Annotated in this window: 414 protein-coding genes, 3 tRNA genes, 3 pseudogenes and 1 riboswitch (2 of these 421 only partly in view); of the genes and pseudogenes, 202 read left to right on the top strand and 218 right to left on the bottom strand. The window is 55.1% G+C overall.

Annotated elements, in window-relative coordinates; translation table 11 throughout:
* A protein-coding gene (locus DY252_RS19170; protein ID WP_064788829.1) for a sensor histidine kinase crosses the window boundary here: on the bottom strand, positions 1–455 show its 5' end (the start). The gene continues 1,300 nt to the left of window position 1, outside the view; 455 of the gene's 1,755 nt are visible here — the first part of the coding sequence; the start codon lies at positions 453–455; the stop codon falls past the left edge of the window.
* 604 nt (positions 456–1,059) lie between these two features.
* On the opposite strand from DY252_RS19170, the gene DY252_RS19165 reads away from it, so the two are divergent.
* The 8 genes from DY252_RS19165 (at position 1,060) to DY252_RS19130 (ending at position 10,895) form a co-directional block, all read left to right on the top strand.
* A complete protein-coding gene (locus tag DY252_RS19165) occupies positions 1,060–2,097 on the top strand; it encodes a substrate-binding domain-containing protein (RefSeq protein ID WP_064788830.1) in 1,038 nt (345 codons plus the stop codon).
* A gap of 119 nt (positions 2,098–2,216) precedes the next feature.
* Positions 2,217–3,749, top strand: a complete 1,533-nt coding sequence (locus DY252_RS19160) for a sugar ABC transporter ATP-binding protein (RefSeq protein WP_064788831.1) — start codon at positions 2,217–2,219, stop codon at positions 3,747–3,749.
* Entirely contained in the window at positions 3,746–4,801 is a 1,056-nt protein-coding gene (locus DY252_RS19155; protein ID WP_082923469.1) for an ABC transporter permease, read from the top strand. Before DY252_RS19160 ends, DY252_RS19155 begins: the two co-directional genes overlap by 4 nt.
* Positions 4,802–4,821: 20 nt before the next feature.
* The gene (locus DY252_RS19150) at positions 4,822–5,784 is read left to right on the top strand and encodes a sugar-binding transcriptional regulator (protein ID WP_064788832.1); all 963 of its coding nucleotides are present in this window, start codon (positions 4,822–4,824) and stop codon (positions 5,782–5,784) included.
* Positions 5,784–6,779 (top strand): aldo/keto reductase, encoded by a 996-nt coding sequence (locus DY252_RS19145; RefSeq protein ID WP_064788833.1) that lies wholly within the window; start codon positions 5,784–5,786, stop codon positions 6,777–6,779. The genes DY252_RS19150 and DY252_RS19145 overlap by 1 nt, the downstream gene beginning before the upstream one ends.
* Positions 6,780–6,790: 11 nt before the next feature.
* The gene (locus tag DY252_RS19140) at positions 6,791–8,485 is read left to right on the top strand and encodes a glycerol-3-phosphate dehydrogenase/oxidase (RefSeq protein ID WP_064788834.1); all 1,695 of its coding nucleotides are present in this window, start codon (positions 6,791–6,793) and stop codon (positions 8,483–8,485) included.
* A 72-nt stretch (positions 8,486–8,557) separates the two neighbouring features.
* The gene (locus DY252_RS19135) at positions 8,558–9,370 is read left to right on the top strand and encodes a class I fructose-bisphosphate aldolase (protein WP_245960860.1); all 813 of its coding nucleotides are present in this window, start codon (positions 8,558–8,560) and stop codon (positions 9,368–9,370) included.
* Positions 9,371–9,374: 4 nt separating this feature from the next.
* A complete protein-coding gene (locus DY252_RS19130) occupies positions 9,375–10,895 on the top strand; it encodes an FGGY-family carbohydrate kinase (protein WP_064788836.1) in 1,521 nt (506 codons plus the stop codon).
* A 57-nt stretch (positions 10,896–10,952) separates the two neighbouring features.
* Here DY252_RS19130 and DY252_RS19125 read toward each other — a convergent pair whose 3' ends face one another.
* The 4 genes from DY252_RS19125 to DY252_RS19110 are packed head-to-tail and all read right to left on the bottom strand — an operon-like array spanning position 10,953 to position 13,980.
* Positions 10,953–12,566, bottom strand: a complete 1,614-nt coding sequence (locus DY252_RS19125) for an acyl-CoA dehydrogenase family protein (RefSeq protein ID WP_064788837.1) — start codon at positions 12,564–12,566, stop codon at positions 10,953–10,955.
* An 11-nt stretch (positions 12,567–12,577) separates the two neighbouring features.
* Positions 12,578–13,039, bottom strand: coding sequence for an acyl-CoA thioesterase (locus tag DY252_RS19120; RefSeq protein WP_064788838.1), 462 nt, complete (start codon positions 13,037–13,039; stop codon positions 12,578–12,580).
* Between the two features lie 22 nt (positions 13,040–13,061).
* On the bottom strand, positions 13,062–13,541 hold the full coding sequence (locus DY252_RS19115; RefSeq protein ID WP_165374925.1) for a MarR family winged helix-turn-helix transcriptional regulator: 480 nt from the start codon (positions 13,539–13,541) through the stop codon (positions 13,062–13,064).
* Between the two features lie 25 nt (positions 13,542–13,566).
* A complete protein-coding gene (locus tag DY252_RS19110; protein ID WP_064788839.1) occupies positions 13,567–13,980 on the bottom strand; it encodes a TRAP transporter large permease subunit in 414 nt (137 codons plus the stop codon).
* Positions 13,981–14,334: 354 nt separating this feature from the next.
* On the opposite strand from DY252_RS19110, the gene DY252_RS19105 reads away from it, so the two are divergent.
* Both DY252_RS19105 and DY252_RS19100 read left to right on the top strand, forming a co-directional pair.
* On the top strand, positions 14,335–15,540 hold the full coding sequence (locus DY252_RS19105; protein ID WP_231959710.1) for an IS110 family RNA-guided transposase: 1,206 nt from the start codon (positions 14,335–14,337) through the stop codon (positions 15,538–15,540).
* Between the two features lie 322 nt (positions 15,541–15,862).
* A pseudogene (locus tag DY252_RS19100) lies at positions 15,863–16,948 on the top strand (IS256-like element ISMaq7 family transposase); the annotation flags it as partial.
* Positions 16,949–18,681: 1,733 nt separating this feature from the next.
* Here the strand turns inward: DY252_RS19100 and DY252_RS19090 are convergent.
* Positions 18,682–20,229 carry a TnsD family Tn7-like transposition protein gene (locus DY252_RS19090; protein ID WP_165374924.1) on the bottom strand — a complete coding sequence of 516 codons (1,548 nt, stop codon included), beginning with the start codon at positions 20,227–20,229 and terminating at the stop codon, positions 18,682–18,684.
* Between the two features lie 139 nt (positions 20,230–20,368).
* Between DY252_RS19090 and DY252_RS22720 the strand changes: the two genes are divergently transcribed.
* A complete protein-coding gene (locus tag DY252_RS22720) occupies positions 20,369–21,388 on the top strand; it encodes a sigma-54 factor interaction domain-containing protein (protein ID WP_064788841.1) in 1,020 nt (339 codons plus the stop codon).
* 120 nt (positions 21,389–21,508) lie between these two features.
* On the opposite strand, the gene DY252_RS19080 is transcribed toward DY252_RS22720, so the two are convergent.
* From DY252_RS19080 to DY252_RS19010, 15 genes are all read right to left on the bottom strand, one after another.
* Positions 21,509–22,480, bottom strand: a complete 972-nt coding sequence (locus tag DY252_RS19080; protein WP_064788842.1) for an IS5 family transposase — start codon at positions 22,478–22,480, stop codon at positions 21,509–21,511.
* Between the two features lie 91 nt (positions 22,481–22,571).
* Positions 22,572–23,432 (bottom strand): LysR family transcriptional regulator, encoded by an 861-nt coding sequence (locus tag DY252_RS19075; protein WP_011783503.1) that lies wholly within the window; start codon positions 23,430–23,432, stop codon positions 22,572–22,574.
* Entirely contained in the window at positions 23,426–24,436 is a 1,011-nt protein-coding gene (locus tag DY252_RS19070; protein ID WP_064788843.1) for a phosphonate dehydrogenase, read from the bottom strand. Before DY252_RS19070 ends, DY252_RS19075 begins: the two co-directional genes overlap by 7 nt.
* A gap of 9 nt (positions 24,437–24,445) precedes the next feature.
* Positions 24,446–25,276, bottom strand: coding sequence for a phosphonate ABC transporter, permease protein PhnE (gene phnE, locus DY252_RS19065; protein WP_064788844.1), 831 nt, complete (start codon positions 25,274–25,276; stop codon positions 24,446–24,448).
* 10 nt (positions 25,277–25,286) lie between these two features.
* Complete coding sequence (gene phnD / locus DY252_RS19060) at positions 25,287–26,150, bottom strand: phosphate/phosphite/phosphonate ABC transporter substrate-binding protein (RefSeq protein ID WP_062363459.1); 864 nt, start codon at positions 26,148–26,150, stop codon at positions 25,287–25,289.
* Positions 26,147–26,965, bottom strand: a complete 819-nt coding sequence (phnC, locus tag DY252_RS19055) for a phosphonate ABC transporter ATP-binding protein (RefSeq protein ID WP_064788845.1) — start codon at positions 26,963–26,965, stop codon at positions 26,147–26,149. The genes phnD (DY252_RS19060) and phnC (DY252_RS19055) overlap by 4 nt, the downstream gene beginning before the upstream one ends.
* Before the next feature lie 469 nt (positions 26,966–27,434).
* The gene (locus DY252_RS19050) at positions 27,435–28,463 is read right to left on the bottom strand and encodes an IS630 family transposase (RefSeq protein ID WP_054645368.1); all 1,029 of its coding nucleotides are present in this window, start codon (positions 28,461–28,463) and stop codon (positions 27,435–27,437) included.
* A 110-nt stretch (positions 28,464–28,573) separates the two neighbouring features.
* Entirely contained in the window at positions 28,574–30,154 is a 1,581-nt protein-coding gene (locus tag DY252_RS19045; RefSeq protein ID WP_027853439.1) for an ATP-binding protein, read from the bottom strand.
* A complete protein-coding gene (locus tag DY252_RS19040; RefSeq protein WP_064790685.1) occupies positions 30,147–32,213 on the bottom strand; it encodes a Mu transposase C-terminal domain-containing protein in 2,067 nt (688 codons plus the stop codon). Before DY252_RS19040 ends, DY252_RS19045 begins: the two co-directional genes overlap by 8 nt.
* Positions 32,203–33,030: a heteromeric transposase endonuclease subunit TnsA gene (locus DY252_RS19035; protein WP_027853441.1), complete on the bottom strand. Its 828-nt coding sequence runs from the start codon at positions 33,028–33,030 to the stop codon at positions 32,203–32,205. The genes DY252_RS19040 and DY252_RS19035 overlap by 11 nt, the downstream gene beginning before the upstream one ends.
* A gap of 79 nt (positions 33,031–33,109) precedes the next feature.
* On the bottom strand, positions 33,110–34,036 hold the full coding sequence (locus tag DY252_RS19030; protein WP_231959827.1) for a TRAP transporter large permease: 927 nt from the start codon (positions 34,034–34,036) through the stop codon (positions 33,110–33,112).
* Positions 34,033–34,593, bottom strand: coding sequence for a TRAP transporter small permease (locus tag DY252_RS19025; RefSeq protein WP_064790686.1), 561 nt, complete (start codon positions 34,591–34,593; stop codon positions 34,033–34,035). Before DY252_RS19025 ends, DY252_RS19030 begins: the two co-directional genes overlap by 4 nt.
* 1 nt (position 34,594) lies before the next feature.
* Entirely contained in the window at positions 34,595–35,647 is a 1,053-nt protein-coding gene (locus DY252_RS19020; protein ID WP_063089098.1) for a TRAP transporter substrate-binding protein, read from the bottom strand.
* A gap of 158 nt (positions 35,648–35,805) precedes the next feature.
* On the bottom strand, positions 35,806–36,585 hold the full coding sequence (locus tag DY252_RS19015) for a crotonase/enoyl-CoA hydratase family protein (RefSeq protein ID WP_008889941.1): 780 nt from the start codon (positions 36,583–36,585) through the stop codon (positions 35,806–35,808).
* A gap of 32 nt (positions 36,586–36,617) precedes the next feature.
* Positions 36,618–37,382, bottom strand: coding sequence for an SDR family NAD(P)-dependent oxidoreductase (locus DY252_RS19010; protein ID WP_064790742.1), 765 nt, complete (start codon positions 37,380–37,382; stop codon positions 36,618–36,620).
* 244 nt (positions 37,383–37,626) lie between these two features.
* Here DY252_RS19010 and DY252_RS19005 point away from each other — a divergent pair, with 244 nt between their 5' ends.
* The 7 genes from DY252_RS19005 to DY252_RS18975 all read left to right on the top strand — a co-directional run bounded on the left by DY252_RS19005 (position 37,627) and on the right by DY252_RS18975 (position 45,807).
* Positions 37,627–39,489: a feruloyl-CoA synthase gene (locus DY252_RS19005; protein WP_231959828.1), complete on the top strand. Its 1,863-nt coding sequence runs from the start codon at positions 37,627–37,629 to the stop codon at positions 39,487–39,489.
* Positions 39,490–39,494: 5 nt separating this feature from the next.
* Positions 39,495–40,745 carry a thiolase family protein gene (locus DY252_RS19000; RefSeq protein ID WP_064790688.1) on the top strand — a complete coding sequence of 417 codons (1,251 nt, stop codon included), beginning with the start codon at positions 39,495–39,497 and terminating at the stop codon, positions 40,743–40,745.
* Positions 40,746–40,829: 84 nt separating this feature from the next.
* Positions 40,830–42,059, top strand: coding sequence for a serine hydrolase domain-containing protein (locus tag DY252_RS18995; protein ID WP_064790689.1), 1,230 nt, complete (start codon positions 40,830–40,832; stop codon positions 42,057–42,059).
* Positions 42,060–42,371: 312 nt separating this feature from the next.
* On the top strand, positions 42,372–43,400 hold the full coding sequence (locus DY252_RS18990) for a TRAP transporter substrate-binding protein (RefSeq protein WP_064790692.1): 1,029 nt from the start codon (positions 42,372–42,374) through the stop codon (positions 43,398–43,400).
* Positions 43,401–43,465: 65 nt separating this feature from the next.
* Positions 43,466–44,053, top strand: coding sequence for a TRAP transporter small permease (locus DY252_RS18985; RefSeq protein ID WP_064790694.1), 588 nt, complete (start codon positions 43,466–43,468; stop codon positions 44,051–44,053).
* The gene (locus DY252_RS18980; RefSeq protein WP_063089092.1) at positions 44,046–45,341 is read left to right on the top strand and encodes a TRAP transporter large permease; all 1,296 of its coding nucleotides are present in this window, start codon (positions 44,046–44,048) and stop codon (positions 45,339–45,341) included. The genes DY252_RS18985 and DY252_RS18980 overlap by 8 nt, the downstream gene beginning before the upstream one ends.
* A gap of 10 nt (positions 45,342–45,351) precedes the next feature.
* Positions 45,352–45,807, top strand: a complete 456-nt coding sequence (locus tag DY252_RS18975; RefSeq protein WP_063089091.1) for a DUF3237 domain-containing protein — start codon at positions 45,352–45,354, stop codon at positions 45,805–45,807.
* 73 nt (positions 45,808–45,880) lie between these two features.
* Here DY252_RS18975 and DY252_RS18970 read toward each other — a convergent pair whose 3' ends face one another.
* From DY252_RS18970 to hutI, 7 genes are all read right to left on the bottom strand, one after another.
* Complete coding sequence (locus tag DY252_RS18970) at positions 45,881–47,428, bottom strand: TRAP transporter large permease (protein ID WP_064790697.1); 1,548 nt, start codon at positions 47,426–47,428, stop codon at positions 45,881–45,883.
* Entirely contained in the window at positions 47,428–47,949 is a 522-nt protein-coding gene (locus tag DY252_RS18965) for a TRAP transporter small permease subunit (protein WP_064790699.1), read from the bottom strand. Before DY252_RS18965 ends, DY252_RS18970 begins: the two co-directional genes overlap by 1 nt.
* Before the next feature lie 73 nt (positions 47,950–48,022).
* Positions 48,023–49,117 carry a TRAP transporter substrate-binding protein gene (locus DY252_RS18960; RefSeq protein WP_064790702.1) on the bottom strand — a complete coding sequence of 365 codons (1,095 nt, stop codon included), beginning with the start codon at positions 49,115–49,117 and terminating at the stop codon, positions 48,023–48,025.
* 77 nt (positions 49,118–49,194) lie between these two features.
* Positions 49,195–50,871 (bottom strand): urocanate hydratase, encoded by a 1,677-nt coding sequence (gene hutU, locus DY252_RS18955; RefSeq protein WP_008889952.1) that lies wholly within the window; start codon positions 50,869–50,871, stop codon positions 49,195–49,197.
* A complete protein-coding gene (gene hutG, locus DY252_RS18950; protein WP_008889953.1) occupies positions 50,868–51,671 on the bottom strand; it encodes an N-formylglutamate deformylase in 804 nt (267 codons plus the stop codon). The genes hutU and hutG overlap by 4 nt, the downstream gene beginning before the upstream one ends.
* 2 nt (positions 51,672–51,673) lie before the next feature.
* Positions 51,674–53,215 (bottom strand): histidine ammonia-lyase, encoded by a 1,542-nt coding sequence (hutH, locus tag DY252_RS18945; protein ID WP_064790703.1) that lies wholly within the window; start codon positions 53,213–53,215, stop codon positions 51,674–51,676.
* A 50-nt stretch (positions 53,216–53,265) separates the two neighbouring features.
* A complete protein-coding gene (gene hutI, locus DY252_RS18940; protein WP_064790706.1) occupies positions 53,266–54,468 on the bottom strand; it encodes an imidazolonepropionase in 1,203 nt (400 codons plus the stop codon).
* A gap of 82 nt (positions 54,469–54,550) precedes the next feature.
* Here hutI and DY252_RS18935 point away from each other — a divergent pair, with 82 nt between their 5' ends.
* Both DY252_RS18935 and DY252_RS18930 read left to right on the top strand, forming a co-directional pair.
* Positions 54,551–55,924 carry a formimidoylglutamate deiminase gene (locus tag DY252_RS18935; protein ID WP_064790709.1) on the top strand — a complete coding sequence of 458 codons (1,374 nt, stop codon included), beginning with the start codon at positions 54,551–54,553 and terminating at the stop codon, positions 55,922–55,924.
* Positions 55,921–56,622 carry a histidine utilization transcriptional repressor HutC gene (locus tag DY252_RS18930; RefSeq protein ID WP_064790711.1) on the top strand — a complete coding sequence of 234 codons (702 nt, stop codon included), beginning with the start codon at positions 55,921–55,923 and terminating at the stop codon, positions 56,620–56,622. Before DY252_RS18935 ends, DY252_RS18930 begins: the two co-directional genes overlap by 4 nt.
* 29 nt (positions 56,623–56,651) lie before the next feature.
* Here the strand turns inward: DY252_RS18930 and DY252_RS18925 are convergent, their stop codons facing one another.
* The gene (locus DY252_RS18925) at positions 56,652–57,605 is read right to left on the bottom strand and encodes a D-2-hydroxyacid dehydrogenase family protein (protein ID WP_064790713.1); all 954 of its coding nucleotides are present in this window, start codon (positions 57,603–57,605) and stop codon (positions 56,652–56,654) included.
* Positions 57,606–57,648: 43 nt separating this feature from the next.
* A complete protein-coding gene (locus tag DY252_RS18920) occupies positions 57,649–58,311 on the bottom strand; it encodes a dienelactone hydrolase family protein (protein WP_064790716.1) in 663 nt (220 codons plus the stop codon).
* 229 nt (positions 58,312–58,540) lie between these two features.
* Here DY252_RS18920 and DY252_RS18915 point away from each other — a divergent pair, with 229 nt between their 5' ends.
* A complete protein-coding gene (locus DY252_RS18915; protein WP_064790719.1) occupies positions 58,541–59,383 on the top strand; it encodes a fumarylacetoacetate hydrolase family protein in 843 nt (280 codons plus the stop codon).
* 337 nt (positions 59,384–59,720) lie between these two features.
* Positions 59,721–60,128, top strand: coding sequence for a DUF2218 domain-containing protein (locus tag DY252_RS18910; protein ID WP_215905396.1), 408 nt, complete (start codon positions 59,721–59,723; stop codon positions 60,126–60,128).
* Positions 60,129–60,268: 140 nt separating this feature from the next.
* Here the strand turns inward: DY252_RS18910 and DY252_RS18905 are convergent, their stop codons facing one another.
* Positions 60,269–61,156, bottom strand: a complete 888-nt coding sequence (locus tag DY252_RS18905) for a LysR family transcriptional regulator (RefSeq protein WP_064790725.1) — start codon at positions 61,154–61,156, stop codon at positions 60,269–60,271.
* Positions 61,157–61,326: 170 nt separating this feature from the next.
* Here DY252_RS18905 and DY252_RS18900 point away from each other — a divergent pair, with 170 nt between their 5' ends.
* Entirely contained in the window at positions 61,327–62,826 is a 1,500-nt protein-coding gene (locus DY252_RS18900; protein ID WP_064790729.1) for a CoA-acylating methylmalonate-semialdehyde dehydrogenase, read from the top strand.
* Between the two features lie 71 nt (positions 62,827–62,897).
* Here the strand turns inward: DY252_RS18900 and DY252_RS18895 are convergent, their stop codons facing one another.
* The 4 genes from DY252_RS18895 to DY252_RS18880 form a co-directional block, all read right to left on the bottom strand.
* Complete coding sequence (locus tag DY252_RS18895; protein ID WP_064790731.1) at positions 62,898–65,663, bottom strand: sensor histidine kinase; 2,766 nt, start codon at positions 65,661–65,663, stop codon at positions 62,898–62,900.
* Between the two features lie 3 nt (positions 65,664–65,666).
* Entirely contained in the window at positions 65,667–65,846 is a 180-nt protein-coding gene (locus tag DY252_RS18890) for a hypothetical protein (protein WP_064790733.1), read from the bottom strand.
* An 82-nt stretch (positions 65,847–65,928) separates the two neighbouring features.
* The gene (locus tag DY252_RS18885) at positions 65,929–66,312 is read right to left on the bottom strand and encodes a response regulator transcription factor (protein WP_064790736.1); all 384 of its coding nucleotides are present in this window, start codon (positions 66,310–66,312) and stop codon (positions 65,929–65,931) included.
* Between the two features lie 118 nt (positions 66,313–66,430).
* A complete protein-coding gene (locus DY252_RS18880; RefSeq protein WP_064790738.1) occupies positions 66,431–68,008 on the bottom strand; it encodes a helix-turn-helix domain-containing protein in 1,578 nt (525 codons plus the stop codon).
* A 202-nt stretch (positions 68,009–68,210) separates the two neighbouring features.
* On the opposite strand from DY252_RS18880, the gene DY252_RS18875 reads away from it, so the two are divergent.
* From DY252_RS18875 to DY252_RS18855, 5 genes are all read left to right on the top strand, one after another.
* The gene (locus tag DY252_RS18875) at positions 68,211–69,572 is read left to right on the top strand and encodes an ABC transporter substrate-binding protein (protein ID WP_082923636.1); all 1,362 of its coding nucleotides are present in this window, start codon (positions 68,211–68,213) and stop codon (positions 69,570–69,572) included.
* Positions 69,573–69,690: 118 nt separating this feature from the next.
* A complete protein-coding gene (locus DY252_RS18870) occupies positions 69,691–70,707 on the top strand; it encodes a branched-chain amino acid ABC transporter permease (protein WP_008889976.1) in 1,017 nt (338 codons plus the stop codon).
* 2 nt (positions 70,708–70,709) lie between these two features.
* Positions 70,710–71,888 carry a branched-chain amino acid ABC transporter permease gene (locus DY252_RS18865; RefSeq protein ID WP_064790740.1) on the top strand — a complete coding sequence of 393 codons (1,179 nt, stop codon included), beginning with the start codon at positions 70,710–70,712 and terminating at the stop codon, positions 71,886–71,888.
* Between the two features lie 3 nt (positions 71,889–71,891).
* Positions 71,892–72,653 (top strand): ABC transporter ATP-binding protein, encoded by a 762-nt coding sequence (locus DY252_RS18860; protein ID WP_063089072.1) that lies wholly within the window; start codon positions 71,892–71,894, stop codon positions 72,651–72,653.
* Positions 72,650–73,402: an ABC transporter ATP-binding protein gene (locus DY252_RS18855; RefSeq protein ID WP_008889979.1), complete on the top strand. Its 753-nt coding sequence runs from the start codon at positions 72,650–72,652 to the stop codon at positions 73,400–73,402. The genes DY252_RS18860 and DY252_RS18855 overlap by 4 nt, the downstream gene beginning before the upstream one ends.
* Positions 73,403–73,768: 366 nt before the next feature.
* Here DY252_RS18855 and DY252_RS18850 read toward each other — a convergent pair whose 3' ends face one another.
* Positions 73,769–74,239, bottom strand: coding sequence for an Lrp/AsnC family transcriptional regulator (locus tag DY252_RS18850; protein WP_008889980.1), 471 nt, complete (start codon positions 74,237–74,239; stop codon positions 73,769–73,771).
* A gap of 163 nt (positions 74,240–74,402) precedes the next feature.
* Between DY252_RS18850 and hppD the strand changes: the two genes are divergently transcribed.
* The gene (hppD, locus tag DY252_RS18845) at positions 74,403–75,515 is read left to right on the top strand and encodes a 4-hydroxyphenylpyruvate dioxygenase (RefSeq protein WP_064789057.1); all 1,113 of its coding nucleotides are present in this window, start codon (positions 74,403–74,405) and stop codon (positions 75,513–75,515) included.
* A gap of 64 nt (positions 75,516–75,579) precedes the next feature.
* On the opposite strand, the gene DY252_RS18840 is transcribed toward hppD, so the two are convergent.
* The 4 genes from DY252_RS18840 to DY252_RS18825 form a co-directional block, all read right to left on the bottom strand.
* Positions 75,580–76,032, bottom strand: a complete 453-nt coding sequence (locus tag DY252_RS18840) for a GNAT family N-acetyltransferase (protein WP_174713887.1) — start codon at positions 76,030–76,032, stop codon at positions 75,580–75,582.
* Between the two features lie 104 nt (positions 76,033–76,136).
* Complete coding sequence (locus DY252_RS18835; RefSeq protein WP_064789056.1) at positions 76,137–77,450, bottom strand: TRAP transporter large permease; 1,314 nt, start codon at positions 77,448–77,450, stop codon at positions 76,137–76,139.
* On the bottom strand, positions 77,450–77,986 hold the full coding sequence (locus DY252_RS18830; RefSeq protein ID WP_064789055.1) for a TRAP transporter small permease: 537 nt from the start codon (positions 77,984–77,986) through the stop codon (positions 77,450–77,452). The genes DY252_RS18835 and DY252_RS18830 overlap by 1 nt, the downstream gene beginning before the upstream one ends.
* Complete coding sequence (locus DY252_RS18825; protein WP_064789054.1) at positions 77,983–79,041, bottom strand: TRAP transporter substrate-binding protein; 1,059 nt, start codon at positions 79,039–79,041, stop codon at positions 77,983–77,985. Before DY252_RS18825 ends, DY252_RS18830 begins: the two co-directional genes overlap by 4 nt.
* A gap of 199 nt (positions 79,042–79,240) precedes the next feature.
* Here DY252_RS18825 and DY252_RS22600 point away from each other — a divergent pair, with 199 nt between their 5' ends.
* Together DY252_RS22600 and DY252_RS22595 are read left to right on the top strand one after the other, a co-directional pair.
* Positions 79,241–79,666, top strand: a complete 426-nt coding sequence (locus DY252_RS22600) for a helix-turn-helix domain-containing protein (RefSeq protein WP_245960859.1) — start codon at positions 79,241–79,243, stop codon at positions 79,664–79,666.
* Positions 79,576–80,133 carry an IclR family transcriptional regulator domain-containing protein gene (locus tag DY252_RS22595; RefSeq protein WP_245960858.1) on the top strand — a complete coding sequence of 186 codons (558 nt, stop codon included), beginning with the start codon at positions 79,576–79,578 and terminating at the stop codon, positions 80,131–80,133. Before DY252_RS22600 ends, DY252_RS22595 begins: the two co-directional genes overlap by 91 nt.
* Here DY252_RS22595 and DY252_RS18815 read toward each other — a convergent pair.
* On the bottom strand, positions 80,090–80,518 hold the full coding sequence (locus DY252_RS18815; protein WP_064789052.1) for a MarR family winged helix-turn-helix transcriptional regulator: 429 nt from the start codon (positions 80,516–80,518) through the stop codon (positions 80,090–80,092). The two genes, DY252_RS22595 and DY252_RS18815, sit on opposite strands and share 44 nt — an antisense overlap.
* Positions 80,519–80,598: 80 nt before the next feature.
* Here DY252_RS18815 and hmgA point away from each other — a divergent pair, with 80 nt between their 5' ends.
* The 3 genes from hmgA (at position 80,599) to maiA (ending at position 83,732) form a co-directional block, all read left to right on the top strand.
* Positions 80,599–81,969 (top strand): homogentisate 1,2-dioxygenase, encoded by a 1,371-nt coding sequence (gene hmgA, locus DY252_RS18810; RefSeq protein WP_064789051.1) that lies wholly within the window; start codon positions 80,599–80,601, stop codon positions 81,967–81,969.
* A gap of 62 nt (positions 81,970–82,031) precedes the next feature.
* A complete protein-coding gene (locus DY252_RS18805) occupies positions 82,032–83,051 on the top strand; it encodes a fumarylacetoacetate hydrolase family protein (RefSeq protein WP_064789050.1) in 1,020 nt (339 codons plus the stop codon).
* 21 nt (positions 83,052–83,072) lie between these two features.
* Entirely contained in the window at positions 83,073–83,732 is a 660-nt protein-coding gene (gene maiA / locus DY252_RS18800) for a maleylacetoacetate isomerase (protein ID WP_231959722.1), read from the top strand.
* A gap of 6 nt (positions 83,733–83,738) precedes the next feature.
* Here the strand turns inward: maiA and DY252_RS18795 are convergent, their stop codons facing one another.
* Complete coding sequence (locus DY252_RS18795; protein ID WP_082923495.1) at positions 83,739–85,331, bottom strand: gamma-glutamyltransferase family protein; 1,593 nt, start codon at positions 85,329–85,331, stop codon at positions 83,739–83,741.
* A 140-nt stretch (positions 85,332–85,471) separates the two neighbouring features.
* On the opposite strand from DY252_RS18795, the gene DY252_RS18790 reads away from it, so the two are divergent.
* Complete coding sequence (locus DY252_RS18790) at positions 85,472–86,185, top strand: GntR family transcriptional regulator (protein WP_008889992.1); 714 nt, start codon at positions 85,472–85,474, stop codon at positions 86,183–86,185.
* Positions 86,186–86,292: 107 nt separating this feature from the next.
* Here the strand turns inward: DY252_RS18790 and DY252_RS18785 are convergent, their stop codons facing one another.
* Positions 86,293–86,718, bottom strand: a complete 426-nt coding sequence (locus DY252_RS18785) for a nuclear transport factor 2 family protein (protein WP_064789085.1) — start codon at positions 86,716–86,718, stop codon at positions 86,293–86,295.
* A 270-nt stretch (positions 86,719–86,988) separates the two neighbouring features.
* On the opposite strand from DY252_RS18785, the gene DY252_RS18780 reads away from it, so the two are divergent.
* The 4 genes from DY252_RS18780 (at position 86,989) to DY252_RS18765 (ending at position 92,949) form a co-directional block, all read left to right on the top strand.
* Positions 86,989–88,176, top strand: a complete 1,188-nt coding sequence (locus DY252_RS18780; RefSeq protein WP_174713886.1) for an ABC transporter substrate-binding protein — start codon at positions 86,989–86,991, stop codon at positions 88,174–88,176.
* A gap of 105 nt (positions 88,177–88,281) precedes the next feature.
* Complete coding sequence (locus tag DY252_RS18775) at positions 88,282–89,157, top strand: branched-chain amino acid ABC transporter permease (RefSeq protein ID WP_064789048.1); 876 nt, start codon at positions 88,282–88,284, stop codon at positions 89,155–89,157.
* The gene (locus DY252_RS18770; protein WP_082923494.1) at positions 89,157–91,721 is read left to right on the top strand and encodes a branched-chain amino acid ABC transporter ATP-binding protein/permease; all 2,565 of its coding nucleotides are present in this window, start codon (positions 89,157–89,159) and stop codon (positions 91,719–91,721) included. The genes DY252_RS18775 and DY252_RS18770 overlap by 1 nt, the downstream gene beginning before the upstream one ends.
* A complete protein-coding gene (locus DY252_RS18765) occupies positions 91,714–92,949 on the top strand; it encodes an amidohydrolase family protein (protein WP_064789047.1) in 1,236 nt (411 codons plus the stop codon). The genes DY252_RS18770 and DY252_RS18765 overlap by 8 nt, the downstream gene beginning before the upstream one ends.
* Before the next feature lie 53 nt (positions 92,950–93,002).
* Here DY252_RS18765 and DY252_RS18760 read toward each other — a convergent pair whose 3' ends face one another.
* The 6 genes from DY252_RS18760 to DY252_RS18735 form a co-directional block, all read right to left on the bottom strand.
* Complete coding sequence (locus DY252_RS18760; protein ID WP_064789046.1) at positions 93,003–94,340, bottom strand: sensor histidine kinase; 1,338 nt, start codon at positions 94,338–94,340, stop codon at positions 93,003–93,005.
* 5 nt (positions 94,341–94,345) lie between these two features.
* Positions 94,346–95,026 (bottom strand): response regulator transcription factor, encoded by a 681-nt coding sequence (locus DY252_RS18755; protein ID WP_008889999.1) that lies wholly within the window; start codon positions 95,024–95,026, stop codon positions 94,346–94,348.
* Between the two features lie 92 nt (positions 95,027–95,118).
* The gene (locus DY252_RS18750) at positions 95,119–95,721 is read right to left on the bottom strand and encodes a nucleotidyltransferase family protein (protein WP_064789082.1); all 603 of its coding nucleotides are present in this window, start codon (positions 95,719–95,721) and stop codon (positions 95,119–95,121) included.
* 10 nt (positions 95,722–95,731) lie between these two features.
* Positions 95,732–96,727 (bottom strand): XdhC family protein, encoded by a 996-nt coding sequence (locus tag DY252_RS18745; protein WP_064789045.1) that lies wholly within the window; start codon positions 96,725–96,727, stop codon positions 95,732–95,734.
* Positions 96,728–96,815: 88 nt separating this feature from the next.
* The gene (locus DY252_RS18740; RefSeq protein WP_064789044.1) at positions 96,816–98,990 is read right to left on the bottom strand and encodes a xanthine dehydrogenase family protein molybdopterin-binding subunit; all 2,175 of its coding nucleotides are present in this window, start codon (positions 98,988–98,990) and stop codon (positions 96,816–96,818) included.
* 3 nt (positions 98,991–98,993) lie between these two features.
* Positions 98,994–99,455, bottom strand: coding sequence for a (2Fe-2S)-binding protein (locus DY252_RS18735; RefSeq protein ID WP_064789043.1), 462 nt, complete (start codon positions 99,453–99,455; stop codon positions 98,994–98,996).
* Here DY252_RS18735 and DY252_RS18730 point away from each other — a divergent pair.
* Complete coding sequence (locus DY252_RS18730; protein WP_064789042.1) at positions 99,454–99,705, top strand: hypothetical protein; 252 nt, start codon at positions 99,454–99,456, stop codon at positions 99,703–99,705. The two genes, DY252_RS18735 and DY252_RS18730, sit on opposite strands and share 2 nt — an antisense overlap.
* A 49-nt stretch (positions 99,706–99,754) precedes the next feature.
* Here the strand turns inward: DY252_RS18730 and DY252_RS18725 are convergent, their stop codons facing one another.
* Positions 99,755–99,988, bottom strand: a complete 234-nt coding sequence (locus DY252_RS18725; protein WP_064789041.1) for a hypothetical protein — start codon at positions 99,986–99,988, stop codon at positions 99,755–99,757.
* A gap of 212 nt (positions 99,989–100,200) precedes the next feature.
* On the opposite strand from DY252_RS18725, the gene DY252_RS18720 reads away from it, so the two are divergent.
* Positions 100,201–100,638, top strand: coding sequence for an Lrp/AsnC family transcriptional regulator (locus DY252_RS18720; RefSeq protein ID WP_062955801.1), 438 nt, complete (start codon positions 100,201–100,203; stop codon positions 100,636–100,638).
* 176 nt (positions 100,639–100,814) lie between these two features.
* Here DY252_RS18720 and DY252_RS18715 read toward each other — a convergent pair whose 3' ends face one another.
* From DY252_RS18715 to DY252_RS18690, 6 genes are all read right to left on the bottom strand, one after another.
* Positions 100,815–101,879, bottom strand: coding sequence for an ABC transporter ATP-binding protein (locus DY252_RS18715; RefSeq protein ID WP_064789039.1), 1,065 nt, complete (start codon positions 101,877–101,879; stop codon positions 100,815–100,817).
* Between the two features lies 1 nt (position 101,880).
* A complete protein-coding gene (locus DY252_RS18710; RefSeq protein ID WP_064789038.1) occupies positions 101,881–103,242 on the bottom strand; it encodes an MGH1-like glycoside hydrolase domain-containing protein in 1,362 nt (453 codons plus the stop codon).
* Positions 103,239–104,468, bottom strand: a complete 1,230-nt coding sequence (locus DY252_RS18705; protein ID WP_064789037.1) for a carbohydrate ABC transporter permease — start codon at positions 104,466–104,468, stop codon at positions 103,239–103,241. Before DY252_RS18705 ends, DY252_RS18710 begins: the two co-directional genes overlap by 4 nt.
* Positions 104,468–105,778, bottom strand: coding sequence for a sugar ABC transporter permease (locus DY252_RS18700; RefSeq protein WP_064789081.1), 1,311 nt, complete (start codon positions 105,776–105,778; stop codon positions 104,468–104,470). Before DY252_RS18700 ends, DY252_RS18705 begins: the two co-directional genes overlap by 1 nt.
* A gap of 93 nt (positions 105,779–105,871) precedes the next feature.
* Positions 105,872–107,218 (bottom strand): ABC transporter substrate-binding protein, encoded by a 1,347-nt coding sequence (locus DY252_RS18695; RefSeq protein ID WP_064789036.1) that lies wholly within the window; start codon positions 107,216–107,218, stop codon positions 105,872–105,874.
* Entirely contained in the window at positions 107,215–108,300 is a 1,086-nt protein-coding gene (locus DY252_RS18690) for a LacI family DNA-binding transcriptional regulator (protein ID WP_129542773.1), read from the bottom strand. The genes DY252_RS18695 and DY252_RS18690 overlap by 4 nt, the downstream gene beginning before the upstream one ends.
* A gap of 466 nt (positions 108,301–108,766) precedes the next feature.
* Between DY252_RS18690 and DY252_RS18685 the strand changes: the two genes are divergently transcribed.
* A complete protein-coding gene (locus tag DY252_RS18685) occupies positions 108,767–109,930 on the top strand; it encodes an MFS transporter (RefSeq protein WP_064789034.1) in 1,164 nt (387 codons plus the stop codon).
* Between the two features lie 187 nt (positions 109,931–110,117).
* On the opposite strand, the gene DY252_RS18680 is transcribed toward DY252_RS18685, so the two are convergent.
* Both DY252_RS18680 and nspC read right to left on the bottom strand, forming a co-directional pair.
* Positions 110,118–111,359 carry a saccharopine dehydrogenase family protein gene (locus DY252_RS18680; RefSeq protein WP_064789033.1) on the bottom strand — a complete coding sequence of 414 codons (1,242 nt, stop codon included), beginning with the start codon at positions 111,357–111,359 and terminating at the stop codon, positions 110,118–110,120.
* Between the two features lie 80 nt (positions 111,360–111,439).
* Positions 111,440–112,537: a carboxynorspermidine decarboxylase gene (nspC, locus tag DY252_RS18675; RefSeq protein WP_064789032.1), complete on the bottom strand. Its 1,098-nt coding sequence runs from the start codon at positions 112,535–112,537 to the stop codon at positions 111,440–111,442.
* Between the two features lie 443 nt (positions 112,538–112,980).
* On the opposite strand from nspC, the gene DY252_RS18670 reads away from it, so the two are divergent.
* The gene (locus DY252_RS18670; RefSeq protein WP_064789031.1) at positions 112,981–113,469 is read left to right on the top strand and encodes a VOC family protein; all 489 of its coding nucleotides are present in this window, start codon (positions 112,981–112,983) and stop codon (positions 113,467–113,469) included.
* Positions 113,470–113,510: 41 nt separating this feature from the next.
* Here DY252_RS18670 and DY252_RS18665 read toward each other — a convergent pair whose 3' ends face one another.
* Positions 113,511–114,542: a LacI family DNA-binding transcriptional regulator gene (locus tag DY252_RS18665; RefSeq protein WP_082923493.1), complete on the bottom strand. Its 1,032-nt coding sequence runs from the start codon at positions 114,540–114,542 to the stop codon at positions 113,511–113,513.
* Between the two features lie 175 nt (positions 114,543–114,717).
* Between DY252_RS18665 and DY252_RS18660 the strand changes: the two genes are divergently transcribed.
* The 11 genes from DY252_RS18660 (at position 114,718) to DY252_RS18610 (ending at position 127,374) form a co-directional block, all read left to right on the top strand.
* Positions 114,718–116,271, top strand: coding sequence for a sugar ABC transporter ATP-binding protein (locus DY252_RS18660; protein WP_064789030.1), 1,554 nt, complete (start codon positions 114,718–114,720; stop codon positions 116,269–116,271).
* Positions 116,264–117,277: an ABC transporter permease gene (locus tag DY252_RS18655; protein ID WP_008890019.1), complete on the top strand. Its 1,014-nt coding sequence runs from the start codon at positions 116,264–116,266 to the stop codon at positions 117,275–117,277. The genes DY252_RS18660 and DY252_RS18655 overlap by 8 nt, the downstream gene beginning before the upstream one ends.
* Positions 117,278–117,341: 64 nt before the next feature.
* Positions 117,342–118,298, top strand: a complete 957-nt coding sequence (locus tag DY252_RS18650; protein WP_064789079.1) for an ABC transporter substrate-binding protein — start codon at positions 117,342–117,344, stop codon at positions 118,296–118,298.
* A gap of 102 nt (positions 118,299–118,400) precedes the next feature.
* Positions 118,401–119,456, top strand: a complete 1,056-nt coding sequence (locus tag DY252_RS18645) for a sugar phosphate isomerase/epimerase family protein (RefSeq protein WP_064789029.1) — start codon at positions 118,401–118,403, stop codon at positions 119,454–119,456.
* A gap of 44 nt (positions 119,457–119,500) precedes the next feature.
* The gene (locus tag DY252_RS18640) at positions 119,501–120,664 is read left to right on the top strand and encodes a Gfo/Idh/MocA family protein (RefSeq protein WP_064789028.1); all 1,164 of its coding nucleotides are present in this window, start codon (positions 119,501–119,503) and stop codon (positions 120,662–120,664) included.
* Positions 120,665–121,081: 417 nt separating this feature from the next.
* Positions 121,082–122,047, top strand: a complete 966-nt coding sequence (locus tag DY252_RS18635; RefSeq protein WP_064789027.1) for a 2-hydroxyacid dehydrogenase — start codon at positions 121,082–121,084, stop codon at positions 122,045–122,047.
* A gap of 471 nt (positions 122,048–122,518) precedes the next feature.
* Positions 122,519–123,676, top strand: a complete 1,158-nt coding sequence (locus tag DY252_RS18630) for a TRAP transporter substrate-binding protein (protein WP_129542772.1) — start codon at positions 122,519–122,521, stop codon at positions 123,674–123,676.
* Between the two features lie 98 nt (positions 123,677–123,774).
* A complete protein-coding gene (locus tag DY252_RS18625) occupies positions 123,775–124,347 on the top strand; it encodes a TRAP transporter small permease subunit (protein ID WP_064789026.1) in 573 nt (190 codons plus the stop codon).
* Between the two features lie 55 nt (positions 124,348–124,402).
* Complete coding sequence (locus DY252_RS18620; RefSeq protein WP_064789025.1) at positions 124,403–125,824, top strand: TRAP transporter large permease; 1,422 nt, start codon at positions 124,403–124,405, stop codon at positions 125,822–125,824.
* 12 nt (positions 125,825–125,836) lie between these two features.
* A complete protein-coding gene (locus DY252_RS18615; protein ID WP_064789024.1) occupies positions 125,837–127,189 on the top strand; it encodes an amidase in 1,353 nt (450 codons plus the stop codon).
* The gene (locus DY252_RS18610) at positions 127,189–127,374 is read left to right on the top strand and encodes a hypothetical protein (RefSeq protein WP_064782480.1); all 186 of its coding nucleotides are present in this window, start codon (positions 127,189–127,191) and stop codon (positions 127,372–127,374) included. The genes DY252_RS18615 and DY252_RS18610 overlap by 1 nt, the downstream gene beginning before the upstream one ends.
* 111 nt (positions 127,375–127,485) lie before the next feature.
* On the opposite strand, the gene DY252_RS18605 is transcribed toward DY252_RS18610, so the two are convergent.
* The 13 genes from DY252_RS18605 to ehuR form a co-directional block, all read right to left on the bottom strand.
* Positions 127,486–128,625 carry a sulfotransferase family protein gene (locus DY252_RS18605; protein ID WP_064789023.1) on the bottom strand — a complete coding sequence of 380 codons (1,140 nt, stop codon included), beginning with the start codon at positions 128,623–128,625 and terminating at the stop codon, positions 127,486–127,488.
* Complete coding sequence (locus DY252_RS18600) at positions 128,622–129,362, bottom strand: hypothetical protein (protein WP_064789022.1); 741 nt, start codon at positions 129,360–129,362, stop codon at positions 128,622–128,624. Before DY252_RS18600 ends, DY252_RS18605 begins: the two co-directional genes overlap by 4 nt.
* 52 nt (positions 129,363–129,414) lie before the next feature.
* Positions 129,415–129,720, bottom strand: a complete 306-nt coding sequence (locus DY252_RS18595; RefSeq protein ID WP_064789021.1) for a hypothetical protein — start codon at positions 129,718–129,720, stop codon at positions 129,415–129,417.
* On the bottom strand, positions 129,717–131,123 hold the full coding sequence (locus tag DY252_RS18590) for an arylsulfotransferase family protein (protein ID WP_064789020.1): 1,407 nt from the start codon (positions 131,121–131,123) through the stop codon (positions 129,717–129,719). Before DY252_RS18590 ends, DY252_RS18595 begins: the two co-directional genes overlap by 4 nt.
* Positions 131,124–131,329: 206 nt before the next feature.
* The gene (locus DY252_RS18585; RefSeq protein WP_064789019.1) at positions 131,330–131,821 is read right to left on the bottom strand and encodes an Lrp/AsnC family transcriptional regulator; all 492 of its coding nucleotides are present in this window, start codon (positions 131,819–131,821) and stop codon (positions 131,330–131,332) included.
* Positions 131,822–131,823: 2 nt separating this feature from the next.
* Positions 131,824–132,822: a N(2)-acetyl-L-2,4-diaminobutanoate deacetylase DoeB gene (gene doeB / locus DY252_RS18580; RefSeq protein ID WP_008890034.1), complete on the bottom strand. Its 999-nt coding sequence runs from the start codon at positions 132,820–132,822 to the stop codon at positions 131,824–131,826.
* A 121-nt stretch (positions 132,823–132,943) separates the two neighbouring features.
* Positions 132,944–134,125: an ectoine hydrolase DoeA gene (doeA, locus tag DY252_RS18575; protein ID WP_008890035.1), complete on the bottom strand. Its 1,182-nt coding sequence runs from the start codon at positions 134,123–134,125 to the stop codon at positions 132,944–132,946.
* A gap of 48 nt (positions 134,126–134,173) precedes the next feature.
* Positions 134,174–135,166, bottom strand: a complete 993-nt coding sequence (eutC, locus tag DY252_RS18570; RefSeq protein ID WP_064789018.1) for an ectoine utilization protein EutC — start codon at positions 135,164–135,166, stop codon at positions 134,174–134,176.
* Between the two features lie 6 nt (positions 135,167–135,172).
* Positions 135,173–136,162 carry a hydroxyectoine utilization dehydratase EutB gene (gene eutB, locus DY252_RS18565; protein WP_064789017.1) on the bottom strand — a complete coding sequence of 330 codons (990 nt, stop codon included), beginning with the start codon at positions 136,160–136,162 and terminating at the stop codon, positions 135,173–135,175.
* The gene (locus tag DY252_RS18560) at positions 136,159–136,962 is read right to left on the bottom strand and encodes a maleate cis-trans isomerase family protein (RefSeq protein WP_064789016.1); all 804 of its coding nucleotides are present in this window, start codon (positions 136,960–136,962) and stop codon (positions 136,159–136,161) included. Before DY252_RS18560 ends, eutB begins: the two co-directional genes overlap by 4 nt.
* 104 nt (positions 136,963–137,066) lie before the next feature.
* Complete coding sequence (locus tag DY252_RS18555; protein ID WP_064789015.1) at positions 137,067–138,350, bottom strand: TRAP transporter large permease; 1,284 nt, start codon at positions 138,348–138,350, stop codon at positions 137,067–137,069.
* A 14-nt stretch (positions 138,351–138,364) separates the two neighbouring features.
* On the bottom strand, positions 138,365–138,949 hold the full coding sequence (locus DY252_RS18550) for a TRAP transporter small permease (RefSeq protein ID WP_064789014.1): 585 nt from the start codon (positions 138,947–138,949) through the stop codon (positions 138,365–138,367).
* A 154-nt stretch (positions 138,950–139,103) separates the two neighbouring features.
* Positions 139,104–140,501, bottom strand: coding sequence for a MocR-like ectoine utilization transcription factor EhuR (gene ehuR / locus DY252_RS18545; protein ID WP_064789013.1), 1,398 nt, complete (start codon positions 140,499–140,501; stop codon positions 139,104–139,106).
* A 227-nt stretch (positions 140,502–140,728) separates the two neighbouring features.
* On the opposite strand from ehuR, the gene DY252_RS18540 reads away from it, so the two are divergent.
* Entirely contained in the window at positions 140,729–141,748 is a 1,020-nt protein-coding gene (locus DY252_RS18540) for a TRAP transporter substrate-binding protein (protein WP_008890042.1), read from the top strand.
* A 187-nt stretch (positions 141,749–141,935) separates the two neighbouring features.
* Positions 141,936–142,361, top strand: coding sequence for a hypothetical protein (locus DY252_RS18535; protein WP_129542771.1), 426 nt, complete (start codon positions 141,936–141,938; stop codon positions 142,359–142,361).
* A gap of 162 nt (positions 142,362–142,523) precedes the next feature.
* On the opposite strand, the gene DY252_RS18530 is transcribed toward DY252_RS18535, so the two are convergent.
* From DY252_RS18530 to DY252_RS18500, 7 genes are all read right to left on the bottom strand, one after another.
* On the bottom strand, positions 142,524–143,924 hold the full coding sequence (locus tag DY252_RS18530; RefSeq protein ID WP_064789012.1) for an aspartate aminotransferase family protein: 1,401 nt from the start codon (positions 143,922–143,924) through the stop codon (positions 142,524–142,526).
* A gap of 56 nt (positions 143,925–143,980) precedes the next feature.
* A complete protein-coding gene (locus DY252_RS18525) occupies positions 143,981–145,468 on the bottom strand; it encodes an NAD-dependent succinate-semialdehyde dehydrogenase (protein WP_064789011.1) in 1,488 nt (495 codons plus the stop codon).
* A 180-nt stretch (positions 145,469–145,648) separates the two neighbouring features.
* Complete coding sequence (locus DY252_RS18520) at positions 145,649–145,894, bottom strand: hypothetical protein (protein WP_064789010.1); 246 nt, start codon at positions 145,892–145,894, stop codon at positions 145,649–145,651.
* A 77-nt stretch (positions 145,895–145,971) separates the two neighbouring features.
* Entirely contained in the window at positions 145,972–149,163 is a 3,192-nt protein-coding gene (locus DY252_RS18515) for an ABC transporter transmembrane domain-containing protein (RefSeq protein WP_064789009.1), read from the bottom strand.
* 107 nt (positions 149,164–149,270) lie between these two features.
* Positions 149,271–150,050: an MBL fold metallo-hydrolase gene (locus DY252_RS18510; protein WP_064789008.1), complete on the bottom strand. Its 780-nt coding sequence runs from the start codon at positions 150,048–150,050 to the stop codon at positions 149,271–149,273.
* A gap of 113 nt (positions 150,051–150,163) precedes the next feature.
* Positions 150,164–151,000, bottom strand: coding sequence for an ion transporter (locus tag DY252_RS18505; RefSeq protein ID WP_008890049.1), 837 nt, complete (start codon positions 150,998–151,000; stop codon positions 150,164–150,166).
* A gap of 126 nt (positions 151,001–151,126) precedes the next feature.
* On the bottom strand, positions 151,127–152,083 hold the full coding sequence (locus tag DY252_RS18500) for an acetyl-CoA carboxylase carboxyltransferase subunit alpha (RefSeq protein WP_008890050.1): 957 nt from the start codon (positions 152,081–152,083) through the stop codon (positions 151,127–151,129).
* A gap of 162 nt (positions 152,084–152,245) precedes the next feature.
* On the opposite strand from DY252_RS18500, the gene DY252_RS18495 reads away from it, so the two are divergent.
* Positions 152,246–152,740 carry a GNAT family N-acetyltransferase gene (locus tag DY252_RS18495; protein WP_064789007.1) on the top strand — a complete coding sequence of 165 codons (495 nt, stop codon included), beginning with the start codon at positions 152,246–152,248 and terminating at the stop codon, positions 152,738–152,740.
* Here the strand turns inward: DY252_RS18495 and DY252_RS18490 are convergent, their stop codons facing one another.
* Positions 152,741–153,109: a winged helix-turn-helix transcriptional regulator gene (locus DY252_RS18490; RefSeq protein ID WP_063087007.1), complete on the bottom strand. Its 369-nt coding sequence runs from the start codon at positions 153,107–153,109 to the stop codon at positions 152,741–152,743. It abuts the gene before it with no gap.
* A 179-nt stretch (positions 153,110–153,288) separates the two neighbouring features.
* Between DY252_RS18490 and DY252_RS18485 the strand changes: the two genes are divergently transcribed.
* Entirely contained in the window at positions 153,289–154,311 is a 1,023-nt protein-coding gene (locus DY252_RS18485) for a zinc-binding alcohol dehydrogenase family protein (RefSeq protein WP_064789006.1), read from the top strand.
* Positions 154,312–154,400: 89 nt separating this feature from the next.
* Here the strand turns inward: DY252_RS18485 and DY252_RS18480 are convergent, their stop codons facing one another.
* Positions 154,401–155,315 (bottom strand): LysR family transcriptional regulator, encoded by a 915-nt coding sequence (locus DY252_RS18480; protein WP_064789005.1) that lies wholly within the window; start codon positions 155,313–155,315, stop codon positions 154,401–154,403.
* Between the two features lie 98 nt (positions 155,316–155,413).
* Here DY252_RS18480 and DY252_RS18475 point away from each other — a divergent pair, with 98 nt between their 5' ends.
* On the top strand, positions 155,414–156,253 hold the full coding sequence (locus tag DY252_RS18475) for an NAD(P)H-dependent oxidoreductase (protein ID WP_064789004.1): 840 nt from the start codon (positions 155,414–155,416) through the stop codon (positions 156,251–156,253).
* 55 nt (positions 156,254–156,308) lie between these two features.
* Here DY252_RS18475 and DY252_RS18470 read toward each other — a convergent pair whose 3' ends face one another.
* On the bottom strand, positions 156,309–157,295 hold the full coding sequence (locus DY252_RS18470) for an HpcH/HpaI aldolase/citrate lyase family protein (RefSeq protein ID WP_064789003.1): 987 nt from the start codon (positions 157,293–157,295) through the stop codon (positions 156,309–156,311).
* A gap of 389 nt (positions 157,296–157,684) precedes the next feature.
* On the opposite strand from DY252_RS18470, the gene DY252_RS18465 reads away from it, so the two are divergent.
* The gene (locus DY252_RS18465; protein ID WP_064789002.1) at positions 157,685–158,845 is read left to right on the top strand and encodes a GGDEF domain-containing protein; all 1,161 of its coding nucleotides are present in this window, start codon (positions 157,685–157,687) and stop codon (positions 158,843–158,845) included.
* 182 nt (positions 158,846–159,027) lie between these two features.
* The gene (locus tag DY252_RS18460) at positions 159,028–160,794 is read left to right on the top strand and encodes a calcium-binding protein (RefSeq protein ID WP_064789001.1); all 1,767 of its coding nucleotides are present in this window, start codon (positions 159,028–159,030) and stop codon (positions 160,792–160,794) included.
* Between the two features lie 92 nt (positions 160,795–160,886).
* Here the strand turns inward: DY252_RS18460 and DY252_RS18455 are convergent, their stop codons facing one another.
* Positions 160,887–161,408, bottom strand: coding sequence for a glycine cleavage system transcriptional repressor (locus DY252_RS18455; RefSeq protein WP_064789000.1), 522 nt, complete (start codon positions 161,406–161,408; stop codon positions 160,887–160,889).
* A 263-nt stretch (positions 161,409–161,671) separates the two neighbouring features.
* On the opposite strand from DY252_RS18455, the gene DY252_RS18450 reads away from it, so the two are divergent.
* A complete protein-coding gene (locus DY252_RS18450; protein WP_008890059.1) occupies positions 161,672–162,160 on the top strand; it encodes a fasciclin domain-containing protein in 489 nt (162 codons plus the stop codon).
* Positions 162,161–162,332: 172 nt separating this feature from the next.
* Here DY252_RS18450 and DY252_RS18445 read toward each other — a convergent pair.
* Positions 162,333–162,409: transfer RNA gene (locus tag DY252_RS18445), tRNA-Arg, on the bottom strand.
* Between the two features lie 55 nt (positions 162,410–162,464).
* A tRNA-Arg gene (locus DY252_RS18440) sits at positions 162,465–162,541 on the bottom strand.
* Between the two features lie 338 nt (positions 162,542–162,879).
* Between DY252_RS18440 and DY252_RS18435 the strand changes: the two genes are divergently transcribed.
* Both DY252_RS18435 and DY252_RS18430 read left to right on the top strand, forming a co-directional pair.
* Entirely contained in the window at positions 162,880–164,001 is a 1,122-nt protein-coding gene (locus tag DY252_RS18435; RefSeq protein WP_064788999.1) for a hypothetical protein, read from the top strand.
* A 134-nt stretch (positions 164,002–164,135) separates the two neighbouring features.
* Positions 164,136–164,399, top strand: a complete 264-nt coding sequence (locus DY252_RS18430) for a DUF4169 family protein (protein ID WP_064789077.1) — start codon at positions 164,136–164,138, stop codon at positions 164,397–164,399.
* A 290-nt stretch (positions 164,400–164,689) separates the two neighbouring features.
* On the opposite strand, the gene DY252_RS18425 is transcribed toward DY252_RS18430, so the two are convergent.
* The 3 genes from DY252_RS18425 to lipB all read right to left on the bottom strand — a co-directional run bounded on the left by DY252_RS18425 (position 164,690) and on the right by lipB (position 167,242).
* The gene (locus DY252_RS18425) at positions 164,690–165,229 is read right to left on the bottom strand and encodes a hypothetical protein (protein ID WP_231959721.1); all 540 of its coding nucleotides are present in this window, start codon (positions 165,227–165,229) and stop codon (positions 164,690–164,692) included.
* A 325-nt stretch (positions 165,230–165,554) separates the two neighbouring features.
* On the bottom strand, positions 165,555–166,571 hold the full coding sequence (locus DY252_RS18420) for a diguanylate cyclase (protein WP_231959720.1): 1,017 nt from the start codon (positions 166,569–166,571) through the stop codon (positions 165,555–165,557).
* Between the two features lie 20 nt (positions 166,572–166,591).
* The gene (gene lipB, locus DY252_RS18415) at positions 166,592–167,242 is read right to left on the bottom strand and encodes a lipoyl(octanoyl) transferase LipB (RefSeq protein ID WP_064788997.1); all 651 of its coding nucleotides are present in this window, start codon (positions 167,240–167,242) and stop codon (positions 166,592–166,594) included.
* A gap of 117 nt (positions 167,243–167,359) precedes the next feature.
* Here lipB and DY252_RS18410 point away from each other — a divergent pair.
* The 3 genes from DY252_RS18410 (at position 167,360) to mgtE (ending at position 171,662) form a co-directional block, all read left to right on the top strand.
* Positions 167,360–167,446, top strand: a tRNA-Leu gene (locus DY252_RS18410).
* Positions 167,447–167,787: 341 nt separating this feature from the next.
* Positions 167,788–170,079: an NADP-dependent malic enzyme gene (locus tag DY252_RS18405; protein WP_064788996.1), complete on the top strand. Its 2,292-nt coding sequence runs from the start codon at positions 167,788–167,790 to the stop codon at positions 170,077–170,079.
* Between the two features lie 179 nt (positions 170,080–170,258).
* Positions 170,259–171,662 (top strand): magnesium transporter, encoded by a 1,404-nt coding sequence (gene mgtE, locus DY252_RS18400; RefSeq protein ID WP_064788995.1) that lies wholly within the window; start codon positions 170,259–170,261, stop codon positions 171,660–171,662.
* Positions 171,663–171,746: 84 nt separating this feature from the next.
* Here mgtE and DY252_RS18395 read toward each other — a convergent pair whose 3' ends face one another.
* Positions 171,747–174,371 (bottom strand): bifunctional diguanylate cyclase/phosphodiesterase, encoded by a 2,625-nt coding sequence (locus DY252_RS18395; protein WP_064788994.1) that lies wholly within the window; start codon positions 174,369–174,371, stop codon positions 171,747–171,749.
* Between the two features lie 363 nt (positions 174,372–174,734).
* On the opposite strand from DY252_RS18395, the gene DY252_RS18390 reads away from it, so the two are divergent.
* Both DY252_RS18390 and DY252_RS18385 read left to right on the top strand, forming a co-directional pair.
* Positions 174,735–176,126: a class I SAM-dependent RNA methyltransferase gene (locus DY252_RS18390; RefSeq protein ID WP_064788993.1), complete on the top strand. Its 1,392-nt coding sequence runs from the start codon at positions 174,735–174,737 to the stop codon at positions 176,124–176,126.
* 178 nt (positions 176,127–176,304) lie between these two features.
* Positions 176,305–177,354, top strand: coding sequence for a flagellin N-terminal helical domain-containing protein (locus tag DY252_RS18385; protein WP_064788992.1), 1,050 nt, complete (start codon positions 176,305–176,307; stop codon positions 177,352–177,354).
* A 40-nt stretch (positions 177,355–177,394) separates the two neighbouring features.
* Here the strand turns inward: DY252_RS18385 and DY252_RS18380 are convergent, their stop codons facing one another.
* Positions 177,395–177,910: an SH3 domain-containing protein gene (locus DY252_RS18380; protein WP_008890070.1), complete on the bottom strand. Its 516-nt coding sequence runs from the start codon at positions 177,908–177,910 to the stop codon at positions 177,395–177,397.
* A gap of 200 nt (positions 177,911–178,110) precedes the next feature.
* Between DY252_RS18380 and DY252_RS18375 the strand changes: the two genes are divergently transcribed.
* From DY252_RS18375 to DY252_RS18345, 7 genes are all read left to right on the top strand, one after another.
* The gene (locus DY252_RS18375) at positions 178,111–179,097 is read left to right on the top strand and encodes a 2-hydroxyacid dehydrogenase (RefSeq protein ID WP_008890071.1); all 987 of its coding nucleotides are present in this window, start codon (positions 178,111–178,113) and stop codon (positions 179,095–179,097) included.
* Positions 179,098–179,246: 149 nt separating this feature from the next.
* Complete coding sequence (locus DY252_RS18370) at positions 179,247–179,636, top strand: hypothetical protein (protein WP_064788991.1); 390 nt, start codon at positions 179,247–179,249, stop codon at positions 179,634–179,636.
* Positions 179,637–179,782: 146 nt separating this feature from the next.
* Complete coding sequence (locus tag DY252_RS18365; RefSeq protein WP_064788990.1) at positions 179,783–180,469, top strand: fumarylacetoacetate hydrolase family protein; 687 nt, start codon at positions 179,783–179,785, stop codon at positions 180,467–180,469.
* A 60-nt stretch (positions 180,470–180,529) separates the two neighbouring features.
* Positions 180,530–181,327, top strand: coding sequence for an exodeoxyribonuclease III (gene xth, locus DY252_RS18360; protein ID WP_063087021.1), 798 nt, complete (start codon positions 180,530–180,532; stop codon positions 181,325–181,327).
* Between the two features lie 194 nt (positions 181,328–181,521).
* The gene (locus DY252_RS18355; protein WP_064788989.1) at positions 181,522–182,355 is read left to right on the top strand and encodes an AsmA family protein; all 834 of its coding nucleotides are present in this window, start codon (positions 181,522–181,524) and stop codon (positions 182,353–182,355) included.
* A gap of 431 nt (positions 182,356–182,786) precedes the next feature.
* Positions 182,787–183,635, top strand: a complete 849-nt coding sequence (locus DY252_RS18350; RefSeq protein WP_064782449.1) for an OmpA family protein — start codon at positions 182,787–182,789, stop codon at positions 183,633–183,635.
* Positions 183,636–183,665: 30 nt separating this feature from the next.
* Positions 183,666–183,863 carry a YqaE/Pmp3 family membrane protein gene (locus DY252_RS18345; RefSeq protein WP_008890077.1) on the top strand — a complete coding sequence of 66 codons (198 nt, stop codon included), beginning with the start codon at positions 183,666–183,668 and terminating at the stop codon, positions 183,861–183,863.
* Between the two features lie 104 nt (positions 183,864–183,967).
* Here the strand turns inward: DY252_RS18345 and DY252_RS18340 are convergent, their stop codons facing one another.
* Both DY252_RS18340 and DY252_RS18335 read right to left on the bottom strand, forming a co-directional pair.
* Positions 183,968–184,198 carry a hypothetical protein gene (locus DY252_RS18340; protein WP_064788988.1) on the bottom strand — a complete coding sequence of 77 codons (231 nt, stop codon included), beginning with the start codon at positions 184,196–184,198 and terminating at the stop codon, positions 183,968–183,970.
* A 3-nt stretch (positions 184,199–184,201) separates the two neighbouring features.
* Positions 184,202–185,527 (bottom strand): deoxyguanosinetriphosphate triphosphohydrolase, encoded by a 1,326-nt coding sequence (locus tag DY252_RS18335; RefSeq protein WP_082923490.1) that lies wholly within the window; start codon positions 185,525–185,527, stop codon positions 184,202–184,204.
* Between the two features lie 310 nt (positions 185,528–185,837).
* Between DY252_RS18335 and DY252_RS18330 the strand changes: the two genes are divergently transcribed.
* On the top strand, positions 185,838–187,538 hold the full coding sequence (locus DY252_RS18330; protein ID WP_082923489.1) for a methyl-accepting chemotaxis protein: 1,701 nt from the start codon (positions 185,838–185,840) through the stop codon (positions 187,536–187,538).
* Between the two features lie 86 nt (positions 187,539–187,624).
* Here the strand turns inward: DY252_RS18330 and htpG are convergent, their stop codons facing one another.
* Positions 187,625–189,499, bottom strand: coding sequence for a molecular chaperone HtpG (gene htpG / locus DY252_RS18325; RefSeq protein WP_064788987.1), 1,875 nt, complete (start codon positions 189,497–189,499; stop codon positions 187,625–187,627).
* Between the two features lie 286 nt (positions 189,500–189,785).
* On the opposite strand from htpG, the gene DY252_RS18320 reads away from it, so the two are divergent.
* Positions 189,786–190,112 (top strand): HPF/RaiA family ribosome-associated protein, encoded by a 327-nt coding sequence (locus DY252_RS18320; protein WP_008890082.1) that lies wholly within the window; start codon positions 189,786–189,788, stop codon positions 190,110–190,112.
* Positions 190,113–190,302: 190 nt separating this feature from the next.
* On the opposite strand, the gene DY252_RS18315 is transcribed toward DY252_RS18320, so the two are convergent.
* Complete coding sequence (locus DY252_RS18315) at positions 190,303–190,890, bottom strand: NADPH-dependent FMN reductase (protein WP_064788986.1); 588 nt, start codon at positions 190,888–190,890, stop codon at positions 190,303–190,305.
* A gap of 114 nt (positions 190,891–191,004) precedes the next feature.
* Here DY252_RS18315 and soxR point away from each other — a divergent pair, with 114 nt between their 5' ends.
* The 16 genes from soxR (at position 191,005) to ftsY (ending at position 220,237) form a co-directional block, all read left to right on the top strand.
* Positions 191,005–191,466 carry a redox-sensitive transcriptional activator SoxR gene (gene soxR / locus DY252_RS18310; protein WP_064788985.1) on the top strand — a complete coding sequence of 154 codons (462 nt, stop codon included), beginning with the start codon at positions 191,005–191,007 and terminating at the stop codon, positions 191,464–191,466.
* A 139-nt stretch (positions 191,467–191,605) separates the two neighbouring features.
* Positions 191,606–194,527: a helicase-related protein gene (locus DY252_RS18305; protein WP_064788984.1), complete on the top strand. Its 2,922-nt coding sequence runs from the start codon at positions 191,606–191,608 to the stop codon at positions 194,525–194,527.
* A gap of 97 nt (positions 194,528–194,624) precedes the next feature.
* Complete coding sequence (locus DY252_RS18300; protein ID WP_064788983.1) at positions 194,625–195,032, top strand: RNA-binding S4 domain-containing protein; 408 nt, start codon at positions 194,625–194,627, stop codon at positions 195,030–195,032.
* Between the two features lie 199 nt (positions 195,033–195,231).
* On the top strand, positions 195,232–196,953 hold the full coding sequence (locus DY252_RS18295) for a peptidase domain-containing ABC transporter (RefSeq protein ID WP_064788982.1): 1,722 nt from the start codon (positions 195,232–195,234) through the stop codon (positions 196,951–196,953).
* The gene (locus tag DY252_RS18290; RefSeq protein WP_082923487.1) at positions 196,950–199,094 is read left to right on the top strand and encodes a peptidase domain-containing ABC transporter; all 2,145 of its coding nucleotides are present in this window, start codon (positions 196,950–196,952) and stop codon (positions 199,092–199,094) included. Before DY252_RS18295 ends, DY252_RS18290 begins: the two co-directional genes overlap by 4 nt.
* Positions 199,091–200,446 (top strand): HlyD family type I secretion periplasmic adaptor subunit, encoded by a 1,356-nt coding sequence (locus DY252_RS18285; protein ID WP_008890089.1) that lies wholly within the window; start codon positions 199,091–199,093, stop codon positions 200,444–200,446. The genes DY252_RS18290 and DY252_RS18285 overlap by 4 nt, the downstream gene beginning before the upstream one ends.
* A gap of 144 nt (positions 200,447–200,590) precedes the next feature.
* Positions 200,591–212,137, top strand: a complete 11,547-nt coding sequence (locus DY252_RS18280; protein ID WP_064788981.1) for an Ig-like domain-containing protein — start codon at positions 200,591–200,593, stop codon at positions 212,135–212,137.
* Between the two features lie 159 nt (positions 212,138–212,296).
* Positions 212,297–212,431: a 50S ribosomal protein L34 gene (rpmH, locus tag DY252_RS18275; protein ID WP_007091264.1), complete on the top strand. Its 135-nt coding sequence runs from the start codon at positions 212,297–212,299 to the stop codon at positions 212,429–212,431.
* A 4-nt stretch (positions 212,432–212,435) separates the two neighbouring features.
* The gene (gene rnpA, locus DY252_RS18270) at positions 212,436–212,897 is read left to right on the top strand and encodes a ribonuclease P protein component (protein ID WP_063087288.1); all 462 of its coding nucleotides are present in this window, start codon (positions 212,436–212,438) and stop codon (positions 212,895–212,897) included.
* Positions 212,894–213,202, top strand: a complete 309-nt coding sequence (gene yidD, locus DY252_RS18265) for a membrane protein insertion efficiency factor YidD (RefSeq protein WP_008891489.1) — start codon at positions 212,894–212,896, stop codon at positions 213,200–213,202. The genes rnpA and yidD overlap by 4 nt, the downstream gene beginning before the upstream one ends.
* Positions 213,203–213,247: 45 nt before the next feature.
* On the top strand, positions 213,248–214,954 hold the full coding sequence (gene yidC / locus DY252_RS18260; RefSeq protein ID WP_063087289.1) for a membrane protein insertase YidC: 1,707 nt from the start codon (positions 213,248–213,250) through the stop codon (positions 214,952–214,954).
* A gap of 71 nt (positions 214,955–215,025) precedes the next feature.
* On the top strand, positions 215,026–215,688 hold the full coding sequence (gene yihA / locus DY252_RS18255) for a ribosome biogenesis GTP-binding protein YihA/YsxC (protein ID WP_064788980.1): 663 nt from the start codon (positions 215,026–215,028) through the stop codon (positions 215,686–215,688).
* A gap of 39 nt (positions 215,689–215,727) precedes the next feature.
* On the top strand, positions 215,728–216,657 hold the full coding sequence (gene argB / locus DY252_RS18250) for an acetylglutamate kinase (RefSeq protein ID WP_008891492.1): 930 nt from the start codon (positions 215,728–215,730) through the stop codon (positions 216,655–216,657).
* Positions 216,658–216,807: 150 nt separating this feature from the next.
* Positions 216,808–217,830, top strand: a complete 1,023-nt coding sequence (locus DY252_RS18245) for a GGDEF domain-containing protein (RefSeq protein WP_064788979.1) — start codon at positions 216,808–216,810, stop codon at positions 217,828–217,830.
* A 227-nt stretch (positions 217,831–218,057) separates the two neighbouring features.
* Positions 218,058–219,305: a tRNA (N(6)-L-threonylcarbamoyladenosine(37)-C(2))-methylthiotransferase MtaB gene (gene mtaB / locus DY252_RS18240; protein WP_064788978.1), complete on the top strand. Its 1,248-nt coding sequence runs from the start codon at positions 218,058–218,060 to the stop codon at positions 219,303–219,305.
* Positions 219,302–220,237: a signal recognition particle-docking protein FtsY gene (ftsY, locus tag DY252_RS18235; RefSeq protein ID WP_008891495.1), complete on the top strand. Its 936-nt coding sequence runs from the start codon at positions 219,302–219,304 to the stop codon at positions 220,235–220,237. The genes mtaB and ftsY overlap by 4 nt, the downstream gene beginning before the upstream one ends.
* Before the next feature lie 59 nt (positions 220,238–220,296).
* Here ftsY and DY252_RS18230 read toward each other — a convergent pair whose 3' ends face one another.
* Both DY252_RS18230 and DY252_RS18225 read right to left on the bottom strand, forming a co-directional pair.
* On the bottom strand, positions 220,297–221,679 hold the full coding sequence (locus DY252_RS18230) for a diacylglycerol/lipid kinase family protein (RefSeq protein WP_231959719.1): 1,383 nt from the start codon (positions 221,677–221,679) through the stop codon (positions 220,297–220,299).
* Between the two features lie 76 nt (positions 221,680–221,755).
* A complete protein-coding gene (locus DY252_RS18225; protein ID WP_064788977.1) occupies positions 221,756–222,259 on the bottom strand; it encodes a Dps family protein in 504 nt (167 codons plus the stop codon).
* 228 nt (positions 222,260–222,487) lie between these two features.
* Between DY252_RS18225 and DY252_RS18220 the strand changes: the two genes are divergently transcribed.
* Positions 222,488–222,943 carry a hypothetical protein gene (locus DY252_RS18220; protein ID WP_064788976.1) on the top strand — a complete coding sequence of 152 codons (456 nt, stop codon included), beginning with the start codon at positions 222,488–222,490 and terminating at the stop codon, positions 222,941–222,943.
* Positions 222,944–223,049: 106 nt separating this feature from the next.
* On the top strand, positions 223,050–223,631 hold the full coding sequence (locus DY252_RS18215) for a YqaA family protein (RefSeq protein ID WP_064788975.1): 582 nt from the start codon (positions 223,050–223,052) through the stop codon (positions 223,629–223,631).
* Positions 223,632–223,707: 76 nt separating this feature from the next.
* On the opposite strand, the gene DY252_RS18210 is transcribed toward DY252_RS18215, so the two are convergent.
* Entirely contained in the window at positions 223,708–223,917 is a 210-nt protein-coding gene (locus DY252_RS18210) for a hypothetical protein (RefSeq protein ID WP_064788974.1), read from the bottom strand.
* A 344-nt stretch (positions 223,918–224,261) separates the two neighbouring features.
* Between DY252_RS18210 and DY252_RS18205 the strand changes: the two genes are divergently transcribed.
* From DY252_RS18205 to chrA, 4 genes are all read left to right on the top strand, one after another.
* Positions 224,262–224,789: an RNA polymerase sigma factor gene (locus tag DY252_RS18205; protein ID WP_064782178.1), complete on the top strand. Its 528-nt coding sequence runs from the start codon at positions 224,262–224,264 to the stop codon at positions 224,787–224,789.
* 1 nt (position 224,790) lies between these two features.
* Positions 224,791–225,033 carry a hypothetical protein gene (locus tag DY252_RS18200; RefSeq protein WP_064782177.1) on the top strand — a complete coding sequence of 81 codons (243 nt, stop codon included), beginning with the start codon at positions 224,791–224,793 and terminating at the stop codon, positions 225,031–225,033.
* Between the two features lie 514 nt (positions 225,034–225,547).
* On the top strand, positions 225,548–227,023 hold the full coding sequence (locus DY252_RS18195) for an AMP nucleosidase (protein ID WP_064788973.1): 1,476 nt from the start codon (positions 225,548–225,550) through the stop codon (positions 227,021–227,023).
* A gap of 160 nt (positions 227,024–227,183) precedes the next feature.
* Positions 227,184–228,458 (top strand): chromate efflux transporter, encoded by a 1,275-nt coding sequence (gene chrA, locus DY252_RS18190; RefSeq protein ID WP_425451870.1) that lies wholly within the window; start codon positions 227,184–227,186, stop codon positions 228,456–228,458.
* A gap of 18 nt (positions 228,459–228,476) precedes the next feature.
* Here chrA and DY252_RS18185 read toward each other — a convergent pair whose 3' ends face one another.
* The 6 genes from DY252_RS18185 to DY252_RS18160 form a co-directional block, all read right to left on the bottom strand.
* Positions 228,477–229,934, bottom strand: coding sequence for a serine hydrolase domain-containing protein (locus DY252_RS18185; RefSeq protein WP_064788972.1), 1,458 nt, complete (start codon positions 229,932–229,934; stop codon positions 228,477–228,479).
* A gap of 86 nt (positions 229,935–230,020) precedes the next feature.
* Positions 230,021–231,199: an MFS transporter gene (locus tag DY252_RS18180; protein WP_064788971.1), complete on the bottom strand. Its 1,179-nt coding sequence runs from the start codon at positions 231,197–231,199 to the stop codon at positions 230,021–230,023.
* 94 nt (positions 231,200–231,293) lie between these two features.
* Entirely contained in the window at positions 231,294–231,875 is a 582-nt protein-coding gene (locus DY252_RS18175) for a helix-turn-helix domain-containing protein (protein WP_064788970.1), read from the bottom strand.
* A 68-nt stretch (positions 231,876–231,943) separates the two neighbouring features.
* Entirely contained in the window at positions 231,944–232,513 is a 570-nt protein-coding gene (rsmD, locus tag DY252_RS18170) for a 16S rRNA (guanine(966)-N(2))-methyltransferase RsmD (RefSeq protein ID WP_064788969.1), read from the bottom strand.
* A 5-nt stretch (positions 232,514–232,518) separates the two neighbouring features.
* Positions 232,519–233,817 (bottom strand): pseudouridine synthase, encoded by a 1,299-nt coding sequence (locus DY252_RS22370; RefSeq protein ID WP_064788968.1) that lies wholly within the window; start codon positions 233,815–233,817, stop codon positions 232,519–232,521.
* Positions 233,814–234,536 carry a gamma-glutamyl-gamma-aminobutyrate hydrolase family protein gene (locus tag DY252_RS18160; protein WP_064788967.1) on the bottom strand — a complete coding sequence of 241 codons (723 nt, stop codon included), beginning with the start codon at positions 234,534–234,536 and terminating at the stop codon, positions 233,814–233,816. The genes DY252_RS22370 and DY252_RS18160 overlap by 4 nt, the downstream gene beginning before the upstream one ends.
* 279 nt (positions 234,537–234,815) lie before the next feature.
* On the opposite strand from DY252_RS18160, the gene DY252_RS18155 reads away from it, so the two are divergent.
* Positions 234,816–235,268: a nucleoside deaminase gene (locus DY252_RS18155; protein ID WP_064788966.1), complete on the top strand. Its 453-nt coding sequence runs from the start codon at positions 234,816–234,818 to the stop codon at positions 235,266–235,268.
* 98 nt (positions 235,269–235,366) lie between these two features.
* A complete protein-coding gene (locus tag DY252_RS18150) occupies positions 235,367–236,047 on the top strand; it encodes an AbiV family abortive infection protein (RefSeq protein WP_064788965.1) in 681 nt (226 codons plus the stop codon).
* A 66-nt stretch (positions 236,048–236,113) separates the two neighbouring features.
* Here DY252_RS18150 and DY252_RS18145 read toward each other — a convergent pair whose 3' ends face one another.
* Both DY252_RS18145 and DY252_RS18140 read right to left on the bottom strand, forming a co-directional pair.
* Complete coding sequence (locus DY252_RS18145) at positions 236,114–236,380, bottom strand: Atu4866 domain-containing protein (RefSeq protein ID WP_231959717.1); 267 nt, start codon at positions 236,378–236,380, stop codon at positions 236,114–236,116.
* An 83-nt stretch (positions 236,381–236,463) separates the two neighbouring features.
* Positions 236,464–237,210, bottom strand: coding sequence for an SDR family oxidoreductase (locus DY252_RS18140; protein ID WP_008891513.1), 747 nt, complete (start codon positions 237,208–237,210; stop codon positions 236,464–236,466).
* Between the two features lie 183 nt (positions 237,211–237,393).
* Here DY252_RS18140 and DY252_RS18135 point away from each other — a divergent pair, with 183 nt between their 5' ends.
* A complete protein-coding gene (locus DY252_RS18135; protein ID WP_064788963.1) occupies positions 237,394–238,311 on the top strand; it encodes an AraC family transcriptional regulator in 918 nt (305 codons plus the stop codon).
* Positions 238,312–238,313: 2 nt separating this feature from the next.
* Here DY252_RS18135 and DY252_RS18130 read toward each other — a convergent pair whose 3' ends face one another.
* Positions 238,314–239,915: an OpgD/OpgG family glucan biosynthesis protein gene (locus tag DY252_RS18130; protein ID WP_064789070.1), complete on the bottom strand. Its 1,602-nt coding sequence runs from the start codon at positions 239,913–239,915 to the stop codon at positions 238,314–238,316.
* 172 nt (positions 239,916–240,087) lie between these two features.
* Positions 240,088–240,290, top strand: a riboswitch (cobalamin riboswitch).
* 226 nt (positions 240,291–240,516) lie between these two features.
* On the opposite strand from DY252_RS18130, the gene DY252_RS18125 reads away from it, so the two are divergent.
* From DY252_RS18125 to DY252_RS18115, 3 genes are read left to right on the top strand one after another with little or no spacing between them, the layout of a single operon-like run.
* Positions 240,517–241,542, top strand: coding sequence for an ABC transporter substrate-binding protein (locus DY252_RS18125; protein ID WP_082923485.1), 1,026 nt, complete (start codon positions 240,517–240,519; stop codon positions 241,540–241,542).
* 40 nt (positions 241,543–241,582) lie between these two features.
* A complete protein-coding gene (locus DY252_RS18120; protein WP_082923484.1) occupies positions 241,583–242,659 on the top strand; it encodes a FecCD family ABC transporter permease in 1,077 nt (358 codons plus the stop codon).
* A complete protein-coding gene (locus DY252_RS18115) occupies positions 242,656–243,456 on the top strand; it encodes an ABC transporter ATP-binding protein (RefSeq protein ID WP_064788962.1) in 801 nt (266 codons plus the stop codon). Before DY252_RS18120 ends, DY252_RS18115 begins: the two co-directional genes overlap by 4 nt.
* 38 nt (positions 243,457–243,494) lie before the next feature.
* On the opposite strand, the gene purD is transcribed toward DY252_RS18115, so the two are convergent.
* Positions 243,495–244,778: a phosphoribosylamine--glycine ligase gene (gene purD, locus DY252_RS18110; RefSeq protein WP_064788961.1), complete on the bottom strand. Its 1,284-nt coding sequence runs from the start codon at positions 244,776–244,778 to the stop codon at positions 243,495–243,497.
* Positions 244,779–244,893: 115 nt separating this feature from the next.
* Here purD and xseA point away from each other — a divergent pair, with 115 nt between their 5' ends.
* Genes xseA through DY252_RS18095 form a run of 3 tightly spaced genes read left to right on the top strand, consistent with a single transcriptional unit; the run spans position 244,894 to position 248,978 of the window.
* Positions 244,894–246,570: an exodeoxyribonuclease VII large subunit gene (gene xseA / locus DY252_RS18105; RefSeq protein WP_064788960.1), complete on the top strand. Its 1,677-nt coding sequence runs from the start codon at positions 244,894–244,896 to the stop codon at positions 246,568–246,570.
* A complete protein-coding gene (locus tag DY252_RS18100) occupies positions 246,570–247,424 on the top strand; it encodes a M23 family metallopeptidase (protein ID WP_064788959.1) in 855 nt (284 codons plus the stop codon). Before xseA ends, DY252_RS18100 begins: the two co-directional genes overlap by 1 nt.
* Before the next feature lie 15 nt (positions 247,425–247,439).
* On the top strand, positions 247,440–248,978 hold the full coding sequence (locus tag DY252_RS18095) for a gamma-glutamyltransferase family protein (RefSeq protein WP_064788958.1): 1,539 nt from the start codon (positions 247,440–247,442) through the stop codon (positions 248,976–248,978).
* Position 248,979: 1 nt separating this feature from the next.
* Here DY252_RS18095 and DY252_RS18090 read toward each other — a convergent pair whose 3' ends face one another.
* The 6 genes from DY252_RS18090 to DY252_RS18065 all read right to left on the bottom strand — a co-directional run bounded on the left by DY252_RS18090 (position 248,980) and on the right by DY252_RS18065 (position 255,421).
* Positions 248,980–249,573, bottom strand: a complete 594-nt coding sequence (locus tag DY252_RS18090) for a hypothetical protein (protein WP_063087311.1) — start codon at positions 249,571–249,573, stop codon at positions 248,980–248,982.
* Between the two features lie 100 nt (positions 249,574–249,673).
* Positions 249,674–250,573 carry an LpxL/LpxP family acyltransferase gene (locus DY252_RS18085; protein WP_064788957.1) on the bottom strand — a complete coding sequence of 300 codons (900 nt, stop codon included), beginning with the start codon at positions 250,571–250,573 and terminating at the stop codon, positions 249,674–249,676.
* On the bottom strand, positions 250,566–251,537 hold the full coding sequence (lpxK, locus tag DY252_RS18080; RefSeq protein ID WP_064788956.1) for a tetraacyldisaccharide 4'-kinase: 972 nt from the start codon (positions 251,535–251,537) through the stop codon (positions 250,566–250,568). Before lpxK ends, DY252_RS18085 begins: the two co-directional genes overlap by 8 nt.
* Positions 251,530–252,822: a 3-deoxy-D-manno-octulosonic acid transferase gene (locus DY252_RS18075; RefSeq protein ID WP_064788955.1), complete on the bottom strand. Its 1,293-nt coding sequence runs from the start codon at positions 252,820–252,822 to the stop codon at positions 251,530–251,532. The genes lpxK and DY252_RS18075 overlap by 8 nt, the downstream gene beginning before the upstream one ends.
* Positions 252,819–253,550, bottom strand: a complete 732-nt coding sequence (locus DY252_RS18070; protein WP_064782158.1) for a lysophospholipid acyltransferase family protein — start codon at positions 253,548–253,550, stop codon at positions 252,819–252,821. Before DY252_RS18070 ends, DY252_RS18075 begins: the two co-directional genes overlap by 4 nt.
* 62 nt (positions 253,551–253,612) lie before the next feature.
* On the bottom strand, positions 253,613–255,421 hold the full coding sequence (locus DY252_RS18065; RefSeq protein WP_064782157.1) for an ABC transporter ATP-binding protein: 1,809 nt from the start codon (positions 255,419–255,421) through the stop codon (positions 253,613–253,615).
* Positions 255,422–255,596: 175 nt separating this feature from the next.
* Between DY252_RS18065 and DY252_RS18060 the strand changes: the two genes are divergently transcribed.
* Entirely contained in the window at positions 255,597–256,394 is a 798-nt protein-coding gene (locus DY252_RS18060; RefSeq protein WP_064788954.1) for a BUD32 family EKC/KEOPS complex subunit, read from the top strand.
* Positions 256,395–256,407: 13 nt separating this feature from the next.
* Here the strand turns inward: DY252_RS18060 and DY252_RS18055 are convergent, their stop codons facing one another.
* Together DY252_RS18055 and DY252_RS18050 are read right to left on the bottom strand one after the other, a co-directional pair.
* Positions 256,408–257,550, bottom strand: a complete 1,143-nt coding sequence (locus DY252_RS18055; RefSeq protein WP_064788953.1) for a glycosyltransferase family 4 protein — start codon at positions 257,548–257,550, stop codon at positions 256,408–256,410.
* Positions 257,547–258,464, bottom strand: coding sequence for a UDP-2,3-diacylglucosamine diphosphatase (locus tag DY252_RS18050; RefSeq protein WP_008891533.1), 918 nt, complete (start codon positions 258,462–258,464; stop codon positions 257,547–257,549). Before DY252_RS18050 ends, DY252_RS18055 begins: the two co-directional genes overlap by 4 nt.
* A 218-nt stretch (positions 258,465–258,682) precedes the next feature.
* Between DY252_RS18050 and DY252_RS18045 the strand changes: the two genes are divergently transcribed.
* Both DY252_RS18045 and DY252_RS18040 read left to right on the top strand, forming a co-directional pair.
* Entirely contained in the window at positions 258,683–259,630 is a 948-nt protein-coding gene (locus DY252_RS18045; RefSeq protein ID WP_064788952.1) for a diacylglycerol/lipid kinase family protein, read from the top strand.
* Between the two features lie 313 nt (positions 259,631–259,943).
* The gene (locus DY252_RS18040) at positions 259,944–261,941 is read left to right on the top strand and encodes a methyl-accepting chemotaxis protein (protein ID WP_165374922.1); all 1,998 of its coding nucleotides are present in this window, start codon (positions 259,944–259,946) and stop codon (positions 261,939–261,941) included.
* A gap of 90 nt (positions 261,942–262,031) precedes the next feature.
* Here DY252_RS18040 and DY252_RS18035 read toward each other — a convergent pair whose 3' ends face one another.
* Positions 262,032–263,381 (bottom strand): TldD/PmbA family protein, encoded by a 1,350-nt coding sequence (locus DY252_RS18035; protein WP_064788950.1) that lies wholly within the window; start codon positions 263,379–263,381, stop codon positions 262,032–262,034.
* Between the two features lie 224 nt (positions 263,382–263,605).
* On the opposite strand from DY252_RS18035, the gene DY252_RS18030 reads away from it, so the two are divergent.
* From DY252_RS18030 to DY252_RS18020, 3 genes are read left to right on the top strand one after another with little or no spacing between them, the layout of a single operon-like run.
* Positions 263,606–264,199: a hypothetical protein gene (locus tag DY252_RS18030; RefSeq protein ID WP_064788949.1), complete on the top strand. Its 594-nt coding sequence runs from the start codon at positions 263,606–263,608 to the stop codon at positions 264,197–264,199.
* Positions 264,200–264,257: 58 nt separating this feature from the next.
* Entirely contained in the window at positions 264,258–264,500 is a 243-nt protein-coding gene (locus DY252_RS18025) for a type II toxin-antitoxin system CcdA family antitoxin (protein WP_064788948.1), read from the top strand.
* Positions 264,500–264,790, top strand: a complete 291-nt coding sequence (locus DY252_RS18020) for a CcdB family protein (RefSeq protein ID WP_064788947.1) — start codon at positions 264,500–264,502, stop codon at positions 264,788–264,790. Before DY252_RS18025 ends, DY252_RS18020 begins: the two co-directional genes overlap by 1 nt.
* Before the next feature lie 3 nt (positions 264,791–264,793).
* Here DY252_RS18020 and DY252_RS18015 read toward each other — a convergent pair whose 3' ends face one another.
* Positions 264,794–266,320, bottom strand: a complete 1,527-nt coding sequence (locus DY252_RS18015) for a UbiD family decarboxylase (protein ID WP_064789067.1) — start codon at positions 266,318–266,320, stop codon at positions 264,794–264,796.
* A gap of 264 nt (positions 266,321–266,584) precedes the next feature.
* On the opposite strand from DY252_RS18015, the gene DY252_RS18010 reads away from it, so the two are divergent.
* Positions 266,585–266,941, top strand: coding sequence for a DUF4170 domain-containing protein (locus DY252_RS18010; protein WP_064782192.1), 357 nt, complete (start codon positions 266,585–266,587; stop codon positions 266,939–266,941).
* Between the two features lie 14 nt (positions 266,942–266,955).
* Complete coding sequence (locus DY252_RS18005; protein ID WP_064788946.1) at positions 266,956–267,696, top strand: hypothetical protein; 741 nt, start codon at positions 266,956–266,958, stop codon at positions 267,694–267,696.
* Here DY252_RS18005 and DY252_RS18000 read toward each other — a convergent pair.
* The gene (locus DY252_RS18000) at positions 267,693–268,400 is read right to left on the bottom strand and encodes a class I SAM-dependent methyltransferase (protein WP_064788945.1); all 708 of its coding nucleotides are present in this window, start codon (positions 268,398–268,400) and stop codon (positions 267,693–267,695) included. The two genes, DY252_RS18005 and DY252_RS18000, sit on opposite strands and share 4 nt — an antisense overlap.
* Before the next feature lie 46 nt (positions 268,401–268,446).
* Positions 268,447–269,400, bottom strand: a complete 954-nt coding sequence (gene ubiA / locus DY252_RS17995; RefSeq protein ID WP_064788944.1) for a 4-hydroxybenzoate octaprenyltransferase — start codon at positions 269,398–269,400, stop codon at positions 268,447–268,449.
* 60 nt (positions 269,401–269,460) lie between these two features.
* On the opposite strand from ubiA, the gene DY252_RS17990 reads away from it, so the two are divergent.
* Both DY252_RS17990 and DY252_RS17985 read left to right on the top strand, forming a co-directional pair.
* A complete protein-coding gene (locus DY252_RS17990) occupies positions 269,461–270,261 on the top strand; it encodes a 16S rRNA (uracil(1498)-N(3))-methyltransferase (RefSeq protein ID WP_064788943.1) in 801 nt (266 codons plus the stop codon).
* 11 nt (positions 270,262–270,272) lie between these two features.
* Positions 270,273–271,643 carry a glutamate--cysteine ligase gene (locus tag DY252_RS17985; protein WP_064788942.1) on the top strand — a complete coding sequence of 457 codons (1,371 nt, stop codon included), beginning with the start codon at positions 270,273–270,275 and terminating at the stop codon, positions 271,641–271,643.
* Between the two features lie 81 nt (positions 271,644–271,724).
* Here the strand turns inward: DY252_RS17985 and glpD are convergent, their stop codons facing one another.
* From glpD to phnD (DY252_RS17960), 5 genes are all read right to left on the bottom strand, one after another.
* Positions 271,725–273,245: a glycerol-3-phosphate dehydrogenase gene (glpD, locus tag DY252_RS17980; protein ID WP_064788941.1), complete on the bottom strand. Its 1,521-nt coding sequence runs from the start codon at positions 273,243–273,245 to the stop codon at positions 271,725–271,727.
* 1 nt (position 273,246) lies between these two features.
* Complete coding sequence (gene phnE, locus DY252_RS17975) at positions 273,247–274,071, bottom strand: phosphonate ABC transporter, permease protein PhnE (protein ID WP_008891549.1); 825 nt, start codon at positions 274,069–274,071, stop codon at positions 273,247–273,249.
* Complete coding sequence (phnE, locus tag DY252_RS17970; protein ID WP_008891550.1) at positions 274,065–274,871, bottom strand: phosphonate ABC transporter, permease protein PhnE; 807 nt, start codon at positions 274,869–274,871, stop codon at positions 274,065–274,067. Before phnE (DY252_RS17970) ends, phnE (DY252_RS17975) begins: the two co-directional genes overlap by 7 nt.
* The gene (phnC, locus tag DY252_RS17965; RefSeq protein ID WP_008891551.1) at positions 274,868–275,665 is read right to left on the bottom strand and encodes a phosphonate ABC transporter ATP-binding protein; all 798 of its coding nucleotides are present in this window, start codon (positions 275,663–275,665) and stop codon (positions 274,868–274,870) included. The genes phnE (DY252_RS17970) and phnC (DY252_RS17965) overlap by 4 nt, the downstream gene beginning before the upstream one ends.
* Before the next feature lie 82 nt (positions 275,666–275,747).
* Positions 275,748–276,746: a phosphate/phosphite/phosphonate ABC transporter substrate-binding protein gene (gene phnD / locus DY252_RS17960; protein ID WP_082923482.1), complete on the bottom strand. Its 999-nt coding sequence runs from the start codon at positions 276,744–276,746 to the stop codon at positions 275,748–275,750.
* A 157-nt stretch (positions 276,747–276,903) separates the two neighbouring features.
* Between phnD (DY252_RS17960) and DY252_RS17955 the strand changes: the two genes are divergently transcribed.
* The 6 genes from DY252_RS17955 (at position 276,904) to DY252_RS17930 (ending at position 281,840) form a co-directional block, all read left to right on the top strand.
* Positions 276,904–277,749, top strand: coding sequence for a DeoR/GlpR family DNA-binding transcription regulator (locus tag DY252_RS17955; RefSeq protein WP_064782141.1), 846 nt, complete (start codon positions 276,904–276,906; stop codon positions 277,747–277,749).
* A gap of 161 nt (positions 277,750–277,910) precedes the next feature.
* Positions 277,911–279,308, top strand: a complete 1,398-nt coding sequence (fumC, locus tag DY252_RS17950; RefSeq protein ID WP_064788940.1) for a class II fumarate hydratase — start codon at positions 277,911–277,913, stop codon at positions 279,306–279,308.
* Positions 279,309–279,462: 154 nt separating this feature from the next.
* Entirely contained in the window at positions 279,463–279,936 is a 474-nt protein-coding gene (locus tag DY252_RS17945) for a DUF2946 family protein (protein ID WP_064788939.1), read from the top strand.
* Between the two features lie 75 nt (positions 279,937–280,011).
* A complete protein-coding gene (locus DY252_RS17940) occupies positions 280,012–280,509 on the top strand; it encodes a copper chaperone PCu(A)C (RefSeq protein ID WP_064788938.1) in 498 nt (165 codons plus the stop codon).
* 101 nt (positions 280,510–280,610) lie between these two features.
* A complete protein-coding gene (locus DY252_RS17935) occupies positions 280,611–281,114 on the top strand; it encodes a cupin domain-containing protein (RefSeq protein WP_064782137.1) in 504 nt (167 codons plus the stop codon).
* Positions 281,115–281,192: 78 nt separating this feature from the next.
* Entirely contained in the window at positions 281,193–281,840 is a 648-nt protein-coding gene (locus DY252_RS17930; protein WP_008891558.1) for a LysE family translocator, read from the top strand.
* A 113-nt stretch (positions 281,841–281,953) separates the two neighbouring features.
* Here DY252_RS17930 and DY252_RS17925 read toward each other — a convergent pair whose 3' ends face one another.
* The 11 genes from DY252_RS17925 to tldD all read right to left on the bottom strand — a co-directional run bounded on the left by DY252_RS17925 (position 281,954) and on the right by tldD (position 297,189).
* Complete coding sequence (locus DY252_RS17925) at positions 281,954–282,949, bottom strand: peptide ABC transporter ATP-binding protein (protein WP_008891559.1); 996 nt, start codon at positions 282,947–282,949, stop codon at positions 281,954–281,956.
* Complete coding sequence (gene dppD / locus DY252_RS17920; protein WP_063087345.1) at positions 282,949–283,962, bottom strand: dipeptide ABC transporter ATP-binding protein; 1,014 nt, start codon at positions 283,960–283,962, stop codon at positions 282,949–282,951. Before dppD ends, DY252_RS17925 begins: the two co-directional genes overlap by 1 nt.
* A 3-nt stretch (positions 283,963–283,965) precedes the next feature.
* Positions 283,966–284,901 (bottom strand): ABC transporter permease subunit, encoded by a 936-nt coding sequence (locus tag DY252_RS17915; protein ID WP_064782134.1) that lies wholly within the window; start codon positions 284,899–284,901, stop codon positions 283,966–283,968.
* 13 nt (positions 284,902–284,914) lie between these two features.
* On the bottom strand, positions 284,915–285,925 hold the full coding sequence (locus DY252_RS17910; RefSeq protein ID WP_064788937.1) for an ABC transporter permease subunit: 1,011 nt from the start codon (positions 285,923–285,925) through the stop codon (positions 284,915–284,917).
* A gap of 117 nt (positions 285,926–286,042) precedes the next feature.
* Entirely contained in the window at positions 286,043–287,650 is a 1,608-nt protein-coding gene (locus DY252_RS17905) for an ABC transporter substrate-binding protein (RefSeq protein ID WP_064788936.1), read from the bottom strand.
* 406 nt (positions 287,651–288,056) lie between these two features.
* Positions 288,057–289,076 (bottom strand): threonine aldolase family protein, encoded by a 1,020-nt coding sequence (locus DY252_RS17900; protein WP_064788935.1) that lies wholly within the window; start codon positions 289,074–289,076, stop codon positions 288,057–288,059.
* Between the two features lie 74 nt (positions 289,077–289,150).
* Positions 289,151–290,173, bottom strand: a complete 1,023-nt coding sequence (locus tag DY252_RS17895) for a threonine aldolase family protein (protein WP_064788934.1) — start codon at positions 290,171–290,173, stop codon at positions 289,151–289,153.
* Between the two features lie 103 nt (positions 290,174–290,276).
* Positions 290,277–292,565, bottom strand: a complete 2,289-nt coding sequence (locus DY252_RS22715) for a CHASE2 domain-containing protein (RefSeq protein WP_064788933.1) — start codon at positions 292,563–292,565, stop codon at positions 290,277–290,279.
* Between the two features lie 25 nt (positions 292,566–292,590).
* Positions 292,591–294,027: a FecR family protein gene (locus tag DY252_RS17885; protein WP_064788932.1), complete on the bottom strand. Its 1,437-nt coding sequence runs from the start codon at positions 294,025–294,027 to the stop codon at positions 292,591–292,593.
* 2 nt (positions 294,028–294,029) lie between these two features.
* Positions 294,030–295,502 (bottom strand): tetratricopeptide repeat protein, encoded by a 1,473-nt coding sequence (locus tag DY252_RS17880; protein WP_064788931.1) that lies wholly within the window; start codon positions 295,500–295,502, stop codon positions 294,030–294,032.
* A 253-nt stretch (positions 295,503–295,755) separates the two neighbouring features.
* Positions 295,756–297,189: a metalloprotease TldD gene (gene tldD / locus DY252_RS17875; protein ID WP_064788930.1), complete on the bottom strand. Its 1,434-nt coding sequence runs from the start codon at positions 297,187–297,189 to the stop codon at positions 295,756–295,758.
* 209 nt (positions 297,190–297,398) lie between these two features.
* Between tldD and DY252_RS17870 the strand changes: the two genes are divergently transcribed.
* Positions 297,399–298,667 carry a DUF3422 family protein gene (locus DY252_RS17870; RefSeq protein WP_064788929.1) on the top strand — a complete coding sequence of 423 codons (1,269 nt, stop codon included), beginning with the start codon at positions 297,399–297,401 and terminating at the stop codon, positions 298,665–298,667.
* A gap of 15 nt (positions 298,668–298,682) precedes the next feature.
* Here the strand turns inward: DY252_RS17870 and DY252_RS17865 are convergent, their stop codons facing one another.
* Positions 298,683–299,738, bottom strand: coding sequence for a COX15/CtaA family protein (locus DY252_RS17865; protein ID WP_064788928.1), 1,056 nt, complete (start codon positions 299,736–299,738; stop codon positions 298,683–298,685).
* A gap of 252 nt (positions 299,739–299,990) precedes the next feature.
* On the opposite strand from DY252_RS17865, the gene DY252_RS17860 reads away from it, so the two are divergent.
* Positions 299,991–300,551: a precorrin-2 dehydrogenase/sirohydrochlorin ferrochelatase family protein gene (locus tag DY252_RS17860; RefSeq protein WP_008891572.1), complete on the top strand. Its 561-nt coding sequence runs from the start codon at positions 299,991–299,993 to the stop codon at positions 300,549–300,551.
* The gene (locus tag DY252_RS17855) at positions 300,548–301,291 is read left to right on the top strand and encodes a phosphoadenylyl-sulfate reductase (RefSeq protein WP_082923481.1); all 744 of its coding nucleotides are present in this window, start codon (positions 300,548–300,550) and stop codon (positions 301,289–301,291) included. The genes DY252_RS17860 and DY252_RS17855 overlap by 4 nt, the downstream gene beginning before the upstream one ends.
* Positions 301,292–301,339: 48 nt before the next feature.
* Here the strand turns inward: DY252_RS17855 and DY252_RS17850 are convergent, their stop codons facing one another.
* Together DY252_RS17850 and DY252_RS17845 are read right to left on the bottom strand one after the other, a co-directional pair.
* Entirely contained in the window at positions 301,340–302,788 is a 1,449-nt protein-coding gene (locus DY252_RS17850) for a deoxyguanosinetriphosphate triphosphohydrolase (protein WP_231959716.1), read from the bottom strand.
* A 112-nt stretch (positions 302,789–302,900) separates the two neighbouring features.
* Positions 302,901–303,320 carry a DUF4870 family protein gene (locus DY252_RS17845; RefSeq protein ID WP_064788927.1) on the bottom strand — a complete coding sequence of 140 codons (420 nt, stop codon included), beginning with the start codon at positions 303,318–303,320 and terminating at the stop codon, positions 302,901–302,903.
* A gap of 227 nt (positions 303,321–303,547) precedes the next feature.
* Between DY252_RS17845 and gor the strand changes: the two genes are divergently transcribed.
* Positions 303,548–304,909: a glutathione-disulfide reductase gene (gor, locus tag DY252_RS17840; RefSeq protein ID WP_064788926.1), complete on the top strand. Its 1,362-nt coding sequence runs from the start codon at positions 303,548–303,550 to the stop codon at positions 304,907–304,909.
* Between the two features lie 360 nt (positions 304,910–305,269).
* Here gor and DY252_RS17835 read toward each other — a convergent pair whose 3' ends face one another.
* The 5 genes from DY252_RS17835 to DY252_RS17815 form a co-directional block, all read right to left on the bottom strand.
* On the bottom strand, positions 305,270–306,016 hold the full coding sequence (locus DY252_RS17835; RefSeq protein ID WP_064788925.1) for a hypothetical protein: 747 nt from the start codon (positions 306,014–306,016) through the stop codon (positions 305,270–305,272).
* A 338-nt stretch (positions 306,017–306,354) separates the two neighbouring features.
* Positions 306,355–307,662 carry a TRAP transporter large permease gene (locus DY252_RS17830; protein ID WP_008891577.1) on the bottom strand — a complete coding sequence of 436 codons (1,308 nt, stop codon included), beginning with the start codon at positions 307,660–307,662 and terminating at the stop codon, positions 306,355–306,357.
* Between the two features lie 73 nt (positions 307,663–307,735).
* On the bottom strand, positions 307,736–308,338 hold the full coding sequence (locus DY252_RS17825) for a TRAP transporter small permease subunit (protein ID WP_064788924.1): 603 nt from the start codon (positions 308,336–308,338) through the stop codon (positions 307,736–307,738).
* 155 nt (positions 308,339–308,493) lie between these two features.
* Entirely contained in the window at positions 308,494–309,522 is a 1,029-nt protein-coding gene (locus DY252_RS17820; RefSeq protein ID WP_064788923.1) for a TRAP transporter substrate-binding protein, read from the bottom strand.
* A 21-nt stretch (positions 309,523–309,543) separates the two neighbouring features.
* Positions 309,544–310,131, bottom strand: coding sequence for a gluconokinase (locus DY252_RS17815; protein WP_064788922.1), 588 nt, complete (start codon positions 310,129–310,131; stop codon positions 309,544–309,546).
* A 182-nt stretch (positions 310,132–310,313) separates the two neighbouring features.
* Here DY252_RS17815 and gntR point away from each other — a divergent pair, with 182 nt between their 5' ends.
* Complete coding sequence (gntR, locus tag DY252_RS17810) at positions 310,314–311,351, top strand: HTH-type transcriptional regulator GntR (RefSeq protein ID WP_064788921.1); 1,038 nt, start codon at positions 310,314–310,316, stop codon at positions 311,349–311,351.
* A 5-nt stretch (positions 311,352–311,356) separates the two neighbouring features.
* Here the strand turns inward: gntR and DY252_RS17805 are convergent, their stop codons facing one another.
* A complete protein-coding gene (locus tag DY252_RS17805; RefSeq protein ID WP_064788920.1) occupies positions 311,357–311,923 on the bottom strand; it encodes an IMPACT family protein in 567 nt (188 codons plus the stop codon).
* Positions 311,924–311,989: 66 nt separating this feature from the next.
* Positions 311,990–312,736, bottom strand: a complete 747-nt coding sequence (locus DY252_RS17800; protein ID WP_064788919.1) for a sulfite exporter TauE/SafE family protein — start codon at positions 312,734–312,736, stop codon at positions 311,990–311,992.
* A gap of 120 nt (positions 312,737–312,856) precedes the next feature.
* Here DY252_RS17800 and DY252_RS17795 point away from each other — a divergent pair.
* The 3 genes and pseudogenes from DY252_RS17795 (at position 312,857) to DY252_RS17785 (ending at position 315,670) form a co-directional block, all read left to right on the top strand.
* A pseudogene (locus DY252_RS17795) lies at positions 312,857–313,244 on the top strand (GFA family protein).
* A gap of 307 nt (positions 313,245–313,551) precedes the next feature.
* Positions 313,552–314,937, top strand: a complete 1,386-nt coding sequence (locus DY252_RS17790; protein ID WP_064788917.1) for a class II 3-deoxy-7-phosphoheptulonate synthase — start codon at positions 313,552–313,554, stop codon at positions 314,935–314,937.
* Positions 314,938–315,184: 247 nt separating this feature from the next.
* Complete coding sequence (locus tag DY252_RS17785) at positions 315,185–315,670, top strand: hypothetical protein (protein ID WP_064788916.1); 486 nt, start codon at positions 315,185–315,187, stop codon at positions 315,668–315,670.
* Between the two features lie 94 nt (positions 315,671–315,764).
* On the opposite strand, the gene DY252_RS17780 is transcribed toward DY252_RS17785, so the two are convergent.
* Genes DY252_RS17780 through DY252_RS17770 form a run of 3 tightly spaced genes read right to left on the bottom strand, consistent with a single transcriptional unit; the run spans position 315,765 to position 318,068 of the window.
* Positions 315,765–316,340, bottom strand: a complete 576-nt coding sequence (locus DY252_RS17780) for a hypothetical protein (protein WP_064788915.1) — start codon at positions 316,338–316,340, stop codon at positions 315,765–315,767.
* 3 nt (positions 316,341–316,343) lie between these two features.
* Positions 316,344–317,705 carry a M48 family metallopeptidase gene (locus tag DY252_RS17775; RefSeq protein WP_064788914.1) on the bottom strand — a complete coding sequence of 454 codons (1,362 nt, stop codon included), beginning with the start codon at positions 317,703–317,705 and terminating at the stop codon, positions 316,344–316,346.
* 18 nt (positions 317,706–317,723) lie between these two features.
* Positions 317,724–318,068, bottom strand: coding sequence for a YbjQ family protein (locus DY252_RS17770; RefSeq protein WP_082923480.1), 345 nt, complete (start codon positions 318,066–318,068; stop codon positions 317,724–317,726).
* A gap of 259 nt (positions 318,069–318,327) precedes the next feature.
* On the opposite strand from DY252_RS17770, the gene DY252_RS17765 reads away from it, so the two are divergent.
* The 3 genes from DY252_RS17765 (at position 318,328) to cysS (ending at position 322,815) form a co-directional block, all read left to right on the top strand.
* Entirely contained in the window at positions 318,328–320,004 is a 1,677-nt protein-coding gene (locus DY252_RS17765; RefSeq protein ID WP_064789063.1) for an NAD+ synthase, read from the top strand.
* 14 nt (positions 320,005–320,018) lie between these two features.
* The gene (gltX, locus tag DY252_RS17760; protein WP_064789062.1) at positions 320,019–321,371 is read left to right on the top strand and encodes a glutamate--tRNA ligase; all 1,353 of its coding nucleotides are present in this window, start codon (positions 320,019–320,021) and stop codon (positions 321,369–321,371) included.
* Between the two features lie 67 nt (positions 321,372–321,438).
* The gene (gene cysS, locus DY252_RS17755) at positions 321,439–322,815 is read left to right on the top strand and encodes a cysteine--tRNA ligase (RefSeq protein ID WP_064788913.1); all 1,377 of its coding nucleotides are present in this window, start codon (positions 321,439–321,441) and stop codon (positions 322,813–322,815) included.
* A 71-nt stretch (positions 322,816–322,886) separates the two neighbouring features.
* Here cysS and DY252_RS17750 read toward each other — a convergent pair whose 3' ends face one another.
* Positions 322,887–323,279 (bottom strand): carboxymuconolactone decarboxylase family protein, encoded by a 393-nt coding sequence (locus DY252_RS17750; protein ID WP_064788912.1) that lies wholly within the window; start codon positions 323,277–323,279, stop codon positions 322,887–322,889.
* Positions 323,276–323,650 carry a MerR family transcriptional regulator gene (locus DY252_RS17745; protein WP_064788911.1) on the bottom strand — a complete coding sequence of 125 codons (375 nt, stop codon included), beginning with the start codon at positions 323,648–323,650 and terminating at the stop codon, positions 323,276–323,278. The genes DY252_RS17750 and DY252_RS17745 overlap by 4 nt, the downstream gene beginning before the upstream one ends.
* 208 nt (positions 323,651–323,858) lie before the next feature.
* On the opposite strand from DY252_RS17745, the gene DY252_RS17740 reads away from it, so the two are divergent.
* The 3 genes from DY252_RS17740 (at position 323,859) to DY252_RS17730 (ending at position 327,040) form a co-directional block, all read left to right on the top strand.
* Positions 323,859–324,800: an aldo/keto reductase gene (locus tag DY252_RS17740; protein WP_064788910.1), complete on the top strand. Its 942-nt coding sequence runs from the start codon at positions 323,859–323,861 to the stop codon at positions 324,798–324,800.
* Between the two features lie 24 nt (positions 324,801–324,824).
* Positions 324,825–325,541, top strand: coding sequence for a hypothetical protein (locus tag DY252_RS17735; protein ID WP_064788909.1), 717 nt, complete (start codon positions 324,825–324,827; stop codon positions 325,539–325,541).
* Between the two features lie 167 nt (positions 325,542–325,708).
* A complete protein-coding gene (locus tag DY252_RS17730) occupies positions 325,709–327,040 on the top strand; it encodes an MFS transporter (protein ID WP_064788908.1) in 1,332 nt (443 codons plus the stop codon).
* A gap of 15 nt (positions 327,041–327,055) precedes the next feature.
* Here DY252_RS17730 and DY252_RS17725 read toward each other — a convergent pair whose 3' ends face one another.
* The 3 genes from DY252_RS17725 to DY252_RS17715 form a co-directional block, all read right to left on the bottom strand.
* A complete protein-coding gene (locus DY252_RS17725) occupies positions 327,056–327,712 on the bottom strand; it encodes a LysE family translocator (protein ID WP_064788907.1) in 657 nt (218 codons plus the stop codon).
* 121 nt (positions 327,713–327,833) lie between these two features.
* Positions 327,834–328,529 (bottom strand): DsbA family oxidoreductase, encoded by a 696-nt coding sequence (locus tag DY252_RS17720; protein ID WP_064788906.1) that lies wholly within the window; start codon positions 328,527–328,529, stop codon positions 327,834–327,836.
* A 154-nt stretch (positions 328,530–328,683) separates the two neighbouring features.
* The gene (locus DY252_RS17715) at positions 328,684–328,932 is read right to left on the bottom strand and encodes a hypothetical protein (protein ID WP_008891599.1); all 249 of its coding nucleotides are present in this window, start codon (positions 328,930–328,932) and stop codon (positions 328,684–328,686) included.
* A 337-nt stretch (positions 328,933–329,269) separates the two neighbouring features.
* Here DY252_RS17715 and cimA point away from each other — a divergent pair, with 337 nt between their 5' ends.
* The gene (gene cimA, locus DY252_RS17710) at positions 329,270–330,883 is read left to right on the top strand and encodes a citramalate synthase (protein WP_064788905.1); all 1,614 of its coding nucleotides are present in this window, start codon (positions 329,270–329,272) and stop codon (positions 330,881–330,883) included.
* A 97-nt stretch (positions 330,884–330,980) separates the two neighbouring features.
* Here the strand turns inward: cimA and DY252_RS17705 are convergent, their stop codons facing one another.
* Complete coding sequence (locus DY252_RS17705; protein ID WP_064788904.1) at positions 330,981–331,724, bottom strand: SDR family oxidoreductase; 744 nt, start codon at positions 331,722–331,724, stop codon at positions 330,981–330,983.
* A gap of 25 nt (positions 331,725–331,749) precedes the next feature.
* Between DY252_RS17705 and DY252_RS17700 the strand changes: the two genes are divergently transcribed.
* Entirely contained in the window at positions 331,750–332,751 is a 1,002-nt protein-coding gene (locus DY252_RS17700; protein WP_231959715.1) for an AraC family transcriptional regulator, read from the top strand.
* 18 nt (positions 332,752–332,769) lie between these two features.
* Here DY252_RS17700 and DY252_RS22710 read toward each other — a convergent pair whose 3' ends face one another.
* Complete coding sequence (locus DY252_RS22710) at positions 332,770–332,898, bottom strand: hypothetical protein (RefSeq protein WP_269451521.1); 129 nt, start codon at positions 332,896–332,898, stop codon at positions 332,770–332,772.
* Here DY252_RS22710 and DY252_RS17695 point away from each other — a divergent pair.
* From DY252_RS17695 to DY252_RS17685, 3 genes are all read left to right on the top strand, one after another.
* Positions 332,885–333,667: an RNA methyltransferase gene (locus tag DY252_RS17695; protein WP_064788903.1), complete on the top strand. Its 783-nt coding sequence runs from the start codon at positions 332,885–332,887 to the stop codon at positions 333,665–333,667. The two genes, DY252_RS22710 and DY252_RS17695, sit on opposite strands and share 14 nt — an antisense overlap.
* Before the next feature lie 265 nt (positions 333,668–333,932).
* Positions 333,933–334,550 carry a 30S ribosomal protein S4 gene (gene rpsD, locus DY252_RS17690; RefSeq protein ID WP_063087428.1) on the top strand — a complete coding sequence of 206 codons (618 nt, stop codon included), beginning with the start codon at positions 333,933–333,935 and terminating at the stop codon, positions 334,548–334,550.
* A gap of 217 nt (positions 334,551–334,767) precedes the next feature.
* Complete coding sequence (locus tag DY252_RS17685) at positions 334,768–335,178, top strand: hypothetical protein (protein ID WP_197482577.1); 411 nt, start codon at positions 334,768–334,770, stop codon at positions 335,176–335,178.
* An 84-nt stretch (positions 335,179–335,262) separates the two neighbouring features.
* On the opposite strand, the gene DY252_RS17680 is transcribed toward DY252_RS17685, so the two are convergent.
* The 4 genes from DY252_RS17680 to DY252_RS17665 form a co-directional block, all read right to left on the bottom strand.
* Positions 335,263–337,473: a mechanosensitive ion channel family protein gene (locus DY252_RS17680; RefSeq protein WP_064788902.1), complete on the bottom strand. Its 2,211-nt coding sequence runs from the start codon at positions 337,471–337,473 to the stop codon at positions 335,263–335,265.
* Between the two features lie 193 nt (positions 337,474–337,666).
* Positions 337,667–338,002 carry a Grx4 family monothiol glutaredoxin gene (grxD, locus tag DY252_RS17675; protein ID WP_044827586.1) on the bottom strand — a complete coding sequence of 112 codons (336 nt, stop codon included), beginning with the start codon at positions 338,000–338,002 and terminating at the stop codon, positions 337,667–337,669.
* 92 nt (positions 338,003–338,094) lie between these two features.
* Positions 338,095–339,003, bottom strand: a complete 909-nt coding sequence (rarD, locus tag DY252_RS17670) for an EamA family transporter RarD (RefSeq protein WP_064788901.1) — start codon at positions 339,001–339,003, stop codon at positions 338,095–338,097.
* Between the two features lie 179 nt (positions 339,004–339,182).
* Positions 339,183–339,416 carry a BolA family protein gene (locus DY252_RS17665; RefSeq protein ID WP_044827588.1) on the bottom strand — a complete coding sequence of 78 codons (234 nt, stop codon included), beginning with the start codon at positions 339,414–339,416 and terminating at the stop codon, positions 339,183–339,185.
* Positions 339,417–339,729: 313 nt separating this feature from the next.
* On the opposite strand from DY252_RS17665, the gene DY252_RS17660 reads away from it, so the two are divergent.
* The 3 genes from DY252_RS17660 to DY252_RS17650 are packed head-to-tail and all read left to right on the top strand — an operon-like array spanning position 339,730 to position 341,777.
* Positions 339,730–340,224, top strand: a complete 495-nt coding sequence (locus DY252_RS17660; protein ID WP_064788900.1) for a glyoxalase superfamily protein — start codon at positions 339,730–339,732, stop codon at positions 340,222–340,224.
* A complete protein-coding gene (locus DY252_RS17655) occupies positions 340,221–340,676 on the top strand; it encodes a GIY-YIG nuclease family protein (protein WP_231959714.1) in 456 nt (151 codons plus the stop codon). The genes DY252_RS17660 and DY252_RS17655 overlap by 4 nt, the downstream gene beginning before the upstream one ends.
* 51 nt (positions 340,677–340,727) lie before the next feature.
* Entirely contained in the window at positions 340,728–341,777 is a 1,050-nt protein-coding gene (locus DY252_RS17650) for a hypothetical protein (RefSeq protein ID WP_129542769.1), read from the top strand.
* A gap of 12 nt (positions 341,778–341,789) precedes the next feature.
* Here the strand turns inward: DY252_RS17650 and moaA are convergent, their stop codons facing one another.
* From moaA to DY252_RS17635, 3 genes are all read right to left on the bottom strand, one after another.
* A complete protein-coding gene (moaA, locus tag DY252_RS17645; RefSeq protein ID WP_063087436.1) occupies positions 341,790–342,788 on the bottom strand; it encodes a GTP 3',8-cyclase MoaA in 999 nt (332 codons plus the stop codon).
* 222 nt (positions 342,789–343,010) lie between these two features.
* Complete coding sequence (locus DY252_RS17640) at positions 343,011–343,823, bottom strand: hypothetical protein (protein WP_064788898.1); 813 nt, start codon at positions 343,821–343,823, stop codon at positions 343,011–343,013.
* A gap of 155 nt (positions 343,824–343,978) precedes the next feature.
* On the bottom strand, positions 343,979–344,164 hold the full coding sequence (locus DY252_RS17635) for a DUF3553 domain-containing protein (protein ID WP_008891614.1): 186 nt from the start codon (positions 344,162–344,164) through the stop codon (positions 343,979–343,981).
* A 294-nt stretch (positions 344,165–344,458) separates the two neighbouring features.
* On the opposite strand from DY252_RS17635, the gene DY252_RS17630 reads away from it, so the two are divergent.
* From DY252_RS17630 to DY252_RS17600, 7 genes and pseudogenes are all read left to right on the top strand, one after another.
* Positions 344,459–345,064, top strand: coding sequence for a histidine phosphotransferase family protein (locus DY252_RS17630; protein WP_008891615.1), 606 nt, complete (start codon positions 344,459–344,461; stop codon positions 345,062–345,064).
* 142 nt (positions 345,065–345,206) lie between these two features.
* Positions 345,207–347,912 (top strand): hybrid sensor histidine kinase/response regulator, encoded by a 2,706-nt coding sequence (locus tag DY252_RS17625; protein WP_064788897.1) that lies wholly within the window; start codon positions 345,207–345,209, stop codon positions 347,910–347,912.
* A 16-nt stretch (positions 347,913–347,928) separates the two neighbouring features.
* Positions 347,929–348,435: a chemotaxis protein CheW gene (locus DY252_RS17620; RefSeq protein ID WP_008891617.1), complete on the top strand. Its 507-nt coding sequence runs from the start codon at positions 347,929–347,931 to the stop codon at positions 348,433–348,435.
* Between the two features lie 82 nt (positions 348,436–348,517).
* Entirely contained in the window at positions 348,518–348,883 is a 366-nt protein-coding gene (locus DY252_RS17615) for a response regulator (RefSeq protein ID WP_008891618.1), read from the top strand.
* Positions 348,884–348,951: 68 nt separating this feature from the next.
* On the top strand, positions 348,952–350,613 hold the full coding sequence (locus DY252_RS22740; RefSeq protein ID WP_064788896.1) for a chemotaxis protein CheB: 1,662 nt from the start codon (positions 348,952–348,954) through the stop codon (positions 350,611–350,613).
* 9 nt (positions 350,614–350,622) lie between these two features.
* Positions 350,623–351,435 (top strand): annotated as a pseudogene (locus DY252_RS22570) (CheR family methyltransferase); the annotation flags it as partial.
* Between the two features lie 609 nt (positions 351,436–352,044).
* Entirely contained in the window at positions 352,045–352,692 is a 648-nt protein-coding gene (locus DY252_RS17600) for a methyltransferase family protein (protein ID WP_064788894.1), read from the top strand.
* Positions 352,693–352,792: 100 nt separating this feature from the next.
* Here DY252_RS17600 and ctrA read toward each other — a convergent pair whose 3' ends face one another.
* A complete protein-coding gene (gene ctrA / locus DY252_RS17595) occupies positions 352,793–353,488 on the bottom strand; it encodes a response regulator transcription factor CtrA (RefSeq protein ID WP_008891622.1) in 696 nt (231 codons plus the stop codon).
* 405 nt (positions 353,489–353,893) lie between these two features.
* On the opposite strand from ctrA, the gene fliI reads away from it, so the two are divergent.
* Both fliI and DY252_RS17585 read left to right on the top strand, forming a co-directional pair.
* Complete coding sequence (gene fliI, locus DY252_RS17590) at positions 353,894–355,480, top strand: flagellar protein export ATPase FliI (RefSeq protein ID WP_064788893.1); 1,587 nt, start codon at positions 353,894–353,896, stop codon at positions 355,478–355,480.
* Between the two features lie 26 nt (positions 355,481–355,506).
* Positions 355,507–355,935, top strand: coding sequence for a flagellar export protein FliJ (locus DY252_RS17585; RefSeq protein ID WP_064788892.1), 429 nt, complete (start codon positions 355,507–355,509; stop codon positions 355,933–355,935).
* Here the strand turns inward: DY252_RS17585 and DY252_RS17580 are convergent.
* The 3 genes from DY252_RS17580 to DY252_RS17570 form a co-directional block, all read right to left on the bottom strand.
* Positions 355,928–356,500 carry a hypothetical protein gene (locus tag DY252_RS17580; RefSeq protein WP_064788891.1) on the bottom strand — a complete coding sequence of 191 codons (573 nt, stop codon included), beginning with the start codon at positions 356,498–356,500 and terminating at the stop codon, positions 355,928–355,930. The two genes, DY252_RS17585 and DY252_RS17580, sit on opposite strands and share 8 nt — an antisense overlap.
* 118 nt (positions 356,501–356,618) lie before the next feature.
* Positions 356,619–357,098, bottom strand: a complete 480-nt coding sequence (locus DY252_RS17575) for a YbaK/EbsC family protein (protein WP_064788890.1) — start codon at positions 357,096–357,098, stop codon at positions 356,619–356,621.
* Positions 357,098–357,832 (bottom strand): TerC family protein, encoded by a 735-nt coding sequence (locus tag DY252_RS17570; RefSeq protein WP_064788889.1) that lies wholly within the window; start codon positions 357,830–357,832, stop codon positions 357,098–357,100. The genes DY252_RS17575 and DY252_RS17570 overlap by 1 nt, the downstream gene beginning before the upstream one ends.
* Before the next feature lie 207 nt (positions 357,833–358,039).
* Here DY252_RS17570 and DY252_RS17565 point away from each other — a divergent pair, with 207 nt between their 5' ends.
* The 4 genes from DY252_RS17565 to DY252_RS17550 all read left to right on the top strand — a co-directional run bounded on the left by DY252_RS17565 (position 358,040) and on the right by DY252_RS17550 (position 362,321).
* On the top strand, positions 358,040–359,269 hold the full coding sequence (locus DY252_RS17565) for an ABC transporter substrate-binding protein (protein WP_165374921.1): 1,230 nt from the start codon (positions 358,040–358,042) through the stop codon (positions 359,267–359,269).
* A gap of 6 nt (positions 359,270–359,275) precedes the next feature.
* Positions 359,276–360,961: an ABC transporter permease gene (locus DY252_RS17560; protein ID WP_064788887.1), complete on the top strand. Its 1,686-nt coding sequence runs from the start codon at positions 359,276–359,278 to the stop codon at positions 360,959–360,961.
* Between the two features lie 12 nt (positions 360,962–360,973).
* A complete protein-coding gene (locus DY252_RS17555; protein ID WP_064788886.1) occupies positions 360,974–361,624 on the top strand; it encodes an ATP-binding cassette domain-containing protein in 651 nt (216 codons plus the stop codon).
* Between the two features lie 142 nt (positions 361,625–361,766).
* On the top strand, positions 361,767–362,321 hold the full coding sequence (locus DY252_RS17550) for a prolyl hydroxylase family protein (protein WP_064788885.1): 555 nt from the start codon (positions 361,767–361,769) through the stop codon (positions 362,319–362,321).
* A gap of 4 nt (positions 362,322–362,325) precedes the next feature.
* Here DY252_RS17550 and DY252_RS17545 read toward each other — a convergent pair whose 3' ends face one another.
* The 28 genes from DY252_RS17545 to DY252_RS17410 form a co-directional block, all read right to left on the bottom strand.
* Entirely contained in the window at positions 362,326–362,727 is a 402-nt protein-coding gene (locus DY252_RS17545) for a hypothetical protein (RefSeq protein WP_064788884.1), read from the bottom strand.
* Between the two features lie 86 nt (positions 362,728–362,813).
* Positions 362,814–364,451, bottom strand: a complete 1,638-nt coding sequence (locus DY252_RS17540; protein ID WP_064788883.1) for a hypothetical protein — start codon at positions 364,449–364,451, stop codon at positions 362,814–362,816.
* A 6-nt stretch (positions 364,452–364,457) separates the two neighbouring features.
* The gene (locus DY252_RS17535; RefSeq protein WP_064788882.1) at positions 364,458–365,246 is read right to left on the bottom strand and encodes a MinD/ParA family protein; all 789 of its coding nucleotides are present in this window, start codon (positions 365,244–365,246) and stop codon (positions 364,458–364,460) included.
* Complete coding sequence (locus DY252_RS17530) at positions 365,243–366,226, bottom strand: flagellar biosynthesis protein FlhF (protein ID WP_064788881.1); 984 nt, start codon at positions 366,224–366,226, stop codon at positions 365,243–365,245. The genes DY252_RS17535 and DY252_RS17530 overlap by 4 nt, the downstream gene beginning before the upstream one ends.
* A gap of 57 nt (positions 366,227–366,283) precedes the next feature.
* Positions 366,284–368,446, bottom strand: a complete 2,163-nt coding sequence (flhA, locus tag DY252_RS17525) for a flagellar biosynthesis protein FlhA (RefSeq protein ID WP_008891635.1) — start codon at positions 368,444–368,446, stop codon at positions 366,284–366,286.
* Between the two features lie 89 nt (positions 368,447–368,535).
* Complete coding sequence (locus DY252_RS17520; RefSeq protein ID WP_064788880.1) at positions 368,536–370,101, bottom strand: sigma-54-dependent transcriptional regulator; 1,566 nt, start codon at positions 370,099–370,101, stop codon at positions 368,536–368,538.
* A gap of 86 nt (positions 370,102–370,187) precedes the next feature.
* Positions 370,188–370,982 carry a motility protein A gene (locus DY252_RS17515; protein WP_008891637.1) on the bottom strand — a complete coding sequence of 265 codons (795 nt, stop codon included), beginning with the start codon at positions 370,980–370,982 and terminating at the stop codon, positions 370,188–370,190.
* Positions 370,983–371,003: 21 nt separating this feature from the next.
* Positions 371,004–371,366, bottom strand: a complete 363-nt coding sequence (gene fliN / locus DY252_RS17510) for a flagellar motor switch protein FliN (RefSeq protein WP_008891638.1) — start codon at positions 371,364–371,366, stop codon at positions 371,004–371,006.
* Complete coding sequence (locus tag DY252_RS17505; RefSeq protein WP_064788879.1) at positions 371,359–372,615, bottom strand: FliH/SctL family protein; 1,257 nt, start codon at positions 372,613–372,615, stop codon at positions 371,359–371,361. The genes fliN and DY252_RS17505 overlap by 8 nt, the downstream gene beginning before the upstream one ends.
* Before the next feature lie 79 nt (positions 372,616–372,694).
* Positions 372,695–374,296 carry a flagellar basal-body MS-ring/collar protein FliF gene (gene fliF / locus DY252_RS17500; RefSeq protein WP_008891640.1) on the bottom strand — a complete coding sequence of 534 codons (1,602 nt, stop codon included), beginning with the start codon at positions 374,294–374,296 and terminating at the stop codon, positions 372,695–372,697.
* 353 nt (positions 374,297–374,649) lie between these two features.
* A complete protein-coding gene (locus DY252_RS17495; RefSeq protein WP_231959713.1) occupies positions 374,650–376,344 on the bottom strand; it encodes a flagellar hook protein FlgE in 1,695 nt (564 codons plus the stop codon).
* 67 nt (positions 376,345–376,411) lie between these two features.
* On the bottom strand, positions 376,412–377,194 hold the full coding sequence (locus tag DY252_RS17490; RefSeq protein ID WP_064788877.1) for a flagellar hook assembly protein FlgD: 783 nt from the start codon (positions 377,192–377,194) through the stop codon (positions 376,412–376,414).
* 21 nt (positions 377,195–377,215) lie between these two features.
* Positions 377,216–378,859, bottom strand: coding sequence for a flagellar hook-length control protein FliK (locus DY252_RS17485; protein ID WP_082923479.1), 1,644 nt, complete (start codon positions 378,857–378,859; stop codon positions 377,216–377,218).
* Between the two features lie 261 nt (positions 378,860–379,120).
* Complete coding sequence (gene fliS, locus DY252_RS17480; protein ID WP_008891644.1) at positions 379,121–379,621, bottom strand: flagellar export chaperone FliS; 501 nt, start codon at positions 379,619–379,621, stop codon at positions 379,121–379,123.
* Between the two features lie 57 nt (positions 379,622–379,678).
* Complete coding sequence (fliD, locus tag DY252_RS17475; protein WP_064788875.1) at positions 379,679–381,451, bottom strand: flagellar filament capping protein FliD; 1,773 nt, start codon at positions 381,449–381,451, stop codon at positions 379,679–379,681.
* Positions 381,452–381,553: 102 nt separating this feature from the next.
* Positions 381,554–381,922 carry a flagellar protein FlaG gene (locus tag DY252_RS17470; protein WP_064782355.1) on the bottom strand — a complete coding sequence of 123 codons (369 nt, stop codon included), beginning with the start codon at positions 381,920–381,922 and terminating at the stop codon, positions 381,554–381,556.
* 93 nt (positions 381,923–382,015) lie between these two features.
* Positions 382,016–383,365 (bottom strand): flagellin N-terminal helical domain-containing protein, encoded by a 1,350-nt coding sequence (locus tag DY252_RS17465; RefSeq protein WP_064788874.1) that lies wholly within the window; start codon positions 383,363–383,365, stop codon positions 382,016–382,018.
* A 431-nt stretch (positions 383,366–383,796) separates the two neighbouring features.
* Positions 383,797–385,137 (bottom strand): flagellin N-terminal helical domain-containing protein, encoded by a 1,341-nt coding sequence (locus tag DY252_RS17460; protein WP_129542768.1) that lies wholly within the window; start codon positions 385,135–385,137, stop codon positions 383,797–383,799.
* A 358-nt stretch (positions 385,138–385,495) separates the two neighbouring features.
* Positions 385,496–386,836, bottom strand: coding sequence for a flagellin N-terminal helical domain-containing protein (locus DY252_RS17455; protein ID WP_129542767.1), 1,341 nt, complete (start codon positions 386,834–386,836; stop codon positions 385,496–385,498).
* Positions 386,837–387,193: 357 nt separating this feature from the next.
* Positions 387,194–388,534 carry a flagellin N-terminal helical domain-containing protein gene (locus DY252_RS17450; RefSeq protein WP_129542767.1) on the bottom strand — a complete coding sequence of 447 codons (1,341 nt, stop codon included), beginning with the start codon at positions 388,532–388,534 and terminating at the stop codon, positions 387,194–387,196.
* Between the two features lie 569 nt (positions 388,535–389,103).
* On the bottom strand, positions 389,104–390,450 hold the full coding sequence (locus DY252_RS17445; protein ID WP_082923441.1) for a flagellin N-terminal helical domain-containing protein: 1,347 nt from the start codon (positions 390,448–390,450) through the stop codon (positions 389,104–389,106).
* 110 nt (positions 390,451–390,560) lie between these two features.
* Complete coding sequence (gene fliW / locus DY252_RS17440; protein WP_064788601.1) at positions 390,561–391,031, bottom strand: flagellar assembly protein FliW; 471 nt, start codon at positions 391,029–391,031, stop codon at positions 390,561–390,563.
* A gap of 99 nt (positions 391,032–391,130) precedes the next feature.
* Positions 391,131–392,369, bottom strand: a complete 1,239-nt coding sequence (locus DY252_RS17435; RefSeq protein WP_064788600.1) for a flagellin N-terminal helical domain-containing protein — start codon at positions 392,367–392,369, stop codon at positions 391,131–391,133.
* Positions 392,370–392,396: 27 nt separating this feature from the next.
* Entirely contained in the window at positions 392,397–394,808 is a 2,412-nt protein-coding gene (gene flgK, locus DY252_RS17430; protein WP_064788599.1) for a flagellar hook-associated protein FlgK, read from the bottom strand.
* Between the two features lie 17 nt (positions 394,809–394,825).
* Complete coding sequence (locus tag DY252_RS17425) at positions 394,826–395,287, bottom strand: hypothetical protein (protein WP_064788598.1); 462 nt, start codon at positions 395,285–395,287, stop codon at positions 394,826–394,828.
* 2 nt (positions 395,288–395,289) lie between these two features.
* Positions 395,290–395,637 carry a rod-binding protein gene (locus tag DY252_RS17420; protein WP_008890407.1) on the bottom strand — a complete coding sequence of 116 codons (348 nt, stop codon included), beginning with the start codon at positions 395,635–395,637 and terminating at the stop codon, positions 395,290–395,292.
* Positions 395,637–396,779 carry a flagellar basal body P-ring protein FlgI gene (locus DY252_RS17415; RefSeq protein WP_008890406.1) on the bottom strand — a complete coding sequence of 381 codons (1,143 nt, stop codon included), beginning with the start codon at positions 396,777–396,779 and terminating at the stop codon, positions 395,637–395,639. The genes DY252_RS17420 and DY252_RS17415 overlap by 1 nt, the downstream gene beginning before the upstream one ends.
* Before the next feature lie 160 nt (positions 396,780–396,939).
* Positions 396,940–397,149: a hypothetical protein gene (locus DY252_RS17410; protein WP_064788597.1), complete on the bottom strand. Its 210-nt coding sequence runs from the start codon at positions 397,147–397,149 to the stop codon at positions 396,940–396,942.
* Here DY252_RS17410 and DY252_RS17405 point away from each other — a divergent pair.
* On the top strand, positions 397,148–397,591 hold the full coding sequence (locus DY252_RS17405; RefSeq protein WP_064788596.1) for a flagellar assembly protein FliX: 444 nt from the start codon (positions 397,148–397,150) through the stop codon (positions 397,589–397,591). The genes DY252_RS17410 and DY252_RS17405 overlap by 2 nt on opposite strands.
* Positions 397,592–397,741: 150 nt before the next feature.
* Entirely contained in the window at positions 397,742–398,158 is a 417-nt protein-coding gene (gene dksA / locus DY252_RS17400) for an RNA polymerase-binding protein DksA (protein ID WP_008890403.1), read from the top strand.
* A gap of 246 nt (positions 398,159–398,404) precedes the next feature.
* Here dksA and flgH read toward each other — a convergent pair whose 3' ends face one another.
* The 4 genes from flgH to DY252_RS17380 form a co-directional block, all read right to left on the bottom strand.
* Entirely contained in the window at positions 398,405–399,178 is a 774-nt protein-coding gene (flgH, locus tag DY252_RS17395; RefSeq protein ID WP_008890402.1) for a flagellar basal body L-ring protein FlgH, read from the bottom strand.
* A 105-nt stretch (positions 399,179–399,283) separates the two neighbouring features.
* Entirely contained in the window at positions 399,284–400,213 is a 930-nt protein-coding gene (gene flgA / locus DY252_RS17390) for a flagellar basal body P-ring formation chaperone FlgA (protein ID WP_064788595.1), read from the bottom strand.
* A 186-nt stretch (positions 400,214–400,399) separates the two neighbouring features.
* On the bottom strand, positions 400,400–401,185 hold the full coding sequence (gene flgG / locus DY252_RS17385) for a flagellar basal-body rod protein FlgG (RefSeq protein WP_008890400.1): 786 nt from the start codon (positions 401,183–401,185) through the stop codon (positions 400,400–400,402).
* 70 nt (positions 401,186–401,255) lie between these two features.
* Entirely contained in the window at positions 401,256–402,014 is a 759-nt protein-coding gene (locus DY252_RS17380; protein ID WP_008890399.1) for a flagellar hook-basal body complex protein, read from the bottom strand.
* 483 nt (positions 402,015–402,497) lie between these two features.
* On the opposite strand from DY252_RS17380, the gene DY252_RS17375 reads away from it, so the two are divergent.
* The 11 genes from DY252_RS17375 (at position 402,498) to DY252_RS17325 (ending at position 415,105) form a co-directional block, all read left to right on the top strand.
* Positions 402,498–403,034: a flagellar basal body-associated FliL family protein gene (locus tag DY252_RS17375; protein WP_008890398.1), complete on the top strand. Its 537-nt coding sequence runs from the start codon at positions 402,498–402,500 to the stop codon at positions 403,032–403,034.
* A 42-nt stretch (positions 403,035–403,076) separates the two neighbouring features.
* Positions 403,077–404,228 carry a flagellar motor switch protein FliM gene (gene fliM / locus DY252_RS17370; RefSeq protein WP_063087511.1) on the top strand — a complete coding sequence of 384 codons (1,152 nt, stop codon included), beginning with the start codon at positions 403,077–403,079 and terminating at the stop codon, positions 404,226–404,228.
* A 3-nt stretch (positions 404,229–404,231) separates the two neighbouring features.
* Positions 404,232–404,924: a DUF6468 domain-containing protein gene (locus DY252_RS17365; RefSeq protein ID WP_064788594.1), complete on the top strand. Its 693-nt coding sequence runs from the start codon at positions 404,232–404,234 to the stop codon at positions 404,922–404,924.
* Positions 404,925–405,075: 151 nt separating this feature from the next.
* The gene (locus DY252_RS17360; protein WP_064788593.1) at positions 405,076–405,804 is read left to right on the top strand and encodes a MotE family protein; all 729 of its coding nucleotides are present in this window, start codon (positions 405,076–405,078) and stop codon (positions 405,802–405,804) included.
* 219 nt (positions 405,805–406,023) lie between these two features.
* Positions 406,024–406,410, top strand: coding sequence for a response regulator (locus tag DY252_RS17355; protein ID WP_008890394.1), 387 nt, complete (start codon positions 406,024–406,026; stop codon positions 406,408–406,410).
* 35 nt (positions 406,411–406,445) lie between these two features.
* Positions 406,446–407,087, top strand: a complete 642-nt coding sequence (locus tag DY252_RS17350) for a protein phosphatase CheZ (protein WP_064788592.1) — start codon at positions 406,446–406,448, stop codon at positions 407,085–407,087.
* A gap of 11 nt (positions 407,088–407,098) precedes the next feature.
* Positions 407,099–407,983, top strand: coding sequence for a flagellar motor protein MotB (locus DY252_RS17345; RefSeq protein WP_231959694.1), 885 nt, complete (start codon positions 407,099–407,101; stop codon positions 407,981–407,983).
* Positions 407,980–408,705: an OmpA/MotB family protein gene (locus tag DY252_RS17340; RefSeq protein WP_008890391.1), complete on the top strand. Its 726-nt coding sequence runs from the start codon at positions 407,980–407,982 to the stop codon at positions 408,703–408,705. Before DY252_RS17345 ends, DY252_RS17340 begins: the two co-directional genes overlap by 4 nt.
* A gap of 2 nt (positions 408,706–408,707) precedes the next feature.
* Positions 408,708–412,178 (top strand): tetratricopeptide repeat protein, encoded by a 3,471-nt coding sequence (locus tag DY252_RS17335; protein ID WP_064788591.1) that lies wholly within the window; start codon positions 408,708–408,710, stop codon positions 412,176–412,178.
* 99 nt (positions 412,179–412,277) lie between these two features.
* The gene (locus DY252_RS17330; RefSeq protein WP_008890389.1) at positions 412,278–413,597 is read left to right on the top strand and encodes a tetratricopeptide repeat protein; all 1,320 of its coding nucleotides are present in this window, start codon (positions 412,278–412,280) and stop codon (positions 413,595–413,597) included.
* A gap of 224 nt (positions 413,598–413,821) precedes the next feature.
* Entirely contained in the window at positions 413,822–415,105 is a 1,284-nt protein-coding gene (locus DY252_RS17325; protein ID WP_064788590.1) for an NAD(P)/FAD-dependent oxidoreductase, read from the top strand.
* Positions 415,106–415,422: 317 nt separating this feature from the next.
* On the opposite strand, the gene fliP is transcribed toward DY252_RS17325, so the two are convergent.
* The 5 genes from fliP to csrA all read right to left on the bottom strand — a co-directional run bounded on the left by fliP (position 415,423) and on the right by csrA (position 418,062).
* On the bottom strand, positions 415,423–416,247 hold the full coding sequence (gene fliP / locus DY252_RS17320; RefSeq protein ID WP_174713885.1) for a flagellar type III secretion system pore protein FliP: 825 nt from the start codon (positions 416,245–416,247) through the stop codon (positions 415,423–415,425).
* Positions 416,244–416,630 (bottom strand): FliO/MopB family protein, encoded by a 387-nt coding sequence (locus tag DY252_RS17315; protein WP_063087527.1) that lies wholly within the window; start codon positions 416,628–416,630, stop codon positions 416,244–416,246. Before DY252_RS17315 ends, fliP begins: the two co-directional genes overlap by 4 nt.
* 184 nt (positions 416,631–416,814) lie before the next feature.
* Positions 416,815–417,150, bottom strand: a complete 336-nt coding sequence (locus DY252_RS17310) for a flagellar protein FliT (RefSeq protein WP_008890385.1) — start codon at positions 417,148–417,150, stop codon at positions 416,815–416,817.
* Positions 417,147–417,563: an EscU/YscU/HrcU family type III secretion system export apparatus switch protein gene (locus DY252_RS17305; protein ID WP_008890384.1), complete on the bottom strand. Its 417-nt coding sequence runs from the start codon at positions 417,561–417,563 to the stop codon at positions 417,147–417,149. Before DY252_RS17305 ends, DY252_RS17310 begins: the two co-directional genes overlap by 4 nt.
* A gap of 232 nt (positions 417,564–417,795) precedes the next feature.
* Entirely contained in the window at positions 417,796–418,062 is a 267-nt protein-coding gene (gene csrA, locus DY252_RS17300) for a carbon storage regulator CsrA (protein WP_008890383.1), read from the bottom strand.
* A gap of 285 nt (positions 418,063–418,347) precedes the next feature.
* Between csrA and flgB the strand changes: the two genes are divergently transcribed.
* The 8 genes from flgB (at position 418,348) to DY252_RS17260 (ending at position 426,991) form a co-directional block, all read left to right on the top strand.
* Complete coding sequence (gene flgB, locus DY252_RS17295) at positions 418,348–418,749, top strand: flagellar basal body rod protein FlgB (protein WP_008890382.1); 402 nt, start codon at positions 418,348–418,350, stop codon at positions 418,747–418,749.
* Positions 418,750–418,772: 23 nt separating this feature from the next.
* A complete protein-coding gene (gene flgC / locus DY252_RS17290; protein ID WP_063087529.1) occupies positions 418,773–419,180 on the top strand; it encodes a flagellar basal body rod protein FlgC in 408 nt (135 codons plus the stop codon).
* A 45-nt stretch (positions 419,181–419,225) separates the two neighbouring features.
* On the top strand, positions 419,226–419,552 hold the full coding sequence (fliE, locus tag DY252_RS17285; RefSeq protein WP_008890380.1) for a flagellar hook-basal body complex protein FliE: 327 nt from the start codon (positions 419,226–419,228) through the stop codon (positions 419,550–419,552).
* A 185-nt stretch (positions 419,553–419,737) separates the two neighbouring features.
* Positions 419,738–420,007, top strand: coding sequence for a flagellar biosynthesis protein FliQ (fliQ, locus tag DY252_RS17280; RefSeq protein ID WP_063087530.1), 270 nt, complete (start codon positions 419,738–419,740; stop codon positions 420,005–420,007).
* A gap of 27 nt (positions 420,008–420,034) precedes the next feature.
* On the top strand, positions 420,035–420,823 hold the full coding sequence (gene fliR / locus DY252_RS17275) for a flagellar biosynthetic protein FliR (protein ID WP_232308332.1): 789 nt from the start codon (positions 420,035–420,037) through the stop codon (positions 420,821–420,823).
* Positions 420,824–420,873: 50 nt separating this feature from the next.
* Positions 420,874–421,944 carry a flagellar biosynthesis protein FlhB gene (gene flhB / locus DY252_RS17270; protein WP_063087532.1) on the top strand — a complete coding sequence of 357 codons (1,071 nt, stop codon included), beginning with the start codon at positions 420,874–420,876 and terminating at the stop codon, positions 421,942–421,944.
* Positions 421,945–422,155: 211 nt separating this feature from the next.
* A complete protein-coding gene (locus DY252_RS17265; RefSeq protein WP_063087534.1) occupies positions 422,156–424,159 on the top strand; it encodes a methyl-accepting chemotaxis protein in 2,004 nt (667 codons plus the stop codon).
* A gap of 225 nt (positions 424,160–424,384) precedes the next feature.
* A complete protein-coding gene (locus DY252_RS17260; protein ID WP_063087536.1) occupies positions 424,385–426,991 on the top strand; it encodes a hybrid sensor histidine kinase/response regulator in 2,607 nt (868 codons plus the stop codon).
* Positions 426,992–427,027: 36 nt separating this feature from the next.
* Here the strand turns inward: DY252_RS17260 and DY252_RS17255 are convergent, their stop codons facing one another.
* Both DY252_RS17255 and DY252_RS17250 read right to left on the bottom strand, forming a co-directional pair.
* Positions 427,028–428,065 carry a sodium:calcium antiporter gene (locus tag DY252_RS17255; protein ID WP_008890373.1) on the bottom strand — a complete coding sequence of 346 codons (1,038 nt, stop codon included), beginning with the start codon at positions 428,063–428,065 and terminating at the stop codon, positions 427,028–427,030.
* Positions 428,066–428,150: 85 nt separating this feature from the next.
* The gene (locus tag DY252_RS17250) at positions 428,151–429,050 is read right to left on the bottom strand and encodes a DMT family transporter (RefSeq protein WP_063087538.1); all 900 of its coding nucleotides are present in this window, start codon (positions 429,048–429,050) and stop codon (positions 428,151–428,153) included.
* Between the two features lie 76 nt (positions 429,051–429,126).
* Here DY252_RS17250 and DY252_RS17245 point away from each other — a divergent pair, with 76 nt between their 5' ends.
* The 5 genes from DY252_RS17245 (at position 429,127) to DY252_RS17225 (ending at position 433,302) form a co-directional block, all read left to right on the top strand.
* Positions 429,127–429,522 carry a hypothetical protein gene (locus DY252_RS17245; RefSeq protein ID WP_064788589.1) on the top strand — a complete coding sequence of 132 codons (396 nt, stop codon included), beginning with the start codon at positions 429,127–429,129 and terminating at the stop codon, positions 429,520–429,522.
* Between the two features lie 62 nt (positions 429,523–429,584).
* Entirely contained in the window at positions 429,585–430,262 is a 678-nt protein-coding gene (locus tag DY252_RS17240) for a substrate-binding periplasmic protein (protein WP_129542766.1), read from the top strand.
* Positions 430,263–430,468: 206 nt separating this feature from the next.
* On the top strand, positions 430,469–431,149 hold the full coding sequence (locus tag DY252_RS17235) for a substrate-binding periplasmic protein (RefSeq protein WP_064788587.1): 681 nt from the start codon (positions 430,469–430,471) through the stop codon (positions 431,147–431,149).
* Positions 431,150–431,514: 365 nt separating this feature from the next.
* Positions 431,515–432,201, top strand: a complete 687-nt coding sequence (locus tag DY252_RS17230; RefSeq protein ID WP_129542765.1) for an ABC transporter substrate-binding protein — start codon at positions 431,515–431,517, stop codon at positions 432,199–432,201.
* A gap of 201 nt (positions 432,202–432,402) precedes the next feature.
* Positions 432,403–433,302, top strand: coding sequence for a DMT family transporter (locus DY252_RS17225; RefSeq protein WP_064788585.1), 900 nt, complete (start codon positions 432,403–432,405; stop codon positions 433,300–433,302).
* On the opposite strand, the gene DY252_RS17220 is transcribed toward DY252_RS17225, so the two are convergent.
* On the bottom strand, positions 433,303–433,827 hold the full coding sequence (locus DY252_RS17220; RefSeq protein WP_129542764.1) for a hypothetical protein: 525 nt from the start codon (positions 433,825–433,827) through the stop codon (positions 433,303–433,305).
* 26 nt (positions 433,828–433,853) lie between these two features.
* Positions 433,854–434,642, bottom strand: coding sequence for a DUF4198 domain-containing protein (locus DY252_RS17215; RefSeq protein WP_064788583.1), 789 nt, complete (start codon positions 434,640–434,642; stop codon positions 433,854–433,856).
* Positions 434,643–434,747: 105 nt separating this feature from the next.
* Between DY252_RS17215 and nikR the strand changes: the two genes are divergently transcribed.
* The gene (gene nikR, locus DY252_RS17210) at positions 434,748–435,227 is read left to right on the top strand and encodes a nickel-responsive transcriptional regulator NikR (RefSeq protein ID WP_064788582.1); all 480 of its coding nucleotides are present in this window, start codon (positions 434,748–434,750) and stop codon (positions 435,225–435,227) included.
* Positions 435,228–435,512: 285 nt separating this feature from the next.
* The gene (recA, locus tag DY252_RS17205) at positions 435,513–436,586 is read left to right on the top strand and encodes a recombinase RecA (RefSeq protein WP_040823385.1); all 1,074 of its coding nucleotides are present in this window, start codon (positions 435,513–435,515) and stop codon (positions 436,584–436,586) included.
* A gap of 102 nt (positions 436,587–436,688) precedes the next feature.
* Here recA and DY252_RS17200 read toward each other — a convergent pair whose 3' ends face one another.
* Positions 436,689–437,690: a helix-turn-helix domain-containing protein gene (locus DY252_RS17200; RefSeq protein WP_064788581.1), complete on the bottom strand. Its 1,002-nt coding sequence runs from the start codon at positions 437,688–437,690 to the stop codon at positions 436,689–436,691.
* A gap of 133 nt (positions 437,691–437,823) precedes the next feature.
* Between DY252_RS17200 and DY252_RS17195 the strand changes: the two genes are divergently transcribed.
* The 6 genes from DY252_RS17195 (at position 437,824) to alaS (ending at position 443,220) form a co-directional block, all read left to right on the top strand.
* On the top strand, positions 437,824–438,876 hold the full coding sequence (locus tag DY252_RS17195) for an alpha/beta hydrolase family protein (RefSeq protein ID WP_064788580.1): 1,053 nt from the start codon (positions 437,824–437,826) through the stop codon (positions 438,874–438,876).
* 216 nt (positions 438,877–439,092) lie between these two features.
* Positions 439,093–439,233, top strand: coding sequence for an entericidin A/B family lipoprotein (locus tag DY252_RS17190; RefSeq protein ID WP_082923438.1), 141 nt, complete (start codon positions 439,093–439,095; stop codon positions 439,231–439,233).
* Positions 439,234–439,334: 101 nt separating this feature from the next.
* Positions 439,335–439,511 carry a DUF1328 domain-containing protein gene (locus DY252_RS17185; RefSeq protein WP_064788578.1) on the top strand — a complete coding sequence of 59 codons (177 nt, stop codon included), beginning with the start codon at positions 439,335–439,337 and terminating at the stop codon, positions 439,509–439,511.
* Positions 439,512–439,715: 204 nt separating this feature from the next.
* Positions 439,716–439,859, top strand: a complete 144-nt coding sequence (locus DY252_RS17180) for an entericidin A/B family lipoprotein (protein WP_064788576.1) — start codon at positions 439,716–439,718, stop codon at positions 439,857–439,859.
* Positions 439,846–440,385: a GNAT family N-acetyltransferase gene (locus tag DY252_RS17175; RefSeq protein ID WP_064788575.1), complete on the top strand. Its 540-nt coding sequence runs from the start codon at positions 439,846–439,848 to the stop codon at positions 440,383–440,385. Before DY252_RS17180 ends, DY252_RS17175 begins: the two co-directional genes overlap by 14 nt.
* A gap of 180 nt (positions 440,386–440,565) precedes the next feature.
* Positions 440,566–443,220 (top strand): alanine--tRNA ligase, encoded by a 2,655-nt coding sequence (alaS, locus tag DY252_RS17170; protein ID WP_064788574.1) that lies wholly within the window; start codon positions 440,566–440,568, stop codon positions 443,218–443,220.
* A gap of 89 nt (positions 443,221–443,309) precedes the next feature.
* Here alaS and DY252_RS17165 read toward each other — a convergent pair whose 3' ends face one another.
* A complete protein-coding gene (locus DY252_RS17165; RefSeq protein WP_064788573.1) occupies positions 443,310–444,215 on the bottom strand; it encodes a LysR family transcriptional regulator in 906 nt (301 codons plus the stop codon).
* A gap of 55 nt (positions 444,216–444,270) precedes the next feature.
* Between DY252_RS17165 and DY252_RS17160 the strand changes: the two genes are divergently transcribed.
* On the top strand, positions 444,271–444,540 hold the full coding sequence (locus DY252_RS17160; protein ID WP_082923437.1) for a DUF2798 domain-containing protein: 270 nt from the start codon (positions 444,271–444,273) through the stop codon (positions 444,538–444,540).
* 78 nt (positions 444,541–444,618) lie between these two features.
* On the opposite strand, the gene DY252_RS17155 is transcribed toward DY252_RS17160, so the two are convergent.
* The 8 genes from DY252_RS17155 to DY252_RS17120 form a co-directional block, all read right to left on the bottom strand.
* Positions 444,619–445,971, bottom strand: a complete 1,353-nt coding sequence (locus DY252_RS17155) for a DUF2254 domain-containing protein (protein ID WP_064788571.1) — start codon at positions 445,969–445,971, stop codon at positions 444,619–444,621.
* 188 nt (positions 445,972–446,159) lie between these two features.
* Positions 446,160–447,002 (bottom strand): tetratricopeptide repeat protein, encoded by an 843-nt coding sequence (locus DY252_RS17150; RefSeq protein WP_064788570.1) that lies wholly within the window; start codon positions 447,000–447,002, stop codon positions 446,160–446,162.
* A 203-nt stretch (positions 447,003–447,205) separates the two neighbouring features.
* Positions 447,206–448,630, bottom strand: coding sequence for an aldehyde dehydrogenase family protein (locus DY252_RS17145; RefSeq protein ID WP_064788569.1), 1,425 nt, complete (start codon positions 448,628–448,630; stop codon positions 447,206–447,208).
* 65 nt (positions 448,631–448,695) lie between these two features.
* A complete protein-coding gene (locus DY252_RS17140; protein WP_064788568.1) occupies positions 448,696–449,427 on the bottom strand; it encodes an MBL fold metallo-hydrolase in 732 nt (243 codons plus the stop codon).
* On the bottom strand, positions 449,424–450,536 hold the full coding sequence (locus DY252_RS22780) for an ABC transporter ATP-binding protein (protein ID WP_064788567.1): 1,113 nt from the start codon (positions 450,534–450,536) through the stop codon (positions 449,424–449,426). Before DY252_RS22780 ends, DY252_RS17140 begins: the two co-directional genes overlap by 4 nt.
* Entirely contained in the window at positions 450,533–451,324 is a 792-nt protein-coding gene (locus tag DY252_RS17130) for an ABC transporter permease (protein ID WP_064788566.1), read from the bottom strand. The genes DY252_RS22780 and DY252_RS17130 overlap by 4 nt, the downstream gene beginning before the upstream one ends.
* Before the next feature lies 1 nt (position 451,325).
* On the bottom strand, positions 451,326–452,189 hold the full coding sequence (locus tag DY252_RS17125) for an ABC transporter permease (protein ID WP_064788565.1): 864 nt from the start codon (positions 452,187–452,189) through the stop codon (positions 451,326–451,328).
* A gap of 161 nt (positions 452,190–452,350) precedes the next feature.
* Entirely contained in the window at positions 452,351–453,439 is a 1,089-nt protein-coding gene (locus DY252_RS17120; RefSeq protein ID WP_064788564.1) for an ABC transporter substrate-binding protein, read from the bottom strand.
* Between the two features lie 143 nt (positions 453,440–453,582).
* Here DY252_RS17120 and DY252_RS17115 point away from each other — a divergent pair, with 143 nt between their 5' ends.
* The 7 genes from DY252_RS17115 (at position 453,583) to DY252_RS17085 (ending at position 460,419) form a co-directional block, all read left to right on the top strand.
* On the top strand, positions 453,583–454,206 hold the full coding sequence (locus DY252_RS17115) for a TetR/AcrR family transcriptional regulator (RefSeq protein ID WP_064788631.1): 624 nt from the start codon (positions 453,583–453,585) through the stop codon (positions 454,204–454,206).
* A 142-nt stretch (positions 454,207–454,348) separates the two neighbouring features.
* Positions 454,349–455,335: a helix-turn-helix transcriptional regulator gene (locus tag DY252_RS17110; RefSeq protein WP_064788563.1), complete on the top strand. Its 987-nt coding sequence runs from the start codon at positions 454,349–454,351 to the stop codon at positions 455,333–455,335.
* An 83-nt stretch (positions 455,336–455,418) separates the two neighbouring features.
* On the top strand, positions 455,419–456,267 hold the full coding sequence (locus DY252_RS17105) for an AAA family ATPase (protein WP_064788562.1): 849 nt from the start codon (positions 455,419–455,421) through the stop codon (positions 456,265–456,267).
* A 5-nt stretch (positions 456,268–456,272) separates the two neighbouring features.
* Positions 456,273–457,460 carry a vWA domain-containing protein gene (locus tag DY252_RS17100; RefSeq protein ID WP_064788561.1) on the top strand — a complete coding sequence of 396 codons (1,188 nt, stop codon included), beginning with the start codon at positions 456,273–456,275 and terminating at the stop codon, positions 457,458–457,460.
* Between the two features lie 125 nt (positions 457,461–457,585).
* A complete protein-coding gene (gene glpQ / locus DY252_RS17095; RefSeq protein WP_064788560.1) occupies positions 457,586–458,656 on the top strand; it encodes a glycerophosphodiester phosphodiesterase in 1,071 nt (356 codons plus the stop codon).
* Positions 458,657–458,775: 119 nt separating this feature from the next.
* Positions 458,776–459,378, top strand: coding sequence for an NAD(P)H:quinone oxidoreductase (wrbA, locus tag DY252_RS17090; protein ID WP_064788559.1), 603 nt, complete (start codon positions 458,776–458,778; stop codon positions 459,376–459,378).
* Between the two features lie 177 nt (positions 459,379–459,555).
* On the top strand, positions 459,556–460,419 hold the full coding sequence (locus DY252_RS17085; RefSeq protein ID WP_064788558.1) for a pirin family protein: 864 nt from the start codon (positions 459,556–459,558) through the stop codon (positions 460,417–460,419).
* 113 nt (positions 460,420–460,532) lie between these two features.
* On the opposite strand, the gene DY252_RS17080 is transcribed toward DY252_RS17085, so the two are convergent.
* Positions 460,533–461,373, bottom strand: partial view of a tectonin domain-containing protein gene (locus tag DY252_RS17080; protein ID WP_129542763.1) — the final stretch only. Its footprint extends 1,775 nt past the window's final position; only the last 841 of its 2,616 coding nucleotides appear in the window; the start codon falls outside the window, past its right edge; it ends in the stop codon at positions 460,533–460,535.

Raw genomic sequence — 461,373 nt, 5'->3', positions numbered from 1 at the left:
ACACGCGGCAGGCCGGAAATATCCCAGCCGTTTTTCGACCAATAAGGGGGACCGGATGCGGCTTGGCCTGCGACCAGTCGATCAAGATTATCGTACCAGTCAAAAAACAGCACACCATAAAGGTCCGGCGAATCTGCCTCCACCCGAAGCAGCGTCAGGGCCTCTTCCGCCTGTGGGGAGTTTGGCGATTCAATGAAGGCCGGCAGGGCCGGGTGGTTTGACAGGGTGACCAACTGATAGATGCGCGCATCTAGAAAGGCAGAAAGTTTGTTTGACGTCGCCGCGACCTGCGCGCTGAGCCGCTCACCTGTCAGACGGTCAATCAGTTCATTGGAAAAGCGCTGATAAAAGAAACTGAGTGCCAGAAGCGCGCACACGACAACACCGACCGATAACAAGGTATATCGGCCAACAAGGCTTAGTCGTTGATTTCGGGACCAATGAAATCCGGCCACCGGGTGCCTCCCCTAGACGGGAACTTTCAAGACAATTCTAACCGCGGCTTGGCTCTTGTGAAAGCGCCGCTGCTTGTTAAGTTCCTACTTCTTGTTGTGTAGAATTGCCGTAAAAATAGCAAGCTATCAAATAGGCGTCGCCATGACGCGCAACATTGAAATACGCTTTTCTCACCCCAGCCAATTCGCGGGTGGGGGTGGTTGTATCAGGCTGATTATCTTTCCGGACCTAAATCAAGTCGCGGCAAAGCGCCTGTTGTCCCTATCGATAATGTTGAGAGTTTTCGCTCTGAGCTTTGCAAAGCGCTGTGACTTTAGGCGCTGTCACGCGATCATCAGGCAGGGATTCCGCCCGAAGTCATCACCGAAAAGCAGGTTGAACACGATCGGCGAAAATTTCTTTTCTTGCCGAAATCGTTGGCTTGGAATGCTTTTCGGGCGAACTAAAAGGTTGAAATATATTTCATGTTGACTCCCGAATTGGGATCAATCCAAATGAATGGTAGATATTTCGATCAATGAAATATCTACCATAAATAACATCGTGCGAACCACACCGTGTCCTGGAAAGCCCGGAAATTGGTTCCGCATTAGGGAGGATAACATGAAAATCAAATCAATGCTGCTGGGAACAGCAGCAGCTGCCTTTATGACTCTCACTGCGTCTTCGGCTATGGCGCAGGACACAAGGAAAAGTGCGTTCCAGTGTGAGCCGGGTGAACTTTACGCCATGAACGTCATGGTCAGTGGCGTTGAATACTGGTTCCCGGTTTATGAAATGTTCAAGCAGGCCGCACAGCAGATGGGGTGTGAAACGGTTTATACCGGCACCCCGGAATATGATGTGAACAAGCAGATTGCGACCTTTGAACAGGTCCTGGCGCGTCAACCGGCTGGCATCATGGTCCATCCGATGAACTCCGATCCTTTCATCGCACCGATCAACCGCGCAGTTGAACAGGGCATTGCTGTTGTGACCTTCGCAGCAGACTCTCCGAATTCAAAACGTTCGGCCTATATCACGTCGAACAATGATCGCGAAGGCGCCGCCGCGGCGGATGCCATCGCCGAAGCCATGGGCGAATCTGGCGAATATGCCGTCCTGGAAAACCCTGGGCAGGACAACCACGATCGCCGCGTTTCGGCTTTCATCGCCCGCATGGAAGAAAAACACCCGGATATGAAGCTGGTTGCCCGTGCGGCGTCAAACCAGGATCCGACCAAGGCTTATAATGCCGTCCTGACCATGCATCAGGCCCACCCGAACCTTGGCGCGGTCTTCATGCCAGAAGCAAACAGCGCGTTGGGCGCTGCGCAGGCGGCAATTGAAACCAAGGCCGACATCAAGGTCATGACCGCAGACGTCAATGCCAAGATCCTGGATATGATCAAGGCGGGCGAGGTGTTTGGTTCGATCAACCCGAACCAGGGCATTCAGGGATATATGGGCTTTATCTCCCTGTTTCTTGCGGCCCATCCGGATCTGATCGATCCGATGAACGACTACAAGCGCAGCGGCACCAACCCGATGATGGTTCCCTATATTGATAACGGCTATGCGGTGGTGACTGCCGAGAATGCCGATGACTTCTATTGGGAAGCCTATCTCAAGCGTCGTGGTACCAAAGGTATTGAAGAGTAAGGCCATCAAGATCTGGTCGCCATTCCCATGGCGACCAGACGCCCTTCCTTTCGATCCTCCCACGTTCAATTGGTCGGAAGGAAGGGATACCCTTCTTTTATCGCAAGGCAGCCGGTTTCATGCAGCCCATTCTAGAAGTCGACGACATTCATAAATCATTCGGTCCGGTGCAGGCATTGCGCGGTGTCAAACTATCGCTGATGCCCGGTGAAGTCCATGCCCTGATGGGCGAGAATGGCGCCGGGAAATCAACGCTGATGAATATTCTCAGTGGTGTGTTTGCCCCTGACCGCGGACGTATCCATTTCAAGGGGCGCGATATCGTTCTGCCTGATCCGGCAAAGGCACAGGCCCACGGTATCGGGCTGGTGCATCAGGAAATTGCCCTGTGCCCTGATATCTCGGTTGCTGAAAACATTCTGATGGCCGCAACGAATTCGCGGACCGCATTCCTGATGAATGATCGCGAACTGCGCGAGCGCGCCAAAAAGGTTCTCGCCGATCTGGTACCAATCCCGGTCGATGAAAAGGTCGGGAACCTGCCGATCGCAAGTCAGCAGATCGTCGAAATCGCCAAGGCCCTGACTCTTGACTGTGATGTCCTGATTTTTGACGAACCGACAGCCGCCCTTACCGATACCGAGGCCGAGGCGCTGTTTCGGATCATTGCCGACCTGAAGGCGCGCAATATCGGCATCATCTATATCAGTCATCGCATGGCCGAAATCTTCGCGATTTCGGACCGCATTACGGTATTTCGGGATGGTACTTTCATCGACACGTTGATGACAGCCGATACCAGCCCCGATGAAATCGCGACCAAAATGGTCGGGCGCGAAATCCTTAATCAGTTTCCGGCAAAGAATATCGAACTTCATCATGCGACACCTTCGCTGATGTCAGTGCGTGATCTTTGTGATGACAGCTTCTTGCAAGATGTCAGCTTTGATCTGCGTAAGGGCGAGGTTCTTGGTCTTGCCGGATTGATCGGGGCGGGTCGCAGTGAACTTGCCCATGCGATCTGCGGCCTGAGCCGAAAGAAAAGCGGCACTGTCAGCATACACGACAAGCTGTTTGACATCAAAAGCTACGCCGAGAGCATTCAAAACGGTCTGGTGTATCTGTCAGAAGATCGCAAAGGATCGGGCGTGTTTCTTGATTTGTCGATTGCGGCAAATATTACAGCTCTTGATCTCAGCCATGTCAGCAGCAGGGGATTTGTACGCCAGCGCGCCGAAGAAAAACGCGCCGAGGAACTGGGGCGTCTGCTGTCGCTGCGCTGTGCAAATGTGAACCAGCCGGTCTCTGCCCTGAGCGGGGGCAATCAGCAAAAAGTGGCGATTGCCAAGATGCTTTCGGTGCATCCGGGCATCATCATTTTTGACGAACCAACACGCGGTGTTGATGTCGGCGCAAAAAGCGAGATTTACACCATCCTGCGCAATCTTGCCGATGACGGGGTCGGGGTTCTGGTCATTTCTTCGGAGATGCCCGAACTGATCGGTCTTTGCGACCGCATCCTTGTTCTGCACGAAGGCAGGATGGCAGGCGAAGTTGCAGGCGACACCATGACCGAAGAAGAAATCATGAAACTGGCATCGGGTATTTCGCGTCAGAAAGCGGTCATGACGAAAGGGGAGGCAGCGTCATGACATTGGTCAAGGCACTGAAATCACGAACCAAATCAAAAGACGAAAACCTGAAAGCGGAGACAACCCAATTGGAAAACGCGGGGCAAAGCCGAATGCTGGGAATCTTCAAGGCCCGTGAAGCTGGGCTTGTTGCCATCATCCTTATCATCTGCATCGCCATGAGCTTTGCCTCACCCTATTTCCTGACCTGGCAGAATTTCCGCGCCATGTTGCTGTCCTTCTCGATAGAGGGGATTGTCGTGGTCGGCATGACCATTCTTCTGATCGTTGGCGGGATTGATCTTTCTGTCGGTTCGGTCGTGTGTCTGGCGATGGTGATTGGTGGCAAGTTGTTCCTGATGGGGTTGGATCCCTGGACGGCCAGTATGATTGCCGTTCTGGTATGCGGTTTCATCGGGTTCCTGATGGGACAATGCGTGACCCGCATCGGGCTTCACTTCTTTATCGTTTCGCTTGCCTTCATGGTGATTGCGCGCGGTCTTTCGCTGCTGATCACCAAAGGGACCCCGCAGTCGCTGTTCAGCCTGCCGCCAAGCTTCAAATTCATCGGACAGGGCGACATTGCCGGCATGCCGTTTGTCATCATTCTGTTCTTTGCATTGGTGGTGTTTTTCGATCTCTTGCTGCGGCATTCCACCATCTTTCGCAAAGTCTATTACACCGGCAGTAATGAAAAAGCCGCGCTGTTCTCAGGGATCAAGACCAAACGGATAAAGATCTTCTGTTCGACCCTTTGCGGGCTTTTGTCCGGTGTGGCCGGGGTTGTCTATATGGCGCGATTTGGTGCGGCGACCCCACAATTTGGCATCGGCATGGAACTTAGCGTTATTGCCGCCGCTGTTATCGGCGGGGCCAGCCTGAACGGGGGTTCTGGCACAATTTTCGGAGCGGTGTTGGGGGCGGCACTTTTGTCGCTGGTGACAAGTTCGCTGATCCTTCTCGACGTCCCGGTTTACTGGCAGGACATCATTCGCGGTCTGATCCTTCTGGTCGCGGTATCGGCTGATCATCTGCTTAACCGCCGCAAACGCGGCGCGTCGGCCAAATCGTAATTGCGGCAGGAATAAAAAGAATGACAAACAGCACAGAATTCGAGCGACTACGCCGTTTGCACAAGGTTCTGGTGATGTTCTATCAACAGAATATCTCCCAGGCCAAGATCGCAGAAATGACCGGACTGTCCCACACCACAGTCAATCGACTGGTGAAGGAAGGGCAGGAACGCGGTCTGGTTGAAATCACGGTAAAATCACCGTTTGGCAGTATGCTGGATCTTGGCACCCTGATTGCCGAAATGGGGCGGATCGACAATGCGATCGTGGTGCCGGAAGTTTCAACAGATCCCAGGATCACAATCAAATCGACTGCCGATGCCGCAGCGGCTGCATTGTTTGAGAAACTCCAAGACGGCATGACGATTGCGATTTCGGGCGGTGTCGGTGTCAGCGCAATTGTCGAGGCCATGAAGCCAAAACGTAGCTATGACGTAACCGTTGTTCCCGGGACCGGCGGGGTTCAGGGGAAATATTACACCGACGTCAATCAGGTCTCGATGGCGATGGCAGAAAAGCTTGGCGGGCGGGCACTTCAACTGCATGCGCCGATTATTGCCGGATCGCGTGAAGCCCGCGATACCCTGCTTGATGAACGATCCATCCGTGATGTTTTTGACATCGCCCGCAAGGCCGACATTGCGGTGATGGGTATCGGTTCCGTGCGGGCAAGTACATCGACCTACCTTTCACTTGATGACGATATCGATCCGGCAGAAGTCCTTGCCGCCGGGGCGAGCGGCGAATTGCTTGCACATCTGATCAGCAAGGATGGAACTCCCTGTGACTATTCGGGCAATGACCGTGTGGTTGCCCTTACCCTCGAAGAACTGCGTCAGATCCCGCACCGTTTTGCCATTGCCAGTGGGCAACACAAGGCAGAACCGATTGCGGCCATCCTGCGCGGTGATTTCCTGACGACTTTGGCGATAGACGAGCAAACCGCCTATGCGGTCAGCGACATACTAAAAGGAGATGCCTGATGGCACAGCTTATTCGTGAAATTGGAAAATCCGGTGTATCGGCATCCGCAATTGGGCTTGGAACCTGGGCCATGGGGGGCTGGATGTGGGGTGGTCACGATGACGCCAACTCCATCAAGGCAATTCAGGCATCCGTTGATGCCGGTATCACGCTGATTGATACCGCACCGGCCTATGGGCTTGGCCGTGCGGAAGAACTGGTTGGCAAGGCGATAGAAGGCCGTCGTGATCAGGTGGTGATCGCCACCAAATGCGGCATGGTCTGGGATACGGACAAGGGCAACTATTTTGTCGATGAACATGACAAGAAGATCCATCGCTATCTGGGCGCCGAGTCTGTTCGCAGCGAACTTGAAACAAGTCTGAAGCGTCTGCGCACCGATTATGTCGACCTTTACATCACCCACTGGCAGGACCCGACGACGCCAATTTCCGAAACCATGGGCACCCTTCTTGATCTGAAAAAAGAAGGCAAGATCCGCTCGATCGGGATCAGCAACGTGAACGCCGACGAGATGAAGCAGTATCTCGCGGCCGGTCAGCTCGACAGCATTCAGGAATGCTACAACATGCTCGAACGCCAGCTTGAAGACGAGCTGGTCCCGCTATGTGTCGAAAATAACGTCGCGATACTAAGCTACTCATCGATGGCGCTTGGTCTGCTTTCGGGCAAGATCGGCCCGGACCGGGTGTTCGAAGGCGACGATCTTCGTCGTGAAAACCCGAAATTCTCGGTTGAAAACCGCAAACGCGTTGCCGAATTCATGAAGGTCCTGCAACCGATTGCCGATGCACACAATGTGCAGCCGGGCCAGATTGTGATTGCCTGGACCATTGCGCAAAAGGGCATAACCTTCTCGCTTTGCGGGGCGCGCAATGCCGAGCAAGCAGCAGAAAATGCAAAGGCCGGTGAAATCGTCCTGGGTGCCGACGAACTGGCCATCATTGATAAGGCCATATCAGCCCACCTTGGCCCTGTTGCGCGTGCCGCCTGATTGATCATGAGATGACACATAATTCTCAGGATAAAGTTATCCCGAAACGGGCCGCTGTCGTGGTGGTCGGGGGCGGGATCAACGGAATAAGTGTGTTCCGTGATCTTGCCCTGCAGGGGGTAGATGTTGTTTTGCTTGAACAGAGGGATTTCTGTTCCGGTGCAAGTGCGGCACTTTCACGCATGGTCCATGGCGGGTTGCGCTATCTGGAAAATGGCGAGTTTCGCTTGGTCAGGCAGTCCTTGCAGGAACGTGACTTCCTGCTGCGCAATGCACCGCATTATGTCTTTCCGCTGCCAACGCTTGTGCCGATTTTTGATACGGTTCATGGCTCGCTTGCATCTTTAAAGCGTTTCATCGGTTTGCGAAGCGGACCGTCGCGGCGATCCGCAATCATGATCAAGATCGGCCTGATGCTTTATGACTGGTTGTCGCGCAAAAGCCGCACCATGCCAGCGCATCGGTTTGTCTCGCGCAAGCAACTTCAAACCATGGCACCCGATCTTTCACAGGATGCGAAGTTTGGCGCGATCTATTACGATGCCTGGGTGAAGTATCCCGAACGGTTGGGTGTCGAAATGATCCTCGATACCGAGCAGGCCTGCCCGAATGCCAGCGCGCATTCCTATATCGGTGTCGAAAAGGTCGACGGTGCTGAACTCCATTGGCGCGACCGTTTGACTGGCGAAACCGGGACGATTACGCCCGATCTTGTGGTGAATGCCACCGGTGCTTGGGTCGATTTTACCAATCTTGCCCTGTCCGGTGGTCAGGAAAACGATACCCCGCGCTTTGTGCGCGGGACCAAGGGATCGCATCTGATGATCCGCAATGCGCAGCTCGCCAGCGCCCTTGGCGATCAGATGGTCTATTACGAGAATGCGGATGGCCGAATTTGCATTGCCTTTAACTATCTTGGTGTGTCGCTTGTCGGGTCGACCGACATCCTGATCGATGATCCGGAACTTGCCCGCTGCGAGGAAAGCGAAAAGGACTACATGCTTGGCGCATTGCGCTTTGTGTTTCCGGAAATCGAGATCGCGCGTGACGATATTGTTCATGTCTTTACCGGTGTCAGACCGCTTCCTGTCAGTGACGCGGATGCAACCGGCCGGATCAGCCGCGATCATTCGCACCGCGAACAGGAAGCCAATGAAAAGCGTGATTTCCCGGTCATCAGTCTGATTGGGGGCAAATGGACCACCTTCCGTGTGTTTGGCGAAGAAATCGCCGATGTTGTTTTGCGGCGGCTGGGGCGGAACCGTGTTTGCGATACCCGTCGTCTGAAGATCGGCGGTGGGCGTGATTTTCCCAACTCCGAAAGCGATCTTGATGACTGGATCGGCGCAGAGCTGATCGATCTTGCTGTTGATCGCCCAACACTTGAACGCCTTGCCGAAAGGTATGGCAGCAGAGCTCTTGATATTGCGCGGTTCTGTCAGGCCGAACCGGATGGCCCGCTTGTGGCAGCGGAAACCTATTCGCGCCGCGAGATCGAATTCCTGATCCGTAATGAAAAGGTTCGAAGCCTTTCCGACATCCTGTTGCGCCGCACGGGTATCGGTCTGGAAGGCGGGATCACTCCCAATTTGATCGAGGAAATCGGAACGTTGATGTCTGGCATTCTGGGCTGGTCAGCAGCCGAACTGGATCATCACACACAATTGCTGCGCGAAGAGCTCGGCAAAAAACACAGTATTGTCTGAAAAAAATAACCGGAAATTCCGGTCAGAGGAGGAAACATGTATCTATCAAAAAAAGTGCGCCTGAATCGTTTGATGAAAAACGGTCGCTGTCTCGATGTTGCGATTGACCACGGCGTCTGCAACGAGCCGAGCTTTATGGTGGGTCTCGAAGATATCCAGTCAGTCATCAACACTTTGGTTGATGCCCGTCCCGATGCCATCCAGATGAATTACGGGCAGTCCGATCTTTTGCAAACCCTTCCGGGTGAAAACCGGCCGGCACTGGTGATGCGTGTTGATATGGGCAACCCCTATAACAAGGAACGCCATCGTTCGATGTGGGCGGTGATGCAGAATGAAACCGATCCGATCTTGCCGGCTTTGCGGATGGATGCGGCTTGTGTCGTGGTCAATCTTTTCATGTTGCCAGATGAACCTGATCTTTTCCGTCAATGCGTTAAGAACATTTCGAAGCTTGGCAATGACTGCGAAAAATATGGCATGCCGCTGATGATCGAGCCACTTGTCATGCAGCCAAACAGTGAACGTGGCGGTTATCTCGTCGACGGGGATACCGAAAAGGTCACAACGCTGGTAAGGCTGGCCCGTGAAATGGGTGCCGATATCATCAAGGCCGATCCAACCGATGATCCCGACGATTTCCATCATGTTGTGCAAGCAGCTCGTTGCCCGGTTCTTGTGCGCGGTGGTGGCAAGGCCGATCTCAGAACCGTGTTTGATAATTCAGCGGCCCTGATGGCACAGGGGGCGCATGGCATGGTCTATGGGCGCAACATTTATCAGCATGACAATCCAAAGGCGGTTGTCGCGGCCCTGATGGCGATGATCCATGATCAGGCAGACGGCGCCAAAGCATGGGATATCTATCTTGGGCTCAAAGGATAGAACCATGGGACGTTATTTTCTTGGAATTGATGCGGGCAATACGGTCGTCAAAACCGTATTGTTCGATGCCAACGGGCGCGAAATTGCCCATGCCTCGCGGGAGGCTGTTTCGCGCTGCCCGGCACCGGGATTTGTTGAACGCGATATTGATCAGATGCGCCATGACCTCTTTGAGGTGGTGGCAAAGGTCATCGACAAATCAGGCGTTGATACCTCCGATATCGCTGCCATCGGCAGTGCCGGACATGGCAACGGGCTGTATTTGCTTGGTGCCGGTGGCAAGGCCCTTCTGGGAATTCAATCGCTTGATACACGTGCCAATGCGCTGGTGGATAAGCTTGCGTCCGATGGGGTGGGGGACATCACTTATCCGATTTCCGGACAACGTCCATGGGTGTCACAAACGCCAACCTTGCTGGCATGGATCAAGCGTGAACGCCCGGAAATGTACGAGGCAACGCAGTCGGTCTTGTTGTGCAAGGACATCGTGACGCATGCGCTGACCAATGAACTGGTGACGGACATTTCCGACATGGGCGGATGTGGCATGCTGCGCATGCCAGAGAACGTTTATGATGACGAACTGCTTGATGCATTCGGCATTCTGGATGCGCGCCAAAAGCTTCCGCGTCTTGCCCATCCAAGCGAGGTTGTTGGTCACGTGACGGCCGATGTTGCGGCCAAAACCGGTCTTCGTGCAGGCACGCCGGTTGTTGCCGGCTTCTTTGACGTGATCGCAAGTGCCCTTGGTTCGGGCGTTGCACGGCCGGGACAGGCATCGATGATTGTCGGCACCTGGAGCATCAATCAGATCATTGTCGAAAATGTCGATTTCCAGAACGAGAACGAGATTTTCATGTCCTCGGGCTATGCGGATCGCCGGTTCATGTCGATCGAAAGTTCGGCGACGTCGGCCGTCAATCTGGAATGGCTGGTGCGTGAATATCTTGAACATGATGCCGAAGTGGCAGCAGGAAAATCGCCATTTGATCTTGCCAACGAACTGGTTGCCAAAAGCACCTTTGGTCTCGATGGGCCCTATTACCATCCATACCTTTATGGTGCGCCGTGTAACGGTACAGCACGCGCGGGATTTTTTGGCGTTGGTGGATGGCACGGGCGGGCCGATATGTTGCGCGCCATTTACGAAGGTGTGACCTTTGCCCATCGGCAGCATTTGAACAAACTGCGTGCAACCGGGGCACGGTTTGACAAGATCATTCTGTCCGGCGGCGGGGCGCGGAGCCCAATCTGGCCACAGATCATCGCCGATATTCTTGAGCTACCGCTCAGTGTGGCAAAATGTCAGGAAACCGGTGCATTGGGGGCGGCGATGGCAGCGGCCGTCGGGGTTGGAATGTATCACGGTTATGAACAGGCCGCCGACAACATGGTTTCGATGGACCGCCATTACAGCCCGAACCCGGATGCCAGCGAGATTTATCGCAAACGCTTTGCGATGTGGCATGACCTTGAAAAGGCGATGTTGCCGTTCTGGGCGCGGTTCGCGGCAGTGAATTCTTGATGCTCATTCCTGCGCCCTGTCCTGCGATGGCGTGACAGGGCGCAGGTGACTGATTAACTATCCGCGTGCCTTGCAACAGGCCAGTGTGACACGGCCCCATTCCTTTACCTGCGCCAGACATTTTTCGTAGCGGCTGGTTTGATCGGGTGAAAGTCGATCCGCCAGTTCCGTCCAAAGTGCCACGCCATAGGTTGCCGCGCTGATCTGCATATAGTCCTGGGCGAATTTTTCAGGCGTGTCGCTGGCGATGATTTCTGATGTCATTTGTTGCCAGTATGCCAAAAGCTGCTTTGCAAGCTCCGTATCTCCGCGGGTGCCCGCAATCAGGTCGCTGATCAGGGCCTCGAACGCCTTGGCACTTGCGCCGTCCTTGTGGCGGGTCAAACGACCGGCAAGGGTCAGGGCATGAATGCCGTTTGTGCCCTCGTAAATCTGGCAGATGCGCGCATCGCGCAGTGTTTGTTCCACCCGGTATTCGCGCAAATAGCCATAGCCGCCAAGGACCTGAATGCCGATCTGGGCGGCTTCAACCCCGGCATCGGTACAGAACGATTTGCAAATCGGGGTCAGGAATTCGATCAGATCCGAATTTGTACCCATCTCCATCAACGCAAAGGTCTTATAGGCCATCAACCGGCCGGTCATGGCCAGCATGTCTTGGCGGGCCATCATGCGCGCAACGTCGTGATGCTGATCAATGGAAATCGATTGACCGGTATTTCGGTCGCGGCCTTGCGTGCGCTCTGCGGCATAGCTCTGGGCGATATGATGGGCGCGGGTGGCATGTGCCACCCCCTGCAAGGCGACATCAAGGCGGGCATGGTTCATCATGGTGAACATGCACATCAACCCCTTGCCAACCGGGCCAATCGGCGTGGCGGTTGCGCCATCAAACGCCAGTTGGCAGGTGGGTGACGCATGCAAACCCATCTTTTCTTCGATCCGGGTGACCGTGATGGCGTTGCGTTCCGTGTCGCCAATATCGGACGGGCACAGAAACAGCGTCAGCCCCCGAACCCCATCTTCGCGGGTGCCAGTCCGCGCCAGCACCAGATGCAGGATTTCATCACTCAGATCCTGATCCCCGCCAGAGATAAAGATCTTCTCCCCTGTCAAAACCCAAGTGCCGTCTTCTTGCTGGCTTGCGACAGTGCGGATATCTGAAAGGTCTGAGCCTGCTTGCGGTTCGGTCAGGCACATGGTGGCAAGGTGGCTGCCCGATGCCAGTTTGGGAAGCCATGTCTGGCGTTGGTCATCGGTGCCAAATTGCGCAATCAGCCTGGCGGCACCGGGGACTAGTCCAGTGACCATCTGAAAGGAATGACAGGCCCCAGCCAGTATTTCGCTGATCGGGCCACAGACGGTGGCCGGTGCACCCTGACCACCAAACTCCTCGGCCAGTGAAATCGATTGCCATCCCTGTTCGACATAGGCCTGATAGGCTGCGCGAAACCCGGGCGGCATCCGGACCCGGCCAACTTCGATTTTGCAGCCTTCCTGATCGCCCGGCTCGTCAATCGGGGCGATGACGTCTTCGGCAAAGCGGGCAAAATGATCCAGAATTTCGCGGGTGATTTCCGCATCAAAGCCGTGTTCTGCGGCATGGTTTTCATCGCCGGTCACTGACAGGGCAAACAGAATATCGTCAATCGGGGCTTTGAAGGGGATCACGGCAGCGTCTCTTAAGCTTGCGTTTCCTGATGGAGTGTCAGGCGGATAACCTTGTCTTCTGACAAGGCGGCCTTGACCGCATCGGGCACAGGAACAGCAACCAGACTTGCCGGGTTGTCCGGGTTGGCGCGGCCCCAGACGCGGGTTTGCGATCCTTCAAGCAAGGTGGTTCCACCCAGCGTAAAGCGATGGGAAAGGTCGAACGATTTGCCGCCCCAGCGTGATACTTCGACGTGATGCACGATCAAATCCCCGACCCGGGCCGGTGCCATAAAACTGGCATCACCACGCACCAGCGGCGTTCCGCGAAAATCGGCATCCTTTGCGATCATGGTGGCAAGGTCGAACCCGGCAACTGACAACAAGGCCAGAAGGCCGCCTTCCATCCAGTCATAAAAGTTCGGGTTATAAACAATCCGGGCCGGATCGCAGTGACCCCATTCAACACGGATTTCACGGGACAGTCGCAACATGGAACCTTACCTGATCTAAGCGTTATTTGACCTGCTGAATACGGATCAGCATCTCTACAAGATGCGTGCGTTCTTCGGGATCGAACCCTTCCAGAAGCTTGTCTTCGTGCTTTTGAACCGCGCGGCTGGCCTCAAGGAAAAGCTCGATCCCCTTGGCAGTGGTGCGCAGCGCATAAACACGACGATCGGTTGGCACCTTGTTGCGCACAATTAATCCGCGCGCCTGAAGTTCATCGACCATGACGACAATGTTCGACCGTTCCATGGCAAGAGCCCGCGCCAGATCGGTCTGACTGATATCTGGGTTTTCATTGATGATGGCAAGCGCACTATAGGTCGTCGGCTTCAGATCAAGATGCGTCAGGCTGGCGACAAAATCGCTATGGATCGACATATAGGCACGCTTGAGGTTATAGCCGACAAAGCCGCGCAGCGGACTGTCGGGCGACAATCCCGCAATACCGGTATCCGTATCGTTTTTCTTCTTTTTGTTTGCTTGCAACGGTGTCTCCATCTTTTTGGGGCGGCTATCCTGTGACGATATCCACCAGCCAGAATGTCAGTACCGGGAACGCGACAATGATCGCGATGCGCAGGCACTCGACCAGCAGGAACGGCACCGCCCCGCGGAAAATCTTGCGGGTCGGAATATCGGGTGCCATCGCCGATATCATAAACAGATTAAGCCCGACCGGGGGCGTGATCATCCCCAGTTCGACAACAATCAGGGTGATGATACCAAACCACAGCGCCTGATGGGTCGGATCCATCCCGAAATCCATCGCCATGAAGGCCGGGAAAAACACCGGCACGGTCAAAAGGATCATCGACAGGCTGTCCATGATGCACCCCATGACGATGTAAAACAGGATCACCACCATCAGAACCGTCATCGGCGCGATCCCGGCCGTGCCGACCCACTCGGCGGCCATGGTCGGCACCCGCGTCAGGTATCGGAGAGAAATAAAGTTTGACCAAAAAGGCAAGCTTTTTAGATTAATTCGTGAACAGCAAAAAATAAAGTTTGATCCGATTAGTGGCGGACGACTCACTACCGGCCATTTCAGTTTAAAATAAAGTTTGATTAAAAACACCACCCGAAAGAGCCCTAACGTTAGAAGCCTCAGAACAAAGCCAGCAGCTGATGCCGAAACATGCCATCAAAAGTCACATGCAACATGTCTGCTGATTTTGCTAGACATGATGTTTTGACCTGCCCTACCTCAACGCTCGTGGATTACCATGGCCGTTGAGCAAACAAACCGAGTGGCAGAGCCACATTGAGGAGGGCAGGCATGAAGGAGTTTAACGCAACCGACGTCAGAATCGAGACCGCATCGGCTTTGAATGTCGTACGGGATGGATTGCAATCGGATTTCTACAGCTTCTATGTCGGACTGGATGTGCATAAGGAGACCATCGCGATTGCGGTGGCTCGACCGGGGCGCGGTGAGCCCGAGTACCGCGGCGAGATCGCCAATACGCCGAAGGCTGTGGAGAAGCTGATCCAGCGACTGAGTGAGGAGGCGGACGGGGGCATTGTGCAGTTCTGCTACGAGGCGGGGCCCTGTGGCTACGGGCTTTACCGCCAGATCCTCGCAACAGGCCATGACTGTCAGGTGGTGGCGCCGTCGCTGATCCCGCGCAAGCCGGGCGAGCGGGTCAAGACCGATCGGCGGGATGCGCTGAAGTTGGCCAGGCTGCTGCGCTCGGGCGGCCTGACTTCCGTTTGGGTTCCCGATCAGGAACAGGAAGCCATGCGTGACTTGACCCGTGCCCGGGATGACATGAAGGCCCAGGAGCGCAAGGCACGGCAGCAGTTGAACGCTTTTGTGCTACGGCACGGCCACAGCTGGCCCAAAGGCAAGACCCGCTGGACGCAGACCCATTACAACTGGCTGGAGTCGCTCAAGTTCGAGCACGCGTGGCAGCAAGTGGTGTTGCAGGAGTACGTCGATGCGGTAAAGGCGGCAACCCGGCGCGTCGACGACCTCACCGCCCAAATGATGCAGGTGCTGCCGCAGTGGTCGCTGGCGCCGGTGGTCAGTTCGCTGGTCGCTCTGCGCGGCATCGATAAGCTCGCGGCCATGGTGCTGCTGGCGGAACTGGGGGATATCAGCCGCTTCGACTCCCCGCGGCAGCTGATGGCCTATCTGGGGCTGGTGCCCAGTGAGCACAGCAGCGGCTCGCGGCGACGCCAGGGAGCGATCACCCTGACCGGCAATGGCCATGCCCGGCGAATGCTGGTCGAATCGGCCTGGAGCTACCGCTTCCCGGCGCGGCAGACCGCGCATCTGAAGCGTAAGGCGACGGAGGCCAGCGATGAGGCCAAGGCCATCGCGTGGCGCGCCCAGAAGCGGCTCTGCGGACGCTATCGCACCCTGACGCAGGCGGGCAAAAGCACCAAGCTGGTCTGCGTGGCGGTTGCGCGGGAGCTGGCAGGCTTCATCTGGGACATCGTCCGGCACGAGATGCCGCGGCTCCAGCATCGGGCCGCTTGACGGTTACCGGCAGCAACGACGAACACGAAAAGCGGTTAAACAGGAGGACGAACAGGCGCGTTGACTCAGGGCATACCGGGCCGGTGTGGAGAATCCTTGTCCGGGTTAAACCGGCATCAGCCAACTGGATAATCCCTCAGGGGCGTTCCGGGCTGATGATCCCTGCTGCTAGAGAAAGGCCAGCTCTACGACGTAGTGAAGTCTGGTGGTAACCAATCCACGTATATCAGCATGATCCACCGTCGTAATCTGCCGGGTGTGCCTTGAGCCAACGCGCTTGAGCAAGAAAAATGCGAGTAATCGTTGACAGGTCAAAACATATCAGGCCGTCGTGCGCAATGGCTATTTACCTGAGCGTACTGTCCAGACCGGCATCGGCAATGTCGACATCAAGGTGCCGAAAGTACGGGATCGGAGTGGTTCCGGGGTTCGCTTCAACAGCACCTTGCTGCCGCCGTACCTGAAGCGAGCCCGGAGTGTGGAGGAAGTGCTTCCCTGGCTGTACCTGAAGGGTGTGAGCACCGGCGATTACCAAGAGGCACTGGCCGCGTTGCTGGGTGATCAGGCCAGGGGCTTGTCGGCCAATACGATCAGTCGCTTGAAGCAGCACTGGATCGATGAGCACCGGGAGTGGTGTCAGCGAGATCTGAGCCAAAGCCGCTACGTGTACTGGTGGGCCGACGGCGTATACAGCAACGTGCGCATGGATGACCGCCTCTGCCTGCTGGTGATCATCGGGGTGACGGAGCATGGGCGCAAGGAGCTGGTTGCGGTTGAGGACGGCTACCGCGAGTCGGAGGCCAGCTGGTCAGAACTGCTGTCGGGACTGCGGGCCCGAGGCCTGACGACCAGCCCGAAGCTGGCCATCGGCGACGGCGCTTTGGGCTTCTGGAAAGCACTGGCCAAGTGCTATCCGGACACCCGCCATCAGCGCTGCTGGGTGCACAAGAGCGCGAACATCCTGTCCGCGCTGCCAAAGTCGGTGCAACCGAAGGTCAAGGCGGCGCTGCATGAGATCTGGATGGCCGAGACGCAGGACGAGGCGCACAAGGCATTTGACCGGGCGCTTGTACGCTTTGAGTCGAAGTATCCCGGCGCCATGGAACGGCTGCGCAAGGATCGTGAAGAGCTGCTGGCCTTCTACGACTTCCCGGCGGAGCACTGGGTCCATATCCGGACGACCAATCCGATCGAATCGACGTTTTCGACGGTGCGCCTGAGAAGCAAGAGAGCGCGGAACTGCGGCTCCCGAGAGACCACGCTGGCGATGGTCTACAAGCTACTGGAAACCGCGCAGAAGCGCTGGAAACGGATCAAGGGATTTGATCTGCTGGCCCTCGTGGTCAACAACGTGAAATTCAAGGATGGGGAACAAGTACAGGATCAGTCAGACAGGAACGCCGCCTGAGCCCGTACACCAGATTTGACAATAACTCCATCAATGTCTCCGGGGGGTAAACATCACTGTAGAGAAGCTATATCAGATCGCAGCCAAGCTTGACTGCAGACCGGCACTTCTACTCCCTGATATCTGAATCTTTCTGTGCATCATTGTATTTCTGAGTGATTTTCTGAATGCCTCTCTGCAGGATGTCCACCCAAGATCGAAGAAATACATCGTTTTCTCGCGGAACACGTTGCCTGGTGATCTTGCCAGCCACCTCTGTATCCACTGACCGGTATCGTTTAGGATGATCGCAACGATGAAAAACTAGGCAATGTGTACGTAAGTCAGACTCTTTCCAAGTCACTCCACTGTCAGAAAATGACTGCACTATACGAGACACTGACTGCGTGGGCTCCCCTCGCACAATAGCCAGAAGTGTACTAACGGACTCTGGGTTAGCTTCTTCATGTACTAGCAAGCTCTCAACGTCAGCCTCCAAGATGCATATGGAAAGATCGTTACATCGAAGGCCTGCCAAGTAGTACTGTATGGGTCTGCCATCCTCTGTCCTTAGAATCTTTTTGCTACGTGTCTTTGGTAAAGGAAACTCGTAGCAGCAGATTGACCCAGTTAGCTCGTAGTCGTATTCATGAACCAAGATGTTGATGGCTTTTTCAAAGTTTGAAAAACGCCCTGTGGGTTCGCTCGCAATCAGTTCATCAGGCTGTTGTTCTTCTTCCGGATCAGCCTCCTGATTCAAGCGGAGGCTCAACTCTTGGGCATCGCCATCCAGCTCAGAAGGTCCTGCCCCCGTTGACTGTGAAATGCCTGCCTCTGCTTCGCGGGTCCCTGACCCTTCGGGTCTTGGTAGGCCACCATCAACTTCCGTCATGGGACCAGAAGGTATATTGAATTTCAAATTACCATCATCAACCTGGTGCATGCCCTCCGCCATACCTGGCACTGATGGTAAATCAAGCTCCGGATGTTCGTCTGTGGGTTTGCGTTTGCGTGACTTGCGGCTTTCATCAAGAGTCACTGGATAACGCAGTTTCGGGTGACGAAAAATGACTTTCTGCTGTAGGCAGAAATCTTCTACGTTGACTGTACGTATCTCGGATACTTTTTCAAGAAACGGGTCAACGCTATGGGCACACCTCATGACTGAGATTTGCCAGCCATGCATCGGCGGAGGTGAAAACCTGAACATCCATCTCTCTTCATCTGACATCACCCATTCTTGGTAGATACTACCGAAGGACTGCTTGGCTGACTGGGACAGAAAAAGCCATGATAAATGAGACTGAATTCGCTTATTGTGTAGCTGTGAGGCAGGAAAGTCAGCCATCTCTGTGAAACTCACTTCAATGACTTCATCACCACGGCCAATCCGAACCAATGAATCCATTCCATTTGGCCGAAGAGCACAGCGAATCAGATGAGGCGAATGGAAAAACAAAACCCGAGCCAGCTCTATACTGCGAATGAGGCAACTGCTGCCATCCATTGAATGAACTCTGTGCCAATACTCATGATCAAGGAGTACGGCTTCTTCGACCCTATCAATGCTGATTGATCGAGACTGGGAGTCCTTGGGAGGGATTCTCTTTTTATCTTTAAATTTGCTGCCCGGCACCAACATACCGATTACTTCAATAGGCACTGCCGTTAACGGATGATGCTCAAACTTAACATCCACTACCGCCTGTTGCCTAAGCCCAAGTAACTTGCGGGAATAGATCCCCCGAACAGCTTCAAGCTTGGAGTCTGCTGGAAACTTGCGCAATGCCCGACCAGCAGGCGATATGATCTCGGATAATTTGCCTTGCAGCTTTTCGACACCGCTCTTTACTGAGCCCAGCAAGGCGTTCAACTTCATACAGTTGGAATTCCTTTTTCTCTTCCATTAACCGAAGCACACAGCTCGCAAGACGACGCGTTTGGTACTCATCAACGGACTCAGCATAACGATTAAGAAGCAATCTACAAAGCGGCAAAAGATGAGATTTCATCCTAAAGGAGCTCTTCAGACCCATTTGGCGAAGATACCAAGCCTGTGATCGTCTCGGGCCGTCAATTTGATGCCGCAACGATCTCTCCAGGCGGCATATACGGCGTGCATAGTCACGATCACGAGCAGTCCAGTCGATATGATTACGTGGCTTCCTAGCCATCGCTGCAGGTTTGTTTTTCATCAACCACTCACGGTCATATCGATACAGCCACGAGTAGACTCTTGCCCCTTCGGCAGAAGATCTAATGCTTTTCAAAGATGATGCATCAGCGAGGAGCTGCCTCCATATTTCCCTGTACTCCTGGCGACTGTAATCAGCCCGGCTATTCTCATAATGCCTGCGCGCTAATGGCTCAGCAGGAAATGATGCTACTTGCTGAAACAGCCTTTCGAGATTCGTAGGCTGCTCAAACGCCTGTAATACAACCAAGTGCTGGAGATAATTGAAGGGTCGTCGGTGCGTTCTAAACATGGACAACAACCAGTTTGAGTCACCTGAAAGTTCGAGGCCCCATCTTTCAAGTTGCTGTTCCCCCCAGTAGCACAATACCTCGGAACGTATAGCATCATGATCAACGCGGCCGCCCAATACCAGACCCTTGTCCTTAACAATCTGACGGTAGAAACCCGTCCAATGGCCAGGAGTAACAAACGGATAATTCAAATCCAGGAGCTGCTTAATGCAGTCAGCAACCTGTACTAACCTTTGTTCAGCTGCAACCGCCAGCGAGCACTCTAGTCGGTATTGATGAGCTCCAACCAGCTCATGCCTCCGCTCTGACGGCATTGATATTTTGCTATCAACCAAAAGGCATTTATGATCTGGGCAGCATTCCACACCTGGGCACTGCAAGACACGAGACCAAACTGCAAAACCGTATTCTGCCCGCTGCTCATGCCAACACACGGGACAAACTCTGAAGGTATTTGTCCATTTTAGACGCGAAGCGTTGATACCCGAACGCAACATGCCAAAATTCATTCGTCCAGAGCAAAGGTCAGCAAGCAATTTGCTGTACTTTTCATGAGTAGAGAAAGGCCTGAATAGCGGAAGTAGTGAATGACGCTGAATGACTTCTGATGATGATATTGGCCAAATATGCCCTACATGCTCCAGAAGCATATCGATGTGCCCCTGCATCAACCCAGACGGAACTACATTTCGGGAGCCAAAGAGCAGCTTAAGTGCCACCTTGTCATCTTTAACGCCCAGTTGATGAACGCTTCGAGCTAGAACACTACCGAGTAGTTCGTCAGGTAAAGCCTTGGGGAAGTTTTGGAGAGACATTCTGAACACCGATACCAGACCAGTATTCAGAAGCATAGTTCGCCAGGGGGAAATCCGTAAAATTTCCCATCGGCATTCGTCAGTAGTAGTCTAGTGATCCTGAAGCCATACCTGTACGCACATTGCTTCCTGAGCAGAAATGCCTGATGATGAATTTTTTATATCTACAGAAGATACTTTATCTAACATGGCTGACGTTCTTGTATCTTGGATTGGCACTGCAGACATCAGAGGTGGTTCGGACGAGGTTATTGATGGGCCGTTAGCCAGTGTGCTTCGCCACCAGGACTTCAGCTATGCCTATTTGCTTCATAACCAACCGCTGGATGAGGTGAGAAATTATCTACATCGGCTAAAAGAAAGTTTCAGGACGGAATTCGTTTCCGTTCAGGCTGAGCTTCAGAGCCCCATTCACTTTGCTGACATCTACAAAGTCTTGGATGCCACGCTCTCTGACATCGTAGAGAAGCACCCAAGGTCACCGATTTATATTCAATTGACGTCGGGCACGCCCGCAATGACGTCAGTTTCGATCCTTACGGGTAAGACGAAGTATCGAGTTCGTTTTTTGCAATCGTCCCTGCAGCAGGGAGTTCAAGTCGTTGAGCTTCCTTTCGACATAGCTGCTGACTTTTTACCGTCCGTTGCTGACGCTCTGGATGATCGCCTGACGAGCCTTATTGCTTGTGAGGCTCCTTCTACGGCTGCGTTTGACCACATAATCACCCAAGATCCTCAGATGGAACGTTTGAAGGAGCGTGCAGCGATTCTTGCGATGAGAGAAGTGCCGGTATTGATTCATGGTGAAACAGGCACTGGCAAGGAGCTATTTGCTCGGGCTATTCATAACACCAGCCCACGCTCAAAGCAGCCTTTCCTATCTTTGAATTGCGGCGCAATTCCTTCGGAGCTTATTGATAGCACCTTGTTTGGCCATAGCAAAGGTGCATTCACAGGTGCAACAACCAGCAAGCCAGGGGTGTTTGATCAAGCAGATGGTGGCACCCTGTTTTTGGACGAATTCGGAGAGCTTCCACTAGAAGCCCAAGTTCGATTACTACGGGTACTTCAAGATGGCAGCTTTACTCCTGTAGGCTCTACAGAGGAGCGCATAGTTGATGTGCGTATTATTGTGGCAACCAATAGGAACCTTGGGTAGCTACGAATAAGCCCGATCCAAGGCTCTGAAATGTCGTTGTCACCGCCTCAGAGGCGAAAATTCAACACTTTTAGCCCTTTTTAACCAGCTGCAACCACCTTTTCAGGCAGTGCAGACGGATTAACCCCGTGCTCTCAACATCTGATCCACCCGCACAACGTTGGCCAGTGCGAACAGCATGGCCAACTTGCAGTCGTTTTTCTTCAGGCCACGGTAGCGGGCTTTTACAAAACCAAACTGGCACTTGATGATCCGAAACGGATGCTCAACTTTCGCACGGATACTGGTTTTCAGATACTCGGTGCGGATTCTGACCTTATTGATCCGAGGGTGTTTTTTCAGTGTCTTCAGCTTCCCTGGCTGTTCTGCGATGTACCAGTCCGCACTGACATCTTTCAGCTCGTCTCGCTTTTCGGCGCCCCTGTAACCCGCATCAGCAAAGATGAATGCTTCTTCACCGTGTAGCAGTTGATCAGCCTGATTAAGGTCGTGCTCATTGGCCGCAGTTGTCGTGAAACTGTGCGTGATGCCGGTGCGGGCATCAACCCCGATGTGAGCCTTCATCCCGAAGTGCCATTGATTCCCTTTTTTGGTCTGGTGCATCTCGGGATCACGTTCGCCCGTTTTGTTCTTGGTGGAGCAGGGAGCTTCGATGATGGTGGCATCGACCAGTGAGCCCTCTTTCAGCAGGACACCGGCTTCAGACAGCCATTGGTTTACCTCTTCAAAAATCTGTCGAGCCAGACCGTGGCGCTCCAAAAGATGACGGAAGTTCAGGATAGTGGTGTGATCGGGGATGGCCTTGTCCAATGACAATCGAGCGAACAGCCGCATGGACGCGATCTCATACAGCGCGTCTTCCATGGCGGGGTCACTGAGGGTATACCACTGCTGCATGCAGTGAATGCGAAGCATTGTAGACAAGGGATACGGTCGACGACCATTGCCAGCCTTGGGATAATGAGGCTCGATGACGGCTTCGAGACGCGCCCACGGGATCAGCTTGTCCATTCGGCCCAGAAACTTTTCCTTGCGGGTTTGACGGCGCTTGTTGCTGAACTCGCTGTCCGCGAATGTAAGTTGCTGATCCATCGGTGCGTCCTCAATCGTGTACAGCGGGCATTATCCCATGCAGTGGACTTATTCGCAGCTTCCCTAGATATGCGTGAGGTGGACCCAATAGCTATTCACAGAGATGCCCAACAAACGAGTATACTGGCCTGTGTTTGTCCAGGCTGCTCGGATAAATCACCATCAGCTCCTTGCTAAGGCCAGGCTCACTCACGGGAATAGCCACCAGACTTCCATTTTGGACCTCCTCCCGTACAGAACTTTCAAGCACCAACGATGCGCCAAGTCCGACCTTAACCGCTTGCTTGACGGCTTCGGTGCTACCCAGCTGCATAGATACCGTCGGAAATGGCCCATGCTCACCGAAGTAGGTCGCCAAAAGCCGGCCAGTGCCGGTGCCGGGTTCGCCGCCGATCAGAGCCATGTTAGACAGCGTATCGCGGTCGATATCGGTTCGACGGGCTAACGGGTGACCAGGCGGAACGATTAGAACAACGGGCTCGTTACGCCACGCCTGAGCATGGAATCCGGGTAGATCATGCCACCACTCCATAATCGCCACGTCCAGCTCACCGTCCGATAAATGCCGTGCAATAGTCGGATTGGAATCTATTACCACATCCACCTCGGGCCCTACGCCCAGCTCCTTGTAACGACGGATGTAGGGCTGGAGCATATAAATCCCAATATTGGAGCTCGCCCCAACGCGAAGTCGAGCCTCCATAATGGAAGATCTCGCCTGCTCCTCCAGCCGGAGCAGACTTCGGGCAAAAGGCAACAAGGTTAAGGCAGCCCGGGTTGGCTCACAGCCAGAGCGCCCCCTGTGGACCAATAAAACGCCAAGTTGGTTTTCGAGTTTTTGAAGGTGCTGGGACAGTGTGGGTTGTGCGATGTCCAACTGGCGGGCTGCGGCCTGAAACCCGTTGTGGTCCAGCACCGCCACGAAACTCTTCAGCCAGACAAGATTCAGCATGGGCCGCTCTCGCGGCCACTGGGATCATTGATCGCATCATCCGGCCGCTCACCCCGAAGCACTTGCAGAATGTTCCGAGCAGCGCGTTGCTCGATAGCCAGACGCACCTGGCTGACTGCCGATCCGATGTGAGCAGTAAACAGCGTGTTGGGGTGGGCCCTGAGCCCCTGGGCGATCTCCCTCGGACGATCTTCTCTCGCCCAATCTTCCATCTCAAACACATCAGCGGCGTACCCCCCCAACTGACCGGATTGAAGCGCTTGCAGAACACTACCCTCATCCACCACAGATCCACGGCAGGGATTGATAAGGAATGCGCCCGGTTTCATTCCTGTTAGCGTTTCGCGATTAATGGTGTGGAGGGTTTGCTCATTGAGCGGCAGTGCCAGGATCACAATATCTGACTGGGCCAGCAGCATCTTGAGGGGAGTATGGGACAAACCCAGTGCCTGCTCATGCTGCACGGGTAAACGTTCCGGCTGGGAATAGATTAAATCCGCTCCCCATCCGTTCAGGCGCTGCGCCACCGCTTGGCCGATGGCCCCCATACCCACAATACCAATCCGTGAGCCTTCGATCCCCTGCCCATAGAAGCGTGGTGTCCAGCCAGTAAATTCACCGGATCGAACGAAGTGGTCCGCCGCCTTGACTTGTCGGGTGAGACTGATCGTCAGCCCGACCGTTAGCTCTGCAGCAGGCACGGTTAGCAAATCCGGTACAAATGTCAGCCAAACCCCATGACGCGTGCAGGCATCCACATCAAAGTTGTCATAGCCTTTCAGGGCTGCACCAATCACCTTCAAGCGCGGACACCCCTGTAGGAACTCCTCTCCAACTCGGTCTGGCATGAACGCCATCATCGCATCAGCGTCTGCAACGCGCGCAGCCACTTCCTCCTGGGGCAACGTGGCGCCGGATTGGTTGGTGACCAGCTCGCAATCTTGGGCAAGTTCATCCAGAACACTGTCATGGATCTTATGGGTTATCACAACCTTGGGTTTCATCGACGTTCCTTATTTGAATTTCTTACGAAGGCGGCCACTGAGACTGTCCACGACGGTGACCATCAACAAGATGACAATGAGAATGGCGCTGACTTCCTGATACTGCATGATTCTCAGCGAGCCCATCAATTCGAAGCCAATACCACCGGCACCCACCATGCCCATTACGGTCGAGGCACGGAAATTGTATTCCCAGCGATAAATGGACACGTCCGCGAATTGAGGAAGTGCTTGTGGCAGCACGGCGTGATAGAGCACCTGCAAGCGAGTAGCGCCGGCAGCATCGGTCGCTTCCACTGGCGCCTCATCTACATGCTCAATCGCTTCGGCAAAAAACTTTCCAACCATGCCAATGGAGTGAAGACCGAGCGCCAGTACGCCAGGCAACGCCCCAAAACCAACAGCAGCCACGAAGATGATGCCCATGATCAGTTCCGGGACTGAACGCAAACCGTTTAAAAGGGTTCGAGTTACTTGGAACACCACCGGATGTGGAGAGGTGTTGCGCGCAGCCAGGAATGCCAGTGGCACAGACAAGGTTACTGCAATGGCAGTACCGGCAATGCTCATCGCAAGCGTGTCGATTAACGGCGACACCCAGCTGGCCACATTGGTGAAGTCAGGTGGAAGAGATTCGCCAATGAGTGTGCCTATGGCTGGCACGCCATTGGCAAGTGTATTGAAATTGAGCAGCCCTACGTACCAACTTGCGACAAAAATGATGAGCAGCACTAACAGCGACTGTCCGAGTTTTTTCCGCCAGCCTTTCGCGTGCTCATCCAGCACGGAGGCCGACGGGGCCGGCGACAGAGTCGCCGGTTCCGTCGTTGTATAGTTCATGGGGCACTCCTCACATTTTTGCGAAATCAAGATTGAGCAGGCCACCCATAGCGCGGATGACATCGTAATCTTCGTCGGTAATTGCCGCGAATCCCTCAGCCTTCAGGTTGTCGAGAATCTCCGGGTCATCGATCTGCAGAAAGGCTTTCTGAATGTTGCTCTTCAGCTCAGGGGCCAGGTTCGAACGCATGGCCCAGGGGTATTGAGGAAAGTCACCGCTGTAGCCCAGCACTTTGACCTTGCTCCGATCAATCAAACCGCGGTCCATCACATGCTCGAAGATAACTTCGGACAACCCTCCGGCGTCGGCATTGCCATTGGCGACGTTAACCGCAACAGCGTCATGGCTACCGACGAAATGAGCCTCATAGTCCTTTCCGGCTTCGAGCCCTGCCTTCTCAAGGAGTACGGCCTTGGGGATCAGGTGGCTGGAAGTGGATGCGCGGTCACCGTAGGCCATTTTCTTGCCTTTGATATCCGCGAAGGAGCCAACGCCAGAGTCCGCATTGGCAATAATGATGGAGCGATAAGTCGGCTTCCCGTCTACCACCATGGCGGCAAAGGGTTCAATGTCACTCTTACTCTTGGCCATCACATAGGACAACGGACCAAAGTAAGCCAGGTCAATTCGGCCAAAACGCATGGCTTCGATCATGGAGGAGTAATCGGTGGTAACAATCAGTTCTACTTCCTTACCAAGAGTGGTTTCCAGGTAATCCTTCAAAGGTTGGTTTCGCTTGATCAGTTCTGACGCGTTCTCATCCGGCAGCAAGGCAACTTTCAAAAGATCAGGGTCTGTATCTGCGGCATGGGCTGACCAATGGATGCCGAGCATCATTATCAGAGCCAGCAAAGAGTGAATCATTGTCTTCATTGTGCTATCTCCAGTACGTCTGTCGTTATCGGGGTGGTCTTAGGTTTATGGATGGCTGGTTTGCCTTCCGCAGCTACCACGCTGGGTGAACGGTGGTAAATCTCGTCCAGGTGTTTCGATTTCAGGTTTTCAGGAGCATCGTCAAAAACGATATGAGCGTTCGAAAGGCCGATGATCCGGTCTGCAAAACGCTGGGCGTATTCCAATTGGTGCAAGGAAATAACCGCGGTGATTCCATCTTCCTGACAAATATCGCGCAGTAGGCCGAGTACCTTTTCAGAAGTGGCCGGATCCAGGCTGGCAACGGGCTCATCGGCAAGAATCATGGATGGTTGCTGCACCAATGCTCTGGCGATTCCAACCCGCTGCTGCTGGCCGCCGGACAACTGATCTACTCGGGAAAGCGCTTTGTCAGCCAGACCTACGCGGTCGAGGCATTGCAGAGCCAACTCCAGGTCCTGCCGGGGCAGGGGAAGCAGGCTTCGCCAAGTACCGTGATACGCAAGTCTGCCTGTCAGCACATTCTGTAACGCGGTGTATCGTTCGATCAGCTGGTGATGCTGGAACACCATGGCGGTGCGGCTGCGGTGCTGTCGCAGGATTCTACGGTTGGTCAGTTCACCAAACTCGCCAGACACAACCTTCCCGGTTGTGGGCTTAACCAGGTGATTCAGTGAACGAAGCAGAGTGGATTTACCCGCGCCTGAAAGTCCCAGTAGCACGGTGAATTCGCCCTTGTGAAAGTGAACGGTGGTGGGTTTGAGCGCGAGGACGTTTCCCGGGTAGGTTACGCCCATACTCTCGACTCGAAGCATCACATTGGTTGATTGAGTTGGGGCCACAGGATCACCTTTTGCAATAAATAAGCTCGCCGTATTGCGAGTTACAATTGAACGATAAAGCTGAGAGATGACACCGTCGTGTCACTGACGTGACAGTTTGATGAAGTGCTTTTGGTTCGCAAGGATTTTCCGAAGGGCTCTGTGAAATACATGGAGCTCAGCCAAAGTGGAACGAGCCACCCAGGAGCTTAAGCAACAAAAATTGCGTTCCACCGTCAGTCGGCGAATCTCACGGTACAGTTCGTCCGTGCTGAGTTCATCGAATTGCTTACCGACTATACTCTTGCCTTCGAGGAGGTCGGACGCGCTCTCCAATAGGTCGCGCTTCCAGGTGCTGACTATGGTGGGGTGGATCTGGAAACGGGCAGCAATTCAAGGTGTGGCCTTAAGGGTGGGCAAGGACAGCCTTGCACTTACTAATTCGAAATAAAGTAAGCGAATATTACCCGGAGATATAAGCCAAATCCGGATGGCCAAAAAACGATTTCAATAGTCGTGGCAATTTTTGCAAACGTCGAAGCTGCCGGTAAACAGTGCTCCGAAGTTGTTCTTTGCTGTTAATGATCTTTTTACCGACGTGATGGTATTTGATATAGCCCCAAACAGACTCGTCAGGATTCAGCTCCGGCGAGTACGGCGGCAGGAAGAACAACCTGAGCTTGCCGTCGAGACTCTCAACATAGTCTCGAACCCGACGAGCATGATGAACCGGGTGGTTATCGAGGATCAGGAAAACCGGCTTGTCAACGTCTTGCACCAGAGCCTTGAGGAAACCAAGAAACGCATCGGTGTTCATGTTGCCCTGAATGGTCTTAAAGCGAAGCTCGCCGCGAGGCGAGATGGCCGAGATCAGATTGATGCTGAAGCGACTGCCCGTATTACGGATGATCGGAGTTTCACCCCTGGGTGCCCAGGTGGTGCCACTGTGATAATCAGACCGAATGCTGGCTTCATCGCCGAAATAGATGGTGGCGCCGACTTTTTTTGCTTCCTTGCGAATTTCCGGGTAGGTCTCTTCTTTCCATTGTTTCACGGCCTCTGGCTTTTGCTGGTAGGCCCGATGCAGGGGTTTCTGAGGCGTCAGCCCCAGGTTTCGAAGCAGACGACCGACCGAGACATCGCTTAACCGGACGTTGAACTTTTGCCGGATGAGCTCACGCACTCGGCCCCGAGTCCACAGGGCAAAATCAAACTTCAACTGGTCCGGCGTAAAGGTCGTTATCCAGATATACAGCTCCCGGATCTGAGCACCGCTCAGTTTCTTGGGACGACCGGAAATCTGCTTGGCCTTGAGCGCGTCAAAGCCACCCTCGCGGTAGGCAGCCAGCCATTCATAGATTCGTGCTCGGCTCATCCCCAGCGCTTTGATGACGACTTCTGGACTCTCGCCATCCATGACCCGTTGAACGGCGCGAACGCGAATGGCTTCTAATGTTTTGTGATCAAGTTTACGACCGTCATCGTGGCGCATGTGTGTAAATATCCGATAAGCTTGGCGAACGGAGCCTACATTATAAATGATGTTCGCTTACTTTCGAACCCATTAGTATATTAAGTCTGATACCATGTGGTCGGATCTAATCACAGGAAGCTGTCCAGCCGGATAACAACGCCCATTTCCTGAAACTTGCTATAGGTCTCAGTACCACTGCTCTGTCGAACCAGCCGCAAATCATTTTTCAGATACACCGGCTTGGCCGGTTTGGCCACTGCTTTCTTAGAAACCTGCTTAGGGGTAGGCTTTTCCTGTAAGGCTCGAATATGTGCAACCAGACCCAAAAGATCCTCATCCGGTTTCTCTTCAATAGCTTGTTCGGCCACCACGGGGGCTATGTCCGATCCAATACCCATTTGCATCAACATATCGATCAACTGTTGGGCTTTGCTGGCTTGTTGAGGCTCAGTAGAAGTATGTGGAAGCTCTGGATCAGCAACATGGATGCCAGATGCGCGAATAGTATCAGTTGGTATGTCCAAGTCAGCATAGGCCAGAATTTGTTCTTTTCTGCCACTTCGCAATGCCTTAATCATAGGGTGGATTAGCGAAAGCTCTTCATTGAAGACCTTTTCTACAAGAAGCTGATCGATCACCTCTCGTCTGGCCATGACAGCACGGGTCTGACAGAGATAGAACAGCGATACCGCTACATGAGGGATACCCTGGGTGAACTCCCAGAACAAGTCTTTCATCGGCTCAGTGAGTGGAGTCGGAGCTTCAAACCACTGCAGCTTCCAGAGCCTTTTGATGAAACGCTCCCACTCCGCGTCTTGTTCCGGCTTGTCTGAACGTTCGAAGCGGTTCCAGTTCAGACTGCCAAATTGGGCAGCCCTGCGAGCTGAACGCATGGTCGGTGTAAACAGATCCAGTGCTTTCGGGGTACCAATAAACAGCACCGGCACCTTGATCACATTGGTCAGGGTGACAAAGAAATTCAGCATTTTCTGGGAGCCTCCCGACTTGGATTTTTCCAAGTGCTGAATTTCATCGATAGCCAGCAAGCCTACCGAATGAAGCGCAACTACTCTCGCTACGTCACCTAGCATCGACTCTGCAGAAGAGCGCGATTTTACAAATAACTGTTGATAATCTGTGCCAAGGGCATCATCAACCGCTCTGAAAAAGTTGATGCAGAGATGCCTGACGGAACCATCATGGGGACACTCAACCTTCAGCCAAACCAGCTGGGTATGCTGATAGTCAGGGTGATATATCACTTGCGGATAGCAGCTCAGAATCGCCTCTACAGCTGTCGATTTACCTGTTCCCGAGCAGCCAATCACCGAACTAACCAGAGATTCATTGCCTGCATTACGGCTGGCAGATTTGAAGTCTGTATAACCAACAGTATCAAGATTACGTTGGTGGCTGGCATCGGCTATGTTCCGACTCAGGTAGCCCCGACGAATCATGCTCGAGAGCATTTGTTCCAGTTGCAAATGCGACTTGGTCGGATAGAGGAACTGATCCAATATCCTCATCATCGCATGGCGACGAATGTGCCCAGGCAGCTTCTTCTCACTGTCGCCAACCGTTGGATAACGATTTAGCTTCTTAGCCGTTTCCTGAGGGGAATTAATCGGCGGAAGTGCATTAATCAAAGGATGCCCAGCATAGTCGGGGATTTCGGCCTCGATGTAATGCGCCAGGGGATGCTTAATCATCTCCATCCTCCAAGAACGAATCCAGATCAGGATAATCCAGGCAGGGTTCACTTCGCGTTTTGATATCGATAACCAAAGCCTTATGGCCAGTGGAACTGGCAGAATCTGGCTTACTTAATGATGTACGCTGACGTTCTGCTGCCAACTCATCGCGCCGATTATCACGAATGCCCATCAACCTACGGCTCGCTGGCAGAGATGGCTTTGAGGGTTTCTTCGCTGGCTCACGTTGGACTATATGGTCGATAGCATCCAAGGTGTCGATACTTGAATAGTCTGCCCGCTGCTTGGCAGATGCCTGTGCTCTCTTTCTCTCATATTGCTTTTGAGCCGCTTCCACAAATGTCATTCCTCGATAGCTGCGGCTACGATCTGAAAGATCGCAGACCCAATACTCATCATCGCCAGCAACTGGTCTGATAAATATCTCATTGGTGTTTCGAGGATCAAAAGCTGCTTCAATTTTGGTTGGACGGTTCTGTTTGATCCGGTCGAACCATCCAGCTTTCAACGCTTCCTGGCATGTATAGTTGATTCCACGCAGTTTGATACCTACCTCAGAAATCGTTGCAGTTTCGTTTGGCAACAGGTTAATTCTGGCTAGCCTCTCGTCACAGGTACGCAGCTTTCCTGTCCGGTTGCTAACTCCCCAGTTCCAAAGCGCAATAGGAACAGCTGCCAGATCATTCGGCATATCCGGAGCGAAATCGTAGTCTTTTACGACATGACTGGTGTTATGGCGGAGTACAAGATGAATCATCATCTCCGTAAAAGCAGATAGGCCCAACTCTGCATCAAGCTCGTAGCGTTTCCCTGTCCGTTTTTTGCCATTAACAGGCTCTACCACTCCGCCAACATAGGGTTTGAACTCAGCTTGAATAGTGTTGAAGTGCCGCTCGCAGATACCCTTGTCATCGCCTCTATAGGCTCTGGTGTTGCTTAGTTGAATTCCAAATCGATTCACCAGTGTGTCAGCCTGACGGGAAAGCAGCTCACCTCTATCTGCCAGAATGCTGGCCGGAATACCGACTGCAGGCCAGTCACTATCAGTAATCTCAATACCGTAACGCGCGCAGTACTCAACCTTGCTGCAGAACGCATTCGCTAGAGCCATACCTGCAGTAACCCACGAGGGTGTTTCAAAGCCGATATACATACCTGCAATCATACGGCTGAATACATCCTTCACGAGATACAACACTGGACGCCCTACAATTTTTTCAGGGTCTTCATCTGAAACCAGATACAGATCCACTATGGTTGCGTCAATTTCGTAACGAGCTCCTGGGCCGAAATTATTGGTCGCTGCCGTACTGATTAGGGGTTTGATGTCTTTATCGTATGCCCGAGCTGGCATTCGACGTTTTTCAGCTTCATGCTTTCGATAGTTCTTAGAGTAGAAGTATTGAAGCTGGCCCCGTGTCGCCAATCGACCTGGTGTTATATCAGGGTAACGGGACCGCAGGAGGCCGTTGGCTTTATTGAGTACAACTGACATCGGCACTGGCTTTCCTACGAGATAGCTTGTCTCAATTGCCGTGCGAAATATATCCGCCACATCCTCAGTTACGACAAGTCCTTCCCCCGGTGAGACCGAACGCTTCCGGCCCAGCTTTTTGTCCAAATTTCGTCGTGGCTTGCCACTCCCTCCACATTGTTGATAGTCAGGTGCGAGAGCATTCGGAGACATCCCTCTTTGCCAGAAACGGCGAAGAGCACGAACAATGAACAGGCGAGGTCGTCCCGATTGTTCGACCGCCAATCTTATGAGTTCATTCCGCGTTTTCTTCTCGAATAAAGCTTCATGCTTCTCGAGTAGGGGCTTCAGTGCAGATACTGCTTCATCACGCTTTTGCGCAGCTAATGTGCCTTCCTGGACTGAAGGGATCGGGAAAGGGTCTGTGGTTTCCTGGAAGTCTTCCAGCTCTTCTGACGTTAATGTAAACGGCCAAGCATTCTGATCATCAACATCAATCACCTGATAATTTTCAAGGTTGGTGAACAGAACTCGGATTCTCTGCTCTGAAACAGGAGCTTGTAGAACTGTATTAATTTGCATGACTTAACCTCCATTGTGTAGAGGCCACGCCATCAAAAACGAGTTCTGAGCATTTCCAGTCGTGATATGCTTTTTGAAGTGGTGCTTTTATTTGTCGTGTTGCTACCCCATACCGCAGCATTTGCACATGTGAACCAGGCTCAAGCCCATATTCATCATCCAAGCGAGCACAACACCTCGTAGCTTTTTGCTCAGAATAGGTAGCAAGCCTAGTAATCAATTCTGTAGAGCTGGAATCCTCTACCTCACTACTGAACTGCTCCCAGCGAATGTCGGCAAGAGCAGGCCTGATCCACTGAAGGTTCTCTTTGAGAGAAGGAGATACTTCTCGGTCAGTGAATAGCTTCCATCCAACGCCAGCTTGCTCCCAATAGGCCTTTTCAATTTGTAACTTTTCTATCGTCCGGGCTTTGCCCAATTCTGAGACAGGCTTTACTGCGATGGCCAAGGGAGGGCCCTCACGGAAATCCACCAGCAAATCCGTAGTTACAATCTTGAGCTTTCCTCTGATTTGCGGATGCTTGATGCCCATTTCGGCGCACAAGCGAATTGTCTCCTCCAGCGGAAGTGGAAATTGCTCTCTGATATCCGCTGTATCGTGATACCAGTCGAAGATGCTAAAGGCAGCAAACTCAATACCGGAAAGAAGATGGTGAATACGCCCGGTCACGCGACCAGGGGCCCGGACACTTTCACCGGAACTGCTAAGGTCCTGGATCTGGATGAAAGGCTTATAAGATGCACCGAAGCCATGACCTCGGGCTTTCAGCTTTTTCTGATCCGATGGATCTAACGGTTTGTTGGCATCGTCCGACACAACTCCCTCCTAGCAGGGAAAGCAGGAGAGAGTTTTGTATCAGACTTTACGGGAAATGATCAAACTTTATTTACTTTGATCAAACTTTATTTTTCACCGATATCAGGGCAAGCGCGACATTGAAAAGATCTGCGCCAAAAATGATGGCAAAGATCATCGCCGTGGTCCCGGCAGTCTCGATCACGCATTCAAAAAGGCCCTTGATCGACAGGCTGCGCATCAGAAAACCGGTCAGCGCAATCAGGACCACACCAACAGATGCCCCTTCGGCCGGGGTAAAGATACCGCCATAAATCCCGCCAAGAACAGCAATGAAAACAAGCGCAACATGCCAGATGCCGCCAAGCGACCTGATGCGTTCGCGCATCGGAAGCCCTGCATGCGCCGGGCCTTCTTCTGGGAACAGGCGAACGTAAACGCCAATCGCCAGAATAAAGCCAAGCACTGCCAGAAGCCCCGGAATGGTCGCGGCCAGGAACAGTTTGACGATGTTCTGTTCGGTCAGAAGAGCATAAATGATCAAAACCACCGACGGCGGGATCAGAATGCCAAGCGTGCCGCCCGCGGCAAGCGTTCCGGCCCCAAGTGCGCCGGAATATCCGTGGCGCCGCATTTCGGGCAAAGCAACGCGTCCCATGGTAGTTGCGGTCGCAATCGAGGATCCGCAAATCGATCCGAACGCCGCACAGCCGGCAACCGATGCCATGGCAAGTCCGCCCCGCCAATGACCAAGCCAGGCATTGGATGCGGTAAAGATCGCCCGGCTGATACCGGTTCTGGTGGCAATCTGCCCCATCAGGATAAACAGCGGAATGACCGCAAGGTCATAAGAAATGTATTTATCGACAATTGCGGTCTTGAGATAGGCCGACAGCGGCATCCATCCCGACAGGACGACATATCCGCCCGCCCCGACAACGGCCATTGCCAATGCAATCGGCATGCGCAGGAAAATAAGCGCCAACAGGATGACGACCATAATGATGCTGATTTCAACCGGGCTCATTGTGGGGCATCCGTTTGCGGTGGGGTGGTTGGGCGAACAAACTGTTCGATGACTTTCGACAACGCGGTCAGGGCTGAAAGCCCAAGTCCGAACAGTGCGAAGCCGTAGATAATCCAGGTGGGCATTCTCAAAAGCATGCTGCGGTCGTTATAATCAAACATATCAATCAGGCCGTATGCGACCCGCCAGAAAATAATCACCCAGCCACAACAGAACAGGATCTCCCAGAGTTGATCCAGAATGGTGCGGGTGCGTTGGGGGAAGGCCATGCTGAAAATGTCGACCATGACGTGGTTGCCCTTGCGCTGGCACAACGGCAAAAACAGAAACGCGGCAATCCCGCATCCCATTTCGACAATTTCAAAGTCACCACGAATGCCGCCAATGCCGATATATCGCATGGTCACGGACAGCGTTACCGTGACGGCGACAGCAAGCATGACGGCACCCGCAACGGCAGCGGATGCAATGCAGGCACGATCAACAAACTGACCAAGAAAATGAATGGGCGCAGCGCGATTGCCGCGCCCATTGTGATCACGGGTGGCTCCTGACATGTCAGGCGGTCTCGGCGTCGATCAGCTGATTAAGGCGATCAATCATCGCCTTGCCATCATGTCCGGCATCATTGAGGGTCTCGATCCACTCATCGACGACCGGCTGGGTCGCAGACTGCCAGCGTTCGATTTCGTCTTTGGGAATCTCGACGAACTTGTTGCCGCGATCAGCACACATTTTGTAGCCAACCGATTCAAAGCTATCGAACTGTTTGCCAATCTGGCGTGACAGATCGATACCGGAATTGGCATCAATCACTGCTTTCAGATCATCGGGCATACTGTCATAGGCATTGCCCGCCATCAAAAGCGCAAACGAGTTGGCATAAAGACCACGTCCGCCTTCTGCCGGGGCGCAATGCACCGATGTCAATTCATGAAGTTTAAAGGCCGGAACCACTTCATAGGGCAGGCAAGTGCCATCAATCACGCCGTTGGCGAGGCCGACAGCCATTTCAGTAACCGGGAAGAAGACCGGCTCAGCCCCCAGAATGGACAGGGCCTTACCAACATTCTGGTTCGGGGCACGGATTTGCAGGCCGTCAAGATCCGCCTGATTTTCAATCGCCTTGTCGCGCATATGGAACTTGCCACCGGCATGAACATGATAGGCCAATGGCTTCATGCCACGGTATTCGTCCTGACCAAACTCATCCATGAACTTGTGCATGGCTACCGATGTCGCCTCGGCGGTTGTCACCATGAAGGGCAGGCTCAGCGTTTCGGAAATCGGATAGCGACCCGGCGTATACACGGTCAAGGTCCAGGCGATATCAACAACGTTGTTTGCCACCTGTTCGGCAAGCTGCGGCGGTTTGCCGCCAAGCTGCATGGCCGGGAAAATCTGAATATCGATACGGCCATCGGACTGTTCGCGGATGGTCTTGGACCACGGTTCGAAGAACGCCTTGTGCATCGGGGCCACCGGCGGCAACATATGATGCAGACGAAGGGTCACTTCGGCTGCGCGTGCCTTGCCAATGATTGCAGGGGCTGCAAGTGCGCCGCCCATGATGCCGAGCATCTGGCGGCGATTAACGGAAAATCCTGACATCGAACGTCTCCTCACATTATGGGCACACCGGGTTTTTTTTGGTGGCCCTGTTCCTTCCTGAGTATTCTGGCGTCCGCTTTGTGCGGTTTCTTGCCGATCCTTGATCTTATTGTACGCGATCTGAAGGCCGCAATTATGTGCGGCTCTGTTATAGGCGGTTACTTGAAATTCGGCGCACGCTTTTCAAGAAACGCCTTCAATCCTTCCTGTGCATCTTCGCTGGTTTGGGTCAGAGCGGCACACAGGCTTTCGGTAAACAGGCCATCGGTTTTTGCCATGTCTTCGATCCGTGACAGGGCCTGGATCATGACATAGTTCGAAAGCTGTGCGTTTTCGGCAACAGTATTGGCAAGCTCGATGGCCTTTGCTTCGGCGGCTTCCTCGCTGTCACAAACATAATGCGTCAGGCCAAGGCGAAGGCCGTCTTCGGCGTTGTATTTGCGCCCGGTCAGCATCATTTCGATCATGCGATCCGCGCCCAGAATACGGCCGACCCGGACCGATGCGCCGCCGCCAACGAAAATGCCACGGCGCCCTTCGGGAAGCTGGAAAAAGGCGGTTTCATCGGCAATACGAATATGGGTCGCACTGGCCAGTTCAAGGCCACCGCCGATGACCGCCCCCTTGAGCAACGAAATCACCGGCAATCCACCATACTGGATCATATCCATGATGCGGTGCCAGTTGCGTGAATGGCGCATGGTATCGGCGGCATTTCGTGCAACATGCTCGGCCAAATCAAGCCCGGCTGAAAAATGCCCGCCTTCACCGGCCAGGATAACAACCCGCACCCCTTCGGGCGGATTGGCAAAAAACGCCTCAAGTGCTGCCATCAAAGTATCGCTGACCGCGTTACGCTTTTCAGGTCGCGTGATGGTCAAACGGGCAATCGATCCGTTGATTGCGACGTTCAATACGTCATTCGCGCCGTTGGTCATGTTCTTGTTCCTTACGTAAAGCAATCTGGTCTTTATTTTGCCTGCAGGCGAACCGCGCCGTCGATCCGGACGACGGTGCCATTCAGCATGGTATTCTCGACGATATGGCGGGCAAGGTCGGCATATTCCTGTGCCTTGCCCAGCCGCTTGGGAAACGGAATGTTGGCTTCGATCGCCTGACGGGCTTCCTCGGGCAGGGTGTCGGTCATAGCGGTGGAAAACAGCCCCGGCGCAATCGCCATCACCCGCACACCGATCCGCGCCAACTCGCGCGCGGCTGGCAGCGTCATTGACGCAATCCCGCCCTTGGATGCCGCATAGGCGCACTGGCCGATCTGCCCGTCTTCATACCCGACGGATGATGTGTTGATGATCACGCCACGCTCGCCATCGTCATTTACCGGGGTTGCTTCCGAAAGCAACTGCGCGGCATAGCTCATGGTAATGTAGCTGCCGGTCAGATTGACGTTCAGTGTTTTGATAAAATCATCAATCGGAAGGCTGCCATCGCGTGGCAAAATGCGGTTGGCGGTGCCAATGCCAGCGCAATTCACAAGGATGCGCGGCAGGCCAAGATTTTGTTTCACGGTCTTGAAGGCAGCTTCGACCGAGCTTCGGTCAGACACGTCGACTTCCAGGCCAAGTCCACCGGTTTCACTGGCGACTCGTTTGGCGGCATCGCCGTTGCGATCAAACACCGCGACCTTCGCGCCCGCAACCGCAAATGTGCGTGCGGTGGCGGCACCAAGGCCGCTGCCGCCGCCGGTAATGATGGCGGGAACCTGATTGAGCTGCATTTCCTTACCCAAAGTTTGTTATGTTTTATAACAATTATGTTTGCACAGTAAAAGAGCGGCGTCAATCGTCATTAGTCAACTGAAATCGCATCGAAATTCGCATCTCTCGCGCGCGAGCATCATCATACTCAAGGTCAAATTGTTGGGTCCTAGCACACGCATAAAGATATTGCGCTTGATGTGATGAATTATGATTGTTATGAATTATAACAAATAAGAAAATGAAAACTGGAGGTTTCGTCTCATGCCTATGATTGCTGAACCCGGACTCCGTCCGGTTCGCATGGGAGATACGCGTGTCTCGATGTCCAAAAAGGACAACGGCACGATCTATATCCGATCAACGGAAACGCCGGATGACTATCCGCGCGCCATCACCGACAAGCTTGACCATTGGGCGCAACAAACACCCGATCATCTGTTTCTGGCCGACCGTGACAAAACCGGCGGCTGGCAAAAACGAAGCTTCCTTGAAACCCGAAACGAGGTCCGCAGTCTTGCGCAATACCTCATCGAACAGGACCTGTCCGAAGATCGCCCGGTCCTGATCCTGTCGGGCAACAGTCTTGAACACGGGCTTCTTGCGTTGGCATCGATGTATGCCGGGATTCCCTATGCGCCGGTCTCGCCAGCCTATTCGCTGGTGTCGTCCGATTTCGCCAAGTTGCGCCATATCTGTGATCTGTTGAAACCCGGTTTGATCTTTGTGGATGATGGTGCCAAATATGCCAAGGCACTGGCCGCCGTCATGCCAAAGGATGCCCGTCTGCTGGTTCTGGAAAACCCGCTGTCGCAATATGATTGCGATGTTTTCAATGATGTCCGTCAGACCACGCCGACCGATGCGGTCGATGCTGCCAATGGCAAAATCACCGAAGACACGATTGCCAAATTCCTGTTCACGTCCGGCTCCACCGGGATGCCAAAGGCTGTGATCAATACCCAGCGCATGCTGTGCTTTAACCAGATGATGCTGCGTCACGCGCTGGCATTCTTGCAGGATGAACCACCGGTGATGGTTGACTGGCTGCCATGGAACCATACCGCTGGCGGCAACCATAATTTCGGCATTGCGCTTTATAATGGCGGCAGTTTCTATATCGATCAGGGCAAACCGACCCCGGACGGTATTCATGAAACCGTGCGTAATCTTTGCGAAGTATCGCCCAACATCTATTTCAACGTCCCCAAGGGGTACGAAGCACTTGTCCATCATCTGCGCGAAAACAAAACACTGCGCGAGATGTTCTTTGCCAAGCTCAAACTGATGCAATATGCCGGTGCCGGTTTGTCGCAATATGTCTGGGACAATCTGGAAAAGATCGCCGAGGACACGGTTGGCGAAAAGATCGTCATCGTCACCGGCTATGGCTCCACCGAAACGGCCCCCTTTGCCTTTACCACCACCTGGGCGGTTGATCAGGCGGGCAGTGTCGGTCTTCCGGCCGTCGGGCTTGATATCAAACTGGTGCCCAATGCCGAAAAGCTTGAAGTCCGCCTTAAGGGACCCAGCATCACACCCGGCTATTGGAAGCAACCCGATAAAACCAGCGAGTCTTTTGACGATGAAGGCTATTACCTGATTGGTGATGCCCTGAAATTTGTGGATCCCGATAATATCGAACGGGGCTTCCTGTTTGATGGCCGGGTCTGCGAAGATTTCAAACTCTCGACCGGCACCTGGGTGCATGTCGCGGCCATTCGCACCGCCATTGCCCAGACCTTTGCGCCCTATGTGCGTGATGCCGTGCTGACCGGTTTGAACGAAGGCTATGTCGGCGCGCTGATCTTTGCTGATTTCACCGCCTGCAAAAAACTGTGCCCGGACCTGCCCGCCAACGCGTCGGAGCGTGATATCGCAACCCATCCGGCCGTGCAGGCGCATTTCCGGAAATGCCTGAATGAGCTGGCGACCAAATCGACCGGCAGTTCGAACTTTGTCGCGCGCGCGATCCTGCTGGAAAGTTCGCCGGAACTTGATGCGCACGAAGTCACCGATAAGGGCTCGATCAATCAGCGCGCGGTTCTGACCAAACGCGCTGACAAGGTCGCCGAACTTTATACCGACCCGTCACCCGCCGGGGTCATGATTGCCAAAAAGGGATAAGCAGAATGACTGCGAACGCCAAAGGTCTTCGGACCGAATTTGAAGATGTCTGGCTGCTGGGCGGGAAACGCACACCGTTTGTCGATTATACCGGGGCCTTCGGGCTGATTTCGCCGATTGATCTTGGCATCAAGGCCGCCCGCGCGGCCATCGAGGACGCCGGGGTGGATGCGCATGATATCGATTTCACCGTTGCCGGATCGATGGCCCAGGCATCCTATGATGCCTATATGACGCCGCGCCATATCGGGATTTACGCCGGGGTGCCGGTGGATCGCCCCGCCCATCTTGTGCAGCGGATCTGTGGGACGGGCATCGAAGTCATTTTGCAGGCGGCCGATCATATTTCACTCGGTCGTGGGGATCTGGCCCTTTGTGTCGGCACTGAATCCATGAGCCGCAATCCGATTGCCGCCTACACCCATCGCAGTGGTTTTCGCATGGGGCAGGTCGAATTCAAGGACTTCCTGTGGGAAGCGCTCCTGGATCCGGCGGTGAGTTGCACCATGGGCGACACGGCGGAAAATCTTGCCAAGAAATACAACATCACCCGCGAAGAAGTGGATCGTTTTGCCGAACGCAGTTTTGCCCGCGCTGTGAGCGCACAGGAAAACGGCTTCCTTGCTGGTGAAATCGCGACGGTGACCAACGAAACCTTTGAATTTGCCGATGGCAATCCGCGCTCCATCCGTCTGCCCCGCAAGATCGATCAGGTCGATCGCGACAGCCACATCCGACCATCGCCTTATGACATTCTGGCAAAGTTGCGCCCGGCCTTTGGCGGGGTGCAGACGGGTGGCAATTCATCGGCCGTGGTGGATGGCGCCGCCGGCGTTGTTCTGGGCAGTTCCGATTATGCCCGCAAAAACGGCCTGACACCGCGTGCCCGCATCATTGCCGGCGCAGCTGTCGGTGTGCCGCCGGAAATCATGGGCATTGGCCCGGTCCCGGCCATCCAGGCCGTTCTTGATCAAACCGGCATGACCCTTGATCAGATCGACCGGATCGAAATCAACGAGGCCTTTGGGGCACAGATCCTGGCCTGCATCCGCGAACTTGGTCTTGATGAAGACAAGGTCAATGTCAATGGCGGCGCGATTGCGATTGGTCATCCGCTGGGTGCGACCGGGGTTCGGATTACCAACACGCTCGCGCGCGAACTGATCAAATCAGGTCAGCGTTATGGCATCGCGTCGGCCTGCATTGGCGGCGGGCAGGGCATTGCTGTGCTGATCGAACGCGCCGAACTGGGCTGAGTGCCTGCGTTTGAAAATGGTGCGACGGCGGCTAACGCCAGAACGAATTGAAACAAGGCTAAAATAAAAACGGGAGGTTCTCTAATGCTGTCGCGAAATCGCTTTTTGGCTGTTGCGTTGGTGGCTACGGGCATCGCCGCTACTACGGTGCCTGCTCTTGCTAATGACGAGACGTCACGTTGGTTGACACCAACCATGATCAATGCTCGTGCTCATATGTTTTCACCTGCGCTGAATGTTCTAACTTTTCAGCATATGGACCAGATCTTTGCGACGCGGACAGTTGAGGCTGGCAACAATGTCTGGGTGCTTCCCGAGAAACCGGTTTCGCTTGATGATGGCTATACGTTGGATGGCGAGACGGTCTCCCTCGAAGCGTATCTTGAAGCCACATCCACCAATGCATTGGTGGTGGTTAAGGACGGGGCAATTGTCCATGAAAGCTACCGAAACGGTAGTGATGCCAATACGCGCTTCATGACCTTTTCCGTGGCGAAGTCTTATGTTTCCACGTTGATCGGCTTGGCTCTCGACGATGGTTTTATCAAAAGTCTGGATGACAAGGTTACTGATTATCTGCCCGAAATGGCGGGGTCTGGCTATGACGGTCCGACGATCCGCAATCTTCTGCATATGCGTTCTGGCGTGGAATGGCAGGAAATCTATCAGTTTGGCAGCGATACCCAGTTGACCCAGGTTCATGACAATTCGTTGGTCGCTTACAAATACCGCTGGTGTGACTACGCAGCCAATCAGTCCGTGCCAAGTCAAAACAAGCCCGGTGCAGTGTTCAATTACGCCACGCTTGATACCAGTGTTTTGGGATGTGTTCTTGAACGTGCTGTTGGCAAGACCGGTGCCGAATATATGTCGGAAAAGTTGTGGAAACCGGCTGGCATGGAAAATGACGCTTATTGGGTCATGGATGGTCCGGAAGATGTCGGAAGCGAGTTCTTTGGGGCCGGGCTTAACGCTACGGCGCGTGATCATGCACGGTTTGGCCTAATGTTCCTGAATGGTGGAAAAGCTAACGGCAAGCAGGTTGTTCCGGCCGACTGGGTGGATGAGGCGACGATCCCCGACGAAGGGTTTGAGCCAACTGCTGAGGGGGAGCCCTTTGGTTACCAGTACCAGTGGTGGACGATCCCTGAATCAGATGCATATTCCGCGATCGGTTTGTTCCACCAGTTCATCTATGTCGATCCGGAAAACAATCTGGTGATCGTAAAGGCAAGCCATACGGCTGAACCTGTTGGTCACGATGAGGAAAATCTCGAACTGTTTCGGCAAATTGCCGAAAAGCTATCAAACTAAGATGCTTTGCTTGTGCTCAGTCAGGGCATCCCCAGAACATGCAGCCTGCATCGTCGGTGGTGGTCAGGAGGTTGCAGTTTTGATCGGAAATTCAGAATTGGCATAGGCACGATCCAAGGCGCCATCAGCTGCGCCGGGTCGCGACAAACGGAGACGTTATTTTTAGCCGGGACATTGGTTTTGGGCCCGGTTTGGCGATCAGCCCAACCCTTGGGGCAAAGGCTTCCAAGGGTGGTCTGATCAAATCGAGTTACCGACAGACAAGGCAACAAAAACAAAATTGCCGGTGTCGGTTTTCTCAGGGAGGAAACAATGAAACGACTTAAACTTGGTTCAGTGATTGCCTTGGCGTCAGTTGCCGCCATGTCTGCCATTTCTGGTGCGTCTGCCCAGGAAGTGAATTTCCGTCTGGCGCACTGGCTGCCGCCAACCCATCCGGTGCAAACCATGGGGCTTGAAGAATGGACAAACTCCATCCGCGAGGCATCCGGTGGCAAAATCGATTTCACGATTTTCCCGGCCCAGCAATTGGGCTCCGCACCTGATCACTATGACATGACCCGCGATGGCATTGCCGATATCGGCTATATCAATCCGGGTTATCAGGCCGGGCGTTTCCCGATCTATGGCCTTACCGAGGTGCCGTTCAATGTGAAGGATGCGGTCAACGGGTCGGTTGCCCTTCACAAGTGGTATGCGAACTACGCCGAACAGGAAATGCCGGAAGTCAAACTCTGTCTGGTCAACCCGCATGATCCCGGCACCATCCATTCGAAAATGCCGGTCCGCGTGCCAGAAGACATCAACGGCCATGCTGTACGTCCCGCCCATGCGGCCATGGCACGGTTTGTAAACCTGCTGGGTGGGGCAAGTGTTCAGGTCCCCGCACCCGAGGCCCGCGAAGCCATCGCCAAGGGTACGGCAGATGCGATCACCTTCCCGTGGAACTCGATCTATATCTTCGGGATTGATCAGGAAACCAAATATCACCTCGATATGCCCTTCTATGTCTCATCGCAGATCCTTGTGATCAATCGCGGTGTCTATGATGGCTTGTCGGCCGAAAACCGCAAGGTCATGGATGATCACTGCACGCCGGAATGGTCCGGTCGTTTTTCCAAGGGCTGGGCCGAGAACGAGGCATCGGGCCGTGACAAGATGATGGCATCCGGCGAGCACGAACTGTATCAGCCGACCGCTGATGAGCTTCAGCAATGGCGTGATGCTGCCGAACCGCTTGTTGCCCAATGGCGCGAAAGCGTTACGGCCAAGGGCGGTGATGCCGATGCCATTTACAAGGCCTTCATCGACGCGCTCGAAGCCGAGAACGCCAAATATTGATGACACTCCCTGTATCGGCGGCATCAAAGGTCGGTGCTGCCGATACCTCTGAAAGTGCATAAATCATGCGGGTTCTTCATCGCTCCCTGACATATCTCGAAGCCTTCTCGCGCAAGGTCGAAATGGTCTCGGCCATTTTGCTTGCGGTGATCACGTTGCTGGTTCTGGCATCCGCAATTGGTCGCTACCTGTTTGCATGGCCGATCCCCGATGCGTTTGATTTTTCACGCCTGTTTCTGGGCGTGGTGATCATGTGGGGTTTCGCCTGCGTGGGATACCGTGGATCGCACATCAAGGTTGATCTGTTTGCCCTGATGTTGCCCGCGCGTGTTCGTCGATGGACGGATTTCTTTGCCTGGCTGGTCTTGCTGGGCTTCACCGGCTTACTGTGCTGGAAGATGCTGGCCCGTGTCACCAGCGCCTATAACAGCGGCGAGACGACATTTGATCTGCAGGTTCCCGTCTGGCCGGTGATGGGGCTGATCTGGCTTGGTGTTGCGGTCAGCATGCTGACCATTCTGGCGCGTGCCTTGATGATCGCGCTGACCAATGCCGGTCTGGATGATTTTGAACCCGCCGAGTCAGAGCCGCATATTGCCTCCGACCCTCAAAAACAAAAGCAAACTGGTGGTTCAGGGGGAACTGATGACTGAAGCCGATTTTGTCGCACTTGGCGGATTTGTTGCGCTGTTTGCCCTGATGCTGCTTAGGGTGCCGATCGGCATTGCGATGGGGATTGTCGGTGTCGGCGGTTTTGCCGCAATCGTCGGTCCGACGCCGGCACTCAACCTGCTGGCGCAATCGCCGATCCGCACCATCACCGACTTTAACCTCAGCCTCATTCCGTTCTTTATCCTGATGGGCGTTCTTGCCACCAATTCCGGCATGTCGCGCGAACTGTTTCGCGCAGGGCAGGCGTGGCTGGGATCATTTCGGGGCGGCATGGCGCTTTCGACCATTGCATCCTGTGCGGGGTTTGCCGCCATATCGGGATCATCGGTGGCAACGGCGGCAACCATGACCAAGGTCGCTTTGCCGGAAATGCAGCGCAGTGGCTATCGCGATCATGTGGCGACCGGGGTGATTGCCGCGGGTGGAACGCTTGGCATTCTGATCCCGCCATCGGTTGTTCTGGCGGTGTATGGCTTTATCACCGAACAGGATGTCGGCAAGCTCTTCATTGCCGGGATCATTCCGGGCCTTCTGGCGATTGTGATGTATATGCTGGCCTTTCGGGTGACCTATGCCCGCGGGTTGCCAGCGGGCGAACCGTTTGATTTGCGCAACGCCATCCGATCCTTGCGCGATGTCTGGGCGGTCCTGGCCCTGTTCATCGCCATTATCGGCAGCATCTATTTGGGTGTTGTCACCGCGACAGAGGCCGCGGCGGTTGGGTCTGTCCTGACCGCTCTGATCGGGGTGATCCGGGGGCGGCTAGGCTGGCGCAGCATTCTTGATAGCCTGGTCGAGGCCCTGCGCACCTCGGTTGCAATCTATACCATTCTGATCGGTGCGATCCTGTTTGGCTATTTTCTGGCCATCACCCAGACCCCGCAAAAGATCACCGCGTGGCTGGTCGGGCTTGATATCGGGGCCTATCCGACACTTGCTCTGATCCTTGTGTTTTTCCTATTGCTGGGCTGCATCCTTGATGCCATGGCGATGATTATTCTTCTGGTGCCCATCGTGTTTCCCGTGGTCACCCAGTTGGGGTTTGATCCGATCTGGTTTGGCATCATCGTTGTCATGACGGTTGAACTTGGCCTGATCACCCCGCCTGTCGGGATGAATGTGTTTGTCATCAATTCGATTGCCCGCGAAGTGCCCCTGCAAAAGGTGTTTCAGGGCGTCATCCCGTTTGTCGCGGTCGACATCATTCGCTTGATCCTGCTGGTTTTGGTGCCATCCATCGTTCTTTTCCTGCCGACGACCATGAATTAAAGAGGTCAATATGAAGCTTGAACTTGAACATTTTTGCGATCTGACGGTCGAGCTGGAAGCCCCCATGGAGCTTGGCAACTCAATGCGCGGCACGCGCCGGATCATTCCGATCATTGGCGGTCACGTCGAAGGCAAATCGTTGAATGGTCGTGTTCTGGCATTGGGTGCTGACTGGCAAACCGTTTTTGAAAACGGTGTGGCTGAACTCGACACGCGATATTGCATCGAAACCCATGACGGGGCGCTGATTGACATCCGCAATTTCGGGTTCCGGCATGGCCCCAAGGATGTTCTGGACGCGCTTGCACGCGGCGAACATGTCGATCCGTCGAAATATTACATGCGCACCCAGCCCCGGTTCGAAACCGGCGATGAACGCTATAGCTGGCTTAATCACCGGATCTTTGTCGGATCCGGGCAGCGCGAAAAAAGCACAGTCTATGTGTCGGTCTATGAAGTCCTTTGACAGCCGCCTTGGCCATGACCAAACAAAAACGCCCCCAGAAATCGGGGGCGTTTTTTCATTTTCAGTTCTTTGCCTAGAACACGACGCTTGGCAGCCAGTTGGCCAGTGACGGCCACAGCCAGATCACGAAAATGCCAAACAGCTGCAGGGCGATGAACGGAATGACGCCCTGATAAATCTGGCCGGTGGTGATTTCCGGCGGGGCGGCACTACGCAGGTAAAACAGCGAGAAGCCGAATGGCGGTGTCAGGAACGATGTCTGAAGGTTGATCGCAATCAGGATCGCCAGCCACACCGGATCATGGCCCATCATGATCAGCCCCGGCGCAATCAGCGGCAGCAGGATCACCGTGATTTCCACGAAATCAAGGAAGAAGCCCAGCACAAAGATCAACGCCATGCAGAAGATCAGCGCCCCAGTCGGACCACCGGGCATGGCTTCAAGGATTTCCGCCACATGGTCTTCGCCGCCCAACCCGATAAACACTAGCGAGAACATGCTGGCCGTCAGGATGGTGGCAAAGATCATTGAACTGACCGTCATGGTCGATGTCAGCGCCGATTTCAGAATGTCAGCTTTCCATGCCTGACGCAGGCAGGCGAGGATCGCGACAATCCCGACAACGGCCAGCGCCACATAACCAGCGCCCAGGGCATAATCAACACCGGTAAGGTCACTGCGCTGGAAACGCACCGGCGCGACACCGGCCATGATCGCCAGGATCAAAAGTGCCACGGTCCCGGTCAGAACCAGATTGCGGTTTGCCCCCTGACGGACACCCGCCATCAGGATCGCACCGATTGCGCCCACCGATGCCGCCTCGGTCGGGGTGGCGACCCCGCCCAGAATGGCACCCAGCACAGCAATGATCAAAAGCACAGGCGGCAGAACTGCCCCCACCACTTCGCCCGCGCTGGGGCGGCCATCATCGCTTTGCACAGGTGGCATGTCGGCCGGGCGTATCAGCCCGCGCAGCAGGATATAGATGATATAAATCGCCACCAGCGTCAGGCCGGGGATCAGCGCACCGGCAAAAATCTGCCCGACCGAAATGGTTTCAATCGTGAACTTGCCCTGTTCATATTGCGCCTGTTGATAGGCCGACGACATCACGTCCGACAGAATGATCAAAAGCGTCGAGGGCGGGATAATCTGGCCCAATGTGCCTGCAGTACAAACAAGGCCCGATGCCATTTTCGGGTTATATCCGGTGCGCAACATGGTCGGCAGCGCGATCATGCCCATGGCAATCACGGTGGCCCCGACAATCCCGGTCGAGGCCGCAAGCAACGCCCCCACCAGCACGACCGAAATCCCCAAACCGCCGCGCAACTGACCAAACAGTCGGCCCATGGTATGGAGCAAATCTTCGGCAATGCGGGATCGTTCAAGAACGACACCCATAACGACAAACAGCGGAATGGCGATCAGGACATCATTGGTCAGCGTACCAAACACACGCTGCCCGAACGCTCCCATCAGGCCGATATTCATCGTGTCGGTGACCCAGCCGAGATAGCCGAAAATCACCGCCGTTCCGGCGATTGAGAACGACACCGGAAAGCCCAAAAGGATGCAGCCCATCAGGGCGGCAAACATCAAAAGATCAAGATATTCCATCACTTCGCACCACCTTGATCTTCAACGTCACCGCGCAGCAAAACCACCTGCCGAAGAAGGCAGGCGACGGACTGGATAATCAACAGAATGCAAAAGGCCGGGATCAGGGATTTCAAAAACCAGACGGCCGGAATGCCCCCCACCGAAATCGCCCCTTCCATCATCGAGATCGAATTGATCACTGATGGCCAGGTCCAATACAGCAGGGCTGCCATCGACGGGATTGCCAGAACCACATAGCCAAACGCATCGATCCGCGCCTTGGTCTTGTCGGTGGCTGCGGCATAGAAAATGTCCACTCGGACATGGCCATCAACCAACAGCGTATAGCCCGCCCCCAACATGAACAAAGCGGCATGCAGATACAGAACGCTTTCATTAAGCGCGATTGAACTGAACCCGAAAACATAGCGCAGTAAGACCACGGTAAACTGCAACAGAACCATCAGAAGTGCGAACCAGCGCACAGTCATCCCGGTCCAGTGGTTTATCTGGTCAAGTGCATCAGCAAGGCGTTGCATGACATCTCCCCGTGAAAGGCACGCCTGAAAGAAAAACCGACGCTGGACGTGCCAGCGTCGGTTTCAGTGTTTATCAGAAGCCAAGCGCTTTGGCGCGTGCATTCATCTGACCGTTATCGGCATAGGTCATGTAACCACCGATCAGGTCGCGATAGGCAACAAAGCTTTCGGTGACCTTTTTGGTCAGTGCATCGTCGCTTTCGCGAAGCTCCGCAATCACCTCGGCACCGGCGACAGCCATCGCTTCAACAACTTCATCCGGAAGCTTGCGAACCTTGACATCCTGTTCTGCAACAAGCTGTTTCAGGGCCATGGCATGCTTGGTCTCGTACTCGGTCCAGACTTCGTTATAAAGGCTGTCTGCCGCGAACTTGACGACGGCTTTCAGGTCATCAGGAAGGTCGGCATAGGCCTTGGCATTCACCGCGCATTCCTCGGCCGAGGACGGCTCGCCAACACCCGGCCAGTAGTAGTTCTTGGCAACCTGATAGAAACCAAGCGCACTGTCGCTCCACGGGCCGATGAATTCACCGGCATCAAGCGCACCAGACTGAAGTGCCTGGAACATGTCACGACCGCCCATGGCCTGAACCGCCATACCAAGTTTAGAGCACATCTCCGATGCCAGACCGGTAGTACGGAACTTCAACCCCTTGAGGTCATCGACCGAGTTGATTTCGTTGCGGAACCAACCTGCCCACTGCGGGCCGGAGTTACCGCACAGGAACGGCTTCAGACCGAACTGGCCATAGATTTCGTCATACAGTTCCTGACCGCCACCATAGTTCAGCCAGCCAACCTGTTCATCGGCACGCAAGCCAAACGGCTGCGACCCGAACAGAAGGATGCCTTTGGATTTCGAACCCCAATATGCCGGAACCGCGTGATAAATCTCAGCCGTTCCTTCGGCAACGGCATCAAACACACCATTGCCCGGAACCAGTTCGCCAGCGGCATGAAGTTTGACTTCAAGACGACCACCCGAAAGTGTGGTGATACGGTCTGCCAGTTTCTGCGCAGCCACACCCGGCCCAGGCAGGTTTTTCGGCCATGCTGTCACCATGTTCCACTGGCGCTTGTCCTGTGCGATGGCAGGGGTTGCGAATGTTGCAGCGGCCGCTGCACCTGCGCCGGCAACACCGGCGGTCAGAAATTCACGTCTTTTCATGTTAAGAAGCCTCCTTGATTGTACCCTGATAGGGCGATGCAGGGGCAGTCGTCACTGCCCCCACGCGTGAGTTTTAATTACTTGCCGAGAATCCCGGGCAGGTTCAGCCCGTGTTCCCGGGCGCAATCCAGTGCGATGTCATATCCTGCATCCGCATGACGCATCACACCGGTTGCCGGATCGTTCCAAAGGACGCGTTCGACCCTGCGTGCGGCATCTTCTGTGCCGTCACAACAAATCACCATGCCGGAATGCTGCGAGAAGCCCATTCCAACACCGCCACCATGATGCAGCGAGACCCAGGTCGCCCCGGACGCCGTATTGAGCAGCGCATTAAGCAACGGCCAGTCACTGACCGCATCCGAGCCATCTTTCATGGCTTCGGTTTCGCGGTTCGGGCTTGCAACCGAACCACTGTCAAGATGGTCACGCCCGATGACGACCGGGGCTTTCAGTTCACCATTCTTGACCATTTCGTTGAACGCCATACCCAGGCGATGGCGCTGTCCCAGACCGACCCAGCAAATACGTGCCGGCAGGCCCTGGAACGAGATGCGCTCGCGCGCCATGTCCAGCCAGTTATGCAGGTGCGGATCATCGGGGATCAGTTCCTTGACCTTCTGGTCGGTCTTGTAGATGTCCTCGGGATCACCCGAAAGGGCCGCCCAGCGGAACGGACCAATACCCTTGCAGAACAGCGGGCGGATATAGGCCGGAACGAAGCCCGGGAAAGCAAATGCGTTCTCGAACCCTTCCTCAAGCGCCATCTGACGGATGTTGTTGCCGTAATCGACCGTCGGGACGCCCGCCTCGTGGAAGGCAACCATGGCCTCGACCTGAACGCGCATCGAAGCACGCGCCGCCTTGGAAACAGCCTTGGGATCGGATTCCTGTTTCTCGCGCCATTCGGCAACGGTCCAACCCTGCGGCAGGTATCCGTGCACCGGATCATGTGCGGATGTCTGGTCGGTCACGATGTCCGGGCGAACACCGCGCTTGACCAGTTCCGGGAAGACATCGGCCGCATTGCCGATCAGGGCAACGGACTTGGCTTCGCCTGCCTTGGTCCAACGCTCGATCATTTCAAGCGCTTCATCCAGTGAATGGGTTTTCTCGTCGACATAACGGGTGCGCAGGCGGAAGTCTGCACGGGTTTCATCGCACTCAACAGCCAAACAGCACGCACCGGCCATCACAGCGGCCAACGGCTGTGCGCCACCCATGCCGCCAAGGCCACCGGTCAGAATCCATTTGCCCGTAAGGTCACCGTCATAATGCTGGCGGCCGGCCTCGACAAAGGTTTCATAGGTGCCCTGAACAATGCCCTGTGACCCGATATAGATCCACGATCCCGCCGTCATCTGGCCATACATCGCCAGACCTTTCTTATCGAGTTCGTTGAAGTGGTCCCAGTTGGCCCAATGCGGCACAAGGTTGGAGTTCGCGATCAGAACACGCGGCGCATCCTTGTGGGTGCGGAACACACCAACCGGCTTTCCCGACTGCACCAGAAGGGTCTGGTCATCCTCAAGTTCCTTGAGGCTGGCAACGATCTGATCAAAATCCTTCCAGGTGCGCGCTGCCCGGCCAATGCCGCCATAAACAACCAGCTCATGCGGGTTTTCGGCCACATCGGGATGCAGGTTGTTCATCAACATGCGCATCGGTGCTTCGGTCAGCCAGCTTTTCGCCGAAATTTCGCTTCCGGTATCGGGATAGATATCACGCTGGTTGTGACGCGGATTGTTGGTCATGACTTGCCTCTTAGTGCTGGGGCCAAATCGGCCAGTGTCTTCAGGATTTCAGTAAGATGCGTGCGCAATTTTGCTGCACGGCTTTCGTCATAGGACCAAGGGGCTTCCTCGGCCGTTAGATAGGTGGATTGCGCCAGTTCCATCTGGATGGCGTGTTGATTGATCTCCGGGCGGCCATAATGGCGGGTGGTCCAGCCACCCTTGAAACGACCGTTCAGAACCGCACTGTATCCTTGGGCCTGCGAACAGATTTCCGACGTCAACGTTTCGATCATCGGATCGCATGTCGCGCCCAGATTGGTGCCGATATTGAAATCCGGCAGGGTCCCTTCAAACAGGAACGGAATGTTTGAGCGGATCGAATGGCAATCATACAGGATTGCCACACCGTGTTTGGCGCGCACCCGCTCAAGCTCGGCTGCCAGTGCCTGATGATAGGGCGCGTGGAAGGTTGCCGCCCGATAGGCGATGTCATCCTCGGTCGGTGCCACGTCCCAGATGTTTTCGCCGTCAAAATCGGTCAGCGGCACAAGGGTGGTGGTGTTCTGACCGGGATAAAGGCTGACCCCTTCGGGATCGCGGTTGGCATCAATCACATAACGATGAAACGTCGCACGCACCGTCGTCACACCATCGAGCAACCCGTCATAAAGCGTATGAATATGCCAGTCGGTATCAGCCAGCTCACGGCCACGATCATTCAGCTTTGCGGCAATGTCATCGGGAACATAAGTACCCGTGTGGGGCAGACCCAGAACAATGGGGCCATCACCGCGTTTGATTTCAACCGGATCGGTCATGGTTATGCTGCCTCCCCGACGACAAAGCCCGAAAGCTTGGCGGCATCTACAAGCGTGCCGCCAGTGACAAGTTCGGCCGCCTTCGCCAGATCCGGTGCCATGTAACGGTCTTCCTTAACAGTCGGGATGTCAGCACGAACCGATTTCAGAACATTGAGCAGACCCGGGCTGGTCTTAAGCGGGGCACGGAATTCAACACCCTGTGCGGCACAGATCAGCTCGACCCCAAGGATGTAGGAAAGGTTGGCATTCATGCGGGCCAGGCGGCGTGCGCCGTGGGCCGCCATCGAAACGTGGTCTTCCTGATTGGCACTGGTCGGCGTGCTGTCGGTCGAACACGGGTTGGCCAGATGTTTGTTTTCACTCATCAGCGCTGCTGTCGTGACCTCGGCAATCATCAGACCGGAATTCAGGCCGGGCTCCGGCGTCAGGAACGGCGGCAAATCATGCGACAGGGTGGGATCGACCATCAGCGCAACACGGCGCTGGGCAATCGCGCCGATCTCGGCAACCGCAAGCGCGATCTGATCGGCGGCAAAGGCCACCGGCTCGGCATGGAAGTTACCCCCCGAAACAATGCGGCCGTCTTCTTTCAGAACTAGCGGGTTGTCAGTCACCGCATTGGCTTCGATCTCAAGCGTCTGACCGGCAAAGCGCAGCAAATCCATCGCTGCCCCGGTGACTTGCGGTTGGCAGCGGATGCAATAGGGGTCCTGAACGCGGGTATCGCCTTCGCGGTGGCTTTCGCGAATTTCCGATCCGGTCATCAGATCGCGCATCGCACGCGCCACATTGATCTGGCCCGGATGACCGCGAAGGGTATGGATTTCATCGACCAGCGGCGCGGTCGATCCCATGATGGCATCGGTTGACAGCGACGATGTCACAATCGAACTTGCCGCATTGCGCCAGGCTGAAAACAGCCCGACCAGTGCGCAGGCAGTTGAAAACTGCGTACCGTTAATCAGCGCCAAGCCTTCTTTCGGGCCCAGCACCACTGGTGTCAGGCCCGCCTTGGCAAGTGCCTCGCCACCCAGCAGGGTCGCGCCTTCATATATGGCTTCGCCCGCACCGATCATGACGGCTGCCATGTGCGCCAGCGGGGCCAGATCGCCCGATGCGCCAACCGATCCTTGCGACGGGACGACGGGGGTAACACCCTTGGCCAGCATGCCTTCGATCAGTTCGATCAGATCCCAACGTACACCCGATGCCCCGCGACCAAGCGACAGCAATTTCAACGCCATCATCAAACGGGTGGTCGCGATATCAAGTGGCTCACCCACGCCGCAGCAATGGCTGAGGATCAGGTTGCGTTGCAGGGTTTCGGTATCTTCCGGGGCAATCTTGACCGAGGCCAGTTTGCCAAAGCCGGTATTCACGCCATATACGGCATCGCTGCCATCGGCCGCCTTGCGCACCATTGCGTGCGCCGCTTCAACACCGTCGCGGGCCGATGGGTCGAGTTTGACTGCGACCTGATCACGCCAGATGCGTTCAAGCTCTGCCAGTTTGACCGAAGCGGGGATAAGGGTGACAGTCATAATCTATCCTCAGGGCATATGTTGATGCGGTGGCGCAGTTATCTTTGGGCTCAGGCGGCGGTGCTTTCACCGCCAACAATGCGTTCAAACAGCGGGTTGAACCCGATGCGGTATGCAAGCTCGGCCGGGTGTTTGGCATTCCAGATGGCAAGATCAGCCCGAAGGCCTACCTTGATCCGCCCGGTATCCGACAAGCCAAGGGCGCGCGCCGCATGGGCGGTCGCGCCAACAAGTGCCTCTTCGGGTGTCAGGCGGAACAGGGTGCAGGACATATTCATGGTCAAAAGGATTGATGCCAGTGGCGATGAGCCGGGATTGCAGTCGGTCGCAATCGCCATCGGCACGCCGTGCTTGCGGAATGCGTCAATCGGCGGCAGCTGGGTTTCATGCAGGGTGTAAAACGCACCGGGCAGAAGTACCGCGACGGAGCCAGACTTGGCCATGGCGATCGCGTCTTCTTCGGTGGCGTATTCAATATGATCGACGGAAATTGCCCCATATTCGGCGGCCAGTTTGGTGCCGCCGATGTTCGATAGCTGTTCGGCATGGAGTTTGACCGGAATGCCAAGCGCGCGGGCAACATCGAAAACGCGTCTGATCTGATCGGTATTAAAGGCAATGCCTTCGCAGAACCCGTCAACGGCGTCCACCAGACCTTCGGTGTGGGCGGCCTTCAGGGTCGGAATACAGACATCATCAATATAGTCATCCGGGTTGTCTTTATATTCAACCGGCACCGCATGGGCGCCAAGGAAGGTGGTTTTGATCCGCACATTGCGATGATCGGCAATTTTCCGGGCTGCGCGCAGCATATTAAGCTCGGTCTCGCGATCAAGGCCGTAACCCGACTTGACCTCGATCACCGACACGCCCTCTGCCAGCAGCGCGTCCACGCGCGGCAGGGCGGATGTCATAAGATCCTCAATTGATGCCTCGCGGGTCGCCTTCACGGTCGAAACAATGCCGCCGCCAGCACGCGCAACTTCTTCATAGCTTGCACCCTTCAGGCGCATTTCAAACTCAACCGCGCGGTCGCCGCCGTGGACAACATGGGTGTGGCAATCAATCAGGGCCGGGGTGATCAGGCGACCTTCAAGGTCACGCGCTGGACCGTCAAGGTAGGCTGCCGGGATGGCTTCATCGGCACCGACCCAATCGATCAGGCCGTCCTTGATGGCAATCGCGCCGCACTCGATCAGGCCATAGCTGTCCTGATCTTCAATCGTGACGATTTTTGCGTTTCGAAGCAGCATCGCGAAGCATCACCCCTTGATAAGTTTGTTATTAAAGATAATATGTACGTACATAATATTTCTGTCAAGACGGGTAGAGGCAATGAAGGTTCTTTGGGCAAATCAGGCACTTACGACATCAGGCTGGCAGCGCAATGTCCGAATCGAGATCGATGAGACTGGCAGAATTGCTGCGATTCAGGCCGATTCTGCTGCGTCATCCGATGCCACCAGCAAAACCGATATCCTTCTTCCGGCGATTTCAAACCTGCATAGCCACGCGTTCCAGCGCTCCATGGCGGGCCTGACCGAAAGGCGCGGCCCTGATCCGCGCGACACCTTCTGGACCTGGCGGCAATTGATGTTCCGCTTCCTCGATCAGCTGACCCCGGACCATGTCGAAGCCATCGCAGCCTTCGTTCAGATGGAAATGCTGGAAGCCGGCTATGCCAACAATACAGAGTTCCATTACCTGCATCATCGCCCCGGCGGGCATTTGTATGACAATATCGCCGAGATGGCCGAACGCATTGCCGCCGCGACCGAAATCACCGGCATCGGCCTGACGCTTCTGCCCGTGCATTATCAATATGGCGGCTGTGACAAGCGCCCGCTTGGTCCTGGTCAGATCCGTTTTGGCAATGATCCGGACCAGTTCACCAAATTGTATGAGGAATCCGTTCGCGCGATCAAAAACCTTCCCGCGGATACGGTGATGGGTGTTGCGCCGCATTCCCTGCGTGCCGTTGGCCGTGAGGACCTGCTTGCGACCAGTCTTCTTTCCAAGGACGGACCGATCCACATGCATCTGGCCGAACAACTGGCCGAGGTGGATGAAGTGCGCGAAAGCTGGGGCAAGCGCCCGACGGAATGGCTGCTTGAAAATGCCGATGTGAATGCGAACTGGTGTTTGATCCACTGCACCCAGATGGAAGAACACGAAACCCTTGCCCTCGCCAAAACCGGTGCTGTGGCCGGTCTGTGCCCGATCACCGAAAGCAGTCTGGGCGATGGTATCTTTGATGGCGTTCGTTATCTCAATGCCGGTGGCGTGATTGGTGTGGGGTCGGATTCCAATATCCGTATTTCGCTCTCGGAAGAACTTCGGACCCTGGAATACAGTCAGCGCCTGCGCGACAATTCCCGCGCGGCTTTGGCAACCGAAGAAAAATCGACCGCACGGCGCATTTATGACGCAGCGGCCAAGGGCGGCGCACAGGCCGCCGGGCGCGATTCAGGCCGGATCGAGGTCGGTGCACTGGCCGATTTGATGGCCCTTGATGGTTCGGCGGTTGACCTGATCGGCCGGACAGGCGATACGATCCTCGATACATATATCTTTGCCGGAGATGATCGCATGGTGCGTGATGTCTGGTCGGCCGGTCGCCATGTTGTGACCGAGGGCCGCCACATCGCCCATGACGCGATCACCAACCGGTATCGCAAAGTGATGGAACAACTCAAGGAAGCAGTGTGAACAGCCTGGAACAGCAAAGCTGGCAATCCGTCCATGACGAGGTTCTGCGCCGCATTCACACCCGTGTTTGGAAGCCCGGCGATCTGATTCCCAAGGAAGTCGAACTTGCCGAGCAACTTGGCTGTGCACGCGCCACGGTGAACCGTGCGCTGCGTGAACTGGCATCCGAAGGGTTCCTGGATCGTCGGCGCAAGGCCGGCACACGGGTGGCAGCCCACCCGGTGCGGCGCGCCAAACTTGATATTCCGGTGATACGCCTTGAGATCGAAGGACGCGGGCAGAAATATGCCTATGGCCTGCTGTTTAGCGAACGGCGCACGCCGCCACCTGAAATCTGCGCCAATCTCGGCGTCACGGCCGACAGTGATATGCTGCATATCACCTCATTACATCTGGCCGATGGCAAGCCGTTCATGTTCGAGGATCGCTGGGTATCGATTGCGGCAACACCGACAATCCTTGATGCCGACCTTGAAAAGATCAGTGCCAATGAATGGCTGGTTTTGCATGCGCCCTATACCCGCGGCGATATTTATTTTTCCGCCATCAGCGCGACCGAGGAAGAGGCCAAGGTGCTGCGCACAGATCCCGGCACATCGCTTTTCTTGATGGAACGTACCACCTGGGAAAACCAGACCGGCATCACATCCGCAAGGCTTCTGTTTGCACCGGGATATCGCAAACATTCTGCGATCTGAGTTTCCCTATACAATCAAAGTTTCGCTTCTCAAAGCTCTATGACCCGGATCGGTTTGCCGTTTTGCCAGGCCAAAATGGCCTCGACCGTCTGGCCGTAAAACACGTTCCAGGTGTTGCGGGTGACATAGCCAAGATGCGGGCTTAGCAACAGGCCATCACAATGGCGCAGCGGATGCGATACGGGCAGTGGTTCCTTGTCGTAAACATCGAGTGCCGCACCAGCAATCTCGCCGCTGTTGAGCGCATCAATCAGGGCAGTATCATCAATGATCGGGCCGCGTGATGTGTTGATCAGATAGGCGGTTGGCTTCATCTGTTTGAACTCATTCGTGCCAATCAGGCCATGGGTACGATCAGACAGGCGTTGATGGATGGTGACGAAATCCGACGCGCGCAGCAAATCTTCCTTGGTTGCCATATGGGTCACGCCAAGTTCGTCGCAGCGCTCCTGCGTCAGGTTGGCACTCCAGGCACAGACATTCATGTCAAAGGCCTGTGCCATTTTTGCGACCTTTGCGCCCAACCGTCCAAGTCCGATAATCCCCAAGGTCGAACCTGCAAGATCCTGACCGATCCCGACTTGCCACCCGCCGACGCGCATCGATGCGTTTTCCGCCATGAGATTGCGGGCCAATGCCAGCATCAGGGCAAAGGTCAGTTCGGGCGTTGCCGTGGATGGGGACTCTGTGCCGCAAACCGTGATGCCCAGTTCACTTGCGGTCGCGACATCAATGGCGTCATTGCGCTTGCCGGTGGTCACGATCAGCCGCAGGTTCGGAAGGGCGCGCAAAATGTCGCCGGTAAGAGCTGTGCGTTCGCGCATGACACACAGGACGTCAAACGGCTCAAGGCGGCTGATCAGATCGCCTGTATTGCAAACATGATCGTTAAATACGGTGATCTCGCCGTGATTTTGGACGTCAGTCCAGTCGGCCGACTGCAGGGCGATGTTCTGATAGTCATCAAGAATGGCAATACGCATCTGGGCTGTGTTTCCAATGGGTCAGGGCTGGGTTCTGGTCGCGTCAGGCCGCGATATGAACGGCAAGAAATTCGGCTGTGCGGGCATGCGCAACTTCGGCGGCCGCTTCGACATAGGCGGATGGACGTGCTTCGTTGGCAAAGGCATGCCCGGCTTCATACATATGCACTTCCATGCCGGGCAGGGCTGCCTTGGCATCTTCGATCATCTCCACCGGGACGTGACCATCTGACAGGCCAAAATGTGCCAGAAAAGGTGTGTGCAGCGGCTTATCGAGATATTGGTCGATGCGCGTGCCATAAAATGAAACACCTGCCGCGATATCAAGACATTGGGCGCTGCGTAGTGCCAACCCGCCGCCCCAGCAAAAACCGATCACGCCAACCTTGCCGCCCTTGGCAGACAGGGCGCGGGCGGCAGCATCGATGTCGCTCAGGGTGTTTGACAACTCGGACGCCATCATCAGCGCACGGGCCCGATCAAAATCGTTAAAGTCCACAACCGCACCACGCTCTACCCGGTCAAACAGGGCAGGGATGGCGACCTCGTAACCAAGCGCGGCATATTTGCGCGCAACTCCCTTGAGCTGCTCGGTGACGCCAAAGATTTCCTGCAGGATTACAATCGCGCCGCGTCTTGTGCCGACCGGTGGCTCAAACCAACAATCAAGCTTGTGCCCGTCGGCTGCGGTAAGGGTCTCCATCATGTCCTTTCGTTTCCTTTCTCGGCGCAGTGGTCTTTTCGGTGATGATATCGAATTACCGGGCGAGAACAATCATCATGGTCACTGCGGATAATGTATCCTCAATTGGCTTGCCCTTTGGGATCATGATGTGACATCACTAAGATATGAGGAATAAATCGTTCTTTTTGCAGGACTTGGCTTGTACAGGACCCAGAAAGAACCCGCGTGATGATATCAGGAGAGAGAATTCATGAAGCTTTTGCGCTATGGCCCGGTCGGGGCGGAGAAACCGGGGCTTTGTGATGCGGATGGCGTCATCCGCGATCTTTCCAGCGTGATTGATGATCTTGATCCAACCACGATTTCCGATGAAACCTTTGCACGTATCGCAGCACTTGATCCGGAAAGCCTGCCGGTCGTGTCGGGTGATCCGCGCATTGGCGCCTGTGTCGGGCGGCCAGGCAAATTTATCTGCATCGGTTTGAATTATTCCGATCATGCGCAAGAAGCCGGCATGGAACTCCCGCCAGAACCGATCATTTTCCTTAAGGCAACTTCGGCCGTTTGTGGTCCGAATGACACGATTGAAATTCCGCGCGGTTCGACCAAAACCGATTGGGAAGTCGAACTGGGCGTGGTGATCGGCAAGCACACCAAATATGTCGACAAGGCCGATGCGCTTGATCATGTCGCAGGTTACTGCCTGATCAACGATGTTTCCGAGCGCGCCTTTCAGCTCGAACATTCCGGCCAGTGGGTAAAGGGCAAAAGTGCCGATACCTTCGGCCCGATTGGTCCGTGGCTTGTCACCCGCGATCAGGTTGCCGATCCGCAAAACCTTTCCATGTGGCTTGATGTGAACGGCAAGCGTTATCAGGACGGCAGCACGAAAACCATGGCCTATGGCGTCGCATTCGTCGTCAGCTATCTTTCACGTTTCATGAGCCTGCAACCCGGTGACATCATCTCGACCGGCACGCCGCCGGGTGTGGGAATGGGGCAAAACCCGCCGGTATACCTCAATCCCGGTGACGTGATGGAACTGGGAATCGATGGCTTGGGCGCGCAGCGTCAGGAAGTGGTGCAGGGCTAGACAACGCTGCCATGCAAATATCGGGATGCAGCAATCCAGATCACGTCACAGCAATGTGATCTCTGCTGCATGCCGTTGTTAAATAACGATTTTTCGCGATGATCTGCGTGATCTGGCGGATCGTCACGCAGATATTTCAGAAATTTTTGCCGACAGACTTGCGCTTTGCCCGATTCAGGACATTTTTGTCAGGACAAAGTGCATTGACGTTCTTCTGTGATGTGCGATAAATGACTAGTAGTCATTATTGTTCAGTGCTTAAGCAATGTGAAATGCGTGTCCAAGGGGTATGGGGATACCGTGCGCATAAAGCGCCCTTACAGGATTGGTGATGCACATGTCTAATCTGGCGATCAAAGTGAACGAGTCTTGGCCGGTTTCGGTCAATCCGATGGATGTTTCAGTTGATGAGGCTGGCCCTGTGTCTCGGACTTCAAAGGCACCGGACGGTGTCGGTAGCTTTGCGTTTGCAGATATCTATTTGCGCGGCGCGCCTTGCTTTCTCAAGGGGATGATGCTGCAAGCCCGTGGCGAAGACGTCAAGGGTACCCTGCGCAAACCCGATGCTGGCGTTCTGGCATTTGAAAATGGTGCGTGCGAGTTGACGGCGACGCCGCTGTTTCTGACGGTTGCGATGTCAGCGGCCGATGAACACAGCCTTGCAGATATGCAGGCTTATTTCGAAGACAAGCTGCGGACCATGTCGCCCCAGACCAAAATCGAAATTGACTGGCGAAATAAATGACCGTTCGTCACTTCTTGGTGATCAAAAAGCCCGTTCAGTATTGAGCGGGCTTTTGTTTTGTTTGCCTGGTCGCAACGGGTATGTGATGGCGATCCGCTTGGCGCAATCGGCTTTTTGCCTTTGACCGTAATTGTGTTTTCTCAGCTCATGATAAACCGATCACGAGCCCCACGTACGACGCGTGTTATATGATCGACAATGGCTGCGACACTTCGCGTATCCTTGGTGTCCGGGTGCTGGAGCATCCAGTAGTTGCGGGTGAATCGGATTTCAGGCAGCAGACGGACGAGGCCGGGGATGCCTTCGGTGGCGTAGTCGTGCAGGATGCCGATGCCGTATCCGTTTCGCACAGCTTCCATCTGGGCCACCACACTGCCGCATTCAAATCGGCGTTTCATCAGTTTGCCAAGGCGAGCGGCGTAATCCAGTGCGCGGCTGTAAATCAGGTCTTCGATATGGGTGACAAACAGGCGGTCTGTCAGATCGGCCTCGGTTTTGACCGCACCAAAACGTTCGATGTAGGATTTGCTGGCATAGACACTCAGTGTGTAGTCGGTGAGTTTACTGATCACCAGGCGCCCTTGCTTGGGTCGATCAAGTGTGATGGCAATGTCGGCTTCGCGTTGCGATAGCGAGAATGTGCGTGGCAGCGGCACCAGTTGGATCACAAGATCCGGGTGATTGGACGCAAAGTGAGCCAACTCACTTGCCAGAAAATAGTTGCCCAATCCATCGGGGACGCCAACGCGGACCGTGCCGCTGATCAGCTCTGACTGGTTGGAAACGGCGGTGCCAGCGCGTAAAAAAGCCGATTCAGCGGCCTCTGCTGCCTGCATCAATTCCCGTCCCGCCGGGGTCAGGTCCGATCCGGTGGTGCGCCGTTCGATCAGTTTGGTGCCAAGTTCCTGCTCAAGGGCCGTTAGCTGGCGCCCAACTGTTGCGTGGTTTAGGCCAAGCTGCCGGGCGGCGGCAAGGATCTGACCTTGGCGGGCAACAGCCAGAAAGATACGGAAGCGATCCCAATCCATGGTGGGTGTGATCCTGTCATGACTTTAATTTTTGCACATCGAATTTGCGGAAATGATAATTGATGTGCATCCCTGTGCATAGTCATAATGGGTGCAGGTTATTAAGGGGGAAGACCCCCACTTATATTAAGATCGTCCCACTGATCATCAGGTTTATCGGGAGAAACCCAATGGCAACCCAACTTACCCATTACATCAACGGCAAACGCGTTGCCGGCAACTCCGGCCGCTCAGTACCGGTTTTCAATCCGGCAACTGGCGCACAGAGTGCAACGGTTGATCTGGCATCGAAGGCCGAGGTCCGCGCCGCTGTTGAGTCCGCGTCCGCCGTTGCCGCTGAATGGGCCGCAACCACGCCGCTGCGCCGTGCACGTATCCTCAACAAGTTCCTCGGCATCCTTGAAGAGCGTTCCGAAGAACTGGCTGCCGCCATCACGGCCGAGCATGGCAAGGTTTTGTCGGATGCGTTGGGCGAAGTCACCCGCGGGATCGAGGTTGTTGAATTTGCCACCGGCGCGCCGCAGCTGCTGAAAGGTGAGTTCACCGAAAATGTCGGCACCAAGGTTGATAGCCATTCTATCCGTCAGCCACTTGGTATCGTTGCCGGTATCACGCCGTTCAACTTCCCGGCCATGGTGCCGATGTGGATGTTCCCGGTCGCCCTTGCGTGCGGTAACTGCTTTATCCTGAAACCGTCAGAGCGTGATCCGTCCGCGTCCCTTCTGCTGGCCGAATGGCTGACCGAAGCCGGTCTTCCGGATGGCGTGTTCAACGTTGTTCAGGGCGACAAGGAAGCAGTGGATGCGCTTTTGTTTGATCCGGATGTTTCGGCCATCAGCTTTGTCGGATCGACCCCGATTGCCAAATACATCTATGAAACCGCGACCGCGCAGGGCAAGCGTTGCCAGGCGCTTGGTGGCGCGAAAAACCACATGATCATCATGCCCGATGCCGATATGGATCAGGCGGTTGATGCCCTGATGGGCGCGGCGTACGGTTCGGCTGGCGAGCGTTGCATGGCAATTTCGGTTGCGGTGCCGGTCGGCAAGGAAACGGCAGATACCCTGATCGAGAAGCTGGTTCCGCGCATCAATGAACTGCGCGTGGCGCCGGGTATTGATCCGGCGGCCGAAATGGGCCCGCTTGTGACCGCTGCCCACCGTGACAAGGTTGTCGGCTATATCAACAAGGGTGTCGAAGAAGGTGCCAAGCTGGTGGTCGATGGCCGTGACATCAAGCTTCAGGGCTATGAGGACGGTTACTTCGTTGGTGGTACGCTCTTTGATGACGTCACCCCGGATATGAGCATCTACAAGGAAGAGATCTTTGGCCCGGTTCTGTCGGTTGTGCGTACCGATGATTTCGAAACCGCTGCCAACCTTGTTGATGACCACGAATATGGCAATGGTACCGCGATCTTCACCCGCGATGGCGACACCGCCCGTGAATTTGCCGCACGTACCCAGACTGGCATGGTTGGCATTAACGTACCGATCCCGGTCCCGATGGCCTTCCATTCGTTCGGTGGCTGGAAAGCATCGCTGTTTGGCGACCATCACATGCATGGCCCGGAAGGTGTGCGGTTCTATACCAAGCTGAAAACCATCACCACGCGCTGGCCGACCGGCATTCGCAAGGGCGCTGAATTCGTCATGCCCACCATGAAATAAGCATTGCGATCATCGCAATACCAAAGGGCGCGCAAAGCCAAATTTGCGCGCCCTTATTTGTTCGGGGGGTGCTAGCTGCCAAAGGATGCCGGTTTGGCGGGCTTGATGGCTTCCATGATGGTGCCGGGAATGAAAACGCGGAAGGTTGCCCCGCGTCCCGCAGGGCTTTCAGCCCATATCTTGCCCTGACAATGTTCGACAACATGCTTGGCAATTGCGAGGCCCAAGCCCGAACCGGATGGCTTGGGTTTGTCATCGGCGTATTTGCCGCCGCGCGAAAACTTGTCAAAGATGATTTCAAGCTCGTTCGGTGCAACGCCCTTGCCGTTATCAGTGATCGAAACCAGATAGCCGCCATCCATGGCTTCCCCGCGCACTGATACTTCGGGGTGATCGGGGGCGGAGAACTTGGCGGCGTTCGAGAGCAGATTGATGAAGACCTGCGTCAGGCGATCGCGGTCAACATGCAACAGGGCTGAATTGCGCGAATATTCCTTGGTCAGAACAACACCCTTGGCATCAAACAGCCCTTTGACAGCATCGATGCTTTCATCAAGCACCGTACGCGGATCGACTTCGACCGCGCGCCAGTCGGAATGACCGGCTTCGAGACGGGCAAGGTCAAGATGGTCGTCAATCAGGCGGGTCAGGCGTTCGCTTTCGCGGACAATGATTTCAAGGAAGTGATCGGCTTGTTTCGGGTCCAGGTTCGGGGAGTCGACAAGAATTTCCGAAAACGACCGGATCGATGTCAGCGGCGTTCTGAATTCATGGCTGACCATGGTCAGGAATTCATCCTTGAGCCGGTCCAGTTCCTTAAGCCGTTCGTTGGCGGCACGCAGCTCGGCCGCGGCTTTTTCAAGTTCGCGCGACTTGGTTTCAAGGCGCTGGGAATATTCGATGACGTGCGAGGTCTCTTCGAGGATCTCAAGCACTTCATCAAGGCTGACCATTTCGCCCTTGGCGACGGATGACACCATCACACGGGCCGATGCCGCCCCGATGGAACCCGCCAGAAGCCGTTCGGTAAAGGCAATCATGTCGGCATCGGCTTCGCCCTTGCCCCGCCAGGATGGATCAATGCTTTGATCAAACTGGCGGAACGACTGATAGGCACGATCCCGGCCCAAAAACCGTTCGACCAGTTCATAAAGATCATTGGCCGAGGCCGATGACCGCCAGATCACGGTATCCTGCCCCTTGCGGGAAAAGGCATCGACAAACAGGGTCGCCTGAATGCGTTCAAGCGCGCTTGGCTCGGTAAACAGACTGATCAACACATAGGCCGCGGTATTAAGCGAGATCGACCAGATCAGGGCGTGGGTCAGCGGTGCAAAATCCGTCAACCCAAACAGGCTTTCGGGGCGTAACCACGGATGGCCAAACGCGCCATTGAGAATAAGCGATGGATCCATCCAGCCACTATCGGCAAGCGATGGCAGCAAAAGGGTATAGCCCCAGACCGCAAAGCCGATGGTAAGGGCCACCTGCGCGCCGGTCCGTGTGCCGCCCTTCCAGTATAGCCCGCCAATCATGATCGGGATGAACTGGGCAATGGCGGCAAAGGAAATCAGCCCGATTTCCGCCAGCGCATCACTGGCCCCGGCAGACCGGTAATAGGCAAAGCCCATAAACACCACGACGACGATGGACGCCCGCCGGATAAAGATCAAAAGCCCGGTCAGATCATCGCGTTCGGTCAGACGCAGCGGGCGAATACGCAAAAGTGCGGGCACAATCAGGTCGTTGCACACCATGGTCGAAAGCGCAATGGTGGCAACAATCACCATGCTGGTACTGGCCGACAGGCCGCCAACATAGGCGAGCAACGCCAGCATTGATTGGTCTTCAAACAGCGGCACGGAAATCACAAAGAAGTCCGGGTCCGACCAGACCGGAAGAGCCCCCAGCCCGGCCAGTGCAATCGGCAGAACAAACAGGTTCATCGCCAGCAAATAAAGCGGAAAGGCCCAGCTTGCGGTGGCAAGGTGACGTTCATCGACATTTTCAACAATGATCACCTGAAACTGGCGCGGCAGGCACAGGATGGCCGCCATCGACAGCATCATAAGCGTCAGCCAGCGCGAACTGCCCCCCTCGGGCAGCATCAGGAGCTTTGCCGTATCGGCGTTTTCGGCAGATTGGGCAAACAGGTCGCCAAGCCCGTCATACATCACAAACGAGACAAAGAAGCCAACGGCCAAAAGGGCAAACAGCTTGACCAGACTTTCAAAGGCGATGGCGGCAACCATGCCTTCGTGATGTTCATCAGCATCAATGAAGCGCGTACCAAACAGAATGCCAAACAGCGTCAGGCCAACCGCGGCCCAAAAGCCACTGTCGGAAAAGATGCTGACCGTTTCGCGAACCGGTTCGACCATGCCAAACTCCCAGCCGGTCAGAACAGTGTAACTGGTGGCAATCGCCTTGAGCTGAAGCGCGATATAGGGCGTGGTGCCGATCACCGCGATCAGGGTCACAAGGACCGAAAGCTGCGTGCTTTTGCCATAGCGTGACGAGATAAAGTCGGCGATCGAGGTAATGCGATGGGCCTTGGAAATGCGCAACATCTTGCGCAGCAAAAACCACCAGCCGAGAAAGATCACGGTCGGGCCAAGATAAATCGTCAGATACTCAAGCCCGTTGCGCGCAGCTGTTCCGACCGCGCCATAAAACGTCCATGACGTGCAATATACCGCGATGGATAAGGTATAGACCGTCGGGTTGCGGACCCAGGAATGGCCATCGCGCGCGCGTTTGTCGCCCCACCATGCAATCGCATAAAGCAGGCCGACATAAATCAGCGAAACAAGGATGACCAGTTCCGAGGACAGCATCGGCTATTTCCTCTCGATCTGGGCGGCACTGCGCAGTGCGCGGGTCAGAACGGCACACAGCACAATCAAAATCGCCCATCCGACAAAGAAATAGACAAACAGGATCGGCAGGCCAAGGATCGTGCCATCAAGCGAAAACATCCCCACAATCGGCGGCAGCCAGATGAACAGGGCCACCAGCATCAGAACAAGCGCACGTTCGGTAAGTTTGCGTGGCGGTGTGATGGGGGCCTCCTGCCAGTTGATGCGGAACGCGGGCCGCGTTTCAGTTTGCGGCGCGTTCCAGCAGGGCCTTGACCCGGGACACAACATCACGCGTGGAAAACGGCTTGGTGACGAAATCATCAACGCCAAGTTCAAGCCCCTTGCGGCGATCCACCTCGCGGGTTTTGGCAGTCAGCATCATGATGGGCATTTGTCGGGTGTTGGGATCGTTACGCGCTGCGCGCACGACTTCAAACCCGTCGCAAACGGGCATCATGACATCAAGTAAAACCATGTCCGGAATATCGCGCGCAATCATCGAAATCGCCGTACGGCCATCTGTTGCAACACTGACGTCATAGCCTTCCTTTTCCATCAGAAAGCTGAGTGATTCGACAATGGTTTCCTCGTCTTCGGCAATCAAGACCTTTGGTCTCTCATTCAAGGACGTTCTCCCCGATTTTTTGGATTTTTATATTCCCAATCCTAACGGCTTACGGGCTGAATGATAATGCTACTTTGGGGTGGTATAGATAAGACGTTGCTTGAAAGCTCTCATCGGATCATTTTTTGGCGGCTTTCGGCGTGCCATCGGCCATTTCATAGGCCCGTTGTGCGCAATCATCGCGCGGGCACTGGCGGCATGAAATCCCGACCGGCACCGCCGACTCAGGACGATCAAGCGATAATCGGTCGCCATAAACCACATCATTTGAAAAGGCTGTGTCGCACCCGATCATCACCGAATGAACCGAGCGCGGAACGCCATATCCGCCGGCCCCGGACCGCAAGGCACGGGCAACAAACAGAAATTCACTGCCATCGGGCAGGCGAACAAATTGCGGGATGACGCGTTCGGGCGCGGTATAGGCTTCGTGCACCACCCAGCGCGGGCAGGCCCCGCCATAACGCGGCAATTGCAGGCCCGATGCCGAGAACCGTTTGGAAATGTTTCCGGCGATGTCGGTGCGCACCAGATGGAACGGAATGCCCTCGGCCCCCGGGCGGCGCAGTGTTGTCAGGCGGTGGCAAATCTGTTCCCAACTTGCCGCGTAGCGTTGCTGCAAAAGTTCGATGTCGTGGCGCATGCTGCGCACATCATCCAAAAACAGGTCATAGGGAAACAGCAGTGCGGCGGCGGTATAGGATATCAATGCCTCGGATGCGCGAACCCGTCCGGCTTTGCTGCCAATCTGGGCGCGATCCAATATCTCGTTGATCGGGTCGGCGGCTTCAAGCCGGCAGATGGTGCGGGCCGCCTGAAAGCGCGCCGAGGTGATCGGAAGGGCGCGGGAAATGCGCAGGGTATTGTTCTTGGCATCCCACTGATAGCCGCTTGTCAGGAAGTCCTCGGACGGGCGGCGTTCGATCCGGGTGTTATGGGTGTCTTCCAGATAATTGATCAGATCGGTCAGATAGAGCCCGCCATCAGGATCAATCACCGGGCGCATCTTGTTTGCGTGGTCTTCAAGGGCGGGGAAGTGGTTGGCATTGTCATATAGCAGATCATCAACTTCCTCGGCCGGGCTGGCGGCCGGGCGGCCGGCCTCGCCGCGTTCAAGGAAGTTGAAAATTTCGGTCGCGGATTCCGCAAGGCGCTGGGATTCGCGCACCAGTGTCGCGTTAAAGCGTGCCCGCTGATCGCGTGACAGATCATCATAATCATCGAAAATCTCGGCCACTGTGCGGATCGAGGTAATCCGGGTCAGGATCGAATGGCTGGCCTCGGTCAGGAACGGGTCATGGCTGAGCCGTTCGGACAGCGCGTCAATATCATCAAGGCCACTGCGATAGGCGCGATATAGCGACAAAAACGCTGTGATCATGCCCGGTGAGGCCGCAATCATGGCGGGGAATTCGCGGCTTTCGACCGGGGTGGTGCGAAAGACCGGGTCGGATGCAACTTCGGCCAGATCCGAAAGCAACCGGCTTTCCTCAGACCCTGACAGGCTATGAGGATGAATTTCCAGTGCCTCGGCTATCCGCATCAACAATCCGCCACCGATCGAGCGGCGGTTATGTTCAATCAGATTAAGGTAGGACGCCGAGATACCCGCCGCCTTCGCCAGGGCATTCTGGGTCATCCCGATGTCTTTTCGCCGTCCGCGAATGCGGTGTCCGATGGGGGCCTGACGCGCCATACTAAAGTCTTACCTGTTGACAGAATTTACTAATTTTCACAAATCTCATCTATATATTTACAAAAAAGTTCTTTTATATCAACTAGGTGTTGATTCATTTTCAGATGATCCTCATTGTTTTGTCAGGTCGATAAAAAAACGAACCAAAAAACAGGCCTCAGATTTCTCTGAAACAGATCCCAAGACATTGGGGAGGAAAACCATGTCGGAGACTAAGCTTATCGGAAATGTATCTCGTCGTACGATCCTGAAGGGATCCGCGGCAACCACGGGTGCAGCCCTCATCGGCGGCACTTTCCCGATGCATTTCATCAAGAACGCGCACGCCCAGACCTTCCGGGGTGATCCGGGCAGTGCTGCCAGTGTCAAACTCGGTTTCAACGTACCGCAGACCGGTCCGTATGCCGATGAGGGTGCTGACGAATTGCGTGCCTATCAGCTTGCGGTCAAGCACATCAACGGCGAAGGCGATGGCGGTATGCTCAATACCATCAAGCCGCTTGAGCTCAAGGGTAACGGCATCCTCGGCAAAAAAGTCGAGTTCGTGACCGGTGATACCCAGACCAAGTCCGATGCTGCGCGTGCTTCTGCCAAGCGTATGATTGAAAAAGACAATGTGGCGATGGTCACCGGTGGTTCGTCCTCTGGTGTGGCAATTGCCGTGCAGGGTCTTTGCCAGGAAATGGGCGTCATCTTCATGGCGGGTCTGACCCACTCGAACGACACCACCGGTAAAGACAAAAAGCGTTATGGCTTCCGCCACTTCTTTAACGCTTACATGTCCGGTCAGGCGATCGCGCCGGTTCTGCTCGACGAGTATGGCGCAGAACGCCGCGCCTATCACCTGACGGCCGATTACACCTGGGGCTGGACCCAGGAAGAATCGATCAAGGCCGCAACCGAAAACATCGGTTGGGAAACTGTGAACACCGTCCGTACCCCGGTGGGTGCAGGTGACTTCTCCCAGTACATCACCCCGGTTCTGAACTCTGGCGCAGATGTCCTGATCCTGAACCACTATGGTAAGGACATGGTCAACTCCCTGACCCAGGCCGTTCAGTTCGGTCTGCGTGACAAGCAGGTGAATGGCAAGAACTTCGAAATCGTTGTTCCGCTGTATTCCCGCCTGATGGCACAGGGTGCTGGCGAAGCTGCAAAAGGTATCCTTGGGACCACCAACTGGCACTGGTCGCTTCAGGATGCCGGTTCGCAGGCCTTCGTGAAATCGTTCGGTCAGGAATACGGCTTCCCGCCGTCCCAGGCTGCACATACCTGCTACGTCCAGACGCTGCTTTATGCAAACGCCTGCGAAATGGCCGGTACCTTCGCACCTTGGGAAGTCATCAAACAGCTCGAAGGTTTCGAGTTCGATGGCGCGGGCAATGGCCCGACCCTGTACCGTGCAGAAGACCATCAGTGCTTCAAGGATGTTCTGGTCGTGCGTGGTAAAGAAAACCCGCAGTCCAACTTCGACCTTCTTGAAGTCGTCAAGGAAGTGCCGCGGTCACAGGTCGAGTATCCGGCCGACATGTTCGGCGGTGAGCTGGGTCCGTATCAAGTCTGATGCACCCAAATTGATGCAAGCAGGGCCGGCCATCTCCCAATGGTCGGCCCGTTTGCCCTCTGGCCTCGGCCTGTACGACTTTTGACTAAGTCCCTTACGAATACGCGGCGGATATCTGATGGACGCTATATTTCTTCAAATCCTGAATGGTCTGGACAAGGGCGGTGCCTATGCACTGATTGCGCTTGGCCTGACCCTGGTGTTCGGCACGCTTGGCGTGGTGAACTTCGCGCATGGTGCCATCTTTATGATGGGTGCATTTTGCGCGGTAACTCTCGAAAAACTTTTGACCCTTTCGGTCAAGGTCAAGGATGAGTCGGTTACCTTCTTTGACGCCTACAAGGAAACGCCCTACCTCGAACTGTGGTTTGGCGATACCGGGACGGCGATCATTGACTGGTCGGTGCCGTTATCGATCATTCTGGCAATACCGGTGATGTTGCTCATCGGCATTGTCATGGAACGCTCCCTCATCCGGCATTTCTACAAGCGTCCTCACGCCGAACAGATTCTTGTGACCTTTGGTCTGGCCATCGTGCTTCAGGAACTGGTCAAGGCCGCCTTTGGCGCAAACCCGATCCCGCAGGGCGCTCCGGATATCGTTTCCGGGTCTGCTGCCGTTGGTGCGATCTTTGGTTTGGGCGAAGCGGTGGTTTATCCGTGGTGGCGTCTGATTTATCTGGCGTTCTCGCTGATCACCATCGGTCTTGTGTTCTCCTTCCTGCATTTCACCACCTACGGGATGGTGGTGCGCGCCGGGATGGCCGACCGCGAAACGGTCGAACTTCTGGGCATCAATATTGAACGTCGCTTTACGATTGTGTTTGGCATCGCGGCCGTGGTCGCGGGTCTGGCAGGCGTGATGTACACGCCGGTTCTGCCCCCGGATTACCATCTGGGCATGGACTTCCTGGTGCTGTCATTTGTCGTGGTTGTTGTGGGTGGCATGGGCTCCTTGCCCGGTGCGGTGGCCGCTGGCTTCCTGCTGGGGATCTTGCAGTCTTTCTCGTCCATGACCGAGGTAAAAGACATCTTCCCGGGCATTGACCAGATCATCATCTACCTTGTTGCCGTCGTCATTCTGCTGACCCGTCCGCGTGGTCTGCTGGGACGCCGGGGCGTGATGGAGAGCTAATAATGTCAAATACAAAAATCGTCTCGCCCAAGAAAGATATGATCTTTATGGCCATCCTGTCGGTCGTGGTTCTGACCATGCCGATCTGGTTGCAGCCCTTCGGGGCGGCCTATCCCGACCTGATGCAGAAGTTCATGATCTTTGGCATCTTTGCCATCGGCTACAACATCCTGTTTGGTCTGACCGGCTATCTGTCCTTTGGTCACGCAGCCTTCCTGGGTGTGGGGTCCTACACGGCGGTCTGGTCGTTCAAGCTGCTGTCGATGAACGTTATTCCGGCCATGATCTTTGGCACGGTTCTCTCAGGGCTGTTTGCGCTCGCGATCGGCTTTGTGTCCTTGCGTCGTTCGGGGATTTACTTTTCGATCCTGACACTGGCCTTTGCGCAGATGTCCTATAACCTCGCCTATTCGGTTCTGACCCCGATCACCAATGGTGAAACCGGTCTGCAGCTTGAACAGGCCGATCCGCGCGTTCTGGATCGGATGTCGGGCATCGTCGATGACGGATCGCTTCCGACCCCGAACCTGTTCGGGATCGAGGGGATCGGCTATTCCGGCTTCTATATCTGTGCCGCCCTGATGCTGATTTCGTTCTTCATTTACTTGCGCATCTTCCGGTCCCCATTCGGGCTTAAGCTGCGTGCAATCAAGTCTAACCAGAACCGCATGGGTTATACCGGGTTCAGCACCCGTCCATATCTGATGACCGCCTTTGTCATTTCGGGGATGTATGCCGGTCTTGCCGGTTCGCTTCTGGCGGTGACCGATCCGCTGGCCGGGGCTGAACGCATGCAATGGACCGCCTCGGGCGAGGTCGTTCTGATCACGATCCTTGGCGGTGTTGGTACGCTGATTGGTCCGCTTCTGGGTGCAGGTATCATCAAGTATTTCGAGAACATCTTCTCGGCCTTTAACGATACCGTGTTGCTCAATGCGTTTTCCTTCCTGCCCGATTGGCTGGCCCATCCGGTGGCATCCGTGGTTGGCCTGTTTGTCGGCGAAGGTTGGCACCTGACCCTTGGTCTTGTCTTCATGCTGATCGTGATCTTCCTGCCCGGTGGCATCATGGAAGGTATCACGCGCCTGACGCGCCTGGTTACCAAACGGGAGAAAGCCGAGCCGAAGTCCGAAGCCCACGAAACCAAAGAAAAAGAACAAACATCGGCGGGGGAGGTCTGATCCATGTCCGAATACATTCTTGACGTCACCGACGTCGACAAGAACTTTGGCGGTCTGCAGGCGCTTTCCGATATCAACCTTCGGGTCAAGGAAGGCACCGTGCACGCGATCATCGGGCCAAACGGTGCGGGCAAATCGACATTGCTGAACGTGATTGTCGGGCGCTTGGCACCCAGCCGCGGTCGTGTGTTGCTTGGCGATCAGGTTCTGACCGGCAAGGAACCGCACGAGATCAACCAGCTTGGTGTCGCGCGTGTTTTCCAGACGCCGGAAATCTTCCCGGAACTGTCGCTTTTGCAAAACGTGATGGTTCCGGCCTTTGCCAAGCGCGAAGGCATTTTCAAGATGAACTTCCTCAGCAGCCTGTTTGCGGAAAAAGAAGTCCGCGAACATGCCGAGCACCTTCTTGAAGATGTCGGTTTGCTTCAGCACAAGGATCATCTTGCCGGTTCGATGTCGCGTGGTGACAAACGTCGTCTTGAACTTGCCATGTGCCTTGGCCAGCAGCCGAAACTGTTCCTGCTCGATGAACCAACCGCTGGCATGTCGCGCCATGACACCAACCGCACGATTGATCTGCTCAAACGGATCAAGGAGCGCGGCATGACCAAGGTGATCATTGAACACGACATGCATGTTGTCTTCAGTCTTGCCGATCGCATCAGCGTCTTGGCCCAGGGTGCCATCATTTGTGAAGGCACGCCGGAAGAAGTACGTAACGACCCACGGGTCAAGGAAGCCTATCTCGGAGGGGAAACGGTATGAACGCTTTGCCAAAACAGGAACCCGTCCGTAAACAGGGTGGAGATCCGGCGTTTTTCTCGGTCTATGACATCCATGCCTATTACGGCGAAAGCTATATCGTTCAGGGGCTGTCCTTTGACGTCCGCGAGGGCGAAATTCTCGCCCTTCTCGGGCGTAACGGGGCGGGCAAGACATCGACACTCCGCACGCTCGCCCGCATGGGTGACCCGGAACTCAAACACGGTGAAATCTGGCTTGATCACCAGCCATTGCACGAAATGAAGGCATGGCAGGCCGCCCGTCTGGGTCTGCAACTTGTGCCCGAAGATCGTCGCATCATTCCGGGCATGACGGTTCAGCAGAACCTTGAACTGGCCCAGATTGCCGAGCCGCATGGCTGGTCGATCCAGCGCATCTATGAACTGTTCCCGCGTCTTGGCGAAAGGGCGGAACAGGAAGCCATCACCCTTTCCGGTGGCGAACAGCAGATGCTGGCGATCGGGCGTGCACTGGCCCGTGATATCAAGCTTTTGCTGCTGGATGAACCCTACGAAGGTCTGGCACCGGTCATTGTTCAGGAAATTGAAAAGACCCTGCAAAACGTCAAGAAACTCGGCATCACCACGATTATTGTCGAGCAGAACGCAATTGCAGCCCTGAAACTGGCCGACCGCGCGATTATCATGGATAGCGGCGAGATCGTCTTCGACGGCACCGCGCAGGCTGTTCTGGATAACGAGGAACTGCGCGATCAGTACCTTGCCATCTAGTGATTAGGGTCAGGACCCATCAATTTGGTTTTAATGGTTGACCGGATTTGTGCGGATACGCGGAGCAAAGCCGCCGAAAGATATTTATCTTTCAAGGTTTTACGACAAAGTAGCCCGTGCAAATCCGGTTAATCCGAAGGACAGACGTTATATTTGCAAACTCCGGCGTCAAATCCCTTGTGCGGGATACCGACCCGCCCTGCGGGCTTTTCCTTGGATTTCACAAATATAACGTCTGCCATTTAAATCAAATTGATGGGTCCTGACCCTCAATACAGGGGGGCGTCACCGAAACTTTTTTGTAAGGGGAGTTTCGGGACAGGTAAGGCCGTGCCTTCGGGGCGCGGCCTTTTCCCTTTTTATGGCTCAAAGATCCGGATCGACAGCAAGCCCCTCGAAATCCTTCAGCACATTCAGAACAATCGATGTCTTCACATGCTGGACCGAGTCATGGGGCAACAGCACCTCATTGACGAAATGCGAAAGTGCGGCCAGATCCTTGGTCGCGACCTTAAGGTGGTAATCCATCTCCCCGGTCAGCGAGAATGCCTCAAGCACTTCGGGCAAATCGGCCAACAGTCTGGCAAACCGTTTGGCATTGTCGCGGTTATGGGTGGCAAGTGTCACCGAAATCACCACCAGCAACCCCATGCCCATCTTTTGCCGGTCAATATCGGCCCTGTATCCGCGAATGACCTTGTCGTCTTCAAGGCGCGCACGGCGGCGCGAACATTGTGATGCCGAAAGGCCGATGCGTTCTGACAAATCATTGTTTGTCAGACGGCCATCCTTTTGCAGTTCCGCCAGCAGTTTAAGGTCCAGTCGGTCCAGTTGCATGTTTCACGCGCCAAATGATTGTCTAATGCATGATTTATGCAAAGAATTCCGAAAAGCAAGCCTAAATGCACGCACGTTGCACGCGGTTTGGCGCACGATTGGGACATAACAAGAATTCGAATAATTCCAATCATTCGAATGTGCCAATCAAAGGAGACTTCCAATGGGTCCGTTCCCGCATGATGCCCCGCGCGCAACCATAAGCGATGAAAACCCGGCCGGAACCGACGGGTTCGAGTTTGTCGAATTCGCCCATGAAGAGGCCGACAAGCTCGAAACCCTGTTTGACCGCATGGGCTATCGCCCGGTTGCCAAACACAAAACCAAAAACATCACTGTCTGGCGTCAGGGCGATATCAACTACATCCTCAATGCCGAGCCGTCCTCGCACGGCATGAAGTTCGTCGAAAAACACGGGCCGTGCGCACCGTCGATGGCATGGCGCGTGGTTGATGCCAAACATGCCTTTGATCATGCGGTCGCCAAGGGCGCAGAACCCTATTTGGGCGATGACAAAACGCTTGATGTCCCGGCCATCGTCGGCATTGGCGGGTCATTGCTGTATTTCATCGACACATACGGCGAAACCGGTTCGGCTTATGACGCGGAATTTGACTGGCTGGGCGAACGCGATCCAAAGCCAGAAGGGGTTGGTTTCTATTACCTCGATCACCTGACCCATAACGTTTATCGCGGCAATATGGATAAATGGTGGGACTTCTATCGCGACCTGTTTGGTTTCAAGCAAATCCACTTCTTTGACATTGCCGGCAAAATCACCGGTCTGGTCAGCCGCGCGATCACGTCCCCCTGTGGCAAGATCCGAATTCCGCTCAATGAATCGACCGATGACAAAAGCCAGATCGAAGAATACCTGCGCAAATACAAGGGCGAAGGCATTCAGCATATCGCGGTCGGAACCGACGGCATCTATGACGCCACTGACAAGCTTGCCGCCAATGATCTGAAATTCATGCCAGGTCCCCCGGAAACCTATTACGAAAAATCGCACGAACGCGTGCATGGTCATGAAGAGCCGATTGACCGCATGAAAACCCACGGCATCCTGATTGATGGCGAAGGGGTGGTTGATGGCGGCACGACCAAGATCCTGCTGCAAATCTTCTCGAAAACCGTGATCGGCCCGATCTTCTTTGAGTTTATTCAGCGCAAAGGCGACGAAGGCTTTGGCGAGGGCAATTTCCGCGCCCTGTTTGAAAGCATCGAAGAAGACCAGATCCGCCGTGGCGTGCTGAAGGTGGATGCCGCCGAATAATCATCGGCAATTGATTTTACAAAAGCCCGGATGACATCAATCCGGGCTTTTGCTTTTGGCGCCGCTAAGCGGGCAGCTGCTTTTCAAAATAAACGCGCTTGAAGCCGTCTTCCGTGCGTCGGTCTGTTTCGACATAACCAAGATGCGGGTAAATCGATAAATTCGCCGACATCTTTTCATTGGTATAAAGACGGACACGCGAAAACCCTTGCTGCCGTGCGGTTTCCTCGCAGACGGCCATCAGGCGTTTGCCAATACCGCACCCATTTTGCGCGGGCGTAACCGCAATGTTTTCAAGCATCATGGTCGTATCGTCATCCGGGTAAAAAACAACAAAGCCAACGGGCCGGTCGTCGTCATCGGTTGCGACATGAATGTGGCCGGCGCTGATTTGTGCCGCAAAGTCGGCGGACATCGGGGCCGGCTTTCGCCCGATCACGGCAACATATTGCTGATAAGCCGAGATGGCGCACTCGCGGATGGCGGTTTCATCGCTGGGTTTTGCGGGGCGGATCATGTGCTTTCCAATCAGTTGCGCCACCATAATTTCTTATGGTGGCGTTTGGGAAACAATGTGTTTTGATTGTTTCAGCTTGCTGTGCCGAAAACAAGGTGACGTAGTTAGTAGGCACCAAATCCCAGCATATGTGGCAACCACAGAACCAGACCCGGGATTGCAATCATCAGGATTACCCGCACAAAGTCAGCCGCCAGAAATGGCAGGATGCCGCGCGCAAGGGTGGTGATCTTCATGTCCGGTGAAACGCCCTGAATGATAAACAGGTTCATGCCAATTGGCGGGGTGATCAGGCCGATTTCAACAACCGATACCAGGACAACACCAAACCAGATCGGGTCATAGCCAACCCCGGTAATCACCCCATAGGCCGGAACCACGGTCAGAAGGATCATGGAAAGACTGTCCATGAAACATCCCAGCACGACATAAAACACCAGAAGCGCGATCAAAACGACAAGTGGCGAATAGCCCTGTGTGGTGATCCAGTCGACCAAGGTCTGGGTCAGTCCGCTGGTTTCAATGAAGAAATTGAAAAGTGCCGCCCCCACCAGAATAAGGAAAATCATCCCGGTCATACCGGCTGTTTCGCGAATACCTGTGCGCAAAACCGACCAGGTCAGGCGTTTGCGCATAAAGGCAAACAACAATGCCGCCCCCGCGCCAACGGCTGCGGCCTCGGTCGGGGAAAACAGACCGGCATAAATCCCGCCAATCACCAGAATGATCAGAATGATCGCATCCCACATCTGCAAAAGCGCGCCCCAGCGCTGTGACCAGGGCACATAGGTGCTGACCGGTGCAAGCGACGGATCACGCATCACCTGAATACGGATCGATACGATATAAAGCACGGTCGCCAAAAGCCCCGGGATCATCGCACCGGCAAATAATGCGCCAATCGACTGTTCGGTCATCAGGGCATAAATCACAAGCAGGATCGACGGCGGAATAAGAACGCCAAGCGTGCCGCCCGCGGCAATTGATGCCCCGGCAAGACTTTTGGCATAGCCGCGTTCGCGCATTTCGGGCAGTGCCACCCGCCCCATGGTGGCACAGGTCGCAAGTGATGATCCGCAAATCGCGCCAAAGACGGCACTGGCCCCGATGCTTGATGCGGCCAAGCCGCCCGGTCGATGGCCGGAAAACGCGGTGATACCGCGAAACAGATTGCCCGAGAGCCCCGAATGTGACGCAAACACGCCCATGAAAATGAACAGCGGCACAACCGAAAGCCCATAGGGGAAAATGGCCTCAAACGGCAGGCTTGCCATCACATAAACTGCCGACATCCAGTCCGTCAGAAGAAGCGTACCAATGATGCCAACAACCGCCATCGCCACGGCAACCGGTACACGCAGAAGGGCCATCGCAAGTGCTGCAACAAACCCGATCAATCCCGCCCATTCGGCCGCCATCAATTATTCTCGTTGGTTAAAAGCAATTTCAGGAAATGCACCAGACACACCAGTGTCGATATCGCCATGCCGCTTAAAAGGAATCCCCAGAACAGGATCATCGGGATCGCAAGGTTCTGCGAAACATCGCCATAGCTCCACTGTTCCATGGCCCGTCCCCATGACAGGTAAAACAGGAACGCCATCAACCCGGCGCACAAAAGCGGGATCAGGATGTCGATAATGCGAAACAGGAAACGAAGATGGTTCTTGCCGACCAGATCAACTGTGACATGGGCGCGCGCGCTAAAGGCATAGGGGATCGCCCATGATGCGGCCGCCATGACGCAAAACTGTGTCAGATCAACCGCGCCCACCATTGATTGGCCGCCAATACGTCGCCAGACGATATCGACAACCACAATGGCAATCGCACCGATCAAGGCCGACATTCCAACAAATGCCAGAATGTCGGTCAGTCCATTCATAAAACGGTCAGTGCGGTGAACCGCGGCATAAAGCCGCGATCCACCGAATTTCTCAGCCGGTTGGGTCATTTGTCGCCAGCGTGATATTTGGCATCAAATTCCGCGATAAGCTCCTGCGCGCGCTGATAGATGGCCTCGGGGTCAGAAACGCCCTTGTCCTTCAGGCTGGCAAGGTATTCCTTGATCATCGGCTGGGATGCTTCCTGCCATTCGGCGCGGGTGGCATCATCAATCGTGATGATTTCATTGCCGTGTTTTTCCGCATCGGCCTTGCCAACGGCTTCCCATTTGTCCCACCAGTCGCCAAATTTACCGACAAGGACATCGCCGGAAATTTCGTCAATTGCGGCCCGCACGTCGTCGGGCAGGCTGTCATATTTTTTCTGATTCATGACGAAATAAAAGCCGGCGGTATAGGCCGCGGCATCGGTGTGATATTTCAAAAGTTCATTGGCCTTGACCGCATTGACCAGATCCCAGGTGGCAACCAGGCCTTCGATATTGCCCTTTTGCAGGTTTTCGTAGATGGCCGAGGGCGGCAGGCCGACCGGGGATGCCCCAAAGGACTCCAGCATTGCCGAAATCGCCGGGCTTGGCGTGCGAAGGCGCAGGCCCTTAAGGTCCTCAAGCGATTTGACTGGTGTATCAAGGGTGTGGATCAGGCCACCCGGATGGGTAAACAGGCCAAGGACCTTGAAGTTCTGATAGTCACTGCCAAGAAGGCCTTCCTTGTAAAGCTGCCACAGGGTTTCCGACCCGGAATCGGCATATTTCACCAGAAACGGCAGTTCAATCACCGAGGCTGCCGGATAGCGGTCGCGCGGAATGCCATTCAGGCCCACGGCCATATCCATAACGCCTGCACGCACCTGATCGGCCTGACGGTCGATTTTGCCAAAGGCCGATGTGGCATCATAAATTTCGACGTCAACTTTGCCGCCGGTCTTTTCCGAAAGCTGCTTGCCCCAGCTTTCAAGGAAGTCTTTCTGGAAGCCGTGGCTGGGCGGCAGATAGTGACTGACTTTAAGGGTGATCTCGGCCGCATGCGCGATGCCCGCACCCGCCAGAATGGTTGCCCCGGTCATAAGACCAAGCAGTGTTTGGCGAAGTTTCCGATGCTTCATGTTTCTCTCCCTGTTTTTTTGATCATGCGTTTGATGATGCGTTTTGCTGGCAGGGCAATGATTTTGCCCTGCCATCGTCAGCAGGCTTTTCATGCGCTGGGTGGCGGTATCTGATCCTGCTTGGATGCTGTTTTTTCTTTGAATTGGAATTATGATATATATAATCAATTACGCAATATGAAATTTATGCAGGTAAATTTTGACCAAAGCCTCGTCCAAAAATATCCCGGCTGCCGATCACGAGATTGATATTGTCGATGGAGCCGATGTGGTTGATGCCGCTGACAAGCGCAAAGGCATTCAGTCGGTCGAGGTCAGTGGTGTGATCATCGCTGCCTTGTGCGATTTCAAATTCCCCGTCCCGTTAAAGGACCTTGCAGATGCGGTCGGCATGCCGGCGGCAAAGGTGCATCGCTATCTTGCCAGTCTGGTGCGCATCGGCCTTGCCTGGCAGGACGATATGACGGGGCTTTATGGTCTTGGCCCGATGGCGTTGCGGATGGGGTATCGGCGATTGAACGCAATGATGTGGTCATGCGCGCCGGGCGTTTGTTGCGCAATCTGGCGATTGATTTGCGATCATCGGGGCATCTGGCGATCTGGGGTGAACGCGGCCCGGTGCTGATCCGTACCGAACATGGCGGTCCACCGATCATTTCGACCATGGGGCTTGGCACGGTGATGCCGCTTTTGCGGTCTGCAACCGGGCAGGCCTTCCTTGCCAGCATGCCGCGCAGCGCAATCGAACATGTCATTCGCGCCGAACAGGAAATCCTGCATTGGGATGATGCAACGGTTGATCGGCTGATTGCCGACACCAAACAACGCGGTGCCGCCGTGATTGAAGGCGATATCGTGCCCGGTTTATCGGCGATCAGTGCGCCGGTCTATAATCTGGACGGGGCGGTGGCCTGTTGCGTCACCCTGATGAACCCCAAGGCCAGCTACTTTCAGCCGGGGCAACCGGCATTTGATGAATTTGTCGGGGCGATTGCCGGTTTCACCGACAGTTGGGGCGGCAAGCCGCGGGCCGAAATCGAACCCGATGCTAAAGATCCTTCAGCTTCTCAAGGAGGTCCGAAAGACGTTTGAATTCATCCTCGCCCAGAAAGTCGCGCACTTTCCGGTCATAGGCGATGCCAGCCGCGCACAGTGATTGAAATGCCGAAACACCTTGGCTTGTCAGCTCCAATCGATGAATGCGGCGATCCTTTTCATCCTGGCGTCGTTTCAACCAACGGCGTTTCTCGATGGAAAAAACAGCCCGCGAAACCTTGGTTTTGTGCAGTCCGGTATGGGTCACGATTTCGGTCGCCGTCAGCGCGCCATACTGGCCAAGGGTCGCCAGAACGCGCCATTCGGAACGCGTCATCCGATACCGGTCGCGATAAATCTCGCGAAAGCCAAGACTGACCTTCTCGCTGGCATGGTGCATCAAAAACGGCAGAAAGCTGTGCAGATCGAATTCGGATTTCATGGGCTTCAAAAGCCTGTTTGATAGTTACAAAAATTACAGTTACGAACGTAACTATATCAGGAATTGGTAGGAAAAAGGCAATGACGGATCACAACACGCCCACCGGAACCGCCGAAAAAGGCGTTGCCAACGATCTGCGTTACATGCCCGGTTTCGGCAATGATTTTGAAACTGAAAGTCTGCCCGGTGCGCTGCCCCAGGGGCAAAACAGCCCGCAAAAATGCGCCTATGGCCTGTATGCCGAACAGCTTTCCGGATCGCCCTTTACCGCCCCGCGTGGCACCAATGAACGCTCATGGCTTTATCGTATTCGGCCCAGTGTCAAACATAACGGCCGCTTTGCCGCCCTTGACCGGCCGCTTTGGAAAACCGCACCCTGTCTGAATGATCACAGCCTTGCGCTGGGTCAGTTGCGTTGGGATCCGGTGCCGATGCCAAAAGACGCGGTTGATTTCATTTCTGGCATGCGCACGGTGACGACCGCTGGCGATGCCATGACCCAGACCGGCATGGCAAGCCATGTCTATGTTTGTAACACCGATATGGTCGATGACTATTTCTTCAATGCCGATGGCGAACTGCTGATCGTGCCGGAAAGTGGCACGCTTCGGATTTTTACCGAACTTGGCATCATGGATGTCGCGCCGCTTGAAATCGCACTGATCCCGCGCGGCATCCTGTTTAAGGTCAGCATCTTGGACGCTGGCATTGATGGTGGTGCGCGTGGTTATGTCTGTGAAAACTATGGGGCCAAATTCACCCTGCCCGAACGTGGTCCGATCGGGGCCAACTGCCTTGCCAATCCGCGTGACTTCAAAACACCTGTCGCCGCCTACGAGGATAAGGAAACCCCGTGCCGGGTGTTGGTCAAATGGTGTGGGCAGTTCCATGTGACGGAAATCGGCCATTCGCCGCTGGATGTCGTCGCATGGCATGGCAATTACACACCGTTCAAATATGATCTTCGGACCTTCTCGCCAGTTGGCGCGATCCTGTTTGATCATCCCGATCCGTCGATCTTTACCGTGCTGACCGCGCCCACGGACGAGGCCGGCACCGCCAATGTGGATTTCGTGATCTTCCCGCCGCGCTGGATGGTGGCGGAAAATACCTTCCGCCCGCCCTGGTATCACCGCAACATCATGTCGGAATTCATGGGCCTGATTTGCGGACAATATGATGCCAAGGAAGAAGGGTTCGTTCCCGGCGGCATGAGCCTGCATAACATGATGCTGGCCCATGGGCCGGATGCATTCGGCTTTGACAAGGCATCCAATGCCGAACTGGGCCCGCAGAAATTGGATGGCACCATGGCCTTTATGTTCGAGACCCGCTATCCGCAGCAACTGACCAAATTCGCAGCCGAACTGGAAACGCTTCAGGACGATTATCTTGATTGCTGGTCGGGGCTGGAACGCAAGTTCGATGGCACCCCGGAAGGTCGCCCGTAACCGCGATCTGACCAAACAATCATTCAGGACTTAATCAAAAGAATGCCGGAGGCACAAAAACAATGAAACTCGCATCCCTTAAAAATGGCACCCGCGACGGCCAACTGGTTCTGGTCACCAGGGACCTGTCAGAATATGTCGATGCCAGCGCGATTGCGCCCACCCTTCAGGCCGCCCTTGATAACTGGGCCGATGTTGCGCCGCGCCTTCAGGATCTGGCAAATGATGTCGAAGCCGGGACCGGACCTGCCAAGCGCGTGACCCTTGATACCGCGAAATTGCATTCGCCGCTGCCGCGCGCCTATCAGTGGGCCGATGGCTCGGCCTATGTCAATCACGTCGAACTGGTCCGCAAGGCCCGCGGGGCCGAAATCCCGCAAAGCTTCTGGACCGATCCGCTGATGTATCAGGGCGGCTCGGACAGTTTCCTGGGGCCGCGTGATGATATCCTGATGGCCGATACCGCCTGGGGTATTGATCTTGAAGGCGAAATTGCCGTCATCACCGATGATGTTCCGATGGGCGCCACCCTTGATCAGGCGCGTGATGCCATTCGGTTGATCATGCTGGTCAATGATGTGTCGCTGCGTGGTTTGATCCCCGGCGAACTGGCCAAGGGATTTGGCTTCTTCCAGTCCAAACCATCGTCGGCCTTTTCCCCGGTGGCAGTGACCCCCGATGAACTGGGCGATGCCTGGGATGGTGGCAAACTTCACCTGCCGCTGTGTGTTGATCTTAATGGCAAGCCGTTCGGGCGTGCCAATGCCGGGATCGATATGACCTTTGACTTTGCCCAGCTTGTGGCGCATGCGGCACGCACCCGTCCACTATGTGCCGGGTCGATCATCGGGTCGGGCACGGTATCGAACAAGCTTGATGGTGGGCCGGGCAAACCGGTTGCCGCGGGTGGTGCTGGTTATTCCTGCATTGCTGAAATCCGCATGATCGAAACCATCGAAAGCGAGCAGGCCGAAACGCCCTTCCTGCAATTTGGTGATCAGGTCAAAATTGAAATGCTTGATGCCAAGGGCCAATCGATCTTTGGCGCAATTGACCAAACTGTCCGCCAATACAAGCCATAAGGCCCAATCATGAGAGAGGTCATGAGCGAGATCGTTCTTTATGACTATTGGCGGTCCTCGGCCAGTTATCGCGTGCGGATTGCGCTGGGCCTGTTGGGGCTTCCGTACCGGACGGTGCCTGTGGATTTGCTGGCGGGCAGCCACAAAATCACAGCGCATTTTGAACGCAATCCGCAGGGTCTTGTTCCGGCCCTTGAAATCGACGGGGTCATGATGACCCAGTCGGTGTCGATCATCGAATATCTTGATGAAACACGGCTGGGGCAGGGGCTTCTGCCCGCCGAACCACTCGCCCGCCAACGGGTACGTGCGCTTTCGCACGCCATCGCCATGGATATTCATCCCGTATGCAATCTCGGTGTGGTGCGCCATGTCATGGATATGGCGGTGGCCCATGGCGAAGACGGCGATGCGGCGCGCTCAGAATGGATGGCGAAATATATCGGATCGGGCCTTGCCGGGTTTGACGCCATGCTGGCCCAAAGCGGCACCCCCTCACAGGATGCATTCTGTCATGGCGACCGCCCGTCCATGGCCGATATTTGCCTGATCCCGCAGCTTTATAACGCGCGCCGCTGGAATGTGAGCTTTGCTCACCTTCCGCGGATTTGCGCGATAGAACAACGTTGTAACGCGATGGATGCCTTTGCTGATGCGCATCCGGATCAGTGTCCGCGTTAAGTCGGCTTATATCCCAATCGCCATCCCGTCACTGCGCGGATCATGCGCACCATCGACAAAGCCGTCATCATCGATGCGAATGATCCCCGCCTGACCGGCCAGCGCGCTTTGCGGTTCAATCGCGCGCAGGATGTGGCCGCGTGCGGCCAACCCGTCAAACACATCATCCCCGGCATCGACTTCAAGTTTCAGGCTGTCATTGGCATCTGAAAACGTCTTGCCCAGCAAAAAGCGCGGCTTGGCAAGGGCGTCCAGCGGGGACAGGCCAAAGTCCAGTAACCGGGTTAGCAGCATGGCAAGGGTTTGCGGCTGCCCATCGGCCCCTTGCGTTCCATAGAGCAAATGCGGTTTGTCGTCTTTCAGCGCCATGCCGGGGTTTAGCGTATAGAACGGAAGCTTTCTGGGGGCGAAGGTATTCGGGTGGGTGGGATCGGTGCTGAATGCCGCGCCACGGTTTTGCCAGACAATGCCGGTATCGCCCGCGACAACTCCGCTGCCCCAATCGAAATAGGTGCTTTGCAAGACACTTGCGCAATTGCCATTGGCGTCCTTGGCGGCCAGGAACACCGTATCGCCATGCCGGAAGGGATGGGGCCATTCAAGCGCCTTGGTGGGCGAGATGTCTTTGGCGTCTTCGGCCAACCCGGCTTGGTCCAAAAGGGCTGCAAAATCGGTATCGGTAAAAGCGGGATCGGCAATCTGATCGCGCTTTAAAAATGCGCGTTTGATCGCCTCAACCACCAGATGATAGTGATCAGCCGTTCCCTCGGCCCAGTCCTTTTTACCCAGTTCGCGCAACACGCCCATGGTCATCAGCGTCGCCAAGCCTTGCGTCGGGGCAGGCGGGGCAAACAGGGTCACATCGCCATAATCAAGTGATACGGCGTCCACCGTGCGGGTCCGGGTTTTCGCAAGGTCCGCCTTGGTGAGCGGTGATCCAACCGCCGACAGGCCCTTGATGATTTGATCAGAAAGGCCGCCTTCATAAAAATCACGCGCGCCAAATTCGGCAATGCGTTTCAGGCTTTGCGCCAGTTGCGGCTGACAGAAGGTTTCACCAGCATGCGGCATCCGCCCATTTGGGGTAAAAAGATCCATAAAGCCCGGCCAATTGGCGATTTCCTCTTTGCGGAAATCAAGCCAGAAGCATTGTGACGGACTGATCGCAAAACCGTTTTCTGCTAGGTCAATCGCAGGTGTGATCAGCTCCGACAGGCTTTTGGTCCCGCCCCAGTTTGTTACCGAATGATCAAGCGCATGTTGCCAGGAATCCACCGTACAGGCCGTGGTCAATGTCGATCCCGGACCGCGCAGCGGAATGGGACTGCCGGGCGTGATTGTATCGCCGCCTTTTTCGGCGGCCTGACCAATACCCAGGAAAGACTGCACCTTGCCCGTGTTGTCTGAAACCATCCAGGCCGCATCACCACCAATGCCGCAGAAATGCGGGTATATTACCGCCAGCACCGCCGCGGTGGCTACGACCGCCTCAATCGCGGTGCCGCCATCGCGCAAGACTTGCGCACCGGCTTCGCTGGCCGCCGTGCTGGGGCTTGTCACCATGGCACGATGTTCGGGGGCAGTTTGATGGTCGGTCATAGGCTTGGTTCTTTCAGCCAAAAGGATTGATTTCAAACAGGTTAGCGTTATGCGTGCATCGGTTGTGGCGAAATTGCATGCAATCCTTTATACAGGCGCAGGCAATAAAGTGATCGAAACAAGAAACTTGGCGGATCGGGATGAAAGCAGCGGACAAGGCAAAGCATCGCACGGACATGATCAGTTCGGCATTGCGTTCGGCAATCCTCGAACGTGTTCTGATGCCTGGCATGAAGCTGCCCGAAGATTCCCTTGGCGAACGGTTCGGCGTCAGCCGAACCCTTATTCGTCAGTCGCTTGAACGGCTTGCCGCCGAAGGGCTGGTCGAGCTTCGCCGCAACAAGGGGGCTGCGGTTGCCAAGCCCAGCCTTGAAGAAGCCCGCGATCTTTTTGAGCTGCGCACCCAGATCGAAGACCTTGTCATCAGCCGGGTGATCAAGAATATGAGCCCGGAAATTCTGGGCGAACTTGAGGCCCACCTTGCCAAGGAAGTCGAAGCCGAAAACGCGTCCGAGCCGATTTCGATCCGTCTTGCCACCGAATTCCACATCCTGCTGGCACGCCTTGCCGGAAGCCCGGTCTTGCTGCGCTATGTCGAGGAAATCGGATATCGCTGTGGCCTGACATTGTCGCTTTATGCTCGCCCGCATTCCACCGATTGCGGCATTCAGGAACACCGCCAGATCATCGAGGCGCTGGCCAAGGGCGACGAAGATGCGGCGCGCAAACTGATGCGCCATCATCTGACGGCGGTTGCCGACCGCGCCCTGTTCACGACCAAGGAAAGCGGGCCGCTTTTGTATCTTGATGCGCTGGAACCCTATGCCAAAAAGGTGCGTGACGGCACCAGCTAAGCCCGGGCGCCCCATCGCCATATCAACAGCCGCACGCGTGACTTCGCGCGTGGCGTGCGGATGGCAGATGGTTGGTTTGGGCTGCATCATTCGGGTTCCCGTCCGGATCAGGCCTTGATGCCCTTGCGGATCAGGATGCGTTCCGCACTTTCATTCCAGACATCCATTTTGATGATCTTGCCGTTTTCAATCACGAAACGGTCGACATAACGATTGCCTTCAAAAGGGGTGCCGTCCGGCCATTCGCCGTAAAGCCAGCCGGTGCTGTAAACAACAGTTTGGCCGTTGGTATGGGCGACATCAAACTGACCAAACTTCTTTTTCACCCATTTATAACGCGCGGCGTTAAAGGCCGTTGTGCCCGACGGATGATCGTATTTCTGGCCATCGGTAAAGGTGATGACAACATCATCTGACATGAATGTCGCCGCCAGTTCCGGGTCGGGCTTCATGGATGCATCAAGAAAATCACGTACCGTCTGCGCCTCTGGCGGCAGGGTATCGAGCACATTTTCCGCTGTTTGGTCACTCATTTCGAAGGCCTCTGTTTTCGGGAATTGATCTGACATCAGCATAAACGCTGTGCAGAAATTTTGCATGCACTAATTTTATGCAAAAATTGCATGCAATCTGCGTATACATGAGGCAATTCTATTTTCCGAAGCGGTGGGAAAACGCCTAAGCCCCTGATTTTGAATGATTGTGATTCTTGGCATGTCGCTTGCTGCAGTGCGATGACGATTTGGTGCGCATGCCCAATTTGCGACGCCGGACGACGCAGACACATAATCAGGGAGTCTCACATGCCTATTTCTTCGCCTTTGCCAGGAATAACACGCCGTGCCGCCCTTCTGGGCGCTGCTGCGGCAATGATGTTCGCCGCAGTTTTGCCTGCCCATGATGCCCGTGCAGACGACACCATTAAGCTTGGCCTTGTTGCCGCCCTTAGCGGCCAGTCGGCCAAATCGGGTGAAGCCATCACGCGCGGCATTACACTTGCGATGGACAAGATCAATGCCGAGGGTGGCGTTCTGGGCAAGCCGCTTGAACTTGTATCGCGTGATGATGAAAGCAACCCGGGCAAGGGGCTGGTTGCCGCCCGTGAACTGGCCCAGCGCGAAGGCGTTGCAGCGATCATTGGCGGTCTTGATACGCCGGTATCCTTTGCCATCGTGCCGTACGTTAACCAGCAGAAAATCCCGTTCATCGGCCCGTGGGCTGCCGGAACCGGGATCACCAAAAACGGTGCGGATGAAAACTATGTCTTCCGCGTTTCTGCCGTTGATGAATATGTCGACGAAGCCATCACCGAATATCTGATCGCCAATTACGGCGCCAAGAGACCGGGCATGATCCTGATCAACAACCCGTGGGGGGAGTCGAATGAAAAGGGCTTGCTCAAGGCGCTTGAAAAACGCGGCATGGACCATGCCGGGATCGAAAAGTTTGAATCCAATGACGTTGATGTTGTCCCGCAGCTGACCCGTCTTAAGGAAAATGGTGCGGATTCCCTGTTTGTTGTCGCCAACGTCGCCCCCACCGCACAGGTGATCAAGTCGCTTGATCGTATGGGCTGGGATGTTCCGATTTCATCGCATTGGGGTCCGGCCGGTGGCCGCTTCACCGAACTTGCGGGCAAGTCGGGCGAAAAGGTCCACTTCATCCAGACCTATCTGTTTACCGATACGGCCAATCCGATGTTCGTCAAACTTCAGGAAAAATTCCCGGAGATCGAAACCCTTGCCGACGTAACCCCGGCAACGGGCATTGCCAATGCCTATGACGCGACCCTTCTGATCGCAGCCGCCATTGAAAAGGCCGGTTCAACCGATGGTCCTGCCATCCGCGAAGCCATGTACGAGATCAGCGGCGTAGAAGGCATGATCAAAACCTATGACACGCCGTTCACCCCGGACGATCAGGATGCGCTTGGTCCGGAAGACTACACCTTCGCGCATTTCGTCGAAGGCCAGATCATTCCGATCAAATAAACACTTTATCTAACCCGGATGGCGCGTTCCCCAATGCGTGCCATCCGGGGATTTATCCATTTTAAATGATGCACTTACGTGCACGGCATAAGCAGGCAACTGGCAATGACACTTTTAATCGCAGCTCTGATAACCGGCATCGGTCTGGGCAGTATGTATGGCCTGATCGCGCTTGGCTTCCAGATCACTTATTCAGTGTCCTCGAAGGTCAATTTCGCCCAAGGATCGATGGTGATGCTGGGCGCCGTTCTGGGCTTTGTGTTTTGCGAGCGATATGGCTTTCCGGTCATTGTCGGCTATCCGCTGGCCATTCTGTGCTGCGGGCTTGCCGGGATTATGGTGGAATTTTTCCTGGTTCGTCCCTTTGCCGTGCGCAATTCCGAAGCCTGGCTGATGGCCACCGTCGCGGGTGGCATTTTGCTTGATAATGCCGTGCTGTTTACCTTCGGCAACGAACCCCGCACCCTGCCATCCGCCCTTGTCGGTGAAAGCTGGAACGTGTTTGGCACGGGTGTCTATCCGCAACAAATCCTGATCCCGGTTGCCGCGATCGGTGTGGCCTTGGCGCTCAATGCGCTGTTCCGTCGGACCCGTCATGGCCGTGCGCTTTTGGCGGTCGTGCAAAACCAGCAGGCCGCCAAGCTGATGGGGATCAACACCACTTTGATGGTAACCGGATCCTTCGCCATTTCATCGATGTTGGCGGGCTGTGCCGGGCTTCTGATTGCGCCGCTGTTTTCGGTGCATTCGGATATGGGCACGCTGTTTGGTCTTAAGGCATTTGCGGTGGCCATTCTGGGCGGCATGACGTCGGCCTATAGTGTGATGTTGGCAGGCTTTATTTATGGGTTGGTCGAGGCCGGTGTGACCACCTATCTCGGCTCGTCCTACACCTTCATCGTCGTCTTCGCGCTTGTCATCGCGGTTCTGACCATCAAACCAAGCGGCCTGTTTGGCCGTGCTGCGATCAAGAAGGTCTGATGATGAAACGCGATATGAAGCTTAAAAATCCCATGCCCAAACTCAATAAATCCGTCGCCCTTGATGTGACGATCCTGGCGGCCATCATCGCCGGCTTGATCGGTGTTGCCATTACAGGCGGCTATACCCAGTTCGTCATCGGCCTTGTCGCCATCACCACGGTTTTGTGTGTGGGGCTGAATGTTCTCTATGGCCTGACTGGCCTTGTATCGCTGGGGCAGGTCGGCTTCTTTGCCATCGGTGCCTATGCCAGTGCGACCTTGACGCTGGCGGGGCTAAATTTCTGGCTGGCACTGATTGCCGCCACCGTAATTGCCGGGTTGGCAGGCTGTGTTTTGGCGCTGTCGGCTGTGCGGATGGCGGGGCCGTTCCTTGCCATGGTGACGATTGCCTTTGCCTTTATTGTCGAACATGGCGCGATTGAATGGCGTGCATTGACCGGCGGGCAAAACGGCCTGATGGGTTTCCCGATGCCCGAGCTGTTTGGCTATATGTTTAGCGAACGCGATCTTGTGATGCTGTGTGTCGTTCTGGCCGGGGTTGCGCTTTTTGCCTTCCGTCGTCTGGCAACAAGTGGCTGGGGCATGGCAATGACCAGCATGCGCGATGCGGAAATTGCCGCAAGTTCGCTTGGCTATAACGCCTTTGCCGTCAAGGCGACTGGCTTTGCGATTGCGGCTGCCATGGCCGGGCTTGCCGGTGCTTTGTTTGCGCCGCTCATGATGTTTATCGCGCCATCAAACTTCCCGCTTAGTCAGTCGATCCTGTATCTGTTTGCCGTCATTCTTGGCGGGGCGGGCACGGTGCTGGGGCCGCTGGTCGGCGCATCGGTTTCGGTCTTGTTGCCGGAAATGCTGGCGGATTTTGCCGAATATCGCCTGCTGATTTTTGGCGGACTTTTGATTGTCGTGTTGCTGATTGCACCGCGCGGGATTGTTGGTGTTATCGAACGGTTCATCCCGCTGACCAAGCGCGGCGTCACCGCAACGCCGGCGGTCGAGATTGAGGCAGGATTGAAAGCCTATGCCAAATCAGATGGTCTGGTGGTTGAAAACCTGTCGATTGCCTTTGGCGGGGTGAAGGCGGTCAATGGCGTTTCCTTTACCGCCAAGCCGGGCGATGTCACATCGATCATCGGCCCGAACGGGGCGGGTAAAACGACACTTTTGAACATCATCAGCGGTTTTTACAAACCAACCGAAGGAACCGTTTGCATCGGCGATCAGGACATCGCTGGCAAGCCGACCGATTTTGCCGCGCGCAATGGCATTGCGCGTACCTATCAGGCGACGCGTTTGTTTGAAAACATGTCAGTGATCGACAATGTGATTGCCGGTATTCCGGTTGGCCGCTTTGGCAAGCCGTTCAGTGCGATTGCCTCAGACGCCAACCGCAACCATGCCGCCGGGCTTCTGGCCTTTTGTGGCTATGGCGGCGATATCGATGCCCGTGCCGGGGATCTGCCGCATGTCGATCGCAGGCTTGTTGAAATCGCAAGGTCCCTTGCGACCAAACCCGGTGTGTTGTTGCTGGATGAACCGGCTGCTGGCCTGATGCATGCCGATAAGGTGTCACTCGCCAAACTCCTGCGCCAGCTGGCCGATGCCGGGATTACCGTGGTTCTGGTCGAACATGACATGGAAATGGTCATGGGCATTTCCGATCAGATTCTGGCCGTTGATGCCGGCACACCGATCATCTTTGATACCCCGCAGGCCGTGCAAAAAGACCCGCAGGTCATTGCGGCCTATCTTGGCGATGGTGAAATGAAGGCCCGCCCGCGCCCGATCCCGTTTGAGGCCGGGGACTCCCCGGTGATTGAAACCCTGCGTCTCACGGCTGGTTACGGTGCAGCACCCGTTTTGCATTCCATCGATCTTAAGGTCCGTCAGGGTGAAATGGTCGCACTGCTGGGCGCAAACGGTGCAGGCAAGTCGACCTTCCTGACCGCACTGGCCGGTTTGCTGCGCCCCGTGGATGGCAAGATCGTTCTCAACAACGAATATATCCATGATCTTGCCCCGCATCAGATCGTCGAACAGGGCTTGGTCCTGGTGCCCGAAGGCCGTCAGGTCTTCCCGGAACTGACCGTGCGCGAAAACATCGAACTGGGGGCCTACAAGCAACCCAAACCTGTCAGTTCCGATGAGCTTGAAGCCATTCTGAACCGTTTCCCGCGTCTGCGTGATCGTATCAACAGCCCGGCTGGTCTTTTGTCCGGGGGCGAACAGCAAATGATGGCAATTGCCCGTGGTCTGGTCGCCAAGCCAAAGGCGCTGTTGCTTGATGAACCATCGCTTGGTCTGGCCCCGGCCATGGTCGAAGAGCTTTATGCCATTCTGGGCGAGTTGCGTGACGAGGGTGTCACCATTCTTCTGGTCGATCAGATGGCGACCATGGCGCTTTCGGTCGCTGATTATGCTTATGTCCTTGAACAGGGGCAGGTGGTTGCCAAAGGCAAGGCATCTGAGCTTAGAAAAGATGAACGCCTGATTGCCGCCTATCTGGGGGGCTCGGAACAAGGCGATAAGAAACCAAAACAGGAAACACACGAGAATGCTTGATTATCTGGTGAGGAACGCCTGCCTGAGTGGTGAGAATGCGCTTGTCGATCTTGCCGTGGCGGATGGAAAAATTGTCGAAATCGCCCAGTCGATTATGGGCGATGCGCCAAGTTTTGATGCGCCAAGCTTTGATGCAGCGGGCCAGTTGCTCAGTTGCGGTTTTGTTGAAAGCCACATCCACCTTGATAAGGCCTGCATTCTGGATCGTGCCAAAAACGAAACTGGCACGCTTCAGGGCGCGATCAGTGCCGTCGCCAACGCCAAAAGCGGCTTTACCGAGGATGACATTTACGCCCGTGGTGCCCGCGTGATTGAAAAGGCAATCACAGAGGGCACCAATGCGGTGCGCACCCATGTCGAAATTGATCCGGGCATCGGCTTGGCCGGTTTTAACGCCATCAAGCGGCTTAAGGCCGACTATACCTGGGCAATGGATATCGAGATTTGCGTTTTCCCCCAGGAAGGCCTGTTTAACTATCCCGGTACCGAGGAACTGTTGCGCAAAGCATTGGATAGTGGTGCCGATTTGCTGGGCGGTTGTCCCTATATGGATACCGATCCACATGGTCAGATCCTGCGTCTGTTTGAAATGGCGCGCGACTATGATGTCGATCTGGATTTCCATCTTGATTTTGATCTTGATGCCAGTTGGCGGCATTTGGATGAAGTGGCGAAACAATCCATCGCCTTTGGCTGGCAGGGGCGGGTAATGATCGGGCATGTGACCAAACTGTCGGTCTTGCCCAAACCCGAACTTGAACACACGATTGCGATTATGCGCGATGCCGGGATCGGCCTGACCGTGTTGCCCGCAACCGACCTTTTCCTGACCGGGCGCGATCATGATCATTCCGTACCCTGCGGCGTGGCCCCGGCACACAAGTTTGCCGCCCATGGTGTGTGCTGCACGATTGCGACCAACAATGTGCTGAACCCGTTTACGCCCTATGGGGACTGTTCACTTTCGCGCATGGCAAATCTTTACGCCAATGTCAGTCAGCTCGCGACCGAGGCCGAACTTGAAAACTGCTTTGCCATGGTGTCCGACGCCCCGGCCAAACTTCTCGGCCGATCCAGCAAGATCGCGGTAGGCGAAGCCGCAAGCTTCATCGTCCTGCCCGCCCAAAGCCGCGCACAAGTGGTCTCCGAAATCAGCCGCCCGATCTGGGGCATGAAGGATGGTCGGGTAACGTTTGAACATCCGGCGGCAAGGCTGTTTCGACCATAAGTCAGACTAATAAAAAAAGGGCAGCGGATAAGCTGCCCTTTTTTGTCTGAGGACTAGTTTTCAACCAGTTCGGGTTTGCGCTCAACCCGCGTTTCGGCGCCCGGATCCATGCAAACCGACATGCCGCCATTGGGCAGATGCGTAAGCGTGCAGGTCCAGTCAAGACGTTCACAAATACGCCGGACGAGTTGCAGGCCAATGCCTTCGCCCTGTGGCATCGTGCATTGACCATTGCAGGTCAGGATGGCGTTCTCGACGCAGATCTGTGTGCCGGAAAGCGTGATCTTGACCTCACCTTTTGGGGTGTGCTGGAACGCATTTCGGATCAGGTTGGACACCACAATCATCAGTGCCGCGCGCGAGGTCGCGATCTCGGTTTCGCGGCTGTCGGGTTCAAACGTACAGGTAACGTGTTTGCCTTCCATCAGATAGGAAAGATCACTGATTTCCTGTTCGATGAACGTGCTGATGTTGATCGTTTCGGTTTGACCAAGCGGTGCATTGTCACGGCCCAGCCACAACAGGGTTTCAAGCAATTGCTGCATATTGCGGTTGGCCCGTTTGATGCGGGCCATGACGCGTGCCTGCGTTGCGTTAAGCGGGCTTTTTTCCAGAAGTTCGACATTGCCCGAAACGATGGTAACAGGCGTGCGCAGCTCGTGGCTGGCCTGACGGAGGAATTCACGTTCACGGGCGACGAATTTGTCGATCTGGTCAACCGATCGATGCAGTTCGTGGGCGACGTCATTAAGCTCTTCAAACCCGAAATCCGGGATCGGTTCGCGCAGGTTATCTGCCGTCAGATTGTTGGCCCAGTTCTGAAGATTCTCGGATGGCTTGGTCAGACGTTTGCCAATCACCCAAAGGAACCAGGCAAAGATGCCGACGACCGCCATGGCGAACGGGATCGACAGCAGGGCCAGCTTGTGCAGGCGCACGAAATAGATGCTGTCTTCATCCCCGGCGTGATAGGTCTGCAGGATCAGGATGTCATCCCCATTGCGTAGCTGATAGGGGAAGACGAGAAAGACCGGGTTTTCAGGGTTTTCTTCGGCGGCGTATTTGTCGGTGTTGATATAGAAAAGCTCGCCAATCTCAAGATCGTCCGGTGTTGCGTGCGCGCGCAATTCTGCTGGCAGCTGATCAAACCCGGTGAAGGTTTCAATATTGAAACCCTTTGGCAAGGGGGCTTCGGGGTTTTCGGCCAGTTCATTGTCATATTGTTCGGCAATGACCTGAAGCTGGAAGGACGCCACCATCCACTTGCCATACAGCATGTAGAAATTGACGACCACCGTATAAAGCACGAGCGTAATCACCAGACCCAGCAGCACGTAATTGCGCACAAAGCGGGAAAAGGATCGGGTCTTGGGTGCGCAACATGTGCTCATAGCGGCTACTCGCGAAGGGCCACGCCCTGGCCCGGAATGGTGTGAATCAGATTTTGCTCAAACGGTTTGTCGATCCGATGACGCAGTTTGTAAAGATGAGTCTTCAGCGCATTGGTATCAGGTGGATCGCCTTGCCAGAGTGCCATCGACAAACGAGAACGGGTTACAACCTGCGGACTGTTTTGCGCCAGAACCTCCAAAATGGTCCAACCCGTTGGCGATACACTGATATTCTGACCGGCCCGCACCACGGAACGGTTTTCAAAATCAATAAGCAGGTCACCAAGCGAGAAACGCCTTACCTCGCCACTGCGCCGACGCGACAAAACCCGCGTGCGCAAAAGAAGCTCTTCCAGCTCAAACGGTTTGACCAGATAATCGTCCGCCCCGGCGTGGAAGCCTTCGATCTTGTCATCAAGTGTATCGCGCGCGGTCAGCATAAGAACCGGGGTGTCCACCCCTTCGTCGCGCAGCGCCTTGCAGATGCTGATGCCATCGCGGAATGGTAACATCAGATCAAGCAGGATGACGTCATATTCACCGGTCAGCGCCATCTGATAGGCGGTTTCACCATCATAGGCATGGTCGCATTCAACGCCTTCAATCGTCAGATAGTCACTGACGGTGGCGGCGATATCCATGTTGTCCTCAACCAAAAGGACCATGATGTGGGCGGTTGCTTTCATTCACGTCATCTCGTTTTCAAGACATGCAAGCATGCCGCAATTCAGCCGACGGGTCAGCAGGAAACACCCCGCTACCCGGTTTGGCACATAAGTTAGTCTGTCACTTGCTTCAGATCATCTTGGGTATCGATATCAAGTGCGGCATTTGCAAGTGATAGGGCGGTCACGTTATCGGCATGTCTGTTGATGATTTTGCGCGCGCCAATTGGCCCGGCAAGGCTTTGCAAATCATCAAAGACAGATTTTGGAAAAATGGCGGGCACGCCCAGCCCATCTTGGTGTCGGGTTGCGACAATCTGTTTGCCGTCAAAGGCCGTGATCAATCGGGTGTAATCATCGCCGGTCAGATTGACCTGATCACACAGGGCAATCAAAACACCATCATATCCGCCGTTGGTCGCGATTTTCGTCATGCCGCACGCAATCGAGCTTCCCATCCCCGTGGCCCAGTGTTCATTGGTGATAATCGTCAAGCCACTTTTAAGACACGGCGCGATTTCATCACCATAGGCACCAAGAACCACAAAGGTGTCCGACTTTGGCATCCCTGACAGGGCATCCAGCGCATGTTCGATCATGGGTTTGCCATTGATATCGGCAAGCTGCTTGCGCCCGCCAAAGCGCGCACTTTCCCCGGCCGCCAGAAGAAGCATGGCCAGTTTCGGTTTGGGGATGTCTGTGCGCGGTGTCATCATCAAGGTCACATTATTCGGCGGCTTGCGCCAGGGCCGGGGCCGCTGATTGCTTGAACAGGGCGGCATGGATGCCTGATAACATCGAAAGAGCAATGCTTTCAGGAAGTTGTCCGCCGATATCGAGACCCGCCGGACTTGAAATATCAAATGCCAGATCATTCCGCGAAATGCCAGCTTCGTTCAAAACATCGCGAAACCGATGGCGTGGACCAAGGGCGGACAGATGTTTGATCGGTGCATCGCAAAGCGCCGCAAGGGCCGCGGTATCGATACTGACACTATGAGACATCAGAATAACTGCATCGACTTTGTGATCGGTCACATAGGTCGCCAAATCACGATCAATCCTGCGCAGGATGGTGCCTGCGGTCGGGAAATGCTCCGCCCGGGCATTTGCCGGGCGTGGATCGACCAGCGTTGTTTGCCAGCCCATCTGATGGGCAATGCCAATCACCGGGCGGGCATCAAGGCCGCCGCCCACGACAAGAACATGGGGTTCAGGCTGGATCGGTGTCACCAGCCAATTGCCGTCTTCACGGTTTTCGATATGGGCCGGGCGTTGCCCATAAAGCAAACCAGCCTCGAAATAGCCTGCGACCGCATCGATTTTCTGGAAATAGAGGCCGCTTTGACGTTTTTGCAGGGCTTCATACAGATCGCCCAGCCCCAGATCGTTCCCGGAGCCTAGTGGCTGGAGCATGATATAGACCTTGCCGCCACATCCCACACCAAGTTTGAATGACAGATCATCTTCGTCAGTGCCGTCATAGGTCAACATGACAGGTTTGCCGGTCACCATGGCCCGGCGCGCATTGCGGATAATGTCGGCCTCAAGGCAGCCGCCGCTGAGTAGTCCGAACTGTTGCCCGTGACCGTTGATCAGCATCATGGCACCGGCCTTGCGATAAGCAGATCCCTCGGTGCGATAAACCGTTCCCAGCACCCATTCAGTGCTGTCGCGGTTTTCCTGCCAGGTGCCAAGCATTGCAGAAAGTTGATTGGTCATATTCCTCGCCCTTTCAGCAAAAGGGTAACTGCCCGGGAAACCACGGGGTGGGGGATGGGGGAAAAATGATCCCCCGAGCAGTTATCTCTTACACGAAGTCGAAACCAGCCTTGGTCATGGGAAGATCCAGGATCCGCGTGCCGGTTTGCGCAAAGATCGCATTGGCAACGGCCGGCCCGGTTGGGGGCAGACCCGGTTCGCCAACACCGGTCGGTGCACCGTTTGATGGAACGATGGCGACTTCGACTTCGGGCATTTCGGGATTACGAAGCAATTCGTAATCCGGGAAGTTGTACTGATCGACTTCACCGTCGGTCAGGGTGATCTGATTGCGCAAGATCGCTGTCAGGCCATAACCTGCACCGCCTTCCATCTGCGCACGAATGACATCGGGGTTTACAGCCACACCGCATTCAACTGCCATGAACAGCTTGTTGACATGCACGCTGGTGTCATCGACCGAGACGTCCGCCACAACCGCGACGCAGGTATTGAACGAGAAGTGGCAGGCAAAGCCGCGCTTGTCGCCTTCTTTCCATCCGGAAATTTCGCGCACGTGCTTGATGGCTTCAATCATGCGGGCCTGGTTGGGCTGCGCTGCGTCCAGCATCGACAGACGCAGTTCGATCGGGTCCTGACCACTTTCGGCAGCGACCATATCCATCAGGGTTTCCATGGCATAGGCAGTGTGGGTGTGTCCCACCGAACGCCACCAAAGAACCGGCACCGGGTTATGGAAATCTGTCAGGCCGATGGCCTGGTTCGGGATGGCATATAGGCTTTCGGAAACACCCTCGACAGAGGTCGCATCAACCCCGTCACGGACCATCATGCCTTCAAAGCTTGTGCCCTTCATGATCGACTTGATCGCAAGACGATGGTCCCATCCGACGATCTTGCCATCCGCATCCAGGCCAATCTTTGCCCGGTGTGCCGACATGGCGCGGTAATAGCCGCCCTTCATGTCGTCTTCGCGGCTCCAGACCAGTTTGACCGGGACTTTCTTGCCCGAGACGGCAAAGGCCATGGCAGCTTCGGCATTGTAATCGGCGGTCGGGTTGGCGCGACGGCCAAACGAACCACCGGCATATAACGTCTTGATTTCGACCTGTTCGGGCTTAAGCCCAAGGATCGCCGCAACCGTCGGCCGCGTGATGGTCGGGAACTGACAACCGTCATGGACACGTACTCCAAAATCGGTTGGCTCAATCGTGCAGTTCAGCGATTCCATTGACGCATGTGCCAGATACGGGAAGGTGAAGTCAGCCTCGATGGTTTTTGATGCACCGTCAATCAAGGGTGCGACATTCTCGGTCGTGATTTCGTGGCCGATTTCGAATTCCGGCTTTTCATCAAGCAGGGCCTGATGGGCCGCGATCAGGGCATCGGTGCTGCGGGTTTCAGCAACGCTGAAGTCCCATTCAACCGAAAGCGCATCACGCGCCTGGAATGCCGACCAGGTGTTTTTGCCAAAGGCAACCACACCGGCCTTGTTTGGCAGGACCTGTGCGGCGATGAAACCACCGACATCCTTTGCCGCACTGTCATCGAAGGATACAACGGTGCCACCGAATTTCGGGCTGTGCATGATCGCGGCATAGATCATGCCGGGCAGATTGACATCCATGGCAAAGATCGCGGTTCCGGTGGTCTTGCCGTGATTGTCCTTGCGGTGGAGTTTTTCGTTGCCGATCAGCTTGAACTGGTCCGGGGTTTTGATCGTCGGCTTTTCAACGGCTTCAAGGGTTGCTGCGATCGCAACAAATTCGCCGAAGTGACCGGAATTTCCCCCTGATGAAATGATGCCGTTCTCAACAGAGATGGTCGATGCATCAACACCCCAGCTTTGGGCCGCGGCACGGACAAGCAGATCGCGCGCTGCAGCACCAGCTTCGCGGTACTGCATGAATGAATTGGCAATCGAGGTCGAACCACCGGTCCCCTGCGCACCAAAGAACAGGTTCTTGTAGCGGACATCATCGGCCGGTGCGAAATCGGTTTTGACACTGTCCCAGTTGGCATCGATTTCTTCGGCAACCAGGGTGGTCAGGCCGGTCGTCGTGCCTTGACCCATTTCGAAATGTTTGATGATGACGGTGACAACGCCATCGGCATCAATTTTGACAAACGGGTTCAGGTCGGTATTGGCAGCAGCCGAGCTTCCGGCAGCCAGAACACCCTTGGCATTCACACCGACAAAAAGGGCTGTGGCGCCTGCGGCCGATCCCTTAAGAAAGCCGCGACGGGATACACTGATGTTCATGGCTTAGGCCTCCAGCTTTTCAGATGCGAGCTTGATGGCTTCGTTGATGCGGACATAGGTCACACAGCGGCAGGCATTGCCGTACATGTAATCCTTGATTTCCTCATCGGTCGGATTGGGGTTTTCGGTCAAAAGGCCGATGGCCGACATGATCTGACCGGACTGACACCAGCCGCACTGCACGACATCTTTTTTCTGCCAGGCAGCCTGAACCGCCTTGGCGACCTTGTCGGTCGCACCTTCGATGGTGGTGATTTCGCTATCGACCGCATCCTCGATAAAGGTCTGGCAGGAACGGGTCGGGTAACCGTCGACATGCACGGTGCAGGCACCACAATAGGCAACGCCGCAACCAAATTTGGTGCCGGTAAGTTCCAGTTCGTCGCGCAGAACCCAAAGCAGCGGGGTGCCCGGTTCGACATCAACGGTACGGGATTCTCCATTGATCTTAAGCTGATATTGCATGACCGCCTCATCTCTCTTTTGGCTTGTTATGCCTGATCATCGCGTGGGGGCAGGTAACCAAGCGGTAAACGCCCATAATGGGTGGTTTGGTGCAGATGTGATGGTTATCTCCGCCCATCACATCGGCTGGTCGCAGAGCTTATATGAGCAATTTGCCAAGGGATTTAAGGACGATGACCGGGATGCAGGGCACAAGAAATTGATCAGAACAAAAAGCCTGCCAGTGCATGGGACACCGACAGGCTTTTGAAGCTGGTCCGTCAGGTGGGGCGCCTGATGACCGTTAATGAGGGAGGTCGTTATCTTGGCAGGTGGCCATGTTCGCAGACGAATGCGACGTCTTTGCGGGTAATGCCGATGTCTTCAAGCACTTCGCGCGGGGCATTGCGAAGCATTTCCGCATCGCGGGCGACCTTGTAGGCTTGTGCCCATTTGCGCGGGAAAAGGACGAGCCAGCGCCAGATGGTTACGCCTGATACCGGCGCGACATTGGTGGTGGCGACGAGGGATCCATTTGTAAACTGTGCTGGCATGATGCTGGCTCGCTAGTTTGTTTGCTAATAAGGGGACAAAGTTTCCTTCGGACCCACAAACAATTTACGTCTGACTTATGTGAAACGGCGCGCAAAGTTCGCAAATCCGTGCGAGATTTTCGCAAAGAATCTGTAAAAACGATTTTCTTTCGCTGGCTGCTTCGGTCATGTTGATCCGAAGGATGTTACAGCGTCGTTTGGGATATTGGACCTTGGCGGAACTCGATAAATTTGACTATCGCCTGCTGGAATTATTGCAGGAAAACAGTCGCTTAACAGGTAATGAACTGTCCGCGAAAGTTGGTCTTTCATCGGCGGCCTGTTTGCGCCGGGTGCAGCGCCTGCGCGAAACCGGGGTGATTGAGCGCGATGTCGCGATTGTATCGCCCAAGGTATTTGGCAAGAAGATGATGGTGATCGTGCTTCTGACCATGGAACGTGATCGCCCGGATCGATATATGCTGATGCGTGAAGAATTCGGCAGAATGCCTGAGGTTGTGCAGTGTCACCATGTGACTGGTGCGCATGATTTTGTGTTGCGTATTCAGGTCAGTGACATGGAAGAATACAGCGCCTTTGTCGACCGGGTGTTTCATGAACCCTATATCAAACGCTATGAAAGTCTGGCGGTTCTGGGGTCGCTGAAATAGCGCAAAAAGGGGATTTTGCATTCTTCAATTAAATTGAAGAATGCAACCCATTATTCAAAATAAGTTAAAGATCAGACGGCAAGGGCCCGCCCGACGCGACAGGCATATTTTCCGTCATTTTAATTGTATGAGGATTTAAAACGCGCCCGGATCGGAAATCCGGCGTGCGCGTTTCGTCATGCCGGGATGGTTTTTTCCGATGCGTCGAACAGATGGACATCGCCGGATGCAAAATGCAGCCCGACCGTGTCGCCCACGACCGCGTCGGAATGACCGACGATGCGGACCGTGAACAGACCGACATCGGGAACATTGACATAGGCAAAGCTGTCAGAGCCGAGATGTTCCATGACATCGATCTGACCGGTCAGGATCGCCTTGTCGGCATCATTGGCATCGCAGAGCGCCATATGTTCGGGGCGAATGCCCATTTTGGTGGCACCTTCGGCATTTCTGGCGATGTCGGATGTGTTGCCGTTGCCAAAGGTGAGCTGCGTGCCGGTGCCTTTGCAATCGACGACATTCATTTTCGGCGAGCCGATGAACTGGGCGACAAACAGATTGCCGGGATGGCGATAGAGGTCCAGCGGGGTGCCGATCTGTTCGATTTGGCCGGCCTGCAGCACGACGATCTTGTCGGCAAGTGTCATGGCTTCGACCTGATCGTGGGTGACATAGACCATGGTGGCACCTAGTTTTTGATGCAGACGGGCGATTTCAAGGCGCATTTCAACGCGCAGCGCGGCATCCAAGTTCGAAAGCGGTTCATCAAAGAGAAAGGCGCGCGGTTCGCGGACAATGGCGCGGCCGATGGCGACACGTTGGCGCTGGCCACCTGAAAGGGCCTTGGGTTTGCGATCCAGATAGTCTTCGAGTTTGAGGGTTGCGGCGGCTTCATCGACCTTTTGGGTGATTTCGGTCTTGGGCATGCCGGCCACGGTCAGGGCAAAGCCCATGTTTTCGCGCACCGATTTATGCGGATAAAGCGCATAGGATTGAAACACCATGGAGAGTTCACGTTCAGCCGGTGGTTTGCCGGTGACGTCGTCGCCATCAATGAGGATCTGGCCATCGGATGCTTCGACAAGGCCCGAGATCAGACGCAACAGCGTTGATTTGCCACAGCCGGAGGGCCCGACGAAAATCACCAGTTCGCCTTCATTGATCTGAAGATCGATGCCCTTGATGACATCAACCCCGCCAAATGATTTGCGGATACCTTTAAGTTCGATCTGGCCCATTTTATGTGTTCTCCTGATCTGCGGTGCCGGTTGGTGCGGTTGATTGGGAAAGGTGTGCGGGGATGGGCAACGTTTCAGGACGGGCCGCCCAATAAAGCGACATCGATGCCGTCCACGAAAAATCAGTGCCACCCCCGCCACGGCCGGTCACCGGGCAGAAATATTCACGAAAATCGGATTGGTCGATAAGGGACTGCGTATCGCGCCGGATACGCTCGGCAAGGTCGGTTTCGCCATGTTCGATCAATCCGGTGGCGATCATCCAGTTGATCATGGCCCACACCGGGCCGCGCCAATAGCGAATGGAATCAAACAGTTCATGAGCGGGATCAAAGCTGGGAACGCCGTGTTCGACCTGATCCAGCCAATGGGTCAGTGTGGATGCCATCGTGGTCGCGCGGGCCGGTTCGACGGGCCCGGCAAACATCGCAAGCCAGCTTCCCGATGTTAGCCCGATTGCATGTTCACCCCGTCTGAGATCAAGCGTGACATAGCCGCCAACGGTTTCGGACCACAGCAACTCAAACCCGGCATCAAGACGGGCGAAGCGGGCAGTGGCGCGGGCGGCAATATCATCGTTGCCCAGACATCTTGCCATCCGGATCAGATCACTTTCGGCGCGGCGCAGAATAGCATTCATGCCCGGTTCGGCGACCCAGAACGGGCAATCGCGGGCAATGATATCGGTGTTCCAGTTGCAGTCGCGGCCAAATCGGACCAGCGCCATATAGTGATCGTAATCGTTATTTTTCGGGCGTTCGTCCTTATTCACGATATCGGTATCGCGCCGGTGATAGCCACCGATCCCGGTGGTATCAACAAAGGATAACGGACGATCCCAATCGGGCAGATTATCGCGGCCACTTTCCCATGGATGCATGATGGCAACCACGCCGCGACCATCCGGATCACGCGCATCAAGAAACCATTGATGCCAGCGATCCAGTTTGGGCAGGAGTTTTGCCGCCCGGTCGCGATGGGCATCAATATCTTCGGCCAGCAGGCGTTCGATGACGGTTGCGGCGACCGGGGGCTGGGTAATGCCCGAGGTTGGCGGGGCCTTGGCGATGTCGGTCGTGCCCCATTGTTCCGGTCCGGGGAAGTAGCTTTTTTCTTCCTTCCAGAAAATGATGTGCGGCACCATGCCGTTGTCCCATTGCGCGGACAGCAGGCTTTCAACTTCCTGCCAGGCGCGGTCGGGATCGAACACCGAAAATCCAAGCGCGACCAGCGCGCTATCCCAGTTCCATTGGAACGGATAAAGCTTGGCACTTGGCACGGTATAGCCGCCGCGATCATTGCCGAGCAGGATTTCCGCTGCGCGCTTGTTGGTGCCGTGAAGCTGATCAAAAGACAGGCTCATCCCTTGACACTCCCGGCGGTCAGGCCCTGCACGAGGAAGCGTTCAAACCACAGGAAGATGACAAGGATCGGAACGGTTGCGATCACCGCACCGGCCATCAGATGTTGGCGGGGGACTTCGGAAGAGTTGAGCGATACCACGCCGCGTGACAGGGTGAAGATGTCGGGATCATCGAGGAACATGAAGGCAAACAGGAACTCGTTCCAGGCGATCATGAAGACATAAAGCGATACCGATGCGAGCGCAGGCAAGGCCAGCGGCAGGGTGATTTTCCAGATCACGCCAAGGCGCGACAGACCGTCCATCAGACCGGCTTCTTCCAGTTCGGCGGGGAGACCGCGGAAGTATCCCTGCAACATATAAAGCGCGACGGGAACCGTGGTGGCGGGATAGACGATCAGAAGGCCAACCACCGTATTGCGCAGGCCAAGCTGACTGAAAACGGCATAAAGCGGGATGACCAGAACGATCATGGGTACGAGATAGATCAGCAGGATCGAACTGGAAAGAACCGTCTGTCCGGGGAATTTGAGGCGCGCCACCGCATAGGCACCGGGGATCGAGAATGCCAGCGTGATCAAAACGGTGCAGACCGACACGATGGTCGAAATCAGAAGGAAGCGGCCAAAATTGAACTTGGTAAACAGTTCGACATAGCTGTCAAACAGGCTGGCAGCACCCTGTGTCAGATCAATCGACAGATCCAGCGGGTTCAGGAACAGATCCTGCTGGTTCTTGAGGCTGGTCATCACCATCACATAAAATGGCAGGATGACGATCACGCTAAAGAATACAAAGCCAAAGCCCTTGAGCGTTCGGACAATCACCAGATCAATCGCATACCGTTTGAGCATGCCCGACTGAATGTCGATCAGGACCGCCCGGTTGGCAAAGGTCACGGCAAGCGCGATCAACCCGACGCCGAATGCCTGAATAAGCGAACTTTCAGAGAAGGCCAGACTGAAGGGGGCGCCAAAGGAGACCAGCATCATGGTTATGATGACGCCAGCAAAGGCGACCAGATAAAGCCCCGGTGTGCGATCGGCGGGGGCGCGCAGCATAATGATGGCGGCATTGACGGCCCCGGCGAGTGCGCCCGCCGATATGATCGGCGTTGCCGGAAGACCGGTGATCAGGGTCAGTGAAATGCCGGTAATCGCAACCGCAATCGTGCCCCACAAAAGGCCGGTAATAAGACCGAGAAGAAGACCCGTACCGATACGCATTACGAATCCTCCCGATGGATGAATTTGAAATAGAACACGGCAAACACCAGAAGCAGGATGAAGATGGCAACCGCCACCGCCGCCCCGGCCCCGAGATTGGACAGGGCAAAGCCCTGTTCATAGACATCGACCGTCAGCGTCCGCGTGCCCGCTGCCCCGCCGGTCAGAAGGAAGATGTCGTCGAACTTGTTGAACGTCCAAATGAAGCGCAGCAGGAACAGCGTCGACAGAATGCCCAAAAGTTGCGGCAGGGAAATGTGCCAGAACTGTTGCAAGGGCGTGGCACCATCGACCTCGGCGGCCTCGTACATGTCTGATGATATCGACTGCATGCGGGCGAGAATGAACAGGAATGACAGCGGGAAATAACGCCAGGCTTCAAAAGCAATCACGGTTGCCAGGGCGAGGGGAAATTCAATGGTCAGGCCAAAGATATCAATTGGTAAGGCGCGTTGACCAAAGAAGTTGATGCCCGCATCGGTGACATTCATGCGTTGTAAAATGGCATTGAACGTGCCGTTGAACGGATCGAGCAGGATGACCCAGGTAAAGGCAACCGCAATCACCGGCGCGACATAGGGAAACAGGAAAAGGCCACGAATGATTGACCGCCCGGCAAAAGGTTTGTTGAGCATCTGTGCGGCAAAAAGGCCCAAGACCAGTGCGCCCAGTGTGCCAAAGACGGTATAGGCAATCGTCACCCACAGCACCGACCAGAATTCGTTGGAATCAAAAATACGCGCGAAGTTATCGAGGGTAAATTCATTGTTGGTCAGGATGTTTTCCGCCGTACCGGTCACCGTCGGTTCGCTGTCACGCGGGGAGACAGGGTTGGTGGCAAAGCTTTCATCGGAGACCGCAGTCATTTTCAGCCGGGTGCGTTCACCCGCCGGAAGACCATCAAGAGCACAGCGAACTTCAGACCCCGTAACCGTGCAGACATCACCCGGATCAATCACGGTAATGCCAGCCGGCAAGGTGTCGGTCAGGACGACGTCGGCAATGTCGCCTTTGCGTGATGAATTGCGCAGGCGGTACTGGATTTCAAATTCTTCGCCGGGAATTTCAAAATCACCGCGGACGCGTTCGGACACCACCGGGGTTGGCGGGCGCAGGTCGGAGAGTTTGACCGGCTTGACCGAAATCCAGAAATTGGCCAGCAACGGAAACAGGACAATGCCCATGACAATCAGAAATGTCGGGGCCAGCATCCAAAGGGCAAGCCGCGCTTCGCGCCGGGCCATCGGGCCCAGTTTGCCTTTGCGCGGTGGCGGTGTGGATGCCGAATTTTGCGTGGTTGGGTGGGGCATTGTTGGCTGGGACCGGGTCATCGTCTTGAAATCCGTTGTGAAAACCGGAAATCCGGGGCGCAGCGCAAAAGCTGCGCCCCGGATCAAGATCGCTTATTCGATTCCGCTGACTTCTTCGTTGATCAGATCAGCGGTTGCATCGGCATTACGTTCGCCATCGATGAATTCGCGCACACGGCGGTTGATGACCTGACTGTTGATGATGCGCGATGCCTTGGCCAGCTGACCTTCGGCAACCCCCCAACGGTTTGCGGTTTCAAGACCGGAAACGATGTCGGAGATGACGGCCGGGTCATAAAGCTCTGACAGCGGCTTTTTGCGATCCACACCAACCGGCAGGGTCGACCATGCCTTAACAAATTCATCCGGATTTTCGGCGGTGCCATGACGGACCGGGAATTTTCCTTCGGGGGCGATGGAAAGGGTGCTGGTGTAACCTTCACCGAGCGAGAATTTGACAAATTCTTCTGCCGGGTCGGTATCGGCATCATTGGTAATGCCGAAATAGCGAATGTCACCCCAGGCGGCGCCATTCGGATTGGACGGGCCCATCAGGCGGGTGACAACACCGGTTTTCGAGGCAAGCTCGCCCGAGGTCGGGTCATTGTTGATGGTGGGCGGGGCGCTGTCGCGCAGGCCTGCCAGTTCATCAAGGATGAAGGGCGACCAGATGATCATCGCTGCTTTGCCCGCGAAATAAACCTCGCGCGACTGTTTCCAGTAAAGATCCCCCGGGGGCGATGCGTCGGCGAGTTTTTTGTAAAATTCAAGCGCCTCGATCAGTTTTGCCTTGTCAAAGCCGACCGAGCCATCGGCGGCCACCGGGGTTGCGCCGTTTGCCAGGAAGACATGTTCGAGCACCTGGCTCATGAAGTTTTCATCGATCTTGGTCGCGGCAACAAAGCCATACATTTCAGGCGGGTTGTGGAGCGCCTCGATGGCCTTGACGATATTGGCATACGTGTTGGGGGCCTCTAGCCCGGCCGCATCAAACAGGTCCTTGCGATAAAGCACCATCTGGGTCCAGCCATCAGAGGGGACCGCGGCAACTTCGCCGTCGAAATCAGCCATGCTGAGTGCGGCCGGTGCGAAGGTATCCTTGCCCAGCTGGTTGACGACTTCGTTATTGGCTTCGGTATCAAGGATGCCGGCCTCGGACCAGGGCAGGACATATTGCAGCGTCAGATAAATGACGTCTGGCAAGTCACCGGCGGCATAGGCCGCGGTGGCACGCGTGCCAAGTTCGGTTTCCGTGACCGGAATGACTTCCACAGAGGTGCCGGTTTTGGCTTCGAACTCCTTGGCCATTTCTTCTTGCTTGGCCAGGCGTTCGGGTTGTTCTTCGGTGGTCCAGAACCGCAGTTGCGCACTGGCGATGCTGGTGGAAACCAGCAGACCAGCGGCAGCAAGCGTTAAAGCACGCGTAAACCTTGTTTTCATGAGATGCCTCCCTTGGCATTTGCGGCCAGCTTCAATGCTGGCGGGTTGGCTGACCCACGGACGGTCAGCGATGCTTCCCACAGGATTTGGGAAAATTCGGATGCAGGCGAATGTGCCTTGTTCGCCTGCGCAACAACGATCCGCCCGACTTCACGGCCGATCTGATAGCTGGCCTGGCTCATGGTGGTCAGGCCGGGATGGATGGCTTCGCCCATCGGCAGGCCATCAAAACCAATCACGGACATTTCCGATCCGACGTCGATACCGGCATGGGCCAGCGCATGGATGGCGCCGATGGCAACTGCGTCGGTGACACACAAAATGGCGGTCGGATGATCGGGGAGTTTAAGAATTTCCAGGACGGCCTCGCGGGCGGCCAGTTCGTTGGTGATGCCGTCATGCATATAGCCCGGAAGAATGTCGCAGCCCTTGGCCTTGGTCGCGGCAAGGTAACCCGCGCGCCGTTGCCAGGCGTAATTAAGCGCGGGATCGCCGCCGAGATAGGCGATCTTGCGATGGCCAAGGCCGACCAGGTAATTCACCGCATCGACAAAGGCCTTTTCATTGTCGATATCAAGCCACGCATAGTCATCGCAGTTTTCGGTGCGGCCTTGCGCGACAAACGGAATATGGGATGTGCGCAAAAAATCAATGCGCGGATCATGACGTTTGGTGCGCGCAACGACAAATCCGCCAACCTTGGCTGAGCGGATCAGGCGATCCATGACTTCGACTTCGTCATGACCATCGGGGACGGCGGAAACCAGCAAGTCCCAGTCTGACAGGGCAAGTTCGGTGGCAAGCCCATCGAGAATTTCGGCCAGAAACGGATCAATCTGATGACCGTCACGCGCAGGCAGGACAAAGCCGATGGTTTCGACCACGCCACGGGCAAGACGCCGTGCGGTGGTCGAGGGGCGATAGCCCAGTTCATCGGCGGCCTTGCGGACACGGGCGACGGTCTTTTCGGCGATATCGGGATAATTGTTCAGCGCGCGCGAAACGGTTCCCTCGGACAAACCAAGATGTTTGGCCAGCCGGGCAATCGACATGGTTTCGTTTTGCTTCCGAACGCGCGGCACGGAACCTCCCTGAGTCTTGTGCTTTTCACCGCCTTTTTGACGGTGTTTGGCGTTCCGAAACCGCTTTCGGAACAGGGAAACGCTATCCGAAACCGCTTTCGGTTGTCAAACAGTTGATTTTGAACGATTTATTTTGCAACGCGGCAGCAGGTTCAGGCTACCCGCAAGGGTGGGGTGAAATCGCGTGTAATTCATGCACGCCAAGCCTTCTGCGTAAATTCATCAACCAAAGGTATAGAGTTTGGCACGCGCCGTATTTTGCGGCGCAAACCTTTGTGTTGCCGGGCGTGGGCGGTGTGTTTTGGCTTGTTGGGCGGTGACTCGCGCGGTTGCTGCATCCAAGACGGTGCGTGATGCCGTCAGCTGTAATCTGGTCGGGGGCGGTCCCGTTAGCAAACGGACGTCGTTTTTATCTGCTAAGTATTGAATTTCCTTGCCTAAAACAGGGCAAATCATATCACATGGCATGATGACAGACCAAAATGCCGAGATTAATCCGAATGCCATTGCGCAAGTAAAGGTTCTGGCCCTGCTTGGCGCGGTGTTGCTTGTCGGGTCGAATTCGTTTGTTTTAAGCCCGATCCTGTCCGAAGTGGCGGCCGGGCTTTCGACGCAAACCTATCATGTGGCCTGGGCGATTTCGGCGTTCGGGGCGGCGACGGCCCTATCGGCGCTGACCCTGGCCGGGATGATTGACCGGATGTCGGTCGGGCGTGTTTTGGGCGGTGCGGCACTTCTTTTGGCGGTGGCGCAGGTTTCAAGCGGGTTGAGCCAGCATTGGATTTGGCTGTGTCTGTCGCAGGCGCTGGCCGGGGTGGCCGTTGGTGTGTTGTTGCCGGGATCCTATGCCACGGTGACCGCCACAGCCCCCAAGGGGCGCGAGGCCGCGCGGCTTGGCGTGGTTCTGACCGGATGGGCGTTGTCATTGGTGGTGGCGGTGCCCGCCGCGGCCTTCATTACCGAGCATCTTGGCTGGCGGATGGTGTATTTCCTGATGGCTGGGTTGTCGGTTCTGGTGGCCGGTATTTTGGTGATTTTGCTGTCGGATGTGCGCGGCGGGATGACGACGCGGACATCGCCGTTGCGGGCATCTCAGTTGCCCGGTGTCTGGCAATTACTGGCGGTGATGCTGGTTTATATGAGCGCGTTTTACGGATCGTTTGCCTTTTTCGGGGATGGCGTGCGCACGGCCTTTGGCTTGACAGCACAAGGCAGCGGCATGTTTGTCATGGCCTATGGGCTGGGTTTTGGCATCATGGGATTTGTTCTGGGTGTGGTATCGCCCAAAATTACCCGTGGGTATCTGTGTCTGGTGTTGATCGCGATTGCGGCAAGTTACGCCAGTTGGGGATTGACCCTGCAAAGCCAGATCACTGCATTGGCGGGAACCGCGATTTGGGGGATGCTAAACCAGCTTGGCCTGAATGCGATGGTGGTGTCGCTGAACCGGCAGGCGGCAGAAGCGCGCGGGGCGGTGATGGGGCTTAATAGTGCGGTGACCTATTCGGCGGTGTTTGCCGGGCCGATGATCATGGGGCCGATTTATGCCGGGTTCGGCTTTGCCGCCGTGGCCGGGCTTGGATCCGTTTTGGTGATGTGCGGTGTGATCGTCAGTTGGCGAAGTGCCTGAGGCGGGCGCGCATCGTCATTCCGGGCTGAGCGGAGCGCAGACCCGGAATCTATCGCGGTTCGAATGGCGGGGGATTCCCGCCTTCGCGGGAATGACTGTCTCATCAAACAAATCAAAGTTATTTGTCAGCAACGCAAAATGGCGGGTCGAAACCCGCCATTTGCATATGTGTGACTGAGCTTGTCGCTTAGCTGAAGTCCAGCGCGCGGTCGCCGTTGGCATCCTTGATGCGGGTCGGAAGACCCATGCCGTTCAGCAAGTTCAGGAACGGTTTGGATGGCAGTTCTTCGACGTTTGCCATCTTTTTCACATCCCATTCGCCGGTTGCGATCAGCATTGCAGCGGCGACAGGCGGAACACCAGCGGTATAGGAAATGCCCTGGCTTCCGACTTCGTTATAGGCGTCTTTGTGGTCGGCCACGTTATAGATCAGGACTTCGGTTTCCTTGCCGTCCTTCGTGCCCTTGACCAGATCACCGATGCAGGTCTTGCCGGTATAATCCGGGGCGAGCGAGCTTGGATCCGGCAGGCAGGCCTTGACGACCTTCAGCGGTACGACTTCGAGGCCCTCGGCGGTGGTGACCGGTTTTTCGGACAGAAGGCCGATATTGTTCAGCACCGTGAAGACATTGACGTAGTGATCGCCAAAGCCCATCCAGAAGCGCACATTTGGCACATCAAGGTTCTGCGACAGGGAATGGACTTCGTCATGGCCGGTCATGAAGGTCTGGCTTTCGCCGACAACCGGCATGTCCCAGATCTTTTTGACTTCGAACATCTTGTTCGACTGCCATTTGCTGTCCTGCCAGGAATAAACCGTGCCGGTAAATTCGCGGAAGTTGATTTCCGGATCGAAGTTGGTGGCAAAGTATTTGCCGTGGCTGCCGGCATTGATGTCGATGATGTCGATCGAGTCAATCTTGTCGAAGTAATCTTCGACGGCGAGTTTGGCATAGGCGTTCACAACGCCCGGATCGAAACCAACACCGAGGATGGCGGTAACGCCAGCGGCCTCGCACTCGGCCCGGCGTTTCCATTCATAGTTGGCATACCATGGCGGGGTTTCGCAGATTTTGTCCTGCTCTTCATGGATGGCGGTATCGAGATAGGCGACACCGGTTTTAATACAGGCCGACATGACCGGCATGTTGATGAAGGCAGAGCCGACATTGATGACGATTTTGACGCCGGTTTTTTCGATCAGGGCTGCGGTAGCATCCACATCGGTCGCATCCAGGGCGTGACCTTCAAGAACGCCGGGGTTTTTGAGGTTTTTCTTTTCATGGATGCTGTCGATGATGGACTGGCACTTTGATGCCGTGCGCGATGCGATATGAATATCGCCAAGCACGTCATTATGCTGTGCGCATTTATGTGCAACGACCTGGGCGACGCCACCTGCGCCGATAATCAGAACATTCTTTTTCATGTCGGGCCAAAAACTCCCCTGTGTTGAGAGGTGGAGCACTGCGTGCTCCGGTTCGCTATGAAAACTGCGCTTTCGTGGTTTTACGAAAGGCTCGAAACGTAGTCGTCAAAGGTGAACTCACGCACGATGCGTTCTGTTCCGTCGAGTTCCCGGATCACGATGGACGGCATGCCGACCCCGTTAAACCAGTTCTTTTTCACCATGGTGTAGCCGGCCGCATCCTGAATGGAGATACGGTCGCCGACCTTGATCTCATGCTCGAAATCAAATTCGCCAAATACGTCGCCGGCAAGGCAGGACTTGCCACAGATCATGTAGGGGTGATCGCCCGTGTTCGGCAGGACCTTGGCATTTTCGCGATAGATCAGAAGATCGAGCATGTGGGCTTCGATCGAGCTATCAACGATGGCAAGGTTTTTGCCGTTAAACAGGGTATCAAGCACGGTGACCTCAAGCGTGGTGCTTTTTGTGATCGATGCTTCGCCGGGTTCGAGATAGACCTGTACGCCGAATTTTTCCGAAAAGGCCTTAAGCCGGGCGCAGAATTTATCGAGCGGATAGTTATCCCCGGTGAAGTGAATGCCGCCGCCGAGGCTGACCCATTCGACGCGCGACAGCAGTGATCCGAATTTGTCTTCGATGTCGGTCAGCATGCGATCAAACAGATCAAAGTCGGCATTTTCGCAGTTATTGTGGATCATGAAGCCGGAAATCTGATCCATTACTGCTTCGACCTTGGCAACATCCCATTCGCCCAGACGCGAGAACGGGCGTGCCGGATCGGCCAGATCAAAGCTTGAGGTCGAAACCTGCGGGTTGAGGCGCAAACCGCGCACAATACCCGATGCCTGATCGGCAAAGCGGGTCAGCTGGCTGATGGAATTGAAAATGATCTTGTCGGCATTTTCGATGACCTCAGCGATTTCATCATCGGAATAGGCAACACTGTAGGCGTGCGTTTCCTTGCCGAATTTTTGGCGGCCGAGCTTCACTTCATACAGTGACGAGGAGGTGGTGCCGTCCATGTATTCGGACATGAAATCAAACACCGACCAGGTCGCAAAGCATTTCAGCGCCAGCAACGCCTTGGCGCCGGAATGTTCGCGCACATAGGCGATCTTTTCCATGTTGCGCAGCAGCTTGGACTTATCGAGAAGGTAATAGGGCGTTGCGGGCATGGAGGGCTCTCTACAACTATGTCACGGGAAATATGGGTGAACTCGGAACGCGCGATCAGGCCTTTGTGTTCCGGGTTTGGGCAAAATCACCAATCTGGTGGCGGCACGCGCGCGTCTAGTGATCGGCCTGACGGTGCGTCATCCAATAGACGGAGACAGATAAACTGTATTCATTCATCAGATGCCTCCATCCTTCGGGTTGTTGCCAATGCGTTCTGCTGCGTCCCAATAGCAGCGGGGGCGGGGGCGGTCAATACTGCAATGTCGCCTTTCTTAGGCGATTTCGCGCCTCTGTGCATGTTGTGGTTTCATGACGGTTTGATCAAGGGGCAATCGCATTGATTTCCAAACCCTATTGCCCCATCTGTTGATCATGGGGGGCATTCATGATTACCATCGTGTTGTCCGCCCTTAACACGGATACATTCAGACGGAGGAGGCCCATGTCACCTGCACCTGTAAGTGTTGACCATCTTGCTTTTCCGACCCGCGATCTTGAAGCCACCGACCATTTTTATGCCAAGGTGGTGGGCGCGACACTTGTTCATGCGGAAAGTGGCTACAGCCCGTCGTGGAAATCCGATTATTTGCTGATTACCTATGCGCTGCCCGATGGCACGCGGCTGTCATTCTATGACTGGCCGGCCGATACCGGGCCTTATCCCGATGACCCGAACATGCCCGATGATGTGTTTCATATCGGGTTGCGCTGTGCGGCCCCGCGCGATGTGATTTCCTGGCAGAACCATTTGTTCCAGCACAAGGTGGTCTATCACAGCGAGGATGACGGCAAGTCGCGCCGGTTATTTATGCGCGATCCCAATGGTATACGGTTTGAAATCTTTGCCTCTGAAATTGCCAAATCCGGCGAGGATCATGAAGGAAACGCGCGTTCTGTCATGGGCGAGTGGCAAAAGATTGCCAGTGCCTGAGCTTAGAGGTGCCTAAGATTGCAGGGGCCTAAGATGGTCCGTTAACCGGGGCAGGGGCCCGTACTTTGCCGGACGATCAGTTCGGTCGGGATGATCACCGGGCCGGTTTCGCCGTGCGACGGCGGCGTTTTTGATCCCAGACGATCGAGAAGCAGGGCAATCGCCTGTTCACCCAGACGGCGGCGGGGCTGGCGCACGGTGGTGATCGGCGGGTCATAGGCCGCGGCATGCGGAATATCGTCAAAGCCGACAACCGAGAGGTCGTGCGGGATGCGCAGCCCGACTTCCTTGGCCGCGACAATCACCCCGATCGCCATGCCGTCACTGGCGCAGCAGACCGCCGTTGGTCGGGTCTTTGGATCGGCCAGAAGGGCACGACCGGCGGCAATACCGGAATCGATGGAAAAATCGCCGCGATAAATCAGATTTGGCTCGCTGGTGATGCCGGCTGATTTCAGGGCGCGACGATACCCGGTCACGCGGTCCGTGGTCAGGATATTGCCCGTCGGGCCACTGACATGAGCGATCCGGGTGTGGCCGAGATCAATCAGATGGCGGGTGGCAACAAAGGATGCCTCGTCATTATCAATGATGACGGTTGGCAAGGCACATCCCGGAATGCGTTCGCAGGCAATCACCACCGGCGGTGTGGCGTTTGGCGGGGCCTTGGCAAGTGGTGCCGGGAGCCTGCCATTGAGCAGGATCATCGCATCGGCCTGATTGCTGCGCAGGTAGGCGGCATAGGTTGCTTCGCGTTCGGGATCGTTTTGCGTGTCACCAATCAGGACGTTGTAGCCCGCCTGGCTGGCACCCTTTTCAATGCCCGACAGAATCGCCGAAAAGAAAGGGTTTCCGATATCGGGCACCAGCAAAAGAATCATCCCCGAGCGGTTCAGACGCAGGTTCCGGGCCATGACATTGGCGGTGTAACCGGTCGCGGCGATGGCAGTTTGCACTCTTTCGCGTGTGGTTTCGGAAACCACATTGGGTTTGTGCAAGGCCCGGCTGACAGTGGCAATAGACACCCCTGCCTGGCGGGCAACATCTTCAATCGTCGCGATTTTTTCAGTCATTCTTCTTCCTACTCCGCCGGTTGCAGGCTGTCCAGCGGCATTCGACGCCCGGATCGGCAGGTGATTTTGATCACTCCGAGCAAAATGTAAAGGTTTACATCGAAAATGAAAACGTTTACACAAGCCTTAATCAAGAGTTGATCGCAAAAAATGCGACGCTAGGGAGGATATATTCATGACGGATGCGGCTGTTCACGCCGTTAATCCCGATCAGCAGGCGCGCGTGCGGCTGTCCGGTCGGGAGATTTGCAAGTCATTTGGCCCGGCACAGGTGCTTTTCGATGTTTCCATCGATCTGCATGCGGGGGAAGTGCATGCGCTTTTGGGCGAAAATGGTGCGGGCAAATCGACTTTAGTGAAAATCCTGTCTGGCTATCATCAGCCGACCAGTGGCGCGCTTAGCCTTGATCAGACTGCGGTCACCTTTGAAGACAGTGAAGTTGCCGAAAATCATGGTGTCATCCTGATCCATCAGGAACTGAACCTGGCCGAGCAACTGACCGTCGAAGAGAACATTTTCCTGGGCCGCGAGATCAAGCGGGGCTGGTTCCTTGATAAGGCGGCGATGCGCGCGGAAGCCAAAAAGCTTCTGGACCAGTTGCAATGCGATGTCGATCCGCGCACACGCATCAAGGATCTTGCAGTTTCCGACCGTCAGATGGTCGAAATTGCCAAGGCGCTTTCGAAAAACGCCGATATTCTGATCCTTGATGAACCAACCGCGGTCCTGACCGGGCGCGAGGTTGATATCCTGTTTGATCAGATCCGCCGCCTGCGCGAACAGGGTGTCGCGATCCTTTACATTTCCCACAAGCTTGACGAGATCAAGGCGATTGCCGACAGGGTGACGGTTTTGCGCGACGGGCGACTGATCACGACCGAGCCGGTGGCGGATGTTGAAAAAGACGACATGGCGCGCCTGATGGTCGGGCGGGACATCAAACAGATGTTCCCCGACCGCGCGCCGGTTGAGGCCCATGATGTGGCGATGTCTGTTCGCAATGTATCCGTTGACGGACAGGTGCGTGATGCCAGCTTTGATCTGCGTCGCGGTGAAGTTCTGGGCTTTGCCGGGATTGTCGGGGCCGGGCGGACAGCCTTGATGGAAGCCATCATTGGCCTGCGCGACAGATCATCTGGCGAGATCGAACGCAATGGCGAGCCGGTTTCGATCCACAGCCTGCAGGACGCCAAGAAATGCGGCATTGCCTATCTGACCAAGGATCGCAAGGGCAGCGGGTTGTTGCTGAATATGGATATGCGGCCCAACCTGACTTTGCTGGCACTTGAAAAATTCGGGACCGTGATCCTCAATCGCAAGGCCGAAGAAGCCGCACTGGCAAACGCGATCGAGGCCTTTGACATTCGCGCGGCCGATCCGAAAGCCAAGGTCGGTGATTTTTCCGGGGGCAATCAGCAAAAGCTTCTGTTGGCGAAAGTCATGGAAACCGACCCGGAAGTCGTGATCATCGACGAGCCGACGCGCGGCATCGATATCGGTACCAAAAGCCAGATTTATCATTTCATCGGCGATCTTACCAAACGCGGTAAATCCGTCATTCTCCTGTCGTCTGAAATGCCGGAAATGCTTGGCCTGTCTGATCGCATCGCGGTCATGGCGGCGGGGCGTATCACCGGCATTCTCGAAGGAAACGACCGCAACGAGCATGAAATCATGCGGCACGCGACAGGAATTTCAGGCAAGCAGGGAGTGTCTGTTCATGAGTAGCCTTGAACGCTCTGAAGCTTCGACTTCGAGTGGTTTCAATATCGATTTCAAAGCCTTGGGTCCGTTTTTGGCCCTCGTTGGCCTGTTTGTTCTGGGCACGGGTATTAATGACGCGTTCCTGAGCGGCGGCAACCTTTCGAACATTTTCACCCGTGCGGCCTTTATCGGCATTATCGCGGTGGGTGCGACCTTTGTGATCACCGCGGGCGGCATTGACCTTTCGGTGGGCTCCATGGCGGCGTTTATTTCGGGTGCCATGATTGTTGTGATGAACACCCTTGTCGCAACGCTGGGTGCCGGGATCGAGACGGTTTTGATTGGTGTGGTGTTGTCAGTCTTGCTGGGGATTGCGGCCGGGGCCGTCAATGGCCTGGTCAGCACCAAGGGCAAGATCGAAGCGTTTATCGTCACACTTGGCACCATGGGGATTTACCGGTCGCTTGTGACCTATATGGCCGATGGCGGGACGCTGTCGCTTGATTTTGATGTGCGCGGTGTTTATCGCCCGGTCTATTACGGCGACATTCTGGGCATTCCTGTGCCGGTGCTTGTGTTCTTTGCCGTGGCGGTTGCGGGTTATGTGCTGCTGAACATGACGCCGTTCGGGCGGAAATGCTTTGCGATTGGCTCAAACGAGCAGGTTGCGCGTTATTCGGCAATCCATGTCGACCGTGTGAAGACGCTGACCTATGTCATTCAGGGGCTCTGCGTATCGGTTGCAACCATCATTTATGTGCCGCGTCTTGGGTCGGCCTCAAGCTCGACCGGGGTGCTTTGGGAACTTGAAGCGATTGCTGCCGTGATCATTGGTGGCACGATGCTTAAGGGTGGTTATGGCCGGATCTGGGGCACGGTGATCGGCGCGATCATGCTGACCACGATTGGCAATATTCTGAATTTGACGGATGCGATCAGTAACTATCTGAACGGAGCAGTTCAGGGTCTGATCATCATCGTTGCGGTATTCCTGCAGCGCGGGGACTGGCGACGCAAAAAGAGCAAATAACCGGCGATCAACGTCCGGGAAGAATGTGAAAACGCATCATTTTTTTGATCAGGAGGAAACGTTGATGAAAACGTTTACAAAATATCTGGGGGCCGCCTGTGTTCTGGGCCTTGGTTTGGCATCAACCGGTGCAATCGCACAGGAAAAGATCAAGATCGGGGTTTCGATCCCGGCAGCGACCCATGGTTGGGCAGGTGGCCTGAACTGGCATGCCGAACAGGCCGAAAAGCGGATTGAGGCAACCTATCCCAATATCGATGTCATTGTGGTCAGCGCGAATGGTGCAACCGAACAGGCCAACGATCTTGAAGATCTGGTGTCGGTTCAGAATATTGACGCGTTGGTCGTCTTGCCGTTTGAGTCTGATCCGCTGACCGTGCCGGTCCAGCAGGTCAAACAGGCGGGCAAGTTTGTCACCGTGGTTGACCGTGGTCTTTCGCTTCCGGGGATTGAAGACGTTTATGTTGCGGGCAACAACCCGGAACTTGGCCGTGTTTCGGGCGAGTACATTCGTGAACGTCTCAATGACGAAGGCAAGATCGTTGTTCTGCGCGGCATTCCGACCACGATCGATACCGAACGCGTGGATGCGTTTGTCGAGGAACTTGAAGGATCAAACATCGAAATCCTTGATATGAAACATGCCAACTGGAACCGTGATGATGGCTATGAAGTGATGCAGGACTTCCTGTCGCGCTTCCCGGAAATCGATGCGGTCTGGGCACAGGATGACGACATTGCCCTTGGCGTGATCGAGGCGGTCAAACAGGCGGATCGTACCGACGAGATGTTCATCGTTGGTGGTGCGGGCATGAAAGACATCATCAAGCGGGTGATGGATGGTGATGAACTGACCCCGATTGATGTTCTGTATCCGCCGGCAATGATCGCAACCGCGATGGACGTGACGGTTATGAAGTTCACCTCGAACGCACCGGTCGAGGGGCGTTACATTCTGGGCGCGACCCTTGTGACCCAGGAAAATGCCGAGAACTTCTATTTCCCGGACAGCCCGTTCTAAAAACGTTTGGTTGGGACACGCATGATTGCGTCGGGCGCATGACCGCCCGACGCAGCCAACTTTTCACAGAAATCCACCAGAACGCAGTTAAAGAGGTCTGAGATGAAAACGCTTAAGGGACCGGCGATCTTTCTGGCGCAATTCGCCGGCGATGAAGCCCCGTTCGACAGTCTTGATTCGATTGGTCGCTGGGCGGCGTCACTCGGATACAAGGGTGTTCAGATCCCAAGCTGGGACAAGCGCCTGTTTGACGTTGAAAAGGCCGCCGAAAGCAAGGGTTACTGCGATGAAGTGATTGGAATACTCCGCCAGCATGGTGTTGAGTTGACCGAACTTTCAACCCATCTTCAAGGGCAGCTTGTGGCGGTTCATCCCGCCTATGACGAGATGTTTGACGGTTTTGCCGTGCCGGAAGTGCGCGGCAATCCAAAGGCGCGCCAGGAATGGGCCGTCAATCAGGTCAAGGCGGCGGTCAAGGCATCAGGCCACATGGGTATTGCGGCGCATGCGACATTTTCCGGTGCACTGGCCTGGCCGTTTGTTTATCCCTGGCCGCAACGCCCGGCCGGATTGATTGAAACCGCGTTTGACGAACTTGCCAAACGCTGGACGCCGATCCTGAATGCCGCCGACGCGGCGGGGGTTGATGTTTGCTATGAAATCCATCCGGGCGAGGACCTGTTTGACGGGGCGACGTTCGAGATGTTTCTGGAACGGGTGAAAAATCATCCGCGCGCCAACATCCTGTATGATCCAAGCCACTTCGTGCTTCAGCAGCTTGATTACCTTGATTTCATTGATATTTATGCGGACCGTATCCGCATGTTCCACGTCAAGGATGCGGAGTTCAATCCAACCGGCCGACAGGGTGTCTATTCCGGTTATCAAAGCTGGGTTAATCGTGCGGGCCGGTTCCGGTCGCTTGGCGACGGGCAGGTTGATTTCGGGGCGATTTTTTCGAAACTTGCGGCGATTGATTTTGATGGCTGGGCTGTTCTTGAATGGGAATGTGCGCTCAAACATCCCGAAGACGGTGCCCGTGAAGGGGCCGAATTCATTAAAAACCACATCATTCGTGTGACAGAGAAAGCCTTCGATGACTTTGCCGATGGTGGCACGGACGAGGCGGCCAATCGCCGCATCCTTGGCATCGACTAGCAGCATCACGGGCAATCTTGTCCATTTCGACTTTGGAGGCAGATATGAGCAAACAAACATCGCTTGGCCGTCGTTTGCGCCTGGGCATGGTTGGCGGCGGGCAGGGGGCCTTCATCGGGGCCGTTCATCGCATCGCGGCACGACTGGATGATCGTTATGAACTGGTGGCAGGTGCGCTTTCATCCAAGCCCGATGTCGCGGCGGCCTCGGCGGCAGGGCTGTTTATCGATCGTGATCGCAGCTATGCCAGTTTTGAAGACATGGCCAAACAGGAAGCTGCGCGTGAAGACGGCATTGATGTCTGTGCGATTGTCACACCCAACCACCTGCATTTCCCGGCCGCGATGGCGATGCTGGATGCCGGTATTCATGTGATTTGCGACAAGCCGCTTTGCATGACCGTCGATGAGGCCGAAAAGATCGCGGCCAAGGTCAAGGAAACCGGACTTCTGTTTGCCTTAACTCATAACTACACCGCCTATCCGATGGTGCGCGAGGCGCGCCAGATGGTGGCGGATGGCAAGCTTGGCAATATCCGGCTGGTGCAGGTCGAATATCCGCAAGGCTGGATGGCAACCAAGGTCGAGGATACCGATAACAAGCAGGCCAACTGGCGTGCCGATCCGGCAAAGGCCGGGATGGGTGGCGCGCTTGGCGATATTGGCACCCATGCGCATAACCTTGCGAACTTTGTATCCGGCATGACGCCGAGTGAAATTTGTGCCGATGTTGATGCCATCGTTGAGGGCCGCAAGCTTGATGACAATGTGCAGATCCTGATGCGCTATGAAAATGGTGCGCGCGGCATGCTGTGGGCAAGCCAGGTGGCGATTGGTCATGAAAACGGCCTTCGCCTGCGGATCTATGGCGACAAGGGCGGCCTTGAATGGGCGCAGGAACATCCAAACCATATGCATTTCCGCCCGCTTGACGGACGTCCGGAATTGCTGACCCGCGGCGGGGCTAGCATCGGGGCCGAAGGTCTTCATGGTGTACGCGTGCCGCCGGGGCATCCGGAAGGGTATCTTGAAGGTTTTTCAAACCTTTATACCGATTTTGCCGATCAGTTGGTTGCGCATCTGACCAATGGAAAGGCCGATGCCGCCGCCATGTTGGTGCCCGGCGTCAAGGAAGGTCTTGAAGGCATGAAGTTTGTCGAAGCCGTCGTGCGTTCCGGCCGGGACGGGGCCGTTTGGGTCAAGATGTGATCATTTCGCGCAATCGGGAAATCTGGGGATTTCCGTGTGGGCGAATGCACCATTGAAACGTGTTCTTCCCGACCGGCGCTCCGTCGGCATTGAGCCGCAGCCTTATTGGTTGCGGCTCTTTTTTGTTCTGTCGGATGCTTTGGGGCCGATGAAACGAGCGATGTGAGTTGCTTGACGCCGGTTGCTTATGGGCTGGCATCAGAAATAATCCGCTGTACAGAAGTTTAGTTTATTAAAATCAAAGGCTTGAATATCCGAAGGCGTGAATTTTGGGGGGGTCGCGCAGTCTGTGGTTTTCCACGAAGTGAAAAAGACTTGCTGCTCGGTTGATCGCCTATTGATGGATTTTCCGTATAGGTGTTTCCTAGGGTCATAAAAAATAATATTACTTTCAGGGAAATCACCGGGAGCGTCCGCATGCCCGAGAAGCCAAAGCTTTTGATAACGCGACGATTGCGGGATGCCGTTCAGGCACGCGCCTCGCGGGACTATCAGGTTCTGACCAATGGCGAAGACCGCGTTTTCACGCGTGAAGAGCTCATTGAAAAGTGCCAGCAGGTCGATGCTGTCCTGCCGTGCCATTCCGAGCATTTTTCGGCTGATGTCATTGCCGAATTGCCCAAAAGCCTCAAGATCATTGCCAATCATTCGGTCGGGGTGGATCACGTTGATCTGGCTGCGGCCAAGGATGCCGGGATTGTCGTGACCAACACGCCCGATGTGCTGTCGGATGCCACCGCCGAGATTGCCATGCTGTGCATGCTGGGTGCGGCACGTCGCGGGGCCGAGGGCGATGCGATGGTGCGGGCCGGCAAGTGGGATTTCTGGTCGCCGGCCTTCATGGTCGGGCGTCAGGTGACTGGCAAGCGGTTTGGTGTTCTGGGCATGGGCCGGGTTGGTCAGGTCGCGGCCGAACGGGCACGCGGATTTGGCATGGAAGTCCATTACCACAACCGCAAGCCACTGCCCGACCCTCTGGCCAAGGGTGCGATTTTCCACGAGACGGTCGAAGACCTGTTTGCCCATTCTGACGTGCTGTCACTGCATTGCCCGTCAACACCAGAAACAAAAGGCATCATCAACAGCAAGACAATTGCGATGCTTCCTGACCGCGCGATCCTTGTGAATACAGCGCGCGGCAATCTGGTCGATGAGGATGCACTTGTGGCCGCCCTTCAAAGCGGAAAGCTGTTTGCAGCAGGCCTTGATGTGTATTGCAACGAACCCGGTGGAAATCAACGGATTAGCGCGTTGAATAACGTCTTTCTGTTACCACATATAGGGTCTGCTACCGAAGAAACGCGTGATGCCATGGGGTTTCGCGCACTTGATAACCTTGATGCCTATTTTCAGGGGAAAGAACCCGGCGACCGGGTGGCGTAGAAGGCGGGAAGACCGTCTGCGTCCAGTTTGTTGAAGTCTTTAGGGTCAGGACCTATTAATTTGATTAGAATGGCAGAGCTTATATTTGTGAAATCCAAGGAAAAGACCGCCAAGCGGGTTGGTATCCCGCTTAAGGAATTTGACGCAGGAGTTTGCAAATATAAGCTCTGTCCTTCGGATCACTCAGATTTACACGGCCTACTTTGTCGCAAAACCTTGAAAGATAAATATCTTCCTGCGGTTTTGCTTCGCGTATCCGCATAAATCTGAGCGACCATTCGAACCAAATTAATAGGTCCTGACCCTAACAATAACAAAATGCGTGCCGTTTTTGCGGTCCCGAAACGGACCAAGCGCATCAAAAAGGATCTTGGATATCAAGATCAGGGGCTTTTGAAGGCTGACAGTTACCGAGTGTTTCCCGCCAATGGTGGACGGCAAACAACGGTATATCTGGGAGGAAAAATGGAAATGAAGACCAAATCTGAAGACGTGAAGTCCAAGGAACTATCCCGTCGTTCGTTCCTGACCAAAGGGGCGACCGGGGTGGTTGCAGGTGGTGCTGCGGCAACCGGCATGTTTGCGGCCCCCGCTGTTCACGCACAGCCTGCACCGATGGTTCTGAAAATGCAGACGTCCTGGCCGTCGTCCGACATCTGGATGACGTTTGCCCAGCAGTATGTTGATCGTGTTGAAGCCATGTCGGGTGGTCGTCTTAAAATCGACCTTCTGCCGGCAGGGGCTGTTGTTGCGGCCTTCCAGGTTCTGGATGGTGTCAATGACGGCGTAATCGATATCGCCCATTCCGTGCCGGTTTACTGGTATGGCAAAAACAAGGCTGCATCGCTGTTTGGCACCGGTCCGGTGTTTGGTGGTTCTGCAACCACCATGCTGAGCTGGTTCTATGCCGGTGGCGGTGAAGAGTTTTATCGCGAACTTATTCAGGACGTGATGGGACTTGATATCGTTGGTTTGCTTGGCTTCCCGATGCCAGCCCAGCCGTTTGGCTGGTTCAAGGGGCAGGTCAACACCGTTGCCGATATTGAAGGCTTTAAATATCGCACGGTGGGTCTGGCAGCAGACCTTCTGCAGTCGATGGGCATGTCGGTCGCGCAGCTTCCGGGTGGCGAGATTGTGCCGGCGATGGAACGTGGCGTGATTGACGCGTTCGAGTTCAACAACCCGTCCTCTGACATGCGCTTTGGCGCACAGGATGTGGCGAAGAACTACTACCTGTCCTCGTACCACCAGGCTTCGGAAAGCTTTGAGTTCCTGTTCAACAGATCCCTGATGGAAGACCTTGAGCCGGATCTTCAGGCGATCCTGCGTCACGCGGTTGAGGCGGCATCGACCTCGAACACGGCCCTTGCGATGGACAACTATTCCTCGGATCTGCAGAAATTGCAGGATGAGGGTGTTGAAGTGCACCGGACCTCGAAAGAGATTCTGGCTGCACAGCTTGATGCCTGGGACAAACTGATCCCGACGCTTGAAGCAGATCCGTTCATGAAACGGGTTCTCGACAGCCAGCGTGCCTGGGTCGAGCGCGTGACCTACTACGAACTGATGAACTCGCCTGATTATCAGCTTGCTTATGAACACTACTTCCCGGGCAAACTGAAACTCTGATCCCCGGTTCGGGTTTTTCAGTGTTTTGATGATCCTGACTGCCCCGTTGGCCTGATCACAGCCTTCGGGGCAGTCAATACGCGAACGGACAGGATTTCATGATTGGATTTATTGAATTCGCGGACAAGCTTTCGGCCTGGTTTGGCAAGGCCTTTGGCTGGCTGATTATCCTCATGACGCTGGGCATGAGTTATGAGGTCGCGTCGCGATACCTTTTTAACGCGCCAACCACATGGTCGCTTGATGTATCGTTCATCATGTATGGCACGCTGTTCATGATGGGCGGGGCCTATACCCTGTCGCGTGGCGGGCATGTTCGTGGCGATTTCATTTATCGTTTGTGGAAGCCCAGAACCCAAGCCAGGGTTGACCTGGTTCTTTATATCTTTTTCTTCTTCCCGGGTGTTACCGCCCTGATCCTGTCGGGCTGGAAATATGCCGCCCGTTCATGGGGTTATGGGGAAGTCAGCGTGAACAGCCCGGCGGGTGTTCCGATCTTTCAATTCAAGGCGGTGATTGTCGCAGCCGGTATTCTTTTGTTCATCCAGGGCATCGCACAGGTGATGCGCTGCATTTTGTGTATCCGTGAAGGGTACTGGCGCAATGCAGATGATGACGTTCAGGAAACCGAAGAATTGCTGATGAAACAGCAAGTGGCGAAGGAAGACTGATCAATGACGGTTTTCCTGCCATACGCGATACACGCCCCCGAACGGAGCAGCCAACGTGATTGACGCACATGTCGCCCTGATGATGCTGGGCATCTTTATTATACTGGTATTTCTTGGTTTCCCGGTTGCCTTTACCCTGATGGCGCTGGGGATCGGGTTTGGCTATTACGCCTATTTCGATGCCGGCCGCATGTGGCGGGCCTTTAACCGGCTGGCCGAAGACAGCGATACCCTGACATCGGCCATAACCTGGTTTGAAGGGGCGTTTAACAACCGAATATTCGATCTGTTTATCAACCAGACATATACGGTGATGTCGAACGAAGTTCTGACCGCCGTGCCGTTGTTCCTGTTCATGGGCTATATCGTTGAACGGGCCAATATTGTGAACCGGCTGTTTGGCACCCTTAACATTGCCGCGCGCAATATTCCGGGATCCCTGGGTGTGGCCGCCCTGATTACCTGTGCGCTGTTTGCGACCGCGACCGGGATTGTTGGCGCGGTTGTGACCCTGATGGGGATGCTGGCGCTGCCGGCGATGTTGAAGGCGCGGTATGACAAAAGCTTTGCGTCGGGTATCATTTGTGCCGGTGGGACGTTGGGCATTCTGATCCCGCCATCGATCATGCTGATTGTTTATGCGGCTGCGTCGGGTGTTTCGATTGTGCGGCTTTATGCCGGGGCGTTGTTGCCGGGCCTGACGCTTGTTGGCCTGTATCTTTTGTATGTTATGGGGCGTGCGATGTTGCAGCCCAAGGCGGCCCCGCGTCCGAGCAGTGATGAAATTCCCGAAGTGCCGTTGCCGAAAGTTCTTTGGATGCTGGCGACCTCGTTCTTCCCGTTGGCCTTCCTGATTTTGGCGGTGCTGGGATCAATCCTGTTTGGTCTGGCGACCCCGACCGAGGCGGCATCGATTGGCGCACTTGGCGGGATGTTGCTGGCGGCGGCCTATCGGGCGCTGACCTTTGACCGGTTGCGCGAGTCTGTTTATCTGACGGTGCGGACCTCGGCGATGGTGTGCTGGCTGTTTGTCGGGTCCTATACCTTCTCGTCGGTGTTTTCCTATCTCGGTGGGGAGCATGTGATTGCCGAGTTTGTCGGGGGCTTGGACCTCACACCGCTTCAGTTCCTGTTGCTCGCACAGTTGATTATCTTCCTGCTGGGCTGGCCGCTGGAATGGTCGGAGATCATCATTATCTTTGTGCCGATCTTCCTGCCGCTTCTGCCGCTGTTTGATATTGATCCGCTGTTCTTTGGGATACTGGTGGCACTGAACCTTCAGACTTCGTTCCTGACGCCGCCGATGGCGATGTCGGCCTATTACCTGAAGGGGGTGGCACCCAGCGGGATATTGTTGACCGATATCTTCAAGGGGATCATGCCGTTCCTGTTCATGGTGATTGTCAGCATGGTTCTGATGTACACCTTCCCGCAAATCGTGTTCCATTTGCCAGACCTGTTCTATGGCGCACGATAATGGGAGTGCCTTATGCGTAACATCAACCCGCTACTGACACTTGATGTTGTCGAACTGCGCGACCGCCTTGCCAGCGGGGCGGTGCGCGCGGTCGAATATGTCGAGGCCTGCCTGGCGCGCATTGCCGAGGTCGAACCGCAGGTTCAGGCATGGGCGTGGCTTGACAGTGATCATGCGATTGCCCAGGCGCGTGCCCTTGATGCCAGACGGCAATCAGGGGCCCCGATTGGGCCGCTGCACGGATTGCCGGTCGGCCTGAAAGACGTGATCGATACCGCCAAAATCCCGACAGAGAACGGCACCGTCCTTGACAAGGGGCGGGTGCCGGAAGAGGACGCGGTTCTGGTTTCGCGCCTTAAGGCGGCAGGTGCGATTATCATGGGCAAGACGGTTTCGACCGAACTTGCCTTCATGCATCCATCCAAAACGCGCAACCCGCATAACCCGGATCATACACCCGGTGGATCATCAGCCGGGTCGGCCGCCGCCGTGGCAGCAGCGATGGTGCCGCTTGCGGTGGGGACGCAAACCGGTGGCTCGGTCATTCGCCCGGCGTCATTTTGCGGGGTGGTCGGGTTTAAGCCGACATTTGGCGCGATTGCGCGCACCGGGGTGCTCAGCCAAAGCCCGACCCTTGATACCATCGGTGTGTTTGCCAATTCGATCACCGGGGCGGCGATGGTGGCCGAAAGCCTGTTTGGCTATGACGCGGGGGATCCGGCGACCGAGCCATCCCCGACGCCGCGACTTTTTGATGTTGCCAAAAGTGATCCTTTGGTTGCGCCGATGCTTGCCTTTGTCCGGCCGCCGCAATTTGACGAAGTGGCGGACGCAGAAACCATCGAGGCGTTTCGCGAAATTACCGAAATGCTGGGCGATCAATGTTTCGAGGCGCCTTTGCCCAAGGCGTTTGAAGATGCCAATGCCCTGCGCGCGCGCATCAACTTTGCCGAAATGGCCAAGGATTATTACGCGTATGAAAAGCGCGGGCGTGAACATCTTTCGCCCGAAATCCTTGAGGCAATTGACAAGGGCAATGACGTCAAGGCGCGCGATTATCTTGCCGCCCTTGACTGGCGCAAGGTGCTGAATGCCGGTTTGGAGGAAGTGTTCAATCGCTGTGATGCGATCATTACGCCTGCTGCCACCGGCCCGGCGCCGGCCAACCATCAGACCACCGGCAACCCGATCTTTAACGGGCTTTGGACATTCTGCGGCACGCCTGCCGTGACCATCCCGCTTTTATGGTCGCAAAACGGCATGCCGATGGGGGTTCAGCTTGTTGGTCGGGTGGGCGATGACGCGCGGTTGATGCGAACCGCCAACTGGTTGAAATCACAACTTACCCGTCAGGAGAACGCATAATGGAAAACAGTCTTTTGAACCGTGCCATGGCACTTCTGTCCTTTGCTGTGCTTGTCGGATTTGTCGGCATTCTTGTCGGCTATGTCACCCGCTTTGACCTTGCGTTGATCGTAGCGCTGACGGTTGGGCTTGCCGGGTGGGATATGTGGCATGTCGCCATGGGCCACAAGGAAGACAAACACTGATCTGACGGGGAGTAATCCCTGAAGATGCAAGCAAACTTGCGGGACAGGATGATGATGATCCTGTCCCGCTTTTTTATTTGGTGACGTTTAAGAAGGCCCGGTCAGGCGGTATCAGACAGATACCGCGTCATAGCCAAAGCGTTTGGCGGCGATCTTTGTGATATCGCGGATCAGGGCAATTTCACCCTCATCGAATTTCGGCCGGTAATAGTCTGGCGCATGAATGGTCGGCGCGACACGATCAATCAGGGGCCCGGCATCATCCAGTTCGACATGGTCAAACAGGGATGCGAGTTGTTTGGCCGGATCGGCGACCAGATCTTCGTAGCGCACGACCAGTGTTGCCTTTGCCAGATCCTTGTTCACGATCATCCGGTCGGCCAGATAATGATGCAGGTTGGACCAGTAGCGCGCCCAGCCTTCAATCTCATCGCCATTGGTCCAGAGCTTCATGATCGCGAAGGTTTCGTGCAGATCGCCGGTATTGATCGGGCGGCGGTCCAGCCCGAATTCGTAATGCCCGACGCGCTGCATATGGGCAATGGCGCGTGGGTTGTCGGCTTCGCCCGCGCAGAACAGTTTATGTTGCTTGATCAGGGATGCGATGTGCCAGACCGGATCGCGCACCGGTAAAACAAACCGGGCATCGGGGAAAATCGACAGCAGATATTCCATCCGCGTGACCAGATAGTTGGCCTTGGACACATAGCGTTGGCCGCCCCGAACATGGATCAGTTTGCGAATGTGATCGCGGTAAAACTGTTCAAAACCCGGGTTGCTTATATGGCCATCGAGAACGTTGCTTTTGCCGATTTCATGCAGATTGTTAAAGAAGGCCATCCAGATCATTTCCTCGAAGGCTTCGGGACTTTCGGGGGTGACATTGATGCCGTCTGCATGGGTGCGTTCGACCGCAACATTTTTCTTGCCCGGCGCCAGATCGACAAAGCGGTTCCACAGCCAGGGCGTGAAAACAGGCGGGTAATCGCGATAGCGGTGGGTTGCCGCATCCGCGTGACCGGCCAGTGTTTCGAGCAAAATGGTGCTGCCCGATCGGGCGAGGCCGGCAACAAAAATCGGCTTTTCGATCTTGATATCTTCAATGGCGTCGGCGGCCAGTCTGGTTTCGAAATTGCCCAGCCGGATCCACTGTTGCGGGTGGCGCGATACCAGCCCGCTTAGCCAGTGATCCCAGCCAGAGACATGAAACGCAGTATTGTTTGATGCCTGTTTCGCGGTCGCATTGGTCATTCGATCCGAAACCCTTGCTTGATGGCAAGTGACCCCAGCAACAGGCTTACGAAGAATGTCAGCTCCCACCCGCGGGCCCAGTCCGGACCAGCAGAGAGGATTTCCTGACTTTGCAAGGCAAAGCGAAGCTGTGTGACCGGGGTGTCATCGGGCAAATAACCCGCCGGATTGCCGATCAGGCTGTTCCACCAGACTTTATGATGCATGACCGGAATGGGGGCTGCTGCCTCGACGATATGGCTGTGTCCTTCGATATGTCCGGGGATCTGGACAATCGGGCAGGCACCAGTGACCGCATCAGGATTGCCGCCGATCTGTTCGATCTCGGTATCCTTGGGTTCTACGTCGATCTGAACCGGTTCGCCGGGCGGCGGGCAGCTATATCCGTATTGCCCGTCCAGCCAGACAATCAGGGCAAGGGCGGGAAGGGATGCCACAACCGCGGGGCCAATGACAAAGCCGACCAGTTTGAAGGATTTGGCAAGCTGCGCCTTGGCGAGTTGCATGCCCTGCCCGAAATCCTCGCCGTCGTCATCGGACATGGCGCGCTGGGCAGCTTTGACTTCCGCCTTTACCTGCTTGATGCGGGTTTGCGGCGAGATCAGGCGATATAAAACCATGGAAACGCCAGCACAGATCAACGCCCAGATCAGCACCCGGCCAAATGGACCAATGGCCGTGGCCATCAGGTCATCAAGGGCGGCAAATGCCGGGGCGGGCCAATCAAACAATCCCATGGCAAATAGTCCCATGGCAAAAAGTCCGGTTTGAATTCATCTGCCTGCCCAATCAGGAATTTTGATGTTCTGATGCGTTGGCGGTCGCAGGCTTAGCTGCACGGTTGGCCTTGCGTTTGCGCATCATCTTGCGAAGCGGCCACATCAAAACAAAACCGACCGCAACGACGATTGCCGCCAAAACCGCCCACAAGGCGGAAAGCAGGCTAAGACCAGCACCTGGCCCGACATAGGCGTGGGCGGGAAAGGCAATCAGCATCATCGCGCCCGCAAGCGTTACAGTGCCAATGGTCAGAAATGTCTGGGATTTGTTGGCTTTAGATGCCGGCATTATCGAGCTGTTCATTTGCGGTTTCATTGTGCTTCTCCTGCGTTGGAGGTGCCTGTATTTGAGGCGGGGGCGGTAGAGCGAAACAGGTCGGCACGCGCATCGCTGATGCGTTCGGCCTGTGAGACGACGGGGACGAGTTTCTTGCCGGGGTTGTCCGGATCATCGCGGCGGATCGGGTTGTGGAATTCCCAAACGATTTCGCCGCTGTCGGTGACTTCCAGCAGACGGCCGCCACTTGATTCCGTAATCAATGTATTGCCATTGGCCAGACGTTGCTGATCAGCACGAATGTTGCTGTCAAACTTCTGATCGGCGTTGCCCTTGTATTGCCAGGTGATGGCATTTGTCCGTGGATCGATTTGCAGAATGCGCGAGAACCCGGCATCGGGATCAGCAAACTGTCCCTGGTTATCGAACAACAGGATTTCGCCATTGGGCAGAACATCCGGGTCATGTTGGCCCAACCACGGCCCACGGGTGGCCCAGGTGATTTTTTCCGCATCCATGTCGAGCACGGCAATGATGCCAAGATCGCGGAAGGACAGAACGACGTCACCCGCCTTGCCATAGGCAAAGTTGGCGGCGGTTTTATCGTCGATCAACTGGATCGTGTTGGTATGAAGGATGTCCTCGTTGGCGAAATAGGGGGCAAAATCAACCATGTTGGCATAGTTGGAATTGATCAGCGCATCAAGGATCGAGACGCGTTTGATCTCCTTGCCATCGGGCGACAGGATCACGGCAAAATCATCAAGGCGCGGCGGCCTGAGTTGTTTGCGATTGGGATAGGTGTTGAACCGGAATTCCTGTGTCAGCGCATAGACACGGCCATCATCGGCGATGGAAAAATCATGATGCGCGGTGCCAAGATATTTCCAGATCGGTTTTGAATTGCGATCAATCTTGGCCATGCCATAGCCATAAGGCGTATCGCCCGCCGCGGTATACTGGACAATCAGATTGCCATCCGGCGCCATCTTGGCCGTATGCCAATGCATGAATTCATCTTTTTGCGGATTGGGGATCGGCGATGTTTCATCGTGAATGGCACTGAACGGCATCCGCCATTCATGGACGATGTTGCCATCCATATCGATCAGAACCGCATGGGGACCGTCGCCCGATGAATACAGTGTCAGGCCATTCTGTGCCTTGTCCTGGTCGTGGATGGTGACACCGGTTTGATCGGTGCGCGCCGGTGACCAGAAATCAAGCCGTTCGACATCGGTATATTTGGTACGTTGTTCCCAAAGTGCTGTTCCGGCACGCCAGGCATTTTTCAGAGACTGGTACGGCGGGACTTCCGCCAGTACCACAAACGCGCCAAGCCCAAAGCTGATCGCGGCAATTCCGATCACAGAAGCTGTGAGAAACAGGCGATCACCGGTATTGGTGGTGTTGGACTCTTCGTATTGACGAGTATCAGGCACGCATAACCTCCGTGTATTTTGACAGAAAGGTTACGCAGGCGTGCGGGCAAATTTACGGCGATTTTATCGGTAATTGCGGCGAACTGGTCTGCAATTAGCCGCGAATTCGCCTTAAACGTTAATTGTTAATATGAACAATCATACCGTTTTTTGGGGGGTGCGGATGCAGACGGGGCAGGAAAATGATCCTGCCCACTGGTCCGGTTTTATTTGCGTTCGGGGGGCTCTACCAGATTTTCAATCGGGGTGATTGCGGTGGTTTTGACCTTTTTGGTGACGATATAGGTGAAATAGCGATCGATCCCGATATTGGACACCAAAAGCCGGTCGATCAGACGTTGATAGGCATCAACGTCATGACACAGCACCTTGAGCATGTAATCCACCCCGCCGCCAAGCGCATAGCATTCGACGATTTCGGGGATGTCTTGCACGGCGCGTTCGAAAATCTGGAAGTCGTCATGCTGGTGATGACGCAGGGTGACTTCGGTCAGGACCAGTGTCGGTTTGACCAGCTTTTCCAGATTGATATGGGCGTGATACCCCGAAATAACGCCAAGGTCTTCGAGGCGTTTGAGCCGTTCCCAGCACGGGCTTGGCGAAAGGTTCACCGCCTCGGCCAGTTTGACCTTGGTGATGCGCCCTTCGCGTTGCAGGGTTTTGAGGATTTTCAGATCGAGCTCATCAAGCCGGACCATGGTCAGAGCACCTCGGCAATCACAATCAAACAGTCACCCGTTTTGATCAGGCCCTGGAAATGGCGGCACGAAACGATACCTTCGCGCGGGGCATAATATTCGCGCGGCGGGGTGCCTGTGCGTTCAACATCATAAATACGCGCGATCAGATCGCCTTCCTTGACCATGTCGCCCAGATCAACGCACGGCTCATACAGGCCGGATGCCTCGGATGCGACAAAGCAACGGTCATCGGGCATATCAAGCATGGTCGTACCGGTCGGGCTGGGTTCAATTTCACCTTTGAGGATACCGGCATGAATAAGGATGTTGCGCACACCGCGATCGGCAATTGCGACACGTTCGGCCGTGGTTGAACCGCCGCCACCCAGTTCGGTGGTGACAAAGGTTTTGCCAGCTTCCTCGACCACGGTGTCAAACATGCCAACCGCATCAAGTTCGAGCATCATCATCGAATAGGGCGCGCCGAATGCCTTCATGGCGGCAACGCAGCGTGCTTCCTGTTCCTTGTCGGGCAGGACGTGGGCGGCTGCGAACGGGATGAAATCAAGCGTCTTGCCGCCGGAATGGATATCAAGAACGATATCGGCCTCGGGCACGAGATAGCGGAAAATATAATCGGCGATCTTTTGGGTCACCGTGCCATCGGGTTTGCCCGGGAAGGAACGGTTCATGTTGCCCGCATCAATCGGGGATGTCCGAGATGCACTGCGAAATGCCGGATAGTTCATGGCGGGCAGAATGATCACACGACCGGTGATTTCACCTGCGGACAGGGATTCTGCCAGTTTAAACAGGGACACCAGGCCTTCATATTCGTCGCCATGGTTGCCGCCGGTCAGAAGGGCGGTGGGGCCATTGCCATTGCGGACCACGGTGATCGGGATCATCACGGCACCCCACGCGGAATCATCACGCGAATAGGGAAGCTTTAAAAAGCCGTGGTGAATGCCATCCTGATCAAGCGGGATCGTCGGGCTGATGGGCGATGGTTTTGTCATGGTCGTATCCTTAAAAAGCCTGACTTCGCGACCGTCGTCGTCAGGCTGTGGCGTCAGGTAACGCACACCATGACCCGCGCAAATGTCGCGAGGTCATGGCGTGCGGAACGGTTTTTCAGGGTCAGTTTTTGACAAACAGCTGTCGTGGATAGCTGGTCAGGGTTTTCGACCCGGTTTCGGTGATCATCATGCTTTCGGTGATCTCGATCCCCCAGTCATCGAACCATAGGCCCGGCATGAAGTGGAAGGTCATGCCCGGTTCAAGAACCGTGCGGTCACCGGGGCGCAGGCTCATGGTGCGTTCGCCCCAGTCCGGCGGATAGGAAAGCCCGATCGGATAGCCACAGCGGCTGTCTTTTTCGATGCCGAATTTCTGCAAGACCCCAAAGAAGGCAATGGCGATATCTTCGCAGACATTGCCCGGTTTGGCGGCTTCAAGCCCGGCCTGAAGGCCTTCGATCAGGGCACTTTCGGCATCAAGGAAACGTTGATCGGGTTCGCCAAGGAAAATCGTGCGCGACAGCGGCGCATGATAGCGGCGGTAACAGCCGGCAATTTCAAAGAAGGTGCCGGCATTGCCCGGAACGGGTTTTTCATCCCAGGTCAGATGCGGTGCACCAGCATCCGGGCCCGATGGCAGAAGCGGCACAATCGCCGGATAGTCGCCACCAATGCCGTCAACACCGGCGATCCCGGTACGGAAGATTTCCGCAACCAGTTCGTTCTTTTTCATGCCCGGTTCGACGATTTCGAAAATGCGTTCATGCATGTTTTCAACAATGCGGGCGGCTTGCCGCATATAGAAAATCTCGGTCTCGGATTTGACCGCGCGCTGCCAGTTTACAAGGGCCGTGGCATCGGAAAACTTGGCGTTTGGCAGATGGGTCTGGAGTTGCAGGAAAGCCTTGGCGGAGAAATAGTAGTTGTCCATTTCCACACCGATACGGCGCGATGCCCAGCCGCGATATTCAATCACCTCGGCAAGGTAGTCCATCGGGTGATGGGTGGTCGATTGCACATAGTAATCCGCATAGGGAATGATGCGGTCATGCGGCATATAGACCGTGCGTTTTGCCCCGTTGGCATCCTGCGAACGCCCGAACCAGATCGGGTCGTCTTCGATTGGAACCAGTACGCATTGATGGACATAGAACGACCAGCCGTCATAGCCGGTCAGCCAGGCCATATTCGACGGATCGGTCACGATCAAAAGATCGAGCCCCTTTTCCACCATGGCTTTTTTGGTTTTCTCCAGGCGCTCGGCATATTCCTCACGCGTGAAATTCAATTCTACCTGGCTCATCGCAGGCCTCCAGATAAAGGTGGGTCCAGACCCTGTTTCCCTTTGTTGTTAAGAAGTAATCTCGACCCCTGTACCGGCTGCATCACAGCGGTGACGGGCGAGAGTGGCGATAGCGGTGTCTTGCACACCGGTTCCGGTCAAATCACAGATGGTAGTCTGACCCGCACTTGTCCTGCCGGTCAAGGATTGGGCAATGATTTGGCCGAGTTCGGGGAATGTCGCGTCAGAGGACACCACACCGGCATCAATGGCGTGATGCAGTTCGCCAAGGATGCGTGTCTGTGCCTGACTGTCGCTGACATAAAGGTCGGCCTGCCCGATCAGGGCAGGATCAATTTCGTTTTTGTGTTCGGCATCGGACCCCATCGCGGTCACATGCGTTCCGGGCTTGACCCAATCGGCCATCAGAACCGGTTCGCGCGCAGGCGTCGTGGTGACGATGATATCCGCCGTGCTTGCGGCGTCCTTGCCATCGGTCGTCGCGGTAACCGGAATGCCCAGGTCAAGCGATGCCTTTTTCGCGCACGCCTCGGCCTTGGCGATGTCGCGTGCCCAGATCGTCGCCGAGGTGATATCGCGCACCAGTGTGAGTGCCTTCAGCTGCAACTGGGCCTGCACGCCGGCGCCAAAGATGGCGGCATGTTTGGCGTCTTCGCGGGCCAGATGTTTGGCCGCCACACCACCTGCGGCGGCGGTGCGCACATCGGTCAGGTAGCCGTTATCAAGCAAGACGGCCTCAAGCAGGCCGGTTTTGGATGAAAACAGGTTCATCAATCCGTTGACCGATGGCAGGCCGAGTTTGGGATTGTCAAAGAAGCCCGGGCTGATTTTGATGGCAAAGCTTTCGATGCCCGGCACATAGGCGGTTTTGACATCGACCTCGCCATTAAACTCGTCAATATCCAGACGCAGGATCGGCGGCATGCGGACATCCTGTGTCGCAAGCGCCTTGAACGCGCCTTCGACACAGTTGATGGCATCCATATCGAGATCAATGACCTTGCGCAGGTCGGTTTCGATGAGGATTCTGATTGTCGGCATGGTTTGTTACTCCGCCATCAGGTCGACGTCTTCGCCGCCAACAATGCGTTTGTGCAGGTCCATGTCGATATTGCACCCCGTCGTCAGCACGACCGTGCGGCCGGGATTGTCGACCAGACCGGCACGCAGGGCGGCAATGCCCACGGCACCGGCACCTTCGACGACCTGTTGGTCATCATGGTAGGCCGCCCGGATGCCGTCGGCGATCTGGGCTTCGTTGACCAGAACGAAATCGTCGGTCAGATCGCCGCACATATCAAACGTGTACTGGTTGTTTTCACCAATGCCGCCGCCCAGGCTGTCGGCCAGTGTCGGCAATTCCTTGACCGATGTCGGTTTGCCTTCCTGAAGGCTTGTGATCATCGCACAGCCACGTTCCATGGTAATGCCAACAACCCGGATCATCGGATTGACCGATTTGGCGACCAGCGCCACACCGGCCAGCAACCCGCCGCCGGACAGCGGGACCAGCAAGGTATCCACGTCGGGAAGGGCTTCGACGATTTCAAGGCCAAGGGTGCCTTGGCCGGCAATGACATCAGCATGGTCAAAGGGCGGCAACATGATCATGCCATCCTGTTCGACCAGCCGGTCGACTTCGTGTTGGGCTTCGTCCTGTGACTGGCCGATGATGTGGACTTCGGCACCGAGTGCCCGGATGCCATCAACCTTGTTTTGCGGCACCAGTTCGGACATGCAAATGATCGATTTCACCCCGGCATTGCGCGCGGCAAAGGCCAGTGCACGGCCATAGTTGCCTGTTGATACGCCAACGACACCCTTGGCCTTTTCCTCGTCACGGAGGCGCAGCACCGCGTTGGCGGCACCGCGCAGCTTGAAGCTGCCGGTATATTGTTGTTGTTCGCATTTCAGCCAGACCGGGCTTCCCATACGGTCAGACAGGGCGGCAGACGGGCGGAGCGGTGTGTGGATCACATGACCCGCAATGGTTTTGCGGGCAGAAAGAACATCAGCAAATGTGATGGGGTCTTTCATGGGGCCTCATCTTCGTTGGTTTGTTTCGGGGCCTGATCAAACAGGGTGCCGAACCCTGTGATCGGCTTTGTGTAGTCAATCAGGTTCAAGGCATGCCAAATCAGCGCCTGATTGCTGGTGATGACGGGCTTTTTGAGCTTACGTTCGGCATCAGAGATGATTTCGGCCGAGCGGATCGCGGTGCAGGAAATAAACACCGCATCGGCATCCGGCGTGTCGACCTTAAGGGCCGCTTCCAGCAGGGCCTTGGGCGGCAGGGCGGTCATGTCAAAATCGTTATCAAGACCGAAGCCCATCACGCGGGTCACATCAAACCCGCGCTGATGAAAACCATCGGCAACTGATTGGGTCACATCGGCAAGATACGGGGTCAGGATGGCAATTTTTTGTGCGCCAACCGCACGCAGCGCCAATTCGCTGGCCAAAAGCGGATTGGTGACCTTGGTACCCGGCATGCCTTGATTGATCAGGGCTGCGATTTTGTCAGAACCGGTGACAGCAGTGCCCGATGTGCAGCCGAAAATGGCAACATCAACGCCATAACCCGGCAACAGCGTTTTGGCTGCGCGTGGCAGGTCGGCTGCCATCGATTGCAGGTTTGCGACCGTGACCGGGTTGGCGTTTTCAATGCGCGTGGTGAACAGGCGCACGTCGCCTGGCAGGATGGCGCGCAGGTCATCCTCGCTGTTGAAATCTGTTGCCAGCGTGATCAGGCCAATCCGCCCTGCCGGTCCGACCGGATCAGGGGAATAGGACACGTCTGCCGGCTCTGGCGTAACCGCACGGGATACGGAAATCATCCTGAACTCCAGAAGCGGGTCGTCCCGATTTAATCAGGACGACCCAGTTTCAAATTTTCAAATATGCTTCCGGTCGCAGCCGGAATTTACGGGCCAGAACTTGATCAGCGGAAGGCAAGCTCTGGCAGGAACAGCGCGATCTGCGGAACAAAGATCAAGATCACGGCCGCAAGCAGCAGCATGATGATGAAGGGCGGTGTTCCACTGATCACCTCGGCATAGGGTCGCCTGAAGATTGCGATGGCTGTAAAGATGTCACACCCGAATGGGGGCGTGGCAGAGCCAATGGCAACCTGAAGCGTCACCAGCGTGCCGACAAGAACCGGGTCGAGCCCCGCCGCATTGACAAGCGGCATGAAGATCGGCGTCAGGACCAGAATGACAACAATCGGGTCAACGAACATGCAGCCAATGAAGAAGGCAATGCAGATTGCGGCCAGAATGATGTAGGGATTGGCCCCTTCAAGACCCAGCGCGCCAATCACGTGCTGCGGGATCTGGGCAAAGGAAATCACGAACGAGAATGTCGTGCCGGCACCGACCAGAATGAACACGACGGCTGTGATCAGACCGGTAGAACGGGCAATTGCCAAAAGTTCCGACCATTTGACCGACTTGAAAATCAGAACTTCAAGAATGATGGCATAGACCACGGCAACGGCCGCAACCTCGGTCGGGCTGACCCACCCCAGATAGATGCCACCGACGATCAGAACCGGGAACATGATGGCCGGACCGGCATTGATCACGGCCTGACCGCGTTCGGCCCAGGTCATGCGCGGGATGGTCGGGATGTTGTTCTTTTTGGCGTAATACATGCAGTAGGCCGAGAACATGATCAGGATCAGAATACCCGGGCCGATACCGGCCAGGAACAGTTCCCCGATCGAGACTTTGCCCACCACGCCAAAGACGATCATGCCGATTGATGGCGGGATCAGAAACGCGATGTCACTGGCATTGATGATCAATGCCATGGCGAATTTGTCTTCGTAGCCCGCCTTGAGCATCTTGGGGCGCAGCGGACCACCCATGGCCACAACAGTCGCCTGGGTCGAGCCCGATACCGCGCCAAACATGGTGCAACCAAGGGCGGTGGTAACCGCAAGGCCGCCGCGCACATGGCCGACAAAGGTCATGGCAAGGTCAATCAGCCGGTTGGCTGTGTGCCCCTTTGTCACGATATCGGCGGCAAAGATAAACATCGGCACCGCGATCAGGGCGACCGGCGAGATGCCCGTGACCATCTGCTGAATGAGGATGCGTTCGGGAATGGGCATGTAAAACATGAAGGCAACCACACTGGCGGTTGCCAGCGGCACCATCATCGGGAAGCCCAGCACCAGAAGCCCCAGCATCACCAGAAGGATTGTTGTTCCTAAATCCATTTTTCCATTCCCCCTTACAGATGATGCTCGTCGGCGTCGTCAAACGTATCCTCGACCTGATAGGACAGGTGCGTCCCCGGTTTGAGGATGTTGGTTAACGCTGCCAGAACAAACTGGATGCCGGTTACGCACAGGCCAAACGGCACGATCAGAACGGTCAGGTAATAGGGGATGCGCAAGGCCGGGGTCAGCCGGTTCGATGTGATCAGCGACGAAACATAATCAACCGAATACCAGGCCAGAAGGAACAGCAGAGAGGCCGTGCCAAGCGTGATGAAGATCATCATGACCTTGCTGGCGCGCGGGCCCAGCATATCGGTAAAGGCCGACATGCGGATATGGCGCCCCATGCGGGCGGCCTCGCTGATGCCGACAAAGGTGACAAGAATGATCAGAAATTGATTGAGCTCTTCGGAAAAGAAGATGCTCGAACTGAACCCCAGGCGCATGATCACATTGGCGACGGTGTTCACCGCCATGATGATGATGCTCCATCCGAGGAGCTGTCGTTCGACGACGGACAAGCCGTGGTCGAGTTTTCTTAAAATCCCCAACGCCCCGCCACTCGGAGCGGGGGCCTCCCCGTTTGCACCTGACATAGAACCTCCTTGATGCGTGTGCGAGACATTTTTGTGGAACGCTGTGTGCGGATGTTGGTTCCCTCCCACACGGATTGTCGTTCGCTTCACGCCGGTTCAGTCAGAATAAAAACGCTTTGTGATGGTTCAATCAGATTTTTGTCATGACACAAAATCAATACATCACGTCGAAGGCGTGAACGCCGGGCATTTGATCCATGGTATGGCGAATTTGGATCAGGGCATGCTGGACCGTTGGCGTATCCGGGGCACCGCCAAGACAGATCCGCATGGCGTTTGGCCGGGGCACCTTGACGGTCATGAACGGGTCGGAAATCGTGACAGCGACGCCGTTTTTGCGCAGTTCGGAGGCAAACCATTCTTCCTGCCAATGTTCGGGAATGCGCACCCAGGCCGACAGGGATGTCGGGTGATGGCGCACAACCGCATCGCCGAGAATATCGGCAACCAGTGCCTGGCGTTCGCGCATCAGGGCGCGCTGGACCGTGACCGCCTGATCGACGGTGCCATCGGCAATCCAGCGTGCGCCGATCTCTGCCATCAATGGAGTCCCCATCCATCCGGTGACGCGTAAAACGCTGCTGGCACGAATCGACAAATGCGCGGGGACAGCCAGAAAGCCGGTTCGAAGGCCCGGCATAACCGCCTTGGTCAGGCTTGAGACATGAAAGCCAAGCTTGGGCAAAAAGCTTGTGATTGGTGGCAGGTTTTCTTCGAGCAGCGGGCGATAGACATCGTCCTCGATAACATAGACGCCGTAATGTTCGGCAATTTCGGCGATGCGTTTGCGCCGTTCCAACCCCATCAGGCAGTTGGTCGGATTGGTAAAGATCGGGGTGACGACAAGGGCCCGGATTTGACGCGTGCGGCATTCGTGCTCAAACGCATCGGGCAGGATGCCCTCGTCATCGGTGGGCAGCGCGCCCAGCTTGAAGCGCAGGATGCTGGCCGAGCCAATCACACCATGATCAGTAAGGCTTTCGGTCAGGACAACGTCATCGGGCTGAATGACGGTGGAAAGGGCGGTAAAGACGCCTTGTGCGGCACCATTGGTGATCAGAAGGTTGGGGATTTCAACATCGACCCCCATGCCGGAAAGCCAGTTGCGCCCGATGTCGCGGTGATAATCAAACCCGGCAACCGGCCGGCAACTTTCCATCCAGCCGTGATGGGGTTCTTCGGCCAGTTTTGCATGCATCTGGCGTGACAGGTCATTGTGAAAATCGGTATAGGCCGCACGCACGATTGAAAGATCAACCAGATCAGGTTGGCGACTATCGAGGATAAAGGACGATGCCCGGTCGGTCAGGCGGGCCTGCACAAAGGTGCCGCGACGCCGTTCGGACCGCAAATAGCCCTGACGTTCGACTTCCTTGTAGGCGGCACTGACGGTTTGAACGCTGACTTTCAGGCGATAAGCCAGTTCACGGTGTGTTGGCATGCGGACATCGTGGCGCAATCTGCCTGATTCAATATCGGTAATGATTGCTTCGACCAGTGCCTTGTATTTCGGGCCTGTTTCGCCGCTGAGGTCGATGTCAGGTAACCACATGATTGTCTTTCCACCCTGATGTTTTGGCCAGCGTAACATGGAGGACCTGTTCTGTGTAGGTGTTCGGACTAATTTGTCATGAGACAAAACTAACATTGACCTGATGCAGGAACATTTCAAAACTTTGGGCGTTCATCACAGTGATGTTGAAATTAAGCGTTCCGATCCGAGTGCCTTCATAAGCGTTGGCGCCGATCGTTGAGCGCGATAACACGGGAGACTTCGATATGAGTCTGAACAAACTCCTTAAAGCGACCCTATCGGCGGCTGCACTGTTTGCCGTCGCAGGGACCGCTGCCCACGCCGAGGAATGGAAATTCGCCCACGAAGAGAGCCCGGGTGATGTTCAGGACCTTTACGCTCAGGAATTCAAACGCCTGGTCGAAGAAAAGACCGATGGCGACGTAAATGTAACCATTTACACCTATGGTCAGCTTGGCACCGAGAACGACATTACCGAGCTGACCGCAGCCGGTGCTGTTCAGTTCTCGAACGCATCGCCGGGTCACCTGGGGACTTTCGTTCCGGAAATTCAGGTCTTTGGCGTTCCCTACCTGCTGTCGCAGGATAACGAGGTGAACAAGAAGGTTCTGTCTTCGAGCCCGACCATTTACGAAGGTCTGTCCAAGGACTTCGAGTCCAAGGGGCTGAAGCTTTATACCATGTACCCGGAAGGCGAAATGGTCTGGACCACCAAGAAACCGGTCGAAAAACCGGCTGATTTCGATGGTGTGAAATTCCGTGTCATGACCTCGCCGATCCTGATCGAAACCTATGAATCTTTCGGTGCTGATCCGGTCGCCCTGCCGTGGGGTGAAGTTTATTCCGGTCTTCAGACCAGCGTGATTGATGCACAGGTCAACCCGATCTTCTTCGTTGAAAGTGCCAAATTCTACGAAGTGACCGACCATCTGATCTATGCCGGTCAGCAGCAATACACCACCACCGTGGTTTCAAACGCGGCCTTTTATGACGGCCTGTCGGATGAACGCAAAGAGATGCTGGCGGAAGTAAAGGCCGAACTGGATGACTTCATCTATGAAGCCCAGAAAAAGGCCAATGACGAAGCGCTTGCACGCATCAAGGAAGCCAAGCCGGAGATCGAAGTGATCCGTCTGAATGACGAACAGCGTTCGGTCTTCAAGGAAGCTTCCAAAGGCGTTGGCGCAAGCCTTGTTGAGGAAGTCGGTGGTGACACCGAAGAAGTGCTGAACTCGCTTCGTGAAGAGTTTGGTACCGACATGTAATCGGGACTTCCCGATTTCATAAGATATCGCAAACCCCCGCAGGCAGTGCCTGCGGGGGTTTTTGTTTGTCTTGAACGGTCGGTCTGTGATCCCGGTGATGCTCACAACATCAGCGTTTCTGCGTCTCATACGTGCCCTTTCCGATAAGCGGACTGTGGTGATGAAACTGACGTGAAAGGAACTGGCTGTGAATATGCTCAACCTGCTTCAAACTGTCCGTGACGCGATCTTCCCGGCAATCATGTTTGCCGTGATGGCGCTTGGTACGCTTGTGTCGTCGCCAAAGGCGGAAGTTTACAATCCCAATGGCGTGCCGATCTCGTCGAGCGAATGGGCCGAAACATCCCCGGACTCCGCAAAGGTGACGGTAAAGGATGCGCTGAGTAATTCCGGGAATGCCACGGTTGTTGCCGGTGTGACCAATGCGGGTGCGGCACCTTATCTGAACCTGTTTGGTTCTGACGGTGCCGGTTCGATCTGGTGGCCGTCAGCAGATGGCGGCAATGCCGAGATCCAACTTCAGATCATAAATGCATCGGGCAGCGTCACCGCTGCTTGCACGGTGACGTCCAAGAAAGATACTGCCGGGAAGTTTGCGACGACCTGTCAGTAACCAAGGGTTTGCGCCCGTGGCAGTGAGATCGTGGCAGTGAGGTCATCGTCGCGTGGAAATAAAACAGGGGCCGGTCATGGGCCCGGCCCCTGTGCACCGCCGCGTCGGGAAGAAGGTTTGACGCGGCGGGTATTTGTGATGTCGCAGTGATATCAGTCTGACTTATTTGCCAGCAGCAACTTCGTCAGCAACCGCATCAACAGCCTGTTTGGCGATGTCGATAACCTTGTCGACTTCGGCCTTGGTGATGCAAAGCGGCGGGGCGAAGCCAAGGATGTCGCCGTGCGGCATGGCACGCGCAATCATGCCACGTTCAAGGCAGGCGGCTGATACGCGCGGACCGATTTTCGCATTCGGATCAAAGCGTTCCTTCTTGGTTTTGTCAGCAACAAATTCAAGAGCGGCCATCAGGCCAACGCCGCGCGCCTCGCCAACCAGCGGATGGTTGTCAAAGGTTTCGTGCAGGCGTTTCTGGAAGTAACCGCCCGTGTCGGCCGAGTTGCCGGTCAGGTTTTCACCATCGACAATATCAAGGTTGGCGTTGGCAGCAGCCGCGCAGACAGGATGGGCGGAATAGGTCCAGCCATGACCGATCGGGCCCATCTGATCGGAGCCCTGTTCGAGCACCTTCCAGACGCGTTCGCCAATGATGACGCCCGACAGCGGCAGATAGCCCGATGAGACGCCCTTGGCAATCGTGATCAGGTCGGGCTTGATGCCATAGTGCTGGGAGCCGAAATAGGACCCGGTACGGCCGAAGGCGGTCACGACTTCGTCGGCGACCAGAAGAACGTCATACTTGTTCAGGACAGCCTGAATGGCTTCCCAGTAGCCTTCCGGCGGGGTGATGATGCCGCCCGTGCCCATGACCGGCTCGCCGATGAAGGCGGCAACGGTTTCCGGACCTTCGCGCAGGATCATTTTTTCCAGATCATTGGCACAGCGTTTGGCGAATTCTGCCTCGGTTTCACCGGCCTCTGCATTCCAGTAGTGGTGCGGGCAGGTGGTGTGCAGGATCGGTGCACGCGGCAGATCAAACGCGTTGTGGAAGGCCGCAAGGCCGGTCAGGCTGCCGGTCATGATGCCCGAGCCATGATAGCCGCGCCAACGCGAGATGATTTTCTTTTTCTGCGGCAGACCGCGGATGTTGTTGTAGTACCAGATCAGCTTGATGTTGGTTTCGTTCGCATCAGAACCGGACATGCCGTAATAGACGCGCTGCATGCCTTCGGGCGCGCTTTTGATGATGCGGTCCGACAGACGAATGACCGGCTCGTTCCCGTGCCCGACATAGGTGTGGTAATAGGCCAGTTCCTTTGCCTGCGCATAGATCGCATCGGCAATTTCGGTGCGGCCGTAACCAACGTTTACACAATACAGACCGGCGAAGGCATCAAGGCTTTCGCGGCCTTCGGTGTCGTGGATATAGATGCCCTTGCCGCCATTGATGATGCGGTTGGGGGTTTCACCCGCTGCGTGCTGACGCATGTGGGTGGATGGGTGCATGAAATGCGCCCGATCCATTTCCTGCAGATCAGCAGTGGTGTTTTTGATGACATTCATTTGAATTCTCCCATGTGAATGCGGTTGATGTCTTTTGCGCGCACCAAGGTTAAAACCTAGGCTTTGTAAGCAGCGCAGACGTATTTCAGTTCGGTAAATTCTTCGAGGCCATGGCGCGATCCTTCGCGGCCCAGACCCGATTGCTTGACGCCGCCAAACGGGATCGGTGCACCGGTGATTTTCACGCAGTTCAGCGCAACCATGCCGTATTCAAGGGCGTTTGAGACGCGTGCGGCACGGTCGTTGTCCTTGGTCAGCAGATAGGCGGCAAGGCCATATTCGCTGTCATTGGCCTTGGCGACGACTTCGTCCTCGGTATCAAACGCCATGACGGGGGCGACCGGACCAAAGGTTTCTTCGGAAAAGATTTTCATCTCGTCGGTGACATCGGCAAGCAGGGTCGGGGCAAAGAACAGCCCGCCCATTTTCTTGCCGCCGGTGACAACACGGGCACCCTTGGCGCGCGCATCGGCAACATGTTCTTCGCATTTGGCAACCGCACGGTCATGCATCAGCGGACCGATTTCGACATATTCCTCGATGCCGTTGCCAACCCGCAGATCGGCGATGGCCTTGGCGTATTTATCAAGGAAGTCGTCATAGATGTCGCGCTGAACAAAGATGCGGTTGGCCGCCAGACAGTCCTGACCGCTGGTGGCGAATTTTGCGTTCACTGCGTGGGCAACTGCCTCGTCCAGATCGACATCATCAAAGACGATGAACGGCGCATGACCGCCCAGCTCCATCGACATTTTCTTGATCGTCTGAGCACCTTGCGACAGCAGAAGACGGCCAACCTCGGTCGAGCCGGTAAAGGATAGTGCGCGGACATCGTGATGACCGCAAAGCTCGCCCACGACCGGGTTCGGATCACCGGTCACGATGTTAAATACGCCCGCCGGGATGCCCGCACGTTCGGCCAGTTCGGCGAGTGCGGTTGCCGAGAACGGCGTTTCGGTGGCCGGGCGTACAATCATGGTGCAACCGGCTGCCAGGGCAGCCGCGGCCTTACGCGTGATCATCGCACACGGGAAGTTCCAAGGTGTAACGGCGGCAGTCACCCCGATCGGTTCGCGTTTAATCGACATGTTGCGACCCGGCAGGTGGGATGTGATGTTTTCGACATTCACCCGCTTGGCTTCTTCGGCGTAAAATTCGATGAAGCTTGCGGCGTAATCAATTTCACCGCGGGCTTCGTTGATCGGCTTGCCCTGTTCAAGGGTCATCAGAAGGGCGAGGTCTTCCTTGTTTTCAATCAGAAGATCGTGCCAGCGACGCAAAGCGGCACTGCGTTCCTGGGGCAGAAGGGCGGCCCAGGCCGGGAAGGCTTCCCGTGCAGCCGCGATGGCCTTACGGGTTTCGTGAACGCCCATGTTCGGAACGGTGCCGATGAAGCTGCCATCAAACGGGTTGGTGACTTCGATCACCTGAAGGTTGTCAGCCGAGCACCAGCGACCATCAATATAGGCATGTTCGCGCAGCAAACGCAGATCGGAAAGCTGGCTGAGCGAAACGCAACGCTGTTCCTTTGATTGTGCCGTCATGGTGGCCTCCTTCCTTAAGCTTGGCGCGGTTTGCGCGAAGCATGTCATTGAACTGGGAGGAAGGTATCAACATGCGATCAGAGGAGGTGACCGAACTCGGCGCCATTTGATGCGTTTTTTTTGGCGCGGAGTGGCAAAAAGCGAATGTTTTTTCTGCTGAGCGCCAAAACGCGCAGAAAATCAGTCTTCTGCGCGATCCAGATATTTGCGCATTTCGCGTTTCTGGCGGCGCTTTTCAATTAGGGTTCGGATGATGATGGCGGCAAAAAACAAGATCACGACGCTTGTTGTCATCGGAAAGGCGACCGGGATGCCGATGACAAAGGCCAGTGCACCGATGACACTGCCGCCGACAAGGGCGATAAAGCCGCCCAGCATGATGACGCCAAGCAATACGGCAAGAAGGATGGAGGCGATTTTGTTCATAAGGCGCAGTTCATAAGGTCAGGCAAAAGAAGGATGGACAGAGTCCCGTTGCCGGGAAGCTCCGTCCGTTCGTTTTGTCAGTTCTTGTCGTTGTTGCGGTTGGTCAGCTGTTTGGTGGTTTGATCAAGCCGCTGGGCCAGAACACGGATCAACTGATTGGAAACAGCCTGGTCCTGTCGGACAAGACCAAGGAATTCGGTCTTGTCGAGTTTCAGAACCGTCATGTCTTCGACCGCACGGATGGTTGCCGAACGCGGTGCATCGACAAGCAGGGCGATTTCGCCAATGACTTCCTTGGCATGAACGTCACGCAGTTTGAGTGTCTGGTGTTCATCGGTGGTCAGCCAGATTTCACCGCGCCCGGAAATGACGATAAAGGCGGCATCACCCGGATCGCCCTGTTTGACGAGAACCTCGCCATGTTTGAAGGTCAGGCGCGGGCTGGTAAAGGCCAGCAGCTTGACGACACTGGGATCCAGCCCGGCGAACAGCGGGATCGTGCGCAGCAACCGGACTTCCTGATCGATGTCGCCTGCGGCCAGTGCGGCTGCGGCTTCGTCTTCGGTTTCTTCGGTTGTTGTTTCACTGTCATCGGCAACGCTTTTGCGTTTGACCAGTTTTCCGTTCGACATATAGAGCAAGGTATCGAACTTTTCACCGGCATGGTCATCATCATCGACCCAAACCAGACTGGTATGATCACTTTCGCCCGTCAGGTAGTTGATGATGCTTTCGCGGGTTTCGCGATCCAGCGCCGAAAGGCCTTCGTCGACGACCAGAAGATCCGGGTTCTTGATCAGCGCACGGACAAGGGCGATTTTCTGACGCAATGTCTGCGACATGCGGCTGCCGCCAACCCCGACCTGACTTTCAAGGCCTAGGGACACTAATCCTTCGTAAAGGCCGCCTTCATGGGCGATTTCAAACAGGACCTCACCGACGCGTTCCTCGGAATTTGCACGGCCATAGGCAAAGCGACCAAACAGCAAGTTATCAAGGATCGGGGCGGCCGATGCGTAGCCATCAGCCTCGAAGAAGTCGATATAGCCTGCCAGATCATCGGGCATGTTTTCGCGGAACTTGGGCCGGGCCTGAAGAACAAGTTCGCGGAAATCATCATCAATCACGCGCAGGCGGTGGCGGGCCGGGGTCAGTTGCATGGCAACGTCGAGAAGACGCAACTGGTCCTCTTTGCGCATGTCATCGACACGCACACCGTCGGTACGTTTCAGGATGTTCTTCACCTCGGGCATTTCATCGGCCGAGACAAAGCTGTAACGGTCAAAGAATTCATGCCCCGGCGGCAGGCCGGTAAAGAGTTCGATCATCAGATCAAGCGTTTCACGCCCCATCTTGATCATCTTTTCATACAGGCCGCTCTCGCGCAGGCTTTTCTGGATGTAGGGATGCGACAGGAAGTCCATCCGCTTGAATTCGGTGCGCGACGGTGTCCCGAACAGGATGTTCACGCCGACCGGCGCGTTGTCATTGTATTTGTCGAAATCATAAGGTTCGACAAGGTCGGAAAGCTGACGTTCGGCCAGAATTTCCTTAAGACGCGGACGGACATCGAGTACCGATTGAACAAGGTTCGGGCGTTCTTCGGGGCTGATGCGGCGCAGCAGGCCAATGCGATAAATATCACGATCAAGGCCAACCACCTCAAGCAGGCGCATCAGTTCCTTTTGCATGTCTTCGCGCGATTCAAATCCCGGTCCGACATAATCGATCCACTCGGCAGACGGATCATATGGGATGTTGCCCGACATCTGGATCTCGTCATACATTTCGCGCGTCAGCTTCCAGGGCAGGTCGGCTGGATCGGCAAGTTCGACGACATCGACAAATTTGGGATCGGGATAGGTTTTGGCGTCCGCATCACTGTCAGGTGCGGAATTATCGTTATCCTGTTCCAGAAGGACGGGGCGGTGTTTCAGGCCATAGAACAGGTTATCGGAAATACTGCCATTAAACAGATACGCATCCGCCCCGACATAGGCCAGACGTTGCCCGACCACCGCAGCCGGAAGGGTGGTGGCATCAAAATCGGCAAACTGAATGCGCCCGCCCGTCGGGGTCATGATATGGGCAATCAGACGGGCAAGTTGCGATTTGCCACTGTCTGATGCACCGGTCAAAAGGGCCTTGCCCGGCAATCCCATATTAAACGAAACATTTTCGACAACACGGGTGCCGTCCTCGTCCGTCCATGACAGGGCACTGACATCCAGCGGGCCGGCCAGTTTTGGCGATACCGGTGCAATCAGTTCGTGTTCCGGTGCAAGGTCAGGCAGCTCGAACTGTTCGTGCAGCTGTTCGTATTTGATGTTGGCATCGGCAAGGCGCTGATAATAGGCGAGAAGCTCTTTCCACGGTGCCGACATGTCCTTGTAGGCGGCAAGGGCCGCGACCAGCGCACCGAAGCTGAGGTCACCGGTAATCACCAGATAGCCACCGATAGAGTAGAAGAAGAACGGAGTGATCTGGGCGATAAAGTTGTTCAGGAACTTGATGAAGAATTTGCGGAAATAGATTTCCTTGCGGATTTCGAAAATCCGGCCCAGACGCTGGGTGAAGTGGGTCAGTTCGAACCCTTGCGTTTCGTTGGCACGGATATCGGTCGCACCACCAACCGTCTCGCCGATATGTTCGGACATGCGGCGCACGTTCTGAACGCGCTGTTTGCCAAGCAGGTTCACGCGGCGTTGCAGTTTCGGGATCAGATAGCCCTGCAACGGATAAAACGCGATCGCTGCCAGGCCCATCAAAGGATCCTGAATAAAGATAAAGGCCGAAATCGTGATCAGAATGCCGCCCTGATAAAGCGGCAGGGCATAGGCCTCGCCAAAGAAGCCGCCCAAAGGTTCGGCTTCGGCGGTGATCATGGAAACGATTTCGCCCTGGCTGGTCTTGCGGAAATGCGGCAGTGGAAAACGCAGAACACGATCAAAAAGCTCGTAGCGCATGCGACGCAGCATGCGTTCTGCCATCACGCCCTGATAGACGTTGATGAAGTATTTGAAGCCGCCATTCACGAAGACGAGGGCGAGGAAAATGCCCGAGAGGGCGAACAGATACTCGATCTGGGTCAGATCGACGCCAAGGATGTCATAGGGCGCACCGGCACCACCGATGGCCTCGTTGACGATCTGCTTGGGCAGATCAAGCGAGTAATAAAGAAACGGGAAAGAGGCCAGCGTGACCAATGTCAGCATGATCTGCTGGAGGCGGCTATGACGCCATATATAGGCAAAAACCGATTTGGGCATTCGCACGTCCCGTTTTGTGGTTGTGGAACATTTTTGTTCCGTTTGCTCGTTTTTATATTTGGGCAGGGTCAGGACCCTAATGTGCAGGTTATGCGCCGGTTGTCTGATCAACCAAGATCAAAACTTTGTTCCGGTTCAATGAACCCACAGAAACCGTCCGCCACCGCGTCGGGTTTATCATAAGCCTGATAGTGATAGAGCCACATCTTCGCCTTGATCTCGGCAGGCAGGGTCACAAGTTGGTCGTAATGGGCATGGACCCCGGAATGACGGGGGCCGAGTTCACAATCCTGAAAGATGATGTCGGCCTTTTTGTAGAACGGCATATGATCTTCGGGATTGAAAATCGCATCTGTTGTCAGGAAGAAGGACTTGTTCTGGCCGTGACCGAACAGGGCATAGGAATACATCGTGCTTTCCGGTGTCACCACATGCGCAACCGGGATGACATCGAAATGCATGCCATGCCAGTCAAATCCGTTCTTGGTGGAAAGCGGGACCACATCGAAATAGGACGACAGTTTGCTGTTGCCGTGGTCGCTGATTTCAAGGCCGCCTCGCAATGAGTGCTCCCACAGCGGTTCCAGCAGTTCGTCGACCGCATACAGTTCCGCCCGGTGGCCTTCGAAGACGAAATAATTGGCAAGCGCCATCCATTCGAGCCCACCGATATGGTCCGAATGCAGATGGCTGACATAGACACCATGAATGTCGTTTGGCATGTGACCAATGTTGCGCAGCGAATGGCGCGCGTCTGAACCGCAGTCAATCAGCAGGCGCTGTGGTTGGTCATTGCCCGACGGGGTCGTTTCCAGAACCATGTTGCTCTGAAAATTGTCAGCGGCCATACAAAAGGCCGATCCTGTCCCCGCAAACGTTAGCTTCATTCCCCGATCTCCCGATATTTGTCGAAAGATTAGACGAGGTTCGGGGCGTTTAACCACCCCCTTTTTATGAGTAACCGCTCAATTTTCCCGGCAAGCCTGGCCTGACCGACTGTTCAGGAGGGTGTTGATGTCTTGTTTTGATCGGACGGGACGTCTTGTGGATGGTCGTTCCGGGCGTTGGCAAGTTTGCTCATTTCACTACGCAGAGCGCGCAGTTCGGTCATGATTTCCTGGTGATCGAGTTCGATCACATCACGTGTCTGGGTTTCTTCAACATCGACATGTGTCGACATTGCATCAACCACAATCGCGATAAACAGGTTCAGGACGGCAAATGTCGTCACCAGAATGAACGGCACGAAGAAAAGCCACGCCAGCGGGTAAGACTCCATCACCGGCCGGACAATGCCCATCGACCAGCTTTCCAGCGTCATGATCTGGAACAGCGAATAAAGTGATTCGCCAATCGTGCCAAACCAGTCGGGGAAGCCTTCGCCAAACAGCTTGGTTGCCATCACGGCCGAGACATAAAACACCAGAGACAGCAATGTCAGGACGGAAATCATGCCGGGAATGGCGCGCATCAGGGCTTCGACCACCTTGCGCATGGAGGGCACAGTCGAAATCAGGCGGAAGGCACGCAGGATACGCAGCGCACGCAGGACAGAGACGCCCTGGCCCGCCGGCATCAGGGTGATGGCAACAATGGTGAAATCAAAGACATTCCAGGCGCGCTTGAAGAAGGCCAGCCGATAGAGCGCAAGTTTCATCACCAGTTCGATGACAAAAATCGCCACCGCCACCTGATCGAGCACATGCAGCACCGACCCCGCCGCATTCATCACGGTCGGGGAAGTTTCAAGCCCGAGGATGATGGCGTTAATCGCAATGACGGCGGTGATGAAATTTTGAAAGCGATTGGATTCAACAATCCGGCGAAGAAAATTCATGGTGCCTCCCGACCAGGCCGGAAAAGGGCGCTTCATTTTGCCGGATATAACCGACGGACAGACTGCGCCGGAAAATGACAACAGGGCGCAGCATCAATCACGATGGTCTGCGCCCTGAATGGAAAATCAGTTCAGGCCCTTGCGGCCCATTTCAAGGAACTTGTCACGACGGCGCGCCTTCAGCACGCCACCTTCGACATCGTCCATGCTTTCAAGTGCCTTGATGATCGCTTTGCCAACCCGTTTGCAGGCTTCCTTGGCATCGCGCTGTGCGCCACCAAGCGGTTCTGGCACGATTTCGTCGATCACGCCAAGCTGCAACAGATCCTGTGCGGTAAGACGGAGCGCCTCGGCGGCGGTTTTGGCTTCGTCGCCAGAACGCCACAGAATGGATGCGCAACCTTCTGGCGAGATCACCGAATAAATCGAGTTTTCAAGCATCAGAACGTTGTTGGCAACCGCAAGCGCAATCGCACCACCCGATCCACCTTCGCCGATGATGACGGACACCAGCGGCACCTTGATATCAAGGCAGGCTTCGATCGAACGTGCGATGGCTTCGGACTGGCCACGTGCCTCTGCGTCGGCACCCGGGAAGGCACCAGCAGTATCAACAAGGGTGACAACCGGGATGTTGAAACGCTCAGCCATGCGCATCAGGCGGATCGCCTTGCGGTAGCCTTCGGGGCGGGCGGAACCGAAATTGTGTTTCACACGGGTTTCGGTATCGCGGCCTTTTTCATGGCCGATCACCATCACCGTGCGGCCCTGCAAACGACCGAAACCACCGATGATTGCGGCGTCTTCGCCAAACTGACGGTCACCGGAAAGCGGGGTGAAATCGTCAAACAGGTTGGCGATATAGTCGGTGAAATGCGGACGATCAGGATGGCGCGCCACCTGGGTTTTCTGCCAGGGGGTCAGCTTGCCATAGGTGCCTTGCAAAAGCTTGGTCAGCTTTTCCTGCAGGCGGGAAACCTCGTCTGCGATGTTGACTTCGTCACTGCCCGTCAAATGACGGAGCTCTTCGATCTTGCCTTCAAGTTCGGCGATCGGCTTTTCAAAATCGAGGAAGTTATGCATCAGGGCATCATATCCGACTGGGAAACAATGGGGCGGAACATAGTATATCGACCCGCCACGTCAAGGGCGGAGCTATGAACAGTCCATATTTTCCGTTTACGTAATAATTATGGCGTAGTGTTCATACATTCATTACGCCCGACAGTTTGCACGTGGAACCCCATGACGTCCAGTATCGAGATCACACACATCAACGCCCCGGACGAAGTTTCGTTCGAGCGGCTTGTTGAAATTCTTTTGGCAGCCTTTGCCTTTCAGGACGATATTGTCGATCCACCGAGTTCGGCCAAATCGGTTTCGGTTTCCGAACTGCAATGGCGTTTTGCGCGTGACACGCTGTTTGTCGCCCGGGATGGCAATGGCAACATCATCGGCCAAATCTGGATCGAGGATGTCGGCAAGGACGCCTATCTTTACAAGCTTTCGGTTGACCCGGAGGTCAAGGGATCTGGCATCGGCAAGGTATTGGTCGAGGCGGCCTGCGCGTTTGCGCGTGATCGCGGCAAGCAGTATATGCGGCTTAGTGTTCGTATCGAACTTGAAGACAATATCGGGTTCTTCAAATCACGCGGGTTTGCGATTGCCGGCGAAGGTGTTCATGACGGATATGACAGAACGACATTCTGGAAAATGGCACGTGACTTGCGGCAAATCTGATCAGGCGGGTTCACTTTCAGGCATCGGGCGTTTTGACATCGCATAATACGGAACATGGGTTTCGCCCCAGTCCTTTAAGGCCAGAATAATGCCGCGCAGCGTTTCACCCTTTTGGGTCAGGCTGTATTCAACGCGCGGCGGGACTTCGGCATAGACTTCACGATGTACAAGCCCGTCGGTTTCAAGTTCGCGGAGCTGACGGGTCAGCATGCGCTGGGTGACGCCGGGCATCAGACGGCGCAGCTCGTTAAAGCGTTTCGTGCCATCAAGCAGATGGAACATCACAACGCCCTTCCACTTGCCGCCAATCATATCAAGCGCACCTTCAACCGGGCAGCCGGGGCTTCTGTTGGGTGGGCAGCTATTCATCTTCAACCTCCAAATCAGCAAGGACCGGTACCGGGAATGTGCCTGTAATGCCGGGAAATCCGCAATAGTATACAAATTGATACTATATGCTGAAATTGTGCGTACTTATTTCAAAGAGGATTATGCGTTAAAACTTGGCCATTCACAAATCAAACCTTTGATGGAAGGAAATGCCAAAGATGAAAGCCATTGGTATTTATAAATCTGCCCCGGTCGAAACCGACGGCCTGTTCACCCAGATCGAAACCGATGCCCCGGTTGCCGAGGGTCACGATATCCTTGTGCGGGTAAAGGGCGTTGCGGTGAACCCGGTCGATTTCAAAGTCCGCAAGGGCAAGCAGGATGACGGTGCCTTCAAGGTGCTTGGTTGGGATGCGGCCGGTGTGGTCGAGGCTGTTGGCGAAGACGTCACCCTTTTCCGTCCGGGCGATGAAGTCTGGTATGCCGGGGATGTGACCCGGTCGGGGTCCAATGCCCAGCTGCAACTTGTTGATGAACGCATTGTTGCGCCCAAGCCGAAGTCACTTGATTTCGCCGCCGCAGCAGCCCTGCCATTGACGACGATTACCGCTTGGGAAGCGATGTTTGATCGCCTTCTGATTGATCGCAAGGCGGTTGACGCCAATGCAAACAAAACGATCCTGATCATTGGCGGTGCCGGTGGTGTTGGATCGATTGCCATTCAGTTGGCCAAGCTTGCCGGTCTTAAAGTCATCACGACCGCATCACGCCCGGAAACCATTGCGTGGGTCAAAAAGCTTGGCGCGGATCAGGTGATCAACCATCGCAATCCGCTGGATGAAGAACTGGCGGCGATTGATGTTGCCAATGTTGATTACATTTTCTGCACGTCGGAAACCGATCAGTATTTTGATGTGATGGCGACTGTCATCGCGCCGCAAGGCCGGATCGTCACGATCACCGAGGCCCAGGAAAATCACAATGTTGATCTTCTGAAAGCCAAGTCGGCGAGCTTCTCCTACGAGTTCATGTTTACCCGTTCGATGTTCCAGACGGCTGACATGATTGAACAGCACAAGCTTCTTGCGACGGTGGCCCAGTTGGTTGATGAGGGCACCATCACCAATACCGCGAATGAAAGCTTTGGCGCGCTGTCACCGGAAAGCCTGCAAAAAGCGCATGCATTGCTGGAAAGTGGCAAGGCCATTGGCAAGATCATCTTCGATGGCATTGCCGACTGATCGCAGTGCCATAAAATAACAGGCATCAGAATTACGGGCCGATCCGCGTGAATGTCGCGGGTCGGCCTTTTTTGTTGTGGGTTCAGGCCCTAGTCGGCGGAGGCATCTGCGATCAATGCTGTGATCTGATCGCGGAGCCAGCGATACAGGGGATGGGTGGTGGTGCGGTCATGCCAGATCAGCGCCATGTCAAAACCGGTAACGGGCACCGGGGGATCAAATATCTGGATCTGACCGGTGCGACCGTGGGCAACCCGCCTGGGCACAAGGGCGATCATATTGCTGCGTGCGACGATTTCGGGGACAACAAGAAACCCCGGTGCAGACAGGGCGACATTGCGTTTGCGTCCAAGTGCTGCAAGGGCATCATCCGCAGGCCCCTTAAAGCCGCCGCCTTCGGGGGACACAACCACATGGTCAAGTGCACAAAAGCTATCAAGATCAAGTGGCGCGTTGATTGCTGGATGATCGCATCTGGCGATTGCGACATATTCCTCGCGATAGATTTTACGCATCCGAAGCGTTTCTGGCGCGGTTTCAGGCGTTGAAAGCGCAAGGCTGACATCACCGCGCGCCATCTGGATATCAAGCATGGACGTATCAATCGTGCGCCAGGCGACCTTGATCCCCGGCGCATCACGCCGCAAAACGTCAAGAAGCGGCATCAGGATCGCGTATTGCACATAGTCACTGGCGGCAATGGCAATGGTGGCGGTGATTGTTGATGGATCAAACGGACTGTTTTCCGCAACGACCCGGCGGACAGCTTCCAGTGCCTGATGCAGCGGTTCTTGCAGTTCAAGTGCGCGTTCGGTGGGGATCATGCCCCGCTGTGCGGGCAGTAATAATGGATCCCCCAGCAAATCACGCAGGCGCGTCAGCCGTGTTGAAATCGCCGGCTGGCTCAGGTTCAGCCGCCTTGCTGCATGCGTGACATTGCGTTCGGCCAGCAGCGTGTCGAGTGTCACCAGCAGGTTCAGGTCAAGCTTGCTGATATCTGTCATATTTATACCAGATCAAAAATTATTGAATTTCAAGGATAGCAGAACATCAGGCCATGATCACGCATCGAACGTGATCCCCTTTTGGAAAGGACGCCCCAATGTCGAATGTCTTGATTGTCCATGCCCATCCCGAACCCGCATCCCTGACCAGCGCATTAAAGGATGTTGCGGTTGAAACGCTGCGTGCTGATGGCCACGCCGTGAAGGTTTCTGATCTGTATGCCATGGGGTGGAAGCCGTTGGCTGATGCGCACGATTTCACCGAACGTCGCGATCCTGATCGGCTGATCTATGTGGCTGAGTCCAAAAATGCCTATGCGTCCGGCTTTCAGACGGCAGATATCGCCGCCGAACAGGACAAACTTCTGTGGGCGGACGCGGTTTTGTTCAGCTTTCCACTGTGGTGGTTTGGCATGCCCGCCATCCTGAAAGGCTGGTTTGATCGGGTGTTTGCCTATGGCTTTGCCTATGGTGTGGGCGAACATAGTGAGACGCACTGGGGCGATCGATATGGCGAAGGCACGCTTGCCGGACGCCGCGCGATGCTGATTGTGCCGATTGGCGGACATTTGCCGCATTACAGTGACCGTGGCGTGAATGGCAGCATCGATGATGTGTTGTGGCCGATCCAGCACGGTGCGCTTTTCTATCCCGGTATGGATGTCATGCTGCCATTTCCCGTTTATAGCGCCGATCGCATGGATGAGGACGGGTGGGCAGAAGTGAAGACCGCGTTCAAGGGGCGTCTTGCGCGTCTGTTTATCGATGATCCGATCCCGTATCGCGCTCAGAATGGGGGGCACTATGATGGTAAACAGCGCCTGAAGCCGGAACTCGGTGGTGGTTCAGATGGCATCAACATGCATCTGGTGCGTGAAGGCGATCCCCAAGAAGTCCTTCGCGGGCAGGTACGGCAAACAAGGCGGCTTGCGTCCTAGAAAAAAGGGCCGGAGATGAAATCCGGCCCTTTGTCATTTTGTTGGCGTTCTATGCCTAGCCCGCGTCGCGTGCGGCGATGGCTTCGGCCTGACGGACCATGACTTCGGCCTGTTTGATGGATGCGATATCAATCAGACGACCATCAAGGGCGACGGCACCGGCCCCTTCGGACTGAGCCTTTTCCATCGCTTCGAGGATGCGCTTGGCCTTGGTGACTTCGGCATCAGAAGGCGAATAGACCTCGTTGGCCAGCGTGATCTGGCTTGGGTGGATCGCCCATTTGCCCTCGCAACCCAGCACCATGGCGCGGGCCGCCTGCGCGCGGTAGCCATCCGGATCGGAGAAATCCCCAAACGGACCATCAATCGGACGCAGGCCATTGGCGCGGGCCGCGACCACCATGCGGGCAATGGCATAGTGCCACATATCACCCCAGTGATAGTCACGCGGATTGTCGCCATCCTTGTCGGTCAGAACACCATAATGCGGGTTCGGGCCGCCAATGCCGGTGGTCATCGCCTTGGTCGAGGCCGCGTAATCGGCCACCCCGAAATGCAGGCTTTCATTGCGCGGGGAGCCCGCGGCAATTTCGTGGATATTTTGCATGCCAAGGGCGGTTTCAATGATCAGTTCAAAGCCGATGCGTTTCTTGCGGCCCTTGGCGGTTTCAATCTGGGTTGCCATCATATCAAGGGCGTAAACGTCGGCCGCGGTTCCGACCTTGGGGATCATGATCAGGTCAAGCCGGTCACCTGCCTGTTCAAGGACATCGACGACGTCACGATACATGTAATGGGTATCAAGACCGTTGATGCGCACGGACAGGACCTTGTCGCCCCAGTCGATATCGTTGATGGCCTGGATGATGTTTTTGCGCGCCTGTTCCTTGTCACTGGGCGCAACCGCGTCTTCCAGATCAAGGAAAATGGCATCGGCCTTGGATTTGGCAGCCTTTTCAAACAGTTCGATCCGGCTGCCGGGAACGGCAAGTTCGGACCGGTTCAGGCGTGCCGGGGCCGGGGTCGGTGTGGTGAAGCTCATGGTAACGTTTCTCCAGAACCTGTCATTTCAATCAGTGCATCGCAGGCGATGGATCATCAATCGATCATCGCGCGAGGCATGTGGCGTATTCATGCGTCCCGTTTTCGGGATCGTACCGTGGCCGCCGTGACAGTTATGTGGCCTGCGATCATTGTGCGTCGCAGTAAACCTGTGGGTAATTTAGGGTGCGGATGCGAATGGTGGCAAGTTTTAAAACACTTATGTCTCTAGTGCTTTTGGCGCACGCGATCCGTAAATCAGAAAAACTCGAGATAAGCCGGATAAAGCAATAGCCCCTTAACCGGACTGTCGTTAGATTACCGGCGATACCGGGAACGCCATCGGTTGCGGGCCCTTAGACCCCATCAGCAGGTAGTATCGAACGCCCCATGCGTCGCGCTTATTCCATTGTTGTTTCTGCCGGACTGGCACCTGCCCTGATTTTGGGCGCGTGTCTGGTGCTGGCCGTTTCACCGACACTGGTACCAGCCGAACTTTCCGGATTGGTGCGATACGGGCCGTTCTTGCTGGCGGTGCTGGGCGGTGCGATTGGCTGGTGGTTTAACCGCGGGCGTGCGGTTTTTGTCATGGCTTTGTTGCTGATTTGCTATTGGCTTCTGGTGGGCAACGGTGCGGGCATTTCGGCCGAGGGATTGGCGTTCCTGCGGATCGCGACACTTTATCTGATCCCGATCAATCTGCTTTTGCTGGGCTTTACGGCTGAACGCGGTGTTTTGAACCCGCGGGGCATTGCCCGGATGCTGGTTTTAGGCTTGCAGATCTTTGTCATGCTGATGCTGGCCGGCCAACCCGATGTCGGATCGGCCCTGCATCGCGTGCTCGATACGCGCTTTTTTGTCAGTACCGGTGTGCTTGGCGCCATGCCGCATCCTGCGATGATCCTTTCGGTTATTGCGGTGGTGTTGCTTCTGATCCGCCACAAGCCGCTCGAAACCAGTTTTGCCGCGGCGATCATTGCGATTGATGTGGCAACGGTGATGGGCACCGGGGTTATTCAATATGGATATCTGGCGGCCACCGGCGTGGTTCTGGCGGGGCTTGCGCAGGAAGCCTGGCGGATGGCGTTTGTCGATGATCTGACCGGGTTGCCGGGGCGGCGGGCACTGGGCCATGCGATGGCGGAACTTGGCAATCAATATGCGATCGCTATGCTTGATGTTGATCACTTCAAGAAGTTCAACGACACCTATGGTCATGATGTTGGCGACATCGTTTTGAAAAAGGTTGCGCGGGAACTGGCGCGCGTCGGCGGTGGTGGCAAGGCGTTCCGGTTTGGCGGCGAGGAATTCACTGTCGTTTTTGCCGGACGTTCAGCCGAAAGGGCGCATGAGCCACTTGAAGCCCTGCGCAAACGGATTTCTGACAACAAGATCACCCCGCCGGAAAAGAACAAGGCAGTATCGGTCACGATTTCAGTCGGTATTTCAGAGCGCGATGACGATACGACCGATCCATGGGCGGTGCTTAAGCGTGCAGACCAGAAACTGTATGAAGCCAAGCAATCCGGGCGTAACCGTATTGTGGTTTAAGTAATGTCCGTGCCGGGTTTCGATTATTTCGAATAAATAAAAGGTATATTGAAATAAATTAGTTCAAATTTGTTTCGATGTTGATCAATTTTTAGTTCAGTATATTTAGTTTTATTGTCGTTTTACGATCATTTTTGTGATGCTACGCTTGTGAGCTCTTTCATGATTTATGGAGCCTCATTATGGCACGCATCATCGGTACACCTGAAGACGACGTGATCCGCAACGCATGGACCAGTGACACAGTTTATGGTCTTGAAGGCGATGACACCATCTATGTCGGCAGTGGAGATACGATTGAAGGTGGTGCCGGTGCGGACACCTTCATTTCGATCCATAACGAGAATTACACGCTTTCCTATGCGTTATCCGACGACCCAGTCCATATCGAGTTCTATAACAACTTTAATGATGATCGCGAAACACGCGAAATAGAGCTCATTGCGCGGGGTGGTGATGCAGAGGGGGATACGCTCGAGTTTTACCGGGAAGATCGTTACTATCAGCAGGAGTTCGATATCACGGGCTCAGATAATGACGATCACATTCAAGGTGAACTCTATTCCGTCGATGGCGGGGGTGGAGCGGATACAATCGTCTTCGATTACCGCGATATCAAACCGTTCTATTCCTATGAGCCGACCGTTACTTATGTCCGGTCACCGGAAGCTGTGATTTTTGATCAGGACAGTATGAGCGGTACTGGCGGTGATGCGACCGGCGATCAAATTTCCATTCTCGATGAAACCACCGAAACGCCTGACCTGAATATTCGCGGATCGAACCATGATGATGTTCTGATCGGCGGCGACGTGCGAGGCGGGATCCTGAAAGGCGCGGGCGGTGATGACTTTCTTGTCGGTGGCGCACGCTCCAACGACCTTTGGGGCGAGTGGGGCAATGATACGCTGCTTGGCCACGGTGGCGACGACAGTCTGAACGGTGGATCCGGTGCCGATTTCATAAATGGTGGCGCCGGGCAGGATGAAGTCACCTTCATTCATTCCGATGAAGGTGTAGAGGTTGAGCTGACCGACGGGGGCGCCATAGCAAGTGGCGGACATGCCGAGGGCGACGTCATTACTGATGTTGAAAACATATTCGGGTCCCGACATTCGGACGTGCTGATCGGAAATAGCGGCGACAACGTTATTGACGGGTTTTACGGCTTTGACTCGATCTATGGCGGTGAGGGGAATGACACCCTTTCAGGCACATATGTCTATGGCGAGGCAGGCGATGACATTTTGTCGGGGCAGCAGCACGGTATGGGCGGCCGGGACACCCTTGTTGGTGGCGACGGCGACGATACGCTGAATGGGAATGACGGTGGAGACCAGCTTTTTGGCGGTGATGGAAGTGATACGCTGACGGTCTTCAACGTTTATTACGATGATTTCTTTGAGCCCGATCCGACATATGCGCGTGGCGGGAACGGCGATGACATCATCAAGGGCCACGTGGCGGATGACCGTTTATACGGTGACGCGGGCCGTGACCACATCAATGGCGGCATGGGGGGCGACCATATTTATGGCGGTGACGGCCATGATGTGCTTGATGGCGGCGGCGGTTTGGATAATTGGATCGAAGGCGGCGATGGCAACGACCTGATGCGCGGTGACACCTTTGTTTATCAGGTGTTTGAAGGTGGTGCCGAACGTGACCGGATCGTCGATTTCAATACCGGGGCGGACAATTACAGTGATGACTATACCGATCATCTGTATTTCGGAACGACGTTTCAGGAAAAAAGCGGGATTGAGAGCTTCGAAGATTTTCTGGATCACGCGAGAGAAAATGAAACCGGCGTCTATGTCGATTTTGCAAATGGCCGACATTACGAATATGGCGTCCAGATCGACGATGTCACACTGGATGAATTAAGCGCCAATAACGTCATTTTTGCAGGCGAAGAAGAAGAGCAACTGGCATTCGAGGATCTTTAGCCACCATTACAGCGCGTTTAGCCTGCACAGCAGCACTGGCCTGCTGTGCAGGGCTTTTACTCTGGTGGCCGTACTGCTGAGTTGTTCTGGCCCTAAAGCTCGTCAAACTTGAAGACAAGCCGCATCGAGCCTGCCGTGTTAGCGAGGGTTGCCAGGCAATTGGCGGCGCGTTCCGGCGGAATGGCGACGGCAAAGCGTAGGGTGTAAATCCGTGCGTCCTTTTCATCGGTTGCCGATGCCGCCAGACGGACGATGTTGGCATTATATTCGATAAAGATTTCCGACAGGCGCGCGATCAGGCCCGGCTGATCAATCCCCGAACATTCGATCAGATGGGTCGCACCCGGTGCCGTGGTCATTTCCGGGGCGGCGGCAATCGCTTCGACCGTTATGTCGGCATTGCCAAGGGACAGTCCGCGTAAGACGGCTTCGCATTCGGATATCGGGCATTCGTCGGGAAGTTCGCAAGTGGTTTCAAACTTCGCGACATCGCCTTCGAGCGAAAAGGATGTTGGGCCAAGGTTTGTGCCGATATCAAACAGTCGTCCGGTGATATCGGAAATCAAACCGACGCGGTCATCGCAGGAAATGGTGATCCGGGTGTTGGCATTCATTGGTGCGCTCCGTCCTAGGTCCCTTATCGGGCTTTGCCCTTGTGATCAGCTGACCATAACACCGCAGCGAACCGAGATGCAGTGATTTTGTCGACCGGATGGCTACGCGCCAAGAGTATAGTACGTTGCGCAAAGGTGATTGGATGCGCCTTTGTTATCACAATCATATGATTGAACTGATACGCGATGATGGGCCGTATGCCTTCCTGTGACAGCAACAATTCGACGTTGAAATTCCACGTTGGTTAACAGGAGATAGGACCATGTCTGCGATCAAATCGTCTCTCATTGCCGTTGCGACCGCTGCCAGCCTGACCTTTGGTGCGATGTCTGCCAAAGCAGCTGACATCGTTGATACCGCCGTTGCCGCCGGTTCGTTCAATACGCTTGTAGCGGCCGTGCAGGCCGCAGGACTTGTCGATACGCTTAAAGGCGAAGGTCCGTTTACGGTCTTTGCGCCGACCGACGAAGCCTTTGCCAAGCTGCCGGCAGGCACCGTTGAAGACCTTCTTAAGCCGGAAAACAAGGACAAGCTTGTTTCCATCCTGACCTATCATGTGGTGCCGGGCAAAGTGATGTCGGGCGATATTGCAGGCAAGGAAATGATGGTGGCCAGTGTCCAGGGTGACAGCATCGATGTGAATGCCATGAACGGTGTCATGGTCGATGAAGCCACTGTGGTGAATGCCGATATCGAGGCTGACAACGGTGTTATTCACGTGATTGATACCGTGATCATGCCGGGCATGTGATCCCGCAAACGGCGAAATAAAATACCCGATGTAAAATACGAAGCCCGGTGCAAATATGTGCCGGGCTTTTTTTCTGATCGGGCTTGTTTGCAGATTGTGCGCCGGACCAAGCAAGTGCAAAGCAGGTGGGCGAAAGAACAAAGGCCCGACGCAGTAACGTCGGGCCTTTGACTGGCGCGCCCGGAAGGATTCGAACCTCCGGCCTTCTGATTCGTAGTCAGATGCTCTATCCAGCTGAGCTACGGGCGCTTTTTACGCTTGTGTATAAGGCAAAGGCCCGACGCGGTGACGTCGAGCCTTTCAGTGGCGCGCCCGGAAGGATTCGAACCTCCGGCCTTCTGATTCGTAGTCAGATGCTCTATCCAGCTGAGCTACGGGCGCTTTGCCTTATTTTCCGGCGGTTTGCAAAGGATTGCATCCCGTCGGCGGAGCGGAACTTATGCAAACGAGCATGTCATTGCAAGCAGTAAATTTGAATTTTTACCATTTTTTCCAAAGGCGCGGTTTACCTGACTGCTACGGCCCTGTTTTGCCCCGCTTTGTCAACTTTTAAGAGAATAAGCACAAGACTCGGCAAAAAAGGGGCAAATGCGTCTTGTTCCATAAGTGGTCGTAGACTAAGATGCTTTCAATCCCGGGGGAGCAGGGGCTTGTTTCACCTAGATAAAAAGGCAGGTCCCAGGGAGATTCGCATATTTCTACTTAGGTAATAGATCGAAATGGCCGTTCGTAAAACCTACCTCGCCGTAATCGGCGCCGCCCTGATGCTGGGGGGATGTTCTTTTTCTTCTGAGGCCCTGTGGCCGACACTTGCCGGAGAACAGGAAGCGACGCAGGAAACTGCCGTCAATTCCCAGTCGGCAGGTGCCGATGCCGTGACCAGCTACGACGTTGCTGCAAGCACGACGCCGCTGACCGGTGTGTCTCAGACCGGGACCTTTGTTGGTTCCAAAGTTGAGAACATGCAGCAGGAGCTGAACCGTCTTAAGGCGGCTTTGAACAATCATAGCAACGAGCTGCAGCAGCTGCGTGGACAAACCGTTTCGCACTCGCAGGCTTATCACGGCACGGTTGCCGCGATCAGTGCCCGTCTGCAGGTCGGTACCACCCCGGGTAACCCGGTGCTGGTGCAGCAGTGGAACACCGCACAGTCCGAACTGGATCGTGTGAATGATGACATTGCCGCGCTGAACTCGCTGGCCAACAAGGTTGCTGCCGACAGCACGCTGTCGACCTTCCTGCTTGAGTCGGTTCGTTCGGCCTATCAGGTTTCAGGCGCTGTTGACGAAGACCACCGTCAGTTGGCCCTGCTTGAAGACGAAACCAACCGCACCACGGTGCTGATTGATCGTCTTCTGAACGAAATCAGCGAAAGCCTTGCCCGTCAGACGTCCTATGTCAGCACAGAACGCGCGAACCTCAATGCGCTGGCGCTGGCTGTTAAAAATGGCGAAATCTTCGGGGATTCCCTTTCGAAGCGTGTCTTCCAGTCGCAGGCTGCACCGGCATCCTCCGGGCAGCGCATGGCAGCCGCACCAAGCGAACGCCCGCTTGTCGTGATCCGTTTCGATACGGCGAGCGTCAAATACGAGCAGGCGCTTTATAACGCGGTGAACCGCGTTCTTGAGCGTCGCCCGCAGGCAAGCTTTGATGTGGTTGCAGTGACACCAAATCGGGGTACCCCGGCGCAGGTTGCGCTGAATGCCAATAAATCCAAGCGCAATGCGCAGGCGGTTCTTCGGTCACTGACCGATATGGGCATGCCAAGCACGCGTGTGCGTGCGTCTGATGCGACCAGCGCATCTGTCTCGGCAAACGAGGTGCACGTCTTCGTGCGCTAAGTCTGACCGGACAAAACGGATTTTAAGAACGGCTTACGGGTGCTTCGGGATATCGAAGCGCCCGTTTTTTATTTCGGGTCATGGCGGGCGGGCATTTCAAACGGTCCGGCCGGACAGACAACCAGAAGGCTGATATGGGCGATCTTGTTAATCTGCGTCAGGCACGCAAACGCAAACAACGCGATGAAAAGACGCGCAAGGCCGATCAGAACCGTGCCCTGCACGGACGGACGCGGGGCGAGCGGACCCTGACCGAACAGGAACGCAAGAACGCCGACAAACAGCATGACGGGCACAAGCGCGAAAAAACGACTGCTGCTGAAGACGTTGAACACACCGAAGGCACGGGAAATAACGTGGTTTCAATCTTCGCGCCGGATCATCCGTCCGACAGCTGATCCAATCATTCCATCGAACAAGACAATACTGATTGCACGCGCATAAATCGCGTGGGGTGCCTTGCGGGTCGCTTAGGTGTGATCAGGGGGCAGACGTTCGTGCCCGTGTGTGGATCGCAGGGACACTGGCAGCGTGCCATCGTTGCGGATCAAACGGGCAGGTATGGGCCGTTGCACAAGGTGGCACGGCGAGACCGGCTTGGCCGGGGTATCAAATCACAGCACCGCAGTATCGCATTCGAGGTGCCGGTCGCAAATTCCGGGCGCCTTGCCGATTGGCCGGGCGCGGATCAGTTTACGAGCGTTTCCGCTTCGCGTTTGGCCTGATCAAGGGCCTCGTCCCAGCCCATCAACCAGTCTTCATGATCGCGGCAGTCCGACGGATAGGGATTTTCGGTCAGGCGGTGAGCACCGATACCGGCCGAAAAACCGGACCCATAGGCCGAATTTGGCAGGTGACGTTCCTGAACCACCGGCGCGTGGGTTTCATAAAGGTTGTTGCGAAATGCCGGCAGGGAACACAGCACACCATCATCAATGCCAAGCGGATAGGCCATCATCATGGCAGTGCCAAGCGAGGTGATCGAAAGTTCTTCACCCGCCGTCATGCGGATAAGCCCGGCCAATTCAAGATGGGCAATGGCGTTGTCGATACGGCGCTGCAAGTCAGGGCCGTCTTTGATGGCAATCTGATTGCCATCATCATCAGTGCAAAAAAGGGATAAGACACGCTGCAGCAACATGCTGCGGTCAAGATGTGCCTCGGCGCTGCGAAGCACGGTCAGCATCAAGGCGGGATCGCCAGGCGCGAAATCCATAGAACTGGACATTCATGGGCCTCCGTTCGGGTCTAAACGAATTCCCTCCCAAGTCGGCAGCGATTATCTTCTGGGTCATCCACAGTGGCAAAGCCCAGCTGCCTTTTTCTTATTATAGTTTGCAGATATGTTGCCAACTTGTGAAGACAAGATTTCGCTTATGCGGAAAATTTTGTTCTTTAGGGTAAAATAAAGGCCCTTTTTCACCCTAATCAGCGGAAATTACACCCGGATTAGAAGTGTTGCGTCGCAGCATGATGGGGCCAAAATTTTTCTTCGGGACGGCAAAGTGGCTGCAGTGCGGGGAATGTGAATGTTGGTCTGACAGTCACGACCGTCAGGTCGTGTTCTTGCCAGGTTTTTGGGTGGTGGATGCAGGCTTGCCATCCGGATTGCGCCAGACGCGCACGCGATTGCGACCGCCTTCCTTGGCGGCATATAGCGCCTTGTCAGCCTTTTCAATGATTTGCTCGGTCGAGCGGTTCTTGGTCATCGGGGCTGCCCCGATGGAGGCCGTAACCGGCAGGATGACGTCATCAGAGATGGTTACCGGGGAGGCCTCGATCACGCGGCGCAGGCGTTCAAGCACGCGCGCACACTGCTTCATGTCGGCATTAGGCAGGCAGACCAGGAATTCCTCCCCGCCATAGCGGTAGACCTTGTCGAACGGGCGGACATGCGATTGCAGGATACCAGCGACCGATTGCAAAACCAGATCACCGGCCTGATGGCCGTAGGTATCATTCACCGATTTGAAGTGATCAAGGTCGATCAGGGCGATGGCCGTCGGAACGCCGGTTCGGATTGCACGTTCGCGTTCGGCGTTAAGATCGCCCATCATGGTCTGACGGTTATAGGTGCCTGTCAGCGGATCGACATCTGATCGGGCGGTCCTGAATGCGCGTTCCAGACGGCGCAATTGGGCAAAGAACGATTCCGCACGCAGCGCCATCATATCGAATTCTGCCGAATCGACTTCGTGGTCAACGTCGTGGGCGCTTAAAAGCCGCTTTGCCGAATCGTGAAGTTGCTGATGGGTGGTGGCAAGCGCGCGCATTGCGGGTTGGTCAATCAGCCGGTTATGACGATTAAGGGCGTACCATGCGCCGAAATCACAATCGTGATCATCCTCGTCAGCATCCGATATCGCAGGTTGTCCCGGCAGGATCAGCTTGCGATTCCAGCGCAGCAACAGTGCGATATGTTCACCAAGGGCCTTTTCAAGTTCGGCAAGAATGTCGCGTTCGGCATCGGCCATCCCGCCATCGGCAATGCTTCCGGGCATTTTATGGCCCTTGGATCTGCCTTTGGCTGGCGGGGTGTCTGCCTTGGCCGGTTGCGACTTGTCACTCATTCGGAAGGCCCGGATTGGTGTTACGAAAAGATTTCGCCAAAGGTCTGTTGTAACAGGCGATCAAGTTCCGCCATAGGAATATCGACGCCAAGATCTTTGAGGCTGGTGACCCCATGGTCGGAAATGCCACAGGGCACGATTCCACCGAAATGCGTCAGGTCCGGGGCGACATTGATGGCGATACCGTGGAACGTCACCCAGCGGCGCACGCGTACGCCAATGGCGGCGATCTTGTCTTCGCGACCATCATCGCGCACCACCCAGATGCCAACACGGCCATCGCGCCGTTCGCCTTTGACGCCCAGCAGGGCAAGGGTGCGAATCACCCATTCTTCAAGGTTATGAACATAGACCCGGACATCGCGACCGCGATTCTTAAGGTCGAGCATCAGATAAACCGTGCGCTGACCCGGTCCGTGATAGGTATATTGCCCGCCGCGGCCCGCGTCATAGACCGGAAAGCGATCCGGATCGACAAGGTCCTCGGCATGGGCACTGGTGCCGGCCGTATAAAGCGGCGGATGTTCAAGAAACCAAACAAGTTCATGGGCTTCGCCAGTATGAATGGCCTCTGCGCGGGCTTCCATTTCTGCAAGGGCTTCGGGGTAGGAAACCAACTCCGAGGTGGTGCGCCACTCGGGGATTTGCGCGGTTGGGGCGTTGCTTTGCATTTTTCCTGTCAAATAAGTGAAATGAGCCCTTGATCAGGGGATACCAATTTGCTATCTCCCTTTCCGCACCAAGGCAAGCCCACTTAATTACCTCAAGGGTTTTGCTGACTAACATATGCGGTCGTGGCGGAATTGGTAGACGCGCAGCGTTGAGGTCGCTGTGGGCTAACCCCCGTGGAAGTTCGAGTCTTCTCGACCGCACCATTATCTGGCCTCCCGGTCAATCGGGAAGGTCACGAAAAAGAACCCGTCAGCAATGGCGGGTTTTTTCGTTTGTGGACCTTCCCCATATATCCCCTACAATGGTTTGAATACGGCAATGGATCGGTTGGTGTGCGTCATCACGCGGTTGCGGCATAAACAATTGATTTATTGTGCGGTGCCGCGTTGAAAATTACGCAATGCAGCCCCTTGGCGAAGAATGAACTGAGTGCTTCAATCGCGGGCCAAACTCATTTAGTCTACCGGTCCCGCTAGAGTGAATTATCAGGATTTAACCGATTAACGGTTAATTTATGTAAATACCTGAAATCAAAGGTATTATAATGGCAAATAGAAATGACAAGCTGCGCGAAGCAGCTTTGGACTATCACCGGTATCCCACCCCGGGGAAATTGTCCGTAACGGCAACCACCACCCTTGCAAACCAGCGTGACCTTGCCCTGGCCTATTCGCCGGGCGTCGCGTTTGCGTGCGAGGAAATCGTCAAAAACCCCGATACCGCAGCTGATTACACCGCGCGCGGTAACCTGGTCGGGGTGATTTCGAACGGTACGGCGGTGCTTGGCCTTGGCCCGATTGGCCCGCTGGCGTCCAAGCCGGTGATGGAAGGCAAGGCGGTTCTGTTCAAGAAGTTCGCCAATATCGATGTTTTCGATCTTGAAGTGAACGAAACCGACCCGCAGAAATTTATCGATATCGTCGCAGCGCTGGAGCCGACTTTCGGGGGTGTTAACCTCGAAGACATTAAGGCCCCCGAATGCTTCATCATCGAAGAGGCATTGCGCAAACGCTGCAACATTCCGATTTTCCATGATGACCAGCACGGTACGGCGATCTGTGTTGCCGCCGCGGTCCTCAATGGTCTGCGTGTGACCGGCAAGGATATCAACAAGGTCCGCCTTGTGACATCCGGGGCCGGTGCGGCCGCCTTGGCGTGTCTGAACCTTCTGGTTTCCATGGGTTTGCCCAAGCACAACATCACGGTCACCGACCGGTTTGGTGTGGTCTATAAGGGCCGGGCCGAGGAAATGGATCCGTGGAAGGCCGAATACGCGATTGAAACCAACGCACGTACGTTAAGCGACGTGATCGAAGGGGCTGATATCTTCCTGGGTCTTTCAGCGCCGAACGTGATGGGCGAGGACGAGCTTCGCAAGATGGGCGAAGGCCCGATCATCATGGCGCTGGCCAACCCGACGCCGGAAGTTTCCCCGGAACTGGTCAAGGAAATCCGCCCGGATGCTGTTATGGCCACCGGTCGTACGGATTACCCGAACCAGGTGAACAACGTTCTTTGCTTCCCGTTCCTGTTCCGTGGCGCGCTTGATGTCGGCGCGACCGAGATCAACGAGGAAATGAAGATCGCCGCCGTTCACGCCATTGCCGATCTGGCAACCGCCGAGGTTTCCGATGTGGTGGCAACGGCCTATGGCGGGGAGGAGCTTAAATTCGGTCCGGAATATCTTATCCCGAAGCCGTTTGACCCGCGCCTGATGCTGGAAATTCCCCCGCGTGTCGCCAAGGCCGCGATGGATAGCGGTGTTGCCAAACGCCCGATCGAGGATTTCGACGAGTACCGTCAGCAGCTTGAAGGTTTCGTCTTCCGGTCTGGCCTTGTCATGAAGCCGGTGTTTGACGTGGCGCGGTCGCACAAGAAACGCGTGGTTTATCCCGAAGGCGAATCGCGCCGTGTTCTGCAGGCCTGTCAGGTTCTTGTCGATGACGGCATTTGTCATCCGGTGCTGATTGGTCGTCGTGAAGTTATCCTGGAACGGATTACCGAGCTTGGCCTGCGTCTTGTCCCGGATGAGCAGATTGAAATTCACGATCCCGATGACAATCCGCATTTCGAACAGGATTGGCAGGACTTCCACAACATCATGGGCCGTCGTGGCATCAACCCGGAATATGCCCGTGCGATTGTGCGTACCCGTCCGACCGTGATCGCGGCATTGATGCTGCGTCGTGGGGAAGTCGATGCGATGCTGTGCGGCTGTCAGGGCGGTTTCCTGCGTCATCTGCGCTATGTTCGCAATCTTGTGGGCCTGCGCAAAGGTGTGACCGATTTCTCCACGGTCAACATGATGATCATGAAGCAGGGGACGTTCTTCCTGACTGATACTTATGTATCGGTCGATCCGACCCCGGAACATGTTGCCGAAACCACCATCATGGCCGCCGATGTGGTCAAGCGGTTTGGCATGACGCCAAAGGCCGCGTTGATTTCGCATTCCAACTTTGGCAGCCACGAAAACAAGTCGGCCTGCAAGATGCGTGATGCGCTTCAGCTGATCAGAACGCAGGCACCCGATCTTGAGGTCGAGGGCGAAATGCATGCGGATGCGGCGATTTCGCAGCCGATCCGTGACCGGATCTTCCCGCATTCGATGCTGAGCGGTTCGGCCAACCTTCTGGTGATGCCCACACTTGATGCGGCCAACATTTCCTACAACATGGTCAAGATGTTGGGTGATGGGCTTCCGGTTGGGCCGATTTTGGTCGGTGCGGCCAAATCAGCCCACGTTGTCAGCCCGTCGATTACCGTGCGCGGGATTGTCAATATGACGGCGATTGCCGTTGTTGACGCCGTCACACGGACTCAGGAAAGTCAGTAACATCAACCCCGACCCCGTCTTGAAACACAGACGGGGCCGGGGTGATTTGCCATCGGGCTCTTGACCGGGGCAATGCGATAGCGCAGAAACAGCCGTGCCGGGCGTTGGAACACAATGCCCGACACGGCGTTTAATCTTGTGCAGGAAGAATTGGCGGCTCGTTAAACAGGGAGGGGCAGATGACAGGTCAGGTTGAAGAACTCGACCGTCCGGCGGAAAAGTCGTCCGGCGATGAATATGTCGATCTGACTCCCGAATATGCCCGCGAAATCTTTGACGCCCTTGGTGACGAAGAAGGCAGCAAGGCCGCCGATCTTCTGGGCGAGCTCCACTTTGCTGATATTGCCGACCTTTTGGGGTGGGCCAGTTCCGGCCAGCGTGAACTTCTTGTCGATCTGATCCGGCCGGATTTCGATCCGGAATTCCTGACCGAACTTGATGATGAACTTCGTGAAGAAGTCATCGGGTTGCTTGGCACCGATGTGGTGGCCGAGGCGATCACCGAACTTGATTCGGATGACGTTGTCGAGGTCATTGAGGACTTTGACGAGGATGAACAGCGCGAACTTCTTGGCGCGCTGTCTGATATCGAACGTGCGCGCGTTGAAGAGGCGCTGTCCTATCCGGAATATACCGCCGGTCGTATCATGCAGCGCGAGCTGGTGGCGATCCCGGATTACTGGTCTGTCGGGCAAACCATCGATTTCCTGCGCTCTGCCAAAAGCCTGCCTGAAGATTTCTATGACATCATTGTCGTTGATCCGCGTTACAGCCCGGTCGGGATTGTGCCGCTGTCGCGTGTGATCCGGACAAACCGCCCGGTGCTGATCCGGGACGTGATGGAATCAGATGAAATGCGCACGGTCGTTGTGACCGAGGAACAGGAAAACGTCGCCCATCTGTTCCGTCAGCGCGACTTGATTTCCGCCCCGGTTGTCGATGACAGCGGCCGGCTGGTTGGTGTGATCACGGTCGATGACGTCGTTGACGTTATCGACGAGGAATACGAAGAAGACATGATGCGCCTTGCCGGTGTCGGCGAGGAGGACGACCTTTCAAGTGCGATCTTTGCCACCACCCGATCACGTTTTACATGGCTTTTGGTTAATCTGGGTACCGCGATCATGGCATCGGTTGTGATCGGTTTGTTTGAAGGCACGATTGAAAAGCTTGTTGCGCTGGCCGTGCTGATGCCAATCGTCGCTTCGATGGGCGGCAATGCCGGCACGCAGACATTGACCGTGGCCGTGCGCGCGATTGCCACGCGTGAGCTGACCAGTACCAACGCATTGCGCGTGATCCGCAAGGAAGTCGCGGTGTGTGGCCTGAACGGCCTGGCCTTTGCCGTTCTTGCCGGGGCTGTGACATGGTTCTGGTTTGATGACATGCTGCTTGGTGGTGTGATCGGCGTTGCCATGATCATCAACCTGCTGTTTGCCGGCCTTTTCGGGGCGCTGATCCCGCTTGGTCTGGAACGTGCGGGCATTGACCCGGCTGTCTCGTCGGCGGTTTTCCTGACGACGATTACCGATGTTGTCGGCTTTTTCGCCTTTCTGGGATTGGCGGCGGTCTTCCTGCTTTAGTCACCTCATCCGAACATCAAAAAACAAACCCCCGCAGTCGATCCGGCTGCGGGGGTTTTCTTTGATCGGAATGACAGGCTCAGGCTACCCGGATTTTGTGTCGCTGGCAGGCCGTGACTTGCCTTTGGCGGCCGATTTGGTCGGTTTCTGCTGAATCAGGAGTTCCATCGTATCGGCCGCATCACGCGGTGGCGACAGAAGGAAGCCTTGAATTTCATCGCATTCGGCCGCCTGAAGGGATGCCATCTGCTCTTCGGTTTCTACACCAACGGCAACCACCTTGCGGTTCAGGCTTTTACACAGCCGGATGGCTGGTTGCAGGACGCTGTTTTCGGGTTGTTCATCAAGTGCGACATTAAACAGCGACTTGGACAGTTTGATGCGCTGGACAGGGAAGCGTTTCAGATAACGCAGCGACGTATTGCCCGCCGCAAAGTGATCAAGCGTCAGGCCAATGCCCGCCTCCGAGAAACGATAGAACTGACCAAGGGCGCGTTCCGGGTCGCGCATGACGATTTCCTCGGAGACCTCGATCTCGATCATCGCCGGATCAACTTCATGTTCGGCGGTCAGATCGGTGATGTTCTTGATCAGATCGGCCTGAATGAACTGGCGGCTTGAAACGTTAAGCGCAATCGGCACCGGGACATAACCCTGACGGCGCCAGTCGGCGACCTGTTTACAGACGGTTTCGATGATCCAGTGGCCCAGCGGCGAAAGCAGGCCTGTCCGGTCGGCAACCGCGATGAAATCGGGTGGCAGGCGGCGCTTGCCACTGTCATCAATCCAGCGCAGCAGCGCCTCGAACCCGGTAAGCGTGCGGTCCGATGTGCGATAGCGCGGCTGATATTCCAGAACAAAGCGTTTTTCATCGACCGCGCGGCGCAACTGCGTTTCCATCGACAGACGGGCATGCATGACGTTGTTCATCGTCTCGACGAAGAAGCAATAAGATGATTCTGCGGATTTCTGGGCGCGATACATCGCGGCGTCCGCATTGGCCATCAATTGCGATGGTGCGCGGGCGTCATTGGGATAAAGCGCAACACCGACGCTGACATGCAGGCGGATTTCATCGCCCGTGGTGGTCAGGATCGGTTGCGACATGGCTTCGACCACGCGTTCGGCGACAAGGGCTGCCCCCTCTGCCTCGGAAAGGTCGGTTGCGATGATGGCAAACATATCGCCCGAGAACCGCGCACAGGTGTCCTTTTCGCGTACGGTGGCGCGCAGGCGCCCGGAAATGGTGCGCAGCGTCTCATCGCCGACATCAGCCCCGAACCGGTCATTGATCGCACGGAAATTGTCGATATCGACGACAAGCACCGACAGAAGTTTTTCATATCGTTTGGCATGGGCAACCGCCTGATTGAGGCGATCTTCAAACAGCGCATGGTTGGGAAGGCCGGTCAGCGGGTCATGCGTCGCCAGATAGCGCAATCGGTTGACCGATGCATTGGCGGCCGGATTGTGATGCAGGGTGATGTCAACACAGTCCGGATGGGTTGTGGAGGGCCGCATTGTCAGATCGCAGACGACGTGCACGCCCTCGGCACTGCGGACAATCCATTCACGCCTGAGTTCGTCATCGCCACGGTTGATCGCAAGCAGCATCTTTTCCTGCGAACGCCGGGATGCGGTGCCATCCGACTGGAATTCCGGTGCGAGGTTATAAAACCGGATAAAGCCGTAATCCTCTTCGCGCAAATCAAAGAATTCGGCGGTTTCCGGCGACATTGATTTCAGGTGACCGTCAAGCTTGGTGATCGAAAGCGACAGGTCACTGATGTCATCGCCAGCATGGATGTGATGAACTGTGCGGCGCAGCGCCATTTTCTGACGGTTGCTAAGCAGAAAGACGATCGTCGTGAACAGAATGGTCGTCAGTGCGCCGAATATCAGGATCAGTTCCGGATTGATCGTGCTGTGCGCCAGTTGCGGATCGGCAATGACATCGACCTGCCATTGGCGGCCAACCACATCAAAGGCGACTGTGCGCTGAAGGGTTTCATCATCACCCTCGCCACGGATTTCAAACAGAACAGTGTCACCCTCGCGGACACGGACGGTGTAATCTTCGACCTGTTCGGTATTGATCACCGCCGCCAGCATGGAGCGAATGCGAAACGCCCCGTTGATGATCCCGACAATCTCGCCATCGCGGCCCAGAACCGGGGTATAGGCCGCAAAGCCACGCCCGCCCTGCATGAGTTCAAGCGTCGGTGTGATCTGGGTGCGGCGTTGATCAAGCGCGATATCAAGAACCGGACCGGCAAGCGGATGACGTTTGAGATCCGCCCCCATGGCCGGAACGTTGCCCTTGATCGGGGCGACATACAGGATGATGTAGTTCGGCGTTATCCAGTTGACTGCCTGAAGTGCCGGGAAGCGGCTTTGAAGCGGGGTCGCAACCGAAAGATAATCTCTTTCGTCCTCTGGCGGGCCGCTCTGCCAATTGTCGGCAAAGCTTTCAAGCACCGCGAGGTTATTGTTCACAATGGATTTGATCTGCTGGGAAACGGAATTTGCCGTAATCTGGCTGGCAGATTGAAGGATTACGCGGCGATCAGTTTCAACCATTTGCCAAATCAGATAGGTGACAGATGCGAAGAAAGCAGCCGTCAGAAAACCGGCCGCCAAAGCCCGTTTTTTCAGGCGTGACGTTTGTTTGGTTGCGTTTTCCTCTGCGTGCTTTGTTTCTTCTTCCATCTCTCCCCCAAACACAACGACCCTTGCTGATCCTCCCCGATCAGGATGTGTGTGCATACGGTTATCACCAGTAAACATCCATGCACCGATGGATAAAGATGCCAATGTATTTTGCTGGCCGATAACCGGTACTATTTGTTTATGGTGTTATTCTTACACGACTTTAAGGGGTTGGTCGCCTGCATTTACGGATTAATTTTTGACGGTAGTTGCCAAAAACTGTTCCGGGAAAGGGTTTAGATACAGGTTTGGCGATAATAAATCCGTGTTAGCCCCTGTTCTGAAAACGTGAAGTGTTGTATCTGAGGCGGAAATCCGGCATCCGCAGTCAAAGCTGGTAAAGAATACCCCCAGAGAGAGTCCATGAAACACCATAACCGCAATCCCCGTGCACGGGGAGGACGCAAACGTCAGCCATCCCGGCGTGATCCATTGATCGGGTTTGAAGCAGACGTCACCATCGAACAGATCGGTGCGCGCGGCGATGGGATTGCCCATGTCGCGACACCCGATGGAAAGTCGGTTCTGATTTATGTGGATTGCGTGTTGCCGGGTGATCAGGTGCGCGTTGCACTTCGCCAGAAACGTGGCGATGGGTATGGGGCAGAGGTGGTTGCCGAAATCGCACGTTCGAGTGGCTATAACACGCCACGCTGTGCTCATTTCAAGGAATGCGGGGGCTGCGCCCTGCAGCACATGAATGATTACGATTATCGCACCTGGAAGCGTGACAAGGCGCTTGTGGCGGTTCAGCGTGCTGGCATTGATCCGCAAGATGCCGAAACACTTGTCGGGGATGTGGAGATTTCACCGCCGGCAAGTCGCCGTCGTGCCGGTTTTTCGGTGCATGTCGGGGCAACCGGCGTTTTTGTCGGTTTTCATGGGCGGTTCAGTCACACGGTTCTGAATGTGCCCGACTGTGCGGTATTGCGCCCGGAACTGATGGCGTTTCGTGAAGCATTTGTCATGTTCCTTGAAGCCTGCCCGCCGGAACATGCACGCGACATCAAGGAAGTTTTTGTCACCCTGACCGATAGCGGTCTGGATGTGCTTATTCAGGCAAGCAACGATCCCGACCTTGATATGCGACAGGATCTGGCGGCATTCGCAGAAGCGCAAAATATCGCGCGGCTGAGCTGGAAAACCGGGGATCGTCCTGACGAACCGGTTGCTGCGCGTCATTTGCCGGTTGTCCGTTTTGAAGGTGTCGAAGTGGCGATTGCACCGGGCGGTTTCTTGCAGGCCACCCAGGACGGGGAACAGGCACTGGTTGCGGCCATCAAGTCGGCATTGGCCGATATCGCGCCCAAAAACGTTGCCGATCTTTTTTGCGGTGTGGGCAGTTTTACATTTTCACTGGCCCTTTCGGGCAAACGGCGTTCGGTCACGGCTGTGGAAAGTGATCCGCGGGCCGTGGAGCTACTGCAATATGCGGTCGGACAATCGGGTAGCCCGGTCAAGGTCGTGAAGCGCGATCTGTTTCGCCAGCCGCTTGTTGGGGATGAATTGAGCAGCTTTGACCTTGTGGTGTTTGATCCGCCGCGTGCCGGGGCCCTTGCCCAGTCAGAGACGCTTGCCGTGGACGGACCGGAATGGATCATTGCCGTGTCATGCAATCCGGCGACGTTTAGCCGTGACATGCGGGTTCTTCGGAATGGTGGCTATGAAATCACCAAGGTTGTGCCGGTCGATCAGTTCCTGTGGTCGTCACATCTTGAATTATTCGCCATTTTGCGCCGCGTTTCTGCCGGTTGACGCCGTTTGCGGAGCGGTGCGCTTTGGGGCTTAATTTTTATTCACTGATATACTATACTATCAGTTGGTATTTCCGCCGGACACCAGGATGGTCAGGTTGGCAAGGGATTGAAAATGCTCAGTCCCTTTGCCCGTGCAGCACGTAGTTGTTTTGCCGGCTTGTTTGAGCGGAAAAACAATGGAACCACTGGCCAGTCAGTTGCCGATCTATACCAGTACTGCGCGTGCAATTGCCCCGCAGAACCGGTTGATTGCGCCTGAAAGCAGCCAGTTCTCCGCTAACAATCAAAACACAAACCGCAATACCGACCCGCTTCGCGGCGCAGGGTCTACCAATGCACAACTGAACCGGTCTTTGGGCAGTGCCGGTGAACTTCTTGGTCAGGCTTCCACCGATCTTTCGCGGATTGGCGATGCGCTTGACGAAATTGACGCGCTTGTCACGGTTGCGGAAGAAAACAGCGATCTGTCCACACAGCAACGCGCACAGTTAAATGCACAGATCGAAGATTATCTGACCCGGATCGACGATATCGCGGCCAATAGCAATTTTGAGGGCCGGGATCTTCTGGTATCGGATCAGACAATTACGCTGCAGGTTGGCAGCGGTACATCATCAGACAATCGTATTGATGTGACGCTGTCGGCTTCGAGTTCCGAAGATCTGGCGACCGGCCTTTCGGCGATAAATGTTTCCGACAGCACGGGCGTTTCCAATGCGCGTACGCTGGTGGACGAGGCGCAGCAAGCGCTTCGTGAGCGCGAGATTTCTGTTTCTGCTGATCAGGGGAGCCTTAGAACAGCGCAGGACCAGAACCGCGTTTCGCAGGTTGCGGGTGAAAACATTGTCCAGGCGCAACTGGCGGCATCAGCACCATCTGGTCGCGAGGATGCGCAGGCAAACATTGCGCAAAACCTGCAGGCCTATCTTGGTGATATTTCCGCACAGCTTGCCAACCAGACCGTCGCGGTGGGTGGTATTGCCTTGCCAGAACCGCGCCCTGATCCTGTGCCGGAACAGGAAGAAGATCCGTTCTTCGATCCGACCGCCGAAGATGACGATCCGAGCCAATCACAAGACTTCCTTGGTCAATCTGTTCCAGACAGCGGAACAACCCGGCCTTTGGCGACCACCGGATTTGGCGGATATGACAGCGGTGGCAACGGAACATCGGGCGGCAGTGGTGCTGCGGATCGTCCGGCCAATCGGGTTTCTGTCGAAGCGTGAGCCTGATCTCGGTTTCCGAAATGGTTAGCAGGAAGGCGTATTATCCTTCGACATTCTCGCCTTCGTAGATGCCCCAGAACCCGTGGCGGGGCGCCCAGCCTTCGAAATCACCAAACCGCAACTGACACCAATCGACCGTCGCCGGGCAGTCTTCGATGCGGCCAATGACACTTGCCGAGACCAGCGCAATCTTGCGGGCATTCTTGTCGGCGGCGGAATACAGCGTGATGTTTTCGTCGGTCACGATGACGTGGCGTGACCCGATCAGAAGGCTTTGATGAACCCAGCCTTCGCTGCCTTCCCAGTCACGCACCTTGCGCCAGGTATCGAATTCCGACACCACTTCCATCGGCATATTGCGACGGTGATAAATCCAGACCTTCGGATATCGCAGGCCGGGGCCAGAGCGTAAAAATACCTTGTCAGAGCGCAGCGCGACAAATCGCGGGATCGGCAGGCCCGATTCCTGTGCGCTGGCCACGATCGGAGCGGTCAGACTGCCAAGAATCGCCAAGGCCATGAAGCGATACAGAAATTTGCGCAAAACCTGCGGCATCTTGTTGGTATTCCTTCATTTATTCCATTTGCGCTGGTTTTGTAATAATTCGCTGTTGCGAAATAAAATTACAAAAAGTGCGTCAAAATTCTTGCTTTTGTACCTTTCGGCATGGCATCACTGCACTGCGGCAGGGCACAAAAATGCACCATGCCTTATTTTGTCTGAAAAAGAGTTAAAAGACCGCATAGGATCGGCACATGACCAAGAAAAAACCGCTTGTCGTCGTGACCCGGAAACTGCCGGAAGCGATTGAAACCCGCATGATGGAACTGTTTGACGCGCGTCTGAATATTGATGATGCGCCGATGAGCAAGCAGGAACTGATTGATGCGGTCAAGGAAGCCGATGTGCTGGTGCCAACCGTCACCGACAAGATCGATGCGGCAGTTCTGGCCCACGCGGGCCCCAATCTGCGCCTGATTGCCAATTTTGGCACCGGTGTCGATCATGTCGATCTGCAAACTGCCCGTTCCCGTGGCATTACGGTCACCAACACACCCGATGTCCTGACCGAGGATACGGCGGATATGACCATGGCGCTGATCCTGTCGGTATCGCGCCGCCTGGCAGAGGGCGAGCGCCTTATTCGCAAGGGCGAATGGGCGGGCTGGGGCCCGACGCTTATGCTCGGTCATCGCATCTGGGGTAAGCGCCTTGGTATCGTCGGCATGGGCCGTATTGGCCGCGCGCTGGCACGCCGGGCAAAGGGTTTTGGTTTGTCGGTGCATTACCATAACCGCCGTCGCGTGCATCCTGATATCGAAGAAGAACTTGATGCGACCTATTGGGAAAGCCTTGATCAGATGCTGGCCCATGTGGACGTCATTTCGGTCAACTGCCCGCATACGCCTGCGACTTATCATTTGCTGTCGGCGCGTCGTCTTAAACTGATGCAGCCGCATGCTATTCTGGTCAACACCGCACGCGGCGAAATCGTTGATGAACCGGCCCTGACCCGGATGCTGGCCGATGGTGAAATCGCCGGTGCCGGACTGGACGTGTTTGAACACGAACCGGCGGTGAATCCGAAATTGCTTGAACTGCAAAACGCGGTCCTTCTGCCCCATATGGGATCGGCCACCATTGAGGGCCGCGTTGACATGGGCGAGAAGGTCCTGATCAACATCAAGACGTTTGTTGACGGTCACACGCCACCAGATCGCGTGATCGAAGGATTGCTCTGATCCGCTTTCCATAATGATTTCAAAGGGGTGATGCCGTGTGTATCACCCCTTTTCCATACACTCCCCATATGTGGATGGTGTGATGCGACCGTTATCGGCATTTTCCCCGGCATTAAACCAAACCGGTTTCAATTTCGGGATGTGTGCAAATGGTAAGACGGCCAAAAACGATTGTTGCTGATCTGGGTGTCGCGACCCCGGCAAATGATGATGTCGCGGCCGGGCTTGCAACACGCGAAGTCGTCTTGCACGGGCCATGCGTGGTGTCAGGCATCCAAAGCCGTCACGCCGAAGAGATTGTCTTTGTGCGTTCCGGAACCGTCCTGGTCAGTGATGGCGACGGGAATGTATATGAAAGCCACTACGGCTGCATTTCGGTCCTTCAGGGGCAGCGTTACCATCTTCATGTCAATGCCGGCCAAACCGCCAAACTTTTGATCCTTGCTGTGCCCTCTGTTCAGGATCCGGAACAGTTTTCTGCCTTGCAGATCGCCAAGGCCAAAGTTCGCGATATGATCCTGCGCGAGAAGCCCAAGTGATCTGTCAGCGTATTGGCGCTGCGCGGTAATCCAATCTCCTGACAATTCCTGACAGCAGATACGTGCCAATGCGCATTGGGCGTTTCTTTCTGATCCGTGCTTGTTTATGACTGTTGAATATCACGCATAAACAACACGGGGTCATCATGAGTTTGATCTTTGACGCACCTGCACCGACGACCATTCCAGTTCAGGGCACCGACGACCTTTTCCCGGTAAATCGCATTTTCTGCATCGGCAAAAACTATGCCGAACATGTCCGCGAAATGGGTTCCGATCCTTCCGACACCCCGCCTTGTGTCTTTATGAAACCAACGGACTGCCTTGTGGTTGGAAATGGTGATTTGCCATACCCGTCGGGCACGGAAGATCTGCATTACGAGGGCGAGTTGGTGGCTGCGCTTTCCAAGGGGGGCAAGGATCTGGATCGTGCTGCCGTTGAAGATGCGATTTTTGGCTATGCTGCCGGTCTTGATATGACGCGTCGCGATGTTCAGGCCGGTCTCAAGGACCGTCGCCTGCCATGGGATATGGCAAAATCCTTTGATGGCTGTGCGGCCATTTCCGCCATCAAGCCCAAGGCCGATGCTGGCAATCCGCATGCAACCAACCTGAAATTGTCGGTCAATGGCGATGTGCGTCAGAACGACACCACGGCGAAAATGATCTGGCCGGTGGTGGATGCGTTGGTGCACCTTTCGACCCTGATCGAACTGAAACCGGGCGATCTTTTGTTTACCGGAACGCCCGAAGGTGTTGGCCAGGTTGTCCGCGGTGATCGCATGGATCTGGTGATTGCAGATGTCGCGGAACTGTCTGTGACCTTGAAATAGACCATTGGGGGGATCGTGGGGCAGGGGCCCATCCTCAATCGAGCAAAAACGGAGCCCGTTTTGAAAATCGTAAGCTGGAATATCAATTCCGTCCGACTGCGTATTGAACAGGTCATCAAGTTTCTGAATGATCAGCAGCCTGATGTGCTGTGCTTGCAGGAACTGAAATGCCCCGATGAGCATTTCCCGCATGATGCCTTTGAGGCGGCTGGTTATGTTCATCGTCATAACCACGGCATGAAAAGCTATAACGGGGTTGCGATCATATCGCGCCTGCCGTTTGTCGAAACCGACATCAAGCATTTCTGTGGCAAGGAAGATCGCCGTCATTGCATGGCAAAGTTCGAAAATGGCGTCGAACTTCATAACTTCTATATCCCGGCTGGCGGGGATGAACCCGACCCGGCAATCAACGAAAAGTTTGCCCACAAGCTGTCCTTCATTGATGAAATGACCAACTGGTGGGGCGAGCGTCGGGCAACCGATCCCAACCGCAAGGCAGTTCTGGTTGGCGATTTCAACATTGCGCCGTCGGAAAATGATGTCTGGTCGCACAAGCAGCTTCTGCGCGTGGTCAGTCACACGCCGGTAGAGGTCGAAATTCTTGAGAAATTCCGCCAATCGGGCGATTTCATCGATGCTGTCCGCGAAGTGGTTCCCGAACCCGAAAAACTGTTCAGCTGGTGGAGCTATCGCGCACGCGACTGGCGGGCAAGCAACAAGGGCCGTCGACTGGACCATGTCTGGATGACGCCAAACATGGCTGGAACGGTGCGCACGGCATCAGTTTATGACATTGCCCGGGATTGGGAAAAACCATCGGACCACGCACCCGTTGTGGTGGAATTCAATCTCTGAACATACAGATTCTCCGAGAATTCAAAGCAGCGGATCAGGGAAGCCTAATCCGCTGTTTTGTCATGTGAAATAACTTGATTGTCTGGCCGATCAGCGCAACTCTTCTGGTTGAACGAAACCGGATGCGTACCCATTTGCACCCTTAGGGTTGAATTTCGCGTATTTTCGGTGAGGCACTACGCAGGAAACGGGCAATGAAAAAGATACTGATTGGTCTGGCCGTGATCATCGTTTTGGTCGTCGGGGCCCTCGTCTATGTTTACGTCAATCTTGATAACATCGTGAAATCCACCATCGAAGAGGCAGGCACGCGTGTGACGCTGGCCGATGTCGCGGTTGACGGTGTGTCGATCGAGCCGACGCAAAATACCGCGGCGATCAATGGGCTTGTGGTCGGCAATCCCGACGGGTTCAACTCCGATTATGCATTCTCGCTTGGCAATATCTCGGTCCGTCTTGACGGTTCGACCCTGACCAGCGACACGATCCGTATCATCGAAGTGGTGGTTGATCAGCCAAGTGTCATTTACGAGCTGGGCAATGGCAGTTCAAACATCGCAACCATCCAGCGCAACGTCGAAGCCTTTGTTCAACGTGTTTCCGGTCCGACCGGGGCGGGGGGCGCTGACGGTGCCGCATCTGGCGATGATGCCGCGGGTGGAACCAAAATCATTATCGACAATGTCTATGTCCGCAACGGTGATGTTGGCGTTTCGGCAGACTTCCTGCAGGGCAAGAAACTGTCTGCCAGCCTGCCGGAAATTCATCTGACCGATGTGGGCAAGGAAGAAGGCGGCGCGACCCCGGCCCAAGTTGCCGGTGAAATCCTGACGGCGATCAACACCGCCGTCTTCAAGGCGGTTTCAAGCTTGAATGTCGATGGCCTGTTGCAGGGCGTCGGTGACCTTGGCAAAGGTGTCGTCGGTGCCGTTGGTGGCGCTGCAAGTGGCGGTGGCACCAAGCTGAAAGAAGGTGCTGATGCGCTTGGTGGCGCGGTCAAGGGGCTGTTTGGCGGTTCCTCGGACTAGGTCATCGTGTGATCGTCTTGATCTGATGTGATGTTCGGCCCGATGGATTTGTTTTTGATCCATCGGGTCGCTGTGTTTTTGGTGATTGCGTAATCAAATCGATGAGGCAGGCCGCGAGAGCGGATATCTGTCGATTGTGAATTTTCTCTATCCCACTGCTTTTTTTCATGAATTTGACTTCTATATATCTTGGGTTAGGGATAGTTATATCCACAATCTGTGTTGTCTTGGGGCTTCGACCACGGACGTGAGGTGGATCGAAATTCGGGGTCAGGTCTGTTGATCTGATTATGACAAGAACGGCATGGAACAGGACGGGCCACAAGGCCCGCCATATGGCCTGACAAGACATTGGGAAAATGTCGGCATGGCCGAAAAAAATAGAATGGGATTGGGATCCTGATAGTCGGTCAGATCAAGGAGTAACACCGATGAGAGCCAAACTGCTTGCCGTTGTATCCGCCGCCGCCTTTTTGAGTGCGTGCGCGAACATGAACATTCCCGGAGTGCGCGATATGGCCGACGAAGGATCGGCTTTTGACGCAGCTCTTCACCAGAATTATGCAGACCTTGCCCAGGCAGAATATGATGAGGCTGACTGGGCCGATGCACGTTATTTCACCAACCGTTCAAAGACTGCGGCGATGGGCATGGATTCCGGTCCGCAGGCAATTGCCGAACGCAACCTGCCCGAAGGGTCCGAGGCCGAGGTTGAAGTTGCCCGTTCTGACCTGATGGCGGCCCTTGAGGCCGGTGGTCGTGAAAAGGCTGCCAGTGCTGCCGCACGGGCACAGAGCAGCTTTGATTGCTGGTTGCAGGAGCTCGAAGAAAACATCCAGCAGGAAGACATTGATAACTGCCGTTCGGCATTCTATCAGGCCCTGGCCATCGTACAGGCTGAACTTGATACGGGCCCGGCCCCGATGGCAGCGATGCCGATGCCGGTTCCGATGAATGTCTATTTCGGGTTCGACAGTGCCGCCATTGATAGCAAGGCGATGTCTGTTGTGAACGGTATTGTCGAGGCCTATGGCAAATATGATCCGAAAATGATCAGCCTTGTTGCCTATGCTGACCGTGCCGGTGATGCGATGTATAACGACATCCTTGCCAAATCGCGCGTTGATGCGGTGGTCAAGGCATTGCGTGATGCCGGTGTTCCGGCAAGCAAACTTGCAATCAGCATCAGCGGTGAAGCCAATGTGCCGGTTTCAACTGCTGACGGCGTGCCCGAACAGGGCAACCGCGTTGTGACGGTTACTTTCGAAGACGGCATGTAAGCACGTCGAACTAAAAAGGGGATTTCATCCATGCGTCTATTGATTGCACTTCTTCTGCCCTGGTTGCTTTTCTTTACCATCGGGCGTCCGATTGCCGGTGTTATCTGCCTGATCTTGCAGATCACGCTGATTGGTTGGGTTCCGGCAGCAATTTGGGCCGTTTACGCGCTCAGCCAGTATAACACCGACAAGAAAATCAGCAGCGCCATGGGTGGCGGTCAGGAATGATTGAAGCCGTTTGCCCAATGGCAAACAGCAACGATCCCGACATCAGAAGGCAGGCTTTCGAGCCTGCCTTTTTCTTTATCTGACTAGAATGCCGGGCGGGTTTCCTAGTGCAGTTTACGGCGCACACCGCCGATAAACCGGCCAATCAGCCGGGAAATGATAAATCGGGTCAGAAAAAACGTCACCGCACTGGCAACAGATGGCCAATACCACGCCTGTATTTCCGGGCGCGTGCTTTGATCAACCAATCCATAGATGACTGCGGCAAGTGCGCCGGCGGCGAAAAACGCCGTTCTGCGTCGATAGCGGGCAATAAAAGGACCGAGGAGCCACATCGCCTAGTGCTGTCCGCCACCGATGTCACGTGCAAGGCGGGCGGCAAAATCGTCAGTCATGCCTGATACGTAATCGAGAATGACCAGGTAAAGATCATAAAGCGACGCCCCGATGGGCATGGCATCATTACCGATCAGTTCGCGGACCCGTCCGGTTCGATAGGAAATGTCGGCTTCTGATTGTGCGTGATGCACATCAAGGGCGGTTTTGCAGAATGTCTCGAGCAAGGTTTCAAGATGGGCAAAGGCGCCGACCTCGATCTGGACCTTGCGACGGTTGAGAATGATCTGCTTTTCGGAAAATGACTTGGCCTGCGCGATCAGGTCATTGAAGGGCCCCTTGGCACATGCCAGAAGATCTCCCTTCCATTCGCCAGCCAGAAGCGCCTCCTCGTTGGCGACAAAGGCATCAACCAGTGCATCAAGAACACCGGCAATGATTTTACCCCGCAGGAAGGAAATCTTGCGGCTGACATTGGGTTCACGGTTGTACTCGGCCGGCAGGTCATCCGTGATGCAGGGCAGCAGCATCTTTTCAAGAATGTCGAAATCGACAAGTTCCAGTTCAACGCCGTCCTCGATATCGATCAGGGCATAACAAACATCATCAGCAGCCTCGACCAGATAAACCAGCGGGTGACGGCAAAAGGCCTGATCGCCAGTGCGGATCAACCCGGTGGCATCGGCGACTTCTTCAAGCAGGCCGAATTCCTTTTGAAAGGCGCCGAATTTCTTTTTCTGCGGAAAGGGACTTCCGGCGGCTGACCAAGGATATTTCAAAAAGCTTGCGAGGGTCGCATAGGTCAGGCGCATGCCGCCGTCATACAGACCGGTCCGTTTGTTGGTCAGGAGGCGGAAGCCCTGGGCATTGCCCTCATATGTTGTCAGATCGGCAAACTGTTCCTCTGTCAGGCCTTCGGTGAATTTCGGGTTTGCATCGACAAACCATTGGCGGATGGCATATTCCCCGGCATGACCAAAGGGCGGGTTGCCGATATCATGGCAAAGTGCGGCTGCCTGTACGATGGCGGCCATATGGTCCGGCTCAATCGCATCGGGCAGGCTGCCCTTTTCATGCAGGCGGTTCCCGACCATCAACCCCAAAGACCGGGCAACACAGGATACTTCCAGACTGTGGGTCAGGCGGGTGTGGACATTGTCATTTTCCGGCAGCGGATGAACTTGCGTTTTGCGCTGCAAGCGGCGAAAGGCCGCCGAAAAAATGATCCGGTCATAGTCCTTGTGAAAATCGGACCGGCCAAATGTACCCACACTGGAATGACGCGACCCAAGCCGAGCTGGAGAAAGCAATTGCTGCCAGTTCATCATGGTTGGAAGGCCCCTGTTCCGGATTGCGTGCGCTGACTGTGCGCGCTTCTTTTAAATATGAACCTGCAAATAGTCCATGAAGATATAGAAAATCATTTATTTTCAATGTGTTATTTTGGCGGCGTGTGAGGGGTCAGTTTTTTTCGCGTAAATCTATACTTAAGGGTTGAAATTTGATCAGATATATACGATCGATACCAAAGTATAGGTGCGAGGTGGATGCTTAAGTATATGCTCTCGCGGCAAGCCCGTCCTGGTGGCCAAAGGTTGTGAGGGTGGGCTTTCTCTTTCCAGGATCACTGAAATGCGAATGCTTAAGTTCTCTAACCTTAAAACCAAAACCAAGTTTATGATCGGGGTTGGTTTCCCTCTTCTGTGCCTTATCGGCGTTGGTCTGGTGGCTTCAAACAGTCTCCACAAACTGACGGAGTCGAACCGTTGGGTAAACCACACATACGAGGTTCTCTCGGTTGCTGATTCTATAGTTGCCTCGGCAGTCAATATGGAAACCGGCATGCGTGGCTATTTGCTGGCCGGGAAAGAAGAGTTTCTCGATCCCTACAAGCAGGGCCAGGCGAATACTTATAAAAACATCGCAGAACTGCAGCAGACCGTAAGTGACAACCCGCCACAGGTCGCGCGTCTCGAAGAGGCAGCCAACGTCCTTAAGGATTGGCAGGCCAATATCACCGAGCCCTACATCAAGATGCGTGGTGAAGTGGGCAACGGGCAAACAATGAATGACATAGCCAACATTGTTGGTGAAGCACGCGGAAAGCAGTATTTCGACAAGTTCCGCCAGATCATGGCTGACTTCAGAGCAGAAGAAGCCAAGCTGATCGACGTGCGCAAGGCTGACAATGCCGAACGCGTCAGCATGACGAACACGATCATCATCGCCACCATCTCGATTGCCGTTGCTGTCGGGCTCGGTCTGGCGGTTCTGATCGGGAATGGCATTTCCGGGCCGATCAATCGCATGACGGCCGCAATGGCAAAACTTGCAGGTGGCGATCTTGAGGTTGAGATTATTGGCCTTGATCGTGGCGATGAAATTGGCGACATGGCAAAAGCCACCCAGGTCTTCAAAGAAAACGCCCAGAAAATGGAAGAGCTGCAGAAAGAACAAGTCGAAAGCGAAAAACGCGCCGCAGAACGGCAAAAGGCTGCCATGAACAAGATGGCCGACGAGTTCGAGGCATCTGTTAAGAAAGTTGTTGAGAACGTATCAAGCGCTGCCCAGCAGATGCAAACCAGTGCCGGCAACCTGTCTGCGATCGCCGAGGAAACAAACCGTCAGTCGATTTCGGTTGCTGCCGCAACCGAACAGGCAAGCACCAACGTTGAGTCGGCCGCGTCCGCAACCGAAGAACTTTCGGTGTCGATCAACGAGATCAATCAGCAGATTGATGGTGCGTCCGAACTGGCCCAGAGCGCATCGCTTGAAGCAGACAAAACGAACGACACGATGGTTTCGTTGCAAGAAAGTGTCGAGCAGATCGGAAATGTTGCCTCTTTGATCGAGGACATTGCCTCGCAGACCAACCTTCTGGCGCTTAATGCCACCATCGAGGCCGCACGTGCCGGTGCCGCGGGCAAGGGATTTGCCGTTGTTGCAAACGAGGTTAAAAACCTTGCATCCCAAACGGCCAAGGCAACCCAGGAAATCTCGAACCAGATTTCCGAAATGCAAAGCCGTGCGGATGTGTCGATCAACGCAGTACAAACCATCCGCGAAATGGTCCGCCAGATCAGCGACCGGGCATCGACCGTGGCGGTATCTGCGCGTGAACAGACGATTGCGACCAATGAAATTTCGCGCAACGTCCAGGAAGCTGCGCACGGAACCACCCAGGTTTCCGCAAGCATCAGCGATGTGACCCAGGCGTCTAACGAAACCGGCTCGATGTCGACACAGGTATTGTCGGCGGCCAATGAGTTGGGCGCACAGGCCAAAACCCTGAGCCAGGAAGTTGACCAGTTCATCAAGCGGATCCGTAATTCCGCCTAATGTCTGAGCGCAAAGAGAAAGGGCAGCCCTTTTGGGGCTGCCCTTTTTTCGTTTCAGAAACGGTATTGGTGTCCTTGGTCGGGGTCTTAAAGTCCCTTTTCCATAACGGTATCAAGGCGACGGGCAAAGCTGACCGGATCGGGCAGGGCTTCGCCTTCGAGGATGCGGGCCTGATCAAGCAACAGCAGGGCAGCGTCATGAAGGATCGGGGCCTTGGCATCCTTGGTCGCAATGTCAGACAGCTTTTTGATGAGGCTGTGCTTTGGATTGATTTCAAGGATACGCGGGCTGATTTCATCAACACGGTTGTGCTGTTTCATCAGGCGTTCCATGCGCAGATCCATGCCCATTTCATCGGCAATCAGACAGCAGGCTGAACTGGTCAGGCGATCTGATTCCCGAACGTCCTTGACCCCGGAGCCAAGTGCGACCTTGATCGCGGCAATCAGTGCACTGACCGATGCCTCATTTGCGGCATCATCCTTTTTCTCGTCCTTGGCATCATCCTTGTCATCGGACTTGATGTCGTTCAGGTCCGCACCGCCACGGGTGACAGATTTGAAGTCTTTGCCATCAAACTGGCCGACAGACGGCATCCAGAATTCATCAACCGGATCGGTCAGAAGCAGGACTTCGATCCCCTTGGCGGCAAAGCCTTCAAGTTGCGGGCTGCGTTTAAGGGCGTCGATATCCTCGCCACTGATATAATAGATCGCCTTCTGGCCGTCCTTCATCCGTTCGACATAGTCGGCAAGTGTGGTCCAGCCATCGCCATGGGTCGAGCGGAACCGGGCGAGTTTGAGGATACGATCACGGTTGGTCTGATCTTCGTACAAGCCTTCCTTGACGACCGAGCCAAAGTTTTCCCAGAAGGTTTCGTAACCCTCAGTATCTTTCTTGGCCGCGGTCTCAAGTTCGGACAGGACCTTTTTGGTTAGGCCATTCTTGATCTTGGTCAGAAGCGGATGGTCCTGCAACATCTCGCGCGAGACGTTAAGCGGCAGGTCCTGACTGTCGACCACACCGGATACGAAACGCAGCCACGGCGGCAGCAATTCGTTGGCACCTTCGGTAATGAAGACCTTGCGGACATAAAGCTTCAGATGGCCTGTGCGCTGCGGATCATAGAGATCGAACGGGCGCATGGTCGGCAGGTAAAGCAGCCCGGTATATTCAATCGCACCTTCGGCCTGATAGTGGATGGTTTTCCACGGATCATCAAAGGCGTGCGAGGTGTGCTTGTAGAATTCCTTGTATTGTTCTTCGGTGATCTCGCTTTTCGGGCGGGTCCAGAGAGCGGAGGCCTCATTGAGCGTTTCATCACCGTCGCCCTTCATCAGGACCACCGGAATGCCGATATGGTCGGAATAGGTTTTGACGATATGACGCAGACGATGTTCGTCTGTGAATTCCTTGTTGTCGTCGGTCAGATGCAGGGTGATCTGGGTGCCGCGGCCTTCCATTTCGGCCTCGGCAATGGTGTATTCGCCCTTGCCGTCAGATGACCATTTCCATGCCTGATCATCGCCGGCCTTGCGACTGACGACTTCGACCTTGTTGGCGACCATAAAGGCGGAATAAAAACCGACCCCGAATTGACCGATCAGGTCGACATCCTTGGCGTTGTCGGATTTCGAAACGGCATCAAGGAACTTCGCGGTGCCGGAATTGGCAATGGTGCCCAGGTTTTCGACCAGATCTTCCTTGTTCATCCCGATCCCGTTATCGGCAATCGTCAGAACATTGCGGACATTATCTGTCAGAAGGCGCACCTTGAAATCGGCATCGCCAGCGAGCAAATCCGGTTTGGCAATCGCTTCATAGCGCAGCTTATCGCACGCATCCGAGGCGTTGGAGATCAGCTCGCGCAGGAAGATGTCCTTGTTGGAATAAAGCGAGTGGACAACGATATCGAGCAGTCGGCTAACCTCAGCCTCGAACCGCATTTTTTCTTCCGTCATGACCTCTTTTTTCTCCTTTGTTTCAAGCGTCTGTCAGCCTCCTCCGATATTGGTAGAAGGACCGACACCTTAACGGGGTGAACTTTAAACCGAGCTTGATATGCGTCAACGCATCTTGCAGCGCAAGTCTTGTATCCTAAGTATAAATATAGAGGCTTTAATAACAGGGGCGCACGCCACATTCTGGAAGCGTTCCTGAAAGTTCCCGAGCAGCAAAAGTGCTAGGGTAATCGGCAGGGTGCAACGCCCTGTCTTGCGTCCAAGGCTTTACACAGGAGGCCGTACCATGAAGGTTCCCGTTCAAATCACCTACCGTGATGTTGATCAGTCTGATGCGCTGGACGAGCGCATTCGTTTCAAGGTGCAAAAACTGGAAGAAACCTTCGATCGCATGACCAGTTGTCATGTTGTAGTGGAACGCCCGCAGGCATCTCATAACCATGGAAACCGTTTTGCCGTGCATTTCGGCATCAATGTGCCGGGCAAGGAAATCATGGTGAAGCGCGATAGTGCTGATCATGCCCATGAGGATGTCTATATCGCGCTGAAAAACAGTTTTCAGGCCGCACGTCGGCAGCTCAAGGAATATGCCGACAAGATGCGCAACCACTAAGGTCACCGAATACGTTTGAAAAGGAGGCGGGGCGACCGGATGGTCGCCCCGCTTTGTCGTGTGGTGGCACGAGGTGGTTGGAAAATGTATCAGCCCGACACCACCGGGGTTGGGGGATTTGAACAGTGCCGGACTGATACGGGGGGTGAACCGACCGGGGAAGTCGCTTCAGCCACGGAGAGGACGTGCGTTATGCAATCGCCTCAAGAAGATGGTGTTTGCTTTGCGGGTAACGCGCATCGCGAAGTGCGCCAGCCCACCATTTGAAATCGGTCATCATGTGACGAAGGGCGTTATTCGTGCCTTCGAGGTCTATTGGCCGACCGGTATCATCGAATTTGTCCCAGGCTTGGGCAAAGCTTATGACATCGCGCAGGGTCACCGCATGCAATTCGGCAAAGACAAGACGCAATTGTTCAACGGCGCGCAGGCCACCTGACATTCCGCCATAGGATACAAACCCGACGGGTTTGCGTTTCCATTGTTGCTTGGCGGCATCGATCAGAAGCTTTAGCTCGCCGGTAAAGCTGTGATTGTATTCCGGTGTAACGACGACGAAACCATCGGCCTCAGTTAAGGCAGTATGAAGGTGCGCGACCGCAGGGTGATCAGCACCAACATGGGCCGCGGGCAGGTTCAAAACAGCGGGATCAATCGTATCAACAGAAAGCTCGTGATCCGATTTTAGGGTTTCAACGACCCAGGTCCCGACCGTATCGCAAAAGCGACCTTCGCGCGCACTGCCAAAGATGACGGCGATATTAAATGTCTCCTTCACGGCGTTCTCTCCTTGCCAATTTCGCTTCAATGAGTAAGGTTCTAAAACCTTAACTAATGTTAAGGTCAAGCGCGTTTTGGAACTTTTTCAAAGCAGGCAAGGAGAGCAGGGAAAATGGCAGAAAAAGGCGTGTTGCAGCGCTATCTGAGCGTCGGAGAAGTCGCAAGTCGTTGCGGTATTGCCGTATCGGCGGTGCATTTTTATGAACGCAAAGGTTTGATCAGCTCGATCCGCACCGATGGCAACCAGCGCCGTTTTCACCGCGGCGTGTTGCGCAAGCTCGCCATTATCAAGGTCGCGCAGAAAACCGGTATCCCGCTGTCGGAAATCGGGGCGGCGCTCGATAAACTGCCCCCCAATACCGTGCCGACCATCAAAGACTGGGAAAAGCTTTCATCGCAATGGCGCGATGATTTGAATGAACGCATCGAGCAATTGACCCGTTTGCGCGATCAGCTGGGCAAATGCATCGGTTGTGGTTGCCTGTCGATTTCTGCATGCCCGCTATACAACCCCGGAGACACGCTTGGGGCCGATGGCCCGGGGGCAAGATTGCTTGAACTCAAGGAAGAATAGGCGGGTTTGGGCCGCGATACGCCAGTTTGATGCGCCTTGCGACGGCAGGCAGAAAGCTTGACATGGTGCTGGTTCGCGTGTTGAAAGGCCCAATGATTGCGATGGCCCGGATCATTGGGCTGTCGATTGGAAAAGTTTGATGCAGATTTCAACCCGAACCGGTCCTCGTATCCTTGCCATACTGGGGCCGACCAACACCGGCAAGACCCATCTCGCCATGGAACGGATGTTGGCACATACGACCGGGATGATCGGGTTCCCGCTCAGACTTCTGGCGCGTGAAAACTATGACCGCGCGGTCGCCAAGGTCGGCAAGGGCGCGGTGGCATTGATCACCGGCGAAGAACGTATTCTTCCGAAAACAGCGCGTTATTTCCTGTGCACGGTCGAAGCCATGCCGGTCGCCAAGCAGGTTGATTTCCTGGCGATTGATGAAATCCAGATGTGTGCGGACCCGGAACGCGGTCATGTCTTCACCGACCGGCTGTTGCATGCGCGCGGACGCCATGAAACCATGTTCATGGGGGCGGAAACCATTCGTCCGGTGATCCGCAAGCTGGTCGATAATGTCGAATTCGATCGCCGGGAGCGGTTTTCGACTCTGACGTATAACGGGGCCAAGAAAATCCAGCGCCTGCCAGCCCAGTCGGCGGTGGTGACGTTTTCAGCCCAGGAAGTTTATGCCGTTGCCGAACTGGTGCGCCGTCAAAAGGGCGGGGCGGCGGTGGTGCTTGGCGCGCTGAGCCCGCGCACGCGTAATGCCCAGGTCGAGATGTTCCAGAATGGCGAGGTCGAGCATCTGATTGCCACCGATGCAATCGGCATGGGGTTAAACCTTGATCTCAACCACGTGGCCTTTGCCGCGATGAGCAAGTTTGACGGCAAGTTCAATCGTGGCCTGACCGCGGCTGAAACCGCCCAGATTGCCGGTCGTGCCGGACGTCACATGAATGATGGCACGTTCGGGGTGACGGGAAATCTTTCGGGGATTGATCCCGACATTATCGAACAGATCGAAGAACACGAGTTCGAGCCGCTTGCAAAAGTGTTCTGGCGCAACGCGCGACTTGATTTTCGCACCGTGGATGCGCTGCAGAAATCGCTGCGTCGGCGGTCGGATGACCCGACCCTTATTTTGGCGCGCGAACCGGTTGACGAGATCATGCTCGATCATCTGGCGCGCAACGAGGATGTCGCGCGCATCGCAACCGCCCCGGATCGGGTGCAATTATTGTGGGAAATCTGCCAGATTCCCGACTTCAGAAATATCCATACCGATGCCCATCCGAGGCTGCTAACATCTATCTATCGCTATCTTGCGAAACCCGGAAGCAAACTGCCCATTGACTGGTTGGGCGAACAAATCTTGCGTCTGGATCGTTATGATGGTGATATTGACCAGTTGTCATCACGTTTGGCAGGTATTCGCGTCTGGACATATGTATCGCATAAGCATCACTGGCTCGAAGATGCCAATCATTGGCAGGAACGCACGCGGGCCATTGAGGACAAGCTCTCAGATGTGCTACATGAACGCCTGACCCAAAGGTTCGTTGACAGACGGACCTCGGTTTTATTGAAAAGTCTCAAGGACAAGTCTGAACTCATGTCTACCATCACTGCGAATGGTGAAGTACAGGTCGAAGGTGAATTTGTCGGCCGTCTTGACGGATTCCGTTTCATTGCTGATGAAACCGATGCTGCTTTTGAAGGCAAGGCGATTGCCAGTGCCGCACGTCGCGCGTTGACCGGCGAAATCGCCCAACGTGTCAAACAACTTGAAACTGACGAAGACGACAAGTTCGCAGTAAACGGCCAGCTTCAGGTGCTGTGGAACGGTTCGCCGGTTGGTGTGCTGAAAAAAGGTGACACGGTTCTGTCGCCCGAAGTTCAGGTCATCGATAGCGAGTTCTTTGACGGTCCGACCCGCGAACGGGTACGCACCCGTCTGCAGAATTTCATCAATTCCCATATCGAAACGCGCCTTAAAATGCTGACCCGTCTGCGCGACTGTCAGCTGTCCGGGCCGATTCGCGGACTTTTGTTCCAGTTGAACGAAGGTCTGGGCTGTGTGCCGCGTTCGGAACTCGAAAGTCTGGTCAAGGACCTGTCGGACGAAGACCGCAAAGCACTCGCCAAGCTTGGCGTGCGTCTGGGTGTTGAAACCGTCCATGTGCTCGACGCGCTTAAACCGGATCCGGTTGAGCTGCGCGGCATTCTTTGGGCAGTTGCACGCGAACTTGATGCCCTTCCGGAACTGCCGCCGGCTGGCCGGACCTCGGTCCCCAACGACCGTGCGAATTCCAAGGGCTTCTATCTGGCTGCCGGTTACATGCCGGTTGGCCCGCTTGCCGCCCGTGTCGACATGCTTGAACGTTTTGCCGCCCTTCTGCGTCAGAAGGCACGTGAAAACGATGGCAAAGTTCGTCCGGATCCTGATCTGCTGTCGCTTTTGGGCTGCACGGTCGAACAGGCCGAAGGTGTGTTTACCGCACTTGGCTGGCGCGCCGAGGTAACCAAGGTCAAGAAATCCGAGCTTGAAGCCAAGGAAGCCGAGAAAAAGGCCGAAGAAGCTGCCAAGGCAGCCAAACCTGAAGCGGGCAAAGCCGAAGCTGAAACCGCAGAGGGTTCTGAGGCGGCTGCAACCGAAGCCAAGGCTGATGCCCCGGCCGAGGAGCCAGCAGCACCGGCAGAAGCAAAGGCAGAACCGGCAGAGGTCGCTGCGGATGCGTCTGCCGAAGCAACTTCGGAAACGCCGGCGGTTGAAACCGATGCCGATGGTGACGAGCTGGTCGAAGTCAAATACTTCGTCCGTGTTGATCGTCGCAAACGCGGTGGCGGACAAAACCGTGGTGGTCAGCGCGGACCGCGTCAGGAAGCCCGTGGTGGCGGCAAAGGTGGCCCGAAAGGCAAGGGTGGCAATCGTCCGAACCAGGGCGGCAAAGGTGGCCGCGGTGGCAAACCGGGCGGTGGCCGCAATCAGGCGCCGGAAAAAGCCAACCAGATCAATGAAGACTCGCCGTTTGCCAAGCTTAAGGAAATGCTTGAAGCCAAGGGCTGATCGTTTCAGATATCATGTATCGAGCGGCGACCCTTGTGGGTCGCCGTTCTGCTTTCCAACTGTATAATATCCCGTTGATTTCAGGAAATCGTTGGCCGTGAAGGAACAGGCAGAGAAGCTTCGTATTGATAAATGGCTTTGGCATGCGCGGTTTTACAAAACCAGATCGCTTGCCAGCAAGGCATGCCAAGCCGGGCATATTGTTCTGAATGGTCAGTCGGTTTCCAAAGCCAGCGTCACGGTGGTTGCCGGTGATCGCCTGCAGTTTTTTCAGGGGCCGCACCTGCGCGTGGTCGAGGTTGTCGCCCTTGGTGAACGACGCGGCCCAGCGCCCGAAGCCCAGGCGCTTTATGCCGATCATTCCCCGCCGCGAACACCCAAAAAGGAAGTTGCGTCGGATATCCGTACCGCACCCTTGGCCGAACGCGACGCGGGGGCGGGGCGTCCGACAAAGGCCGAGCGACGGGCACTGGATCGGTTGCGCGGTGATGGCAGTAATGAATAGTATGTGCTGGTATCGCTAATATGTATCCCATAACTGACCCGTGCCCGTTTACACGGGGTGGAATGGATCACATCAGGTTGTAATCTCGTCACGATTTTCTTGCTTTGGCTGGGGCAATCCGGTATGCATCCTATCTGATTGTATATGCCCTCTACTTTGGGGTGGTAGGTTTTGTGAAGATCTGGAGCTCGCCTGCGTGATGAGACGTCGGTCTCGATTGAATATCGGTACATTGTCGCACTTGCGCACCGGCCGTTTCGCACTGTTGATCACAGCATTGGTGATCAACCTGCTGACGCTTGCGCTGCCGATTACCCTTTTGCAGGTCTATGACCGGGTCCTGCCACACAGTTCCATCCCGACGCTGACCCTTTTGATTTTCGGGGTGCTGGGGGCGCTTGTGCTTGAGGCGATCCTGCGTCTTGGCCGGGCGTATATCTCCTCGCTCTCGGCGGCGAAGTTTGAACATTACAGTTCCCAGCAGGCGGTTGGACATTTGCTGTCGGCAAGCTTGACTGACTATGGCAAAACCGCACCGGGTCTTCATCTGCAGCGCCTTAACAGCCTGAATATGCTGCGCGACTTCTATTCCGGGCAGGCAATTGGTGCGGTTGTCGATCTGCCGTTCATTGTTTTGTTCCTGGCCCTGATTGCCGTGATTGGCGGTCAATTGGTGCTTGTGCCGCTTGGTATTCTTCTGGCGTTCTTTTTGACAGCAATGTTTCTGGGCCATCAGTTGCGGGGCGCACTTGATGATCGCAGCCAGTCCGATGAACGGCGCTATAACTTCATCATCGAAACCCTGACGGGCATTCACACCATCAAATCGATGGCGATGGAAAACCTGATGATCCGCCGTCATGATCAGCTCCAGACACAATGTTCGGGTGATGATCTGCGGGCCGCACGTTCGGCCCACACAGCGGTCAATGCCAGCGCGACCTTTTCGATGCTGACCATGGTGCTGGTGGCTTCTGTCGGTAGTGTTTTTGTGATTAACGGGACTTTGACCGTGGGGGGGCTTGCTGCCTGCACGATGTTGTCGGGCCGTTCGATCCAGCCGCTTCAGCGTGCCATGACCCTGTGGACGCAATTCCAGAACATTCGTGTTGCGCGTCAGCGCGTCAACGAGCTGTTTGAAATCGAAGAAGAAGACCAGCTTGGGGCGGCGGAAATGCCGTTGCTTGATGGCAAGATCGAGTTGCGCAATGTCGCGTTTTCCCATGCGGATGGCAAAAAGATCTTCGAAAACCTTGATCTGGTGGTGGAGGCGGGAGATTCCATCGCCATTACCGGCGACAACGGCACCGGCAAAACCACACTTCTGTGGCTTCTGATGGGGGCCTTGCGTCCGGATCGGGGCGAAGTGCTTCTGGATGGCAAGGATCCGGCGGATTACACCGCCGAATCCACCCGTCGTCAGGTTGCCTATTTGCCGCAGCATGGCGTGATGTTCAAGGGCACGATCCTTGAAAACATCAGTGGATTCCGCAAGGAAATCGGCGTCGACCGCGTGATCGAGATTTCGCGGCGTCTGGGGCTTGATGATATCGTCATGCGCATGCCCGAAGGCTATGACACGGAAGTTGGTGGTCAGGCCTCTGAAACACTTCCACGAGGCGTGAAACAGCGCATTGCGGTTGCCCGCGCCCTGATCGATTACCCCCGCATTGTCCTGTTTGACGAAGCCAACAGTTCGCTTGATATGGCGGGCGACAACATCATGACCAGCCTGATGGTGGAGCTTAAAAAGCACTGCACGCTGGTGATGGTGTCGCATCGCCCGTCGCTTATTGCTATGGCCAACAAGCAATATCGCCTGATCGATAAACATCTTGTGCCTGTTCTGCGTCGTACAAACCGAACTGCCAAGGCCGCCGAAAATACCGGCACCCCCGCAGCAGCGGGGTCGAAGGCATGATGAAAAAGCTCGAAAACATGGACTATGCGATGAACTATCGGATGGGGCTGGAAAGCACCGATGCGCTGTCCGATTTCGACGCATGTGTCTGGCCGCTGCTTCAGGCCTTGGGATGGCGCGGATTGCCGCGTCAGGTCGCCGAGGCCCTGCCGCATATGGATCAGGCGCTTGATCTGACCGATTTCCGCAATGTCATGGCGCATCTGAACTATCAGTCACGCGAAATCGACGCGACGCTTGATCAGATCGACGAACGCCTGATGCCGTGTCTGTTTGTCCCGGACGAGGGAACGGCCCTTGTCGTGATCCGGCCCGAAGAAAATGGTGTGCGCGTCTTTGATGGCGGCACGGATCGGGAAATGGTCATCAAGCTATCGGCCCTTCCGGGCAAGATTTATCAGTTCTCGGCGGCGGATCGCCGTGAACGTTATCTGGAAGATGATAAGCGCGGCTGGTTTGGGGGTATTGCCGACCGGTTTTCGGGGCTGCTTCATCAGTTGCTGGCGATGACGTTTGTTTTGAACATCCTGGCGCTGGCAACCCCGATCTTCGTCATGGGCATCTATGACCGTGTGATCGGCACACGCTCAATCCCGATGTTGATCCAGTTTGCCATCGGGATTGGCATCGTCCTGATCCTGAGCTGGGTTTTGCGCTCCTTGCGCAGTCAGATCGTCAGTCACTTCGGTGCCCGCCTCGATACGCTTGTCAGTGGTGCCATTTTCGAACGGCTGTTGTCCTTGCCACCGGCCTTCACCGAACGTGCGCCAGTAGGTGTACAGATTTCGCGTATTCGCGACTTTGAAAGCGTGCGTGAATTCTTTACCGGGCCGATGGCCCTGGTGATGATGGAAATGCCGTTCGTGCCGCTGTTCCTGATTGTCATGTTCTATCTTGGCGGCTGGCTGGCATTGATCCCGATTGCATTGATCGGTGTGTTCGCACTGATCGGCATCGTTGCATTTCCAATTGTCGCGCGCCGCGTTTCCGAACTTGGTCGTCATGGCGCCAACCGTCAGGAATTCCTGGTCGAGACCGTCGGCAAGATGTCGGCACTGAAATACACCGCATCCGAGCAACGCTGGCTGGCACGCTTTCGCGATATTTCTGCTGATACGGCCTATTCCGGCTATCGGGTGGCGATGGTCAATAACGTCATCAATACATTGGCCCAGGTACTGATGATTACGTCCGGCGCGCTTGTGCTTGCCTTCGGCGCGCAGCGGGTGATGGAAGCCCAAATGAGTGTCGGTGCGCTGGTGGCATCGATGATGCTGGCCTGGCGGGTTCTTGGCCCTATCAATCAGGCGTTTCTGGGCATGCCACGGCTGGCGCAGTTGCGCGGCAGTGTGCGCCAGATCAATCGCCTGATGACCATTGCGCCCGAAGGGGACCTTGTCCCGCGTTCGGTCGAGCAACATCGTTTTGACGGTGCCGTGACATTTTCACGTGTCAGTTTCCGCTATAGTGCGGATTCCGATCCGGCCCTGGTCGGGGTCAATTTCGATATTAAACCGGGCCAGGTGGTTGCCGTGGTCGGTGCGAACGGAGCGGGGAAATCATCGCTGATCAAATTGATTGCGGGCATGTATCAGCCGCAGGCGGGGGCCGTTTTGATTGATGGTGCGGACATCCGCCAGATGGATCCGCAGACCCTGCGTCAGGCCATTTCCTATGTGCCGCAGGATATCGAGTTTTTCCGTGGATCGATTGCGCAAAACCTGCGTCTGGCCAATCCGGTCGCAACCGATGATGATCTGCGCATGGCCTGTATGGCGGCAGGTATTCTTGATGAAATTGAATCACTTCCGAACGGGTTCAAGACCCGCGTTGGTGATCAGCATTCATCACGCTTTTCGGCCAGTTTCCTGCAACGGCTGGCACTTGCCAGGGCATTTGTGCGCGAAGCGCCGATCATTTTGTTTGATGAACCCACCAATGGTCTGGACCAGCGCGCCGACCGTGCCTTCCAAAGCACGATCAATCGTCTGCGTGGTGGTTCGACCATTTTCCTGATTACCCATCGACCAAGTCATCTGGATTTGGCGGACCGCATTCTTGTGCTTGAAGGCGGCCAGTTGCGCGGCGACGGGCCGCCCGAACGGATCAAGCAGCAAGTGATAGACGGAGGCTACCTATGAGTGAAGCAGCAGTTCAGGATACTGCGATCCAGCGGTTCCGGCGATCCCGGCGCATGGCGCGGTATTTGTCGCATGCGGTCCTGCTTGAAGAAGGTGGCATTTCCGTCTTTGTGCGCTCAGCCATGGTGATGCTCTCGGTCGGCTTCCTTGCCCTGATTGCTTGGTCTGCGACCACCGAAATCAAGGAAACTGCGATCACATTCGGGCAGGTCATGCCGACCAGTGCGGTCAACAAGATCCAGCATCTTGAAGGCGGTATTATCGAGCAGATCATGGTGCGCGATGGTGATCTGGTTGAGCAGGGACAGGTTCTGATCCGGCTCAAGGCCGACGGGGCGCAGGCGGAATTGTCCCAGACCGAAACACGGCTTGGCAACTTGCAGCTTGAAGCCGAACGTTACCGCGCCTTGGCCGAGGGCCGCGAACCGGATTTCACCACCCTGATGGTGCAATATCCGGAACTTGCGCAGAATCAGGATGAGATTTATCGCATCCAGACCGAGCTTGATGCCAACCAAAGTGAAATCCTTGAGGTCCAGATCAAGGAACGCAATGCCGAACTGGCCCAACTGAGCGAGCAGGAAGCAACCCTTCGCAAATCGGTCGATCTTCTAAGCCAGGAAGTCACCATGCGCCGGTCGCTCTATGAGCAGGGGCTTAATTCCAAGGTGCTGTTCCTCAATATCCAGCGTGAACTGAACGAAGCCCAAGGTAACCTTTCGGGTGTGATTGCCGAAAAGGCGCGGGCGCGCGAAACCATCGCCGAGGCAAACTTGCGCCTGAACGAGCTTGAAAAAACGCAACGCGAAGAGGCCATTACCGAACTTGGCCGTCTGGGCGGCGAAATTGCCCAGGCCCGCGAAGCGCTGCGCAAACTGCGGGATCGCGTCGACCGGCTTGAAATCATTGCGCCCACGCGGGGCTATATCAAAGGCCTTCAGTTCACCACCATTGGCGGTGTCATTGCCCCTGCACAGGTGGTGATGGAGCTGGTGCCGGTTGATGATGTTTTAATCGCCGAAACCCGCATTTCGACCGAGGATATCGGCCATGTTCACCTTGGCCAGCCGGTGACGGTCAAGGTCAGTGCGTTTGATTTCATCCGCTATGGCGGGATCAACGGTGAATTGGTATCGATATCGGCCTCTACTTTTGTTGATGAGGATGGACGTCCGTATTATAAGGGCAAGGTTGCGCTCGAAGCCGATGCAGTCGGCGAAGGTGCTTCAGCTCAGAAGATCATTCCCGGGATGACGGTCCAGGCCGATATCCAGACCGGGGAGCGGACTCTCCTTCAATATCTGTTGAAGCCGGTCTATGTTTCGCTTGATCAAGCGTTTAGCGAACGCTGAGCAATTATCTGGTCCCGCTGGAAATGGTCCTCATTTCTACTGCCTGGCCGTACATTTCGCTGGTTGTTACCAGTGAATCTATACTATTGTATAGAAGTGTGGGGCGGGCCTATCCTGTTCCGCGCTTTACGGAGAATGGGTTAGATGGCGGACGACGCGCGCGATACTGAAAATTCCCGCTCTGACGATGGTCGGAGTGATCTTGACCACCAGGCCTCGACAGAGGATCTGGAGCGTTCGCTTGGTCAGGATGGCGAGGGTGATGAACTGGTCGAATTGCATGACGACCAGGACAGTTCCGCGCGTCCGCAGGAACAGGAACTGGGATCGGTTCATTACGGTACCCAGATCCGAAATCCGCAAGGCGAAGAACAACAGGCTTTCCAGCGCCAGAATGCCGCAGCCCAGCGTCAGGAACGTGCGCAGGCCAGAGAGGCCACCGAACAACAGACCATTTCCCTGAATGAAACGGCCGAGATCGAAAACAATCTCGATACCGGGGCTGACACATTCCAAAGCAATCTTGGGTCGGACGGGGCAGATGACCTGTCCCTGCAATCGGAACCGAGCACGGTTGATTTACCGGAAATTCCGCTTGCGACCAACGATACCAATTCGTTGCGCGGTGACCGCGAAGAACCTGGCCCGGGCACGGACGAAGGTCTTCGTCCCGATTTCATTCCCCCAGTTGAACAAGCTCCAGCGCCAGTAGCCGCGGTTGCCGAAGACGAGCTTGAAGAAGACGACGAACTGCTTCTTGAGGATGAACTTGATACCGAGGACGAGCTCGAGGTTGAAGACCCCAAGGTCGCGGATGCACCGTCTCTGAGTGCGGATGATGTCACCGGTGCAGAAGACAGTGCCATTGCCCTTGATCTGTCGGCATCCCTTAATGACCTTGATGGCGGCAATGAAACGCTCACCATCACGATTTCCGGTTTGCCAGACGGGGCTGTTCTTTCGGCTGGTACGGATAATGGTGATGGTACATGGACCCTCACGCCGGGACAGCTGAGCGGTTTGACCCTGACGCCGCCGGACAATTTCAGCGGATCGATTGATCTCGACATATCGGCAACCAGTCGCGAAGCCAATGGCAGTGTTGCGACAACAAATGCCAGCTTTACCGTTGACGTCACCGGGGTTGCGGACGGTGCAACGCTTGATGTTTCCGACGCCAGTGGCGCGGAAGACAGCGCGATCGCGCTTGATATCGATACCGAACTTCTGGATGGCAGTGAAAACCTCGCGATTACCATTGAAGGTGTCCCGGATGGCGCAACGCTGTCTGCCGGGACGAATAATGGTGATGGCACCTGGACGCTGAGTTCGGATCAGCTCGAAGGCTTGAGCATCACGCCTGCGGAAAACTTTAGCGGCGAAATCGATCTTTCGGTTCTGGTTTCGACCACTGATGGCGATGATACCGCCGTCGTGATGCAAAACCTCACTGTTGACGTCGAAGGCGTCGCCGATACACCGACGCTGGATATCAGCGATGCATCAGGCAACGAAGATTCAGCGATTGCAATTAATATTGATGCGGGTCTGACCGACAATTCCGAAACACTCAACATCACAATAAGCGGCGTTCCGGATGGTGCTTCGCTGTCTGCCGGGACTGACAACGGTGACGGGACATGGACGCTAAGCTCTGAGCAGCTTGCAGGTTTGACGATCACGCCGTCTGAGGACTTTAGTGGGTCGTTTGATCTTGGTGTGACGGCAACGTCTGCCGACGGCGAAGATGTTGCAACGACGACAGGTTCGATCTCTGTTGATGTTGCGGGTGTTGCAGATGCGCCGACGCTGGATTTGTCCGATGCTTCCGGAAACGAAGACAGCTCCATTGCACTGAATATCGACGCTGGTTTGGCTGATTCGAGTGAAACGCTGACCATAACGATCAGCGGCGTTCCGGATGGCGCGACCTTGTCGGCTGGTACCGATAACGGTGACGGCACCTGGACGCTGGGCTCTGGTCAGCTTGACGGTCTGACAATCACGCCGCCGGATGACTTGAGCGGTTCGTTTGATCTAAGCGTGAGTGCAACGTCTGCCGATGGCTCGGATGTTGCGGCCACGACCGGTTCGTTTACGGTTGCTGTTACCGGTGTTGCAGATGCGCCAACTCTCGAAGTTAGCGATGCTTCGGGTAACGAAGATTCGGCAATTGCGCTGGATATTGATGCCGGTCTGACTGACAGCTCCGAAACTCTCACTGTCACCATCTCGGGCGTGCCGGACGGCGCGACGCTGTCTGCAGGTACCGATAACGTTGACGGCACCTGGACGTTAAGCTCTGATCAGCTTGACGGACTGACGATAACACCACCCGATGACTTCAGCGGATCGTTTGACCTTGGCGTGACGGCGACGTCTGCCGATGGATCTGACGTTGCTACCACCACTGGCAGCATCACCGTTGATGTTGCGGGTGTGGCTGACACGCCGGCGCTAGACGTCATTGATGCGTCTGGCAACGAAGATTCAGCTATTGCTTTGGATATCGACGCCGGTCTGACAGATTCCAGCGAAACTCTGACGGTCACCATCTCGGGTGTGCCGGATGGTGCGACACTCTCGGCTGGAACCGACAACGGCGACGGCACTTGGACACTGGGCTCTGATCAGCTTGACGGCCTGACGATCACCCCGCCGAACGACTTCAGCGGGTCGTTTGATCTGGGTGTGACAGCGACTTCGGCAGATGGATCGGATGTTGCGACAACGACCGGCTCAATCACCGTTGATGTCTCCAGCGTTGCAGATGCACCGACGCTGGATTTGTCTGATTCTTCCGGAAACGAAGACAATGCGATAGCACTCGATATTGATGCCGGCCTCACTGACAGCTCCGAAACTCTGACCGTGACCATATCCGGCGTTCCGGATGGCGCGACCCTGTCGGCTGGTACGGACAATGGTGACGGCACCTGGACACTGGGCTCTGACCAACTTGATGGTTTGACGATTACGCCGGCGGATGACTTCAGCGGTTCGTTTGATCTGGGTGTAACAGCAACCTCTGCCGATGGTTCGGATATTGCGACTGCAACCGATACTGTGACTGTTGATGTGACTGGTGTGGCGGATGTGCCAACACTCGATGTCAGTGATGCGTCTGGCTCTGAAGATAACGCCATTGCGCTCGATATTGACGCTGGCCTCACTGACAGCTCCGAAACCCTGATGGTCACCATTTCCGGTGTTCCGGATGGCGCAACCCTGTCGGCTGGCACGGACAACGGTGACGGCACCTGGACATTGGGCTCGGATCAGCTTGACGGTTTGACAATCACACCGGCGGATGACTTCAGCGGTTCGTTTGATCTGGGTGTGACGGCAACGTCTGCTGATGGTTCCGATGTTGCGACCTCCACGGGCAGCATCACCGTCGATGTTGCTGGCGTCGCCGATACTCCGACGCTGGATATCAGCGATGCAGCAGGCAACGAAGATGGCGCGATTGCACTTAATATTGATGCGGGTCTGACTGACACTTCCGAAACACTCACCATAACGATAAGTGGCGTCCCGGATGGTGCATCGCTGTCTGCCGGGACGGACAACGGTGACGGCACTTGGACGTTGAGTTCTGAGCAGCTTTCAGGTTTGACGCTCACGCCGCCTGAGAACTTTAGCGGTTCGTTTGACCTTGGCGTGACGGCAACGTCGGCGGATGGCGAAGACGTCGCAACGACGACCGGTTCGATTACGGTTGATGTGGAGGGTATTGCGGACACCCCAACGCTGGATGTGTCTGATGCATCCGGAAACGAAGACAGTGCTATTGCGCTCGACATTGATGCCGGGCTTACCGATAGCTCAGAAACGCTCACGGTTACGATCAGTGGTGTGCCAGAAGGCGCGACCTTGTCTGCGGGTACGGATAACGGTGACGGCACCTGGACACTGGGTTCCGATCAGCTTGACGGCCTGACGATCACGCCGCCGGATGACTTTAGCGGATCGTTTGATCTGGGCGTGACGGCGACTTCGGCAGATGGATCGGATGTTGCAACAACGACCAGCTCAATCACCGTTGATGTCGCTGGGGTCGCTGATGCGCCGACGCTCGATCTCTCCGATGCAAGTGGTGCTGAGGACAGTGCCATTGCGCTGAACATCGACGCCGGGCTGACGGATGCCAACGAGACCCTGACAGTTACCATCTCCGGCGTTCCGGACGGTGCAACCTTGTCGGCAGGTACCGATAATGGTGACGGCACCTGGTCGTTGAGTTCTGATCAGCTTTCAGGTCTGACCATTACGCCGCCAGAAGACTTCAGCGGCTCGTTTGATCTTGGTGTAACGGCGACTTCGGCAGATGGATCGGATCTTGCGACAACGACCGGCAGCATCACTGTTGATGTTGCGGGCGTTGCCGATGCGCCGACATTGGATGTGTCGGATGCATCGGGTTACGAAGACCGGCCCATTGCGCTTGATATCGATGCAGGCCTTACGGACTCGAGTGAAATTCTGTCTGTGACAATCTCTGGCGTTCCAGACGGTGCAACCCTCACCGCTGGTACGAATAACGGCGATGGCTCCTGGACGCTAAGTCCGGATCAACTTGATGGCCTGAGAGTTCGGGCACCGCAAAACTATAGCGGCTCGTTTGATCTTGAGGTAACGGCGCAATCTGCCGACGGATCTGATATCGCCACCAGCAGTGAGACCATTACTGTTGATGTCGAAGGTGTTGCAGACACACCGACGCTTGACGTTTCCGATGCCCAAGGCCTTGAGGATACTGCAATTGCCCTTGATATTGATGCCGCGCTGACGGATCCCAGTGAGGTGCTGAGTGTCATCGTCAGTGGTGTGCCCGATGGTGCGGAATTGTCGGCTGGCACAGACAATGGTGATGGTACCTGGACACTTGATGCCGATGACCTGTCCGGATTGACGATCACACCACCGGAAAACTACAGCGGTTCGTTTGATCTTAAGGTGGTTGCGCAATCAAGAGACGGAGATTCTGTCGCCTCTACCGCCGATCCGATCCGTCTGACGCGTGGTTCCAGTGGTGGCAATAGCACAATTACCGTCGAGGTTACCGGTGTCGCAGATGCGCCGACACTGGATGTGTCGGATGCATCGGGTAACGAAGATGGCGCGATTGCGCTCAGCATAGATGCGGGCCTCACGGATAGTTCCGAAACACTGACCGTGACCATTTCGGGAGTCCCGGATGGCGCAACCTTGTCGGCAGGTGTCGATAATGGTGATGGAACGTGGACGCTGAGCTCTGAGCAGCTTGCAGATCTGACCATCACGCCGCCAGAGGACTACAGCGGTTCGTTTGACCTTGGCGTGACGGCAACGTCGGCTGACGGCGAAGACGTCGCGACGTCGACAAGTTCGATCACCGTTGATGTCGCTGCGGTCGCTGATGCGCCGACGCTCGATCTCTCCGATGCAAGCGGCACCGAGGACAATGCCATTGCGCTGAACATCGACGCCGGGCTGACGGATGCCAACGAGACCCTGACGGTCACAATCTCTGGTGTTCCGGGCGGTGCAACCTTGTCGGCTGGTACCGATAATGGCGACGGCACATGGACGTTGAGTTCTCAGCAGCTTTCAGGTCTGACCATCACGCCCCCAGAAGACTTCAGCGGTTCGTTCGATCTGGGCGTGACTGCGACTTCGGCAGATGGATCGGATGTTGCGATAACGACTGGTTCGATCACGGTTGATGTTGCTGGTGTTGCGGATGCACCAGCTCTGGATGTCTCAAGCGCAAGCGGTAACGAAGACAGCGCCATCGCGCTTGATATTGATGCGAGCCTGACTGACAGCTCCGAGACACTCACAGTTACAATCAGTAGCGTTCCGAATGGAGGGACCTTGTCAGCCGGTACCGACAACGGTGACGGCACATGGTCGTTGAGCTCTGATCAGCTATCAGGTCTGACCATCACGCCACCAGAAGACTTCAGCGGATCGTTTGATCTGGGTGTGACGGCGACGTCCGCTGATGGCTCCGATGTAGCCACGACCACTGGCAGCATCACAGTTGATGTCGCGGGCGTTGCAGATGCGCCGACCCTGGATGTGTCGGATGCATCCGGTAACGAAGATGGTGCGATTGCGCTCAGCGTAGATGCGGGCCTCACGGATAGGTCCGAAACACTGAACGTGACCATTTCCGGAGTCCCGGATGGCGCAGCCTTGTCGGCAGGTGTCGATAATGGTGACGGCACGTGGACGCTGAGCTCTGAGCAACTTGATGGTCTGACGATCACGCCGCCTGAGGATTTCAGCGGATCATTTGATCTTGGCGTGACGGCAACGTCGGCTGACGGCGAAGACGTAGCGACCACGACCGGCTCGATCACGGTTGATGTCACTGGTGTTGCGGATGACCCGATGTTGGATGTTTCTGATGCCAGCGGCAATGAAGACAGCGCGATTGCCTTGAACATTGACGCCGGTTTGGCGGATTCGAGTGAAACGCTGACCATAACGATTAGCGGTGTGCCAGAAGGTGCGACGCTGTCGGCTGGTACAGACAATGGTGATGGCACCTGGACTCTGAGCAGTGATCAACTCGAAGGTCTCAGCGTTACGCCCCCGTCCGATTTCAGTGGCAGCTTTGATCTTCAAATTACCGCGAGCACGCAGGACGGAATTGATATCGCATCGGTCACCGACACCGTCATGGTTGACGTTGCCGGTGTTGCTGATGCGCCGACGTTGGACGTGAGCGATGCCTCGGGCAATGAAGATGCGGCTATTGCGCTAGATATTGATGCCGGTCTGACGGACTCCAGTGAGACCTTGACGGTCACCATCAGTGGCGTTCCAGAAGGTTCCACCTTGTCGGCTGGAACCGATAATGGTGACGGCATCTGGACGCTAAGCTCTGAGCAGCTTGCAGGTTTGACGATCACGCCGTCTGAGGACTTTAGTGGGTCGTTTGATCTTGGCGTAACGGCGACTTCGGCAGATGGGGCGGATGTAGCAACAACGACCGGCTCAATCACCGTCGATGTTGCTGGTATCGCTGATACGCCGACGCTTGAAGTGTCGGATGCTTCGGGCAACGAAGACAACGCCATTGCGCTCGATATAGATGCGGGTCTGACGGATAGCTCAGAGACTCTGACTGTTACGATCTCCGGTGTGCCGGATGGCGCGATACTCTCGGCTGGAACCGACAACGGCGACGGCACGTGGACGTTGGGTTCGGATCAGCTTGAAGGTCTGACGATCACGCCGCCGGATGACTTCAGCGGCTCGCTCGATCTTGGTGTGACGGCAACGTCTGACGATGGATCGGATGTCGCGACGACCACCGATAGCATCACCGTTGATGTTGCGGGTGTGGCTGACGCCCCGACGCTTGATGTGTCGGATGCTTCGGGCAACGAAGATTCAGCTATTGCGTTGGATATTGACGTTGGCCTCACAGACAGCTCCGAAACCCTGACGGTGACGATCTCGGGCGTTCCGAATGGCGCGGCCTTGTCGGCAGGCACCGATAATGGTGACAGCACATGGACGCTGGGCTCCGATCAGCTTGACGGCCTGACGATCACGCCGCCGGATGACTTTAGCGGATCGTTTGATCTTGGTGTGACGGCAACGTCTGCTGATGGTTCCGATGTTGCGACCTCCACGGGCAGCATCACCGTCGATGTTGCTGGCGTCGCCGATGCACCGACGCTGGACGTGAGCGATGCCTCGGGCAACGAAGATTCAGCTATTGCGTTGGATATTGACGTTGGCCTCACAGACAGCTCCGAAACCCTGACGGTAACGATCTCTGGCGTTCCGGATGGTGCGACGCTCTCGGCCGGGACGGACAATGGCGATGGCACATGGTCGCTGGGTTCGGATCAGCTTGAAAGTCTGACGATTACGCCGCCGGATGACTTCAGCGGCTCGTTCGATCTCGGTATGACGGCAACGTCGGCGGATGGATCAGATGTTGCGACGACGGCGGGTTCGATCACGGTTGATGTAGCCGGTGTTGCAGATAAGCCGACGCTTGAAGTGTCGGATGCTTCCGGCAACGAAGATTCAGCGATTGCGTTGAATATTGATGCCGGTCTGACGGATTCCAGTGAAACATTGACTGTCACTATCTCCGGTGTTCCGGATGGTGCGTCCCTGTCGGCGGGCACCGATAACGGTGACGGCACTTGGACGCTGAGCTCTGAGCAACTTGCAGGTCTGACGATCACGCCGCCGGATGACTTCAGCGGTTCGTTCGATCTTGGTGTGACGGCAACGTCTGCCGATGGATCGGATGTCGCGACGACCACAGATAGCATCACCGTTGATGTTGCGGGTGTGGCTGACGCTCCGACGCTGGACGGCAGTGATGCTTCGGGGAATGAAGATTCTGCGATTGCACTTGATATCGATGCAGGGCTTACCGATAGCTCTGAAACTCTCACGGTTACGATCAGTGGCGTTCCGGATGGCGCGGCCTTGTCTGCTGGTACTGATAATGGTGACGGCACATGGACGCTGAGCTCTGAGCAACTTGCAGGACTGACGATCACGCCGCCGGAAAACTTCAGTGGGTCGTTTGATCTTGGTGTGACGGCGACCTCTGAGGATGGCGAAGACGTCGCGACCACAACCGGGTCTATTACGGTTGATGTTGCGGGTGCTGCGGATGCACCGACGCTGGATTTGTCGGATGCTTCTGGTAACGAGGACAATGCCATTGCATTGAATATCAATGCTGGTCTTACCGATAGCTCAGAAACTCTCACGGTAACTATTTCAGGCGTTCCGGATGGCGCGGCATTGTCGGCTGGCACTGATAATGGTGACGGCACCTGGTCGTTGAGCTCTGAGCAGCTTGATGGTTTGACGATCACGCCGCCTGAGAACTTTAGTGGTTCGTTTGATCTTGGCGTGACAGCGACTTCTGCGGATGGCGAAGACGTCGCGACCACGACTGGTTCGATTACGGTGGATGTGAGCGGCGTTGCGGATGCGCCGACGCTGGACGTCAGCAATGCTGCTGGCAAGGAAGATTCGCCAATCGCGCTCAATCTTGATGCGGGGCTTACGGACGGTTCCGAAACGCTGACTGTGACGATCTCCGGCGTTCCGGAAGGTGCAACCTTGTCGGCTGGTACGGATAACGGTGATGGCTCCTGGACGTTGAACCCAGAGCAACTGGACGGTTTGACGGTTACTCCGGCTGAGGATTTCAGCGGGTCGTTCGATTTGCGTGTTACGGCGACCTCTGCCGATGGCGAGGATATTGCCCGTGCAAGTGATACGATCACCGTGGATGTGGCCGGGGTTGCGGATACGCCGACATTGGATGTGTCGGATGCGTCGGGTTCGGAAGACAGTGACATTGCCCTTGATATCGAGGCCGGGCTTTCCGATGCCTCGGAAGTGCTGTCGGTGACAATCTCAGGCGTGCCTGAAGGTGCGCGTCTGTCTGCGGGTACCGATAACGGCGATGGGACCTGGAGTTTGGCAGCGGGGGACCTTGCAGGGCTGACGCTGACACCGGCAGAGGATTATTCCGGCGCGTTCGATCTGGAAGTCACTGTGACCTCGACCGATGGCACTGATACCTCGACGATTAGCGATACCATTACAGTGGATGTTGGCGGTGTGGCGGATACGCCGAGCCTTGATGTGTCCGATATCTCTGGCAACGAAGATACTGATATCGCGCTTGCCATCGATGCAGGGCTGAGTGACAGCTCCGAAACCATGACGATTACGGTTTCCGGCGTGCCAGACGGGGCGAGCCTGTCGGCCGGTACCAACAATGGCGATGGCACCTGGACTTTGAGTGCTGGCGACCTTGAGGGGCTGACAATCACCCCGCCAGATGATTATTCCGGTGCGTTTGACCTTGCGGTCACCGTGACATCGACCGATGGCAACGATACCAGCAGTGTCAGTGATACGATCACGGTGAATGTCGCTGGCGTGGCGGATACACCGACCCTTGAAGTCGAAGATGCCAGCGGCGATGAAGGAACTGCCGTTGCGCTTGATATTGATGCGGCGGTCACGGATGCCAGTGAGACCTTGACGGTTACCGTCAGTGGCGTGCCGGATGGCGCAAGCCTGTCGGCCGGTACCAACAATGGCGACGGGACCTGGACGTTGACATCAGCACAACTGTCGGGCCTGACCATTTCGGCGGCCAGCGATTATGCCGGCACGTTTGAACTGACCGTTTCGGTCCAGTCGCGCGATGGTGACGATACCGCAACCACCACAGCCATTCTTGAAGTGACCTTTGATCCCGTTCAGGACGGTGACGAAGTTATCTGGGACCCGAACGACGATGGCGTGATTGAAACCGGATCCGGAAACGACACGGTCGGCGGTAATGATGGGGATGACACCATCAGCACCAATGCCGGGAACGACACGATCTGGGCTGGCAACGGTGATGACGTGGTCTATGCCGGGGATGGCGATGACAGTGTTACCGGTGATGGTGGTAACGACACGATCTATGGTGGTGGTGGCAACGATACCCTGCACGGTGGCGAAGGCCGCAACACGATCGATGGCGGCACCGGTAATGACTATATTACGGGCGGCGGCGACCGCGACACGATCAGGTCCAGTGCCGGTGACAACATTGTTTATGCCAGCGAAGGCCACAACTATATTGAAACCGGCGCGGGGAATGACAGCCTCTACGCCGGAAGTGGTGATGACACCATTCTGGGCGGTGACGGTGACAACTATGTCAGCGCTGGCGAAGGTCGGAACGACATCACGACCGGATCGGGGGATGACAGCATCCTCGCCGGGAGTGGCAACGACACCATCAGTGCCGGGGATGGCGACAACTATATCAATGTCGGCGAAGGCAAAAACACCATCGCATCCGGGATCGGCGATGACACCATCATGACCGGATCGGGCGACGATGTGATTGATGCTGGTGATGGCAATAACACCATTACCGCCGGGGAAGGCCGCAATACCATCGATACCGGCAGTGGGGATGACAGCATCACCACCGGCAGCGACAAGGACACCATTTCGGCTGGTGACGGTAACGACAGCATTGATGCCGGGAGCGGCCACAACACCGTCTGGGGCGGTGGTGGCGATGACTCGATCCACGGTGCCTGGGGGGATGACACCTTCTATGGTGGCGATGGCAACGATATCCTTACTGCTGATGGCGGTGACAACGTGTTTGACGGCGGTGCCGGGGACGACACCCTGAGCGCCGGTTGGGGCGAAGACACGTTCACGGGCGGTGCTGGCAACGATACGCTTGATGGCGGTGGTGATGACGACAGCCTTGATGGTGGTGACGGCAATGACCGCCTTCTGGGCGGTGCTGGTGATGACATGCTGCTTGGTGGGGCTGGCAACGACATCTTGCTGGGCGGTGAGGGGGATGACACCCTGATCGGCGGTATTGGCGATGACAGCCTCTATGGCGGGGGTGGGTCGGACCTGTTCATCTTCAACATGGGCGATGGCAATGATCATGTTGATGGCGGTGCCAACGGATGGACCACCGATACCATTGAATTGCACGGGGCCGGTGGCAGCAATATCGACTCGAGCGACTGGACCCTTGTCCTTGATGAGGGCGAGATTACCAAAAGCAAGGGACACTCCCTTGAACTGTCCACCGATTCGTCGGGAACAATCGTGTTTTCTGACGGTTCCGAGTTGACATTCTCCAATGTCGAACGTATCGAGTGGTGACGAATTCGCATTTCGGATGCCGTCGGGACGAAATCCCGGCGGCATTGCCGGTTTTCTGGGGGTAAATGCCCTGTCACGAGTTGACAGCTCTGGTGTGAAGCCCTATACAGCGGACCTCGAATTTTATCGGATTACCTTATTTAGAACGGAGTAAGTGCAGTGAAGCGCACCTACCAGCCAAGCAAACTCGTACGGAAACGCCGCCACGGCTTCCGTTCCCGCAGCGCGACCGTCGGTGGCCGCCGTGTGCTGACCGCACGCCGCGCCAAGGGCCGCAAGCGTCTGTCGGCCTAATGTCGTGACCGTTTCGGTGGAACGCCTTAAAAAGCGGGCGGAGTTTCTCCGTGTTGCGGGCACCCGCCGGAAATGGGTTACACAGGGATTGATCCTGCAGGGCGCACCGCGGCCGGGGATCAAACCGGACACAGAATACGCCGGTGAAGACCGACTCGTACGAGTCGGGTTTACCGTCACCAAAAAGGTGGGAAAGGCCGTCGTCCGCAATCGCGTTCGGCGGCGTTTGCGTGCTGTGGCAGAGCAATTGATGAGCGAACACGCATTGCCCGGTTGGGATTATGTTGTGATCGGTCGTGCGCAGACCATTGATCGGCCGTTTGACAAGCTGATTGATGATATGCGTTTTGCCCTGCGTCGGGTTCCTGATGCCAAGCCGTCTGCGCCTGATGCGCGTCGTCCGAAAAAAGGACGCGCCAACAGCAAGTCAGCCGGTTCGACGAAGGCAGGAGGCCCGGGAAAATGACATTCATGCGTGCTCCCGGTTTTTTTGCCCGTCTTCTTCAAGTCGCAGTTCGCGGCTATCAGCTGTTTTTGTCGCCATATATCGGGTGGTCGTGCCGTTATCAGCCGACCTGTTCGGCTTTTATGCTCGAAGCATTGGCCCGTCATGGTGCATTAAAAGGCGGCTGGATGGGATTTAAACGGATAATGCGTTGCCATCCATGGGGTGGTCATGGTTATGATCCCGTGCCCGGATGTGGCTGTGAACAGAACAAAGCGTCGTCGGATGGTGAAAACCGGTCCCCGGCGCTTTCGTCATGTAAATAGAATATGCGGTCGGCACCTGCTGGCTGAAAAAAGCGGAAAGAGGCGATGAACGAACAACGTAACCTGTGGGTAGCAATTGCATCAGCAGTTGTGATTCTTATCGGGTGGCAATTCTTCTTTGCGCCCGAGCCTGGTCCTCAGGTTCGTGAAGCGCAGGTTCGCGAACAGCTTAATGCGGACGGAACCAACGCGCCGCAGGTATCCGGTCCGGCCGTACCGGGTGGTCAACCCACTGTTCCGGCTGTTAAGCGCGAAGACGCGCTGGCCAAATCGCCACGAATCAAGATTGATACCCCGCGCGTCGAAGGTTCGATTCGTCTTGTTGGTGGTGTGATCGATGACATTCAGCTTCAGGATTACCGCGAGACCGAAGAACCTGACAGCCCGCTGATCCACGTTCTGAACCCGACCGGCAGCAACGATGCCTATTTTGCAGAGTTCGGCTGGGTCGGTGCGAAAAGCGGTATGGCGCTGCCAAGCAGCGACACCCAGTGGACTGCTGATAAAGAATTGCTGACACCAGACAGCCCGGTCACCCTGACCTGGGACAACGGTGAAGGCCTGACCTTCAAACGTGAAATCGCGATTGACGAGAACTATCTGTTCACCGTCAACCAGTCGGTGGTCAACAATACCGGCGGCGATGTCGTTCTGTATCCGTATGGTCTGATTTCGCGCAAGAACAAGCCGCAGACTGCCGGGTTCTATATCCTGCACGAAGGTCCGCTTGGCGTGATCGACGGTACGCTCACCGAGATCGATTATGACGATCTGGCGGATGACGGTGCGATCGAACAGAAAACCACCGGTGGCTGGCTTGGCATTACCGACAAATATTGGCTGGTTGCACTGGCACCTTCCTCGGACGAGGAAATGACCACGCGCTTTAGCCACCATGTTGCGGAAAACGCCGACAAGTATCAGACCGATTACCTTGGTGCCCCGCGCACGATTGCGGCCGGCAGCGAAGGTGCTGCTGAGACGCGCCTGTTTGCCGGTGCCAAGGAAGTGACCCTGCTTGATACCTATGCCGAGGATTACGGGATCACCAACTTCGATCTCGCGATTGACTTTGGCTGGTTCTACTTCCTGACCAAGCCGTTCTTCCTGTTCCTGCAGTATCTCTATCATCTGGTTGGCAACTTTGGCGTCTCGATCCTGATCATCACGGTCATCATCAAGGCGATCATGTTCCCGCTGGCCAACAAGTCGTACAAATCAATGAGTGCGATGAAAAAGCTGCAGCCGCAAATCACCGAGATGCGCGAGAAGTTCAAGGACGATCGCCAGCGTCAGCAGCAGGAAATGATGGCGCTTTACAAGCGTGAGAAGATCAACCCGGCTTCGGGCTGTCTGCCGATCATTGTGCAGATCCCGGTCTTCTTTGCGCTGTATAAGGTTCTGTTTGTCAGCATCGAAATGCGCCATGCGCCATTCTTTGGCTGGATTCAGGATTTGTCGGCGCCCGATCCGACCTCGCTGTTTAACCTGTTTGGTTTGATCCCGTGGGATCCGCCGCAGATGCTGATGATTGGTGTCTGGCCGTTGATCATGGGTGTTACCATGTATCTGCAGCAGAAACTGAACCCGGCGCCGGCTGATCCGACCCAGGCGAAGATCATGATGTTCCTGCCGTTCATCTTTACCTTCATGCTGGCAAGCTTCCCGGCAGGTCTGGTGATTTACTGGGCGTGGAACAACCTGCTGTCCATCGCACAGCAGCGCTACATCATGTACAAGATGGGGATTTAATCCCCATCTACCCTTCACGGGTTGACCTTCCCTTCGGGGAGAATCCCCGACAGATCGGGGAAGGAAAGACGATGACACAAGAAAACCTGCGGTCGGCAATTGCAATACCGACGCATGAAGACTCAGTGATCGAAGCCGGGCGGAAGCTTTTTAGCCGCCCGGTTAACTTCGTTCTTGGCGTCGCACAGCTCGAACAACTGCCGCCGGAAGACAAAACAGAAATCTGTTTTGCCGGGCGTTCAAACGTTGGCAAGTCCAGCCTGATCAACGCGATCACCGGCCGTAAGGACATTGCGCGCACGTCAAACACGCCGGGCCGGACCCAGCAGTTGAACTATTTCGATCTTGATGGTGCGTGCTATATCGTGGACTTGCCGGGCTATGGCTTTGCCCAGGCACCCAAGGATATCGTGGATACTTGGCATGCTTTGATCAAACAGTACCTGCGTGGGCGTGTGACGCTGCGCCGTGTGTTTGTTTTGATTGATTCTAGACATGGCTTCAAGAAGGCTGATCTGGATATGATGAAGCTGCTTGATGAAGCTGCCGTGCCTTATCAGGTTGTACTGACCAAGGCAGACAAGTTAAAAAAGGGACAGCTTGAAAAACGCATCAAGGAAGTGGTCGACGGGTTGATCAAACACCCGGCAGCCCTGCCGCAGATTTTTGCGACTTCAAGCGAGAAGAATACCGGCCTTGCCGAATTGCGGGCAGAAATATCCACCCTGCTTTGATCCCGGCAGGCACATAAAGCGACAATATGGGGAAGTGACATGAACGACCAAACCCGTTCTGAAGAAGACCAGTCGGAAGCCAGCGCATATCGCATGCTGGCACGTGCCCAGGTGCTTTCCGAGGCTCTTCCCTTTATGCGCCGCTTTAACGGGCAGAAAATAGTCGTCAAATATGGCGGGCATGCCATGGGTGATCCGGAACTGGCACGTTTGTTTGCCCAGGACATGGTGTTGCTCAAACAGGTCGGCATGAACCCGATTGTTGTGCATGGCGGCGGACCGCAGATCGGTCAGATGCTCAAGCAGCTTAATATCCAGTCGGAATTCGTTGATGGCCTGCGTGTCACCGATCAGCAGACTATCGATGTTGTCGAAATGGTTCTGGCCGGCAAGATCAACAAGGAAATCGTATCAAACATCAATGCCGCAGGCGGCGTTGGTGTTGGTCTGTGCGGCAAGGATGCCAACCTGATTACCGCGCGCAAACTGACGCGGACCAAACGTGATCCCGAAAGCAATATCGAGAAGGTCCTTGATCTTGGCTTTGTCGGCGAACCGGTGAAGGTTGATCCGCACGTTCTTGATTGCTTTATCGATACCGACATTATTCCGGTGATCTCGCCAATCGGCGTCGGTGAAGACGGTCAGACCTATAATATCAACGCCGATACAGCTGCCGGTGCGATTGCAAAGGCCGTTGGTGCCAGCCGTCTTTACATGCTGACCGACGTAAAAGGGATCCTTGATCAGAACAAGAACCTTGTACGGGACGCCGACACCGCCCACATCAATGCAATGATTGCGGATGGCACCATTCAGGGCGGAATGATTCCCAAAACCGAAACCTGCATGGATGCCGTTGAAAACGGGGTCGAAGCCGCCGTGATCGTTGATGGTCGCGCACCACATGCAGTTCTGCTGGAACTGTTCACCGAACGCGGTGCAGGCACAATGATCAGAGGTAACTAAAGGTCGATATTAAACCACCACTTTAGGTTAGTTTATTTCGACCTATATCTGGCTCCGAAGGGCAATTTGGAGTATGTTGAGGCAAATCGGTATGCATTAAGCGCATAACGCATTGTCTTTGCGAATGAAAACAAGCCCGGAGCACCCGTTGTGACCACAGCGGAAAAACAGATTTCCCGTCATTGGGACTTTGCGGATGCGACCCTTAAGGCGTTGCGCGAGCGTGGCCTGCGCCCGACACCCGAACTGTATCATGTTTGGTTTGTCTATTTTGCCGAGGAAAACCCCGAAATCCTGCGCGTCATCGACGCTGTGCAGGCCAGCGGGGAACCCTTGGCCGAAGACACGCTTCTTCAGTTGTATTACCGCTATATCTTTGACCGTCAGGCCGCAGACTTCCTGCAGCGCGGGATGGAAGACTTTTCCGAGCTTGTTGAAAGCAGCGATGAATGTCTGACAACCGCGCGAAGTGGTTTTCAGGATTATGGTGCGCTGCTGACACGATCTCTTGAGACGCTCAAGGATCATCAGCAGGTCAGCCCGGTTCTGAGCGAGATCATCGAAAAGACCGACGAGATGCAACACACGGTCGAAGGCCTGCATCAGCGGCTTGATCAGTATCTTGGCAAGGTCGAACGGCTGCAACGCGAACTCGAAGAAACCCGCGAACGATCCTATACTGACGGCCTGACGCGTGTTTCCAACCGGATGTATTTTGAAGAACAGCTCAACCTGCTTGTTGCAGAGCACGACTCGTCAAAACACCCCGAGCCATTCTGTGTGATGATTGTCGACCTTGACCAGTTCAAGGCGATCAATGACCGGTTTGGCCACCGCATCGGCGACGAAATCCTTGTCCTGATTGCGTCCATGTTGAAGGCCAATATCAAGGGGCGCGATGTTGTCGCGCGCTATGGCGGTGACGAATTTGCCATTCTGCTGCCGCAGACGCCGCTGGTCGATGCCATGTCACTGGCAGACGATATGAGCAAACGCATTGCCGAACGTGAAATCAAGGCAAAGCAATCGGGTGTCTCGTTTGGTCAGATGACCATATCGATTGGTGTTGCGGAATATGTCACCAAGGAAGGCGGTGCGAAACTGATCGACCGTGCCGACGGCGCGCTTTACCGGGCCAAGAAAGAAGGCCGCAACCGCAATTTCGCGGCGTAAGCAGCCTTTTCCAACCTTTGATATCAGTGACAGACGATGATTTGCGCGCCCGATGCATGCGTGCCATGAGGGCCGCGGACTTGCATTGAAGCGTTCAAAAGCGTATGTAACCAGCGCCCGGCAAGGATCAGTGTCCTTGCCGGGCGTTCCGCACTTGCAGCATCCTTTTTGAATTGCGCTGGCGGAATAATTCCCAAAACCGAACTTTGGATCGCAGAAGTCCGAGCATGAAAGAGCCGCGCGTCGTCACATTTGGTTGTCGCCTTAACACCTATGAATCCGAGGTGATGCGCGACCATGCCAAAAATGCCGGACTTGATGATGCCATCATCATCAATACCTGTGCCGTCACGACCGAGGCGGAACGTCAGGCACGTCAAAGCATCCGCCGTTTGCGCCGCGAAAACCCGGACGCCAAGATTTTCGTTACCGGCTGTGCTGTTCAGGTCAATCCCGACAAGTTCGCCAATATGGGTGAGATTGATCGCATCTTTGGCAATGACGCCAAGATGAAGGCCGAAACCTTCATGATGCCCGAACATGAACGCGTCGTGGTCAATGACATCATGTCGGTCGAAGAAACCGCAAGCCATCTCGTGTCGGGCTTTGAGGGGCGCGCGCGCGCCTTTGTACAGGTCCAGAATGGCTGTGACCATCGCTGCACGTTCTGCATCATTCCTTATGGCCGCGGTAATTCACGCAGTGTGCCGATGGGAGAAATCGTTACCCAGGTCCGTGAACTGGTCGCCAATGGTTATGGCGAAGTGGTTCTGACCGGGGTCGATATCACATCCTATGGCCATGATTTGCCTGGCAAGCCGACACTGGGCCAGATGTCGCGCCGGTTGCTGGCACAGGTTCCGGAATTGCCGCGTTTGCGCATTTCATCAATTGACCCGGTCGAAGTGGACGAAGACCTGTTTCGTCTGATCGAAACCGAGCCCCGCCTGATGCCGCATATGCATATCAGTTTGCAGGCGGGGGACGACATGGTGCTTAAGCGCATGAAGCGCCGCCATCTGCGTCAGGACGTTGTCGATTTCTGTAAAAAGGTCCGGGATCTGCGGCCGGATGTGACGTTCGGGGCGGATATCATTGCCGGTTTCCCAACCGAAACCGATGAAATGGCGGAAAACACCCTGCGTCTGGTTGATGAATGCGGTCTGATTTATCTGCATGTCTTCCCGTATTCCTCGCGCCCGGGAACGCCGGCGGCCAAGATGCCGCAAGTGCCCAAGGACCTGCGCAAGGAACGGGCAAGTGCCCTTCGCGAAGCGGGCGAGATACAGCTGAAAAAGTTCCTGCAATCGCGCATCGGCATGACCGAGAATGTATTGGTTGAAAAGGAAAATACCGGCCATACGGAGCATTTTGCTCCCGTTCTGCTGGATCGCGTGATAGAAGCGGGCACGATAGCAAAGGCCAAAGTCACCGGCCTTGAAGATGGAAAACTGATAGCGGAGCTTGCGGGATGAGTGAAGAGGGGAAAAAAAGCTGGTTTAGCCGCCTGAAAGACGGGCTGAAACGGTCCTCCTCAAAACTGACCACCGGCATTTCCGATATCTTCACCAAGCGCCGTCTTGATGATGATGCGCTTGAAGAATTCGAAGACCTTCTGATCACATCCGACCTTGGCGTGACGACAGCCGCGAAATTGAGCGCGGAACTGTCCAAGACCCGGTTTGACAAGGAAGTCGATTCCGCCGAAATCCAGGAATTCATCGCCGAAGAAGTTGCCAAGATCCTTGAACCGGTCGCGCAGCCGCTGGTGATTGATGCCAGCAAGAAACCGCATGTGGTGTTGGTGGTTGGTGTGAACGGATCGGGTAAAACCACGACCATCGGCAAGCTTGCCAAGACATACAAGGATCAGGGCCTCAAGGTCATGATGGCCGCGGGCGATACGTTCCGTGCAGCCGCGGTCGAGCAACTTAAAGTCTGGGGTGAACGCACCGATTGCCCGGTGATTGCACGTGACACGGGGGCCGATGCCGCTGGCCTTGCCTTTGACGCGATCGAGCAGGCCCAGCGAGAAGGTTATGACCTGTTGCTGATTGATACGGCCGGTCGTTTGCAAAACAAGGCCCACCTGATGGACGAGCTTAAGAAGATCGTCCGGGTGATCAAAAAGCGCGATGAAACGGCACCGCATGACACGCTTCTTGTGCTGGATGCCACCACGGGCCAGAACGCGCATTCACAGGTCGAGACCTTTGGTCAGGCAACCAATGTGTCGGGTCTTATCGTCACCAAGCTTGATGGTACCGCAAAAGGTGGTGTGGTGGTCGCACTGGCCGAAAAATTCGGCAAGCCCGTGCATGCGATTGGTGTGGGTGAGTCCGCCGAAGATCTGCGCCCGTTCGAGGCCAAATCCTTTGCCAGAAGTCTTGCCGGTCTGGAAGACTAACCAAGAGATACAAAATAAAGCCCAAAAAAAGACCGCCATTTGGCGGTCTTTTTTGTATCTCAGAGGTCCTTGGCGATACGATCCAGCGTTTTGGAAAAATCGACCATTTCCGTTGCCAGCCCGTCTAGGGCCTTTGAGACCTCAGTCGGCTGGTTGTCCAGCGTGATGGCGTGTATTTCCGTTGTCAGGGTGTCCGCACGTGCTTTCAGGCCATTGGCAAGGCGGGTATCGGCATTGCCCAGCAACCAGCCCATAACCTTGTCGCGGAGTTCTTCAAGGTTCTGAAGATCCGGGTCGGGGGAGGCGGCATTGATCCCGAAGGGACGCACGCCCAATTCAAGCTGGCGGGCATGGCTGCGCAAATGGCCTGCCGCGTCATGGCAAAGCGATTTGAGCGCGCTGTTCTGAGCGACAGGGTAAATCGCCTCAAGACGTACGGCGAAATCAATCGTGTCGCGCATGACGTCATTAATCTCGTTCTGCTGGGGCAAGGTTTTGGTTTTTGCCTCCCCGTCATTGATAACCTCGTCGACGAAACTGTTGGGGGCAAAGACCGGCAGAACTGCCGCACGGATGGCAAATTTGGCCGGAAGTTTGCCGATGATTTCGCCGTCGGCCAGAATGGGCGCACCGTCTTCGCCATCGACCTTGATCGTGTCGCACTGAATTGACGTCGCATAGCTGCTGTCATCGACAGAGCCAAACAACAGCTCGGCTGCGATATCAAGGCCGCTGAGCGTGTCGACACTGTCGCGAATGGCAAACATGTGCAAAAGACCGTCTTCCGGGCTTTTGGTTTCGCTCGGGCGCAGGCCACCGCCGAAATATCGGCCATTGGTGATGGTGACCTGGCGCAGCTTCATGGCTTGCGGGTCGTCTTCGCCGCACGTTATGGTCAGATCAAGCGGATCCATTTCATGCCAGCTTTGCCAGTTGGCAACCGCATAGCTGATGGCCCCCAAGGTCCGCTTAAGGTCGGGATTGATGCGTTTGCGCGCATCGGCCGGCACGCCAATGCTGGCCGCATTGACAAAGCTTTTGTCATTCACACTGCCGATATCAAGCATTCTGATCTGACCGTGGATGGATGCGCGCGCCGCGTCAATCAGATCGTCAGGCAATGTCAGGGTGCGGGCAAAATCGTTTGCCGTGCCAAGCGGCACCGGGATGAGAACGACCTTTTGCGAAATCACGGTATCAAGGACAGCATTAATGGTTCCATCACCACCGCCGACCGCGACGATATCGCCCGGTGCACAGGTGGTGCTGATCTGTTCCTTGATGACGTCAGGGTTATCGCACAGCGTCAACTCGGTCTTGTAACCGGCATCTTCGAACACATTGCGCAGCGGCTGTGCGCCGTTATCACGCCACTCGTCGGGGAGTTTCGACTTCGTCAGCAGCAAGTGGACCTTGCCAGTCAGATCAGAGCTTTTCATCATGCTGTACCGTTGTTTTGGGGGCACAAAAAAGAACCGGCACCCGAAGGCGCCGGTTCATCATATCATATTGGCATGATTACGAGATCGTTGCACGCAGCATCCATGCTGCTTCTTCGTGAACACCGATCCGCTCGGTCAGCATGTCGGCGGTTTTCACATCATCAACGTCCTCGGCGGCAGCCACCCCGTCCCGCAGCAGGCGGGCCATTTTTTCGTGATCCTCGACCAGTTCCTTCACCATGTCTTCGGTCGAAAGAAGTTTGGTCTGATCCTTGATGGACGAGTTTTCCATCATCTCGCTGAGACCCGTTGGCGCCGTAAAGCCGATGGCGCGGATGCGTTCCGCCATATCGTCAATGGCGGTATTGAGGTCCTCGTAATGCTCCTCGGTCATGTTGTGGAGCGAATAGAAAGCCGGACCCACAACATTCCAGTGAACACCACGAACTTTGGCATACAGTACATGCGACGAGCCAACGATCTTGGTCAGCATCTTCGCCAGTTCGCGACGATCCTTGCGGTCCACGCCAGTCTCGACGGGAACTTCCTTCGCAACGGTCTGCATACTGCTATGTGCCATAACTAAAACTCCTTTTGTTTACAGCGTGCCCGTGAAATCGGATTGCGCATTCTTTATTGCGCTGTACCCCGTTTCGTTTTGTGGGCGCTTGCAGATGAAACGTGCATTCCGCCAGAAGGTTCCAGAAAATAAAATCAACACAATTGGAACATTCTTTCGCACCATCCGTTGTGAATGGTAAGCAGCGTGCAAGTAATTGTGCTGTGTTTGTTTAATAAGGAGGTTGTGATGTTGAACAAGAATATGCTGATGATCGGTACTGTACTTATGTCTGTTTCTGTAATGGCGCCGGCTTATGCCGGGTCTGACAGCTCGGACACCATGGCGACCGACGATGCAGTGAAGTCCGACGCCAATGAGTTGGGCAATGAAATTGCAGCCCAGTACGAAGAAGCCAAGGACTTTACGTTCGAGCAGAAAGAAGACTTCCTTGCCTGGGTTGATGCCAAATCCAAACAGCTTGGCGAACAGTACGACGAGGTTTCTGCCGAAGTTAAGGATGACAGCGAAGATGCTGTCGAAGAAATGGCTGAGGCCTGGGACAGCGCAAGCGATGAGCTGAGCGATGCCCTGGAAAACGCCAAGGATGCATCTGCGGAGACCTGGGAAGATGTGAAGGCCAACACTGTAAATGCGCTTGAAGATGCGCAGAAGGCCATCTCGGATACTCAGACCGCCGAATAAGACGTCACAACCTGAACTCGGCGGATGACGTCCGAGGTTAGCAGCCCGCCCGGCTTCGGGCGGGCTGCTTTTATTTTGGGGCAGGACCGCCAATAAGGATCAGAATATGCCGGGCGATAATCAAAAAACAGGACTGCGCATAAAAAACGGGTTGGCATATGCCAAGTCCCGCCTCGCCAAACTTGCAGAGGGACGCAAGGGACTTGGGGGGATATCTGTCGCGTCGTTTCTTGAAACGACGATCATCCCGATTCCGATCGAAGTTATCGTTGCCCCGATCATGGCGGCTTCACGGACACGCGGGTTTATTGTGGCATCCGTAACACTGGCGGGCAGTGTGCTGGGTGCCGTGGCCTTATATCTTTTGGCGTGGGTTTTGTTTGATGACCTTGCCCAGCCGCTTATTGATCTGGTCGGTGGGCAGCAGGAATTCGAAGATCTGGAAGACCGATTTGCCGAAGGCGGATTCTGGGTGGTCTTTGCAATCAGTATTACACCGGTTCCCATGCAGCTTGCAGCCCTGGCCGCAGGGGCGACATCCTATCCGATCTGGTTGTTTCTGATTGCGATCACGGCATCGCGTGCGATCCGATATTACGGATTGTGGTTGCTGGTTCTCGGATTTGGCGCAGGAATCGCCCGCATTTTCGAGGGACGCAAACCCGATTTACGGCAGGATACGAGCTGATTCAGGTCCGCAATACATGCCAAAACAAAAAGACCCGGTATTTTGCCGGGTCTTTTTTCACAAAAATCGAACTTTTTTATTCCGTCTCGATCCGGAAATCGGTGGTGCTTTTCCCCTCGGTATCGGGGTCATCGACGTCTTCTGATACCAAACCGCGGCGAATAAGTTCGCGGATTGCAGCAGCGCGTGTCGGCATCCGATGGTCAAAACGCCAGTCATCGATGAATTTCAGTTCTTCATCATCGAGCATGATCTGAAGCTTTTCTGTTCTTTTAGCCGTCGGCACGTGGGGTTTCCTATAAATTTCAGCGGTTCTGAAGACCGTCTGAAGCCGTTGAAAATCAAAGCGTTCAAGAATTTTGGAGTAAGTTACGTTACCGCTGTTTTCTCCATAATACAACCATCTTGCTGAACCGGCGTAACCGAAACCATAAACGTAAGTAACGTAAAGTAATTATGATGCGTTATTAAGGTATGCTGCGCATGTTGATTAATGAGAGTGAAGTAAGTCTGTTGGTGTATCTATGTATATTGGGTGATATACCTGTATTGCCTAAGTGAAACATACGATTTTACTTTAAATTTTATTTTCTTTTGTTAGGGTCAGGACATCCGAACAAGGAGGTTGTGATGTCTGAACAAGTGATGAACGAAATCGAAAATCATGTGCCTGCACTGCGCCGTCATGCATATCGTCTGACCGGCAGCAACGACATGGCTCAGGATCTGGTCCAGGACACGCTGTTGAAAGCCATCAGCAAAAAGGACCAGTTCGAAGAAGGCACCAGCCTCAAGGCTTGGTTGCACCGTATTCTGTTCAACACGTTCATTTCCGGAAAACGTCGTGAAAAAACGCGTGGCCCGCAGGTCGACTGGGACGATCTTGGCGACGTCTATGGTCATGGCAGCAATCAGATGGCGCGTTTGCAGCTTCGTGATGCTGACCGTGTGCTTGAAGATTTGCCAGCCCAGGAGCGCGAGGCGATCATGCTGACCGCTGTTGATGATGTGTCTTATCAGGATGCCGCAGATCAGATGTGTGTCGAGATCGGTACGGTCAAATCCCGTGTTGGTCGTGCACGCCGCAAGCTGCGCGCCTCGGTTGGTCGAATCGAAGCCCGTGAACACGCATCACGTTATGTCTCGGAGGCCGCATGATATGAGCCTGGTTCTTGCGATATATGGCAAAGATCACATTCTTGGCTATGTGCGCGGGACGCTTGAAGACGACGAAGAAAAACAGGACATCGAAAGTCTGGTCGAGAGTGACCCGCGCGCTGCCAAGATTGTTAACAAGCTTGAAGTCACCGAAGTTGGTGACCGGTGGGCAACCGACAATTCTGCGCGAAGACGGCTCGAAAAATTACAGCGCATCGCCGAGGAGGCAGATGTCCTCGCATAGCGCGAAACCGCAAAATGCCGCTTGTAATCAAATAGAATTGACATAAATGACCATTGGTCATATAAATACAGTACATCAGGGTTGATCGTCTTTTCCCTCAACGTCTAAGGCCCTTCCCTGAAATTGCCGAAACCGTCCCCCGGTTTCGGCATTTTTTTTTGCCCTGTTTTCAAAATACCGGTGGTGTCACGCCGTCTGCTTTGCGTGCAAACCTTGCGGGTTATGACGGTCTCCTCAAAACTGTCATTTGGAATTTTTGAAAATAGACCCGACATATATTTCATAAGTTTCTGAAAATGCCGGGAAAGGTCCGAATTATAAACTTTGCGATATCCACAAATCAGCGGTTTTAACGTCTGGATTGAAAGTGATGGCAAAGTTTTCGGTTGTCAGAAGCCGGGCGAGCGGTGATAAATCTCTCGCTCCAAGGGGTTTTGTCATTGATCCGTCGCTGTTTTATGCTTTGTGATCTGGCAAAAGACCCAAACAACAATAACAAAAAGGAGCAACCAATATGGTTTCAGAAGTCCATGGATCGGTACGCGATCTGTTTGAATTCACGGACGCCGACCGGGCACTTGCGCGCATCAAGGATATTTATGCGACCGGTGCCAATGCCGTCCAAGAGGCCTTTAATCGTTTCGGTCAAGGTCAACAATCTTCCCCGGTACGTGCCTATTATCCGTATCTCGGCATCGAAGTGCCGCCGGAAAAGCTGCATGTCGAAAGCACCCTGTCATTTGGCGCACCGCGCGATCCTGGTGTTTATGGCACGACCCTGACCCGGCCCGACCTGTTTGAAGAATATTACCGCGAGCAGATCGAACTTCTGCTCAAAAACCATGACGTTCCGGTTGTGGTGGGGGTGTCGGATCGTCCGATCCCGGTGCCGTTTCTGGTTGAAACGGCGACGGACAGCATCGGCCCGAACGACATTCGCCCGATGCAGCTGATTTTTGATATGCCCGATCTGGCGCGGACCGATGATGACATCGCCAACGGCGTTCATTACGGTGCGAACGCGACCCCGGGGCCAAAGCCATTGTCGCTGTTTTCCGGTGAACGTGTGGACTATTCGCTGGCACGGCTGCGCCACTACACGGCAACTGCCCCCGAACATTTCCAGAAGTTCGTTCTGTTCACCAACTATCAGCGCTATGTCGATGAATTCATCGAATTCGCCAAGGCACAGCTTGATGACCCGAAAAGCCCCTATGTCGCGTTTGTCGAGCCGGGGCCGAAAGTCAGCGTGCGCAAAAACGCGCCCAAGGGCTGGGTTGAAAGCGGTGAGGCGGTCAAGCAACTGCCACAGATGCCGTCTTATCACTTGGTTCGCGAAGATGGTCTTGGGGTTACGCTGGTCAATATCGGTGTGGGGCCGTCGAACGCCAAAACGGCTACCGATCATATCGCCGTTCTGCGGCCGCATTGCTGGTTGATGCTGGGCCACTGTGCCGGATTGCGGCGTAGCCAGCTGCTTGGTGACTATGTTTTGGCACACGGTTATGTCCGTGACGATCATGTGCTTGATTCCGACCTGCCGCTGTGGATTCCGGTACCGCCAATTGCCGAGGTGCAGGTCGCCCTGGCAGATTCGGTCACCAAAATCACCGGTCTTAAGGGCCGTGAAATGAAGGCCCGCATGCGCACCGGGACGGTGGCGACCACCGATAACCGGAACTGGGAATTGCGTTACAGCGAGTTGTTTGTGCGCCTGAACCAGTCACGGGCCATCGCGGTGGATATGGAAAGTGCCACCATTGCTGCCAACGGTTTCCGGTTCCGGGTACCGTATGGCACGCTTTTGTGTGTGTCCGATAAACCGGTCCACGGCGAATTGAAGCTGCCCGGTATGGCGAATAATTTCTATCGCCAGCGTATTGGTCAGCATTTGCAGGTGGGGCTTGATACGATTGATACGCTCCGTCAGGACGTCAATCAGCTCCATTCCCGCAAATTGCGTTCCCTGGACGAGCCAGCCTTCCGCTAAGTCGTGAATGATCAAACCAAAACCCCGCCTGAGGCAGATCGCCACAGGCGGGGTTTTGTTATGGAATTGTGACGAATGGCTGTGGTCCCGATTTTGGCTTTGCTGCCTTTGTGCGATTGCGTATGGTCAGGCAAAATCAGGGGTAGGGCAGGACAATCAAATGCCAAACGCAACGCCACAAAACAAAACCATAAAAAGTGCCAAGGATAACCCAGCACCTACATTGCCTATTGGCGGTGTTGGTCTTTGGCAAATCTTCCTGATCTTTCTGCGTCTTGGCTTGACCAGTTTTGGCGGTCCGGTTGCGCATATCGGCTATTTCCGTGAAGAGTTTGTCGCGCGCCGCAAATGGCTGAGTGATGCGCGCTATGCCGATCTGGTGGCACTTTGTCAGTTCGTGCCGGGGCCTGCCAGTTCGCAGGTCGGTATGGGCATTGGCATGGCGCTTGGTGGTTTGCGTGGATCACTTGTCGCCTGGCTTGGATTTACCATGCCATCCGCGATTGTGTTGGCCGCCCTTGGCATGGCGTTTGTCGGGTTTGATCTTGGCACGGTCGAGGGGATCATTCGCGGCCTTAAACTGGTCGCGGTCGGGGTTGTCCTTCATGCACTGCTTGGCATGGCGCGTAGCCTGTGTCCGGATGTTCCGCGTGCCATTCTTGCCGTCTTGGCCGCGGCTATCATGATCGCCAGTGAAGCGGTGATGGCCCAGTTTGGCGTCATCCTTGGCGGGATGCTGGCGGGCTTTTTGCTGCTTCGGGACAAGGTGGGCGCGGATGCTGATCCCGGCCCTGTGCGGCGCTCGGCCAAGGGGGCTGTTGCAGCCCTTTGCGCATTCTTTGTTCTGCTTGTGCTGCTGCCCATTCTGGCAAAGCTTGATCCCACCGGCCTTTTTGCCGTGATTGACGGCTTTTATCGCAGTGGTGCCCTGGTGTTTGGCGGCGGGCATGTGGTTTTGCCCCTTTTGCAAAATGCTGTGGTTACACCGGGCTGGGTTGATGCCGAGACTTTCCTTGCAGGCTACGGCGCAACCCAGGCAGTACCCGGTCCGATCTTTACCTTTGCCGCCTATTTGGGGGCGGCCCTGCATACCGGGTCTGGTGGTACGGGGCTTTGGGTCAGCGCTATCACATCCCTTGTGACATTGATCGCGATTTTCCTGCCAGCATGGTTATTGGTGGTCGGCCTTTTGCCGTTCTGGGACCGTGTACGGCATATCCCGTCCATGCGGGCCGGATTGATGGGGGTGAATGCCGCCGTGGTCGGCCTTCTGGCGGCGGTGTTGTATGATCCGATCTGGACCGGGGCCAATCTTGATATCTTTGATATCGGTTGCGTGGTTCTGGTTTTCGCAATCCTGCAATGGCGAATTGTCCCGGTCTGGGCTGTTGTCGGGGCGGGGGCTGTGGTCGGTTATCTGACAGGTCTTTTGTGATTTCACCAACTAGCGGAATCAGCCGTCATTTGCCCCGGTCGTTGTCGCATCCGATCCGATCGGCGCATCCGCCGGGGTATCTGAAGTCGCCGGGAAAATGGTACTCAGATCGGCAATGAACTGACGCAGCTTGAAGGCGCCGGAATTGCGGGTGACGCCGAAACGCGCCACCACGAGGTCTCTGGACGGAATGACGGTAAGCGACTGGCCATCATGACCAAGCGCGAAATAGGCGTCTTCGGGGATCTGCGGCACGTCATTACGGGGTGTGCCATCCTCGTTCCGGCTGCCGGGCAGATCAATCCACCAATGTGCGCCATAAAGGCCATACGGGTCTTCTGCGGCGGGGCTGGTGGAATATCCGACCCATCCTTCGGGCAGCAGGCGCTCGCCCTCCCACACGCCGTCTTGCAGGAACAACTGACCGATCTTGGCCCAGTCGCGTGCGGATGCATGCATGAAGCTTGAGGCGATAAAATAGCCTTCCGGGTCGGTTTCGATCACCGCACTGCTCATACCAAGCGGACGGAACAGAAGCTCTGTCGGTCGGCTGAGATAGGTTGAGCGTGACCCGCTCAGATTACGGATGGCTGCGGACAGGATGTTGCTTGCCCCGGAATTATAGGCGAAATCACTGCCCGGCGTGTTTTCCAGCGGCATTGATACCGCGTAGCCCGCCGCCGCAGGTTCGATAAACAGCATCTGCACCACATCGGATAGCGGATTGGCATAGCTTTCATCGAACTCAAGCCCGCTTCGCATGCGAAGCAGGTCATCGTAATTGATGGTTGCACGCGGGTCGTTTGGCTCTGCCTGCCATTCGTTGATCAGGACCGGGTCCTGAATGTCGGGCATCATGCCTTCGAACTGCATGCGGCCGAGGATGACGTTGAAAACGCTTTTGGTCATCGACCAGCCGGGTAACGGCGTGTCGGCTGTTATGCCTTCGGCATAGCGTTCCGCGACTACCTTGCCGTTATGCAAGATCACGACCGCACGTGTCCGTCGTTCCGGATGCAGGCCCGGCTCATCCATGACGTCAAACAGGAGATTGTTAAGCGCCCGGCGGTCAACATTGGCGGGTGGCGGTGTCGTCAGAAGCGGCCGCGGTGTGACCGGTCTCATTACCGGGGTCGAATTGCGCAATTGGGCGACATGATCCAGATCATCAGCCAGCGTGCAGCCAAGGTTGGGGCGATAAACGGCAAACCGTTTGCGGAACCCGAAGGCGTGCGCGCTGACAGTCTGGTTACGCAGATCCACATTGGTGGTGATCAGGGATAAAAGGGGATTGTTATCGGCAAGAACATCAACATCGCGCGCCCGTGTCGATGTCAGGCCATCGACAAAAATGGCGGAGCACATGATTTTGGCGCTGTACGCGGCCCCCACCGGGGCCAGCCAGATGAAGAAGACAGCAAGAACGGAAATGCCGATCAATACCAGTCCGATAAAGATGGCTTTGATCAACTGCATTCCACTTCCCTGAATCTTTTTGATTTGTGTGGGAGGGAAGGGTCGCCTGCTTCGCCGGATAGGTCAAGCCATCGTATCGTATAGTTCTAAGATGAATTTTGTCTAATAGGGGCTGCTATGCCCGGTTTTCGTAGGGTAATCAGGAAGCCTGCGAAGTAAAAACCACCCAGAACCAATGCCGCCCCGGCCCAGCCGTTTTGATCGATCATCGCCCCGGCAAACGGGGGAACGATAACGACAAAAATCTCGGCGAACTGGGCCAGCATGCCCTGCAGGGCGGGCATGGAAAGACCTTCCTTGGCGATACTTGGCAAAAGTGCAAAGCAGGTTCCGGCAACAGCGCCCTGACAGATGTTAAAGATGATCAGTGCGGTAATGCTAAGCGGTACAGAGGTGCTGATATAGAGGGTCGAAATGGCAGCCGCCATCATCGGCAAAAATACAATCAGAATGGTCCGGCCAGCAACATCACGGCCCAGAACAGTTCCGGCGCCAACACTGCCAATAACATTTCCGGCAATTGCGGTTGTACCGATGATCCCGGCCGACAGCGTAATGCCAATATCAAGGTTATCGGCCAGCATGGCCGGCATGAATGCCAACGCGGCCGACGTTGCACCGGCAAAGGCGGCAAAGGTCAGCGCCACCTGAAGGGCCGCGCGCGATTTCAAAACACCGAGCACCCCGACAACAAGCGATCGCCGCGCCGTCCCGATTTCGGGTTTTTCCATCAGGGCAAGAAGCGGCAGCAAGACCAGAACCGGCAGGGTGCAAACCCCAACAGCGATCCGCCAGTCCATCCATGTTGTCACAGCCGCACTGACCCAGTTGCCAAGGGCAATGCCAACCGGGATAAAGGTGCCCCATATGCTCATGGCCATGGCAACAAGCTTGGGGTTTGTGAAGGCCGCCATCCAGCTTGGCGCACCAACAACAATCAGAAGATAGCCAACGCTGGTGACAATCCGCCCGACATATAGAAGGCTGCTCACATTGGCGGTCGCAAAGATCAGCGCGCCCGCAACCATCATCATGCAGCCAAGCACGAGTGATCTTCTCAATCCCGCCCGTGCGGCCCACACACCGGCTGGAATGGCACACAGCGCGCCTGCTGCGGTGATCAGGGACGCTACCAGTCCGAACTCCGCCTGACTAAGCCCGAAGCTTGCGCGCAAGTCAGGCGCAATCGGGCCAATCAGACCGACCTGCATCGAGGCGGTCAATCCAAGTCCATAAAGAATGATAACGGCGGTGATGGGTGGCATGGATCAGTTCCGGGCAGGACGGTGCACTTGAAGGGACTGATTACCGATATTCTGGAAAGAATGCCACGTATGAAATATGCGCGGATGATCCGTATCAGATATGAACCGGCTTCTGATCAAACCCGGTGGTCAGGCGCACTGCCGTGCCATCAGACAGGAAAAACCGTTCCCAAAGGATATAGGTATCGACAATCCGCAGCGGTGCGCCCTCCCGGCGGGAGTTTTCAAAGGTCAGGTTATCGGTCTGATCCTCGTGCCAGCCAAGGTCATGCAGGCTTTTTTCGGCTGATGCGATTTCCGGGGTCGCAAAGCACCACAGCGAGGTGCCCAGCAGCGGCGTACTATCACGTTGCCATTCGTTTTCACGCGGACGCGACAAACAAAGAAGACGGTGCGATCTGTCTTCGATCAGGTGGACACGCTGTGACGAATGCAAAACCAGCCGTTTGATCGCCTGATCAAGGCGGAAATTGCGTTTGCGCGTCATCATTTGATGGATCAGGCCATATTGCAGCGGGGCCGGGCTTTGCGCGCCGGTTTCCCATCGTGAAACGGTTGCCTGCGTCACGCCCAGAATATCGGCCAGACGCGATTGTTTGATATCGCTTGAGCGCCGCCACTGGCGCAAAAGGCGACCAAATTCCTTGTCTGGTGAACTATTGGACAGGCGTTTCATGACGATCAACCGGTAGTGCTGGTACCCAAATCTATCACAGAATACGCTGACGGGCAGCTTTGCTGCAATCAGGCGATAAAACGCCCGATATCAATCTGGCAGCGGCCATATTTGCGACTGTCGCACAGATAAAAATCGTCAAGCGCGATTTCCGGATCGCGCGGATCGCGTTCGGCAACAATCAGAGTGTTATCATCAATCCACCCGGCCTGTGCCAGGGCTGTGATGCTGGGCGCGATCAGGTCTTTGCCATAGGGCGGATCGAGAAACACCATGCTGGCCGGTGTGCTTGCGCGCGGTGGCTTGGTGGCATCCGCACGTCGTGCACTTGCCTGATCGGCAATGCGAAGGGTGTCGATGTTTTGTTCGATGATCGCAATCGCCTTGCGGTCATTGTCAAAGAACACTGCGCGTTCCGCCCCGCGTGAAATGGCTTCAAGGCCAAGCGCACCCGATCCGGCAAAGGCATCAAGGATCACGCCGTCAAACAGCGGGTTGAAGTCATCCTCATACCAGCGCGATGCGTGTGACAGGATGCTAAACAGGGCTTCGCGCACCCGATCAAGGGTCGGGCGCGTTTCACGTCCTTCAGGTGCGTTCAAAAGCCTGCCACGATGGGTGCCACCGACAATCCGCATTCAGCTTAGTCCTTCTTGCCGCGCGGACGGTTGCCGGACGGCTTGCGGCCTGGCGCACTATGTGTGGTGTCGCCAGAACGACCAGCAGGTTTTCCCGATGGTTTGCCGTTTGGCTTTCCACGGCCGCGCCCTTCGATGAAGCCCGGTTTGCCTTCGCGGCCACCAGTCCCCCGTCCGCCATCACGACCGCCATCACGCCCACCGGCAGCTTTGCCTTCGGCGCTGTAACGGCCACGGCCCTTGTTTGTCGGTCGGGATGATCCGCGTTCTTCGCGCATATCGCGTTCCTGCCGATCCCCGCCAGAAGCCGGTTTGCCACGGCCACCGGCACGCGGGGCAGCCCCGATGCGCGGGCCTTTCCGTGCAGCACCACCAGACGGACGTTCGCGGGATTCACGCTGTTCGTCGGCCTCGGCATTCTGGGCGGCGGCGTTCGGACCACCTTGCGGGCGTTTGCGCTGGGCTGGTTGGCCAAAGACGGTGCGCGGGGCCTTCGGGCGCGATGTGCCACCACGGGCAACCGATTTCTTTTCGGAAACCTTGGAATAGTCGCCCTTAAAGAACGCAGCCAACTGTTCTTTCATCACCTTGCCGGTGATTTCCTCGCACTCGCCAGGCGCCAGATTGCCGAGCTGGAACGGGCCATAGGACACACGCATCAGGCGGGTAACCGGCCAGCCAAGATGTTCCATCACGCGGCGGATTTCACGGTTCTTGCCTTCGCGAAGTGTGACCGTCATCCAGGCATTGGTGCCTTTCTGAACATCGACCTCGGCCTGGATGGAACCGTAATTAATGCCATCGACCGTAACACCGTCTTCAAGCTGTTTAAGCTTGGCCTCGTCGATCTGACCATGCACGCGCACGCGGTAACGCCGCGCCCAGCCGGTGGCAGGCAGTTCAAGATAACGGGCAAGCTCGCCATCATTGGTCAGCAACAGCAACCCTTCGGAGTTCAAATCCAGTCGACCAACCGAAATCACGCGCGGAATGTAACTTGGCAGATGTTCAAACACCGTATCGCGGCCCTGCTCATCGCGGTGGCTGGTGACCAGACCGCGCTTTTTAAACAGGCGCCAAAGACGCGGCTTTTCCTTTTCCGGCAGCGGCTTGCCATCGACGATGATTTCATCTTCGTCGGTGACGGTGACTGCCGGGGTATCAAGCTTCTTGCCATTCAGGCGTACAAGCCCCTCGGCGATCATGCGTTCGGCATCACGTCGGGAGCAAACACCAGATCGCGCAATGCGCTTGGCAATGCGTTCGGGCTTGTTGTCATCCGGGGTGGTGTTCTTGTCGCTCATTTGCGGGCCTCGGAAATCAGGGCGTCGAAAATCTTCGCATCGCCCGAACTGATATGGAATTCGGGATGCCACTGGACCCCGAGACAATAACGATATTTCGGATGCTCAATCCCCTCGATCACGCCATCAGGGGCATAGGAATTGATGATCACATCCGGGCCAACACCCGCCACCGCCTGGTGGTGGGCGGAATTGACCGAAAGACTTTTCACATCGCCAACGATCTTGGCCAGAAGCGTATCGGGCTCGACGGTGACATCATGGCCGGGCTCGTTGCGCGGGTTCGGCTGTTCGTGGGGCAGGCAGTTTTCAACCGCATCCGGGATATGCTGGATCAACGACCCGCCCAGAATAACGTTCAAAAGCTGCTGACCACCGCAAATGCCCAGAACCGGCATGTCGCGCTTAAGCGCGCCTTCGGCCATCGCCCATTCAAATTTGGTGCGTCGGTCCTTGGTGACAACCGTGTCGTGTTTTTCCGTCGCACCAAACAGGCTCGGATCCACGTCAAACGCGCCACCGGTCACGACCAGTCCGTCAATAAGATCCAGCAGATCGGGAACCAGTTCCACCTCGTGGGGCAAAGGCATTGGAATGCCGCCCGCCTCGGTTACCGCACCGGCATAGTTTTCACGCAGCGCATACCAAGGGAATTTGGAATAGCCCCCCGGTTCTTCGGAATCGAGTGTGATACCAATGATCGGCTTGCGCGTGGTCATGATCGAAATAGCCTTGATGCTGGTGACAGGTTCGCGAATAAAGTCACGCGGAAACTACCTGTGTAACCCTTTAAGGGCAACGGCAATTCACGCGGATGGTCCATGCGTTTCTGCGGGCCGTCGCCAGTAAAGCTTCTCCGGCAACCTGCCAGATGATGGCTTGACCCATTATCTGCATGGTAGCACTGTGAGCATACACGCCCTAAAATGAAGTAAAAACAAGATCAGCCCTGACAATCGACCTGATTTGTCAGATGGCACAAGCGGGATGGAAAGATCATGAGTGCAGACAGCTATATGGATATGGCACTTGAAGAAGCCCGCGCTGCCGCGCGTCGGGGCGAAGTGCCCGTCGGTGCCGTTCTGGTCGATGCTGATAGCGGCGAGGTTTTGGCACGTGCCGGAAACCTGACCGAGGAAATGAACGATCCAACGGCACACGCCGAAATCCTCGTCATCCGGGCCGCTGCCGGGGCCAAGGGCGAACCAAGACTTCCCAATTGCGATCTGTATGTCACGCTTGAACCTTGCCCGATGTGCGCAACCGCCATTTCATTTGCCCGTCTGCGGCGGGTTTATTTCGGGGCCTATGACCCCAAGGGTGGTGGCGTTGATCACGGCCCGCGCGTGTTTGAAAGCACAAGCTGCCATCACCGCCCGGAAGTCTATGGCGGCATTGGCGAGGTAGAGGCGGCCAAGCTTTTGAGGGATTTCTTTGGATCTCTGAGGTGAATTGATTGACCATATTCCCTTTCCAGAAACCTGGTTTTGGAAAGCTTTCTTGGCAAAGGGAACACTCGGCTCCGGTTTTTCTCTACTAGGATTTTTTAATGGTGACGAAGGGAAAGCCTGAGGAATTCAGGGGCACACTTAGTCCATCGACTGCTGCGGAGGGCATAAATGCCGCCTTCAGAAATGCGCGTCGTTTGTTGGACGACGCCAAGTTGCTATTCAGCGAAATGAGATATCCAACAGCTTCCTCTATTGCGGCTTTGGCAATAGAGGAAGCCGGAAAATCCTCTATCATTCGGAGCATAGTACTTGCGGGTGACGCCCCTGAAGTTTCCAAGGAATGGAAGCGCTATCGAGATCATCGATCAAAAAACGGTGCTTGGATACTTCCAAGTCTTGCAAAGGATGGAGGTAGATACCTTAAAGATTTTTCTTCAGTGGTCGACAGAAACGGCGAGCACACAGTTTTGCTCAATAGCGTTAAACAATTGGGTTTATACACTGACTGCTACGGCAATTCTCACTGGTCGGAGCCTGAAAAGGTTATAGATCGTGAATTGGCAGGGCAATTAATCCACACTGCGGAGTTGTTGTGTATTAAGCGCGATGTCACTGTTAGAGAAATTGAATTATGGATAGAGTATATTCAGCCCGTGAACGGAACTTCCAAAATGGCTCAAGGTCTCATTCAATGGGCCGAAAAGATGCATGAGGAAGGCCTCTCTGAGACAACACCAGAAGATTTCATGCAATTTGTTCTTGGCGAGTGGTCTAGTTAGCGCTCCGATTTATTCGGAGAGGCGCAATATTTCTAGTGCCTCAGTCTTTTTGACTGAAAAGGCTGCTTAGTCTTTGGCTGTTTCACGAAACATCACCATGCCACCGTGATACAGGACATCATTTTCGAAATAGCCATCGGCGGTAAAACCGGTGTCATCCTGATAGGTGATGTAGTTGCCTGAAACCTGATAGTCGCCCTGATAGGCTGACTTCCGTTCGCCACGGGCCTCGTCATAGCGGCCGTCGGCACGCAGTTTCTGGCGGATATGACCATCCTTGGTCACCCACATGCCGACATACGGGTGCGGGGCGATTTCAGCGCTTTTGTTCATACCGGCCTCCTGTTGGGGCCATGCTGGTGATGCGAACACCACCAGCATGGAAAGAAAACACAAGGATTGCAGAATGATCTTCATCAAAATGCCGATGCCGTCGGGCGGACAATAACTTCGTTGATGTCGACATCTGCGGGCTGATCAAGGGCATAAAGCACAGCCCGCGCAATCGCATCCGGGGTCAGGGATATCTGACGGAACTGGGTCAGAAGCTCCTTGCTGTTCGGATCGGAAATATCGTGACCCAGTTCGGTCTCGACCACGCCCGGCGAAATGGTGGTGACACGGACATTGGTACTTTCCTGACGCAGGCCTTCGGAAATCGCCCAGACCGCGTATTTGGTTCCGCAATAGACAGCAGCACTTGAATATACGTTATGTGCCGCAATGGACGCGGTGTTGATGACATGGCCGCCACCCTGTTGTTCAAACAGCGGCAGGACAGCTGCAATGCCGTTCAGAACACCGCGAATATTGACGTTGATCATGTTGTCCCATTCGTCGGTTTTCAGTGCCGACATCGGGGCAAGCGGCATCACGCCGGCATTGTTGAAGATCGCATCCACACGGCCATAAAGGTTGTTTGCGTTGTAAACCAGTGCCTCGACGCTATCGGCATTGGTGACATCCACCGAACGGGCCATGGCACGGCCGCCAGCAGCTTCGATTTCGGTGGCAATCTCATCAAGGCGTTCTGTACGGCGTGCGCCAAGAACCACATTGGCCCCGCGGGAGGCAAGAAGGCGGGCGGTGGCTTCGCCAATGCCGCTGCTGGCACCGGTGATGATAACGGTTTTGTTTTCGACATGGTTGATCGGGTTCGACATGACATGCTCCTTGGGTTGGTGTGTCGGTGTTTGTGTCGTGGCGCCTACTCTGTCGATAAATCCCCGATTGATGAATACACAGAACTGGAATTGGATTGCCTAATCCTCCAAATTCGAGATTGAGTGCTTTGTCCGCGTGAAGGCGCGTGTATAGTGGGCCTATGGAAAACAAAGGGTTTTGCGATGGATAGCTATCAGAAGCTGTGTGGCCTGATTGACAAATACTGCGAGGCGGACGGTGCTGTGCGCACGGCTGTTGAGCCGGTCTGGATGTTTCGGTCAACCGGTCCGACCCTCAAGGTGCCAACGATTTACAAGCCTTGCCTGTGTCTGATTATCTCAGGCGCAAAGGAAGTCACGCTGGGGGATGAGCTTTATCGCTATGAGCCCGGCCAACTGCTGGCGGCATCGGTCGATTTGCCACTTGTTGGCCATGTGACGCTGGCGGCCGAGGATGCGCCGTATCGCAGCCTGTCACTTGATCTGGATGCGAAGATCCTTGGCGAACTTGTTGCCAACATGGATATCAAGATGGGCGCAGACGGAGAAAGCACACGCGGGCTTTTTGTTGAAAAGACAACCGAAAGCCTGACTGATGCTGTCTTGCGGGTGGTTGAGCTGCTTGATCGTCCCGATGATGTGCCGGTGATGTTGCCGCTTTTGATGCGCGAAGTGCATTATCGCTTGTTATGTACCGCCAAGGGGGCGGCGATTGCGGGGCTTGCCATCGGCGGCAGCAATATGCAGCGCATCTCGGCAGCCCTTCAACTGATCAAGGATAATTTCGACAAGCCGCTTAAGGTGGAAGACTTGGCAAATCGTGCCAATATGAGCCCGTCTTCCTTCCATCACCACTTCAAACAGGTGACAGCCATGAGCCCGCTTCAGTACCAAAAGCGGCTCCGCCTGACCACGGCGCGTCAGATCATGCTGGCCGAAATGAAGGATGCGGCATCTGCGGCCTACGCGGTCGGGTATGAAAGCGCGTCACAGTTCAGCCGCGAATATGCCCGCATGTTTGGGGCACCGCCAATCCGCGATGTCATGGCGATCCTTGGGCAGGGCGGGGCCAGCCAGTCTGCCGACATGGCCCCGCATTAACATTAACCCTGTTGCTGGTTGCCAACGGCCGGCAGGTGCTGGAACATCCAGGTTTCACTTAAGGGGCCGTCACCGCGTTTCAGATACATGCGCAGGTCAACCGGATCATTGCCCGCCGCCTTAAGGTCAAAGGCCGCCCGCCAGATGCGGGTATCCATGATCGGTTCGATCTTGGTGCGGACAATCTCCCCGCGCGAGGATGTCACAACCACTTCAGGGAATTCGCCGTAGGCAAGGGTTCCCAGAACCTCACCCTCGAACTCGACCGAAAACTTGATTTCGTCCTTGGGCCGGTTGGTGCCGGGCTCTCCGCCACGGCCCATGCGGGTTGCGGTCGCACGCGCCAGTTCCTTGACCGGGAACGGGTTATGGGCCTGCCAATACAGGCGGTATTTGAATTGATACGCATTGCCCGCCTTGGCGGGGCCATTCGGGACCCAGAAGGCGGCAATGTTATCGTGGATTTCATCGTCGGTCGGGATTTCGATCAACTGCACCGCACCGTCATTCCAGTCCCCCTGCGGTTCGACCCACAGGCTGGGGCGGCGGTGATAACGCACACCATCCAGATAGTTCTTCACATCGCGATCGCGCTGCATCAGACCAAAGCCACGCGGGTTATTGTCGCCAAACGCCGATGCACGGATGGTTTCCGGGTTATTGAGCTGTCGCCAGATGCGTTCGCCGCCGCCGGTCCAAAGCTCCAGCCCGTCGCTGTCATGCACTTCCGGGCGCCAGTCAAAGCGGAACGATTTGTTCTGTTCGGAATACCAGAACATGCTGGTCAGCGGTGCGATGCCAAGCCGTTCGATGTCTTTGCGCAAAAACAGATGTTTTTCGACATCCATCGTCACCCCTTCGCCGCGATAAAGCAGGAATTTATAAGCCCCCGTGATGCTGGGCCCATCCAGCAGGGCATAGACCGTGACCGGGTCTTCGGGGTTTTTGGCCGGTTCGATAAAGAATTGACGGAAATCGGGGAATTCTTCGGGAACCGAGGTCGCCGTATTGACCGCAATGCCGCGCGCCGACAGGCCATATTGGCCTTCATCGCCAATGGCGCGGAAGTACGATGCGCCAAGAAACGCCGCCCAGTCCTGGGTTTTCCAGTCATCGCGCGCCTGATTTTCATGCAGGCGGAAACCGGCAAAGCCGCTATTGGCAGGCAACTGGCGGGCAATGCTGTCTTCAGGCATGTCAAAGTAATCGGGCTTATAGATCACTTCGCGTGCCTGTCCGTTTTCCAAAAGGTACATATGCACCGGTTTGGCGAAATACATACCCAGATGGAAGAAGGTCAGCGGATAGGTGCCTGATCCATCGGAAAACGGCGAATGGTCGCGTTTGTAATGCAGCTTGCCATGGGTGTCGTAATCGATCTTGCCGACAATTTCCGGGTTTGGCGCAATGGGTGCTTCATATGCCGATGCGGCCATGGATTTGGCGCGTGCAATCAGATCGGCAAAATCAAACGGCTGTGCCGAACCCAGATCAAGGCCGTCGACATCTGCCAAAGCATGCTGATAGATCGACATTCCCGGCAGGATAAGACCGGCTGCCGCGATGGATTTCAAAAAGCGTCTGCGTTCAACAGAAGTCGTCATGTTCATCACATTCCTGTGGTTTGAGGTGTCGGGAAAGCATACCCGGCAGTGTGGAGGTAATCGGGATGAAACATGGCAAATTCAAGGTCGTATCAATTGCTTTTTATGCATGGAGGCGCAGCGTTAATGCCACTGGTGGTCTGCCAATTTCCTTGACCGTGTTTTTGGTTTAATCTAACCGTGACGTGTCGGTATCCGAATATCGGATAAAGGGAATTCGAGATGGGCCGAATATGGGCTCATTAACCGAAGCTGCCCCCGCAACTGTAGGCGGCGAGCATTTTTCTGACCAATGCCACTGGGATCAACCCGGGAAGGCCAGGGAAAATGCGTTGACCCGTAAGCCAGGAGACCTGCCGACACGAAGACGACGGACCGGGCGGGGTGCCCCGGAGAATGTCGGTACGTGTCTTGGCCCAACAGTTTAGCCCAGGTTTTCTAAGCTTTAAGGCCGACATCTTCCGCCATCTCCTGACACTTTTGCCAGTCCATTGACAGCAGCAAAGGTGATGTTATGTTATAACATAACATTTGACGATGTGTTGGAGCTGGATCATCCAAAACGGTCCCGGATCAGCGCATCAGCAAGAGGGAACTAAAAGTGATCAATCACGATAAACGTGTACTGGCGGTCGGGGTGTTTGCCGCTGGTCTTATTTCATCTGTTTCATTTGCGTCCGCAACCGAATATCCGCTGAGTATCGAGAACTGCGGCACTATGTTGCAATTTGATGCGGCCCCGGAACGCGTGGTTTCGCTGGGCCAAAGCACGACCGAAATTCTTTATTTGCTGGGGCTGGCCGACAAGGTCAAGGGCACGGGTGTCTGGTTTGGCCCGGTGATGGATGAATTCAAGGACGTCAACGCATCTGTGCCGCGTCTGGCCGACAATGATCCGGGGTTCGAAACCGTTGTCGCGCAAAAGCCGCAACTGGTTGCCACCCAGTATCAGTGGCATGTCGGGCCCAAGGGCACCGTCGGCACCACCGAACAGTTCAACGAATTGTCCATTCCGGTCTACACAGCACCTGCTGATTGTGTGGGCAAGGACAATGCCGGTGGCGGTGACGGGGTGCGTCACGAAGGCTTCACCATGGATCTGATTTATCGCGAGATTTCCGATTTTGCGCAAATCTTTGATGTGGAAGATCGCGGCGACGCGCTGATTGCAAGCCTGAAGGAACGTCAGGAAAGCTCATTGGCGCGTGTGACGGCAAGCGGCCATGACAATGTTTCCGCTGTCTTCTGGTTCTCCAGCCCCGAAATCAACAGAGATCCCTATGTGGCCGGTAAAAACGGCGCCGCGGGCTATATCGCCGGTAAACTTGGTGTTCGCAACATCATCGACAGCAATGAAGAATGGCCAACAGTTGGCTGGGAAACCATCGCGCGCGCAAACCCTGATATCATCGTGATCGGTAAAATGGGACGTCGGCGTTTTCCGGCTGATGACTGGCAGGTCAAGATGGACTTCCTGAAAACCGATCCGGTAGCAAGTCAGATGAAGGCGGTGCGCAATGGCAATATCGTGGTGATGGACGCCCAGTCGATGGATCCGACCATCCGCCTGATCAATGGTATTGAAACACTTGCCGAAGCGGTCGAAAGACTGAGCGCTTCGAACTGACCTGCACTGCCAAAGGCGCCTGATATGCCCGGAGAATTCAATGTTTGAAACAACGCCAGTGCAGCAGCCGGTTCAGCCACCTCGGCAATCGCTGGCGGGGCGGGCATATCTTGTGCGGGCCGGTGTCAGTCTTGGCGCCCTGGTTTTGCTTGTTGGCGTCATCGCGATGGCCGCGGCCAAGGGGGAAACACACATTCCCCTTGGCACCGTGCTTCAGACCATTGCCAATCATCTTTGGCAGGCGGGCTATGACGTTGATCCGATTGATGCCGGGATCATCTGGAATTACCGGATATCGCGCGCCATGGTGGCGGCGGCCTGCGGCGCGTCCCTTGCGCTATCGGGCGCAGTGTTGCAGGCGCTTTTGCGCAATAGTCTGGCGGATCCCTATTTGTTGGGGATTTCGGCCGGGGCATCGACCGGTGCGGTCAGTGTTGCCATTCTGGGGTTCGGGGCAGGCATGGTTTCCCTGTCACTTGGCGCCTTTGTCGGCGCGCTGGTGGCATTCGGGTTTGTTGCCCTTTTGGCCATTCCGGCCGGGCGCGGGGCAGGTGCGATCATTCTTGCCGGGGTCGCGGGATCGCAACTTTTTAACGCGTTAACGTCATTCATCGTGACCAAGGCCGCCACGGCGGACGAGGCACGCGGGGTGATGTTCTGGTTGCTTGGTAATTTAAGTGGCGTGCGTTGGCCCGATGTCTATCTTGCACTCCCGGTGGCCGTTATTGGCTTGCTGGTTTGCCTTTGGTATTCGCGGGCGCTCGATGCCTTTACCTTTGGAGTGGAATCGGCGGCATCCCTTGGTGTGCCGGTGCGCCGGGTTTATGTGGTGTTGATTGCCATTGCCGCATCGATGACGGCCGTCATGGTCACTATTGTCGGGTCCATCGGCTTTGTCGGGTTGGTCATTCCCCATGCCGCGCGGTTCTTTGTCGGGACACGGCATGGCTTTCTGTTGCCGGCATCTGCCCTGATCGGGGCGGTGTTCCTTGTGGCGGCCGATATTGTATCGCGCATCATTCTTGATGGTCAGGTCCTGCCCATCGGGGTGATCACGGCCCTGATCGGTGCACCGGCCTTTGCGATCATCCTGTGTCATGGGCGGGTATTGCGATGAGCCTTGAATTACGCAATGTCGGCTGGAATGCCGGATTCAAAAAAATCATCAGCGACGTGTCGCTTCGGGTGACACGTGGCGAGTTTCTTGGCGTGATCGGGCCAAACGGGTCGGGCAAAACCAGCATGATGTCGGTTCTGGGCGGCATTCGTGCACCCTCGACCGGGCAGGCGTTGCTGGGGGATCAGCCGATGAAGAAAATCGGTCGGCGCAACCTTGCCCGTCATATAGGTTTTGTCGAACAACAGGCCGACACCATCGACCGCATTACCGTGCGCGATGCCGTCGCGCTTGGTCGAACGCCATATCTTAGTTTGCTGACACCATGGTCAGGGCACGACGACGCCATCGTGTGCGAAGCCCTTGCCAGTGTTGAAATGGGGCCATTTGCGGACCGGATGTGGCATACGCTTTCGGGCGGTGAAAAGCAGCGCGTTCACATCGCCCGTGCCTTGGCCCAGCAGCCCGATTTCCTGTTGCTTGATGAACCCACCAACCATCTTGATATCCATCATCAGCTGGGCCTGCTGGAACTGGTGCGCGCACTGCCGGTCACTGTGGTTGCCGCCCTCCATGATCTAAACCATGCGGCGATGTTTTGTGACCGGATTGCGATGATGGATTGTGGCAAGCTGATTGCGCTTGGTACACCCGAACAGATTTTGACATCGCAAAACCTTCGCGATGTTTTCGGGGTTGCCGCCGATATCGAGATTGATGATCAGGGCCGCTGCCATATCCGCTATCACGCCGGAAACCAGAAATCTTTGGCCATAAAAAAAGACCGGGTTGCGTAACCCGGCCTTCGATTTTGGTAGCTTGGTTTGCTTGCAGCTTAGCCCTGTTCGCGGGCAACCGCGCGCCAGCCGATATCGCGGCGGCAGAAACCACCATCCCAATCAATTGCATCAACCGCCTCATAGGCACGTTTCTGCGTTTCGGTGACCGTCGCGCCGCGCGCGGTTACACCAAGAACGCGGCCACCGGTTGCAACCAGCTTGTCGCCATCCATCTTGGTACCGGCATGCAGGACTTTGACCTTGTCCATGGCGTCCGCCGCCGGGACGTTTTTGATCTCGGTGCCTTTTTCGTAGGATCCCGGATACCCCTTGGCGGCCATGACAACGACCATCGCGGTTTCATCGTGCCATTCCGGTTTGACTTTATCGAGCGTGCCGGTGGCTGCCCCGTCCAGGATATCAAGCACGTCCGATTTCAAACGGGTCATCAGCACCTGACATTCCGGGTCGCCAAACCGAATGTTGTATTCGATCAGTTTCGGGTTGCCCGTATCGTTAATCATCAGACCGGCAAACAGCACGCCCTTGAACGGATGGCCTTCTGCGGCCATGCCCTTGACGGTTGGGATAATGATCTGATCCATGACCTTGGCTTCGACCGCATCGGTAAAGACCGGGGCCGGGGAATAGGCCCCCATGCCGCCCGTATTGGGGCCGGTGTCGCCTTCGCCAACCGCCTTGTGATCCTGGGCCGCGACCAGCGGAATGACGTTTTCGCCATCACAAACAGCAAAAAATGAGGCTTCCTCACCTTTGAGGAATTCCTCGATCACGATTTCCGCACCGGCATCACCAAACTTGCCGCCCACCATGCATTCTTCAATGGCAGCAAAGGCTTCGTCATTTGTCATACAAATGGTCACACCCTTGCCCGCCGCCAGACCATCGGTCTTGACCACAATCGGTGCGCCCTGTTTTTCGACAAACGCCTTGGCGTCTTTGGGATCGGTAAAACGGCCATAGGCAGCAGTCGGCACACCGAACTTTGCCACCATGTCCTTCATGAAGCCCTTGGAGCCTTCAAGCTGGGCGGCTGCCTTGGAACAACCGAATGATTTGATGCCCACGGCATCCAGCGCATCAACAAGGCCCGCAACAAGCGGGGCCTCGGGGCCGACAACGACCAGATCAACCGCGTTGTCCTTGGCAAATTTTACCAGACCATCGATGTCGCCATCGGAAATCGCAACGCATTCGGCCGAATCCGCGATACCGGCATTGCCCGGTGCACACCACAGTTTGGAAATGCGCGGGCTGCGCGCAATTGCCCAGCACAATGCGTGTTCACGTCCGCCGCCGCCAACGACCAGAACCTTCATGACTTTATCCTTCGACTTGTCCGATTGCTTGATGGTCCATGCGCGATGAACTAGGCTAGACCCAATTGCCACCCCGCAAAATTATTAGGCGGGCTTTTAGCATAAAGTACCCTTGATGACGCAAGATTTGTTCGACCCTTATGCCCCGGTTCCCGAAACGCCCGTAAAATCGGGAAATGCACCCGAATTTTCGGTTTCCGACCTGTCAAACGCACTGAAGCGGACTGTGGAGGATGCGTTTTCGTTCGTGCGGGTGCGCGGCGAAATTTCCGGGTTCAAACGCGCCAGCAGCGGGCATATGTACCTTGCGTTGAAAGACGACAAGGCGGTGATTGATGGCGTGTGCTGGCGCGGGCAGGCGGCCAAACTTGGCCTTGTGCCCGAAGACGGCATGGAAGTCATCGTTACCGGGCGGCTCACAACATTTCCGGGCCGATCAAAATACCAGATCGTCATCGAGACGATGGAAGTCGCGGGCGAAGGCGCGCTTTTAAAGCTTCTGGAAGAACGCAAAAAGAAACTCGCCGCCGAAGGGCTTTTTGATCCCGACCGCAAAAAACCGATCCCGTTCCTTCCCGATGTTATCGGCATTGTTACATCGCCCACGGGTGCCGTGATCCGCGATATTATGCATCGCCTGCGCGATCGTTTTCCGCGCCGGGTTTTATTGTGGCCAGTACTCGTGCAGGGGCAAGGAGCCGCCGAACAGGTGGCCGAAGCCGTGCGGGGCTTTAATGATCTTCTGCCCTATGGCCAGATCCCGCGCCCGGATGTGTTGATCGTTGCGCGCGGTGGTGGGTCACTTGAAGATCTGTGGTCGTTTAACGAGGAAGTCGTTGCCCGCGCGGTGGCCGAGTCTGATATTCCGGTAATTTCGGCGGTCGGCCATGAAACCGACACCACCCTGATCGATTTTGTTTCGGACCTGCGGGCACCGACGCCCACCGGGGCGGCGGAAAAGGCCGTTCCGGTCCGGGTTGAGCTGATTGGTCAGGTCGAGGAAGATGGTCTTCGTCTGGCGCAAGCCGTCCGGCGTTTGGGCGTTGAAAAGAAAACGGCGCTTGAAAGTCTGGCGCGTGGTTTGGGCGATCCCAAACGCATGCTCGAGGAGCGCAGCCAGACGCTTGATAACTGGGCGGATCGTTTGCCGCGTGCGGCGGTCAATGTCACGCAGCAGGCGCGTGCCCGCCTGAACGAGGCCAGTGCACGACTGGTCAGCCCGCGTGAACAGCTTTCAGAAAAGCGCGGGCGTTTGGAAAACGCGGCATTGCGTTTGGATGGTGCGATGAAATCCGCCCTTCAGATGCAGCAATCGCGCCTTGATCGTGCTGTGGCTGGCCTTCGGCCCAGTGACGCCAAACGCGACATTGCCCGTGCCGACAAACAGATCATTGATCTTGGCACGCGTTTGCAGGGGGCGGTTCGTAATACGCTGACCCGCGAGGCAGAGGGACTTGCACGCTATGACCGGCTTTTGGAAAGTTATTCTTACCGCAATGTGCTGAAACGCGGGTTCGCGGTGGTGCGCGACGTTGACGGCAACCTTGTTGGTAAATCGTCCGATCTTGTCACAGGGCAGACCTATGATCTTGAGATGGGCGATGGCATCACACCTGTTACGGCGGGTGAAGGTGTTGCGACGTCAAAGCCAGCGCAGGGTAAGGATGATAGCGCTACCATCGCGGATCAAAACGCAGCCATCTCTACGCCGGAAAAATCCGCCAAACCCAAACCGGCGAAGAAGAAAAATCCAAGCCCCAAAGACGACGACAGACAAGGGAGCCTTCTGTAATGCGTATGACCATTTCCGGCATGCTGGCCGCAGCGGGCCTTTTGGCGGTTAGTCTTTCCGCAGAGGCGGCCGAGCCGACCTATCAGGGGCAGTTTGTTCAGGGCGGGATTGTGTTCGGGCAGACAGATGCCGGATCGGAAGTGCTGCTGGATGATGAGGCGATTGATACCATAGCACCCGATGGCCGGTTTGTTCTGGGGTTCCCGCGCGATTACGAAGGCCCGGCACGGGTCAGCATCCGGCATGCCGATGGCAGTGTCGAGGCGTTCAGTTACGAGATCGGTGATCGCGAATTTAATGTTCAACGGATTGACGGGCTGGCACCCAAAATGGTTACGCCCGATCCGGAAGTTATCAGCCGCATTCAGGATGATTCACGCCAGGCCCGCGAAGCGCGCACCGAACGGTTTACCGAGAACTTTCTGGAAAACGGCTTTATCTGGCCAGCGGTCGGCCCGATCAGCGGGGTTTATGGATCGCAACGGATTTTGAATGGAGAGCCGCGCGCACCGCATTGGGGCGTTGATATTGCGCTTCCGACCGGAAGTCCGGTTGTTGCCCCGGCGGATGGCATTGTGACGCTGGCCCATCCCGATATGTATTTTTCCGGTGCGACACTGTTTATCGATCATGGGCTTGGTGTGGTGTCGGCGTTTTTGCATCTGTCTGAAATTGATGTGCAGGTCGGTGATGTCGTCAAACAGGGCGATTTGATCGGTAAAATCGGTGAGTCAGGTCGTGCGACCGGGCCACATCTGGATTGGCGGGTCAATGTCGGGGCGGCGCGCGTCGATGCCCAGTTGCTGGTGCCGCCAATGGAAGAAGCGCAAAAGACCGCAAACGCCAGTCAGTAACGGGAAAGATAAGCCATGAAAACCCACGGGGCCGTTGCCGCAGGACATGCCGTTACCGCAGATGCGGCGGCCCGTGTGCTTGACGAGGGTGGCAACGCCTTTGACGCGGTGATTGCCGCGATGTGGGCGGCCTGTGTGGCAGAGCCGGTTCTGGCATCGCTTGGCGGCGGCGGGTTTGTCATGGCGCGGCCTTCCGGGCAAACGCCACGGCTGTATGATTTCTTTGTCGAAACGCCGCTTGAAAAGCGATCGCGTGAAAACCTTGAGTTTGAAAGCCGTCTTGCGACCTTTGCCGGTGGCGTAACCCAGGAATTTCATGGTGGCTATGGTTCGGTGGCGACACCGGGCGTGGTGGCGGGGCTTTTTGCCGTCCATGACGATCTTGCCAAACTGCCGATGGCAAAACTGGCGGAGCCGGCGATCCGTGCCGCGCGCGATGGCGTCGAGCTTGATGCCTTTCAGCGTTATGTCATGGGGATTGTCGAGCCGCTTTTGGGCTTTTGCGCCGAAAGCCGCAAGGTGTTTGGCAAGGCCGGCAAAACCGGTGCCGATGAGTTTGAGCTGCTTGATGCCGGTGTGCTTCATCGGCAACCCGATCTGGCAGAAAGCATCAACTATCTGGTCGAGAACGGGGCAGAGGGATTTTACCAAGGTGACCTTGGTGCCGCCCTTGTTCAGGGATGTGCCGAACACGGTGGTTATCTGACAGCACAGGATCTGGCAGGCTATCGAGTTTTGGTGCGTGATCCACTTTTGGTGTCCGGACGCAAGGGGCGGTTTGTCCTGAACCCGCCGCCGGCATCGGGCGGGGTTCTGGTTGGTTTTGGTCTTAAGCTTGCGCGGGAAATGGCATTGGGCGCCTTTGGCTCGGAACGCCATCTTGAAGCGGTGTCGCGGATCATTCATGCCACCGGTTTGGCGCGCAGGGAATATGGTGCGCGTCCGGCGATCCTGGCTGACGAGCTGTGTGAGCGTTATCGTCTGATGATTGGCGAACGCCCGCTTAGTCAGAATGGCACCACCCATATTTCGGTGGTTGATCAGCACGGCAATCTTGCCGCAGCGACGATTTCAAACGGCTCCACATCTGGGCGGGTCGTGCCGGGTACCGGGATCATGATGAACAACATGCTGGGGGAAGCCGATCTGTCGCCGGATGGTTTCCATAACTGGCCGTGTGGTGTTCGTATGACATCAATGATGACGCCGTCGCTTTATCTTGGCCAGGATGGGGCGTCGGTTGCGCTGGGCTCTGGCGGGTCAAACCGGATCCGGTCAACCATGCTGCAGGTGTTGCTTAATATCGATGCGTTTGACATGACCCTGCATAGGGCGATTTCGGCCCCGCGCATGCATGTCGAAGATAAACTGTTATCGGTCGAGCCCGGATTTGATGATGCTTTGCTTGATGGGCTCAGCCTTGGCAATCAACAGCGCTGGGATTGCGAGGACATGTTCTTTGGCGGGGTGCATGCGGCCAAGGTCAATCAGGCGGGCGACATGCTTTCGGCGACCGGGGATGGGCGACGCAATGGTCATCAGATCATCGTTTGATTTATCTGAAACGCTGAATAACGGCGAAAATCAGTGAAAAGATCGCGATCAGAATGATGGCAACCGTTGCGATCAGAAGCGCCTGTTTGGTACGCAGCTCATAGGCCTGTTTGCGTTCGACAAAGACAATCACATCACGGCGCAACTGGTCCATTTCCGGTGCAACATCAAGACTGTTGAGGTAAAGCCTTGCACCTGCGCGTGCCAGAAGATCATTGGTTTTGTTCATCTCGCGGGTGAACAGCGCAAACCGTTCTTCGGTGTCGGCCAGATCATCAAGAAGGTTTTTATCATCCTTCCCGGCCGAGGCAATTGTGATGGTTGTTCGTGTCAGATCGCGCGCATCTTCTTCGATACATTGCGACAATGATTTTCGGGGTTGATCAGAGGTGCATTCGACTTGCCGACTGCCGAATTCTTCAAGGGCACGCTTCAGATGTTCCTTGAGCTGCTGATCAAGCTCGGAAATCCGCAAGCGGATATCACGTGCCGTTTCACGAATGGTCGTGTCGTCCTGGTCAAGCGCCATTGTCGGCCAGACGACAAAGATCGAGCCAGCCAGAATAAGACAGAAAATGATCAGCAAGCGGCGCAAAAAGGCGGGCTCCGAAGACGCGTTCGACAGCGGACGAAATGCCAGTCTGCGCCAACAGGGTTCCTATTCGGTTAATGCCAGATCAAAACTCCAGTCGGATTTACTTCGGCCAACGGCGATGCAGCCAAAGCCATTGTTCGGGACGCTCACGGATCCAGTGTTCCATGATGGCGTTCACATCGGTCATGATTGCCAGAATGTCGGCGCGGCGGTCACCGGTTTTGGTGACTTCAAGTGGCGGATAGAACGTGACGCGGAAATGCGCACCATCCAGGCGTTCTGAACGAACGGGAATGATTGGTGCATCATATTTAAGGGCAAACTGTGCCAGTGCCGGGGCTGTCATCGCATCCCGGCCAAAAAACGGCACGGCGATACCATCTGTCATTTTTTGATCGACCAGCATGCAGGCGTGGCCGCCATCTTTCAGATAGCGCGTGAGCTTACGTGCACCCTCCGGGCCTTTTTTGACCAGTTTCCCCTTAAAGGTTTTGCGGGCCCGCATGAACAGGCCTTCTACCCACGGATTATCCGGCGCGCGATAGACACTCATCATGTCCATATCAAGCACCTCGGCGATGCACATGGTCGCTTCCCAGTTGCCGATGTGACCGGAAAAGAACAGGCCGGGCTTGTCATCGGTCTTGGTGGCGAGGCCATTTTCAATGCCAACGATTTCAATGCGGGGTCCACCCGGGCGCATTTTATGCAGGTGGGGAATTTCGGCAGCCGAACGGCCAAGATTGTCCCACATGCCAACAATGATCTGCTCAATCTCTTCGCGCGACTTTTCCGGGAACGCCGCAACCAGATTGTTGCGTGCCTTTTTGGTCTGACCGACTTTGGGGCCCAGGGTACGCAGAAGCCAACCGCCAACCGCCGATGCCATGTCAACAGGCATCAGCGCAAACATCCAGTAGACCAGATACGCCCCGAAACCCTGAAGCGGGTGGGAGATGTATTTCTGGCGCATTTTGTAAAGTTGGCTGTTCTTATCCATCGGCAAGTACTGATGTCACAATCTTTGCGAGCTGATCTGGTGCCTCGAACACCAGACGAATGTCGAGACTGCTTATGCCGTCCCGGTCCTGTAATGGCAAGCGCATCAGATCCTTTTGGGTCGTGACAAGTGTCGCATCAAGCCGTTCCACCTCGGCACGCAGATCGCCAAGCTCTTGCACCGTGAAGGGATGGTGATCTGAAAAATCACGTGTCTGGATGATTTGCGCGCCAGCCTTTCGGAGGCTGTCATAGAATTTCGAAGGTTGACCAATGCCGGCAAAGGCCAGAACGCGGGATTGATTGAAATCACCCGCGTTGATTGCCTCAATCGATGCGCGCAACACCGGAACGGAAGCCGGAAGGCGCGTGATGAAGTCCGGTGTCTTGTCGCCGATCAGAATGATGGCGCGCACCTTTTCCAGACCACTGATCAGCGGTTCGCGCATGGGGCCTGCGGGCATGACGCGACCATTGCCAATGCCATAATTGCTGTCGATCACAGCAAAACTGCAATCCTTGATCAGGGTTGGATTTTGCAATCCGTCATCAAGAATGATCGCATTTGCACCGGCATCAACCGCCATTTCGGCGCCAAGGGCACGGTTGCGTGAAATCCACGCCGGGCCATGCTGGGCCAGCAAAAGTGGTTCATCGCCGACTTTGTCGGCCGTATCAACGCCCGGATTGACGCGGTGCGGGCCTTCAAGCGATCCGCCATAGCCGCGGCTGACGAAATGCGGTGTGCGGCCAAGGCCTGTCAGAAGATTGTAAAGTGCTACCGCAGTCGGGGTTTTGCCCGCACCCCCGACGGTGAAGTTGCCGACGCAGAAAACCGGGCAGCCGGGATGGCGCGGTGTGGTTGTCAGTTTGCGAAAGCAGGTGCCCGCCCGCCAGGCTGCGGACAGCGGGCTTAGAAGTTTGGGAATGACCCCGTCGTGCTGCCAGAATTCCGGATCACGCATCGCGGGCCTCCTTGATGCCCTTTTGCGCAAACAACGGGCGCAGGGCATCAAGCGTTCGATCCAGTACTTCGGCCTTGGAGTTTGCGTAATCAAGCGCTGCTTTGGCGATTTTCCCTGTGGAGTCAGGATCGCGAAGCAGGGCGGCAACCTGTCTTGCAAGATCATCGGCATCTGTGACCGGGCGGCAGGCACCGTTTGCCAGCATTTCGGTGCTGATGGCGGCAAAGTTGCTCATATCCGGGCCGTGCAAAATGGCGCAGTTCAATCGCGCAGGTTCCAGCGGGTTCTGTCCGCCACCTGCAGACAGGGTTTTGCCCATAAAGACGATTGGCGCGATGCGATAAAACAGGCCAAGTTCACCCATGGTATCGGCAAGATAAACATCGGTACCCGGTGTGATGTCGTGGCCAAGGCTTCGGCGCGAAACCTGCAGGCCCTGTGCGACCAGATCGGCTTCGATATCGTCGGCCCGATCCGGGTGGCGCGGCACGATGATGGTCAGCACGCCACTATGATCGCGGGCGAGTTTTTTGTGCACGTCGCCGGCAATATGTTCTTCGCCCTTAAAGGTGCTTGAGGCGAGCCAGACCGGACGATGACCAATCTGTTCCTGAAGCTTTGCCAGATCAGCCTCATCGGCGGGCAGGGGCGGGGCGGCAAATTTAAGATTACCAACAGCCCGGACCGATGTCGCGCCGAGGCTTTCAAATCGCGTGGTTTCGTCACCGCTTTGGGTCAGGATCAGATCAAACGCGGAAATAACCGGCCGGATAAAGGATGGATAGCGTGAGTATCCCTTAAAGCTTTTTTCCGAAATGCGCCCATTGAGCAATGCAAGGCTGACACCGGCTTTCTTGGCCTTGGTCAGAAGGTTTGGCCAGAAGTCGCTTTCAAGCCAAAGCGCGACATCAGGTTTCCAGTGATGGAGGAAACGCGCGACACAAACCTGACGGTCGATCGGGACGAACTGGTGAATGACCCCCTTGGGCAGGCGGGCATGCATCATGGTCGCCGATGTGACCGTGCCGGTTGTCACCAGAATGGATGCCGACGGATAGAGACGACGGATTTCATCAATCACCGGCAAGACTGAGAGGGATTCCCCCACACTGGCCCCGTGGATCCACACCAGATGGCCCTTGGGGCGGGCCGCACCCGGATGACCAAAGCGTTCACCAATGCGCCCAGCGTCTTCCTTGCCACGGTTTTTGCGACGGTTCAGATAAAGGTTTAGCGCCGGACCAAGCAGGCGGGTTGCCGCGCGATAGGCGTAAAACAGGCTCATGACCCGGTTTCCCCCGCCGCAATGGCAGATCGCTTTTGCTTGGGCAGTTCATCGGGGGCAGCAGGCGGGATCACAGCAAGACCAAGTTCACGATCGGTTTCCTGGGTGAGCCTGGTCAGGGCGTTTTCAAGCTCGATCCGTTTGGCTTCCATGCCTTCGTCATCAAGCTTGCGGTCGACAAAAATCGGATCGCCCCAGTGAAAAACACCGCGTGAAAAGGGCAGGGGTAAAATGAAGCGATCCCAACTTTGAATGACCTTGCGGTTGGAGGCCGAATAGGTCAGCGGGAAAATCGGCACACCGGCCATACGGGCAGCCTGAATGATCCCGTCGGATGCCCGCATGCGGGGGCCGCGTGGACCATCTGGCGTCATGCCGACAACTTCACCGGCTTTCAGCGCCTTTAGAATCTGGCGCAGGGCCGCAGCACCGCCTTTGCCCTTGCCGGTCGATCCGGCGATGGTTTTGATATCAAAGCGCGCAATCGTCCGAGAAATGATTTCCCCGTCACGATGCGATGAAATCAACATGTTAAACGGGCGGTCCCCGCCGACAGATCGCCAGGTATAGGGCATCATCAAAAGACGTTGATGCCAGAAGGCAACGATAAACGGTTTGCCTTCCGTCAGGTAGTGTGCCGGATGGTCACCACCTTTGGTGCGCCAGCGTCCTGTGGCACGCATCAGGCGCACATAAAACGCCGCCAGCCAGCACAGTGTGCTGCGCATTGTATCGCTTTTTATGATCCGTTTATGCCACTGCACGCCCGATATTCCCGAAGTTGTCCGGATCAGTTTCCGTTTTCTTCCGAGAATTGCAAGTTATAGAGGTGCGCATAAGCCCCTCCCAGTGCTAGCAATTCTTCGTGTTTGCCCTGTTCGGTCACGCGACCATTGCTGACAACGCAAATCTTGTCGGCATCAATGATGGTCGACAGACGGTGCGCAATTACAAGGGTCGTCCGGCCTTTCATCAGTTCGGCCAAAGCCCCCTGAATATGGCGTTCGGATTCCGTATCAAGGGCCGAGGTTGCTTCATCAAGCAACAGGATCGGCGCGTTTTTCAGCATGGCGCGCGCAATCGCGATACGCTGACGCTGGCCACCCGACAGCTTCACACCATGCTCGCCGACAATCGTGTCATAGCCGTGTTGAAGCTGTCCGATAAAGTCGTGGGCGGCGGCCTGACGTGCGGCTTGTTCGATCTCGGCATCCGAGGCGCCTGCGCGACCATAGGCGATGTTGGCCCGTACCGTATCGTCAAACAGGGTGATTTCCTGACTGACCAGGGCGGTTGCCTTGCGCAGGCTTTCAAGCGTCACGTTGCGGATATCCTGACCATCAATGGTGATGGCACCCTGATCAATGTCATAGAAACGCGGGATCAGGTTGAGGATGGTCGATTTACCAGCCCCCGACGGGCCGACAAGGGCCACGGTTTCGCCCGCCTTGATATCAAGATCAATCTCGCGGAGTGCTGTGATTTCAGGGGTGTAGGCAAAGGCAACGTTTTTGAAGTTGATGTTGCCACCCGAAACCGCGAGCTCCTTGGCATCCGGTGCGTCCTTGATTTCAGGTTCAATATCAAGAACCGTGAAGACGCGCTGGGATGCAGCAAGGCCTTGCTGCAAGGTGATGTTGATATTGGCCAAACGTTTGACCGGCTCATAGGCCAGAAGCAAGGCTGTGATAAAGGCAAAGAAGCTTCCGGGGTCGCTTGCCCCGTCGATCACGCGGTTGCCGCCATAAATGATGATCGCGGTAATCGCCGCACCACCAAGTGTTTCCATGATGGGGGAGGAACGCGCGCTAACCGTCGATGCCTTGAAGCTCAGTTTGAAGACGGTTTCAACCAGCTTGCCCATGCGTGAACATTCATAGGGCTCCATGCCATATGCCTTCACGTGGCGAATGCCCTGGAAGGTTTGTTCAAGCAAGGTGGCGAATTCGCCAATCTGTTGCTGGGTGTTGGCTGACACCTTGCGCATGCGTTTACCCAGTCGCGCAATCGGATAGATCGCAGCGGGAAATACGGTAAAGGCGATGATCGCGAGCAACCAGTCCTTATAGAACATCACGCCGACAAGGACGGCCGCAGTCAGAAGGTCTTTGCCAAAACCGGTCAGCGAGTTTGAAACTGCTGCGCGCATCGCGGTGATGTCGTTGGTAAAGCGCGTGATCAGCTTGCCGGTATTCGTGCTGTGGAAAAAGCCTATATCAAGGCGAATGACGTGCTCATACAGGCTGTTTTGCAGATCGGCCAGAATACGCCCGCCGACATAGCTCATCAAAACCGTCTGGCCATAGTTGGCAAAGCCTTTGAGGGCAAAGGATCCAAGAACCGCTGCCCCGACGGGCACCAGCATGTTTTCCTTCTTGTTGATGAACACATCATTGATGATCGGATCCATCAAAAGCGCATAAAGGCCGGTCGCCCCGGCCATCAGGGCCATGCAGAGAAGCGCAAGCAGTATTTTGCCAAGATAGGGGGCAACCGCATCTCGCACGATACGCTTGACCAACGGCCAGGTACCCCAGTGTTCTGCAGTATGATCCAACGAATTCTTTGGCAATGATTTGATCCCGGCCTTCTTCGCCATTTCCAGATTGTATCGAATTGATACTATCGTTATGGATACGGCATCATAAAAGTAAAATACTCGCGCTGTTGCTAGCACGCTCGGACAAGGGCGGCAAGCTGCTGAGACGCTTTAACGGACACAAAAATGGTCTGCATAACAGCAGATTGCCAACTGCGACATATAAGACAAATAAATGAACGAGCAACTCCACGCACTTGTCGAACGCACCGTGGCCCAGGGTGTCGGTGCACGGGTTTTCCCGCTGCGCTGGGATAACCGGCGTATTTGGGTCAAACAGGCAGTTCCGGCCAAACATAAAGTCTGGCACAGCGTTCAGCGCTTTGCGGCCAACATTACGGGTATTCCATTGTTACGCCCGACCGTATCGCCCGGCGGGCAAAAGGGCCTTGAAAGCGAGGCCACGACGTTGCGCAAGCTTGCCGCGCTTGGAGTGTTGGTCCCCGATCTGATTGATGTCGGTGAAAACTGGATTGCCATTGGCGATAATGGCCGCATCCTTAAAACCTGCATCGAAGATGATGTCGACAAGGGCAATGATGATGCCATTCGTCGCCATGTTGTTGACGCCGGTGCGGCCTTGGCAAGATTGCATGGCGAAGGGGTTGCGCATGGTGCGCCACTGCTTCGCAATATGACACTGCGCGACGATCATCAGATCGGCTTTATCGATTTCGAAGAAGACCCGAATGCCCGCATGCCGGTGATTGATGCCCAGGCACGCGACATCTTGCTGTTTGTTTTTTCCATCCAGCGTGAATTTAAAAAACGCCCGGAACTGCTGCGCGCTGGGTGGCAGGCCTATGTCGAGGCCGCTGGCGCAACCGCACCGCAATTGGTACCGCTGCGCAAGGTGATCAGGCTTTTGCGCCCGGTCTATCTGATGCTGCGCCCGTTCCGTCGCTGGCTGGGCACGGATGCGCTCAACGGTCTTTGGGCATATCGCACCTTGCGCAAAAGCCTGTATCGCTGATCAGGCGTGCGGCCTATTGGGCTGGTTGCCCAATAGGTGCCTTGCCTGCCGCGGTTTCAGGCGCGTGGTCCGGTTCTGCGACCGCTGACTTTGCTGGGCTGGTATTTGCCGCGTCATCCAGTGAAATGCGGGTTGCCTCAACACCATCAAACCCACCGGAAAACGGTGCAAGATTGTGCAGAAACTGATTGGCCGAGTTGCGCCAGCTATATTGTTCGGCCAACGCGCGGGCATCTTCACTTTTAAGTTCCAACGCGGCCAAGGCGGCCTCGCGCAAATCAGCATCAATGGCGCCGGCCTTGGTGCCACGCACGATATCGGCTGGTCCCTGAACTGGGAAGACGGCAACCGGGGTGCCCGATGCCAGGGCTTCAAGGATCACAAGGCCGAAAGTATCGGTCTTGCTGGGGAAGACAAAGACGTCGGCGGCGGCAAAGGCCGTTGCCAGTTCTTCACCGATTTTTTTGCCGAGAAACTGCGCGTTGGGATATTTGCCCTCGAGCTCATTTAGCTGCGGGCCATCGCCGACGACGAATTTCGTGCCCGGCAGATCAAGATCCAGAAAATGGCCGATATTCTTTTCCACCGCAACCCGGCCAACAAACAGCCAGTGCGGTTTTGGGAAATCGCCAAAGCTGGCGTCTGGTCGGGGGCGAAACAGGTCCAGATCGACACCGCGTGACCAGATTTGCAGGTTGTTGAAGCCCCAGTCGGACAGTTCCTGGCGCAGGGTTTCGGTCGCGACCATGACGGATTGCGATTTGCCGTGGAAATGCTTCATGCCGCGATAAAGGATCGAAAGCGGCAAGCGCCAGCGGGCATGAATATATTCCGGGAAACGCGTGTGATAGGCGGTCGAAAACGGAATGCCACGCTTAAGGCAATAGGCCCGTGCGACCTGACCCAGCGGGCCTTCGGTGGAAATATGGATGGCGACCGGATGAAGGGCCTCGATCATCTTGGCCATTTTGCGTTTGGCAAAAAGCGCCAGCCGGATTTCCGGATAAGTCGGGCAGGGGATGGTTTTAAACTGATCGGGCGAGATGACATGAACGTCATGTCCCATCTCGCCCAACTCGCCCCGTACGGTTTCAAGGGTACGGACAACACCGTTGACCTGCGGATACCAGGCATCGGTTACGATCAGTATTTTCATGCAGTCTTTCCAATCGGTGCATCATTGCCCTTTTTCGAAGAGCCCGATGCAGAGTTGCCCGCTTCATGGGCGATACGAAACATGGAAATCAATTTGCCAAGGCCAAGCGACGGGGCACTTGCCGCATCGTGACCGGGGCTTGAATGGCTCATCGCCATCTGGCGCATTTCGGCCCAGTGCAGCAGTTCAAGCTTGCCTTCCTTGTCTTCGACAAGGGCCGTACAGCTTTCAACCCAGTCACCATCATTGCAATAAAGCACATCGCCGATCTTGCGTTTTTCGGCGTGATGGATATGGCCACAAACCACGCCATCGACCTTGCGTTTGGCGGCTTCGTGGGCGACGGCATTTTCAAAGTTGCAGATGAACTGAACGGCGTTTTTCACCCGGTTCTTAAGATAGGCCGAAAGCGACCAGTATCCGTAACCAAGCCGGCGGCGAACGCCGTTGAAATAGCGGTTGAGCGTAATGGCAAGGTTGTAGGCGGTGTCACCAAGATAGGCCAGCCACTTTGCGTATTTGACGACCCCGTCAAACTCATCGCCATGGATGACCAAAAGGCGCTTGCCATCGGCAGTGACGTGGATATCGTTCATTTTAACGTCGACATGGCCAAAAGTCATATCGACAAACTCGCGGGCGAATTCATCATGGTTCCCGGGGACGAAGATGACTTTGGCGCCATTCTTTGCCTTCTCCATGATTGTCGTGATCACGGCATGATGACTTTCCGGCCAGTACCAGCTTTTCTTAAGGCGCCAGCCGTCAATAATGTCACCCACCAGATAATAGGTGTCTGCCGTTACTTCATTGAGGAAATCCAATAGAAGGTCTGCCTGACATCCACGTGTCCCCAGATGGACGTCTGAAATCCAGACCGTGCGGTAATGCGGTTGCAGCGTCATCGCTGTCATTGCCGCTCCTCCGTATCCTGCCAAAAGGATGGCTGGAATTCGACAGTTTGTCTTGCCGAATACTGTTCCAAGCCAGTATCGGTTTAAAACAAATCGTTCGATTATATAACCCGTTCACAGAAATTTCGCAGTTCTGTAAAGCAACTGTTACATGTTTTATTTCATATGGTAGGTGCTGTGAAAAATTTATTTCATTTTTATTTCGGAAGTGGGTCCAAATGACCGATGCGGATGTGACTGTCATCTTCAATCCACGTGCCGGTGGCAATAAACAGCGGTTTTTATCCCAGATATTGCAACATGCCGGCATCAAGGTGGAGTTGCTGCAAACCACCCATCCCGGTCACGCCCGTGAACTGGCCCGCAAGGTCCGCGCCCATCAACGTTTGTTTGTTGCCGGGGGCGACGGGTCGCTTAACGAGGCATTAAACGGATTGCTTGATGCCCAGATTGACGGGCACGAGGTCCCGCCACTTGGCATCATCCCGCTTGGAACGGCCAATGTGCTGGCGGTCGAGGTCGGGCTTGAAATCCGGACACGCGCGATTGCTGACTATATCAATAATCCCGGCATGGTCTGGGTCCGTCCCGGACTGGTCAATGGTCGGGCGTTCTTTTTGATGGTCGGCATGGGGGCCGATGCCGATACGGTCGCCAATGTCTCGCTGCGCCTCAAACGCCTGATTGGCAAGGGGGCCTATGTTCTGGAGGGGCTTCGCAACATCCTTTTCCCGCGTCATCGTGATTTTGAAGTCAGTATTGGCCGGGAAAATTATCGGGTGTCGGGCGTGGTTGTAACCCATGCGCAACATTATGGCGGGGCATTTGTCATTTCGCCCGATGCCAGCCTGACCGCCAACAGCCTTGATGTGGTGCTGATGCCGGGCAACGGTATCGGGGCCTTGTCACGTTATGGTCTGGCACTGACGCTTAATCGGTTGCATGCCCAAAGTGACGTTTCGGTGGTTCGGGCAGAACGCATCACGATCACCAGTCATTGCGGCCCGGCGCCGCTTCAGATCGATGGGGAAAGTGCCGGAAAACTGCCGTGCGAGATCAGTTTGTCCCCCTATCCTGTGCGATTGATGGTGCCGCCGGCTTATGCCGAATTGTCTTCCATGACCGATCACACATCACCTGATCTGCTTCGGATCGCTGTAGATTAAAAGCACACCCCAAAGTCGTTACACGGATTGTCCGGTTGCCTCGGCCAAATGCCCGGACTTTCGGGATTTTTCAAGTGCTCATGATGAATTATCAACGGGTCCTTGAAGTTGTATTTCTGTTCCCCACCTTGATTTTAACGTAGTGCGCGCGACTTGTACCTCCCGATCAGAGGGAATTGGGATGGATTTTGAGTCGCGAAACGTGCTGCGAAATTTGACGGATAGCGTTGATGAAGATCATCGCCATTCAGGGAGATTGACGATGGTTTCGGGGTCCTCCGCTTTGGTTCTCAACTCAGGTGTGTTGGCTGACATGCAGATAAAAACAAAAACTCTGGCTGGTTTTGCCGTGGTACTGGCAATTCTCATTTCGGCACTTGCCTTTGCGTATTTCACCTTTGTTGCTGTTTCACATGATGTGGATGAATATGCCCATTATGTTGAAGAAGCCGCGCTGATCAGCGAGATTGAAACGCAGTTCCTGCGCTTTAACAGTCACGCGCGTGAGTTTGCCAATACGGCTGATCCGGCAGATGCCGAAGCCGTGTTTACCTATGCCAAGCAGCTTGATCTGATGCTTGATGACGCCCGTGAGAAGTTCATTGGCGAACAACATCGAAGCCGCATTGAACACATCGCCGAAGAGCTTGATGCCTATCTGGCAAGCTTTGCCTCGGCCAAAAGCCTGAGCGACGAATACCATTCCCTGATCCTGGATCGCCTTGAGCCGGACGGGATCAAGATCGTTGCCGATCTCGACAAGCTTGTTGCCCATGCGCAGAACACCGGCGATCTTGAGCTCCTCAAACGCTCAGTCGCGGCACGTGAACATGCACTTCTGGCAAGGTTGTATGCCAATATCCTGATTGGCCGTCAGGACGACAGCTTTGGCGCGAAATCCGCCGATGAATTTGCAAAGCTTGAGGCCGCATTGGGGCAAATCGGCAATCAACCGCTTACGGGTGACCTGAAAGCTGTGCTGGATGATGCCAAGAACCTGTTTGCTGATTACCGTGAAGTGTTCGACAAGATCCGTGCCGACGAACTGGAAATTGTCGCCACGGTCCACGGGACCATGCGCGAAGCATCCGAGGGTATTATCGCCGATGCCGAGGCCCTGAAACAGGAACTGGCGGTGGCAGAGCACAACATCTTTGAAAAGGTCGTCGCCGAAATCATTCTGGCAGAAAAGGAAATTCTGATCGCATCGATTGGTGGTGCCGTTCTTGGGATGGTTCTGGCCTGGGTCATGGGGGATCGTTTGTCGCGTCCGATCACTGCGATTACGACCATCATGCGCAGGCTGGCCGATCATGATCTGGGTGTTGAAATTCCCGGACAGACCCGCAAGGACGAAATCGGCCAGATGGCACAGGCGGTTCAGGTGTTTAAAACCAATGCCATCCGCAATGACGAACTCGAAGCCGAAGCCCGTGCGCAGGAAGAACGGGCCAAGGAAGAACAGCGGCGGTTCATGAACCAGACGGCGGACAGCTTTACGAACAGTGTCGGCAGCATTATCGAAGCGGTGGCTGCCGCCGCCGTCGAGTTACAGGCAACGGCCACCGGCATGTCCCAGATCGCAAATTCGGCGTCAGAACAAACGACGGCTGTTGCATCGGCCAGTGAAGAGGCAAGTGGCAATGTGGATTCCGTTGCCTCGGCGACAGAGGAGCTCAACAGCTCGATTGAGGAGATCAATCGTCAGGTTGTCTTTTCAAATGAAATCGCCAAAAAGGCTGTTGATCAGGCCCGCGAAACCATGCGCGGTATCAAGGAACTGGTCGAGGCATCCAACAATATCGATCATGTTCTCAAGCTGATTGCCGATATTTCCGACCAGACCAATATGCTTGCGCTCAATGCGACGATTGAAGCTTCGCGGGCGGGGGATGCGGGCAAGGGCTTTGCGGTTGTTGCCAACGAAGTCAAAACCCTTTCGGCGCAAACGGCCAAGGCTACAGAAGAAATCCGCTCCCAGGTCGACAGTGTTCAAAGCCGTACCGGCTTTGCCGCCAACCAGATCGAACTGATCAGCCAAACGATCAGCGAAATGGAAGGCATTGTTGCGACCATTTCCTCGGCGGTGGAGGAACAATCGGCAGCAACCCGTGAAATCGCCTTTAACATAGAACAGGCCGCGACCGGGACTACGGTTGTCAGTTCCAACATTGTCACGGTTTCACAGGCTGTAAACGATGCAGGCACAGCATCAAGCGACGTTTTAACCGCTGTCAGCACGCTGTCCGAAAACTTTGCCACCCTGAAAGGTGCAACCGACAATTTCGTCAATGCCATCCGGTCGGCCTAGGCGCTCCGGATTTTCGGATACGCAAAGGCAAAACGCCCGGCCAAAATGGACCGGGCGTTCTTTTTTTGATTGGGCAATAGCGAAGGTCGGTTACTGCCCAGCCAGCGTCATGCCGTCAATGCGAAGGGTCGGGGCATTGGTGCCGTATTTGAATGTCAGGTCATTGGCCGGAACAACGGTCTTGAACATGTCTTTGAGGTTGCCCGCCACCGTGATTTCCGACACCGGATAGGCCAATTCGCCATTTTCAATCCAGTACCCCGACGCACCGCGCGAATAATCGCCCGTCACGCCATTTACGCTGCTGCCGATCATCTCGGTGATGTAAAGGCCTGACTTGATATCCTTGATCATGTCTTCGGGCGAAATGGTGCCCGGTTCCATGTAAAGGTTGGTGGTCGATGGCCCGGGCAGGCTTCCGGCCCCGCGCGATGCGTTGCCGGTGGATTTCAGGCCAAGCTGACGGGCCGAACGTAGATCCATGATCCAGGTTTTCAGGACACCGTTTTCGATCAGATGGCGTTTCTGGTTTGCAACCCCTTCGGCGTCAAACGGTTTGGAACGCAGACCACGTTTGCGGTGCGGGTCATCAATGATGTTGATATGGGGCGCGAAGATTTCGCTGCCCATGGCATCGAGCAGGAAGCTGGTGCCACGTGCAATGCCGGAACCATTAATCGCCGATGACAGATGCCCGACGATCGATGCCGAAACGCGCGGGTCATAGATCACCGGGACCTGCGCGCTTTTGACCTTGCGCGGGTTCAGACGACGCAGGGTTTTTTCGGCGGCCTTTTTGCCGATATCGACCGGATCGCGCAGATCGGTGGAAAAGACTGCACTGTCATAATCGTAATCGCGTTCCATGCCTGTACCGGTGCCCGCCAATACGGAAACCGAGATATGGCTGCCGGACCCGGCATAAGAATTGGCAAAGCCGTTGGTGGCGGCAAGCGTGATCTGATGGCGGCCCCAGCCGGCTTCGGATCCTTCGGAATTGGTGATGCCGTCGACGGATCGCGCAGCTTCTTCACAGGCGCTGGCCCATTCGATCAGTTTGTCCTGATCAACTTCGCCCGGCTCGCAAAGCTCAAGTGCTTCGACATTGAAACTTTCGGCAAGTTCACTTGGGTCGGCAATCCCGCAATAGGGATCTTCCGGGGCATTTTTGGCCATCGCGACCGCACGTTCGACCAATTCGGCAAGGGCTGCGTCGCTGGTATCAGATGACGATACAACTGCCTGTTTCTTGCCAATCAGAACCCGCAGGCCAAGATCGGCCCCCTCGGAACGTTCAAGCTTTTCCATCTTGCCCAGACGTTGGGCAACCGAAAGCGATGTGCCTTCGACATAAACGGCATCGGCATCGTCTGCACCGGCCTTTTTTGCCTGTGCGAGAAGGTCATTGATGCGATCAAGTGTCATGTCGGTCTTGGGCATGGAGGCTCCCTTGTATCGGAATGTGTTTCTTACGTTATAGGGGGCACGAACGTTTTCGCATAGACCCGAAACAAAAAGCTGGTTTTGGTCTAAAATTCCTGCCTTGTTCCAGAGGTGGCAGGACGAGGGCCGAATGGCAAGGCCCGGTCAATGACAGATTTCAAACGGCTTTCTGTTATAGTCGGATAAACAAGTGCTACTGGCGCCAGATAAACGGGAACGCGATGAACAAGCAGAAAATTCTTTCCGGTCTTAGTGTGGTTTGCCTGATCGGATTGGTCAGCCCTGCATTCGCAGATGACAGCAAGACTGTGATGAAAGGCTGGGATGAAAATGGTGTATGGGAGCTGAATGCGAATGGCGAAACCGATCCGGTTTCAAGCGCACAGTTTTATTACGAAATGCGCTGGCAGGGAGGGCAATACGCCCGAAATTACCGCCATCAGATGCTGACCGGTGATTTTACCTGTGACGGCGTGCTTGACCGCATCGCCGGATGGGTTGACCTTGATAACCCTGATGGCCCGTTTTTCGCACTGTTGTTTGTGACCAATCATGGTGCCAAAGATCACAGTGAAATCCGCTATATCCCGTTCAAACAGTCCGAGCAGTTCGCCCTGTGTGTCTTTGATGAAACGGCACCACCGGTGCTGAGCTGGCAGGAAAACAGCACTGAATACATGGCCGAAGTTATGGGCGATGCGGATATGTGCAACTTCGCCATCCGCGTTGATGATTTCATGTGTGATGCGCCGCAGTTTTTCTATTCCGAAAAGCCGGATGAAAATGGTGATCACTGGATGTTCTTCAGAAATTGAGCTTGGTGTCGTTTGCTGATAAAGTATGCGCATAAATATGCACATGGAGCTTGCGTAAATGACCGCAGATGTCAAAGCCAAGCAGCGCAAGCCGACAAATGTCAGTCTTGATGCTGAATTGTTGCAAGAGGCCAAAAAACTCGGGATCAATATTTCGCGCTCAGCCGAGTCAGGTTTACGCGATGCGATTTCGATGAAACGGGCTGAACTCTGGAAAGAGCAAAACAGCGCAGCCCTTGAAGCCAGCAACAGCTATGTCGCGCAAAACGGCATACCTTTGGCCAAAAATCGAAAATTCTGATGGCCAAGGGGGATATTTGCCGTTTCGAGGACGGCTATATCGTCGATGTGCAGTCAGATTTGCTGGCTGACCTGCAAACACGTGTCGTTGTGCCTTTAAAGCCAATCTCCGAATTTGCCTTGCCAGCGGACAGGCTTAATCCGGTTATTCGGATTAATGGTGATGATTGGGTTCTTTTGCCGCAGTTTATCGCGACTGTTGGTCTGGCAGAAATCGGTGAAAAAGTTGGTGAGTTCGAAGATAGTTTCGTCCTCACCAACGCACTCGATATGGTCTTTCACGGCTTTTAGCGATCAGTCCCGCCAGATTTTCTTGCCCGATCCGGGCAGGCCATAACGTTCCCATTTCTGATCGACACGGTCGATGATGTCTTCTTCCATATAGATCTTTTCACCCCATTCGCGGTTGGTTTCGCCGGGCAGTTTGTTGGTGGCATCAAGGCCAAGCTTTCCGCCAAGACCCGAAACAGGGGATGCGAAATCAAGGTAGTCAATCGGGGTGTCGGTGACGGGGGTGATATCGCGCACCGGGTCCATCCGGGTTGAAATCGCCCACATCACATCCTTCCAGTCACGGACATCAATATCGTCGTCCACAACAATGACGAACTTTGTGTACATGAATTGACGCAGGAACGACCAGACGCCCATCATTACGCGCTTGGCATGACCGGCATAGGCCTTTTTCATCGACACCACTGCAATGCGATAGCTGCATCCTTCGGGCGGCAGCCAGAAATCAACGATTTCCGGGAATTGCTGCTGCAGAAGCGGCACGAACACATCGTTTAAGGCCTCGCCCAGCACAGATGGCTCATCTGGTGGACGGCCGGTGAAGGTCGACAGATAAATCGGTTTTTTGCGCATGGTGATTGCGGTTACGGTAAAGACCGGGAAGTCTTCGACCGAGTTATAATAACCGGTGTGATCGCCGTACGGCCCTTCGGGCGCGTATTCATCAAGCGATACATAGCCTTCAAGAATGATCTCGGCGGTGGCCGGGACCTTTAGCGGGACGGTTTTGCAATCGACCAGTTCAACCTTTTCACCACGCAACAGCCCGGCAAACTGATATTCCGACAAGGTATCGGGGACCGGGGTGACCGCGGCAAGGATCGTGCCCGGATCCGCACCCAACACGATGGCAGCTGGCAGCGGTTCACGCTTTTCCTGTTTCCAGCGGGCATGATGCTGCGCACCACCGCGATGTTTGAGCCAGCGCATGATGGTTTTGTTTTTGCCCAGCACCTGCATGCGATAGATGCCAAGGTTAAACACATCGCGCTTGTCGCCACCTTTTTCCCCGGCACTTGGTCCCTGGGTTACGACCAGTGGCCAGGTGATCAGCGGGCCGGGCTCGCCGGGCCAGCAGGATTGCACCGGAATTTTCGAAAGATCGATATCATCGCCCTGAAGGACCACTTCCTGACAGGGGGCCTTGGAAACCGTTTTGGGTTTCATCGCCATAACGGTTTTGGCAAGCGGCAGCATCGAAAAGGCTTCGCGGATGCTGGCCGGTGGTTCTGGCTGTTTAAGGAACGCCAGCGTTTCACCGACTTCGCGCAGTTCTTCGGGTTTGCGGTTCATGCCCGCCGCCACGCGGTCCACGGTGCCAAACAGGTTGACCAGAACCGGCATGTCGTATTTTTTGCCGTCATCACCGACAACATTTTCAAACAGAACAGCCGGCCCGCCTTCGGCCAGTAGGCGGGTCTGGATTTCTGTCATTTCAAGGTTGGGGGAAACCGGTTCAGTGACGCGGACAAGACGGCCGGTTTTTTCCAGCGCATCCATGAAGTCACGAAGGGATTGATAGGGCATGGCACCTGTCATCTGCAAAGCTTTGAAACCTGATTGTCTTCATACGCCGCGGAGCGAAAGGGGACAACCTTGCTGTTGTCAAATACGTCATTTGTAACCGGATCGATCCATCCCTGCATGATCTGACAATGCTGCGTTGCAGGGCGATGCATAATTTTGCGGTTTTGGTCAGCGCATCATTTGGTTATACATGGGCAAGGAAAAGAGTCGCGTGACCCACAGCACGCGGCCTGGCAACTCACCAAAAACATGAAGGACGCACAGATGGCCAAGTACTGGGTTATCGGGGGCACCTATCAGGATACCGGTTTCGACAAGCCGATTGGCGAAGAAACCAAAGTTGGTCCGTTTGGCAGCTTCGAAGACGCGGAAAAGGAATGGTCTAAAATGGCCTGGCAGTCGGTTGATGACGCGAATTCGCGTTATCGGATCGAACGCCTTGAAGAATACTGGGTTGTCGGTGGCGAATATGAAAGCACCGATTTCGAAACCCCGGTTGGCGGTGAAGAAGAACGTCATGGCCCGTTTGCTACCTTCGGCGATGCAGAAAAAGCATGGTCGAAACTGGCATGGCAGCATGTTGACGACTGCAACTATCGCTATCGCGTCGTCGAAGGCTAAGCCGGACGACCAATATGTTTTCGATATCTGATGCGCATATGATCACGGATCCCGTGTTGCGCGACCAGATCGAACAGCATCCACGCGCGCAGGACCTCCTGCGCGCGTTTTTGTATCCCTATTTTGCGCCGGATCACGACTTTCTGTTTCGTGGTGGTGACGTAGTTGCGATGGAGCCATCAGACGTCGCGACCGCGACAAGGGGCAGGACACCGGTTCTGGCGGTCGGGTCCAATCGTGCACCGGTACAACTGACCCGAAAATTCACCCATCAGAACCTGTCAGATGAAATTCCGGTGACCCATGGCTGGCTGGCGCATCATGATATTGTCTATTCAACGCACATAACCGGATACGGCGCTGTACCGGCAACGCTGGCGCCATCACCGGGCACGCGGGTACGAATTTCGGTGACTTGGCTCACCCCGACACAACTTGCCCATATGCATGTCACTGAATCGGTACCAGCCCATTACAGCTATGTTCAATTTCCGGGGCGCGATCTTGATCTCGATTGCGGGGTTACGCCCGATCACATCGGCATGTACCAATCTGCACGCGGGCATGTTTTTGATCGGGGCGCGGTGTTTGCCTTGTCTGCGATTGAGGCCAGAGATCGCCGGTTCACATCCCTTGAGCAATGGGAAATGATGGCGCATTTCGCCAAGCGTGCCGGCCAGGTCTTTGGCCCCGCATTCGTCCTGCGGGTCATTGATGATCCGGTATTTCGCCGTCTTGTTGTTGAACAGGATTAATCACGGTCGGGTAAAAGCTGCCAGATGCGGGTGAGCTTGGTGTCGGTGTCCTCGACCGCGACATCGACCGGTACGTCATAGGTTTCTAGCTCGTCGATATTGTGCGTCGGCGCATAGGTCCGGCCCGGATCGGCCAGAATGACCTTTGTACCAAGGCGGGCCTCGGTCATCAGCCACTGCAAAACGGCGTTTGCCATATCCTGCTGATAGCAAACGTCCCCGGCAAAAATCACATCCCAGCGCTTTTCCGGGGCCGAGGTGCCAACCAGATTTTCGGTCGTCGTCGGGATTTCAACGCCATTATGTTTGGCGTTTAGTCTTGTGGCGGTAATCGCCACCGGATCGATGTCATTGGCCAGTATTTCTGCGGCTTCTGAACGGACGCAGGCAATCGCCTGCATGCCGCCACCGCAGGCGAAATCAAGCACCCGCTTGCCACGCACCAGTTCCGGGTGATCCAGGATATAGCGCGTGATTGCCTGCCCACCCGGCCAGGCAAAGGCCCAATAGGGTGGCGGGATATCAAGCACACCCAGAATATCCTCGGTCGCCTGCCAAAGCGGGGTGATGTGGGTCGCCAGATACATCTCGATTTCCGGCGCCAGCGGCACGCGGGCAGGCACGGTAAATGTTTCGATCAGATCGGCAAATTGCGGATCGTCGACATCGGGCACCAGTGCGTCGGCGAAGACATTCTCGCTCATTGGCGGTTTACCTTGAAAAGGGGTATCGGGGAAAAGGGGTATCGGGTTAGGCGTTCGCAATCAGGTGCGAAAGCACGATGGCAGCAAGTACCAGTAATCCGTAATCGCGGTTGGATTTGAACCGCTTCAGACAATTGGCCGCATCATCAAGCTTGACGGTGGCAACCTGCCAGCCAAGGTGAATGCCCGCCAACCCCAGCAAGACAAAATAGGACCAGTGCAAACCGGCCAGCATGCCCGAAACGCCGAGCAAAAGCGTGGTCATGGTATAGAACCCCTTGGCCCATTTCGGCGTCGCATCGCCCAAACGCAGTGCGAGGGATTTCAGGCCGATCTTGGCATCGTCATCCTTGTCCTGATGTGCATAGATGGTGTCATAGCCAAGCGTCCAGAAAAAGCCCGCCGCATACATGGCAATGGCGGCCGGCTCCACCGTGCCGGTCACAGCCGCCCAACCGACGAGCGCGCCCCAGTTAAAGGCAAGGCCAAGGCAGGCCTGCGGCCAATAGGTGATCCGCTTCATGAACGGATAGGTTATGATGATTGGGATCGAACAGATACCGACAATGATCGCCTCGATGCGGAATTGCACCAGAATGCCAAGCCCAAGCAACATCATGAAGCCAAGGAACAACAATGCCTGCCAGACCTTTACCTGACCACTGGGGAGCGGGCGGGTGGTGGTACGTTCGACCTTGCCATCAAAATTGCGGTCGGCCAGATCATTGATCACGCAACCGGCACCCCGCATGATCACAGCCCCCACCCCGAACAGGGCCATCATGATGACGATCTGTTTGGTGGTGATGGCATCGGTTAACCCGCCTGCCATGGCGGTGGACCACCAGCAGGGCAAAAGCAAAAGCCATGTGCCAATCGGACGATCAAGGCGCAGCAGTTTCAGATAGGGCCGCACAGGTTCGGGCATGAAACGATCGATCCAGCCATCCTGTGGCATATCGTTCTTGCTGGTCTGTATTGGCTGGTTGACCTGTGTCATAATTGGCCTATCTGATAAAAAACCATTTCAAGATGCCGTAAAACGGCTTTGGGGACCTTTATGACTGCTGATGCCACGCGCGCCCGCCAACGCCTTTTCGTTCGGGATCCTATCACGGCTGATAGTGAAATCGAACTTGCTCCCGAACAGTCTCATTACCTCGAACATGTCATGCGCCTCAAGCCCGGAACACCGGTAAAAATTTTTAATGGCCTTGACGGGGAGTGGCTGGGCACGATCAGCGAGCTTCGCAAGAAGAAGGGCAGCGTCACCGCGGAACGCCAATTGCGCGCGCAGGGCAATGAAGTTGGTCCGACTCTTGTTTTTGCACCGATCAAAAAGCAACGGCTGGATTTCCTGATTGAAAAGGCGGTCGAGCTTGGGGCTCAAAGTTTGCAACCGGTCATCACCCAACATGGCATCACCGACAAGGTCCGCCTTGATCGTTTGCAGGCACAGGTCATCGAGGCAGCCGAACAGTGTGAACGCCTGACTGTGCCTGAGGTTTGCGAACCTGTGCGTCTTTTGGACTGGGTCGCAAATCTACCGGAAAATCACCATCTGCTATTTTGTGATGAAACAGGATCGGGGTCACCAATTGGTGAAGTGCTAAGTCAGCTATTGGCAAAGGGCGCTGGCTCGTTTATCGACAATACCAATGTTGTTAACCATGCAATCGTGATTGGACCCGAGGGCGGCTTTAGCGCCGACGAACTTGAACGTATCCGCAAACAGCCTTTTGCAACGCCTGTAAGTCTCGGTCCGCGTATCCTGCGTGCCGAAACGGCGGCAATCGCAGCTTTGACCGTGTTTCAGGATCGTATCGGCGATTGGTCGCATCGACCCGTTGCGAGAGATTAGGGGAAGCCCTTATGACTGTCAGCGCCTCCACTGGTGACAGCCCGGTAATTGAAAGCCGGCGCCAGCTTGTCGAATGGTTTGAGTCCGGCTGTACGCCGAAAAAAGACTGGGCCATCGGCACCGAACACGAAAAATTCGCCTTCACCCGCAATGATTTGCGCCCGATCCCTTACGAAGGGGACCGCGGGGTCAAAATGCTGCTCAATGCCTTGGCCGAACATTATGACTGGGAACCGATCATTGAGAACGGCAATGTCATTGCGCTCACCAAGGACAAATGTTCTGTCTCGCTCGAGCCGGGCGGTCAGATTGAACTTTCCGGTGCGCCGCTTAAAAACATTCACCAGACCTGTGGTGAAGTGCATACGCATCTTCACGAGGTCCGCGAGATTTGCGACGGGCTTGGCATTGATATGCTGGGTGTCGGTCATAATCCGAAATGGAAACGTGAAGATATTCCGTGGATGCCCAAGGGCCGCTACGAGATCATGAAAAATTACATGCCCAAGGTCGGAAGCCTTGGTCTGGACATGATGCTTCGGACCTCGACCATTCAGGTCAATCTGGATTTCAGTTCCGAAGCCGACATGGTCAAGAAATTCCGGACCTCCTTGGCGCTTCAGCCGGTGGCGACCGCCCTGTTTGCGGCGTCCCCGTTTGTTGATGGCAAGCCAAGCGGCTTCTTGTCGGCACGGTCGAACGTCTGGACCGATACCGATCCGGATCGTTGTGGCATGTTGCCGTTCGTGTTCGAGGACGGTTTTGGCTTTGAACGCTATGTCGACTACATGCTTGATGTGCCGATGTATTTCGTCTACCGCGACGGCAAATACATTGATGCGGCGGGCAAGTCGTTCCGTGATTTCATGGATGGCAAACTTGATGTTTTGCCGGGCGAACGCCCGACCATGAATGACTGGTCTGATCACATGACGACGGCCTTCCCGGAAGTGCGTCTTAAGAAGTTCCTTGAAATGCGTGGCGCCGATGGTGGCCCGTGGAAACGCATCTGTGCGCTGCCGGCCCTTTGGGTTGGTTTGCTGTATGATGATGCAGCCCTTGATGCTGCATGGGATCTGGTCAAGGACCTGTCGGTTGCTGAGCGCGAGGCGCTGCGCAACGATGTTCCGCGTACCGCCCTTGCCACCCCGTTCAAGAACGGCACGGTTCAGGATCTGTCAAAAGACGTTCTGGCGATTTCGCGCGAAGGTCTTAAAAACCGTGGTCGAATGGATGGTTATGGCGATGACGAAAGCCACTTCCTCGACAGCCTTGATGACGTTGCGCAAAGCGGCGTGACTCTGGCTGAGGAATTCCTTGATAAGTATGAAACCGAATGGAACGGATCGGTTGATCCGTTGTTCAAGGAATATGCCTACTAAGGCCAACGTATTACGCAATAAGAAAAAGGGCAGTGATTTCACTGCCCTTTTTTGCTGTTTGCAGGTTGCTCGTTTTGAGGGTTACTGCGCAGCCCGATCAAGCCGGGTTTGGGCAGCAAACCATTTTTCGATGGCATCGACCTGATCAGGCTGCATCCCGAGGCCAAGCTTGGTCCTGCGCCACAGAACATCTTCTGCGCGACACACCCATTCATTGGCCATCAGGTAATGGAGTTCAGCTTCGTAAAGGTTCGGCGCGACTTCCGGGCCCAAATCGCCAAGCGATGTTGCCGTGCCAATGATCTTGCTGATTGCCGTGCCGTAGCTTCGCACAAGGCGATAGAGCAATGCGCGGGGCAACCAGTCATAGGTTGCCTTGGCCTTGGCAAGGAACGCATCAAAATCGCCGTCTGGCATGTCGCCACCGGGAAGGATGGCATTTGCCGTCCAGTCCTTGGCATCGTTGCCCAGAACCGGCGCCAGTTTCTGCATCGCATGTTCGGCAAGCTTGCGATAAGTCGTGATTTTGCCGCCATAGATCGACAGGATCGGTGACGAACTTCCGGTGTCGCCGGTATCAAGATCGAACACGTAATCGCGGGTTACCGCCGACGCATTGTCGTTCTTGTCATCATAAAGCGGTCGCACACCGGAATAATCCCAAACCACGTTCTTACGGCCAAGCGGTTTGGCGAGATAGCCATTCACCAGATCCAGCAGATAATCGATTTCCTGATCGCTGATTTTGACCTGTGCCGGATCGCCGTTATAGGCGACATCGGTGGTACCGATCAGGGTGTAGTCCTGCTGATAGGGGATGGCAAAGGCAATGCGCCCGTCGCCATTCTGGAAGATATAGCAATGATCATGGTCATGAATGCGAGGAACCACAATGTGGCTGCCCTTGACCAGTCGAAGACCGGCGGCCTTTTTGCCAAGTCCGGCATTTTCGACCATCTCGGTGACCCACGGCCCTGCGGCATTGACCACGGACTTGGCACTGACCGATTGCGGGGCACCATCAGGCCCGATCAGTTCGGCATTCCAGTGATCGTGATGACGCACCAGGGATGCACATCTGGTGCGTGTGCGGATGTCAGCCCCGCGGGCCTTTGCATCCTGTGCATTGAGGACCACAAGCCTGGCATCATCCACCCAGCAATCGGAATAAGAAAAACCGCCCTCGAAATCGGATTTCAACGGTTGGCCTTCCGGCGTGCCGTTAAATGAGACGGCACGTGACCCGGGCAGGCGTTTGCGTTTTGCCAGATGGTCATAAAGAAACAGTCCGGCGCGCAGCATCCATTTCGGACGCAAGCCCCTGTGATGGGGCAAAACGAATGTCAAAGGCCAGATAATATGTGGGGCAGCAGCCAACAGAACTTCGCGTTCCTGAAGTGCTTCGCGCACCAGACGGAACTCGTAATGTTCAAGATATCGAAGACCGCCATGGATGAGTTTGGTCGAGGAAGAAGAGGTGGCCGAGGCAAGGTCGCGCTGTTCGACCAAAAGAACAGAAAGCCCGCGACCGGCGGCATCACGGGCAATACCAGCCCCGTTGATGCCGCCGCCAACGACCAGAAGGTCGTAAGTTCCGGTCACGTTAGATCACCTTTTTACGCAGGTAAGCTGAAATGGCTTCGCCAATAATGACCAGACCAATGATTGCCAGAAGGATCGTGGCAACCGTTTGCCATGCAAAGGTATCAATCGCCCCCTGAAGGATGATGCCGATCCCGCCGGCCCCGACCAGACCCAGAACCGTGCTTTCACGCAGGTTGATGTCCCAGCGCAGAATGGATACGGCAAAGAAGGTCGGCATGACTTGCGGAATGACGCCATAGACCAGAATCTTGAAGCGCGATGCGCCAACAGATTCCAGTGCCTCGATCGGGGCACGGTCGATTTCCTCGATCGCCTCGCCCAGCAATTTGCCAAGGAAGCCAAGGGACCGGAAAATGATCGCCAGAATACCGGCCAAAACACCCGGTCCGAACACAGCCACAAACAGCAGTGCCCAGATGATGGTGTTGACCGAACGCGACGACACCAGAATGAACCGGCCAAGCCAGAGCGTGAAACGGTTCGGTGTGGTGTTCTGTGCCGCGATCAGTGCAATCGGCAGGGACAGGAACACGGCAAAGAAGGTCGCGATGGTTGCGATATTGACGGTTTCCAAAAGCGTCCAGCCGATTTCCTGCCAGCCTTCAAGCGATGGCGGGAACATGCGTGCAAACAGATCGCCCATCTGTTCCGGGGCATCCCAAAGCCACGGCCAGATGATGTTGATCGTTGATAAGGACCAGACGACAGCCAGCGCGACCAGTGCGGTCAGGCCATAACGCCGCCAGCGTTCCTTGGTGGTGTAGCGGGACCATTCGCGATTGGCGATTGCTTCCGGTCCGGTAGGTTGGGTGGTGGCTACCATAGGTTCCTCCTGATCCGGCCGCTGATGGCCTCGCTGACAAGGATCACACCGATGATGCAAAGGGTAATCGCCAGCGCAAAGTCATAGTCATAACGCCCAAAGGCATTAAGAAGGGTCGATCCGATACCGCCCGCGCCAACGATGCCAACAATGGCAGAGGCGCGCAGGTTGCTATCAAGCTGATAGATCGAAAGGCCGATCTGACGGGGCATGATTTGCGGGATCACGGCATAAAGAAGGGTGACAAATGTCGCCCCGCCTGCAGCACGGATTGCCTCAACCTGGCCCCAGTCGATTTCCTCGATCCGTTCGGCCAGCATTTTGGCAACGAAACCGATGGAATAGACCGTCAGCGTCAGAATGCCTGCCAGCGGGCCAAAGCCGACCGCTTTGACAAACAGGATGGCGACAATGACCGGGTGGAAGGAGCGGGCAACGATGATCACGCCACGCCCGATGGTATAAAGCCATTTCGGTGCGATGTTTGACGCCGATGCAAAGGCAATTGGGACGCTTAACGCCAGACCGAGCAGGGTCGAGACAATGGCGATCTTGATGCTTTCCATAAAGCCGTCAAACAGCAATTCGCCACGGATGAAGCTTGGCGGGAAGGCGCCCTTGAAGATGCGGATCGCACGCGGGACACCGTCCTGGATGCGCTCCCAGTCGAATGGCAGGGTTGTGATGGCCCACCAGACATAGGCAACAACAGCAATCAGAAGTCCCCAGCGCAACATCGGGTTGGCAATAAAGGGGGGCTTCTTCCATGTGCGGCCCGTTTTTTGAACGGTGCTGCTCATCGTGCGGCGACCTCACGCAGGTGGGTGCTGCTTTCGGCGTCGCCGCGTTCTTCGGCGGGCACACCGGCATAGATATCGTCCATGGCGTCATTGGTCAGGTCGACCGGCTCGCCATCGAAAATGATGCGGCCAAAGCGCATGCCAACGATCCGCTGGGTATATTCCTTGGCTTCGTTGACGTTATGGATGTTGATCAGAACCGGCAGGTGCAGCTCGGATGCGAGCGCGCGCAGCAGTTCCATGATCTGACGGGATGTTTTCGGATCAAGCGATGCGGTCGGTTCATCGGCCAGCAGGATTTCAGGTTCCTGCATCAGGGCGCGGACCACACCGACACGCTGGCGTTCACCGCCGGAAAGTTCATCGGCACGTTTGTCGGCATAATGGGCGATGCCGACGCGTTCCATCAGATGAAAGGCGCGATCAATGTCTTCCTGCGGATATTTGCGCGTGACCGCGCGCCATGCCGGAAGATAGCCAAGGCGCCCGGATTGCACGTTTTCCATCACTGTCAAACGGTCGATCAGGTTGAAGCCCTGAAACACCATGCCGATGCGGCGGCGTGCCAGACGCAGCGCCTTGCCTTCAAGCTTGGTCAGTTCCGTGCCATTGAGTTCGATGGAGCCCGAAGACGGTTCGACAAGGCGGTTGATACAACGCAGCAGGGTACTTTTGCCTGCGCCTGATGCGCCGATGATGGAAACAACACTTTCGCCCGGCACTTCAAGGTTCAGGTTCTTCAACACTGCCTTTTCTTCGCCATAGCGTTTTACAAGTTCTTTGATACGCAGCATTGCGTTACCCCGAATGAAATGGGTGGCACAGGGCCTGCGAAGGCAGGCCCTGCAAAGTTCGGATCGATTGGAAAATCAGGAATTACTTCAGGTTGTCCGGGGTGTATTTCACACCGTTGGCAGCCTGAATTTCGCGGATAACCGCCCAGTCTTCCTGATAGGTGATCGGCAGGAACTTCGACACACCCTTGAACTCTTCACCAAGGGCGGTGCCCTTCATGTCAAAGGTAAAGAAGGCTTCCTTGATCTTTTCGACCAGTTCCGGCTTCAGGTTGTAGGCGTAGTTGAACGAAGTGGTCGGGAAAGGCTTGCTTTCATAGATGATTTTGACTTCGTTCGGATCATAGAGATCGCGCTGGGCCATACGTTCGACAACTTCGGACGCAACCGGGGCGGCGTCATAGTCACCGGCAACAACGCCCAGGATCGACTGATCGTGCGAACCGGAATAGACAACTTCGTAATCCTGTTCCGGAACGATGCCCTGACCCGGAAGCAGTGCACGCGGTGCAAGGTTGCCCGAGTTCGAGGTCGGCGAGGTATGGGCAACGCGTTTGCCCTTAAGATCAGCCGGGGTATCAATGCCGCTGTCTACACGGGTGTAGAGCTGAAGCGTGTAACCAAAGCGACCATCATCCGCACCCATCAGGGCAAACGGAACCGCACCGGCAAGGTTGACGGCAAACGGGGTCGGACCGGTCGAGAAGCCGGCAACGTGCAGGCGGCCTGAACGCATGGCTTCGACTTCTGCCGAGTTCGACTGAACGGCAAAGAAGTGAACGTCCTTGCCGGTTACTTCTTCAAGATGCTGCAGGAACGGGTCCCAGATATCGGCATAAACCGCCGGGTCTTCGACCGGGGTATATGCAAAGACAAGAGTGTCCGGATCGACCTGCTGGTCTGCGGGCGGGGCATCGGCAACAAGGTCGCCGTCCATGTCGCAATACATCGGGTCAAGATCGCCGCGTGCAATGCAGTCATCTGCCGCCGCGGCCGGGGTGGATGCCATGCCGACCATGCCGATTGCGGCAAGGAGGGTGGTGAGCTTTAAACTGTCGGTTTTTTTCGGAATTGAAAACACTGTTTTCGAACCTTTCTTCCCTGTGAATGACGGCTTTCCGCCGTTTTTGAATGTGGTTTTGTTGTTTTTATTGTTGCTTTAATCAACATTATGAATTTGAAAAAGTTGGAAAATCAACACAAAACTGTAACAAAATGTTTCGCTCAGGATTGCTAAGATGCCTGCTATTGGCACAAAACCGGCCATAATTGAGGGGGATGTGGCTTTGCGTTTGGGAAAAAAAGAGCGGCAGCGTCGTATTCTGCAAGAGTTACAGGTTCACCCTCATGTGAGAGTTGCCACACTTGCAGAGCGATTCGATGTTGCAACCGAAACCATCCGTCGTGATCTTGACGCGCTGAGCCGTGATGGATTGATCAAACGCGAGTTCGGTGGCGCATCGGCGCGGCCCATGGGCCATCAGCCCGATCTGGCAGAACGCCAGTTATCGGCGGTGGCCGGGTTTGAACGGATTGGCATGCTGGCGGCTGACATGGTGCGGTCCGGCGATGTGGCCATGATTGATGCAGGCTCAACTGTGGCCCAGATTGCGCCGTTTCTGGCGGCCCGCACGACAAAACTGCCACGCACGTTTCTGACCAATTGCTATGCGGTGGTGCATGGCATGGCCGAACTTGCCGATCATGATGATGTTTTGATGTGTCCCGGCCAGTTTGACCGTCGTGAAAACGCGGTCTATGGCAACGATACCGTCGAATATCTGCGCCGTTTCCACGCCAATATTGCCTTTATCGGAGCATCGGGAATTTCGCGGCAGGGCTTTAGTGACGTTAACCGCCGGGCGGTGGCCGTCAAACGCGCGATGATGGAACGGTCTGATGAAACCTGGCTGATGGTTGATCATACGAAGTTTGATCAACGCTATCTGGAAAATGTCGCCCCGCTTGAAGCGCTTACCGGCATCATCACGGATCGCAGACCCGAACCGGAATTCGCATCCCAGCTTGAACGGGCGGGAATACGGCTTTTGGCGTGGTGCGATGAAAAACATGGTCTGGCATGAACCGACTGGCCTGAACCGATAAATAGATCGATCAAACCGCAATTTGGTCGCGGTTGAGTTTGCGTTCGTCCTGATTCCAAACCATATTTCCCGGCACAGCGCGTTATTGTGTTGAATGCCGGGTTCCCGCCCCGGTCAGTTTGTTTCTGACACGGAGGATTATGATCGTGACCAATCCAGTGACCACCCGTACCGAACAGGACACCATGGGCGAAATTGATGTGCCTTCTGATCGGTATTGGGGGGCGCAAACCCAGCGATCCAGACAGAATTTCCGCATTGGCGGTGAACGGATGCCTGATGCCCTGATCAAGGCGTTCGGGGTTCAAAAACTGGCGGCTGCGCGCGCCAATGCCGCCCTTGATAATCTTGATCCGGAACTGGCCAAGGCGATTGAGGCTGCCGCATCCGAAGTGGCCGAAGGCAAGCTTTTGGATCACTTCCCATTGGTCGTCTGGCAGACCGGATCGGGTACCCAGACCAATATGAACACCAATGAAGTGATCGCCAACCGTGCGTGCGAAATTTTGGGCAAGCCGATGGGCAAGCGCGAACCGGTCCATCCCAATGACCACGTCAACCGCGGCCAGTCATCGAATGACAGCTTCCCGGCTGCCATGCATATCGCCGCCGTGGTCGAGATCGAGGAAAAGCTGAAACCCGCCCTTAAGCACCTGCGCACGACCCTTGGCGCCAAGGTCGAAGCATTTGGCGATATCGTTAAAATCGGCCGCACCCATATGCAGGATGCGGTTCCCCTGACCCTGGGGCAGGAATTTTCCGGCTATGCCGCGCAAATCGCACTCGGCCTTGATCGGATCGACGATGCGCTTAAGCGCCTGCGTAAACTGGCACAGGGGGGCACGGCGCTTGGTACCGGGCTGAACGCGCCGGATGGTTTTGATGTTGAGTTTGCCAAACAGGTGTCAAAAATCACTGGCCTTGAGTTTAAAACGGCGGAAAACAAGTTCGAAGCCCTGGCTGCCCATGACGCCTGTGTCGAGATGTCGGGTGTCATGAATGTGCTGGCGACGTCGCTGATGAAAATCGGTAACGATATCCGTCTGCTTGGTTCCGGGCCGCGTTGTGGTCTGGGTGAGCTTGTGCTGCCCGCCAACGAGCCGGGATCCTCGATCATGCCGGGCAAGGTCAATCCGACCCAGGCCGAGGCATTGACCATGGTCTGCGCGCAGGTGATGGGCAATCATGTTGCGGTCACGGTGGGTGGTTCGAACGGTCATCTGGACCTTAACGTGTTCAAGCCGGTGATTATTTATAACCTTCTGCAATCCATCCGCCTGATTGCCGATGCATCGGTCAGCTTTGCCGATAACTGCATCGCCGGGCTTGAGGCCGATCAGGAAAAGATCGCGCACTATGTCGAACAAAGCCTGATGCTGGTGACCGCCTTGGCGCCGCATATTGGCTATGACAATGCGGCGGCCGTGGCCAAGAAGGCGCACAAGGAACGCAGTAGCCTGAAGGAAGCCTGCATCGCGCTTGGTTTCCTCGATGGCGATCGCTTTGATGAGCTGGTCCAGGCCCGCGACATGATCTGACGTGATGTCTTAAGGTATCGAAAAACAAGGCCGGGTATCGCACCCGGCCTTATGTTTCCGCATCATGAAAAGTATCAAGGCGTCAGGACGAAACAGCCCCCGTGCAATGATCAATGTCATTGCAGGTGTGGTTTAAATCGGGCATATCCAACCCATGATCACGTGCAAACGCCATAACCGCCGTTCGGGCGGAATTTCCCTGCGCCGTGTCGTTCAGACATGGCTGGTGGCGTTTTTTGTCCTGTTTGCGGGTGTCACCCAGTCCGGGCTTGTCCCGGCATTGCTCAGCGGTCAGGCGACCGGTGTTGCAACCGCATCCGCAGCGGAAATCGCGCCGGGTGGTGATTACGTTCTGATTTGCACCCCGGCGGGCATCAAGCTTGTATCTGCTGATACGCTTGATGGTGTCGTGGCATCAAATGCGTCCGGTCAGGCCGACGAAATGCCGACCCACGCGTTTTGCCCGCTTTGTGCAAACCATCACGGGGCGATGGCGGCGATTGATTTGCCCTATGTCGCGCCGGTGCCGGTCATTCATGATGTCAGCTATGCCAAGGCGATTGCCTTTGTCGCGGTCAATGACATCCCGCGCGGTCGCCATTCCCGGGCACCCCCGGTTTCCATCTGATTTCAAAGACTGATCAAAACACGATTACTGAAATCGCAGACCTGTGGATGCAGGCTGCTTATAGGATGGAATATCATGAAAAAGCTTTTTGCAATTGTTGCGACCGTCGCGTCGCTGTTTATCGTTACCAACGCCTTTGCCGCCGATATCGAAGTCAAGGATGCCTGGGCGAAGGCATCCAAGGGCATGGTGCGCAATGGTGCGGCCTTCTTTGATGTTGTGAATACCGGTGCCGCGGACCGCATTGTTAGCGTGCGCAGTGACCTTGCAGAACGTACCGAACTTCACACCCACATCATGGAAAACAATGTCATGAAGATGCGTGAAGTTCAGGGCGGTGTTGACGTGCCGATGCATGGCTCTGTGCAGTTCAAACCGGGCAGCTATCACGTCATGTTCATTGGCCTGAACAAGCCGCTTGAAGAAGGCGAGAAAATCGACATCACGCTGGAATTCGAGAAGGCCGGTGATGTGCCTGTGACCATTGATGTTCTTAACACCATGGCGATGGGGCCGAACGGCGGTGCTGGCATGGGGCATGGTCATGGCAAGATGAAAATGAACAGCAACTAAGGTTGCGCCACCACTGAATATTCAAAGGGGGAAGGTTTGCGCCGACCCCCTTTTTTCGTCATGATGGGGCAACCAAAACGCTCGGTTACAGGGAGCCCATCATGTCTGACGACATCACTATTGACGATCTGATCGCCAAGCTTGGCCTGCAACCCCATCCGGAGGGCGGCTATTATGCCGAGACCTTCAGGGCGTTTGAAACCTGTAATCCCGGTAATCGGTATCTGGGGGTGCGCAGCACGGGGACGGCGATCTATTACCTTCTGACGCCCGACACTTTTTCAGGCATGCATATCCTGACCAGTGACGAGATTTTCCACCACTATATCGGGGATGCCGTCGAACAGCTTCAGCTGTTTGAGGACGGCACCCACAAGCGGGTCGAGATCGGCAAGGACTTGCTGGCCGGGCAGAAACCGCAAATGGTGGTGCCTAAAAATGTCTGGCAGGGGGCGCGGCTTAAACCCGGTGGCAAGTTTGCGCTTTTGGGCTGTACCGTTGCGCCGGGTTTTGATTTTGCCGATTTCTCCATGGGCAAGCGTGCGGCACTGACGGCGAAATGGCCCGCCGCGTCCGAGCTGATTGCAGCATTGACGCGCGACTGATTTTCAGGCGAAAGTACGTCGTCACCAACTTGGGGTTGTTTGGTGTGGCCACCAACCCCGGAATACAGGAATAGCCCCATGCAGCTCGACACCTGGCTTCTTTTTGCCGGGGCGGCAATCGCGTTGGCGATGGCGCCCGGTCCCAATAATCTTCTCGCGATGTTCAATGGCGCGCGGTACGGCGTATCGTCTGCTGCCGTCGGCGGTATTGGCCGTATTGTTGCCTTTGCCCTGATGATTGTGGTAACCGCGGCCGGGCTTGGTGTTGTGCTGGCCGCCAGTGAAACCGCCTTCCTTGTGATCAAATGGGGCGGGGCGGTTTATCTGGTCTGGCTTGGTCTTAAAAGCTGGTTTGCCAAGGTCAATGACAGCGATGAAACGACCGGCCCGGTCGAGCTGATGGTCAATCCGGGGCCGTTTAATCTGGCCAAGACCGAGTTCCTGACCGCGATTGGCAATCCCAAGGCGATCCTGATCTTTACGGCCTTCTTCCCGCAATTCCTTGATCCGGCAGTGGCATACGGACCGCAATTCACCGTCATGGGCGTGACATTCATTGCCATGGAAACCAGCGTTTTGCTGGCCTATGGATTGTTGGGCGGGCAGGTCAAGGGCCTGATCAAGTCAGCCCGACATATGCGGATGCTCAACCGTGTTTCGGGTACGCTTCTGGTCGGGGCGGGTGTTTTGCTTGCACTCACCGACCGGTCACGCACGACGGCCTAATTCAGGCAAGATATCCTCAGAAATGCGCAGGGGCGCAGCTTTGTTAAAAGCGCGCCCCCTTGCTCCCTTGTCTACCTGGATAGCTGTTAGGCTTTCCGGGCGATCGCCTGTTGTCAGGCGATTTCTTCGACCCGATGACACGCCACTTCGCGGCCCTCGAAATTGCGCAGTTCCGGGCGAACTTTTGCGCATTCCTCGGTCGCAAACGGGCAGCGTTTATGGAACGCACATCCCGAGGGCGGGTTGATCGGTGATGGCAGCTCGCCGGTCAGCGGTTCTGCCTTCACACGTTGTGTCGGATCGATCTTTGGTGCCGATGCCAAAAGCGCCCGTGTATAGGGGTGCAGCGGCTTGGCAAAGATCTCGTCAGTCGGTCCCTTTTCAGCGACGCGACCGAGATACATCACCATGACGTCATCTGCAATATGTCTGACGACAGAAAGATCATGCGAGATGAAAACATAGGCGACATTCATCTCTTCCTGCAGGTCCATCATCAGGTTTAGAACCTGTGCCTGCACCGATACATCAAGGGCCGAAACCGGTTCGTCCGCGACGATGACTTTCGGCTCAAGGATCAGGGCACGGGCAATCGCGATACGCTGACGCTGACCACCGGAAAACATATGCGGATAACGCTGATAGAATTCCGGACGCAGGCCAACCTTTGCCATGGTGGCATGGACGCGTTCTTCACGTTCCTTGCGGCCAAGATTATCCATGTTCAAAAGAACTGGCTCGGCCAGGATCTGGCCAACCTTTTTACGCGGGTTCAGCGACCCATACGGGTTCTGGAAGATCATCTGAACGGTGCGGCGGAACTGCTTGGCTTCCTTGTCAGACAGGTTGCCAACGGCATTGCCATTCAGTTTCAGCGCGCCCGAGGTCGGCTTTTCGATCAGGGTTAGCTGACGGCCAAGGGTCGATTTGCCACAGCCGGATTCACCGACAACCGCAAGGGTCTTTTGCGATTCAAGCGTAAAGGAAACCCCATCAAGCGCCTTGACCATGGCGCTGGGTTTGCCAAAGCCACGATTGACCTCGTAGTGACGGACAAGATCATCGGATTCCAGAAGCGGAACACCGGGTTTGGTATCCAGAAAACTCATTACACAGTCTCCCCGGTGGTCGTATCAGCGGTCAGGCCGGTCGGCTGGCCCTGATCGTTTAGCGGATAGAAGCAACGCACATCGCGGCCATTGAAGTCGGTGACCTCGGGGCGCGCTTTCACGCAGTGTTCATTGGCATAACGGCAACGCGGTGCCAGAAGGCATCCCTGCGGGCGGTCATACTGACCGGGAACCACGCCGGGGATAGTCCGAAGACGGTCATGGCCCTCGGATCGTTCCGGCAGCGCTTCGAGCAGCGCCTGCGTATAGGGATGGCGCGGGGCAGCAAAGATGCTGTCAGCCGGGCCACTTTCAAACAGCTGACCGGCATACATCACCTGAATGCGGTTGGCCGCCTCGGACACCAGTGCCAGATCGTGGGTGATCAGGATCAGGCCCATGTCGCTGTCTTCTTGCAGTTTCAGCAACAGATCAATGATTTGGGCCTGAATGGTCACATCAAGGGCCGTGGTCGGCTCGTCGGCAATCAGAAGGCGCGGGTTGCACGCAATCGCCATGGCAATGACGATACGCTGGCTCATGCCGCCCGACAGCTGATGCGGGTAGGCGGTCATGCGCGACTTCGGATCGGGAATGCCGACCTGGTTTAAAAGATCAAGCGTGCGTTCACGGCGTTGCTTCTTGTTGCCGCCTTCATGGACCTTAAGGGCCTCCATGATCTGGGCTTCGACCGTGAAGCACGGATTAAGCGCCGACATCGGATCCTGAAAGATCATGGCGATGTCTTTGCCGGTGATCTCGCGACGGCGTTTTGCCGGCATAGTGATCAGGTCCTGACCATCAAAGGTCAGGGCGTCCGCGGTCACGCGACCGGGAAAATCGATCAGACCCATTACGGCAAGCGATGAAACCGATTTACCCGAACCGGATTCCCCGACGATGCCAAGGACTTCGCCGCGATCAACAGAATAGCTTACGGAATCAACAGCACGAAACGGCTTGTCTTCGGAGCCGAACTCGACTGTCAGGTTTTTTACTTCGAGAAGAGCCATGACTTACCGTTTCATCTTGGGATCAAGGGCATCGCGCAGACCATCACCCATCAGGTTGAAGGCAAGCACGGTGACAAGGATGCAAAGGCCGGGGAAGGTGATCACCCACCAAGCGGAGCCCACAAATTCACGGGCCTCAGAGAGCATGGTGCCCCATTCCGGCAGCGGCGGCTGCGCACCAAGGCCAAGGAAGCCAAGGGCAGCAGCGTCAAGGATCGCACTTGAAATACCAAGCGTGCCCTGCACGATCAGCGGCGCCATGCAGTTCGGCAGGATGTTGACGAACATCTGGCGGACATGACCGGCACCGGCAATCTGCGATGCGATGACATATTCCTTGTTAAGTTCCGATACGACCGAGGCGCGCGTCAGGCGCACATAGTGCGGCAACTGGACGATGGCGATGGCCAGCATCGCGTTTTCAAGCCCCGGGCCGAGGATGGCAACAATCGCAAGTGCCATGATCAGGCTGGGTAGGGCCAGCATGATGTCCATCAGGCGCATGACGCCGACTTCGATCCAGCCGCGGAAGTAACCGGCAACCATACCAAGCACGATACCGGCAATCATCGACAGGATAACGACGACGACACCGATCGAAACCGACAACTGAGCGCCATGGATCAGGCGCGACAGGATGTCACGGCCAACCGCATCGGTGCCAAGGATGTAACGGGGATCGGCACCTTCCATCCAGATCGGCGGTTTCAGAAACGCGGTACGGTCCTGTGCCACCGGATCGAACGGTGCGATCCATTGTGCGGTCACGGCCAGAAACAGAATGATCGCAATGACGATCAGACCGGCAAAAGCACCGCGGTTCTTTTTGAAATAGTCCCAAGTTTCGCGCATCGGGCTCGGCGGCGCGCCGACGGGCTCAACGGCTGCTTCGGCAACGTTTGAGGCCTGTGCTGCGGACGGGGTGGTGTTCTCGCTCATCTCACAGCTCTCCTTAGCGCTTGTAACGGATACGGGGGTTAATAATCCCGTACAGAACGTCAACGATCAGGTTCACGGCCATCACAAGGAAGGCAATCATCAGAATGCCACCCTGAATGGTCGGATAGTCGCGACGGTTCATGGCTTCGATGATCCACTTGCCGATGCCCGGCCAAGAGAAAATCGTCTCCGTCAGGATTGCTCCAGCCAGCAGCACGCCGACCTGAAGGCCGATCACCGTGATCACCGGGATCAAGGCATTACGCAGCGCATGAACCATGATTACCCGCATCGGTGCCAGACCTTTGGCGCGTGCAACGCGGATATATTCTTCTCCCAGGACTTCCAGCATCGAGGAGCGTGTCATACGCGCAATCACCGCCATCGGAATAGTGCCGAGTGCGATCGTTGGCAGGATCAGATGACTAAATGCGCTGGCAAAAGCGCCTTTCTCACCACTCAGAAGGCTGTCGATCAGCATGAAGCCGGTCACCGGTTCAAAGAAGAACATGACCGATATTCGACCCGAGACCGGCGTCCAGCCCAAGGTGGTCGAGAAGAACATGATCAGAAGCAGCGCCCACCAGAAAATCGGCATCGAATAGCCCGTCAGGGATATAGACATCGTAAGGTGGTCAACCCATTTGCCGCGATGAATAGCAGCCAGAACCCCCAACGGCACACCAAGTACCACGGCGAAAAGAATGCCCATAATGGCGAGTTCGACTGTTGCCGGGAACAGAGTCAGAAATTCTTCGATAACAGGCCTTTTGGTAACAAATGATTTTCCAAGGTCGCCTTGAAATACGCCCATCAGGTAATCGAAATATTGCACAATGATCGGTTGATCAAAGCCGTATTGAACCTGAAGTTCTGCATATCGTTCCGCATCTATGCCGCGTTCGCCGGCCAGCATCAAAATGGGATCACCGGGAATTAGGCGGATCAGGAAAAATACCAAAAGGGTGACACCGAAGAAGGTCGGGATGATGTCCCCCAAACGGCGAAACAGGAATCCTAGCATGCCATCGGGCCTTTATTGTGTCCGCGTGCAAACCGGGTGCAGGCGGACGTCTCTCTCTTTTGCGAAATTGCAAAGAGGCCCGGAAAACCGGGCCTCTCTGATCAGGTTTTGATACGCTTATTCAGCGAGATCTACACCATAGAAGATGTGACCACCGAACGGATCGATTTTGTAGTCAACAACTTCGTTACGGATCGGTTCAAACACGATTGAGTGTGCAATGGTTGCCCACGGTGCTTCGCGTTTGAAGACAACCTGTGCTTCTTCATACAGGCGGGTACGCTCGAGAACGTCCGAGGTGGTTTTCGCCTGCTGAATCAGGTTCTCGAATTCGTCGTTGCACCAGCGGGCACGGTTCGAACCGCCAACTGCGTCACAACCCAGAAGGACTGCGAGGAAGTTGTCGGGGTCACCGTTGTCACCGGTCCAACCGATCAGGAAGGTGCTCTGTTCGCCTTTCTTGGTGCGCTCAAGATACTCGCCCCACTCATAGGAAACGATCTCGGCTTGCACGCCAACCTTTGCCCAGTCAGCCTGAATCAGCTCCGCCATACGACGAGCATTCGGGTTGTATGGACGCTGGACCGGCATCGCCCAAATGTCGGTGGTGAAGCCTTCCGGGAAACCGGCTTCTGCCAGCATGGCTTTTGCTGCTTCCGGATCATAAGGATCATCAACAATGTCGTTGTTGTATGACCAGATGGTCGGCGGCAACGGGTTCTTTGCTTTGGAACCTGCGCCCTGGAATACAGCTTCAATAATAGCGTCTTTGTTGATCGCCATATTCAGAGCCTTGCGGACTTTGACGTCCGTGAACGGTTCTTTCTCGGTGTTGTAGCCGAGCCAGCCAACGTTCAGACCTTCCTGGCTGAGCAAGTTGATGTCGGCATCTGCTTCCATCTCTTCGAGATCAGCCGGGTTCGGATAAGGCATCACATGACATTCGCCAGCTTTCAGCTTCTGATAACGCACAGAGCTGTCCGGGGTGATTGCGAAGATCAGGTTATCGATGGCTGCTTTGCCTTCCCAGTATTCCGGGAATGCCTTGTAACGGATAACCGCATCTTTCTGATAGGCAACGAGCTGGAACGGACCGGTGCCGACCGGGTTCAGGTCAACCATCTCCGGGGTGCCTGCTTCCATCATCTTGTCAGCATATTCAGCCGACAGAACAGATGCGAAGTCCATGGCCATATTGGCGATGAACGGTGCTTCCGGACGGTTCAAAACGAACTTGACGGTGTAATCGTCGACTTTGACGATGTCCTTGATCAGGTCCGGCATCGACATGCCGTTGAAGTACTCGTAAGAACCGCCAGAGACACCGTGATACGGATGTTCTTTATCAAACTGACGCATGAAGGTGAAAATCACGTCATCAGCATTGAAATCGCGGGTCGGGGTGAAGTCTTCGGTGGTGTGGAATTTCACGCCTTCACGCAGGTTGAAGGTATATTCCTGACCATCTGCCGAAACGTCCCAGCTGGTCGCGAGACCCGGAACGATGGTGGTGGTACCGCGCTTGAACTGTACCAGGCGGTTGAAGACCTGACGCGAAGACGCATCGAAGGTCGTGCCCGCAGTGTAAAGCGACGGGTTGAAGCCTTCCGGGCTTGCTTCCGAGCAATATACCAGGGTTTTTGCCGAAGCGGCAGTCGGAGCAGCAAGTGCGGTGGCTGCAAGCAGGCCTGCACCAAGTGCCACTTTGACGAAATTCGCTTTCATTAAATGCCTCCCTCAAGGCTGGTCCGAGCAAATCAATGCTGTCCGCGTGACATTTGATCCGGTCACGTTTGACAGCATATTTTGCAACGGACGAGGTTTACCCGATCCAACAGGTATGAATGTTGGCAATCGACGAGGGAAAGTAATCAGGGTTTCTGCGTATCGTCAACGGTTCCTGCGGGATTTTACGTAGTGCGGCCGCAGGTTCGAATGATGAATTTAAGTCAAGTATTTGTTATTTTTATGAAATTCACTGTCCGGTTTCATCATTGCAGCAGTGCATTTTTTTCAAGGCTCGGCGGGTAAAATCGGTAAATCACGTGTTTAAAATGTGCTTTTAAACGATTCATATCTTATTGAATCATAATGATTCGTTTGATTTCACGCGGCCTTTTAGCCTCAATTTCTACCCTAGAGTGGTATTGAGTTTGGTGATTTGCACGATATCCGCGTTCCACGCCGCAACAAATCGATAAACATCCGCGCCAAGCGATGGCCAGCCGTGGAACATCAGGCCGGCATCACGCAATTTTCCGGCAAGATCCGGGGACATTTTGACAAACAGCTCATTGCCCTCTGCCGCATGCGTAAGTGACGCGCCCTGTTTGATCAGGACGTCGGCAAGGGCCTGCGCTGCTGCGTTGGCATGGCCGGCATTTTTCAGCCAGACATCATCCTTGATATAGGCCAGAAGCTGGGTCGCCAGGTAGCGGTGCTTGGAATGCAGATGGCCACTGCGTTTGCGCGCCTGCTCGATCCGGGGTTTCAGGCTGGTGTCAAAAAGAACAATGGCATCAACCGCCATGGCACCATTTTTGGTCGCGCCAAAGCTGATGGCGTCGACGCCGGCCTTCCAGGTGACATCGGCCGGATGGCATTTGAGATGTGCCATCGCGTTGGCAAAACGCGCCCCGTCCATAAACAGGCGCATGTCATGCTTGCGGCAGACCTCGCCAATCGCCTTGACCTCATCGACCTTGTAAACCGAACCAAGTTCGGTCGCCTGTGTGATCGCCACACATTCAGGCGACACCGAATGCACACCGCGATCAACCAGACCGCTGACAAAGCCATCAAGGCCATCTGCTTCAAGCTTTGCTGCCGGGCCATCCATCGGCAAAAGCTTCGCGCCGCCCGTGAAGAAGGCAACGCCGGTGCTTTCATCCTCGTTGATGTGGGCTTCGTGGTGGCAAACCACCCCGCCATAGGGCGAAACAAGCTCAGATAAGCTGATGCAGTTTGCCGCAGTACCGGTTGTAACCGGAATGACGGCAACTTCCTTGTCAAACAGTTCGGAAAAGGCAGCATCGAGTTGCTGACTGAGCGCGTCGCCGCCATAGGCCGGCGCATTGACAGACGCGTCCTTTGTCAGGGCTTCCAGAATTTCCGGGCAAAAGGGCGATACATTGTCCGAGGCAAAATTCATCTTAAATCTCGTCGTTTTTTGGTGGCATTGGGGCGGTGATATCACATGCAACTTCGCGGCATGGCAAGGCTGCGCTATTGACCAACGGTTTCCGGTAAGGCTTCGATCATCTCGATCGGACTGTTCCAGGCACAGACAAATCGATAGGCATCCGGACCAAGCGACGGCCAGGGGCGGAATACAATACGCGCCTCGCGGAGCTTTTCTGCCAACGCATTGGTCATGTGAATGAACAACTCATTCCCCTGGGGGGCAAAGGCGGGCGTTGCGCCCATGCTTGAAAGCGATTTGGCGAGTGCCGTTGCTGCCGCGTTGGCATGACGGGCATTGCGCAGCCACAGGTCATCTTCAAGATAGGCCAGAAGCTGTGCAGCAAGATAGCGATGCTTGGAAAACAGATGACCACCTCGCTTGCGGTTCAGTTCCGTTTTGCGCCGGAGTTCCGGATCAAACAATATGATCGCATCAACAGCCAACGCACCGTTCTTGGTGGCGCCAAAGCTCAGGACATCAACACCCGCTTTCCATGTGATTTCAGATGGGTGGCAATCAAGGGCGGCAACCGCATTGGCAAAGCGCGCCCCATCCATGAAAAGCCGCATATCGTGTTTTTGGCAAACCGACCCAATCGCCTGAATTTCATCAACGCAATAGACGGTTCCGAACTCGGTACTTTGCGTGATCGCAACACATTCCGGATCAACTGAATGCATGCCGTTTGAAACATGGTTGGTCAAATAGGCATCCAGTGCGTCGGCTTCGATCTTTGCCGACGGCCCGTCAATCCCCAGCAACTTTGCCCCGCCGCCGTAAAAGGCAACACCGGTGGATTCCGTGACATTGATATGGGCGTGGTGATGACAGACCACGCCGCCAAACGGCGACACCAGCCCCGAAAGCCCGATGACGTTGGCCGCCGTTCCGGTTGCAACCGGCACTACGGATACATCACGCCCGAACAATTCTGAAAAAGCGGCATCAAGCTTTTGGCTTTTGTCATCCGCGCCATAGGGCAGGGCGCTGGCATCGCTTTCGGCGGCGATGGCCGCAAGTATTTCCGGGCAGATCGGGGTGACATTGTCTGATGAAAAATTCATTGGGGCCTCAAAGGGATGACGTAAAAAGGCGCACAGTTCGGCAAGTTAATGCTGTTTGGTGGTTGGCCAAGATTGTTTGGATTTTGCGTGCTTGGCAAGTCAGCTATTTGCTGGTGGCGACAAACACGCCATCCCAATCGGCTGGTGGCGGCGTTTCTCTGAACAGAGCAATGCGGCTGGCGTAAAGATCATAAAGGTCGCCAAGCTTCGCAAAATCGCTTGATGCCTGCTGGCATTCTGCGATCAAATTTTCGGCCTCATCCCAGTTTCGGGCGCGATAGGCCGAAAGCATGGCCGCGTGCAGATCGGCGAAGTTTTTGAACTGCGCTGATGCCGCCATGTCCTTATCGCCCAGCAGGGTAAAGATATGCAGCGCTTCGCTTTTGCCCTTAACGGTGATCAAATCGAGTTCGATCAGTGCGAAATCATCATCAACCCGTGTGGCAACATCCTCGCCCAGCACGACATTGACGCCATAGTTCTTTGATTGTCCCTCGAGCCGGGAAGCGAGGTTGACCGCATCGCCCAGCACCGAATAATCAAAGCGCTGATCCGATCCCATATTGCCGACAAGACAATCACCGCAATTGATCCCTATGCCAACATTAAGCGGCAGGAAGGCTTCATTGGCCTGTTCTGCTTCCTGTTTGCGTTCGTCATTGAGCTTTTCAAGCGCATGTCGCATCGCAAGCGCGCTGTCACAGGCATTATGGGCATGGTTTTCAACATCCAGCGGCGCGTTCCAGAACGCCATAATGCAGTCGCCCATATATTTATCAATCGTGCCCTCACGGTTCAGGATGCAGTCCGTTAGTGGTGTGAGAAGCCGGTTGATCAGGCGTGTCAGGCCTTGCGGATTGGATTTGAAACCTTCGGATATGGCGGTAAATCCGCGGACATCACAGAACATCAGGGTCATGTCACGGGTTTCGCCGCCCAGTTTCAGACGTTCGGGATGTTCGGCCAGTTGCGCCACCAATGCCGGTGACAGATAGTTGGCAAAGGCTGCGCGCACCTTACGGCGTTCGCCCTCGGTCCGCATGAAACCAAGCGAACTGGTTGCAAGATAGACGGCTGCCAAACCGACAATCGGATAGAGCGGATCGATAAGGACGAGTTTATGTGAGTAGGCCCACCAGGAAATGCCAATTGCGCTGGTGGCAATCGCCAGACCAATCACCGCCGGCCACACCGCACCAAGCCGTGGGACTGCCAGAATGAAGAACATGCCGATGATCAGAAGGACCAGCATTTCGACTTCCGCCGCCCAATAGGGACGGGTCAGGAAATGTTCAATCAGCATCTGTTCAAGCATCTCGGCATGGACTTCGACCCCCGGGATCACGCGATCAAGCGGGGTGGAGCGCAAATCAAGCAACCCGGCCGCACTCGTCCCCAGCAGGACCATTTTATTTTGCAGGATGTCGGTTCCGATTGATCCGTTGAGGATATCTGTCGCCGAAAGATATCGGTCTTTCTGATGGCCGGTAAAATGCACCCACATATACCCGGCGCGATCCGTCGGGATGGTCAGGGCGCCAACACGAACGGACGCAATGCCTTCCGCGTTGGTCCAGCGCGTACTGCCGCTCGCCCCGGACATCCGTACCAGCATGGTCTTGGGGGCATTCTGTAAAACGCGCAACATCTCAAGGCTGAGCGTCGGATAGACCGGCTTGCCAATGCCTGGCTGTTCATGATCGATGGCGGCCATCAAAGGCACACGGCGTACAATCCCGTCCTGACCCGGCGAGACGTTGACCAGCGCATTGCCGGTCGCTGCCGCCTCGATAATATCAAGGTTTCTGGCTGCACTTGGCAAGACCGGAACGAAATCCGAAAGCGTGCGACCTGCTTCGCCGGCTGCACTGAAGTTCCCGACCTGGCGGGGAAGGGCATCAAACTCGCCATTGCGGAGCTGAACCGCGGTGACCACGTTGCCTGTACCCTTGATGAATTGGGCAAATAGCTGATCGTGATCTGGCAAGGCCTTTGCCATTTCCGCAATACGATCACGTTCGGTGCTTTGCGGCCAATCGTCGATCACGCGTGATGGCGATGTACGATCAGGCTCGGCAAAAACCATATCAAAGCCAACGACAAGCGCCCCATTGGCGCGCAGGCGATAAAGCAATTCCGAAAGCTTGGTGCGCGGCCATGGCCATTGGCCCTCGCTTGCCAAGCTGCGCTCATCAATATCGACAATCCGAACCCCGACATCTTCATAAGCGCGCGGTGCAATTTGTTGATAAAAATCGAAAACCGTTAAACGCAGCTGATCAATCACCGGTACATTCTGCCAACGCAAAACGATGCAGGTGAACAATATGGCCAGCGGAGCGGTGTATTGCAGCCCGGTCAAAAGAACGGGTTTGCTGAGGTGCTTGACCATTCAGACTTCCGTCTGCCGTACAAAACTATTCAAGCGTTGCGCTGCCGTCGGTGCCTTCAGTATGGTTGGTAGTCGACACATTAAACTCTACGTTATGGGCATCTTTAAACTTTGCCGTCGCGTTGCATCCCATATTTTGACAGTTAGCATCATACGAAAAATCACCGCTTGTAAACTCTACGGTTCCTGACTTGTTGAGATAGTCAACTAAGGTTGGCGCGCTGTTCACGTCACCGATGTCAGCTGAACCCAACGGGCCTGTATCGTTTATTTGAATGTTCGAAAAGTAGACAGTAATCTTGTGATTTGCGTAGTCCACGGTCGAGACGAAGCTGTAATCCACATTAGCGCCATCAACGTTGATCGTACCAGTCGTTGCGCTACCACTCGTTACCTGACGAAGCCCGTCATAGGTAAATGGTCCCGAAGAACTTGATGAAGCGCTTTGCGTATTGTTGTTCAGGATGGTCGTGGTTTCAGCGACGTTTGCGGCGCTGTTGACTGTTCCAATTTGCGCCATGGCGACGTCAACGGCCTGCGCGCTGGTTGCGCCGGTCTGGTTTTGGGCCTGTCCGGTTTGCTGGCTGGTGACAACAGGCTGCTGTGTGGTGGATGAGGTCGAGCTTGCACCTGACCCGGAATCCGAGCCACCACCAAGTGATGCGGTGCGGACAACGTTTGCCGAAAAATCAAAAGTTGCGGCACTGGTCGGGAAACGTGTGGGCGTGGTGACGTTGCTGTCTGAGACAAAGACACCGAAGTTTTCGCCGGTCACACTTTGTGAGCCGCCATTCTGGTTAAAGGCGGCAAAGGCGCCGGGCCGTGACGTCGTGTCATTGCGCGACAGGCCGGGTCCTTGGTTTACTGCCATGAAAACCAGCTGGTTTGCAGTGTTTGCGTCGGTGGTATCAAAACTGCCCGGTACGATCTCGTTTGCCTGTTCGGCGGTCATGGAGCGGATCAGGCCAATGGTGCCGCGAATACCAATCGATCCAACTGGCAGGTTCACATCCATGCTTGATGGATTGTTGAGCGGGATTTTGCCGGTGACAAAGCGCATCACGCCCTTGGCCATATCGGCGACAATGCGTCCGTCGCCAGTGGCCGGGTCATAAACGAACTCGTCAATTGCAACATCGCTGTTCGGGCCGATGGTAAAGACTGTCTCGTCAAGCAACAGCACCTGCATGCCCGAGTTGGCTGACGTGACGATCCGATCCCCCAGATAGACCGGCATGCCGCTTTCGACCAGAATGCCGACTTCGCCGGTGACTTTGGAAAGTGTGATTTCGCCGGTTACAGCGGCCGAGACGCCCGCCATTTCGGCTTCAAGTTCTGCACTGGCGGGTTTTGGCGCCATAAAGACTGTTGCGGCAATCAAAGGTGCGCAAAGCAACGTTGCGCCAGCAAGTCGACAGATTGTTGCAGTCGATTTCAGGGGCGAATATTTGGCCATTTGCATCACTAGAACTCCCAGCGGCGAGTCAGAAATACCTGTGCACGTGCGTTATGGTATTCGTAGTTGGGAATGTTTGATTTTGTGTTCAGATACTCACCGGTGACCGACCAGTTGATCGGTGCCAGAAAGCCAAGTATCTGATTTGCCGTTTTGCTATCCCCAAACAAGTCGGTCGGCAAGATCGTCGAAAGCGGTGCACCGTATGTCAGGCGGGTCCGAGTACTGCGATCCGTGCGATGTTGCGGCGAATTGCCGGTCGTCAGAAAATCCGGATCCCGGTACTGGTCCATGCCATAGCGAATACTTCCGCTGATGTAACTTCCCCCGCCAAACAGATAAGCATGGATCAGCTCGCCGCTCAAGCTATTGTAACTATAATAGTTTCTGGCGGCATCCTTCATCCCGGCCGCAAAATTCACCGTCGTACGATGATTTGGCGACCAATTGTAGTTGCCGCCGATCCGTGCGCCATAGCGCTGCCCCGAATGCAGGCGAAGCGCACTGGATTCAGATGTGTTGTGGTATCGCTCGTCAGAATAGCTGATATCACCGTTGAGGTTAAAGAACGGGCGCACGTTCCAATCCAGCCGCAGACGGCCGGTCCTGGCGGTCAGGTACTTTTCGCGCGAAAGCGACTGCGCGGTCTGGCTGAGTGTCGGGGTCAGCATCCAGTATCCGCCGCGAATATGTGTGCCGATTTCAGCCGAAAAGGATCCAAGGTCCAGCGCGTCAAGCTGGACCTGGTCACTGCCATAGCCGGTTAAACTTGCAAAAACCTCGTGGCCTTCCTGATAGCCAAGGTCATAGCTGACGTCGTAGCGAAGCGCCCCGATATAGGCGATGTCGTTATTGGGTTTGTCGCCGCTTGCGGTGATGGTCGTCGGTGTGCCGGTCAAAAGCTGGACCTTGTCGTTCGGGGCCGCGTTGCGGTTGCTATCGATCTGGCTTCCCAGTGTCAGGGTCAGGCTTTGTGACAGGCGCTTGCGGCGGCGCTCGATGGCGCTGACATACTGACGGATATTGGCTTCGACATCTGGCGAGATATCCATTTGCAACAGCCGATCAAACTGGCTGCGGGCCTCGTCTAGGCTATCAAGGCGATAAAGAACAATCGCGTAATAAAGCCGCACCGGTGCCAGATCCGGGTCCAGAACAAGAATGCGTTCAAGGGTTGCGGATGCCCCGCGGACGTCACCACGCGCCAGCTGCGCCTTGGCCCAGCGGAAGTTGAGGACGATGTCATCGGGATTTGCAAGGATGTCGGCATAGGTAATGTCACCGCCATCATCAGTGCTCAGCAGAAAGTTCGCCCGTGCGGTTACGTCGGTGAGTCGCTCGAAATCTTCGGAAAACTGGCGTGCTTCATCTGTGCGCACATCAATGCTTTGCTGTGCGCTTACCGCGGTTGTTCCGATTGCAAGCGACGTTAGACCCGCTGCAATCAGCGCGGTAACGTACTGCCATCTGCCTGTCGTCAAACTGCTTTCCTACCATTGGCAGGTCACGACCGTCATCGGGTGCACGGAATGTCAGCATAAATTTTGGCGACGAAACCCGAATGGCGACCATAACCTGTTTGGAAACGATCAAATCAGATTATGGTCTTTGAAAAGACAGGGATAGCCATTCGGCAGGTTGGTGTTGCCATGTGTGGATGGATAGTATTTCGCACCTTGCGTATAGTAAATTTATCGAAAGGTGGTTTTGCTCCTATCCATAGGTCACCCAAGGTTATACTGCGGTCCCGCCGACGGTCAGACCATCAATGCGGAGCGTCGGTTGGCCGACACCAACAGGAACACCTTGCCCGTCCTTGCCACAGGTGCCGATGCCATCATCAAGCGCCATGTCGTTGCCGATCATGGACACCTTGGTCAGGCTGTCCGGGCCGTTGCCAATCAGGGTCGCGCCCTTGACCGGTGCGCCAAGTTTGCCATCCTCGATCAGATAGGCTTCGGAGGCCGAAAACACGAATTTACCCGATGTAATATCGACCTGACCGCCGCCAAAGTTGACGGCATAGATGCCCTTTTTGACCGAGGCCAGAATTTCTTCCGGCTCCTTGTCGCCACCGAGCATATAAGTGTTGGTCATGCGTGGCATCGGGGCGTGGGCATAGGACTGACGACGTCCATTACCGGTGGATTTGACACCGGTCAGGCGCGCGTTCAGGCGATCCTGCATAAAGCCCTTGAGGATGCCATCCTCGATCAGGACGGTTTTCTGGGTCGGTGTGCCTTCATCATCAATCGAAAGCGATCCGCGGCGGTCATGGATGGTGCCATCATCAACCACCGTCACACCCGGCGATGCGATCCGCTGGCCCAGCAGCCCGGCAAAGGCAGACGTGCCCTTGCGGTTAAAATCACCTTCAAGTCCGTGACCAATTGCCTCGTGCAAAAGAATTCCCGGCCAACCCGGTCCAAGCACCACGGTCATTTCACCAGCCGGGGCGGCAACAGAATCAAGGTTCACAACCGCCTGACGGAGTGATTCATCAACCGCTTTTTTCCAGGTTTTTTCATCAAAGAACCCGTCATAGCCAATACGCCCGCCTTCGCCGTGCGATCCGGTTTCCATGCGATCGCCCTGTTTGACAACGACCGAGACGTTGAAACGGACCAGGGGACGAATATCGCCAATACGCTGCCCGCCGGAACGCCAGATCTGAACTGCCTGCCAGTTTCCGGAAATTGATGCCGAAACCTGAACAACACGCGGGTCACGCGACCGGGCATAGGCATCAATCTGGGCTAGAAGGTCAACCTTGGCCTCAAAGGTTGCTTCACCCAGCGGGTTCACATCGGAATAAAGCGATACATTGGTGCCGATCGATCCCAGATCGACTTTGCCCGAGCGGCCCGATCCAACCGCCTTGACGGTTTCGGCGGCGCGGGCAACCGCGTCATTGGACAATTCATTGGAATGCGAAAAGGCGGTGGCTTCATCCGCAACAGCACGCAGACCAAACCCCTGTGCGGTGTCAAAGTTGGCACTGCGCAAGCGCCCATCATCCCAGACAAGGCTCTCGGATTGGCGATATTCAAGGAAGAGTTCCCCGTCTTCAGAAGTGCTAAGCGCATCATTGACCTGTGATTCAAGCCGGTCGCGATCGAGATCGCCCTTGGCGAAAAACAGATTGTCGGTGGTGCGAAGATCGGTCATGGAACCTCCTTGGGGCCGGAATTGTTCGGCCAGAGAAAATGTCTTTCCCTGTATAATATTCCAGTTAAGGCAGTATTTTCCCTTACTCAATTTAGGGTTTCTGATGCCTTCGACTTTCGTCTATACAGGTACTTGTTCGGGCACAGGAAAAAATCAGGACCCGAGTGGTTTATATAGACCGCAATAACCAATTATGAAAGCCCGTGGCAATGTTTGTCGAACATCCCCAGCGCGTCACCCTTCATAATGAAATCCATGCAAGGCCATTTGGCGGGGTGACCAGCCCTGCGCGTTGTTCCTGTCTCGCCTTTCAAACCGGCGAAGACCTTGATCAGGCGGTGCGCGACCATTTCACCGCCTTTTGCCATCGCTATAGCCTGACGCCACCTGCCCAGGATCAGAAATATTTTGAAGCCGCTTGTGACGGATTTTCCGTTATCTGGGAACGGCATGCGGAATTCACGGTCTATGTGTTCAAGCGCACCGAGCCGTTTGATAATCCGTTTGAAGACCCGGTGATCAATCTTGTGCCGCGTGATTGGCTTGATGATACACCCGGGCAATTGCTGGTGGGGTTACACATTGTCGTCGACAAGGCTGAGCGGAGTGACGATGAACTGTCGCGGTTGTTTGATCATAATGGCCTGACCGGCAGCCGCATACTGGGCGGTACCGCGCAGGTCTGGACGGATTTTCGTCTGCATGGCGACGGGTTTGGGCGCATCCTGATCAAGGATTGTGGCCTAGAACACCTTCAGGCCGGGCGTCTGGTGCAGCGGCTTAAAGAAATCGAGGTCTATCGCATGATGGCCCTGCTGGCCTTCCCGCTAGCACATACTGCCACGCCAAAGGTGTCGGAAATTGATACCCGCCTGTCGGAAATCACCGCCGAAATGGCGAGTAAAACCCAGACCAACGATGAAGAAACGCTTGCCAAACTGACTGACCTTGCCGCCCAGACCGAGGAAATGGCAGCGTCGCTCAATTACCGTTTCAGTGCGGCACGCGCCTATTATCGCATCGTGCAGGCACGTCTGGGGGAACTCCGCGAGGAACGCATCGAGGGCATGCAAACAATTGCCGAATTCCTTGAACGGCGATTGGCCCCGGCCATGCGGACCTGCCAGAATATCGGCGATCGGCTGGAAGTTTTGTCAAAGCGTGTCGCACGGGCCAACAACCTGCTGCGTACCCGTGTCGACATCCTGCTTGAGGCGCAAAACCGTGACCTTCTGGCCAGCATGGATCGGCGTGTGAAGCTGCAACTGCGCCTGCAACAAACCGTTGAAGGTTTGTCGGTGGCCGCCATCACCTATTATGCGGTCGGGCTTCTGGGTTACCTGTTCAAGGCGATCAAGGATACCGGGGTTCCGATCAATGACCGGGTTGCCACAGGTGTTGCCGTGCCGCTGGTGCTGGGCGCGATCTGGTTTTCGATGCACCGCATCCGTAAGGCGCTGCATCGTGCCGATGACTGACGTGGTGTTTGCGAACTAGGTCGCATCGCGCAGTTTGTAGGCGGCATAGGTCGTCGCCCCAACCAGAACCACCGCACCGGCCTGATGGGCGACACCCAGCGGCAACCACACGACAGTCAGAAGGGTTGTGATGCCAAGCGTGACCTGCAGGCAGGCCGCAAGCAGAACCTGATGGGTGGCAAAGCGTTGGTTGGGGTTAAGGTCCCATTTGCCAGCACGCCACCAGAACACCAGCACCATCACGAATGTCAGTTTCGCCAGCCAGCGATGATCCCACTGTACCGTCATATGGTCCTCAAATGGCGCCAGCCAAGCCGGATCAAATACGAACAGGCCATCGGGGATCAGCTGCCCGTCCATCAGCGGGAAGGTGTTGTATATGTGCCCGGCATTAAGGCCGGCAACAAAGCCGCCGGACAGGGCGGTAAACACAATCAAACACAGCAACTGCAAGGCGCGCTTTGACGATGCGGTGGTTGTCACACGTGGGCTCAGCTGTTGCAGGGCGACCCACAGCAGGGCGATGAAGATCACCAGTGCCAGACCAAAGTGCGCCGTCAGGCGATACTGGCTGACATCAGGGCGATCAACCAGACCGCTCATCACCATGTACCAGCCCATCAGGCCCTGCAGACCGCCCAGAATGAAAAGACCCCAGAGCTTCCACTTGGTTGCGCGATCAATTGATTTCTTGGCCAGGAACCAAACGAACGGGATGAAGAACACAATCCCGATCAACCGTCCCCACAGGCGGTGGATGAATTCGAGCCAGAAGATCGATTTGAAATCCTCGACCGACATCCAGGCGTTGATTTTCTGGAACTCGGGATACTGGCTGTATTTTTCATAAAGCGTCTGCCAGTCCGCTTCATTCATCGGCGGAATGATGCCGGTGAACGGCCGCCATTCCACAATCGAAAGCCCGGACTCCGTCAGGCGCGTCAAGCCGCCGATCACCACCATGATGAACACCATCGCCGCGCAGGAAAACAGCCAGATGGCGACGTTTTTGTTGGCTTGTGGTTGCGCAAGGCTGACTTCGGACAGGGCAGGGGAGGCACTGCTGGACATCTGGACGCTCTCTTGAAGGTATCTTCTGGCGGACGGGTTTTGAAATTTGGCCCAATATAGGGCGATTTTGCAAGAATTGCAGGAAAAGCTTTACGGAAAAATCGGGTCTGATGGATCAGTCAGTTCGCAACTATTAAATACCAATATTTAGTGTTGTTTGTGTATAAAACACATAAAAAATGTATTGAATAATTTGCTATCCACACTCATAGTCATGGGCAATAGAGAGAAACCCGCATTAGAGGATCGACGATGTTTCCCATCAATCTGGACCTGACGCGACTTTCGGTCGCTTTGGTCGGCAACGGTCAGGCCACCCTGAACCGTTTGCGCCAGTTTGACGGTGATGGGGCAAAATACGTTACCGTCTATTCTGAAGACCCGATACCCGAACTGGCCGAACAGGCCGGTGATCGGTTGCAGCGCTATTTGCCAAATTCGGCGGATGTCAACGCGGCCTCCATCATGTTTATCATCGACCTTGATCTTAAAAAGGCAGCCGAGCTGGCCTCCATTGCCAAGGCCGTTGGCACGATTGCCAATGTCGAGGACGTTAAACAATATTGTGATTTTTCGTCGCCCGCGCGTATTCAGCGCGGTGATCTGATGATCACGGTTTCGACCAACGGGCACAGCCCGCGCCTTGCCGGTCGTATTCGCCGCGCGCTTGAAAAATGGCTGGTGCCAAGCTGGGAACAGCGCTTGCACGAACTGTCCAAACAGCGTGAAAAATGGAAGGCCGACGGGGCCGACATGCAAACCCTTTTGCGCAAGACCGATGAATATATCGATCAGCGGAGGTGGCTGCCATGAATGTCATGCGTGAAGAAGACATCGTCACCGGCGGGTCCATGTCTGTTGAGGAGGCCACCGATCGTGCCGCCCGTTTGATGGATCAATATGGGCACCTTCAGGGTGTGTCACTGATCGAACCGATGGTGCATGAAGAATTCAACGGCCGCATCACCATGACCTCATCCTTCGGGACAGAGGCTGCCGCCCTTCTGGCGCTGGTGGCCGAGGTCGACCGTGATCTGCCGGTGATCTTCCTTGATACCCGCAAGCTGTTTGGCGAAACGCATACCTATCGCGAAAAGCTGGTTGATCATTTGGGCCTGACCAATATCAAGATCATGCGCCCGGACGAGGAAAAGTTGGAGGCCGAGGACCCCAACGGCATGCTGTTCGCCTCGGACGTGGCGAAATGCTGCTACCTGCGCAAGGTGGAGCCGCTTCAGCGTGCGCTGGAAGGCTATGACGCCTGGCTGACCGGTCGCAAACGCTTCCACGGTGGCGAACGCGATGCGCTTCCGGTGATTGAACCGGCGGGGTCGCGGATCAAGATCAATCCGCTGGCGGGGTACAAGCGCGAAGATATCGAAGACATCTTTGAACATCGCGCGTTGCCGCGTCATCCGCTTGAGGCCGAAGGTTTCCTGTCAATCGGTTGCATGCCCTGCACCGAACGTGTTGACCCCAACACGACCGATGTCCGCGCCGGACGCTGGGCCGGGCAAGATAAAACCGAGTGCGGCATTCACTACATCATCTAAGCCTAATTACGCTTTCATGAAAAACCCGGCCATCTGGCCGGGTTTTTGTTAGATGGTAATGCCCTGAAGCTTCCTGAACAGTGTCACCGCATAACGATCCGTCATGCCGGAAATGTAATCCATCACCCGCATCAGACGGCTATAGAGGTCGGGGGCTCCCATCAGCTTGCCCGACAGAAGCTTGTCGATGCGATCCGCCTGTGGTGGCAGACGTTTGCCATGATTTTTATGCTCGTCAATGTCGATGGCGGCCCGAACAAAGCTATCCAGCAGGCCATTAATGACCTCAAACCCGGCCATTTCAATCGGCAGGACATGCGGCGCGTTATAGATTTTTTGCACCGCAAGTTTCTTGCAGGCCTTGGCATAGGGGCCAAGCGGGGTGTTGGCCAACAGGTCACCTTCGATGGTGCCGGAAAGCAATGCGTCTTCATGTTCGATGAAGGCATCAACCGCGGCCTTGACTAGGTTGCCAATCGCCTTGCCGCGTAGGAAGCCGATCCGGTCATCTTCGGATTTTTCGGCATACCAGCCTTCCGAGCGCAGGTCTTTCCAGCGTTGTTCGGCATCGCCTTCATATTTTTCCGGATGGCGGGCAATCGGGGCAAGCGCACGTTCGACTTCCTCGAAACTCACACAGCCCAATTCCCAGCCATCCTCAAGATCGACAACCGAGTAGCAGATATCATCAGCCGCCTCGACCAGATAAACCAGCGGATGACGCCGCCATGCGCCATCAAACCCTTCAAGCGGTGACAGGCCGCAGACACGTGCAATTGCATACGCAATGTCGCGCTCTGCCTGATAATAGCCGGGCTTTTTAAGGCCGGTATATTCCTTGCGGCGCGCATCAGGGACCGACGTACTGCGCGGATATTTGATGAAACTGCCCAGCGTGCCGTAAGTAAGATTAAGCCCGCCGTCAAAGCGCTTCATTTCAAGCTGGCTGATGATGCGTAACCCCTGGGCGTTGCCTTCGAAATGGCGCAGGTCTTCAAGTTCTGGCCCGGAAAGGCGTGATGTCAGCTCGTCCTTGGCAAGGCGCGATGTGGTGAACCATTCATTGATGGCGTCCTCGCCGGAATGCCCGAATGGCGGGTTACCGATATCATGCGCAAGACATGCTGCCTGCACCATATACCCGATATCGGCCACGGTGGTTTCCGATCCCTTGGGCAGTTTTTTGACGATATGCGCACCGGCCATCAGTCCCAATGACTGCCCGACCGAGCCGACCTCGATCGTGTGGGTCAGGCGGGTATGGACATGATCATTTTCGGATAAGGGGTGAACCTGCGTCTTGTTTTGCAGACGCCGGAACGAGGATGAAAATATTACCCGATCAACATCGATCTGAAACGGGCTTCGGCCATCGGGTGTCGGATAGGGGGCACCTTCGGGCAGGCGAATTTTGCCGTCCTTGAATTCAAGCCGATGAGAAGAAAGAAGATCTTCCCAGCGCATTTTATCGCCGGAACCCTGTACAGACGACGCCACTTTTTACCCCTGTCCAAATCAAATGTTATTATCGGGCAACTTTAACGGGCCGGGGAGTCCGGTGCAATCGGACAAACAGTCTTTGACCCGATTGCACCGTATTTATGGGCGATCAGCCAAAGAACCAGCTTTGCGGGTTATCAATCGGGCGGCCATTCAACGCACGCAGAAGGCCGATCACATTACGCCCGATAAACCAGGCGGTGGTGTAAAGTGCCATCAACCCGACGACAGCCCAGCCCAGAAGCGGGATCCAGCCAATCACGAAGGTGAAGAAGCCAAGAATGATGGCATACAGAATGCTGATCCAGAATGTGCGGATCACAAAGGTGTAATGGCTGTTGGTCCAGTGATTGTCGTCTTCACGCGCGATATAGGACACAATCAGTGCGATAAAGCCTGTCGCAAAGGCGGTAAACAGGGTTGCGATCATCAGCCCGTAACAGACAGCGGCCGTATTCCCGCCGCGCTCGTCAGTATAGCGCGGAGCATTGTCAAAAGACGCATCCTGACCGTGGATATGGTCGTTCATGGATAAAATCCTATCAAGTTGTCGCAATCCCCATCGCGTCTTTGCCATCATATAGCGCGAAAGTTTATAAAAGCTATCCCATAGCGGCATCTTGCGCCTTTGCGGGCACCCTGGGGCCCTTTCACGCGGATTTTACGCCCGGTTTACCGTGTTTTGCCTCGACTCTTGGCAAATTCGCCCTACATTTGGCGCCATGTTGTCAATTGACCAAAAACAGGAATTTCCGCATGTCGGACTATGATTTTGATTTGTTTGTTGTTGGTGCCGGTTCGGGTGGTGTGCGCGCTGCCCGCGTGGCATCGGGATATGGTGCCAAGGTCGCCATCGCCGAAGAAAGCCAGGTCGGCGGCACCTGCGTGATCCGTGGCTGTGTGCCGAAAAAACTGCTGGTATACGGCGCACACTTTGCCGAGGATTTCGAAGATGCCTCCGCCTATGGCTGGACCCTTCCGGGCGAGCCGACTTTTAGCTGGAAGACCCTGATCGAAAACAAGGATACCGAGATCAATCGTCTCAATGGCATCTATAAAAGCCTTTTGAAGGGATCGAATGTCGAGCTGTTTGAAAGCCGTGCGGTCCTGAAAGATGCCCACACCCTTGAAGTCGGCGACAAGACAGTGACCGCCGAACGCATTCTGATTGCGGTGGGTGGGACGCCGGTGATGCCCGATATTCCGGGTATCGAACATGCGATTTCATCCAATCAGGCCTTCCACCTTGAAGACCTGCCCGAACGCATTGCCGTTGTTGGCGGCGGTTACATTGCCGTTGAATTTGCCGGTATCTTTGCCGGTCTTGGCGCAAATGTGATCCAGTTCTATCGCGGTGATCAGATCCTGCGCGGCTTTGATAACGATATCCGCAACCATCTGGCCGCCGAAATCGTCAAAAAGGGTATTGATCTGCGCCTGGATACCAATGTGACGGCGATTGAAAAGAATGACGACGGCTCGCTCAGCCTGACGCTGACCGGCGGTGGTCATCAGGAAGTCGATGCCATCATGTTTGCCACGGGGCGTGAACCGAAAACCCATGGTCTGGGTCTTGAACAGGCCGGGGTGGAATTGAACGACCGCGGGGCGATCAAAACCAATGCTGGTTTGCAGACCAGCGTTCCAAACATCTATGCCGTTGGCGATGTCCGCGATCACGTGCAACTGACCCCGGTCGCGATCAAGGAAGGCATGTCCTTTGCCGATACCGTTTATGGCGGCAAGCCTTGGTCAATGTCCTATCAGGCCATCCCGACCGCAGTGTTTAGCCAGCCACCGGTTGGCACCGTCGGGCTTTCCGAGGAAGAAGCGCGCGATAAGGGCAAGGATATCGAAATCTATAAATCGACCTTCAAGCCCATGCGCCATACGCTTTCGGGCCGGGATGAAAAAACGCTGATGAAACTTGTGGTCGACAAAACCACCGATGTTGTGCTTGGCGCGCATATGGTCGGCCCGGATGCGGCTGAAATCATTCAGGGCATCGGCATTGCTGTCCGCATGGGCGCAACCAAGGCCCAGTTCGATCAGACGGTTGCCGTTCATCCTTCTGCGGCGGAAGAATTCGTCACCATGCGCTTCCCGGTTAGCGACTGAATGAGCTTTGGTAAGGGTGGTATCACGTGATACCACCCTTCCTTTTGGTTAGTCGTCTTTGACGAAGAAGCGGAATGGCTTCCCGTTCTTGTTGTAGATACGCTGTCCGGTATAGCGGTTCGTCACGTACATGCTGAACACTACGCGGTACCCCGGAGGCGGAACATCACTGGGTTTAACCATTGATAATCTCCATCTTTTCTGGATTTTCTTGACACCGGAGACCGCTTTGCTGCACGTTTAAGGTGATGCAATAAAACATGCTGGGTCCTTCCCGGCCCTCCCAATTTAAGGTAAATCCATTGCCTTTGGAGGATTGTTTCTGCCCTGTAGCATTCTTTGCTACAGGGCAGTTTTCTATTAGATGCCGTCATCGTCATCAGTAATGAGCAGTTCTATTTGCTTAACTAGTTGTTGTTTGTCGTTCTTGAAGAACGGCGTCGGGATTTCTAGCCAAGCCTTTCGCCCACCCTGTAATCTTACGGGTATTCTGTCGGTATCATCTTTCGGGTGCTGTCGCACCTGACTGTGAGTAGGTTCGGGTAGTTGCCTGCTTTTGTTTGCGGGTTCTTCTTTGATTTCCGATATGTTCTGCGAATGGTCTTCGTCTTCCAAGTATGATTCGTCACTTTCAGGAGCTTGACTGTTGACGAACTCGAGGGACGACTTATAGGTCTTTAGGCAGATTTCGGCCTTATCTGGGATGAAGCCCATTTGGATTAAGTCATACTTAATCGCGGCATCCGATGGCAGCTGCCCTTTGTACTTGTTGTGAATATCCTCAAAAACCTTTGGGTTAAACAACCACTTTCGCAGGATTTTCGTTCTTTCCGAAGAGTTGGGAGCATATTGGAATGTTTCCAGGTCTTTGCTTGCGGCTAATTTGCCATTTCCGACTCTATCGACAAGCCCATAGTATTTTAATGCAGCCAGTGTCGAAAGAGAGGCGCCGTTGTTTGCTCCAGCGTAGCCCATGCTTTGTGCGGCGACATCATTTGCAACTGGGTGCAAATGATTGGCCTCGTAGAGCTGAATGGCTTTGGTGAGCGCATCCTCCAAGTTCAAGGAGGGGGAGCGAGGGCTTTTTTTCTTCGGTTCATCTGGCATGACTATGTTCCCGAGTTGTTCTGCGTCGAGTTTGCCGGGTTTTGTGCGCTTAGTCAAGAGATGCCAAGGTAAAAACTTTATTGGCAGAAAGTATTCTTAGTGTTGGAGTTAATTCGTTAACGCGTTAACGAATTAATTTTTAGAAATAAGTCAATTAAAACAGCAGTTTATACAGTTTGTTTGTTTTTAGTTTGAGGGGTGCGTTTGATGATAAGTTTATCGGTGTTGTTGGAAGTTTAAAAAAGTTGGTGGTCGCAGTGTTTAAGCTGGGTTGGTGGACTCCAAAAAAAAAGGCCGCCCGAGGGCGACCCTTGTTAATTATTTTTTGGGGAGCCAGATTAGCCCCCGGCAAGGCCCGGGAAGATGATCAGAAGTGCGACGGCCAAAATCTGCAAGCAGATAAACGGCAGAAGCGACTTGAAGATATCGCCAAGCGATATGTCGGGTGGCGCGACCGATTTCAGGTAAAAGGCCGCAGGCCCGAATGGCGGCGACAGGAAGCTTACCTGCATGTTCATCGCAAACAGCACGCCAAACCAGACCGGGTCATAGCCAAGCTCTTTGACGATCGGCACAAAGATCGGCATGGTCAGAAGCGCAATACCGACCCAGTCAAGGAACATGCCCAGCACAAACAGGATGAGCATCATGAACAGGATGATGATGGTCGGATCATCGGAAATGCCGGTGATCAGGGTTGAGACAAACTTGATCCCGCCCATCAGGTTGAATACGCCGACAAGGGCCGATGCACCGATGCCGATCCAGACAATCATGCCGCAGGTCGAAAGCGTTTGAAGTGCCGCCGCCTTAAGCATCGGAAGCGAAAATTCACGCCGCAGAACAGTCGAGGCGATCACACCGGCCACACCGACGGCCGATGCCTCGGTCACGGATGCGATGCCACCATAGATCGACCCCAGAACACAGAACACGACCAGAATGGGCAGGAAAAGGCCCTTGAGCAGGCGGATCTTTTCTTCGCGCGGGATTTTTTCGGTCTGCGGCGGCGGGGCGATGTTGTTGCCGGTGTAAGATCGGAACAGCACATAGGCGACATAGAAGCCCGCCAGCATGAAGCCCGGCAAAAAGGCCGAGGTGAACAGATCACCAATTGATACGTTCGCGGTCAGGCCATAAATGATCAAAACAATCGAAGGTGGCACCATGGTGCCCAGCGACCCGCCAGCACAGACAACCCCGATGGCAAGGTTCTTGTCATAGCCCTGACGCAGCATCTGGGGCAGGGCGATCAGGCCCAGCAGAACAATCTCGCCACCGATGATGCCGCTCATGGCAGCCAGGATCACCGCAACAAAGATCGTTTGAACCGCAACGCCGCCTTTAAGGCGTCCGCCAAACAGGCGCATGGCATCAAACAAATCGCGCGCAATACCGGATCGGTCAAGGATGGCCGCCATCAGGACGAACATCGGCACCGAGACGAAAACAAAGGATGAAACGAATGAATAGACCCGGCTTGTGATCAGCGGCACCGCCATCGGGCCAAACCAGCCAAGGGTAAAGATCAAGGCAATCAGCAGCGTGACAAATGCCAACGGCATGCCGGTCACAAGGAAACCAAGCAGCATGACAAACATGGCAAGTGTGCCGAATTCGATGCCAAGGGACTGTAAATCAAACATTTAAATGTATCCTGTTGCGCTGCTTGGCATGGCCGTGCGAAGACGCATCAATTGATTGGGCACGAGGCGCAGATTATTCGGTCGAAGTGTGGGATGCCGGCATGATTGGTGCCTTGCGGGCATAGTTGAAGGCCTGAACCAGGAACTGAACCATCAATACAATCAGGACCACCAACAAAAATACCTTAAGCACGCCCGGATACGGTGCATTGAACGCACTGCCGGTCGTTTCAAGGTGGATGTCGCCGGTGGGCGTAAAGACAGCACGTTCGACCATCAGCCAGGCAGCCCAGGCAAAGAAGCCCGATGCGATCATGCAGACCAGCGAAATGCAGATATCAAGCGTCTTGCGCATTTTCGGTCCGGCAATGTCATAGAGCAGGACAACACGAATATGCTTGTCGCGCGCGGCACAATAAAGGCCGCCAAACACAAAGCCGACGGCACAGATAAAGGTCGTGGTTTCATGCGCCCACAAGGTCGGGCTGCCAAAAACGTGACGTGCCACGATCTCATATATTAACGTCGCCATGGAAAGCAGAAATCCAATGGCGAACACGCTGGAAACCTTCGTAATCATCTGGCCCAGAAGACCGGACACCTCAGTTGCCTGATCGGTGCTTTCTTCAAGTTCGGGAAGTTCGGGCAACGGTGAGTGTTGCGGGGTGTCAGACATTTCTGCGTTCCTTGCATCAACAGGAAATACAATCCGGCAAGGAGGGAGGCCTTCAGTCCCGATACGTCTCGGATCACGGAACCAGCCGGATTGTATCCCAGCAGTTTGCCGGCAGCAACACGGTGCGTTGCTGCCGGCGAAAAAGCTGTTCTGTCTTAGATCATACCCTGTGACTTAAGGTAGTCTACAAGGGTGTCGTAAACACGCTGCGCATCTTCGGAACGTGCCGCGACTTTTTCCCACTGGCTGGTGGCAATCTGACGGAATTTTGCACGCTCTTCAGCCGACCAGTTGTGGATGGTGACACCACCTTCAGAACGGGCCTTTGCAACAGCTTCCATGTCTTTCATGGCAAGACGGGCATCCATGTCATGGGCCAGATCACGGACCGACATTTCAAGGATCGCCTGAAGGTCTGCAGGCATGGAATCCCACTTGGTTTTGTTGATCGATACTTCAAGCATCGGCATGGAGTGGAAGCCAGGATAGACCGGATGTTTTGCAACATCATGCAGACCCATGGCCTGGTTGGTCGAGAACACGGTCGCATCCGCAGCATCGATCACTTTTTTATCAAGCGATGTAAATACTTCGGACTGCGGAATGTTCACAGGCGACGCACCGGCTGCTGCAAATACCTGCTGAACCATGCCTTCCGGGGCACGCATTTTCAGGCCTTTAAGATCGGCAACGCCATCAAGCGGGACAGAGGAAACAAATGCTTCCAGGCCCGGGGTAACGGCACCGACGAACTGCAAACCACGCGGGTTCAGAAGGCTGTTCATCAGTTCCTTGCCGCCGCCATATTCAACAAAGCGCAGCATTTCGGACGGTGCCGACCATGCGCCAACCGGGTTGGCGATCAGGCCGAATGCCGGATCTTTACCGGTGAAATAGCTGGTGTCGGTGATGTGACCGTCAAGAATGCCAGCCGCAATTGCGTCCTGGGTTTCGGCATGTTCGACAATCGAGTTAACCGGCAGCATTTCCACGGAAACGCGGCCACCGGTCATGACGCCGACACGTTCGGCCCATTCCTGTTCCAATTCAAAGTTAGGCACGCCAGCAGCATCGCTCGACTGCATCTTGAGGGTAAATTCCTGTGCATTGGCGGCAAACGGCGCCGTTGCAATCAGGGTTGCGATAAAGCCTGCACCTGCAAGCGATTTAAGAGTCTTGGTCATTCGTCTTCTCCCTAAAATGCCTTATTTTCCGGCAGTATTCTCTTTGACAAAGGAAAAACTGCCGTCTTCACGCTCCGCCAGTCGGTCAAGGACCGTGGCAACAACAGTTTCAAGCGGGGCATCGATAAAGACAGTCACGCAATTCTCGTCCGGCCCCGGCGGCTCGAGAGCTGTAAACTGGCTGTCTAAAAGTGCGGACGGCATGAAATGACCGACGCGGCGTTCAAGCCGGGTCTGGATTACTTCGCGCGTGCCATCCAGAAAAACAAAGGTGATCGGGTCGAGGTGCGTGCGCAACACATCGCGATAGCGACGTTTAAGCGCAGAACAGGCGATGAAAATGGCCTGACCGGACTTTGCGCTTCCCTCTAAACTTGCAACGGAACCAGCCTGCGTGCGGGCCGCTTCTGCGACCGCATCAAGCCAGGGCCAACGCATGTCGTCATTGAGCGGAAGACCACGGCGCATGTGTTCTACATTCGTGCTTGGATGGTGATCGTCGGCGTCCAGATACATGGTATCTGTCATGCTTGCCAGACGACGCGCGACCTCGGTTTTGCCCGATCCGCTCACACCCATGACAACGACATACTGCGTTTGCCGGTTCATTGAATTCGATGCACTCACTGATTTTCAGGGCGGGTTTTACTCTTGGACTGCCCTGTTGTGTTATAATGTTAGCGCTAACATAATGTTAGCGCTAACATTGAGTCAACAGCCGAATTTCCGGTGTTTGCTTTACCGTCACAAGGTGCTTGTCGGTTTGGAAAAGACGTAATAAATGTAAGGTTATGAGGAAGCGCAAAGGGGCCGGACGGCCAACAATATCCGATGTTGCCGAACGGGCTGGCGTCAGCACCATTACGGTCTCACGCGCGTTGCGCGATCCGTCAAAGGTGTCTGATCACCTGCGACGAAAAATCAACGATGCGGTGCGCAAGCTTAATTATGTGCCCCATTCGCATGCCAGCGCGCTGGCCTCCACGCGATCAAATGTGATCGGTGTGATCGTTCCCTCCCTGACCAACAACGTGTTCGCCGATACGCTGCGTGCCATTTATGACGAGCTCTATCAGGGGCCGTTTCAGGTGCAACTTGGCAACTCGCGCTATGTTGCGAAGGATGAGGAACGCCTTGTGCGCACCTTCCTGGGACAGGGTCCGTCAGCCATGATTGTGGCCGGGGTTGATCAGACCGATGCAACCCGCGAACTTCTTGAAAATGCCGAATGTCCGGTGGTTCAGGTCATGGATATCAGTGACGACCCGATCGACATGATGGTCGGGTTTTCGCATTTCGAAGGCGGGCGGGCCGCCGGGGTGCATCTGGTGCAAAAGGGCTACAAACGCATCGGTTTTCTCGGCGCACGCATGGATCCGCGCTCGCACCGTCGTATGGAAGGCTTCAAGGAAGCCTTGCGCTCTGGCGGGCGATACGACCCGGACCTGATGATGACAACAACCGATTCCTCAAGTGTCTCGCTTGGCGGGCATTTGATCGAACAGTTGCGCAAACGTCGACCGGACCTTGATGCTGTGTTTTGCAACAATGATGACATGGCGCTTGGCGCGCTATTTGGCTGTCAAAAGGCCGGTATCTCGGTCCCCGACGAAATGGGGATCATCGGTTTTAATGATCTTGAAATGATGGCGGCAAGCTACCCGTCACTGACGTCCATCCGAACCGACCGGTATCAGATCGGCAAACGGGCCGTGCAAATGATCAAAGCGGTTCTGGACGGCGAAACACCCGAACAAAAAATCATCGATCTCGGTTTCGAACTTCAGTGCCGCGAAAGTACGATGCGGCCAAAGTCCAAAACGCGCTAACGAACTTACGCCGGCAGGGGAAAGCGATCACTTAGTTCTGAGAGCCGTTCAAGCGGCCCGGTGATTTTAATGCGCGTGCCATCCGTATCAAACTGACGATCAAGAATGGTAATGCCATCCTCGGCACAGGCCTGTTCCAGCGTTCCGGCATCAGAAAATCCGGCAAACAGTTCTGCCTCGCCCTGCGGGATATATTCGATAATTTCGGCCACATCGCAAACTGCATTGGCTGCCCCGCTATAAGCCCGCACCAACCCGCCGGTGCCAAGCTTCGTGCCGCCGAAATAGCGGGTCACAATCACCGCAACATTGATCAGGTCGCGCCCCTGAAGCACCTTAAGGCACGGGATGCCCGATGTGCCGGATGGCTCGCCGTCATCCTTGCCATGTTCAATCAACTGGCCTTCGTCATTCAGATACCGATAGGCGTTTACGTGATGATTGGCCTTGGGGTGAAGGGCGCGCAATTCATCAATCCGCTTGGCTAGATCATCGTGAAAAACGAGTTCGGCCAGAAAACGGGATTTCTTTTCTTCGGTTTCAGCAAAGGCGGGGCGGGCGATGGTTTTCATGATGGTGTGCTAGCAGAAACGATACAATTGTGCCAGATGCCAACACCAAGCGGCGTCGCTGTTCTATTACGAAGTCGCAAACAGTTTGCCGACCAGAATGACGCCAAAAATGATCAGCATGATCAAAACAACCTTGCGGAAGGTTTCTGCATCCATGCGATCACGCACGCGCGTGCCCAGCTTGGTGCCAAGATACACCGGCACCAATCCGGCCAGCGAAATCCACAGCGTTTCAATCGTCATCAGTCCCAGTCGCGCAAGGCCGAGTGCCATGACGATGCTTGAAAGACTAAACGAGATATTGATCGCCTGCAGAAACTTTTTGGGCTCAAGCCGCATGGAAAGCAGGAACGGTAAAACCGGCATGACTTGCGATCCGGTGATGCCGTTAATCAGGCCGGTGGCAAAGCCAGAAATTGGGGCAAGTCCGCGTGCGACCTTGTCTGACAGCGGCTTGCCATGGCGAAACAGGGTGATCGCGCCGTAATTCATCAAAACCAGTCCCAAAACCGCCCCGGCCAGAATGCTGTCGACCATTTCAAGCACGGCAAGCCCGATCAGAATGCCGGGAATGGTTGCCAGAAACATCGGCCAGAACCGGTTGAGCGTTTCACGAAAGTGACCCGCCTGAGCCATGATGATTGAATTGCTGACAAGTGATGGAATGATCACGAGCGGCATGCCGGTCTTAAGCCCGACGCCAAGTGCAAGGATCGGCAATGCGGAGGTCGAAAACCCCAATCCCGTCGCACCTTTAACGAAGGCTGCCACGAAATAGGCACAGGCAATGACAGCAATCGTTTCAGGGGTCATGGAGCGTCCATGTTAAAGTCGACGGGCGGGCAGTGTGTCGCTAAAGTCTTGATGGTGCAAGAAAATGGCGGCCGTTGAACGCAAAAGCTTGCCGTCCCAATTGATGTTCTGGAGGCTCGTGTGAGCGTATCGACCCAAAATCAAGCGCAGTCATTGACCGGTGGCTGTCAGTGTGGCGCTGTCAGATACGTGCTGTCTGTGCCGTCATCACAGGTCTATGTCTGCCATTGTCGCGCCGGCGCATATCAAGATCACCCGGGGCACGGTTAAAAGATGGACCCGTCCGACATCGGATGGCGGGAAAATGTTGTGCCATTTCTGTCCAGATTGTGGGACGCGCCTATTCCACGGTGACCTCAAGGGGGACGAGCCCGTCAGTGTAAAAGGCGGGTCACTTGATATTCAGCCGGACCTAAGTCGTGCGATGCATATTTGGGCCAAGCGGAAATTAAAGGGTGTGATTATTCCCGAAGGTGTCGCGGTTTTTGATGAAGATCCGGAAATTTGATGGCACAGAGGCTGCGCAAAACCGGATTCGCACATATCTGATGGTGGTGAGTATTTGATCACGCTGTATCTCCCCTTGATAAATCACAGGTTTTGAGTGGAATTTTGCGCCAAATTTTGAACGTTTGGTAAAAAATTGCTGAAAAATGCCTGCCGAATGTCCAGAAGGGGTGGAAATGCGTTGGCAAAACCCGTATCAAGTCTGGCCCGGCCAAATCACCGGGCAAGTAGGCGGAATTCCGCCAGATAAAACAATATGTGCTATAATGGCGGCATGATGATGAACATGCCGGATTGAGAGGAAGCAAATGAGCAAGAGCTGGAGCATTGAAAGCTGGCGTAACCTGCCGATCAAGCAGGTGCCGACTTATCCTGATGCACAGGCCTTAAAGGCCGTAGAGCAAGAGCTCGGCAGCTATCCTCCTTTGGTGTTTGCTGGCGAGGCACGCGCGCTCAAGGAAAAGCTTGGTGAAGTTGCAGAAGGTAAGGCCTTCCTGCTGCAGGGCGGCGACTGTGCCGAAAGCTTTAAGGAATTCCACCCGAACAACATTCGCGACACCTTCAAGGTGATGCTGCAGATGGCGGTCGTTTTGACCTATGGCGCGGCATGCCCGGTGGTCAAGGTGGGCCGTATGGCCGGCCAGTTCGCCAAGCCGCGCTCATCTGACACCGAAACCATTGATGGTGTCGAACTGCCAAGCTATCGCGGGGATGTGGTCAACGGTATCGAGTTTACCGAGGACGCCCGTTTTCCGGACCCGCAGCGCCAAATCCGTGCCTATAACCAGTCAGCAGCGACACTCAACCTGCTGCGTGCCTTTGCGCAGGGCGGTTTTGCCGATTTGACCAAGATCCATCGCTGGAACCTGTCATTTGTGGATGGCAGCCCGGCGGGCGAACGTTACAGCAAGCTGACCACCCAGATCGATGAGGCGGTTGCCTTCATGGAAGCATGTGGCATTACGGCTGAAAGCGCACCGCAGCTGCGTGAAACCGATTTCTATACCTCGCACGAGGCACTTCTGCTGGGGTATGAACAGGCACTTACCCGTCAGGACAGCCTGACTGGTGAATGGTATGATTGCTCTGCCCATATGCTGTGGATCGGGGATCGTACCCGTCAGGCCGACCATGCCCATGTTGAATTCCTGCGCGGGGTTAAAAACCCGATCGGCATGAAATGCGGTCCGAGCATGGATGAAGATGACCTGATCCGTCTGATCGACATCCTGAACCCGCAAAACGAAGCTGGCCGTCTGACCCTGATCGCGCGTATGGGCGCGGACAATGTGTTTGATAACCTGCCGCGTCTGGTCAAGCGTGTTAAGGCCGAGGGCCGCAAGGTCGTCTGGTCCTGCGATCCGATGCATGGCAACACGATCAAGGCATCAAGCGGATATAAAACCCGTCCGTTCGACGCAATCCTTTCGGAAGTCAAAAACTTCTTTGACGTGCACAAGGCCGAAGGCACCCATGCCGGTGGCGTTCATTTCGAAATGACCGGTACGGATGTTACCGAATGCATCGGTGGTGCACGCGAAGTTACCGAAGATGCGCTTTCAGATCGTTACCACACCCATTGCGACCCGCGTCTCAATGGTGGACAGGCGCTTGAGCTTGCCTTCCTGATGGCGGAAATGATCAAAAAAGAACGCGACAGCGTGCGCGCAGAACAGATGGCTGCTTCTGCTTGATTTGATCTTTCGCGATATATCTTGATCACAAAGGTGCCCGGCGATCTGCCGGGCACCTTTTATTTATCCGGTTATTTGTCCGGAATGTTCGCAGAATGCGTTTCCTAAATTAGATTTCAGAAAATTTTGTTGCGCAATCGGCATGAATTCATAAAAAACATCTACCAATGGCCAGTAAATATTCTTAAGTATGGGTAATTGCAGGGTGTTCCTGACAGACGATTAAGGGCGAGGGGTCGCAACGGGCATGATGGACGACGCTGAATTCAGCGCATGGCAAAAGAAGGTGGAGGGAACCAACATTTCCTCGACCACGCTTTTGGCGACCGACTATCTGAACCATTTCAACGAGATCGTCATGCTTCTCGAAATGGTGCCTGACATGCCCGACATGATCGAGGACTGCAAGGAATGGGCGCCGAAAAGCTATCAGGAGCATTTCCGCGACAGCGCCTTTTCCGACAAGGAACTGGCGATTGAGGCCTATGAGCACGTCCCGCCAAGATTCCGTCGGCCGTTCGAAGAAACCATTGAGCACCTCAATACAATCGTCGCACACGCGGTTTCGCAGCTTGAAACCATTATCGAGACGGGTGATGAAGACCTGTTGCGTGCGACGGCGAGTGCCGTTACCACCTCGCTTCAGAAATTCATGGATGTCGCCAGTGGCATTATCCACGGTTCGGCCAAAACCATGAGCCAGGACGAGATCGACACAGCCCTCGCACTTTAATCTGTGCCGACCTTTGTCGCATGCGGACACAAAAAAACCGGGACTGCAAACAGCCCCGGTTTTGTTTTTGGTCTGGTGGACGAGTTAGTCGCGATCAATCCGTCATTTTGGCGAGTTCACCATCAAGACGCTGAATTTCGGACTGCAACAGCGGCAAGACATCGGCACGGGCGGTAGCGGCAATTTCCTGCATGTTTTTAAGCGCATGTTTTGCCATGCCGTTGGCATTTTGCTGCATGAACATGATCGTCATCTGCGCTTCGATATCGGAATAAAATCGACGTACACCGGTGATAATTGCCGGATCGACTTCAAATGTACGCTGGGAATAGCGCATGGTTTCCCAAACCATATCGTCAAGCTTGTGGCGTTCGCGCGGGGCGAGGTTTGCCGCATGCCAGGTCATCGGGCCTTCGGGATAGTCGGCAATCCAGGTTTCGACCTTTTCAATATTATCGACAAACTCCGCTTCAAGCGATCGTTCGAGGTTATAGACATCAGACGTGCTTTGGTAACGGTCGAAGTCGACGGCAATTTCAAAACCGGCAAAACTTGCCAGATACACACCCAGAACGGTTGATGCCAGAATGATGCACTGGGTGAGCCAGAACTCGGTATTGGGCTGGCCACTTACGCTCAGAAAGCGAAACGGGGCGAAAAGTCCGCGCATGGGCTAGTGTCCTGTATTGGTAAGATTGAATTGGTGGCGGTCTTCGAGCGCGCTTGCCGGGATTTCACCGGTCCGCACCAGAAAATTCTCAAAGGCGACTTGAAGATCAACCGGTTCTCCGATGGGAAGACCCTGTTCGCGTGCCATATCCTCAAGCCGTTCCACCCGGTCACGTGGATGCGGATGGGTTGAAAGATAATCGAGCAAACTGCGGTCGCCTTGAAGCTGCCCCAGCTTTGCAAAGGTGGTGGATGCTTCTGCGACATGGCCGTATTTGGCCATGAGGATACGCAGGCTCCAGTCATCGGCATCAAGTTCCTGACTTCGGGAATAGTCCCGATCTGCCAGAAGTTTCGGCCAGCTTGCCGCCCAGGTGGTCAGAACCGCATCGGTCTGAAACATCATGGCCGAAAGTGCGACACCAACGACCTCGCGGCCAATGCCTTCAAGGTGATCGCGCCCGTTATAATGACCGATTTCATGGCCAAGGATCGACAGCAGCTCGTTCTCGGTATCCACCAGTTCAAGCATTCCGGTATGAACGAGCATCAGGCCACCGGGCAGTGCCGCGGCATTTGGACTGTCATCGGGGATGATCAGAACGTCAAAGTCATAATCCTTTGCCGGGCCAATGGCCTCCTTGGGGATGGAATTGACCAGACCGAGAAGATAGCGTTCCGGCAGGCTGCGTTCATAATCTTCGCGATGTTCTGCGATCAGTCCGGGTTCAAGCTCCGACCAGATGGCAACTTCTTCCTGAACCGAAATGCTGTTTGCCGCCCATTCAACCGCCAGACCGCTTGCCGTATAAATCCCCCAGCAAATCAGCAGGAACGCGATACTGCCCGACGCAAATTCGGCCAGAAGATTGCGATGGGAAATATTCACCCCGTCATCGGGAAGGGCAGATGGCCGACCGCCCGTCGGGCGATGATCGGTGTAAAGGGCGGTGCCGGAAACGATCACCTCGATCATGCCGCGTCCAAGTTCGGCAGAATCAAATCGCAGACCGATAATGTGGCTTGCACCCTTGGCATTGGTGCGAAGCCGCAAGATCGCCTCGCGCTTGGCCCTTGTGACGGTGGCTTCGTGTGCGGCCAGTCGACCGCCGACGAAAATGCGCAGGCGGGCCAAAAGATTGCGAAAACGGTCTTCGGCAATGACGACCTTGCCGGTCACCAGTTTGCTGTCATGCAACGTGATGTCATCGGGAACTGCATCCCCGGAATCAAGATATTGATGGGGCAACAATGCTTCGTCGCGTCTGAGCGCGCGTTCATGTGCCCCATCGGCCAAGCGGCCGGTTATATAAGCGATTCCGATCAGGATGGTCAGGGCAATTCCCGGAAGAAACAGATCTTCCATGATATTGTGCCTGCCCTGTTATTTCAGTCGTATGGCTGTGCCGTATGCGAAAATCTCAGCCGCCTTGTAGGCCACCTGCGACGTTGCGAAATGCACATCCACAACTGCGTCGGCATCCAATTTTTGGGCTTGGGCAATCAGGCGGCTGGTGGCTTCCTGCTGGGCATCTTCCAAAAGCCGGGTGTAGGAACGTACTTCACCCCCGAACAGGTTTTTCAGCATCGCAAAAATATCAAAAAGGAAGTTGCGGCTGCGCACGGAACTGCCAAAGACAATGCCAAGGTTTTCAGTGATTTCGCGGCCTGGAATATGGGAAATGGTTACCGCCGCCATTTCGGCGGCCGCATTGGGGCTGTGGGTCATGTTGTTTGCTCGTATTTTAATTTGTGTTTATTGCCGTGTTTTCACGGTCGGGTGCAATAGATCGGGATGAAGCCGGTTTTGCAAGTCATTATCAACACGCTAAGTCGTTGATAAGAATAAAATCACGCTGAAAGACAGCGTACTTGCAGGTTTCAAAGCTTTGCATTTCTGCCATGCAAGAATGGTGATCTTGTCTGAAACATGGGATATTGCGCATTCCGCAATTGACAGCGCGCGGGGGCGATCCTATTCCAACATCATGACAAAGAAGCTTGCCATTGCGATTGCCCAGCTTAACCCGATTGTCGGTGATGTCACCGGGAACCGGGACAAGGTTGTGGCTGCCTGGGAAACTGCGGCCGAAAAGGGCGCGGAAATCGTCCTTTATTCTGAGCTGGTTCTGTCTGGATATCCGCCAGAAGATCTGGTAATGAAGCCGGCCTTCATGCGCCATCTGCATGACGCGGTCGAATTCATTTGCGAACACACGGCCAAACGTAAAGATGGTCCGGCCTTGCTGTTGACCTCCCCATGGGAAGTCGATGGCACGCGCCATAATGCGGTGTTGCTGATTGATCAGGGCAAGATCGTTGATGTGCGCGCCAAGAATGATTTGCCCAATTATGGCGTGTTTGATGAAAAGCGCGTCTTTGCCGCAGGTCCGATGCCGACCCCGATTTCATTCAAGGGCGTCAAGCTTGGTGTACCGATCTGCGAAGATGTCTGGACGCCGCACGTCGTTGCCCATCTGGCGAACGCGGGGGCAGAAATCTTCCTTGTGCCGAACGGGTCACCGTTTGAAGCCGACAAGGATGATTTGCGCCGTAAGCTGATCGAGGATCGGGTGCGCGAAAGCGGCAAGCCGATGATTTATTGCAACGAAGTCGGCGGTCAGGACGAGCTGGTGTTTGACGGTGGATCTTTCGGCCTGAACGGTGATGGATCGCTTGCGGTTGCCCTGCCTGCCTTTGCCGAGGATGTGGTGCTGACCACCTGGCAACAGGATGAAAACGGTCAATGGCGTTGCGCGGATGACGCGCCAAAGGTTGGCTATCCCACCGGGTTTGATGCGATCTATCAGGCGCTGGTTCTGGGCCTGCGCGATTATGTGAACAAGAACGGTTTCCCCGGTGTTGTGATCGGCATGTCAGGCGGGATCGACAGTGCGCTTTCGGCCGCGGTTGCCGTGGATGCACTCGGCTCTGATCGCGTGCGTCTGGTGATGATGCCATCGCCTTACACTTCGGCGGAGAGCCTTGAAGATGCAGAGCTTTGCGCAGGCATGCTCAAGACCGGTATTGAAAGCATCAATATTGGCCCAGCGATGGCCGCGTTCGAGCAGATGCTTGCCCCCGCCTTTGAAGGCCGCGATGCCGACATTACCGAAGAAAACATTCAGGCCCGTTCGCGCGGGATTATCCTGATGGGGCTTTCAAACAAGTTTGGCCACATGGTCCTGACCACCGGCAACAAGTCGGAAATGTCGGTCGGCTATGCCACGCTTTATGGCGATATGTGTGGTGGCTATTCGGTTCTGAAGGACCTTTATAAAACGACCGTGTTTAACCTGTGCCACTGGCGCAATGAACACAAACCGGTCGGGGCTGTTGGCCCGGATGGCATGGTGATCCCGGAACGGATTATCACCAAGCCGCCATCGGCCGAGCTTCGCCCGGATCAGAAAGACGAAGATAGTCTGCCGCCTTATGATGTTTTGGATGATATCCTGCATCAGATGATTGAAGGTGAGCGATCTATTCGCGATATCGTGGATAGCGGTCACGATGAGGCAACAGTACGCCGGGTCTGGCGGTTGCTGGATCGGGCGGAATATAAACGCCGCCAGGCACCCCCGGGGGTCAAGATTACCCCGCGTGCCTTTGGCCGTGACCGTCGCTATCCGATTACCAATGGTTTCACGAACCTTGTTACGTGATTGAAAAGTTTGAAATGACAAAACCTGTTCTGCGATTTGCCCCCAGCCCGACCGGGCTTCTTCACGTCGGTAACGCCCGTGTGGCGCTGATGAACTGGCTTTATGCCCGTAAATCAGGCGGGAAATTCATCCTGCGCTTTGACGATACCGATCCGGTACGCTCCAAAGACGAATATGTCGATGCGATCCGTGAAGATCTGACCTGGCTTGGCATCGACTGGGATCAGGAAGAACGTCAAAGCCTGCGTCAGGATAAATATGATGCGGCGATTGATGACCTGAAGAAGCGCGAATTGCTTTATCCGTGCTACGAGACCGAGGGCGAGCTCAACTGGAAACGCAAGGCTGCCCGCCAGCGTCACCAGCCCTTCATCTATGACCGCAAGGCATTGACGCTGTCTGATGAAGAAATTGCGGCCCTTGAGGCCGAAGGCCGCAAGCCGCATTGGCGTTTCCTTCTGACCGACGGCATGGTCGAATGGGATGACCTGACGCGCGGGATCTGCTCGTTTGATACCGAACATGTGTCTGACCCGGTCCTGATCCGTGAAGATGGGTCGTTGCTTTATATGCTGGGCTCGGTGGTGGATGACCTTGAAATGGGTGTTACCCATATCATCCGCGGAGAAGACCATGTGACCAACACCGTGTCGCAGATATTGCTGTATCTGGCGCTTGGTGGAAAACCGGGTGCGCTTGAATTTGCCCATATGCCGCTTTTGGCGGGGCCGGGTGGCTCGCAGCTTTCCAAACGTCTGGGCAGCCTTTCATTGCGCGAACTGCGCAATGACGGGTTTGAGGTCGAGGCGCTTGTTGGCCTTCTGACCGGCCTTGGCGCGTCGGACAAAATTGAGCCGGCGAACCTTTCGCAGGTGCTTGAGAAATTCGATCTGGATCACTACGGCCGCTCCACGCCGAAATTTGATCCGGCCGAACTGGCAAGCCTCAATGAAAAAGTCATTCACGAAATGTCGTTTGAGGCCGCCAAGCCAAAGCTTGAAGCGGCTGGCATGGCAGATGCCGACGAGATGTTCTGGAATGCGGTGCGCGGCAATTGCTGGCGCGTGGCCGAGGCACTGGAATGGTGGGATGTGATCCACAAAAACGTCATTCCCGAAATCGATGCCGAGGATGCCGAGTTCCTGAAAAAGGCCGCCGAAATGCTGCCCGAAGGTGAACTTGATGGCACCAGCTGGAAAACCTGGACCACAGCCCTTAAGGATGAAACCGGACGCAAGGGCAAACAGCTTTTCATGCCGCTACGCAAGGCGTTGACCGCGCGCGAACATGGTCCGGAAATGTCGACGATGCTGGTTCTGATCGGGTCTGAAAAGGCGCGTGACCGGTTGTGTGGGAAGGCGGTCTAGGCATCTGCTTTGATCGCCGGAAAATGCACGCATTTGACCCGATAACACAGCCAAACGGACGTTTGAAATGACCAAAACCCTTCGCATCTCTGATACGCTCACCCGCGAAAAGCAGGTGTTCGCGCCGATTGATCCCGATCACGTGCGCCTCTATGTCTGCGGCCCGACGGTCTATGACTATGCCCATGTCGGCAATGCCCGCCCGGTGGTGGTGTTTGATACGCTGGTGCGCGTGCTGCGCCATATCTATCCCAAGGTGACCTATGTGCGGAATGTCACGGACGTTGATGACAAGATCAACGCGCGCGCGAAGGAAAGCGGCGAGCCGATTTCGGAAATCACCAAGCGCACCCATCAGGCCTATCTGGAAGATATGGGCGCGCTTAATGCCGCCAAGCCCGATATCGAACCGCGCGCGACCGAACATATCGCTGAAATGATCGCCATGTGCGAAAGCCTGATCGAGCAGGGCTTTGCCTATGCCGCCGAGGGCCATGTGCTGTTCTCGGTCGAGGCGTATGATGACTATGGCAAGCTGTCGCGCCGTGATCGCAAGGAAATGATCGCCGGTGCACGTGTTGAAGTTGCACCCTATAAAAAAGATCCGGCAGACTTTGTTCTGTGGAAACCATCCAGTGATGACATTCCGGGATGGGATAGCCCGTGGGGCCGGGGCCGTCCGGGGTGGCATATTGAATGCTCTGCCATGTCGACGCGTTATCTGGGCGAGAATTTTGACATCCATGGCGGTGGTTCGGATCTGGTGTTCCCGCACCATGAAAACGAACTGGCGCAAAGCTGCTGCGCGAACAAGGGTTCCAGCTACGCCAAATACTGGATGCATAACGGGCATCTGATGGTCGAAGGCGAAAAGATGTCCAAGTCATTGGGCAACTTCGTCACCGTGCATGAGCTGCTTGAAAAATGGCCGGGTGAGGCGATCCGTCTGGCGATGATGGGAACCCATTATCATCAGCCGATCAACTGGACAGAAGAAAACCTGCGTCAGGCCAAAGAGGCGCTGGATCGGTTCTATACCGCGCTTCGTCAAAGTCGCGATGTGACACCGGAAGAAATGCCGGTACCGCGTGCGGTTCTGGATGCGCTGTGTGATGACCTCAATACACCGCTTGCGATTTCGGAATTCCATAACCTGGTGACCAAGTTCAACAAGGCGGAAAAGAAGTTCGAACGGGCTGAGGCCAAGGGTGAAATCCTTGCCGCGGCCAAGCTTTTGGGCATTCTTGAAGCGGATCCCGAAGCCTGGTTTACCGGATCGGCCGATGAAGACGAGGCGGCCGAGATCGATGGGCTGATCGCAAAGCGCGCAGATGCCAAGAAGAACAAGGATTTCGCAACGGCGGACAAAATCCGTGATGACCTTCTGGCACGCGGCATCATCCTTGAAGACTTCAAGGATGGGACCAGCTGGAAGCGCGTTTAACGTCCAGCCGCCACGAAAATGATAAAAGGCCGCAGGTATCGCTGCGGCCTTTTTCGTTGATAGTCGGATAATCAGGCGGCCTGATCCATTTCATCAAACAGTTCTTGTGCCGCATTCAGGCCATTGATTGCGGCTGGAAGGCCGCCATAAACGGCCATTTGCCAGATGGCCTCAATAACTTCCGTACGGGTGGCACCTGCTGCCAGGGTGTGGCGAATATTTATCTTGAGCTGCGGGGCGGTTTGACCACCGAGCACGGTCAGGGCCGAAATCGTGCAAAGTTGCCGGGTTTTAAGATCAAGTCCCGGGCGTGCATAATGACGCCCATAACCCCATTCAACCAGTGTTTCTGCAAAGTCAGATACCAGACCGTCGTATTTTTCTGACAGTTGGCCTTCAAGGTCCGGGTTCAGAATGGCCACGATTTTGCGACCAGCTTCCAGGGCGGATTTGGTTTCGGTCATTTTTTAGGGTCCTTTAATGGCGCACCCGTCGTGTCGTAACTGGCAATTTTGGCATCCAGGACATCAAGCGTTTCGGTCAGACTTGCGATACGGGTTGCAAGCTCGTCGCGATAGGTTTGAAGCAAGGACCTGCGGGCTTCGATCGTACTGTCACCCTCGGCGCGCAGCCGGGCATATAGCACCCGGTCGCGAATTGGCATCCCGAGATCCCTGAGCCGACCAAGAAAGTCGAGCCAGCGCAAAATATCGCGGTCATAGAACCTACGTCCGCCGGGGTCGCGGTCTGCATTTGGTAGAAGGCCGATCTTTTCGTAATATCGAAGGGTGTCGATGGAAAAACCGCTTTTGTCTGCCACTTCGCCAATCATCATGACGGGCACCTTTGTGTTGAAGTTATTCAATGCTGCATCAGGCTAAGAGCTGGAGCGCACTCTAGGTCAAGCAGTATTTTGCAAAGCCTTGTGATTTGGCGAGAAAGGCTTGGAAGTACCTAAGGTTGCGGTAGGGCAGAATTCTGCCCAAATCTTGATGGATCATGTTTGAAGATTGGTCCGAAGCAACGAAAAGGTGCTCTAAGCCATGTCTGAATTTGACCGTCGAGGGTTTCTGAAGGCTTCTGCCTCATTAGGGGCGCTTGGCCTGTTGGCGTCGGGTATGCCGGCCTGGGCGCAGGGAAGCTCCGATGCGCGCGCATCAGAAATACTGCAAAAGCAAATCCCCTCAACCGGTGAAGAAATCCCCGCTGTCGGGCTCGGAAGCTGGATCACGTTCAATGTCGGCCAAGACATTGAGCTGCGTAATCAGTGCGCGGATGTGATGTCGGCGTTCTTCGATGCCGGTGGGCGCATGATTGACAGTTCGCCGATGTATGGCTCCGCCCAGGATGTGATTGGCTACGGGCTTGATAAACTTGGTGCGCGCGATCGTGTGTTTTCGACCGACAAGGTCTGGACCGCAGGCGATGGTGCCGAACAGATCGCCGAGACATCAGATCGGTGGAAGGTCGAGCAGTTTGACCTTTTGCAGGTCCATAACCTGCTGGGCATCAATGAAAACCTGCCGCTTCTGTTTCGGATGAAGGACGAAGGGCAGTTGCGCCATGTCGGTGTGACAACCTCGCACGGGCGACGTACCGAAGACCTGATCGCGGTGATGAAGAACGAACGGCTTGATTTCGTGCAGGTGACCTATAACCCGATTGACCGCAAGGTTGAGGATTATCTTTTGCCACTGGCATATGATCGCGGGATTGCGGTGATTGTGAACCGGCCGTTTCGTGGCGGCAGCCTGACTGAACGTCTGGAAGGCCAACCCTTGCCGGAATTTGCCGCCGAACTTGAAGCCAAGAGCTGGGCGCAGTTGATTTTGAAATATCTGATCGCCCATCCAGCGGTGACGTGTCCGATCCCGGCCACCACCAAACCGGCCCATGCGGCGGAAAACATGGCGGCCGCAACAGGGCCATTGCCCGATGAAAAAATGCGCGAACAGATCGCCGCCGTCATTGGCGTTCTGGTGTGATCAAGGCAATTGGGGGCAAACAGCATGACTGAATGGTGGGATTACGGACTGGCAGACCTGTTGCTGTTTTCGCCGCGTGTCTATTTCCGGCTGTTTGAAACCATGAACACCACCTGGTGGCTGGTGGTTGCCAGTGCGCTGATTGCCGGGTTGACCGCATCGGGCCTTGCCCTGCGTCACGGTTTTCGCGGCAACCGGGTTATTCTGGTGTTGTTGGCGCTGGTCTGGGCCTGGTCGGGCTATGGCTTCCTTTGGCAATATTATCGGCCGATCAATTGGGCGGTGCCCTATCTGCTCCCGGCCTTTGCCCTGCAGGTAGTTTTGTTCGCCATCTTTGCTGCGCGTCCGTTGCCGCTTCGTTTTGGCTGGCGCGGGGATTTGTCGTGTTATGTCGGGGCGTCTCTGGTTGCCTTTGCGCTGCTTGTCTATCCGTTTATTGGCCTGATTGAAGGGCGCGACTTGGTGCAGGCCGAAATTTTTGGCAGTGCCGCCGATCCAACAGCGCTTGGCACGTTGGGTTTTGTTTTGCTGTCGCGCGGGACCTGGCGGTGGGTTTTGTTGCCGGTTCCCTTGGCGTGGTGTGTGATGTCCGCCGGCACGCTTTGGGTGATGGATCAGTATGTCGCGTACTTGATGCTAGTCGCCGTCTGGGTGACTGTTTTTTGCGGCTGGCTTGATCTTAAAAACGGGGTCACCTCCAAACGCCTGACCGAGGCAGAGATCAGAGACCCGGCTGCTTAGGTCAAAAAATCCCCTTCATACCGAAAAAAGTCTGGAAACTGAATGTGATCAGTGGTTTCGTACTTTTCGCTGAGACTTGTCATTTGTCTGAACCAACACGACATCAGACCAAGGCGCGCTGAGCTCACAGACAGTCCGGTAATCCCCAAAGTGCGAAAGGGCGATTCATGATCCAGGTTTTAACCAGTGTCTGGGCACTTCTTATTGGAGTTGTCCTGATCATGCTGGGCAATGGCATGCATTTCACCCTGATCGGTTTGCGCGGCGGGATTGAAGGTTTTTCCTCGGCCGAACTGGCGATTGTCACATCGGGTTACTTTGCCGGTTTCCTGTCAGGCGCGCGCATCACACCGCGCATGATCAAGCGGGTGGGCCATGTGCGCGTCTTTGCTGCACTCGGAAGTTTTACCTCCGCTGGGTTGATTGCCTTTCCGCTGATTGCCGAGCCATGGGCATGGACGGCTTTGCGCGTAATCTTGGGCTTTTGCATGTCGGGGATTTATGTCACGGCGGAAAGCTGGCTTAATGATGCCTCGACCAACGAAACCCGCGGCAAGGTTCTGTCGGCTTATATGATTGCCCAGACGCTTGGCATTATCGGCGCGCAGGGGCTTTTGACGCTTGGCGATGCTGCGAACTCGGCCCTGTTTATTGTTGCGTCCATTCTGGTCTCGATTTCCTTTGCGCCTATCCTGCTGTCGGCCTCGTCCGTGCCAGTGACCGAGGCCGCCCGTCCGATGGGGCTTAAGGAACTGTTTGCCGGATCGCCGCTCAGTACCGTGGGCATCTTCCTGCTGGGCTGTGTGTATGCCACCCAGACCGGTATGGCGGCGGTTTATGGCACCCAGATCGAAATGACGACCGTGCAGATCGCGACCTTTGTCGCGATGCTGTTTGCCGGTGCGTTGGTATTCCAATATCCGATTGGCTGGTTGTCGGACCGCATGGATCGTCGCAAGCTGATTTTTGGTGCGGCGGCAGTTGCCATGTCGGCCTGTATGCTTGGCTGGCTATCAGGTAACCAGTTGGTCTTTATGATGTGTGCTGCCTTTGTCGCAGGCGGCATGACCACGCCGCTTTACGCGCTGTTTCTGGCCTACACCAATGATTTCCTGTCACTCGAAGAAATGCCTGCCGCATCAGGTGGTCTTGTTCTGACCTTCGGGGTGGGTGCAATTCTTGGCCCGTTGATTGCCGGTTGGTCGATGGAACATCTTGGCCCGCAGTCGTTCTGGCTGGTGCTTGCCGGGACCTTTGCGGTGATTGCGCTTTATGCGCTTTATCGCATGACGCGTCGTGAAGCCCTGCCGGTTGAAGAAACCGAAAGCTATGTCAGCGTTCTGCCGACGGCATCCCCCATGGCGGTTGAAACTGCCGGGGTATGGGCGGCCGAGCAGGCCGAGGCCGCCGCAGAAGAGGCTGCTGCCGAAGAAGCAGCCGCTGAGGAAGCTGAAGCAGAAAAGGCCGAGGCTGCAGAAGACAAGACGCCCAAGGCATAGCCTTTCGCTGACAGCTTAGCGGTTGATCAGTAACCGTAGCCCAACGGCGGCAAAGAACACACCAAGCAATCCGTTGATCCATCCGGCTGCACGGCGATAAATCGAAATCGCCGGGGCGGTGGAAAAGGCGGTGGCATAAAGCAAATGGATGCTGGTGGAAATCAGACCGCAGCCAATCACAATCGCAGCCCCAACCCAAAGCGGGGCACCTTCATGAAAGCCGATTGAAATGATGGCAATCCAGGTCAGGATGGCTTTGGGATTGGTCAAGTGAAGTCCTAATCCGCGAAAGTAATAACCGCGTCCGGATATCTTTCGGGTATCAACGGCGTCAGCGATGTCTGATGTGGTGGGTGGTTTGCGAAATGCCGTACGAAACGCCCGATAGGACATCCACAGCAAATAAAGCCCGCCAAAAATCCGGATGGCCGTCATCGCATCAGCATAAGTCGCCAAAACAGCCGACAGCCCAGTCAGGGTCAGAAGACCGATCGAAAACGATCCGGTTCCAATGCCAAGGGCAAAATGTTGCCCGGCACGGCGGCCCTGATCAAGCGACACGCCCATCAAGCCCAAAAGGGCAGGGCCGGGGCTGATGAGCCCGACAAGCAACGCAGCATAAGACAGCAATATTCCGGGCAGATATTGCCCAAACTCGGCAAGGCTGATCATGGGGCGTTTCCTTGTGTGGTGGCAAGATCAGCCTAGATCGGTATTTGAGTTCTGTCGAGGGCCACGAAAAAGCCCGATCCAATGGACCGGGCTTTGTTCATCTGTCTGCACTTGGGCCTAATCAGGCGTCGTTTTGTGCTTCGGCAAGGATTTCGTCACCTTGGCGCGCGATCTCCGAAAGGGCCTGCTCGAACACTTCTGGCGGGTGGCCGCCGGAAATGGCGAATTTGCCATTGACCACATAGGTCGGCACCGAACTGATGCCGGCATCGCCAAATTCGTCTTCCTCGGCGCGGACTTCCTTGGCGAATTCGTCGCTAGCCAGGATTTCGGCGGCACGTTCCGGTGAAAGGCCGACTTCCTCGACCGCGCGTTTCAAAACACCATGGTCGGCGGTGTTGTCACCACCCTGGAAGTAAGCGGCAAACAGGTTGAGTTTAAGCGCGGTCTGCTGGCCGTATTCGCCTTCCTTGCCCGCCCAGTACAGCAGGCGGTGGGCGTCAAAGGTGTTATAGATGCGTGCATCTGACCCGAAATGGATCGGGAAGCCGACATTTTCGCCCATCATGGTGATGCGGGCGCGGCTATCGGCACTTTGATCGGCAGTCAGGCCGTATTTTTCGCTGATATGTTCCGAGAGGTCCTGGCCCTCGGGCGGCATATCGCGGTTCAGTTCGAACGGGTGCCAGCGCAGGGTGACGTCAATTTCGCCGTCCAGACGGCTGATGGCGTCTTCAAGGTTCTTGTAACCGATGATGCACCACGGACAGACAACGTCCGAAACAATGTCGATCTGCATGGGAATGGCTTTGGTCATTGGATTAGGCTTGCCTCGGATTATGTAACGTTGTGATACCCCAACACATAATCGACATGGCGTCAAACGCAAGGAAAAGCAGGGGCGGACGCGTATTTGAAGGGCAATTTATTAGTTGTATCTGATTTTGCGGGCGTGGTTACCCGTCTGATCATCAGGACGACTGCCGCCGGGCGTTGTCGACCATGTATTCGGCAAATGTTTCAAGGATCGGGCAAGACCAATCCGCACGGGTCAGTTCCCCGTCCCGTTCCCAGTCGCCATACCAACGTTCATCAATGTCACGGAATATGATGTAGCGGGCAAAACGGTCTGATGCAGTCCAGCAATTGCGACCGGTACGTTCCCACGTCAGGCCGGCAAGCATCATGATATCAACGCTGGTGGGGGCGTCATTTGCCATTTTTATTGTCCTTGGACGTCGCGCGATCATTAGCTTTGTTCTACATGTGCAGGGATTTGATCAAGCGTACTACAACCTAGGATAAAGGTAATCATCGCATAGTGGTGGTTGCAACCATTCAAGGGGACAGGTCTGCTATCCTAAAGATGGGTAATTTGTTGAAATAGAGCAGAAATTGTCGTCGGGATGGCAATTTGAGTAATGCTGTTGCGCTGCTGTCTGTTTTGCGGCAATTTGCCAGACCCGCAAAAGACATGAAAACATGAGCCTTGCGAACAGAATAGCGGCGGCCAAAAACGGCCGCGGCACCCGAGACGATCGATCAGTTGGAATGAAAATGTCAGACAAGCGCGTCTATCTCTATGACAGTACCTTGCGCGATGGGCAGCAGACCCAGGGCGTGGATTTTTCGGCCGCGGACAAGACCGCGATTGCCAAGGCACTGGACGAACTGTCGATTGACTATATTGAAGGCGGCTGGCCGGGGGCAAACCCGACTGATGATGCATTCTTTGCCAATCCGCCCAAACTCAAGAATTCCAAACTGACCGCCTTTGGCATGACCCGCCGTGCGGGTCGGTCTGCGTCAAACGATCCGGGGCTGACCAGCCTTGCGCAGAATGCGCCGATTGTTTGCATGGTCGGTAAAAGCTGGGACTTTCAGGTGACCGAGGCACTTGGGATCGAGCTTGATGAAAATCTGGCGATGATTTCAGATTCAATTGCCCATCTGAAAACCAAGGTTTCCGAAGTCATGTTCGATGCCGAGCATTTCTTTGATGGCTACAAGGCCAACCGGGACTATGCCCTTGCCGCGATCAAGTCGGCCTATGAGGCCGGCGCGCGCTGGGTTGTTCTGTGTGACACCAATGGCGGTACGCTGCCCGACGAGATTTTTGACATTGTCACCGATGTCTGCAGCCAGATCCCCGGCAGCCATGTTGGCATCCATTGCCACAACGATACCGAGAATGCGGTTGCGAATTCTTTGGCCGCGGTGCGCGCCGGTGCGCGGCAAGTGCAGGGGACGCTGAATGGTTTGGGTGAGCGGTGCGGCAATGCCAATCTGATTTCGATCATTCCGACGCTGATGCTCAAAATGGGCTATGACGTTGGCATTTCCCATGACCAGCTGACCCATCTGCGCCGGATTTCCCACATCCTTGATGAGCGGCTTAACCGGGAACCGCTGCGTCAGGCGGCCTATGTTGGCGACAGCGCCTTTGCCCACAAGGGTGGCTTGCATGTCTCGGCGGTCGAAAAGAACCCGACCTGTTACGAACATATCGAACCGCATCTGGTCGGCAACCAGCGCCATATCCTTGTTTCCGATCAGGCGGGGCGATCCAACATTCTGGCGCGTTTCCGCGAGATCGGCGTTGAGGTTGATCCCAAATCCGAGGCCGTCGGCAAGCTGGTTGAAACCGTCAAGCGCCGTGAGTTTGACGGTTATGCCTATGACGGGGCCGAGGCCAGCTTTGAATTGCTGGCGCGCAAGGCCATGGGCGAGCTTGATCGTTATTTCCGGGTGACGTCTTTCCGTGTGATTGACGAACGCCGCTGGGTTGATGAGCAGGACGAACAGGTCATCACCATGAGTGAGGCCACCGTCAAGGTCGTGGTCGGCGATGATCAGTTCATGTCAGTAGCCGAAGGCAATGGCCCGGTCAACGCCCTTGATGCGGCCCTTCGTAAGGTCCTTTTGACCGTGCCGGAATACCGCGATGCGGTCGAGCAGATCGAACTGATCGACTATAAGGTCCGCATCATAACCCGCGGCGATGGGACGCGTGCAGTGACCCGCGTCATGATCGAAAGCCGTGATGCCGAGGGCAATAACTGGGCAACGGTGGGCGTTTCGACCAACATTATCGAGGCGTCCTATAACGCACTGCGTGATTCCATCACTTATAAACTGTTCAAATCCGGTGTGCGCAGCCAGCATGCCTGATCAGAAAACTGATATGATCGTGAAAAAAAAGGGGCGCGGTTTGATTCGTGCCCCTTTATTTATCTAATGCCGTTTCAAGGGCTGCTTAGCCCGAATGTTAGGACATACCTACCAGTTTCCTGGCGTCTGCCCCGGCGGGAAAGCGCAGCTGGTCTGATGTATCATTGACGGCCAGCCAGACGGCATCGGCGACATCCCTTGTGGTCGTCACTTCGTCAGGTTGCTGGTAGGCTGTGAACACATCCTGTGCATAGTCGCTGTATGCTTCGGGGATTGTACCATCCATACGCGAGCCGGTATTGGCAGAGAATTGCGTGTCCGGGCAGTAGCCGGGCTGTACAAGTTTGACCCGGATGTCAAAAGATTTTAATTCAAGCTCAAGCGACGCGGTGAATCCTTCGATCGCGGTTTTGCTTGCACTGTAGGCTGCGACGAGTGGCATTGGTGCGAGTACCGCGCTGGATGTCACGTTAACGATGGTACCGCTTTTGCGGGACCTGAATTGTGGTAACACGGCCTGAACCATCGCCATGGTGCCAAATGTATTCGCCGCAAATATCTCGCGTATGGTGCTCATGGGTGTAGCTTCGAAGGCACCGAACAGCCCGATTCCGGCATTGTTAACCAACACATCAATCGGGCCGCATGTTTCAATTGCGGACGCGATTGATTGAGGGTTCGTAACGTCAAGTGCAAGCACTTTGATCCTGTCTGATTTCGGCAGGATATCCTCTTGCGGCGTTCGCATGGTGGCAATGACGTTCCAGCCTTTTGTGTGGAAAAGATTGGCTGTTTCAAGGCCATAACCCGATGAGCAGCCCGAGATCAGTATTGAAGGCATTTTTTTTCCATATCATTTTGGTGATTTGCTGCAGATAGAGATACCAAAACTGGAAGGACTTTCTATAATAGGCAGTCCATTTTTTATAAGAATTAGTCCTGTTTTGAGTGATCCTCTTGTCGAAATCATTCACCTGCTGCAGCCAAATGCCGTTTTTTCCAAAGGGATCAGCGGTGCAGGAGAATGGGCTGTGCGCTATTCGCCGTTCGGGTATCCGAGTTTCTGTGTCGTGATGGATGGCAGTTGCAGGCTGGCAGTGGATGGCCATGACAGCATCCGGCTTGAAGTCGGAGATTTTATCCTGTTGCCCGAAACGCCAGCTTTTACAATGTCTGGGTTTGAGACGACGACGCCCGAAATGATTGATCCTGAAGTGGCTGCAACCCGCAGCGACGAGGTTCGACATGGCCGGCAGAGCGGCCCGCCCGATGTGCGCCTGCTGGGAGGCTATTTTATCTTCAGCTCACCGGATGCTGGGCTGCTGACATCTTTGTTGCCGGGGCTTATTCATTTGCGCGGTGTTGACCGGCTTGTGAGGCTGGTTGGGCTTATTGTTGAAGAAACAGGGGAATGGAAACCCGGTCGGGAGCTTGTGCTGTCGCGGCTGGTTGAAATCCTGTTGATTGAAGCATTGCGATCTGCACCCGATAAGAATGCACCCCCGGGGTTGTTGAAAGGATTGGCCGATGAAAGGATTGTCGCAGCCCTACGCCAAATCCATGGAAATTTCGGATATTCATGGTCTGTTGCGTCGCTGGCAAAGGAAGCGGCACTTTCAAGGTCAGCATTCTTTGAGCGGTTTGCAAGGACAGTGGGGATGGCGCCGATGCAATATCTGCTTTCCTGGCGGATGGCCGTTGCCAAGGGGGAACTTGCCAAACGTGATTGCCGGATTGCGGATGTCGCCGAACGAGTTGGATATGGATCGGCAAGTGCGTTCAGTATTGCATTTTCCCGACATGTCGGAGTTCCACCGGGGCAATATGCACGTGAATGCTGGGGCGAACATGACAGCATGACTGCTTGATGGCGTGTCTGAGGGCAATCAGATGATCGCGATGATTAGGAACTGGCGCTGATGGTTGGCTTTTGATAAAGAAGCGCCAATATTGACGGGCATGCCCGCGACATGCCCCAGTTCACGACCGGAGAATACCGCGATGAGCGAGCCCATCGGCAGTGCCAAGCCTGAAACAGGCGGGATTGCCAATCCGCCCGTAATCATTCTGATTGAGCCACAGCTTGGCGATAATATCGGCAAGGCCGCGCGTGCGATGCTCAATTGTGGTCTGGTAGATTTGCGTTTGGTGCGGCCGCGTGATGGGTGGCCAAATGAACGGGCAACCGCCAATGCATCAGGTGCCGATATCGTCATCGACAACACCAAGGTGTTTGAGCGCGAAGAAGATGCACTGGCCGATCTGAACCGGGTTTACGTTACAACGGCGCGCACCCGTGATGCCATCAAGCCGGTCTTTACGCCCAAGGGGCTGGCACCGGAAATGCGCGCTGTGATCGGACGTGGTGAAAAGGTCGGCGTGATGTTTGGCCCGGAACGCACAGGCGTTCGCAACGAACATATTGCCATGGGCGATGCGGTTGTGACCGTTCCGCTTAATCCCGGTTTTACGTCGCTTAACCTGGCCCAGGCGGTTTTGTTGATAGGTTATGAATGGTGGCAGGCGGGCGTTGATGTACCCGATTATCAATTGATGATGGCCGATACCTTCCCGGCGACCAAGGATGATATGGAACGTCTTTTCGTCCATCTTGAAAGTGAACTTGATAAGTCGGGGTTCTTTCGGGTGGCGGAAAAACGCCCCGGCATGGCGCGCAATATTCGCAACATCTTTAACCGTGCCAATCTGACCCATCAGGAAGTCCAGACACTGCGCGGGATGATTGTCGCCATGCGCGGTGGCAAGCACAAGCCAAAGGACTGATTTTCCACCCGATTGCCAAGTGCGGGGTAGGTGGGGTGCCATTCGTGCGGAACTCGGCAGAAATGCAGGGCTTCCATGCGGGATGGCGGGCGCGATTAATGTTTGACTCTTGATCAATCATCTCTATATTGCGCCTCACTTCCGAGAAAGTGGGTCGAGACATGTGGTTTCGTCCCCGTTCCGCGTGTCTGGGCCGCATGTCCGGTTTCAGGCGGTTGGAAACTATCGGGACAATAAGTGATCTTTAAAAAAAGAGAGTTACAAAATGTCGAAACGTATTGCTGCAAAGCATAAGATTGACCGCCGCCTTGGTGTGAACCTTTGGGGCCGTGCAAAATCGCCGCTGAACAAGCGCGAATATGCACCGGGCATGCATGGTGCCACCCGCCGTAAGAAGCCGACCGACTATGGTACCCAGCTGTTTGCAAAACAGCAGCTCAAAGGCTACTACGGCTCGATCTCTGAAAAACAGTTCCTGCGCTACTACAAAGAAGCTTCCCGTCGTCCGGGTGATACCTCCGAAACCCTCGTTGGTATTCTTGAGCAGCGCCTTGATGCGGTTATCTACCGCATGAAATTCGTTCCGACCGTGTTTGCTGCACGTCAGTTCGTGAACCACGGCCACATTCTTGTTAACGGCAAGAAAGTAACCATCCCGTCTTACCTGGTTCAGGAAGGTGATGTTGTTGAAGTGAAACCTGCTTCGCGCGAAATCCCGATGGTTATGGAAGCTGCCAACCTGAACGAACGTGACGTTCCGGAATATCTCGACGTTGACGCGAAGGCCTTCAAAGGTACCTTCGTTCGCGTTCCGAAATTCGCAGAAATTCCGTACCCGGTTCAGATGCAGCCGAACCTGGTCATCGAATTCTACTCGCGTTAATCCTTACGGATTTCGCGACGATCCGATACGAAGACGCCCGCTGGAAACAGCGGGCGTTTTTGTTTGTTTGATGTGTTATCTGACCGGGTGTCGGCTTGCTTCAACGGTTGTGTTCTACTCTTGTGGACAGGTTGACGTCTTCACCTGCTTCCTGAACGGTGATCTGGTCTCTGTATCTATATTCTCGGATTTTGTTTTTCAGGTTGAGGTTGACGTTATGAAGATAACGAAATTGGCAGCGATTGTAGGGCTGTCTGTACTCGCGTTAAGTGGTTGCCAAACAACAAAAGAGGCGGAAAATATGGCTTCTTTGGATGTGTCATTCGATTGGCACGGAACTTCCGCTTGCTCCACCAAATCGCCTGCGTTCGTCATTTCAAATATTCCTGCTGACACAGCATCGCTCCGCTTCAAAATGGTCGATCTGGACGTTCCAACCTATAATCACGGAGGAGGGATGATCGATTATTCTGGTTCAAGTGAAATTCCTGCTGGTGCCTTTTCGTATAAAGGGCCATGTCCCCCGAGCGGATCACATGACTATCGCTTTACCGTCACGGCTTTGAATGCTGATGGCAGCTTGATTTTGGGTAAAGGTGAAGAAACCCAGGCATTCCCACCCAAGTAAGCCAATTTGCCTTATTTCGGGCGCCAAGCTCTGTAATCTCGAGCTTCCGAGCCATGCGGTTCGGAGGCTCGTTTTGGGAATGGATCAGGCAGGCGGTTTGTTAAGCTGCTCAGACGCCTGTTGGGCGGCGGCTGCGACGGCTTCCTGTTTTTGTTCGGGGGTGGCATCGGGCGGCACATCGACCTTGACGTTGCGAGAGGCCATCTGGATGCCGTTTTCCTTGAACATCGCCAGAACCCTCTGATAGACGGTTTTGCGGATGGTGAATTGTTCGCCGGGTTTTGAGGTGTATTTCAGCCCGATCACCATGTTGAACTCTTCCATCCGGCGCACGCCCTGGGATTTCAGCGGTTCGATGAAGCTGTCGCCAATCAGCGGATCTTCCAGAAGTTCGGCCGCCAGCTTCTTGACCAGTTTCTTGATCTTGTTGACGTCGGTTTCAAACGGCACACGGAATTCCAGTTTGACGATCACCCAATCGCGGCTGTGGTTGACGATGGATTTAATCTCGCCAAACGGGACGGTCTGAAGCGGGCCACGGTGATGGCGCAGCTGCATCGATCGGATAGAGATGTTTTCCACCCGGCCACGCAGATTGTCGACTTCGATATATTCGCCAAGCCGAAACGCATCATCCAGCAGGAAGAACACACCGGCTACCACATCGCGCACAAGCGCCTGACTGCCAAAGCCAAGAGCAAGGCCGACAACACCGGCACCGGCAATCAGGGGCCCGATATCCACGCCCAATGATGACAGGGTCACCATTGCCACCATGATGATGATCACGGTCAGTGCAAAGTTTTTCAACAGTGGCAAAAGGGTTTCGACCCGCGAAAGCCCGGTGCCACCGCCTTCATCGCCGGCATTGCCCGTTGCTGATGCGCTCATGCGTTCATCAAGGAACGTCTTGATCAGCGACCAGATCAGGTCGGCGATCAGAAGGATCATGATGATTTCGGTCGAGCTATCAATGATCCGGGCAATGATCCCGGCATCATCGTCCTGAGCCAACCGGTCAAAGCCCCAGATGCGCCAGATACTTGCCAGCACAAACACCAGTGCCAGAAGCCGCACACCGCGTTTAAGCACTTTGGTAAAAACAGGGGCCTTGGGCTTTATTGGTTCAAACACTTCGTCATGTTCATGCGCAGCCGCCTCTGCCCTGGCATTGTGCTCGGCGGCTTCCTGTTCGGCCGCTTGCAGTTTCTTGCGATGCTGACTTTCGATGATGTTGCGAAACACAACGTCAAACAGACAGGCAAGCCCGATGGCCAGCAGGGCCTTAAGGATGCGTTCGGCCCCAATGATCGCCACCCCGCCCACCAGAATGAACCAGCCACAGACAATCATCGGCCACAGACGGGCGATGGATGTTGGCAGGGCCATTTTCTCGACTTCGGCACTTGCCGCATGGCTGGCAAAGAACCGGCCAATTGAGAGCGTGACCGCGCAAAAGGTGACGACGGAAATCACCACCGCCGCATCAAACAGGATGATATCGCCCGCAATCATGGTCGGCGCGGCACCAAACACCTTGGCCAAGGCAAAGGCAAACAATGATATCCCCGCCGCCCAGGTCAGGCGTTTGGTCAACACGGTTGCGGCCTGCGGATCGACATTGATCATGCGAAGGCCTTCTGCCTTGGGCGCAAACAGGAATTGCAACACGATGATCAGGACACGCAGGGCAAAGAATGCCATCAGGAGCGACATCACAGCCGATTTCATGATTGGCGGCCAGTCAAACATCATGAAGGCACCAAGCGATCCGATGGCAAAGACAAGCAGCGAAAACAGCGAAAGCGCACAAAGCCCAACCATGTGTTTAAGGCGTTCCGAGAATTTCCGGGGGCTTTGCGATTCAAGATAGGCACATGCCGGTGCCGAAAGACGGCGATAAATCACCTCGGCCACAATACCGACACCAACGAAAATGACGGTAAACAGCAAAATGCGCATCAGGCCGGTCTGGCCGAAATCGGTCGACAGCAAGGCCCGTGTGGCATCGAGTTCTTCTGGAAAGGCATCAAGGCCGGACATGGTTTCGGCAATGCGGGCCTGGGTGCGGGTGACACCCTCTTCAAGGAAGCCATAATAGCTGAAGGTTTCGGCAACCACCCCGTCTTCGGGAAGTTCTGTGGTGGGTTCTGATCCGTCTTCTGATCCGCCCTCTGATCCGCTCAGGGCGGTAACAGCCGCCATCTGTGCTGCTGTGGGCGGGATGGGCAAGGCAAACCAGATTGCAAACAGCCAGATCGCAAAACATGCCATTGTTTTGATTGCCGGTTTCATGCCTGTGACTTCCCCTGTGGCGCAAATTGCAGCATGCCCTAAAGATGGGGAATAGCAGATAAACCATCAAGAAATAGTTTTGTCGCGCGCGGGATATGATCGCATTTGGCGAGTTTTGCGATGGTCCGGGCACAAAAAACGCGCTGGCAGAAAACCTGCGCAGCGCGTTTTGATTGGGTTTGGCTATCGCGCCTTAGGCAGCGACGGCAACGCCCTTGTCTTTCAGGTGCTGGGACAGCTCGCCGCTGGCGGCCATTTCACGCACGATGTCGCAACCACCAAGGAACTCGCCCTTGACGTAAAGCTGCGGAATGGTCGGCCAGTTGGAGAAGTCCTTGATGCCCTGACGGATCGCCGGGTCGACCAGAACGTTGATATCTTTGAACTGAACGCCAAGCTCAGCCAGGACCTGAACAACAGCGGCAGAGAAACCGCACTGCGGGAACATTGCGGTGCCCTTCATGAACAGGACGACGTCATTGTCATTGACGTCTTTCTGGATGCGTTCGAATACCGGATTGTCGGTCATGATGATTGTCCTTGGCTTGGGCGGCTCTGTTCGGGCCGCGAATTCAGGTTAAACTTTTATGGGCGAAGATATGGCTGGAACCTGCGGTTCTGTCAACTCTTGGCGCGATTTTGCTGCGCGGTGCGCAGGTTGTCCCATGTGAAAATCGCCAAGCCGATCCAGACCAACCCATAGGTGATCATGTGCGCCTGGGTAAAGGTTTCGCCGAAAACCAGGACCGCGACAAAGAACTGCAGCGTCGGATTGAGGTACTGCATCAGCCCAAGGGCGGAAAACTTCATGTTGCGCGCCGCATAGGCAAACAGTACAAGCGGCACGGCAGTACAGACCCCAAGGCCAATCAAAAGTGCGTCTTGCGTGAATCCGATGGTGCCAAATGCCGACCCGCCATGACTGTCAAGCCAGATCATATAACCCAGCGACATCGGTGCGAGCAGCGCGCATTCAACAAAAAGACCGGCAATCGGATCGGCCGGGACAAGTTTGCGAATCACGCCATAAAAAGCAAACAGCGAAGACAGGCTAAGCGCTATCCACGGCAGATGACCATAAAACACCAGCAGGTTCAAAACTCCGACGGCGCAAATCGCCACCGAAACCAATTGAATGCGGTTAAGCTTCTCGCCGAAAAAAACCCGGGCCAAAATCAGCATGACCAACGGCATGATGTAGTAGCCAAGGCTTGCTTCCAGGGCGTGCGCGTTATTGACCGCCCAAATGTAAATGATCCAGTTTCCTGCGATCAAAACACTGCTGAGAAAGAGATAGCCAATCGTTTTTGCCGATGAAATCAGTGCCCAAAGCTGCTTGCGTCTGCCAAGCACAAACACCAGCAACAGGGTCAAAATCGCAGACCAGATAATCCGGTGTGACAGAATTTCCACCGGACCGGCAAAGCCGACCAGTTTGAAATAGATGCCAAACGTGCCCCAAATGGTGAAGGCAGCAAGTCCGGCAAGCGGGCCGGGGCCGATCAGGGCCGGTTTTTCCTGAGTGGACATAACATTAAGCCGTGGTCAGTGAATGGGGCTGTGACCGGCCGCGATGTTTTGGACCAGCTCAGATTTATCGGAAACTCGGCAGGGGCCGAAATGAAACGGCCCCTGTAAAAGGTCAGGCAAAGCAATATGGTTGGCGTGGTGGCGCACTGCCTTGCCGGTGGTTGCGATATCAGGTGATATCAGTCCGGTGCAGAGGTCTGCAGGGCCAGCGCATGCAGATCGCCACCCATTTTGCCCTTAAGCGCGGAATAGACCATCTGGTGCTGAACCACGCGGGTTTTGCCGCGGAACTGCTCGGACACCACGATTGCAGCATAATGGTCGCCATCGCCGCGCAAATCCTCGATGCGGACCTGTGCATCGGGAAGGGCTTCCTTGATCATGCTTTCGATTTCATAGGCTTCCATCGCCATGGCGTTTATTCCTTATCATTGATCGCAGGCTGTTCATGCGGCCCGGATAAAACATCTTTTGTCTGGTATATGTTGTTGTCACGGGGGCTGTCAATTTCTGCGCGATGGCCGGTTTGCGACAGTGCTCCATGAGGTCGAAAGGCTTGTCATGCGCGCGATATTGCTCTAATCACGGACGCAGGGTTGCGCACACCTGCCGTCCGCAAGGTTTATGCCTTTGGTAAAGTGCGTGAAATGAGATTTTCGGACCCGTTTCCCGACCAGGATACGGACCGGCAATGCGGACACCCGGCCTCCTGCGTGGAGACGAATAATGACTTCCAATACGCTCAATATCAGCCGTGCCGACATCGACACGGACGCGACCGAACAGTTCAAGACACAGGCCAAACGCCTGCGCAAAGCCCTGGCAGCGCGCGATGTATCCATTTCGCATGCCGGTTCGCTGGAACTGTTGGCGCAAAGCCACGGCTATCGTGACTGGAACACCGCCGTTGCCATGGCACGGCGCAATATCCCGACCAGTGTTTCCGATCTTGGTATCGGCAAACGTTTTGCCGGTTCTTACCTTGGTCATGCCGTCACCGGCCTGATCCGAAGCGTTACGGCGACCCCGACACCGGGCGTGTTCCGGGTCGAGGTGCATCTCGACGAACCGGTCGATGTCGTGGAATCAAAACGCTTTAGCGGCTTTCGCCAACGCATTGGCGCACGGATCAACGAACATTGCGAACCGGTCCTGACCAACGGCATGGCCGGACCCGGTCTATCGATTGATCTGTTGCTGCGAGAGTCCCCGGACGCGTGAGCACGTATTTCCCAGAGATCAATGACCAAACCCTCCGGCAGCTTCCCAAAGTTGCCGGAGCTTACGTTCTGGTGATCGAACTTACAGCTGACCTGACGCTTCAAAACAAACGGTTTGCCGGAATCACCCTTGCCAAAGGCACCTATCTTTATTGCGGCTCCGCCAATGGCCCCGGCGGCATCGCCGCGCGCGTCATACGCCACTGCAAGACGACCAAGAAACCCCATTGGCATGTCGATGAACTGACCTCAAACGGGGCCGGGCGGGTTACGTCAGTGCTGGTGGTGCCGGGTGGGGATGAGTGTGAATTACGCGCTGCTCTACACGAGCCAGATACACAGGTTCCTGTGCCCGGATTTGGTAGCAGTGATTGCATCGACTGCGTGTCACACTTAGTCATCACACAGGATGATGACATCTCAGCGCTTTTTACAAAACTGCCTAAGGTGTAACATTTTCAGTTGCATGTTGAGAGTTGGTTGGTTGTCAGTCAGGAAAAGGATGTGTTTAAAAGAAAAACCGTCTTTGTCGTTGGAGCAGGAGCAAGCTACGAATTTGGTTTGCCTCTTGGTGTTAGCCTCAAGGATATAATCTCAGGAAAACTGCGATTTAGCTTTAATCATCGCCCAATGCCCGAGACTGGGGATATCACGCTTGCCTTACAGATTAAGCAAATGGCGAATGAAACAGATGGGTTTTCTCAGGCTGAATATTTTCGTGCGGCTGAAGCGATTTGTAGAGGATTACCGTTGGCCATAAGCATCGATAATTTTATTGATGCCCATCGGGGAAATTTGGCGATTGAGCGCATAGGTAAGCTAGCTATTTTTCAGTCCATTTTAGAAGCGGAGCGCCGGTCCAATCTGTATTCGGAGCACATCCAGAACATCAACGCCATTAATTTGGAACGAGTTTCTGATACTTGGATAGCTTCGCTTTTCCGAATGGCTAGTGAGGGTATTTCTAAAGATGAGATTTCCGATGTGTTTCAGAACGTTGGGTTTATCTCATTTAACTATGATCGTTGTATCGAGCAATTCTTAGAGTATGCGCTGAGAGCATACTACGGTGTTGAACGTGATCAGGCTGCAGGAGTTGTCGCAAAAGTACCGATAATTCATCCCTATGGAGTACTTGGATCAATATTTGATCGACCCAATCAAAGAACACTGCCATTCGGTGAGCGGCCCGATCATTTAGATATGTTCGAGCTTTGTCATCAGTTGCGAACGTTCACAGAACAAGTGAATTCCGACGAAGAACTGAATTCGCTCCGCCAATTGTTGTCAAACGCTGAGAGAATAGTGTTTTTGGGTTTCGCGTTTCACCGACAGAATTTGGACCTGCTGGCGTTTGGTCCCGCGAAAAACAAAATCGAAGTTCTCGGAACAACCTATGGTATTTCTGAAGCAGACACAGAGGTGATCCACAAAGATATTTGGTCGCTACTGCAGCGGGCGAAAATTAACCAAAATGCTATCGATATAACAGTTCGCAACGACATGAAATGCTCTGACTTACTCAAGTCGTATTGGCGAACGTTGACGACATGAGACGAGAGAGTATTAGCCCCCGGTCATGCTCATATGCCGCCCAACAGCCGGTTTCTGGCCTTTGCGGTCGATGACAAAATCATGGCCCTTGGGTTTGAGGTCCATGGCGGCATCCAGCATCTGATCAAGGGCACGCGGGTCGCCGGTACGGAGCGCCGCACGCAGGTCAACGTGGTCTTCCTGACCCAGGCACATGTAAAGCGTGCCGGTGCAGGTCACGCGCACGCGGTTGCAACCTTCGCAGAAATTATGGGTCAGCGGCGTGATGAAGCCGAGACGTCCGCCGGTTTCAGCCACGGTGGTATAGCGGGCCGGGCCCGGGGTAACATATTCGGACGGGATCAGGGTGTATTCCTGCTCCAACCGTTCACGTACCGCTGTGAGCGGCAGGTATTGGTCGGTCCGGTCGCCATCAATGTCGCCGAGCGGCATGGTTTCGATCAGGCAAAGATCAAAGCCCTCCTTGCCGCACCAGGCAACAAGGCGTGACATTTCGTCTTCGTTGAAATTGCGCAGTGCGACCGTATTGATCTTGATCGAAATGCCAGCCTGTTTGGCGGCCTCAAGACCGGCCAGCACCTGTTCAAGGCGGCCGCGACGGGTGATTTCGGTGAATTTCTGGGAATCCAGACTATCAAGCGAGATGTTGAGACGCTTCACACCGAGGCGCGCCAGATCATCGGCATAGGTCGCAAGCTGGCTGCCATTGGTGGTCATGGTGAGTTCATCAAGCGCGCCAGTTTTAAGATGGCGCGACAGATTGGCGATCAAATCCATGATGCCACGACGCACCAATGGTTCGCCGCCGGTCAGGCGCAACTTGCGCACGCCGCGCGTAATGAAAGCCGTGCAGAGCTGATCGAGTTCTTCAAGCGACAGAACATCTGATTTTGGCAGGAAGGTCATGTTTTCCGCCATGCAATAGGTGCAGCGGAAATCGCAGCGATCGGTTACCGATACGCGCAGGTAAGAGACATGTCTGCCATATTTGTCGATCAGCGGTTTGGTCATGGTGGCGTTTCAACGGTGTTGTTGAGTTTCCGGGCTTTTTGCAATCGTTGTGAGGCGACTGTGGCACAGCAGACGGGGTTTTGACCAGTCTGTTTCGATCTGTGGTGTTCACCTTTCCGTCAGGTGAAAACGATATGAGCCACGATCCCAAAACAGATCGCAGCTCATATATTCGTTCGTTAAGGGGTAACCGTCAGGTAACGGGTGCCCGCAGGTCGACGATCACTTTGATAATTTCGCGACGTCGGCATCAATGCATTTGACCACGTCGCGCAGGGTGGCGACGTTTTCGCGGCCCATCCGTGCGACCAGTTCGGCGGAATGTTCCGGCACGGCAAGCGTTTTGCGCACATCGGCAAACAACGCATCAAGCAGTCGGATGCAATGGGTTTCGGTGAATTCCCAACGTTCTTCGCCGTGGACCATGTTGTCATTGACGAGCTGGATCAGCCATTTTTTGCGGTGTTCATAATTGCTGAAATGCAGCGCCATGCGGGCAAACACCAGATTGATCCGCGACCGGACTTCCGGGGTTTTGGCCAAATGATCCCAGTATTCGGAGGGATTGCGCAACTCGTCATCATCATTGGCGTGAGCTTCGATGATTTCGTGAATTTCACGATCGATTTCCTGAAGCATGTCCATGCCGACCATCATGCGGATGACCTTGAAGAAGGGCTGCAGGATGGTGCGTGACAGCGCACCGTGTTCGATGTCGCCGGCTGCGTTGCCTTCAAGCAGATGATCAAAGCGCGAGACCAGCAGACGCCCGAACGGATCGTGGCGCAGGGCAGCATGTTCGCGGGTCTTGATCGCTTCGAGGTCGCTTTCAAGGATCGCCCATGCATTGTCGAACAGATCTTCGTTATCGCGCAGGCTATTGAGCGATTTCAGGATCTGTTCTTCGGTAACGGAACCGCCATGGTTGCGGGCAACATGCACAAGACCCTGGGCAAATTGTTCCAGCACGGTAAAGGCCGCGACGTGGTGGCGCTGTTTAAAGCTGTCACGCGGTGGTTTATTGGCTGCGATCATGGGCTTCGAAACCTTCTTAAGACTGTTGTGCTCGTGTCAGGTTCATCTATCGAGTGTATGATAGAGTCCATCTTTATGGTGAATTGATTAACAATTCGATCCGAGCAATCCATGTGCCAAGCGTCGCCTTCAAGGGCCGGTTGCAGGAAGGGCGCCTATTCGTAGCCCGCCGCGGCTTCGACAATTTCCAGAACGACATAGCGCTGGCGGATGATCTGGCGACCGGCCTCTTCGAAATTGACCGCGATTCGATCTCCGTCAACGGCCTGAATGCGGCCCAGTCCCCAGTCCGGTTGATTGGGATGACGCACGATGGCGCCTGGCGTCAGCAAGAAATCCATTGGGTGCTCTGTATCCTGTGTTGCTGGCTTCAATATAGGTCGTTTGCCGAGGTCGCGCAATTTGCGGCTGCGTGTTGCGGACCCGATATCGGGGCCGATATCGCACAGCGGCAAAATTTGCCGGGTCGGAAAAGCCTGATTTTCGAGCGTGCTAAATAAGCTCTTAATATATCGGCGGCAATCTTGTGGCTTCTGCGAGTGACCTGTTCGCTCAGAACAGACCATTCGGGAAGCGCATCGTGTCTTGGGGCATGATGTTGTGACGATACGCAAAGACCTTGGAGAGCCCGCGCTATGGAAGAGGATGCCACCCTTGAACTGACCTTGATCGAACTGATCAGTTCGCGGATCTGTCATGATCTTGTCGGTCCGGTCGGGGCGGTCAATGCCGGGGCAGAACTGATGGGGGAAGACGGGGTTAGCGACGATGAGGCGCTGGCACTCATGCGCAAAAGCGGTCTTGAGGCCGCGCGCCGTTTGCAACTGTTCCGGTTGGCCTTCGGGCGTGCGGGCAGCAGTGCCGATACCGCCGCGATGCGTGAAGCGGCAAAACAGACTTATGCGGCCGAGGGGAAGGTCACACTTGATTGGCCGGATCTTCCGATTGATCCATCTCACGGGCGAATCGTATTGAACATGGTTATGCTTGCCCGCGAAGCTTTGCCGTTCGGTGGAACGCTTTCGGTTATGCGCGACTCCGGTAAAGTAACGGTTCTGGGCGAAGGCAAACGCGCTGCCTTGCGCCCTGAAATCATGAATGTATTGGAAAAAGAAGTTTCTACTGATGCACTCGATCCGCGCAATGTTCAGGCGTTTTTCTTGCGGAAACTGGCTAAACTCGGGGGTGGAGTGCTTTCGGTCTTGCAACAGGACGGAAATATTGCATTGATCTATGGATAAAAATTTGACCGGCAGGTCTGGTAATGGCGTGCAATAGCTTCTACCTAAGATACCGAAGTATAGTACGTTTGCGCCATTTGGCGCTTTAATGGGAGTTCCAGTTCCGACAAGCTATTGATTGTTGGAGATTTGGAGGGGGTATATGGACGATCTTTTAAGTGAATTTCTGACCGAGACTTCTGAAAGCCTGTCGACGCTTGACGTCGAACTGGTGAAGCTGGAACAGAACCCGAATGATCCGGACATCTTGTCCAATATTTTCCGCTTGGTTCACACCATTAAGGGCACTTGCGGCTTCCTTGGCCTGCCGCGCCTTGAGGCTGTTGCCCACGCTGGCGAGAACGTGCTCGGTAAAATCCGTGACGGCGAACTGGTGGTGACACCTGATGCCGTGACGCTTGTTCTTGAATCGATCGACACCATTAAGTATCTGCTGGGCGAGCTCGAACAGAACGAAGCCGAGCCGGACGGAAATGATGCTGACCTGATTGGTCGTCTGAACCACTTTGCCGATACCGGCCAAATTCCGGGTGGTGCGCCGGCTGCTGCAGCAGCCCCGGCAGCAGAAGAAGCCGACGAAGAAGTTCCGATGACGGATGACGAAAAACTGCAGGCTGCTTTTGACGCCGCAGAATACGATCCCGATTTCGAAGTTCCTGACGAACCGGCTGCGGCCGCTGAACCGGAGCCGGAAGCACCGGCAAAACCGGCTGCTCCGCCCGCCGCTGCGAAATCCCAGGAAGTTGCGCCGGCCAAAAAGGCTGCCGAAAAGCCAAAGGCAGAGGCACCGCGCGCAGAAGCCAAGGAAAGCTCGGTTGCAGCCCAGACCATTCGTGTGAATGTCGAGCTGCTTGAAAACCTGATGACCTTGGTTTCCGAACTTGTCCTGACCCGTAACCAGCTTTTGCAGATGGTTCGTGGCAAGGATGACAGTGAATTCACCGTTCCGTTGCAGCGCCTGTCGCACATCACGACCGACCTTCAGGAAGGCGTGATGAAGACCCGTATGCAGCCGATCGGCAACGCATGGGCGAAACTGCCGCGTATCGTTCGCGACCTTGCCCTTGAGATGAACAAGAAAATCGATCTGCAAATGATCGGTGCCGACACCGAACTGGACCGTCAGGTTCTTGAACTGATCAAGGACCCGCTGACCCACATGGTGCGTAACTCTGCCGACCATGGTCTGGAAGATATTCCGGGCCGTCGCGATGCAGGCAAGCCCGAAACCGGTACGGTCACGCTGAACGCCTATCATGAAGGTGGTCACATCATCATCGAGATTTCCGATGACGGTCGTGGTCTGAACCTTGAGCGTATCAAGGCGAAGGCGATTGCCAACGGTCTTGCGACCGAAAGCGAGCTTGAAGGCATGGGTGAACAGCAGATCCAGCAGTTCATCTTCAAAGCCGGTTTCTCGACCGCGGAAAAAGTGACTTCGGTTTCCGGTCGTGGTGTGGGTATGGACGTTGTGCGTACCAACATCGAAAAGATCGGTGGTACGGTCGAACTGAAATCGGTCGAAGGACGTGGGTCGACCTTCATCATCAAGATCCCGCTGACGCTGGCCATTGTGTCGGCCCTGATCGTGGAAAGTGGCGGCGAACGCTTTGCCATTCCGCAGATCAGCGTTCTGGAACTTGTTCGTGCATCGAACAATTCCGAACATTCCATCGAACGCATTCACGATACACCGGTCCTGCGCCTGCGTAACCGTCTGCTGCCGCTGGTCACGCTCAAGAAAATTCTTGGCCTTGATACCACTCAGGAAAGCGACGATGCCGTCGATGAAGAAGCATTCATCGTGGTTGCACAGGTTGGTACCTATTCGTTCGGTATCATCGTTGACCGCGTGTTCGACACCGAGGAAATCGTTGTTAAACCGGTGGCCCCGATCCTGCGCGATCTTTCGCTGTTCTCGGGTAACACCATCCTTGGCGACGGTAGCGTGATCATGATCCTTGATCCGAACGGCATTGCAACCCGCACCGGCGAAATCACCGTTGGTGGTTCGCAAGGTGTCGAAGGCAAGGCCAAGGCGGATGCATCGGATCGCGAAACCACATCCATGCTGGTCTTCCGGGCCGGTGGCAGCGAAGTGCGTGCGGTTCCGCTGGCGCTTGTTGCCCGCCTTGAAGAAATCGATGTCGAGAATATCGAACATTCGAATGGCCGTCCGCTGGTCCAGTACCGCGGCAAGCTTATGCCTCTTGTCTTTATCGATGGTAGCTACCAGATGAAGGCAGAAGGCCGTCAGCCCACCCTTGTGTTCCAGGATCGTGAACGCACCATGGGTCTGGTTGTCGACGAGATCGTCGATATTGTTGATGACGTGCTGAATGTTGAACTGACCGCGGATCAGGATGGTCTAGTTGGTTCGGCCGTGATTGACGGCAAGGCGACCGACCTTATTGATGCCGGTTACTATCTTGAACTGGCTTTCAGCGACTGGTTCGGCACCGAGGATAACGGCGGCGAGAAGAAGCGTGTTCTTCTGATCGATGACAGCCCGTTCTTCCGTAACCTGCTGACGCCGATGCTGTCGGTTGCCGGTTTCAATGTGACTGCGGTCGAAAATGCAGAACAGGCCATGGACCTTAAAAACCGTGGTGTTCTGTTTGATGCGATCATCAGTGACATCGAAATGCCAGGCATGAACGGCTTTGAATTTGCCGAAGCGCTTCAGGATGATGCAGAATGGGGTGAAATTCCGATCATTGCCCTGTCTTCGCACACCAAAGAGGAAGACTTCGAACGCGGTCGTCAGGTCGGTTTCAGCGACTATGTGGCCAAATTTGATCGCGATGCGCTTGTCTCGACCCTGATCCAGACACTGAGCAGCATGTAAGCGGGAGAACAGTCCTATGAGCGATAAAAACGCACTCGTCCCGAGCCAGGAAAAAGGCGGAGCCCTTGAACTTGGTGGTGACAGCCAGGATTTCGTGACCGCGAATATTGGCAAGCAGCTTTTCGGTATCCCTGTTCTGACCGTTCAGGATGTCCTGGGGCCGCAACGCATTACCCGTATCCCGCTTTCACCGCCGGAAGTGGCCGGATCGTTGAACCTGCGTGGTCGTATTGTGACCGCGATTGATGTCCGCAAACGTCTTGGTCTGCGTGACCGCGAAGACGATGAACCGGGCATGAGCATCGTTGTCGATGAAGGTGGCGAGCTTTACAGCCTGATGGTCGATCAGGTTGGAGAGGTTCTGAGCGTTCCGAAAAAGGCGTTCGAACAGAACCCGGCAACGCTTGATCCGCGCTGGCGCGAATTTTCGGACGGTATTTTCCGTCTCGACAAGAAGCTTCTGGTGATTCTCGACGTGACTCGTCTGCTTGATTTCACGTCTTCGATCAAGCAAGCCGGTTAACCTGATTTCCCATGCCGGGCACGCAATGTGCCCGGTTCCTGCCATTGTGGCTTAACGACCTAAGTAAGCGAGAAGGAAGTCGATGAAGAGTTGTCTCGTCGTCGATGATTCGAAAGTCATCCGGATGGTAGCAAGACGCATTCTCGAGGAAATCGGGTTTGCGGTTGTAGAGGCAGTGGACGGTCAGGAGGCGCTTGATAAGTGCCTTGAGTCCATGCCCGACGCGGTTCTGCTTGATTGGAACATGCCCGTCAAAAGCGGGATAGAGTTCCTGCGTGAACTGCGTGCAACGCCTGGTGGCGATGATCCTGTTGTTGTGTTCTGTACAACTGAAAACGACCTTGAACACATTCAGGAAGCCATCACCGCTGGCGCGAACGAATACATCATGAAGCCGTTCGATAGCGAGATCATCCAGGCCAAGTTCGAGCAGGTCGGCCTGATCTAGGCCGGGGTGCTCACGAACCTGTAAGCCTTCAAGATCCGATCTCCATCATCAAGCGGGGACGCTACCACGTGGAAGAAACGCCCATCCATTCGCCATACAAAGTCCTGATCGTGGATGATTCCGCCATCGTGCGCGGACTTGTTACACGTATGATGACCGAAGACGCCGAAATCGAAGTCGTCGGATCGGTCAGCAATGGCGAAGAAGCACTGGCAGTCATGGAAAAAGGCGGCATCGAAGCCGTTGTTCTTGATATCGAAATGCCGGTGATGGATGGTTTGACGGCCTTGCCGAAACTGTTGGAGATTGATCCGACAGTCCGCGTGATCATGGCGTCCACACTCACCAAACGAAATGCCGATATCAGTTTCCAGGCGATGACGCTTGGGGCTGTGGATTACATCCCCAAGCCAAGTTCGTCAAAAGACCTGAATGTCGGCGAGGGGTTCCGCGAAGAACTTCTCGACAAGGTGAAAGCCTGGGCTGAACAGCGTCGTAAGATGCTTGAGGTCGAAGAAGCTGCCGCGGCAGAAGCGGCTGCCGCCCAAGCCGCCCCCGAACCGGAACCGGAAGAAAAATCAACTGCGCCCGATGCCGAGGCATCCGAGCCGGATGACGCAGCTTCTGGCGGCAAGGCGGCTGCTTTCCGGGCGGAAATGTCGGTCGAACATCAGCAGCTTCATAAACAAGGCCGGATCCAGCGCAAACGATTTACCGCCGAATTGCGCCCCCGCCCGATGCAGCAACACCGCCCGCAGCCAACGCAGATGCGCCAGACGCCGATGCCGCAGCAACCGGCACCTAAGCCGCAACCGGCCACACCGGCATCGTCGGACGCCGCAACGCAAGGTGCAAAACCGGTTGCCAACCCGGCTAGTGGTGCTGCGCGTTCGACGACACCGTCACGCGATCCGGGCAGACTTATTCGCGATGCGGCCATTGCGGCAGGCGGGCAGGGCAAAACCGTGCCCAAAATGCCGGAACGCCCCGCCACAGCAGCACCCAGCGCAAGAACGGCACCGCCGGCCAAACGGCCAACCGCACCCGCGCCGCAAAAAAGTGCACGCGCCCAGCAGGTTCGTTCGGCAAGCGCACCCGCCCCGGCAAAACGCCAGTCCGCGCGTGGTGGCGTCACGCTGCTTCCGGAAAAACGCATCAATGTCGAAGCCATCGCGATTGGCAGCTCGACCGGTGGGCCGCAGGCCTTGTTTGAAGTGTTGCGCGGCCTGAATGGCGTGCGCCAGCCGATCTTTATTACCCAGCATATGCCCGCTACCTTTACCACCATTCTGGCCGAACACATCACCCGTCTGACCGGGCTTAAATGTCAGGAAGCACAAAACAATATGCCAATTGTTGGTGGACAGGTTTATCTTGCCCCCGGTGATTACCACATGACTGTAGAGGGGCGTGGTGCCAGTCGGCATCTGAAGTTAAATCAGAACCCGCCCGAGAATTTCTGTCGTCCGTCGGTCGATCCGATGTTGCGCAGTCTGGTCGCGAGTTACGGAGGAAACATTCTGACTGCAATACTTACCGGAATGGGGCAGGATGGTATGCTTGGTGGACGTGACGTGGTCAATGCGGGGGGCATGGTCGTGGCACAGGACGAGCAGAGTAGCGTTGTATGGGGGATGCCGGGCGCTGCGGCGCATGCCGGTATCTGTTCTGCGGTTTTGCCGGTGGGTGGGATTGCGGCCTATATCAAAAAATTCGCGGGGGGTCGTTAACCCACAATGATGAAGCCGGATGACTTCGAGTTTGTAAGCAGATTGATCAAGTCAAAGTCCGGGCTCGTTCTGAGCCAGGACAAGACTTATCTGCTCGAAAGCCGGTTGATGCCGATTGCACGCAAACGGGGTCTCAAGGACCTGACGGAGCTGATCGGTACGCTGCGCGGTGGCGACCGCAATCTGGTCGAAGAAGTCGTTGATGCGATGACGACCAATGAAAGTTTCTTCTTCCGCGATACCAAACCGTTTGACCAGTTCCGCCATGTTGTCCTGCCGCACATGATCAAGACACGTGCGTCGAAAAAACATCTGCGCATCTGGTGTGCGGCGGCCTCTTCCGGGCAGGAACCCTATTCGTTGGCGATGATCCTTGATGAATTCAAGTCGCAGCTCGCTGGCTGGCGGATTGATATTGTCGGGACCGACATCTCGCGCGAGATCCTGACCAAGGCGCGCGCAGGCCTGTATTCGCAGTTCGAAGTCCAAAGGGGCCTTCCGATCGGCCTTCTGGTCAAGTACTTCCAAAAGAAGGAAGACCAGTGGCAGATCTCGGCCGATATCCGGTCCAAGGTGCAGTACAAGGAATTCAACCTTCTGGAAGATTTCCGACCGCTTGGGCAGTTTGACGTCGTCTATTGCCGTAACGTGCTGATCTATTTCGATCAACCGACCAAAAGTGACGTCCTTTCGCGTGTTTCCGCCTTGATGCCAGATGACGGTTTCCTGTTCCTTGGCGGGGCAGAGACGGTTCTGGGCATTTCCGACAAGTTCAAACCGCTTGCGCGTCAACGGGGCATTTATCAGCTTAACCGTCCGGGGGCACCGGAAGTCGATCTGACCGCGCTTGAAAAGGCGCAGGCGGGGGCTGCCAGTGCGGCCGGTGCTGCTGCACCCGGCGGCTTGGCCTTCCAGAAGCCCAAACATATGCAAACCGGTGCCGCAACCACGACAGGTACAACGGCCCGCCCGGCAGTCGGGACAACAGGAACAACCGGAACAGCAGGGACGGCAACAACCCGCCCCGCAGGTTCAGGTTTTGGCACGACGTCGACCCAGCGCCCGCTTGGCACCAACCCGTCAACCAGCCGCCCGGGAACAACCGGAACCGGCAGCACGGGATCGGGCACAACTGGCAGCGCGTTCAGCAGACCGTCAGGTTCGACTGGTACAGGTTCAACCACACGTCCGGGAACAACGGATACCACTGGTTCGACCTATCGCCGCCCGCTTGGCACCGGAACTGGTGCTGGTGCCGGTGGTACGACACAGCGGCCGGGGACAGGAAGCAGCAATACAAGCGGTTCCAGCGGAACCACGCGCCCGTCCACGACCTTTGATCGGTCCCGCTTTGGCAAACCGGACGACAAGAAGTAGCTGACAGTTGGTTTCTTGCCGACTGTTCTGTTGAACTGAAAGTCGGGAAGGCCAATGACCTCAAATCCATCAAACACAATCGCCTCACCGCGTCAGGACCTTCGCCGTGTCCAGCGCCGCCGCAAGCTTGCCATTGCAGGCATTGCGCTATTGATGCTGTGTGCGCTTCCGCTTATGCAGTCGCTGGCACAGGTGGAGATGTTTACCCATGAAACGGTCGAGACCGGCGGGATCGTCCTGATCCTGATTGCCATTTTCGGGCGGGCCTGGTGCACGCTCTATATCGGCGGTCGCAAGGCCCGCGATCTGACCGATACCGGCCCCTATTCCCTCAGCCGCAATCCGCTTTATATGTTCAGCTTCATCGGCGCAGTCGGCATTGGCGCGCAAACCGGAAGCCTTTTGATTGCCTTGTTGTTCGGGGTAGGGGCGTTTGGTGTGTTCTTGCCGGTGATCCTGCGTGAAGAAAGGGCGCTTGAGACACTTTTTGGTGCATGCTTTGAAGATTACAAGGCGCGGGTGCCGCGCTTTGGCCCACGGATTGGTGCATGGCGCGATGCCGAGATTCTTGAAGTTCGCCCGCATCTTTTGTGGCGAACATTGCGCGATGGGCTGGTCTTTCTGATGGTGATCCCGATTTTCGAACTGATTGATCGGTTGCAGATCAGTGGCCTTGTTGATCCGCTGATCTATTTGCCGTGATCAGAAACGAAAAACGCCCCGGAGATGAACCGGGGCGTTTTTCGTATAGCGGCAACTGTTGGGGCGGTATCAGGCATGCCTGATACCAAGTTCCCGAAAATTAGGCCGCAGCGCTGTTGGTGTCGGGATCGCGCAGGACATAGCCCCGGCCCCAAACCGTATGGATATAGTTGTCGCCCTTGGTCGCAGACTGGATTTTCTTGCGCAGTTTGCAGACAAAGACGTCAATGATCTTGAGTTCCGGCTCGTCCATACCACCATAAAGATGGTTGAGGAACATTTCCTTGGTCAGTGTCGTGCCCTTGCGCAGCGACAGCAGTTCAAGAATGCCATATTCCTTGCCGGTCAGATGCAGCGGTTTGCCATCGACATCGACGGTGCGTGCATCAAGGTTGACGTTGAGCTTACCGGTCGAAATCATCGACTGGGCGTGACCGCGTGAACGGCGAACAATTGCCTGTACACGTGCCAGAAGTTCGGTTTTCTCGAAAGGCTTGGTCAGATAATCATCTGCGCCAAAGCCAAGGCCTTTGACCTTGTCTTCGGTTTCGGTCAGACCCGACAGGATCAGGACCGGTGTTTCGACGCGTGCATCGCGCAAACGTCTCAGGACCTCGTAGCCGTCAATATCTGGCAGCATAAGGTCCAGAAGAATAATGTCATAATCGTAAAGCTTGCCGATCTCGAGACCATCTTCCCCAAGGTCGGTAGTGTCAATCACCATGCCCTCAGACTTAAGCATCAATTCGATGCTGTCAGCATAGGTGTTGTCATCCTCAACAAGCAGCACCCGCATGTCTCTGCTCCGTTACCGTGTTCCGCAATAAGTCCGTGTTGATCCGGTAGATCGACAAGCGCCCCAACGATTGCCGGCCTTTGGGAAATTTTCCCCATTCGGTTAACGATACGTTGCTTTGCGACTCGTGGCAAGCAGGCGAGTCGCAACTTGTTAACTTTTTTTCGTTCAAAGAAGCGACTCGGGGACGGAACGCAAGTTTTCCCAACGGTTTGCGGTGTTAATTTCAAAAGCCTTATGCAACGAAAAAAAATCGATTTAATCGTCTACACGGCTTTTTAATACCGATTATGACTATATATTTGGTACGACGCGGTACGATTTGCCACCCCTCTGACCGTTCGGCGGGGCAAATTTCCGTGTTACAAGAGTTGTTTGTACCATTTTCGCTGAAAAGAACCGCCTGTGTTTCAGATTGGCCGCAATATCGTCGCAGAACTCCGCCGTATTCCCGACTATCGCGTGGTTGGCCGGGTGACGGCTGTTTTGGGCCTTCTGGTAGAGATTGGCGGGGTTGAAGGTGCGTTGTCGGTTGGCGACCGCTGCAAGGTCAAACGCCGCGATGGCAAAACCGTGATTTGCGAGGTTGTCGGTTTTCGCAATGAACGCGCCCTTTTGATGCCGTTTGGTATTCTGGATGGGATCGGGATCGGTTGCGAAGTCGAACTTGGCGACACCCAACCGCAAGTCTATCCCGATGAAAGCTGGCTGGGCCGTGTGGTCAATGCCTTTGGCGAGCCGGTCGATGGCAAAGGTCCGCTGTCTGAGGGCAACCGCCCTTATCCGATCCGCAACATGCCGCCATCGGCCCATTCGCGCCAACGCGTGGCGGGCAAAATCGATCTCGGCGTTCGGGCGATGAACACGTTTCTGACCTGCTGTCGCGGGCAGCGTATGGGCATCTTTGCCGGGTCAGGTGTTGGTAAATCAAGTTTGCTGTCGATGATGACGCGCCATACGACATCGGATGTGTCGGTGGTGGGGCTGATTGGCGAACGTGGCCGCGAGGCGCGCGAATTTATCGAGGATGATCTGGGCGAAGAAGGTCTGCGTCGTTCGGTCGTGGTCGTTGCGACATCGGATGAACCGCCGCTGATGCGCCGCCAGGCGGCCTATATGACCATGGCGCTTTCGGAATATTTCCGCGATGTCGGGCGCGATGTGCTGTGCATGATGGATTCCGTGACTCGCTTTGCCATGGCGCAACGTGAAATCAGCCTTTCGGTGGGCGAGCCGCCGGCATCAAAGGGCTATACGCCAACCGTATTTGCCGAATTGCCACGTCTTTTGGAACGTGCGGGTCCCGGAGGACCGGGGCAGGGATCGATCACCGGGCTGTTTACGGTTCTGGTTGATGGCGATGACCATAACGAACCGATTTCGGATGCGGTGCGCGGTATCCTGGATGGCCACGTGGTTTTGGACCGTGCCATTGCCGAGCAGGGCCGTTATCCGGCGATCAATATCCTGCGCAGTGTGTCTCGTACCATGCCGGGCTGTAATAACGAGGAAGAAAACCAGATTGTTGCCCGTGCACGCCAGCTTCTGGCGACCTACGATGATATGGCTGAACTGATCCGTCTTGGCGCCTATCGCAAGGGAACTGACCCCAAGGTCGACGAGGCCATTCATTACTTCCCGCTGATCGAGGAATTCCTTAAACAGCGCAAGACGGAATGCACGCGCCTCAATGAGGGATATCTGGAATTGGCCCGGCGTCTTGATATGCTGGCCGAGCAACCCGAACAGCCTGCCCCTGCCCAAGGACAACCGGGGGGACAGGCGCGGCAAGCGGGAAGTGCCAAGCCGCAACAGCCCGCAGCAGGGCCGGAAATGCCAGCCCCCCGTCCGGCACCACCGCCGTCAATCGGGCCCAAGATCAATCGTGGACCCAAGGTTAACAGCCGGTCACAACGTGATGGACAGGATCTGAACGCGGCCAAACGTGCACTGAGCGAAGGCGGCAACGACGCATCAGGGAATGGATCGTAATGATCGCGGACCCTAGGGGGTAACCCATGGCCAAGGATTTCAAAACACTGGTGCGCATGCGCAAATGGGCGCTTGATGAAAAGCAGCGCCAATTGGGCGAGATGCTTGGTGTGTTGGGTAATCTTGAAGCGGAAAAACAGGCACTCGAACAGGCGGTGCTGGCCGAACAAAAGATCGCGGCCGAAAATCCGGAACTTGCTGGGTTTGCCTATGGCGGGTTTGCCACTGCAGTGATCGCGGAGCGCGAGGCAATCGAAAAAATGATTGCCGAACAGGAAGAAAAGATCGACGTATTTCGCGATGAAGTCGCTGACGCCTTCAAGGAATTTAAAACCGCCGAAATTGCCGAACGCAACCGGCTTGAGGCCGAACGCGCCGAAGAAGACAAGAAAGAACAAGATGAACTTGACGAAATCGGCATGCGTTCGGCGACACGCGATGACGGGCTTATTTAAGCGCTACGTTCTCGCCTGACATTTCAGGCGAAACGGCGATAACGCGTTCAATGAAGGCGGCGATATTGTTCTTTGCGGAACCTTCGTTTGCCAGTCGCAGACGCTGGATCGCAAACGGAGAATCGCCAAAGGTCGCGGTATGTGTTGCGGGAATTTCTTCACTGAAAACAGTTTTATCGCTGTCCTTTTCGATGATTTCGTACCGAACGCGGGTTTTGACCGTCAGGTCCAGGCCAAACAGGGGCTGGTCAACCTCAAGCAACGTGACACGCAAACGATATGGCGCGTTTTCATCAAGCTTTGCCAACAGCTGCGCGTTTTCAAGTGATGCGATCAAAGCCTTTTCAAAAGCCTGACTGCTGATTTCAGACGTCCACATCGGATTGGTTTCTTCGCCGCCATCGACCGATTTCACGACAATGCTGTCTTTGAAAGCGGAGTTTTGCGTCGCGGCAGTGTCGATGCCTTCGGTCACCACCATGTTCTGGAACTCGGCCGGTGATGCGCAGGCGCTCAAAAGTGCCAAGCCCAGAATTGCTGCAGCTTTTTGGATGGCGGTCTTCATCTGTTTGATACTCCAGTAGAAATCAGAAACTCGGTCCGATTCAGGAATATCTTTTCAGATTGTTTTTGTGAATAGAAATCAATCTGAAATAGAGAAGATTTAAACTACGTTGGCGTTGTCAGACAGCAATATTAACGCCGGTTTCAATACCGGTTACGCGCTTGAGGTCGCTGGTTTTAAGCTCAAACACTGTTTTGGGTGTGCCGGCGGCAAGCCAGATGGATTTCTTTGCCAGAAGCTTTTTATCAATCAGCGTTTCAACAGGCTTGGCGTGGCCAAAGGGGGGAACGCCGCCAATGGCGTAGCCTGTATGTTCGCGGACCTCGGCTGCATCCGCCTTGCGGACGGATAAACGCAGCAGGGCGGCGACCTTGTCGAGATCGACTTGATCGGCACCATTCATGATGATCAGGATGGGGCGGGATGCCTCGGTCATGAAGACCAGTGATTTTCCAATGTCGCTGATATCGCAGCCAATGGCGTTTGCGGCATCAGCAGCTGTGCGTGTGCCTTCGGGAAACTCAAATACGTCGACGTTTTCAAGTTCGCGTTCCATGAAGGCGTTTGCCAGACATAGCGGCGGATCAACTTTTTTCATCAGCCATTCTCTTGCGCACGACGTTTGAGTTTACGTTTGTGGTTCAGAAGATTGAGCGTCTCGACCGACAGGCTAAAGGCCATTGCAAAATAGATGTAGCCTTTCGGTACATGTATTTCGACCCCGTCAAGCAGCAACACAAACCCTACCAGAATAAGGAATGATAGCGCTAACATTTTGACAGAGGGATTTTGTTCGACAAAGTCGCCAATGGTCTTGGCCGCCATCAGCATCACCAGTACCGATGCAATGACCGCGATCACCATGATCGAAATATGATCGACCAGACCAACCGCTGTGATGACGCTATCGAGCGAGAAAATCATATCAAGCAACATGATCTGCACGATGGTCATGGCAAAGCTCGACATGATTTTGCCCGGACCGTGTTCCTCGGGCTCGTCAATGGTGTGATGAATTTCCTTGGACGCCTTGGCAATCAGGAACAGACCACCAAAAATAAGGATCATATCGCGGCCGCTGATTTCCTGCCCAAAAGCTGCGAAAAGCGGCGAGGTCAGTTGCATGACCCATGCGATACCGGCCAAAAGCCCCAGCCGCATGCCCATTGCAGCCAAAAGACCGATGCGGCGTGCCGATGCCTGTTGGTTTTGCGGAAGTTTCGACACAATCACCGACAGGAAAACGATGTTGTCGATGCCCAGCACAATTTCGAGCGCGGTCAGGGTGGCAAGGCCCATCCACATGTTGGGATCATTCATCCATTCAAACATCGAAAACTTCCTAAACAGGGGCGCAAAAAGCGAACAACTTGTTGCAGACAAAGTGTGTTTGATAGGCCCCTAACGCAAGCGTGAATTGATTTTATGTGCCGTCTGTTGAAAAACTGACGGGTATAAAACCAATCAATCAGCCACACCCGGCATGCGGGAAGGGCTTTGGGTCATCAGGTAAAAGGATTGTCCGAGATGCGATCAAAAATGCGCACTTTCGTTTCTGCTTTGGCGCTGGCAGTGGGGGTTGCGACGACGACGTTGTCGACGCCTGCCTTTGCAGACCCGGCACCGGATGTCGGAAACTGGCAATCGGTTCTGGATCAGGCCCGTGGCCAGACCGTTTACTGGCATGCCTGGGGTGGGGAGCCACGCATTAATGATTACATCGCCTGGGCCGGTGAACAGGTGCGTGAACGCTATGGCGTTGAGGTCGTTCAGGTCAAACTGACCGATACCGCCGATGCCGTTACCCGCGTTCTGTCGGAAAAGACCGCTGGTGTCGATGATGGCGGTGCGGTCGACATGATCTGGATTAACGGTGAAAACTTTGCCGCGATGAAGCGCAATGATCTTTTGTTCGGACCGTGGGCGGAACAGACGCCAAACTTTGCCTATGTCGATGTCGAAGGCAAACCAACCGTGATCAATGACTTCACCGTGCCGACCGATGGGCTTGAAGCGCCGTGGGGCATGGCGCAGGTCAGTTTCTATTACGATACTGCCAAGCTTGATACCGTCCCGAAATCCGCCCAGCAATTGCTGGAATGGCTGGTGAAACATCCGGGGCGCTTTACCTATCCGCAGCCGCCAAACTATATGGGCTCGACCTTCCTTAAACAGATCCTGACAGAACTGGTCAAAGATCCGAAAGTTTTGCAACAGCCCGCCGATGAAACTGATGCCGAGGCGACCCTGGCACCGCTTTGGGGCTATCTTGAAGACTTGCAGCCGCTTCTGTGGCGGGATGGTCAGGCCTATCCGCAGAACGGGGCATCGATGCGCACCCTTCTGGCCGATAACGAGGTCGATATCGCCTTTTCGTTCAGTTCTGGCGAAGTGTCATCGGCGATCGAGGCGTTTGAGCTTCCTGATACCGTGCGGTCCTACGTGTTTGAGAATGGCACCCTTGGCAACACCAACTTTGTCGCCATCCCCTATAACGCATCGGCCAAGGCAGGCGCGGTTGTGCTGGCAGACTTTCTGATGTCACCCGAAGCGCAACTGCGTAAACAGGACCCGCAATATTGGGGCGCGGATACGGTTCTGGCGATGGATAAACTTCCCCAAGACATGCAGGAAGCGTTTGCTAATCTTGATCTGGGCATCGCATCGCTTGCGCCCTCTGAGCGCGGCACCGTCTTGCCGGAACCGCATCCAAGCTGGATGTCGCTTGTCGAATCGGAATGGCAGAAGCGTTACGGCGTTGTGCAATAATCGCGCATGCTGCGATTTATCCCGATCCTGACGATTGTTCTGATGATTGGCCCGGTTTCTGCCGGGCTGATCGGAACAATCTTGCCTGCGTTCGGGATATTGCCCGCCCTTGGGGGCACGACACCCAGCCTTGAACCCTGGCATGCCTTGGTGGTGCAGCCGGGCTTGGGCGCCTCGATCCGGCTTTCATTGGTCAATGGATTGATTGCAACCTTTGTCTCGGTTGCGATTGTCATGCTGTTTTGTGCCGCGTGGCAGGGCACACGCACTTTTCACGCCTTGCAACGGATACTCTCGCCGATCCTATCGGTGCCACATGCGACCGCGGCGTTTGGTCTGGCATTTTTGATTGCGCCATCGGGCTGGTTTGTTCGGGTGGTGGCGCAATTTACCGGTTGGGATCGGCCCCCAGATGTTGCGATCATCCATGATCCTTGGGGCATTGCCCTGATTGCCGGGCTGGTTGCCAAGGAAATCCCGTTTCTTTTTCTGATGACGTTGTCTGCCCTGCCACAGGCGGATACGGATCGCACGGCGCAGGTCACAGCAAGTCTTGGCTATGGCAGGGTTGCCGGGTGGTTCAAGGCAACATTGCCACGCATCTATCCACAGATCCGTTTGCCGGTTCTGGCGGTTCTGGCCTATTCGACGTCGGTTGTTGATGTGGCTATCATTCTGGCCCCGACAACACCGGCCCCGCTTGCGGTGCGCATTCTGGGATGGTTGTCCGATCCCGATCTTGCCTTACGGTTCATGGCATCAAGTGCAGCCGCGCTGCAATTGCTGATCGTGATCGCGGCCATGGCAATCTGGATTGCGGGCGAGCGGCTTGTCGCCGTGATTGGTGCCCGCTGGGCCATTGATGGCCAACGGTTCAAGCAAGATGGTGCTGTGCGTGGGGTATCGGCAGTGATGGCGCTGGTCGCGGCCGGAACAGTGGTTCTTGGGCTTGTGGTTTTGCTGGTCTGGAGTGTTGCCGGGTTCTGGGCGTTTCCCGATCTGTTGCCGCGTGGTTTTTCGCTGCGTGTTTGGGCGCGCGAACTTGATGCGATTGGCAATAGCCTGACAACCACCCTTCTGATCGGTATTCCGGCGGTTGTGATTGCCGTAACGCTGGTTCTGGCCTGTCTTGAGAACGAAGTGCGCACCGGCAAGCCGGCCGGGCGGCGGGCGATGTTTTTGATTTATTTACCGCTTCTGGTGCCGCAAATCAGCTTCATGTTTGGTTTGCAGGTATTCTTTAGCCTGCTTGGGCTGGAACGTACCTTGGTCTCGGTCGTTCTTGGGCATCTGGTGTTTGTCGCACCCTATGTGTTTTTATCCCTGTCTGAACCGTTTCGTGCCCTTGATCCGCGCTATGGGCAAACTGCCCTTTGTCTTGGCGCGTCGCCCACGCGGGTGTTCTGGCAGGTGCGTTTGCCGCTATTGACCCGTGCGGTTTTAACCGCCGCCGCGGTCGGGCTTGCCGTCACGGTCGGGCAGTATTTGCCAACACTTCTGATCGGGGCAGGGCGCTTTGCCACCGTCACCACCGAGGCGGTTGCCTTGGCATCGGGCGGGGATCGTCGGATGATCGGGATTTATGGCCTGTTTCAGATGGTTTTGCCATTTGCCGGGTTTGCCTTGGCCTTGCTGATCCCGGCGGTTTTATTCCGTCACCGGCGCGGCATGGGTGCCCAGAACAAAGGATGATAAGGATGATACATGCCTGAAGCAGCCAAAAACGGTCTGGAATTACATGACGTGCGGGTAAACCTTGACGGGCGTGAACTGGTTGCGGTCGATCTGACCATTGCACCCGGCGAGATTGTGACCCTGATGGGGCCCAGCGGATCGGGGAAATCCAGTTTACTTGGGCATATCTGTGGCACCTTGCCCGATGCGTTTGAGGTGACCGGTCAGGTGGTTCTTGATGGCCGGGTGCTTGATGGATTGACACCACAAGACCGCCATGTCGGCATTCTGTTTCAGGATGACTTGCTGTTTCCGCATCTGTCGGTGGGCGGCAATCTGGCCTTTGCGTTGCCCGCGCATATCAAGGGGCGTGCGAACCGGCGGGCGCGGGTTGAGGCAGCCCTTGGCAGTGCCGAGATGGACGGATTTTATGATCGTGATCCGGCAACATTATCAGGCGGGCAGCGCGCGCGGGTGGCCCTGATGCGGGTTCTGTTGTCAGAGCCTTGTGCCTTGTTGCTTGATGAGCCATTTTCAAAACTCGATAGCGGCCTTCGGTCCCAGATCAGGTCGTTTGTGTTTGACCTTTGCCGCAAGAACAGCCTGCCGACCCTGATGGTAACCCACGATCCCGAAGACTGTGCGGCCGCGGGTGGGCGGGTGATTGAACTGCGTGGCTAGATACACGAACATGGATCGATGACATGTTTTGAATTTTCTGGTATCGCGCGATGATTGGTCTTAAGAGCATCTTGTCGCAAAGAATGATCTTGGGCCCCAGACGTTAAATCAAAAGGCCCGTGCGGCCTGGAGAGTGTCGTAAATGTTCCCTGAAGAAATGTTTGCAATTGTCCCGGATGCGCTTGATCCGGCGACCTGTGACCGTCTGATCAATGGCTTTGCCCACGAGATGGATGAAGGCGGCCTCGTACAGGGGCAGGCCGCGACCCATATTCGCCGATCCAAAATCACCTGGTTTAACGAAGAACAGGAACCGGTTGTCTGTCGACGGATTGTTGATCTGGTTGCCGAGGTCAATCGCAACGTCTTTGACTTTTCCCTGACCGAGTTTGCCGAGGATGCCCAGATTGCATGCTATGCCGGGGATTTGCGTGGGCATTATGACTGGCACAGTGATGTTGGCGCATCAGACGTTGCGCGCCGTCGCAAACTGACCATGGTGATCCAGCTTTCCGAGCCTGATCAGTATGACGGCGGACAATTGCAGCTTAACCCGGCCGGGCATTTTATCGATGCACCGATGGCGCGGGGATCCGCGATCTTCTTTCCGAGCTTTGTTTTGCACCGCGTAGCGCCGACCACGGCGGGTCTTCGCTATTCCCTGACCCAGTGGGTGCACGGGAACCCGTTCCGCTGATTGCTCAGTAACGTTCGAGACGATCCAGAAGACGCGGGTTGCCCCATTTCGGCTGGCGGTCTTCAAGCGCGGTTTCGTGGTGGAAGACCTGATCGTTATCGGCCGTCTGTTTGTCCAGACGCAGGCTGATCCAGCGCGGGACCAGTTCGTTGTTGAAATCATCCATCAACAGAACGGCGGCGGCTTCGAAATTCTCGAACTCGATACTGGCGATCTCTGCGTAATATTCTGCCAGATTGCTGGTTTTAAGGATCAGGCGGTCGGGCACATAACGCAGCGTCAGGCGGGCCGGAAAGACATCCTTGGCACCGGTCAGATTGCTTTGCAGGGTAACGACATAATCAATCCTTGTGCCCGGGTTCGGCTCTGTCTGGATCAGATTACGGCGCTGATAAATCTCAAGCATGGCTTCCAACCGTTGTCATAAGAGGTAAATTCAAGGATACGTCCGCGCCCGAGGCAGGAAAAGTATTCATTTCAGAATGATGATGCTTATGCCTCGATCCCGTGGTGGGAATGCGGGTCCTTGCCATCGGGCACCGGAGCAATTTCGACAAAACGCGACCCATCCTGAAACAGGATATGGCCGGTGTAACCGGCAATTTGAAGGGCCTCGCGGAAGATGCCGCGAATGTCATCGCGGTTATGGGATTGCAACGGGTTTTCCGTGCGGACAATCAGATCAAACTTGCTGTCCTCGCCCTTCACCAGACCGTCAAGCTGGGTGTGACCCACCACACTGAAAGACAGATCCAGCAGGAAACGCGTGCCCTGATCATCGGGTTTGTCGGGATCATTTTCACGATCGCCATGCCGCCAACCCAGTTGAAGCTGTTCGATCTTGTCGCCCATATTGAACGGCATCGCCATCACGCGCCAGCCATCCGGACGTTCTTCGGTTGCCATCGCACGCAACTGGGCAAAATCACCTTCAAGCCGTTTAAGCCCGCCACCGTCTGTATCGGATAGTGTGGCCAGGCTGGTCGCTGCGCGATCGCCGAGCCAGCCACGCAAACTGCCGCCTTGGCCTGTCATGGCAGCAAAGAAGAACATCATCGTGGTGGTCAGTTTGGGGCCAGCCTGGGGAATGTTATTTAGCATGCTGAGTGCTGCACCGGGATCATGTTGCTGAAGGGCGCTAACCGCCCTGTGCAGACTGTCCCAGTCATGGGTGAGGGCGGCGGCCTGACCGCGCGCGATCAATTGTGCCTCGGTCATCGGGATGGATGTCGATACCTTGGCACCGCCCGATGGATCAACGTTAAATGACAGGGTTGCCCCCGTGGGCGCGGGAACCGGCAATTTGATGCCAACAATCCCGGCAGAGGTGCGAAGGGCTGTGAAACCCTGCGGCAGCAGGCGGGCCTCTGCACTATCAGGGGGCAAAACTGTCCCGGTCAGCATCAACGTGCCAGCGGGGGCCTGCCCGGCGGCTGTTTGTGCGGCAACGGTTGGTCCCATTCCGGCAGCCATTCCGCCCGTGCCACCTGCCATGCCCGCTGAACCAGCAGATCCGGCTTGGGCGGCGGACGCCATTGCATTGGCTGCTTGCTGTGCGGTTACCGTGCCCTGACCCAGGAAGATGACCTGTGTCTGGCTTCCGGCGGGCAGCTGGGTGCCATTGGGCATGGTCAGGATGGATGTCGTCACCGCGCCAAATGTCTGACCGGGTGTCAGGCTGCTGCCAGCGATATTTCCGCTGGCAAGGGCACCGGTCACCCCGGATCCCCCCGGTGACAGGGTTTGCGGCAGAAGTTGCAGACGCATGCCATCGGCAGGGTTGCCGCCCGTTGCGGATTGTCCGGTGCCGGGATTGGTTGTCGGAATGCGGGCCCACAGAAGATCGCCGAGATTACTGGGAAGCGGGGTGGGGATCCTGACCGTGACCGAACCAAGGGCGGTGGCAAGGGTCAGTTGATTGCCCGATTGCGATTGAACCGATGCCTGCAACAACGTTTCGACCGGGAGCTTTGCCAGTGCGGCAGCGACCTGTTGCGGGGTGGCGGTTGTGACGGTTGCATTGATTTGTGCCGGGACCGAACCCTGATTGGCCTGTCCGGCAGTACCACCCGCCGAAGCATGTCCACCGACGGCAGGGCCGGGCGATATTGCTTGTGGCGGGAGCGTCATGACAACCTACTCCTCAAGAAGGGTTTGGGCGATTGCCTCTATATCCTGGGCGGCATCGCAGTTCGGATGACGGGTCAGAAGCGGCGTCTGGTTGCGAATGCATTCCGATACCTTGGAATCCGCACGAATAACGCCAAGCAGTGGCGGCGAAATTTTCAAGAAGCCCTCGCACGCCTTGAGAAGCTTGTTGTAGATCGCCTGACCTTCTTTCTTGTCCTTGGCCATATTGACCACCACCCGGATATCGGTTTTCGGGCGGGCCATATGGGTGATCTTGATAAAGGCATAGGCGTCGGTCAAAGACGTCGGATCGCCGTTGGTAATCACAATTACCGTATTGGCAAGGCCGGTCATCTGACGCACGCCCTGATCAACACCGGCACCAAGATCGATCAATACCTTATCATATTCCTTGCCGGTCTGGAGCAATTCGTCCGACAGCGCCTGAAGCCGGGTGGCCGGCAGGTTGGCAAGACTGCCTGACCCGCTGCGCCCGGCAATGATATCAAAATCGCCATCCGGGAAGTGGGTTACCGCATCTTTCAGGCTGATCCGCCCGGCAATCACGCCGCCCAGATCATATTTCGGCATCAGGCCAAGCTGAATGTCGATGTTCGCCAAGCCAAGGTCACCGTCAAACAAAAGGGTCTTGTGGCCTTCGAGAACCATCGCATGGGTCAGGGTAATGGAAAACCAGGTCTTGCCAACGCCGCCTTTGCCAGATGCAATTGCAAGGACATTGCGGCCTTTGGCCCGCGGGGCAGATTTGGGTGATGCATCAGACTTGGTAGTCATTTCACGACCTCGGAGAAGCTCGGTTTCGCGGTATCAGCGCGATGGGACGGTATCAGAAGTTTTGCCAAGGCAAGGGGACTAAGGGCGGTGAGGCCGTCCGCAACCTGGGCTGTCATACTGACATTACAAAGGGAAAGATTTCCTGAATCGGCTCCATATAGCGCACCGCCAAGTCGGGCCGCAACATCAAGTCGCGAGATCACGACACGTGTTGCGCCACCGTCGGCAAAGGCATTGGCAATGTCAGCCGCCTCATAGGCATCAATCCCCGCAGGGTTCACCAGCACCGGTTCACTCGGCACCGCTTTCATGAATTCACGAAGCGTGCCAATTTCGGTTTCAAGATAGGGGTTGCAGCTTGCCGTATCGATCAGGATGACATCGGCTTCGCGGATTTCGCCAAAGCGCGCCTTGAGATCGTCCGGTGATTTCGCCGCAAGCAGATCAATCTTGAGAATTCTCGTAAAGGCCTCAAGCTGGGCCATGCCACCGGCACGTTTGTAATCGGTTGAAAGAACAGCAACTTTGCGTTTTTTCATCACTGCACGTGCCGCGGTTTTGGCAACCGCCAGCGTTTTGCCCGATCCCGGCGGGCCAACGAAGGCCAGCGCGCGCGGCGTGTTCTTTTCCGGCAGGGGCGAGAAATCAAAGATTTCGTCAAGCGCACCGGCCAGCAATTGTTGCTCGGATGCAGCAGCCGTTTCGCGCCCCATCAGATCACACAGGCGAATACGAAGCCGTTCCGGCAAATTATGCCGCGTCAGGGCGGCCTCGACCGCATCAAGCTGTTCCTGAAGGGCGGGGGCCGCCGGGCCCTCGTCATCACCATAGTCGGGATCACGATCAAGGGCGGCCGTCAGGCGCACGCCGCTGCCGGGGATATCCTGTGTGGATACGATGATGGCATCGGTGCCCATGTGCTCTTTAACGAGCGCCATCGCCTCGGTCATGGTCGGGGCAGTGAAGGTCTTAAGACGCATTCAGTTCCCCCCGGTTTGTCATTTCCGCAAGCAGGGCGGTTTGCTTGATCATCGCCATCACACCTGCCCCAGCGTTTTCAACTGTGCCTTGGGGTGGATTTCGTTTTGCGACATCACCACGGTGCTCGGGCGGAAACGCTCAACGATGGATCGAACATAGGGCCGGATGCCCGGGCTGGTCAGAAGAACCGGGCTTTCGCCCATCATGCCAAGGCGCTCGAACGTGGTTCTGACCTTGTTGATGAATTCCTGAAGCTGGCTTGGCGGAATGGAAAGCTGCTTTTCCTCGCCCTGACCAACCAGGCTTTCGGCAAAGATCTGTTCCCACTGCGGCGACATGGTGACCAGCGGAATGACGCCGTCCTGATTGGTATTCACATCCGACAACTGACGGGCCAGTCTTGACCGGACATGTTCGGTCATGAAGGTCGGATTGCGGGTAAATGCAGTTGACTCTGCAATACCTTCAAGGATGGTCGGCAGATCGCGGATGGAAACGCGTTCGGTCAAAAGGTTCTGCAATACGCGCTGAACACCACCAACCGAAACCTGACCCGGAACGATATCCTCGACCAGTTTTTTCTGATCTTCATCAAGTTCATCAAGCAGCTTTTGCGTTTCGGCATAAGACAGCAGTTCGGGCATGTGATCTTTGATCACTTCGGTGATGTGCGTCGTGATCACGGTTTGCGGATCAACCACCGTATAGCCACGGAACATCGCCTCTTCCTTCATGCCCTGTTCGATCCACATGGCAGGCAGGTTAAAGGTCGGCTCCATCGTCTTTTCGCCAGACAGGGTAATTTCCTCGCCGCGCGGATCCATCACCAGCAACATGTTCGGGCGCAGGTCACCCCGGCCTGCCTCGATCTCCTTGACGCGCAGCACATAGGTGTTGGCGGGCAGTTGCATGTTGTCCTGAATGCGCACCGACGGCATGACAAAGCCCATATCACCGGCAAGCTGGCGACGCAGTGCCTTGATCTGATCGGTCAGTTTCTGGCCACGTTCGGTACTGATCAACGACAACAAGCCATAGCCAAGTTCAAGACGCACATAGTCCATGCGCAAGGCATTGGCGATGGGTTCTTCTGGTGGCGGGCCGGCGGCATCGGCCGCGGCCTGGGTTTCTTTCATTTGTTCTTCGGCAACGGCTGCGTTTTGGCGTTTGCTCATGTAGTAGGCGAGATACCCCAACCCGATCGCCAATCCGAGGAACCAGATCATCGGAATGCCCGGCAGAAGGGACATGCCCCCCATCAGGGCGGCAGCAACGCCAAGGGCCGCCGGATAGTTACTGACCTGCCCGAAAACGGCCTTTTCGGTTGCGCCATCAAGGCCACCCTTGGTGACCAGAAGACCTGCTGCGGTCGAAACGATCAGGGCCGGGATCTGGGACACCAGACCGTCGCCCACGGTCAGGATCGTGTAGGTTTCGGTTGCCTCGGCAAGCGAAAGGCCCATCTGGGCGGTGCCGATGATGATGCCGCCGATCACGTTGATAAACGTAATCAGAATACCGGCAACCGCATCACCACGGACAAACTTTGATGCACCATCCATCGACCCGAAGAAGGAACTTTCATCTTCAAGTTCCTTACGGCGGGCCTTTGCCTGTTCTTCATTGATCAGGCCCGATGACAGGTCGGCGTCAATCGCCATCTGTTTGCCGGGCATGGCATCAAGGGTAAAGCGTGCGGCGACCTCGGCAATACGGCCGGAACCCTTGGTGATAACGACAAAGTTGATGATGACAAGGATGGCAAAGACGATAATCCCGATGACGAAATTGCCCGAAATCAGGAAGCTGCCAAACGCCTCGATCACCGCACCAGCGGCATGTGTACCTTCGTGTCCATAACCAAGGATCAGTCGGGTTGTCGCAATGTTCAGCGCGAGCCTGAGCGACGTCGCCACCAGCAGGATCGTCGGGAAAGAGTTGAATTCAAGCGGCTTCTGGATGAACAGCGATGTCATCAGAATCAGCACAGAGAAGCTGATCGAAAGCGCCAGCATGAAATCAAGCAGCCAGGGCGGCATCGGGAACATCATGACCACAAGGATCATGATAAAGCCGAGTGCCATGGCGATATCGCCACGTTTCATGGCCGAAGCGACACGCGACTGAATGGCGCCGAGATTTAACCCGCCCGGCGCACCGCCGCCGGGGCCGTCAGAGCCGCCGGAACCAGTCGGTGTGATGTCTTGACCTTCGGCCATTGTCTTTGCTTGTTATCCTGTTGCTTGCTCGATGTTCGTTGCGCCTTTACCTGCCTTGAAGATGGGGACAGCGCGCCGAAATTTCATGTTCAGTCGTGACCGTCACCCGGGGCCGGTACAGCAAGTCCTTCGTCGGTATACTGGCGTAGTTTGTTGCGCAGGGTCCGAATGGAAATGCCAAGAATGTTGGCCGCATGGGTCCGGTTGCCAAAGCAATGCTTGAGCGTATCAATGATCAGATCACGTTCGACATCAGCAACAGTGCGCCCGACAAGTGCCGAGGTCACAGAGCCGTTTCCAGCCGTGCTTTCATCGGACGCACCGTCATCGCCGCTGTCTGCGTCATCATCCCGAGAAGGTGCCTCATGCGTCGGTGCGGATGGGGCAGATGTTGCAGGAGCCGGTGCACTGGGTTGATAGGCCGATGATGCCGCGCCATAGGCGGCATTGGCACTGGCATAGGCCGAACTGGCGCGTGCCGTCGTAGACGGGGCCGGTGCAGATGCAGATGGTGCCGGGGCCTGCGATACGGGGGCTGCGGCTGCCGGTGCGCTGCTTTCGCCAGACAGCATGATGGCTTCTGGCCCGATTTCATCGGGACCGGCGATCAGAACCGCGCGATGCATGGTATTTTCAAGTTCGCGCACATTGCCCCGCCAGTGATGAGACAGCAGGCGCTGGATCGCAAGCGGGCTGATCGGGCGGACCGGAACGTCATTGGCATCAGAGTATTTTTTGACAAAGAATTCGGCCAGAACCGGGATATCATCGGGACGTTCACGCAGTGACGGGATATCAAGATTGACCACGTTCAGGCGGAAATACAAATCCTCGCGGAAGTTGCCGGCATTGACTTCGGCCTCAAGATTGCGGTTTGAGGTCGCCAGAATGCGGACATCGACCTTAACGGGGCTTTTGCCGCCAAGCCGGTCAATTTCCTTTTCCTGAATGGCACGCAGAAGTTTGGCCTGAAGGCGCACATCCATTTCGCTGATTTCATCAAGCAAAAGGGTGCCGCCATTGGCTTCTTCGAACTTGCCGATACGTCGTGCCTGGGCACCGGTAAAGGCACCCTTTTCATGGCCAAACAATTCGGATTCAAGAAGGTTGTCGGGGATGGCCGCACAGTTGACCGCAACGAACGGCTTGTCCGAACGGTTGGACTTGCGGTGCACATAGCGCGAAATGATTTCCTTGCCGGTGCCGCTTTCGCCCGTGATCAGGATGGATGCCGAACTGTTGGCCACCTGACTTGCCAGTCGGAGCGTCTCGGCCATGCGCGCGTCGCGATGGATCAGGGCGTGGCTTTCTTCGGTGACGGCTTCGAAAATTGCGGCAATCAGGTCGGCTTCGGGGGGCAGGGGGATGAATTCCTGGGCACCTGCCTTAATCGCATTGACTGCACCATTGACGTCATTGCCGATGCCACACGCGACTACCGGTGTCGTGATGCGTTCAGCAACCATGCCTTCAATCAGGGCGGCGACATCAAGGGTGATATCCGCCATAACCAGATCAATCCGGTTGCCTGCCCGCAGGATGTTAAGCGCAGTCGTGACACTTTCGGCCAACTGGACCGAAGCGCCGCGCGCCATTGCGATCTTGCTGGCTGCGCCTATCTGTCCGCCCAGTCCACCAACGATCAGTACCTGCATCGTATCATCTCTTTCCGATCAGTTTCGGGGACCCGGCGCATCAAAAAAGCATTGATGCGCCAGAACCACCATATTCACATTCACGATCAATCGAAGTAGCTGACGCGTTTTGACGGCGGCAGGATCGAGTTGATCAGCATTTCCAGACGACGGGGGTTTTCCTGTCGACCGATGGAAACAGCACCAACCATGTAGACCGAATTCAAAAGTTCCTCGTCGCTGGAGTTGCGTTCAAGCTTCCCGGCAAGCGGCATGAACACCATGTTGGCCAGAACCGCGCCATAGAAGGTCGTCAAAAGCGCAACAGCCATCGACGGACCAATCGATGACGGATCATCAAGGTTGCCCAGCATCTGCACCAGACCGATCAGCGTCCCGATCAGACCCATTGCCGGTGCAACGTCACCGGCCTTTTTCATGATGTTGGCACCTTTCTGGTGGCGGCCGATGGTGGCGTTCATGTCCTTGCGCATGATGGCTTCGACTTCCTCGGGCGGGGTGCCGTCAACGACAAGCGACAAGCCTTTCCAAAGGTATTCTTCGCTTTGTAGGCTATCAAGATGCCCCTGAAGGGACAGCACACCGCCTTTGCGGGCGATTTCGGCAAGCTGAAGAATTTGAAGTGCCGCATCCGCCGGATTGCGCGATTTGTGGAAAATCGTGCGCATCAAGACTTTGCCAGAGCCGAGAAACTCGCCCAGCGCAAAGCTGACAGCCGTAATGGCTGCTGTACCGCCGATAACAATCAGGACAGAGGGGATATCGATAAACGCACCCGGCGATCCACCAAAGATGATTGCAGCAATCACCAACGCAAAGCCAATGGCCAGTCCCCCGACTGTCGCAATGTCAAACGACGTTTTAGTCCCCCCTTCGGCCATAGTCGGATATCCTCTCTTACGTTAGCTTTTCTCGGATTTGATGATTTCCGTCATGGTCACACCAAGCCGGTCTTCCACGACCACCACCTCGCCGCGTGCGACGAGACGGTTGTTCACATAGATATCAATAGCTTCACCAACTTTACGGTCAAGCTCTACCACGGCACCACGACCAAGTTTCAGCAATTGGCTGACTTGCATGGTTGCTTTGCCAAGAACTGCCGAAACCTGAACGGGAATATCGTACACGGCTTCGAGATCCTTGGAAGTCTTCATCTGCTCGCTGCCGGCTTCGGCCGCAGCAAGAAGTTCGGTCCCTTCGCCCTCGAGTTCGATGTTATCGTCGTCGAGCTCCGAGAGTTCCAGATCGTCATCATCAGCCATTTTCGTCTCCTGCGTCTTTGGTCGGTTGCTTCACAGCAGCCGTTTTATCGGCTGTGGTCGTCGGGTCTTCCTGCGCAGCCGTCTGTTCGGTTTCCGGGCCGGAATTGCCAGGCTGTGCTGGGCCTTGCGCTGTCGCCGTTGTCTGGTCTTTTTGTGGTTCAGGCTTGTTTTCCGCCTGATCTGTAATGTTTGGTTCCGGTGTCGGCTGTGGCGACGGTGTGGTGTCCGTTTCTGGTCCGTGCATCGCGCCATCGGTGGTTGCCGATTCAGCCTTCGTATCTTCTTGCAATGTTTGCATATTCCGCGCCGCGGTGCCATCGCCTTCTTGCGTATCAGAGCCGGACTCAGCGGGTTCTTCGGCGGATGGCATCTCGGGTGTGACCTGATTTACGGTTTCGACCTGATCCGGTGCTGGTTCGGTCGATTGAACAGGTGCAGAAGGCTGTGCCGGGACCTTTACCTCGGGGGCGAGGCGGCTTTCCTGAATTTCGGGATCGCCCATATCGCTTTCGGGCAGATCATGGTCGTTGGCATGCAGGGTCAGTGCGTTGTCGATGATGGCGTTGATTTCCGACCATATCCGCGCACTGTCGCGAACAGCCGTGCCATCGCCCCAGGATACCTGACAATCACCCATTGCGACGTCCGGTTCGCCAACCACAACAACCTTGCCGGAAAAGCCCCGGGAGTCTGCAATGCGCTGGGCGGCGGCACCGACTTCTGTCTCAAGCTCGGGATTAACCTTGATCATGACTTTCGGCGCTTCAAACAGGTTGGCAAGACATTGCCGGACGATGTCTTCGATTTCGGTCATCTGGTACTGTTTGGACCAGGCCGGGGCCAGCTTGCGAATGACACCAAGGGCAACGTGAATGGCGTCTTCGTTGATTTTGGCGTTGGCGCGCTTTTGCTGCTCGTCAATCTGGGCGAGCTTTTCGGCAATTTCGGATTCCACATCGCCAACCGCCTTTTCAAGCGACGCCATGATTTGCTGATGGGCTTCGTCAAAGCCTTGTTTGTGACCTTCGGCAAAACCCTGTTCGTGGCCGCGCTTTTCGGCATCGGCGACCATCTGTGCGCCCTGTTCCTCGGTATAGACAGGCGGCGGGGGCGGCGGGGCTTCTTCTTCTTTCTTTTTCTTCTTTTTGGTGCCCAGTTCGTAATGCTCATCCTCTTTGCCTGCCGAACGGATTACGTTGTCGGCATCGTCGAAGCTGAGTGAGAATGTGAACTTTTCAATGGCCGTCATATCGAACTGCTAAAACGCCTTGAGCAACAAAAGGAAGGCAGCCCTGCGGCTGCCAGTGAGCCGATAACTGTCAGGAGAATTAGCTCTCCTGATACAGCCAGTTGCGAATGATCGAGAGAGCTTCTTCCGGGTGTTTCTCCACGATCTCGCCAATCTTCTTGACCGAGGATGCTTTCACGCGACCTTCAACCTGCGACAGGTTGATCAGTTCTTCGCCGTCATCCATGCCAGGTGCCATCGGAACGGGTGCCGGACCTTCAAGGGCCGGCGTGCCATCGGCGGTCATGTCATCGGCAAGAAGCTGACGCTGTGCCATATCTGCCGCACTCGGCAGAGTTTCGAACGCACGGGTCAGAAGCGGGCGTACCACCAGCAGGATGACGAGGATGGCAACAATCGCCAGCACCAGCATCTCGGCGATGCGGAAGATCTCAGCCTTATCAAGGCCAAGGAACGTCTCGATCTCTTCATCCGGGAACAGGTCGGCAGTATCAGCGAACTGCATGTTGATGACCTCGACCTGATCGCTGCGTTGCGGGTCATAGCCGATGGCGCTGCGCACGAGTGCTGCGATCTTTTCAAGGTCTTCCGGGGAGCGTTCCTGATACAGGCGCTCGCCATTTTCGTCGGTGGTGTAGGTGCCATCAACAAGGACGGCAACCGTCACACGCGAAATCTCGCCGATTTCCTTGATCTGTGTGGTGGTTGTTTTGGAAATCTCGTAATTGACCGTTTCTTCGGTACGGCTTTCCTGACTTTGGGTTCCTGCACCGTTGGCGGCATCAAAGTTGGCATCCGGCAGATTGTTCTGCAGCGTTACCGGATCGGTGCCCTCGGTCTCGGAATTGGTCGCGTTTTCTTCAATCGTCTGACTGGAACGGATTACGCGCTCATCCGGATTAAACCGCTCATTGGCGGTCGTAATCTTGTTGAAGTCCATTTCGACCGAAACTTCGGCGCGGACTTCGCCGTAACCAAGGGAGCGCGACAGAAGATCTTCGATGGTATTGCGCAGGCGGCTTTCGGTGCGAATGCGCATTTCATCAGCGGTCTGGGTCAGGAATGTCGACGACTGCTGTTCGCCATCACCGCGCGCCAGCAACCGGCCGCGTTCATCAATGATCGATACCTTGCCCGGATCAAGCTGGGGCACCGCGGCAGCCACAAGATGCTGGATGGCAACGACCTGTTCGGGTTTCAGTTCGCCACCGGCCATCTTGACCGCGATAGAGGCGCTGGCTTCCTGGGTTTCACGCGAGAACATTTGACGTTTTGGCAGAACCAGATGAACGCGTGCCTGCTGGATCGCCTGAATGGATGCGATTGTGCGGGCCAGCTCGCCTTCAAGGGCGCGAACATGGTTGATGTTCTGTTCGAAACTGGTGGCGCCAAAGCCGTCGGAATTGTCAAATACTTCGTACCCGACAGAGCCGCCGGTCGGCAGGCCGCTTTCGGCCATGGTCAGACGCATGCGGTTGACCTGGTCGGCCGGGACAAGAATTTCGGTGCCATTGTTCAGCAACTGGTACTGAACCTGCTGGTCTTCGAGGCGATTGACGATCTGGCTGGCATCTGCCGGATCCAGATCGCGATAGAGCAGTTCCATATTCGGGGCTGAAACACGCATGATCAGGAATGCAAAGAAGACAAGCAACAGCACGCCCACGCCACTGATAGCCATCAGCCGCGTCGGTCCCAGACCCTTGAGTGTTTGTAACAAGCCGCCCACGTTCGACTGCTCCGAAACGAAAATTTACCACTGTCCCCATGCGGATCGATCCGTGCGGAATACGACCAGCATTAACAACGAATAGTTCTCCATGCTGAAGAACAGGTTAACAACCGGCAATTTTTGCCCAGTCATCGGATTCAAATTTATCAGTGATTTGAATCGCTTGGATATTTAATGACCGAATTGTTCTGCCCTTAATGTAGTGAGTCAATCGGGCAAAAAGAAGCCCGGCAATTGTGCCGGGCGAGTCTAATCTGGTGCAATATGTTTCAGGGCGGGCTAACGCCCTGAAACAGATGCAATTACCGTTTGATACGGATCAGCTCGTCGAGCATTTCATCGGTCGTGGTGATCGTCTTGGTGTTCGCGGAGTAGGCGCGCTGGGTAACGATCATGTTGGTGAACTCTGTACCGAGATCGACGTTCGATCCTTCAAGTGCCGATGCCACAACGTTACCCGCCCCGTTAAGGCCCGGTTCACGCAACAGATAATCGCCTGATTCACGGGTCTGACGGTAAACGTTACCGGTGTGGTTTTCCATTTCATCAGGGGCTTCGAACGTTGCGATCGCCAGTTTGTAGACCGGGCGTTTCACACCGTTTGCATATTCAATTTCAAGGAAGCCGTCTTCGGTAAACGAATAGTTCACCATGTTACCAGCTTGTGCACCATTTTGATTGATGAAGTTGGTGGTGTATTCAACAATGTTACCATTCGGGTCGGTTTGTGCCCCGAATTGAGTGAAGCCATCCTGGAAGCCGATGGTACCCAAATCAAGAGTGATTTCGCTTTGGTTCGAGCCATTGGACCAGTTCGCCGTGATGTTCGTATTTGTCAGATCATTACCAGAGCTATCTGTATAGGACCCCAAACTCCCGTCGCCGTTGAAAGTAAGGATACCAGATTGGATCAGGCCGTTTGGATGAGACGCCGCATCAAGTTCGTCCGTTCCGGTCTGGCCGGTAAATTCAAAAGCCCAACGGTTCTGGCCAAGCTTGACAAGCTGCAGGTTCACCGTATGCGCAGCACCCAGTGAATCGTAGATCGTTATGGGCATTGTGTTGTCTTCAGCAACTGTTCCACTTGCAAGATCTCCCGCCGTGTAAGTGGAAGACAGGGTTGCCGGGAACGGTCCGGTAAACCCAAGTGCAGTGAGTGGGGTATTGTTGTTGTTTGTAATGGTGACATCCTGATCGGCGAAGGCTCCGGTCAGCGTCATGGTGTCATTGGTGCCAGTGGTGGTCGTCGTGGCCGATACGCCAGTCACAGCACTGATCTTGGCCGCGAGAGTTGCGAGTGTATCCGTAGCAGTGATCGTAATGGTTGTTGTCGTTCCCTCATGGGTGATATCAAAACTGTCACCAGCAGAAATGCCGCCGAACCCGTCAAGAAGGGTCGTGTCATAATCAAGACCAAGCGTCGTCGACACATTGGTGCCACCTGCCACAGCCGTTTCATCCCGGTTCAGGTTGGCGCTTAGCTCTATATTGGTTGTCGCTGCAGCTGCAGTCAGGATACGGTTAACATCAATAACTTGCAGATCGCTTACAGCAGAGCTGTTTGAGCTGGTGGTATTGCCGTTCCGGTCAAGCAAGTTACCTTCTCTGTCCGTGGCCCAGCCCTGAACGTAATATCCAGCTGTATTTCGCAGATAACCGTCGTCATCGGGTTTGAAGTCCCCTGCACGGGTGAAGAAGAGTTCGTCGTTCGATCCAGGCGAGGAGGAATCGCGGACAATAAAGAAGCCATCGCCAGAAATTGCCGCTGCAGTGCTTGAAGACGTTGCTTGTAGCAAGCCTTGTTTACTGATCAAAGCGGTCGGATGGAACCTTACACCACCTGGAGTGTAACGGGTATCTGTTGCGGCTTCGGTAACCAAGGTTGAAAAACGTCCAACCGTTCCCTTATAGCCGATGGTATTGAGGTTCGAGATGTTGTCCGAGATGACGCCCAGGTTTTGCGACTGAGCATTCAAGCCGGAAACACCGGAAATCATTGCACCAAAAAGGCTCATTTTTAGTCTCCTGTTTCGACAGGGTGTTAATCAAATCCGGATGAATGCCCTAGGCGGCTTCTTCCTGCTCGTCAGTTCCGGAGCCATCTCCGGTATCAGTGTCTGTGTTGCCGTTTCCAGTCTCAGTGTCGTTGGCCCCCAACTTCACATTGGTCAGGGTGGAGAATGGAACCGAGACATCACCAAGGCGGAGATAGATGTCCGTATCATCGATATCGACACTATCAACTGTCCCGATGATGCCAATCGCGACAGAGGCAGGTTTGCCCTTCTCGTCTTTGAAGGTGTCACCGTTTGCAGCCATTGGTTTGACAACCAGCGTATAGGCTCCGTCTGCCTGCTCGACGCCACTGTTGTTTTTCCCGTCCCAGGTGAAGGTCTGGAGCCCGGAAATATCGGTGAATTCCGAAGAAAAGACAGTTTTGCCAGTTTGATCCTGAATCTGCAGCTGCAGCCGTGGAACTTCTGGTGAAACATTGTATTTGTAGGTGAGCTCTTCACCTTCTTCGAGCCAATTGGTATCACCGACGGCTTCAATCTCAGCGCCGACATAGGACAGGGCGGAAAGCTGTCGCTGCTGGCCTTGCATGGCAATTAGGTCTTCAAGATTCTTGTTACTCTGAATGCCTTGCTCAACTTGGGCGAACTGGCTCAACTGGTCAGTGAATTTGTCACTTTCCATTGGCGAGGTCGGATCCTGGTTCTTGAGCTGCGTGGTCAGCAGGGTCAGAAACGTATCAAAGTTCTGCGCCAACTGATTGGCGGAGCTGCTTGAAGCAGCATTCGTGTTGGACTGAGAAAGGCCAACGTTTGTCAGGGATGAAACGGTCATGGGATGTGCCCTCTACCTTTTCTATATCCGGATATCGACAAGGCCGTTGGGATTAATCCCGTAGCCAATGGCGACATGTTCGGCGAGTTCGGTTCCACTCATGACATCACCTTCATCCGGGCTACTGCCCTGATCGGCGGTCATACGGGATTGGCCGTTGCCTTCCTGACTCTGGCCACCTTCATTCCTGTGTTCGAAGGTGAAGCTTTGACTGTCTGCATTCAGACCGGCGTCTTTCAGCGCTTGCTGCAAGGCACGGGAGTCCTGACGCAACATGTCGAGTGTTTCGCGTGTGTCAGCCTGAATGACACCCTGGATTCGACCATCCTGACCGATCTCCATTTTGACGTCGACGCGTCCAAGATGTTCTGGTCGAAGCTGAACAGAGATCTTGTCAACGCCTTCGCTGGCGGCATTGCGGATCGAAACGGCGACTTGCTGCTGAACCTGTTGCGACGGGGCCTGACGTGCGGTGTGCGCGGTCTGACCACCCGTGTTGCTCTGATGCAGACTGTTGGCACTTCCCGGTTGGCCGTTGGCTGTTGCTGTGGCCTCAGTGCCGCCAGTTGCGGTAACCGCACTGCTGGTTGACACATTCTGCGCGGCGGTCGGGTTGTTTTGCGCGTTCGGTCCGGCTGCTGCTGCGGCCATTGCCTGCTGCGCTGCCTGGGCAGTTTGTGCCGGGTTGGCTGCGGAAGGCTGTTGGGTGCCATTATTGGTCTGGCCAGTGGTTGCCGCATTAGTGGTGCCGGTGGCATCGGTTTTACCTTTGCCGTCACCGGTCATTGAATCGACAACCCGCGAAAGGAACTTGTCGGAGGACATTTCATCGCCGGCCCCCGCATCCGCACCATTCAGTGCCATCTTGGCAGAGGATGCCGCCGCAGGCTGCGACAGGGCAGTTGAATTCATCAAGCCGTCTGTCGTGCTATCCGCAGTGGCGTTACCATTGGTGGCACCGGTTGCGGCCTGACCATTTGCCAGGGCTGCATTCTGGGCATTTGCTGCACCATTAGTACCAGCTGCCTTCATTTTGGCGGCTTCTGCCTTAGCCAATTCAATGGCTTCGGGGGATCCGGGAAGCGGAACGGCTTGTGCAGGCTGGTTTGGATCAACCATGCCAGCGTCGCCCGTCAGGGGGCTGTCGCCATCTGACTTGGTATCATCTGATTCTGCTGATGTGGTTTCGTCGGATGCGGAAGCAGTGTTTTCCCCGTCCTGGGGTGCAGCTTCGCTATCGTTTGAACGATCACCACCATCGGCAGTTTCCATGTCCTCGCCAGCGTGATCATCTTCCGAGGTAGCTTCCACGTCGCGCGGTTCATCGGATTTAGGATCATCGATTTTGGCATGATCATCATGATCTTCGTAGTCATCATGTGATGCGCGGACAGGGTCTTCTTCGCGGCGATCTTCGGAACGCGCCTCATTGATGCTGCGTTCGTCGCGTGCGGATCTTTCGGCATCCATATCTGAGCGCCGATCATCGAAATTCTTCTGGGCAGATTTTGCCGCGTCGTATTTGACCTGATGACTTTGCTCAGACCAGTTGTCTGTGATTGATGCCATGACATCCCCAAAGCCCGATCCCTTGCGTTCGCTAGGGTTTGTGCCGGGAATGGAGACAGTTGGCATCACGCTGTTTGTAATCGCAGAGCTGTTCATGACCTTGGTCCTTATGGAAGCAGTGTCAGAACATGTGCAAGTGGTGGGCCAGTTTTGATTGTTAACGTTTTCTACATAGTTTCAGCAGGTTAGCAGTGCCTTGGCAGAAAGGGCAGATTTTGCCTTCCACGGGGTTTGGCCGATGCCGGGCAAAAATGAACCTGTGATTTAGTGGCCCGGTCAAAAGCAGGCCAAAAACAAAAAAGACCTCCGAAAATTTCGGAGGTCTTTAATCCGGTGCGAGATACCCGGTGTTTGGGATCAGGCAGAAATTGACAGGCCGGTTTTCGCCGGTGCCTGTGGTTCTGTTTCTTCGCTTGCAGTTGCCGTTTCGTTGGTAAGCGCCGGGCGTGCTTGTTGCGCGGTCAAAACTGCCTGACGCAGTTCACCTTCGCTTTTCTCAGAAAGCTCGGCCCATGAATCCCGAAGTGGTGTCAGAAGCTTGATCACTTCTGCTGCGGCGTTGGGATCATTTTTCCGATCCACATCCATCAGACGGAGCATGCAGTGGGTATAGAGTCGTTCCAGATTCGCGGCGATTTCGCCACCCTGTTCCATATCCAAAGTGTTCGAAAGATGGGCAATCAGTTCCTGTGCACTGCAGTTCGCATTGCAACGGCCCTGAATGTCATTCCGCTCAATCGCGTGTTGCGCCTCCTGCAAGCGCGACAAGGTCTTTTCAAACAGCATGAACACCATCTTTGCCGGTGTGGCTGTATTGACCTGTTGTTGCTTGTATGTATGGGCGGCGTGTTCGTTCATGCGACACTCCTTGGTATGCTAAGCGTGAGTTCAGTGTGCATGTATGGCAGACAAAAGTTAACCTTTATCTCGTCCTGCAGCCATTAATTCGTCAAGAGAACTCTGAATGTTCTTCATGCGTGCAAGGGCCGATTCCATTGCAATGAACTGATCCATAAGGACTTCTCGCTGCCGGGTAAGACGTTCGTCAATGCGGTCAACTTTTTCTTCGTAAGAAGTGGTCTGCACCTCCAGATCGGAAATGGCCTGGGTCAAACTCCCGTCTTCTTCGTCCAGAATAGAATCCAGTTCGAAGTAGAATTGCGCACCGATCCCGATGCTGGTGGTTACAGTCGCTGTATCGGATGCATTTGCATCCCCACCGTAAAACAGGCGCAAACCGTCGGCCGTGCGAATGCTGTTGCCCGATACAACGGCGTTCTTGCCGGTCGTTGTCACGCCATTGACGGTGATATCGTAGGTGACGCTGTTGATCGTACCGCCGGATGCATCAATGTTGAACTCATAGGTTGCAGCATTGGTTTTGCCGTCAAAACCGGTCATGGTGACGTCAGAATTGTCAGACTTCCCACGGAACAGGAACAGTTCCATCACTTCTTGCGGTTCGTTGAGCAACGCTTCGTTCAGGGCTGCCTCGTCAAGATCGATGGTTTTGCTGAGCATCGGGTCTTCGTTCGCGCCATAGGCAACGAAATCCAAACCAATTTCAGCTAGGACCGAATAATCGTCCTTGTCGGGTCTGTCGGTTACACCGTTCGCAAAAGAACCCGCAATCTGTTGCAGGGCAGATTCAATGCCTTTGACAGACGTATTGCCGAGCAACACTGCATCTTCCGAGGACTCGCCCGTGGTCGGGTCAACGAAAGTCTTCTCGTTGATGAATGTCTGAACAGCATTATAGGCTTCGACAAAATTGAGGATTGCCGTTTTCGCCTGATTAAGGTCCTGTTCGATTTCAATCGTGATCTCTGTCCCCGGTTCAGCGTCATAGAGGCTGATGCTCAGGCCATCAATAAGATCAGAGAATTCGTTGGACCCGCGCGTAACAGTGATGCCATCAAGCGTGATGCTGGCATTGTTACCATCATCAATAACGTTGGCAGCATTGATTGTCGTCGCGTCTGTCAGAACACCGAGGTTTTGCAAAACACTGCCGGTGTCGTCACTGAACGACATGCGATTGGCTTCACCTTCCTCGACCGACGTCAGGATCAGTGTACTTTCGGTTTCTGACACCTTGACGACCGAAGCCTGAATGCCGGTCGTATCCTTGACGTTGTTGATCTTGTCACGGATGTCCTGAAGCGTATCACCGGCTGCGACGGTCACGCTTGAGCTGCCACTGCCACCGGTTATCGTAAATGTGCCAGTGCCCGTAAGTCCGGTGACGTCAGCGCTTGCCGCGACAGTCTGGGTATTACTTGAAAGCTTGTGTTTGCTGGCGACCTGGTTGATTTCGAACTTGTAGCTTCCGGTCTCGGCGGCGTTTGAGGCGACAACACCTATTAAAGATCCTGCTTCGGTGGTGTTGTTTGTCGAAGCAAAAATTTGTTTGGATTCAAAGATATTTCGCGAGTTGTCAAAGCTGGTCGCACCATAGAGGTTCGCCATGGAGTCCTTAAGGGTACCAACAAGCGTCTGCAGCTCTTTCAGCGCAGCAATTTTCTCGTCGTTTGCTTCAATCCGTTTTTCAAGATTGTCGGCAGGAATACGACGGGCAGCAATCATCTTGTCGACGGTGTCGACGAAATCAATGTTGGACGAGCCGCCAGACAACTGGACGCGACCGTTATCGCCAACATAGATATTATTTAAATTCAGACTGCTCATTGGTGTAGCTCCTTGGGTGCTCCCGGCCGATTTTGCCTGCTAGCGGTATGTTTTGTCAAACCGAACTGCAAGAACCGTGCCTATATGCGCCCACTCGCTGTGTTAAATTTCTTCGTCGACAAAGCTGCCGAGGTACTCGCGCATCTGCGAGAACAGTTGCTGCAGTTCCTTGGAGGGCAGTTCGCGCAGGACTTCACCACTGGTCCGGTCGGTAACTTTTGCCACAACGCGGCCGGTGTCCTGGTTGAAGTTCAGCTCAACCCGTGCGGTGCCATCGGCAAGGTCGGGCAGATCCATACTTGCAAGGGCATCCTGCATTTTCTGCGGAACTGCAGAAGGTTTGTTTTCCGGTTTTGCCACCGGTGAAGAAACCGCACTGGCTTTGGCTGGTGCGACTTCCGGTACGCTCGCAGCAGCATGGGGGATGCCCCCGGAGCCACTCGACGCACTATAGTTTTTTACGACTTCCATTTTTCAGCTCCTTAAAGCCGCCATCCTGTAACAGCAGGATGAAACTTGAAAAAGACGATTGCCGGCAATCAGTGCCGGGGGACGAGAGTTAGGTTACTGTAACAGACGCAACAAGTTTTGCGGCATCTGGTTTGCTTGTGCCAACATTGCGACACCCGACTGAACCAGGATCTGCTTGGACGTGAAGGCGGTCATTTCGGCCGCGACGTCCAGGTCGAGCAGGGTTGAACGAGCTGATTCAGTGTTTTCCTGCGTAGACGCAAGGTTCTGACCAGCGAAGTCCAAGCGGTTTTGATAGGTACCAACTGAAGCTCGGGCGCGCTGCAAATCGTCAATCGCGCGGGTCACAACCTCAACCGCACTTTGGGCGTTTCCGACTGTGCTGATTGCATTGGCGCCCAGTGACATAAGCGATTCCTGTGTACCCAGTGCACCGGCGCCGAGAGTATCGGAATCAACTGCGTTGAGTGAAATATTCAGACGGTCGTTTGCTGTATTACCAGCGCCAACCTGGAATTCGATTGAACTCTGCAATGTCTGGCCGTTGTCCGCTGACATGTTGACAACGTTGGCGGTCGAGTCAAAGGTCGCAGCGCCGTTATTAAAGGTAGCGTCACTACCGAAGTCCTGATCACCATTGGTGCCGGCCTCAACATAGCTAACAGTTGCAGAGAAGTTGGTGTTGACCGAGAAGGACAAGCCAAATTCATCGAAGTTCAGCGTTGCGTTTTCACCAGCGCCAATTGCGGTGGTGCCACCGGACGCATAGTCGGTAACGTCAATTGACTGAACGCGGTCCAAAACACCGTCAATGGTGGCACTGACCGTCATGATAACCTGACCAGCAGTACCTTCGTTGATGCTGACTTGGAAGCTGTTGTCGGTCACGCCACCAGCATTGGCGTCGGTCGCCCAATAGTTGTTGTCGGTGATGGCAAAGCCATCGAAACCGGCAGCAGGAACCAGAGCCGCACCGCCACCACCGGAAGCAAGATTCCCAAAGTTGGCGGCAACATCACCACCATCACCCAGAAGTTGAATGCCGTTGAAGTTGGTTGAGGATGCGATGCGGTCAATTTCTTCGCGCAACTGCACGAACTCATCATTGAGGAAACCGCGTTCAGTGTCGGACAGGTTGCCAGAGGATGCCTGAACCGAAAGCGTTTTCATGCGGACCAGAATATTGTCGATCGTTGCCATGCCGCCGTCGGCAATCTGCAGCATCGAGTTGGCCTGGCCAACGTTTACGGAAGCAGTTTTAAGGGCCTCAGTCGTTGCGTTCAAACGCGCACCGATTGCCATGGAAGCTGCGTCATCACGCGCAGAAACGACGCGCGTACCAGACGACAGCTTCGACAGCGACCGGGTCGCCATTTGATCAGAAGCCGAAAGGTTACGGTGCGCGACGTTCGCAGCATAGTTCGAAATAATGTTAAGAGCCATAACGCATCTCCTACATGGACAGCTCTGGGCAACATCTTGTTGTCCGTTATCCGGCACATTTGCCGGAGTGTTTCCAACCCGAACATAGGGATGAAAACGGTAATACATATAGAGTGTAATATACTTTTAGGTTAGATTTGTGTCCAGTGAAAAAAGATTCCTCACTTTTTCCATTAAAAACAAATGGTTGCGTAGAGGTCAAAGCGCTAGCTGTGCCGGGTTTGTTAATGGTTCGTAAATGAATCCGACTCCAAGTCAACGGATCTGACACAGGCTAAGCAATTATCCTGATGTATAGATTTCGTGCTGATCTTTAAATAGATTTTGTCAGATGAAGCAAGCGATTTGGAATTCAATCGCTGCTGTAGTCATGCAAAAAGGGGCGACCCGAAGGCCGCCCCTTTTTGTAAAGATGTTTGTTAATCTGCAGATTACTGCAGCAGACGAAGCAGGTTCTGCGGCATCTGGTTTGCCTGTGCCAGCATGGCGACACCCGACTGAACCAGGATCTGCTTGGAGGTGAAGGCGGTCATTTCGGCCGCAACGTCCAGATCAAGCAGGGTGGAACGCGCTGATTCAGTGTTTTCCTGCGTGGATGCAAGGTTCTGACCAGCAAAGTCCAGACGGTTCTGAGAGGTACCAACCGCAGCACGGGCGCGCTGCAAGTCATCAATCGCGCGGGTCACAACTTCGACGGCATTCTGCGCACCGGCAGCTGTGGAGATTGCGTTCGCACCAAGGTCTTCAAGTGACTCCTGGCCCGTACCGCCAGACCCGAGCGCTTCTGCGTCAACTGAAGTCAGGTTGATCGACAGACGGTCGTTTGCGGTGTTGCCGCCACCAACCTGGAACTCGATGCTGGTTGCTAACTGCTGACCATTATCTGCAGCCATGTTGACTGTGTTGAGGGTCGAGTTAACACCCGCGGTGCCAAAGGAGGCATCGCTACCGAAGTCCTGACTGCCGGCGGTACCAGCTTCAACGTAGCTAACAGAGGCAGAGAAGTTGGTGTTGACCGTGAAGGTCAGGCCAAGTTCATCGAAGTTCAGCGTTGCATTTTCGCCAGCACCGATAGCGGTGGTGCCGCCGGATGCATAGTCGGTCACGTCAATCGACTGAGTACGATCAACTGCACCATCAATGGTGGCGCTAACCGTCATGATCACCTGACCGGCAGTACCTTCGTTGATGCTGACCTGGAAGCTGTTATCGGTAACGCCGCCAGCATTGGCGTCGGTCGCCCAGTAGTTGTTGTCGGTGATGGCAAAACCATCGAAACCAGCTGCCGGAACCAGGGAAGCACCGCTTGCACCCGAAGCAAGATCGTCGAAGTTGATTGCAACGTCACCACCATTGCCAAGCAGCTGAATGCCGTTGAAGTTGGTCGAGGAAGCAATACGATCAATCTCGTCACGCAGTTCGGTGAACTCGTCATTGAGGAAGCCGCGTTCGGTATCGGACAGATTGCCAGACGATGCCTGAACAGCCAGTGTCTTCATGCGAACGAGAACATCATCAATGGTTGCCATACCGCCATCGGCGATCTGGAGCATTGCGTTGGCCTGGCCAACGTTCACAGTTGCAGTTTTGAGAGCCTGGGTGGTTGCGTTCAAACGCGCACCGATTGCCATGGAAGCGGCATCGTCACGTGCGGAAACAACACGAGTACCAGAAGACAGTTTTGAAAGGGAACGGGTCGCCATCTCATCGGACGCAGTGAGGTTGCGATGAGCTACATTAGCGGCGTAGTTGGAAATAATATTGAGAGCCATTTTTCATCTTCCTACTTGGAATGAACATCAGACACCATGTCTGTATGTGCGCGGATTGATCCTCAGGAGTTCTTCTTGAACAGCCTATAATAAGGTCCACGAGATTTCTATTGGCATTTTCTTGAGCTGGATGTCCAGAAAAAAATCATTCAAACAGAAATAAAAATCGGAATTCTATAAAAAACAGTGGGTTAAAAAGTCGCGTCTTGTTGGTCGCTGCGTTTAAAAGTAGGTTGCCAGCTAAGAAACCCGAATCGTCATCAACAGCTAACTTTTGTGTGGAAGCGGATCTAGGCAAATAGTAAAGAGGCGACCCGAAGGCCGCCCCTTTTTGTAAAGATGTTTGTTAATCTGCAGATTACTGCAGCAGACGAAGCAGGTTCTGCGGCATCTGGTTTGCCTGTGCCAGCATGGCGACACCCGACTGAACCAGGATCTGCTTGGAGGTGAAGGCGGTCATTTCGGCCGCAACGTCCAGATCAAGCAGGGTGGAACGCGCTGATTCAGTGTTTTCCTGCGTGGATGCAAGGTTCTGACCAGCAAAGTCCAGACGGTTCTGAGAGGTACCAACCGCAGCACGGGCGCGCTGCAAGTCATCAATCGCGCGGGTCACAACTTCGACGGCATTCTGCGCACCGGCAGCTGTGGAGATTGCGTTCGCACCAAGGTCTTCAAGTGACTCCTGGCCCGTACCGCCAGACCCGAGCGCTTCTGAGTCAACCGAAGTCAGGTTGATCGACAGACGGTCGTTTGCGGTGTTGCCGCCACCAACCTGGAACTCGATGCTGGTTGCCAACTGCTGACCATTATCTGCAGCCATATTGACTGTGTTGAGGGTCGAGTTAACACCCGCGGCACCGAAGGAGGCGTCGCTACCGAAGTCTTGGCTACCGGCGGTACCGGCTTCAACATAGGTGACGGTTTCCGAGAAGTTCGTGTTGACCGTGAAGGTCAGACCAAGTTCATCGAAGTTCAGCGTTGCATTTTCGCCGGCACCGATAGCGGTGGTGCCGCCGGATGCATAGTCGGTCACGTCAATCGACTGAGTACGATCAACTGCACCATCAATGGTGGCGCTAACCGTCATGATCACCTGACCGGCAGTACCTTCGTTGATGCTGACCTGGAAGCTGTTATCGGTAACGCCGCCAGCATTGGCGTCGGTCGCCCAGTAGTTGTTGTCGGTGATGGCAAAACCATCGAAACCAGCTGCCGGAACCAGGGAAGCACCGCTTGCACCCGAAGCAAGATCGTCGAAGTTGATTGCAACGTCACCACCATTGCCAAGCAGCTGAATGCCGTTGAAGTTGGTCGAGGAAGCAATACGATCAATCTCGTCACGCAGTTCGGTGAACTCGTCATTGAGGAAGCCGCGTTCGGTATCGGACAGGTTGCCAGACGATGCCTGAACAGCCAGTGTCTTCATGCGAACGAGAACATCATCAATGGTTGCCATACCGCCATCGGCGATCTGGAGCATCGAGTTGGCCTGACCAACGTTCACGGTTGCAGTTTTGAGAGCCTGGGTGGTTGCGTTCAAACGCGCACCGATTGCCATGGAAGCGGCATCGTCACGTGCGGAAACAACACGGGTACCAGAAGACAGTTTCGACAGCGAACGGGTCGCCATCTCGTCAGAAGCAGTCAAGTTGCGGTGAGCAACGTTGGCTGCGTAGTTGGAAATAATATTGAGAGCCATTTTGTTTCTCCTACTTGGATAGCTCTGAACGGTAACGCCGTTCAACAAATTCTGACTCTTGCCAGAAGCAGACTTCGAAGATCCTCTTGATCAACAAAATCTAAATGAGTGATAAAAATATACGTAAGTATTACTAAACTGTCCATAAGATTTTTACACCTATCCCTTTTTAGTCGAATCAGTGCTTTAAGCATATTTTTTGGTTGTCGGGGCAGTTATAAAAAAATCGTAAAAGTAGTGATGTATTTATGAAATATCTCGCAATACTGTGAATTTCGTTGCCAGAGTCGTTACGCAAATAGAAAGGGGCGACCCGAAGGCCGCCCCTTTTTGTAAAGATGTTTGTTAATCTGCAGATTACTGCAGCAGACGAAGCAGGTTCTGCGGCATCTGGTTTGCCTGTGCCAGCATGGCGACACCCGACTGAACCAGGATCTGCTTGGAGGTGAAGGCGGTCATTTCGGCCGCAACGTCCAGATCAAGCAGGGTGGAACGCGCTGATTCAGTGTTTTCCTGCGTGGATGCAAGGTTCTGACCAGCAAAGTCCAGACGGTTCTGAGAGGTACCAACCGCAGCACGGGCGCGCTGCAAGTCATCAATCGCGCGGGTCACAACTTCGACGGCATTCTGCGCACCGGCAGCTGTGGAGATTGCGTTCGCACCAAGGTCTTCAAGTGACTCCTGGCCCGTACCGCCAGACCCGAGCGCTTCTGAGTCAACCGAAGTCAGGTTGATCGACAGACGGTCGTTTGCGGTGTTGCCGCCACCAACCTGGAACTCGATGCTGGTTGCCAACTGCTGACCATTATCTGCAGCCATATTGACTGTGTTGAGGGTCGAGTTAACACCCGCGGCACCGAAGGAGGCGTCGCTACCGAAGTCTTGGCTACCGGCGGTACCGGCTTCAACATAGGTGACGGTTTCCGAGAAGTTCGTGTTGACCGTGAAGGTCAGACCAAGTTCATCGAAGTTCAGCGTTGCATTTTCGCCGGCACCGATAGCGGTGGTGCCGCCGGATGCATAGTCGGTCACGTCAATCGACTGAGTACGATCAACTGCACCATCAATGGTGGCGCTAACCGTCATGATCACCTGACCGGCAGTACCTTCGTTGATGCTGACCTGGAAGCTGTTATCGGTAACGCCGCCAGCATTGGCGTCGGTCGCCCAGTAGTTGTTGTCGGTGATGGCAAAACCATCGAAACCAGCTGCCGGAACCAGGGAAGCACCGCTTGCACCCGAAGCAAGATCGTCGAAGTTGATTGCAACGTCACCACCATTGCCAAGCAGCTGAATGCCGTTGAAGTTGGTCGAGGAAGCAATACGATCAATCTCGTCACGCAGTTCGGTGAACTCGTCATTGAGGAAGCCGCGTTCGGTATCGGACAGGTTGCCAGACGATGCCTGAACAGCCAGTGTCTTCATGCGAACGAGAACATCATCAATGGTTGCCATACCGCCATCGGCGATCTGGAGCATCGAGTTGGCCTGACCAACGTTCACGGTTGCAGTTTTGAGAGCCTGGGTGGTTGCGTTCAAACGCGCACCGATTGCCATGGAAGCGGCATCGTCACGTGCGGAAACAACACGGGTACCAGAAGACAGTTTCGACAGCGAACGGGTCGCCATCTCGTCAGAAGCAGTCAAGTTGCGGTGAGCAACGTTGGCTGCGTAGTTGGAAATAATATTGAGAGCCATTTTTCATCTTCCTACATGGAGTGAAAGTCCTAGTCGATAGTTACGTGAGCTTGTTGTTCATCTTGAACAACTTAAAGTAGCTCACCTTTATACATAAACGCTCGCTGGAGGCTAGAGTCTAGAAAAAACCACAAAAACAGATAGCTAACAGATAGCTAAAGGAAATGCATAGTATCAATATGTTCACTGTTGTACGCGAAAGTCACAGACCGTTTTTGTTGAAAAATATCAGATTAACAATAGGTTAAATTGGCAAAGCGGGCTGTTTCGTCGAAGACGAATGTCTAGAGTGCAGTTGTCGAAATAAATCACGATAATTTGCAGTGAAGTCAGGGGCAGAAGCATTGATGCTGACTGAAAGTGCAGCGATTCGTACAGCTGTTCGATCTAGGCGATGCGGTGAATTCCGACGCGCATATCGACAAGAAATGCCCATTCTCAATAGGAATCTTATGCCTGCATTTATCGACTTTGTTTGAGTTATTGAGCAAAAGAAACAAAAAAAACGGCGGCAATCAAAACATTGCCGCCGTTTGAAGTGGTCTTTGTAAACCTTATAGGCTAGGAGCTTAACCCTGAAGCAGACGCAGGAGGTTCTGCGGCATCTGGTTTGCCTGTGCCAGCATTGCCACACCCGACTGAACGAGAATCTGCTTCGATGTGAAGTTCGTCATTTCAGACGCAACATCGAGGTCAAGTAGCGTAGACCGTGCAGATTCCGTATTTTCCTGGGTAGATGCAAGGTTCTGACCAGCAAAGTCCAGACGGTTTTGATAAGTACCAATATTTGCACGAGCGCGTTGCAGGTCGTCAATTGCTCGGCTGACGACTTCGACTGCGTTCTGGGCGTTCGCCGCCGTATCAATGGCATTGTCCGTCAGATCGGCAATAGATGTTTGCGCCCCGTTTGCGCCAGAGCCGAGGGTCTCCGAATCTACTGCCGTAAATTCAATCGCCAATCGATCATTGGCCGTATTACCGGCGCCAACCTGGAAGTCGACGGTTTGCTGCAACTGCTGACCATTATCTGCAGCCATATTGACTGTGTTGAGGGTCGAGTTAACGCCCGCGGCACCGAAGGAGGCGTCGCTACCGAAGTCCTGGCTACCGGCAGTACCGGCTTCAACATAGGTGACGGTTTCCGAGAAGTTGGTGTTGACCGTGAAGGTCAGACCAAGCTCATCAAAGTTCAGCGTTGCATTTTCGCCAGCACCGATAGCGGTCGTTCCACCCGATGCATAGTCGGTAACGTCAATCGACTGAACGCGGTCTATGGTGCCATCAATGGTGGCAGTGACCGTCATGATCACCTGACCGGCAGTACCTTCGTTGATGCTGACCTGGAAGTTGTTATCAGTGACGCCGCTATCGTTGGCGTCGGTCGCCCAGTAGTTGTTGTCGGTGATGGCAAAGCGATCGAAACCGGCTGCCGGAACCAGGGCGGCACCACTGGCACCCGAAGCGAGATCATCGAAGTTAATTGCTACGTCACCACCATCACCGAGCAGCTGAATGCCGTTGAAGTTGGTAGAAGAAGAAATGCGGTCAATTTCTTCACGCAGTTGAACGAATTCATCGTTCAGGAAGCCGCGTTCGGTATCCGATAAGTTACCAGACGATGCCTGAACGGCAAGCGTTTTCATGCGCACCAGGATGTTATCAATGGTTGCCATGCCGCCATCGGCGATCTGGAGCATCGAGTTGGCCTGGTTGACGTTAACCGTTGCGGTCTTGAGGGATTCCGTTGTTGCGTTCAGACGTGCACCGATGGCCATGGATGCAGCATCATCACGTGCAGAAACAACACGGGTACCCGAGGAAAGTTTTGCAAGCGAGCGCGTCGCCATCGTGTCCGAAGCAGTCAGGTTTCGATGGGCTACGTTCGCTGCATAGTTGGAAATAATATTAAGAGCCATTTTATTCCTCCTACACGGATAAGATAGAATGGCTCACGCCATTCAATCTCTCGGCGACATTGCCTTGGGGGACGTCAAAGCAATGCGCGTGCCAATATGCTAGGCAAAAATTACAGGTCATGCTGCACAGAGTATTTTTCATTGGGCAAAATATGCTGCCAGGCGACCTGGCGCGCAGTGTCGACAAGAATAGGCGCACGCAGATTGGTCGACATCGTAATGCCCTGACCGCTTGGTGCGCTCCGGATTGTGACAACCATCAGAATGGCCATGTCAGCACTGTCGATCGCGAGACTTTTCTGCGCAGTCATCAGGTCTTTGTCGGCGTAAACGCCGCTTTCCATATTATACGGTGCGACGATAAAGGACAGGCTTGCATCCGTCAGGCTTTGATAAAGCTTGAACTGATCAAGTGATGTGTTGGGGATGTTAGCCAGTCCGAAAACATGGTGTTCAGGAAAGCCAAGGAGGCCGACCGGCATATAGATGCCTTTGTCCCAGCTGAACTCGATGTCGCCGAAGCGTGTTTCCACGACAACGGATTCAGGTGTTTCATTCTCGGCGACGTTTTCGGTTTCCATTCCCGCAATTCTCCGACGGTCGAAAGGTTCTGCCCCACATACTACCCTTGGTATCATGCGAACAAAACAGTTAAAGACGCAATACGATTTATATCACAATCAACGCAAATAGTTAGCCAAAGATAAATCTGCGGCGCGTGAGATGGAAATAAAACTGGCCTGCAGAGCCGTCGTATACTGACTGACTTCCGCAAGGGTCAGGGGAACGTCAACAGTTTCGATGTCGGTGATGGCCTGGGCGGCAAAAACCTTGAAATCCTGATGGCGTTCTTCGAAGCGTTCGACATTGGCAATATCGAGACCGATTTGCCCCTGAACGTTTGGAAGTTCGTTGATTGCATCGTTGATAAAGCCGAGTGCGACAGTCAACGCATCCTGGTTTTCAGTGCTTGCAGCAATGCCAAGGCCCTGAACCAATTTCTGGAATGCCGGGTTGTCACCCAAAATGCCATAGGAGACATCGTACTTGTCGTCGACCCGCAGATCCATGATCTGGTGATCGCCCATATAATAATCGGCGTCTGGGCGCGGATTGCCCATCTTTTCCATGCCAAGCTTTGAGAGAAAATCACCGGTACCTGTTTCGGTAATTGTGATCGAACCGTTGCCGACATTTTCAATATTCAAAAGCGGAGGGCCTTCTCCACCCAACCCCCGCAGCGACGCAATGGCGCGGTTGGCTGTGACGTTATTGATGGCATCCATGATGTCGCCGATATCGTCGGTGGCAGAATTGTAGGCGACGGTGGAGGTCGTGCTGTTGCCGTCAACATCTGTGCTGACGATCTGGAGTACGCCACCTGCGCCACCTGTGACGCCAAGTGATGCGAGGGTTGCGCCAGTTGTCACTGACGTATTAAGTTTGCTGATATAGTTGTCCGGCGCTCCGATTTTCTCGATATCCACTGCCGGTTCTTCGGAACGTCCGCCGGCAAAAAGGAAGCGTCCGTCAAGGTTGGTATTGAGCAAGTTGGCAATCTGTTGCAGTGCCTGGTCCGCTTCGTTACGGATATTGACGTCATCAGCCTGTTGAGCGGAGCTTGCCTGGATGAGCAAGCTCTTCATCTCGGTCGCGATGGTCAGCATGCTGTCAACGGCGGTTTCCATGCTTTGCAGGCGCAACTTACCTTGCGTTGTATTGCGCAGGTACTGTTCCGTGCGGCTATATTCGGTCTCAAGATTGAGCAGGCGTTGCGTGCTGTCGGCGATGCCTGCGTAATTGCGCGATTTGTAACCGCTGGACGCCTGATTCTGAAGATCTGTTACACGCGCAGCATTGCGGAGTGCCAAGTCCGAAAGTAATGTGTGGTTTGTATATGTCGCGACACGAGTTACCATGACAGCCTCATTTCATAAGCATGCAGTTTAAACTGCATTGAGCAGTGCATCAAACATTTCCTCAACCGTGGTAATCACTTGGGCAGTGGCGGTGTAGGCACGCTGAAAAATCACCAGATCCGACATCTCTTCATCAAGGTTGACGCCGGCTTCGTTCTGAATGCGGGTGCTGAGGTCAACCACCAGGTTGTCCTGGAAATCATAGGAACTTTCGGCAATGCTGGCTTTTGTCGCTGCGGTTGCCACAATGCCAGCTGCATAATCGGTTAGCGACGTGCGTTCGCCCGACAGACCATCGGTTGCCCCGAAATCAATATCGGTGCGTTCAAAGGCATTACTGATCGAGTTTGCGGCACTGTTGTCGCCTTCATGAACGCCGAAAGTGATGCCAAGCCCCAGAACTGTCGTGAGTGCATCTGCGTTGGGCAGGCCATCGTCGCTGAAATAGAACGGATCGCCATCCGCATCTATGACATGGAGTTTATAACCACCCAACTGGCTGTCGAATTTGACTTCAGCAGTGATATTGTTGTCCGTTAGCGTCGCACTGTTGTTGATGGCATCAGCGATGTCTTGCAGCGACGTGTTGGTATCATAATCAATATCAACATCTGTAAAATTGCCACTGACAGTCAATGTATAGTTAACCGGCGGCGGTACAAGCGGGCCCAAGTTAGGAATTGCCGCGTCCGGATCGATGATTGCGGTCGAGGTATTGTAAGTGTCCGCATTCATCTGTCCGCGCACAATCCGCGAGGGATCATTCTTGATTGCAGCGGCGACATCCATGTTGCCAGACAGGGATGGACGGTCTTCAGTGAAGCCGATCTTTGAGGACAACGTGCCCGAATCATTGATCGTCAGGTTGGCATTATATTCAATGACCAGACGGTAGCGGTCACCATCTTCGACAATGAAGGCAGCTTCTTCGGCGGCAGCGGCGGTGAAGCCTGCACCCTGAAGTGCTGTACGGATGTTGTCGCGGATATCTTCAAGCGAGTCTGTTGCAGTGTAGTTGACTGTAATGCCCGCTCCGGCAAGCGCACCCGTGCCTGCACTGATTGTAAAGGAACTTGCCGTCACACCCAGCGCACTTGTCGAACTTTGTTGCGCGGCAGAGCTCATGACATCGGATCTCTTGGTGGTCGTGACAAAGTCATTTAGGCCAAAATAGTGTGACATGCCCTGCTGGCGACCATCGCTCAGCGTGATCTCGCTGTCTAATTCGTTAATGGCAACGCGGTTACCATCCTGGCCTTCGATAACCAGGCGATTGTCCACCAGTGATGCTGTCAGATACGATCCGGCGTCCGAGGCATTGATCGCATCAACGATGCCTTGAACCGTTGCCGGGGTTGTCGGCAGGGAAATATCAGCCCAGCTGTCAGTGGCAACAAGGTCACCATTTTGATCGAGTGCGGCAACGCGAAATGCACCGGTCGCTGTTAACGGATCGCTGCCATCAACCGTGCGTGTGCCCGAAAGATTGGCTGGCGGCGGGAACGAGGTGCCTTTGTTATGTTCTTCATTGATGGCATCGCGCAGTTGAGCAGCCAGTTCATTGATCTGGTCATTCATTGCCGGAATTTCTGAATCGCGCATCTCAAGTAGACCCTTCAGGGTTCCTGTACGCAGCGTGTCCGTAATGTCTTCGCCATCAAGCGAAATACCCGAGCCGCCCGTGCCCGGTTCGAAGCCAGCAGTTTGATTAAAGGTCAGCTTGTTTGGGGAGCGATCAAGAAGCGTGTTTGCGCCATTTGCCGAATATACGACTACCGACCCATCACTGCGGCTGAAGGTCGTGATATCTATGATCTTTGACAGCTGATTAAGCTTCTGATCACGCTGATCTTCAAGCTCTGTCGTTGGCTGATCAAGGTTGTTCAGACGAACGATGCCAGTATTGAGCTCAGAAATCTGCGTCAGCAAGGTGTTGGCACTGTTCACCTCATCGGTGATCTGGTCATCGATGTCATCGCGCAGATCCTGAAGCTGGCTTGACAGCCTCTCGAACGATTCCATGACCTGAATTGCGCTTTCGATGGCTTCGACACGCGGTGAATTCTGGTCAGGGGTAACGCCAAGCTGTTCAAACGCGTCGGCCAGATCGTTGATGCGCTGGCTGATCGCAGCATCAGACTGGGTGGTGCCAAACAGGGTCTGAACGCGCATGAAGAACTCATAACGGGCTTCTTCGCGACCGGCTTTGCCCAGTTCGCCGCGCATTTCACGTACCAGGCCCTCGTTGACGTTACGATAAATGTCAGCAACCTGGGAGCCGGCACCGACACCGTCAAGCGACAAGGTCTCCTGACCGGCGATCTTTCTGGAGTAGCCCTCGGTATTCACGTTCGAAATGTTCGAAGACGTGATCGCAATACGGGCTTGTGCCGTGTTAAGGCCAGAGATCGCAGTATTGAGTGCCTGAGTAAGTGACATGATCTTTGCCTCTACCCTTAGAGCGTTTCGTTGACGCTGTAGGCGCCACCGGACTTATTGATCGTGCGACCATAACCGCCAAGCGACGCCTTGCTGGTGGTGGCAGAGCGGGTATAGGTCGTGCATTCTTCTTTAGATTTGTCATTGACCGCGCGGACGATGGCCTGAACCACGCGTTCGTTGGTCGCCTTGGCCGCCTGTAACGTGTTCATATTGCGCCGTGCAGCCTGCTGAAACTCGGCTTGAAGCTCGCGCAGCTCTTCACGTTCTTCTTCGGACATGGCGCGGAGTTCTTCACCACGGCTGCGCAGTTTTACAACCAGCTGCTCGTACTGCATTGCCAAGGCAGATTTTTCCGACAGGAATTGCTCATATTCGGCAGATGTTAGGCTGCGCAGTTCACTGGATTCACGTTCCAGCAGGGACATAAGGTCATAGGTGACGCTTTTAAGTTCGGTAACCAGCTCTTGGGTGGTCATTTTCATCCCTCCTGGACTTTAAGGATTTCGCGTGTAACGGCATCTGCAATTCCGATGCCACCTGCGCGGGACATTTCTTTGGCATATTCATCAACAAGCATGGAACGCATCATCGTCTCGCCATGCCCGCCGCCAAACATTTCGTTGGTTTCAAGGCCGGCAAACATGTGGCTGAGCATCTGGCCAAGGAACATCGATTCAAATTCCTCGCCAGCCTTGCGTGCCTGTGCTTCGGTCTTGATGTGCCCGTCTGTGAGTGCATCCATCCGGGCCGCGATATTGTTTTGCTTGCCGTATTGTGCGCTGGCCTGTGCCTGCGCCATCAGAGCGGCGGTGCTGTCGGTCATCATCACATCACCTCGATTTCAGCCTGAAGCGCTCCAGACGTCTTGATGGCCTGAAGGATGGTGATCATGTCGCGCGGACCAACGCCAAGGCTGTTGAGGCCATTGACCAGTTCCTGAAGGCTGACACCGCCATTCATGATGCCCAACTGATTGTCTTCGCCTTCATCGACCTCGATATTGGTGCGGTCGACAACCTCGGTTGTGCCGGTCTGGGAGAAGGGCGAGGGCTGGGAAACCTGCGGCGTTTCGGTGACACGGATTGTCAGGTTGCCCTGCGCAATCGCGACACGGTTGATCCGGACATTTTCGCCCATCACGATGGTGCCGGTGTTTTCGTCAATCACCACACGCGCGATCTGATCGGGTTCAACACGAAGCTGTTCGATATCGGTCAGAAGGGCGACAATATTCTGATTGTAGCGTTCCGGAATGTTCAGACGGACGGTGCCCGGGTCGCTGGCGCGTGCAGCAACTTCACCCAGATAGGCATTAATTGCTTCGGAGACACGGCGTGCAGTGGTGAAGTCCGGATTGCGCAGGACGACTGACATGTCCTGCATGGAATTCAGGTTAAAGTCGATTTCGCGTTCAACGATGCCGCCATTTGCAATACGTGCCGAGGTCGGAACGCCTTTGACGATGGTTTCAGCGTTGCCACCAGCGGAAAAACCGCCAACCGCGAGATTGCCCTGGGCAACGGCATAAACTTCGCCATCAGCACCGACCATCGGGGTCACAAGCAGCGTGCCGCCCTGGAGGCTTTCGGCAGTGCCAATCGCGCTGATATTGACATCAATGCGCGACCCCTGACGCGAAAACGGCGGCAGGGTTGCGGTGGCCATCACGGCCGCGATGTTATCAGACTCAAGGTCTTCGATCTGGTCGCGGACGTTGATGCCAAGGCGTTCAAGCATCGCGACCATACTTTGGCGGGTAAATTCTGCATCGCCCAGATCATCGCCAGTACCATTCAAGCCAACCACAAGGCCATAACCCACCAGCATGTTGTCACGTACGCCTTCGAAATCGGCGATATCCTTGATGCGTGATTGTGCATGTGCAGGGGTAAGCTGCGTCAGGGCAAGCATTCCCAGCGTGAGCATTGCGAGTGCATTGCGTGCTATTTTGCCAAGACCTGTGATCATACTCTTAATTCCGCTTTTACATGGGATGCAGCGCATCCGGCAAATGAGGCGATTGATCGGGTAAACCGCGTTTGCAAAGCTATTTGCGAAAACCATGCCAACTGAGGCTTTCTGCGGATGGCGACCTTGGTAACGCCAAAATCCCCTGAAAACGACGCGTTTAAGGTGATTTTGCCTCTGTGTCGTCGCGGCCGATGCGCCAACCCGGCATTTTTTTCCCGTTGCGCGTCTGGCGCGATTGAGGGAGACTCATTTCTGCAAGTTTGGTGTTTGCCCATTCTCCGGTCGCTCGGGCTGGATGAATGCATCCAACCACGCACTGCATATGTTCATTGAGCAGATCGACAACAACTGAGCGGACACGGATCATGAAGGTTAGCGGTTCCAAGGCTGCCGGTACGAGTACTTCATCGCGCAAGAAATCGTCAGGCACATCTGGCGGAAGCGGTTTTGCTGACGCCATGCGTTCGCTCGACTCTTCCGGGGATGCTGGCGGTGCCGCTGGTGTTCGAAGTGCGGGGGCTGTCAGTGCCCTTGATGCCTTGCTTGCGCTCCAGCAAAGCGGGGATGCACTGGATTCGCCCAAAAAGGCCGCAATGTTGCGCGCAAAAAGCATGCTCGAGCAGCTTGAGGCTGTGCGCGACGGCTTGCTAAGTGGCCAATTATCCCCCGCACGCCTGCAGCAATTGGTCGGTTTGCTCGACCAGCAGCGCGAAATGATTGATGATCCCGAACTCTCTTCTGTTCTCGACGAGATTGATCTTCGCGCCCGGGTTGAGTTGGCGAAACTTGAAGTTTCCGGCCTGATTTGATTGTTTAATCAAAGGTATTTTCCATAGAAATATCGCAGAATTCTGCGCCTTTGAGGGGTGATTGGCATTTATTTGTTCAATCGGCTTGCACCGTTGGCGCGTGGCCTCTATATTGCCGCGCGATCGATGAGTCCTGTATAGAGGGCATACATGACTATCACTTTACCACCTGACTATCGTCCTGCTGAGGACGAAGAGTTCATGAACCCGCGTCAGCGGGAATATTTCCGCCAGAAACTTTTGACCTGGCGGGCAGAACTTCTGCATGAATCTTCAGAAACATTAGCGAACCTGCAAGATGGCGGGCTTCAGGAACCGGATCTTACCGACCGCGCGTCGGCGGAGACTGACCGGGCACTTGAACTTCGTACTCGTGACAGGGCGCGCAAGCTTATTTCAAAAATTGATGCTGCATTGCGTCGAATTGAAGACGGATCTTATGGTTACTGCGAAGAAACCGACGAGCCGATCAGCTTGAAAAGACTTGAAGCTCGTCCGATTGCGACCCTGAGCATCGAAGCCCAGGAACGCCATGAACGGATGGAGCGCACACGTCGCGACGATTGATCGCGCCGGGTGGAAAAAATACTTGGGATTTGGCTTGGCCGATCCCCGTCATGCAACGACATGACATGGTGGGAGATTACTGGTTAGGGATAACCAAAATCACAAAAGCCCGGCCTTCTGGCCGGGCTTTTCGTTTTTGTGTCGCTCTGATGCGAAAAAGGCCACCCGAAGGTGACCTTTGAACGCTTCGCCATGTGGTCAACCGGAACCCGGAAAACGGGATTGAGCCACAAGACTTTTCAAATGTTAGAACGGCAGAATGATGTCGAGAACTTCACTGCCATAGCGTGGCTGCTGAACATCGGAAATCGTCCCGCGACCACCATATGAGATACGGGCTTCTGCAATCTTGTCGTAATTGACTTCGTTTGCGGAGCTAATGTCAGCAGCGCGAATAACGCCGGCAATCTGGACTTCGCGAATTTCACTGTTCACACGAATTTCCTGGCGACCATGAATGACATAGTTGCCGTTCGGCAGAACCTGAATAACGATGGCCGCAACACGCAAATCAATGGCTTCGTTACGATCAAGGGTCCCGGCACCCCGGTTTGAGGTGTTACTGTCAAAATCCAGCATCGAACTCGGATCAATCGCATCAGGCAGCACCTTGGCTACTTCCGCCTCAAGGCCGAACAGGTTCGGAACAGCGAGATCCTCGGAATTGGTGCGCGAACGAACTGTCGTGTTGGCAAGGGCCGCGCGGTCTTCCATTTCAACAACCACGGTCAGGATGTCGCCGACCTGGTTTGCGCGTTGATCCTTGAAGAAGGACCGTGCGCCGGCACGCCATAGTGAGTTCGGGTTGCGTTCGGCAACCTGCGGGGCCGGCATCGGCAAACTTACCGGGCGATAGGCCTCTGACTGTGTCGGGTTATCAATGGACGACAGTTTCGGCGGTTCGCCAACTTCGGAAAGCCGTTTCATCGCGTTGCAGCCTGACAGCAATGCTGTGGCCCCGATGAGCGAACTGACAAGCGCGATGCGTCGCCAAGATATCTGGGTAATTTTAGTAGGCATGAATTCCTCCTGGGTTCCTGCATTTCTTGACGCAAGTACCGTGCCAGTTATCGGCTAGTATAAGAGGAAAAGCTTGCCGGGTTGTGTCGCGTTTTGGGGCGCGGATTACTGCGACAGAGCGGGCAGGGCGCGGACTTCGTTCTCGGCAACGACTTCGACCTGAATGGTTTTGTTGCTCGATTGGTTGACCACGCGAATGACATCACCAAGTGATCCGTCTTCCATTGCCTTGCCGCGTGCGGTCAGGGACATATTGGCGGTGACCAGGCGAATAATCACAAGCGATCCGCGACGGACCAGAATGGGGTTGCTCAGATCCCGGAACATCAAGGGTTCATTGGGATTGCTGGGCCGCATGACTTCCTTGCCAATAACATCATTGATGTCGCGAATGGCCCCGTTTGGAACGCGTTCGGACCGGAAATCGCGGTATTCGACCTGATCGGAACGGATGACAGAGCCGCGTGATACTGGTTCGACCAACACCGGAACGCTTGTTAGCGGGTAATATTTGCCGCTGATCCGATATGTCCGCTGTTGGGCAGTCTGGGCGCCGGTTGTGACGCTGGCAACAAAGCGCTGGGTGCGTGAATTGACTTCGATGGCAATGACGTCAACACTGTTGCGGGCGTCAACGGGTAGATGAATTTGGAAATTGTCACTCGAAAGATCGACCGTGAAGGGACGCTGAATACCATAGTCAACCAGGGAAATTTCGACCGCTTCACGGATTTCATCCATGGTAATCACTTGGCTGGCGCGTGTGATCAGGACCTGATCGGCTGTTGTGCGCGGACGCCATTCGACATTGTGGCGCTGGGCAATCCCGTATAGCCAGCGATAATCAAGAACGGTTTGTTTGCCCGGCTGTGGCGCATGGGCGACGGCAATATCTTGCTGTTGGGGATCAAGCCCGGAAAACAGATCACCCAAGGTCACATACTGACCTTCGACCAGGGCATCGGGTTTAAGAAAGACGGAAGAACTGCTCGGCTGATTGTTGCGAAGGTTGCTGCCTTGCGATGATTGCGCCAAAGCGCTCTCTGTCAAAGGGGGCAGAGACGCAATTGCGGACAACAGTGCGAGCGCAAGGATTATGTTCTTTATCTTCATCCGCCTACTGTACCACGGAACGGTATAAATCGCGTAAATACAGTTTGCGCAAGTTCGCAGATCATGTGACCGCGACTTGCGCAAACGAAATGCTTTCAGAACCGGAAATTATCGCAGGTTGCTGACGGCGCTCATCATCTCGTCCGTGGTCGAGATCGATTTGGAGTTCATTTCATAAGCGCGCTGCGCCTTGATCAGGTTGGTGATTTCCTGAACCACGTTGACGTTCGAGGATTCAAGGTATCCCTGCTGAACCGTGCCATAGCCGACATCACCCGGGGCGCCGACATTGGCTTGGCCGGATGCTTCGGTTTCAAGGAACAGGTTGTCGCCAAGGGCGTTCAGGCCCGGCGGGTTAATAAAGGTCGCAAGCTGAAGCTGACCAAGGTTCTGCGGGGCAACCTGGCCATCGATCTCGGCAAAAACTTCACCGTTGGAGTTGATCGTTACCGAGCGCGCATTGGCCGGAACCGTGATGCCCGGCTGAACCGCAAAGCCATCCTTGGTCACAAGCGCCCCGTTGGCATCAAGTTTAAGCGTACCATCACGGCTATAAGCCGTTTCCCCGCTGGGCAGGTCGATCTGAAGATACCCGCGGCCCTGAATGGCAATATCAAGCTCGTTCTCGGTCATGGTCAGTGAGCCCTGACCCATGTAACGGCCGATTGCTGCGGTCTTCACACCAAGACCAACCTGAACGCCGGTTGGCACGATCGTGCCAGTATCGGATGACGGCGAACCTGCACGGCGCAAATCCTGATACAGCAGATCCTGGAATTCAGCACGTTGGCGCTTGTAACCGGTGGTGGTCATGTTGGCGATGTTGTGCGAGGTCACATCCACGTTGGTGGACTGAGCCTGCATGCCCAAAGCGCCGATATCAAGTGACCGCATCTGTCTTCTCCTTCGATTGCGCAGATTTTGCGCTATAATTCGATGTTATCTATCGGGTGCCACTGCCGGTTCAGGCGCGGACATCCCCGAGTTTGTTGATCATGTTGCGCATACGCTCGTTCTCGCTTTCAAGAGAACGGCTGACCGATTGATACGTGCGAAGAACGTCAATCATCTGCGTCATGGCGCTGATTGGATTGACGTTGGATTTTTCCAGCGCGCCTTGAACAATGCCGGGGTTTTCGACAAGCTCGACGGCGTCTGCGTTGTTTTCATCTTCCGGTGCACGATAAAGGGTGTTCCCGGTGACGATCATTTCCTGCACGTTATCGACAGTAACGACCTGAAGTTTGCCGATCTGGCCGATATCGGTCGAGATGGATCCGTCGCCCTTGATCTCGATCTGGCCATCTGCCTCGTTAAAGAACAGAGGTTGCCCAGCATCACTCAGCACGGGAAAACCGTCATTGGTGATCAGCTGGCCGCCCGGATCGAGGGAAAAGTTGCCTGAACGGGTATATTGGACACCGGTTGGCGTTTCGACGGCAAAGAACATGTCCGGCTGGCTAAGCGCCACATCAAGCGGACGATCTGTATGTTCAATGTTGCCGACAGTTGTATTTCTGTATTGCGAGATATCCTGAACCAGCGAGATTTCGCGTTCGCCACGGAACGGCGCGTCCTTGTTCTTTGCGATCCAGTCAGTGAACATCATGCGCTGCTCTTTGTAACCGGTCGTGTTCATGTTTGCCATGTTCTGCGACAGGTTGTTCATCATGCTGCGCAGCGTCTTCTGACGAGACAGTGCAATGTATGAAACGTTTTCCATGGTCGAATTTCCCTTTCAGGACTGTAACTTGACCATCAGGGATGCGATCTGCGTGCCAGTTTTATTAAGTAATTGATTTAAAATAATAAATTTTAAGTTCGGCATTTGTTGCCGGTCTTTTTTGCTGTGGTTTGACTGAAAGTGCCGTTGCCGACTGCCGTTATGGGCAAAGGATTGCCGGGTGGTCGGGGAGCTCGGCAAAACATGTCCGGTTTGCAGGGTCGTAAAGGATCATCTGACAATTGCGCCACAAGCCGGATACTCCGATCCGGCAATTTATTCCGGGATGGCCACGACAAGCTATTGCTTTGCGTGCCCGGGCTGAGCATATGGCGCTGAGATGGTGATATTTGCCGCTGTGACAAATCACCAATAGACCGAAACGCAACATATTTTTAACGTGATAGCGTTATGGCTTTTAATCCGGCACAGTGTTTGCTGGATCAGGAAGATAGAACTTCAAACGCAGGAATTCGCGAAGCGATGGGTGACGACGTCGACGAAATCGAAATGGACGAGGGTGGCGGTGGCCGAAGCAAGAAGATGCTGGTCGTGGTCATTCTGCTTGTGCTGCTTTTGCTGGGCGGTGCTGCGGCGGCGTATTTCACCGGCATGCTTCAGCCGGTGATAGACATGCTGACCGGTGGCGGTGGCGAGCAGACTGAGGAAGTCATCACAGAAGATTCGATTGAAAATGACCCGGGCGTTCCGGAAAATGTCGGCTTTGTCGACTTGCCGGAAATTCTGGTCAATCTGAATACCGGTGGCGGAAAGCAGAGTTACCTTAAAATCCGTGTCAGTCTGGAAGTCGCCGATCAGGGAATGCTGCCGCAGGTCGAACAGATGATGCCGCGCATTGTTGACAACTTTCAGGTCTATCTTCGCGAACTGCGTCCAGAGGATCTTTCCGGCTCCGAAGGGATGTTCAGATTGCGCGAAGAACTTTTGATCCGGGTGAGTGCCGCAGCCAAGCCTGCGAAAATAAACGACGTTTTGTTCAAGGAAATGCTGGTACAATAATCTTGTAGCAGCCCGAGTGCCAAATTCAGGAAGCAATCGCTGATGGCTGATGAAGACGAAGATGATGATGCTCTCGCCGCTGAATGGGAAGCCATGGCAGGCGGCGATGACGAGGGTGGAGACGACGGCGGCGAGGACATGGCCGCCGAATGGGAATCCATGCTCGGCGATGATGACGGCGACGATGATGGCGGCGGCGACGATATGGCCGAAGCCATGGGCGGCGGCACATCTGCGCGCGTTCTGAACCAGGACGAAATTGACAGTCTTCTCGGCTTTGATGACGGTTCGGGTGCAGGCGATCAGTCGGGTATTCAGGCGATTATCAACTCGTCGATGGTGGCTTATGAACGACTTCCGATGCTTGAAGTCGTGTTCGACCGCCTTGTGCGTATGATGTCGACGTCCTTGCGTAACTTCACATCCGATAACGTCGAAGTCTCGCTTGATAACATCCTGTCGCTGCGTTTCGGTGATTACCTGAACTCGATCCCGTTGCCGGCGATGCTTGGTGTTTTCAAGGCAGAGGAGTGGGATAACTACGGGCTGCTGACCGTCGATTCAGCGCTGATTTATTCCATCGTGGACGTTCTTCTGGGGGGGCGTCGCGGTACGGCGGCCATGCGTATTGAAGGTCGTCCCTACACAACGATCGAACGTAACCTTGTGGAACGTATGATCCACGTGGTTCTTGGTGATCTTTCGGCTGCGTTTGACCCGCTAAGCCCGGTGACATTCCGCTTTGAGCGCCTTGAAACCAACCCGCGTTTTGCCACCATTGCTCGTCATGCCAACGCCGCCATCGTGGCGAAGCTTCGCATCGACATGGAAGACCGTGGTGGTCGACTTGAACTTCTGATCCCTTATGCGACGCTGGAACCGGTTCGTGAACTTCTGCTTCAGATGTTCATGGGGGAAAAGTTCGGTCGTGACTCCATTTGGGAAAACCACCTCGCAAATGAGCTGTGGCAGACCCATGTTAATCTATTGGCTGTTCTTGATGAACAGATCATGGCGCTTGGCGATGTCCTCAACCTTGAAGTTGGGAACAGACTGGTTCTTAATACTGGTCCGACCTCGCCTGTCGAGGTCCGCTGCGGGGATGTGCCGTTGTTCAAGGGGTTGATGGGGCGCAAGGGTGACAGGATTGCCATTCAGGTTCGTGATCGTGCGCGCATAAACGAGGAAGACTAGCTGATGGACTTCGCGTTCTATCTGGATCTTGTGATGATCGTGCTGTTGGGGGCAACGATTGTCTATGCGATTATTCTGAACCGCAAGCTGGCAGCTTTTCGGCGTAGCCGCGAAGACATGCAGAACTTCCTGACCGCTTTCAATGCCGCCAATGAGCGCGCCGAAACGTCGATCACCGCCCTTAAGGAAATGGCGGAGCAGTCTGGCGAACGGCTGCGCGAGGATATTGAAAAGGCCAGCGCACTGAACGAAGACCTGAGCTTTATGGTCGATCGCGGTGAAAGCATCGCCAACCGCCTTGAAAAGGCTGCGCGCGACGTTAATTCCGTGCGCCGTACCGCTGGAAACGCGGCCGACGGCATGGCTGCGGGCGGTGATGGTGGAAAATCGGCCGGGGCGGGTAATGCCGGTCTTGGGCGGATGAAGGCGGCCAAAGACCGCAATGATGTCATTGACGACCGTGATCGCGTCGGTGTTGAAACCCGTGCCGAAGAACTTGCCGCCAGAATGGTTGGCGAGATCGAGCGCGGGGGAAATGGCCCGGTCGATGATGGCTATGACCGCGAAGAGCCCGCGCGTTCGGGGGGATCGTATGGCAGTCGGGCGGATGTGTCCGATCCTTATGATCAGGATGAAGATGCTGGGCGTTCCGAGGCAGAACGTGAATTGCTGGCGGCCTTGCGGTCGGTTCGATAAGAAGTTTCAAGCAACGAATTTGCGTTGTTGTCGGTCTTGAGATTACGAGTTTTCTATATATCTAATGGGTAGGATCCCGTTCCACTGGAACGGACAGAAATCAATCGGGAAGGAGCATGGGCACTTTGTGCCGACATGCTTGGGTGTGTGAATGTCAGGTGTGCGTATTCTGCCGTTGGTCGTTCTGGTTGGCGTGATGGTGCTTTCGATGCGGGTGGTCAACCTGTTTTCGTATGACTCCGCCAAGCCGGAAACGGCAGAGAATAAAGGTGTCAGCGTGGTGCAGATGGCCCAGGCGCAGGCACCGGCACCCGATCCTGCTGCCGAACAGGCCGCGACACCGGAAAATGGTGATCCGGGTCTGGATAACCCGGAAGCGCTTACCATGGAAGGTGAGCCGATTGACGGTGTCACGGGTAACCCCGACGTGCCGCCGATGCTGGGCGGCGATCCGACGCTTTTCACCCAGGAAGAAATTGACCTGTTGCAGAACCTGTCGGTCCGCCGTGTCGAGCTGGACCGCAAGGAGCAGCGCCTTGACGAACGCGAAAGCCTGATTGCCGCCGCCGAGGCGCGCATCGATGCCAAGATCGAGGAAATGAAATCCCTTAAATCGGCCATCGAAGGTCTGGTCGAAACCAAGGAAGCGCAGGAAGACGATCGCATCAAAAAGCTGATCAGCGTTTATGAAAAAATGAAGCCGAAAGATGCGGCACGCATCTGGAACGATCTTGATATGGATATTCTTCTGCAGGTCGCACTGGGCATGCGCGAAGCGAACACGGCAGCCGTTCTGTCAGAAATGACACCGGATCGTGCGCGCGCGCTGACGTCCGAGCTGGCCTACAAGCAGGATATCAACATGTTGCCGCTTCAATAGCGGAACGCTGCAAAGGATTGACCGCACGGCCCGAATGGGAAAGAGTGGCCGTTGGGGGAGAATTTTTGAGCGAAGACAACGTGGTGGCGAATTTAATCGTGGGTTAAACATCTTGATTAACCAATATTAAATAGGTACATCACGATTATTAGGGGCCTTGTTACTATGCGGAAGTATGGTAGGCAAGGGTGGGAGATCAGATAGCTGATGGAGTTGTGAATGGCCGTCGATCCGAATATGCCGATCCTGATTGTGGATGATTACAAAACCATGTTGCGTATCATCCGTAACCTTCTGCGGCAGCTCAACTTTACGAATATTGAAGAAGCGACCGATGGTAGCATGGCGCTTCGCAAACTGCGTGAGGCTCCGTTCAGCCTCGTGATTTCCGACTGGAACATGGAGCCGATGACCGGTCTTCAGCTTCTGAAGGAAGTCCGCGCAGACGCAAAACTGAAGGATATGCCCTTCATCATGATCACCGCTGAAGCCAAGACCGAGAACGTGGTCATGGCGAAAAAGGCAGGCGTCTCCAACTATATCGTCAAGCCGTTCAACGCAGAGACGTTGAAAGGCAAGATGAAGACTGTCATTGGTGATTTCTGATCAGGAGCGCGGGGCAGGTGTCCCGCGATACCGCTATGTCTAAGGCGACCAAAGACGAACTACGTCAGTTGTTGAATGATCTTCAGGCTCGCCTTGACGGTGATGACCTGAAGGTCGAACAATTGTCCGATCTGATGGATCAGTTGTCGCGCTTTATGGGCGATAAACCGACCGATGATCAGAAACGTTTGTTTGGCGAGCTCGATGAGCTTTCCGGCATCATTCGCAAGATGAAATCGGAAATCGCCTCGCTTCGTCCGGACGATATCAAGGCCGAGTACATCCCCAACGCAACCGACGAGCTTGATGCCATCGTCGATGCGACTGCCGGGGCGACGCACGAAATCCTTGATGCCATGGACACGCTTGAAGAATTCGCAAGCACCTTGCCGCCAGAACAGGCTGAAATCGTGACCAGTGCAACGATGCGCGTCTACGAAGCCTGTAACTTCCAGGATATCACCGGCCAGCGCACCACCAAGGTGATCAAGGCCCTGAAATCCATCGAAGAACGGGTTGAAGGGCTTGTGACGGCATTTGGTGATGAAATCGCCAAATATGCTGCCGCCAACCCGCGGAAGAAAAAAGAACTGGAAGGCGAAGAGGCTTTGCTGAACGGTCCGCAGCTTGAAGGAAAAGGCGTAACGCAGGCCGACATCGACGCGATGTTTAACTAAGTGGCGTTATCATGGCGGAGATAGAGGACGATGGACCGACACCACCTTCCCCCCCTACAAACGGGGCAGTGGCGTTGTTTCTGGCGCTCTATCTTCTTCTGCTAGCCTTTTTCATTCTGCTCAATACCATTTCGACCTTTGAAGAGGTCAAAACTCGCGAAGTGCAGGAAAGCCTTTCCTCGGCATTCGCGGCCATTCTCCCGCCGACAACCAGTCTGCAGACTGTGACCTCCATCGAGGGGCCAACGGTATCAGCACAGGAAACCCAGGACAAGCTGGGGCATCTTTTTGAAACCGCCATCAAAGTGGTCCGGGTTGAAGTTATTCAGCCGGGCAAGCTGATGGAGGTCATCATGCATGTCGATCAGCTGTTTGATACCAATTCCATTCTGGTCCGCGAAAGACAGGCCGATTTCATGCGCCAGCTTGCCGAAGTGCTGGCCGATGACGATGGCTATGCCTCCTACGAGATGGAAATGGTCATGGGCAGCCAGATCGAAGACAAAGGCACCATCCAGATTGAAAACAATCTTCAGATCGCCCAGGCCGGATCATTTGCCCGCGAACTGACCGATGTCGGCGCACCCGAAGACCGTTTCTTTGTCGGGATTGACCCGGGTGCCGACCCGTTCATCGTGACGTTCCGTTTTTTCTGGAATTTCGGTCCCAAGGAAGCGCCGGAACCGATCAATCGTAACGGCAATGGAAATGAAACGCCCGCCGCAACGCCGACCTCCACGACGCCGGACTCTGGCGCGAATGGCGGTGGTTCGGGCGGGCAGACGGGTGCTGTCGCGCCTCAACAATTCATGATCCCGCCGGCAAATGGTGGCGCGCAGCCATCCATTTCCCAGCCGATCCCGCTTGGACCGCAAGCATCGGGAGGTGGCGGATGAGCGAAGACGCACCACGCAAGCCAGAGGTCAAGGGCCCACCGCCCTGGATGCTTAGTCTGGCGGATCTGATTTCGCTGCTGCTAACATTCTTTGTCATGCTGTTTGCCATGTCCAAGGTCAAGATCGATCGCTGGGACGAGGTCGTTGATGCCTTGTCGCAATCGATCAAACCGTCGCCGGTCGAAGATACTGACGAGCCGATGGCGAACATGAACATTCCGCGTGTGTATCGCAAACCGGCAATGAACCTTGATTATCTCAGTGCCGTGATTGACGACGCGATTGATGACAACCCGGTGCTGGGGGATGCGCGCATGTCGCGCGAAGCCGACAAACTGGTGATTTCCCTGCCGGGTGATATTCTGTTTGTTGCCGGTAGTTCGGATATGACACCCAAGGCGCAACAGGCCTTGTTTGTGCTGGGCGGGGTGTTACGCAATATCGGTAACCGTATCGGTGTTCAGGGGCATACTGATCCAAGGCCGCTTAGCGGGCGTGGGCAATATGCATCGAACTGGGAACTTTCGCTGGCCCGTGCCGGGGCTGTTGCCAACGAGTTAAAGCAATCCGGTTACACAGATTACATAAATATTTACGGATTTGCGGCATCAAGATACGACCAGCTTCCCAAACTCTTGGATGAGGAGGCGCGATTTGCAATGGCGCGCCGAGTCGACATTGTAATCGAGCCTCACGGGGGAAGCGGGATCGGAGGCACGTAAGTATGGCGAAACTTGCCGTGCGCATCCTGCTGGCGGTTGCAATTGCGACCACCACGGCAATGGTTTTGCCTTATAGCGGAATGCGCCCTGCAATAGCCCAGGTGGCGGACCCTGTTATCATCCGCTCCGGGCTTCATAACGGGTATGGCCGAATTGTTCTGCAATGGAACGAGCCGGTCAACTACACCGCCGAGATCATCGGCGACCAGTTGGTCGTGCGGTTCGATCAGCCATTGGTGGCTTCGTTGCGCGGTGTTCTGACGCCGGTTTCGCGCTATATTTCCGATGCATTCTTTGATCCCGACGGTCGTACAATCGCCTTTGTGCTGAGTGATGATTACGAAGTGCGCGCGTTTAACGTCGGCAGCAACGTTGTCCTGGACATCCTCGATAAACCCGACGCACCGGCACCCTCCGTACCGACACCCCCGGCGCGTCCCGCGCAGGAAGACCAAACCCCTGAAATAACCCCGGCACCTACAACCCCGGTTGAAACGGTTGCCGATAACCCGGCAGAACTGGCAGAGCTTGACGTGCGGGTTGGACGCCATCCCACCTTCTATCGTCTGGTGTTTGACTGGCCAAACCGCACCGATTACGTCCTTGAAGGGGCGCAAGGCGCGCAAACCATCGCGTTTGATGCGCCGGCCCGGATCAATGCCAACGATATTTCACGACGCCTGCCCGAAGGTGTGCGTGTGCGCCAGGGCGACACCAATCCGCTGGATGTCGTTGTCGAAACGACCCCGGCACGGCAACTGCGCCATTTCCGGTCTGGTAACAAGGTTGTGGTTGATATTATGGGCGTGCAGCGCGCCCCGGCAACCACCACCGCGCAAACCCGGACGACAGACACGCCAGAGGCCGGGGTGACAACCCCAGCGCCGCCTGCGCCCGCAACCCCGTCTGCAACTGCGCAGAACGAAGATGCGGCGCCGGACGTTCCCGATGCAGGCGCACCAACGTCCGAAGAGGGCGCGCTTGACCCCAACTCCCCCGAAGCCCTGGCACAGGCCGCGCAGAACGCAGGCAATACCGTTCGAACCAACGGGCAGGCGCCGATCGAACGGCAAAGTATCGGCGATCTTGTCGTCACCGTTGATCAGACCGCGACCGAACTGACGCTTGGTTTCCCGTTCGGACAGCCGGGCGGGGCGGCGGTATGGTCGCGCGCCGGGTTCTTGTGGTTGGCGTTTGATGTACGTGCCAATCTCAACCTTGATAACGTGCGACAACAGGCCGCCCAGATCGTCGGCGTTGTCGAACAGATCGAAAGCCCATACGCAACGATTGTCCGCATGACAATCCCCGAGGGTATCGGCCTTTATACCGGCCGGAGTGAAACGGGTGATTGGCGCATCACCATGCAGCAAGGCATCATGCAGCCGGTTGAAAAGCTGGGTCCGTCGATTGAGTTGGATGAACAGACCCGTGCGCGCCTGATCGTACCCCTTGAGGATGTCGGGCCGATTATCCCGATTGATGATCCCGAAGTCGGCGACACTTTGCGTGTGACCACGACAACCCAGAACGGCTATGGCATCGAGGTTGCGCTGCGCTATCCGGAATTTGAAGTTCTGCCTTCTGTTCAGGGCGTGGTCGTTGCCCCGATGAATGACAGCGTGCAGGTCGCCGGGCGCGATGATGGGCAGGCCGTGATTGTTACCGCCGAAGATGGCCTTAACATTTCACCGGAAGGTGCACGGTTGCTGGCCTCGGCAACCGGCGTGCGCGCGCAAACAGGCGACGGTCGCGAAGGGCTTATTTTCGAGTTGGATGACTGGCGGCGCGGTGGTCTGGATCAATACAATAAAACCATCCGTGGGCTGCGGCGGAAAATTGCAGAATCCGGTGACGAGCATCGCAATAAGGCGCGTCTTGATCTGGCCCAGTATTATCTGGCAAACGGATTGGGACCCGAAGCAGCTGCCGTGATTTCCGCAATGGAACACGATGATCCGCTGATTGCCCAGCGATTGCAGTTCCGTGCCCTTAAGGCTGCGGTCAAGTTCCTGAACCGGGAATACGAAGAGGCCGAACGCCTGCTGGAAGATGAACGCCTGCGCAAGATCCCCGAGATGCAGCTTTGGCGGGCAGTGACTCTGGCGGCGCGCGGGCGGCCGAACGAAGGTGCGCGCGACCTTCTAGAAAGTGTCCATATCCTTGATTACTACCCGCCCGAATTGCTGTCGCGTCTGGTGCCGATTGCAACCGAACAGGCCTTGATCGTCGGCAACCCCGAAGCGGGCATGGACATGATCGAAAAGATGCTGGTGACCCCGGGTCTTTCCGAAAGCAAGATCATGGATATCCAGTATCTTAAGGGTATTTTCGAAGAAGAAGCTGGCGAGCTTGAACAGGCTGTTGCGACCTGGGATCAGGTGGCAGAGGGTGAAAACCGCAAGGCGCGTGCGCATGCGATCTTTGACCGCACCGAACTTCTGATGCGGCTTGAACGCCTGACGGTCGAAGATGCGATTGAGCAGCTTCAGAAACTGCGTTTTGCATGGCGCGGTGATGCGTTCGAGATGGCGTTGCTCAAACGGATTGGCGAACTGCAGATCGAGAACAAGGATTTCCGCGAAGGGCTTAATACCCTGCGTCAGGTTGCGATCTTCTTCCCGAATATGCCGGTGGCGACCGAGGCGACCGACATGATGCACAAGACTTTTGAAAACCTGTATCTCGGCGAGGAAATCAATAATATCTCGGCGATCAAGGCGGTTGCGCTTTATGACGAGTTCCGCGAACTGACGCCGGCGGGTGACAAGGGCGACGAACTTATTCGCCGTCTTGCCGACCGCATGGTTGATGTCGAACTGTTTGAACGCGCCGAGGAACTCCTTGAACATCAGGTCGACTTCCGTCTGACCGGGGTGGAAAAGGCCCGGGTCGGGGCGCGACTGGCATTGGTTTATCTTCTTGATAGCAAGCCCGAGGAAACCATCCGCATCATCGACGAGACCGAAGTGCCGGGCGTTTCCGACGAACTTGCCACCCAGCGTCGACACCTTCGGGCGCGTGCCCTGCTTGATACGGATCGCGGTATTGAAGCAATTGCATCGCTTGAAGGCGACTATTCGCGCAATGCCGAATTGCTGCGGATCGATCATTATCGCAATACCCGCGATTACATGTCCGCCGCCGAGACGTTCCAGCGACTGGTCGGTGAAGAACCATTCGATGAAAACGGTATCTCGGATGAGCGTGGCCGATACATGCTCAATTGGGCGGTTAATCTGGCGATGGCCGGGCAGGAACGCACCCTTAACATGCTCAAGCGGCGTTATGGCGAAGTCATGGCGCAAAGCCCCTATGCCGAGGCCTTCAGCCTGATCACGTCTTCGCCGACCCAAGGTCTGATCGATTACCGGACGCTTGCCGATCGCGTCGACGAAGTAGAAGAGTTCCAAGGTTTCCTTGCAACCTATCGAGACCAGTTGGAAAAGTCGCAGCTTAGTGCTATAAATTAACGTTCAATAACTATATGGTGGCGCCTTTTTCGCCCAAAGTGGGTGTAAGCGCTATGATTCTGTTGGTTTTTTTTGAGCGGTGAAGAGTGTAGTGCTGTGATGGATCGTGCACTTAAAATGGTCTATTACGATGAGGCGAATGTTGAAAAAGACATTTTCGCCCAGCTTTCGCTTGCCCAAAAGCATTATCTGGGCGACGGCATGCCGCGTGATGAGTCCGCGACCCGCCGCATCCTTGACCAAATTCACAGACAGAGCCGTGCTTTTGCGGCGGTTTGCTATGGCTATATGCGCAGCAAGGGACTCGGCGTTGCCGAGGATCTTGGCGAAGGTCAGCAATGGTACCGCGAAGCGGCCTATTGGTTTAACGAAGAAGCTGCCGCTGGTGGACCGGTATCGGCAAACAACCTTGGTTATCTCTATGCCAAGGGGCTTGGCGTTCAGGAAAATGCCGAAACGGCGGCACACTGGTTTGAAGAGGCGATCGAGTTCGGCTCAGTCGCAGCGCTTTACAACCTTGGTGTTTGCTATCTGAACGGTTGGGGCGTGCCGCAGGACGACGAAAAGGCTGTCTCCTATTTCGAACGCGCCAGCGAACTGAATGACCCGTCTGCTGCCAGCGTTCTGGCATACCTTTATCTTGAAGGCCGCGGGGTTCGTCGCGATCCGTCGAAATCGTTCGAGTTTAACATGCGCGCGGCCCGTGCCGGCAGTGTCGAGGCCGCATCGGCCCTCGGCTATGCCCTTGGTGTCGGGCTTGGCGCTGAACGCAATATCGCCGAAAGCATCAGCTGGTTTGAACTCGCCGCGAGCGAGGGGGATGCCTATGCCCAGGCCAACCTTGCGATGTATTTCTGCCATTCATCGGATTTGAAGCTGTTTGACCGTGGCTGGAAGATGTTGAGCCATGCGGTTAATCAGGGGGATGCATCTGCGAAATATCAGATGACCCAGATCCAGATTTTCGGTGTGCCGCACCGCGAACCCGATTACGCCAATGCGCTGGATCTTGCCATGGATCTGGCCGAGCTTGGCCATCCGGGCGGCTATCACCTGATCGGTGTAATGTACGAACATGGCCTCGGCGTGCCGGTTGATATGGTGCGCGCGGCGACCTGGTATGAACGTGCCGCCCGCAAGGGATCGGCAAATGGTCAGGCAGCACTTGGACGTCTTTATGCGATTGGCAGTGGCGTCGAACAGGACAATATTCTAGCCTATTACTGGCTGAAAATGTCGGCACCGACCGAAGGCAGCCAGGCGCAGCGCGAAATGGGGGCAATCCATGCCCGCATGAGCGAGGACGAACGCAAGGTAGCCGAAAAATACGTGGCGGAAAATCCCGGCCCGCGTCGCGGCAGCTTTGGCCTCAAGCCGCTTGAACAGGATGTTTTCAAATCCGGCCGCCGCCAAGGCTAGGACCGGATATCCGTTGGGCGCCAAAGCCCAAGTCTAGGGAAGACCAAAAGCCGTCCTGCGCTGCAGGCGGCTTTTTTATTTGCCGGTTGGGTTGGAGCGATGGTGTTGTTGCCAACGGTGCCCGATACATCAGAACTAATCCATTGATGCCATCTGAATTTGAGTTATGGTTTTAAAGTCAGTTCGTTAACCCCACTAATTTCCGAGTTCCGCCGCAACACCCGGTGACCGAGGTCCAAATGCAGGATGATCTGACGTCGGTCTGGGAAGCGACCGCGACTAACGCCCCCGAAACGCAAAAGCCCGAAGGCGAATACGCTTGTGATGTCTTGGTTATCGGTGGCGGGTTCACCGGCATGTCCTGCGCGCTTCAACTGGCCAAGGGCGGTGCATCGGTCATTCTGGTTGATGCGGTGCGCCCCGGTTTCGGGGCATCAGGTCGTAATGGCGGGCAAGTCATTCCGGGGCTTAAGCACGACCCCGACAAGATCGATAAGCTTTATGGCGAATACTCGACCGAGTTCGCGGGCAAAACCGCAGAGACGACCTTTAATCTGATCAAGGAAAACGACATCGACTGCGATGCCACGCCACGTGGCTGGATACAGGGTTCGGTCAAGCGCGATCACCTTGGCTGGTTGGAAACCCGCATGGGCGAATGGCAGACACGCGGTGCGGATGTCAAAATGCTCGATACCGCCGAAATTCAGTCCCTTTCGGGAAGCCAGCGCCTTGTCGGTGGTTGGCTCGATAACCGGGCAGGCCAGCTTCATCCGCTGAAATACATTCGCGGCCTGACGCGGGCAGCCCAAGCGGCAGGGTGTCGGGTATTTGCGCCTGCACCCGTTCAGCGCGTTAAAAGCATTTCCGGGAAATGGCATGCCGAGATTGGTGATGGCACGGCATCCATCACAAGCGACCATCTGGTGGTTGCGACAAACGCCTATTCCGGCGACCTGTTTCCAAAGTTGCGCAAAAGCCTGATCCCGGTAAACAGCTTTCAGGTGGCAACAGCGCCACTCAGTGAAGAGCAGCTTGCGACAGTGCTGCCAACCAAAACACCCGTCTCCGACAGCCGCCGGATTGGCAATTATTTCCGCATCGGTCCGGGCGGACGCCTGATGATCGGGGGGCGGGGATCCTTTGCTGATCCCGTCAGTCGCGCGGCCTTCAACGGGATCATCTCGGAACTTCATGCCTATTATCCGTGGACGAAGTCAGTTCCGATTGAGTTTTGCTGGGCGGGCCGCCTTGCCATGACCTATGACCATTTGCCGCATATTCATCGCCCGGTGGACAATATGACGATGGCGGTTGGCTATAACGGGCGCGGGGTTGCTTTGTCGACGTCACTGGGCAAGGCAATTGCCGATAACCTGTTGGCGCCCGATACGCCGTTGCCCCTGCGTTTCAGTGACATCAGCCCGTTGATTGCCCATGACATGCATCGTACCTATGCGACGATGGCAATCTGGTATTATCGCCTGCGCGATTACCTCGAAAGCTGAGATAAGCTGTTTTTCTGTTGTCTGGGATGCGACGTTTTTGGCCCGTCGGCTCAGAGCCTATTCCCTCTCGGTTTCTCGATTTTGCCGATGAACTTTTTCTGTCCAGTTAGGAAAGGATCGCAGGGCGTAGCGGTGCTACGGTCTAGATCGTTGACGCGGCGGGACAGAAAAAGTTCACGGCCCGACGGGTTTTTGTTTGACGACGTTTCGCAGCGTTACATCGCTCGAACGATGCGCCGCATCGCCCTTTGCGATGTGCCTTGCCAAACGCTTCGTCAAACAAAAACAAAATCCGAGAAACCGAGAGGGAATAGGCTCTAACCGCCGAAACTCTCGACCAGTGATCCGGCAATCAGGTACCAGCCATCCACCATCACAAAGAAGATCAGTTTGAACGGCAGGGAAATGATGACCGGCGGCAGCATCATCATACCCATCGACATCAGGATACTGGCGACCACCATGTCGATGATCAAAAACGGAATAAACAGCAAGAAGCCGATTTCGAACGCACGGCGCAATTCACTGATCATGAAGGCCGGGATCAGCGAGCGCAGCGGGATGTCGTCGGGGGATGTGATTTCATCGATCCCCGCCAGATTGACGAACAACTGAAGATCACGTTCGCGGACCTGGGTCATCATGAAATCATGAACCGGTTTGACGGACCGTTCGAACCCTTCGAATTCATCGATGTTGCCATTGATCATCGGCTCCAGACCCTCGTCCCAGACGCGTTCCAGGGTTGGCATCATGATAAACAGGGTCAGGAACATGGCCAGACTGATCAGAACCTGGTTCGGTGGCGATTGCTGAATGCCAAGGGCGGTTCGAAGCAGGCTGAGAACCACAATAATACGGGTAAAGGACGTCACCATCATCAGGATGGCCGGCGCGATGGACAGAACCGTGATCAGGCCGATCAACTGGATCAGCCGTCCCGATGATGTCACCCCGGGGCCGTCGCCAAGATCAAAGTTGAATGATTGCGCATGAACGGTATCGCCGCCGGCCATGATGGCGATCAGCGGGATCAGCGACCAGATTGCGCAAAGCGTTAACCAGCGCGGCGCGCGCCAACCAGTTTTGGTCGGTTTCACATCCTGGGTGCGTGCTGATGGTGATGGGATGCCACGGTTCATGCAGGCGCATTCCTGTCAGTCTGATCGATGTCTTTTGGGCTGTCGGCCGTGATCGAGCTATCCGAAGATGCGGGGATTTCATCGGCAAGGCTCTGATTGCCAAGGATTTCGCTGAATTGTGTGCCGATATTACGTTCGATCACGGTGTCGCCATTCGGGCCAAGCATGACAAGATGTTCAGTGTCATCACGTTTGAGCAGAACCAGACGGCGTTTGGTATCGACCGGGACGACCTCAACAACGGCCAGGCGTCTTTTTACACCACGGCGGTTGATGTTGCGTGCACCGGGTACAAACCGTCGTGCCAGAAGGGCAAACACGCCAATAATCCCCAGCACAAAAAGCAGGGCGGCCACAAACCGGAAATAGGCGCTTAGTTCCATCAGGCAGTTTTCCCCGTCGACAACCTGTGACGCTCAGTCGGCAGGTTGATCTTGAAACGATCACCTGCCTTCGTGTTTCTGTTTACCGCGCCGTGCAAGTGCAGGCAAGGCAGCATCCACATGCACTGCCCCCAAAGGTCGGTTTCAAGGGCCGGTTTTAAATCAGCACCTTAGTAGACTGGACCTATTTCGTGCGGGCGGCCTGCGCATAGGCATTTGTTGCCTGTGCGGTGTTGCTGATGCCGCGCAGCTGGCGCTGGATGTCGCTATATTCCTGCTGCATGCGGGTTTCGAACTCTGCCAGTTCCTCGCTCAATGCGGCAAGCAACGGGGCAACATCCTGACGCTGGTCCGGGGCCATGGTGCGGGCCTTCTCGCACAGATCGGCAATGCGGCTTTCAAGCGCTGCCAGTTCAACCACCTTGCCGTCTTCAAGGTATCGCTGTCCGGTGCGGATCAATGACAGGACGCGCTTCAGGTCGTTCTTGAACTGATCGGGCTTGTACTGTTCTGGGCTCATGATGGGCCTTCCCCGTTTACGTCATTATTTGGTGTGGCCATGATCTGATCTTCGGGATCTGACTGGCTGCGCGACGGACCGCCATAGATGCGATTGATCCGGTATATATAGTTCAAAATCTCGGCGACGGCTGCAAAGGCTTCGAGCGGGATTTCGCTTTCAACATCGACAGCCATCAGAATTTCGGTCAGGTCACTGTCCTTGCGGACCTTGATGCCGTTGGCAAAGGCGACTTGCAATATCTGTTCCGCAACGCTGCCTTCACCCTTGGCACTTAATGTCGGGGCATTATCCTTCCCATGCCGATACCGCAGCGCGACCGCCTTTTGGTCATGCGCACCCGGTGCGGCAAGATTTTCCGTCCTGCTTGCCGGGGTGTCGGTAATGTCATAGGTGGGCTTTTTCCCGCTCATTCGGTTCTTCAACTCAGGACGGTTTGCCGTGTCAGTCTGCGGCGATCAACCTCAATAGCGTCGACCATAGACCCAAGATGGTCAACAAATCGTTGTCGCCGACAACTGCGATGAGTAGCCGCGCAAACGACCGTCAGATGACACAGTCGATAATCATCGGGCTGAGATGTTTTGGATGCGGGATGTCAGTGGGGTGGGTATTTAAGCGATAAGCGGGGCGGAGGTATAAGGCCTAATCGTCGCTGGAATCGCTCTTTTTCTCGGACGCGGTCTTGTCGGATGATCCGACAGTGCCGAGGTGGCGAATAAGATCTTCGCTGACCGCTGCCGAACGGTTTTCTTCCTGAATGCGATCATAAAGTTCGCGACGCAGAACCTGAACATCTTCGGGGAAGGTGAAGCCGAGCTTTACGGTCTTGCCGCGCACCTCAACGACAGTGACTTCAATATTGTCATCAATGACAACGGAGTCGCCAACTTTTCGTGTGAGATAGAGCATGCAATGTCCCGGTTTCGATAGATAGATGACAAATATAATTCGTCAGATGAGCTCAATATGCCCGGTTTCATACTCGGGGTCTAGTACCCGCAGTGATTAGAACGAAATGCGGGCAAATTCAACGCTGTTTTTATGTTTGGCACGCTACGTGCATTTGTATTGGCAGGATTTATCGGGGCGGCAAAAACGGCCCTTCGAACGATCCGGGTCCGATCAGGGCGTGATGTTAACTTCGGCTTTACCCGCGCACTCAATACTGCAAGACGCGCAGACAAGGAGCAGGAAATGGATATCGGCAAACTTGGCATGTTCGCCAACCTCAAAGAGAAGATGGACTGGCTGACTCAGCGTCAGGAAGTCATCGCGCAGAATATTGCTAACTCCGATACGCCGAACTACCGCGCCAACGATCTTAAGGAATTCGACCCGAAGAATATCGGCCGCGACCGTCAGTTCATCCTTGCGATGCAGGCGACCACGCCGGGCCATAGTCAGGGTCTTAACAAACCGCAGAACTTCAAGGACGAGGAAGTGCGCAAGAACTATGAAGTCGCACCGGGCAAAAACGCCGTCATCCTTGAAGAACAGATGGTCAAGATGAACGAAAACCAGGTCGATTATCAGACCATGACCCGTCTGTATGCCAAACAGAAATCAATGTTCATTTCGGCCCTTGGCCGCATTTAACCTGTCGTTAGAGAGTAAGAACCATGGAACTTTACAAGGCTTTTAAAATCTCGGCTGCCGGTATGCGCGCACAGGGTACCCGTCTTCGTGTTGCGGCTGAAAACGTTGCCAACGCAGACAGCCTTGCAACGGCACCGGGGCAGGAGCCCTATCGCCGTAAGCTTCTGACGTTTAAAAACGTCATGGACCGCGAAGTTGGCGTTGAGATGGTCAAGGTCAATAAGGTGATGCCGGATCGCTCTGATTTTGGTATGAGATATGAACCAAGCCATCCGGCAGCAAACGATCAGGGCTATGTTCAGACCCCGAACGTTGAAACGCTGGTCGAAATGATGGATATGCGCGAAGCACAGCGTTCATACGAGGCCAACCTCAATGTGATCCAGTCATCGCGCAGTATGTTGCTCAAGACCCTTGATATCCTGCAGTAGGCAGTCGATATAACGGGACAAGAACACGCTTAAGGATTGATACCCATGGTCGCAAGCTTCAACGATGCTATTTCTGCCTACCGTAATGCGGCCGCTGGCAAGACCAACACCGTTACGGAAACCGTAACCGGTTCGGGCCAGTCCGTGAATCCGGGGGAAAGTTTTGCCGACATGGTCAAGGGGGCGGCATATGATGCCCGCGATACCATGAAAGTCAGCGAACAGATGACCCAAAAGGCCATTACCGGTGATGCCGAACTGCACGAAGTGGTGACTGCGGTATCCGCCGCCGAAGTTACCCTGCGTACCGTTGTCTCGGTTCGTGACAAGGCCGTTGAAGCCTATCAGAGCATTCTCAACATGCCGGTTTGATCGGCATTTTCAGACGCCCTTGATAAAACCGCGCGATCATTCGTGCGGTTTTTGTGTTTTTGGGGAAATCCGCAAGGAAGCGTTTGATAAGTCAGGAAATCATGGCAAAACCCGTGATAAATCCTGTATGAAGGATAAAGGCCCGAAGCGGCCCGCATGACAAGACGGCGAAACAGGAAGACCCGATGGATCAAGCTGAAATCATGGACGTGGCCTATGACGCGGTGTGGACACTGCTGAAAGTCACCACGCCGTTGATGCTTATTGCGCTTGGGGTTGGCCTGATCATCGCCCTGTTTCAGGCCCTGACACAGATTCAGGAAATGACACTGACCTTCGTGCCCAAAATTCTGGTGATCTTCATCGCGCTTCTGGTTTTGCTGCCATGGATGATGACCGAGATGGTTGAATTTATGGGCCGAATGGTTGACCACTTTATCGGGCTACCGAATTAGCGTTAAACCCGCCGCCCGCCAGCGTGAATGAGTAAGGCAGTCGAAGACGACATGGATCTTCAAGAACTTCTTACGCTGAATGTTTACGTCGTCCTGATGACTTTCGCCAGGGTGGGGGCGGCCTTTGCCTTTATGCCGGGTATCGGGGCGCGTGCCGTTCCGGCACGCGCGCGCCTGTTGTTTGCCTTTTGGGTGGCGGTTGTCATTTCGCCGTTGGCCGGGCCGCTTTTCCCGCCACAGCCCGCTGATGCGCCGTCTCTTCTGGTGGGTATCGGATATGAAGTCACGGTGGGATTGTTCTTTGCCCTGTTCGCCCAGGTGATGATGGCCGGAATCCAGACTGCCGGGTCGATTATTGCCTATCTGTCATCGATGGCGAACGCCTTCACCGCCGATCCGTTGTCCGGGGCGCAAAGTGCTGTGACCGGTAATTTCCTGATGCAGGTCGGGTTGGTGTTGCTGTTTGCCACCGGGATGGATCACCTGATGATCCAGGCGGTGTTTGAAAGCTATACCCTGTTTCCGCCGGGCGGTGTTTTGCCGGTTGGTGATATGAGCGAGTTTTTTGCAAGGGCGCTGAATGACAGCTTCGCGATTGCAATGCAGATGTCGGCACCGTTTCTGGTGGTCGCGATCTGTTTGCAGATTGCGTTGGGTCTGCTTAACAAGCTGATGCCGCAATTGCCGGTGTTCTTTGTCGCGATGCCGGTCCAGATCGCGATCGCACTGCTTTTGTTGACCTTGGCCCTGCCATCCATGATGATGGTTTATCTTGCATATTTCGAGAACGGGCTTGAGGCGTTTCTTAGTCCGTAAGGCAATGACGGGCAGCATTTTCCCCCGCATTGCCAAGCATGGGTTTGCCAATGGCAGAAGAAGACGACAGCCAAAAGACAGAAGACCCCACAAGTAAAAAGCTTGAGGACGCGCGAAAGAAAGGTCAGGTGCCGGTTTCCAAGGAAGTCGGCAACTTCATGATCCTGTTCGGCGGTGGTCTTGTCATGACCATGCTCGGGCCGAGCATGGCCGCAAGCGTTCGTGATCTTGCTGTCGGTTTCCTTGAGCATCCGCACCGATTTGACGTCACCCAGGCGGGCATTCCCGGTCTGTTTGAAGACGTGATTTTGGGCATGCTTTGGGTTCTGGGCATTCCGTTTGTGCTGTTGATGTTTTTTGCCGCAGCCGGGCATATTGTCCAGAACGGTATCGTTGTTGCGATGGAACGGATCGAACCCAAGCCCGATAAACTGAACCCGCTGACCGGGCTCAAGAACCTGTTTTCGATGAAAAGCATGGTCGAGTTTGTCAAAAACGTCAGCAAGATCATCCTTGTTGGGGTTGTGCTGGGCCTCGTGATCGTGCCTGAACTGATGGACGTTGAACTGTATCCCCAGCTGTCGCTCGGCCTGACGCTGGAACGCCTTTACGACATGATTGTGATCCTGCTGATTGCGACGATCTCGCTCACTGCGGTGATTGCCGGGCTCGACTTTGCCTATCAGAAGTACGAGTTCAATCAGAAAATGAAAATGTCCAAGCAGGAGATCAAGGACGAATACAAACAGACCGAGGGTAGCCCCGAGATCAAGGCAAAGGTCCGCCAGATCAGGATGGAACGCGCCCAGCAGCGCATGATGTCAAACGTGCCCAAGGCCGACGTGGTCATCACCAACCCGACGCACTTTGCCGTCGCCCTGCAATATGACATCGATACCATGGGGGCCCCGGTTTGTATCGCCAAGGGGCAGGACAATGTCGCGCTTAAAATTCGTGAAGTTGCCGAGGAGCACAACATCACGATCATGGAAAACCCGCCGGTTGCGCGTGCCCTGTTTGCCACCGTTGAAATCGATCAGGAAATACCGCCCGAGCACTACAAGGCCGTTGCCGAAATCATCTCGTTCGTTTTCCGTCAACGTGGCAAGAAGCTTGGATAGTAAGCTTCTTAGGTCCGTCTGATCTATAAAAATTACTTTCTGTAATACTATAGTACGTTTTGCTTGCAATGATTTGCGGCGATCGGTGATTGCCGCATAGGTGGTAGAAGCAAATTAGTGGTTCCCATTGCGTGTTTTTGATACTATACGGGCGGTTATGTACGCCTAGTCCATTGCAAAAATATGTGCCTTTTCTAACGGGAATGTCTTTATGAAATTGAGGATTGCCGGGCAGATAGCCCTGTCGAACGCGATTATCGTCGTCATGCTGATCGCGGTGGCTTTTGGTATAGGTATCGTGAATGGCGAGAGCCGTCGTGCGACTCATGAAGCTGCCGAAATTGGTGTGGTTGTCAGTTTGGATGTACCGAGCTTGATTAAGGCGATTGAGGGCGCGCGCTTTAATGTTGTTCAGGTTCAGCAATGGTTGACCGATATTTCTGCGACCCGTGGGCTTGATGGCCTCAATGACGGCTTTGACGAGGCCGAAATCGCTGCACAGGCATTGGCAGAAAACTTGGCAAAAGCAAAAGCTCTGGCTGAAAAGCTGGGGCAGGATGAGTTGCTAGCATCCCTTGAAAAGGTCGAGGCCGCTTTTCCGGCTTATTATGCCGCTGGCAAGGAAATGGCGCAGGGCTATATCAACGGTGGTCCTGAAGTTGGCAACAAGATGATGGGCAACTTTGATGATGCTGCGGCAAACCTTGCTGCGGCGCTTGAAGTTGCTGTCGAGTACACCGATACCTATAGTATCTCAATCGAACAAGCCCTGGTCGACAAGCTTCATGGCCTTGAACGCAATGTTGAGTTTGTTTTCGTTCTTACAACGGCAGTGACCATTGCATCAATCATTGTTTGTGCATTGATTGCATGGGTCATGCATCGCCGCATTTCAGCACCGGTCGCCGAGAGCGTGACCACGCTGGCGCAACTGGCTGATGGCAAATATGACGTCAAACTCACTGAAACCAAGCGTAGTGACGAAGTCGGCGATCTGGTTCGGGTTATGCATGTGTTCCGCGAAACCGGTTTGAACAACCTTAAAATGCGCGAACAGCAAGAAGCTGATCGCTTGGAATCCGAAAAGCAGCGCCGCCAGTCTCTAATGGAAATGGCCGAGCGGGTTGAAAATGAAACCCGCCGCGTAGTTGAAATCATTTCGGGACAAACCGGTGAACTGGCAGAGGCAGCCCATCGCATGTCGAGTTCTGCCGACCTTGTTCAGGGCAATTCCCAGACCGTTGCTGCGGCCTCTGAACAGGCACTGGCGACGGTAGAAGCGGTTGCCGGTGCCGGTGAAGAACTGAACTCTTCGCTGGGCGAAATCAATGGTCAGATTTCACGTGCCAACCGGGTCAGTGAAGACGCTGTTGAGGCCAGCCGCACAACAGAAGCAACCGTCTCGCAGCTGGCAGACAGCGTGCGTGGCATTGGCGAGGTAGTGGAGCTGATCTCCGGCATTGCCGAGCAGACCAACCTTCTTGCCTTGAATGCCACCATCGAGGCCGCCCGTGCCGGTGATGCAGGCAAGGGCTTTGCCGTGGTTGCGCAGGAAGTCAAGAATCTGGCAACGCAGACCAGCCGTTCGACCGATGAAATTACCCGTCAAATTGCGGAAATTCAGGCGGTGACGGATTCCGCCGTTACGGCAGTGGCAACCATCGCCGAGAAAATCCACGAAATGGATGAAGTTTCGACCGCGATTGCGGCTGCCGTCGAGGAACAGAGTGCTGCAACATCGGAAATCGCACGTAATGTAAACGAAACCGCTGATGCATCCCGTGAAGTTTCGAGTCGGATCAATGAGGTTTCCGAAGAAGCATCGGGCACGGGGCGACTTGCCGCCGAGGTTGGTGCTCTTTCCGAGAAGGTCGCACATGCTGTGCGAGATCTTCGCAATGTGCTCGTCGAAGTTGTCCGGACTTCGACCTCTGATGTTGACCGTCGCTCTTCGACCCGTCATCGCGCCTCGAAGGATGTGGCTATCAGCTTTGGCGGTAAGGCATCGAAGGCGCGACTTGAAAACATCTCCGAACGCGGGGCGAAGCTCTCGTGCAATGAGAGAATTGCTTTGGGCACCAAGGTCGAAGTTGAACTTCCTGGTTTGAACAAACCCGTACGTGCCATCGTACGCAATGTAAGCGACGAGGGAGTTAGCGTTGAATTCGACGGCATCAAACTCGACGAAGCGCAGGTTAAGCGTCTGAGCCGCTAGGTATTGATCACAGCAAAATCGTGAACTGAAACCGCGGAATTGTAATCTTCGAAAGGCAGGACCATTCTTGGTTCCTGCCTTTCGCATATTTTGCGGGCGTTGCGTTCGGTTTGGGGGGATTGCCGGGCTGTGTGATGGACGACAAACTTGTCGGTAGCCAGTTGGGCGATAAGCAGCTAAAAGTATAGACTATTTTGTTAAGTTATTGTCGTTAAAGGCGGTCGCGTGCTGTTTCGGGGACTTATCCTTGCTGTAAGTGTCGCATTTGTCGCGTTTGTCTTCGTCCTGATGGATGTGTTGGCAAAGGCGGGTCTTGATGCGCGCCTGATGTGGATTATCGGGGCGATGGTCACCGGTGTCGCCGTTGTGGCGGTTGCGTCGCTGTCCCTCTCGGCAAAGCTGCGCAATGGCGGGCATGATGGCCTTGGGCCGCTGATTTCCGGTTTTGCCAAATCCGACATCGGCGTTGCTTTGATTGATGCCTATGGCAAGACGCTTTATGCCAACCCGGCCTTTTCATCCAAGCTCGGCATTGATGCAGGGTCGGACATGTTGTCCGCGCTTGAGGCACGTCTGTCCTTCCTCGGGATTGGCAGTGACGAACTTGCAGAGCTTCGTACGCGCGCCATGCGCGGCGAAGGCGGACAGATGTTTGTCGATCTTTCGCGCTCCGAAAAACTTCAATCAGACAATGCTGCCTCGGATAACGATGGCGGCGAGAATGCTGATGATGTCGAACAGGATGACGGCAAGCTGGATGAGACCAAATCGCCTAACGGTGCGTGTCTGCGTATTTCGGTGACTGCGGCGAATGCGCGTGCCGGCCAAATGCTGTGGACCGTTGACGGTGTGGATAGTGTCGTTCTCGCCGATAGCGATGCGTCCTTGCTCTTGCCGCCCTCAGAACCCCAGAAGAGCTTTGCCCTGTCTGCACCTCAGGCCACCGAAATGGCGGCCAACCTGCCGGTTGCAACGGCGCAAAGCGGCTTTGAGCATGCCGATCAGATGATCGAACGTTTGCCGGTCGGGGTGTGTGGCCTTGATGAAGAAGGACGCATTCTGTACCTCAACCGCCGTCTGGCAAGCTGGCTTGGCGGGGAGCCCGAAGACTTTAACAATGGTTCCGTCGAACTTGCCGATTTGATCGTCGGTGACGGGGTCAACGGCGAGGTCAAGTTCAAGGTGGCCGGTGGCGAGCCCATTCGCTGCTTTGTGACCCATTCGATCAATGCGCCGGGCACGGGCCCTGTACGCAGTCAGGCCGTGATCTTCCCCGATCCGATGCCTGCCCATGAATGGGAACATGCGCTGGCTGAAACCGAACGCCGGGTGCGCTGGTTCTTTGATGAAAGCCCGCTTTCGATTGTTCTGGCGGATATGTCGGGCACGGTTACCGATGCCAACCGGTCCTTCATTGTCACGGCCGGACAAAACCATGACAAGGTTGTCGGGCGCTCCATCCTTGAGCTGATCCTGCCTGAAGACCGCGACGAAGTGGCGCGCTATTTGTCGAAGGCCGTGATGGGCATGGGCAAAGGCGGACAGATCGAAGCCCGCCTTGCCGGTTCACGCGGGGTTGCCGCCCAGATTTATCTGCAACGTGTCGCAGGCCGTTCGGGTGAAGCCGGTGCGTTGCTTTTGAACTTCCTTGATACGACCGAACAGAAGAACCTTGAGGAACAATTTGCCCAGTCCCAGAAAATGCAGGCTGTTGGTCAGCTTGCCGGTGGGGTGGCGCATGACTTCAATAACCTTCTGACCGCAATGATCGGGTTCTGTGATCTGTTGCTGTCGCGTCATGGGCCGGGTGATCCGAGCTTTGCCGATATCATGCAGATCAAGCAGAATGCCAACCGTGCTGCCAACCTTGTCCGGCAGCTTTTGGCGTTCTCGCGCCGTCAGACCTTGCAGCCGAAAATCATCAATATCACTGATGCCCTGGCCGAGATGTCCAATCTTCTGCGCCGCCTGATTGGCGAGAAGATTGATCTTAAAGTCAGCCACGGTCGCGACATCGGATTGGTCAAGGTCGATCCGGGTCAGCTTGATCAGGTGATCATTAACCTTGTCGTCAATGCGCGTGATGCCATGGCGGGCGAGGGCGGGACGCTTACGGTTCAGACCAGCACCGAAATTATTGACGAGCCGACCGCAACCGGCACCGAGGTCATCCCGCCGGGCAATTATATCGGCATCAAGGTCACCGATACCGGGATTGGCATTCCGAAAGAAAACCTTACCCGCATTTTCGAGCCCTTCTTCTCGACCAAACAGCGCGGCGAGGGGACGGGTCTTGGGCTTTCAACCGTGTATGGCATCGTCAAACAGACCGGTGGCTTCATCGCGGTCAACAGCGAAGAAGGCAAAGGCACGACCTTTACCATCTATCTGCCGCGCTATGAGGCATCCGAGGCTGAGATTGCCGAAACACAGGCTGTCGTTGAAGAAACCCCGTCGCGCGATCTGACCGGCACCGGCGCAATCTTGCTGGTCGAGGATGAGGATGCGGTCCGGACCTTTGGTGCACGGGCTCTTCGCAGCAAGGGCTATGACGTGCTCGAAGCCAATAACGGCGACAACGCGCTTGAGGTGCTCAATAATACCGACAAGGTCATTGATCTGGTGATTTCGGACGTGGTTATGCCGGGCATTGATGGCCCGACCTTGATCCGGATGCTGCGCGAGCAAAAGCCGGAACTGAAGGTCATCTTTATTTCGGGCTATGCCGAAGATACCTATCGCGATGAGCTTGATGAAGAAAATGGCGTACACTTCCTGCCCAAGCCATTCTCTCTCAAAGACCTTGCGACCAAGGTCAAGGAAGTGCTTTGAGGCGTTTACGCCACAGGCCAGCCCGCCAGATAGAATCTAGCCCGCCAGATAGAATATTGATCCACCATAAAGTGCCAGCATCGCGAAGCTTTCCCAGCCGATATTGCCAATGCCACGGCGTTCGCGGTTGAGCATGCCTAACAGCAACACCCCGCTCATCAGAATGACCAGCGCGATGGTGAAGATGTGCTGATCGGTAAAGGCGGCGTAGATCGACCCTTCGCGATAGGCAAAGTCGGATGCGGCCAAAAACAGCACATCAAAGGCATTGCCGCCGATGATGTCGCCGACTGCCAGATTAACTGCCCCCATCCTCACCGCGGCAATGGCCGAAACAAATTCCGGGAAGGATGTTGAAATCGCAGTCAGGAAGGTGCCAACGGCGGTTTCACTGATCCCGGTCACTGCAACGATTGCAAGGCCGGCCTGCCCGATGACGTGACCGGCAATGGCGGTCAGAAGGGCGAAGGCCAGAAATTCACCCCATAGCCGAACGGAGCTTTCCGGGTGGGTGTCGGCTTCGTCATGTTTGGCGTCTTCTTCGGTCAGGTCGGTTTTCTTGGGATGCCACATCGGTTCATCGCGGATTTCCGACAAAAGGTTCAGACCAAACGCATAAATGATAAACAAAAGGATTGATGCCGGGTGAATATGAAAAATCATCCATTCCGGCCCGGCATAGGCCAGAAGCGGCACGGACAGCATGCTTAAAAGAAGGGTGGTTTGCGCAAGGCCAGTAGCGCTTGCGGCGGCATGTTCGAGATTGCCCTTACGATAAACCAGATCGGCAATCGCCAGAAAGGTTGTCTGGGCGGCGATCCCGCCAAGGGCGTTGCCAATCGCAAGATCGGTATGTCCCTGCCACGCGGTAGTCACCGACAGGACACTGCCCGGCAGGCTGGTCGACATGCCGACAAACAACGCGCCTGCGATGATTTGCCCCATGCCTGTGCGCTCGGCCAGTTTGACGGCAATTCCTGCAAGTCGGGTCCCAGCAAAACCGATAATCAGTGTGCAGACCGCAAAGGTCATCACAATTATGCCGAGCGACTGCTGGCCAAGGTCAAAGGGCATGCGCTGCTTTCCGTGATCAGAGAGGACTATCTAGTCTAACTTCTCACAGGCCTGCTTGTTCCTTGGCGGATGTGGTCCGCGTGGCTTACGGGATTTCAGGGACGCTCGGACGCGGACGCATCCACGCAGGCACAAGGTTCAGCACCAGCGCGCAGCCCACCATGATTGTTATCCCTCCAATGAACTGCATGGCGGAAAGTTTTTCACCCAGAACGGTCGCACCGATAAAGACGGCAATCACGGTGACCAGAAACTCAACACTGATTGCCCGCGTCGGCCCGATGGAGGCGACCAGTCGGAAATAGGCGATATAGGTGCACACACTCATCAAAACTGCGGCAATGATCAGATACAGATAGTCCATGGCAACCGGCGTGCGTTCCAGCGGCACGGCAAAGATCAGCGGCAAGGTCATCAATCCACCAAACAGAAACGCCCCGATGGTGGTTTCCCAATTGCCACTGTTGCGCAGATGGCGGCTGGCATAGTTGCTGCCAAAGGCCGCACACAGGGCGGCCAGGATTGATGCCACACAGCCAAGGGCAAATTCGAACGTGACCGGGACGGCGGGGAACCCGACCAGCAAGACAATGCCACTGATGCCAAGTACCAAGCCGGCAAAGCCCTGTCTTGTGGTACGTTCAAGCCCCCAAAGCTGGCTGATGATCATGGAAAACAACGGAATGGCCGCGACAAAAATGGCGGCCATCGCAGTCCCGATCCGCGGTGCGGCGTAGGAAAGGCCGATCAGTTGCCCGGCAACCGTGGTGGCACCGACAATGGCAAAGGGGCGCCAGCCAGCAGAAAAATCAAGTTTGCGGCGAAATAACCGGGCAAGAAGGTAAAGCGATCCTGCGGCAATCAGGGCGCGGAAGGTGACGGCACCGACCCAGCCAAAAGCTTCAACAATTTTAACAACAACGAGGAATGAAAGTCCCCACACGATGGCAAGGAACAGGTAGCGGGCGATATCCCCTGGTTTCATTGAGGGTGTCCGGAATATGGGGCGTCGTGCATCCATTAGGGATGCAGGGCGGCACGGTTAAAATTTTGGTGGCTTGGTGGCGCTGCTTTCCCGATTTCCGGGCCAGCCGCGCGCAGATGGTGCGCCCCATCCGCATATTGGTCAAGTTCCAAAAGCGCGCAATGCTGGAACATTTGTTGATGGTCAAGCGGCCAAGTGCCAGACCCTGTTTAAGGAGCGAGGCAAAGAAACCGATAGTATGGAATTCTTAAGTCTGACGGCCAGGTTGCAGAGCGCCGGGGTTTCTTTTTCCTCTGCGCATAACCACATAATTCCGGCTGGTAAAGCCCGGCATTCCAACGTATCGTTTGACGCAATGCAGCGCAAAAGCCGCAACGGCCATGGCCAAAACAAACAGGTTCCTGAGTGGTTCGAAATAACAGAATTCCGGGAAACGAAAGAAAAAGAACAGACCGAATGCCTTTGGGGGTAAGTATGGCGCGCACTTCAAAGCACAGCTTTGCCACAGCCTGTGTTTTTGCAACGATATGTTTTATGGCTGCTGTGCTGTCTTTCGGGGTGTTGTCGTCTGCCAAGGCGGATGAGGAATGCCTTCGTATCGCCATGCCTGAACTCCAATCCAGTCCGCAAAAACTCGATCTTTATCGTCAGGTGATGAAAGATGAGGGGTTATGTGTATCACCTGTGGCATTGCCGCAAACACGCGCGGTTGTCGCACTGCGTTCCGGGCGGCTTGATGGTGTTTTTGCAGCACGCGATGACCTGCCGGAGCTTGTAAACCTGCCGCTGGTTTCCGGCGACGTTCTTCTTGGTTCGCTGGCAGGATATCTGGTGGTGCGAGAGGGGCCGGTAAATAAGATCGCCGATCTTACCACCGAAGTGGTCGGTGTGCCGCTTGGCGCGACCTGGTGCACCAAGCTTGTTGAGCAATACGCCAACGTGATCAGGGTACCGCGCGGTACGGCGATGTTAAAGGAAATGCTGGCCGAAGGGCGCATTGATGCCATGCTGGCTGATGCCTATTCGCTTGGTCTTGCGGGCGGTGTGCCCGACGGATACAAGGCGGTTGAGGTTGATCATTTTGATGTGCATAGCTGGCTGAAAGCCGAGTTTGCCGACATCAAACCGCAATTTGACCGCGCCACGCGCGCCTTTCTTGCAAAACTTGGTATCACGATATCCTGTTGCGATAAGGCGGCGCCTCCGAATTGAAACTACAGAAAACAAATAACTTGTCCTAGCCAATTGGCAGGTTTGAAGATATCGTCTGCAACAGTGGGCCATAACGCTCCGAAAAAATTACAATTGTAGGCCAACTGCAAGGAGAATTTCCCGGGATACGGTCACTCAACAACCGTTCGGTGCCGTGGGAGTCTGAGATGGTGCGTTTTCAATTTCACAGGTACGTCAGGTCCTGTGTGTTTGCAACGATTTGTATTGTAGCTCTTTTCCTTTCCTTTACCCTGTTTCCAAGCGCAAAGGCAAAGCAGCCATGCCTGCGCATTGCCATCCCCGAAGCCACAATTGGCGATACCGGACACGACATTTATCAGGCGGCAATGAATGATGCCGGTCTTTGTGTCGAACCTGTTTTGATGCCCCATGCGCGAACATTCATGGCAATGCGCCATAAACAGATTGATGGCGTCTTTGCCATGCTTGAAACATATGGGAAGACGACCGAAACGCCTGTGATCCGCGGCAGTGTCATTTTGGGGAAACCCGATGGTATGTTTGTCGTTAAAAAGGATGGGCCCAAAACCCTGTCAGAGCTGACGTCCGAGCAGATCGGTGTCTGGTTGGGAACAGGCTGGTCAGAAAAGCTGCTTGAACATTATGACCACGTTGTGCCCGTCGCCGGTGGACCGGAGTTGATGATGGAGATGCTTGTGAAAGGGCGTCTGGATGGCATTTTGCTTAATGACTATTCATTGCGCAGCCAGAGTGGTGCGCCGGAAGGGTTCGTTGCGATCCCTGTTGCCAATCTCGCCGTCTATAGCTTCCTTCGGGCCGAACATGCCGAACAGATGGCGAAATTTGATATTGGCACCGTGCGCTTCCGGGAAAAGATAGCGGCCTTCCGCAAGGACCCCTCCTGAGCCGCATCACACTTTGGGCCAAAAGCGTTTCCGCCTTTGCGGTTGTGTGCTTCAATGCACGGTCAAATTGGCTCTGACACCCCGTCAGCTTGGCTTTGATTCTGGCGCATAATGCTGCACTGCGACCTATACGTTTGCCTTAGACGGTTGGCAAACAGGTGCTTGCACGCGCTTTTGGATTGCACGTATAGTTTTCCCTAACGGCAAAAGCCGAAACCAAAGAACAATGAAAATGACCCGACCGCAGACAATGACGGCGGGCAGATCAGGTAGGCTCGCAACATGTCCCGCTATCACCGGGAAGATGTTGCTTTGGGGGTGATACTATGGTGCTTCGCAAGCCCAATGCGATCGTTCGATCGTGTATGTTCGCTGTCATTTTTCTGGCAGCACTTTTCCTGTCATTTGAATTGTTGCCCTCGGCAAAGGCAGACGAAGAAGTCTGTCTCAAGATTGCCTTGCCGGAAATGGCCGATCATGTCCGCTCTGCCGAGCGGTACCGTGCCGCTATGGCAGAGGCCGGGTTATGTGTGCAGCCAGTCTGGCTGCCAAACAAACGCACCGCTGTTTCGCTTAAACGCGGCGAAATCGATGGTGTCTTTGCCAGTGGCGAAACCATTCGACAATCGGCTGGTGTGCCGCTTGTTTCCGGGGCGGTGGTTGTTGGACGTCCCAAAAGCCTTTTGATCACGGCTGACGACACCGTGAAATCACTCAATGATCTTAAAAACAAGGAAATCGGCGTTTGGCTGGGCGATGACCATGGCAAACAGGAACTGGTCGGTCTTGCCGATATCGTCACCGTGCCCGGGGGTGCCGGGATGATGTTGCGCATGCTCCGTCTTGGGCGGCTGGATGGTCTGTTGATTGACGACTTCTCGCTTAATCAGACCGAAGGCGTGCCGGAAGGCTATCGCACCATCGAACTGGAAACCCTTACGACCTATAGCTGGCTGCGCAAGGAATACGAGGCCCTGTTGCCGCAATTCAATCGCGGCACCGATATCTTCCGCGCAGCTATTGATATGACTGGCCCGGAAACCAAATCGTGATCAACCGGCTTTTCGGGCCCAAAATCTATCGAAGCTGTCCATCTGGCTCTGACGCGTGAGCCGTCAAACCGTCATGCAATAAAAGCAATTGCCAACTTCCGACAATTTACGGTTTATGACAGGCAGGGTTGCCCCATTACGACCCGCCAACACAACCGGCATCACGGTTGAATAACCAAACCCTTTCGGAAACGCGCCCTCATGATTTCCCTTTTTGGCGAAGCTGCTGCCTTTACTGCTGCGCTCTGTTGGGCGAGTTCCAGCATGATCTTTTCCAATATCGGCGGCAAGGCAGGGGCGCAGACGGTCAATCGCGGGCGTCTGGCATGTTCGATCTTTTGTCTGACCATTTTGCATTGGATCCTTCAGGGCCAGCCATGGCCGAATGCCGTGACGTGGGAACAGCTTGGCTGGTTGTCACTTTCGTCGGTGCTGGGGCTGGTGATTGGCGATGCAATGTTGTTTCAGGCTTTTGTTCTGATCGGTGCGCGGCTTTCGATGTTGTTGATGTCGACCGTTCCGATCATGGGCGCGGTTCTGGCCTGGGTCCTGTTTGATGAAACGCTGCGCCCGATTGAAATCACCGGTATTGCCTGTGGGGTGGGTGGTGTTTTGATTGTCATTCTTGGCAAAAAGGGCCGCCCGATCGGGCTTGAGGGACGCAATTACGCCATTGGCATTCTGTTTGGTTTTGGCGGCGCGGTCGGTCAGGTTGCCAATCTGATCACGGCGAAATATGCCCTGATTGATGGTTATTCCGCGCTTTCCGCTACCTGGATCAGAACGTTGGTCGCCGTGATTGCCATGTGGGGACTGGCGGTCATTCTTGGCCGGGTGCGGCGGACTGTTACGGCCTGTATCGCGCCGGATGTTGGCAAATGGCTGTTGCTAGGCGCGCTTATCGGCCCCGCAATCGGTGTGTGGCTTTCAATGCTGGCGGTTCAAAATGCGAATGTCGGGATTGCCTCAACCCTGATGGCGCTGCCGCCGGTTATTCTGATCGTTTATGAAGGCCTGATCCTGCGCAAGCCGGTTGGTATTCAGGCCGTAATCGGAACCTGCCTTGCCTTTGGCGGGGTGACCTTGCTGTTCATGCACTGATCAGTTCGACTGTTTCCGAGCCATCTGGCGACGCTGCCAAAGCAAAAGCCCGCCAAACAGGTTCGTGAGGATGCTGCAGCCAAACAGGATGCTTGCCCAAATCGGCAAATCAAACAATGCGGGTGTACCTTGTATGGCCGTTACTGACGACACAGCAGCTGTCTGTCCGCCCCCCGGCGTGACTGTGTCGGCGGTGGTATCGGTTGGCTGATAGGTCAATTGCACAACATGCCCCATGCCATCGGCCACCTTGATGTGGAGTTCACTTGGCGCATCGGGTACCGGTGTGCCGCCAAGTCCAAGGGAAAACTGACCGATCCGGTCCGTGCGCGCCTTTTGCCAGACCTTGCCGTCCTTGGTTGTGACAACAACCTCGGCAAAGGCCATGGGGGAGCCGTCGGTATATCCGAAGCGATAGGTTTTGGTGTTACCGGTGTCCTCAATCTGCCAACCGGCACCATGTGCAAACGCCGGGACAGATGTGGCCAATGGCCCTGCAATCAGCAGGGCCATCAGAACGGACAATTGGTAAAAAGCGGTCCGTGCCATCATCATTTATCGACGGCAAAGGACAGGGTGGCGCGAATGTTATGGTTGCCAACGCCTTCTTCGGCATCGGGCAAGTCAGCGGCAACACGTACAATCCACAAACCCGGCGCGGAAACCCGGACCTTGGCGATGCCGCTGCCATTTTCGGTGCTCAGCGTTTCGGTGGCATAGGCCCAGGATGATGGTGTTTCGGTAAATCCGGCATAGGTTGCCAGAACCGACGTCGTCAAAGGCTGACCATTCAGAAGAATCTGGAACTCGGCATCATCGCCAATTTTGGTGTCGCGCGGATCGCTCAGCGGAACGATTTCAAGCGTGTCGCCAATCGGTGTGGTGACAAAATCACTTGTGCTTTCGCCGCCAACCAGAAGCTTGGCAAACTTTTCATAGCGGGTCGATGCAAGGGCGTCGGGATGTTGGTCGGCACCGCCTGCCTGCCAGCCATCAGGCGTTTGAGACCAGACAACACCCAAGCGGTGTGCCGAAGCCCAGGCTGCATTTTCCGGGATCTCAAACGTGCCGATCAGATTGGGGGCATCGTCATTGACGGAAATCGCAATGTCGTTCTTGCCATCTGTGGTAATCAGCGTGGCACGGACATCTTTTTCGCCTTCTGCTTCTTCGGGAAGGCCGAACTGATGGGTCGAATCAAGGATAAGTGTCGCGTTCTCGCCCGGCTTCGCCGTTGCAGGCGATTGGCTTGCGATGAATTCATGGGCGTTTGCCGACAGGCCGATCAGAAGCGTTGCGGCACCAATTACCATGCTTGCTGCGAACTTTGGTTGAAACATTTGCGTTCCTTTGGGAAATTGTTTTTATGGAAGAACCATGAGCGGATGTGAACTTTTCAAAAAAGATCATACTCGTGAAGCCGTTGATTGTGAGAGGTAGTCAAAATGACCCGCGTGACCGTATCGATTGAAGACGATCTGATGGAGGCGTTTGACGCGTTTCTTGATCACCGGGGCTATACCAACCGGTCCGAGGGATTTCGCGATCTGATCCGTGAAAAGCTTCAGAATACCAAGCTCGAAGACAATGCCGACGGGGTCGGGATTGCAGTTCTGAACTATGTCTATGATCACGAAGAACGCATGCTGGCATCACGCCTGATGAGCACCCAGCACGAACACCACAATCTGACGGTCTCCACGGTGCATTTCCATATCGATCATGATACCTGCCTTGAAAGCGTGACATTGCTTGGGCGGCTTTCGGAAATCCGTGCCTTTGCCGACAAGGTGCTGGCACAGCCCGGTGTCCGCCACGGGCAGCTTTATACCGTGCCCGGCGAACTGCATGTCGAAAGCCATCATCATGGCGATGATCATCATGGACATGCGCACAAGCACGAACATCTTAAAATCACCACCTGATAGCATTGCCAAACCGTCACTAACCGCACGTCCCGCTGTTGTCGGGCGGGCGATTGATGCGTCTGTTCTCTGAAAGTTCTGCTCGACGCAATGAGAACAAACTTGCAACATCCGAATTTTTATGAGAGTGTTCGCATTATGTTCTCAGTTGTTTTGTCGATAAGAACGCAGTGGCAGGCTGCGGCAACAGGCAAAACAGTCTAGCGGTGGCGTTCCGCATTATAGGTCCGGGGAACCGCCTGCGTTGCATCCAACCCGGCCCTGTGGAATAAGAGAGTTCGAGCAATGATTCAGACCGCGCTGCATTTGGTGGATAAGGATACTATGGATAAGCAGAAGGCACTCGAAGCCGCCCTTGGGCAGATCGAACGGGCATTTGGCAAAGGTTCGATTATGAAGCTGGGTCAGCGGGAAAGCGCCGTTGATATCTCAGCCATTTCAACCGGTTCGCTCGGTCTTGATATCGGACTGGGCATTGGCGGTCTGCCACGTGGCCGTATCGTCGAAATCTATGGTCCGGAAAGTTCGGGTAAAACCACGCTGGCGTTGCACACGGTTGCCGAAGCCCAGAAGCTTGGCGGCACCTGTGCGTTTGTCGATGCCGAACATGCGCTTGACCCGGGATATGCCCGCAAGCTTGGCGTGAATACCGACGAACTCCTGATTTCCCAGCCTGATGCCGGTGAACAGGCCCTTGAAATCGCCGATACGCTGGTGCGTTCTGGCGCGATTGATGTTCTGGTCGTCGATTCGGTTGCTGCCCTTGTCCCGCGCGCCGAACTTGAAGGTGAGATGGGCGATACGCACGTTGGTCTGCAGGCCCGCCTGATGAGCCAGGCACTGCGTAAACTGACGAGCTCGGTCTCGCGTTCGAACTGCATGGTCATCTTCATCAACCAGATCCGTATGAAGATCGGTGTGATGTTCGGCAGCCCGGAAACCACCACCGGTGGTAACGCGCTTAAATTCTATGCCTCGGTCCGTTTGGATATCCGTCGTATCGGTCAGATCAAGGACCGCGACGAAGTCGTTGGTAACCAGACGCGTGTCAAGGTCGTCAAAAACAAGATGGCCCCGCCGTTCAAGCAGGTCGAATTCGACATCATGTATGGCGAAGGCATTTCCAAGATGGGTGAAATCCTTGATCTTGGCGTCAAGGCCGGCATCGTCGAGAAATCCGGTTCCTGGTTCTCCTATAACTCGACCCGTATCGGTCAGGGCCGCGAGAACGCCAAGAGCTTCCTGCGCGAGAACCCGGAAATGACCAAGGAGATCGAAAACAGCATTCGCGAGAGTGCCGGTCTGATCGCCGAAGCCATGACCAATATGAGCGAAGACGAACCGGTCAACGACGATTGATCTGATTGATCATTCCAACTGATTGCAAAAGGCGGCGCCAAAACGGGTGCCGCCTTTTTCTTTACTGCTCACGCTGCCGGTTTGTGTTTTCCGGCTGAGGGGCTAGGTGGAACCTTGTTGCTGCCATTGGCTTGGCGTTTTGCCTGTAATCCGCAGGAATTCACGATTGAAGTTGGACTTGGTGTTAAAGCCGCTCTCAAGCATCGTGTTGGTCACATTTTCCCCCGCGTCAAGCATGCGACAGGCATGCTCAATCCGGTACTTATTGATATAGCGCGACACGTTTTCACCGGTCGTGGTGTTGATCGCCATTGAAATCTGTTTGAGCGGACGTCTCATGCGTCGGGAAATGCGGGCAAGGGTCAGATCCGGATCAAGATACAACCGTTCCTGTGTCTGTAACGCGTTGAGTTCGTTCATGATGGCCTGACATTGCTCAGAACTTAATGTGGCCTGGCTATCATCGACCGGGTCCTTCAATGCGATATCAATCGCAATGTCTGGCGACAGGCTGAGAAAGCCAATCGTCAAGAGCGCGATTGACGAGGTGACGCTGAGAACCACACCGGCAACCTCATCGTTCCCGTCAATCTTGGCCAGCAATATCAACAGGTCGCTGATGGCTGATAGGATCAGTGTAATCGCAATAAAACGCCAGACCAGTGCAGGGATCTGTCCCGATGTCAGACGCATATGTGCAAAATCACCCCGTTGGCGACGAAGCATCACCAAAATTGCCAATCCATATCCGACAAAAAGGCTGCACAGCACAGCATCAATCACGACAGGCAAAAAGAAGACACAGAGCGCGACAAGTGCAGGCATCGAAAAATTCAGCAGATCTGCGCGTTGTAAACGGGCGCGAAGGCTTGCCTCAACAAACGCCATCCATGCCATGACCGGAATGGCAGAAGCCGTGATCGGCTGAAGCCATCTCAGTCCATCAATGCCGTAATATTGAACAAGGCCGACCAAAAAACTTTGCGCGGCAGCCGCCAGCAGAAGCGCCATCAGCATCTTGGGCGTTTTCTGGCCGACAAGGGCGCGGACAAACAAGAACCCTAAAACCAGCGCCACAATCATCGGAACAGGTAGAACAAGCATCTGATCGCAATTTTCCGCCTAAGGGGTATCAAAACCGGTTTTGAGACGTCCACAAACCCGTTCGAGGACGCAAGGCCATCCTGTTTTGGGCAGAACTTCTTCTGTACTCCAACTTAGGACAAGGATCCTTGTGATGAAACCGATATATCTCGCCTTTGCCCTGTGTCTGTTCGCAGGTCTGAAAACATCGCCTGTACTGGCGGAACAGCAAACCGATTATGCCGGGTACGATCGTTTTGATGTGCGCGCTGCCCATCGTTCCATGCCAATCGCGGCCTCAGTCTGGTATCCCGCAGATACCGTGATTTACAAGGCACCTGTCGGCAACAATATCATCTGGAAGGGAACAAGCGCCTATATCGGTGCAGCAATTGCACCGGGTAAGCACCCGCTGGTTCTTCTGTCCCATGGCTCGGGCGGTAATATGGATGGACTTGGCTGGTTGTCTTCGCAACTGGCCTTGCGCGGTGCAATTGTTGTTGCGCTAAACCATCCCGGCACCACATCAGGGGATTCTTCACCCCGCCGGACACCATTTATTGGCGAGCGGGCGGCAGATATTCGGGCAACCCTTGATCAGGTTCTGTCAAATCCGTCCTTTGCTCCTTACATTGATCGCCAAAATATCTCTGCGATTGGCTTCTCTTTGGGTGGAACGACGGTCCTAAACCTTATCGGGGTAAGGTTTGATCAAACGCTTTTTGCGCAATATTGCGACCGATTTGGCGATGCCGCACAGGATTGCGACTTTTTGCGCAAGGGAGGCGTCGATCTTGATCATATGCCCAATGACTTCGACGTTCCCAGCCGGGATGACCGGATTGTGCGTAGTATTGCGATTGAACCGGGCATGGGGTTCGCCGCGACGGAGCAAAGCCTTGCAGCGGTGACGTCTCCGGTGCTTTGCATTGGCCTTGGCGAAGAAGAAAAATGGGCGGCTGCCGATTTTGGTCCGACTGGCAGCAATCTTGTTGCACGGATCAAAAATGCATCTTCGGCAAATTTTGCGCCTGCACATCACCTGACATTTCTTGACGAATGTCAGCCAAACGCCGCCGAAATTCTGAAAGAAGAAGGTAGCGATCCGATCTGCACCGATCCCCCTGGTACGGACCGCGCCCTGATCCATCGCCAGATCATTGATGAAATCAGTGAATATCTGGTGCTTGATGCAAAGCCATCCTGATTTCGCAGGTATTGATGTGAAGGAGGTCCACCGTGATCTCCTTCACTTGACGTGCCCCAAAATGATCACGATTGAGAAAAGGTCATTTAGAATCAATGAATTGTTGTGCTGTTCGCGCCGGGAAATTTGACCGGGAAGAACCGTGCCGGGAACAATTATGAGTTGTCGCCGTTTGAATTCCTGTGAGCTTTGACACGATCAACCAGGAGAATGAACATGTCGAATACGATGAAAAAGTTTCTCGCGATTCTGATGATTTCGGGTATGGGCCTTGGCCTTGCTGCCTGTGAAACTGCCGAAGGCTTCGGCGAAGACGTCGAAGACGCTGGTGAAGCCATTCAGAACGAAGCTGATTAATAGACTGTTCCTTGCTTCTATCGCTGGCAGATCATTTGGCAGCGTCTGAATAAAATGCGCCGATGGTATGTCAGCGCATACCGAACAAAGGAGATAAAAACATGTTAGGTTGGGCAATTTTCTGTTTGGTTCTGGCTCTGATCGCCGCCGTTCTTGGCTTTGGCGGCCTTGCCGGGACGTTCGTTGGAATCGCAAAGATCTTGTTCTTTGTTTTCCTCGTTCTGTTTGTCGTCTCGCTTGTTATCAACGCACTGCGTGGCCGCAGACCGCCGGTCTAATGACCAAACAGGTGCAAGACTGCACGACGCATAAATGCATATAGAAAGGACGCCATTTCGGCGTCCTTTTCTGCGTTCAGTGTGGCAAACGGTCCTTGTGTGCGATAACGGTTGCAAGCCAGAGGCCCCGAGGCCAAAATGCCGAGATAAACAACAATATGGGCGCATGCTTGCCCGCGGACTTGAATGGAGCATCCTGAAAAGATGGAAACGATCACAAAGCGTCTTCTGGCCGTTCTGATGGTTATTGGCTTTGGCCTTGCCCTTGGTGCCTGCGAAACTGCCGAAGGATTTGGTCGCGATATGGAAAAACTTGGTAAGTCGATTCAGGACAGTGCAGACGACTAGTCCGAGAACGGCCCATCTTCAGACCAACCGTCTTCACACAGACCGCCTCGACCTTTCGGCGGCCAGATTGGCCGACATCCCCGACCTTTATGCGTTCCTTGGTGATCGTGATGCCATGCGGTTCACCCAGTGTGATGAAAGCTTTGCGGCGTGCCGCAAGCGCGTACTGGTCCATGAATGGTTCCGACGTCGTGATGGATTTGCACCATGGGTCGTAAGGCTGCGCACGTCTGGCGACATCATCGGATGGGGCGGGCTTTATACCGATCCGTTTGATCCCGGTTGGGGGCCTGAGCTTGGCTATTATCTGGCGCCGAACGCTTGGGGGCAGGGGCTTGGCCGGGAACTGGCGGCTGCGGCGCTTGACTATGGGCGGGGCAGGACATCGATTTCGTGTCTGACCGCCTTTGCCCATCCGCAAAATTCGGCGTCGCGCAAATTGTTGCTGGGCCTTGGGTTTGAGGCCGCCGGGTTTGTCAAGGAAATGAACCGGGATCGATTCACATTATTGCTGAAAACTAGCTGAATTTCGGCTGGGTTTGGCCCGATTAACCGGCGCCAAATTGCCGAATTGGGCAAAACTTGCGGCAAATCCCCCGGACTCCTTTCGCCTGACTGGACAGGGCAGGGCCGAGCCGCTAAATAGGGCAGTCCGTTCGCCAGCATGGCGAGCGCAGTTGTTCCGCGTTTTCCGGGTTGGAGAGATATGCAGACCGTCAACGATATCCGCACCACGTTTCTGGAGTTCTTCCGCAAGAACGGCCACGAAGTCGTTTCCTCCAGCCCGCTGGTGCCGCGCAATGACCCCACCCTGATGTTTACCAACGCCGGGATGGTTCAGTTCAAGAACGTTTTCACCGGCCAGGAACACCGCGATTATTCGCGTGCCGCGACCTCGCAGAAATGCGTACGCGCCGGGGGCAAGCATAACGACCTTGAAAATGTCGGTCATACCGCACGCCATCACACCTTCTTTGAAATGCTCGGCAACTTCTCGTTTGGCGACTATTTCAAGGAAAACGCGATTGAGTTCGCCTGGAACCTGATCACCAAGGAATATGGTCTTCCGGCTGACAAGCTTCTGGTCACGGTGTATCACACCGATGACGAGGCACATGGTCTTTGGAAAAAGATCGCCGGTCTGACCGATGATCGCATCATCCGTATCCCGACCTCTGATAACTTCTGGTCGATGGGCGATACCGGCCCGTGTGGTCCGTGCTCGGAAATCTTCTTTGACCATGGCGACCACATCTGGGGTGGCCCTCCGGGCAGTGCGGAAGAAGACGGCGACCGTTTCATCGAAATCTGGAACCTCGTCTTCATGCAGTACGAACAGATGGCAAATGGTGATCGTGTCGATCTGCCAAAACCGTCGATCGATACCGGCATGGGTCTGGAACGTATTGCCGCTGTGCTTCAGGGCAAGCACGACAACTATGACATCGATTTGATGCGTGCGCTGGTCGAAGCATCGGCCGATGCCACCAACACCGATCCGGATGGTTCGCATAATGTGTCGCACCGCGTGGTTGCCGACCATTTGCGTTCGACCAGCTTCCTGATTGCCGATGGTGTTCTGCCGTCCAATGCCGGTCGCGGCAACGTTCTGCGCCGTATCATGCGCCGCGCGATGCGCCACCTGCATATGGTCGGAACCCAGGATCCGACGATGTATAAGCTGGTCCCGGCCCTGGTAAGCAAAATGGGCGGTGCCTTCCCGGAACTGGTCCGTGCACAGGCCTTGATCGAAGAAACCCTCAAGCTTGAAGAGCAGGGCTTTAAAACCATGCTTGATCGCGGGCTTAAGATGCTTGATGACGCGACTGATGGCATGGATGCCGGTGCGACCCTTTCGGGTGACGTCGCGTTCAAGCTCTATGACACCTACGGCTTCCCGCTTGATCTGACGGCCGATGCGCTCAAAGAACGCAAAATCGGTATCGATGAAGCCGGCTTCACCACCGCCATGGAAGAACAGAAAGCCAAGGCACGCGCGGCATGGTCCGGTTCGGGCGAAGCCGCGACCGAGGAAGTCTGGTTTGACATCAATGACCGTGATGGCGCGACCGAATTCCTGGGGTATGAAACCGAAACCGCCGAGGGTGTTGTTACCGCGCTGATCAAGGACGGTGCCGAAGTCAAATCCGCATCCAAGGGTGACGAAGTTGCCGTTCTTGCCAACCAGACCACCTTCTTTGGTGAGTCCGGTGGTCAGCAGGGTGATGCCGGTGTGATCAAAACCGAGCACGGTGCGATCATTGAAATCACCGATACCCAGAAAAAGCTGGGAAGCTTGCATGTGCATCTTGGCAAAGTGACCGAAGGTGACGTCAAGGTGGGCGATGCCGCAGAATTCCGCGTTGATCATACCCGTCGTTCAAGCTTGCGTGCCAACCACTCGGCCACCCACTTGTTGCATGCGGTTCTGCGCAAGCATCTTGGCGATCACGTGACCCAGAAGGGTTCCTTGGTCGCAGCTGACCGTCTGCGTTTCGATATTTCGCATCCGAAGGCCGTCACGGCCGAGGAAGCCGCAGTTATTGAGGCCGATGTTAACAGCCTGATCCGCGAAAACAGCGAAGTCACTACCCGCCTGATGACCCCGGACGAGGCGATTGAACTCGGCGCGATGGCACTGTTTGGCGAAAAATACGGCGATGAAGTCCGCGTTGTGTCGATGGGTCTGCCGGTTGCCAATGAACATGCCTATTCGCTGGAACTTTGCGGCGGTACGCATGTGAAGCGCACCGGTGATATCGGCATGTTCAAAATCGTGTCTGAGGGTGCGGTTTCAAGTGGTGTCCGCCGTATCGAAGCACTGACCGGTGCCGATGCCGCCAAATACATGTCAGCGCGTGAAAACGTTCTGACCACGGTTGCCGCAGACCTTAAGGCCGTTCCCGAAGACGTCCCGGCCCGCGTCAAGGCGCTGCAGGAAGAACGTCGTCGTCTGGAACGTGAAGTATCCGATTTGCGCAAGAAGCTGGCAACGGCTGGCTCGGGTGCGGCTTCTGGCGGTGATGCCTTCAAGGAAGTCAACGGTGTCAAAATGGCACTACGGTCGCTTGACGGCATTCCGGCCAAGGAACTCAAAGGCATGGTTGACGAGCTCCGCGATCAGATGGGTTCGGGCATTGTCGCACTCGTCTCGGGTGACGGTGGCAAGGCGTCCATCGTCGTCGGCCTGACCGCGGACCTGACGGATAAATACAGCGCCGTTGATCTTGTGCGCATCGGTGTTGAAAAGCTCGGTGGCAAGGGCGGCGGTGGCCGTCCGGACATGGCGCAGGGCGGCGGTTCTGATCCGTCGCAGGCGGATGCCGCACTGGCCGCGATTGAGGCGCATATCGCTAGCTAAGCGATTATCGCGATCAAGAGTATGATGAATGGAAAGGGCCCGATCGGGGCCCTTTTTATTTGTCTGATGATTGGTTTCAGGCGTTCATATTAAACGTCTGGCGGGTTGGTTGCGGCAAAGTGCGTGAGTTCGTCGATGAAGACGCGCTGGCGCATCGGCATGAAATCGCTTTCATGCCAGACGGCATAAAAGTCACGCTGATCGGTTTCCCATTCTGTCAAAAGGGGCGCAAGATTGCCCTTCTTTAAATGGCCGGCGATCATGCTGTTTGGGATCAGGCCAATGCCATGCCCGTTCACGATCATGCGGGTGGCAAGTTCCATTTCATCAACGCTGAAACGTCCGGAAACGCCAAAGGTTTCAACCGCACCGTTTTGAGGATGGCGAAAACGCCAGGTGGTAAGCGGTCGGGCAACGATCAGATCGTGATCGATCAGTTGATCGGGGGCCGTCGGTGCGGCCCTGCGCGCCAGATATGCCGGTGCGCAACACAGCACCAGCCAGGTGCCGGTCAGCCGTTTGACCATCAGGGATTTCTGGGTTTGCTTGCCGACCCGGATGGCGACATCAAATGGTGCCTCCTGCTGGTCAAGGGTTCTGTTCGATAGTGTGACATGCAAATCGATCCGGGGATACCGCGTCATGAAATCGGATAAAAACCGATCAAGCCATTGCACTGCCAGATTGACCGGCATGCCGACCCGCAGCAGACCGACGCACTGACTTTGGCGCTGATCGATTTCATGAAGCTGTGTGCTGAGCTCAAGCAACATCGGTTTGAGCCGATCATAATATTCGCGTCCTGCCTCGGTCAGGGCAAAGCCATTGCCGCCGCGTTGAAGCAGCTTGCATCCAAGGGCTGTTTCAAGTTTTTGCAAACGACGACTAATTGTCGCAACCGGCATTCGCAGGGCCGTTGATCCCCGGCGCAGACTGCCGGCCTCCACCAGCCGGGCAAAGATCGCCAGATCATCAAGGTGATGTGCGTGTTCCATTTATGAGAATTTGGCTTTCATAAATTTCGTCTATTCTCAAAAACAAGAATAAGCGATGTTTGCCGCCGATGACAGACCAAACATGAGGACACCAATGTTTCCCCCTCACATGCACCGCTTCGTCTTTGCCTTTTTTATGTCGCTCTGGCTTTGCTTTTTGATGACGGGCATCGTCACATTGCTCAATACCGGCATGGATGCAGACTATCCGCTACGATGGGCCAATGCTTTCATGGTTTCCTGGCCAATTGGCTATTCTCTGGTGGTACTCAGTGCCGGAAAAGTCGGCAAGATTACCGCACGCCTGGTGCGCCAGCCTGCCTGACGCAGATTAAATGCAAGCTGCTTTTAGTACCCCCAGCCGGTCGGCACCACAGGTGACTCGGCCGGTTTGCTGTCATGCTCAACGGTGGGCCGGTTCCTGGTGATGCAAGACACGGTTGGCGGCGCGCAGGACTGTTTTGCGGTCGTTTTCTTCCGGGATGTCACGTTCCGCGGCATTGGCGATCATGCGGGCGTGGGTGCGCAGCACTTCGCGTTGATGATCGGTCTCTGCCAGCCGCATCAGGCTTTCAAGGATTTCAGCCATCGGCAACAACACATCCGGCTTTGCCGTCGCAGACTGGCGGATCTGGTCATAGGCCGCCCCAAGCATGCCGCCAAAATCGGACATCATGGCATGCAGGCGAACTTGATCGTCATCATCGCGCCAGATGCCGACCGGATAGCGGAACTGCACGGCATGTGGAAGCGCGTCCCCCAGACGATAGATCGCGGCAATGGCCGTGAACGGGTCATTGATGCCCGGTGACAGGGCGCGCAGGGCGACTTCGACCAGTTGGCGCAGGGCAAATTCGACATCCAGCATGGCCGTGCGGTGCGATCCGATCATGATCGCCTCAAGAATATCAGCGTGGCATTGTTCGATATTGTCTTGTGCCTGTTTGGAGACGTAATCCTTCAAGGGGGTGATGCGTCCGACGATATCACCGATCAGCACGTGTTGGCCTGCACGGATCACAAGCGAGATACGCGTATCCGTCTGTTTGGCGATCTCACAGATTTTTTCATAATCCACGCCCTGCACATATCCCGAAGACGCGACGCAAATGGCCTGATCGCGGGGGATGTCCTGTGGGTCTGGCAGGGTTGTCTGGGCCTTTTCGGCGGCCTTGATCGGATCGGTCAAGGTATTGCTGGCTGACTGAATGGTTTCTTCAAGGTTTTTGCCAACACGCTGAATGACCTCGTCGGCAACGATCGACCGGCCAAGATGATGGACAAACAGGATCAGGACAAAAACGCTGATGACAAACAGCGCGATACCGACCGTCACAGCCAGATGCGGTACCGGTGCCGTTTCCGGTTTTTCGCCCATCAGCATCAGCGAGGTGATCAAAAACAGGATGCTGCCAACAAAGGTGCCCAGCGCGTTCTGGGTTTTGTTATCGCCCATGAAGTTGCGGATCATGCGCGGTCCAAGTGATCCGGCGGCAAGGGTGAGAACCACCATCGTGATCGACAGGGCAAAGGTCGTCAGGGTGACCAACGTGGCCAACAGGGTTTCAAGCAAGCCGCGCACCGCCTGGATTTCATCAAACCCGGGCAACAGGCTGGGGAACAGGTCGCGCAGGATATCCTGGGGGGCTGCCATAATGCCAACCGCAAAGGCCGCACCGCCCAGCGCAAAAAGCAAAGGCGATACCCACAGGCTATAGGTCAGAAATTCCCAGACGCGGATCAGGCGTTGAACCATGATGCAAAAACCCCTTTCGGGTCAAAGAGTGTCGCGTGACCCGGATCCGGGGAAAACGCATGGACATCATATGATTAAACGCCGATCAGTGCATGCAGTTCCCGCGGGATCTGTTTTGCCCTCGGCAAAGGGGATTTTAAAATGCGCAAGCGATGACGAACCGCGTGCAGAAAGGCAGGGCAAACGTCTCAGATATCGACTTGTTCTATGGCTGCTTTGCCGATCAGGGCCTCTGCCTCGGGCGTGCCCTTGCGCGCAGTGTCGGGCAGCTTTGCCAGTTGATCGGCGGCCGCCCGGATATCCTCAAGGTTATCGATCTCGTCACAGACTTCCATCACCCGGTTCCAGATCGCGTCATGATCCATCCCGCCCATAACGGTCAGGGCGATGGCGCGATTAAGCGTTGCCTGCGGATGGTTGGCATCCTGGGACAGGATTTGTTCAAACGCCTCAAAGGCTGCGATCAGATGGCCTTCACGCAGATTGATCACACCCAAATCGTTCGATGCAGCAAGCGAGGACGGATTGATCCGAAGCAGCTGTTCAACCGCACGCCGTTCGCCTTCAAAATCCTCGTTGGCGCGATGGCATGTGGCGATCAGACGGTGGATGTTCTCTGATCCGGGATTGTGATGGGCGGCGGTTTGCAGGGCAGAAAGGGCGGCGTCATAGCGTTCCAGCTCGATCAATGCCTGCCCGCGCAAGGTCAGCATTTCAGGATCAGTCGGTTTGGTGCGCAGCACGATATCAATATGGTTCAGTGTGCCACGTGCGTCACCGTTTTCAAGCAATGCGCGTGCAATGTGATGCAGGCAGTCTTCATGACCCCCATCAGATTGCAGCACCGTGCGATACTCACCGATTGCTTCGATGATCGAACCTTTTTCATGAAGTGCACGCGCCAGCCCGAAACGGGCATCCAGATTATCCATATCTTCGCCAAGTGCCTGGCGCAGCATGTTGATTGCAGCGTCATACTGTCGCTGCTTCAAGGCGGCAAGCCCCATATCAGAAAAGGACATTGCATTCATAGGAGGTCTCCCAATCCAATCGCAATCCGTTGACCGGATTGCTGAATTTATCGATTAACGATGGGATTATAATGCCCAAACCGATCATTACCAGCCCTATGTCATAACGAATTCATTACGCCAAACCTGTTGCCGTTGTGAGCGCCAAAAAACAAAGGCCCCGGAATGTGCCGGGGCCTTTGTGTGATCATGATATGCGTGGCTTAAAGCTTATGGATCATCTTGATTTCCATGAAGTCTTCAAGGCCAAACAACCCGCCTTCGCGGCCATTGCCCGATTGCTTGTAGCCGCCAAACGGACTGCCCGCCATTGGGGAGGAGCCATTGAGCAACACCATGCCAGCGCGCAGTTTGCGGGCAACGCGGTCGGCCTTTTGGGCATCCGGGGTCTGGACATAGGCGGCAAGGCCATAGGGCGTATCATTGGCGATCTCAATCGCCTCTTCTTCGGTGTCGAACGGGATCATCGAAACCACCGGGCCAAAGATTTCCTCGCGTGCGATGCGCATATTGTTGTTCACATCGGCAAAGATGGTCGGTTTGACGAAGTAGCCTTCATTGGTGTCGTCGGGCTTGCCCGCACCGCCAACAAGAAGGGTCGCACCTTCGTCAATGCCAGCCTGAATAAGGGTCTGAACCCGGTCAAACTGAATGTGGCTGACCAGCGGGCCGATATGGCTGCCTTCCTTGGTCGGATCGCCGACGGATGCCTGTTCGCCAACGCGTTTGGCAACCTTGACCGCGTCATCATAGATCGAGCGTTGCACCAGCATGCGGGTCGGCGCATCGCAGGTCTGGCCGGAGTTGTTGAAAACGGCATTCACACTCCAGGCGATGCGGTCTTCAATATCGACATCATCAAACACGATATTGGGCGATTTGCCGCCGAGCTCAAGCGTGACGCGTTTGATGTTTTCCGACGCATCCTTGGTGATCGCCTTGCCCGCACGGGTCGATCCGGTAAACGACATCATGGTGATGTCAGGATGACGTGACAGGGTCGCACCGGCGACCGGACCGGCCCCCTGAACCATGTTAAAGGCCCCGGCCGGGAAGCCCGCCTCATGGATCATTTCGGCATAAAGCATGGCATTAAGCGGCGTGAATTCGGATGGTTTCAACACACAGGTGCAGCCCGTGGCAAGGGCCGGGATGACCTTAAGCACGATCTGGTTGATCGGCCAGTTCCACGGGGTGATCAGGCCACAAACTCCGATCGGTTCACGCAACAAAAGCTCGCCATTATAAAGGATTTCCTCAGTCTTGAGCTTTTTAAGCGCAACAATGAAGTCTTCGAGATGTGCCGTGCCGGCTGCGGCCTGCTGTTCGTGTGACATGGTGGTCGGCGCGCCGAGTTCCATGGTGATGGTATCGGCGACTTCGTCATAGCGGCGCTTATAGATCGCAAGCAGGTTTTCAAGCCAGCCAAGGCGCTGTTCGAGCGTGGTCTGGCTGTAGCTTTCAAAGGCGCGCTTGGCCGCGGCGACGGCAAGGTCGACGTCTTCTTCGCTGGCCAAAGTGATTTGGGTGATGACTTCTTCGGTGGCCGGATTGATCACGTCCATCTTTTCCGAGGAAATCGGATCAACCCATTTGCCGTTGATGTAAAATTTGCCTGCGTTATCCATTGGAAGCCTTCCTGAGTTTCTCTGTGTTGGGCCAAGGCGTTAGCCCCGGCACGGGTGGCGCGGTTTCAGGTTCGTTCCCTCAGCCAGTTTTTTATGATTTCCCGGTGGCGTTCGGCCCCGTAACTGGCGAAATGCCCGCCATGCACGACCCGGACCGGCAAATCATAAAGCCGTTCCATCGATCGAACATAGTCAGCTGCATTTGCATGATAAGTGTCTTCGATCAAAGGTCCATCATAAACAATGTCGCCGGAAAACAGGATGCCGGTGGCCTTTTCCCAAAGGGCAATACCGCCCGGTGAATGGCCCGGTGTGTGGATGACCTCGAAATGGCGGTCGCCCAGGTCAATCACATCGCCGTCCTCGACAATCCGGGTCGCCGGTGCGGCCTTGACTGCATAGGTGGTCGAGGCATAGGGAAGCGGCGGCAGTTTTGTGAAAATCTCGTCGGTGACATAGGGATCAGCAAGTGTGTTCTTGCGCGTTGGCGCGGCCAGGAGATCGGCCTCACACCGATGGCACACACGGTTTTCAAATTCATGGTGGCAGCCGATATGGTCAAAATGGGTGTGGCTGGCAACCGCCTGAACGCTACGTTCGGTGACAAGCGGCACCCACCCGGTCAGCGATACAACGCCCATGCCACTATCGACCAGCATGTCGCCATCACGCCCACGCACATGCCAGATGTTGCAGCGGTAAAATTCCTCGATAAACGGCTCGCCGATATAGGTCACGTCATCGCCGACAGTTTTCAGGCTATACCAGTCTTCGGGTTTGGCGCGGTCGATCATCATAGGGCAGCACTTTCTGGTGTGGGGCGGGGCGGATGGCCATGCAGCACCACAACCGAGGTTGGATCAAGGGTCAGTTCAACCCATGCCCCCGGTTCGATGATGGCCGATTGTGGCATGTGGGCGGTGATCGTCATGTTGGGGTAATCAAGCGGGCTTAGATGGGCGCGATGATGGGTGCCAAAGAACGATCCGTCTTCGACCTTGGCCTTGCCCAGCGTGATGCGCGAGCCAGTCCCGGTGCTGGCACGGAAGTGTTCCGGGCGAATGGCAAGGGTGACCGATGCACCGGGGGTAAAGCCCCTGCATTCGAATTCAGGCAGTTCAACAGTACCAAGCGGTGTCTTGACGGAAATGGTGCTGTCGGTTGCGCTTTCAAATGTGCCGGGGATGAAATTGACTTCGCCCATGAAGCTTGCGGTGAAAATCGTCTTGGGCTGCATATAGATGTTTTCGGGGCTTCCGACATCTTCGATCCGGCCGGCATTCATCACCACGATCCGATCGGCAATCGCCATGGCCTCTTCCTGATCATGGGTGACGTGGACAAAGGTGGTGCCAACCCGTTTCTGGATAGCTTTAAGTTCGTCCTGCATCTGACGACGGAGTTTGAGGTCGAGCGCACCCAGCGGTTCATCAAGCAACAGCACATCGGGCTCAACCGCCAGTGCACGGGCAAGGGCAACGCGTTGACGCTGCCCACCTGAAAGTTCATGCGGTTTCTTGTTGGCCGATGTCTTAAGCCCGACCATATCAAGCAGTTCTTCGGCCTTGGCGTGGCGTTCGGATTTGCCGACCTTGCGCATTTTAAGGCCAAAGGCGACATTGTCGCGCAAGCTCATATGCGGGAACAGGGCGTAATCCTGAAACATCGTGGTGGTCGGGCGTTTGGCGGGCGCGACATCGCCCATATCCTTGCCATTGATTTCAATCGTGCCACTGGATGGCGACAGGAACCCGCCAAGAAGCGACAGCAAGGTGGTCTTGCCGCAGCCCGATGGGCCCAGCAGGACGATATATTCGCCCGCCGCGATTTCGAGGCTGATATCGTCAAGGGCGGTAAAGTCGCCAAAAATCTTGGTGGCGTTGCGAATGGAGACAGGGGCGGTCATTTCTTTGCCGTCCTTCTAAAGACAATCAATTCAAGAATAAGCAGCAGCGCAACCGATACCAGGAAGACAACACTCCCAACCGCGTTGGTTTTCGGGTTCAGGCCCGAACGCAACATGCTCCAGATTTCAACCGGCAGGGTGACGTCAAAGCGCGACAGCAAGAATGCGATGATGAATTCATCCCAGCTAAACGTTACCGACAGGAAAAAGGCCGCAAGGATCGATGGCATCAACATCGGGGCAGACACCTGCGTCATCACCTGCCATTCGGCGGCACCCAGATCGCGGGCGGCTCGTTCGATATTTTTCTGATGATTGCCCATGGAGGCATAAATAATCGCAAAGCACAGCGGCAGATTGATCACCACATGCCCGATCCCGACCGTCCAAAGCGACAGCGAAATACCAAGCCAGTTAAAGGTGGTCAGCAAGCCCAGCGCAATGATCAGGTAACTGACCGTCATTGGCGCAATCAAAAGGCCACGTTGCAAGCGCGATGCGGGTAGAACAAAGCGCGCCAGCCCATAGGCCGCACAGAAACCAAGCACACAGGCAACTGTGGCCGAGCCAAGGGCAACCATCAGCGAATTGCCAAGGGCCGACATCAGACGGCCGTCAGAAAATACCTCGCCATACCATTTAAGGGTCGCGCCATTAAAGGGTGGCACCGGCAGGCGACCATCCTGAAAGGAAAACAGCACAAGAACCGCCACGGGCAAAAAGATGAAGCCATAAAGTGCCGCCAGATAGGACCAGGACAGCAGTTTGGAAAAGCGTGAAGAGATCATTTTACGTTCTCTCCATCTTGAGCCAGCGCGCACAGGCAATATAGGCCATCGTTACCACCACCATCAGAATGATCGAAAGCGTGGCGGCCATCGGGAAATCTGCCCGTCGGCCGAGTTGGAGCATGATGACCTGGGGCAGGGCGAGCTCATTGTTGCCGCCCAGGATCTGTGGCGTGATGTAATCGCCAATACACAGCACAAAGGTCAGGAACGCACCGACCATAATGCCCGGCAATGTGAGCGGTAACACAACATGCCAGAACACCTGAAACCCGTTTGCACCAAGATCGGCGGCGGCGCGTCGATAGTTCGGCGGCATCTGCACCAGATTGGCATAGATCGTGAGCGTCAGCAGCATGACAAAGAAATGCACAAAGCCGATGACGGTGGCGGTTCGTGTGCTGGCCAGTTCGAGTGGTTCGGAAATCACACCCAGATAAACCAGAGTGTTATTGATCACGCCGTTTTGCGCCAGCACCAGAAGCCAGGAATAGGACCGCACCACATAGCTTGTCCAGAATGGCAGGATCGCCATGATCAGCGCCATGCGCTGCCATTTCTGGGGCACGCGTTCGGCAATGATCCAGGCCAGCGGATAGGCAAGGATCACGGAAATGATGGTGACCGTGAAGGTGATTTCAAGCGAGACAAAAAGACCTTTCAGCAAATGGGCCTTTTCAAAGAACTCGATGTAATTGTCGAAATTCCATGCCATGACGATTTCGCGCCCCTTGCGGGTCGCCAAGCTGATCGCGGCCATGACGATAAAGGGAATAACGAAAAACGCGACGGTCCACAGCAGGGCCGGGGTCACAAAGCCCCATGCGCGGCGATTTTCGCGTGTTTCAAGGCTGGCAGTGGCCATAACGGTATCCTTTTCGCAATCGGACCGGTGCTGGCGCTAATTGCTTGTAACGCGCTTGGGATGAGAGGCGCCGTTTGGCTGAGTTTAGCGTAACTTGGAACCGATGCCCCGCAAAAAGCAGGGCATCGGCCGGTGGCAGTTGGCAGTAGACAAGGGGTTGCTTACTGCTGAAGCATCTCGACCCAGGCATCCTGCATCTCGGCATCAAGATCGGCATCCGGGATCGGATAAAGCTGGGAGTTCTTGAGATACCCTTCCTGATCATCCCAGCGAAGGGCTGCTTTCTGGGCATCGGTCAGGTTATCACCCGCCTTGGCGTTGGCCGGCATCCCCCAATAACAAGACGAGGTCGCAAGGCGCGCCTGTCCTTCGGGGCTCATGATGTATTGAACGAATTTCAACGCTAGATCAGGCTTTTCAGAATCCTTCATCACCCCGATCGACTGCGCCCAACGCAGGCCGCCCTGTTTGGGGATGATCCAGTCAAGGTTGGGTTTGTCTTCGGAAAGCACGGCCGTGATCCATTCACCGCCACCGACAAGGATATCGACTTCACCGGTTGCAAGGGCGGTTTGCGAGGACACGACTTCGCCAACCTGCTTGGACACCTTTTTCATCGCAAACAGCTTTTCCTTGATCGCAGGCATGTCGTCCGCGCCAAGATCAGCCGTATCAATGCCAAGACCCAGCCCAACAAGGCCGATCACCGGCAGGTAGTAGTCATAAACAGCAATGCGTCCGGCATATTTGTCCGACCAGATCACCGACATGTCTTCCATGTCCTTGGGATCAACTTTGGTCTTGTCGAACGAAATGGTGTTGTAGCCAAACTTTTCGGTGACGGCATAGGTTTTGCCATCCACCACATTGTTGTCGGCCATCACGACTTCCGGGAAAATATCGGATGTCGGCAGGACGTCGGCCGGGATTTCGGCCAGAACATCCATTTCAACCGCGCGATGGACGTCAACGCCGTCAATCACAAACACATCCCAGTCGCCCGGACGGGATTGTTCAATGATCGAAAGCCCGGCACCGGTGCCTTCGTATTCCTTGAGGTTTACTTTGACGTCGTATTTTTCTTCGAACGGCGCGATCAGCGCCGGATCGGTATGGTCGCACCAGACCAAAGCATTCAATTCTTCGGTCGCGTACGCGCTTTGCGTCATGGCAACAGCGCCCAGAATAAAGGTCGCAGTGCTGCTCAGAAACTTATTGCGGGTCTTCCCCGTGGAAACGTGACGAAACATAGGCTCTCCCTGATTTCATATTTGAGGCCTCCCTTGAATTGGGTTGTTCGGTGCTCATTCCGGCGCCGTTGAAAAAATATTGAACGTGTTCATTTTTTGAGTCAATGTTAATTTTGAACCCGTTCAGTTTTTTCGGAGTGACGATGACAGGACTGCGCGCCCAAAAGAAAGCCGATAAAAACCGCCGTATTCTTGAGGCGGCAACAATCCTGTTTCGTGACGTTGGATATGACAGTGCGCGCATCGAAGACATTGCCGAAATGGCCGGTGTGTCCGTCGGCACGTTCTATAACTACTTCAAGAACAAGGGCGATATCCTGATGGCCACCGTCTCGATGGAGGTCGAGGAAGTGCTGGCCGCAGGGGACGCCATCATCGCGCGCAACCATGATGAAGTTGCCCGGGCCTTGTCGGAACTGATCGGGAAATATTACGACCACTCGCTGACATATCTCTCCAAGGAGATGTGGCGCATGGCGATGTCGCTGTCGATTGCGCAGCCAGAAACACCATTTTCAAAGCGCTATACCGCCCTTGATCACCGCCTGTCCAAACAGGTTTGCGATCTGATTCGGGCCCTTCAGCAACGTGGAATTGTCCGGCAAGAGGTCGATTGTGATGCCGTGGGCGAACTTGTCTTTAACAACGTCAATATGATGTTCATCGAGTTTGTGAAGGACGAGGACATGGATGTTGATGGCCTTAAGACCGAAGTGGCCCGGCAGAATGCCCCGTTGGCGCGGTTGATGTGTCTGACCGCAGACTAGTGCCCGTCGAGGAAGAGACTTTGGGGAACCGTGCGCGTCATCACAGACAACATGTTGATATCTCGATCATTATGTTAAAAGATTTCTGGCCGTCATCTGATCGGTCAGCAAAAACGTGCACCAATAATGAAACGAGCAGATCATGCAGGAGACCGGGCAAAACGCGGATGATGCGTTTGGCAGGCTTTCGGATGAGGGCCGTATTGGCGAGCTCAGGCTGGCGGATGGCGAGTTATTTGAAATTCCCGGGGTACAAGGGCGTGTTGAACGGCTTGATTTCGGGAATGGTATGCTTTTGCATCGTGCCGAACTAAGGGTGCGCGAAAATTCCCTGTTCGATGTTCGCAACTCATTGCCCCCCGGCTGGCTCGGCGGATCAGCCATTGTCATGGGCAATCTTGAAATCGAATGCCCTCTTGGCAAGCGCTATCAAATGACGCCCGATGTCGGTTTGATCAAGCGGATCGATCCGTTTGGCACCCGTTATTTCCTGCCCGAAGATCAACTGCTGCGTCATGTTGGTGTGGCCATTCCGCTCGAACCTTTTAAGCAGCGTTTTGGCGATGAGCTGCCCGAAAGTTTGGCGCCGTTTCTGTCCGACCGTCAGGATGTTGTGGATATACGCCCAATTGCGGTCAATAGCCGCATTCGCAGTATCGTCAGTGCCATGTTCTCAAGCCACGTCACCGGGCCTGGGCGGTTTTTAAAGCTTGATGGTTTGGCGAGCCTCTTTTTGGGCGAGGTCATTGACCTTCATGCGCATCAAGCGCAGGAAATCGGCGCCCCTTCGGGGCTGACAGAACTTGAAAAATCAATTGTCGGTAGCGTGATCGCGACGGTGTCCAAAGACCCGGGGGCGTCGATATCAATCGAACAGCTGGCCGCAGACAACCACATGACACCAAACCGACTGAACAGTCTGTTTCGTCAGGAAACTGGCAAAAGCTGTTCGGAGTTTATTCGCCATGAACGGATGAGACGTGCGCGCGACTTGCTGCGCCAGGGTGGCGTCAGCGTCAAGCAGGTCGCCGCAGCCGTTGGCTTTGCCCATGTCAGTAACTTTTCGCGGTCCTATCGCGACTGGTACGGCGAAACACCCGCGCAGGCTCTCAAGCGCAACTGCGCATAAGCTGCCCGGTGTTTATGCCCTTGCTCAATTGGCTTTGACGCCCTAGGTTAACGCAAACGTCAACTTGTGTTGCAGGGCAAAAAATGAAGTTTCAGGGTACGGAAAATTACGTCGCAACCGAAGACCTGATGGTGGCGGTGAATGCCGCAATCACGTTGCAACGACCGCTTCTGGTCAAGGGGGAGCCGGGCACCGGCAAGACCGTCCTGGCCGAAGAAATTGCCAAGTCGCTTGGCAAGAAACTGATCACCTGGTCGATCAAATCCACCACACGCGCCCAGCAGGGTCTTTACGAATATGATGCCGTATCGCGCCTGCGCGACAGTCAGTTGGGTGATGAGCGTGTCCATGACATCGGCAATTACATCGTCAAGGGCAAGCTGTGGGAGGCGTTTGAAGCCGACGATGAAGCACCGGTCCTTCTGATTGACGAGATCGACAAGGCCGATATCGAGTTCCCCAATGACCTGCTTCAGGAACTCGACCGGATGGAGTTCTTCGTTTACGAGACCCAGCAGATGGTCAAAGCCACCAAACGCCCGATTGTGATCATCACATCGAACAATGAAAAGGAACTGCCAGACGCGTTCCTGCGTCGTTGTTTCTTCCATTACATCCGCTTTCCGGATGCAGACACCATGGCGGAGATCATCGAGGTGCATTACCCCGGTATCCAGAAACGTCTGGTGTCGGAGGCATTAAACCTGTTTTACGACATGCGTGACGTGTCGGGCCTGAAGAAAAAGCCTTCAACCTCTGAACTTCTGGATTGGTTGAAGCTTTTGATGGCCGAAGACTTGCCGCCCGAGGCGCTTCGCGCCAAGGATGCCAAAACCGCCGTGCCCCCGATGCATGGGGCGCTTTTGAAAAACGAGCAGGACGTGCATCTGTTTGAGCGCCTGGCCTTCATGGCACGGCGCGAAGGGCGTTAATCCTGATGTTCACCGGCTTCTTCTATAAGCTGAAAGATGCGCGCGTTCCGGTCAGTTTGCGCGAATACCTGACATTGCTTGAGGCGGTGGAAAAGGGACTGGCGGGCTATTCGGTTGAGGATTTCTATTATCTGGCGCGGTCCGCGCTGGTGAAGGATGAACGCCATCTTGATAAGTTCGACCGAGTGTTTTCCGAGCATTTCAAAGGTGTGATTGACCTGACTGACGGCATGGACGAGGTCGAGAAGACTGAAATCCCCGAAGAGTGGCTGCGCAAGCTAGCCGAGAAATTCCTGACCGAGGAAGAAAAGGCCGAGATCGAAGCCCTTGGCGGCTGGGAAAAGCTGATGGAGACGCTTAAACAGCGTCTTGAAGAACAAAAGGGCCGCCATCAGGGCGGCAATAAATGGATCGGGACGGCCGGGACATCGCCGTTTGGCGCATATGGCTATAACCCCGAAGGGGTGCGGATCGGGCAGGATAAATCCCGTCATCGCCGGGCGGTCAAGGTTTGGGACAAGCGCGAATTCAAGAACCTTGATGACAGTGTCGAAATCGGTACGCGTAATATCAAGGTCGCCCTGCGACGTTTGCGCAAATGGGCGCGGACCGGGGCGGCGGATGAGCTTGATCTGCCGGGCACCATCACATCAACCGCACGCCAAGGCTGGCTTGATGTTCAGATGCGCCCGGAACGCCATAACGCGGTCAAGGTCTTGATGCTGTTTGATGTTGGCGGCTCAATGGATGATCACATCAAGGTCTGTGAAGAGCTGTTTTCGGCGGTCAAAACCGAATTCAAGCATCTTGAATACTATTACTTCCACAATTGCCCCTATGAAGGGCTTTGGAAAGATAATGCGCGGCGTTGGAACGAACAGGTTTCGACATGGGATGTGATCAATACCTATGGCGCGGATTACAAGCTGGTGATTGTCGGCGATGCGACCATGAGCCCCTATGAAATCACCTATCCCGGCGGGGCGGTGGAATACTGGAATGCCGAAGCAGGGGCAGTTTGGATGCAGCGTTTGCTCGATCATTTTGAACACGCCGCATGGATCAATCCGCAACCGGAAAACTGGTGGCGCCACCATCAATCGATCCAGATCATGCATAAATTGATGGAAGGCCGGATGTTTCCGCTGACCCTTGACGGGTTGGATCGCATGACCGGGGAACTTAACCGCTAGGCCCGCGTTCTTTCCTGTAACAGTTTGATGAAGATTGTACCCAAGACGCGGTGACGCGTTTCTGTGCTGCCAATCCGCGCCTATAGTCCTTTGCTTAAAAAGGACACTGGATAAGGATACCCGGGATGCTGTTACGCAAAATGATCAAGTCGACCTTGCTGGCGATTGGCGGACTTGCCGCCGTCTCGTTGATGCCTGTTACAGCTGCGGTCAATTCAGTACATGCGCAGGCACTTGATCAGGAAATGGTGGTGATTGCCCATCGTGGGGCGTCGGGCTATTTGCCCGAACATACCCTGCCGGCCAAGGCATTGGCCTATGGCATGGGGGCAGATTTCATTGAACAGGATGTTGTTCTGTCCAAGGACGGTGTTCCGGTCGTCCTGCACGATATCCACATTGATACCACCACCGACGTTGCGGAAAAATTCCCGGATCGCAAACGTGAAGACGGGCGGTACTACGCAATTGATTTCACCCTTGCCGAACTTAAGACACTTAATGTGACCGAAAGGTTTAAGGCCGATACCGGCAAACAGGTCTATGCGGATCGCTTTCCGGCTGAGTTTGCCATCTTCAATATCCCGACCCTTGAAGAAGAGATTAAACTGATCCACGGACTGAACCACTCCACCGGGCGCAATGTCGGCATCTATCCGGAAATCAAGGATCCGGCGTTTCATCGTGCGGAAGGGCAGGACATTGCCAAAACCGTGATCGCGGTGATGGAGAAGTGGGGGTATAATAACCCGGACTCAAATGCCTTTGTGCAGTGCTTTGACTGGTCTGAAACCAAGCGTATTCGTCAAGAGCTTAACTATCAGGGCAAGCTGGTGCAGCTTATCGGTGAAAACCGTTGGGGCGCGCCAGAGGGAACCGATTATGATTATCTGAAATCTGACGACGGCATCACCGACATGGCCAGTGTCGTTGATGGTATCGGGCCGTGGTTGCCGCAAGTTATTGAAGGTTTGAGCGAGAATGGCACGGCGATCATGACGCCAACCCTGATTGCCGCCCAGCGCGCGCAATTGAAGGTTCATCCCTATACCCTGCGGGCTGATCAGTTGCCGAAATGGGCGGGGGATATGCAGATCGCGCTTAAGGCCATTTTTGATGATGCCGGGATTGATGGCATCTTTACCGACTTCCCCGATCAGGTCGTGCAGTATCTGGCCCGGAATCCTGATGCTTAATCCAGACGCCTGACGGGGTCGCATCCGATGACGAACAGACTGTTTCCAAGCTGGCCGTTATCAGGGGTGCATTCTTAAGTCACTATGCAAGCCGACGAAATTCAACCAAGGAGGATGACGTGGCGAAAGTACTGGTACTTTATTATTCGATGTATGGTCATATCGAAACCATGGCCAATGCCGTTGCCGAAGGTGCACGCGGTGTTTCCGGGACGCATGTTGATGTCAAACGCGTGCCTGAAACCATGCCCGAAGATGTCGCCAAGGGCGCGGGTGCCAAGCTTGACCAGGCTGCCCCGGTTGCCGAGGTTTCCGATCTTCCGGAATATGACGCGATCATCTTTGGTGTGCCGACCCGCTTTGGCAACATGCCAGGCCAGATGCGCACCTTCCTTGACCAGACCGGTGGTCTTTGGGCCGAAGGCAAATTGATCGGCAAGGTTGGTTCTGTCTTCACCTCGACCGGCACCCAGCATGGTGGTCATGAAACCACCATCACCTCGACCCATACCACCTTGCTGCATCAGGGCATGGTGATTGTCGGTGTGCCTTATAGCTGTGCTGGCCTGACCAATATGGACGAAATCACCGGTGGTTCGCCTTATGGTGCCGGTACGCTTGCGGGTGCCGATGGTTCACGTACTCCCTCCCAGAACGAACTTGATATCGCCAAGTTCCAGGGCAAGCACGTGGCAGAACTTGCCGCCAAACTTGCAGGCTGATTTTCAAGTCGTCTGATCTGATCAAGGCAGTGCAGGGTTCCTGCGCTGCCTTTTTTTGTTGCGATTTGATAAACAATCAGGTGCCTGATTGGACCTTGTTTGGCGACAGTTTTGTGCGACCATGCGGGGTATGAAATGTTGTCTGGCAAGAATGCCGACAGGCAGAGGAGTTTTGAAATGTCTGAGTCTGTGAAAAACGCACGCGGTGTTGAACGTGTCTTGCGCGCGATGGATACATCCGATGGTGCGGGCGTATCGCTGCGACGGTCTATCGGGACGCCACAGCTTGATATGCTTGACCCGTTCCTGATGCTTGATTCACTTTCGACCGATAACCCGGACGAATATATCGCAGGCTTCCCGGAACATCCCCATCGCGGCTTTGAAACCGTGACCTATATGGTCGAAGGGGCGATGCGCCATCAGGACAGCATGGGCAATGAGGGCATTTTGCGTTCGGGCGGTGGACAGTGGATGACCGCCGGTAGCGGGATTGTGCATTCCGAAACGCCTGAACAGGAAAACGGTCTTTTGCAGGGCTTCCAGCTTTGGATCAATCTGCCGGCCAAGGACAAGATGATCGATCCGCGTTACCAGAATATGGAGCCTGATGAACTGCCGGAAATTTCCCCGGTGGATGGTGCACAGCTGCGCCTTCTGGCTGGTTCCATGCATGGCGCAACCGGCCCGATCAACGGCATTTCGACCGATCCGGTCTTTGTTGATGCGAAACTTGATGCCGGTACAGAAATCACCGTCCCGCTGCCCGAAGGGCACACCGCAGTGGTGTATGTCTTTATCGGCGATGCGGTTGTTGGCGGCAAAGATGTCCCGACCCATCATCTGGCGATCTTGAAAGACGGGGATGGTGTGACCCTTAAAGGCGGTGCCGAGGGTGGCCGGATGCTGGTAATTGCCGCACGTCCGATCCACGAACAGGTCGTGCGCTATGGCCCGTTTGTCATGAGCAGCAAACAGGAACTGATGCAGGCGTTTGACGATTACCAGCGTGGCAATTTTGTCCGCAAGGCGGCGTCCTGACGCCAGAGGCCTGATAAAATACGATCTGGACGATCTGGCAAAACGCCCTGAGCCAAATGAGTGGTCAGGGCGTTTTTCATTTCACTTCGTGATGGGTGCGCAGCGAATGAAACCTAATCCTTGGCGCGTTTAACGTCGGTACCTGAACTGTTATTCGTGATCCAGGGACGGCCATCTGACAACACATCGACCATGTTGGCAGTTACGTTGTTGACCTTGTCAAACGAACCGTTTGTCGCATTCCATTTTTTCAAAACGTACGCATTGTTTTCGTACAGGGTGATATAGACACTGCCATCCGTCCCGGCACCTATGTCTCCGACAGTTACACTTTGACCCAACGGGCGGTTTTCAAACCTTGTCCCGGTGTATTGCTGAACAATGTTATTGTTGTCCGCGATCCACAAATCACCTGCACGGCCAACAGCCACCTTGCGCACGTCGTCATTGCTGAATTTGGTAAAGGCGTTGGTTCCGGGTTTAAGGTGATAAAGCTTTTCGGTGATGACGACATAAACCGTGCCATCCGGACCAATCGATATATTTTCAATGCTGCCCGACGTCACCGAATAGGTTCGCTGGATCGTGCCTGTTGATGACAGCTTATAGATCGAGTTCGAACTGTTTCCGTTTGTCCAGATACTGCCATCAGTCGCGACATCAAACTTCTCGACATCCTGATTAAAGGACAGGGTGACTTGTTCGAGCTTCTTGGTCTTGGTGTTGAACTTCTGGAACTGGTTTGCTCCCTGATTTAAAGGCGTGCCATACAGGTAGAAACCATCATCTTGTCCGACGGCAATCTCGTCGATCGAATTGAGGTCCGCAGTGAATGTTTCAAAAGTTATGTTTTTTGAAAACGTAAACGCGCTTGGGGATGTAACATCCACAACAGCCGCGGTATCGCCACTGCCGGTGGTATCCCCGACGGTTGAGGCTGCAACAAGGCGATCA

It is taken from the genome of Thalassospira indica (genome assembly GCF_003403095.1).
Taxonomy (GTDB): Bacteria; Pseudomonadota; Alphaproteobacteria; order Rhodospirillales; family Thalassospiraceae; genus Thalassospira; species Thalassospira indica.
The sequence above is the reverse complement of the archived record's forward strand: the minus strand, read 5'-3'. Positions and strand labels throughout refer to the sequence as shown.

Bases quoted from the DNA above. Each gene is read 5' to 3' on its own strand.
- DY252_RS18880 (WP_064790738.1), bottom strand. From the start codon at position 68,008: ATGGCGCGTCAGGCCCCCATCGGACACCGCATTCGCGGACGGCGAAAA.
- DY252_RS18140 (WP_008891513.1), bottom strand. From the start codon at position 237,210: ATGTCGAACCCGATCAACCATGTCGAAAACAAAACCGTTATCATCACC.
- phnC (WP_008891551.1), bottom strand. From the start codon at position 275,665: ATGCTGCGTATCAAAGAACTTGTAAAACGCTATGGCGAAGAAAAGGCA.
- DY252_RS17180 (WP_064788576.1), top strand. From the start codon at position 439,716: ATGGAAACGATCACAAAGCGTCTTCTGGCCGTTCTGATGGTTATTGGC.
- gltX (WP_064789062.1), top strand. From the start codon at position 320,019: ATGACAAAACCTGTTCTGCGATTTGCCCCCAGCCCGACCGGGCTTCTT.
- DY252_RS18605 (WP_064789023.1), bottom strand. From the start codon at position 128,625: ATGACCAATGCGACCGCGAAACAGGCATCAAACAATACTGCGTTTCAT.
- DY252_RS18630 (WP_129542772.1), top strand. From the start codon at position 122,519: ATGAAGACCAAATCTGAAGACGTGAAGTCCAAGGAACTATCCCGTCGT.
- flgK (WP_064788599.1), bottom strand. From the start codon at position 394,808: ATGTCACTTACTCAGGCACTCAATACTGCGATCTCTGGCCTTAACACG.
- DY252_RS17575 (WP_064788890.1), bottom strand. From the start codon at position 357,098: ATGAAAAAAGTTGATCCGCCGCTATGTCTGGCAAACGCCTTCATGGAA.
- DY252_RS17805 (WP_064788920.1), bottom strand. From the start codon at position 311,923: ATGAAAACCATCGCCCGCCCCGCCTTTGCTGAAACCGAAGAAAAGAAA.
- DY252_RS18745 (WP_064789045.1), bottom strand. From the start codon at position 96,727: ATGACCAATCAACTTTCTGCAATGCTTGGCACCTGGCAGGAAAACCGC.
- DY252_RS18925 (WP_064790713.1), bottom strand. From the start codon at position 57,605: ATGCGTATTGCCATTCTTGATGACTATCAGAACATCGCCCTGCAGTCG.
- xseA (WP_064788960.1), top strand. From the start codon at position 244,894: ATGACGCAAGATTTGTTCGACCCTTATGCCCCGGTTCCCGAAACGCCC.
- DY252_RS18050 (WP_008891533.1), bottom strand. From the start codon at position 258,464: ATGACAGCGATGACGCTGCAACCGCATTACCGCACGGTCTGGATTTCA.
- DY252_RS18060 (WP_064788954.1), top strand. From the start codon at position 255,597: ATGAACGAGCAACTCCACGCACTTGTCGAACGCACCGTGGCCCAGGGT.
- DY252_RS17540 (WP_064788883.1), bottom strand. From the start codon at position 364,451: ATGACGCTCCCGCCACAAGCAATATCGCCCGGCCCTGCCGTCGGTGGA.
- hutI (WP_064790706.1), bottom strand. From the start codon at position 54,468: ATGCTGCTTCGAAACGCAAAAATCGTCACGATTGAAGATCAGGACAGC.
- DY252_RS17585 (WP_064788892.1), top strand. From the start codon at position 355,507: ATGGCCAAGGATTTCAAAACACTGGTGCGCATGCGCAAATGGGCGCTT.
- DY252_RS17945 (WP_064788939.1), top strand. From the start codon at position 279,463: ATGATCACGTGCAAACGCCATAACCGCCGTTCGGGCGGAATTTCCCTG.
- DY252_RS18750 (WP_064789082.1), bottom strand. From the start codon at position 95,721: ATGATGACACCGCGCACAGACATCCCCAAACCGAAACTGGCCATGCTT.
- DY252_RS17625 (WP_064788897.1), top strand. From the start codon at position 345,207: ATGGACGATCTTTTAAGTGAATTTCTGACCGAGACTTCTGAAAGCCTG.
- DY252_RS17340 (WP_008890391.1), top strand. From the start codon at position 407,980: ATGAGCGAAGACGCACCACGCAAGCCAGAGGTCAAGGGCCCACCGCCC.
- mgtE (WP_064788995.1), top strand. From the start codon at position 170,259: ATGACAGGTCAGGTTGAAGAACTCGACCGTCCGGCGGAAAAGTCGTCC.
- DY252_RS18295 (WP_064788982.1), top strand. From the start codon at position 195,232: ATGAGACGTCGGTCTCGATTGAATATCGGTACATTGTCGCACTTGCGC.
- DY252_RS18010 (WP_064782192.1), top strand. From the start codon at position 266,585: ATGGCCAAGTACTGGGTTATCGGGGGCACCTATCAGGATACCGGTTTC.
- DY252_RS17535 (WP_064788882.1), bottom strand. From the start codon at position 365,246: ATGACTACCAAGTCTGATGCATCACCCAAATCTGCCCCGCGGGCCAAA.
- DY252_RS19010 (WP_064790742.1), bottom strand. From the start codon at position 37,382: ATGCAGCTCAATCAGGTTCCCGCCATCATTACCGGCGGCGGCAGCGGC.
- DY252_RS18890 (WP_064790733.1), bottom strand. From the start codon at position 65,846: ATGCTGGTGGCCCTGTTCATCTGGCTGCCGCCGATTGTGGGGATGTTT.
- flgH (WP_008890402.1), bottom strand. From the start codon at position 399,178: ATGCCTACTAAAATTACCCAGATATCTTGGCGACGCATCGCGCTTGTC.
- nikR (WP_064788582.1), top strand. From the start codon at position 434,748: ATGACCCGCGTGACCGTATCGATTGAAGACGATCTGATGGAGGCGTTT.
- DY252_RS19000 (WP_064790688.1), top strand. From the start codon at position 39,495: ATGACTGCGAACGCCAAAGGTCTTCGGACCGAATTTGAAGATGTCTGG.
- soxR (WP_064788985.1), top strand. From the start codon at position 191,005: ATGGCAGAAAAAGGCGTGTTGCAGCGCTATCTGAGCGTCGGAGAAGTC.
- DY252_RS17200 (WP_064788581.1), bottom strand. From the start codon at position 437,690: ATGCTTGTTCTACCTGTTCCGATGATTGTGGCGCTGGTTTTAGGGTTC.
- DY252_RS18530 (WP_064789012.1), bottom strand. From the start codon at position 143,924: ATGAATGTCATCAAAAACACCACTGCTGATCTGCAGGAAATGGATCGG.
- DY252_RS18755 (WP_008889999.1), bottom strand. From the start codon at position 95,026: ATGAAAGCAACCGCCCACATCATGGTCCTTTTGGTTGAGGACAACATG.
- DY252_RS18020 (WP_064788947.1), top strand. From the start codon at position 264,500: ATGGCCAAGGGGGATATTTGCCGTTTCGAGGACGGCTATATCGTCGAT.
- DY252_RS17865 (WP_064788928.1), bottom strand. From the start codon at position 299,738: ATGTCCAGCAGTGCCTCCCCTGCCCTGTCCGAAGTCAGCCTTGCGCAA.
- DY252_RS18095 (WP_064788958.1), top strand. From the start codon at position 247,440: ATGAAAACCCACGGGGCCGTTGCCGCAGGACATGCCGTTACCGCAGAT.
- DY252_RS17315 (WP_063087527.1), bottom strand. From the start codon at position 416,630: ATGGAACTAAGCGCCTATTTCCGGTTTGTGGCCGCCCTGCTTTTTGTG.
- DY252_RS17855 (WP_082923481.1), top strand. From the start codon at position 300,548: ATGAATGTCATGCGTGAAGAAGACATCGTCACCGGCGGGTCCATGTCT.
- yidC (WP_063087289.1), top strand. From the start codon at position 213,248: ATGAACGAACAACGTAACCTGTGGGTAGCAATTGCATCAGCAGTTGTG.
- DY252_RS18380 (WP_008890070.1), bottom strand. From the start codon at position 177,910: ATGCCGCAGGTTTTGCGCAAATTTCTGTATCGCTTCATGGCCTTGGCG.
- DY252_RS19040 (WP_064790685.1), bottom strand. From the start codon at position 32,213: ATGCAAATTAATACAGTTCTACAAGCTCCTGTTTCAGAGCAGAGAATC.
- DY252_RS18460 (WP_064789001.1), top strand. From the start codon at position 159,028: ATGGCACGCATCATCGGTACACCTGAAGACGACGTGATCCGCAACGCA.
- DY252_RS17720 (WP_064788906.1), bottom strand. From the start codon at position 328,529: ATGACCAAAGCCATTCCCATGCAGATCGACATTGTTTCGGACGTTGTC.
- DY252_RS18735 (WP_064789043.1), bottom strand. From the start codon at position 99,455: ATGCAATATCAGCTTAAGATCAATGGAGAATCCCGTACCGTTGATGTC.
- DY252_RS17455 (WP_129542767.1), bottom strand. From the start codon at position 386,836: ATGGCTCTCAATATTATTTCCAACTACGCAGCCAACGTTGCTCACCGC.
- DY252_RS18920 (WP_064790716.1), bottom strand. From the start codon at position 58,311: ATGATGGAGACCCTTACCGCAGCCGACGGGCACAAGCTTGATTGTTGG.
- DY252_RS18040 (WP_165374922.1), top strand. From the start codon at position 259,944: ATGCAGATAAAAACAAAAACTCTGGCTGGTTTTGCCGTGGTACTGGCA.
- DY252_RS18205 (WP_064782178.1), top strand. From the start codon at position 224,262: ATGTCTGAACAAGTGATGAACGAAATCGAAAATCATGTGCCTGCACTG.
- hppD (WP_064789057.1), top strand. From the start codon at position 74,403: ATGGGTCCGTTCCCGCATGATGCCCCGCGCGCAACCATAAGCGATGAA.
- DY252_RS19105 (WP_231959710.1), top strand. From the start codon at position 14,335: ATGAAGGAGTTTAACGCAACCGACGTCAGAATCGAGACCGCATCGGCT.
- DY252_RS18835 (WP_064789056.1), bottom strand. From the start codon at position 77,450: ATGGCGGCCGAATGGGCGGGATTGATCGGGTTTGTTGCAGCACTTGCG.
- DY252_RS19090 (WP_165374924.1), bottom strand. From the start codon at position 20,229: ATGTCTCTCCAAAACTTCCCCAAGGCTTTACCTGACGAACTACTCGGT.
- htpG (WP_064788987.1), bottom strand. From the start codon at position 189,499: ATGACGGAAGAAAAAATGCGGTTCGAGGCTGAGGTTAGCCGACTGCTC.
- DY252_RS17470 (WP_064782355.1), bottom strand. From the start codon at position 381,922: ATGGAAGTCGTAAAAAACTATAGTGCGTCGAGTGGCTCCGGGGGCATC.
- DY252_RS18875 (WP_082923636.1), top strand. From the start codon at position 68,211: ATGTCGGAGACTAAGCTTATCGGAAATGTATCTCGTCGTACGATCCTG.
- DY252_RS17445 (WP_082923441.1), bottom strand. From the start codon at position 390,450: ATGGCTCTTAATATTATTTCCAACTATGCAGCGAACGTAGCCCATCGA.
- hutG (WP_008889953.1), bottom strand. From the start codon at position 51,671: ATGACCGATCCGGTTGAAATCAAACGCGGTGATGGCCCCATTGTTCTG.
- DY252_RS18155 (WP_064788966.1), top strand. From the start codon at position 234,816: ATGAGTGCAGACAGCTATATGGATATGGCACTTGAAGAAGCCCGCGCT.
- DY252_RS18910 (WP_215905396.1), top strand. From the start codon at position 59,721: ATGTCTAATCTGGCGATCAAAGTGAACGAGTCTTGGCCGGTTTCGGTC.
- ctrA (WP_008891622.1), bottom strand. From the start codon at position 353,488: ATGCGGGTGCTGCTTGTTGAGGATGACAACACCTATGCTGACAGCATC.
- DY252_RS17885 (WP_064788932.1), bottom strand. From the start codon at position 294,027: ATGCAAATGGCCAAATATTCGCCCCTGAAATCGACTGCAACAATCTGT.
- DY252_RS18290 (WP_082923487.1), top strand. From the start codon at position 196,950: ATGATGAAAAAGCTCGAAAACATGGACTATGCGATGAACTATCGGATG.
- DY252_RS18915 (WP_064790719.1), top strand. From the start codon at position 58,541: ATGAAGCTTTTGCGCTATGGCCCGGTCGGGGCGGAGAAACCGGGGCTT.
- DY252_RS17355 (WP_008890394.1), top strand. From the start codon at position 406,024: ATGGCCGTCGATCCGAATATGCCGATCCTGATTGTGGATGATTACAAA.
- DY252_RS18935 (WP_064790709.1), top strand. From the start codon at position 54,551: ATGAAGGTTCTTTGGGCAAATCAGGCACTTACGACATCAGGCTGGCAG.
- maiA (WP_231959722.1), top strand. From the start codon at position 83,073: ATGAGCGAGATCGTTCTTTATGACTATTGGCGGTCCTCGGCCAGTTAT.
- ubiA (WP_064788944.1), bottom strand. From the start codon at position 269,400: ATGACACAGGTCAACCAGCCAATACAGACCAGCAAGAACGATATGCCA.
- DY252_RS17615 (WP_008891618.1), top strand. From the start codon at position 348,518: ATGAAGAGTTGTCTCGTCGTCGATGATTCGAAAGTCATCCGGATGGTA.
- DY252_RS19005 (WP_231959828.1), top strand. From the start codon at position 37,627: ATGCCTATGATTGCTGAACCCGGACTCCGTCCGGTTCGCATGGGAGAT.
- mtaB (WP_064788978.1), top strand. From the start codon at position 218,058: ATGAAAGAGCCGCGCGTCGTCACATTTGGTTGTCGCCTTAACACCTAT.
- DY252_RS18420 (WP_231959720.1), bottom strand. From the start codon at position 166,571: ATGAGTGACAAGTCGCAACCGGCCAAGGCAGACACCCCGCCAGCCAAA.
- phnD (WP_062363459.1), bottom strand. From the start codon at position 26,150: ATGAAGACAATGATTCACTCTTTGCTGGCTCTGATAATGATGCTCGGC.
- doeA (WP_008890035.1), bottom strand. From the start codon at position 134,125: ATGAGCCAGGTAGAATTGAATTTCACGCGTGAGGAATATGCCGAGCGC.
- DY252_RS17335 (WP_064788591.1), top strand. From the start codon at position 408,708: ATGGCGAAACTTGCCGTGCGCATCCTGCTGGCGGTTGCAATTGCGACC.
- DY252_RS17450 (WP_129542767.1), bottom strand. From the start codon at position 388,534: ATGGCTCTCAATATTATTTCCAACTACGCAGCCAACGTTGCTCACCGC.
- DY252_RS17265 (WP_063087534.1), top strand. From the start codon at position 422,156: ATGAAATTGAGGATTGCCGGGCAGATAGCCCTGTCGAACGCGATTATC.
- DY252_RS17800 (WP_064788919.1), bottom strand. From the start codon at position 312,736: ATGACCCCTGAAACGATTGCTGTCATTGCCTGTGCCTATTTCGTGGCA.
- DY252_RS18850 (WP_008889980.1), bottom strand. From the start codon at position 74,239: ATGCAACTGGACCGACTGGACCTTAAACTGCTGGCGGAACTGCAAAAG.
- DY252_RS18330 (WP_082923489.1), top strand. From the start codon at position 185,838: ATGCTTAAGTTCTCTAACCTTAAAACCAAAACCAAGTTTATGATCGGG.
- DY252_RS17130 (WP_064788566.1), bottom strand. From the start codon at position 451,324: ATGATCTCTTCACGCTTTTCCAAACTGCTGTCCTGGTCCTATCTGGCG.
- DY252_RS18200 (WP_064782177.1), top strand. From the start codon at position 224,791: ATGAGCCTGGTTCTTGCGATATATGGCAAAGATCACATTCTTGGCTAT.
- fumC (WP_064788940.1), top strand. From the start codon at position 277,911: ATGATCGTGACCAATCCAGTGACCACCCGTACCGAACAGGACACCATG.
- DY252_RS17990 (WP_064788943.1), top strand. From the start codon at position 269,461: ATGACTGCTGATGCCACGCGCGCCCGCCAACGCCTTTTCGTTCGGGAT.
- eutC (WP_064789018.1), bottom strand. From the start codon at position 135,166: ATGCCGACAATCAGAATCCTCATCGAAACCGACCTGCGCAAGGTCATT.
- fliR (WP_232308332.1), top strand. From the start codon at position 420,035: ATGAGTAAGGCAGTCGAAGACGACATGGATCTTCAAGAACTTCTTACG.
- DY252_RS17835 (WP_064788925.1), bottom strand. From the start codon at position 306,016: ATGCCAGATGAACCGAAGAAAAAAAGCCCTCGCTCCCCCTCCTTGAAC.
- DY252_RS18635 (WP_064789027.1), top strand. From the start codon at position 121,082: ATGCCCGAGAAGCCAAAGCTTTTGATAACGCGACGATTGCGGGATGCC.
- DY252_RS19135 (WP_245960860.1), top strand. From the start codon at position 8,558: ATGAAAAACGGTCGCTGTCTCGATGTTGCGATTGACCACGGCGTCTGC.
- DY252_RS17195 (WP_064788580.1), top strand. From the start codon at position 437,824: ATGAAACCGATATATCTCGCCTTTGCCCTGTGTCTGTTCGCAGGTCTG.
- DY252_RS18135 (WP_064788963.1), top strand. From the start codon at position 237,394: ATGGATAGCTATCAGAAGCTGTGTGGCCTGATTGACAAATACTGCGAG.
- DY252_RS18075 (WP_064788955.1), bottom strand. From the start codon at position 252,822: ATGAGCCTGTTTTACGCCTATCGCGCGGCAACCCGCCTGCTTGGTCCG.
- cimA (WP_064788905.1), top strand. From the start codon at position 329,270: ATGTCAGACAAGCGCGTCTATCTCTATGACAGTACCTTGCGCGATGGG.
- cysS (WP_064788913.1), top strand. From the start codon at position 321,439: ATGACCAAAACCCTTCGCATCTCTGATACGCTCACCCGCGAAAAGCAG.
- DY252_RS17560 (WP_064788887.1), top strand. From the start codon at position 359,276: ATGCTGCGATTTATCCCGATCCTGACGATTGTTCTGATGATTGGCCCG.
- phnE (WP_008891549.1), bottom strand. From the start codon at position 274,071: ATGGTAGCCACCACCCAACCTACCGGACCGGAAGCAATCGCCAATCGC.
- DY252_RS17940 (WP_064788938.1), top strand. From the start codon at position 280,012: ATGAAAAAGCTTTTTGCAATTGTTGCGACCGTCGCGTCGCTGTTTATC.
- DY252_RS18700 (WP_064789081.1), bottom strand. From the start codon at position 105,778: ATGCCCCACCCAACCACGCAAAATTCGGCATCCACACCGCCACCGCGC.
- DY252_RS18430 (WP_064789077.1), top strand. From the start codon at position 164,136: ATGGGCGATCTTGTTAATCTGCGTCAGGCACGCAAACGCAAACAACGC.
- DY252_RS17125 (WP_064788565.1), bottom strand. From the start codon at position 452,189: ATGGCCACTGCCAGCCTTGAAACACGCGAAAATCGCCGCGCATGGGGC.
- DY252_RS17155 (WP_064788571.1), bottom strand. From the start codon at position 445,971: ATGGTTCAACGCCTGATCCGCGTCTGGGAATTTCTGACCTATAGCCTG.
- DY252_RS17740 (WP_064788910.1), top strand. From the start codon at position 323,859: ATGTCTGAATTTGACCGTCGAGGGTTTCTGAAGGCTTCTGCCTCATTA.
- fliW (WP_064788601.1), bottom strand. From the start codon at position 391,031: ATGGAAACCGAAAACGTCGCCGAGAATGAAACACCTGAATCCGTTGTC.
- tldD (WP_064788930.1), bottom strand. From the start codon at position 297,189: ATGACCGATCTTCGCACCACCGACAATCTGTTTTTCGCCAAGGGCGAT.
- DY252_RS18975 (WP_063089091.1), top strand. From the start codon at position 45,352: ATGAAGCTTGAACTTGAACATTTTTGCGATCTGACGGTCGAGCTGGAA.
- DY252_RS17425 (WP_064788598.1), bottom strand. From the start codon at position 395,287: ATGACCACCCAAGAGCTGGTTACCGAACTTAAAAGCGTCACCTATGAC.
- lpxK (WP_064788956.1), bottom strand. From the start codon at position 251,537: ATGCGTGATCCGGAATTCTGGCAGCACGACGGGGTCATTCCCAAACTT.
- DY252_RS18120 (WP_082923484.1), top strand. From the start codon at position 241,583: ATGTTTGAAACAACGCCAGTGCAGCAGCCGGTTCAGCCACCTCGGCAA.
- DY252_RS22370 (WP_064788968.1), bottom strand. From the start codon at position 233,817: ATGAGCGACAAGAACACCACCCCGGATGACAACAAGCCCGAACGCATT.
- DY252_RS18615 (WP_064789024.1), top strand. From the start codon at position 125,837: ATGCGTAACATCAACCCGCTACTGACACTTGATGTTGTCGAACTGCGC.
- DY252_RS18695 (WP_064789036.1), bottom strand. From the start codon at position 107,218: ATGAAAACAAGGTTTACGCGTGCTTTAACGCTTGCTGCCGCTGGTCTG.
- DY252_RS17860 (WP_008891572.1), top strand. From the start codon at position 299,991: ATGTTTCCCATCAATCTGGACCTGACGCGACTTTCGGTCGCTTTGGTC.
- DY252_RS17665 (WP_044827588.1), bottom strand. From the start codon at position 339,416: ATGGCGATGGAAGCCTATGAAATCGAAAGCATGATCAAGGAAGCCCTT.
- DY252_RS18450 (WP_008890059.1), top strand. From the start codon at position 161,672: ATGTCTGCGATCAAATCGTCTCTCATTGCCGTTGCGACCGCTGCCAGC.
- DY252_RS18485 (WP_064789006.1), top strand. From the start codon at position 153,289: ATGAAAGCCATTGGTATTTATAAATCTGCCCCGGTCGAAACCGACGGC.
- DY252_RS18780 (WP_174713886.1), top strand. From the start codon at position 86,989: ATGCCTATTTCTTCGCCTTTGCCAGGAATAACACGCCGTGCCGCCCTT.
- grxD (WP_044827586.1), bottom strand. From the start codon at position 338,002: ATGACCGACAATCCGGTATTCGAACGCATCCAGAAAGACGTCAATGAC.
- DY252_RS17955 (WP_064782141.1), top strand. From the start codon at position 276,904: ATGCCTGCTATTGGCACAAAACCGGCCATAATTGAGGGGGATGTGGCT.
- rsmD (WP_064788969.1), bottom strand. From the start codon at position 232,513: ATGCGGATTGTCGGTGGCACCCATCGTGGCAGGCTTTTGAACGCACCT.
- DY252_RS18510 (WP_064789008.1), bottom strand. From the start codon at position 150,050: ATGAAGCTAACGTTTGCGGGGACAGGATCGGCCTTTTGTATGGCCGCT.
- DY252_RS18710 (WP_064789038.1), bottom strand. From the start codon at position 103,242: ATGAGCCTGTCTTTTGATCAGCTTCACGGCACCAACAAGCGCGCAGCG.
- DY252_RS18215 (WP_064788975.1), top strand. From the start codon at position 223,050: ATGCCGGGCGATAATCAAAAAACAGGACTGCGCATAAAAAACGGGTTG.
- DY252_RS19160 (WP_064788831.1), top strand. From the start codon at position 2,217: ATGCAGCCCATTCTAGAAGTCGACGACATTCATAAATCATTCGGTCCG.
- DY252_RS17770 (WP_082923480.1), bottom strand. From the start codon at position 318,068: ATGACCCACAGCCCCAATGCGGCCGCCGAAATGGCGGCGGTAACCATT.
- DY252_RS18465 (WP_064789002.1), top strand. From the start codon at position 157,685: ATGCGTCGCGCTTATTCCATTGTTGTTTCTGCCGGACTGGCACCTGCC.
- DY252_RS18795 (WP_082923495.1), bottom strand. From the start codon at position 85,331: ATGACCGACCATCAAACTGCCCCCGAACATCGTGCCATGGTGACAAGC.
- DY252_RS17660 (WP_064788900.1), top strand. From the start codon at position 339,730: ATGACTTCCAATACGCTCAATATCAGCCGTGCCGACATCGACACGGAC.
- fliD (WP_064788875.1), bottom strand. From the start codon at position 381,451: ATGAGCAGTCTGAATTTAAATAATATCTATGTTGGCGATAACGGTCGC.
- DY252_RS17435 (WP_064788600.1), bottom strand. From the start codon at position 392,369: ATGGTAACTCGTGTCGCGACATATACAAACCACACATTACTTTCGGAC.
- DY252_RS17485 (WP_082923479.1), bottom strand. From the start codon at position 378,859: ATGAACAGCTCTGCGATTACAAACAGCGTGATGCCAACTGTCTCCATT.
- DY252_RS17815 (WP_064788922.1), bottom strand. From the start codon at position 310,131: ATGAACCGGCAAACGCAGTATGTCGTTGTCATGGGTGTGAGCGGATCG.
- DY252_RS22780 (WP_064788567.1), bottom strand. From the start codon at position 450,536: ATGACCGCCCCTGTCTCCATTCGCAACGCCACCAAGATTTTTGGCGAC.
- DY252_RS18715 (WP_064789039.1), bottom strand. From the start codon at position 101,879: ATGGGCCAGATCGAACTTAAAGGTATCCGCAAATCATTTGGCGGGGTT.
- DY252_RS18560 (WP_064789016.1), bottom strand. From the start codon at position 136,962: ATGATTTCCGTATCCCGTGCGGTTACGCCAGAGCCGGCAGACGTGTCC.
- DY252_RS17910 (WP_064788937.1), bottom strand. From the start codon at position 285,925: ATGCTAGGATTCCTGTTTCGCCGTTTGGGGGACATCATCCCGACCTTC.
- DY252_RS18195 (WP_064788973.1), top strand. From the start codon at position 225,548: ATGGTTTCAGAAGTCCATGGATCGGTACGCGATCTGTTTGAATTCACG.
- DY252_RS17250 (WP_063087538.1), bottom strand. From the start codon at position 429,050: ATGAAACCAGGGGATATCGCCCGCTACCTGTTCCTTGCCATCGTGTGG.
- dksA (WP_008890403.1), top strand. From the start codon at position 397,742: ATGACTATCACTTTACCACCTGACTATCGTCCTGCTGAGGACGAAGAG.
- DY252_RS17185 (WP_064788578.1), top strand. From the start codon at position 439,335: ATGTTAGGTTGGGCAATTTTCTGTTTGGTTCTGGCTCTGATCGCCGCC.
- DY252_RS18905 (WP_064790725.1), bottom strand. From the start codon at position 61,156: ATGGATTGGGATCGCTTCCGTATCTTTCTGGCTGTTGCCCGCCAAGGT.
- DY252_RS18495 (WP_064789007.1), top strand. From the start codon at position 152,246: ATGACGTCCAGTATCGAGATCACACACATCAACGCCCCGGACGAAGTT.
- DY252_RS18855 (WP_008889979.1), top strand. From the start codon at position 72,650: ATGAACGCTTTGCCAAAACAGGAACCCGTCCGTAAACAGGGTGGAGAT.
- DY252_RS17330 (WP_008890389.1), top strand. From the start codon at position 412,278: ATGGATCGTGCACTTAAAATGGTCTATTACGATGAGGCGAATGTTGAA.
- DY252_RS18085 (WP_064788957.1), bottom strand. From the start codon at position 250,573: ATGGATAAGAACAGCCAACTTTACAAAATGCGCCAGAAATACATCTCC.
- argB (WP_008891492.1), top strand. From the start codon at position 215,728: ATGAACGACCAAACCCGTTCTGAAGAAGACCAGTCGGAAGCCAGCGCA.
- gntR (WP_064788921.1), top strand. From the start codon at position 310,314: ATGAGGAAGCGCAAAGGGGCCGGACGGCCAACAATATCCGATGTTGCC.
- DY252_RS17160 (WP_082923437.1), top strand. From the start codon at position 444,271: ATGTTTGCCGCCGATGACAGACCAAACATGAGGACACCAATGTTTCCC.
- DY252_RS18320 (WP_008890082.1), top strand. From the start codon at position 189,786: ATGAAGGTTCCCGTTCAAATCACCTACCGTGATGTTGATCAGTCTGAT.
- DY252_RS18425 (WP_231959721.1), bottom strand. From the start codon at position 165,229: ATGTCCAGTTCTATGGATTTCGCGCCTGGCGATCCCGCCTTGATGCTG.
- DY252_RS17935 (WP_064782137.1), top strand. From the start codon at position 280,611: ATGTCTGACGACATCACTATTGACGATCTGATCGCCAAGCTTGGCCTG.
- DY252_RS19030 (WP_231959827.1), bottom strand. From the start codon at position 34,036: ATGAGCCCGGTTGAAATCAGCATCATTATGGTCGTCATCCTGTTGGCG.
- fliP (WP_174713885.1), bottom strand. From the start codon at position 416,247: ATGAACCGTGGCATCCCATCACCATCAGCACGCACCCAGGATGTGAAA.
- DY252_RS18005 (WP_064788946.1), top strand. From the start codon at position 266,956: ATGTTTTCGATATCTGATGCGCATATGATCACGGATCCCGTGTTGCGC.
- DY252_RS18175 (WP_064788970.1), bottom strand. From the start codon at position 231,875: ATGAAACGCCTGTCCAATAGTTCACCAGACAAGGAATTTGGTCGCCTT.
- DY252_RS18355 (WP_064788989.1), top strand. From the start codon at position 181,522: ATGAAAAAGATACTGATTGGTCTGGCCGTGATCATCGTTTTGGTCGTC.
- DY252_RS18280 (WP_064788981.1), top strand. From the start codon at position 200,591: ATGGCGGACGACGCGCGCGATACTGAAAATTCCCGCTCTGACGATGGT.
- glpQ (WP_064788560.1), top strand. From the start codon at position 457,586: ATGCTGTTACGCAAAATGATCAAGTCGACCTTGCTGGCGATTGGCGGA.
- fliF (WP_008891640.1), bottom strand. From the start codon at position 374,296: ATGGCTATCAGTGGCGTGGGCGTGCTGTTGCTTGTCTTCTTTGCATTC.
- DY252_RS17230 (WP_129542765.1), top strand. From the start codon at position 431,515: ATGTTCGCTGTCATTTTTCTGGCAGCACTTTTCCTGTCATTTGAATTG.
- DY252_RS19050 (WP_054645368.1), bottom strand. From the start codon at position 28,463: ATGCGCCACGATGACGGTCGTAAACTTGATCACAAAACATTAGAAGCC.
- DY252_RS17905 (WP_064788936.1), bottom strand. From the start codon at position 287,650: ATGAAAGCGAATTTCGTCAAAGTGGCACTTGGTGCAGGCCTGCTTGCA.
- DY252_RS18785 (WP_064789085.1), bottom strand. From the start codon at position 86,718: ATGAGTGACCAAACAGCGGAAAATGTGCTCGATACCCTGCCGCCAGAG.
- DY252_RS19130 (WP_064788836.1), top strand. From the start codon at position 9,375: ATGGGACGTTATTTTCTTGGAATTGATGCGGGCAATACGGTCGTCAAA.
- DY252_RS18160 (WP_064788967.1), bottom strand. From the start codon at position 234,536: ATGACCACGCGCAAGCCGATCATTGGTATCACACTCGATTCCGAAGAA.
- DY252_RS17225 (WP_064788585.1), top strand. From the start codon at position 432,403: ATGATTTCCCTTTTTGGCGAAGCTGCTGCCTTTACTGCTGCGCTCTGT.
- DY252_RS18595 (WP_064789021.1), bottom strand. From the start codon at position 129,720: ATGAAACCGCAAATGAACAGCTCGATAATGCCGGCATCTAAAGCCAAC.
- DY252_RS17460 (WP_129542768.1), bottom strand. From the start codon at position 385,137: ATGGCTCTCAATATTATTTCCAACTACGCCGCTAATGTAGCTCATCGC.
- flgG (WP_008890400.1), bottom strand. From the start codon at position 401,185: ATGCGGTCACTTGATATCGGCGCTTTGGGCATGCAGGCTCAGTCCACC.
- DY252_RS18180 (WP_064788971.1), bottom strand. From the start codon at position 231,199: ATGCCACCCATCACCGCCGTTATCATTCTTTATGGACTTGGATTGACC.
- DY252_RS18390 (WP_064788993.1), top strand. From the start codon at position 174,735: ATGAAACACCATAACCGCAATCCCCGTGCACGGGGAGGACGCAAACGT.
- DY252_RS17725 (WP_064788907.1), bottom strand. From the start codon at position 327,712: ATGATCAGCCTTGCCGAGTTTGGGCAATATCTGCCCGGAATATTGCTG.
- alaS (WP_064788574.1), top strand. From the start codon at position 440,566: ATGCAGACCGTCAACGATATCCGCACCACGTTTCTGGAGTTCTTCCGC.
- DY252_RS17310 (WP_008890385.1), bottom strand. From the start codon at position 417,150: ATGAGCCCAGAACAGTACAAGCCCGATCAGTTCAAGAACGACCTGAAG.
- ehuR (WP_064789013.1), bottom strand. From the start codon at position 140,501: ATGTGGTTACCTGACATCGACCTCAGCGGCGAAACAGGCCCGAAATAC.
- DY252_RS18395 (WP_064788994.1), bottom strand. From the start codon at position 174,371: ATGGAAGAAGAAACAAAGCACGCAGAGGAAAACGCAACCAAACAAACG.
- DY252_RS17190 (WP_082923438.1), top strand. From the start codon at position 439,093: ATGTCGAATACGATGAAAAAGTTTCTCGCGATTCTGATGATTTCGGGT.
- DY252_RS17765 (WP_064789063.1), top strand. From the start codon at position 318,328: ATGACAAAGAAGCTTGCCATTGCGATTGCCCAGCTTAACCCGATTGTC.
- DY252_RS17405 (WP_064788596.1), top strand. From the start codon at position 397,148: ATGAAGGTTAGCGGTTCCAAGGCTGCCGGTACGAGTACTTCATCGCGC.
- DY252_RS17735 (WP_064788909.1), top strand. From the start codon at position 324,825: ATGACTGAATGGTGGGATTACGGACTGGCAGACCTGTTGCTGTTTTCG.
- DY252_RS18455 (WP_064789000.1), bottom strand. From the start codon at position 161,408: ATGAATGCCAACACCCGGATCACCATTTCCTGCGATGACCGCGTCGGT.
- DY252_RS18685 (WP_064789034.1), top strand. From the start codon at position 108,767: ATGATGACAGACCAAAATGCCGAGATTAATCCGAATGCCATTGCGCAA.
- DY252_RS18490 (WP_063087007.1), bottom strand. From the start codon at position 153,109: ATGAATAGCTGCCCACCCAACAGAAGCCCCGGCTGCCCGGTTGAAGGT.
- DY252_RS18435 (WP_064788999.1), top strand. From the start codon at position 162,880: ATGGCCGTTCGTAAAACCTACCTCGCCGTAATCGGCGCCGCCCTGATG.
- DY252_RS19070 (WP_064788843.1), bottom strand. From the start codon at position 24,436: ATGAAACCCAAGGTTGTGATAACCCATAAGATCCATGACAGTGTTCTG.
- DY252_RS17630 (WP_008891615.1), top strand. From the start codon at position 344,459: ATGGAAGAGGATGCCACCCTTGAACTGACCTTGATCGAACTGATCAGT.
- DY252_RS17350 (WP_064788592.1), top strand. From the start codon at position 406,446: ATGTCTAAGGCGACCAAAGACGAACTACGTCAGTTGTTGAATGATCTT.
- flhB (WP_063087532.1), top strand. From the start codon at position 420,874: ATGGCAGAAGAAGACGACAGCCAAAAGACAGAAGACCCCACAAGTAAA.
- DY252_RS18365 (WP_064788990.1), top strand. From the start codon at position 179,783: ATGAGTTTGATCTTTGACGCACCTGCACCGACGACCATTCCAGTTCAG.
- DY252_RS18555 (WP_064789015.1), bottom strand. From the start codon at position 138,350: ATGGATTTAGGAACAACAATCCTTCTGGTGATGCTGGGGCTTCTGGTG.
- DY252_RS17410 (WP_064788597.1), bottom strand. From the start codon at position 397,149: ATGATCCGTGTCCGCTCAGTTGTTGTCGATCTGCTCAATGAACATATG.
- DY252_RS17680 (WP_064788902.1), bottom strand. From the start codon at position 337,473: ATGAAACCGGCAATCAAAACAATGGCATGTTTTGCGATCTGGCTGTTT.
- DY252_RS18145 (WP_231959717.1), bottom strand. From the start codon at position 236,380: ATGAACAAAAGCGCTGAAATCGCCCCGCACCCGTATGTCGGCATGTGG.
- DY252_RS17545 (WP_064788884.1), bottom strand. From the start codon at position 362,727: ATGCTTGAGATTTATCAGCGCCGTAATCTGATCCAGACAGAGCCGAAC.
- DY252_RS18405 (WP_064788996.1), top strand. From the start codon at position 167,788: ATGGCAAATAGAAATGACAAGCTGCGCGAAGCAGCTTTGGACTATCAC.
- DY252_RS18995 (WP_064790689.1), top strand. From the start codon at position 40,830: ATGCTGTCGCGAAATCGCTTTTTGGCTGTTGCGTTGGTGGCTACGGGC.
- DY252_RS17215 (WP_064788583.1), bottom strand. From the start codon at position 434,642: ATGTTTCAACCAAAGTTCGCAGCAAGCATGGTAATTGGTGCCGCAACG.
- DY252_RS17140 (WP_064788568.1), bottom strand. From the start codon at position 449,427: ATGATGATCGACCGCGCCAAACCCGAAGACTGGTATAGCCTGAAAACT.
- DY252_RS18185 (WP_064788972.1), bottom strand. From the start codon at position 229,934: ATGCAGTTGATCAAAGCCATCTTTATCGGACTGGTATTGATCGGCATT.
- DY252_RS18375 (WP_008890071.1), top strand. From the start codon at position 178,111: ATGACCAAGAAAAAACCGCTTGTCGTCGTGACCCGGAAACTGCCGGAA.
- DY252_RS18865 (WP_064790740.1), top strand. From the start codon at position 70,710: ATGTCAAATACAAAAATCGTCTCGCCCAAGAAAGATATGATCTTTATG.
- DY252_RS17100 (WP_064788561.1), top strand. From the start codon at position 456,273: ATGTTCACCGGCTTCTTCTATAAGCTGAAAGATGCGCGCGTTCCGGTC.
- DY252_RS18515 (WP_064789009.1), bottom strand. From the start codon at position 149,163: ATGCCCAAATCGGTTTTTGCCTATATATGGCGTCATAGCCGCCTCCAG.
- DY252_RS18705 (WP_064789037.1), bottom strand. From the start codon at position 104,468: ATGCGTATCGGTACGGGTCTTCTTCTCGGTCTTATTACCGGCCTTTTG.
- DY252_RS18055 (WP_064788953.1), bottom strand. From the start codon at position 257,550: ATGAAAATACTGATCGTAACCGATGCCTGGTATCCGCAGGTCAACGGT.
- DY252_RS18645 (WP_064789029.1), top strand. From the start codon at position 118,401: ATGAAAACGCTTAAGGGACCGGCGATCTTTCTGGCGCAATTCGCCGGC.
- DY252_RS17360 (WP_064788593.1), top strand. From the start codon at position 405,076: ATGTCAGGTGTGCGTATTCTGCCGTTGGTCGTTCTGGTTGGCGTGATG.
- DY252_RS17105 (WP_064788562.1), top strand. From the start codon at position 455,419: ATGAAGTTTCAGGGTACGGAAAATTACGTCGCAACCGAAGACCTGATG.
- DY252_RS18045 (WP_064788952.1), top strand. From the start codon at position 258,683: ATGACCGATGCGGATGTGACTGTCATCTTCAATCCACGTGCCGGTGGC.
- fliN (WP_008891638.1), bottom strand. From the start codon at position 371,366: ATGGCTGATGATGACGATCTGGAACTCTCGGAGCTCGACGACGATAAC.
- DY252_RS17150 (WP_064788570.1), bottom strand. From the start codon at position 447,002: ATGAATGCAATGTCCTTTTCTGATATGGGGCTTGCCGCCTTGAAGCAG.
- DY252_RS18970 (WP_064790697.1), bottom strand. From the start codon at position 47,428: ATGGAATATCTTGATCTTTTGATGTTTGCCGCCCTGATGGGCTGCATC.
- DY252_RS18895 (WP_064790731.1), bottom strand. From the start codon at position 65,663: ATGCTGTCCTCGGAACTGGTCATCCTTGTTTCGCTGATTTATGTCGGC.
- DY252_RS19155 (WP_082923469.1), top strand. From the start codon at position 3,746: ATGACATTGGTCAAGGCACTGAAATCACGAACCAAATCAAAAGACGAA.
- DY252_RS17165 (WP_064788573.1), bottom strand. From the start codon at position 444,215: ATGGAACACGCACATCACCTTGATGATCTGGCGATCTTTGCCCGGCTG.
- flgC (WP_063087529.1), top strand. From the start codon at position 418,773: ATGGAACTTTACAAGGCTTTTAAAATCTCGGCTGCCGGTATGCGCGCA.
- DY252_RS17255 (WP_008890373.1), bottom strand. From the start codon at position 428,065: ATGCCCTTTGACCTTGGCCAGCAGTCGCTCGGCATAATTGTGATGACC.
- DY252_RS18740 (WP_064789044.1), bottom strand. From the start codon at position 98,990: ATGAACATCAGTGTATCCCGTCGCGGCTTTCTTAAGGGATCGGCCGCA.
- DY252_RS17895 (WP_064788934.1), bottom strand. From the start codon at position 290,173: ATGAATTTTTCATCAGACAATGTCACCCCGATCTGCCCGGAAATACTT.
- DY252_RS17085 (WP_064788558.1), top strand. From the start codon at position 459,556: ATGTCTGAGTCTGTGAAAAACGCACGCGGTGTTGAACGTGTCTTGCGC.
- DY252_RS17365 (WP_064788594.1), top strand. From the start codon at position 404,232: ATGGACTTCGCGTTCTATCTGGATCTTGTGATGATCGTGCTGTTGGGG.
- dppD (WP_063087345.1), bottom strand. From the start codon at position 283,962: ATGGCTCTTCTCGAAGTAAAAAACCTGACAGTCGAGTTCGGCTCCGAA.
- DY252_RS18470 (WP_064789003.1), bottom strand. From the start codon at position 157,295: ATGAGCTTCACCACACCGACCCCGGCCCCGGCACGCCTGAACCGGTCC.
- DY252_RS18965 (WP_064790699.1), bottom strand. From the start codon at position 47,949: ATGCAACGCCTTGCTGATGCACTTGACCAGATAAACCACTGGACCGGG.
- DY252_RS19045 (WP_027853439.1), bottom strand. From the start codon at position 30,154: ATGATTAAGCATCCCCTGGCGCATTACATCGAGGCCGAAATCCCCGAC.
- fliQ (WP_063087530.1), top strand. From the start codon at position 419,738: ATGGATCAAGCTGAAATCATGGACGTGGCCTATGACGCGGTGTGGACA.
- DY252_RS17345 (WP_231959694.1), top strand. From the start codon at position 407,099: ATGGCGGAGATAGAGGACGATGGACCGACACCACCTTCCCCCCCTACA.
- DY252_RS18610 (WP_064782480.1), top strand. From the start codon at position 127,189: ATGGAAAACAGTCTTTTGAACCGTGCCATGGCACTTCTGTCCTTTGCT.
- gor (WP_064788926.1), top strand. From the start codon at position 303,548: ATGTCGGACTATGATTTTGATTTGTTTGTTGTTGGTGCCGGTTCGGGT.
- DY252_RS18770 (WP_082923494.1), top strand. From the start codon at position 89,157: ATGATGAAACGCGATATGAAGCTTAAAAATCCCATGCCCAAACTCAAT.
- hutH (WP_064790703.1), bottom strand. From the start codon at position 53,215: ATGACTGTCACCCTTATCCCCGCTTCGGTCAAACTGGCAGAGCTTGAA.
- DY252_RS18350 (WP_064782449.1), top strand. From the start codon at position 182,787: ATGAGAGCCAAACTGCTTGCCGTTGTATCCGCCGCCGCCTTTTTGAGT.
- DY252_RS18670 (WP_064789031.1), top strand. From the start codon at position 112,981: ATGTCACCTGCACCTGTAAGTGTTGACCATCTTGCTTTTCCGACCCGC.
- DY252_RS18805 (WP_064789050.1), top strand. From the start codon at position 82,032: ATGAAACTCGCATCCCTTAAAAATGGCACCCGCGACGGCCAACTGGTT.
- DY252_RS17640 (WP_064788898.1), bottom strand. From the start codon at position 343,823: ATGATCGCAGCCAATAAACCACCGCGTGACAGCTTTAAACAGCGCCAC.
- DY252_RS17705 (WP_064788904.1), bottom strand. From the start codon at position 331,724: ATGCCTTCAATACTGATCTCGGGCTGCTCATCGGGTTATGGCCTTGAA.
- DY252_RS17620 (WP_008891617.1), top strand. From the start codon at position 347,929: ATGAGCGATAAAAACGCACTCGTCCCGAGCCAGGAAAAAGGCGGAGCC.
- DY252_RS18000 (WP_064788945.1), bottom strand. From the start codon at position 268,400: ATGAGCGAGAATGTCTTCGCCGACGCACTGGTGCCCGATGTCGACGAT.
- DY252_RS18725 (WP_064789041.1), bottom strand. From the start codon at position 99,988: ATGCCAGCACAGTTTACAAATGGATCCCTCGTCGCCACCACCAATGTC.
- DY252_RS22595 (WP_245960858.1), top strand. From the start codon at position 79,576: ATGCGCGCCGGGCGTTTGTTGCGCAATCTGGCGATTGATTTGCGATCA.
- DY252_RS19150 (WP_064788832.1), top strand. From the start codon at position 4,822: ATGACAAACAGCACAGAATTCGAGCGACTACGCCGTTTGCACAAGGTT.
- DY252_RS17930 (WP_008891558.1), top strand. From the start codon at position 281,193: ATGCAGCTCGACACCTGGCTTCTTTTTGCCGGGGCGGCAATCGCGTTG.
- DY252_RS17110 (WP_064788563.1), top strand. From the start codon at position 454,349: ATGCAGGAGACCGGGCAAAACGCGGATGATGCGTTTGGCAGGCTTTCG.
- DY252_RS18150 (WP_064788965.1), top strand. From the start codon at position 235,367: ATGGTGACGAAGGGAAAGCCTGAGGAATTCAGGGGCACACTTAGTCCA.
- DY252_RS18285 (WP_008890089.1), top strand. From the start codon at position 199,091: ATGAGTGAAGCAGCAGTTCAGGATACTGCGATCCAGCGGTTCCGGCGA.
- DY252_RS17115 (WP_064788631.1), top strand. From the start codon at position 453,583: ATGACAGGACTGCGCGCCCAAAAGAAAGCCGATAAAAACCGCCGTATT.
- ftsY (WP_008891495.1), top strand. From the start codon at position 219,302: ATGAGTGAAGAGGGGAAAAAAAGCTGGTTTAGCCGCCTGAAAGACGGG.
- DY252_RS18115 (WP_064788962.1), top strand. From the start codon at position 242,656: ATGAGCCTTGAATTACGCAATGTCGGCTGGAATGCCGGATTCAAAAAA.
- DY252_RS17745 (WP_064788911.1), bottom strand. From the start codon at position 323,650: ATGATGATTGGCGAAGTGGCAGACAAAAGCGGTTTTTCCATCGACACC.
- DY252_RS18830 (WP_064789055.1), bottom strand. From the start codon at position 77,986: ATGACCCAACCGGCTGAGAAATTCGGTGGATCGCGGCTTTATGCCGCG.
- DY252_RS22720 (WP_064788841.1), top strand. From the start codon at position 20,369: ATGCCTGATGATGAATTTTTTATATCTACAGAAGATACTTTATCTAAC.
- DY252_RS18305 (WP_064788984.1), top strand. From the start codon at position 191,606: ATGCAGATTTCAACCCGAACCGGTCCTCGTATCCTTGCCATACTGGGG.
- DY252_RS22710 (WP_269451521.1), bottom strand. From the start codon at position 332,898: ATGGGCTCGCTCATCGCGGTATTCTCCGGTCGTGAACTGGGGCATGTC.
- DY252_RS19075 (WP_011783503.1), bottom strand. From the start codon at position 23,432: ATGCTGAATCTTGTCTGGCTGAAGAGTTTCGTGGCGGTGCTGGACCAC.
- DY252_RS17530 (WP_064788881.1), bottom strand. From the start codon at position 366,226: ATGCGTCTTAAGACCTTCACTGCCCCGACCATGACCGAGGCGATGGCG.
- nspC (WP_064789032.1), bottom strand. From the start codon at position 112,537: ATGCCCGCAACGCCCTATTACCTTCTCGATAAGTCCAAGCTGCTGCGC.
- DY252_RS18035 (WP_064788950.1), bottom strand. From the start codon at position 263,381: ATGCCCAAGACCGACATGACACTTGATCGCATCAATGACCTTCTCGCA.
- DY252_RS17465 (WP_064788874.1), bottom strand. From the start codon at position 383,365: ATGGCTCTTAACATTATTTCGAACTATGCTGCGAACGTCGCGCACCGT.
- DY252_RS17600 (WP_064788894.1), top strand. From the start codon at position 352,045: ATGACCTCAAATCCATCAAACACAATCGCCTCACCGCGTCAGGACCTT.
- DY252_RS17240 (WP_129542766.1), top strand. From the start codon at position 429,585: ATGGCTGCTGTGCTGTCTTTCGGGGTGTTGTCGTCTGCCAAGGCGGAT.
- DY252_RS18500 (WP_008890050.1), bottom strand. From the start codon at position 152,083: ATGCATAACTTCCTCGATTTTGAAAAGCCGATCGCCGAACTTGAAGGC.
- DY252_RS19025 (WP_064790686.1), bottom strand. From the start codon at position 34,593: ATGTCAGGAGCCACCCGTGATCACAATGGGCGCGGCAATCGCGCTGCG.
- phnC (WP_064788845.1), bottom strand. From the start codon at position 26,965: ATGCTTCGAGTCGAGAGTATGGGCGTAACCTACCCGGGAAACGTCCTC.
- DY252_RS18900 (WP_064790729.1), top strand. From the start codon at position 61,327: ATGGCAACCCAACTTACCCATTACATCAACGGCAAACGCGTTGCCGGC.
- DY252_RS18225 (WP_064788977.1), bottom strand. From the start codon at position 222,259: ATGGCACATAGCAGTATGCAGACCGTTGCGAAGGAAGTTCCCGTCGAG.
- flhA (WP_008891635.1), bottom strand. From the start codon at position 368,446: ATGGCCGAAGGTCAAGACATCACACCGACTGGTTCCGGCGGCTCTGAC.
- DY252_RS17305 (WP_008890384.1), bottom strand. From the start codon at position 417,563: ATGAGCGGGAAAAAGCCCACCTATGACATTACCGACACCCCGGCAAGC.
- DY252_RS18025 (WP_064788948.1), top strand. From the start codon at position 264,258: ATGACCGCAGATGTCAAAGCCAAGCAGCGCAAGCCGACAAATGTCAGT.
- flgB (WP_008890382.1), top strand. From the start codon at position 418,348: ATGGATATCGGCAAACTTGGCATGTTCGCCAACCTCAAAGAGAAGATG.
- DY252_RS18220 (WP_064788976.1), top strand. From the start codon at position 222,488: ATGTTGAACAAGAATATGCTGATGATCGGTACTGTACTTATGTCTGTT.
- purD (WP_064788961.1), bottom strand. From the start codon at position 244,778: ATGAAGGTTCTGGTCGTTGGCGGCGGCGGACGTGAACACGCATTGTGC.
- DY252_RS19080 (WP_064788842.1), bottom strand. From the start codon at position 22,480: ATGGATCAGCAACTTACATTCGCGGACAGCGAGTTCAGCAACAAGCGC.
- DY252_RS18980 (WP_063089092.1), top strand. From the start codon at position 44,046: ATGACTGAAGCCGATTTTGTCGCACTTGGCGGATTTGTTGCGCTGTTT.
- DY252_RS17685 (WP_197482577.1), top strand. From the start codon at position 334,768: ATGAAGATAACGAAATTGGCAGCGATTGTAGGGCTGTCTGTACTCGCG.
- DY252_RS17380 (WP_008890399.1), bottom strand. From the start codon at position 402,014: ATGGAAAACGTTTCATACATTGCACTGTCTCGTCAGAAGACGCTGCGC.
- fliE (WP_008890380.1), top strand. From the start codon at position 419,226: ATGGTCGCAAGCTTCAACGATGCTATTTCTGCCTACCGTAATGCGGCC.
- DY252_RS17420 (WP_008890407.1), bottom strand. From the start codon at position 395,637: ATGATGACCGACAGCACCGCCGCTCTGATGGCGCAGGCACAGGCCAGC.
- DY252_RS17120 (WP_064788564.1), bottom strand. From the start codon at position 453,439: ATGTTTCGTCACGTTTCCACGGGGAAGACCCGCAATAAGTTTCTGAGC.
- DY252_RS18990 (WP_064790692.1), top strand. From the start codon at position 42,372: ATGAAACGACTTAAACTTGGTTCAGTGATTGCCTTGGCGTCAGTTGCC.
- DY252_RS18640 (WP_064789028.1), top strand. From the start codon at position 119,501: ATGAGCAAACAAACATCGCTTGGCCGTCGTTTGCGCCTGGGCATGGTT.
- moaA (WP_063087436.1), bottom strand. From the start codon at position 342,788: ATGACCAAACCGCTGATCGACAAATATGGCAGACATGTCTCTTACCTG.
- DY252_RS17570 (WP_064788889.1), bottom strand. From the start codon at position 357,832: ATGTTTGAATGGATGAATGATCCCAACATGTGGATGGGCCTTGCCACC.
- DY252_RS18600 (WP_064789022.1), bottom strand. From the start codon at position 129,362: ATGGGATTGTTTGATTGGCCCGCCCCGGCATTTGCCGCCCTTGATGAC.
- DY252_RS17785 (WP_064788916.1), top strand. From the start codon at position 315,185: ATGATGGACGACGCTGAATTCAGCGCATGGCAAAAGAAGGTGGAGGGA.
- DY252_RS19020 (WP_063089098.1), bottom strand. From the start codon at position 35,647: ATGTCAGGATTTTCCGTTAATCGCCGCCAGATGCTCGGCATCATGGGC.
- DY252_RS18825 (WP_064789054.1), bottom strand. From the start codon at position 79,041: ATGAAGCATCGGAAACTTCGCCAAACACTGCTTGGTCTTATGACCGGG.
- fliS (WP_008891644.1), bottom strand. From the start codon at position 379,621: ATGAACGAACACGCCGCCCATACATACAAGCAACAACAGGTCAATACA.
- DY252_RS18480 (WP_064789005.1), bottom strand. From the start codon at position 155,315: ATGACAGATATCAGCAAGCTTGACCTGAACCTGCTGGTGACACTCGAC.
- DY252_RS18960 (WP_064790702.1), bottom strand. From the start codon at position 49,117: ATGAAAAGACGTGAATTTCTGACCGCCGGTGTTGCCGGCGCAGGTGCA.
- DY252_RS17715 (WP_008891599.1), bottom strand. From the start codon at position 328,932: ATGGCAAATGACGCCCCCACCAGCGTTGATATCATGATGCTTGCCGGC.
- DY252_RS18815 (WP_064789052.1), bottom strand. From the start codon at position 80,518: ATGAAATCCGAATTCGATCTGCACAGCTTTCTGCCGTTTTTGATGCAC.
- DY252_RS17495 (WP_231959713.1), bottom strand. From the start codon at position 376,344: ATGATTTCCGGTGTTTCCGGCTTGAATGCTCAGTCGCAAAACCTGGGC.
- lipB (WP_064788997.1), bottom strand. From the start codon at position 167,242: ATGCAAAGCAACGCCCCAACCGCGCAAATCCCCGAGTGGCGCACCACC.
- DY252_RS18370 (WP_064788991.1), top strand. From the start codon at position 179,247: ATGGTAAGACGGCCAAAAACGATTGTTGCTGATCTGGGTGTCGCGACC.
- DY252_RS17550 (WP_064788885.1), top strand. From the start codon at position 361,767: ATGTTCCCTGAAGAAATGTTTGCAATTGTCCCGGATGCGCTTGATCCG.
- DY252_RS18860 (WP_063089072.1), top strand. From the start codon at position 71,892: ATGTCCGAATACATTCTTGACGTCACCGACGTCGACAAGAACTTTGGC.
- DY252_RS19015 (WP_008889941.1), bottom strand. From the start codon at position 36,585: ATGACCAACGGCGCGAATGACGTATTGAACGTCGCAATCAACGGATCG.
- doeB (WP_008890034.1), bottom strand. From the start codon at position 132,822: ATGACAAAACCATCGCCCATCAGCCCGACGATCCCGCTTGATCAGGAT.
- DY252_RS18475 (WP_064789004.1), top strand. From the start codon at position 155,414: ATGTCGAATGTCTTGATTGTCCATGCCCATCCCGAACCCGCATCCCTG.
- DY252_RS18870 (WP_008889976.1), top strand. From the start codon at position 69,691: ATGGACGCTATATTTCTTCAAATCCTGAATGGTCTGGACAAGGGCGGT.
- DY252_RS18665 (WP_082923493.1), bottom strand. From the start codon at position 114,542: ATGACTGAAAAAATCGCGACGATTGAAGATGTTGCCCGCCAGGCAGGG.
- DY252_RS17695 (WP_064788903.1), top strand. From the start codon at position 332,885: ATGAGCGAGCCCATCGGCAGTGCCAAGCCTGAAACAGGCGGGATTGCC.
- DY252_RS17415 (WP_008890406.1), bottom strand. From the start codon at position 396,779: ATGATCACAGGTCTTGGCAAAATAGCACGCAATGCACTCGCAATGCTC.
- DY252_RS17915 (WP_064782134.1), bottom strand. From the start codon at position 284,901: ATGAGCGAGAACACCACCCCGTCCGCAGCACAGGCCTCAAACGTTGCC.
- yihA (WP_064788980.1), top strand. From the start codon at position 215,026: ATGACACAAGAAAACCTGCGGTCGGCAATTGCAATACCGACGCATGAA.
- DY252_RS17775 (WP_064788914.1), bottom strand. From the start codon at position 317,705: ATGGAAGATCTGTTTCTTCCGGGAATTGCCCTGACCATCCTGATCGGA.
- DY252_RS17635 (WP_008891614.1), bottom strand. From the start codon at position 344,164: ATGGATTTCTTGCTGACGCCAGGCGCCATCGTGCGTCATCCCAATCAA.
- DY252_RS18340 (WP_064788988.1), bottom strand. From the start codon at position 184,198: ATGTGGCTCCTCGGTCCTTTTATTGCCCGCTATCGACGCAGAACGGCG.
- DY252_RS17750 (WP_064788912.1), bottom strand. From the start codon at position 323,279: ATGACCGAAACCAAATCCGCCCTGGAAGCTGGTCGCAAAATCGTGGCC.
- DY252_RS17820 (WP_064788923.1), bottom strand. From the start codon at position 309,522: ATGACCAAGACTCTTAAATCGCTTGCAGGTGCAGGCTTTATCGCAACC.
- DY252_RS17845 (WP_064788927.1), bottom strand. From the start codon at position 303,320: ATGAACGACCATATCCACGGTCAGGATGCGTCTTTTGACAATGCTCCG.
- DY252_RS17870 (WP_064788929.1), top strand. From the start codon at position 297,399: ATGTTTGTCGAACATCCCCAGCGCGTCACCCTTCATAATGAAATCCAT.
- DY252_RS17145 (WP_064788569.1), bottom strand. From the start codon at position 448,630: ATGGATAACGCAGGCAAATTTTACATCAACGGCAAATGGGTTGATCCG.
- csrA (WP_008890383.1), bottom strand. From the start codon at position 418,062: ATGCTCTATCTCACACGAAAAGTTGGCGACTCCGTTGTCATTGATGAC.
- eutB (WP_064789017.1), bottom strand. From the start codon at position 136,162: ATGAAAGACCCCATCACATTTGCTGATGTTCTTTCTGCCCGCAAAACC.
- DY252_RS18765 (WP_064789047.1), top strand. From the start codon at position 91,714: ATGCTTGATTATCTGGTGAGGAACGCCTGCCTGAGTGGTGAGAATGCG.
- DY252_RS18505 (WP_008890049.1), bottom strand. From the start codon at position 151,000: ATGAATTTTCTTCGCCGGATTGTTGAATCCAATCGCTTTCAAAATTTC.
- DY252_RS17900 (WP_064788935.1), bottom strand. From the start codon at position 289,076: ATGAATTTTGCCTCGGACAATGTATCGCCCTTTTGCCCGGAAATTCTG.
- DY252_RS19165 (WP_064788830.1), top strand. From the start codon at position 1,060: ATGAAAATCAAATCAATGCTGCTGGGAACAGCAGCAGCTGCCTTTATG.
- DY252_RS17925 (WP_008891559.1), bottom strand. From the start codon at position 282,949: ATGAGTTTTCTGGATACCAAACCCGGTGTTCCGCTTCTGGAATCCGAT.
- DY252_RS17825 (WP_064788924.1), bottom strand. From the start codon at position 308,338: ATGTCTGACACCCCGCAACACTCACCGTTGCCCGAACTTCCCGAACTT.
- DY252_RS18730 (WP_064789042.1), top strand. From the start codon at position 99,454: ATGACCGCCTCATCTCTCTTTTGGCTTGTTATGCCTGATCATCGCGTG.
- DY252_RS18335 (WP_082923490.1), bottom strand. From the start codon at position 185,527: ATGATGAACTGGCAGCAATTGCTTTCTCCAGCTCGGCTTGGGTCGCGT.
- DY252_RS17520 (WP_064788880.1), bottom strand. From the start codon at position 370,101: ATGCAGGTACTGATCGTTGGTGGACTGGGCGGACAGATAGGCGCAGCC.
- DY252_RS18345 (WP_008890077.1), top strand. From the start codon at position 183,666: ATGCGTCTATTGATTGCACTTCTTCTGCCCTGGTTGCTTTTCTTTACC.
- DY252_RS17515 (WP_008891637.1), bottom strand. From the start codon at position 370,982: ATGGCCGAAGGGGGGACTAAAACGTCGTTTGACATTGCGACAGTCGGG.
- DY252_RS18065 (WP_064782157.1), bottom strand. From the start codon at position 255,421: ATGGCGAAGAAGGCCGGGATCAAATCATTGCCAAAGAATTCGTTGGAT.
- DY252_RS17985 (WP_064788942.1), top strand. From the start codon at position 270,273: ATGACTGTCAGCGCCTCCACTGGTGACAGCCCGGTAATTGAAAGCCGG.
- recA (WP_040823385.1), top strand. From the start codon at position 435,513: ATGATTCAGACCGCGCTGCATTTGGTGGATAAGGATACTATGGATAAG.
- DY252_RS18130 (WP_064789070.1), bottom strand. From the start codon at position 239,915: ATGACGACTTCTGTTGAACGCAGACGCTTTTTGAAATCCATCGCGGCA.
- DY252_RS18650 (WP_064789079.1), top strand. From the start codon at position 117,342: ATGAAAACGTTTACAAAATATCTGGGGGCCGCCTGTGTTCTGGGCCTT.
- DY252_RS18840 (WP_174713887.1), bottom strand. From the start codon at position 76,032: ATGATCCGCCCCGCAAAACCCAGCGATGAAACCGCCATCCGCGAGTGC.
- hmgA (WP_064789051.1), top strand. From the start codon at position 80,599: ATGACGGATCACAACACGCCCACCGGAACCGCCGAAAAAGGCGTTGCC.
- DY252_RS17730 (WP_064788908.1), top strand. From the start codon at position 325,709: ATGATCCAGGTTTTAACCAGTGTCTGGGCACTTCTTATTGGAGTTGTC.
- DY252_RS18520 (WP_064789010.1), bottom strand. From the start codon at position 145,894: ATGAACAAAATCGCCTCCATCCTTCTTGCCGTATTGCTTGGCGTCATC.
- DY252_RS18030 (WP_064788949.1), top strand. From the start codon at position 263,606: ATGAACAAGCAGAAAATTCTTTCCGGTCTTAGTGTGGTTTGCCTGATC.
- DY252_RS18100 (WP_064788959.1), top strand. From the start codon at position 246,570: ATGCGTATGACCATTTCCGGCATGCTGGCCGCAGCGGGCCTTTTGGCG.
- DY252_RS18550 (WP_064789014.1), bottom strand. From the start codon at position 138,949: ATGTCAGGTGCAAACGGGGAGGCCCCCGCTCCGAGTGGCGGGGCGTTG.
- DY252_RS17555 (WP_064788886.1), top strand. From the start codon at position 360,974: ATGCCTGAAGCAGCCAAAAACGGTCTGGAATTACATGACGTGCGGGTA.
- DY252_RS18540 (WP_008890042.1), top strand. From the start codon at position 140,729: ATGAGTCTGAACAAACTCCTTAAAGCGACCCTATCGGCGGCTGCACTG.
- DY252_RS18660 (WP_064789030.1), top strand. From the start codon at position 114,718: ATGACGGATGCGGCTGTTCACGCCGTTAATCCCGATCAGCAGGCGCGC.
- DY252_RS17375 (WP_008890398.1), top strand. From the start codon at position 402,498: ATGGGTGACGACGTCGACGAAATCGAAATGGACGAGGGTGGCGGTGGC.
- hutU (WP_008889952.1), bottom strand. From the start codon at position 50,871: ATGACCAACAATCCGCGTCACAACCAGCGTGATATCTATCCCGATACC.
- DY252_RS18985 (WP_064790694.1), top strand. From the start codon at position 43,466: ATGCGGGTTCTTCATCGCTCCCTGACATATCTCGAAGCCTTCTCGCGC.
- DY252_RS18760 (WP_064789046.1), bottom strand. From the start codon at position 94,340: ATGAGCACATGTTGCGCACCCAAGACCCGATCCTTTTCCCGCTTTGTG.
- DY252_RS18015 (WP_064789067.1), bottom strand. From the start codon at position 266,320: ATGCCCTATCAATCCCTTCGTGACTTCATGGATGCGCTGGAAAAAACC.
- fliM (WP_063087511.1), top strand. From the start codon at position 403,077: ATGGCTGATGAAGACGAAGATGATGATGCTCTCGCCGCTGAATGGGAA.
- DY252_RS18790 (WP_008889992.1), top strand. From the start codon at position 85,472: ATGAAAGCAGCGGACAAGGCAAAGCATCGCACGGACATGATCAGTTCG.
- DY252_RS19145 (WP_064788833.1), top strand. From the start codon at position 5,784: ATGGCACAGCTTATTCGTGAAATTGGAAAATCCGGTGTATCGGCATCC.
- DY252_RS17505 (WP_064788879.1), bottom strand. From the start codon at position 372,615: ATGACGGCCATTGAAAAGTTCACATTCTCACTCAGCTTCGACGATGCC.
- DY252_RS18525 (WP_064789011.1), bottom strand. From the start codon at position 145,468: ATGACGGCACAATCAAAGGAACAGCGTTGCGTTTCGCTCAGCCAGCTT.
- DY252_RS18070 (WP_064782158.1), bottom strand. From the start codon at position 253,550: ATGCGCAGCACACTGTGCTGGCTGGCGGCGTTTTATGTGCGCCTGATG.
- DY252_RS18585 (WP_064789019.1), bottom strand. From the start codon at position 131,821: ATGGTCCGGCTTGATGAGCTCGATCTGAAAATCCTCAAAACCCTGCAA.
- DY252_RS19120 (WP_064788838.1), bottom strand. From the start codon at position 13,039: ATGTTGCGACTGTCCCGTGAAATCCGTGTTGAATGGGGTCACTGCGAT.
- DY252_RS18680 (WP_064789033.1), bottom strand. From the start codon at position 111,359: ATGAAAAAGAATGTTCTGATTATCGGCGCAGGTGGCGTCGCCCAGGTC.
- DY252_RS18655 (WP_008890019.1), top strand. From the start codon at position 116,264: ATGAGTAGCCTTGAACGCTCTGAAGCTTCGACTTCGAGTGGTTTCAAT.
- DY252_RS17565 (WP_165374921.1), top strand. From the start codon at position 358,040: ATGCGCACTTTCGTTTCTGCTTTGGCGCTGGCAGTGGGGGTTGCGACG.
- DY252_RS18385 (WP_064788992.1), top strand. From the start codon at position 176,305: ATGGAACCACTGGCCAGTCAGTTGCCGATCTATACCAGTACTGCGCGT.
- DY252_RS18230 (WP_231959719.1), bottom strand. From the start codon at position 221,679: ATGATGAAAAGCTCTGATCTGACTGGCAAGGTCCACTTGCTGCTGACG.
- DY252_RS17490 (WP_064788877.1), bottom strand. From the start codon at position 377,194: ATGACCGTTTCATCCCTGACAAACGTTGGCCTTTCTCAGTCCAACACG.
- DY252_RS17830 (WP_008891577.1), bottom strand. From the start codon at position 307,662: ATGTTTGATTTACAGTCCCTTGGCATCGAATTCGGCACACTTGCCATG.
- DY252_RS17790 (WP_064788917.1), top strand. From the start codon at position 313,552: ATGAGCAAGAGCTGGAGCATTGAAAGCTGGCGTAACCTGCCGATCAAG.
- rpsD (WP_063087428.1), top strand. From the start codon at position 333,933: ATGTCGAAACGTATTGCTGCAAAGCATAAGATTGACCGCCGCCTTGGT.
- phnE (WP_008891550.1), bottom strand. From the start codon at position 274,871: ATGAGCAGCACCGTTCAAAAAACGGGCCGCACATGGAAGAAGCCCCCC.
- rarD (WP_064788901.1), bottom strand. From the start codon at position 339,003: ATGTCCACTCAGGAAAAACCGGCCCTGATCGGCCCCGGCCCGCTTGCC.
- yidD (WP_008891489.1), top strand. From the start codon at position 212,894: ATGACATTCATGCGTGCTCCCGGTTTTTTTGCCCGTCTTCTTCAAGTC.
- DY252_RS17580 (WP_064788891.1), bottom strand. From the start codon at position 356,500: ATGAAGACCGCCATCCAAAAAGCTGCAGCAATTCTGGGCTTGGCACTT.
- DY252_RS18625 (WP_064789026.1), top strand. From the start codon at position 123,775: ATGATTGGATTTATTGAATTCGCGGACAAGCTTTCGGCCTGGTTTGGC.
- DY252_RS17780 (WP_064788915.1), bottom strand. From the start codon at position 316,340: ATGCGCGGACTTTTCGCCCCGTTTCGCTTTCTGAGCGTAAGTGGCCAG.
- DY252_RS19140 (WP_064788834.1), top strand. From the start codon at position 6,791: ATGACACATAATTCTCAGGATAAAGTTATCCCGAAACGGGCCGCTGTC.
- chrA (WP_425451870.1), top strand. From the start codon at position 227,184: ATGCCAAACGCAACGCCACAAAACAAAACCATAAAAAGTGCCAAGGAT.
- DY252_RS18775 (WP_064789048.1), top strand. From the start codon at position 88,282: ATGACACTTTTAATCGCAGCTCTGATAACCGGCATCGGTCTGGGCAGT.
- phnE (WP_064788844.1), bottom strand. From the start codon at position 25,276: ATGAACTATACAACGACGGAACCGGCGACTCTGTCGCCGGCCCCGTCG.
- DY252_RS22715 (WP_064788933.1), bottom strand. From the start codon at position 292,565: ATGGTCAAGCACCTCAGCAAACCCGTTCTTTTGACCGGGCTGCAATAC.